The following is a 461373-nucleotide window of genomic DNA, read 5'->3' as shown; positions in this document are numbered from 1 at the left end:
CATTGTAAACATCCTCTTTATTTCGCGGATCACAGGAAAGAACAGGTAAGCCAAATTCAGAAAGCTTAACTGCATCAAATCCTGGATTTAAATCCCTTTTTGTAAGAATTATTAACTTTTTTGCTCTCCTCCAGGAAGGGGTTTTAGAAAAAAAGCTCACATAAAACTCTGTTTCTGAAAGAGGAAGCTCAGCAGAGTGTAGAATTAAAATGGCATCATAATCGTTTCCGAGAGTGTCCCATAAAAAGGAAAACCGCTTTTGCCCCGGAAGGCCCACAAGAATAAAATCAATTCCATTAAGATTTATATGAGATATATCAAGCCCAACGGTTGTCGTTCCAGATAATTCTTTTATTTCAACAGGATCAAAATTGGGAACTTCCACACCATCGTAACACTCCATATTCGCAGTTTTTATAAATGTAGTTTTTCCTGAATCAAAAGGTCCCGCAACAAGAACTTTAACTTTTTTGTTCATAAAATTTAGAACCTCCTTCTTTTTATATATGATAACAGAAATATCGCGAAAGAGACAAGAGTAATTGTAGAACCGGAAGGAACATTAAACATAAGAGAAAAAAACATCCCTGAAAACGCCGAAAATAAACCAAAAACAACTGAAAGAACTATCATTTCTTTAAAACTGTTAACTATTTCATAAGCAGCCGCAGGAGGCATCACGAGAAGGGAAAAAACTAAAAGGGCACCGACTGCCTTCATGGCTCCAACAACAGCAATAGTTATAAAACTGGTAGCAGCAAAAGTAATAACTTCAACAGGAACACCGGAAGCTTTAGCTATTTCTTCACTAAACACCGTCAAATAGAGTTCTTTATAAAATAGAACCGTTAAAACAGTTATAACAATTGCCGTCAAAGCAAGTATCCAGACATCGGAACTTTCCACCATCAGCGGACTTCCAAATAGGTATGAAAGGGCTTCAGACCTATATTTTCCAGAAATGCCTAAAAAGAGAACGGCAAGTCCCATGCTTGTTGCAAAGAGAACCCCTATTGTAGCATCAAATGTCAATCGCCCTTTATAGTTTAAAAACCAAATTGCAGAAGAAGCCATAAATGCGAATATAAATCCCCACAGTAGAGGAAAATTACCGATAAGAAGGCCAAAAGCTATTCCGGCAAATGCTATATGGGCAAGACCTGCACCTATGAAAGACATATTTCGCAAAAAAACATAAACCCCGACAAGAGAACAGAGAAAACCGGAAAGAACGGAACCTATCAGAGCTTTAATGAAAACCCCGTATCTAAAAAACTCTAACGGATTCTCCACACTTATCATTTTTTGTTAAGGTTCAAAAGAGGAACAAGGTTTTTATCGTACGGCGTTATTATAAATGTATTATTGGGACCGTTTGCAAGGCTTTTAATCGTCTGTAAATAATACCACTGAAGGTAAGCTTTCGACAGAGAATTAGCTATGATCCTGTTGGACTCAGCTATACCCTTTGCCTCCGTTATTTTTCTTTCCGCTTCTAATCTTTCCTTCTCTATTACAAACTTCATCTTTTCAGCTTCCTCTTTCGCCCTGAGCTTTTCTTCTATCTTCTCTACAACTTTAGCCGGGAGCTTCACGTTTCTCAGCAGAACATCGACAACCTGAATGTTATCGCTTTTTAAACGATTTTTTATCTCATCAAAAATTCTCTTCTGAAGTTCACCCCTTTTAGATGAATACAAATCTTCTATTTTATACTGTGCGACAATATTTCTCACAGATTCTCTCGCTATCGGAACAATGAGCTTATCAGCGTAATCCTCGCCGAAATTTTTGTATATTTCGTCAGCTTTTGAAGGAACAATCCTGTACAATACTGTAACATCAAGAACCGCAGGAAGTCCCTCTATACTAAGAGCAGATATTGGATTTCTTGTTCGCTGAGTCATATCAATCTTTTCAACTCTCGTTGAAAAGATAACAACTCTATCTACACCAGGAATAACAAGATGGAAACCTGGATAAAGTTCCTCTTTATCAATCTTTCCTAACCTTAGCCTTACACCTACCTCTCCTGCATCAATTGTTATAAAACAGTTAAGCAGAAAAACTATAAAGCCGAAAAAAAGAATCATAACGATTATGGGGCGGGCTGGCAGTTTCTTACTTTTTCCCTCCGTCACTTTCTTTCTCCTCTTGTTCTCTAAGCCATTTTAAAGCCTTCTGATGTTTGATTATTTCTCCCGTCTTCATGTAAACAGCATACTCAGCAATGTTTGTAGCATGGTCACCAACCCTTTCTAAAGAACGGGTAACAAGAATAAGCCTTAGCGCTATATGAGCAGTCTTCGGATCGCTCTCAACAATTTCTATAAGTTCGTCTGTAATCCTTGCATAAAAACTATCAACTATATCATCCTTTTCAATAACCTCTTTAGCCATCTCTATATCGCCTTTCAAAATAGACAGGATGGCATCTTTAAGCATCTCCTTAACTATTATTGCCATTCTTGGAAGGTCAACGTACGGCTTTATAGGTGGATACTCGGAAAGATAAATTGCTATCTCACATATGTCTCTTGCAAGATCACCTACCCTTTCAAGATCACCAATACTTTTCAATATTGAAACAACAAACCTTAAGTCAGAAGCTTCAGGCTGATAAAGGGCAAAAATTCTCACACACTTTTCTTCAATTTCAAGCTCTTTAAGATCAATCAGTTTATCGTACTCATAAGTTGAACGAGCTTTCTCTGCATCCCTTTCTATCAAAGCTTCCATGGCTTCAGAAATAATCCTTCTCGCCATATCTGAAATTTCAATAAAATCCCTTTTTAGTTCATCAAGCTCTTCAACGTATCTGTTCACCATAAGGATAGATCCTCCCTGCTTTTATTTTATCAACAGGAGTAAGTATAAGATATAAATTATGAATTTTTTTAAAATTTGGAAGGGAAAAAGAAAGAGAAAGGGAAGACGCCTGGCATCTTCCCCGTATCGGAAATTTAACCTTTATAGTTTTCAACAGCTTTAATAATAAGTGCTTTGGCCTCCTCAGAACCTTTGTACTCTTTCAGTTTTACCCACTTTCCAGGTTCAAGATCTTTGTAGTGTTCAAAGAAGTGCTTAATTTCATTTAGAACAGCCTCTGGAAGATCTGTTATTTCTTTTACATCTTTATACTTAAGATCTAACTTATCTACAGGAACGGCAAGTATTTTTTCATCCTGACCGCTCTCATCTTCCATTATTAAAACGCCGATAGGCCTACATCTTATAACACTTCCTGGAACAACTGGTGCTCTTGATATAACTAAAACATCTATCGGATCACCATCGTCTGCAAGCGTGTTGGGAACAAATCCGTAATTTGCAGGATAAAACATTGGGGTGAAAAGGAACCTGTCAACAAAAACTGCACCACTTTCCTTGTCAACCTCATACTTAATGTTTGAACCCTGGGGAATCTCAATTACCGCATAGATATCTTCTGGAACATTCTTGCCAGGTGGGATTTTTTTCACATCCATCTTCTGCCTCCTGAAGTTGTTTTGTAGAATTTTACACTATAGAAAGCCATATTCCTAAACTTTCCTTGATAGAAAGTAACTCCCCGCGAAAAAGACAATAGAACCAAGAACAAGAAGACCTACAAGATCAGAAATTACCGCAGTTAAAGGAAGACCTTTTATCAAAATTCCAAAAGCGCCATCTATATAATACTTTAAAGGCGATAGATACGCAAGATATTGAAGAACTTTTGGCATAGCCTCTATTGGCGTCCAGGAACCTGAAAGGTACAGAATAGGTACAAGAATCAATATAGATAGCTGGGAAACCTGGAGCATATTTTCGGAAATTGCCGCTATAAACATGGAAAGTCCAGAAGCGGCAAAGACAAAAACGAGAGTAAATATTGCAAAATCAAATAGATTTCCTTTTACAACGACACCAAGTACACCTTCAACCATGAAAAGTATAGAAGCTATAGTGCACAAAAGAATAACTACTGACATAGCAACAACTTTTGCAAGCATGAAAGTGTAGTTGTGAACAGGCGAAACTATGAGCATTTCTATGTTACCCCGCTCCTTCTCTCTTATTATTGCTGAAGATGGAAGGATAAGCAGAAAGAGCGTAACAACTGTCAAAAGCTCAGAGATTCCCATAAAGTCTTTACTTGAAGCATTCTGATTAAAGTAGAGCCTTGAATCTGGCTCTATAAGGCCCAATCCTTTCCTAAATGGGAAATGGTCAAGTATAAAGTTGTAGGTAATCTGTGCTGCATACGCTGAAAAAAGATAACTTGCAACTATCTCAGCACCATTGATTATCATTCCTATCTCCGCCTTTCCCCCTTTAAAGTCCCTCTCAAAATGGTCAGGAATTTTAATAACTGCAATTGCTTTATCTTCTAACAGTTTATCTTCAAGTTGCCTGTCACCAAGCACGTATCCCTGAAAGTTGAAATAAGGTTTATGAAACCTGTAAACGTACTCTCTTGAGACAGGCGTCATATCGTAATCCTGAACAAAAAATTTTGCATTCCTTAGAGTAAGACTTATACCGGTAGCAGCAAAGTAGATATCAAGTGTAAAAGCATAAATCGCAAAGATAACAAGCCCTTTACTCCTAACAAACTGAAGAAGTTCTTTATAGATAAGCGTTGAAAATCTGCCAAAAAATTCTTTCATTTTTCCCTCTTACTGAAAAACTTAACATTAAGCGCAAAGAAAAGAATGTAAAATCCAGCAAGCGCTGCAACGTGCGGAAGAAGAGGAACAATTCCTGCATTTTTGAAAAAACACGACTTTAAAATTTTCATGTAATAATAAGTAGGAATAATATGAGCCATAAAAAGACCGTTCTTGTTCATTGCACTTATTGGTGTTAGATAACCAGAGTACAGAATAGAAGGGACGACAGTGAGTATTATAGAACCTACAAAAGCAGAAACCTGGGTGTTTAAAAACGTAGAAAGTAAAAGGCCAAAAGCAGTTGAAACAAACATGAAGAGAACGGATGCTAAAACAAAAAATAAAAGATTCCCTTTAAAAGGAACCTTAAAAACAAGAAGTGTCATGAGAAAGATTATTAAAAAGTTTACAGAGGAAACTATCACCGTATAAAGCTGCTTTCCCAACAGAAATTCCACTTTCGTTATTGAAGAGGTATAAATGTTGTAGATTGAACCCTTCTCTTTCTCCTTTGCTATAAGGAGGGAAGCCATAACGGCAGGTGACATAAATAGAATAACTGCCATTGTCCCGGAAGCCATCAGATATTCCTGCTTCAAATTTTCATTAAACCAGTAGCGAATTTTCAGTTTTAGAGGAAGGGCAGCACCTGTAAGTTTTGATATTCTATCAAGGTTCATCTGGTTAATAACGGCAACGACATAACTTTTTGCCATTTCACCCCTGTAGGGAAACGTACCATCAACAATGATGAAAACCTTCTTATTCTTGCCACTTTTTATATCTTTCTCAAAATCCGGAGGAATAACAATTCCGAACCGCGCCCTGTTGTTAAGTATTAACCTGTCTATCTCTTTCTCCGAACTCACTTCACCGATAAAATGAAAGTACTCTTTCGTGGCTGAAAGTTTGTAAACAAGCTCTCTGCTCAACTGAGAGTGGTCATAATCAACAACTACAAAAGGAATCTTGTCAACATCAAGCCTCATTCCGTAACCGAAAATCAACATCATCGAAATGGGCACAACAAAAATAACAAGTGCCCCTATTTTATCTTTTATCATCTCTTTAAATTCTTTAACAACAATTGTTTTAACTTTTCTCAGATTCATGCTTCCTCACAGCATAGACAAACACATCTTCCATTGAAATCGGCGCCTCTTTTATATGCAAAACTTTAACACCGGCACGCTCTAAGTCTCCAGCAGATATAGATACTCTGGAATATATCCGAATCCTTCTTCCATAAAGGACTGCGTTAAAACCACTGCTCACCAGCTTATCAACGTCAATGAAAGGATTTTCCGTCCTTATCTCGTAAAGCTTCCCTACCTTCTTAAGCGTCTCCTTTTTAAGTTCCGAAGGCGTGCCAAAGGCAATCGTTTTTCCTCTGTTCATGAGAAGAATCCTGTCACAATACTCAGCTTCATCCATATAGTGAGTTGTAACTATTATCGTAACGCCTATCTCTCTGGCAAGGAAGCGTATTATTTGCCAGAAAGCATCTCTCTCTGCCGGATCTACACCTGATGTTGGTTCATCAAGAAAGAGAACTGCAGGGCCATGAATCACCGCACACATGAGTGCCAAACGTTGCTTTATTCCCAAAGGAAGATCTTCCACAATCGTATCCCTGTACTTTTCAAGTCCTACAAGAAAAAGAGACTCTTCTATTCTCTTTTTCAAAACATCCGTTGAAAGATTGTATATCTTCCCCCACAAAAAGAGGTTCTCATAAACGGTTAAATCGGCATAAAGGGAAAATTTCTGAGACATATATCCTATCACCGATTTTATCCTCTCTCCCTTCATTCCGGCTATTTCACAGACACCAGAAGTGGGATTGTAAAGCCCCGTCATGACTTTTATAAGCGTCGTTTTTCCTGCTCCATTAGGTCCTAACAATCCAAATATTTCACCCTTTTTTACCGTAAAAGAGACGTTATCAACAGCCGTAAAACTACCGAACTTTTTAACTACATTTTCAACAACTATAGCATCTTCCGGAACGGGAAAATCAACTGAAAAAAACGGTTTAAGACTAACCCTTTTAAGGCCTGTTTTCAAAAGGAAAACATCTTCAACACTCGGTTCAACCTGCTTTACCGTAACATCCAGCCCCTCCAACTCCACAGGGTCTCTTTCAGCAACGAACCTTAAAACGTTTCCTTTAAGTCGCGGAACCTTGTAAAACTTCCAGGCAACTTCATAAGCCTTCTCAACTTCCTTCCCTTCAGCCTCAAAAACGGTCAACCGCTCTTCAAACAATGCCTCCGGCGTGGCAGTGGCAATAATCTTTCCGCTTTTCATTATGGAAAGAACAGTGCTCCTTTCTGCCTCATCAAGGTAAGACGTGGAAATTACGGCGGTTATCCCCTCGTTTTTCACAAAGTTGTAGATAAGTTTCCACAGTTCCCGTCTTGAGACAGGGTCAACACCGGTTGTTGGTTCATCAAGGATGATAATTTCCGGCGTGTGAATAAGGCTGCAACAGATTCCAAGTTTCTGCATCATACCACCTGACAGCTTTCCAGCTTCCCTATCTTTAAATGGTAAAAGTCCTGTCGTCTTTAAGAGAAGCTCCTTTCGCTTTTCCCTGATATCTTCTGGAATATCGTGAAGGTCAGCAAAAAAGTCTATGTTTTCCTCAACAGATAGAGTGTGGTAAAGGTTTAATCCTAAGCCTTGAGGCATAAAAGCTATTTTATCTTTTAACCTTTCAACAACACTTTCCCTTTTTATATCCCTGCCAAACAGCCTGACTTCACCTTCATCATACTCAAGAACACCGGCAATAACTTTCAGCGTTGAAGATTTGCCGGCACCGTCAGGACCAACAAATATGTAAATATCCTGTTTTCTAACTGTGAAAGAGATACCATCAACAGCTAAAGTCTTTCCCTTATTGTAGGTCTTCTTTAAATCCTTAACTTCAACAACATTCATCGTTCAATCTCTATGTATCCGTCAGCAGGCATACCGGGCTTTAGAACATGGCCTGGATTTGACTTCAATTTAAGCTTAACACCAAACACTTCCTTTACCCTTTCTTCTTTTGTCTGGACCTCTTTAGGTGTGAATTCCGCTTTCTGCGCAACGTAACTTACGTACGCAGGAAACTTTCTGTTCGGATAAGCATCAACCTCAACATAAGCTGGCTGTTTCAGGTGTATAAGTCCAACCTGTTTTTCGGGAATAAAACCTTTAAGGTAAAGTTCATCCATGTTGACTATTGAAAAGAGACGAAATCCTGCAGGAACAACTTCACCAACGTTAACGTACTTTACAGTGACAGTTCCATTAACAGGCGCTTTTATCACAGTATCAGATAGGTGGGCTTTTGCCTCCTCAACAACTGCTTCTGCCTGATTCACCCTATCAAGAAAGGCAAGATATTCCTTTTCCTTCGCTCTCACAGTAGCTTCAAGTGCTTTAATCTCATTTTCAAGAGAAGAGATATCGTTATACTTGCTCTTCACAATTTCAATACCGGCTTGAGCTATCTTTACAGCCTTTTCAGCCTTTGCAAGGTTTTCTTTTGCACTCTCAAAGTCTGCCATAGAAACCTTAAAAGCCATCTCAGCCTTATCAAACTCAGAACGGGGAATTATTTTCTTCTCATAGAGTTTTTTGAACCTTTCATAATCAGCTTTAGCCCTTTCATAAACAGCCTTAGCCTTCTTCAACGCCTCTTCAGCTAAAGAAACATCTCTGACTGCAATATCTTTCTTTTCCCGGGCTATTTTAAGCTGGAAATCCAACTGTTTTTTCAGAGATTTCCTCTTATCGATAAGGGCGCTAAGACGTTTTTTGTAAACCTTTACCTCTTCCTCTTTTGCCTGAGCTGCCTTTTCTGCAGCTTTTAGAGCAGCCTCAGCCTGGGCAACCTTTGCAAGAACAGCTTTAGAATCAAGAACCGCAAGCGTCTCACCCTTCTCAACATCATCGCCTTCATGAACAAAAACCCTTGCCACCCTTCCGGGTACTTTTGTTCCAACGTCTATCTCATCTCCTTCTATCCTACCGCTAACGTAAACATTCTTTTCTGCCTTCTGAAAAGGAGAACATGACACTGTAAAAACAACCATCAAAATCAGAAACGGCACAAATCTTTTCAATTTCATATCCCTCTCCATTGAACCGTGATTCACTATTCGTTAAGTATAAAAAATAAAAGCTTCCAAAGTCAACTTCTCAACAAGGTTGACACTACTTTTAAGCCGGAATACATTCCAGTTTAAACGAAATCAGGAGTCTTAAATGGCCTGGATAAGCCTTGGTCTTACCGTTATTATAGGCTTTGCTCTCTTCACATCCACCGCCTGGGGACTTTACAAAACATACAAAATACACCAGGAATACAGGGAGAAAGAGAGTGACCGACATTAAATCCCTTACCTTCCCTGAACTTCAAGAGTTTGTCCTTTCAATTGAATTTAAAAAGTATAGAGCATCTCAAATAGCAAGGTGGCTTTACAAAAAGCTCGCAACCTCATTTGACGAAATGACTGATATATCAAAAGAAGGAAGAGAGCTACTAAAAGAAAAGGCAGAAATTTACAACCTTAAAATTGTCAACAAAGAAGTTTCAAAGGATGGAACGATAAAATACCTTTTTGAATTAAAAGACGGCAACCGCATTGAAACGGTTTTCATTCCTGAGAGAGACTGGAATACTATATGTGTATCCACACAGGTGGGCTGTCCAATAGGATGCAAGTTCTGCTTCACCGCAAAGGATGGTTTCACAAGGAATCTTACCGCTTCAGAAATTGTCGATCAGTATATTTCTGTTCAAAGAGATATCGGGATAGAAAACCGCATATCTAACGTGGTTTTCATGGGAATGGGGGAACCGCTGCTTAACTTTGAAAATGTGAGAAAGAGTATTCAAATACTCACAGACGACAGAATGGTTGGCCTTTCAACGAGAAAAATAACCGTTTCAACCTGCGGAATTATTCCGGGAATAAGAAAAATGGCAAAAGAGCTTCCAAAAGTTAAACTTGCCCTCTCCCTCCATGCAACAGACGAAAAGACAAGAGAAAACCTAATACCGTTGAACAAGAAGTATTCTATAAAAGAGATAATGAAAGAACTGAGGAAGTATCCTGCCGATAACGTTAGGAGAATAATGATCGAATACCTGATGCTTGAAGGTGTAAACGACTCTTTAAAAGATGCTGAAAGGCTTGCAAACCTTGTTAGAGGAATCCCCGTCAAGATAAACCTCATTCCTTTCAACCCGTACCCGGGCTCACCATTTAAAACACCACCAAGGGAAAAGATTGAAGCCTTTCAGAAAGTACTGTGGAACAGAGGAATCGCCACATTTATAAGAGATTCAAGAGGTCAGGATATATCAGCCGCATGCGGAATGTTAAGAGGAAAAGAAAAAAAGGTTACGCAATAACGCCAATGTTATCCTCTCTTTTTCTTCCAACATCTTCAAGCACCACATCAACAAACTTAGAAGATGGTCTTCTGTCAACCTCTATCTGAATGTAATTCCCCGTAAGAACAACATTTTTATCAGACCTGTTTAGAGAAACGGCCCTTAACTTTTTTCCGACAAAACTTTTGCGAAACTGCAAACTTTTCTCTTCACTTAAAGCTATAAGCTCCTTTGATCGCCTCTTTTTCTCAACTGGTGGAACATCATTCTTCATAAGAGCTGCCTTCGTTCCCTCCCTTGGCGAGTAAGAAAAGACGTGAAGATACCCAAAAGGCAGGTCTTCTATAAACTTCTTCATATTCTGAAAGTCTTCTTCTGTTTCACCTGGAAAACCGACCATAACATCCGTTCCAATACAGACATCCCTTTTAAGATTAACTAACTTCTCAATCAACGCTCCGTAGTAAGAAGTCGTGTACTTTCTACCCATTTTCTCTAAAATCCTGTCACTTCCACTCTGAAGTGGAATGTGAAAGTGAGGAGCCACCTTGTCACTACCTGTAAGAACCTCCAAAAGCTTATCCGAAAATTCCTGAGGTTCTATAGAACTCAACCTTATCCAGAAGTCACCGGGAATCTGGACAAGCTTTTCGAGAAGATCAGCAAGCGTTACATCGCCAAGCTCTCTCCCGTAAGCTCCAAGATGCGTACCTGTCAAAACTATCTCTGAATATCCAGCATCTGTTAGCATCTTCACGTGATCAATGACTTTTTCAGGTCTTTCACTGAGCATCCTTCCACGGGCTTTAGGAATTATGCAGTAAGAACAGAACGATTCACAACCCTGCTGAATCTTGAGAAAAGCACGGCTTTTCCTACCGTAATCAAGGTTCATTAATGGTTGAAATTTATTAACGTTCCATACACCCCTTACAAAAACACCCTTTTCACCTCTTTCAACTATGCCAATTAAGTTAAATTTCTCAACATTTCCCGTAACTATGTCAACCTCTTTCATCCTGGCAACAGCTTCCGGATAAACTTCACTGTAACAACCGGTAACGACTACCGTTGCTTCAGGATTTCTATTCTTAGCCTTTCTAATAGCCTTCCTCGACTTCGCATCGGCAGATACGGTAACGGTGCAGGTATTTATCACATAGATATCAGCAACATCATTAAAGGAAACAATCGTATAGCCTGCTTTCCTGAAAGCTTCCTCTATAAAAGCGGTTTCGTGAAAGTTCATCTTACAACCTAACGTGTAAAAAGCAACTTTTTTCATTTCTGCTCCAGTGCAAAAGTTTCAAAAAAAATTTATACTTTAAAAGAGAAAGTGAGATTTTAATGGATGAATTTCAAGATTAGATGAAGGAAGAAGAGAAAAAAAGCTAAAAGCACCTTCAGGTTTCGTTATCTCATCTTTCAAACCTACAACTATCTCCGTTTTAACAGATAAATCAGGAAGAATTGCCCTCAGATCTGTCTTCATATAACTTTCAAGCACGGCGACTGCTTTTTCCCTTTCAGGCAACGGATAATCACCCTTAAAACCACACTCTTTTCTGAACCAGTTAACAGTACCTTCGAAATCTCTTCTTAAACGTTTCAGAAACCGTACACAGACAACCTGTGGTTGAGAGAGACCGCAAAATAACGGAGTTGGTGAATAGAGAATTAACCTTTCTATTTTTCCTGGAAAAAAGGCAGCTATCAGCGTAGCAATGGAAGCACCTATTGACCATCCAACCAAAATAGAACCTTTATGCATCCGTTCACCTAAAATTTTAGCCAGTTCAAAGATGTCAGTAATTTCAAAATCTGAATCTCCATGCCCTGGAAGTTCGAAATGAATGCCGTTCGAAAAAGGTGTATTTAACCAGATGTTCCCGTCAAATGACCATCCATGAACGGTATAAACCATTTTTGTCTCCTTAACGTTGAAATTCAACAAATTATACATAAACCGTTAATTTCAAAAACATCGCTCTATTTGAAAATTAGTGTTCTTTTATGGCAATACCAGCATAAAAACCACAGTAAATACGATTATTAAAAATATAATTTCTTTTATCATCTTTTGTATAATAAACTAAAACTTAATGACCGAGGGGAAAATGGAAAAAGGCCTTTTCTCTGTGTGGGAAAAATTAAAAAAGCCCGTATTAATACTAAAAAATGATGGAGAGATAGCCTACTGCAATTCTGCCCTAAAATCATTATTCAATAAGAACCAACTCAAAAAAGCAAAACACTGCTACAATCTGATATTTGGCTCAAATCATTCCTGCTTCGAGGAAAAAAGATTAATATGTCCTGTAAAACTTCTAATGAAAGAGCACAGAGATTCCTGTACGGTCCTCAGAACGATAAAAGTGCATGACAAAGATAGAGATTACCTCATAGAATGTTTCAGGGAAAATGGATTCATAGTTGAAATCTTCACAGAAGTTACTGAAATAATAAAAGAGTTCGGAAGAGAAAAAATAAAAAGCATAAAAGAATTCGCCTCCTCTTTAATTGGTGAAGTGGCAAAGAGTGATAGAACTTTTATTACCCTTATTTCAATATCTAATTTTGACGAAATAGTCAAAATATACGGTATAGAAACAGCTATCATTATATCAGGAAGGCTGGAATCAAAAATCAAAAAATTTCTCAGCATGTTTGGCGCCGAATCCTTTGCAATATCTGATGGCAACATAGTAACAGTATTCAAAAACGGCTTTGCCAAAGAAGAAATAAGAAAAATTGAAAAGAAAATTCTAAATATGCTTACCGATTTTGAGATAGAAATGCTGGAAGATAAAATCCCAATAAGCACAATATTGATTTCAGTATTTCTAAAGAAGGAAGAATTCAGCACCGTCTCTGATCTAATATCAGTTCTACTTCTTATGAAAAGCAGACTATCTTTCACAAACGAAAAGAAAGTTGCTCTTAATAGTATCAGCGGTATCGAAAAAATTATCATCAAAAAGCGCCAAAAACTCAAATTAATTGTAAAAAGTCTCCATGAAAATAAAATAGACATATTTTTCCAGCCAATAGTAAACCTGCTATCAGGAAAGCTTGAACATTTCGAAGCCCTTATGAGAGTGAGAGACGGAGGGAAAATTATTCCAGCGGGATACTTTGTAAATGAACTGTACGAAAACAATCTGAGCGTTGAATGTGATCTTAAAGTTCTTGATAAGCTCAGAGAATATAGAGAAATACTCGGAAAGTTTAGATACCCCGTTTACATAAATGTGTCTCACAGGGCTTTAGGTTCTGCACTCTACCGAAACGAATTACGGAAAACAATAAATCTTCTGGCTGAATCAAATGTAAAAGTAAATATCGAAATAACCGAGCAGGTTCTATTTGAAAATTTTAAAATTTTAGAAATGGCTTCCCGCGAATTTAATTTTCTGATTGCCATAGATGATTTCGGAAGTGGATATTCTTCGTTTAAACTTGTGTCTGAACTTGTCAAAAGAGGAATGGTTTCAGCTATAAAAATCGATGGCTCTCTCGTTAAAAACATAGCTTATGACGAAAATTTATCCAGAATTGTTTCCCTTATATCTTTCATGGCAAAAGTTTTTCGACTGAAAACCATTGCAGAATATGTGGAAAATAGAGAAATTGTTAAAATCTTAGAAGAATTAAACATAGATAACGGACAGGGTTACTTCTTTTCAAAACCTGTTCCCATAGATAAGATAGAGGATATAGTAAATAAATTCGGCGGAAGTTGCCCGCCAGACAGGTAGCTTTTCAGAAAAATTTCCCTATAATCTACACTATGATGAAAACTGGCGGTATTGTTCTTAGAAAAGAGAAACTGTCTGACAGGTTGCTTCACCTGTCAATTTACACAGAAAAAATGGGAAAAATCAATGCATTGACAAAAGTTGAACTTAAAAACTTTCCTTTGAGCACAGAATCTTTCTCAATATCTCAATTTACTCTAAAAATAACAGGGGAAAAAATAGAAATCATCGATGCAAAACTTTTAAAACACAACTTTCCAGAAAACCTGCCAAGATATAAATACCTGAATGCCATTGCAAAGTATGTTATCAACTTCACAGGAGGTGTCCCTGATAAAAGAATATTTAATCTTATAAGCTTCTACATGAATATAAAAAAGAACTTTCTGTTGGCTCTGACAATGTTTTTAATAAAACTCACATACTTTGAAGGACTTTTTCCAGTTCTTGACAAATGTGTAATCTGCAATTCTAAAAACATAAAGGGATTTTCAATAGAAAATGGTGGGGTCGTATGCGAAAAGTGCATCAAAAACACTTCTATTCCATGGAACAGAAAATTAACAAAAGAGGCACAACTTCTTTTAAAAACTTCATTTTATTCTGTTTCATCGTGTAAAATTGGTAATATAAAGAGGATAAAAAATACCTTTGAAAAACACCTTTCTTACAGGAATGGTATGTAAAATGCTGTCTAAAGACAAGATTGAAGCTCTCTCTGCTAAGGGTGACACAATAGTTGAAGCTAACGCCGGGACGGGGAAAACACGACTTATCGTTGAAAAAGTGATTTCTCTTATAGAGGCTGGATACAAGGTTGATGAGATAGTTCTTATAACATTTACAGAAGCTGCAGCAGGTGAACTTAAGGAAAGAGTAAAAAATAGAATCTACGAAGAGGTAAAAAAAGGAAAAAAGCAATTTAAACAGGCAATACTATTTCTGCCTTCTGCCCCAATAAGCACAATTCATGCTTTTTGTTACGACATCCTCAAACGTTTTGGATTCCGCTATGGTTACTTTGATATAGACTGTGAAATGTTGACAGAAATAGAAGCTGAAAATCTATTAGAAGAATCGATATTTTCTATAATAGTTGAAACAGATCCAGAGTTTTTAAGAAAAATTATAAAAAGGATATCCTCAGATTATATAGCCGGTCTTAACACACTAATAAATTTCATCAAAGAAACGATAAAACATAGAACTCGATATGCAGTTTTTCAGGAAAATTTCTCTGCAGAAAGCATGTTTAAAAGGGTAGAGAAACTTTTCTTTAAACTACAAACTGGGGACTTTCCAATAACGAAAGAGATATCCCAAAAATATAAGATTGAAAAAAATCTTGTTGAAGATGTCCTTTCTATCCTGATAAGATGCTATCAGGCATATGAACATATCAAGAAAGAGAAGAAAAAAGTCGGCTACAACGACCTTTTAGAGTTAACATACAAAATGCTTGTAGAAAATGATAACGCCAGAGAAGAAGTTGCCTCTCTTTTCAAGTACATAATCGTCGATGAATTTCAGGATACAGATCCCTTCCAGTGGAAAATTTTAAAACTTTTAAAGGAAACCACCTCGCCGCCAACCATCTTCATTGTTGGCGATCCAAAACAGTCAATATACCGTTTCCGTTCCGCCGATGTATCAATATGGAACGAAGCTTCAAAATATGTTAAAAATCGATGCTTTCTAACCGAAAACTTCCGTTCAGGGAAAAACCTGTTGCTGTTTTTCAACGATGTTTTTGACAGCATCTACAACAAAAGTGAGAAAAAATTGGGAGTAGAACTCTCTTTTCACCCTTTTGAAGGTAATATTCAGGGTGGTGAAATTTTAGCTGTAGAGTTTGAAAAAGACGAAGAGTTTGCAGAAAAGGCCTTAAGATTAACTATAGATCGCTCAAGGAAAAAGAAAATCGCTGTAATAGGAAGAAGTCGAAGCAGCCTTGCCGTTTTTGAAAAGATTTTAAGAGAGAAAGGTATAGTATTTTCCGTCATAGGCTCAAATCCCTTCTCAACAACAGGTATAGAAGAAGTTCTTCACCTTCTAAAATGGCTGAAAGACAGGGAAGACTTAAAATCTTTCTTCTTCTTCTTATCCTCAAGATTCTGTGGACTAAACCACTATGAGGCTCTATCCTTTATAAAAGACGGCACTACAGGCTGCGGAGAAAAGGACATACACATAAAAGAACTGCTCAACAAAGTGGAAGAAGTCAGAAATCAGAAGGATAAGGAACTGCACGCTATTTTAATAAACAGACTCCTTGAAATCACAGGTTTTATAGATATGCTTTCTGTTCTTGACAGAGAATCTTATTTTAGTGTTCTTGAACTCATCAAAGAGATAGCAAACTTTGAGATGGAAAATGCTGTTCCCTTCGATTCTATGGTTGATTTTGTAGAAGAGCTCAAAAATTCAAGGAATAACAATATTAATATTTCACAAGAAGGAGAAAGTGGTTACTTCTTAATGACAATACACGGTTCAAAAGGTCTCCAATTTGACGACGTTATTCTCCTTCCATGGAAAAGACCCCCTTCAAATCATACATTCCGCTTTACAAGTACCGGTTTTGGGATAAAACTCTTCTATGAAAAGAAGGGAAAAATTACCCCGAAAGACGAATTTGAAGCAAGCCCATTTTTCTTCATGCTAAAAAAAGTTGATGAATATCTTGACGAACTGGAGTCAAAAAACCTGGTCTATGTTTCAATGACGCGAGCTGTGGAGAGACTTATTTTAGGTATAAAGTTGAAAAAAAGGAACAGACAGTTTCCCTACGGGAAAAACCTTGACCATTTAATTCCTATCGTTGAAAAATATAAAATAACAGGACTGCCTGAGCCGGAAAAGCTGCCTGAAGAAGAGCCTCTATTTTCCGTAATCCCTGAAAGGGAAGTCAAAACGGTAAAAGTCATATATCCGAGTAGTAACAATACAGAGATCCTGTCCGCAGAAGAAACAGAAACAAAAAGCGCCGCACCTGAAGGCATGTCACCGGCCGAATACGGAACGGTCGTACACCTGCTGTGTGAAGCCTTCATAAAAAAAGCACCAAAAGAAAAAGCGATAAACTTTGCCATTTCACACCTCATAAAACCGCCGCTATCTTTAAAAGAAAAACTTGAAGCGATTTACGACTTCCTCAACGAAAAGTTCCCTCAACTACAAAACGGTAAAGCAGAAGTTGACGTTAAACACTACGCAGACTATACGTTCTATTCAGGAAGGATAGACATACTCTTAGAAACTGAAAACGGCATTGAAATCTGGGATATAAAAACCGGTTTCTTTAAAGAATCCCTCTTTCAGCACTACAGAGAACAGTTATATTTTTACAAAAAGATCCTCGAAGCGGCAGGAAAGAAAGTTTCTTCAATGAAGTTGCTCTACGTTGATGAAAAAAGAATAATTGAGGTTGAGTAGAATCTATGATTTCTCAAAAATTGATATAATTAAAATATAATCTGTTATGGGTAAAATCGTGAAAAAGTTTGCTTTATTTATTATTTTTAGCTTCTTTTCTCTATTTTCATGTATCCCGGGAATGCCAAAACTTGGTTACACGATTAAAGTTACTCCAGAAAAAATAGAGACTCAGCTCAGAAAGAGCTTTCCTATAACAAGGGAAACCGATTCTTTCGTTGTTAGACTGGAAGAACCAATGGTAAACATAGAAAACGGAAAAATTTATACCGGCATAACCGTTAAGGTAAAAATGCCTCCATTTTTATCTATATCCGGTAGTGCTTACATATCTGGTAATGTAAAGTACGAACCTGCAACAGGAAAAATTTATCTGGTAGAACCATCAATAGAAGAACTTTCAATAAACGGCAAAATGGTAATATCAAATAAAATGCCGGCCCTAAAAAATATTATAAAGGATGTTATCCAATCTACTTTTAGAAAGATACCCATATACAGGGTTAATCTCAGGTACAGAAAGCAGGTCAAATCCATTGAAATATCGGGGAATGCCTTGCTTATAAAAATAGGGCTCTAAAGTTATTCTATTTTAAGGTTTTTTATACCCTTTTCTGGTTCTGGATACTTCATGTTGAGGGATTCAAGCTTTTTAACTATTATCCTGGCAACAAGGTAGTTCCTAAACCACTTTTTGTCCGAAGGAATAATAAACCACGGCGCGTATATAGTACTCGTCTCAAAAATGGCATCATTGTAAGCCTTAATGTACTCATCCCAGTGCCTCCTCTCTTTCACATCTTCAGCGTGAAGTTTCCATCTCTTTTTAGGGTTATTAAGCCTCTCAAGTAACCTCTTTTTCTGCTCTTCTTTGCTTATGTGAAGGTAAAACTTTAAAATCGTTGTTCCTTCATCAAACAGCATCTTTTCAAAATTTCTTATATGCTCATACCGCTTCATCCAAAGCTTTTCAGGAACAAGGTGATGAATCCTCACAATCAAAACATCTTCATAGTGGCTTCGGTTAAATATTACAATTTCACCCTTCCCTGGAGTGTGCTTATGAACGCGCCAGAGGAAATCGTGAGAAAGCTCTTCTTCAGTAGGTTTCTTAAAGCTTACGACCTTTATTCCCTGAAGGTGAACCTCTTTAAAAACATGCTTTATCGTCCCGTCCTTACCAGCGGTATCCATGCCCTGCAAAACAATCAAAATCTTTCGCTTCCCTTCCGCATAGAGAACATCCTGAAGCTCACAGAGCCTTTTTTTTAGTTTCTGAAACTCTTCTTCAACTTCTTTTTTACTCTTAAAACCTTCTGTAAAACCTGAATCAATACCATTTAAATCAAAAGGCCTGTCCGGTGTTACGATGTACCGCTCAAACATAAAATCAAACCCCTGTTATTGGAAGAGATGGATAGGCGTTAAGCGTAAAAGGATCCCCTATACCTTCTGCTTTCCTAAATCTCAAGTATCCAACATACGCTATCATCGCACCGTTATCCGAAGTAAACTGCATTTCCGGCAAAAAAACTTTAACTCTCTCGCTATATTCAAGCTCTTTTAACCTTTTTCTTAAATAACTGTTTGCAGAAACACCTCCTGAAACGGATATCCTTCTTATTCCTGTCTCTCTAACCGCCTTTCTCAACTTTCCAATGACGTAATCTATAGCAGTCTTCTGAAAAGAAGCAGCTATCATCTCCTTTGAATACCCCCCCTCTATCAACCGCCTTACAGCCGTCTTTAAACCGCTAAAACTCATATTAACGCCCCGTGCCTGAGGCCTGGGAAGGACAAGATAACTTTCCCTGTAATTCTGAAAAATCTTATCTATAACAGGTCCTCCTGGATATCCTAATCCAAGCATCTTTGCAACCTTGTCAAAGGCCTCTCCAATAGCATCATCAAGCGTTTTCCCTAAAAGTTTATAGTTCCCAAGGGAACGAACGAGAGAAATCATTGTATGTCCACCACTTACAACAAGAGACAAAAATGGAAATTCAGGCTCTTTCTCTATAAAAGGTGAAAACATGTGTGCCTCTATGTGATGAACACCTTTAAAAGGAATATACTCCGCGAAGGCTACACCTTTTCCAAACGTCAAGCCAACAAGTAGAGCGGGTAAAAGTCCAGGGGTATAAGTTACAGCAACAAGATCTATATCTGCAACACCTATTCCTGCTCTCTCAAGAGCTTCGTTAAAAATAATGTCTATGTTTTTAAGATGTTCCCTGGCGGCAATTTCAGGAACAACGCCACCGTAAACCCTGTGAGCTTCATACTGAGATGAAACAACATTCGACAGGATTCTGTTTTCTTCAGCATCATAAACAGCAACAGCCGTATCATCACACGATGTATCTATTCCCACCACTTTCATCTTTTACTTTCCTTCCCGAGAATTATTACTTGATTCTGTAGCGTCTTCACCGTGAGATTAAAAAGTTTCCTCAATTCTTTATAATCCTCTGGTGAAATTTTATCTTTTTTAAGTACCATTTCCATATTAAACCTTATTTTACCATTTTCTTTACTACTCCACCAAACAGATATTGAACCTATATCAGAAGAATAGTTGAAGTTCTCAGGTAAGAAAAAAAGAGTGTAGCCTGACGGAATGGCAATACTTACAGAAGAACGCTTCATCATCTTATAACCTATAACGTAAGGATATTTCCTCTTTTTAGGTGCCACAAGACCAATAAGTTTTAAATAACAGGGAGCCGGAACATGAAAAAGCATCAAATGTTTCGTTTTCGTTGCAAAAATAGACGCCTTACCATTAACAGAATAGTAAATCTTCTTCCTGTTAATATCTTTGTAATCTGAAATAGTATAATTATCTACATCAAATCCGGGAATAACGGAAACAGCGTTATTTTCTAAAAATCTTTCTATCTGCCTTTGATTTTCCATGGAAAGCAAAACCGCCCTTTCCCTATGGGCATAAACACCTGAATAGTAAAATTTCATATTTCCCTGTAGAGCACCATTTTCATCTATTTTAAAGTTACCCGAAAAACCTTCAACATTTGAAGATGACGGAAAAATAGGTGTTTCCGAAAGAATTGCTTTCCCATTTTCAAGATCTACTATTAATACCTTTCTCCCCTGATCCATAACGGGAAGCTCACCAAACGGAACGTTATCACTGGTAGTGTCAAGAAACAACCATTTACCGTGCCATCTAATAGCAGCAATTTCGTGATTAAACGCCGTCGGCATAGGCATAGAAATATCCATATTGGCAATATCTGACGTTGGAATCAAAACGGGATATCCTTTTACGCCAATAACCCTGAGCATGGCGATGAGAAGCGTAGCGTGATCTTTACAATCACCGTATCTATTTTTCAAAATAGAAGATGCAGTATGAGGCTTATAACCGTTAATACCAAACTCAAGTCCAACATATCTTATGTTTTGCGAAACAAAATTATAAATTGCCCTTATTTTTTCTTCCGTATTCTTTTTATCTTTAACTATCCCTAATGTAACCTTTTTAACAAAATCATCAGGGATTGTGGCGTTAAGCGCAAGCCCGGAATACCACTCTGCAACCTTATTCCAGGATTTTATAGACGTAAAGGCAACTTTCTTTAAAAACTCTTCAATTGGTGGCATTGATGGCTCTTTCTGAATGGGAGGCACATCTTTTAAATCTAAAGAATAGACAGAATAGTTTCCTTCTCGGGTTACTGAAAATTTTGAATGGAGATTATACTTCCTGCATTTCACCTCTTTACCAGCAGGAACATAAACCTTAAAAGAAACCTCATCAGCAGGATAGACCGTTTGCAAGAAATCCTCTGTCCAGAACTCCCCCTCCATGTAAGGTTTAACCGTATCAAGCTCAAAGGCATACTTTATAACTGCTCCCGGTTTAACTGCAGGCATGGATATTGTCTGATACTTTAGATCGGAATAGATAGGTGCAAAAGATTGAAATGGCGGATAAACAATGTTAAAAGCGTCTTTGGAAGGTTTCACCTTTTTTCCGTCTGGAAGTTCTGTGTATGCATAGAGAATTTTCAATTTCTGATGCTCTGTCGAAAAGGGAATCGTTACTTCCCCAAATTTACTTACACCCTGTCTATTGAGAATTTTTACAGCACTTTCCTCTATCCACTTTTTTCTGCCATCAGGATAGAATTTAACCGTTACTCTATCATATAGAATTTTGGCACTGTACATCGTGGTTGCGGCAGACGCAGTAACAGAGGAAACAAAAAAGAACAGAATAAACAGAAACCTCATAATCACTCCTCCAGACAAAACAGGATAATTCCTCGGAAGCTAATATAACACAAGGTATAATTTAACAAAACCTACGGAGAAGTGAAAAATGGGAAAAGAGCTATTGAGAAAGATACCTTCTGTAGATAGAGTGCTTAAGCAGTTCTCCAACAGTAACAACAAAAAGATTAAGGACGCCGTAAGAAAAGGGCTCGATAACTTACGGAGAGCAATCTTACAAAACCTTATATCTGAAGTGACAGAAGAGACTGTCAGAAAATTTATCCTTGAAGAACTTGAGCGGCTGGAAACGTTTAACCTGCGCAAGATTATAAACGCCACAGGCGTCATAATTCACACGAACTTAGGAAGAGCACCTATAGGTGAAGAGGTAGCTGAACACCTGAAAGAGATAATAACTGGATATTCAAATCTTGAACTTAACCTTGAAACGGGAAAAAGAGGCATCAGGTATCAAAACGTTAAAGACCTTTTGAAAGAATTAACAGGTGCAGAAGACGTTTGTGTAGTAAACAACAACGCAGCTGCTGTTTTACTTGTGCTGTCTGCACTGGCCTCTGGAAAAGAGGTTGTTGTTTCAAGGGGAGAGTTGATAGAGATAGGAGGTTCCTTCCGCATTCCAGATGTGATGAAACAGAGCGGTGCAATATTGAAAGAGGTGGGAACAACCAACAAAACACACCTTAAAGATTACGAAGAAGCAATATCTGAAAACACAGGGCTCCTTTTAAAGGTTCACACAAGCAACTATAGAATTTTAGGATTCACAGAAAGCGTAACATCTAAAGAGCTGGTAGAGATAGGGAAAAAACACGGAATCCCTGTATATGAAGACCTTGGAAGTGGAAGTTTTATAGACGTAAGGCGTTTTGGACTTTCATATGAACCGACCGTTCAGGACGTTGTAAAAAGCGGCGTTGATATTGTCTCTTTCAGTGGCGACAAACTTCTTGGCTCTGCTCAGGCTGGCATTATTATAGGTAAGAAAGAATTCATTGAAAAAGTGAAAAAACACCCTCTCAACAGAGCCTTAAGGATAGACAAGATGACTCTATCTGTCCTTGAAGCAACGTTAAAGCTATACAAAAACGAAGAGTACGAAAAAATACCGGTATGGAAGATGATCTCAGAATCACCTGAATCAATAAAGAGGCGGGCAGAAAAACTGTACAGCTACTTAGATGGAAAGCTCCCGGAAAACTTCTCTCTATCCATCAACGGGGAAGAAGCAGAAATCGGTGGAGGGGCACTTCCACTTGAGACACTCCCAACGTTCGTTGTAGAAATTTCCATTAAGGACAGGAACGAAGAGGCCTTCTATGAACTACTCAGACGCGGAAAGCCACCCGTAATAGGAAGACTTAAAAAGGGAAAACTTCTGCTTGATATGAGAACTGTAAAAGACGAGGAAATAAGAACACTCTCTGAGGCAATCTTAACGGGTGCTAAAAGATTAGTTGGATAATGAACAAAAAAGGAAGGCCGCCTGAGCGGCGGCCCTTTCATCTTGGGGAGGAGGGAGGGGGATAGGGGGTTGTCACTATTAATAATAGTTCCCAATTAGCCTTTGTCAAGATCAAATCACAACTTTTTGTAAATTTTGATACAAACTTCAAAACTGAACCACCGTTCTTAACACTATCAAAGAAAAATATGAATAAGTATCACGAGAAATGCTACTTGAAGCATGGAAGTAGCCGCTCCAAAAAGCAAGGCTTTTGGTCCTTCTTTCAGCAATTCTGAAAACTTCACCCTCATACCAATAGCCGTAATTGCTACAACAAGCAGATATTCACCGGCAATTTTAATGTACTCAATAGCCCATCGAGGAAGATAACCAGAAGATGCAAGAATACTGAGAGCAAAGAAACCAATTATAAACACAGGTACAGGAAACTTTTTAGCGTTAGAATTTTCCCCTTTTCCAAAGATGTAAGAAAAGAGCACAACAAGAACACCTATCATTAAAATCCTTACCATTTTAAAAAGTATGGCAAACCTTGCAGCATCTATGCTTAGAAAAGTTCCAGCAACAACAACCTGTCCAACAGACTGCAGTCCACCACCAATAAGGGCACCGCTCTTTATAACATCATAGTGAAACACTTTCACTGCGAGAACAGGGAGGAGGAACATCAGTATGGTACCCATAAGATTAACAACAGCCACGGGGATACCAACCTCATCCTCATGTGCCTTTATTACAGGAGCAACAGCAGCTATGGCAGACGAACCACAAACAGCATTACCGGTACCCATTAAAAGGGAAAAGTTTCTTGAAAAACCAAGTAGCCTCCCTATCAGGTAATTTACCGTAATGACAAAAGCAACAAGAATCACTATCATAACGGCACCTTTAAGGCCTATATCTATCAAGGCGTGAAGGTTCAATCCCACACCAAGCAGGGCTATTGCAAGGGCAAGTATTTTCTGCTCAGAAAACTTGATACCCGGCTGAAAAGACTTGTCTTTCACAAGCGTATTTCCAACCACTATACCGATAAGTATTGCAAACGTGTCAGCACCAAGGGACGGAAAAAGCTTTCCCAATATTAGAGAAACTATGGCAACAGCAACACACGCGAGTAGTCCTTTCAAAATCTCTCTCATCTTTTACCTCCTGCACCACTTGGAGGTGGTAATATGTGCTTTACAGCTCGAAAAGTCAAGAGACAACTGCTAAACTTTTTGAAAGGAAAAAAGAGGCATGCAGGAGGAAACATGAAACTTTACCTCGATGACATAAGATTTCCCCCAAAAGGTTTTAAACTTATAAGAACAGTCAATCAGCTAAAATCATTTGTCAAAAAATATGGAGAAAAAATAGAAGTCTTAGACTTAGATTACGACATGGGCATGAACAGTGTTGACGGTGGTAACGGGATAGACTTTTTAAAGTGGCTTGAAGAAGAAGTTTTTACAGGGAAGTTGCATCTTAACAGAAATCTAAAAATAGAATGCCACTCTTCCAATATGGAAAAAAGAAGAAAGATGGAAGAGATAGCCGCAGGAATAATGGCTTTTTTAAGGAGTCAGCGATGAACGTCTGCATCGTTCCGGAAAAGGAAATTGATAAGGAGTTACTTAACTACCTTGAAGAAAAACTATCGGAGATATTTGGAAAAGCCAGGATAAAAACATTCTTCCAGATACCTGAATATTCCTTTGACATATATCGCCGGCAATTTAATGCAGAACTGGCCGTAAAATCTCTTCCCTTCCCTGATGGCAGAAACTGTGGTGTCGTCTTAGGAATAACAGAAAAAGATCTTTTTGCAGATGAACTTAACTTTGTCTTTGGAATAGCAGAACCTTTTTCAGGAAGGGCTATAATATCTATAGCCCGACTCAAGAACAGCTTTTACAACTTACCAGAAGATAAAGAACTCTTTAAGCTTCGAACATTAAAAGAGGCTGTCCACGAAATTGGACACCTTTTAGGACTTCCCCACTGCCCCAACAGACAGTGCGTCATGAGCTTTTCAAACTCAATAATAGACGTTGATCGCAAAAGTTACCTATTCTGTCCAAAATGCCAGAATGTTGTTAACTCTGCAATATGAAATATAAATGCAACCAACGCTTTTTAGATGTATAATAACATCTGTTAGTAAAAAAGGAGGGTAAGGATAGATGAGACTGTCAAAGGAAGAGGTAAAACATATAGCCCTTCTCTCCCGTTTATCACTAACGGAAGAAGAGGTTGAAATGTTTCAGGAACAGCTCAGTGATATCTTAACGTTTGTTGAAAAACTCAACGAACTTGATACAGAAGGCATAGATCCAAAATTCCAGATCATTCCAGCAGAAAATGTTTTAAGAGAGGACATTCCTGGTATCAGTTTCTCTTACGAAAAAACGTTTATGAATGCCCCTGAAACAGACGGAAAGCATTTCATTGTTCCAAAAGTCGTTAAGAAATAACGGAGGAGAAGAATGGAGCTGATAAATAGATCCTTGAAAGAGTTATCAAATTTAATGGCAAAAAAAGAAATTAAACCTTCAGAACTAACGGAAGAACTCCTCAAAAGAATAGAAGCTACCGAAGAGAAACTCAACGCTTACATAACCATTAACGAGAAAGCTCTCGAAGAAGCAAAGGAAAAGGATGAAGAGTTAGTGAAACTTTCTGAAGACGAAATTCCAGACCTTTTCGGTATTCCACTATCGATCAAAGATAATATAAATGTAGAAGGTCAAAAAATGACCTGTGCTTCAAAGATGCTGAAAGACTTTGTTGCCCCTTATGACGCCACTGTTATCAAAAAATTAAGGGAAAAAGGGGCAATATTCGCAGGTAAGAATAACCTTGACGAATTTGCAATGGGTTCATCAACAGAAACATCCTACTTTGGCGTAACCCACAACCCCTGGGATTTAGAGAGGGTGCCCGGTGGTTCTTCTGGTGGTTCCGCCGCTGCTGTAGCTGCCCGTTCAGCAATAGCGTCACTTGGTTCTGACACAGGTGGTTCCATAAGGCAACCCTGTTCTCTCTGCGGTGTCGTTGGCATGAAACCCACCTATGGAAGAGTATCAAGGTACGGCCTTACAGCGTTTGCATCTTCACTTGACCAGATCGGTCCGATAACAAAGAACGTGGAAGATAATGCTTTCCTCTTATCCCTAATAGCAGGAATAGATGCGAAAGACGCAACCAGCGCAAAGCTTCCCGTTCCAGACTACACAAAAGCTTTAGACAATGATATTAAAGGTTTAAAAGCCGGACTGCCGAAGGAATATTTCATAGAAGGTATCGAACCTGAAGTAAAAGAAAGGATAATGGAAGCGGTAAAGCACCTTGAAAGCCTCGGTGTTGAAATAGAAGAAATATCCCTCCCCCACACCTCTTACGCAGTTGAAACCTACTACATAATAGCACCGGCAGAAGCTTCATCAAACTTAGGTAGATTTGACGGCGTTAGATACACTTACAGAGCAGAAAATTACACTGACCTTGTTGATATGTATTGTAAAACCCGTGCTGAAGGTTTCGGTAATGAAGTTAAAAGAAGGATAATGATAGGAACCTACACTCTCAGTGCGGGATATTATGACGCCTACTACCTGAAAGCACAAAAGGTCAGAACGCTTATATATCAGGACTTCCAGAAAGCGTTTGAAAAGGTGAACTTTATCGTTACCCCTGTTTCACCAACAACAGCGTTTAAAATAGGCGAAAAGGTGGGCGATCCTATCAAAATGTACCTTTCCGACATATTCACAATAGCCCTGAACCTTGCAGGACTTCCGGGACTTTCAATGCCGTGCGGATTTGACAGTAAAGGCCTTCCTGTAGGTGTTCAACTTATAGGAAAAGCTTTTGATGAAGAGACCCTTTACGCCGTCGGATACAAACTTGAGAAAGCACTTAACATAAACAACCTGCCGCAACTTTAATTCGTCGGGGATTAATCCCCGACGATATATTCCTGAAATATCCTTGGCGTTTTTGCGACTGTTGTTATCCTTAAACTCTTTAATTCCTGATAGTATCTCTCAAGGTGGGAAAGTGTCTGTCTTCCGGGTTCGCTATATTTACGCCTTGCTGCTGCAAGTCCGGCCCTTCTTCCAAATACAAAAATATCAAGGAGAGAGTTACCCATTAAACGGTTCTTCCCGTGAATACCACCTGCAGCTTCACCCGCAACAAAAAGATTTTTAACGGTAGTTTCACCCTTTTCGTCTATAAGGATACCACCGTTCTGGTAGTGGAGCGTCGGATAGACAAGAAGTGGCTGTTTTTCAATGTTTATCTTAACTCTCATAAACATTCTGAAAAGGGCCGGAAATTTCTTTTTTAAAAATCCCTTGCCGTGTTTTTCCTCTATAACCGGTGTATCAAGCCAGACACCGATTCTCCCTGAAGGTGTTTCTACGCCCCTTCCCTCTTCACATTCCTTTATCATAGCAGCAGCAACAACATCCCTTGTCTCAAGCTCATTAATGAATCTTTCTCCCTTAGCGTTAACAAGGTGAGCACCGAGACTTCTAATAGCTTCTGTAACAAGAACCCCTACCATGTGGTCAGGATAAACTATTCCCGTCGGGTGATACTGGAATGAATCAAGCCCTTCAAGTTTTGCACCCGCCCTGTAGGCTAAAACTATCGCATCGCCTGTCGCGCCAAAGTTGTTTGAAGTCTGAAATCCCTGAATGTGAAGCCGACCGGACCCCCCCGTCGCGAGAATTACAGACTTAGCTTTAACAAGAACAAACCGCTTCCTTTCAAGATCAAACAGTATTGCACCGTTACACTCACCAAATTCGTTAGTCGTTAATTCAACAGCCGGTGCAAACTCTAAAATCTCTATATCTGGTCTGTTCCTTATTTCATCTTTCAAAATCTTTATTATGTTAAGTCCTGTATAATCCCCTATGGAAAGAATACGTGGCGCCGTTGAACCACCTGCCCTTTTTGTAAGAAGATTTCCCTTTTCATCCCTGTCAAAGTTAACTCCAAGCTCAAGAAGCCACTTTACAATTAAAGGACCGTCATCAACCATCGCTTTAACTAATTCTCTTCTCCCCTGAAACTTACCGGCAACCATAGTATCGGCAAAGTGCCTAATCGGCGAATCATCCTCTGAAACGCTTGCCTGCATTCCGCCGAGGGCCATTATCGTGTTGGAATTACCGAGCCTCAACTTTGTGGCAAGGATAACTTTTGCACCTGCCGAATGGGCAAAGAGTGCAGCAGTTATTCCTGCACCGCCTCCGCCGAGAACAAGGACGTCCGTCTCAATGTCGGGACTCTCAAGATTAACTTCTCTATAATCAAAGCTGCTGAAAGCCTCAAGCAGATCAGCAATCTCATGAACCGTCCTATCACCCTTGTTAACACCAACCCTCAAAGTTCTAAACCCTGAAAGCCTGTAATCAGGATGAAACGAAGATAGCAACTGACTTTTTTCCTCATCACATAAAAGAAGCAACTGCTGCTTTTTCCTGCTTTCTCTCGTCTTTTCAACAAGTTCTATACTTTCAAGAAGATTTCCGGAATACATTAAACCTCCTCTCTCACCCTTTTACAGAATTCTACAAGCTCTTCATCACTCATCTGAAGGATCTTTCCCCACTCTTCGTCATACTTCATCTCTTCCATCTCTTTTAAGCGCTTCTTCAGATTTTCAGGAAACGGCATCTCTCTGCTTATAGCCCGCTGAACAAAGAGGGATATAAACTGAGGTGCTATACCGTAAGGACACCTTGAGGCACACAGACCGCACAGAATACAGTCTAACATCATTTCCGTGGCCTCTTCGTAACTTCCCTCTTTCAAAAGCTTCATAACCTTTGATACGTTTATCCACTCCGGGCAGGCAACGGTGCAGAAACCGCAGTTTTTACACATATCCAGTTCGGGATAGACTTCCCTTAACTTTTCTATCGGCTTTTCCATCTCCGAGATGTTGTAGGTAGCCGTTCGTGAAGGGAAAAAAGGCATAACTGTTATATTCATTCCCTCTTTTACAATTGTCTGACAGCCAAGACCGAACTTTACCCTTTTACTCCCCTTCTCAAGGTAAGCTATGGCACACGCACCACACAATCCTGAAAGACATCCGACACCTCTTTTTATATCGTGTCCGGTATCCCACAAAGCCTCTATAACCGTGTAACCTTCGGGAACTTTTATCTTCCTTCCTTCTATATATATCGAAACAAGCTTCTTACTCATCAGCCTCCTCTCTTATCACATTTACAAAAGCTACGGAAAAATCCTTTTCGTGGGAAATACTGAAAAGGATACGATATCCCTTTACAGGTATCTTAACATCAAGATGTTTTCCACCACCTGAAACAACAATATCCTCAAAGCGTACTGGAACATTTATGCGAGAAAAAGCTTTTATTATTGCCTCCTTTAAAGCAAATCGTGCAGCAATACAACCTACAACCTCACCGCGCCTCTTTTGAAAACAATACTCAACACCTTCAGGGAAAACCTTCCTGACAAACCTGTCTCCCCACCTTTTTAATGCATCTTCTACCCTCTTATTTGAGACAATATCAACGCCACAGGAAACAATCATCTCACCTCGTTGATAAGCCTTTTCATCTCTTTCACGGCATCGGAAAGGCCTTTTAAAACTGCATTTGCAACGATAGAATGACCTATGTTAAGCTCTTCTATCTCTTCGATTTCAGCAACAGGTTTCACATTTTTGTAAGTCAAACCGTGACCAGCATAAACCTTCAATTCCAATTCTTTAGCGTACTTTGCTGCGGTTCTTAACCTGCTAAGCTCTTTCTCTCTTTCCCCTTCACTAACCGCGTTGGCATACTCACCTGTATGAAGCTCGACAGCATCGGCACCCACATCTGCCGCTGCTTCTATCTGCTCCTTATCCGGGTCTATAAAAAGGTTCACAACAATGCCAGCCGCTTTCAAGCGCTTAACAACATCCCTTATACGGTCTTTCTGACCTTTAACGTCAAGTCCTCCCTCCGTCGTAATCTCCTCTCTCTTTTCCGGAACAAGCGTAACCTGATGAGGTTTTACTGAAAGGGCAATCTCCACCATCTCTTCTGTTGCTGCCATTTCAAGATTTATCTTTGAATGGATAACTTCCTTTATAAGTTTTAAATCCCTATCCTGTATGTGCCTTCTGTCTTCCCTTAAATGAAGCGTTATCTGGTCTGCACCTGCAAGGTCTGCAATAACCGCAGCGTGAACAGGATCTGGTTCAAACGTTTTTCTGGCTTCCCTGATGGTTGCGACGTGATCTATATTAACGCCGAGTCTTATCTTTGGCATAACCTCCTCCTGAGTAAGTTTTGTTTCAGTTAAATTCTACAACTTTTCACTGGTATAATTAACTTACGAACTGGAGGCGATAGATGTACAAATTTGAAGACCTTGTGAAAATCATGGAAACACTCCGCTCAAAAAACGGCTGTCCCTGGGACAGAAAACAAACATACGAAACCCTTTTGCCGTATCTTCTTGAAGAAACTTATGAATACATTGACGCCGTCAAAGAAAAAGATTACGAAAACATGAAAGAGGAACTTGGCGACATTCTGTTACAGGTTGTTTTCCATTCCCAAATTGCAAAAGAAGAAAACAGATTTTCCATTGACGATGTTGTGGATGAAATATGTCGCAAGCTAATATTCCGACATCCTCACGTATTCGGTAACAGAAAAGATATCAAAGACGCTCAGGACGTTCTTAAAGCATGGGATGAATTTAAAAAAGCTGAAGGTAAAAACCGCAAATCTATGCTGGATGGAATACCAAGATCATTACCATCCCTCGAAAGAGCTTTGAAACTTCAAAAAAGAGCAGCAAAAGTTGGATTTGACTGGGAAAAGGCAGAAGATGTAATCAAAAAAATAAAGGAAGAACTAAGAGAAGTTGAAGGAGCAATAACAAAAGGAAACAAAGAGCACATAGAAGAGGAAATAGGAGACTTACTTTTTGCAATTGTTAATTTGTCAAGGTTTCTCCAGGTCAATCCAGCAGTTGCTCTTCACAGAACAAACGAAAAATTTGTAAAAAGGTTTTCTAAAATGGAAGAGCTGGCTGAGAAAGAGGGAAAATCTCTTTCTGAAATGAGCATTGAAGAGATGGAAAAATTGTGGGAAATCACCAAAAAGGAGGAGAGGGATGTCAGTATTTAAAACAATTCTTTATCCAACAGACTTTTCAGACCTTGCAGAAGTGGCAAAAAAGTACGTGCTAAAATTGAAAGAAGCAAACGCCGAAAAGGTTATTATCTTTCACGTAATTCATCCTATGGAGTTTAGCCTACCACAGTTTGACGATCCATTTGCACTTGACGTTGCTGCCATATACGCCCACATTCCGGAAATTGAAAAAGCGATATTAGACAGGCACCAGGAAAAGCTCCAGCAATTAAAGCACGAATTTGAAAGGGCAGGATTTAAGGTCGAAACGATTATGACCGTAGGCGACCCAAAAGAGGAAATCGTAAAAACGGCTGAAGAAAAGAACTGTAACCTTATAGTAATTGGATATCACGGAAAGGGACTTCTTGAAAGAATTCTTGAAATTGGAAGCACCACTAAAGCTGTAATTAGAAAAGCCAAATGCCCGGTACTTGTAGTGAAAAAGGAGGAAAGGGAATGAGAAAAATAAAAGACATAAGACCCTTAAAGTGGGAAGGTGATGCTCTTTTGCTCCTTGACCAGAGGAAATTACCTCATATGGAAGAATGGATAACGTGTAAAACTTACGAAGATGTAGCAAAAGCTATAGAGGATATGGTAGTAAGAGGAGCACCTGCGATAGGCGTTACGGCTGCTTACGGTGTTACTTTAGGTGCAAAAGAACTTTCACAAAAAGCAAAGGATGTAAATGAATTCAAGATGTTGGCAGAACTTGTAATCAACAGATTAGCAACGACGAGGCCTACCGCAGTTAACCTGTTCTGGGCACTCAAAAGAATGAAAAGTATCATAGACGCCGGCCAGAATATTAATGATATCCTTCTTGCCCTTGAAACGGAAGCGAAAAATATAGAAACCCAGGACATAGACAGAAATAGAAAGATAGGAATGTACGGTGCAGAACTATTAGGAAACAAAGAAACCATACTCACCCACTGCAATACAGGTGCTCTCGCAACTGCTGGATATGGGACAGCCCTTGGTGTAATAAGAGCGGCGTATGAAATGGAAAAAGACATTCTCATATATGTTGACGAAACAAGACCTTACCTTCAGGGAGCAAGACTGACAGCGTGGGAGCTTCAGCAAGAAGGAATACCCTACTATCTAATAACGGACAACATGGCAGGATGGTTCATAGCAAACGACGAAATAACCTGCATAATAGTTGGTGCTGACAGAATAGCCCTTAACGGTGACACTGCAAACAAGATAGGAACATACACGCTATCTGTACTTGCAAAAGAACATGGAATTCCCTTTTATGTTGCAGCACCCTCTTCAACATTTGACTTTTCTATAAAAACAGGAAGTGAAATTCCCATAGAAGATAGACCTCCTGAAGAGGTGCTTTACTGCCACTGTAGTGACTGCAGAATAGCACCGGAACATGCGAAGGTGAAAAACCCTGCCTTTGACGTTACACCCCACGAAAACATAACAGGAATAATTACAGAAAGGGGTGTCATTCTTTCACCGAACGAGACAAAAGTCAAAAAATTCTTCAAACTGGAAGAAGAATGTTAGATTTTGTAAAAGGGAAAGTTGCCTTCAAATACTCCGACGGTATATCTATAGAATGTGGGGGCATTGGCATTAAAGTCTTTGTCCCCCTATCCACCTTAAGTAGAATAGTAGTTGGTGAAGAGGCATTTTTCTTTACAAAAGTAATATTCCCACCAGAAGGCACCCCTGCTATTTACGGATTTGAAAGTGAAGAAGAGAGGAAACTTTTCGAACTCTTAACACGAATACCTAAAATAGGTTCCCGCACAGCCCTTAACATCCTTTCTCACTTTTCAAAGCAGGAACTTACCAAAATTGTGGAAACGAAAGACATCAAAACGCTTTCAACCGTCCCGGGACTTGGAAAAAAATTGTCGGAAAGACTCATATTTGAACTTGCCTCAAAACTCAAAACAAAAGAAAACAAAAAAGAAAGAGAATTAATAGAAGTCCTTGAAAACTTAGGCTATTCAAGAAGAGAAATCGTTAAAATTCTATCAAAAATAGATACAGAAAACTTAACCTTTGAAGAGGCAGTCAAAAAACTAACATTACTCCTCTCTGGAGGAAAATTTGGAGGATAGATCTCCGCTAAGGCCTTTATCATTAGAAGAGTTTACCGGTCAGGAAAAGGTTAAAAAGCTACTACGTATAGCTCTTGAGTCGGCAAAAAAGAGGAACTCCACACTTGATCACATACTATTTTACGGTCCCCCCGGAACAGGAAAAACAACCCTCGCAACAATAATTGCAAGAGAAATGACAAAAGAGATAAAAGTGGTTTCGGCACCAATGATAGAAAAAAAAGGGGATCTCGTAGCATTGATAAATTCTCTCCAGGAGGGTGACATACTTTTTATAGATGAAATACACAGACTCACAAGACAAATCGAAGAGACACTATACTCAGCGATGGAAGATTTTAGAATTGATATTGTATCAGGAGGAGGTTTAAAAGCAAGAAGTTTTAGTATAACGCTACCAAAATTTACACTAATCGGTGCCACGACACGGCTTAACCTTCTAACAGCACCGCTGCGTTCCCGGTTTGGATTAATATGCAGACTTGAACTTTATACCGAGAAGGAACTTGCAGTGATAGGAAGAAAAAACGCTGAAAAATTAGGCATTTATCTAACAGACGAGGCTCTTCACGAGCTTTCAAAATGTGCAAGAGGAACGCCAAGGATATTAAATCAAATGTTAAAAAGGGTAAGAGATTTCTCTGTTGTTAACGAATGGCCTGTAATAGATATTGAAAAGATACGCATAATATTGAGAGAACTTGGAATAGATGAAAACGGACTTGACAGAATGGATAGAAGGATTTTAAAAACCATAGCTGAAACATTCAAAGGTGGTCCTGTAGGGCTTAACAGTCTTGCTCTTGCTCTAAATGAAGATAAAGAAACGCTTGAAAACATACATGAACCCTATCTCATTAAATTAGGACTGATAGTTAGAACAAGCAGAGGAAGAAAAATAACCGAAAAAGGTCTTAAAATAATCGGTAAAAATACAGGTAATCTTCTCTTTTAAAAAGCATGCTTTACCATCAAAAACAAGACTTATAAGAGATTAAATCCTATTTAACAAATAAAACCATTCGTTAGCGATATTTAATTGCAAATTTGGAAATTTTCAGTATAATTCTATCCATAAATAAAAATTGGCAACTAAATATATTAAAGGAGGAAAGATGAAAAAACTTGCGTTAGCGGGGTTGCTTACTGTTTTTATGCTTTCCGGATGCATGACAGAGATAAACAAAACACCCGTTATTATCTCTGAAAACACCACCTGTGTAGTCATGCCTTTTGTAAACTACTCAGAAACACCTTTAGCCGGTGAAAGTGCCGCCTCAATTACTTTTGGTGTTTTAAAAGCAAAGGGTTACGAAGTTTCAAAAGCATTTGACTTAAAAGAAAAAGATCTTGACTCGACAGAAATAAAAAAACTGGAACAACAGCTTAAAACAAGCGGATACACCTGCGCCATAGGAGGATACGTTAACGAGTGGCGCTACAAAACGGGAATAGATGGGGAACCTGCCGTCAGCGTAACAATTTATGTTGAAAACCTTAAAACGGGAAATGTAACTTCAACACTGACTGTTTCTGGAACCTCATGGGGACACAAATCAATAGGTGTTCTTTACCAGGAACTTTTAAATGGAGAGTTTTAATTAATGGCAAAGAAAGATATTGCTATTAAATTTGTTGTCGGTGAAGCAGTCCTTTTCTTTATAATTCTTACGGCCGTCGGCTTCTATTTTAATCCCAAAGACCCTCTTTTCATTCACTCAACAGTAAACCCCTTTGTACTTTTAGAGCTTACAATAACGCTTTTTTACGGCCTTACAGGCGGTCTTGTTTTCCTTGTTGCAGCCGTCCCCGTTTTCAGGTTCATATATCCTCAATTTCCTCTTTCCTTTCTTCTCTGGACACTGTTGCTTGTACTTATAGCCGGTGAATTTTTCTCTTACTGGAAAAGACGCATTGAATTGTCTGAAGAAGAAAGCACCTACTTCAAATCAAAACTGAGAAAGCAGACAAATGACTTTATACTGCTCAAACTTTCTCACGATCAATTAGAAAAACACTACCTTGTAAAACCAATAAGCATAAGAACCGTCCTTGAAAAAATTAAAAAGGAACTAATAAACAACAGAGAAAAGGCCTTTGGAAACTTAATGAACCTTATAAGTGAAGCTTTTTTTGTAAGAAGGGGAACCTTATACTGTAAAACCCCCGAAGGGAATTTCAAATTAGCTGCTTCTATAGGTGAACCTGTTAAACTTGACATGAATGATCCTCTAATACGGGAAGCTATAGAAGAAGAAAGAACGGTATTTTTATCATCGTCATCATCACAATCAAATTACCTCGCGGTAGTTCCGGTATTTGACATCTCTAACGATGACGAAATTATTGCATTCTTCCTAATCAAGGACCTGCCATTCAGATACCTTAATGCAGACAACATACTTTCAATAAACGTGGCTCTAATCTGGTTTATGGCAGAACTGGAAAAAACAGAAATGGTAAAAGATCTTGTAAATGAGTTCAGATATCTCCCCGTTGATTTTATAGTTGAAGTACAGACCGTAAAAATTCTTTATGAAAAGTTCGGAATAGACAGTTACATGGTTGTGTATAAAATTCCAGAAAACCTTAAAGACATAATTCAATTTATTCAGAACAAAATCAGGGGAGTTGATTTTTTGGTTTATCATAAAGTAAATAACTGCTATATGGTTTACATCTTACTACCTCTTTCTTCCCTTTCCTCAGCTGAAGGTTTTTCAAACAGAATTTCAAACGAGCTTAAGAGACGTTTTGGAAGTGAAATTAAAAATAAAATTACTGAAAAATTCATTAAAGTTGATGGAGAAATATACAAAAGCCTGAAGGAAGAGGCAGACCGAACCCGGGAGGAAAAGGAATGCTGACTTTTTCTCCCCGACACCTGCTTTTTATACACATCATAATATCGGTAATTGCAACCATCATAACCGTAATCTTAATGCCCCGAAACTTCAAGAGAAACCTCCGCAACATTTTAACTGTACTCATGTTTAATCTGCTTATTCCCGTTGCCGGATGTCTGTTTTCAATAGTAATTTTTGTGATAGTAGCACGCTTTAAGAGGGAAACCACCATTAAAGCAAAAAAGTTACCGATAAGAGACATTACACTGGAAAAAATAAAAGTAAAAAGCAGAAAACTTGGAGAAGCAGCCCTTACTCAGCTTATAAAAAGCAAAAGAGTAAACAATGAACACGCATTATTAATTATGGGAAATTTTATAAACCCCCAAACAGTAGAAGCTGCTAAAACAGCTTTATTTTCAGATAACGATGAAATCCGGCTTTACGCTTTTGCTATTCTTTCAAAACTTGAAAAAGAGATTGACGACAAGATATCTTTTCTGAAAGGAAAACTGCAAAAGACAGAGGACGACAGAGAAAAGGCAATGATTCACTTTGAACTTGCATCTTTATACTGGGATATGGTGTACCTGCGTGTTGCGGATAAAGAATTAATGCCGTTTATTATAAAAGAAGCTCTCAACCATATTCAGCATTCCCTTAAACTTTATACGACGCCGGAAATAGAACTCCTTGCAGGGAAAATTTATTTAAAACTAAAGGAAAGAGAGAAGGCAAAAAAGTTCCTCTCATCAGCTTTCAGTCAGGGAGACAAACTAATGAAAATGAAAGTTGTTCCTTACCTTGCAGAGATAGCTTTCTACGAAAAGGACTACAAAAAGGTTGAAGAGCTTTTTTCTATACTTGAATCACCTCTACACCCCGAAATTTACTTTATGAAGCTTTTCTGGACAGGTAAGAAATGATAATAGTAGACAAAAATAGAGAAACTGACATACTTATAGTTGCGGAAGGAACCTATCCCTATGTAAAAGGCGGAGTGAGTTCCTGGATTCACAGTTTGATAACAGGCCTAACTGAATTCAACTTTGGAGTAATCTTCCTGGGAAGCAGAAAAGAAGACTACGGTGATATAAAGTACAAACTTCCGGAAAACCTTACCTACCTCTCGGCAAACTTTATATTCAGTGATAAAGAAAAACCTCCTCCGAGAATACTTAATTCTGATTCCGAAAAAATGGAAAAGGTTAAAGAACTCCACAAATGGTTTAGAAGAAGCGGAGAGAAAGAGCTTCCTGAAACCTGGAAAAGCCAGAAATTTTACATAAAAGAGGTAACAGAAGAAGAGTTTCTTTACAGCAGAGAGGCATGGAATTTTATAGCAGACAGTTACTTTGAACTTGCAGGAGATGTACCCTTTATTGATTATTTCTGGACAGTAAGGAACATCCATGACCCAGTATGGCGCGTGGCTTCAATTATGGAAAATATACCTGAAGCTAAAATTATCCACAGTCCATCTACCGGATATGCAGGCTTCCTTTCTGCAATGGCAAAAAGCGAAAAAAAACTTCCTTTTATATTGACAGAACACGGAATATATACCAGAGAAAGAAAAATAGACATAGTTAATGCCGATTGGATTTCCGACAGAGGATTTTTCTTTCAGAAAGAAGTTGGAGAAATAGACCATCTGAAGAAAATGTGGATAAGCTTTTTCCGGGGAATAGGGGCTTTCTGCTACGATTCGGCTGATGTTATTATTTCACTTTTCGAGGATGCCAGAAAGCTTCAGATTGCCCTTGGAGCTCCGGAAGAAAAAACAGAAGTTATCCCTAACGGTGTCAAGGTAAAAAACTTTCTGAAAGCACGCAAAGCCCGACCCCAAAACCCGCCTCCGGTAATCGGTCTGATTGGAAGAGTGGTCCCTATAAAGGACATAAAAACCTTCATAAAAGCAATGAGAATAGTTGTTAACAAAATGCCCGAAGCACAGGGATGGGTTGTGGGCCCCACTGACGAAGACCCTGATTATTATGAGGAATGTTTAAAACTTGTTAACGCCCTTAACCTTGAAAACAGCATTAAATTTCTTGGATTTCAAGACCTTAAAAACATCTTTCCCAGAATAGGGCTTACAACACTCACATCGATAAGTGAAGGAATGCCTCTTGTGGTTCTTGAATCGTTTGCTGCAGGCGTGCCCTGCGTAACGACCAATGTTGGCTCCTGCAAACAGTTAATATATGGCGGACTAAACAGTGAAGATTTAAAGATAGGAAAAGCGGGAGAGGTCTGCCATGTTGCTAACCCCGGGGAACTGGCAGACGCGTATGTGGAGCTTTTAAACAATAAAATCCTGTGGAAAAAGTACCAGAAATCCGGCATAGAGAGGGTAGAGAGATTTTACGATTATCAGATGTTTTTAAATAACTATCGCAAACTTTACAGGAGCTTCATTCATGGCAGGCATAGCGTTTGAACTGAAAAAAATTCTGAAAGAAAATAGGCTGACATCACTTTTTCTCGCATTTACGTATTCAACTTCTCTGAGTGCCGGCCCATGGATAATATCAATTATTAGTATAATAGTGGCAGGAATTGTAGCAGAAAGAACAACGGCCGAACACGAAACAGTAAGACAGTATCAGATAGTTATAACATACATTACTGCTTTCAGCCTTATACTTTCTGGCGCCTTTCAACTGTTGTTTACAAGGTACGTCGCAGACCGGCTTTTTGAAAAGGAAGAAGAAAGGATTCTCCCTAATTTCATGGGAGCTCTTCTACTAAACATGCTAATCGGCTTTCTGTTTGCCGTTTCCTTCACTCTTCTTACATCTTTAAGAGAAATTTACTACCGAATGCCATGGTTTGTTGTCCTGTTTGTCCTATCCCTAACGCTTATGACAGGTTTCTGGATAATAAACACTTTACTCACATCGTTTAAAAGCTACAAATACATACTTCTCTCTTTCGTTTTAGGCTTCGGACTGATGATAATAACTGCTCCTCTTTTCGGAAAGTTTGGACTCAGCGGTTTAATGCTTTCTTACTTCTGCGGTATAGCCCTCACTTTCATCATGTTACTGAGCTACATCTTCAAACACTATTCCTCAAAAAAACTCATAGAATTTGACTTTCTTAACAGACACAGAATTCACATATCTCTGGCATTTGTGGGACTTTTCTACAATACGGCAATCTGGGCAGATAAGTTCGTATTCTGGCTTTCAAACATAACAGGAGAATCCGTAATCGGACCGTTCAGAGCATCCATAGTTTACGATGTCCCTATATTCCTTGCCTACCTGGCAATAGCTCCAGGAATGGGTATATTTTTTCTTAAGCTGGAGAGTGAATTCGCTGAACACTACGACAGATATTATTCTGCTGTAAGAGAAGGAGAAACTTTAGACAGAATATATGAACTTGGTCACGAACTTGTCGTTGCTGTCAGAACACTTATTCAGGAAGTTTTTAGAATCCAGGCAATCGCTGTAATTCTTATTTTTTTGATGGAAATAGTTATTTTCAGGTTCTTCCACCTTTCTCTACTGTATTTACCCCTGTTTAACGTTCTTCTCCTCGGAACATACTTACAACTTGTCGTAATGGCCATTCTATCTGTACTTTTTTACTTTGACCTCAAGATATATGCACTTTACACAACGCTTACCTTCGCCGTCTTCAACTTTTTACTATCAGAACTGAGTATAGCAATAGGACCTTTTTTCTACGGTTACGGATTTTTTCTGTCACTGATTATAAGTTTTCTTGTAGGTATCTTTTTGCTCAGGAGGTTCCTGAATGAGATTCATTACAGGACTTTTATGCTTATTTAGTCTTTTAATATGGAACGTTGCTTACGGAAGAGAAAAACCTTCCGTGGCTGTTATTTATTCGAATCCTCCCGAGGAGATTCTCTACCTTTACGATTGGATAGTCGTTGATCCTTCAACTTTTAACATGCAGTTTCAAAAAGAGAGATACTACATGAAAAAACACGGAAAGCTTATAGCTTACTTTAGCCTCGGAGAAGATAGCATAAGCTCAATGCCCCGAACATGCATCATAGGAAAGAACAGAACATGGAAAAGCAACGTGGTTGATATAAGAAAACAAATGTGTCAGAAAATCATTCTTAAGAAGATACAAGCACTTTCAGGAAATTACAGTGGTTTTATGTTCGATACGCTCGACTCTTATCAGCTGGCGCTTCCTGAAAAAGAATGGAAAAGCTACGAGGAAGCCGAAGCGGAATTTATCCGAAAAATAAGAAAACTATATCCTGAAAAGATCATTCTCTTAAACAGGCCATTTGAAATATTCCCAAAAGTTAAAAACTACATAAATGGCATTGTAGCAGAGTCTCTGTTCTTTGGCCTTGACAAAAATCACAACTACATCAAAATGCCGGAAAGTGATACACGGTGGCTGCTCAAAAAACTGACAGAAATTAAAAACTCGGGGATTCCGGTAATAGTAATTGACTACACCGACAACAAAACAATCGCAGCACAGGATGCTGAACAAATAGAAAACATGGGATTTATCCCCTGGGTTACGGACAAAAATCTCAAGCATATAGGTACGGGTGTTTATCAGTTCATACCGAGAAAGATCGCCATCATTTACGATGAAACGGTGGACAACAATCCTGCCCATCAAATGGCACAGCTCCCTCTTGAATGGCTTGGATATACACCGGTTCTTTTTAAATACCATCCTGAGAAGCTTCCGGAACTTGATGACTCTTACAGAGGTATTCTTGTATGGTTGATGAACGGGATTAAACCAAAAAACAGGAAAAAATTTGAAAACTGGCTATTAAAAGAAATTCATGCAGGGAAAAAAGTTTTTCTCGTGGACCCTTACAACCTCTTTGACTACCGATTTTTAAAAAGACTGGGCATTGAAGCTTTTGAAAACAAGGCCCCGGTAACTGCAGGATTAAAATTGCTTAAATTCCCTGGAGATTTTGGATTTGAAATAAAAGGTAAACCCGAACCTGCAGATATACTGATAAAACCGTTTAACGGAACATCCGTTGTGGAATACAGAAACAGCATTGGGCAGATTTTCGTTCCTGTTGCTCTAATGAACTGGGGAGGATACGCAAATCAGGACATCCTGATAAAAACAATGCAGGACATGACTTTATGGGTCTTAAATCCATTTTCACTGTTCCGGAAAGTTTTCGGGTATCTGCCGGCTTACGATGTGACTACCGAAAATGGAAGAAGAATAATGACGGTTCACATAGATGGAGACGGCTTTGAGGGAAAGGCAGACTTTCCTCCGTTTAGATTTTCAGGAGAAGTTTTAAGAGACAAAATTATTAAAAAATACAGGGTTCCCACAACGGCTTCCGTTATAGTAGGAGTAATAACCGACCTTTATCCAGAACTATCAGATAGACTTAAAAACATTGCCAGAAGCATTTTTTCTCTTGAAAATGTTGAGCCAGCAAGTCACTCCTACTCTCATCCTTTCAACTGGTACGACACATTGAGGATGTCTGAGGGACTACCCCCCGAAGAGAAAAATCCTGAATACGGCCACAACCTTCCAATCCCAGGATATAAACCTTCACTCAAAAAAGAAATCATCTGGTCAATAAATTACATAAATAAATATTTAACACCTGAGAACAAAAAGGTAAAAGTTTTCCTGTGGACCGGAGATTGCGTGCCTCCCAAAAAAGCCATTGAATTAACTTACAAAGCCAGAGTTTACAATGTAAATGGAGGAGATACAAGTGCTACTTTCAATTCGCCATTTCTTTATCTTATTTCCCCTATGGGCATAAACAAAGGAAAGTATTTTCAAATCTATGCACCTATCCAAAATGAGAACATCTACACAAATCTATGGAAAAACTTTGGTGGCTACGTAAGAGTAATTCAAACATTTAAACTAACAGAAAAACCGCGGAGGCTGAAGCCCATAAGCCTCTACTATCACTGGTATTCAGGACAGAAAATAGCTTCGCTTAAAGCACTTGAAAAGGTATATAAATGGGCTCTTTCCCAGAAACCTATTCCAGAATATTTGTCAGATTACGCTCAAAAAGTGATGGAATTCAGGGGAAGTGCCATAGCTAGGCAAAAAAATAAATGGATTTTTAAAAATGCGGGGAGTTTAAGAACAATTAGAATCCCGCTATCGGAAGGTTATCCTGATATCGATAAATCCAAAGGCGTCGTTGGCTACAGAAAAATTAACAACAGTCTCTACATAAGCCTTGATAATTCTGGAAATTATGAGCTGAAGCTTTCCAGAACTGACAATAATCCTTTTATTCTTGTAGAATCAAATGGAATAATAACAGATTTTGAGAAAGAAAATAGAAGGTATAAAATTTCTCTTAAAGGATACGTCCCACTTGAAATTACCATAAGAGAGGAAGGATGTCATGTTAAATCTTCCGGGAATCCCGAAATTTTCAAAAAAGGAAGTTTTATCAGATTTCGATTCAAAGAAAAAACTGCAAGCATTGAAGCAACTTGCAAAAATTAGGGTATTTTCAAATGCGGAAATACTTGTTTTTGTTCTTTTATTTATAGTGCTGGCGGCTTTCCTATTTCCAGGAGGAGAGATCACGGAAACCATACTAAGTGGAAAAGAAAATTTAAACTTTGGACTTTCAAGAGTATACATAGAAAGCCTCCTTAGAATTAAAAAAGATCCCAAGCTTATTATGGTGCTCATAAAAAATGACATAAAAAGTGGAAATATTAAAGAGGCAGAGAAGTTTTTAAAAGAACTGGAGAAAATGGGAAGCATTCCGGTTTCCAGAAGAGAACTACTGAAAATAAAACTTGCAATTCTCGAGGAAAAGTACTCTCAGGCAGCGCCGAACGAAAAAAACGCAATTAAAAAGCAAATCAAGAAAACCCTTAAATATTTAGCTTTAACAAACTTTGACCCTGAAACGGTAAAGAATATCTATACCGAATCCTTAAAATTTGGCTTCGCAGATATAGCGTATCTTGCAGCAGATAAGCTGACAAATATGGGTAAAGATTCTGTAAACTGGCATAAAAAGGCACTTAAACTTGCCGTTATACTTAAAAATTACGACGAAGCATTTAAACATCTAAACTTTTTAATAAACCATTCTACCGGAAGAAAAAAATTGGAATTTCTAAGAAGAGCATTCCGTCTTTCTGTAGCAGCAGGCGACTTTGATAGAGGATATTTCTACGGAGAACAACTTCTTAAAAGTGGCAATTTCTCCAGAAAAGATGTAAACAATTTGATCAACATGGCTCTTGCAGTAAAAGACTACAACAGCGCATTCAAGTATGCTTACGAAGCATTTAAGGCAACAAAAGAAAAATATTACTTTAAAAAAACGGTGGAAATAGCATTATGGGCAGGGAAAAAAGAACTGGTAAAACATCTCATAATAAAGTACGGGATGCACTATCTAAATGACCCTGAAATGGCACTCTTTCTACTAAAAACTTCTATGGCACTCAACGACCGAAACCTATCTCTTCAACTTGCCGACAAAGCTGTAAGAATTTACGGGGGAAAAAGGTGAGAAGAATAAAGGAAATCTGGCTGTACACATGTTGTCTCTTGCTTCCTTCAGTGGCTTTTGCCGGAAGCATAGCCTATTCATGGCAACTCGGAACTTTCAGAAGCCGCTCTCAGGCGGAAAAATTTCTTGAAAATCTCCCGACAAGCCTTAAAAAAAAGTCATTTATTTATATAACAGATTCAGGAAAGGTAACCGTTAGATTTGATGTGGCTGAAACGGTAAGAAAACTAAAGCAGGAAAAGAACCTTCTTGAAAAATTCGGAATTTCCGGTGCTTTTATAGTTCCAACAGATGCCAATAAAGTGAAAGGTTTTACCGGAGAAAAAAAGAAAAATACACTGTACTATTCTGTCCAGCTGGGAACCTTCCAGTCGTATAAAAAGGCTGCCAGATATCTCAACAACCTTCCTGAAAGTATAAAAAGAGACGCGTTTATATATAGAACTGACAGAGGACTTTATACTGTAAGAATAGGGCTATCTAAATCCATTAAAGACCTGAAAAAGTTTTCCAAAAAACTTTCCCTACTGGGCATTAAAAATTTCTTTTTCGCTCCAACATCACCGAGAAAAATAGAGAAGAAGTTGTATAAAACAGTTACTGCAAATCTCAATAACAGAGAAGAAATCCTGAAAACTTCTCTCCGTATATTTTTAGGCAACAACAACCTGAAAAAGGCTTTTGAGGTTGCCAGAAGAGGAACTGTTCTTTTTCCAGAACACAAATTCTGGTGGGAGTGGCTTGCCAAAATTTCCCTCTGGCTTGATAACCAGCCGGTAGCGCTGCAGGCCTACAAGAAATTATATTTCAGTTTCAATGAAGAAAAAGTATTCCACAGAACATATTCTTTAGCTCTGGTGCTGGGAGATGAAGAAACCGCACAAAAGTTAATAGAGGAAGAAATCAAAAAAGGACACAAAGTTTTGTTCTATAAAGATTTAATTGCCTTTTTCAGAAAAATGGGGAACATTGATAAAGGAATAGAACTTGCAGAGAAAGTTTACGGCAACAATCCTCAACTAATAAGAGAAGCGGCTTTTATCTACTGGTTTTACGGAGAGAAACAAAAAGCTTTAAAAGAACTTGAAAAACTTAAAATTCTGAAGAAATATACGTATAACGATGCATTGATAGAAGCAAAAATTTTTATTTCGGACAGGAAGTTTGACAAAGCCCTGCAAGTTTTAAAAAACAATGCCGACTCCGTCCCTGAAAGCCTTACAGACTACTGGCAGTTAATGGGAAACCTTGCATGGGCACTGGGAGACTATGAAACCGCCGCAAGAGCGTCAGAAACTCTGGTTAATACAGGGAAGGGGAAAGACTTTGATTATTCACGGATAATTCTCTTTTACGCTTCAGTAAATCCTGAAAAAGCCATGAAATATGCACTTGAAGGCTACAAAGCAACAGGAATAGAGGACTTTATGATAGATTTTCTGAGCCTGGCAAGTAAACTGAAAAGATGGAAACTTATTATAAGCACGATCGATTCCCTTCCGGAAGCGGAAAAAAGAAGATTGTTATCAGAAAATTATCCTTTATCTGTTTATGTTCTCGCCTTATCAAATATTGGAAAAGTAAAAAAAGCAAAATCATTAATGGAGATAGAGCTTAAAAACCGAAAAAACACAGAGCTCATAGAACAGTACATTTACTTTTTAATGGATAACCAGGATATAAAAGATCTGGAAAAAGCCCTTTTTAATTATAAAAAGTATGCCGTTCTAAATCCCTATCCGTTCATAGCAGCTTACCTGTACCTTCAGAACGGTAAAGAAGCACTTAAACTTATAAAGTCGGTAAAGATTCCACCCTCAGACTTTTCCATGCTTTTAACAAAAGCTGATATTCTTGAACTATACGGCAAGCCCGAAGAAGCCAGAGCTATAAGATTCAACCTTTTCAAAAAAATGAAAAAGATCATAGAAAAACAAGGAATGTTTAAGAATCCGGATGAACTGGTTTCTTATCTGCGCGTTGCCATGTACTACGAACCACTCTGGAAGTTTGAAAGAGAACTTCAAGCATCACAAAAGTTCCTCCCGCCAAAAGTGTATAAAGAACTTTACTATTCATTCTTAATAAAATCAGGACAAACGGAAAAAGTGGATTATCTCGTAACAAGACACAGAGAGGATGTTTCAAAGTGGCTTCAGTTAAACCTGGCACTTTACGAAGACGACCGGTACAAGATGATGAAGTTAACTTCAAACTACGGCCCCGTACTGCCCATAAGGGATAGAGTAACCGCTTTAACTCTTGAAGGAAAACCGGGAAAAGCTCTCAACACCGCTTTTATTAAACTAACACATAATCCGTACGATGAAGAACTATATAAACAACTTAGAGATTTAAATACACAATACCGAAATTACGGGGTAATATCGGAAACACTGGAAGACCGCTCAGGCCTTTACGATATCAGAACAGACTTTTCCTTCAAATATGGAAAAAAAGGAAACGGAGTATATGCAGGCATTCATCAGTCAAACACAAAGTTTCTAAACAAAAGCGAATACAGAAAGTTATTTGACAGATATGCTACAGACCTTTACGTTGAAAAATTGTTTTCAACAGGGAGTGCAAAATTAAGCTTTAACATAATTAAAAACAAAAGCACAAATGTCGGATTGACTTTAACTTACAGAACACTTTTAAATCACAGAACTGAGGTAAAAGTAGAAGGTTCATCAGCGACAACCGCTGATGAATCTGTATATCTAATGTCTGCAGGATATAAAAGCACTGCCGGCATTTACATATCTTATCCCGTCATGAACTCTTTAACTTTAACATCAAACATAGAGTGGAACAAGTATTTTTCTTCTGACAGAAAAAATCTGGGAAGCGGCACAAATCTCTACGAAGAAATACTTTACAAATTAAGGGCAGGCTATCCAGATTTTACTTTTAAAACATATGTACTAAAAACATTCTACAACGGAAAAAACCATACAAACACTGCTGTTGATGAAATGACTTACTATCCGCCAGCAGATGCCCTCCCCGAAAGCTCCATGGAAGTGGGAATTGGTTTTGAGTTCGGCTACGAAAACAAATACAATTATGTAAGAGTGTGGCGGCCGTTCTTTAATATAAGTACGGGCTACAATACCGTTTACGGATGGGGAGTCTCAACAGGAGGCGGTATAGGAGGCATGCTCGTCGGGAAAGATAACCTGAATCTGGGATTCAGCTACTCTATAAATCCACAGGCAACCGGTGACAGAATCTTTAAATTTGAAATTAACTACAAGAAGTGGTTCTAAAACCAAGTAACATCAAAAAAGCAAGGAAACTCATGCATGCTGCAAACAGGAAAGCTACATCTATAGTATAATTCTGCCACAGAAAGCCGGCAATTACAGAAGCGGGAAGGACAAAAACACCAAAAACAGTATGATAGGTACCTATAACCGTTCCCTTTTTCTTTTCACCGGCAACATCTGCCATGAAAGAAACGGGAACCGTGTCGTCTATTGCAACATAAATCCCATAGAGTATAAAAGCAACAACAAGTCCAACAATACTTTTAGCCGCATAAAAAGTAACAGAAGCTCCCGCTCCAATGAGAAAACCTGTCAGAATTAACTTTTTCTTCCCGAAAATGTCAGCAAGAACACCTGCTGGATAAGAAAAAATAGCATACACAAGGTTAAAAAGGGCGTAAAAAAGCAGGTTATCTATTGTAGAATACCCGAGACTCCTGGCTTTCCACAGAACGAAAGCGTAACTGTATCTTCCTAAAGCACCCACGGCCACAACTGCGAGAAAGTATTTTATTTCCCGTTTTTCAACAGAAACAAGTCTCTCAATTTTTTTCTTTACTTTTCTTCCCGTATCTTTTACGAAAAGAACAATAATCATAACTGCAAAAATACCCGGAACGGCAGAGAGGAAGAAAACTGTTCTGTAAGAAGAGGCACCTCCAGTCTTCAGAAATGCAAGAATACCGAGGGCAATCAGAGGGCCAAGTACCGCACCAAAGGTATCCATCATACGATGAAAACCAAAAGCTTTACCACTACCGTTACTACCGGTAGATTCTGCAATCAACGCATCACGAGGTGCCGTTCTTATTCCCTTCCCAACCCTGTCTAAAATTTTAAAAACCAGAAAATCAAACCAACTTTTAGTAAATCCGAGCATGGCTTTTGAAAATGTAGAAATACTGTATCCGATTCCAACAAAAAGTTTTCTATTCTGAAACTTATCACTCAAATAGCCAAAAAGAACCTTCAATATCGAACTAAGACTCTCTATAAGGCCGACAACAACTCCACTTGTTATTTCTCTCAGCTTTAAGACATCTATAAGATAACCGGGAATTATAGGTGCTATCATTTCACTACTCATATCGTTAAGCAGACTAACCAAGCCTAAAAGAATAACGTTTCTCGAAACTTTCCGTTTCATATTTCCCTCTCCTAAAAAGGAAAACCAAAAGAGATATGGAATCTTCCTCTTCCCTGTCCCTCAATAGGCTTTAATTTGTATCCATAATCTACCCTGAGAGGTCCTACAGGCGTAAGGTACCTAAAACCAGCCCCTACGGAAGAATACCAGTCCTTAAAAGTAAAATCCGAAACACTGGGAAAAACATCACCGGTATCACAGAAGAGTGCCACCTGAAACTCTTTAAAAAAAGTATATCTTAACTCAAAGCTTGCCAGAGAATAGAAATCACCGCCAACATAGTTACCCAGCGAATCCACCGGTGAAATTGTTCCGTACTTATAACCTCTAATGCTCTCTGCACCACCAAGATAAAACCTGTCCTGCAAAGGCACACCCTTTGAAAATGGTCTTATATAACCTGCACCGCTCCTGAAAGCAAAAATGAGATTTCTTCTTAAACGCTTCAGCTTCAGAATTTTTAACTCTGAGAGAAAATAATCCGCATCACCACCTAAAAAGCCACCAGTATATGAAAGTTTCAAATAAAATCTGTATCCCCTCTCAGGATTCGTAAAGCTGTCTCTCCTATCATAATCGGTGGTAATAAAAAGTGTTTTTTTATAGAACTTTGTCTTTCCCGATGTAACATCGTTTACAATTTCCTTAGAAACTTCCACACCATAATTTTGCTTCAGCGACCTTCCCTGCTTTCTGTTGATCTCAAACCTCGTTATATAACGTTCAACATCAAAACTCTCAAAAATCTCTGTTTTACGAATTAGGCTTAGATACGCCCTGTTCCTCGGTGAAAAGAAACCAGACTTTCCAATTCTGAGAAAAACATTAGAACCTTCCGTGGACCTATATTCACCAGAAAGAAACATGGAAAATGCTTTACCAAAAGGTGAACTGCTCCTTACCGTCCCCTTGACAGTGGTGCCAGCATCCGAACTGTAACCGAGAAAACCTTTAACCGTCAAAACCGGTGCTTCCTTTAAAACAAAAACGGGATTAACCGTCCTTACTGACTTAACTTCTTTCAGTTCAATCATGGAAAATATTCTGGTGTCAGAAAGAATAGAATACTGCTCTATTATTCTTTTTCTGCTGTAAAAACTCGTAGGCCTTACCACTCTGAGAGTAGCAAGTGACGAAAGATTCGTTCTGCTTAAACCTGCAAACAGGGAAAAACCTACGTAATAGCGCCGACCTTTGTCAGTGTTTACACGCAAAGAGAGAAGAACCCGATTTCCTTTAACCGTTTCTTTCTTATCTATTCTAATCCTTACGTCAAGATAACCAATATCTCTATAGTAATCGGAAATGTCTGATTTCAACTTTTCTTCAAACTCCGGAGAATATGGAAAGGGCAGCCTTCTATTCAATTTGATAGGAAGGTTCAACAACCTTACAACAAGAAACTCTCTGCCGGGATTTATAACTAACTTAAGCGTTGAGTCACCGAAACTTTCCGAAACTTCAGCGTTTAAATAGCCGTTTTCTTTTAAAAGATACGAAATAGAATCTTTTATTTCTGCTATTTTACTTTCAGAATATGGTTTGCCTTTTATTTTATAGACAATGTCATCTATACCACTGGAAACCTTTTTATTTACAGTTCCCAGAATTTTAATTTTTACATTTTCTATTTTTACATAAGGACCTTCAGTTATATGAAATACAACCAGAACTTTATCTTTTGAAATATCTTTTGTAAAAACCGAAATTTTAACGTAAGGAAAGCCACTGTTTTTATAAACACTGACTATTTTTTCTCTGCTCTGCTCCAGCTCAAATTCATCAAAAGCTCTGTCCCTTGCAAAAGTTAAAACCTTTAATATTTTTTTTGAGTCTATGTGATAATTGCCTGAAATTTTAATTTTATACTGCTTTCCCGGTTTAACTCTTATAATCAGTTCAACACTTTTTCTTTTTCCACCTTCACCGTAGATTTTTATACGGGTATTAATTTCAAAATTATAGTATCCCAGAGATACAAAGTGATTCTCAATCCGCTTCAATTCGTTAAAAAGATAACTTCTCTGTAATCTTTTCCCAATAATTGATTTTAAACGGGATTCCACAAACTTTTTTATGCGAAAATTATCACAAATTACATCCAGTTTCTCTATCTGGTGAGGAAGACCACTTTTAATGTGGAAAACAACAATGTAGCCAGCGGGAGATGTCTTTACAGCAACATTTACTCTGGCGTCTTTGAATCCTATATCTTCAAGTTTAAATCTCAGCAGCAACCTGGCATTTTCGACAAAAGAGGAGGAAAACCTCTGACCTATAAGGAAATTTTTTATGGTTTTAGAAGTTTTTAAAAGTTCAGGAGGAAGGTTTTCAAAAATTACATTTTTTATTCTTAAATTTTTCTCCACCACTATTTTTCCATTCTGCCATTTAGCCTTAAATCCAAGAATATCCAGCACTTTAGGAACCGTTTCAGAACAGTTATCCACTCTACAAACCACTTCTGCCTGCCGCTGGAATTCTTTCTTTAAATATTCCGGAAACGGGACTTTTGAAACAACTTCAATCTCCGCATGCACTGTAAAGGGGAGAAGAACAAAACCCATTAAGAGAAAAAAATATCTCATAAATTCTCCTCAGCTTCCCGCTTTTAAATATTTCTTCTCTCCATACATTACATATTTAACCTTTCCTTCCTTTACTAAAGAATCCACAGCAATCCTGACTTCTTCCTCAAGAAGTCCCAGAGCATCAGCAATTTCTTCGACAGGACAGGGCCTTCTCTTTATCAGTTCCAGAATTTCTGCTTTAATATCCTCCACAGGCATTTTTTTCCTTTTAGCAGAAGACCTACCTATTACATCCGTGGCAGGATAACCCACTATTTCTTTTATTCTTTCCAGCTCTTCTGGTGAAAGCCCTTCTATGTTATAGGCAGGAGGCCTGACCACAGTATTTATCTGCCACCTTTCAGGACTTATCTCAAAAACAAATTCACCTACGGCATTTATCTCTTCTGGTGAATCATTTATCCCTCTAACAAAAAGAGTCTCTAACCAGATATCAACATCGGTTTCTTTCCTTAACCGCCTTATGCCCTTCTTTATAATCTCAACCGTTAAGTCGGTAAAGGGACGGTTAATCTTCTTGAAAACATCATTAGAAGCTGCATCAAAGGAAGGAAGAACAACATTAACATCTTTTATCTCTTCAATAACATCGTCTCTAAAAAGTAGAGAACTGTTTGTAAGAACAGCAATTGGAATTTCTGGAAATTCAGCTCTTAGAAATTCCACAACCTTTCCAAGTCCAGAATTAAGTGTTGGTTCTCCATACCCACTAAATGTTACAAAATCGACAGGCGGATTCTTAGAAAGAAAACGTTTAAGTTCTTCTATCACTTCATCAACAGGAATGTACTCTTTCCTTTCTAAAGTTTTAAGGGTTGTCTTTCCCACTTCACAATAGACACAATCCATACTGCAAACCTTAAAAGGAACAAGATCAACACCAAGGGAAAGACCCAACCTTCTTGAGAAAACAGGACCAAATATATATTTCATAATCATTACTCCTTTACCATTTATACCCAAGTGAAATCGTAACCGCAGTCTGGGTTACATCATTACCCGTTTCAAGATCATCAAACTTATTCAAAGAAATCGTCGCGCCTAACCTGTAATTCCTGGCAAAGTAATAGCCGGCTTCAACAGATATCCCCTGTTTATATTTCTCTGCAAGGTTATAAACAACAAATCCCCCGTTTTTGACTGCAAAAACTTGCTCACCCTTCCAGGCTGAAATTCCAGCATCAAACTTCCCTTTATAGTAGTGAAGGAAAACTTCTGCAGAGAGAAAATTGCTACCACTAAGACCAAGTTCATCAGATTTATTTAAAGTAATATAGTAAAGTTTCGTCCCCGCATAAAAAGTGGCTTTTGAAGCATAAAAATACTTACCCAAGTGGGGTGCAACCTGCAAAACATGCAGATTTAGACTTTCAGGATAATAAGAAAAAGCCGTTTCAATGCCTGCATTCCAGTTATAAGGTTTAAAATATGTTCCATCGAAATAAAAAATCAAACCGTTATTTGTCAAATTATCATCAGTAGCTATGTAATGAACACCAAAAGAAAAAGTATGGTTTTTCAGCAGCTCATTTGTAACCGAATAGACTGCTGTTACATCTATCTGATTTAGAAAACGTATCCCCACATTCGAAATACCATATCTTTTAAACGCTAAAGTTGATGTATAGTTATCCGAATATTCTATGGATGTGAAAGATAAACCAAAAGAGTACGATTTTGTTAAGTTACCCGTACTGTAATAACCTGTTATGGAAGGTCCCCCTATTTTACTCCCACCATTATAATCAATATAAGTTCCATAGATGGCCGAATAGTCCGCCCGGGCATCAGCCAATACTAACAGTATCCCCGTCAATGCCGTTAAAACCGTTAATAAAAATCTTTTCATCATCCACTCTCCTTAAAACAACTTCCCTCTTTTTCATTCCAACGTAAATCCTATCAAAACCTACTACATCGTGTATAGTTGCTTCCGTATCAACCTGAAAATTGAGAAATTCAATCTTTCCCTTGAAAGAAAAAGGCGAAACAGCTTTATATATCCCCTTAACTTCATAAAGGTTATGATTGAAAGACGCCAAAAATCTAAAAACAGCTTTAATAAACCTTTTTTCAACCAACTCTATAGGCAGATAATCCTTCCACACTAACTCTTTTTCAAGGTGGAGAGGAATTTTGGGCGAAGACAGAAAAATATACTTTAAATAGGATTTATTGCTGCCTTCGAAACTGTAACAATAGAAAGTACCGTTATTAATTCCGAAGTAGAGCCTGGCTATCCCATCTGTTAAATAAAAGGTACCATCAGGTGCCATTTTAACAACTGCCTGAAAATTGCCCTTTTTCTCACCATTTTCTAAAATCTCAAACATGAAAACCATATCTATAAGCATATTTAATTTCTCATATAATCCTTTATCCGGGTAAACAGGTTTAACCCTATCATTCTCTTTCGGAACTCCGTTGTCAATAAATATTTTTTCATCCTTAATAAAAGGAGCAAAACTAAATGGAACAGTAGGAGCACCTATATCCGGTAAAAGCTGAACGTGAATATGGATGTGAGGTTGAGGAGAATAGCCGGAATTTCCGCACTGTCCTAAAACAGTCCCCTTTTCAACCCAATCACCGGGTTTAACCTTTATAGAGTCTTTTTTCATATGACCTATAACAACGTAAAATCCCCTTTCATCTAATATCTGAACAAAATTACCCAGATTATTCTCTCTATCAGCTTTTCCCGGCGGATTATCAGGAAGGTTGGTAACTGTTTTCACGACTCTTCCCCTCACGGGAGAAAGAACAGGCTTCTGAAAAGCATAATAATCGGAAAGTAAAATTCCATCACCTGAAAAAGTTTTTCCTTCTTCATCTGTAATTACAAAATCAACCGCATACTGCCACGCACCCTTGTGGGTCCACTTACCGTGAAAGGACTGCCAGACAGTCCACTCACCGGTAAAAGGAAGAGAAATTTCCCTTCCCCAGAATGGAAAGCGTTTAACAACGGTGAGAAAGTAATCAAGTGTTTTCTCAGGAGTTCCTCGATAAAATCTTGTTAGACTCTCGTATCCTACGAGACCAAGAGAATAAACCATCAAAAGGACAACCGTGTTAAAAGGAAGGGCAAAAACAGGAATACCAAAATGCTGCCAGAACGTTTTCGTTGACTCAACAACAGGAACAGCTACAAGAGAAGCAATCAAAGCCATAAAGTAACTTTTAGGCGAGGGAATTAAAAAAACACCACCCACAGCCATAGCTATGAGTATGTAGTTGAACGCTGAAATATCCGTAAATGCCTTTTCAAGAGAACCGGTCATAAGAGCTGTCACAAAAGTAGCCCCGACGTAACCTATAAAAGCCAGAAATGAAAGTATCCGCGAGTAAACAAAGAGAGCTAAAAAAATCACTATACCTGCAAGTGTATAAGGAGAAAAAAGAATCGTCCCCATAGAGTCAAAAAAACCTTTTAGAAACAGCGGAAGATGAAAATCCCATTCAGGATAGTGGGGATATAAACTTGTAACGAAAAGGTTGGAGTAGCGTAAAGAAGCAAGGTAAACGATAAAGCTCCCTATAACAAATGGAATACTTAAAACAGGCAGTTTAAAATAGTAAGAAAAAATAGAAGATAGAGAATATGTCATCAAAAATGTAAGGATACCAAGACTTATTAAAAATATAAGCGTAAGGGGACCTAACTTAAACAGATAACCTATTGCAAGACCAACAAGGAGAGGATTGTAAATGTAAAAATCAAGACCCAAAAATGTTTCTTTAAGACCAAGAAGTCTGGCAAACAGATAGGCTGAAAGAACACACAAAAATCCGGCAAATCCCATATTGAAATTAATTATAGAAACCAGAAAGAGAACCGCTCCAAACACAGGTTCAGAAATGAAAAAGATGCCGGCATAACTATTAAAAAAGGCACGGAAAAATTTCCTCAATCTATCATCACTTTTCATTCGTAAATTCCGTAAGATTATATGATAGGGAAATTATAGAACAGATTTGGAAAGAAAGGGAGAGAAAATCTTGAGTAAAATAAGGTAGAGGCCACAAACCTCTACCATCTGCACCAGCCAGGACCTCTTCCCCAGCCTCTTCCTCTGCCTCTTCCAAATCCACCGCGCCAGCCGCCTCTAAACCTGAATCCCCAGCCGGCACCTGCACCTCTCCTGCCCCACCATCCTGGTGGCACATCTTCAAATCTTTCCTCTTTTCCTTCCTCGGTTTTCGTACCAATTCTCACAATATTTTCGCTACCGCAGGAAGGACAGCTAAGCATCCATCTTGGTTTTCCAAATGGCGCCTCAAACTCTTTACCACAGTCAAGGCACTTAAAAATTCTAACCGGCGTCTTCATATTAGCACCTCCTAACTTTATTCGTTAATTAAAATAAACCCTCCTTGCTCGATTTTCAAGTAAGAGTAAAAAGAATTTTGATAGAATTAGCTTGAATTACTATTCATGTCCTTAAAACAGGAGGAAAAATGTTACAACTTGACGTTGCAATAATAGGTGCAGGCGGTGCAGGACTTTATGCCGCTCTCTCTGCTGTAAAAAAGAATCCCTCACTAAAAGTGGGCGTTATTTCAAAAGTATTCCCAACCCGTTCACATACCGGTGCAGCCCAAGGTGGCGTAAATGCGGCTCTGTCCAACGTTGCTGAAGACTCTCCGGAAAAACATACATATGACACCATAAAGGGAAGTGACTTTTTAGCTGACCAGGACGCAGTTGAACTTATGTGTCACATAGCCCCTAAGATAATAAGAGAAATGGAACACATGGGACTTCCATTCTCAAGACTCGAAAATGGAAAGATTGCCCAGCGACCATTTGGCGGTGCGTCGTTCCCGAGAACCTGTTACGCTGCTGACAAAACAGGACACGTGATGCTCCAGACTCTATATGAACAGTGTATCAGGAGAAACGTAAAATTTTTCAATGAATGGTTTGTAACCGCACTTGTTCACGACAGTCAGAAAGTTTGCGGACTCATTGCCATAGACATGAAATCTGGAAAAATAGAAGTAATAAGAACAAAGGCTATCATCCTTGCCACCGGCGGACACGCAAGAATTTACTGGAAAAGAACATCAAATGCCCTCGGATGTACAGGAGATGGAACAGCAATAGCACTCAGAGCAGGTGTCCCTCTTAAAGATATGGAATTTGTCCAGTTTCATCCTACAGGTCTTAGAAGAACAGGTATTCTTGTTACCGAAGGTGCAAGAGGTGAAGGTGGTTATCTCATAAACAAAGACGGCGAAAGATTCATGAAAAGGTACGCTCCTGAAAAGATGGAACTTGCGCCAAGGGACATGGTATCAAGAGCCATAGAAATGGAAATAGCAGAGGGAAGAGGTTTCAAAGACAACGAAGGAAACGAATTTGTCTATCTTGACCTAAGACATCTTGGTAAGAAAAAGATCCTTGAAAGACTTCCACAGATAAGAGAACTAACGATAGACTTTGAAGGTATAGACCCTGTAGAAGAACCAATTCCAATAAGACCAACTGCCCATTATTGTATGGGTGGTATTGACACCGATATAGATGGAAAAACCATCATAGAAGGTCTCTTTGCTGCAGGAGAATGCGCCTGCGTATCGGTTCACGGCGCCAACAGGCTTGGAGGAAACTCTCTGCTTGACATAGTGGTATTTGGAAAAATAACAGGCGAACTGGCTTCAGATTATGCAGCCTCATCGCAACTTCCTGAATTTCCAACCTCTGCACTAAAAGATGAAAGAGAGCGAATAGAAAGCCTCTTTGAAAAAGATGGAAAAGAGAAACTTGCAACCCTCAGAAATGAACTAAGCGATATCCTCACCTACGGTGCCGGTATATTCAGAGAAGAGAGCAGGCTTAAAGAAGCCCTCAATAAAGTAAGAGAAATTAAAGAAAGGGCACAACATCTAAAGGTTGAAGACCTCTCTTATACGTTTAACACTAACCTTCAACAAACCCTTGAATTTCTCAACATGATTGAGCTTGCAGAAGTAACAGTAATGACAGCTCTTGAAAGGAGAGAAAGTAGAGGAGCCCATTATAGAGTTGACTATCCAGAGAGGAACGACAAGGAATTTCTCAAACATTCAATAGTAACATTTGAAAACGGTGAGTATAAACTCTCATACAAACCGGTAAACATAACCAAGTACAAACCTGAAGAGAGGAAATACTGATGGCTGAAACAAAAAAGGTGGTCTTTAGAATAAGCAGGTTCAACCCTGAATTTGACGAGAAACCTCACTTTCAGGATTTTAAAATAGAAGTACCGAAAGGAATGACCGTCCTTGAAGCTCTCTATTTCATAAAAGAAAACATAGATCCTACCCTTACATTTAGAGGATTTTGCAGAAGTGCCATATGTGGCTCATGTTCGGTAAAGGTTAACGGCCATCCAAAGCTTGCGTGCAAAACGCAGGTCTGGGAAGAGGTAAAAAGGTTCAAAACCAACGTTCTTAAATTAGAACCTTTGGGAAACATGAAGGTTATCAGAGACCTGGCCGTTGACTTTTCTGAAGCTGAAGAAAAATTCAAAAAGGTTAAACCTTTCCTGATCCCTGACCCTGAAGTGGTTCCGGAAACAAACGAAGAAGAATCGATTGTCTATCCGGAAGAGATGGAAAAGTTTGATAAGTTTACAGACTGTATCCTGTGTGGCACTTGCTACTCAATGTGTCCGGCCGTAATGTTCGTTGATGATTATGCAGGTCCCTTCCAGTTTGGAAGAATTTTTAGATTTGCGGAAGACCCAAGAGACGGACTCAAAAAAGAGCGCTCAAAAATAGCTTACGCATTTGAACTGTGGAAATGTATCAGGTGTGAAAGATGTGCGGATATCTGCCCGAAGCACATTCATCCTGTAGAAGCTGTAACCCGCCTGAGAGCCATGTCCATTGAAAAAGGACTAACACTAAATCCCGGTGCAAGGCACGCCATAGCATTTTACAAAAGCGTAACATCAACAGGTATGTTGAACGAGGCCATTCTTCCGATTATGTCAAAAGGTATAAAAGGCGTTTTAGAAAATATGCCGGTGGCACTCTCTTTCCTGCTTAAAGGAAAGATGCCGCCACCAATAGTAAAACCCATAGAAGACATTGAAGGCTTTAAAAAGGTCGCTTCTCTCTCCGCGGAGGTTGAATAATGAAAAAATACGCTTTCTACCCGGGTTGTGCCCCTAAAGGTGCATCGATAGAATCCTACATATCAGCAAAAGCAGTAATGGATAAATTAGGTATAGACTACACAGAACCTGCATCTTTCAGCTGCTGTGGTGCAGGAAACGTTGAAGAGGTAAAACCCTCAGTAGCTCTTGGAATAAACGCAAGAAATTTAGCCATAGCAGAGAAAGAGGATAGAAATATCCTTACAATATGTAGCACCTGCTACTTAGAACTTAGAAAGGCAAAGAAGACTCTTGACGAAAACGAAAGGCTTAAAGAAGAGATAAATGAAATCCTGTCAGAAGTGGGCTTAAGGTACGAAGGCAAAGCTGACATAAAGCTCCTGCACCAGGTAATTTTAGACGAGTTTAAAGAAAAACTTTCCTCTCTCGTAACAGATAGACTTGAAAATCTCAAAGTCTATCCTTTTTATGGTTGCCACACCATAAGACCAAGAGACATTACAGGTTATGACGACCCGGAAAATCCTTCATCCCTCGAAGAATTGATAAAACTTTTAGGCGCAACACCCGTATCTGGAGCTCGCAGGATTCTCTGCTGCGGGTTTCACGCTTCATTCTCAGCATCTGACATAGCCATGAAGCTGACAGGACTAAACCTTAAAGAAGCCCACGACATGGACGCCGACTGTGTAATAACACCCTGCCCTTTATGTCATCTGAACATGGATGCCAATCAGAAAAAAGCACTGAACACAATAAAAAGCCAATTTATAATGCCTGTTCTTCACGTTCAGCAGTTAATCGGGATAGCGATAGGCCTTTCTCCAGAAGAGGTGGCCCTTCAGAAAAACGTTATTCCGGCACTTTACATAGTTTAAAGGGGGAAACACCCCCTTTTACTTTTGTGACTTTAAAAATTCATTCAGCAATTCCACAGCCTTATACGCCGCCGTATAAGTAATTGATTTACAGAAAACGACTCTCTTTTCATCGTCAAGTCCGGCGTGCTCTTTTTTAATTAATCTAAAAACCATTCCACCACACGTAAGGTCAGGAAGGGAAACCCTTACAGGATTTACATTATAAGGTGCAAAGGCCGGCTGCATTTCTGACAGGAAAAACTTTAAAAGTTCATCAACAAGCGGTTTAACCTTTGAATCGTCTCCTTCAAGAACTGTACTTATTGCGGCACAAGCACCGTTCACTGCACCACATGTCCCATCCCACGCATATATTCCGGCCTTCCCATAAGACATAATGTAAGAAGGAATACTCTTATAAGGCTCACCAACTTTCTCCGCGAGCGTTTCAATAATAGCTTTAAAAACGCTCTCCGCACACTTTAATTCTGGAAAATAGTTAAACGCCTTCAACGCAACCTCTGCAGGTTCCAATTCCACATACCTCATAATCACCTCCCTAAAGTTTTTATAACAATATTCAGGGCAACCAGTAGAAGAACAATCGAAAATATCTTTCGAAGTTTCTCGGGATGGCTATTATGCATAACCTTTACACCCATTTTAGTACCAACAAATATAAAAGGTATCATAAAAATCAGCGCCGGAAGATAAACATACCCCAAGAAAAAGGGTAACTTTGTACACTTCCAGCCATAAACAATGTAGTTTAACGTTGAAAAGAGAGAGTTAAAGAAAACAACACCTGTATTTGTAGCCATAGCTTCTTTGATAGGTATTCCGGCAAAAGAATGAAGTAACGGAGTTATAAGGGCTCCACCGCCAACGCCAAGCATGGAAGCTATAAATCCGGCAAAAAAACCTATGATAGCAATAACTTTAGCCGAAGGCAGAGAGGAAATTATTTCCTCACCGTTTCCATTCTTTTTCAAAAGCATTTTAAAGGACATAAAAGCAAGAAAGAGAGCAAAGAGAATTTTCGTTACATGAGGAGGAAGGAAAACAGCCGTCATAGCACTTCCGGCAAAAACACCGGGAATTGCACCAGTAATTAGAGCAAGAAAGATTTCCCTCCTAAAAAACTTTTCCTTTATGTGATGATAAGCTGAAGTTGATGAAGTAACTGTCATACATGCAAGAGATGTTGCAACCGACGATTTAACAATGATTTTACCCGGAATATCCAAAAACGGAAAAACAAACCAGAAAACGGGGACAAAAAGCATTCCTCCACCAATACCAACGAGTCCGGCAAGAAAACCTATGAAAAATCCCGAAACAGAAAGAACTGCTGCAGCCTCAATGAGCGCTGAAACCAACATAAACCACCTCTCGAGTTAGTATGTGCTAACCTAAATTTAGACAATCATCAAAATATGTCAACTTTAAAACCCGCAGAACACACAGACTGCGTTGCTTTCATGGATTTCCATATTTTCATATAAAACTTATAATTTGGTTTTACTGTTTAGTTATATGTAGTCCTATAATAAATACCAATGTGATAATAAAGTGCACCTTGTATTACTCAATAAAAATATGTTGACATCTTGACAACGTTATTTTCAATCTGGTAGCATTAGTTAAAATAAAAACTAAGGAGGTAACACGATGAGAAGAATTCTCAGATTGGCTACTGCAGCTTTCATTTCAATGACTGCAGCAGCAAACGCACACTTCCTTTTATTAAAGCCAAATACAGACATGATCGGGGAAGGACAGAGCAGAGTACTCAAAATTGAAGCGAAGTTCACCCATCCTATGGAAGGCGGGCCGAACATGCCTTTTAGAATCGTAGATAGTGGAGCTGTAATAAACGGTAAAAAGTACAGGCTTCACTGGAAAAAAATTATGATCCCTGCCATGAAAGGAAGCAGCAAGAAAGTTCCCATGTATGAAACCACTTTTAAAATAAGAAGACCAGGAGTCTACCAGTTTTACGTAAATCCTACTCCCTATTATGAACCCGCGGAACAAAAATTTATTAAACAGATAACCAAAGTTTATGTAGAATCCTTTGGACTGGAAGATGGCTGGGATAAACCCATTGGACTACAGGCAGAAATAGTTCCTCTCACAAGACCTTTTGGTATCTGGGAAGGAAATACGTTTAGAGGCAGAGCTTACCTGAACGGCAAGCCTCTTGCAAATGCCGATGTTGAAGTTGAATACTTAAATACCAAAAACGTAAAAGTTCCCGCAGACCCCTTTGTAACACAGGTTGTTAAAACAGATAAAAACGGTTACTTTGAATACACAATCCCGTGGGCAGGCTGGTGGGGATTTTCAGTTCTCGGATACGGTGGAAAATTGAAATATAAAGATGGAAAATATTATCCTGTAGAGCTTGATTCCATTGTCTGGGTAAAAGCATATCCTAAACCAAGAGAGGTAAGATAAAATGCATATCTCTGAAGGTGTTCTTCCTGGATGGATGTTGCTCACAGGCTGGGGATTGACAGCTGCCGGAACTGCCCTGGGACTTAAGCAACTTGACAACAAAAAGATACCTGCAGCGGCCCTCCTGGCTGCTGCGTTCTTCGTGGCTTCACTAATTCATGTTCCAATAGGACCAACCAGCGTTCACTTGATTCTAAACGGACTGGTCGGCCTGTTGACCGGGTGGGTTACATTCCCAATTCTACTCGTAGGACTTTTTCTTCAGGCTGTTTTGTTTCAATTCGGAGGAATAACTGTTTTGGGAGTTAATACCTTTAACATGGCTTTTCCTGCCGTTATAAGTTACTACCTATGCAGAAATCTTTTAAAATCTGACAAACATTCTACGGTGGCTCTTGCTGGTGTAATTGCAGCGTTTGTGTCAATCATGGGTGCGGGTATACTCGTTGCTACAGAACTTTACTTAACAGGCCAGCAGTTTAAAAGCGCTGCAGAACTTGTTCTTCTGGCTCATGTACCGGTAGCAGTAATTGAATCAATTATAAACGTCTTTGTTCTTCTGTACATTAAAAAATCCATGCCGGAACTTCTCGGAGGAAGAAAATGAAAAAGTTAGCTATACTGATTTTTATATTTCTTCTATCAATGACCTCTGCTGCTTTTGCCCATAAAATATCTGTATTTGCAGATGTTGACAACGGAAAGGTTAACATAATGGGATACTTCAGTGACGGAACACCATGTAAAAACTCGGAAGTAAAGGTGTATGATGCAAAAACGGGAAAGCTTCTACTTACGGGGAAAACGGACAAAGAAGGAAATTTTTCATTCAAGCCTCCAAAAATAACCGACCTGAAAATTGTAGTAAACGCAGAATTGGGACACAGAGCAGAAACTATAGTGCCGGCTTCAGAGCTATCTGGAAGTGAAAATTCAGATATTTCCACAGAATCTTCTGCCGAAGAAAATCAAACGGCAGTTTCAGTTAAAACTCAAGAATCTACCTTTTCTTCTAACCCGACTATATCTAAAGAAGAACTCCAGAAGCTGGTAGAAAAAGCTGTAAATAAAGCAGTTGACAGAGAATTAAAGCCCATCCATCAGGAACTACTTGGAATAGAAATGGCTCTTACCAAACCTTCCATAGCAGAAATATTTGGTGGAATAGGCTGGATATTTGGACTTTTTGGAACTGCAGCCTATTTTTATTCAAGAAAGGAGAAAGATGGAAAATAAGCTTGCTGAAGGAAAAACACTCTTACATAGGCTCGATCCGAGGGTTAAAATAATTGTATTTCTTATGTTTGCCGTTTCCTGTGCCCTTTCTTCCTCTATATCTTTTCTCTTCTTCTCTTCCTTATTTATCCTTCTAATGGGCTTTGTCGTCAGACATGATCTGACGAAAGCCCTGAAATCTTTAATATTCGCAGACAGTTTTCTAATATTCCTTATAATAACCATGCTGTTCACGTATGATAAGGGAAGTAGTATTAAACTCGGAATAGTACATTTCTATCCGGAAGGATTAAAATATGGAGCCTTTCTTTTCTTCAAATCAAACGTTATCCTGCTGTTTATGCTCTTTCTCCTTGCAACCTCCACTGTTTTTGAAATAGCCCATGCACTACACCATTTAAAAATACCGGCTAAACTTGTTCAAATACTGTTTTTCACGTTTAGATACATCCATGTAATAAGAGACGAATACAGAAGACTCCTGAAAGCTGCTGTCGCTCGCGGATTTAAACCAGGCACTAACATACATACTTATAAAACTTATGGTTACATTGTAGCCAACTTAATCATTAGAAGCTATCTTAAAGCAGATAGAATATATAAAGCTATGCTCTGCAGAGGATTTAAAGGTGAATTTCCGGTTTATCACCATTTTCACCTTGAGAAAAAAGATATAATGTTCGCTGCATTCTCAGTGCTTTTTCTCATTACAGCCTTCGCAGGGAGTATAATTTGGAAATTTTAAAGGTGGAAAACTTAACAGTTAAAAGAGACGAAAAAACGATCTTCGAAAATGTCAATTTCTCACTCAAAGAGGGCGAGAAATTCTTCATAGTGGGTCCCAACGGTGCTGGAAAAACCACTCTAATAGAAACTGTTGTGGGTTTTATAAAACCTGCATCAGGTAAGATATTTTTAAAAGGAAAAGAGATAAAGACAGAAGAGGACTACTACAAGCTTAGAATAACGGTAGGATACATATTTCAAAATCCCGACGATCAGCTGTTCTCACCAACTGTTGAAGAGGATATAGCCTTCGGCCCCTTAAACATTGGAATACCAAGAGAGGAAATACCCCGGATAATAGATAATACCCTTTCAACACTTGGAATATCTCATTTAAAAGGAAAGATGACTTACAAACTATCTGGCGGGGAGAAGAGACTGGTATCAATAGCTTCCGTTTTAGCAATGAACCCAGAAGCATTGATAATGGACGAACCAACAGTCGGCGTAGATAATGAAAAGATGAAACTGTTAATGAATTTTTTAAAAACAACAGACAAATCCATAATAATGGTAACTCACAATAAGGAAGCTGTAGAAGAACTTGGCTGGCCTACCTACAGGCTTGAGAACGGCAGACTCATAAAACTCTAACCGTTTTCAAGAATTATCAGCTCATTTTCATCATCATAGGCTATTATCTCTGCGTACCTTCCCCACTTAATAAGAATCTCAAGTTGCCGCTCCGCTTCCTCTTCAGGCATCTCAAGAGAAAGAGAAGCAACCAGAACATCCCACTTCAACGCCTTATTCTCGGCAGACCTTAAAACATTAATAAGCCACTGAAATATCGGAAGTTTTTTTACAGCAACAGCAAACATCTCTTTCCTTGCAAGAATACTTGCCTGAGAAAACGTCTCTCCAAGTGGTGTAAGAATAACATCACCATCTTTGACTTCAACAAACTTTAAAAGTTCCGCTGCTTCAATGAGGTTTAGCAACTTTTCAGAACCGATGTTAAGTTCATCCGCCAGCTTATATATGTCATACCTTTTCTCTGCTTTTTCATCAAGATACTCTATAAGACCTATAAGATCAGAAATATCAACATCAGGAAGGATAAACTTACCCGGTTTTTTCGCCTGAGCAAACGTGTGTACTTCCTCAATAGCTTTACCTGCAAGAATAGAATAAACCTTATCAACTATGTTTATAAATTCCTGAGATTTCCTGTCCCTTGGATGCGGCAAATCCACTATAAGTTCTGAAATAATTCTTCCAGGATTTTTATCCATAACCACAATCCTATCTGCCATAAAAACGGCCTCTTCAATGTTATGGGTAACCATCAAAATGGTTTTTGTGGGAAGTTTTCCTTCTATCCAGAGTTCCAGAAGCTCTCCCCTTATCGCTTCAGCACTCAAAACATCAAGGGCTGAAAATGGCTCATCAAGGCACAAAAGTTCCGGTTCAAGAGCTATAGCCCTTGCTATTCCAACCTTCTGACGCATACCCCCGGAAAGCTCACGGGGATATGCAGTTTCAAAACCATCAAGACCAACTCTATCAATAAGTTCAAGGGCTATTGGAACCCTTATCTTCTTTGGTATCCCCCGCGCTTTAAGAGCAATTTCAACATTTTCAAGAACGGTCAACCAGGGAAATAGAGCAAACGTCTGGAAAACAATCGTAGCATTAGGATTGACACCTTTAAGGGGTTCACCTTTATATAAAACTTCACCTTCAGTAGGTTTTTGAAGTCCTGTAATTATCCTTAAAAGGGTACTTTTACCACTACCAGAAGCGCCAACAAGACAGACAAACTCATCCTCGTAAAGCTTTAAGTTTATATTTTTCAATGCATAGAAAGACTTTTCTCTGCCTCTATACATGTGACTTACATTTTTTAAATCCACCAGTACTTTCTTTTCCATGCTTTTACTCCATTGAAAACTTTTCATGTGCAAGATCGTAAAGCTTTTTCCAGAACAGTCTGTTTATCAAAACAACCGTAACAATCATCACTACCGTAGAAGTTAAAAGGAGTGGATAATTACCATTTGCCGTTGAAAGGGCTATAAGTTCTCCAAGACCGTTTATCTTTAAAACTTTGCCACCAAACTTAATATACTCTGCAACTATGCTGGCATTCCAGGCACCACCTGCTGCAGTTATTCCACCGGTAATAACATAGGGAAATATAGCCGGCAGAATAAGCACCCTCCACTTTTCCCATTTAGACAGATGGAGAAGCTGCGTTGTATATTCAAGATCCTTTGGAATAGAAGAAGCTCCTGCTATAACATTAAAAAGGATATACCACTGGGTTCCAGCCATCATAAGGGCAATGGAAGCTATGTTTAAACCGCCCGGGAAATTTAAAAATATAAGAACGAAAACTGGAAAAAGGGCAGTTGCCGGAATCGAAGCAATAATCTGAACAAGCGGCTGAAGCCATCCGGCAAGTTTTTCATTCCTGCCAATGGCAACACCAACAGGGATAGTCCAGGCAAGAGAAAGAATAAGAGCAATAAAAACCCTCAACGTCGTAGCACCAAGAGCCCTGAATATCTCCTTCCACTCGTAAGAAGGAATATTCATCATAACACCAAAAGCTTTTACAGATTCATAAACAACAAACATAATAAAAACGTAGAAAACAACTTTTGAAAACAAACTTTCACCACGTTCCTCGTTTCTATCTCTAAACGGCCATCTTTTTACTGCCCACAGATCTACTTTTTCAGAAACAACCTGCCATGCGGCATCAAGTTTTTCAAGAACACCTGAAGATTGAAGAAGGTTATAAAACCATGAAGACGGCTCTTTTTCTGTCTCAACATACTCTATCTTAAACTTCACAGACCATGCAAGGAGAGGCCGCCATACAAGTTGGTCAAGAATCACAATAATAAGTATCAACGCAAAAAGTCCCATAAGTATAGCGTGTATATCTTTCCTATCAGCAGCAGTTTGAAGATAAGAACCAAGCCCTGGAAGACGAAAGTCCTTATTGCCCACTGTAAACATCTCTGCAGCCATAAGGAAAAACCAGCCACCAGCCCAGCTCATCATACTGTTCCATATAAGATTAATGGCGGCAAAAGGAAGTTCCAGCGTTTTCAAACGCAACAATCTGTTAAATCTAAATATTCTGCTTGCCTCATCAAGATCTTTTGGAATGGTAATTAAAGACTGATACCAGGCAAAAGTAATATTCCATGCCTGACTGGTAAATATTAAAACAATAGAAGCAAGCTCGGCAGCCACATTTTGAGATAAAAAAGTGCTTAAAGCAAGAAGCGTAACAGGGAGGAAAGAGAGAATGGGTACACTCTGAAGAACATCAAGAAGCGGCATGAGTATCATCTCGGCTTTTTTATTGTAAGCGGCAAAGTACCCATAAACAAGGCTAAAAATCAGAGATAAAAGGTAGGCGGCACCCATCCGCGAAAGGGAAAACAGGGAATACTTAAACAACGATAGAGGAGATAGAGAAATTGTTAGAGATTCACCGGAACCACCACCTTTACGGGCAAGTAAAAGCGCAAAGTAAAGGAAGGCAAGGAGTATAACTATGCCAATAACAAACCTGAAATCTTTTTTATCAAAAGATATTTTAAACAGTTTTCTCACTGTTGCCTCCAGTCCCTCCATAAATGGCCAGGCTTATTGTAAACGATAGAACACTAATTTCAAAATTACGCCAGAGGCAAAAATAGATTTTCAAGAAATATCTTCAACGACAAAATCTTGAAAAAAGAAGCCCGCCAGAAACGGCGGGTAAAGTTTAGAGACCTAAATAAGCCTTTTTAACCTGCTCATTATTAAGAAGATTTTCAGCTTTATCTTCCATAGTTATTCTGCCGCTTTCCATAACATAGGCTCTATCGGCAATTTTAAGAGCCTGATGAGCATTCTGTTCGACAAGAAGAATTGTCGTTTTATGTTCTTTATTAATCTTAACTATAATATCAAAAATCTGCTTAATAATAAGAGGTGCAAGACCCAGGCTCGGTTCATCAAGCAACAGAAGTTTCGGTCTTGCCATTAGAGCCCTTGATATTGCAAGCATCTGTTGTTCACCACCAGAAAGCGTTCCACCAAGCTGATTTTTCCTTTCCGCCAGTATAGGAAACAGTTCGAATATATATTCAAGATCCTGTTTAATCCCCTCCTTATCCTTTCTCAAATAGGCACCCATATCGAGATTTTCCATAACAGTGAGTTCAGGAAATATCATACGGCCTTCTGGAACCTGAACGATACCTTTCGCAACTATTTTATGAGGAGGAAGTCCCTGAATAGGTTCACCGTTAAAGATAATTTCACCTGAACGGGGTGGAACAACTCCGCATATAGACATCAATGTTGTTGTTTTTCCGGCACCGTTAGCACCAATAAGCGTAACAATCTCACCCTCATCAACTTTCAAAGAAACATTGTGCAGTGCCTGAATGTTTCCGTAGAAAGTGTTTATATTTCTGACTTCAAGCATTGTGTTCCTCTCCAAGGTAAGCTTTTATAACAGCAGGATTCTGCCTTATCTCTTCAGGTGTTCCTTTTGCAAGGAGCTTTCCGTATTCCATAACATAAACGACCTCTGAAATGTTCATGACAAGCTTCATATCATGTTCAATTAAAAGGATAGAAACATCCTCATTGTCTCTAATGTGATAAATCAAATCCATAAGTTCCGCCGTCTCTTTCGGGTTCATACCGGCTGCCGGTTCATCAAGAAGGAGAACAGAAGGTTCCGTAGCAAGAGCCCTTGCAATCTCAAGACGCCTTTGAGCACCGTAAGGCAGATTTTTGGCAAGCTCGTTAACATACTTTTCAAGTCCGACAAGTTTAAGAAGTTCGTAACTTTTTTCTATCGTTTCTTCTTCCTCTCTTCTTGTCCTTGGTCCCTTAAATATAGCACCCAATATCCATGACTTCGTCCTGCAGTGCCTTCCAACCATAACATTTTCAAGGGCTGTCATGTTCGGGAAAAGACGGATATTCTGAAATGTTCTTGCAAGACCGAGCTCTGTAATCTTGTTTGGCTTCATACCGTTTATTCTTACCCTTTTCCCGTCTTTCGTTCTCAAGTAAATATCACCAGCCGTAGGCTTGTATATACCGGTAACGCAATTAAAGAAGGTAGTTTTCCCGGCACCATTAGGCCCTATAAGCGCAACAATTTGTTCAGGATAAACCTGCAGGCTCACGTTATCCACGGCCTTAAGTCCGCCAAATTGCATCGTCAAATTTCTAACGTCAAGAATAGGCTCACTCATTGCCACCCTCAGCCGTTTCTTTTTTCTTATAGACAAATCTACCGCCTCTAAACGGAATCAATCCTTCCGGCTTAAATACCATAACAAGAACAAGTGCAAGCGCAAAAATTAACATCCTGTAATCAGAAAATGCCCTCAAGTACTCAGGAAGAAGTATCATAACAAGAGCTGCAAGAACAACACCAACAATAGAACCCATACCACCAAGAACAACTATAGAAAGAATAACTACAGATTCAAAGAAAGTAAAACTTGCAGGACTGACATAGGTTGTTTTAGCGGCAAAAATTACACCGGCAAAACCTGCCCAGGTTGCACCAAGAGCAAAAGCGGTAAGCTTTGCGGTTACCCTGTCTATTCCCATGGCCTGACAGGCAATATCATCTTCTTTTAATGCAAGCCAGGCGCGGCCAAGCCTTGAATTCTGCAACCTGTTAACAACAAAAATCGTGAATATGACAAAGGCAAGGGTTATGTAATAGATGTATATGAGAGACTGATTAACATCCATTTTTACACCAAAAAGAGGAGGTCTTGGAACACCTGAAATACCACTTGGACCAAAAGTAAAGCTATCCCAGTTTTCCAAAACTATTCTGATAATCTCACCAAAGCCCAAAGTAACAATAGCAAGATAGTCACCGCGAAGCCTGAGAACAGGAAAACCAAGCAGAATACCGGCAAAAGCCGCAAGAATTCCTGCAATTGGTAAAACTTCCCAGAAATTGAGGCCAAAATGGTAATTCAGCAGAGCATAAGCATAGGCACCTACAGCATAAAAAGCAACATAGCCAAGATCCAGCAATCCAGCAAGACCAACAACTATGTTAAGACCAAGACCTAACATAACATAGATAAGCGCCGTAGCCATAATATTTGTCTGATAGGTTGAAAATAGCCACGGAAACGCAACGGCAAAAAGTAAAACAGCAGCGTAAAACGGCCTGCTATACCTGGGATTGGAAAGGATTTTGTAAATTACAGAATCTTCGTCCACATTACCTCTGCGTTCTTTCCTCTCAAGAAAATACCGCCACAAGTATGAAAGAACAAAAGCTGCAATTGCAACATAAATAACGTTTTTCCAGCGGAAAATCACCCTATTTTCAGCAGTATCTACTTTCATCACCACTATGGGAAACGTCAGAAAAACAAACCAAACAGCCGCTATTAATGACTTCTTTAACTCTTCTATAACTCCTTTCATCGCCTACCACCTGCTTAAACTTTTTCGGTATCGGTTTTACCAAGAATTCCTGCAGGACGGAAAATAAGAATCAAAACTAAAAGAATAAAAGCAAACACATCCTGATAGTCGCTTGAGATATATCCCGCACCAAAACTCTCTGTTAAACCTAAAATAATCCCTCCAAGAGCGGCACCGGGAATACTTCCAATTCCACCAAGAACGGCCGCCGTAAAAGCTTTAAGTCCTGCTATAAAACCGATAAAGAAGTTTATCTGTCCAACGTAAGAACCGATTAAAACACCGCCAATAGCTGCAAGGGCAGAACCTATAATAAAAGTCATGGAAATCGTTCTATCAACATCAACGCCACAGAGCATAGCCATCGTTTTATTTTGAGCTGTTGCTCTCATGGCCTTTCCAATTTTTGTCTTCTTAATAAAGAAATGGAGAGCTACCATAACTACGAACGTAACAATTATAATCACCAGTCCAACAGGATCTATGTAGTCACTTATCCTCTCAAGAATGCCTATATGCGGAATAAGGTCAGGAAATGGAACGAAATCCGGCGTCTGTGCCAGCATCACATAGTTTTGCAAAAAAAGTGACATACCAATAGCACTGATAAGAGGTGAAAGTCTCGGCGCATGTCTCAAAGGTTTATAAGCTATCTTCTCCACAGTGTAACCATAAGCTGAAGCATAGATAACCGCTATTACCGTAACGATAAGAAAAATAAGTCCCGTGCTCAAACCAAACTTGGCAAGCAGAACAGCAAAAATAAGAGCGGTAAAAGCTCCTATCATGTAGATTTCACCGTGAGCAAAGTTGATGAGCTGAATAATACCGTAAACCATAGTGTAACCAAGTGCTATAAGAGCGTAGATGCTACCTTTCGTCAGGCCACTAACCAAGAGGTCTGTAAAGTATCCCCAATCTATCATCCCACACACCTCTATTCATAGAATAGCGGCGGATAACTGCAGAAGCTATCCGCCGCCCTATAAATTTTACAGAAATTATAAACAAATTACTTAACCTGGACAAACTTGCCGTTTCTCACCTGATAAATGGCAAAACCAACACCTTCAGCTTCACCATTTTTATCAAACCTGATTTTTCCAAGAGGTGTTTCAACATACTGTGTATGAAGAACCTTTACAATCTTATCAAAATCGGTTGAACCTGCCTTCTGAATGGCGTTAAAGAGCGCCTGAGCAGCTGCATATCCGTTAAAGTAAAATGCTCCCGGCTCTGTTCCGTACTTTTTCTTGTGTTCTTCAAGGGCCACTTTGTAAAGAGGATTACCTGAAATATCTTTTGGTCCTGAAGCGTAAACTCCTTCTGCATACCTTCCAGCAACCTGAATAAACTTATCGTTTTTGATACCGTCACCAGATATAAAAGGAACTTTTACTCTCATCCTTCTCATAGCCATAACAATTTTAGAAGCTTCCGGGTGGTAACCACCAAACATTACAACATCAGGATGAACTCTCTTAATTCTCTGGACAATAGCGGAATAGTCCATTGCGCCTCTTGTAACTCCAGCAAAAAGAACAACCTTTGCCTTTCCACTTTTCTCAATGTACTCTTTAACGTAAGTTGCAAGACCTTTTCCGTAATCTTCCTTGTCGTGAATGATTGCTACTCTCTTAGCGTGAAGCTTATTAACGATAAAATCGGCATCGAGCTTAGCCTGAGCATTGTCAGGTGCAATTGTTCTAAAGAAAACAGGAGCCCCAAGTTTTGTAAGAGACGGGTTAGTAGCAGATGGAGAAATAACGGGTATTTTTGCCTGCTTGTAGATTGGAAGTGCAGCCTTTGTAGCACCACTGCAGATGTGACCTATAACCCCGACAACTCCCTGAGTTACGAGATTGGTTGCAACATTGGTAGCTATTTCAGGTTTACACTGATCGTCAAGAACGATAACCTGAATCTTCTTACCAAGAAGACCACCGTTAGCATTGTACTTTTCTGCAACTATTTTAACAGCATGAACAGTTGGAACACCAAACGGTGCAAGATCACCGGTGTGAGGACCAGCAACACCAATCTTGATGACATCTTCCGCGTGGGCAGGTGCAAAAACTGCCATTAACGCAAAAAGAGCCATCGAAAAGAAACTTAAGACTCTTTTCATTCCTTCTACCTCCCTTATCAGGATACTTAAATTTGAAAATGTATTTTATCGCAAACCGAGTAGTCTGTCCAGAATGATAGAAGCTGCTGAACGAACGGAAAGATGGTTGTAATTTGTAGGACCACATATCGGTTCAAGGATAAAATCAGAGGATTCTATAAACTCCTCAGTCAGTCCCCATCCAGTTCCAAAACAGATGAGAAATGGGACATCTTCATTCTCAATTTTAGATTTTAAATCCCGAAAACTAATGGTATGTTCGTATCTTTTTGCTGAAGTAGAAACAATGTAAGGTTTTTTGCCTTCTACTTTCTCAATGTCTGAAATTGCGTCTTCTATGTAGGGAACAGCCTTAACAAGCTTTAAAGCTTCCCACCTTTTCGGATTGTATTCTCTGCCGTGACCGCCCTGCCAGAAAGAAAGCAATTTGTTGGCAAGCCAGAGATGGTTTTCTATAGGCTGCACTATGTAGTAACCTTTTACTCCGTAAGTTCTTGAAGACCTGGCGATATCGTGAATATCAAGTGTCGTAAGCGATGTGGCTACCACTCTCTTCTCTTTGTTATAAACAGGATAGTGAATCAAGGAGACATAAACCGCCATTTAATCGTTTCCTCCTTTTAAAAATGGATAAAGAGCAGCAAATAAAAGGTAAAGAGGTGCTACAACCGGTTTTGTAGCGAGAATAATACTAAACCCTAAAATAAAAGAGGACTCTATAAGTGGAAGCTCTCTTTCGGTTTTTCTCGACTTAAGGCTCTTCTCAACAAGTTCGGGGAATTGTTCAATTAGTGATGCGTAGGAAGCTGCAGCTTTCATCGTTCTGCGACGAAAATCTTCAACCATAAACTTTGGCATCAATTTCTTTAAATAAGGCTGAAGGACAGGTGGAAGTGTAAAATCGGGACAGATTATTCTTGCCACCGATTCTGTATGTGTCACCGTTTTTAAAAGAACCAATAATTCTTCAGGAAGAACGACATTAAACTGCCTTGTTATTGCAAGTTCTTCATAAAAAAACTTTTCAGCATCTATTTTTGAAAGAGGCCTATTGTAATATTTATCAAGGAAAACAAGAAGTTCCCTTTTTAAAAGTTGCTCGTTAACGTTATCCCCAACCGCACCAACCTTTTTAAGAGCTTCAACTATCATGTCAACATCTTTTTTCATGACGGCATAGGAAAACATAAAAAACGCAGAAAATGTATCAGGAGAAAGCCTCCCTATAATTCCAAAGTCAACAAACGCAAGTCTCCCATCGTCAAGAACGAAAATGTTTCCCGGATGAAGGTCACCGTGGAAAACGGAAAGTTCAAAAATCTGCCTGTTAACCAGGATCACGAAATCTTCAGCAAGCTTTTTCCTGTTGAATTTTTCAAGATTTTCTAAATCTGTAAGTTTTGTTCCCTTTATAAACTCAGAGACAAGAACATTTCTATTCGTATACTTCCAGTAAACTGCAGGAATAACAAGTCTTGGTTCTTTCTCTTCAGCAAACTTTCTGAACATTTCCATGTAAGAAGCTTCTTTGGTAAGATCAAATTCGTCAAGGAGAACTCTCTCAAACTCTTCTATTATCGACGGTATTCTGTAATCTCTCAAAGGTTTAATAAACTTAGATAACTTTCTCACCAATAACTTTAAAATAGTGACGTCTTTTCTTATCTGTTCTTCAACACCCGGTTTTATAACTTTAACGGCAACTTTTTGACCATTTTTAAGAACAGCGGTATGAACCTGAGCAATTGAACCAGAACCTATAGGTTTTTCAGAAAATTCTTTAAAAGCATTTCTAATATCACCAAGCACTTCTAAAATTTCATCAACAGGAGCCGGAGGAACATCATCCTGAAGTTTCTCAAGTTCTTTTATATACTCTTCCGGAAAGACATCCACTCTGGTCGAAAGCATCTGACCTATTTTTATGTAGGTTGGACCCAACCTTTCAAGAGCCACTCTCAGACGAACTGGCGGAGAGTATTCAAGTAAAAAGTTCCATCTCCGAAAAAATAACTTTCCCAACCACAATAAAGATGCAGGTAACTTTTCCTTCAAATACTCATAATTGCAAAAAAATAGAGCACCTGTTATATCTTTTACTCTTCTATTTCTTTCACCTATTGATATCACTCTTTTTCACCTTTTAACTTTTTCAGTTCCTCCTTTAATGCTTCAACTTCCTTCCTCAACGCTTCCACCTCTTTCTTTGTGGCGAGGTTCATTCTTCCAATTACCTCTTCCACCTTCTTTTCAACTTCCTTCTTCTGCTCTTCAAAGGTCTTCCTGAGATCAGCAAGTGCTTTTTTCCCTTCACTTTCCGCTATTTTACCCTCTTCCTCTAATTTACGAATAAACTCTTCCACTTTCCTATTGACAACAGAAATGGCACCTATCTCTACTAACGCTATTTTTCTCACAAGTTCCGAGAGCCTTTCCATATGCCCCTCCTTAAACTTTTAAGATATAGAACCCTCATCGAAAAATATGTCCCTTTTCCCGTCAATTACAACCTACCCCATTAGAGAAATTGGTTTAAAATAAAGGCTAACAAACTACCTGGAGAGTGTGAGTGAAAAAGGTAATCGCAATTGTTTTTCTTATCTTTGCCCAAATCAACAGTGCCGCAGCACAAATCCAGGGACCAATAACTCTAACAGCCAGGAAAATAGAAGGAAACATCAAAACTGAAATAAAAGCCGAAGGTAACGTTACTTTACAATTTGACAATGCAACGATAAAGGGCGATACCCTGACTTACAACAACGTAACAAAAACAGTAACACTTACAGGTAACGTTTTTATTGAACAACCCCCATTAAAGCTCTGGTGTTCAGAACTTAAATACAATTTTCAAAGCAAAAAAGCCGAGTTTTATCAGGTAAAAGGTGCTTTATCCCCGACAGATTTCATCCAAGCAGAGAAGCTGATCAGGATTTCCGATAAAGTCTGGTTGGCCTACAACGGAACCTACACACCGTGCTGTTGCTGTTGTGATAGACCCGATTGGTCAATAGAAGCCAAAACGTTCAAAATTAAAATCGGTGAAAGTTTTAAAGGGAAATGGGTGGCTTTTGACGTTCTCTCTGTTCCCGTAATTATTTCACCAGCAATAAGCGGCCCCATTATCGAAAAGAGAACTTCCGGCTTTCTTGTTCCAAAGTTCGGCTACATAAAAGATCAGGGACTAACTATCAAACAACCTTTCTACATTGTTCTGGGAAGAAGTGCGGATTTAACACTTACGTATGAAAAACGTTTCCGCAACGGTCACGGTGAAAGTGCAAAGCTGAGGTATGTACTGTCACCTTACAGTAAAGGCGACCTCTATTACTACCGAATAGACTCAGGAAACGAAACCAACTGGCAGTTAGATTTCAAGCACTCCTACCTTAAGTCAGACTACTCTTATGGAAACATAAAGGTAAACATTGTAAGTAGCAGAAACTTCTTCACCGAAAATGGAACAACCGACGTTGAAACACTAACGCAGCAGTACACAAAATCCGATATAACATACTCCCGCCTGTGGAATCACGCCATCTTAAACGTAAACCTTGTGTACCTCGATAGTTTGGATAATTCAACAGATTCCATATTCCAAAAATTACCGGAAATAAACTTTTACTTAATGGACATTCCCCTGTCTAAAAACCTTCCCATTACATTTAGCATGGATTCCGATTTTACATACTTTTACAGAAAGGTGGGCTTCAGAGGAAGCAGATTTAATTTAGAACCTTCTCTTAGATACACACTGTTTACCGGAAACATTAAAAACAGCTTCAAAATCAGCAATCAGATTTCCTATTACTCTGTAACCGGCAACGGCACAGAAAACATTTATAGAAGCCTTTGGAAATACGAAGAAAGACATTTTTCAAATTTCCGATTTTCATCAGGTAATTTAACTGTATCTTTAAATCCCGAACTGTCTCTAAATTACGTTCAAAACAAAGATCAAAACGACATTCCCGATTTTGACGGAAGTGATATCGTAGAAAAAGAGAAAAAAATAACCGCTTCCATAGCAACATATCTCTACAAAGATAGTAATCAGATTGGAAAGTTGACGATAGAAAACGGGTACAACTTTTATCTAAAAACAGAACCTTGGGAAACATGGAATATAGACGCAGAAATTACACCAACACAACAACTAACCTTTCGAGAACATTTAGAAATTGACGGCAACACGAGAGACATAAACAAAACAAACTCCTATATAAGTTTTAAATCCCAAAAATTTTCATTCTGGACAAACTATTACCGCTCGTTTATTACGGAAGAAAAAAACCACTACATCCGCTGGGGAACAACCTTTCACATAAATCCGTACCTGACATTTTCCTATGCCCAACGTTATGACCTTAACTATAATTTTGACAGGGAAAGACAGTATGCCCTCACGATTAACAGAAACTGCTGGAAAGGCAGCATAACATACCACTGGATAAAGAGCTTCGACGGAACGATAAATTATCAGGTTATGCTAAGAATAGACCTTCTAAAACTTGGTGGTTATCAGTATAAATATGAAGGCATAGCGGAAGAGAAGGGAGGATAGAATGGAGTGTAAAAAGGAAAAGAATCTTCAATTTTGCAGCTGCACTTACACTGCGTGCAGCAAAAGGGGTATCTGTTGCGAATGCATAAAATACCACAGAGACATGGGAGAAATACCCGGCTGTTTATTCCCGAAAGAAGCAGAAAGGGTGTATGATAGAAGCATTGAATTTTTCATAAAATCATGGGCTGAAAAGCTTGGTTATAAACTTGTCAAAAAGTGAGGTTGCAATACATGAACGAAAGTATCAGGAGATTCAACACGTTTACAGGCGTGTTCATACCGACACTTCTTTCAATTTTCGGTGTAATCCTCTTCCTGCGAACCGGCTGGGTAATAGGAAACACAGGACTTATAGAAGGTATTATTCTCATAACACTTGCAATGTCCATCTCTTTTGTTACAGGCCTCTCACTCTCTTCCATATCAACGAACAAAGAAGTAGGTGTCGGAGGTGTTTACTACATCATTTCAAGGAGTCTCGGACTTGACGTTGGTGGAACTATAGGCATCCCTCTTTACATCTCTCAGGCTATATCCGTTGCCTTTTACCTAATAGGTTTTGCCGAATCCCTGAGAGGTATTTTTCCCAACATCTCCATAACAGTTGTGGCAACAGTAGTTCTAATAATTTTTACCGTGATAGCCTACATAGGTGCCGATTTCGTAATAAAACTTCAGATAGGCATATTTTTAGCCTTAATAGCGGGTATTCTATCGTTCATCTTCAACCCACATTTTTCCCTTATAAGCCATAACCTTGCCCCCCATTACTTAAACGGACAGAATTTCTGGACGGTCTTCGCAGTATTTTTCCCCGCTGTAACGGGAGTAACTGCGGGTATCGCCATGTCAGGCGAGCTCAAAAATCCCAAAAGAGCAATACCTATCGGTATCATATCAGCACTTTTCGTATCTTACGTGACTTACATCTTCATCGCATACAAACTCGCCTGTACCGCACCTTACACCGTCCTTCAGAAAGACACACTTGTTATGGTGCACAATTCAATATTTCCATTCTTAGTGTATATCGGTATATGGATGGCAACGCTATCTTCTGCACTAACATTCATCGTTGGTGCGCCAAGAACTCTACAGGCACTCGCATTTGATGGAATAGTCCCTTCTATGTTAGCAGCAACAATGGGTTCAAAAAAGGAAGAACCAAGAGCCGGCATACTCATCACCTATGCAATTGCTCAGGGCATACTATTCCTTGGATCATTAAACTTAGTAGCCTCAATAATCACAATGTTTTTCCTGATAACTTACGCAGTAACAAACTTGGCTGCAGCACTTTATGGACTGCTCAAACCACCAACATACCGTCCGTCGTTTAAAGTCCCCTGGTACATTTCTGCATATGGTGTTGCGGGATCTTACATAGTTATGTTCTTGATAAATGCCGGAGCAACGGCTGTAGCCACAATTCTCCTGCTGCTCCTCTATGGATTCTTGAGAAGAAGACAGTACAAACAGGCATGGGGTGATATCAAAACGGGAATTCTAATATCCATAGCCAAATTTGCACTTTTAAAAGTTAATGAAAAAGAGCAGGATCCTAAAGAATGGCGCCCCAACGTACTTGTGTTTTCAGGAAGACCGGAAGAGCGGCCCTATCTTGTTGATTTTGCAAGATTCCTCTCTTTCAACGACGGTCTCATCAGTCTGGTTAACATCCTTTTTTCATCTGAAAACGAAAACATGGAAATAAAAAAACAGGAAGAGACAAGGATACTGGCAGAATTTATAAAGAAAAATAAGCTGGATTTCTTTCCAAAAGTTATTGTCGCAAGAAACGACAAGGAAATATTCCCGATAGTAGCCCAAAGTTACGGCTTTGGAACAGTGGAATCAAACACGGCTCTATTTGGATGGGGCAGGAACCTTCAAAACCAGTTAAGACTCATTAGAAGCATCAAAGAACTTACAAATTTGAGGAAAGATGTACTTATTCTGAACTTCAACCATTCCAGAGGATGGGGCAAAAAAAGGAACATTGACATATGGTGGGGCGGAAGAGGTGGTAACTTTGCACTAATGACCTTTATAGCCCACACACTTAAAGAACACCACGAGTGGAAAAAAGCGAGTATTCGCATAATGAGAGTGGTAAACTCACAGAAGGAAGCGCAAATTTTCGAAGAAGCTTACAAAAAGTTACTCAAAGCAGCAAGACTTGATACAGAAGTTAACATAATCATAAACAACGAACAGAAAACGTTTCACGAACTGATAAAAGAAAACTCTATGTTTTCCGATCTGATAATACTTGGACTTGGCATTCCTGAAGAAGGAAAAGAGATGGAAACGGTAAAAAGAATAAACCTTATTACAGAAGACTTACCAACAACACTATTTGTTAGAAGCATGACACCAAAAGATATATGGGACATCGGGTGAAAACATTGCAACCGGCTGTGGAAAACTATACTTTTCCTCCAGCTAAAAACTCCTTTAACGGAGGGAAAAAATGAAAAGACTTCCTGTAGTAGCTATAGTAGGAAGACCCAACGTTGGAAAATCTTCTCTTTTCAATAGACTTTTAGGAAAAAAAGCTGCCATCATTGACGATACACCAGGTGTAACAAGGGACCGTATCGTTCAGGAAGCAGATATAGACGATCATACGGTAATATTGGTAGATACGGGGGGCGTTGACACTTCGGGAGAAGGTTTTTCAGCTTCTGTAACAAAACAGGCCGAAAGGGCAATGGACGAAGCTGATGTTATTGTCTTCGTAATTGACGGACAGGAGGGGATAACACCACTTGATGAAGAAGTGGCAAGAATTCTTAGAAAGTGGAAGAAACCCATCATTGTGGCTGTCAACAAAATAGATGAACCCTTCATGGAACATCTTGCCTACGATGCCTACAAGCTCGGATTCGAAGAAGTTATCCCCATGTCAACAATACACAAAATAGGAATACCGACTTTAAAAGAAAAAGTCATAGAAAAACTACCTGAAGAACTTAAAGAGAGTGCAAAATCCCGGTTTAGAGAAAAAGAAAATGCGGAAAAAGTAAACCGAATTATTACGGGTGATGATGTTGAAGGCCTTGAAGAGATAGCAGAGGCTCTCGAAGAAGAGAAAGAGATTGAAGTCCGGGAAAATACGGAACCTCCTAAAATAGCAATAATCGGAAGACCGAATATGGGGAAATCAACACTCCTTAACGCTCTCGTCGGTGAAGAGAGAGCAATCGTCTCAGACATCCCGGGAACAACAAGAGATGCAATAGACAGCTACGTGGAAATAGACGGAAAAGAGTACATCTTTATAGACACTGCAGGAATCAGAAGAAGAGGAAAAATAAAGGATATAGAGTACTACAGTTACCTCAGGGCCCTTGATGCTATAGACAGGGCAGACATAGTTATTCTGTTAATAGATGCTGAAGAAGGAGCAACCGAAAGAGACGCCAAAATAGCAGGAATTGCCCTTCAGAAATACAAGCCAATAATTATTGCGGTAAACAAGATAGACAAGATAGAGAACCGCAAAGAGTGGGAAAAACTTCAAAGCAGGTTAGACATGGTATTTGACTTTATTCCATACGCACCGAGAGTTTTCATCTCTGCAAAAGAGAAGAAAAACTTAAAAGAACTCTTCAAACAGATTGATGACATATACAAACAGTACACAAAAAAAGTTAGAACAGGAGAGTTCAACCGTGCATTAAAAGAGTTGATGGAAATCCACCAGCCGCCTGTATATAAAAACAAGATTGTCAAGATTTACTACGGAACGCAGGTAAAGATAAAACCTCCCACATTCCTTTTATTCTCAAATTATCCGGAAGGCATCCCTTCCAACTTCAGAAGATTTTTAGAAAACAGGCTAAGAGAACGTTTCGGCTTTACAAAAATACCCATAAGAATCGTATTCAAAAAGCGGTAAAAGGAGGAAAGATGGATACGATAGAGATGACAGAAAAGTACGTAATGAAAACATACAATAGATATCCCGTATCTTTTGTAAGGGGAAGGGGATGTTACCTTTATGACGAAAATGGAAAAGAGTATCTCGATATGCTTGCAGGAATTGCCGTCTGTAACCTTGGACACTGCCATCCCGAAGTAACGGAAGCGATATGCGAACAAGCAAAAGAACTTATCCACACATCAAACCTATTCCACATTAAACCGCAGGCTGAACTTGCAAGGTTGATATGCGAAAACTCATTTGGTGAAAAGGTCTTTTTCTGTAACAGCGGAGCTGAAGCAAACGAAGGAGCTATAAAACTTGCAAGACGCTACGCATTTGAAAAAGGCAAAAAAGGTTATGAAATAGTTGCATTCAAAAACTCTTTCCACGGAAGAACATTCGCAAGCGTCTCTGTAACAGGACAGGGAAAGTACAACGAAGGTTTTGGCCCTATGTTATCAGACGTGAAATTTGCCGAATTCAATAATCTTGACTCTGTAAAAGCTGTCATAAGTGATAAAACCTGCGGAATTATTGTTGAACCTATCCAGGGAGAAGGTGGCATAATTCCTGCAACAGAAGAATTCTTAAAAGGGTTAAGAGAAATTGCCGACGAAATAGACGCAATCCTGATTTTTGACGAAGTTCAGACAGGAATAGGTAGAACAGGAAAACTTTTTGCCTATCAACACTACAACGTTGAACCAGATGTTATGACTCTCGCAAAAGCTTTAGGCAATGGCGTTCCTATCGGCGCAATCGTTGCAAAAGGAAAAGCCGCAAACGTTCTCAAACCGGGCCTGCATGCTTCAACGTTCGGCGGTAATTTCCTTGCCACAGCTGCAGGCGTCAAAGTCATTGAAACAGTATCAAAAGATGAATTCCTTGAATCAGTTAACGAAAAAGGAAATTATCTTAAAGGTAAACTGTTAGAACTTAAAAAAGAATTCCCACACATTATAGAAAGCGTTAGAGGAATGGGATTAATGATTGGCGTCGTGTGCAAGATGGAATGTGGCAGGATAGTTGAAAAAGCTCTTGAAAAAGGACTTATAATAAATTGTACGGCCAAAAACGTCCTCCGATTTGCACCACCACTTATCATATCAGAAGAAGAGATAGATACAGGTATTCGCATCCTAAAAAATATACTATCAATCTTTTAACCGTTAGAGAATGTCTCCTGCGGTCTTTGCAGGGGACATTCAATTTTCACTATCTATAAAGCAGGGCGAGTACGATTATACCTAAAATGATGCGATATATACCAAACGGTATGAAAGTATGGGTTTTAATGAATTTGAGAAGCCATTTTACTGAGATGTAAGCAAAGATAAAGGCTGTGATAAATCCTATTGCAAGAACAGTGAGATTGTTAAACGATAGCGTGTGGTAATTTTTGACAAGCTCAAGCCCTGTTGCCGCTCCCATCGTAGGTATTGCTAACAGGAATGAAAACTCTGTGGCCGTTACTCTGTCCATTCCGAGTATGAGACCACCGCTTATCGTGGCACCTGAACGGGATGTTCCCGGAACCATTGCTAACGACTGGAAAAGTCCCATAAGAACAGATTTAAAATAACTGATGTCTTCCGGTTTGTGAATTGTGTGTTCTTTTGCCTTATACATCAGTTCAATAATAATGAAAAAGATACCCCAAACAATAAGAGAGATACTTACAACTACCGGATTGAAAAGCTTTTCCTCTATGATTTTGTGAAGAAGAAGTCCCAAAATGCCGGTGGGAATAAAAGCGGTTATCAGTTTTTTCCACAACGTTACATTGCTTTTAAGCTTTTCAAAATATATCAAAACAACGGCTAATATGGCACCAAGCTGAATTACGACTTCAAATGTTTGCTGAAATGCATCCTGCTTTAGTCCCATGAAGGTTGAAGCTATTATCATGTGGCCCGTGGAAGATATGGGTAAAAATTCCGTTATACCTTCTATGATACCAAGGATTATGGAATCAATAACGGTCATTTCAGCCTCCAAAGTGGTCAAATGAAGAAATCTGTGCAGGTTTTCCGTCTATGTACGTTCCACTGCCTTCCGTGACTCTGCCAATTATAAAGACATTTTTCTCTTTTTTAAACAGGCTTTTTAGCGATTCTGGAAATGTAAAAACAAGGTTAAAGTCCTCTCCACCTGATAGGGCAAATTTGAAAGCTTTATCTCCAAATAGTTTTTTGACTTCTTTAGACACCGGTATCTTCTTGGATTCCAAGTTCACTGCAACATTGCTCTTTGAAGCTATTTCATGACAGGTAAGAAGAAGACCGTCACTGTTGTCCATACAGCACTTTACACCAGAAAGGACTAACCTCTTTCCCATCTCAATGGATGGACGGGGAAATAGAAATCTTTCAACAAGTTTCCGCTTTTCTATCGTGTCTATCTTTCCCGATTCAATGATGTTCAGTCCTGCTGCTGCGTCACCACAGATCCCCGTAACCGCAACAAGGTCACCAGGCTTTGCCGCACTCCGCGTCATTATCTCCTCGGCCTCTCCCGTCAGTGTTAGAGAAAATGCCTCACAATTTCCCTTTACAGTGTCACCGCCTACCAAAAGCACGTTAAAGTGGTTGCAGGCAGCCGATAAACCTTTTGCAAGTTCAACTATTTCACCTTCCTCGAAATCCTTTTTCAGCGTGAATGATGTTACCGCAGCGTGAGGCATTCCACCCATAGAAGCGATGTCGCTGACGGAAACAGCAAGCAACTTCCAGCCGATGCTTCTGTAAAGATGGGGAAACACCTTTCTCCACTCTTTTCTGTAATGTGTACCCTCTGTCAGTGTATCAACAGTTATCAGGTGGTATTCGTATCCTGATCTTATTGCTGCAGTGTCGTCACCTATACCAATCCCCTTTGCAGGACTTTTAAAAAATCGAGAAATTTTTTCTATGAGATCAAACTCTTTCAAGTTTTCTCCTTTTAAACATTGAATCGGAAATAGATAATATCACCGTCTTTCACTTCATAATCTTTTCCTTCAAGTCTGACGAGTCCCTTTTCTTTACACTTCTGCATAGAACCTTCTCTTATAAGGTCTTCATAGCTTACAACTTCTGCCCTTATGAAACCTCTCTCAATGTCAGAGTGAATTTTTCCGGCAGCCTGAGGAGCTTTTGTTCCTTTTTTAATAGTCCAAGCTCTCACTTCCTGTTCACCTGCGGTGAAAAATGTTATCAAATCAAGCAATCTGTAGCCTTCCCTTATAACACTATTAAGCCCCGGCTCTTTTAGTCCCAATTCTTTGAGGAACTCTTCTTTTTCTCCCGGTTCAAGCTCGGAAAGTTCTGATTCTATTTTTGCACATATCTTAACTACCGGGGCTTTCTCTCTCCCCGCTAATTCTTTTACCTGTTTAACCAATTCGTTATCCTCTAAAAGGCCCTCTTCATCAACGTTTGCTATGTAGAGAACAGGCTTTGCAGTTAAAAGTCCCAGCTCTTTTACAATTTTTTTGAAATCTTCTCCTGCCTCCTCAAGGTAAGGGTGAATTCTCTCTCCCCTTTCTAAGATTCCTTTAAGATTTTCAAGTACTTCCTCTTCTTTCCTTGCAGCCTTGTCGCCGGACTTTGCCTGCTTGGCAACTTTTTGAAGTCTCTTTTCAACGGTTTCAAGGTCTTTAAATATCAGTTCCATGTTTATCGTTTCAATATCTCTTACCGGATTTACTCCACCATCAACATGAACAACATTTGGGTCTTCAAAACATCTCACAACATGAGCTATAGCATCAACACTTCTGATATTTCCCAAAAATTGGTTTCCAAGACCTTCACCCTTGCTTGCACCTTTCACAAGTCCGGCTATGTCAACAAACTCTATTGTTGTCGGAACTATCCTTTTAGGGTTAACGATTTCGGCTATTTTTTGAAGCCTCTCATCGGGAACTTCAACTATTCCAACATTTGGCTCTATCGTGCAGAAAGGAAAGTTTGCAGCTGCTGCCTTTGCAGAGTTTGTTAATGCATTAAAAAGTGTTGATTTTCCAACATTCGGAAGTCCTACTATTCCACAGTTAAAACCCATTTCTTTCTCCTCCGTCATGTACAAATTGCAAGCTTAAAAGATACCTGGAAAGTGATATTATTGCAAATGGAAATATAGTTCCTAATTTTCTTTAGCGGATAAACTATCTTTAGGAGGTACTGTAGAACTTGATAAAAATTTCGCTTGAGTTGACGCCAGAAGAGTTTTATACGCTTGTCGGACATGGTGAGGAAAATCTAAAGAAGATTGCAAAGATCTTAAATCTTGACATAGGCTCTCGTGGCACTGAGATTATCGTCAAGGGTGAGAAAAATAGTGAAGAAAAGGCAGAACGTTTCTTTAAGGACATGGAAGAACTTTTCCATTCAGGATACTCTCTTTCTGGTAGTGACATTCAGATGTACATAAATCAGCTTCAGAGAAATGCAGGTAGTGTTGTAGTTAAAGATGAAGCTATTGTTACCACTTACAGAGGGAAAAAGATCGTTGCCAAAACGCCTACACAGAAAAAATACATCAATGCGATAAGAAAAAATACGATTGTTTTCGGTGTCGGTCCTGCCGGAACGGGTAAAACGTACCTCGCCGTTGCAGCTGCCGTCTCAGCTTTTAAGAGTGGACAGGTCAATAGACTCATACTTACAAGGCCTGCCGTTGAAGCTGGAGAAAAACTCGGATTTCTGCCGGGCACTCTTCAGGAAAAGATAGATCCCTACTTAAAACCTCTGTACGATGCCCTGTTTGAAATGATAGAACCTGACAGGGTAAACCTCTTGATAGAACGGAACATTATTGAGATAGCGCCTCTTGCCTATATGAGGGGAAGAACGCTTAACGATGCGTTTATTATTCTTGATGAAGCTCAGAACACGACGCGGGAACAGATGAAAATGTTTTTAACAAGGCTGGGATTCAATTCAAAGGTTGTCATAACCGGTGACATTACTCAGATAGACCTTCCCAAAAAGAGAGATTCCGGTCTCGTAGAAGCCACAAGGATTTTAAAAGGCATTGACGGAATAGAAATAGTAGAATTTAAAAGAGATGATGTGGTAAGACACAGACTTGTTCAGGAAATTATAAGGGCTTATGAGGAAAATGAAGAGTAAAGACTTGAAAAGTTACATTACCGAAGTTATTGAAAGGGTGAGTTTGCCGATTCTGGCAGTTGCTTGTTCGCTTTTCATTACATTCTTGATGCTTCCAATAGGTTTTAGCCACATTCCGGAACTGAAAGTCGGTAACATTTCACCTGTTGATATTCGTTCGCCTGCAAATTTAATAATTGAAGATAAAGAAGCCACAAAGTTGAAAATTGAAAAAGCCCTTCAGAGTCTCAAGCCTGTTTTCCAGGTGAATCCGCAAATCTTTACCGACATTCAGAACACTGTCGAAAAACATTTTTCAGCAAACGGAACAAAGGAAGAGATAAAACCAGGATTTATTGCTGACCTCCTTGAGAGGTATTACTCTGCCGGTGTAGTTGATGATAAGACAGCCTCTGATTTTAATGGGAAAGCTGTAGAGGTTAAAAATCCGCTAACGTCAACAGTTACTGTTAAAGAGGTTTCAACATTTTACACCGTTTCAAAAGTTAAAAAGAGGATTAAATCTGAGCTTCTAAACTTTTACGGCAGGAAAAAAGGACTTGAGATTTTTAAGTTTATAGAACCTCTTATAAAGCCGAACATCTATTACAGCAGGGAAGAAACTTTAAAAGAGCAGAAAGAAGTAAAAGAGAAAATCAAACCTGTCCTCTACGAAATCAAAAAGGGTGAACTTATAGTCAAGAAAGGAACAAAGCTCACCAAAGAGGATATACAGAAAATAAACGCCATTAAAAATTTAAGGGGAAGAAGTAAGACAATAAATAAGTATGTGTCAATTTTTCTTATTTCTCTACTTATGTTTTATCTTACATATAAACTTTACTTTCTTGTCAGTCCTTCTGCTGCAAAGGTTACCAAGAATATCACCTTCTCATTTCTTATAATAACGCTGGATGTTTTTCTTATAAGAATTTTTACCTTTTTTGCAAAGCTTGTAGTTGAAGCAATGAATCTCCCGCTTAAAGAGGACCTTATTTTTATTCCAGTTATTACGTCAACAGTTTTTATATCTATGTTCTTGACAAAAAAAGTTGCTGCTATTCACGCTATTCCTGTTTCTATTCTGCCGTCGTTTCTCCTTTCAAAGCCTTCATTTTTCATCATTCCGACAATTATAGGTTCTGTTTTTTCCTGTTTCGATTCAAGAACCTACAAAGATAGAAATGTCATATACAAGAGTAGCCTTTTTGCAGGTGTTGGCATTGCCGTTTCCGAAATATTACTTCTCCTCTACTATAACGGGTTTCACTTTAAAGAAGAGTTCATCTTCTATCCAATGTTTGCCATTATCGGTTCCGGAATAGCTTCAATTATCGTTATAGGGCTCTTACCTCTCTTTGGCTCTCTGTTTAAGTTCACCACAGACATGGTTTACATGGAACTTATAAATCTTAACCATCCTTTGCTCAGAAAGCTTGTTCTCAAGGCGCCAGGAACATACAGCCATTCCGTTATGGTAAGCACCCTTGCTGAAGCCGCGGCAGAAACAATAGGGGCAAATTCACTCCTCGCAAAAGCAGGTGGTCTGTTTCACGATATAGGAAAGTTGAAAAATCCTCAAGCGTTTGTTGAAAACCAGCAGAATGGGATAAACATGCACGACACAATTCCACCCGAAAAGAGCGCTGCAATCCTGCGGTCTCACGTTGAATACGGCGTTGAATTGGGAAGGAAACATGAGTTACCAGAACCTATCATAGATATTATCCGGCAACATCACGGAACAAAATTGATGAAATATTTTTACGCCAAGGCAAAAGAGCAAAATCCAGACGTTGATGAAAAACAGTTCAGATACCCGGGGCCAAAGCCTCAATTTAAAGAGGCCGGTATTGTTATGCTTGCCGATACTGTAGAAGCTGCTGTAAAGTCGGTTAAGGATAAAAAAGATGTTGACATTGACAGTCTCATTCACAAATTGATAATGGAAGATATAGAAGACGGTCAGCTTAATCAGTGCGGTTTAAGTTTGAAAGAGATTAACCTGATAGAGAAAGTGTTTAAAAAGATTCTTTCAGGTGTTTACCACAACAGGGTTGAATATCCAGAAGATGTTAAGCAGGAAGAGGATTCAAAGGGATGATGGAAGAGATCGGGAAAACTTTAATAGTAACGGGATTCTTCCTTGCACTGACCGGAATTCTTCTCATTCTGATTTCAAAAATGCCGGGAGGACTTCCGATCGGAAGGCTTCCCGGCGACATTTACATAAAGCGGGATAACTTCACTTTCTACTTTCCAATAACCACAAGTATAATACTCAGTATTCTCTTTTCACTTATTCTCTATTTGTTTTCAAAACATTGAGATTACCTGAAACTTAACCTTGGAAAAAAATCTCGTTGGATTCTTCTCGCATATTTCTAAGGCAGTGTCAAAATTCTACTATTAAACAAATGCAAACTCCTTATTAATTAGTTTCTAAGTTTCACCCAGTTTAACAAATTGGTCCCAAATTGTTGTAAAATTTCCTATTAAATCCACTCTATGTCGGAGGTTGCCTTGCCAAAACGAACAGATCTTAAAAAAATCATGATAATCGGTTCCGGACCTATTGTGATAGGACAGGCTGCGGAGTTTGACTATTCCGGAACTCAAGCCTGTAAAGCTTTAAGAGAAGAAGGATACGAGGTTGTTCTCGTTAACTCGAACCCTGCAACGATTATGACCGATCCGGACATTTCCGATAGAACATACATTGAACCTCTTACGGTTGAGGCTGTTGAGAAGATAATCAGAAAGGAAAAACCTGACGCGTTACTTCCTACGGTTGGCGGTCAGACTGCCCTTAACCTTGCCGTTGAACTTTACGAGTCCGGCGTCCTCGAAAAACATGGCGTCGAGCTTATAGGTGCCAATGTTGAGGCCATTAAGAAGGCTGAGGATAGAGAACTGTTTAAAGCTGCAATGCTGAAAATAGGGTTAGATGTTCCCAAAAGTGGTTTTGCCCGTTCAATGGAAGAGGCAATGGAAATCCTTGAAGAGGTTGGACTCCCCGCAATCATAAGGCCATCATTCACACTCGGTGGTGAGGGCGGTGGTGTTGCCTACAACGTTGAAGAGTTTAAAGAAATTGTCAGGAAGGGACTTGATGCAAGCCCGATTACAGAGGTTCTCATAGAGGAGTCTGTTTTAGGCTGGAAAGAGTACGAATTGGAAGTTATGAGGGACTTGAACGATAATGTTGTTATTATCTGTTCCATTGAAAACCTTGACCCGATGGGGGTTCACACCGGTGATTCTATCACTGTTGCACCAGCCCAGACACTTACAGATAAGGAGTATCAGATTTTAAGGGACAGTGCCATAAAGATTATCAGGGAAATTGGCGTTGAAACTGGCGGATCTAACGTTCAATTTGCCGTGAATCCTGAAAATGGAAGGGTAATTGTTATCGAGATGAACCCGAGAGTTTCCCGTTCTTCAGCCCTTGCGTCAAAGGCTACAGGATTCCCTATCGCTAAAATTGCTGCAAAACTTGCCGTTGGCTACACACTTGATGAGCTTCCAAACGACATCACCAAAAAAACACCTGCATCTTTTGAACCTGCGATTGATTACTGCGTTGTTAAATTTCCAAGGTGGGCCTTTGAGAAATTCCCTGAAGCTGATGCTGTTTTAACTACCACTATGAAATCTGTCGGTGAAGTTATGGCTATCGGCAGAACGTTTAAAGAAGCCCTTATGAAAGCTATCCGTTCTCTTGAGAACGGAAGGTATGGTCTTTTCTTGAAAGGAATTGATCAGGTTTCCCGTTCTGAACTTGAGTCGAAGATCGCTGTTCCAACTCCTGACAGGATATGGTACATAGCGGAAGGTTTTAGAAGAGGAATGTCAATAGATGAAATTTACGAACTGTCAAAGATAGATAGATGGTTTTTACACAATATAAAACAGCTTGTTGACCTTGAAAAAGAGCTCGTCAAGTACAATGTTGACACTGTTCCTGAAGAGCTTCTTAAACTTGCCAAAAAGTGGGGATTTTCAGATATCTATCTTTCAAAAATCTGGAATGTACCTCAAAAAACAGTGAGGGAAAAGAGAGAAAAGGTTGTTCCGGTTCTTTACAAGAGTGTTGATACCTGTGCCGGCGAGTTTGAGGCTTACACACCTTACTACTATTCTACCTACGATGGGGTTGAGTGTGAGGCAAAACCTTCTGATAGAAAGAAGGTTGCCGTTTTTGGCTCAGGGCCCAACCGTATAGGTCAGGGTGTTGAGTTTGACTACTGCTGTGTTCACTCTGTTTGGGCTTTGAGAGAACTTGGTTATGAAGCCCACATGGTAAACTGTAACCCCGAAACTGTTTCAACAGATTACGATACGTCAGATAAACTCTTTTTTGAGCCGCTTACACTTGAAGATGCCCTAAACATAGTAAGAAAAGAAGGACACGAAGGAGTTATCGTTCAATTTGGCGGTCAAACGCCGTTAAAGCTTTCTGTTCCTTTTGAAAGAGAAGGTGTGAAAATTTTAGGTACAAGTTCTGACAGCATTGACATAGCCGAAGATAGAGAAAGGTTCAGGGAACTTCTCAACCGTCTTGGGTTAAAGCAGCCCCCTTCAGGCATTGCTCACTCCCTTGAAGAGGCAGAGAGAGTGGCTGAAGAGATTGGTTTTCCAGTTCTCATGAGACCTTCTTATGTGCTTGGCGGAAGGGCTATGAGAATCGTTGACAGCATGGAAGAGCTTAGAAATTACATGAACGAAGCAGTTGAAGTTTCCGAAGACAAGCCCGTTCTTATAGATAAGTTTTTAGAGGATGCCGTGGAGTTTGATGTTGATGCAGTTTGTGACGGAAGCAGGGTCGTTATCGGTGGCGTTATGGAACATATAGAGGAAGCCGGCATTCACTCTGGTGATAGTGCCTGCGTTCTACCAACGTTCTCTGTTCCGAAAGAAATTGTTGAGAAGATGAAAGACATAACAAGAAAAATAGCGGTTGAACTGAAAGTTAAAGGTCTAATAAACATTCAATTTGCCGTTAAAGATGGTGAAATATACATAATTGAAGTCAATCCAAGAGCTTCAAGAACTGTTCCTTTTGTAAGTAAGGCTACAGGTATTCCGCTTGCCAAGATAGCGACAAAGGTCGCCCTCGGTAAAACGCTTGACGAACTCGGTGTTAAGGAAGTTGAGCCTCCCTATTACTCTGTAAAAGAGGCCGTTTTCCCCTTTAACAGGTTCACAAAAGTTGATCCTGTCCTGTCACCGGAGATGAAATCTACCGGTGAAGTTATGGGTATCGATGAAGACCTTGGCACGGCGTTTTACAAGGCGCAGCTTGCCGCAGGTTCAAGGCTTCCGATAGATCCTTCCAGAGGGAAGGTCTTTGTAAGTGTGAAAGATAAGGACAAACCAAAGGTCGTGAATATTGTTAAAGAGCTTATAAATATCGGTTTTGAAATTGTTTCTACTGAAGGAACCTACAGGTTTTTAAAAGAACAGGAACTTCCCGTTTCCATAGTTTACAAGATCCAGGAGGGAAGAAGACCAAACATTGCCGATATGATAAAAAACAACGAGATTGCCCTCATTATCAATACGCCAACAGGATCAAAGTCAAAGAGAGACGCGATGAGCATAAGGCGGCTGGCAGTTAATTACGGAATTCCTTACTACACCACTATAAGAGGTGCCGAAGCAGCCGTCATGGCTATCAAGTCTGTAAGAGAGAAAAACTTTGACGTTAAGCCCTTACAAGAATATCATAGATTTTAACTCGCATTGAGGTCCTCATAAAGGACCTCACTTTCGTTTATATATTTTTCAACGGTTATTCCGGCTTTTAAAAGATAATCAGGAAGGAAAGAAAGAAGTTCTGATAGTTTTTTCTTAACGATTTTTTCCTTTAACCTCTTGGTGTTTCTGATAGGATCTTTTACCTTTGTTATGTTCGCAAACCGGATATTTGCAATCTGACGCTTTCCCTCTGTTATAGAACCAAAGATTTCAACGGTTATCGTTGCAGTTTTACTTTCTCTTTTGATATTCACCGCTGTCTTAAGGTTGACGGTTGCGCTGATTCTCTTCGTTTCAACGGCAAGTTCCGGGTCAACAAACAGCTCCTGAAATGGCCAGATGCTTTCAATCTCTTTCAACGTTCCTCTCCAGGATTTTAAGTGTCGTCTCAATTTTATCAATGGAAGATGCTATCCAGACTTTTATCTCTATTTCCCTTTCGCTTCCGGAGTCGCAAGCCCAACGGTAATTCCTGAAAATGTTGTGAAACAAGTCGTACAAAATTTTCTTTTCCCTTATCTTTCTGTTTTTTCCTGACAGTCCCTTTTTCATCTTTAAAATGTTCTTCTTTCTCTTTCTGAAAAGATTGCAAAAGACTCTGTTAGACAGCTTCTTCGTGTCAAAATTGACAATCTCTCTTTCAGCCACTTTTAAAAACCTTTCAAACAACTTTTCGTGGCTTTCCGAATAAACAGGTGTCATCTCTATTTCATGCCTTATTTTAAGCTGAACTCTCATAATGATAGAATTATAAACCAAACCTTTAAGCAGGGGCGTGATGAAGTATGAAATTTTTATATCGGAAAAACCGACTGATGGAAGGGAAATAGAAGAAATAAAAGGGATTCCCGTTATCAGGCCGGTTCAGATCCACAGCAGTACAGTGGTTTTTGCAGGTAGAAGGTATTCAGGAAGGAAAGGAGATGCGATTGTTACCGATAACAGGAAAGTATGGGTTGGGGTTTTGAGCGCAGATTGCATTCCCATCCTTGTCGTGGCAAGGGGCATGGTTGCAGCTATTCATGCCGGATGGCGAGGAACACTAAAAGGTATCACTTTCAAAACTTTAAAGTACATTCAGACTTTTACAGATGTTCAAAAAATCATAATAGGTCCCGGTATCTGCAACAAGTGCTATGAGGTAGGTGAAGATGTTTACAAGCTTTTCAACCCACATTTAAGGAACAGGCTTTTCAGACCTTATGGAAGCAAGAAATATTTGTTTGACCTTAAAAAGGCAAATACCATTCAGGCAAAGTCAGCAGGCGTAAGTGTTATAGAGGATTTAAATCTCTGCACCGTTTGTAATAACGATAGGTTTTACTCTTTCAGGAAAGAGAAGACAGAAAAGAGGATTCTATCTGCTATAAGGCTTTTATGAACCAGCAATAGGAAAGAAGCAGCGAACTCCCCTGCCGTTTATCTCCTTGATTTCAGGAAGTTCTTTTTTGCAAATCTCTTTTGCCCTTTCACATCTTGGGTGGAACGGGCAGCCTGAAGGTTTTGATTTAATGTCAGGTACATTGCCGGGAAGGACTGGCAGTTTTCTCTTTCCCTTCCCTTCAACTTTCGGAATGCAGGCTATAAGTCCTTTCGTATAGGGATGAAAAGGGGTTTTAAGAATATTTTCTGTCCTCCCGCTTTCCATTACGTAGCCGGCATACATAACGTAAACTCTGTCGGTTATTTCAGAGATGACATCAAAGTCGTGGGATATGAATAGAAGTCCCGTATTTTCTTCCTTTACAAGGTTGTTCAAAAGGAAAATAATTTCTCTCTCAGTTTTCTTGTCAAGGGCGGTTGTCGGTTCGTCAGCTATTATAAAATCCGGGTTACAGGCTATTGCCATGGCTATCATTACCCTCTGTTTCAGTCCTCCTGAAAGCTGGTGAGGATAACTTTCGTACTTTACCTCCGCATCTGGTATGGCAGCCTTCCTGAGAAGCGAGATTACGCTTTCTCTAATGTTTTTTCTCCGGCCTTCGTGGTAGATAATTGCCTCTTCTATCTGATTGCCGATTTTCAGAAGGGGATTAAGAGCAGAGGACGGATCCTGAAATATGACTGAAACGGTTTTCCACCTTATTTTGCTATTGAGATCCCTTTCGTTCAAAAGGTAAATATCCTGATGGTTGACTTTCACGTTTCCTGTAACTTTAAAGCCTCCAGGCAAAAGCTTCATTACCGATAGAGCGGTTACCGATTTTCCGCTTCCACTCTCTCCAACTATCCCAACTCTTTCTCCCTTTTTCACTGTAAGGTTTACATCTTCAACGATTGTGAAGTTTTCGTAGATTATGGAAAGATTCTTTATCTCAATCATTTACAGTCACCTCAATCCAGTAAGAGCTTCCTGAAAACATCATTTCGTCAAAGAAGAATTTTCTACATATTAGCTTTTTCCCTGCCTCTTCCTTTGCTGCCATGTAATGGGCTATCACTTTTGGTACCGTCCCGAGGAAAAAGCCGTGGCTGTCTTTTATCGTGTACGTTACGGGAGTTTGAGGGTTAAGAACTTCTCTCGTTAGGACAATTGGCTCACCTGTTTTTATAACTCTTTCCCAATTCGGTCTGTATTTTCTCTCGGTTATTACCGGAAAGATGTATCTGTTTTCTAAAGCGAAAAACTGGTGGAAGTTTTCGTAGTTCTTGAGTTTTAAGAGAAATTGGAGGAGTTCTCTATTGACGGCGATACCATCGATTCTCGTGTAGCCAAAGCACCTTAAAGCGTATATGCCTATGAGGTACCAGAGGTTTTTCTCTTCTAAAATCTCTTTTATTTTGCTCCCAACGGCTTTAAACATTACAGGACTTTCTGCGTACAAAGATTCCATAGCCGAGAAGAGAAATGTCAGATTTTCCAGAGAGAATTTGAAATCCTGGAGGTTTTTGATAAGTTCGTTTTTTCGTGAAACGGCCTTTTTTCGGTAAAAGAGCCTTGATAAAAGCCACTTCTTGTTGATTCTTGTAGAAAGAAGGTTTAAAACTTCCCTGTCAAGAAACCAGTTTATATAGAGGAAAAACCGTCCTTTCTCTTTTACAATTTCAACGTAGGGTCTGAATGTTTTATGCTTCAGGATGTCCTTCACGAGTGTTTTTAAAGCGTTTTCCACAAGTTCAATTAGAACCTTTTCTTCTTCCGGTTTTGTTTTAAGATGGCTTATCTCTATTTTCAACTCAACACCATCAACAATTTCCCGCGCTACTGGAACTATGAGAACCTTTCTGTCATGTACGATCTCATAATTTGTGTAGGCAACTCTTACGGGAAAGTACGGTTCTATGGTCTGAGAAATCGTTTCAAGGATTGAAGCGATTACTGAACTGTCCTCTCTATTTTTAAGATCAAGTAACTTTTTGTATTTAATTTTGAAATTTTCTTCGTTCTTTCTTTCAGGGAGCGAAGGTGTGTATAGCTGAAGCTTTTCAAGCTTTTCCCAGTAGAGTATATCAACGTCCTCTTCAAGGGGGATAAGATCTGTGGGAACATCATCATAACCTAACTTCATTGCGTTGTTTCTTATCCTTTTTGCCTTTTCAAAGAGACCGATTTCCTGCCTTGATATCTGCCAGAAGGATTCCTCTATGTGAAGAAACTCACCTTCAACGGGAAAGTAGAAGTTTTTATAGGCTTCTGTCAGAAACTTGTAGCTGTTAACTCTCTCTGGATGTTTGTAAAGGACAAGCTGAATGTCTGCCTCTTTTACGTGCCTGTTTGACGCTATCAGAAGGGACGGTGAGTTTGGAAACTGCTTTCTGAAGGTCCTTATCTTTTCCGTTATGTAGTTTTCTGTCAGAAAGTTTATTCCGGATTTTTTAATCTGATCTGGAAATATGGAAAATACCATGAGAACCTTTTCTTCTGGTTTAATAAATTTCTCCTGTTTTACGGGAATGCCGGTTTTTCCGGAAATGTACATGGCGAAGGGAAACGCGCAGGGATCGGCTGGATATACGGCATTAAACTTTATGTTAAGTCTGCGCGTCCTTAAAATAAAGTTGTCAATAGCATCCAGTATGTTCGCTTGAGATAGCGTGTCAACCTTATATATCGGTCTATAGGTGCAACTGTTAATTCTCATATTTCTCCCTGAATTCCTTGCTATATAAATATGGATTTTACATGATGATTGTGCAAATGGAACTTTGACGGAGTGGTATTACAGAGATGCTCTTGTTTTTCTCTCTTTTAGCTTTTTTATGGTGGAAAGGAATTCAAGTTCTTGTTCTTCCAAAGCTGCCTCTATCTCTCTAATTGCCTTTTTGTACATTGGAATGTAGTACTTTTCAACAGCATTAACTCTTATGACTGTCTTTTTCAACTCTTCGGCCAGCTTCCACGCTTTTATTTCCATTTCGGAAAGCTCCATGACCTTTTTCACCGCGTCTATGAAAGCAGTCCTGGCAAGATCTACAAATATGGACTCCGAAACGGCATCTATCGGGAATTTTTCAAGATTTAGCTGGTATTTTATTGACGGAACAGGAATGCCGATAAAACTTTTTTCAACTGCTTCAACTGTTCCTTGAAGTGATGTCACTTCAACTTCATCCTTTACAGCCTCCTTTCCCTCTTCCATGTAGGCTTTCTTTAGCATTCCGTAGGCTTTTTGAACGTAGATGTTAAGTTCCTGCCTTGCCTTTTCCACTCTGTCAAGGTGCTTCAGTATCTCTTTTATTAGAACGTTTCTTTTATGTTGAAGAATATCCTTTCCCTCTTCCATTACCTTGAGGTCTTTTTTTAACTCAAGCAGTTCCGTTTTGCTCTTGGTAAATTTCATTTTATATACTCCACTATGTCTTCTTCCGTGAGACGGGTTAGTTCTGCTTTTGGAAGCAGGGAAAGAAGCTGCCAGCCAATTTTCATTGTTTCTTCAAGCGTTCTGTCCTCGGTTTCCGATTGTGTCAGGAAATTCTTCTCAAAAGCTCTGCCAAATTCAAGAAATTTTCTGTCCGTATCGCTTAGTTCAGATTCGCCTATGATTGCCGCCAGCATCTCAACACGTTTTGAGCGGGCGTAGGCAGAGTATATCTGGTTTGCCCAGCGCCTCTGAAGCTTTGTTATCCCCTGATTCATAAGCCTTGAAAGAGAAGGCAAAACGTTTATCGGAGGATATATTCCTTTCTTAAACAGTCCTCTGTCAAGGACTATCTGTCCTTCTGTTATGTATCCCGTTAAGTCCGGAATTGGATGAGTTATGTCGTCGTCAGGCATCGTAAGAACAGGAATTTGCGTTAGAGAACCTTTTTTTCCTCTTATTAGTCCTGCTCTTTCGTATATTGTGGCAAGATCGCTGTACATGTATCCTGGATAGCCTTTCCTTCCAGGTATTTCGTCTCTCCTTGATGACATTTCCCTCAAAGCATCGCAGTAATTTGTCATGTCATAGAGGATCGTTACAACATCGTATTCCTTCTCAAATGCTAAAAACTCCGAAAGCGTCAGGGCAGCCCTCGGAACAAGAACGTTATTTACGCAAGATTCGCTTGCCAAACTTATGAATACAGCAGTTTGAGAAAAGTTTCCACTTCCCTTTATGCTCTCTATGAGGTTGCTTGCCACTTCATACTTTATTCCTATCAGCCCTAAAACTATGGCGTTTTTAACATTGTCTCCAGGTATTTTTATCTGTCTTACAAGTTGTGCAACCAACTTGTCGGTTGGAACGCCGGAAACGGCAAATACTGGTAGTTTTTGACCTCTTACCAGGGTGTTAAGCCCGTCTATTGCCGAAATGCCCGTATGAACAAATTCGTTTGGAAAATTTCTCCACGCCGGATTTATAGCTTTGCCATTTATGTCCTCTTCCCTTGAAGAGACTATGCTGCCAAGTTTGTCAACAGGTTCACCGAAAGCGTTAAATATTCTTCCCAACATTCTCTCAGACACGGGAATTGTAAAGGGTTTGCCGGTAAAGCGAACGCGGATTGTGTTTACCTCTATACCTTCCGTTTCTCCCAATATCTCTATCAACGTCACTTTTTCACCAAGCTCAACTACCCTTCCGGGGAGCTTTTTGTTTTTCCAGCGAATAAAAACCTTTTCTCCGTAAGAAACACCTTTTACCGTTTCAAACGCAAGGAGAGAACCTTTTATACCTATTGCACCTTCGTACTCTATAATCATCTTTCTCGCTCACTGTAAATTTTTATGAGATTTTTATACGTAGATTCTATTTTTTCCTCAACATCTTCTGGAATTGCTTCTAAAAATCTGAGTTTTACGATTTCTTCAACTATCTTTTGTTCTCTCAGCGTTTTGACCGGAATTGCTGCCTCTTTCAGACAGGCCTGCCACCAATCGTACAGGCTTTTAAGGGCTTTAGCAAGTGATATCTGTTTCTCCGGTGGACAGTAGGCATCTACAGGATCAAACGCATTTTGCTGCAGGAAAACCTCTTTTACTAAATTAGCTATTTCAACCGTTAGTTTTTGCTCTTCCGGTAGTGCTTCGGAACCCAGTAACTTTACAATTCTTTGAAGTTTGTCATCTTCTTGCAGCAGTTTCATCATCCAGCTTCTAAGTTCGTACCACTCCTTGTAGATTTCTTCCCACCAAACTCTAACCGTCTCGCCGTAGGCACTGTAACTCTGAGTATAGTTGATTGCAGGATAGAACCGCGCGTTTGCAAGCTCTTTGTCGAGTGCCCAGAAGACGCTTGTGAAACGTCTTGTGTGCCTTGTTACAGGTTCAGAAAAGTCACCTCCCGGCGGTGAAACAGCGCCAATTATAGAAAGGGAGCCAACCTTTCCTGAAACAGTTTCAACGAAACCCGCTCTTTCGTAAACACCAGCTATTCGGGATGAGAGGTATGCTGGAAATCCCTCTTCTATCGGAAGTTCCCCCATTCTTGTAGATAGTTCTCTCATAGCTTCTGCCCATCGCGAGGTGGAATCTGCCATTAGAGCTACGTGGTATCCCATGTCTCTAAAGTATTCGGCTATCGTTATACCAAGGTATATGGAAGCTTCCCTTGCCGACACAGGCATGTTTGACGTGTTTGCGATGAGTATTGTTCTTTCTATAAGCTTCTTGCCCGTTTTAGGGTCTTCGAGCTCCGGAAATTCCTCAAGAACTTCCGTCATTTCGTTTCCACGCTCACCGCAACCTATGTAAACTATGATGTCGGCATCGCACCATTTTGCAAGCGTCTGTTGAAGTATCGTTTTTCCTGTTCCAAATCCTCCGGGAATGGAGGCCGTTCCCCCTTTTGCTATAGGAAAGAGAAAGTCTATGATTCTCTGACCGGTTATGAGAGGCGTGTCCGGCCTCAGTCTCTTTCTGTATTTTCTCCCGAACCTTACAGGCCATTCCTGTACCATTGTAAGTTTCGTTCCGTCGCTAAGGAACAAAATCTCTTCATCTATCGTGTACTCACCCTCTTCTCTTATTTTTTCTATGTTCCCTTCAGTGTTGCAGGGAACTGTCAGAAAGTGCTTTATTGAACCTTCCTCAACATACCCAAAGATGTCCCCCTCTTCTACTTCATCACCTTTTTTCAGTAAAGGCACAAAGTGCCATCTCTTTTCTTTTGAGAGGGGATAGACAGAAGCACCCCTTCCTATCCTTTCACCAAGCTTTACTAAAGGTCTTCCTATCCCATCGTATATTGAACCTAACAGACCGGGACCAAGCGTTGCTTTTAACATTTCTCCCGAAAGTGCTACCGGTTCGCCAAGTTTAAGGCCCTCCGTAGCTTCATAGACCTGAACGGTTATCGTGCTTCTCTTTACGGAAACTATCTCACCTATAAGTCTATCCTCACCAACATAGGCAACTTCAAGTAGCTTTGGCGATTCACCTTCAAGTTCTGCCTTTACTATTGGTCCGGAAATGTATGTAATTTTTGCCATCTACTACACCTCTAAAATGGAAGCAATTTCTCTGTCTATCTCTTCTTTGAATTCCTCTAAAATACTGTCAAGGGAAAACTCTATTACCATTCTTCCATGCTTGAATAAGACACCATTTATGTCGCTGCTCTCTTTTATCTCATATTTCCCTTTTACTACCTCTTCCACCTGTTTTTCGAACGAAGGTGATACAATAAAGGTACCTTCATTGAAATTGTCCTTTACCCATACAACAAAGCATCCAAGCATCATCGGAAAGCGCTCTTTTAACCGCTCTCTTAACTCTTTTATCAGTTCCTCTCTAACATGCACCTCTCTGTCTTCTACAGCTTTCCGTATCTTAGCGTCAATTTCAGCCATTGCATTAAACTTGAACGATTCAAGCTCTATCTGGGCAGCCTTTATCTTCTCCTGATAGAGTCTCCTGCCTTCCCTTTCCGCCTCTACCAGTTTCTCCTGAGCAAAAGATTTTGCAGAGTTTATCCTGTTTTTTGCTAACTCTTTTGCTCTCTCTATAACCTTATCTTTAAATTTACTGAAGTCGGACTCCGAGTACACTGGCCAAAAACTCCTTTAAACTCTGTTTTGATGTTGTTCCATCGATTGACGGAACAAATACCACCGCCGGCAATGCCTTTTTGCCCAATTTCTTTTTGAGTTCTCTATCAAATGCATCTGCGAACCTTTCCGATACGACAAGTACTGCCACCTCTGGATTGGTGATGATTTCCGAAGCAACCGTTCTAAATGAAGCTTCATCTTCAGCAACCGCCGTTTCAAGTCCTGCAAGTTTAAATCCGGTACATTCGTCCTCTGTTCCGACGAATACAATTTTCATCCCACTTTCCCTAATATAAGTATTGCAATGATGAGTCCGTAAATTGCAATACCTTCCGCAAGTCCTAAGAATACAATTGCTTTCCCTGAAATTTCCGGTTTTTCTCCTATTGCCCCCATTGCTGCTGAACCGACAAGCCCAACGGCCGCTCCGGCAGCTATTGTGGAACATGCAACCGACACGGCAGCTGATATGTATGCCCACATAGCATCACCTGCCACGGCTATCACCGGAAACATAACTAAAAGGATTGTCCTGAACGCTGTTCTCCTCATTTCTCTTCCTCCAGTTTGAATGGCTTGAAGGGTTTTCCGCCACCTTTAAAAAATTTGCCAAAGAATTCGTAATACTCAAGTCTCATTGTTTGAATTGAAACTACAAGAGCTTCAAGAACTATAACAACAATGTTTCCTAAAACCATCGTAAGCCAGTAACCTGCTCCGTGGTGACCATCTGGTGATACAGCCCTTGCGATTGTGAAAATGGCAAGCATAAGAGCAGCGTGTGCTAAAGCAAAAGCTCCAAGTCTTACAAAAGATACGGTACCTGTTATGTTTTCAAGTAGCGCCATAAAACCATCAAGGAACGAACCAAAGATCTGTTTTTTTCTGTATATCTCGTACCCTATAGCCACTGTTAGCATAACAGCAACAATGATAAGTTCAGCTTTCACATCTCCTTTAAACACCACGGCCTTTATGGCAATTCCGATTAAGAACCAGTAGATAAGAAACCATAAAATACCCCCTTCCCCTGCTATCATATCTCCAAACTCTTTCTCCCTATATCTTGTGACTATGTTGAGAATAAATCCAATAGAAAGGACAAGAATGCCTACCGCTATACTGAAGATGATAAGTTTGTCTATATCCTCCATCGGATTAAAGAGAAGAGGACGTATAAGGTGTTCATCTCCAAAAACAGAACCGTAGAGGAAGCCAAATATTGCAGAGCTGACACCGCAGAAGATGAGAACTTTTCCATAACTTTTGAAGGTTTCTGTTTTCTTTGAAAGAATATAACCTGCAATGGAAAGGACAATTCCGTGACCCACATCTCCAAACATCACTCCAAAAAGTAGAATAAATATGAGAGCAAAAAACGGCGTTGGATTTAGTTCCCTGTAAGATGGGTAGCCAAACCCTGTTACAAGCTCCTCAAACGGCTTAAGTAGTTTTGGCGTTTTAAGAAGCACGGGGGCATCTTCAGGCTCGCTAAAGACCACTTTCGAATGTTTTAGTGCTTTAACTATTTTTTCCTTTCCATCTTCAGGCACCCAGCCTTCAATAACATATCCTTCTGCTGTTCTCTTCACTAAATTTTCAGTTTCCAGAATTTTCTTCATTATGTTGAGCTTTCTTATTATCTCTAAAAGTCTCTCGCCGTATTCGTTGACAGCCTTTTCTTTTTCTCTCAAGTAAAATTCTCGAGTGTTCAAAACTCTGTTTTTTGTCTCTGTCAGGAAGTTGTTGTTGTTAAGAACTCTCCCTCCTGTTTTTTCTATACCTTTCTGGATAATGTCCTCTAAGTCGTCGGTATAAAAAACTGCAACTGCCACGCTACCTTCACTTAAAGGTTCGTGAACAGTGAATCCTTTGTAACTTTTTGCCGTTAAGAGAAGTGACTCTATCGTATCTGACGGAACGAGTACAACTTTCAATCTTATGAACGACAAATTTTTGACAAGTTTTTCAAGGTCTATCTCTTTACTCAGTACCTCCTTAACCTTTTCGGCCGTGAGAACGTCCTTTGTCCTCTGTTCTACCTTTTTGCCTTCTGAAGAAAGTTTGTCTATGATTTTTGATATATCATTCAGGATAACCTCTATTCTATCTATCTCCCTCGGTATCTCTTCAAGGCCAATATTTCCAACTTCTACAACCTTTTCTGAAACGCCAAGGGCATCAAGGTTGCTCTTTGCCATCGATAATAGTGTATTGACACGGTTCAGTTCTGTTTCAAAGATTCTGTTTTTGCTCTTGTCATCTATGTGAAGAACAGCAGCCTTTCCAAGAGCTTCCACCTCCTGGTCAAGATAATCCTCAGGTATCGTTATCGTAACTCTGTACATCTTCTCTGGAAAAATCATCACACACCTACCAACATTCTTTCTATCTCTTTCTCAGGCAGTCCAAAATAGACACCCTCTATGCACGCCTTCAGGTTTTTTATCTCAATCTCTTTGAGTCTCAACAGGGCAAAGGGAATTGAAAGTTTAAAGGGATAGCCATACCAAACCTTACTAATAACATCAATATGATACTTGTAAAGTTCCCTTCGCAGGTCTGTAAAATCCTTTATCGATTTTTTAAAAATCGCCGGAAATACTGAGGGAACAGCAGAGAGCTTTTTAAGATTCAGTAACTTTTTGACATTATTATCGTTCACAATATTTCCAAAGGGAACTACAAACTGCAGAATTGTATCGGCATCGAACTGGTAGATAAATTTTAGTCTAACAACAGTTATTATGTTTATAAGGTCAAAGTAGCTTCCTGCAATGATTTTTAAATCTTTCCTGTCTCCTCTGTCGAGTCTATTTAATGCTTTCTTCAAGGCCTCTACGTATTCTCTATCAAGCTTGTTGAAAATTTTTCTGGCATCTTTTTGGTTTTTAAACTCCTTTTTCCTTTTTCTCAGCTCTTTTCTTCCCATAAAGAAAAGGAAAAAGGCCGCCTTCTCTCTCTCGGAAAGCCTATCTGTCACCTTGTCGTAGAGGTATTGGAAGTAGGCATCAAGCCCTTTAGACATAGACTCTTCAAGCGCCGATTTTACAAACTTCCCATAAGGCGTATCCTTTATGGCTACTAAAATGTCACCGGCGGTCGTTGCAGTTAAAAGTTGCTGAAATACACTTCTTTCAAGCAGCGTTGATTTAATCGCACGGCACATCGCGTTTGTATAGCTAAATTTAAGAGGTCTGGTTAACCACAAATCCTCCCCCTGAGGTCTTCAAATACTTTTTCTATAAACCTTTCCCTATTTTCCTTTGAAAGCTTCTCAAAACCTGAGATAATCTTCTTAAGTTCTTCCTCTTTTTGCCTCCTGTAGTTCTCAACTTCCCTTTTTACCCTTTCATTGATTTTATTCTTCTCACTCTCAGCCTTTTCCATGTAAGAGTTTATTATCTGAGAGTACTTCTCGTTGGCTTCTTCAATAATCCGGGAAGCTGCCTCTTCAGCCGATAAAACAATAGCAGAGGCCTTTTTATCAAGAGTTAAGAGGCTTTCTGTCAGATCCCCCATCTTGTTGTTCCTCTATTGCCGTTTTAACTGCCTCTGATAATAATTTTAGCTTATTATTTTTCCTCTGTAAAGCAGGAAAAAGCGGGCGGAAACCGTTCTTTTCAATCTCTTTTATCCTCATCTCTTCAAGTCGCACGCTCCTTATTTCTCCTGACAATCCTATCTCTCCAAAAACAGCAATATCTCTCCTTACAGGCTTACCAAGGTAACTTGACGCAATTGCCAGTGCAACGGGAAGATCAACGGCCGGTTCCTTTATTTTTACACCGCCTACGATATTTACAAAAACGTCAAAATTTCTTAACGGATATCCCAACTCCTTTTCAAGAACGGCTATGATAATGGAAAGACGGTTGGCATCTATGCCTTTTGCCCTCCTCTGAGGCGTTGAAAAAACAGCCCTTGACACTAAGGCCTGCACCTCAAGAAGCAGCGGCCTTGTCCCTTCTATGCTGCAGTAGATAACAGAACCCGGCTTTCCTACGGGACGTTCCGATAGGAAAAAGAGTGAAGGATTTTTAACCTCTTTTAATCCCTTTTCTTCCATCTGAAATACGGCTATTTCCCCCGTCGAACCAAAACGGTTTTTTAGCGCTTTTAAGATTCTAAAATTGTGCCCTCTATCACCCTCAAACTGGTAAACAGCATCAACTATGTGCTCAAGAACCTTTGGACCGGCTATTGTTCCCTCTTTGTTTACATGACCTACTATAAACGTTGTTATTCCCTTCGCTTTTGACAGGTTGGTTACAAAGGCAGTTCCTTCTCTTACCTGTGATACAGAACCTGCCGCAGATTCAATGTGCGGGAGATAAACTGTCTGTATTGAATCAACTATGAGAAATGCCGGTTTCTCCTTTTCAATAAAATTTTTTATCTCTTCAAGATTATTATTTGCAAGGACTAATATTTCAGGGCTTGATATTTCAAGTCTCCTTGCCCTCATTGATATCTGTTGAGGCGATTCTTCTGCCGAAACGTAGAGTACTTTACCGTGTTTAGAGAGTTTTTCCGAAAGTTGAAGCAGAAACGTTGATTTTCCTATACCCGGTTCACCTGACAGCAGGGAAACAGAACCTTTTACAATACCTCCACCCGCTACTCTGTCAAATTCTTCAATGCCGGATATGTACCGTTCTTTTTCTATTTCTGAAATTTCAGTTATTGGTGTAGGCTTTTCGGAAGAGGTTTCAATCCATGAAACGGAAGCTTTACCTGCAGGTTTTGAAATTACTTCTTCTATTAAGGTTCCCCAGCTTCCACACTCCGGACATTTTCCAGACCAGGTGGGACTTTTGTATCCACACGATTGACAGATATAAACGGTCTTTTTCTTTGCCATCTCTTAATCAAAGATAACCGTTTTGTTGTCATAAACAAGTATTTTGTTTTCGAGATGCCACCTTACAGCTTTCGCAAGGACAACTTTTTCAAGGTCTCTTCCCTTTCTTATCATGTCTTCAACAGTGTCTCTGTGCGTAACTCTGACAACGTCCTGTTCAATTATGGGTCCCTGGTCAAGCTCTTCTGTTACGTAGTGACTGGTTGCTCCAATTATCTTCACTCCCCTTTCATATGCCCTGTGGTACGGACGGGCACCAACAAAAGCCGGTAAGAAGGAATGGTGAATGTTTATAATCCGGTTTGGAAATTCACGGACGAAATCATCTGTAAGTATCTGCATGTATCTTGCAAGAATTATAAGGTCAATGTTTTCTTTCTTTAAAAGTTCTATCTCTTTCTTTTCAACATCTTTTTTTGTCTCTTTCGTTTTCGGAAAGTGGTAAAAATCTATGCCAAACATCTTTACAACATTTTCAAGATCTCTATGGTTGCTGATTACAAGTCTAAGGTTTCCCCTCATCTCTCCAGCTTTAAATCTGTAGAGAAGGTCGTACAGACAGTGGTCGTACCTTGACACAAATATAGCAACGTTTGGAATTTCAGTGTTGAATTTCAAGTCCCACTTCATGGAAAATTTATTGGCTATGAAAGAGAAAGCGGTTGCTATCTTTTCCTTCGGAATTTTAAAATCTTTCAAATCCCACTCTATCCGCATGAAAAAGATGTGTTTCTGAAAATCGATATGCTGGTCGGCATGAATGATGTTCCCATCGTTTCTTGCGATAAAGCCGGTTATTTCTGCCAAGATACCTTTTCTATCGGGACATGATATAAGCAGTGTGGCTGTTTCTTCCATTGTTCCTCCGGTCTACTCAACAGTAACACTCTTTGCAAGGTTTCGCGGCTGGTCAACATCGTATCCTAAAAAGTCTGCTATATGATACGCGAAAAGTTGAAGCGGCACAACGGTAAGGAAAGGATATAGAAGTTCTTCTGTTTCAGGTATTTCAATGGCAAAGTCTGCAAGTTTTTTAACTTCAAGACAATCCCTGTTTGTTATTGCAATGACTTTTCCTTTTCTCGCTTTCACTTCTTCAATGTTTGAAACCATCTTTTCATAAACCCTGTCTCTTGGTACCACTACAACAACAGGCATCTTCTCGTCTATAAGCGCAATAGGACCGTGTTTCATCTCTCCTGCTGGATAGCCTTCAGCATGTATATAGCTTATCTCCTTAAGTTTCAAAGCACCCTCAAGGGCTATCGGGTAGTTTACGAATCTTCCAAGATAGAGTGCATCCTGAGAGTTGTAAAACTCGAGAGCTATTTTCCTTACCTGCCCTTCTTCGCTTTCCCTATCAAGAAATTCTTTCATCTTTGCTGGAATTTCAGATAGCGCTTTTAAGAGTCTTTCTTCTTTTTCTTTCGTAATTTTGTTTCTTATCCGTGCCGCTTCAACGGCAAATAGGAAAAGAGCGGCAAGCTGTGTTGTAAAGGCTTTGGTTGATGCAACGCTTATTTCAGGCCCCGCGTGCGTGTAAATTGTATAGTCCGCCTCTCTCGTTATGGTTGAACCAATCACATTACATATTGCAACAACCTTTGCACCTTTCTTTTTGGCAAGTCTAACCGCCGCAAGGGTATCTGCAGTTTCCCCTGACTGAGATATGGCAATGATTAAGGTTTTTTCATCTATTATGGGATTTCTGTACCTATACTCCGAAGCATAATCCACAGATACAGGAATACCTGCTACCGACTCTATAAAGAACTTTCCTACTAAACCCGCATGGTAAGAAGTTCCACAGGCCACTATTTGAATTTTGCCAAATGTGGTTAAAAGCTCCCTGTTGTTTTCTTCAAACAGTGACAACTTGCCAGATATGGTATCTGCAACGGCCCTTGGCTGCTCGTATATTTCTTTTATCATAAAGTGCTTGTATCCGCCCTTTTCAGCCTGAGCTATTGACCAGGGAATTTCTTTAGTCTCTTTTGTTATTTCATTTCCATTCAGGTCAAATATGTGAACATTATCGGCAGTTATGACGGCACATTCGTTATCATCGAGGAAGATGACCCTGTTAGTGTAGGATAAAAAGGCAGGTACGTCCGACGCTAAAAAGTTTTCTCCCTCACCGACACCGATCACTAAAGGACTGTCTTTCCTGACGCACACGATCTTGTCAGGCTCACCCTCATAGATAACGGCTGCCGCGTATGAACCTTTGAGGTTTGATGTTGCCGACAAAACTGCACTAAGAAGATTTTTACCATTTTCAATTTCCTCTTCGACAAGGTGTGCAATAACTTCCGTATCTGTTTTGGATTTAAAAATATGCCCTCTGCTTTCAAGTTCTTTTTTAAGCTCCGTAAAATTCTCAATTATTCCGTTGTGAACCACAGCTATTTTCCCGGTACAATCAACATGAGGATGAGCATTTACATCGTTTGGTTCACCGTGAGTTGCCCACCTCGTGTGTCCAATAGCTATATGGGGTAAAGATAGATCCCTGTTCAGTTCAAATTCAAGATTCCTTATTTTTCCACTCTTTTTATAAATCTTAAGCTTCCCTGAATCTATGAATGCCACTCCGGCAGAGTCATACCCCCGGTATTCCAGTCGTTTTAATCCATTTATTACAATATTTTTAGCATTGTCTTTTCCTATATAGCCTACAATTCCACACACAGTATCCTCCAGACAACAATTTACCCTGCCTCCCCTTTCTTTTAGAGTTAAAATATACCATAATTACCGTGTCAGATTATTACCTTTTTAAGGAGGAGAGTAAATGAACCTGAACGTGACTCCACTTGACTTTCAACCGGCAAATGAACTTGCCGTAGAAATCGTTGAAAGGAAGGGTATAGGCCACCCGGATACCATTTGTGATGCTCTTGCTGAAAAGCTTTCAGCCGAACTTTGTAAGTTTTATAAAGAAAATTTTGGTTTTGTTCTTCATCACAACGTCGACAAGGGACTCCTGCTTGGTGGAAGCGCAACGCCATCTTTTGGCGGCGGTGAAATAACAGCACCAATTGAGATATATCTTGTTGGTAGAGCCATAAAAGAGTATAAGGGCATTAAGGTACCTGTAGAAGAATTTGCTATTGAAGGAACTAAAGAGTGGCTTAAAGAGAATATTCACGCTCTCAACCCGGATAGAGATGTCAGAATCCATTGCCTTGTAAGACCCGGTTCCGTTGACCTCGTGGACATCTACATGAGGCAACTTGAAACAGGCGTTCCCCTTGCAAATGACACCTCTTTTGGTGTAGGTTTTGCACCGTTTGATGAAGTAGAAAACATCGCATTCAACGTTGAAAAAGTTCTAAACAGTAAAGAGATGAAGGAAAAACATCCAGAAATAGGCGAAGATATTAAAGTTATGGGTGTTCGCAAAGGGGACACAATTGACATTACCGTAGCTTGTGCTTTCGTTGATAAGTTCATTAAAGACATCAACGATTATGTGGAAAAGAGAGAAAACGTTAGAAGAATAGCAGAAGAAGTTGCCAAAAAATATACAAGCAGAGAAGTAATTATCCACATCAACACAGGGGATGATGTTGAAAGAGAAAATGTTTACATAACAGTTACTGGAACATCTGCAGAAGCTGGAGATGACGGTGAAGTGGGAAGGGGGAACAGAGTTAACGGCCTCATCACACCTTACAGACCGATGAGTCTCGAGGCAGCTGCCGGTAAAAATCCAATTACTCACGTTGGTAAACTTTATAACATCACAGCTAACCAGATATGCGAAGCTGTTGTAAAGGAAATCCCTGAAGTAGAAGAAGCTTACTGTTACATCGTCAGCCAGATTGGTAAACCGATTACTGAACCTTTAGCACTCGATGTTAAGATAAGAACAAAGGACGGAAAAATCGACATCTACAAGGACAAAATAGAACCTATAGCTAAAGAGTGTCTTGCTGACATTTCAAACATATGGAAGAAACTTGTTGCTGGAGAGATTTTAGTTTACTAATTGTTTTCTTTTTGTTCTCAATGGAAGCCCGGAAAATCCGGGCTTTTTCTTTTTAATCCTGTTATAATATTCTTACTCTATCTATCAGGAGGACTTATGAAAGCTGTTATTTTAGCCGGAGGAAGTGGAACAAGGCTTTATCCCGTAACCATTTCAGTAAATAAACATTTTCTCCCAATATACAACAAACCTATGATTTATTATCCCTTATCCCTTGTAATGCTCCTTGGTATAAAAGAAGTACTTTTTATCGTCAATCCCGGTGACATTGAATCCTTTAAAAAACTCTTTGGCAACGGTTCTCACCTTGGTATGAACATAAAATACACAATTCAGGAAAAACCTAATGGTTTAGCTGAAGGACTCGTTCTTGCTGAAGATTTCATTGGCAACGATAACATATGCTATATGTTAGGTGATAACATTTTTTATGGTCATGACCTTGTCCGTATTATGAAAGACGCGAAAAAAGAAATTGAAACGGGTGGTGGTGCCTATGTTTTTGGCTACTACGTTAAAGATCCTGAAAGATTCGGAATAGTTGAGTTTGATGAGGAAGGTAACGTCAAATCTATAGAGGAAAAACCAAAGAACCCTAAATCCAACTATGCCGTAGTTGGTATGTATTTTTACGATAACAGGGCCGTTGAAATAGCAAAGAACGTTAGACCTTCAGAAAGAGGGGAACTTGAGATAACATCTGTTAACGAGAAATACCTTAAAGACGGAAAATTAAAAGTAAAACTTCTTGGCCGTGGTTTTGCCTGGTTCGATGCAGGTACCCATGACAGTTTTCTCGAAGCAGGTGAATTTGTAGCCACCATAGAGAAGAAAACCGGTCTGATGGTTGGATGTATAGAAGAGATAGCCTTCAACAATGGATGGATAACGAAGGAAGAACTTATTAAACTGGCAGAACCGCTAAGAAAAACTGAATATGGAAAATATCTAATGGAACTTGCGAAAAAACCTTGATTTGTTACGGGAAATCAACAGTGGGAAAGTTTCTTTACAGAGTGAGTGAAGGATTTTTTCTCTTTTTAGGCACCTTTATTACAGCTCTTCCTTCAGGTGAACTATTGGGCTTCCCCGTCAAAACAATATTCGCAGCTTTGTTGTTAATAATTTTCATCATTTATGCAGTCAAGTTCAACATAAAAATCAGCCAAAACACTATTTTATCCATTCTGCTTTTTGCAGAATTTCTAATTTTCTATTTATTTATTGGCTATATTAACTTCGGTTACACATCTATTAAAGAATTTAAATTAATGTTTGTTACTTTTTATCTCTCAATAATTATTTATTGGTTCATTTCCCTGGCATTCTCGCTAAACACTCTTGTTAAAATGTTTCGATTATCAATCCTTGTTTTGTTTTGCATAAAGTTTATTGCCTATTATAAAGTATTAAAATACCATGATGCTCAACCGCTATTAAATTTTTTTAAAACTTATTTTTCGACAAATGTTATCACCATGAAATTACCATTTAACCTGTATAGAGTTTACTTACCAACTGACATAATCGCAGCATTCTACCCTTTTATCATTTCCTGGTTTTTTAAAAAGAAAATGGCTGTTCTTAACAAAAAAGAATTCCTTCTGCTTTTTCTTTGTGCATTTATCGTTTTTAGCGGTTTTTCAAGATACCTGATAGTGGTCTTTCTAACAGGTTTAGCACTAATGCTGTATTACTCAAACTTAAATAAGAAATACATCGGTGCATTTGCCGCCATTATGTTGTTTATTTCCACAATTTTCAGTAAAGCACTTTTATCATTTTTAAAACTTAGATTCCTGTCGAAAGCCACAAAAGCATCGGACATGGTTAGGCTACAACAGACAGCAGTTATTCTCGACTTATTTAAAAAATCACCTCTCTTAGGTTCAGGCATAGGTGCATTTAGTTATCGCTGTATTCGATCTTTAACAAATCCTTTTTCCTATGAAGAGCAAATCCTTTCCTTTTTCCCAAAATTTGGAGTTTTAGGAATGGCAATATTCTTTACACTCATCATATATGTTTTCACTAAATTCCTTAAAAGAAGAGAGCTGTTCTCTATCCTCTATCTTGCTCTATTCTTATTTTCAGGCTGGTTCAATCCTTATCTCTACTCATCAACAGTTGTCTTGCTTTACGTATTTATTTTTGTTCTACTTAACAGTGAAAACAAATTTGAAAGGAGGAATCATGCCGTTTGAATTTTTAAAGACAGAAATCCCTGAAGTTATTATTGTTAAACCCCGTGTTTTTGGTGATGAAAGAGGATTTTTCTTGGAAACCTACAAAAAATCTGACTTTACTAAAGCAGGAATAAACGGAGAGTTTGTTCAGGATAACCATTCAAAATCCAGAAAAGGCGTTCTACGAGGTCTTCATTATCAAGCAAAACCTAAAATGCAGGGGAAACTGGTCAGATGCATAAAGGGCAGAATTTTTGATGTTGCTGTTGACATAAGAGAAGGAAGTCCTACTTTTGGAAAGTGGGTCGGCGTGGAACTTTCCGAGGAAAACAAGCTTATGCTCTGGATACCTGAAGGTTTCGCTCACGGTTTCCTGACACTTTCCGAAGAAGCAGAGATCGTTTACAAAGTATCCGGTTCGGAATACTCACCGGAGCATGACAGAAGCATTAGATGGAACGACCCACAAATAGGTATTGAATGGCCCATTGATAAAGAACCTTTACTATCCGAAAAAGATAGGAACGCTCCATTTCTGCAAGAAGCAGAACTACTTTAAAACATAACTTTACTTCACGGAGGCATTATGAAAATACTGGTAACAGGCGGAGCTGGTTTTATCGGAAGTGAGTTCGTTAGACAGGCTATTAAAAGAGGCATTGAAACTGTGGTTGTTGATAAACTTACCTATGCAGGCGACCTTGAAAGGTTGAAAGAGGTCAAAGATGAAATCACCTTCTATAAATGTGATATCAACAATCGTGAGTTTCTTGAGGATATTTTTAAAAGAGAAAAACCCGATGTTGTTGTTCACTGGGCAGCTGAAAGTCACGTAGATAGAAGTATTCTTGATGCTTCACCCTTTATAGAAGCCAACGTCAGAGGAACACAAACTTTACTTGATGTCGCGAAGAATAATGATACGGAACTTTTCATCAATATAGCTACAGATGAGGTCTATGGCGAACTTGGAGAAGAAGGGCAGTTTTTTGAAACGACACCCTTAAATCCAAATTCTCCGTACTCTGCAAGTAAAGCTTCTGCAGACATGCTTGGAAGAGCCTACTACAGAACCTATGGTCTCCCTGTCATTACAGTCCGTCCATCAAATAACTACGGCTACTGGCAGTACCCTGAAAAACTTATTCCCGTGGTTATCCTGAAAGCTCTAAACAATGAACCAATCCCTGTCTATGGAACAGGGCAAAATGTAAGAGAGTGGCTCTTCGTTTCAGACTGTTCTGAAGCGGTCTTTTCCATAATAGAAAAAGGGGAACCTGGGGAAATCTATAATGTCGGAAGTGGAGAAGAGAAACGAAACATAGAAGTCGTGAAAGCAATCCTTTCTCTTTTAAACAAACCTGAAGAGTTAATTACATTTGTAAAAGACAGGCCCGGCCACGATTTCCGTTACTCTCTAAATACAGAAAAAATAGAAAAAGAACTTGGCTGGAAGGCAAAGGTTAAGTTTGAGGAAGGCATAGAGAAGACAGTTAAATGGTATCTTGATAATATTGACTGGGTGAATCGAAAATTAGATTATTTGAAAGCCTATTGGCAAAAAGTCTATTCAGAATAACCTCTTCCCGGAGAAAGATATGCGTAAGTATGTATCGGCCGTGATTCTGCTATTTTCTGACTTGATTGTTTTTTACGCTTCGTTATTAGCAGCGTACATTTTAAGACTCTGGCTTAGCGATAAATTCCTGCCTCATTACTATATGACTTTTGGCAAACTGCTTTCACTATGGTGGTTTCCGATAGCTTACATATTTTCTTTCTGGATTCAGGGACTTTACACTTCAAGATTTCCATTCTGGGAAGAGGTTAAAAGAATAATAAAAGCTGTAAGCTTTGCAACAATAATAATACTTTCTGTTGTGTCTCTTGGAAGGTTAAGTGAGCACGTTTCAAGAACCACAGTAGTTATCCTGTGGATGATTTCTATTCCAATATTTGCTGTTAGTAGAAAATTTCTCAAAGCATTACTATACAGACTTTCCCTGTGGAAGCAAGAAGCAACTGCTGTTGGTAACAGAGAATTCATAGATAAAATTAAAGAAATCTTTGACAAAGATCACTTTATGGGATATCACGTAAATAAAGGAATAGAAATTTCCCCGTCTAATTTCTCGTACGAAAAGGAATTATTAGATCTTGAGGCTGATACACTTATCGTTGCCATTCCGGACAGCTTTGAAGGTGATACTGAAAAGTTTCTTGCTAAAATTCATAAATCTGCCAGAAATGTTCTTTTCGTTCCTGATATTAAGGGACTGGCTTTTTTAAACTCCGAACTTTATCCTCTATTTTTTTCTGAAATGTTTCTACTGTCCGTAAAAAACAATTTAAAATACTTTACCAATAGATTTTTAAAAAGATTATTTGATTTAACTGTTTCCATCCTACTGCTACCCATTCTCCTTCCTATTATTACCATTATTGCCATATTGATAAAATTTGATTCTGAAGGCCCGGTATTTTTCGTCCATAATAGAGTAGGTAAAGATGGAAAAATAATAGGTGTAATAAAATTTAGAACTATGTATAAAGATGCCCAGCAGAGATTGGAAAAATTACTTGCCGAAAATGAAGAGATAAGGAAAGAATGGGAAACCTACTTCAAATTAAAAAACGATCCCAGAATCACAAAAGTTGGAAAATTTTTAAGAAAAACATCTCTTGATGAACTTCCTCAGATTTTCAACGTTCTTAAAGGGGATATGAGTCTCGTTGGCCCAAGGCCTGTAGTTAAGGAAGAGATAGAAAAGTACTACAAAGATTTTGCCCAATATTACTACCTTGTAAAACCAGGAATAACCGGTCTATGGCAGGTAAGCGGAAGGAGTGATACCGATTACGATAAACGTGTAAGATTGGATACCTGGTATGTACTTAACTGGTCCCTCTGGCTTGATATAATCATTCTTATAAAAACGGTTAAGGCAGTTTTGAAGAAGGAAGGTGCTTACTGACAGGTAATTATCTGATTTCCGTAGCAGTCCTGATAAACTGCCTTTCTCCCTCTGTCAATTTTTTATCCCGTATCCATGTTATTGTCAAAGGAAGAAGAATTTTAAACCATTCTTTCCCCTGAAGTTTCTCTCTGTGTCTATAACAAAAGTAGATAATATTCATCCTCGTTTTAAGCGGTAAATTCCATCTAAACGCAACTTTTTTTATGTAATTTTCCACTTCGCAAAAGAGATCTTCAGGAATTTCTATTTTCGAAAATGCGGCAATTATATAGTCTATGTAAGGTATCATTTTAGCATCTTTAAATGAAGCAATCCTCACCATCGTCAAAAGTTCATTTATAAATGTCCTCATTTCATAACTGTTCAGGTTCATTTCCGTAAGCGTCTCTATAATTTTCACACCAGTAACATCTCTCTTCCTGAAATCTTTCCTCAGTTCGAATAGCAATTCTTTGAAGCTCCTGCGTTTTACAGGTAAATCTTCTATCTCTGAATAACTCTTTCCGTTATATTTAGTTTTCATCCTGTGAAAAGAAATTCTATTCTTACAATTAATAACTTCTTTTTTAAGTAGCTCTTGAGGATTTACAATTTCTGGCGGTAAACCGAAAATCCTCTCTACTGTTTCCCTGTACAGGTTGGCAATCCTTCCTATTATTGCAATTTTTTTGATAACAGGTTTTTCTCTCTTTTCCTCTTCATAGGCGTAAAGAGCATTAACTATAGCCGATGATAAGTCTGTAATCTCTGGCGTAAATTCACCAAAGTTAACCTGTCCCGCCAAAGGAGTAAGAGCCATTTTTACTTCTTCATCACTGACTCTTCTTTGGTAGTTTTCTTCTTTAACGCAAATTTCATCACTCCGTTTAAGAAGAACTCTTGCCCCCATTGCTCTGAACTTATCAAGATATTTTCCTCTTTTTCCTTCCTTTCTCAGAGATACATTGGAAATTTTCATATCCCTCAAAAATCGGTTAAAGAGATAATTGCCGAACACGTCAATGAAGTTGAATTCTCCAATGTTGATAACCGATAAAAAATTGCCGCCAATCGATAAAGATGTCTCTCTATAACCAATATTTATTACAAGCGTTTCTTCTGTAAACAGATTAAAGTCATAAAAAATGTTTATGTCATTTTTCTTTTTACCTAAAATCGTTTTTAAGCTTTCTCTTATTATAAATGTGGGTTTTCCATAAGTATATCCAGGAAGTATTACTCTTTCTATTTTCTGATTTTTAATACCGAAAAGTGCAAATTCCAAAATATCAGAGGCATCATAATAAATATCGTTTATAAATACGTAATCTTTTTCTTTCAATGCATCAAGAAGGCCAAGTAGCTTTTTCTTCACTTCTACAGGAATAGAGTCATACGAAACGTTTACCTCTTTAAGAAAAAGATCTTTAAGTTTAAAAGTTCTTTCATCTGCGTAAGATTCAGGATACCCCAGATAAAGTCTCAAAGGTAAATAACCTCCCTATTGGCCGCATGCTCTTTGTGGTGTTTTCCAGGATAACCGTGTATTAAAATTGTTTTTTCAGGTCTGAGAATTCTTCTGATTTTTTCAAGATCTTCTCTTTTTGAATGTGCTGACAGATGATGCTTTAAAATTTCACATTTGAATTGCTTAAATTGATGGCGGTTTTTCATAAGTTTAAATCCAAAACTTTCCTCAGATAAATAACCGCTGAATATTATGCCGTTTTTCCCTCTTTTTCCTATGATTTTTGCATAGGCGTGAGAAGGTGTATTTTCCATCAACATTCCTGAAGTTGAAACAATTATGTCAGCCTCTCTTATATTTTCTTCACATGCCTCCTCAAATGACAGTCCCTCGTATCTTGGTGCCGGTTGTATGTAAAAATTGAAAAATTCCCTGTCGATATTATGTTCGTAAATGTTACATATCTCCCTGGCAAGACCATCAACGTAAACATTAACAGGAGGAATTTCACCGCTTTTTATGCCTTCCTTAATAATAGAAATTATCTCTTGTGCTCTTCCTAAAGCAAATACAGGAATAAGAATTTTTCCCTTTCTACTAAGAATACGGCTTATACTTTCCTCTAATGTTTCGCCAGAAGTTTTTTCGGTTTTTGTATAGTAATAGGTGCTTTCCATAATCAGATAGTCAATCTTTTCTTCCGGTAAAACAGCACCTTTTACTGTTATCTGGTCTTTCAACGAAATATCACCTGTATGAAACAGCGTTTTCCCTTCCCATTTCATTAAAACAGCAGCTGCACCAAGTATGTGTCCCGCAGGGTACAGAGTGATCTCAATGTTGTCTATCACTATCGATGAGAAAAAATCCTTTCTTTCTATCCTTAAAAACGCTTCGTCAAACAGTTTATATTCAGATGTTGCTTCCTCCTCTATCCCAATGTACCTAACCTTTATAGCATCTTCCACCATTACCGATAAAAGTTCTGCTGTCTCAAATGTTGTATATACGGGTGTTTCTGGATAGAAGCTAGATATTATGTGAAAAGCACCACAGTGATCTATATGAGCATGAGTTATTATTATAGCGTCAAGTTCAGGCGCAAGCGTTTTTAAAAACTCAGGATCCGGATACGGTTCTTCTGGATTAAACCTTATTCCAAAGTCTATCAGTATATTTTTTCCACCTATCATATAGAGATAGGCACTTGCACCTATCTCATTTCCGCCACCAAGAGGAATCATCATATCCATGGCAAATTAATTTAATCCCTTTGAACATTTTTGGAAGAGTACTTTCCCCTAAATCCACTGTTTCTTTCTGAAATATACCATGAAGGCCATACTCATAAGTACCATCATTCCCGTTACTATAAAAAGACCAATATGAGAATCGGCAAACGGAAGGTCAACAATGTTCATACCGTAGTATCCAGAAATCATCGTAATTGGTGCAAATACGGTCATAATGATAGTGAGAGTTTTCATTATATCGTTCAGCTTGAACTCTACAAGAGAGGAAAATACAGAGAATATATTCTGGAGCATTTCGTGAAGCGTATCTATGTGATCATAAAGCATCACAAGTTCATCAGCAAGATCCCTTAAATAGTGAATACTCTTTAGAAATCCAAAAGAAGAAAGAGAGGAGAGAAATGAACGGTAAACATCCCTTAACTGTTTAACTGTTCTCCTTAAAGAGATTATTTCAAAACTCAGATCAGATATATCTTCAAGAAGTTCTGGATTCTGCTCGCGGAAAACCTTAACTTCAATATCGTCAAGCTGTTTTTCAAGGTCAAGAGCGACCCTTTTACATCTGTCAACAATTGTACTTGAAATTAACCAAAATATCTTATCGGTCGTTATTTCTTCCGGTTCTTCTAAGAAAAGTTCTGTCTTTATTTCCTCAAACAGCTTACGGCTCCCAATGGTTACTATAAGTTCCTTTGTCCAGAATATTGAAAACTTACGTTTCCTGCTTATTCTACTATCAAAGTATATAAGAAGTACAAAAACGTAGTTTTCAAAAGTTTCCGCTTTAGGCCTGTCTTCAAAAGTGGCATCTTCAAGAGACAGCTCATTTATTTTCAGCTTCTCAAGAAGGAAATCCTCTATCTCTTCATCTAAGTTGCGAAAATGTATCCATATCGGTCGTTTTTCAATAGCACGATAGAGCTGAGCAACATCCAAAGTGTCCGTTTCAATTCCATTGTCTGTTTTAAACAAAAGCCAGCACTTTCCCATAACCTACTTCCTGTCAAAGAATATGTTTTTTCCACTTACGGACAACGGTATGCCATATCCCACTTTTATTTTTTCAGGAACAAATCCACCTTCTATTGCTGCTTTTCCAAAGGAAAACATTATTCTGTTATCTATGTGGTGTAGTGAGGCCATGGATACAGCCGAGCCAATGGCTATCCCTAAATCACCTGTTGCAAAGGCACAGTGTATCCCTCTTGAAAGCGCATCTTCACAGTTTTTTGCACCACAAAATCCACAGTTTGGCACTCTCCTTGGTGTTATAGCTGTTCCTATGAACACCACACACACTGCGTCAAAAACGTTTTCGGCATCTCTTATAAAAAAGGGAATGTTTTTTTCTCTACCTATCGTAGCCATGAGTTCTGCCACTTCATCTTTTTTTGAACCTGTAAACACCTCAACGTGTAAAAGATTAATACCTTTGCCTTTCGGTGCGGTGATTGCAGCAGCACACATCATTTCAGCTATGGATAAAACGGTTTTTGAGATAAATTCCATAAAAACCTCCATTAAAGCCTTTGTAATCAAAACTAATTATACCCTATTTGTTAATCTCCATACGATTTCACTATTAAAACAAAAAGAGTATAATATTTGTCAAATCAGGTATGGAGTGTTTTGATGGTTTTGAAAGGAAAATTTTCTTCTTATCAAGAGTTTTTCGACCTGATAAAGCTGGTTACACAGATGAAGATGACAATTAATTTATGCCTTACTCATGAAAAAGATGGAAAGCGTCTCTTCCTCTCTTTTAAAGAAGGGGCACTTGTGGCTCTCGAATGTGACTGCAAAGAGTTCGTTTTGCTGTACTTCAACTTTATGAACAACAAAATTCCTGTTGAAAGTTTTATAAAGGCAACCATATTTATGTTTCTTATAGATTTTGAAGATGTCTTTTTCGAAACAGTTACAAAAGAAAAAGAGGAAATGTTTAAGATTCAGGATTTTGAAACGTTATTTTTAGATGTAATAAGGGAAGTTGACGAGATCAGAGATTTTCCAGACAATGAAAATATTAATGTCAACGTAAAAGACTTTCACCTTGAAAGTGTGGAAGAGGTTTTGTTGCTTGGTTATCTTCTATCAGGTTACTCTCTATACCAGGCCATATTTTCAATGGGAAAAGTCAAAAAATTCTTAGATGCATACAAAAGTTTAAGGAATAAAGGAATTATATCTTAACTTAAAATGAAAAATTCCTTCACATAAACGTTTTCAGGATATTAAAATTTAAAAGCATGCTCAAATTGCAAGGCTTCCTTTTTAAAGAGGAAGCCCGATAAAATCTGATAAAAATTCAAATATTGAATAACTACTCTTCATCAACTTCAACTGATATTTTAAGATCCGCAAGCTGTTCCGGCCTAACGCTATCTGGAGCACCCGTAAGTAAACATTGCCCTCTTTGTGTTTTTGGAAACGCTATTACATCTCTTATAGATTCTTCACCTCTCATAATTGTACACAACCTATCCAGTCCAAATGCCATGCCACCGTGAGGAGGCGCACCGTAATGCAGAGCTTCTAATAAAAAGCCAAACCTATCGTGTGCTTCTTCCTCTGACAAACCTATTACTTTAAATACCTTTTTCTGAATATCCGGTCTGTGAATACGGATACTTCCCCCACCTATTTCAACACCGTTCAGCACCATATCATAAGCTCTGGCTCTTACACTTCCCGGATCCACTTCAAGCTTTTCTACGTCTTCCTCTTTAGGACTTGTAAATGGATGGTGAAGAGCTTCCCATCTGTTCTCTTCCTCATTCCACTCAAACATAGGAAAATCTGTAATCCAAAGGATATTAATCTTGCTATCATCAATAAAGCCGGCCATCTTTCCAAGTTTAAGCCTCAAGTTAGAAAGTGCGTGGTTTGTAACCTCAGCTGTATCAGCTACGAAAAAGAGAATATCGCCCGGTTCAGCTTCGAGTCTTTTCAAAATTTCATTTATTTCACCCTCGGTAAAAAACTTGACAATCGGCGATTGAAGACCGTCCGGCTGAACTTTAATCCAGGCAAGCCCTTTCGCACCATAAATTCCAACAAATTTTGTAAGTTCATCGATCTCTTTTCTTGAGAGAGAAGCACCACCTTTTAAATTTAAGGCTTTAACTATACCGCCATTTTCCGCAACCGTTCTAAAAACTTTAAAATTACAACTTTTAGCTATATCGGTAAGGTTTTTAAGTTCCAGCCCAAATCTCGTATCCGGTCTGTCCGTTCCGAATCTCTCCATAGCTTCATCGTAAGACATAACCGGAAAAGGTGTCTCGATTTCGATATCAAGTAGTTCCTTATAAACTGTTTTTATAAGCTTTTCTGCAAAGGACATTACATCTTTTTCTCTCACAAAAGACATCTCAAAATCTATCTGAGTAAATTCAGGCTGTCTATCCGCTCTTAAATCTTCATCCCTAAAGCACTTCACTATCTGAAAGTATTTATCGAATCCTGAAATCATAAGTATCTGTTTAAAAAGCTGTGGTGACTGGGGAAGAGCGTAAAACTTCCCGGGATATATTCTGCTTGGTACGAGAAAATCTCTTGCTCCTTCAGGCGTGCTCTTTGTAAGAAATGGCGTCTCTATTTCAATAAATCCCTCTTTATCAAAAACCCTTCTAACAGTCTGATAAAGTTTATGGCGAAAAATGATGTTCTCCTGCATTTTCCTTCTTCTCAGGTCAAGAAACCTATATTTAAGCCTCGTATCTTCACCTACCTTTATCTCATCTTCAACAGGGAACGGCAACGGCAAAGAACGATTAAGTACTTTTAACTCTTCAACATAAACTTCTATTTTTCCCGTTGAAATTTTGGGATTCTCCGTCCCCTCCGGTCTTCTTCTCACCTTTCCCTTTACAGCAAGAACATATTCATCCTTTATCTTCTTTGCCTTTTCTGTAAGCTCTTCGTCTATTTCGGGACTAATAACAACTTGAACCTTTCCCGTTCTATCTCTCAAATCTATAAATACAACGCCACCATGGTCTCTGGTAGAATCAACCCATCCGGCGAGGCAAACCTCTTCACCAATGTTTTTCTCATCAAGTTCACCACAGTAGTGACTTCTTTCAAAATCGCCAAAGTGATCCAACATCACGATACCTCTCTTACGAAAATTTTTCAGCGCTAATTATACTCTTTATTCAACTCTCTCCCAACCTGACTGTTGATTTCGCCATTCTTTTTCTCTCGCTTATATCAAGGTACCTTTTCCGGATTCTGATGCTCTCAGGCGTAACTTCCACAAGTTCGTCCTCTTCTATCCACTCAAGGGCCTTTTCCAGTGTCATTTCAGCCGGCGGAACAAGTTTTATCGCATCGTCACTTCCAGCAGCCCTAACGTTAGTTAACTTCTTCCCTTTTATAGGATTCACATCTATATCACCACTCCGATTATGTTCACCAATTACCATTCCTGCATAAACTTTGTCTCCGGGCTTAACAAACAGTTTTCCCCTCTCCTGAAGGTTGTAGAGAGCGTAACCGGCCGCCTCACCATTGGCCATTGAAACCATCGCACCGTTTCCACGTCTGTAAGGAATGCCTCTAAACTCCCTATATTCAAGGAAAGAACTGTTCATTATCCCTTCACCTTTTGTATCGGTTAAAAACTCGCTTCTGTAGCCGATAAGGCCTCTTGAGGGAATCTCAAACTCTATCCTTGTTCTTCCATTTCCCATAGGCATCATGGTAACCATTTCAGCCTTTCTCTTCCCAAGCTTTTCTATAACCGTCCCCACAAAATCATCCGGAACATCAACAACAAGAAGTTCAAAGGGTTCAAGATGCTTTCCGTTTTCTTCTTTAACAATAACCTGTGGTCTGCTTATGGAAAATTCGTAACCTTCTCTCCTCAGATTTTCGGCAAGAATACATATCTGAAGTTCTCCCCTTCCTGAAACCCTGAACTTACCCTCACCTATTTCCTCAAACTTCATGGCGATGTTTGTTCTTGCCTCTTTCACAAGACGATCTTTAAGCTTTGTTGCAGTAACGTACTTACCTTCCGTTCCAGAAAGTGGTGAATCGTTCACACTCAGGTAAACGCTAAGTGTTGGTTCCTCTATATGCAGAGGCTCAAGAGGTTCGGGGTGTTCAACATCCGCCACGGTATCACCGATATCAATTGTGTCAAAACCGGCGAAAGCAACAATATCACCACATACAGCCTCATCTATCTCAATCCTTTCAAGTCCTTTAAAACCAATAAGCTTTGTAATCCTTCCATTCATGGTCTCGCCATTCTTTTTAAGCAGCAAAACGTTTTGTCCTTTTTTAACCCTTCCGTTAAAAATCCTTGCTATTGCTATCCTTCCAACATAGTTATCGTAATCAAGCGTAAAAGCCTGCATCTGGAGAGGAGCATCTTCGCTTCCGGAAGGTGCTGGAACGTGAGAAATTATCGTTTCAAAAAGAGGTTTAAGGTCAAGATTGTCATCACCTAAATCATACTTTGCATAACCGTCTCTTGCGGCAGCGTAAAGCACTGGAAAATCAAGCTGTTCATCAGTGGCATCCAAATTGACAAAAAGGTCAAAAACCTCATCAACAACCCTATCAGGTTCTGCTGCCGGTTTATCTATTTTATTAACAACAACTATCGGTTTAAGCCCAAGAGAAAGAGCTTTTTTAACGACAAATTTCGTCTGAGGCATAACTCCTTCCTGTGCATCTACAAGGAGGAGAACGCCATCAACCATTTTTAAAACACGTTCAACTTCTCCGCCAAAATCTGAGTGTCCCGGCGTGTCAATGATATTTATCTTGTAATCACCGTAGTAGATAGCCGTGTTTTTTGAAAGGATAGTTATTCCCCTCTCTTTCTCTATGTCATTGCTATCCATTACCCTTTCGCCAAAATCCTTTCTCTCGTTTAAAGTACCACTCTGTTTTAAAAGTTCATCAACCAGAGTGGTTTTTCCATGATCAACGTGAGCTATAACAGCAATATTCCTTATTTCCATCGTTTCACCTCTTTATGGTTTAGACGGCTAAATATACCCGGAAAAAGTAAGAAGTCAAATAGTATAATTTCCCAATAATCAGACCAAAAACAGGGAGAGAGAAATGTTTGAACTACCAAAACACATAAAAGAAGTACACGTTTATGAACCGGGAAAACCTATCGAAGAACTTGAAAAAGAGTTAGGAATAAAAAACATCGTAAAACTTGCCTCAAATGAAAACCCTTTAGGCCCTTCACCAAAAGGCGTTCAGGCTATAATTGAAGACCTTAAGAACCTGAACCGTTATCCTGACGGAAACTCTTACTACCTTAAAAAGGCACTGGCACAGCACCTAAACGTGAAACCTGAAAACATTTTCGTCGGGCTTGGCTCAAATGAGGCGTTAGATATCATCTCAAGAGCTTACCTTCGCCCTGGAAAAAATGCCGTTTATAGTGAAAAGTCTTTCGCAGTCTATCCGATAGTTGTTCAACTTGCCGGTGCACAGCATAAAGTTGTCAAGGCAAAAGACAATTACTACATGGATTTAAAAGCCCACCTTGACGCTATAGACGAAAACACCGCTGTTGTTTTTCTTGCAAACCCAAACAACCCAACAGGAACTGCATTCACAAAGAAAGAGTTTGAAGAATTTTTGAAGGAATTTCCTGATGATGTTCTTTTAGTCCTCGACGAAGCTTACTATGAGTACGCCGTTGGTGCTGGACTTGATGTCGAAAACGGCGTTGAGTACATCTACGACAAAAACATCTTAGTAACGCGAACCTTTTCAAAGATATACGGCCTTGCAGGACTGAGACTTGGTTACGGGGTTGCAAAAGAAGAGATAATAGCGGACATGAACAGAATAAGACAGCCATTTAATATTACCAGGCCTTCTCAGATTGCAGGCGTAGCGGCATTAGAAGACAAAATGTTTATAAAACAGTCCCAGGTTGTTAACGAAGAAGGAAAAAAGTACCTCTATAAAGAATTTGAAAAGTTGGGATTAAATTATGTTCCCACATATGCAAACTTTATTTTGGTAGACGTTGGACTTCCTACAAGGGAAGTATTCAGAAGGCTTCTTGAAAAAGGTGTAATTGTGAGGGCAATGGACGGTTACGGTTTCCCAACCTGTATAAGGGTAACCATCGGAACAATGAAAGAAAACATCATGTTCATTGATAAACTTAAAGAAGTCCTTGAAGAGATGAAAAAATAAGGGGGAAACGATGGAATATCACGTAAAGGATCTTTCACTTGCAGACAAAGGAAGGGACAGAATAGAGTGGGCAGAGATGGACATGCCCGTTCTAAGGAAAGAAATAAGAGAACGCTTTATAAAAGAGCAGCCCCTTAAAGGGATAAAGCTTGGTGTGTGCCTTCACGTTACAACAGAAACGGCAAACCTTGTGAGAACACTCAAAGAGGGCGGCGCTGAAGTTTACCTCTGTGCCTGCAATCCGCTTTCCACCCAGGACGACGTTGCAGCAGCTCTTGTTAAATATTATGACATTCCCGTTTTTGCCATAAAAGGTGAAGACGAAAAGACCTACTACGACCACATAAAAACGGTTATCTCAAAAGAACCTGACATAACAATGGATGACGGTGCTGATCTTGTCTCAACGCTCCATAAAGAACACCCGGAACTCCTCGAAAAGGTAATGGGCGGCACAGAAGAAACAACAACAGGTGTAATAAGGCTAAAAGCAATGGCAAAAGACGGCGTTCTAAAATATCCCGTGATAGCGGTAAACGAAGCGCTTACAAAGCACCTCTTCGACAATAGATACGGAACAGGACAGTCAACCATAGACGGTATTCTTAGAGCCACAAACAGATTGCTTGCAGGTTCTGTTTTTGTCGTTGCAGGTTATGGCTGGTGTGGAAGAGGTCTTGCCATGAGGGCCGCCGGTATGGGAGCGGAAGTCATAGTAACAGAAGTAGATCCAATAAAAGCGATAGAAGCAAGAATGGACGGATTCAGAGTTATGCCGATGGCAGAAGCGGCAAAGTTAGGAGATATTTTCTGCACGGTGACAGGAAACATACATGTAATAAGAGAAGAGCACTTTAACGTTATGAAAGATGGTGCAATCGTCTCAAACTCAGGGCACTTTAACGTTGAAATAGATGTTGCTGCCCTTGAAAAGATAGCTGTTAAAAAAAGAAGAATCAGAGATTTCGTTGACGAATACACAATGATTGACGGAAGACGTATCTACCTTCTTGGCGAAGGAAGGCTCATTAACCTTGCTGCAGCGGAGGGACATCCTGCATCTGTCATGGATATGAGTTTTGCAAACCAGGCACTATCGGCAGAGTATATTGTGAAAGAAGGTAAAAACCTCAAACCTGACGTTTACGTCGTCCCGGGACACATCGATAACAAGGTTGCCGAGTTAAAACTCAAAGCAATGGGCATAGAGATAGATAAACTCACGCCTGAACAGATAGAGTACCTCAATTCCTGGGACGTGGGAACCTGATTTTTTAAAATGTTAAAATGTAGTTAAATCCTTATATGGAGGGAACAATGAGAAAAATTCTTGGACTCTTAACGGTCGGATTCCTTCTTTCCTCAACGGCTGCCAACGCTTTGCCTCTTTTAACAATAGAAGCCGGTGCCGGTGCTGTTCAGGAACAGCCTTCAGGATGGATAAACTATCAGGGTACTAACGTTGATGTAAAAGATGACCTCAACTTAGGAGACGAAACAAAACCTTTTGGGTGGGTAAGGATAGAACATCCGATACCACTTATACCAAACGTGAAAATTGAAGCGACAAAGTACGACTTTACAGGTTCTGGAACCATTACTCAAACATTCCAATTCGCAGGAAAAACATTTACTGCAAGCGCAGATATTGACAGTGAACTGAGACTTGACCAGTACGATTTAACACTCTACTGGGGCGTTCCGTTCCTTGGACTTGCAACACTTGGAACAACACACATAAACTTTGGTCTAACACTTAAATACATTGATGGCTACGCTTCAGTTAAATCCTCAACTCTTGGTTTTGATGAATCAACTGACTTTCAGGTGCCGCTTCCAATGCTCTACGGACAGGGAGATTTTGGCGTGGGACCTGTCAGGGTAAACGCAGAACTCAAGTGGATAGGATACTCTGGCAATCAATTTATTGATGCAAAGGCAGAAGTCAGATACTCACCGATTCCACTGCTTTTTATCGGCGCCGGTTACAGGTATGAAAACCTGAAAATTGATGACATAGAAGATGTATCTTCCGACATAAAGATCAAAGGTCCTTATCTTGAGGCAGGCCTCAGCTTTTAATGCTGGGGCTTTTGCCCTTCACTTTCTTTTCCACAGTGGGCGGTTGTCTATTTTCAAAGAAATTAAATCTTTATTGTAAAGGTAAGACAAATACGCAAGAATTCCTGCATGAATCAAAAAGTAGTGATGAGTAGCTTTGACCTTTAAACCTATTTTGCTTAAAACATGGTCCACCACCTCTTCAGAGGAAACCTCTTTTTCAAGAAAATTAAGTATTATTTTTTCAATCTTATCAATCTGTTTGAAATTCTCAGAAACATAAAATCCAATATCTTCCACCGGCTCACCGTGAGAAGGAACATAAAAGGAAAATCTGGTATTTTTAAGGAATTTCAATGTCTCTTTCTCCGTTTTTATATCAACGTTAAAAGGGATACCAACCCTTTCAATAACTTCCGGCGCAAATACGGCATCACCGCAGAAAAGAATATCGCCAACAACAATACCGACCTGCCCCGGAGCGTGACCGGGAAGAGGAACAATTTCAAGCATAGCATCGCCGATTTTAAGCTCTCCCGGCTCTATCTCAACATCAACATCGGATGGCTGCGCCATCACAAACTTGTTCATCAAATCCTTTACAGGATAAACACCGGAAAAAAGAGAAAAGGGATTTATAAAAGGATACTTTATAACCGTCGCCGCAATACCGGAAGCGTAAACCTTAACATCCGCTTTTTCCTTCAGTATTCTGTTTCCACCACAGTGATCCGTGTGAAAATGGGTATTAACAATAGCCACCGGTTTCAAACCATGTTTTTCAAGCAGCCTTAAAATCCTCTTTCCGCTACCGGAATCAATACCGGTATCAACTAAAATAACATCTCCACCGCCGCACTGAATGACACCGACATTCGTCCTTCCCGGAATATAGTAAACACCTTCTGTCAAACACTTAAGTTCCACATAATCTCCCTTATAAATATTAAAGTAACTTTTCTATTTCTCTAACAACTGCTTCTACAGTTTTTCCGGTGGTATCTATCACATAAGCCCCTTCAGGCACGGTTAAAGGTGCTACTTCTCTGTTTTTATCCTGATAATCTCTCTCCCTGACTTCTTTTAAAACCTGTTCGAAAGTAACGTTAAAACCTTTTTCTTTAAGTTCTTCATACCTTCTTTTAGCCCTTTCCTCAGGAGATGCCGTTAAAAATATCTTAAGCTCTGCATCAGGAAAGATGTTTGTTCCGGCATCCCTTCCATCGGTTACAACTTTTCTACCTTCTGCAGCCTTTCTCAGAACTTCAATTACTTTCTTTCTTACTTCGGGAAACCTTGCAACCTTTGAAGCTAAAACTCCACCCTCAGGCTTCCTTATCTCTTCTGTTAAATCAAGACCATTAAGAAAAACTCTACCATCATCTTTTATCTCTACAGAAATACGTTTAAGAAACAAAGAGACCGCTTCCTCACTATCAAGGTCAATTCCCGATTTCTTTGCAGCAACACCGATTGCTCTGTAAACTGCACCGGAATCAAGATGCAGAAATCCAAGCTTTTTCGCTAAAATCTTTGCTATGGTGCTTTTCCCTGCTCCAGCAGGACCATCAATCGTTATTTTTTTCACTTCCATTCCTGTTCCTCTATCTCTCTGTAAGTTTCCTCGTAAAGCTGATTTAACCGCTCTGAAATTTCCACAGGCCGCGTAAACTTTTTGTAAATATCTTTAACGCTATCATCTAACTTCTCAAATTCAGAAAGAAAATGCTCCCTGACTCTCTCTAAAGAGGGAAGCTCTACAACCCTTTTTCCGCTGAGAAAAATTGGTTTTAAAAGGGGTCTGCCCTCGCTTTTTTCACCCCACACGGTAACACGGTCAAATGATTCAAGACGGTAAACCTGCTTTTTACCGGGATACATCTTTTTCCCGCTGCTTGTTTTCATTACAGGCTTTCCGTCAAGTTCAACGAGTTTATAGACAAAGTCAACATAGGGCGAATCCGACGATGTTCCGACCTTTGTGCCAATACCGAAAATATCTATGGGTGCTCCTCTGGAGAGAAGTTCATCGACCTTGTATTCATCAAGACCACCGCTGACTATAATTTTTGTCTCCCTGAAACCGTGTTTGTCAAGCATTTTCCTTGCAAGTTTTGAAAGCTCAAGTATGTTGCCGCTATCAAGTCTTATGCCTCTTAAAGTGTAGCCCTTTTCTTTTAATTCCAGAGCAACTTCTATTGCTTTCTCAATGCCTTTCACTGTGTCATAAGTATCAACAAGAAGAATAGATCTATCGGGAAACGTTTTAAGATAAGCTCTGAAAGCTTCTTCTTCCGTCTTAAAACTCATAATAAACGAGTGAGCCACGGTGCCAACAACTGGAATGCCGTAGATTTTTCCGGCAAGAACGTTGGAAGTCGATGAAAAGCCTGCTATATAGGTACTTCTTGCAACCTTTATTCCAGCATCTTTACCGTGAGTTCTTCTGAGAGAAAAGTCTGAAAGCACCTTACCCCGGGAAACCGAATAGACCCTCGCTGCCTTTGACGCAATCAGTGTGCTTATGTGAGTCATATTCAGAATGGCTGTTTCAAAAAGCTGTGCCTCATAAATTGGCGCCTCAACTCTTAAAACAGGTTCGTGAGGAAAAAAGGGCGTCCCCTCGTCCATACTGTAAAGGTTTCCCGTAAAGCGAAATTCCTTCAAAAAGTCTAAAAACCAGTCAGGAAAAAGGTTAAGAGAGTAAAGGTAGTCTATGTCATCCTTTGAAAAGGAAAAGTTTTCAAGGTAATCAACAACATCCTGAAGCCCTGCATATACAAGGTAGTTTCTCCTTTCAGGAAGAACTCGGGTAAAAAGTTCAAAAGAAGCAATCTCTTTCTTCCCGTTATCAATATAAGCACACATCATTGTAAGTTCGTAAAGATCTGTAAGCAGCGTTTCAGTCATTACTTTTCCTCCGTTACCTGCTCCTTTTGACACCCACTTTCTGGCAGTAATCTCTTATCGGACATATACTGCATTTAGGAGAAGTCGGATGGCATACATGCTGGCCCAGGGCAACAAGAAGTTCATTAATAATCTTCCAGTACTTCTTGGGCAACTTTTTTCTCAGAGCAAATTCTGTCTCTTCAGGTGTTTTTGTTTTAACGTAACCAATCCTGTTCATTATCCTGTGAACATGAGTATCAACACAGATACCCGGCTTGTTAAAACCAAGCGTAACAACAAGGTTGGCCGTTTTTCTGCCAACACCTTTAAGCTTCAAAAGTTCATCAAGAGAATCAGGAACCTTACCGTCATATTTTCCAATAAGTGTTTTACATATCTCTTTTATCGTTTTCGCCTTGTTTCTGTAAAAGCCAACAGGATAGATAAGTTCTTCTATCTCCTTTTCGGAAAGTTTAACCATATCGTAAGGATTGTCGGCCTTTTTAAAAAGCCTTTCTGAAGCCCTTGCCGTTACTTCATCCTTTGTTCTTAAACTGAGTATCGTTGAAATCAGAATTTTAAAAGGATCTCTATCGTGCCGGGACATTAAACTTACAACAGGAACATCCCACTTTTTGGATTCCCTCTTAAGGATTTCGACTATCTTATCTATATCAATCTTTTTAAGCCTTTCTGCCACTATCCTGCCTCACAAACCTGTAAAGTTCAATAAGTTCCTCAACAAGCAATGGAAAATCCTTTAAAGGAACCATGTTTGGACCGTCTGAAAGGGCGGTTTCGGGATCCGGATGTGTTTCAAAAAAGAGACCATCAGCACCAACAGCCACGGCAGCTTTCGCAAGATAAGGGACAAACTCTCTATCCCCGCCAGAAGCAGAACCGAGTCCTCCAGGTTTCTGAACAGAATGGGTGGCGTCAAAGATAACAGGAACACCAAAAGATTTCATTATGGGAACACTTCTAAAATCAACCACCAGATTATTGTACCCAAAAGTCGTCCCCCTCTCCGTCAGAAATATCTCTTTCGCTCCTGATTCTCTCAACTTCTCAACAACGTTTCCCATGTCCCATGGAGCCATAAACTGCCCCTTTTTCACATTAACCGGCTTACCGGTCTTTGCAGCGGCAACAAGAAGGTCTGTTTGGCGACACAGAAATGCAGGAATCTGGATGTAATCAACCACACTACCGACAGGTTCTGCCTGATATGATTCGTGAATATCCGTCAATACAGGCAAATCAAAGGTTTCTTTCACCTTTTCAAGCATTCTCAATCCTTTATCAAGCCCAGGACCTCTGTAGGAACGGATAGAACTCCTGTTTGCCTTATCAAAAGAAGCTTTAAAAATAACTTTGCACTCAGGGAAAAGCTTCTGAGTCTCCTTAACAACTTTAGCAACCTTAAAAAGAATCTCTTCTGTCTCTATAACGCAAGGACCCGCGATTAAAATCATCTCTTCTCCCCTATTCGTCTCTCTGTGGTAAAACGGGTATAACCCGGCTATCTATTGAAGGAAGCGCCGTCAAAGATTCAAGAAACACTTTTATGCGCCATGCTTCAACATCGGTGAGTTTTTCATCCAGCATTTTGTCCGCCATAACTTTTACCGCAACATCCAGCCTTCTTACAGAACCGTTGTGAAAGTAGGGAGCAGTTAACGCAACGTTCCTCAAAGGTGCAGTCCTGAAAGCATTTTTATCAGTATCATTTCCGGTAACCTCGTAACGTCCCGGGTCATCATCTATCTTAAAAACGTGAAACTTATTATCTGTAAGCATAGGACCATAATGGCAGGATATACAACCTTTTTCAATGAAGAGATTCATCCCCATCTTGGCATCATCAGAAAGAGCTTTAGTATCACCGTTAAGAAACCTGTCAAAAGAAGAATCAAAAGTGTTCAAAGTTCTGACATAGGCAGCTATCGCCTTTGCTATGTTATCAAAGGTTACAGGATCTCCTTCATCGGGAAACGCTTTCCTGAAAAGCGCAACATACTCAGGTATCGTTTTAAGTTTGTCTGCTACATCTTCAGAAGAGTTCATCTTAACGGGATCCTGAATGTTCATCTTTATCATCTCTTCAAGAGTTTTTGCTCTTCCTGTCCAGCCGTAGACCTTAAGGTAACCTGCATTAAATATGGTGGGTGCATTTCTCAAGCTTTTACGCCAGCCGTAACCTATTGCAACAGGCTGATTGTCATCACCGCCAGAAGATATGTTGTGACAGGTGTTACATGAAATCGTGTTACTTTTAGAGAGCCTTGTTTCGAAAAAGAGCATTTTTCCAAGAATAACTTTAGCAGGTGTCTGGGAGTTATCTGAGGGTATGGGCGGAAGAGAAGGAAGTGGCTTTAAATCCACACCTTTTGTTGAATTTAGAGAAGTGGGCACAGAAACCGTTGCGGCACTGTTAAAAAGCTCCTGCGCAGCTGCCTCAAAATCAAAAGAGGGCATTATCTTCTTATCTGCAAGTGCTCTGGCCCTTGCAACAAGATCCTCTGGCGTTTTGAACTTCTGAAGCAGCTCTTTTTTAGGTGGTGCTATCAGACCATGGCAGTCAGAACATTTAGTCTCCCATACACCGGCACGACACACAGAAGGAACAATAAAAAGAGAAAGAAAAATCAGCACTTTTCTCATGACATACCTCATATAGTTAGAGTTTAAAACCGGGAATTTTAACTTCAAGTTCAAGCTCAACACCAAAACTATTGAATACTCGATTCTTTATAACATCTACAATTTTACAAAAATCTGAGAATGTTGCACGGCCTCTGTTAATGAGAAAATTGGCGTGTTTTTTGGAAATCTGAATATCACCTACAGAAAATCCCTTTAAACCAGCCGATTCAATAAGAAAGCCGGCAGAACGGTTTTCAGGATTTTTAAAAGTAGAGCCTGCAGTTTTTAGATAGAACGGTGGATGTTTTTCAAGACGTTTCTTTACAAGACTTTTTATGGTTTCTTTCACGTTCTTAAAATATTCAACCTTAAACTTTACACTAATAATAATGTCCTTTTTCGAAAAAGGTGATTTTCTATAACCGAAACCTGAAGTATCAGACAGTTCCTTAAGTTTTCCCTCTTCATCTATGTACTCTATAGATTCTATAAGCTCTGCAGTTTCTCTGCCAAAAGCTCCGGCATTCTGATAAACTGCTCCTCCAACGGTAACACCCGGAACTCCTGCCAAAAATTCAAAAATGGAAAAGTCTTTTTTAATCTGAAGATTTAAAATTTCACCTACTCTAACACCTGCTTGGGCAAAAAGATAATCACCATCACAGTAAAACTTCTTAAATTTTGAAAGAGAAATCAATTTTAGATTGAGCTTATCCGGGAGAACAAGGTTGCTCCCACCACCGATAATAAAGAAATCTTCATAGATAAGTTCTAAAAGTTCTCTCTCATTTTCGGGGAAAAAAACTGGAAAATGTCCACCTATTCCAATAGTGGTAATTTCTTTCCCTGAAAGCTCCTTTACCTCCATTCTTCCTGCCTACATCTTAAACCACAAAACTTTTACACCAGAAATAATAAACTGAGAAGCTATCGCACCCACAATAAGTCCCATAATTCTCGTAATTATCTTAAATCCTGTAATACCAAGTTGCCTCATAAGTATTCTGGCATTTTTAAGAACAATATAAGTAATCCATGAAGCAACACCTATTGCACATATAAGAAGTGCAAGAGTAAACAGCGTCATGCTTCTCTCTTTTAAAATAATAACCGTGGCAATAACTCCGGGACCAAAAAGCACTGGAATCCCAAGAGGCACTATCGATATGTCCTCTTTCTCTGCAGCTTCCGAAATCTCTTCGGCGGTATGCTTTGTTCCTATGGAAAGTTTACCGTTAATCATGTTTAATGAAAGAACAAGAAGCACAAGACCACCAATAACCTTTATTGAATTGATGTTTATACCGAAAACCTTAAAGATTAAATCACCAAAAAAGAGGGTGACAATACAGGCAATAAAAACAAGCCTCGCCGTTTTGAGTGCGATACTATCAGTAACGACTTTCGGTGTTTCCGGCGGCAAAAGAGATATCATAACAGCGGCAGCTGCCACCGGATTAAGTATGGCGATTAGAGATATAACGTCCTGCAAAAAAAGATTAGCTGCATTAAGATGATACATTGTCTCTCCTACCAACAGAAGCTCTCACAAAGTCAACAAAGAGAGGATGAGGTTTCCAGGGTCTCGATTTAAACTCAGGATGAAACTGAACACCTACAAACCACGGATGATCCTCTATCTCCACAATTTCAACAAGTGAGTTGTCAGGTGAAGTTCCTGCAATGGTAAGTCCTGCCTTTTCAAGAACTTCTCTAAAGCGGTTGTTAAACTCGTACCTGTGTCTGTGCCTTTCAGAAATTTCCTTCTCTCCGTAAGCCGTAAAACTCTTTGTACCTTCTTTTAAAACACAAGGATAGGCACCGAGTCTCATTGTTCCGCCTTTTTCCTTAATACCCTTCTGAGACTCCATCAAATCTATAACCGGATATTCCGTCTCCGGATTAAACTCAGCACTGTGGGCACCTTCCAATCCAGCAACGTTCCTTGCAAACTCTATTACTGCACACTGCATGCCAAGACATATACCAAGAAACGGAATCTTGTTTTCCCTTGCGTAGCGGATAGCTTTTATCTTCCCCTCAACACCTCTCTCACCAAACCCACCTGGAACAAGGATACCGTGAACGTCTTCCAGATACTCTTCCGGCTCTTCAGAAACAAGAAGGTCAGCGTTAACCCATCTTATATCAACCTTTACATTGTTCTCAGCCCCTGCGTGGACAAAAGACTCTATTATGCTCTTATAGGCATCGGGAAGCTCTATATACTTTCCAACAACAGCTATTGAAACCGCTCCATTCTCCGGCTTTTTAACCCTGATAACAAAATCCTTCCACTCGTCAAGTTCAGGCTCTCCCGCGGGTATCTGAAGCTTCTCAAGTATTATTTCATCAATCCCTTCCTTTTTAAGATGAAGAGGCACTTCATAAATCGTTGAAAGGTCCTTAGCGTTTATTACATCCCGTTCTTTAACGTTCGTGAAGAGGGCTATCTTCTTCTTAACGGAAGAAGGAATTGTCCTTTCAGAACGACAGACTATAATGTCGGGCTGGATACCTATTGCCCTTAACTCTTTAACAGAATGCTGTGTCGGTTTTGTTTTAAGCTCTCCTGCAGCCCTGACGTAGGGAACATACGTAACGTGAATATAGATAGCGTTGGTTTTTCCAACTTCTATACCAACCTGCCTGATTGCTTCAAGAAACGGCAGTCCTTCAATATCTCCAACAGTTCCACCAACCTCCACTATTGCAACATCAACACTTGAAGAAGCTATTTTCCTTATCTTTTCTTTTATGCTGTCTGTAACGTGAGGGATAACCTGAACGGTAGCCCCCAAAAATTCTCCTTTCCTCTCTTTTGAAATTATCTCCTGATATATCTGTCCGGATGTAACGTTATTTATCCTTTTCATTACGCTGTGAGTAAAACGTTCGTAGTGCCCTAAATCAAGATCTGTTTCAGCACCGTCATCGGTCACGAACACCTCTCCATGCTGGTAGGGATTCATCGTCCCGGCATCAACGTTAAGGTAAGGATCAAGTTTTTGAATTGTAACCCTCAAACCTCTACTCTCAAGAAGGGTTCCTATCGAAGATGCCGTTATGCCTTTACCTATGGAAGAGAGAACACCACCTGTGATAAATATCAGTTTAGCAGCCATCAAACTTCTCCTTCAGTAGTTTTTCTGCTTTCAGAAGGTCTTCCTCAGTATCAACACCCATTCCATAATGCTCAACGGTGCAAACGTATATCCTGTCACCGTGTTCTAAAATTCTAAGCTGCTCAAGTCTTTCAGCCTTTTCAAGAAAGCCTTCATTCCACGAAACAAAATCAAAAAGGGCATCTTTCCTGAAGCCGTAAATTCCTACGTGCTTAAGATAGTCTTTTGGTAAAAGATTTCCATCTCTATCATAGGGAATGGGACTTCTTGAAAAGTAAACACCATATCCCTCTCTATCCCTTACAACCTTTACATTTGAAGGTTTATTTATTTCATCAAAAGAAGAAAAAGGAACAGCGACAGTTGCAAACCTGTCACCTGCCCTTAACCTTTCAACTATAGGAAGAACGTGCTCCGCTTTTACAAAAGGCTCGTCACCTTGAACGTTCACAATATATTTAAAATCAGAACCTGAAATCCTTACCGCTTCCGCAACACGGTCCGTCCCACTCGGAAGATCCGAAGGCGTCAGAACAGCTTCACCACCGACACGTCTTACAACATGTGCCACCCTTTCACTGTCCGTGGCAACTAAAACATTGGCACAAAAGGCAGAAACAGCTCTGTAAACCCATTCTATCAGCGGTTTACCACACAAAAGTCTAAGCGGTTTTTCCGGAAGCCTCGTTGAACCAAGTCTTGCAGGAATAACAATTAGAAAATCTGAACTCAAAATCTACCTCTCTCCCTGTTTTAGAAATTATATCTCTTTTTACTGCTACAACGGCAGAGAGAAAAATTAGAGTATAATATTTCCTGTCTTTTAACCGTTATGGAGGAGGCTACTTTGAAAATTGGAAGGTTCAAAAAAGGGGATAGCGTATTCTTCGGCATAGTAAAAGGAAGGGACGTTATACCGGTTGCCGAACGGCGCGTTTCAGACCTCATGGAATCTGTAACACCACTTGAGGAAACCTACAACATAAAAGAGGTAAAATTTTTGCCGCCAACAAAGGTAAGCAAGGTTGTTGCCGTGGGTCTTAACTATAAAGCCCACGCAGAAGAGATGGGAAAACCTCTACCGGAAGAACCTCTACTTTTTATGAAGCCCTCAACAGCAGTTATTTCAAATAAAATGAAAATTATCTTGCCGCCCGCTTCTGAAAGGGTGGACTACGAGGGAGAGTTAGCTATCGTAATAGGCAGAAAGTGTAAAAACGTGAGAGAGGAAGAGGCAAGGAACGTCATTTTAGGATACACTTGCTTTAACGACGTAACAGCAAGGGATTTGCAGAAAAAGGACGTTCAATACACAAGAGCTAAATCTTTTGACACATTTGCTCCTTACGGCCCGTGGATAAATATGAACATAGACCCGACAGGATTACCAATTACCACCCGTGTAAATGGTGAAGTAAAACAGCAGGGTAATACATCCGATATGATATTTTCGCCGTTCTACCTCGTTTCTTACATATCAAAGATTATGACCCTTCTCCCGGGAGACGTTATAATCACCGGAACACCTCCAGGGGTAGGACCTCTTAAAGATGGAGACAAAGTTGAAATTGAAATTGAAGGAATTGGAACTCTCATAAACTATGTAAAAGCTGAAGGAAGGGAGGAAGCGTGAAAAAGGTAGCAATAGTAATGGGAAGCAAATCAGACATGCCTGTAATGGAATCCTGCTTTAAAACGTTAGAGGAATTTGGCATACCATACGACGTAAAGGTTTTATCAGCTCACAGAACGATAGACGAAGTAATAAAGTTTTGTGAATCAGCCGAGGAAGAGTACGAAGTGATAATTGCAGCTGCCGGATACGCTGCTCACCTTGGCGGTGTTATAGCGGCAAAGACAATCCTTCCAGTAATCGGTGTTCCGATCGACGCATCTTCACTAAACGGATTAGACTCTCTGCTGTCTATAGTTCAGATGCCTGGCGGTGTGCCCGTTGCAGCAGTAACTATAGGAAAGGCCGGTGCAAAAAATGCAGCTGTTTTTGCAGCTGAAATAATGGCTATAAAGTACCCGGAACTAAAAGAGAAACTTAAGAGCTACAGAGAAGCTATGAAGAAAAAGGTATTAGAGGGCTGATAATGAAAGTCTATCCTGAATGTATTCCCTGCTACATGAAGCAGGTTTACAACATACTCAAATTCATAGACGCCGACCGGGAACTATCCCTGAAGGTTTTAAGGGAATGTTCCCGTTTCGTAGCCGAAAACCTAAACCCCGACGAATCACCGGGACACAACGCCACTTACATCCACAGGCTTTTTAAAAAGATCGTTGGCGTAAACGATCCTTTCAAACCACTAAAAGACAAGTACACAGACATAGCACTGAGATGGGAACCCGAAATTGAAAAGACGTTTTACGAACCGGCAGAAGACAAGTTGGATATAGCGGTAAGACTTGCTGCCGTGGGAAACATTATAGACTTTGGCATTCCAAGGGAAAGCGACAAAAAAGAAAATGAAACGTTTGAACCTTCCTCTTTTGATCTTACGGAAGAGGTAAAAACGATTCTACACCAGAGATTTGCCTACTACGATAAAGAGATATTCGAACGCTTCATAGTGGCAGGGAAAACAGTCCTTTACGTTGCCGATAACGCAGGTGAAATCGTTTTTGACAAATTCCTCTTAAGATATTTAAAAGAAAGGGGAATGAAAATTGTGTTCGCCGTAAGGGGCGGCCCCATACTCAACGACGCAACGGTAGAAGATGCTCTTAAAAGTGGTATAGACAAAATCGTCGATGAACTCATAACAACTGGCGGTGATTTCATAGGAATAGACTTTGCCTACGCAGGAAAAGAGTTCAAAGAAGCATGGAATAAAGCCCATGTTATCATATCGAAAGGGCAGGCAAATATTGAAACTCTTGAAATTATTAACGACAGAGATATCTTTTTCATACTGAAGGCAAAATGTAACGCAATGGCCGAAGAGCTAAGGTGCGACAAAGGGGAACTTATATTCCTCTACAACAAGCACCTTATAGAGATGAAAAGTGAAGATTCTGACGTTTAAAAGCGATTTTAATATTATAAAAGAACTCATTCTGTCGGGAGAGATTCTCTGCTCTCCCACAGATACCCAGTACGGTCTTATAGGTAGTGCTCTGAACGTTGTTGCAATTGAAACCGTTTATAGGTTAAAAAAGAGAGACCAAAACAAACCACTAATAGTTCTTTTTGACTCTGTTGAAAAACTTAAAAAGTACGGTGTATTCATTCCAGAAAAATATGCAAATTTCTTAAAAGAAATCTGGCCGGAAAGGTTAACTGTAATACTACCTCTTAACGAGGAAAGTCCTTTTAAAACGTTGTTTAACCGAAGCAACCTTGCAGTAAGAATTCCGGCGTTCAAACCTTTAAGAGAACTCATATCTGAAACGGTACCACTCTTTGCACCAAGTGCCAACATTCAGGGAGAGAAACCAGCAGAAAGCTGTCAGGAGTGCCACAACTATTTTAAAGAACAGGTAAAGTACTGCATAAAAGGAAGAAGTACACCGATTCCATCCACGCTGCTTTCACTAACAGGCTCCCCACCCGAAATCCTCCGTGAAGGGGCAGTTTCTATTGAAACCATTAAAAAACGACTCCCTGAAGTGAGGATGAGGAAATGAAAACTATCCTGTTTGGCAGCTTAACTCCGATTCACGACAGATTGATAGAAGCAGCCGTTGAACATCTTGGCTACGATGCACAGCACTTACCTCAACCGGACATAGACGCATTGAAAACAGGAAGAGAACTGTGCGACAAAGGAATGTGCAACCCTGTCTATTTCACCGTTGGAAATCTTATCAACTTTCTGAGAAAACAGGCTGAAGAGGGAATAAACGTTGAAGATAAATACACCTTCGTAACAATCGGTGCCTGCGGCCCATGCAGGTTTGGAATGTACGAAATGGAGTACAAAAACGCGCTAAAATCAGCAGGTTTTGAAAAACTTAAAGTTTCACTTTTAAACCAAACAACCTTTTCTGCTGAAGGTGAAATAAAGCTAACATGGAATCTAATCTATTCCCTCATGAAGGCGATAATGGTAGCCGACATATTAAGGGATTTAGGTTACAAAATCAGACCTTACGAAATTGAAAAAGGTGAAACTGACAAAAAGCTTAAAGAAGCAACGGAAATAATGTTCAGAATTATAAGAAACAGCGGAAAGACAAAGGACATAATAAAAGGACTTAAAGAAATAAAGAACTTTCTTTCAGAGATAGAAATAAACTACAGCGTCCCCAAACCGATAGTAAATGTAATTGGCGAGTTCTGGGTTCAGACAACGGAGAGCGACGGAAACTATCACATCCACAAATGGCTTGAGGAAGAAGGAGCTGAAGTTAAAGTAGAACCTGTATCCATATGGATAGACTACCAGCTTTACATAGAAAGAAAAAAAACACTCTATGAAATCAAAGCAAAAGGCATTTCCATCAAAAGAATAAAAAAATTAGCTTTCCTAACCGGACTTCAGGAATTTTACAGATGTCTGTTTGAAACTCTACGACACACAGTGAAAGAAAGAACCGGAACGCTCCCTTCCCAAAAACTATTATGGAATCTTGCAAAAGAGTACTATGACCCCTTTGTAACAGGTGGAGAAGGACACCTTGAAGTGGCAAAACACATATACAACGTTAAATTTCACAGGGCGCATATGACACTTTCGTTAAAACCTTTTGGTTGCATGCCCTCAACACAGAGTGACGGTGTTCAGTCAAAGGTAATATCTGACTACCCTGAAACGATATTTGTATCTGTAGAGACATCGGGAGACAGCGAAGTAAACGTTAAAAGCAGGATACAGATGAAGCTTCACGAAGCCAGGGAACTTGCACTTGAAGAGTTTGAAAAAACATTAAGAGAGACAGGAACGACAAAAAAAGAGATTGAAAAAGCTTTGAACCTTAACAGAAAACTTAAAAATCCGTTCGTTAAACTTGATGGAAAAGGACTGCTTACCGCCGAACGGTTTGTAAGAGCAAATCTTAAATCAATAAAAGCAGCAGTGGAAAAGAAACAAGTTTTCCATAATCAGGAGACAAGATGGACACCCTCTACATCGAAAAAGTAGCTGAAGAGTTTAACACCCACTTCAAAAAGAAAAAAATCGTCGGATACGATTTAACTAACAACCATTTCAAAATATCTATAGAGGGAAAAATCTTCACTTTTGTCCTCACAAATCCAAACGGCATCCTAATAGAAAAAGGGAGAATTGAAAACAGAACGCTACTAAAGCGCTACAGAAACCTTTTTATCAGGGAAGTAAAAACACTCAACTGCGACAGGATCATTGTTTTTAAGCTTGTAAAAATAACTGTTTCTGGAAGAATGGAAAATTACCAGTTAATAGCTGAACTAACAGGAAAAAACAGCAACATCTTTTTCACAGAAGAAAACGGAAAAATTCTCTTTCGGGCAAAGGAAGCCCTGACATCTGCAAGAGAAACCGAAATAGGGAAAATTTACCAGCCGCCCCCCTTAAACAAAAAGGCCTTTAAAGAGATAACATTCGGAAAGGTAACGCCTGAAGGTGTTGAAAAAAACCTCTACAAGTACGTAGCAGGCCTATCACCGCTAAACTGTAAAGAAATAGCTTTCTACATGAGAGAGGGAATGCCTCTTGAAAAAGCCTACCAGACTTTTATGGAAAAACACAAAATTTCAAAAACAGCCTTCATCTACTTTAAGAACGGAAAACCAAAAATACTGACAACGTTCCAATACTCCTGCTTATCAGGAATAGAGTTTAAAATCTTTGAGGAAGACTTAAGTTTTATAAAAGCTTGGGACTACTTTACAAGAGAGAATAGAAAAAGTGATAAAATTGGAAAAATAAAACGAGAATTGAGCAAAATCATTGATAGAAAACTAAAAGCAGCCGAAAATAGATTAAAACAAATAGAAAAACCGGAAAAACTTTTAAAAGAAGCTGAAGAGTTTCAGAAAAAGGGAGAACTGTTAAAATACAATCTTCACCTTTTAAAACCGGGAACAGAGTCCGTGCAGGTCAGGGATTTCACAACAGAAGAGGATATAACCATAAAAATAGATCCTGCAAAAACACCGTCAGAAAACCTAAATGCCATATTTAAAAAGGCAAAAAGATTAAGAAGCAGGGCTGAACACGAAAAAATTGCAGAAGAAGAATTAAAAAGAGAAATTGCCTGGCTAAAAGCTTTAAAGGAAAAAGTAAAAGAGTTAGAAAACTATGAAGGACTGCAGGAAATTAAAGATAGCCTCATTCTGGAAAAGAGAAATAAAAAGAAGAAAAAGACAAAACCTTTTAGAGAAATCATTCTACCTTCGGGAAAAACCATTCTCATTGGAAAAAATCGGATTGAAAACGAAATATTGTCACTAAAAGTAGCAAATCCCTGGGATTTATGGTTCCATACAAAGGAAATTCCCGGCTCTCACGTAATTTTGAGGCTTGAAAGGAACGAAACACCAGATGATGAAGACATAGAAACGGCCGCTTCAGCAGCCGTCTTCTATAGCAGAGGAAGAGAATCGGGAAAGATCAAGGTGGACTTCACAAAAGCGGAAAATTTGAAAAAACCGCCAGGTACGCCGCCGGGATTTGTCATCTATAGAAATGAAAAAACAATACTGACAACCGCCGAGAAGTTTGAAAAGCTATTGAGAAACAACCTTATCAGGTTTCAAAACGCCTGAATGAACGCTACCAACGCCTAAAAACTTACCGGATTCATCAACAACACAGTACCTGCCATCGGAAACGGGAACAGGAAAATGCCTGCCATTTAAAAACCAGCAAGAATAGGGAGAGGTAACTGTCAACCTATCAAACGGCAAAACTCTATCCACAGGAACAATGTAGTTTCCAACATTATCGGCGTTCAGGATATCAATGGAAACTGCCTCTTCAACAGATATCTTTCCAATGGAAACGCGGCGCAAAGACGTAACGACAGCATCACCACCGCAAGCAACACCTATATCGTGAATTAAAGACCTTATGTAAGTTCCGGAAGAACAGCAGACTTTAAGAGAAAAATCGGGATAGGAAAAAGAAAGAACATCAATAGAATAAATGGTAACCTTCCTTGGCTTTAGCTTTACTTCTTCACCCTTCCTTGCAAGCTCGTAAGCCCTTTTCCCCTTAATTCTTATGGCGGAAAAGGAAGGTGGAACCTGTTCTATTTCACCTTTAAAAGAGGAAAGTACATTTAAAAATCTATATTCTGAAACACCTGCCATATCTATATTTTTAACATTACCGTCGGTATCGTAAGTATCACTTGAGAATCCAAAACGTCCACCAACCACGTAACACTTATCCTGTTTCAAAAGGTACTCTCCAAATCTCGTAGCTTTACCAACAGAAAGGATAAGAAGACCTGTAGCAAGGGGGTCAAGTGTTCCGGTATGACCAATCTTGATTTTGAAAGGGAAAAACCTCCGCACGCCCCTCACAACGTCAAAAGAGGTAACGCCCGAAGGCTTATCTATCAGCAGAAATCCGTCCATAAACCTATTTGCTGGAAGGAGTTATAACTTTAGGTGTAATAAATATCAAAAGCTCAGAATTGCTATTTTTCACAACCTCATTCTTAAATAGCCACCCGAGAAGAGGTATCTTTGAAAGTACAGGTACTCCCGTCTGGCTCTTGGATTTCTCCTGCTCATAAATACCACCGATAACCAGCGTGTCGCCATTGTCAACCATTATCTGTGTTTTAACATTCCGGGTATCTATAGCAGGTTCAGAATTGCCGGTTATTGCAACATAATCATAATTCGGCTTGTCCTTTTTAATTTCAAGATCAAGAACTATTTTGTTATCGTTTGTCACATGAGGTCTAACCTTGAGAATAAGTGAAGCCTTCTTAAACTCTGTGGAAATGTTCCCATTCTCATCTATTACCTTATAAGGAATCTCCATACCCTGTTCTATGGTCGCTTCCTTATTATCTAAAGTTACAACTTTTGGTTGAGAAATTAGCTTACCATCACCGTTTAGCTCTGATGCCTGAATAGCCAATTCTGCTCTCAAACTCTGTCCTTTATTGAGTATTCCAAGGGCAAGCGTATAAGGTTGAGAAGGGATATTGTAAACGTTCCCCACTGAGAGAGGATCCGTTACACCAGGAATTGTAACACCATCATTAAGTTGAAAGCTTCCAGTTTTATAGGAATGCTGCCAATTGGAACCGGTATAAAATGCAAGATTCCAGTTTACCCCTAAATCTTTCTCAAAGCTTGAACTAACAAGCACTATCTTTGCTTCTATAGAAACCTGCTTGGTAATTTTATCAGTATGTCTGATAATGTCCATTATCCTGTCATAATGTTCCCTGGTCACCTTAAGAATAAGACTGTTGGTTCTCTCATCAACTTCAACGAGTTCTTTACTTGCCGCCTTTACTTTAGAATTTTTACTTTCCGCACTGCCCAAATACTTTTCTATAAGCTTTGCAACTTCGGAAGCATAAGCATAATTCAGAGGAACGATATAAGTATTAACCGGTTCGTACCTTACCTCCTGCATAAGGGTCTTCCTGGAAGCTATTCGAAGATAATCCTTTTCTCTAACATATGTATAACCAAGAGGCTCGAGGACCGCTTTCAGTGCCTCTTGCCAGTTTACAGGTGTTAAAAACCTTACCGAAACTGTTCCTTTTACGTCAGGATCAAAAACAACGTTCACACCAACCGTATCTGCAATGGCCCTTACAACCGTTCTGACATCGGCATTCGTAAAATCAAGCTTAATCTTCCTATCACTTAACTTAGAAGAAGCCGTAGCCACGGGTTTTAAAAACTTAATTTCATAGGTCCTGCCAACCTTCATTACCTGAGCTGGAACTTCTGTCTTCAAACTTATAACAATGTAAGATCTATTCCCGGATGTGTATGTAGAAATCCTGTCAACGAATGGAGAATCCACTTTCTTCTCTGTTGTCTTCAATACAGGTTGTTCAGCTGTTAGAATAATCTTCCCTGGTGATTTTGATATGGAAAACTCAACGTCACCATCAACAGTGACATTAATGCCATCCGTGGTAGTAGTTACAACAGGAGAAACAAGAGTGTAAGGTGCTACAACAATTGTTGTAGCCCTGGGATAGGAAGAATAAGAAACTTTCACCTTATCGACAGGAACTATCTTTATTAATGTACCGCTATCTTGAGGAATAATATCAATAACTTTAGTGATATCATCCTGACGGCCAAAAACCTTTCTGTTAGCAATCTTACAATTTTTAAGATAAAGATTATAAATATCGCCCGCTCTACTTTCAGAAACAATACACTGCTCATCTGTTAAAAGGGTTATTCTCAATTCGCCATTAAGATTCATAAGATTAACGTTTGAAATCGTTCCGGCATAGACTGAACCGCCGATAATAGGCAAAACCGTTAATATATTTAATAATTTTCTCATTTCCCTTCCTCCGAATTGAAGTTGATAGTGACAATAGAAGAGATGAGCTTATTTCCCTTCTTCTTGTAAACTTTTAAAACCAATTTGTCGGGTAGAACTTTCAAAACTTTTGCGTTTACATCAACAACATCGCCGGAAGATATTAAATATACTTTACCGGTTTCAGGATCGGCAGCCACCGCTTTTAAAGTATTGCCGCTACCTATCACACCCTCAAGAACAAGCTTATCTATAGGCGGCATTTTTAAATCGAAAACTTTAGGCTTTTTAACTACAACAATCACTCTTTTCTTCGCTTCAAGCTCCATCTCTTTCCTGTGCCACTCTGCAATCTCACGAATGTAGATAGGGTTTACAAACGGATCAATATAGGCATGAGCGGCTCCCGAAAAAAGCAAAGCCAGGACAAAAGCTTTTAAAAATTTCTTCATCTGTTACCTCTTAAGCGTATAAGCATTTAAATTAAGATTAACCTGAACCGTATATTTATAAGAATAGTACTCTTTTTCTTCTTTCTGCCTTTTTCCATCAACTATCTTTTCCACAGTCATTTTTTTCTTCTCTGGTACCAGGCCAACCATAGACATGTCACCGAAAGTCATTATCCTGTTTGCTTTAACAAGACTTTTACACCAGGATATGAAGTTCGGAAATCTTGTCTTCATAACAACCGTGTAATCAATTTGATTGTAATATTCTTTGCTTTGCTCTTTACCTCTTCTAATCAACCCTATTTCTGTATTCCCGGTACTTTTAGCTATTGACTTTATTATACCGCTCACCTCTTCTCTACCTGTCGGCAGTTTTGCTTCAAGGGCAGCTATTCTGGATTTTAGATTTGCTATCTCTTTCTTAAGCTCATTCCTCCTTTTCTCAACGGCAAGAAGCCTTGCTACCTGAACTCTCTTCTGAGAAATCTGCCTGTTTAACTGTTCTATTTTCATGTTAAGAGGATCTATCACATTCATCTTATACACATACGAGATAACAATAAGAATTACTATGTAAGCTATCCATTTCTGCCATTTAGGTATTTCTGACCACCTATCTTTAAAATCGTCAAGGAATCCTTCAAATGCCATCACTTCATCTCCACAGTAAACTGAAATTTATAGTAGTGGTAAGTTTTATTGCTCTCTTTAGATTTATATTCTTCGTAACTCGTCTGCTTAAATTTAACAGTACCAAGATTTTGCTCCACATTCTTTAAGAACTTGGAAACCAATTTCAAATTGTAAGCAGCACCTTCGATAAACAGGCTGTTTCCTGACTGGCGAAGGCCCATAAGCCAGACACCGTAAGGAACATTATTCCTCGCTGCAAAGAAGTATATGTAACGTGGCACTTCTCTTTTCTTATCCAGCTCACTGATAACCTGCAACTTTTTCTTAAGAGCTTCCCTCGTTTTTATTAGCAGCTTCTCCTCTTTTTGAATCTTTCTGAGTCTTACCAACTCCTTGTCCAGCCTGGCATTTTCTTTCTTCAAAGAAAGCTCTTCCAGCTTAAGCTGACCGGCATACCAGCTTAGGCCACCCGCCAGTGCAAAGGCAAGGAGCACTGCCAAAATAACGTCCGGCTTCAAAATCTTCTCTACGAAAGTCTCTTTTTTCTCTAAGAAATTAAACCTTAGCATGTTCGTCACCCTTAAACCTTAGACTTAGTCCGCATGAAACGGCAAATTCCTGAGCGCCTTCAATACCGCTGAAATAAAGAGGCTCGCCAAGTTCAACCTTCTTGTTTGTAAAAGCTTTCAAAAGGGAAACTAAATTTTTCTGTTTTGCTCCACCGCCGAATAGATAAATCTCTTCCACATCTCTTCCGAAACGGTCATTAAAGTTGTCTATCGCCCAGATAATTTCTGTTGATATCTTCCTGATTATTTTTGATATAACCTCATCTAAAGCCTTATCATAAGAGATAGATTCTATGTCATTTCCAAATTTAAGCCTCTCTGCCTCTCCGTAACTTATTAGATACTCTTTCTGAAGCTGCTCCGTAATTGTATTACTACCAATTTCAATATTCCTCGTAAGGTATGGATAGCCACCGTAACTGATAACTATTTTTGTAAATGTTGCACCAATGTCAACAAGGCAAACGCAGTCAATTACCTTATCCGGGTAATTGAGATAGAACTGGTTGTTTATAGCACACGGCTCTATATCTATAACCTGAATTTTCAAACCTGCATTTTCTGCAAGAGCAGTATATTCCTCAAGAATGTCTCTCTTAACGGCGGCTATTGCTATATCTATGTGGTCTTCAGAAATGGAAACAGGCAGTACCTGATACTTAACCACAACCTTATCAAGGTCATCCTCGGAAATAATACCTTTTATGTGTTCAAGGGCTATCTCGTCCGGATTTTCAGATGGAGAAGCACTTATCACGGTATAAAAACAGAGAGAAAGAGGAACATGAACAGCTATATTTTTTGCATCAGGAACCACAGCCTGAACACTCTCTTTCATTTTTGCCGAAAGAGAAACAAAATCAATTATCTCTGTTCCAACAATATAAGACTCTTCATAATCCATCTTACCGTAATTAACAACGTTGTAAAGGCCCTTTCTTTCTCTTAGTTTACAAACTTTGATACTGGAAGTGCCAATATCTACTCCTGTAAAAAGAACCTTTCTCCCCGTAAAAATACCTATGACACTATCAAGATTTATCATTACTCCATCCCCTACAATTTCACTAACAGAGTTAGAATTACCAAAGCTGTTTCTTGAATTTTTTAATTTGTCCATTATTGCTACAAGCACTAACCTAATGTTAAGAAATCTCTTAGGTATATGTCAAGACTCAAGGTGCAATTATGTTAAAAAAATCTTTTAAAAATTCGGGATAAGACGTTGATATACATTGAACATCATCAATATAAATCGGTGAAGAAGAAATTAAACCTGCAACTATAAAAGACATAGCTATTCTGTGGTCACCAAAACTTTTTATCTTCCCACCTTTCAATTTTGCCTTTCCTCTTATTCTCATACCATCTTCAAATTCTTCAACATCAACACCTAAAACCTTCAAGTTTGAAACAACAGCCCTGATTCTATCGCTTTCTTTAACCCTTAGCTCCGCCGCTTCTTTTATCACTGTTTCACCTTCCGCCTGAGTTGCAAGGACTGCGATTATCGGTATTTCATCTATTAAACGGGGAATAATATCTCCCTCTATTACAACCGCTTTTAAATCCGGGGAATAAAGCACTTTAATGTCACCAACCTCTTCGCCAGAAACAGTTCTTTTGTTAAGAATTTCAAAATTTACACCCATTCTTCCCATTACATCGAGAATACCTGTCCTTGTTGGATTGAGAATTACATCTTTCAATACAACCTCTGAACCAGGAACGATAGCTGCAGCAACCATGAAAAAGGCAGCGGAAGATATGTCTGCCGGAACATCTATTTCTAAATCTGCTTTAAGGTCTCTATTTCTACCGAGAGAAACCGTTAATCCATCAACTTTAACATCAACACCAAAAGTCTTAAGCATTCTTTCCGTATGGTCACGACTTTTTGCAGGTTCGGTGACAGAAACCTCTTCATCTGTAAAAAGACCGGCTAAAAGGATACACGATTTAACCTGAGCACTGGCTTTTGGACTTCTGTATACAATTCCGTTAAGTGGATTCCTGCCAACAATTGTGAGAGGTGGATACTTGCCGTTCTCTCTACCCAAAACGGTGGCTCCCATCTGTCTCAACGGAATGGCTATTCTGTCCATAGGTCTTTTTCTTAAATACTTGTCACCTGTGAGAACGGAATAAAACGGCTGACCGGCAAGAATCCCGGATATGAGCCTTATAGATGTTCCAGAATTACCCATGTCAAGAATATCAAAAGGTTCTTTTAGAATCTTACCCTTACCACGTATCATTATAATCTTCCCGTCATCTTCTATGTCAACCCCTAAGGACTTAAAAGCTTTAAGCGTATTGAGACAGTCCTCTGAACGGAGAAAATTTTTCACAATCACCTTTCCCTGATTCAGAGAAGCAAGCATTATAGACCTGTGGGATATGGACTTGTCAGACGGCACCCTGAGAATACCTTTCAATTTTCCTCTAAAACTGACCTCGTACATACAACAACTCCTTGAAAATAGATTGATAAACGGAGGAAAATTATAGCAATCTATATTAAAATAGACTATGCAATTCCAATAATTTAAAACTCAGGAGGTAAGTTATGAGAACTTTAAATCTGGAAGAGGTGAAAAAGTCTCTTGATGGTATCGTTGAAGTTAACGACAACGGTGTAAAAATAATCAACGAAGAGGCCGTTAGAAAAGGGCTAATCGACAATCTCATCTACACTGCTGTTTTTGGCGAGGACGATGCAAAGCGATTTAGCCGATGGCTTATCAGAGCTATAGCTGTAGAATTTGGAGCAATTCCAGCGTCTATACACGACCTCTACGTAAACGGCATGGGAAGGGAAAAGTTAGACAGGTGGTTTACAGTGCCCGCCATGAACATCAGAGGCATGTCCTACGACGTAATGAGAAGAATTTTCAAAATTGCCGTTGAAAGGGACATGACAGCCTTTATCCTTGAAATCGCAAAGTCCGAGATAGGTTACACCTATCAGAGACCTGAAGAGTACGCTTCCTGTGCACTTGCAGCAGCTGTTAAGGAAGGTTACAGAGGACCTGTTTTCATCCAGGGTGACCACTTCCAGTTTAAAGCGAAAAACTACTTTGAAGATCCTGAAAAAGAACTTAAAGCTATTCAGGATCTCACGAAAGAAGCAATTGAAGCGGGCTTTTACAACATAGATATCGACCCATCAACATTAGTTGACTATTCAAAACCAACACTCATAGAACAGCAGTATCACAACTATCTCAATACAGCAAAGATGACAGCATTTATAAGAGAGGTAGAACCTGAAGGAATAACTGTATCCGTCGGTGGAGAAATCGGTCATATAGGTGGAAAAAACTCCACGCCAGAAGAGTTTGAAGCCTTTATGGAAGGATATCTTCAAACGTTAAAAGAGTACGGCGAAGATCTCCCTTACATAAGCAAGATAAGCGTTCAAACGGGAACAGAGCATGGTGGCATTCCTCTTCCTGACGGAAGCATTGCAAAGGTGAAACTTGACTTCTCTGTTCTTGAGGTTATTGGCGAAGTCGCAAGAAATAAATACAGCATGTCAGGTGCCGTTCAACACGGTGCTTCTACACTTCCAGACGAACTCTTCCATAAGTTCCCTGAAGTGAAAGCCTCTGAAATTCATCTTGCAACAGGATTCCAGAACATTATCTACGACCACCTTCCTGAAGAGATGAAAAAAGAGATATATGCATACTTAAAAGAAAACTTCAGCAACGAGTGGAAAGAGGGCTGGACGGAGGAACAGTTTATTTATAAGCTTAGAAAGAAAGGATTTGGACCGTTTAAGAAACAGTTCTGGGATCTACCATCAGACATTAAGGAAAACATTTTAGACGCATTAGAAGCAAAGTTCAGATTCCTGTTTGACCAGCTTAAGGTCTACGACACGAAAAAATACACAGATGAATACATAAAACCTGTAAAGGTTCTCCCTAAAAAACCTGAATAATTTGTGAGGGGGCTCACCCCCCCTCTTTTAAACCTACAGCTTCCTTTAATTTCTCAACCTCTTCCCTTGAAAGTTCTCTGTAATATCCTCTTGGCAGATTTCCAAGCTTTAAAGGCCCTATGCTAACCCTCTTCAATTTAAGGACCGGATGTTTGAATCTCTGGAAAAATCTCCTGACAATTCTGTTTCTCCCTACATCTATAGTAATTTCAAGGTACGTGTTTTTACCGGTTCTACTTGGTTTAAGGTACTTAACAGACAGAGGCTTAATAAAACCGTCTTCTAACTTTGCACCCTTTTTCATCCTTTCTACTTCTGCCAGCGTAACCTTTCCCTTTACCTTTGCAATGTAAGTCTTAGGAACGTGATATCTTGGATGCATCAACCTGTCTGCAAGTTCACCGTCGTTTGTCATAAGGAGAAGACCTTCTGTGTTGTAGTCAAGCCTTCCAACCGGGAAAATCCTTACAGGGTACTTTCTAAAGAAATCTCTTACTGTTGTTCTCCTGTCTCCCTCTACCTTCTCCATTGTAGTTAAAACACCCTGCGGTTTATTAAACAGAAGGTAAACAAACTTTTTAGGAAGCCTGACCCTCTCACCGTCCACCTTTACAACATCCTTTTTTGGATCAACGTCAACTGCAGGAGAATCAACGACTTCGCCGTTAACAGTAACCCTCTGCTGTTTTACAAGTTCTTCCACTTTACGCCTTGCACCAAAACCGGCATACGATAGAAATCTATTTAATCTCATTATTTCCTCCCTCAATAAGGTTATAATATTTCTAATGCTAAATCTTTATCAGGAGAAGTTGCCATGGAAGAGATACTTTCAAAGATAGACCATTCAATCCTCAAAGCAACCACAACGGAAGATGATGTAGTGAAAGGTGCCGAACTAACAAGGAAGTTTAACTTTGCAACACTGTGCATTTTGCCAAAACACGTCAAGTTTGCAGCAACGCTTCTCCCTACCGAAAAGATAGCCACCGTCATCGGATTCCCATTACATGGAGTCGCATTCCGTTCCATAGTTGTTGAAACAGAAAAAGCCATAAGTGATGGAGCAAATGAACTGGATGTCGTACTGAACATCTCTTTAGTAAAAGAAAAAAGGTGGCAAAAATTGGAAAAAGAACTGTCACAAATAAGAGAAATCAGCGAAAACCACATAATAAAGCTGATAATGGAATGCTGCTACCTTACAGAAGAGGAAAAAATTACGGTAGGACAAATTGCCGTTGATACAGGCTGGGATTTTTTAAAAACTTCAACAGGGTACGGAAAGTACGGTGCAACTGTTGATGATGTCAAACTTCTAAAAACGATAGCAAGGAAGAAGGCTAAAGTTAAAGCTTCAGGTGGAATAAGAACACTTGACGATGTCTTAAAATTTATACTTGCAGGTGCCGATAGAATAGGGACAAGTTCCGGAGAAAGGATAGCCAATGAAATCATGCATAGTGGGAAAGTTTGAAAGTTTTCACCGGGGCCATCAGAAATTAATCAGAGAAGCAAAAAAGTTAGCTGACACCGTTGAAATTCTATCAATATGGCCACCACCAGGAAACAAAAATCCGCTCTTCACAGAAAGAGAGAGAGAATATCTGGCAAGAAAGTTCAACGTGCAGCTTCACAACATAAATTTTGAGAAGATAAAAGAACTATCTCCAGAAGAGTTTTTTATCTTCCTTGAAAACTGTAACTGCAACTTATTAGTGGTTGGTGTTGACTGGAAGTTTGGCAAAAACAGAAGTGGTGATGTAAAAACGGCAGAAACCCTGGGAAAAAAGTACGGGATAAAAGTAGTATCTATCCCACCTGTTATTGAAAATGGAAAAAAGATAAGCACTTCATGGATAAAAGAGCTACTGGAAAATGGACAAATTAAGAAGGCAAATCACCTCTTGGGTTTCAATTTCTTCGTTATAGGCATTTCTGTAAAAGGACAAGGAATAGGAAAAACGTTGGGATTCCCAACTGTGAACATTGAACCAGAAAAAATACTTGTAATACCATTTGGTGTTTACGAAGTGAACATGAAATACGACGGCAAAACCTTCAAAGGCATAGCAAACTACGGCGTAAGACCCACTTTCAAAGGTGTAAATCCCACTTTAGAAGTCCACATAATAGGTGAGGATTTAGAGGTCAAAGAAAAATCCACCGTAAAAGTGGACTTTATAGACTTTATACGGGAAGAGAGAAAGTTTAAATCTGTTGAAGAGCTGAAAAAACAGATTAAATTAGACGTGGACAGAATTCTAAACAAGTAACGGAGGGAACTTTGAGCGAAACACCTTTTAAATCAGGTTATGTTGCAATACTTGGAAGACCAAACGTAGGAAAATCAACACTTTTAAACAGTTTCCTGGGAACAAAAGTGGCGATAGTCACAGACAAACCGCAAACCACAAGACATAGAATTGTAGGTGTAAAACATTTAGACAACGCACAGGTTGTCTTCCTTGACACACCCGGAATTCACAAGGAAAAATTTGAACTTAACAAATACATGAACGAGGTGGCCTTCAGCGTAATACCGGATGCTGACATAATACTTTTCCTCATAGATGCAAGGACAGGTCTTACAGAAGCTGACAGAAAAATTCTTGACAAAATTGGAGAAACAAAGAGAAAAGAGACAAAAGTTTTTGTTGTAATAAACAAAATTGACGGCGTACCAAAGGAAGAGCTGCTTCCACTCATTGAAGAGATAAACGAAAATTACCCATTTGTTGATGAGATAGTACCAATATCAGCAGCAAGAGGCACAAACCTTGACAGGCTTCTTGAGCTAATTATTGAAAACCTTCCAGAAGGTCCAAAATACTATGAAGAAAACATGGTAACAGACATGCCCCTTGAACAGTATGTTGCTGAAATAATAAGGGAAAAAATAATGCTTCTTACATCGCAGGAAATTCCTCACGCCGTTACGGTAAACGTGATAAGCATAGAACCGGGCGATAAAAACCCAAACATGTTGGTCATTGATGCAGATATTATCGTTGAAAGACCTTCTCAAAAAGCAATAGTAATCGGCAAGAATGGACAAAAGTTAAAGAAAATAGGAACACTTGCCAGGCAGGAACTTGAACAAATTTTAGGAAAGAAGATATACCTTAGACTCTGGGTAAAGGTCAAAGAAGACTGGCGAGACAGAGCAGACTACCTTAGAAGGCTTGGCTATGGCTTCTAAAATAAGGCTTGATAGATTTCTATCAGAAAGCGGCTACGGAACGAGGAAAGAAGTAAAACAGATGATAAAAAAGGGAATCGTCGAAGTAAACAGTGTTTCTGCTAAAGACCCTTCCTTTAAGGTAGACCCGGAGAAAGATTCCGTCACCGTTGAAGGCGAAGATGTTTTCCACACAGATGAGTTTTACATAATGCTCAACAAACCTGAAGGGTACATAACCTCAACAAAAGATAGAGAACTTACCGTTATGGAACTTATCTGCGACATTCCCCGATTTGAAAACCTTTTTCCTGTCGGAAGGCTGGACAAAGACACTACAGGACTCCTCCTTATAACAAACGATGGCGAACTTGCCCACAGGTTAACCCATCCAAAGTGGAAAGTGCCAAAAGTTTACATTGCAACTGTTAAAGGTAAACTTTCAGAAAAAGAGATAGAAAAACTTGAAAAGGGAATTAACCTTGGTGACTTTGTAACAAAACCGGCAAAAGTTAAAGTCATAACTGAAGAGGAAACGACATCAGAAGTTGAGATTGAAATAAAGGAAGGAAAATACCACCAGGTAAAAAGAATGTTTGAAAAGGTGGGACACCCTGTCATAAAACTCCGCAGAACTTCATTTGGACCTTTAAAACTTGGCAATCTCCCCGAAGGTGAATATAGATTTTTAACAGACAAAGAGATAGAGAAGTTGAAGAGAGCAACGGGACTGCTCCCTTAGCAGTCCCTTATATCAGTTAAGGAAAACGTTTAATTTCTTCTTAAGGGCGTACTCTTTCATCTTCTTCTTTGCTCTTGTCTCAAGTTGCCTTACCCTTTCCCTTGAAATACCGAGTTTTTCACCTATCTCTCTTAAAGTTTTAGGATCGTTGCCGTCAAGGCCAAAACGCATGATGATTATCCTTTTTTCCTGAGGTGTAAGCTGCTCAAGCATCTCTTCAATGCTGTGTTTAAGCTCTTCCTGAACAACTTTTTCCTCTACTTCAGCAGTTCCTTCACCTTTGAGAAAGTCTTTAAAAGTTGTGTCTTCCTCATCGCCAACAGGTGTATCAAGAGAAAGCGGTACCTGGCAAACAGTAAGAAGCCTCTCTATGTCTTTCGCTTCCATTCCAAGGTAATCTGCAAGTTCCTCTGTCGTCGGCTCTCTCCCTAACTTTTTGAGAAGCTCACCGTAAGAGCGTGTAATCTTGTTCACTAAAACTGCCTGCTTAACGGGAATCTTAACAGCACCCGTCTGCTGGGCAAGGGCTTGCATGATTGACTGTCTTATCCACCATACAGCGTAAGATATAAACTTAACCCCTTTATCCGGGTCAAAGCGCCGTGCTGCCTCTATAAGTCCCAAAATCCCCTCAGCAATCAGATCGTGAAGCGGCAAGCCGCAACCAAGATATTTTTTCGCAACACTTACAACAAACCTCAGGTTTGATTCAACCAGCTTTTTAAGGGCTTCCTGGTCACCTTCCTTCGCCCTTTTTGCATACTCAAGCTCTTCTTCCCTTGACAGAAGAGGAATTTTAGAAATAGCCTTAAGAAAGGCGTCAAGTGAATCCTTATCAGGAACGAATGATTCAATAAGAGAAGGGTCTATTTCAGCATTCAAAATAGATGTATCATCAAAAGGGTTTGCATTTTCGTCTATATTTTCAAGTAAAAATTCATCATCACCGAAAACAAACTCTTTTTTTCCCATAATCACACTCCTTCAGAAAACCTTTTTAAGGTTAGAGGGGAAATTTTATACGAAGGAATTAGAAATTCCAAGCCCCCATAAACTATTTTAACATATTAAAAATTACTTGTTCAATAACGGGGCTAAGCCCCGCAGATTACTCTTCCGCCTTCAAAACAACAAAGAATGAAAATCCATTTCTGTAAACTTTAAGCAGAATACCATTGTCCTTCGCCTTTTCAACAAGTTTGGCAAAAGCCTCAACACTCTTCACGGGTTTAAGGTTTTGAGGTTCCGTTCCCGCACTGACTATAACGTCACCCTCTTTAAGTCCAGCGTCATCAGCAGGTGAACCGGGCTTAATGTCCGTAATCACAAGACCAGAAATGTTGTCCGGAATACCAAGTTTCTGTTTTAACTCTGGCGTTAGCTTTTGAACTGACAATCCAAGTGTTGAAAGAGCATCAGCTACCATCTCGTGTTGTGGCATCTGTCCAATTTTGACGGTAATTGTCTCTCTTCTACCATTCCTTATTATGCCAAGTCTAACTCTATCACCGGGTTTTGTGTTAACCACCTTAAGTTGAAGGTCGGAAACACCTTTAACCTGTTCACCGTTATAAGTAACAATTATGTCTCCACTCTTTAACCCTGCCCTGTACGCCGGACTATCCTTTATAACTTTTGTAACAATAACCCCTGACTTGATACCAAATTTAGCCGCAACTTCAGGCGAAACATCCTCAATGTAAACTCCAAGCCACCCTCTTATAACCTTACCGTACTTAAGCAAATCGTGCATAACTTTTTTTGCTATGTTTATGGGCACAGCAAAACCAAGACCCTGAGCATTCCTTACAATTGCAGTGTTGATACCTATAACATTTCCGTAAATATCACAGAGAGGGCCGCCACTGTTACCCGGATTGATGGCAGCGTCTGTTTGAATGAAGTTTTCTATTGGATTCAACCCAAGACCGTGCCTTCCCTTTGCAGAAATAATACCGTGAGTCACAGAACCGTCCAACCTGTAAGGATTACCAATAGCAATAACAAGCTCACCTATTTTTATCTTGTCAGAATCACCAAGCTTTGCCACAGGAACCTTTTTATTACCAACCTTAATTTTTATCAGCGCAACATCTGTTTTAGGATCAGCCCCTACAACCTTTGCCGTATAAACATCTCCATTGTAGAGTTTTACACGAATCTTTTTGGCTTTATCTATTACATGGTTGTTTGTAAGAATATAAGCCCAGCCGTTTTTTACTTTAACGATAAACCCTGAACCAAGAGATTTTCTCTCAAACTCTCTTGGCATATCAGGAAACTGAGGCATCGGAAAACCAAACTCTCTGAAGAAATCCCTGAATTCAGGCGGAATGGTGGGATGCTGAAATTTAACGGTTGAAACAGAAGTAATGTCAACAACTGCCGGTCTAACCTTCTCCGCAACAGACTCGATAACTTTTTGGAGAGAAAGAGCAACTTTATAATCTTCAGGTGTTACGTTAACCTGAGCCTTTACAGGCGTTAAAAAAGATACCGCTGCAGCAGTAGTGAGCACCGCCACTTTTAAGAGCTGTCTTGTGTTCATCGCTTACCTCCTTCTTTGTGCAGTTTTTTATTATTTTTATACTGCAACTTATTGTAAACCTTCTTTTAGCTTAGCTACAACTTCTCTAACCTTTTTCTCGCTTAAAACTCTTTTAGCACCGATAAACCTCTTTCTAAAATATCTGCTATCAAGAGAAGATATTGCAAGCCCGTGGTTTGAAGAAGAAAAATGGACAAACTTGCCATCTCCGATGTAGATGCCAACGTGAGAAGGAAATCTTGCATACGTTCTGAAAAAGACAAGATCACCAACTTTCAAATGCTCTCTATCAACGGGAACGCCAACATTAAACTGCCCTCTTGCCGTCCTGGGTAGAGATATACCTAACTTCCTATAGACTCTCATCGTAAAGGAAGAACAGTCAAGCCCGCGAGACGGGTTGTTGTAGCCAAAAACGTAAGGAGTGTTCTTGTAACGCTTAAATATAGTTGCAAGTATCTTTAAAAGAGAACTTTTATACTGAGGCAAATTCAAAATTGAAAGGCTCCAGTTATCGTATGGAACATCAAGGGGCGTTGATATAGCGTCAGAAAGGAGCTCCGATTCTGTCTCTACAGTGTCTGTAATGGAATAAATATCCTGAGGATTAAGCTCTGAAAGTGTTTTTACTGCCAGTTCCCTTTCAGAGGCTTCCGAAAGTTCTCTCGCCTCCGTTTCAAGTAGATTTATCGTGGCAACGCTCTTTTTCGGCTTTGCAAACCGGCTTCTACCGGGAACAATTAAACGCTGGCCGGGCCTTAAAAGTTTTCCTCTTATACCATTCAGGCGTCTTATTGTCTCAACAGTTGTATGGTATTTGCGGGCTATTTTGTAGAGGGAATCGCCTCTTCTAACAACATATAAATCTGCCCTTGCAGTTACCGGCAGAACGCATAAAGCTACAGCAATTAACAACTTCCTCACCATTTTCCCTCCCTTAACCCACATTACCATAACATAAATTAACAGATTTGTAAAGGCCTGAAACCTTTTAAGCCTCAGGCCTTATTTCCACTTTCTTCTATCTGGCTTTCAACATATTTAAAATAGTTAAATATACCGTCAACCGTTGCATCTTCTATTCTGGAAATAAGTTCCTCAAACAGTATAAACGCCTCCTTCTTAAACTCAACAATTGGATCTTTCTGAGCGTAACCCCTCCAGCCAATACTCTCTTTTATGTGGTCTAACGCTCTCAAGTGCTGTCTCCAGTAGTGATCAAGTGTCTGAAGCATAATGAGACGCTCTATCTCTCTCAACTGCTGGCTTCCTATGAGTTTTTCCTTTTCTTCATACTCCTTTACAAGTCTATCGTAAATGAGATGGAATAGTTTATCTCTCTCATCAACCGCACCTTCAACTTTCATCTCCATAAGTTCTTTAAACGACGAAGGGATATCAAACTCAAGACCGAAACGAAGTTCTAATGCCCTCTTCAATCCTTCGAAATCCCATTCATCAGGAATAATATTTTCCGGAGCATAAAGGTCTATAAGCTTCCAAACAACCTCTTCAATCATGTAGAGAATATCCTCTTTAAAGTTTTCTCCATCAAGCAGTTTATTCCTCTGCTCATAAATTACCTTTCTCTGAACGTTGTAAACCTCATCGTACTCTAAAAGTCTCTTTCTTATCTGGAAGTTCTGGTCCTCAACCCTTTTCTGTGCATTTTCAAGGGCTTTTGAAACCATCTTGTGTGTTATTGGCTCGTCATCCGGAACGTTCATCATTTCCATTAACTTCTTAATTCTGTCAGAACCGAAAAGTCTCAAAAGATCATCTTCAAGAGAGAGGAAAAATCTTGATTCTCCGGGGTCCCCCTGTCTCCCTGCACGACCTCTCAACTGATTGTCTATACGACGGGCCTCGTTTCTTTCAGTTCCTATGATGTAAAGGCCGCCAAGCTCTATAACCTTTTTCTTTTCTTCTTCCGTTATCTTCTTAAACTTTTCCGTTTCCTCTTTAAGAAGTTCCTCGTACTTTTCTTCACCTACCTTTTCCGGCGTTATTCCCCTCTTCTTAAGTTCCTGCCTGGCCATATATTCAGGATTGCCACCAAGAAGAATGTCCGTTCCACGACCAGCCATGTTTGTTGCTATCGTAACAGCACCAAGCCTCCCAGCCTGGGCAACAATCTCCGCTTCCCTCTCATGATATTTAGCGTTAAGAACGTTGTGTGGAATTCCTTTTTTCTTTAAAAGCATGGATAGATATTCTGAAGCTTCAATAGAGTTTGTTCCAACAAGAACAGGTCTTCCCCTTTTGTAGTTTTTCTCTATCTCCTTAACAACAGCATCGTACTTTGCCTTCATTGTTTTATAGATAACGTCTGGATGGTCTATTCTTATAACCGGTTTATTGGTAGGAATAACAACAACATCAAGTCCGTAAATCTCTTTCAGTTCTGCCGCTTCCGTTTCCGCTGTACCGGTCATTCCAGCAAGCTTTTTGTAGAGACGGAAGTAATTCTGAATCGTTATCGTTGCAAGTGTCTGGTTTTCAGCCTCTATCTTAACCTTCTCTTTTGCCTCTACAGCCTGATGGAGACCGTCACTCCAGCGTCTTCCCGGCATTATCCTCCCTGTGAATTCATCTACGATAATTACCTTGCCATCTTTTACAACGTAATCAACATCCTTTTTAAAAAGGTGGTGAGCCCTCAGAGACTGTATAATTCCGTGGAGCAGGTCAGCAAATTTAGGATCATAGAGATTAAAATCTTTTATACCCGTCATTTTCGTAACAATTTTTTCAACTTCTCTTATCCCCTCATCTGTTAAAACAGCAGTTTTGTTCTTTTCATCAACGGTAAAGTGCTTCTCTTTTTTAAGCTGTCTAACGATAGAATCGGCAATGTAGTAGATATCAACATTTTCCTCTGAAGGACCAGAGATAATTAGCGGCGTTCTTGCTTCGTCAATCAAAATAGAATCGGCTTCGTCAACTATCGCGTAGAAAAGCTCTCTCTGAACCCTTTCATCCTTTGAAAACGCCATGTTGTCACGGAGGTAATCAAATCCAAATTCACTGTTGGTTCCGTATGTTACATCCCTTAAATACATCTCTTTTCTTTCCGGCTTTTCCATGCTGTTCTGAAGATAACCAACAGTTATGCCAAGGTAGTTATAGACAGGACCCATCCACTCTGCATCCCTCTTGGCGAGGTAATCGTTAACGGTAACAACGTGAACACCCTTTCCTGCAAGTGCGTTAAGATAAACGGGAAGCGTTGCCACCAACGTTTTACCTTCACCGGTCTTCATCTCAGCAACTTTCCCCTGATGAAGAACCATACCACCTATAAGCTGTACATCGTAGTGCCTCATTCCAAGAGTTCTCTTTGCAGCTTCACGAACGGCTGCAAAAGCCTCAGGCAGAATCCTGTCCATGTATTTAAACTGTTCTTTTACATCCTTTATCTTGGAAAGTTCTTCCTTCCATTTAGCCGTGAGGGCTTGAAGCTCTTCTTTACTCTTCTTCTCAAACTCAGGTTCCAGCGCATTTATTTTCTCGACAATCGGCTTCATTTTTTTAACTGCTCTTTCGTTTTTACTGCCAAAAAGCTTCGTAAGAACAATATCTATCATTTAAGACCTCCTGATTTTTTCTAAATTTATCGCAGGTGATTGAAAAGATGAAAATAGCATATGAATTTAAATAAGAGGTGACGCACGAGGCGGGAGAGCTCTTTTCGTGAAAGAACAGAAAAATAACGGCGAATTTTCAGAAAAGGTATAAATGGAATCTGTTTCATGCTTGGAACGTTTTGAGGCGGAAAAGAAAGATATCTTTTCTAATCTAAGTTCAATTTCTTTTTTAATGCTAACAACAGCAACCGTTTCTACAGAAGAGCCAACTGGCGAAAAAACCTCTACCGGCGCTTCTCCGCAGGTAAAAACGGTCAAAAAGATAAATCCAACTATAATCGTATTAATTCTGAACTTTTTCATGGCGATTTAAAGATACACCAATAAGTGGAAAGTGTCAAAATATTTGGATGGAACGGCGGGAAACGTTTCCCGCCGTTAAGCTACTATAGTCCCAATTTTCTCTCTATTTCAGCAACCGCCTTTCTTGTCTTTAAAAGGGCATCTGGATTGATAGATATGGTGTCTATACCTTTTTCTACTAAAAATTCTGCAAATTCCGGATAGTCAGAAGGGGCCTGCCCGCATATTCCAACCTTGCGACCTAACTTTTTAGCCTTTTCTATAACGGAAGCAACCATAAACTTAACAGCCTCGTTCCTCTCATCGTATATAGAAGCAACAAGCTCTGAATCTCTATCAAGTCCAAGTGTTAGCTGCGTAAGATCGTTTGAACCTATCGAGAAACCGTCAAAAATCTCTGAGAATCTCTCAGCAAGAATAACGTTAGAAGGAATCTCGCACATCACGTAAACCTTTAAACCGTTTTTTCCCCTCTCAAGTCCATATTCTTTCATTACCTCAAGAACTTTTCTGCCCTCTTCGGGCGTACGACAAAATGGAATCATAACAATCACATTATCAAGACCCATCTCTTCTCTAACCCTTTTTATAGCAATACACTCAAGACCAAAAGCCTTTCTAAACTTTTCTGAATAGTACCTTGATGCACCCCGCCATCCAAGCATCGGGTTTTCTTCCTTAGGTTCAAAGTAAGAACCGCCTAAAAGATTTGCATACTCGTTTGATTTGAAATCGGAAAATCTGACTATAACAGGTTTTGGATAGAAAGCAGCCGCTATCCTGGCAATTCCGTAGGAAAGTTTATCAACGTAAAAATCAACTAAATTATCGTATCCAAACGTTCTCTCATTTATAACTTTAGCAACTTCCGGATCCCTTTCTGCAATAAAGTCAAAGTGCAAAAGAGCAAGAGGGTGGATACCGATGTAATTATTTATTATAAATTCCTCTCTTGCAAGGCCTACACCATCATTCGGCAAAAAGGAAAGTTCAAAAGCCTTTTCTGGTGTTGCAACGTTAAACATGATTGGTGTTTTAACCTCGGGAATTTCAGAAATATCAACCTCTTCAACGGAATACGGTATCTCACCATCATAGACATATCCGTCGCTCCCCTCTGCACAGGAGACAGTAACTGTCTGACCATCTGATAGAAGATCAAGTGCGCCTTTAGCTCCAACAACTGCAGGAACACCAAGTTCTCTCGCAACAATGGCAGCATGACAGGTTCTTCCGCCTCTTTCAGTAACAATAGCGGCTGCTTTCTTCATAATAGGTTCCCAGTCAGGATCTGTTATCTCGGCAACAAGTATCTCACCTTCTTTAAAACTTGAAGCATCTTCAGGGGATGAAAGCTTTCTAACTTTTCCACTTGCTATTTTGTTCCCGACAGCAATTCCTTTAAGGATTCGCCTCTCCTCTCTCTCTTCCCGGGGAAGTTCTATTTTATAAACAGTGAGTTTACTCCTGTCTTTCCTTGACTGAACAGTTTCTGGACGAGCCTGAACAATAAAAAGCTCCCCACTTATCCCATCCTTTGCCCACTCAACATCCATGGGACACCATCTACCGTGAAGCTCTGAATAGTGTTCTTCTATCTTTAGAACCCAATCAGCAAGCTTTAAAACTTCTTCATCCGAAAGGCAAAACCTTTTTCTTTCTTCCTCAGGAACAATATCCACTACAGTTCCCTCACCGTCGTCTGTGTAGATAAGTTTTTTCTCTTTATCCCCAAGTTTTCTCTCTATTATTGCCCTGTAACCTTTCTTTAAAGTTGGCTTAAAAACCAAAAATTCATCTGGAACAACCTCACCACCAACTATCAACTCACCAAGGCCGTAAATACCCGTTATCAAAACAACATCCTTAAATCCCGTTTCTGTATCGAGAGAAAAACAGACCCCAGAAGCACCAAGGTCAGAACGAACCATTTTCTGAACACCCACCGAAATACCTACTTTAAAGTGATCAAAACCAAAACTTTCGCGGTAAGATATGGCTCTCGCCGTGAAAAGTGAAGCGAAACAACGCTTTACCGCATCAAGAAGGGCAGATTCCCCTCTTATATTTAGATAGGTATCCTGCTGGCCGGCAAACGACGCATCCGGAAGATCCTCAGCCGTAGCAGAAGAACGAACGGCAACATCAACGTTTTCCATGTTGTACTTCTCACCAAGAGCACGGTAGTACTCAAGGATTTCTTTCTCCATATTTTCAGGAAATTTCCCTTCCCTTATAAGAGCCCTTATAACACCGGCTTTTCTTTGAAGATCCTCAACATCTTTAATGTCAATAGAGCTTATAACTTCTATTATCTTATCCCTCAGGTTGTTAAAATCTACAAATCTAAAGTAAGCATGAGCTGTCACGACAAAACCGTCAGGTACGTTAATTCCTTTTGAAGAAAGTGCATTAAGCATTTCCCCCAGAGAGGCATTCTTTCCCCCTACAAGATGAACATCCTCCAGAGTCACCTCCCTTAACCAGAGAACGTCTCTATTGTCCATTTTCAAAAACCCTCCATATTTATAGTAGGTGTCTTATAATGCAATTATAACTTTTACAGAACATTCTATAAGGGAGGAACCATGAAAAAGATAGCAGCCCTCACTGTCGCAATACTGCTGTTGGTTACCGGAATACCGCAAAAAAGCCATGCCGAGGAAAACGCAACAGGTAAAACAAAGACATCTTTCAATCTTCCGGGGAATCAGTGGCGCGTAGGACTTGATACCATCATTGCAGGAAGAATTGAGAGAAACGACAACGGTACTCCAAAGTACCTTTTCGGAATAAGTGCCGGATTAGGATTCGCCTTCAGATACTATTTCACCGTAAAAGATGAACTGCAGGCGGTCCATCCATACCTTGAAGGGGGAACAACCATGGTAATTTATCCATACTTCGGCGGCGGTGCAGAGTACGACCTTCCAGACGGGAACGACCCTACAGGCGAAAGTGGTGTCTTTTCTGTAGGTGGTGGATTATACTTCTTCAGCAAGCTCTTTGGTGCCAACTTTGTCCCACTACCAGTAATAACCATTTCTTACAGTTTCAAATAAGATGGAAGTGGGTCACCTCTACGTACATGTACCATTTTGCCGGACAAAATGTCCCTACTGTGATTTCTACTCTACAACAGGTAAAGTAGAACCTGAATGTTATCTAAATCTACTAAAAGAAGAACTTAAATTGAAAAAACTAAGGGTAAAGCCTAAAACCATATATTTTGGGGGAGGTACTCCCTCCCTAATGCCACCTTCATTTTTTGAGCATATAATCTCCTTATTCCCGGAAGCAGAAGAGATAACTGTAGAAGTCAATCCTGACGATGTAAACCATGAATACCTTAAAGGTTTAAAATCTGCTGGTGTAAACAGAATAAGTCTTGGAATACAAACTTTTGACGACTCACTTTTAAAAATCCTAAAAAGAAGACACACGGGAACAAAAGGAATTAAAAGTATAGAAACAGCAATATCTATTTTTGATAATGTTTCCATAGACCTGATTTTCGGGATTCCGGGACAGGACGAAAAAAGTATGGAGAAAGACCTTAAAACCCTCATGAAATTTCCATTAAAACACGTGTCAACTTACGCTTTAACCATTTACGAGAAAACCCCGTTCCATAGACTGTTTAAAGAAAAGAAATACGCTCTTCCTTCAGAAGAAACCTTCAGCAAATACTACTCACTGATAGTGGAGAAACTATCAACTGGCGGCTTTTACCAATACGAAATATCGAATTTCTCAAAACTCCAATTTGAGTGTAAACACAACCTTGCTTACTGGGATATGAAAAACTATCTCGGTATAGGTCCCTCTGCGGCCTCTTTACTTGCTAATAAATACCAAAAAAACGTAGATAACTACTTTGCCTATAAAAACGCCATCTCGTCTGGAAAAGTTATCTATAAAGAAGAGGTTAATTTGAGCAGAGAAGAAGTCTTTAAAATAAAACTTGCTATGGGATTAAGGAAAACAAACGGAGTCAATCTTAAAGTTGAAGAAGAAAAGGTAGTCAGAAACTCAATAGAAAAAAGCCCTTTCTTGCAAAATCTGTTAAACAGTAGAATACTTATACTTGAAAAAAGAAAACTTAAATTAAATCCCGAATTCTTGTTCGTATCAAGTTACTTGATAAGTAGAATAGGAGAAGAAATTATTTTTCCTGCATAACGAAATCTCTACAAAAGTTGCTATAATGTAGGTAGCTAATATTAACTGCAGGGTGGTAAATTAAATGACAATCCTTGGTATTGATACATGTCTTCCTCTTGGAAGCGTTGCACTTACCAATAATGAAAAAGTCTTATTTTCCAAAAGCTGGAATTATCCCAGAGAGCACTCCTCAAAAGTATTTGAAGCACTCAGCTCCATACTGGGCACTGGAAAAGGGAAATTTAACCCTATTGATCTTATAATATTTACATCTGGTCCAGGATCATTTACGGGAATCAGGATATGCCTATCCCTTGCAAAAGCTTTTAAAGCTGTAGTGGGTAAAGAGAAAATAGGCACCGTTTCTACATTGGAAGCCCTTTCCTTCAGCTTTTTGAGCGAGAATCTACCAGTTTTCGTTATAGTAGAAGGACGAAAAAACAAATACTACATTTACTGTCGAAAGAGAGATGAAGTAATCATTCCTCCTAAAGATCTTTCTGCAAAAGAGGTCATAAACGAAATTTCAAGGATTCCGGGAAATATGATAATAACCGGAAATTATAATGACCATTCAGAAATAGGAAACTTTATACAATCTTCAAGCAGGCTATTAGAAAGAAGGGCAAACACATCCCTTGCTCTAAATGCAGCCCTTTTTGCTTTAAAAATCGGATACAGAGAATCCCTTGAACCTATCTACATAAGGCAGCCAGATGCGAAACCTTCAAATAAGAGACTGGAAAATAAGTGACCTCAAGAAAATAGAGAACCTGAAAAAAGGACTTAACCTTATCCTTCCCGTATCCTCAAAAGAGTTCTTTTCTAACATATATAGGGGAAAAGTCGCCCTGATAGATGGAAAAATCGTCGGTTTTGTTTTATACTGGATAGTAGAAGATGAAGTTGAAATTCACGCTATTATTGTCAGCGAAAATTACAGGAGAAGGAGCATCGGAACAGCACTTATGACCTCTATTATAGAAGAACTAAAGAGAATCGGAAAACCCTTTACAATCTTTCTTGAAGTATCTGAGAAAAATTTTCCTGCAATAAACCTTTATAAAAAGTTCGGATTTAAAAAGGTCGCCGAAAGGAAAAAATACTATAGGAACGGGGATAACGCCCTCGTTCTCATGCTTAAAATAAACCCAACGGAGGTACAAGATGTACAGGGACGAAAACTTAAAGAAACTGGCAAGGGAGAAGTTCCACCACTTTGCAACCCTTGAAAAAAAACATCAGGAACTTGACGACATTATAGATAAAATGGAAAAAAAAGCCTTCCTGACACCTAAAGAGGAAGCAGAACTTGACAGGATGAAAAAGGAAAGATTAAAACTCAGAGACGAAATGGTTATGCTTATCAAAAAGGCTCAGGAGGCTGCAAACAATGAGAAGTGACGTTCTGAGAGAATTTGAAAAGCTACCTGCCCGTGCACTCATGATGGCAACAGGAATTAGAAGAGAAGACATCGATAAACCATTAATTGGAATAATTTCAAGCTACACAGACCTTGTTCCTGGTCATGCAGATATGTACGCACTTGAAAGGTTTATAGAAAGAGGAGTTGCTGCTGCCGGCGGCACTCCATTTATTGTTAGAGTTCCTGCTATATGCGACGGTATAGCAATGGGACATGAAGGAATGAGATTCTCTCTCCCTCTAAGAGAGATCATCGCTGATTCTGTTGAAGACGTCGTCAACGCACATCAACTTGACGGTATCGTTCTTCTAACGGCATGTGACAAAATAACCCCTGGAATGCTCATGGGAGCGGCAAGGGTAAACATTCCTGCAATAATCGTAACTGCAGGGCCAATGCTTGCAGGAAGGCGCGGGAAAGAGAGACTTGATCTCGTTACCCACACATTTGAAGCCATCGGAAAGTACAGAGCTGGTGAACTCTCATTGGAAGAACTCCTTGAATACGAACAAACAGCATGCCCATCCTCCGGTGCATGTCAGGGAATGTTCACTGCAAATACGATGGCTTGCTTATCAGAAGCTTTAGGAATGTCTCTCCCTTACTGCGGAACATCTCCGGCACCATTAGCAGAGAAAAAACGAATAGCTGAAGCATCTGGAGAAAGAATTGTAGAGCTCGTAAGGAAAGGTATAAAGGCAAGAGATATCATGACTCCAGAAGCCTTTAGAAACGCGATAAGAGTTGACCTTGCCCTTGGCGGTTCTACAAATACTGTTCTGCACCTTCCGGCAATAGCTTATGAAGCCGGTGTTCCTTTTGACATTAAACTCTTTGACGACTTAGGCCGAGAAACTCCAAAAATATGCAGCATGAGACCTGGCGGGAAATACCTTATGGAAGACCTCCACTATGCCGGTGGGATACCTGGCGTACTGAACAGACTGCAAACATTAATAGAAGACAACCCAACCGTCTCAGGAAAATCCATTAAGGAAGTAGCAGCAAATGGAAGAATATTTGACGAAGACGTCATAAGACCAATGGACAATCCTTATAAAAAAGAGGGAGGACTTGCAATTCTCTACGGGAATATTGCCCCGGAAGGCGCCGTTATTAAACAGGGTGCCGTTAGCGATAAGATGAAGGTATTCAAAGGTACCGCAAAGGTATTTAACTGCGAAGAAGATGCTATGAAAGCCGTGATGAACGGCGAAATTAAGCCTGGCCACGTTATAGTCATCAGATATGAAGGACCAAAAGGCGGTCCCGGCATGAGAGAAATGTTAGCAGTTACTGCTGCCGTCATGGGCATGGGACTTGGTGAATCCGTAGCCCTCATAACAGATGGAAGATTTTCCGGCGGAACACACGGTCCTTGCGTTGGACACATTTCACCTGAAGCTGCCGAAGGTGGCATCATAGGAATCATCGAGGACGGGGACGAAATATACCTTAACATTCCAGAGAGAAAACTTGAACTTTTAGTCCCGGAAGAAGAAATCAAGAAAAGACTTGAAACCTTTAAACCTCTCCAGAAAGAGGTTAAATCAAAACTTCTCAGGAAGTATGCAAAACTTGTATCTTCGGCTTCAAAAGGTGCAGTTCAGGAAATTTGAAATATAATATAGAGGGGAGCTTAAAGCTCCCCTTTCAATTACTGAAAGAAATCTTTTATCTGTTCCCTTGCAGCTTTCTGAGCATCCTGAAGAACAGATTCATCAGCAAGATAATCGGAAACTTCCGGGTAATAAGTCGTATTTGTGCTTAACAGGAAACCGTGATTTACATAAGCGGAACTATTACCAAACATGTACCATCCTGGGGCAACTGTTACATTTGAGAAATCCACCTCTGTATAGTTACTGAATCCTATGGATTTGGCAAAAGATAAGTTGGATACGTATGGAAGTATAGAATCACCATAGGCAGACTGAATTATCGTCTTGTTTGCAACATTGCCGGCAAGATATGATGGGTCTGCAGGATCAAGAAGCGTTTGGAAAATGCCAAGAGTCACAAAGTAATCGATAGAGTTTTTCTCAACTCCAAGAGTCCCAAGGAGATTCGTTATCATACTGTTAGTCGCAGTATCAAGAACAGAAACAAGATTTGCCGCACCAACGTTTAGAACAGCTTTTGAAATCGTATTATTGGTAGCGCTATCTATGCCAAGGAGAGAACCACCAACGATACTACCGAGAGACATACCGACAAGGTCGATATTCTTAGGAACATCCGGGGTTCCATCACCGTCAATATCAAATCTTCCAGAAGCAAGAGCTCTTAATACAACTCGCGCATCAAAAATCGACTGATAAAAGTTTATCCTGTCACTACCCGGATTTTCGGTAAGGAAACAGCTTCCAGAAACATTCTCATAGCAGGTTGTGTAAGGATTATCGTCTGGAAGCACCCTGTCGCCGTGATATGGAAGGTCTATCGAAACAACAGCGTAAGGGATATCGCCTGTTAAAAGCTGCGCCACCGTTCTATTTGCCCCTAAACCGTGGAGGAAAACATAAACCGTATCATTATAGGTAGAGAAATTTGCCCCATTGAAAATAGAATATGGAACTGCCATCAACGTTTGCTCTGCTATATTAACACTCATAACTGTATTGTTCGTCCCATTAACAAATCCAAGAAGCGGTGCCACAGGACCTGATAGAATGAAAGTTTCTATTCCTCTATATTCCAGAGGAACATCAGTATAGTTCAATCCTCCTATTAAACTTTCCAGGTTATCCGCAACCGTGCTGTTTGTCAAAGCCTCATTTATAACGCCAAAGTCATTTATTGACAATGTCTTGTTCGCTGTTGTAAATGTGAATATTTCAAGAACGTTATCTCTGTAAAGTCCAAACTGAGGAAGCACTGAATCGTAAAGAGGTTTATACTCTTCTCTCAAGGCTTCAAGCTGAGGGTCTAAAAGAGTATCGTTTGTTTCAAGCTCTTTATACATGACTGACTCTAAAATCTCATTCCCGGAATTATCCTTTATTCCATTCTCTAAAACAAAAAGGTACTGATGACCTGCGTCAAGAGGCCTTACAGGATAAAATTTCAAAAAGTCTCCATCCTGCCTGAATGTAAGTTTGACTGTCTCATCCATACCAAGACATGCCGCAGATGTACCATTTGATGCAGCACAAACTTGAAAATCTGTAAGATCTATAAGCTTAAAGTGCCCGGAAACATCAGTTAACGATTTATCGTTCATAAGAGGAACACCAATAAACATGTTAGGACTAAAACCTTTTATGTGAAGAGCATTAATTGCCCTGTAGAGAAGCTTGGTGGCATTATCAGAGGCTTCATCCACCGGTAGAGTCACATTACCACCGTACTGAGACCACATAATATCGTTGGGAAATGGTATTTTTTCGGCAGAAGGATCGAAAACAAGACCATTTCTATCGATAGGTATTTCTGTTCCAGGAACAGAAGACGCATTTTCTGTTTCCGCAAGTTTGGTTCCGCACGAACTAACTGCAACCATTATAGTTAAGAGAGCAATCCATTTTCTCATCACTTACCTCCTCTTAAAATGTGTAACTAACGGTAACACCGTACCCCCACAGATGGCCGTCTGCAGAAAGGGATACACTCCCGTCATCGTAAGTTTCATTTAACTCAACACTTTCCCCGCCTATTTCTCTCTTACTCTCGGCAACACTGTACTGAAGAACCGTATCAATCTTCACTCTACCAAAGTTAAATCCGGCACCTACAGAGTAGGTTTTCTTATCAGCATCAGGCCAGGCCATGTCAAACGTGTGATCCGGAATGGGAGAAGGATCATAAAAGTATCCTCCCCTCAACGTAACAACGTCATTAACAATATAGGAAACACCAATCCTAACCTGTCTCGTATCCTGCCAGTCCCTCACGAAAACTTCCTGAGTTTTACCAAGTATCGGTGTTTCAAAATCAACAATATACTTATCTATCGTGCTCCACCGTGTCCAGACAACATCAAACTCAATAGAAACTCTATCATCTGGCGTATACCTTATACCACCCTGTATCTGTTCAGGATGATCAATCTTTGTCGTAGCATTTGTGAAGTAAGAAGTTCCCTCTACTTCTACAGTGCCGGTAAAGTCGGTTTTCGCTCGTGAACGGTAAGTCAAACCGAGAGTAAGTCTCCTGGAAGGTTTATACATGAAACCGAAGTTGTAAGAAACATTGAAATCATCTGAAAACTCTGACTTAATAACCTTGTTGTTTAAGGATGGTAGCGTTGGAGCGTAAATTCTCCTTTGAGTACCAGCATCGGAACGACCAAGAGAAACACCAAAACCAAACGTTAAATCATCAGTCAATCTGAACGCAACTGTAGGTGTAACAACACCCCTTATATAATAGGACTCGAAACAGTTGTAAGCGGCCGGATTGACTGCAGGGTCAGAATCCCATTTAATATGGAGACCATAAGGAATATAAGCAGCAATACCAAAAGCAAAGTTGTCATTTATTTTCGTTCCGTAACCAGCAAAAGGAACGAAAAGCGTATCTGAAACGTCAGTGAATGAAGCATCGGAAGGAAGAACAACGCTCCCAGTCCCATCAACTGCGGTAAAATCGTGAATCCTTAAAGTTGGATCAAGAATTTCAAAACCGGCAGAAACGACCTGACTATCAAGTTGCATTAAACCGGCAGGGTTGTAGTAAACAGCATAAGGATCGTCTGCCGTAGCAGAGTAAGCACCGCCAAGTGCCGTTTCTGCAGAACCTATACCAAAGGTATCAACATTACCGCCATACGCAGCAGAAGAAACGGCAAAAAAACAGGATAAAAACAGCAACAGTTTCCGCATCCCTTCCTCCTCAAAAAGATAATAATTACAGAGATTTTAGCATATACAAATAGATAGAAAAAGAAAGTAAGAGAGAGATTTCCCCGGTCAAAGCAACCCTTTCTTGCTCTAAACCCAATAACTGCATAAATTTCTCTTTACGTTAGTGCCGAGAGGGTGATAAATGAAAATTACAGGTCATATACCGGGAAGAGACATCATAGAAAACCCTGAGAGAATAGAGAGAACCCTGAATAGAAACCTCGGAATTGAACTGCAACTTACGGCCGATGTTCTTGAAAAAGTACCATTAAAGTTTTTCTCAAAATTAGCCGAAAAACTGGCCGATAAACCGGTAACATTTCACGCTCCGTTTATGGATCTAAACCCGGGCGCCATAGACAAATACATACGGGAGGCAACACTAAAACGGTTTAAAGAGCTGAAACCCGCAGCAGAGATATTAAGACCTGAAGTAATTGTTTTTCACTCCGGGTTCCATCCCCGAAAAATTCTTCCTGTCTACGACAGATGGATAAAAAATTGTGTAGAAACATTTAAAGAAGTGTGTGATCTATTCCCGGAAACAAAAATAGCAGTTGAAAATGTTTTCGACGACGTTCCAGACTACCTAAATGAACTTTTAGAAAAGGTGAACAGAAAGAACATGGGAATATGTATTGACGTTGGACATCTAAACATTTTTTCAAAACTACCACTCGAAGATTGGCTTAACCTCTTTGCAGACAAAATTTTCGAGTTTCATATTCACGATAACGACGGTATAAACGACCTCCACATAGCTGCCGGTAACGGAACTTTTAACTTTCAACCTTTATTCAACTTTTTAAAGGAGAACAGAGAAAACCCGGTAATTCTTACCTTAGAAGCCAAAACCGAAAAAGATCAGATGGAATCTTTCCAATTTTTGATAAACAACTTAGCAGGAGACGAAGATGGAAATAAGAATATATCCCGATGAAGTACTCAAAAAAAAGGCAGAAAAAGTTAATGAATTTGATGAGAAATTAAGGAACATTGTCAACGAAATGTTTGAAACAATGTACAAAAGAGGTGGCCTTGGACTTGCTGGCAATCAGGTCGGCATTCTTAAACGGATAGTCGTCATAGACATTGAAGCTGGCAAAGAGAGAGAAGGGAAAAACAAAATTGTTCTAATCAATCCCGAAATTATCACCATGGAAGGTGAACAGGTAAATCAGGAAGGGTGCCTGTCACTTCCAGGTCTTTATAAGAAGGTAAAAAGAGCTGCCTACGTAAAAGTAAAAGCACAGAATATTGACGGAGAAGATTTCGAAATAGAAGGCGAAGACCTTGTAGCAAGAGCCCTTCAACACGAAATAGATCACCTTAACGGTATAGTCTTCATAGATAGACTTTCACCACTACAAAAAAGACTCGCCCTTCAACGCTACAAAAAGCTTAAAAGAGAATATGAGAGAAAAATGAAGAAAAGATAGGCGGAGGGCGTTTAATGGAAAAAGTCATAATAGAAAGACTTGAAGAGATAAGCAGAAGATTTAAAGAGATAGAAAGCCTTTTAAGTAATCCAGATGTAATATCAGACAGCGGGAAGTATAAGAAGCTTGCCCGCGAACATAAAGAATTGCAACCAATATATGAAACATATCAAAAATACAAAAAGGTAGCCGCTGGCATTCAAGAAGCCATAGAGGTGATGAACTCCGGTGAGGACGAAGAGTTCATAGAACTTGCAAAAGAAGAAAAAAAAGAGCTTGAAAGGGAAGCAAAAGAACTTGAAAGCCAACTGAAAATGCTCTTAATTCCAAAAGATCCAAACGATGAGAAAAGTGTAATCCTTGAAATAAGAGCCGGAACAGGCGGTGAAGAAGCTGCTCTCTTTGCAGCAGATCTATTTAGAATGTATTCAAGATATGCTGAAAGAAAGGGCTGGAAAATAGAAATTCTGTCTGCAAATGAAACGGGACTTGGCGGCTACAAGGAAATATCTGCCCTGATATCCGGAAAAGGCGCCTATAGCAGGTTAAAGTACGAAAGCGGCGTTCACAGAGTTCAAAGAGTCCCTGTAACAGAATCAGGCGGCAGAATTCACACGTCAGCTGCCACCGTTGCAATTCTTCCAGAAGCAGAAGACGTCGAGATAAAAATTGACGAAAAAGATCTTAAAATAGACACCTACAGATCCTCAGGAGCAGGTGGTCAACATGTAAACACGACAGATTCCGCCGTCAGGATAACACACATCCCAACCGGTATAGTGGTAACCTGCTCAAACGAAAGGTCTCAGATTCAAAATAGAATAAAAGCAATGAAAATTTTAAGGGCAAGGTTAAAAGAACTCTACGAAAGACAACAAAAAGAGCATCTTGATTCAACCCGCCGTTCCCAGATAGGAAGCGGGGATAGAAGCGAAAAAATCAGAACGTACAACTTTCCAGAAAACAGAGTAACAGACCATAGAATTAAACTTACCCTCTACAACCTCGAACAATTCTTAGACGGAGAAATGGACGAAATGATAGACGCCCTCGCCGCTGCTGAACAGGCAAAGAAAATAGAGAATTTAGTAACAAAGGACAACCAATGAAAAAAGTAAATGTAATCGGTGCAGGATTGGCGGGAAGCGAAGCGGCGTGGTATTTAGCGCAAAAAGGCATTCCCGTTACTCTTTACGAAATGAGACCTAAAAAACTGACCCCTGCTCACAAAACAGAACTTTTTGGAGAGCTCGTCTGCAGCAACACACTTGGCGGAATTGACGAAACAACCGCAAGAGGTCTCCTGAAAAAAGAGATGGAAATCCTCAATTCACTCATAGTTGAAGCAGCTAAAAAAACAGCCGTTCCAGCAGGCGGTGCACTTGCGGTGAACAGAAAAGACTTTGCAACTTATATAACAGAAAAAATATCGCAACATCCTCTCATAGAAGTTACCAGAGAAGAAGTTACAAAAATTCCTGAAAACGAAATTACAATAGTGGCAACAGGCCCCTTAACTTCAGATTCCCTTTCTCAATACCTAACTGAATTTCTTGGAGAAAAATCTCTTTCTTTCTACGACGCCATAGCACCCATTGTCTATGCTGATACAATCGACTACTCAAAATGTTTCTGGGGTTCACGGTACGGTAAAGGAGGCAACGACTATCTAAACTGTCCAATGACCGAGGAAGAGTACGAACGGTTCTACAACGCCTTAATGGAAGCGGAAAAAGTCCCTCTAAAAGAGTTTGAAAAGGAAGCCTACTTTGAAGGATGCATGCCCATAGAGGAGATGGCAGAAAGGGGAAAAGAAACACTGCTTTTTGGACCTCTTAAACCTGTGGGATTAATAGATCCTAAAACGGGCAAAAGGCCTTTCGCCGTAGTTCAACTAAGGAAAGAAAACAGAGAAGGCACACTGCTTAACATGGTAGGATTTCAGACAAAACTTACCTATCCTGCACAGAAAAAGGTGTTTAGACTCATCCCGGGTCTTGAAAACGTTGAATTTGCAAGGTATGGTAGCATTCACAGAAATACATTTATAAACTCTCCTAAACTATTGCTTCCAACCCTTCAACTGAAGAAAAACCCAAACATTCTCTTTGCTGGACAGATAACAGGTGTAGAAGGCTATCCTGAATCTGCCGCAAGTGGCATAATCGCAGGAATAAATGCGGCAAAACTTTTAAAAGGTGAAACACCGGTATCACCACCCCCTACAACAATGATAGGCGGTTTGTTAAAATACATAACGGAAGCTGACTCTAAAAGGTTTCAACCTATGAACGCAAATTTTGGTCTTCTTCCACCTGTTAAAGCAAAAGGTAAAAGGGTTAGACGAAAAATACAGGCAGAAAAAGCTCTAAAGGATATGAAAAGATGGGCTGGAAACGTTTTATAGCAGCATTGCTAATCATTCTGCCTGCTCCGGCTCACGGTAGCAGGAATATCTATAAGATAAACATAATAAAAATTAGAAAGGCGCAAGAAAATACCGGGAAAAAGATAATCTATTATAAAATAAAGCCGGGGGACACACTTTACGGAATTCTGAGAAAGTATAATTTACCCCTTAAAATGATAGGTGAAGTGGCCAAACTAAATAAACTTAAAAACCCCAATCTTATTTTGAAGGGACACATTCTCAAAATTCCACTACCGGGCGTAAAAAAGAAAGGAGTAAAAGAAAAATTTAAAATAGCAAACAATGTAGTTCCGGATTTTTTCCCTATAATAAACGGCAGAGGCTTCAGAAGTTACAAGAAAGGAATGATTCTACTAAATTCAGGAACGGTTAATCTTCAACAAAATCCGGTAGTAACAACCGGCGGAAACAACTACATAATCGATCTTAACAACAACCTGACGGAGCAGGAAATAAAAGAACTGCAGAACATTGGATACAAAGTAATAAAAAACAAAAATCAGCTCAGAAAGCTCGTTGAAGAAAATCTCCTGAACACATTCGGTTCGTTTGAAGCAAACGGCACGATAAAGCTCGGTACATTTGACAGGTTAACATACCATTATGACTACCTGATATATGACATGGAAACCGGAAGCACAAAAATATTTAATCTTACACCCGACACGCCGAAAGAACTTAAAAACCTTCTATCAGCTTATGGAATCACAGTGGAACAGCCAGAAGCAAAATCTGAAAAAGGAGAATCTGGAACGCTTAAAATTTTAACAGGAACAAATATAGAAAAAATCACAGAGCTAATACACCTTCTAACAGGAGAAAAAGCCATAAAAGATGGAAACGGCTATAGTTTCAACAGGCACAAAATTTTTGTTGTGAAAGAAATGACCTCACCAGAAGAGATAACAAAGAAAAAGATGGCAGGTTTCACGATAGCAAAAGTCTATCCAGACATGGGAAAAAGCATAAGAGAAGCTGTTAACACCATTCCTTTCGCAATACAAAGAATAAAGCTCATAATAGTGGAACCGCCGGGAACTGAAGGAAAGCGATCAAGATTCGAAATCAAAGGTTTTTCCATAGAAACACCAAACAGAACGTACTTTCTCATACCTGGTGTGGAAAAGCCAGAAGAGATTCCGTATCTTATCTCAAGAGGAATCAATCTAATAGTATATTAATTTGTATTATATGTAAGCTTGAAGGGTCGTGTTAATAATTTTATGTAGCCATGAGGAACATATCATGAACCTCTTCTTTAGCCTCAAGAAATCCATTGTGTTGGATCACCTATGCCTGTTGTACTTGGAATACTTTGACTCCCATTTCTTATAGAAAAATGACGGGCTAAAACCCTGCTTTTTAAAGCGGGGATACAGCCCGACACCCCAAAAGGGTATTGACTTTGACTTAGCGGTAATATACCACAAGAATATGATAGAAGCTAAACGCACTAAGGGTTGCGTCAAGGAAAGTGAAACGAGCGATAGTTTTTGAGTTAAACCGTTTGACAGAAGAACAAGAGATAATTCTCGGATACCTCACCTACCACGCTGGAAGACTCTGGAATCAAGCAAACTACCTCATAAAGAACAAGTTAGCGAAACCTGATTACAGAGACCTCTACAACAAACTCAAAGATGAATCCCTACACTTACGCTCCTTACAATCCCGCTGTGCTCAAATAGTCCTTGATGAGCTGTCAAGAGGATGGAATAACTTTTTCAAGTTCCTAAAAGACCCTAAGAAGTTCAAAAAGAAAGGAGTAAGTGTAGTTAAACCGCCAAGCTGCGTAAATCCTGAAATTCCCCACAGAGTGGTAACTTGGGATAAAACAGGATTCAAGATAGAAGGAAGTAGGATAAGACTTTCGCTATCAAAAAACTTAAAAGAATACCTGCTCAAAAAGTTTGGATATTCACCTGCTTACCTATGGATAGAGACAGGGTATAAGGACTTAGAAAACCTCAAAGTTCTCAACATACAGATAGTTCCGTATAAGTCCTACGGACAGGTAAGCTTTAAAGCGGTAGTAGTGTATGAGAAAAAAGTTCCGGAGGTCAAACTGCAAAGTAACAAAGTATTAGCGATAGACTACGGAATATCAAACTTTGCCACCTGTGTGATAGAGAAAAATCCTATTTCTTACATCATAGATGGTAGAGGTCTAAAGACCCTTCTCAGGAAAAAGCTCAAAAAGATATTTAACCTGCAAAAGAGAGTTGATAACCTAAAAAATAAAGGACTGCCGACGATTAAGTTGGAGAGGAAACTTCACAGACTTTGGAAAAGTGTTAAAAACCTTTTAAGAGACTACGCACACAAAGTAAGCAGTCTCATAACAAAGCTTGCGGTTTTAAATAATGTCAAGACAGTAGTAATAGGAAAAGTTCAGGAGTCAAAGAATAAGGAAAACAACCTTCCAGACCTTGTGAATCAAATGTTCAAGCTGTTACCGCACGGGAAAGCAACAGAATACTTAAGATACAAGCTCAAAGAAGTGGGGATAGAAGTTAAGCTGATAGACGAAAGCTACACTTCCGTTACCGACTCCTGCGACGAAAATGCAGGAGTTAAAAAAGAGAGCAAGGGTAACGGAAGAAGGATAAAGAGAGGACTTTTCCTATCACCGATTAAAGGACTCATTAACGCAGACGTTAACGGAGCGAGAAACATCTTAAGGAAGTTCAAAAGGAAGTGGTTTGACCTTGTGACGGGACTTAAGAAAGTAGTAAGGGTAAGAATCTACGAGTTTGGGAAAGGTATCTCCGAATCCCTGCAAATAGCAGGGATAGGAGTAGAGGGCAGCGTGAACCTGCCCGGAGGGATAAGGGTAGGGACAACCTACCAAACTCCCTCAGAAGCCTACGACTTTAGTCGTAGGTAGTTCACTGAATCTTTCGAAACCCTTTAGAGCTTTCTTTGCCTCTACTTGCCTGTTCCTTCTAAAGTTATTTGTAATATCTAACAACTATCATACACCACCTTTCTACTGTCTAAAATAAGTTGTTTAAAATAAAAAATCGGAACACAAAATAAGTAATTAAGAATAACCCACTTTGTATAGTTAGATATATAATCTCGTGATTCTCTATAGCAGGAAATTTATGTTTAAGTAGTAAACTTGCCCCACCAACAATCGGTATTGAAACTATTATGCTTAATAATCTTTTCATAAATTTACTCCACAAAGATCTACCAATCCCAGTTATAATGACGTGCATTATCTATGACTACTTGTATCAGTTACTACTACACCCTCTAAAATTGCCATGCTAAAGAAGCTGCTTCTAAAACATCTATTATAGTCTCTATAGCACCATACTAAGAGACAGGACACATCAAGCCTTTATAAAATTATTAACACAATCATAAAAATATTGATTATTGCTTCAATAAACTCTATAAACAAAATCTACTATAGAATGTTCCGAAGGAACTTTTTTATTTCTCACCACAACTTCAACCGAATAAACAACTCCTTTTCCTCTGTTAGTAAGGTCTATCCGCCTTATAAGTGTAGCTGTTGTACTGTAATCTCCAAAAGAAGCATACGAACCTAATTGAATAGGCTGATTTGTTTTAGAACAATCAGTATATGAACACAACTTATCATCGTCCATCAATTCCATTAAATATGAAGAAACCCCTTTAGCAACTTCAAGCGAACCAGAATACCGTTTTTTACTACCAACAATTATGACATTGTTAAAAAGTATATATAAAAGTGCAGCAATAAAAGCTGAAGCGATGAAGGTTACAATTAAAGTTACTATTAAAACTATACCTTTCCTTTTATTCAATGCTCCTCCAAAAATTATAAATTCATTGGTTTAACGGAAAACTTAATCAGCTTCCACCTATATTGCTGCCAGTTTTTCCCTATGCGAGCCCTAATCTTGGCAGTAAAATCTATTCCTGCATTTCTTAAGCGATTTGTAAACTTATATTTTCTGTTCCTTTTGCCTTGCTGAACAACAATGAAAACAGTAACAAGCTTCAATTTTTTTCTTTCATCAGTAGCAGAAATTTTTCCTATTGCAGAAACAGGTAAATATCTTTCGTTCTGTTCAATGATTCCATCTCCATTTAAATCCCAATCAAACCTCACATCAAAATCTGCAACACAATCAAGTATAGGATCCTGTTGAGATGTACCCTTAACTTCTCGTATCAGCTCTCCAGTTCCAGCGGCACAATAATCTGGAACGTCAACATTCAAAATCTGATAAATTATTCCCCTACAGTACTGAGAGCTGCAAGCAGAAGGAGCAGAGACGGTAAAAGCAGGATAAACAATATAAGTCCCATTCCCTGGACAGGTTAAATAACTTGAAAGACCACTTGCAATAGTTCCATTAACAGATAAATACACCGCTTGTCCAACATGCAATTCTGGAAAAAATTTATTTACCAGAACATTTGCACTGCCAGAAGAACAATCTACAATCTGCCATGCTGACGTTTTCTGGTCCAGAATATCGTAAAGAGTCCTTAAAACCAACTCGTTTTTAGTCATATTCCATTCAACAGGTATAGCCGTTTCGTTTTTTCCCACTCCAAGTCCTGCATTTTCTATGTCCTGCCTTAAAATTTCAAGTCCCAAAACCCTTTTTATGTCGGAAGACTGATATGAAGATTCCTGAGTATATGTTCCGAGAAGCCTCGTGTATACAACATAAACTGCAGACATTACAATTGTAGCAGCAAAAACAGCAACTAATAACTCAAGCAAAGTAAGTGCCTTTCTCATTCTTTTTCCCTTACCACTGTAGAATAATCAAGCTGATGAAATTTACCATTATAATTCCAGCAAACATACACTGTAACTTGTTTTATGTCCAGAGTAGGATCAACAACAACATTAAAATATTTTCCAAAAGCAAAATTTTGATTCCTAAGCTGCACTACTTCGAGATTTTTACCTGTCGTCAAGGCTTCTCTGCAAGAACTGGTTCCATTATCAAGAACTGATGCCGTGATAAAGTTGTAGTCCATGTTGCGAACAGATTCAAGATTTTCTCTTGCAATTTTAGAAGCAGCATTTAAAAGATCATTTTCTACGCTTATCCGATAATAAAACCCTGCAGAATCAAGCAAAGCAATCATAACTATAGAAAAAATCACAAACGCTACCAAAACTTCAAGCAACGTAAATCCTTTTCTCATCAACAACGACTAATCCTCACGTCTGTTCTGTCTATGATTATGCAGTTATCTCCCTGATAATTAAAATCACCTTTATAAATAATTTTAGAAGTAGCATTAAAAGTTCCTTTATCTGTAATGATAACGGGAGCGGTCTGCACAAAAGGTTCTTTTAAATCGTAATTTTTGTAACTTTTCCAGCTACTACCATCCCATATGTATATCAATAACCGATGCTTATCAGGACTAATATATACTTTAAACTGCCTTTTCTGAGAAAAAGCCTTCATTCTCAAATTCTGCAGCATCGAAGCCATCCGGCGGATTTCTGTATTTATTGTATTTGAATCTATCCAGTTTCTGTACTTTAAGATTCCCGCAAAAGCAAGAATAGCTATCAAAGCTATAACTATCAAAAGCTCAAGTAAAGTAAAAGCTCTATTTTTCCATCCATAACAGAAGTTCACCTTTCCCTCCAGAGGGTGGTACAAACTTAGCTCCACTTTCAGGTGCCACACCAGTAAACCAGCCAGAACCTGTATCTGAATTTAAAACAGTTCTTTTGTTTGTTGTATTATCAAATTGTGAAGCTTCACTTTTAAGACTAACTTTGTGAATAGCAGCAGTAGAAAGCTGCACAAGTAGAGAACCTTTCAAATTTTTTCGATCCATTGAATATCTCGTGCAGTTATCAAAGATGCTGCTCCCCGACGCTCCGTTTAGAAGCCATATCCTTGAACGGCCACCAAAACCACATACATCTGCTGTTGGTTCTGTAGTTACAAATGCAACAACATTCAGATCAGTTATCGTTGGGTCTGAAATTAAGCGCTCTTTAAGGTATCCATCATCATCAGTATTCAGTTTTATGTACCAACCTAAAGGCAAAGTTGAAGAAATAGAACAAACTGAGGCAGAAGTCTCTGTAACATCAACAATGGAACTTGCATCAGGTAAACTCCAGTTGTCTCCAGAATGAATCAGAGGAAGTCCATAAATCCTATTTGCTACTTCAGGGTTCGGATTATCTTCTTTATAAAACCAGCGACCTGTACCAAAGAAAATGTAATATCTCCCAAAATATTTACCAACTGCTACTTTTGAAGTTACCGGTGGGATTTTATTTTTAAGGTATATATTAAACTTCCAGTTAACTGGATCGTCACTCCTAACATCTGCAACGATTATTCCTCCTTTCCAGTCCTGCATGTCTGCAAATTTCTTTGAATAACCAAAAAAGACAAAGTCTGTTTTTCCATCATCATTAACATCGAGCCCATTGGTAAAAAGGCGTCCCGCAAAGGCGTTCGGCAGTTCATCAATTGTTACATTTCTAATTTCTTTCCCTGTCAACAAATCCAAAATGTAAACAGAAAGAGGCTGATCAACATCACCGTTATAGTCAGTAGGTCCAGAAGCAAACATAACATAAATCTTGTCACCTTTATTTATTACAGCAGGGCCGGAATAGGAAAATCCAAGAGATTTAGAACTAAACTCCCACAAAAACTTCGGGTTTTCAGGATCTGTAACGTCAAGAGCAAAATAAGAAGAGTAGCCAACACCTGCATCGTTTGGTGGTGGAGCCAACATCTTGGAATTTCCAGGAGCACCTCCAAACCTCATTCCGCCTATCAAAATTACTCTGTTTTTGTAAGTGACAATAAATGGTTTTAAATCAACATAGTAAGTGTGTTCATAATTTGGAGAAGCAAGATATTTCAGGTAAGGAAGAGCATTAGACGGAATAAATGCCCACAATTCCTCTCCTAACAAATCTTGAGATGTTGAGTTAAAACTATCTGTAAGCTTTACAGGGTGAAGGCTGCTGTCAAGGTCTTTAACATAACCGAGTCTAAAAGCGTGAAGCATCCCATCATTAGCTCCAACAAATACAACGCTGTAATCAGGATATTTAACAATGGTAGGAGAAGAATAAATAATGTCCCCCAGTTTCCAGGTATCTCCTGAATCGTCTATATCTCTAATTCTACATCCTCTTACATCTTTTCCTCTAATGAAAGCAATCAGATTTGCTACATCATTATTTAAACACGAAGGCTCTGTTAAATCCCCTACATATTCTGATATAAGGTCTTTATTAAAATTATTAAATTCAACAAGTCTGCCCTTGATGTTGGTAAAGATTTCTCTGCTATCTGGTGATGTAAACGCGAGATTTTCACCAGCTTCCCAAACAGGATGAAGATCGTCAAATGTATCATAAGTAGCTATTTTCCTCTTGGCAGTACCGTTCAAATAACTGCTATACAAATCTATGGAAACTTTTCCTGTATCCGGATCAACTCGCCATCTAAGAATACGGTCATCTTTAATGTCAAGAATCTTATTGAGATTTGTATCTTCTCTTATGTTTTGAACAGCTTTCTTGTTTAAAAGCCACCAGGTATATAGATAACCCGGCCAATCAACATTTTTTCCTGAAAAATCTTTGCGAGGATAAAACAAGGTTTGTTCTGCCACCACTCCTGATTTCTTTCTTTCCGGCAGAATACCAGCTGAAGTTCCAGAAAAAGCATCCTTTAATATAGCGGCAAATATATTTTCTATCGCCTTTTTCAGTGCTGCCGGATTATTACCAGGATAAAAATCATCAGGCCTGCCATCACCATCTGCATCCCAATCAGAAGAGGAAGATGGAAGGCTAACAAAAGATCCACACGGCGGGGATTGTGTCACAGAACACACAGGTTGTGGCGGAACAGAAGAATAACCTGACGGTAGTTCATCAGAAAAGCTTCCCTTGTATCCACCAAAAACCGCTATGTTCTTTAAAGCGTTCAAGCCCACAACATCATCAAACTTAGAACTATTTATAAAAGCTGAAACGGTATAAACTTTCACATTTTGCCTTCCTTTCAAATCAGGCACTAAATCAGCATACCCCCCTTCCCACATTTCATAAGCAGGCTGAACAGGATCTATAGTGCAAGCATAAGGAGCGCCCGCATCCACAGGATCTATAATAGGGTAACTTCCATGCTTACAATCCAGGTCCCTAAGTCTTTTAGAAAATTTATGTCCATTCCATGCACCATCACTGATCAAAAGAACATAGTTTTTCGTGCAGTGAACATCCATCCAGGTACCGTTTATTTTAAACTTATACGGATCTACGTAACTGGAATCAGATTTTTTAAATCCTCCCCACACTCCATCTTCACGGGAAAAATACCTTCTAACCTCGTCAAGAGCTTCCCCGGTGGGAGTGCCATCTTTTGCAGGTTTATAATTTATTGCTGAAATAACTTTTTTATATTCAAAAGATGGATAAATCCATTTTCTTACGACATCTGTCCCTGAAAATATCTCAAGACCGACACGAGGATGCTCTTTTAATCTTTCTATCTTTTGCAACACACCTTCAACCTGGCCTGTAGTGCTGTTGTAAGAAGTCACGTACTTAACCGGTATATATGTATTTATAAACAAAACATAATAACCGGAAACTTTCTTTCCATGTGAAATAAGTGTCAGCTTTCTAACCGGTCCCCCTGTAAGTATCCAGCGCAGAATATCTATTTTCCGCATATACTCCCAATTCAAATAATTGCCGGTATCACCAGAAGAAGAAGGCACCCACACATAAACATAATTTCCATCATCCGTTACAAATCTTTCCAGACTATACTTCTGTTCACCAATAAAATAACCGTAATAGCTACTGCTGTCGTTATAAGTATCAAAGTAAGCATAATCATTCATACTGCCACTATAATCAAGAACCAGCATCAGATTAACAAACTTTCCCTGCTGAAGAAAAGGAGGCAGGGAAAAATATGGATTAAGACTTCCAGCATAAGATTTTCCAAAAGTAAGCAAAAACATCAAAAAAATCAAAAACTTTCTCATCTTGGCTCTCCGCCATATTTAAAACACTGAACTTTTCCGGTTTTATCAACTACGCAAATCAGGACATCCCCCTTGTTAAAGACTGTTTTTGATTTAAGTTTCAACAAACGCTGCCTAAATGGGCCGGTTAAAATTTTAATTACCAGAGGATTGACAGAAACTACTTTAGCCTCAAATTTGGCGGGCACTTTAAAGTTAGAATAAGCTAAACTCAAATCAGCCAATAAAATTCCCCGCAAAAAGCAAAACACAAACAATAAAATAAGTGTATATTTAATCTTCCTTTTTTTAATAGAAAGTTTTTCTAATAGCATTATCGCTTCTCCTCTAAGTTCAAATATTACGAAATATATTATTAGATTTAGAAGTAAATTTGTCAATATCAAATATCAAATTATTCATCGGTCAACATTTTAAATTCAGCAATAATTTCTTTTTGACGTTGAATAATGTACTTACTTATAACATTTCTGTATCTTTCTTTCAGTGACACAAACGCCAAACCAGCCTTTTCTTCTTTCTTATTCCCGGGAACAAGTTCAATACGAACAACTTTTGCAGGAACATTGCTAATTACAACACCATCTGGAAACTTAAGTGTCAAAATAACATCCTCTCCTAATTTTAACACCCCTTTATCTAAAAAAACACCTATTCCTCCCTCACTTATATCAGCAACTTTTGTGGAAAGAGTAACACCTTCAGCTTTTATATCGACATACACAGGCTTAAATTCCGAAACAGTTATTCTAACGGCAGTTCTGTTGAATTTAGGTTCAATAGTAAGAGATGGAAACGTTGTTTCTATATAATCATTGTTGTAATAGAGAACACCCGCTGAAAGAATCCGATTTTCCCTGTATTCAGGATGAAAAAAACTTATGAAAAACTTCTGAGTTTGATCTATTGCCGGAAGAATTTTGGGATTTCCCTTCCATCCCACCACTTTAAAATTCTCTATGGATAAAGGTTTTATCTTCACCCTTACAGGCATTTCGTTATAAAAACTTATAACTTCAAGCGGTTCCTCTTTTTCAGTTTTTTCCTTAAGCCACTGCAAGACTAACTGCTTAAATGAATCCACAATCCCTCCATCAGTAAAGATACATTAGTTCTTTCCTTTCCACCTCGCCCTTTAATATTGCAGAAATTTTATCAAAGAAGAGAGAAACTTCACCACCTATTATCCTGTCAATAAAAGGTTTTTCTTTTTTAACTTCAAATGGTTTTGCATCTGGAGAATGAGAAAGCTCTCTTGCAACTGAAACAGCCTTTTGCAGGTCTCCGAGTTCATCAACAAGCCCAAGCTTGAGAGCTTCTCTTCCTGAAAATATTCTACCGTCTGCTATTGGTTTTAGCTTGTCCATGGAAATGTGCCTTCCTTTGGAAACAGCTTCTAAAAACTGTTGATAAACATCGTTTATAACATTTTGAACAATTGCAACATCACCGGGATCAACCTTTTTAAAGGGATTCAACAGGTCTTTGTGAGGACCGCTTTTAATTGTAACAACCTTTATTCCCAATTTATCCGCTACTTTTCTAAAGTTCATTGTCTGCATTATTACACCGATACTTCCTGTAATAGTGGCAGGATCAGCAACTATCCTGTTAGCAGCAACGGAAATGTAAAGGCCACCGGAAGCAGCAACAGAACCCATAGAAACGACAACCGGTTTTTTCTTTTTCACCCTTAAAATTTCGTCGTACATTTCCTGACACGGAACGACAGAACCACCGGGAGAATCAATCCTTAAAACAATCGCTTTAACGTTCCTGTTTTTCGAAAGCTTCTCAAGTTCCTTAATGTAATAGCTGGTATCTGTTATAACGCCATTAACTTTTAAAATCGCTATCCCTTTACCCGAAGGAACCTCACCGGAAAAGAGAAACCGCATCAGGCTGAAAAACAGGATAAGAAGAAAAACCGCTCCAAGCATCGTTAAAAATCTACGAAAACCTTTCAAGTAAAACCTCCATCACACATTCATATTGAAATGAATCTTAGCAAGATATGTTAACATATCCTTTGATACCGATTTAAGAAATTTTACTATCTCTTCTCTGCTGTTACCTGCAGGAATGGAAACTCCAAACTTCTTTTCTAACATCTTGCAGCCCTTCAACCTCTCAGCTCTGGCAATTATAGAAGCTGCCGCCACGACAGGATCTTTCTCCGCTCTTTCAACAACAACAATTTCTACCGATTCAGGCAAACAGTCACGAAGTCTTTTCTCCACACTGTTTCCATACTTATCGACTACTACTTTTAACGGCTTATACTTTTTAACAAGTTTCTCTATTAAAGAAAGATAGACTGAATCTAACAGTCTGTTTAAGTTTTTGTATTTAGAATAGAGTTTATTGTACTCCTGCGGCATTAAAACTTTAACAGCACCGTGAGCAACCTGCTTAATTTTTTCTGCAAGTTCACATACCTTTTTATCGGAAAGTCTCTTTGAATCCTTAACACCCATCTTTATCAATTCTTCAACGGCAGGACCGTCACAGTAAACACACGCAACCACCAGAGGTCCCACATACTCACCTTTTCCCGCTTCATCGCACCCTATTCGCGGCGTTTTATCCACGTTTCCTATCAAAACGGTATCAACAACGCTTTTAAGTACATCCCTGTCTCTTTCCTTACCGCCGTAAACAATTGAACCTGATTTATAAATTGTAACGATACCATCACCAAACTTAAACCTGTAGGCGGCATGTTCCGGCGGTTGCTGTGAAACCGCACCGGCTTTTTTCAAAGCATCTGCTATTTCTTCAATTTTTCTATCTTTCTTTCTATCTTCTCTTTTAGCCATACCCAGTCCTTAATTCTAAAGTCAAAACCGACACCGTACTCGTTATGGTAGTAATTACTGTACTGATATTCAAGATAAACATTTTTATAGTGACCCACGAAATACTGCGCACCAATACTAAATTCAGGGTCTTGACCTGTAGTTTCATAACCGATAAACCTTAATCTGTCTCCTATCCTTTTTGTTACCGAAAACTTTATAACCGTTTCTCCGTACCTGGTTATATAAGGCTCAAGCGAAAAGGACTCTAATTTCAGTAGTTTTGAAAAAGTTTTCTCAACAGGCTTTAAAAACGTGGAAGTTGCATAGTAAGCCACCTGGACGACCGGGAAAAGCTCATTACTCCTCTCCATCTCTGACGGCGTGGCACCGGTCATTATGAGACTGAGAATCTCTTCCTTTGTCAAAGGCGGTTCGGAAGAAAAGTAAAGAACCGGAGAGGCAAGGTTACCCCTTACGAACATGTAAACGTAGTAATCGCCTATCCTTGAAGAGGCAGCAATATTCACGTTTCCTTTTAGCTCGAGCAAGTTGTCAATAATGCCGGAACCATAAGAAATAACAAATTCCTTTCCCATGTACTTTATCTTTCCGTCCAACACGAAGAAGTTACCAGAAACAGCAGGCATGCCGTTATTCACCGTTACTTTTAGCATAGGAAGTAACTTTATACTCCAGACATCCGTTTTAAACTCAAGAGGTTCAAGGAAGTTAAGACCTATATCAACGTTGAAAGGAATTGAAAATGTTGAAGAAGTTTCCTTTCTCTCAGAGGTAAGTTTCAAAATTACAGGACGAGAAATGTTAATCGTTCCTGTAAGATTCCTATTTGCAAATTTAAGATTACCCGTTATCCGTGCACGCCACATACCCCTCTGTCCGACAGGAACGTTGAAAATGGAAGCCGTGATAACGTCTCCACCTGAAACAACTATGTTCCCATCCTCAACCTCTGTGGCGGTAAATATGTATCTCAATTTACCATTTTCAACGCTTAAAGAAAGTTTATCTATCTTCACAGTTCCAAGAAGATAACTCACACGACCAACGACACCATCCGTTTCCACTTTAACGGAGTAAGAGAGCTTTTTGTCGTACCTGAACTTACCTGAGACGTTAAAGTCTCCTTCCTTCACAAGAACTGAAGGCAGGAATCTCCTTGCAGCCGCCCTGGCACTTACGGAACCTTTAAAGTCACCCTCAAGTACACCGTCAGCAAAGGAAAGATTAAGGTTAAGCCATCCTCCAGGAAAAGAAAAGGAAGCATCACTCACTTTAATAGCACCCTTGTTAAAGTTAATATAAATTCCCGAAACGGCATCAATTTCAGGCAGGTTTTCTGGAAAGATGGAAAGAACGGGAATTCCGATAATACCGTTTAAATGTTCAAAATCAAAATCCTTCACATTAAGGTTAAGAACTACAAGCCCTGCCGTTCCGCTAACCTTTTCAAAACCAAAATCTAAGTCTTTTAATGTTCCATTCAATGATAAATTTCTACCGTCCATCTCTATATAAATACTACCTCTATTTGAAGAAAAGGCTATCTCACCTCTATTGTCAGGTTCATGAAGGTTACCGGAAAACTTAACAGAAAGTGTATCCTTCAAATAATCGGAAGAAACCCTGGCTTTACCTTTAATGGGAACTGTAAAGTTGTCAAAAAGACCTTTAATTTTTCCCTGCAGATTGATATCAGTTACAACGTGAGGAAACGTTTTACGACCGCTCAACGAAAAAGAACCATCCACTGATTGCTTTTCCGTATCAATATCAACGGCAAACTTTATGGAACTTTTATCTAATAGAGGGGAAGAAAAATCCTTTCCAGAAACGTTTATATCTTTACCTTTCAGTTTAAACTGGTAACTGCCCCCGGAGAACTTTAACCCTGCAACTTCAGCATCCTTAGACCTGCCTGAAAGAGAAACAGCAAGCTTTCCATCAAAGACTACCTCTCCTGCCCCTGTAGCATTCCCGGAGATTGTACTGCCAAGGACATAGAAAGAACGGTACCTATCAATGGAAACGTCCATCGTGAAAGGAACTTTCTCACCGTGATGAAAACCTAAAGTAATACTTCCATCAGCATTTCCATCTAACCTTACAGGCATGTTGACACCATACCTTTTTGTTATCCTCTCAATAGTTGAAAGGCTAAAATCCTTAACATAAGCGGCAACGTCTATTGCAAAGGTTGGGGAAAATTTAAGGGCAATCTTCCTGACATCCAGCTTTCCTTCAGAATCCTTAGCCTCTATAAACAAAGAAGGATAATCAAGATTAACCGTTCCTGAAATGTTTTTAAATTTTTCACCAAAGTATGAAAATTCTTTAGATTGATACTTGAAATTACCTCTTAAAGAGGATAACCTGCCAAAAAGTGTTCCTCCACCCGTAACGGTACCATTAAGACCTTCAGAAGCAAGGAAATCAAAAGAGGAAAGCTGAAGATTTTGACAATAAAGGTCACCGTTTATAGAAACCTGAGAAGGGTTCAAGTATCCTTTAAAGCCAACTATTCCGTTATCTCCGGAAATCTTCAACATTACCAGAAATTTTCCCTTCTGCGTCCTTGAAGCTAAATAGCCCTTACCGATAAATCCTCTAAAGTTGAACCGTGAAATGGCAAAGGTTAAATCTGCTGCAGCAACTTTGCCATCTTTGATTTCTCCTTTGAGATAAAAATTACCGGAAACGTCGGGAATCCATTCTCTTACAGAAGGAGAAAGAGAAGCGACAAAAGGATCAGCCTTTAAATCAAAACCTTTCACGTCAGCGGCAACGGAAAAATTCCGCTTAACAATATCACCTGAAACCTTAACATTACCATTATTTCCATCGTGCCAGGATAGATCAGCGTCCAGATATCTTGAATTTTTTAACTTAAGGGTGACCGCAAGGTTTTTAAAATCTCTCCCGCTAAAAGAGACTTTCCTTACATTTCCTCTAATAAACCCGCTTAAAGTTTCCGTTTCGCCTGCAAAGTCGCAATGAACGTTCACCCCTTCAAGGGAAATTTTGTCGTCAAGGGCAAAATCACCGGAGGCACTACCCTTAACGGAAACCTCATTACCATCAAAAACACCGCTGAATGAAAACTTAAAAGGTTCCCCTTTTTCAGATACAACTCCTTTGAAGTCAACTTCTCTCTTTATCTTGCTCTCAAGGGAAAAATCAAACCGCTTTTCAAGAGACTTTAAAGCAAATGTTCCGGTAGAGGTAACCTTTTCACCTTCTTTTTTCAAAGTAAATGTAACGTCCCCTTTCGGCATAGAAAGCGTTCCGTTAAAATTAGCATTATAAAGGTTAAGTGAAAAGGAAATTTTTCCTTCTAAAGAGATAGAATCCCAGGAAAATCTAAAAAGCCGCGTCTTTACCGTGTCGTTATCCAGAACGCCGGCAACATCTGTGAGATAAAAAGGCTTTCCTTTAATTCTCCCCTCTGTTTTGCGGAGTAAAAATCTCCCGCCGCCCCAGTCTATACCGCCAAACTCGGCCGAAAAATCCCTTGAATAGACATTTCCTCTTCCTAAATGAAGATTTCTAATAATCACACCGAAAGGAATAGAATAAATATCCGGTATGGTTACTTTTCCCTTTTTATCATCACCGCTCAAAGAGAGAGAAAAAGAAGCAAGAGAAAACCTTTCAACAACAGGCCTTTTCTCTTTCAACGACTCTACAAGGTCTAAAACAACTTCTCCTCTACTGCCGTGAAACTCGGTTCTTTTGTTCCTGTACTCAATACCATCAAAAGTAATCGCAAACCGCGTCCCTGGATGAAAGTGAAGGTTTTCAACATAAACACCGTAACCTCTCAGCTTATCCAGGTAGTAGTCAACCATGGCAAGCGAAATCTTAAATGTAAGAAAAAGGAAAGCGGCAAGGAAACAAAACCTAATGAAATAATGAAGCTTTCCCCTAAAAAGGGAATGGAAAAATCTTTTTACCCTATCCCTCATCTTAAACTATATCCAGCCTCAAAGTTTCCCACGACTTACACTTTGGACAACACCAGTCAAAGGTGTCCGTCTTGTAACCGCAGTTTTCACAGACGTACTTTTTCCTCTCTTTTTTAAGCCTTTCAAGGGATGAAACGATAACGTCAACAACCTGCTTCCTCTTACCAAGTTTCCACATAAGCCTTAACTGGTGTTCCTTTACTTCAGCTTTAAGAGGATACTTTTCAGCAATTTTGTTTACAACCTCAAGGGCCTTTTCATCCTCACCCCCTGCTGTCAGAAGCTCAACGTACTTAAGGGCAAGCGGATAGATAAGCCCAACTTTATCTATAAGCCTTTCCACCTCTTCAACATCAAGTGTTTGATAGTTCTCAAGAAGCTTCAGGAACATGTCAGACTGTTTCTCCGAAAGCCTCATTCCTGTAACAACATTCCTGTAAGCTCGCTCGCTGTCGCCAATTTCAAAGTAGATCCTCGCAAGCGTGTAGTAGAAAAATGGCACTAAAAGAATGTTTTTAAGCGTTTTCATAACCTTAAAAGCCTTGTCTATCTTCCCATTATCAAGAAGTCTATTTATGTAGAAAAGTTTTGTATAAAAGAGTTCCTCCTGGAATATGCCGTTAAGGCCGTTCGCTATCTCAAAATTTTTAACAGCCTCCTCCCAGTCATCATACATCTGCTTCAACTTCGCAAGTTCGTAGTAGAAGTAACCTTCAGCAGGAAACCTTTCAATCCCTTCTCTAATTATCTGTTCTGCTCTATCAACAAAACCTGCCAATTTATAGGTGATCGCAAGGTTAAGAATCACGAGCTTTTCGTCGTCTATCGTCAGCTCTTCAGAAAGCAGGTTCTCAAGCAACTTTATAGCCTTGTGAAACTCTCCCTTCTCTCTCAAAAGAATGGCAAGAGTAACGTAGGCGTTAAATGGCTTATCAATATCAAGGTCGGGAAGTTCTTTTAACGTATCAATTCTGTTAATTGAAAGATTTTTCAGGAAGCTTTCAACCTTCCTATCTATCCTCTTTCCTTTCTTCCCAAGCCAGCTAAAAGGATTAATCATCATTTCTCCAGAACTTTTTAAGTATATCGTAAGTCTCCTCAAGAGATTGAGGTATAACCTTAACACCGCCTATTATCGGCATAAAGTTTGTATCACCATTCCACCTTGGAACAACGTGGTAGTGAATGTGTGTATCGTGGCTTCCACCTGAAGGCTTACCAAGATTAAGACCTACATTAAAACCGTCAGGATTATAAGCTCTCCTTATCACCCTTACGGATTTTTTAAGAAGCTCATCAATCTCTGCCATCTCTTCAGGCAGCAGAGACTCAAAATCCCCGGTATGTCTTACAGGACATATCATAAGGTGCGCAGTGTTGTAGGGAAATCTATTCAAAATCACGAGAGCTTTCTTTCCCCTGTGAAGAAGCAGGTTCTTCTTGTCATTCTCCGGACTATCGTTAAAGGCATCGCATATAAAACAACCACATCCTTTGTTTTCTGTAACTTTCTGAACATATGACAACCTCCACGGTGCCCACAGTATCTCCATGTCTTCCTCCTCTACTCTCCGTAAACTTCTCTAACCTTCTCTATCAGGCGGTAAGCTACCTTTTCCGGAATCCCTATCTGTTTCAGCTCGTCAACGGTAACGGTGGCAAGTTCCTTAATGTCAGGATAGAATTTCTCCACTATCCTTCTCCTCTTCATTCCGAGACCCTTCACATCGTCAAAAATACTCTTTTTAAGCTTTTTACTCCTTAAATGTCTATTATAAGTAATTGCAAATCTGTGAGCCTCATCCCTCAAAACGGTAAAAAACCTGAAAAGGTAAGGGTACTTCCTTGTCTCAACAACCTCCCCTTCATCAGTATAAATTATCTCTTCCCTTTTTGCTATGGAAAAAACCCTGAAAGGAAGTCCAAAAAGTTCTTTAATCCTGATAGCAACGTTAAGCTGTCCCACTCCACCGTCTATCAGAATAAGAGATGGCATTTTTACCTTTCCTTCCTTTATTGAACGAAAGCGTCTCGTAAGCACCTCTTCCATAGAAGCGTAGTCGTTAATGCCGCTTACAGTCTTTATTCTATACCTCCTGTAGTCTTTCTTGACAAACCTCCCCTTCTCCCAGACAACACAGGAAGCAACGGTCGCTTCACCCTGAAGTGTGGAAATATCAAAAACCTCAACTCTTTCAGGAAAAGAATCCATAAAAACCGATTCGTATTCGGAAGATAAAGCTTCAAAATCAATGTTAAGATGGAGTTTTTCCCTCTTCTTATTCTGAAGAACAACTTTAAACATTTCCTCAGATATGGGTTTCACATTAAGAGGAAGATTTACAGGAACAAAATTTGCAAAGATATGAGGCGGTACTTCCCTATTTTCAAAGTAGTTTTTAAGCCATATAGAACCTATAACATCAATTCCCGCACCACTGCCTGAAAAGAGTTCTCTAACGGTTTCCGTATCCCACGGTTCAAATGGATCAAAGGAGAAGTTTTCCCTGCCCATTATGATGCCGTGACGAACGATTATGTGAATACCTTCAAAAAATCCGCCCTTTTCCTCAAGGTAGAAAATGTCACAGTCCTTATACTCATCCATGAAAACGGCATATTTTTCATAAAGATTCTTTATAGCCACAAATTGATCCCTTAAGAAAGCTGCCCTCTCAAACTCCTGCCTCTGTGCAAGAGCTTCTATATGCTCATAGAGTGACTGAAGGTAAGCCTTGACATTTCCCTCAAGGAAAGAGATTGCACCTTTTACCTGCTCCATATATTCTTTTTTTGAAACGTAACCGCAGCAAGGTGCACAACATCTCTCCATGTGGTACTGGATACAGGGACGCTCCCTTTTTTTTAGCTCCCTGCACTTTCTCAACCTGAAAAGTCTATGTATAAGGTCCATGGTAAGTCTTGCGTTTTTTGCAGGTATGAAGGGGCCAAACCGCCTTCCAGAAGTGTTATCCGTTTTTCTGACAAGCCTTACAGAAGGAAAAGGTTCATCGGTTATTAAAAGAAAGGGGTAGCTCTTATCGTCCTTCATGAGAACGTTATATTTAGGTAAATGCTTCTTTATAAGTTCTGCCTCTAACGCAAGGGCCTCCCTCTCGTTCCTGACAACGACATAGTCAAAATCGGAAGAAGCCTTTACGATTCTGTAACTTTTATCGGACGGATCCGTCGCTTTGATGTGAGAAGCTATCCGTTTCTTTAAAGAACGTGCCTTTCCAACGTAGATAACCTTACCGTTGCTATCGTGAAATAGATAAACACCGGGAAGGTCGGGAACTGATTCAAGTTTCTTTTCAAGTCGTTTCACACCCATAGGATAAAAGATAAACTTAGAGAAGGGCAAAACAAGTGGAAGACACTATATTTAAGAAATCAAAAGTTGAGAGGTGATCTATGGAACTTTTAGAGATACTAAAAAAGTTGATTGAAATCCCCTCAATCTACGGAAACGAAAAAGAAATTGCCGACTTTACGGAAAATTTCATAAAGGAAAACAACCCATCCCTCACGGTTAATAGAGTCTCAAACACGATAATTGCCTGCTCAAGTTTTGACGAAGAAAAACCTGTACTTGCCTTAGTAGGACACCTTGACACCGTTCCTGGAACGAACGAATACACAGGAAAAGTGATAGATGGAAAACTCTACGGCCTCGGTGCCAGCGACATGAAGGGCGGTGACGCCGTAATACTTAAAATCATTGAAGAAACCGGTAAAGGAAACCTTAACCCACCCTATAACCTGGTCTACATCTTATACGAAAGGGAAGAAGGACCATACCTCGAAAGCGGACTGATACCACTTTATGAAAACTTTAAGAAACTCCTTGAAAAGATAGACCTTGCCATCATACTTGAACCTACAGACAATGCAATTCAGGTAGGATGCCTTGGCGTAATACACTGTGGAATGGTATTTAAAGGGAAAAGGGCACACTCAGCACGACCATGGCAGGGCGAAAATGCCATTCACAAGGGATGGAAACTGCTTAAACTGCTATCTGAAAAGAAACCTCAAAAATATGAGTTTCAGGGACTAACCTACTATGAAGTGATAAACGCAACAATGGTGGATTTCACAGGTGGTAGAAACATAATTCCCGATAGTTTTACCGTTAATGTGAACTACAGGTTTTCACCATCAAAAACGTTAGAAGAAGCAGTCAAAGATTTAGAAAACCTTGGCAACGAAGCAAACGTTGACGAATTTGAGTGGCGAGACCTCTCACCATCAGGAAGGGTATGTCTTGACAATCCAATTCTCCAGAAACTGATAAAACAATTTAATCTGAAAGTTGAATCAAAGCAGGCGTGGACAGACGTTGCTCGATTCTCACAGTGGGGAATTGACGCGGTGAACTTTGGCCCCGGCCAACCATCACAGGCACACCAGAAAAACGAATACATAGAGATAGAAAAGCTACATGAAAATTATAAAATCCTGAAAACATTTCTTTCTAAATAAAAAAGCCCCGAAAATCCGGGGCCTTCTATCCTCGCCAGAATCAAAAATTAAACGCCACAACCACCGCAGCTTCCGCAGCTTCCGTGCTGCTTCGGACCTTCAATAGCCTCTTGAAGCATCTTATTTATCGTTTCAAGCATAGCACCAAACTGCTGATTGGCTTCAAGAAAAGCTTTCGCTTTTTCATTTTCAGCAAACTTTTTGTAAGCCTCTTCAAGCTGCTGCATTACTTCTGGTGTTCCAGCCATTTGAGCCATCTGCTGAAGCCTTTGAAACTCATTGTAAAGTTCCATAGCTTCAGAATCAGCAAGGAGTTCCTGCTCAGCACTTCTTAGATTCTTGAGCTCTTCTGACTTTGCTATAGCGTCAGCAAGCTCGGCTGCTTTTTTGATTACTTCAGACATACTTCCTCCAAAATTTAAAAGTGTTAAAGGTAATCTATGTCTTAAATTCACGATTTACAAATTTCATCCCTTTATTTACATTATCTTTGAAAGGAACTCTTTTATTCTTGGATTTTCGGCATGCTTGAAGAATGTCTCCACATCAGTATTCTCAACTATTTTACCATTATCCATAAAGATTATCCTGTCAGCAACTTCCCTTGCAAAACCCATCTCATGAGTGACACAAAGAATTGTAATATCTTCTTTTGCAAGTCCTTTCATAACATCAAGAACTTCATTAACCATTTCAGGATCAAGAGCAGAAGTTGGTTCATCAAAAAGCATAACTTCCGGTTTCATAGCAAGAACCCTTGCTATTGCTACTCTCTGCTTCTGTCCACCAGAAAGCTCACTGGGATACTTATGAAGTTGATCGCCCATTCTAACCCGCTCCAGAGTTTCAACAGCTATCTTTTCAGCCTCCCTTTTCTTCTTTTTCTGAACCTTAACAAGAGGAAGCATAACATTTTCAAGAGCCGTCAGGTGAGGGAACAGGTTAAAATGCTGAAAAACCATTCCTATCTTCTTTCTTAATTCTATAGGTTTAATCTCTCTTATATCCTTTCCGTGAAAGAGAATTTTGCCCTCGTCTATCTCTTCAAGCCTGTTTATACAACGAATCATCGTTGATTTACCACTACCACTCGGACCACAGATAACTATAATTTCGGACTTTTTCACGTCAAAGTTTATATCATCAAGAACCTTGAAATCACCAAAGTACTTACCAACGTGAATAAATTCTATTATTTTCTCTTCCATTGCTTTCTCCTTACTCACTTAACTGCTTCCTCCACTTAACCTCAAGATGTCTTGCAAGTTTACTCATAGAAAAGGCTATAATGAAATAGACTATTGCAACTATGGTGAAAATTTCCATACTCAGAAAAAGACGGTTATTTAAAATCGTTGCAGCACGGAAAAACTCTATAACACCGATAATGTAAGCGAGAGAAGTATCCTTAAACATCGCAATATACTGAGAAATAAGGGCTGGAAGCATCCTTTTAATAACAAGCGGCATAATAATGTACAGGTAGATCTGAAATTTTGTAAAACCGAGACTTTCACCCGCTTCTTTTATACCCCTTGAAATAGAATTGAGACCACTTCTGATAATTTCTGCAATGTATGCCGAAGTAAAGATAGAAAACGCAATAAGCGCAGCAATAACAGGCTGAACAGATATGTCCTTTCCGGTTACTCCTTTAACGAATATAGGTATAGCAAAATAAACCCAGAAAATTACCATTATAAGAGGTGTTGCCCTTACCACTTCAATATAAACAGTAGCAAACCATTTAAAAAGTTTTGAATTCCTCATAACGGCAAGAATAGCACCCCAGACAAGGGTAATAGGAATTAAAATAATTGTCATCAAAATTGTAAGACTTAATCCACCTATTTCACCCGGCATCCCAAAAAGAAGAAACCTGATGTTGTCTTTCGTCAGGACCGGTTTAAGCTCAAGGTGACGAAAATAGAAAAACAGGAAAATCACGAGTATAACCGTAGCACCTAAATGGATTAGACGCTCTTTCCGTTTGTTCTCATGCAAATACACGCCTGCCATTTTTAGAAACCCACCTATTAACGAGACTCATAATTAACGATGTTGTAAGTGTCAAAACTATATAAAGCACCGTCACTATGGTTGCTGCTTCAAAACCTCTAAACGTTTCTGCATCTATCTGCTGGGTTACAAAAGTTAACTCTGCAACACCAATGGTCATTGCCAGTGAAGAGTTTTTAATAAGGTTCAAATACTGATTCGTAAGCGCTGGAATAATTATCAGGAACAACTCGGGAATGATAACGTACCTGATCGTTTGAAGCCTTGTAAGACCGAGACTCATCGCTGCTTCTATCTGTGAATAGGGAATAGCGTTAAGTCCCGACCTTACAACTTCAGAAATGTAGGCAGAGGTATAAAGAACAAGCGCTATGAGGGCGGAAAAAAATGCATTTGGATCTTCAACGTGAAGGACTTTTGCGGCAATTTTCAAAACGGGAAAAATATCAACAATATTAAAGGAGAAATAGATGAAGAAAATCTGGACAATCAGAGGAATATTTCTGAAAAGTTCCACATAGTAATAGCCAAAAATTCTCAGCCACTCGGAACGTGAATTTCTGAAAAATCCTATGATAAAACCCCAAATAGTGGATAAAGCTATCCCGATGAGGGATAGCTTTACCGTGGTTATAAAACCTTGAATTACTAAGCTTCTAAACTCAACAAGTAGATCAACTATCATCCACCAAACCTCTTATTTAGGCCAAACTTCTGGAAGTCTTGTAGGTTCTTTACCGAACCATTTCTTGTAAATTTTAGCATAGGTACCATCCATTACAGCGTCCTGAATAGCAAAGTTGATAGCATCTCTGAAGTCACTGTCGTTTTCTCTTACTCCCATGCCGTAAGGTTCATAGGTAAACGGTTCACCAATAACTTTAAGTCTTCCGTGAGAATCTTTTGCCTGTGTTGCACACCAGGTATAATCTGTTGTAATAGCATCAACTTTACCCTTCATGAGAGCCATGAGAGCCTGAGGATACTCCTGGAAGTAAACAATTTTCGCTCTTGGCTGAACCTTTTTAAAGTTAGGACCGCTCGTTGCACCCTGGATGGCAGCAACTCTTTTTCCTGCAAAATCTTTATAACTTTTAGCGGTGCAATCACTCCTTGCCAGAATTGCCTGACCGTCAAAGTAGTAGCTTATGGTAAAGTCTATTGGAAGATCTCTCTTTCTCTTGTGAGTCATTGAAGCAGCTACAAGATCAACACTCCCACTTTCAAGCATCGGAATTCTCGTCTTTGAAGTAACCTGAACAAGCTTAACCTTCACACCAAGCTTTTTAGCTATGTACTTAACAAGGTCAATGTCAAAACCAACAACTTCACCCTTTTCGTTTACGAACCCGAAAGGTTTAAAATCGTACTTAACACCCACGATCATGTACCCACGCTTCTTGATCTTATCAAGTGTCCCGGCTTTAGCTGGAAGAAAAGAGACAAAAGCCACAAGAAGAGCAAGCAACGTGAGATAAATACTCTTCACCCTTTTCATCACTACCTCCATATTTTTAATTTATTTGAGAGTATTGTAACATAATCTCATTATCAATTACCATCTGAAAGCGAAATCAGGTACTACAAAACGGAAAATGGAAAAGTATCAGTCAACCACCTGTTGCTTTTTTCTGCTCTTATGATAAATTATAGTGAATGATGATTCACTATTCATTAGAGAGAGGGACGACAATGAACGGAAAGAAGATATTCTCAGCATTCGGACTTGTAATAGTAATTGCTGCAACACTCTGGCTGGGACATTATTTTTACCTTCGTCACATCTACGTAATCTCAGAAGATGCCTTCCAAAAAGCCAATATTGTAACAGTATCAACAGAAGATGTATCAGGAAATATTAAAAATCTATATGTAAAGGAATTTCAACAGGTTAAAAAAGGAGAACCTTTATTTAAAACCGATGATTCTCTTTACAGAAAACAGGTAAAACTGCTCCAGGAAAAACTTTCTGCCCTTGAATTTAAGAAAAAATCCATGGAAAACAAACTGAGCCAACTAAAAATCCAGATTCCAGAACAGGTTAAAATGGCTCAGGATAAGCTAAAAGCCGAACAGCAACAGTTATCCATGCTGAAAAATAAAGAATCAATGGCTCTCGTAAACTACAAAGCGAGCGTTGAAAAAGCATCAAGCGGTGTTGATGCGGCAAAAAAAGGCGTTGAGGCTGCTAAAACCAATCTGAAAAGATGGGAAAATCAGTACAAACGATTCAAAAACCTTTACGAAAAAGGAATAGTTTCAAAACAGCAGCTTGAAGAAATAGAAAGCGCTTACAGCGCAGCACAGTTTAAGTATCAAAAAGCATTAGCTGAACTTAAGAGCGCTGAAGAGGGACTCAAAGAAGCCAAGTCTCTGATTAACAATGTTTCCATAGTAAGAAAAGAGAGAAAAGCCCTTGAAGCAAAAATTGCTGCAACTAAAAAGCAGATTAGAGTTGCAAAAGCAACACTTAAATCAATAGAAGAACTAAAAAACTCAATAAAATCCCTTGATAAAGAGATTGCTGCTACTAAAACAGGGCTTGAAAAAGCAGAAATTCTCCTTTCCCACACAACCGTTAAATCACCAATTAACGGCGTTGTAGCTAAAAAATGGCGGGAGAAAGGCGATTTTGTAACACCAGGCCTTCCTGTCTATTCTCTTTATGATCCCAAAACATTCTACGTCTTAGCGTGGATAGAAGAAGACAAGCTTAAAAACGTAAAAGCCGGAGCTGACACAGAAGCTGAACTTGAAGTGTGCGGCAAAACATTTGAAGGTAAAGTTGTATCCATAGGTACAGCAGCAGGTTCAACCTTTGCCCTGATACCAAGGGACACTTCTCAAGGCGAATTCACAAAAGTAACCCAGAGAATTCCTGTAAAAATAAGACTTGAAAATGTTCCACAGGTCTGTATAAAACCGGGAACAAGCGTTACCGTTTATATAAGGAAGGATTAACCATGGACAGAAAGACGCTGATAATAGGTCTTCTGATAGTTATGGGAATGTTCATGACCCTTCTTGACACAACAATTGTTGACATCGTTATCCCTCACATGATGAGTGCTTTTGACGCAAAAACGGAAGACGTTCAATGGGTCATAATCGCCTACATGATAGCATCTGCCGTTTCAATGCCCGTGGTTGGATGGCTGGGTGGAAAAATAGGTCACAGGAACACTTACCTTCTTGGAATTTCCCTGTTCACAACGATGAGCGCTCTGTGTGGAATTGCTCCCAGCCTTCAAGCCATGATTGTCGGAAGAGTTATTCAGGGCGTTGGTGAAGGATTGGCTGTTCCAATGGCATTAACACTGCTATTTGAAATATTCCCGCAGGATAAAAAGGGATTGGCAATGGGAATGTACGCAGTAGGAGCAGCTTTTGGCCCATCGCTGGGACCTACAATAGGCGGATACCTGACAGAACACATGGACTGGCGGTGGGTATTTTACGTTAACGTTATTCCGGGAATTTTAGTTGTTTATTTTCTGAGTTTACTTCTTGAAAATGTTAAAGAAGAAGGCCACAACGACCTCTTTGACATAACAGGATTCAGCCTGCTTTCAGTATCGTTAACAACCCTTTTAATAGCACTTTCAAAGGGAAACAGCTGGGGCTGGCACAGTGAAAAAATTGTTCTCCTTATCTATACTTCAATAATAACTGCTGTAGCGTTTATATATGTCGAGCTCAGAGTCAAATCCCCCCTTGTAAATTTAAAGCTGTTTAAATACGATTTCTTTACCTACAGTTCCATCTCAAGAGTCCTGTTCGGAATGGGGTTGTATGCTTCCTACTTCATGCTTCCCCTGTACCTTGAAAAGCTCAGGGGATTTTCCACAATTGATGCCGGTGAGATTCTGTTTTTCCCAGCATTTCTAACAGGTATTGTCAGCTTAATTACAGGAAACTTGATAGATAAGAAGTTAATCAGCTTAAAAACAGCTATTATATCTGGAATTTTAATATTTATTTACGGAACTCACCTCCAGTCAAAACTCGACCTTGTAATGGGAAAAACGGAAATAATACTTCTCCTGCTTCCCTGGGGTGTAGGAATGGGCATATTCTTCCCGGCACTGGCACAGGTAGCACTTGCAGATTTCAAAGGAGAAATGCTAAGACAATCCTCAGCCCTTCAAAATCTATTGCGCCTTGTAGGTGGAAGTATTGGAACATCCCTTGCAACCTTTATTTTAACTTCAACAAAAGACGGCCACCTTGTACATATGACTGAAAGAATTTCAAACGCTGCTCCTCAAATAACAGAATACATGGCAAAGGCAAAGGCGTACTTATACTATTTCCGTTCAACGCCACTACCTATGCTTGAATCTAAAGCAAAAGCAATAATTGGATTTCTATTTCTTAAAAATGCCTTTTGGATATCATTCAGAGACGTTTTCTTCTTTGCAACGGTTTGTGGTATTCTCTCAATTATCCCTGCCATATTCATAAAACCAAAGGAGGAAAAAGGTGAAGAAAATAGTGGTAGCACTACTGATGATACCATCACTGTCAATGGCTAAAGGATTAACATTAAGCCAGCTTATAGAAAAAGCAATAATGGAGAACCCGGAAATAAAGATAGCAAGAAAAGAAGAGAAGATAAGTCAATACCAGTACAGAGAAGCCATAGGAAAGTTTTTTCCCATTATAAACCTTGAGTACAAAAAGTTTTCTCATTCTGACGTCCCGGAAATGCGCTTTTCTCTTCCACCGCTCCCTCCTTCAAGCTTCCCTCTAATAGAGAAGCACTACCACGACCTTCAGGCAACGTTGACTCAGCCTCTCTTTACGGGAGGCTACCTTCTTTACAATGCAAAAATGAAAAAGGCCGCTGAAAGTGCGCAATTTTACAAATTCCAGGACCGTGTAGCTAAAGTAATAGCAGAAGTTAAAAAGGATTACTATACACTTTCTGAAGCAAAAACAGCAGTAAAAATTGCAGAGGATTACGTGAAAGCAGCAAAAAGCCATTTAAAAGACGCAAAAGCTTTTTATGACGAGGGAATAGTTGCACGGAGAGATTACCTTGAAGCTGAAGTAAAGTATAGAGAGGCTATAGAAGCCCTAACAAAAGCAGAGAGCTTCTACACTGTAGCACTTGAAAAATTAAAAACAGACACGGGTATTCAAAAAGAAAGCATTGAAGTAGAAAACCTTTCTTACAAACCTGTAAACTACAAACAATCAGAACTCATAGAAAAAGCATTTAAAAGCAATCCCCTCCTCATAGCAATTAGAAAGATGAAAGAGGGAGCGAACTACGGCGTAAAAATGGCCTACTCTCAGTTTCTGCCTAAAGTTTCTGCTGTCCTTGGATATGAAAAAACAAACCAATATCCTGGAATTGGAGAGTTTGATGAAACCTTCGGAGCTTTAGTTGTTCAGATGCCGATATTTGAAGGAACGCAAAGATATTGGAGAACCCTCGAAGCAAAAGAAAACAGCGAAAAGGCATCTTTAACACTCCAGCAGGCAAAAGATCGGATAAAGTTAGGAATCATATCAGCATTCTCCAGGCTTAAAAGCGCCGCTTCAAGAATAAAAACGGCTCAAGCAATGGTAGAGCAGGCAAAAGAGCTACTGAAAGACTCAAAAGAACGGTACAAAGCTCATGTAGGAACATCAACAGAAGTATGTGACGCCATTGCTTACTATGTAAAAGCCGAAGGAGCATTAAACTCCGCCATCGCCGACTATAACAGAGCTTTAGCAGACCTTGAATACTACACAGGAGGACTTCCTGCTGGCCAACCTCCTCTCAAATGACACTGAAAGGCGGGGGTCTCCCGCCTTTTCAATATGCAAATAATGGATTTCCCGTTAGAGTTCCGCTTTATTTGTTCTAAATCAAGGAAACGTCTTCATCAATTTGATAAACTGAAAAGTGAATTTAAACAAACTCTGGAGGAGGTGTGAAAACTGCTCTTATTATAAATGGATTCACTTTCCTGTGTCTTATAGCAGCATTAAAAAAAGACAGAGAGAAGACAAAGAAAGCCTTAAAGATAGCAGGAAAATCCTCCCTTCGAATACTACCAATGGTGGTCATCGTAATCCTGATCATAGGCATTATTCTGGGATTTATTCCTAAAAGTGAAATTGCCAAAATTGTTGGTGAAAAAGCCGGTTTTAAAGGCATCCTAATCGTTGCACTTTTAGGCGCAATACTTCACATACCATCTATAATTTCTTTCCCTCTTGCTGCATCACTATTAAAAAGCGGCGCTTCAGTAACATCAGTAGCCGTATTTATTACAACGCTGACAATGATAGGCATAGTCACCCTACCTATTGAGATAAGAGAACTTGGAAAGAAAATAGCACTTTTAAGAAACGGATTAAGTTTTATCATCGCTATAATAATTGGCCTGATAATGGGAGCAATATTATGAAAAATAACAGCGAAGAGAAGAAAAAACTGAAACAGGATATTATAGCTATGCTTCTGACAATCGCAGTTACCGCAGTTTTATTATTCTTTTTTCCTTCAAAAAGAGACACGGTAATTTTGACTTCATGGCAATTTTTTGTAGAGATGATCTCTATCTTACCGGCGGTGATGATACTTATGGGACTGTTTGCCGTGTTTGTCCCAAAAGATTTAATCGTAAAACATTTAGGTGAAACAGCCGGACCAAAAGCAATACTTTTAGGCATCCTTTTAGGAACGTTACCAACAGGGCCTCTTTACGTTGCATTTCCAATGGCTGCAGTTCTTCTTAAAAAAGGTGCGAGAGTTTCCTGTATTGTTGCTTTCCTATCAGCATGGGCATGCATAAAGATTCCTCAGGAAATGGTTGAACTTCAGTTCCTGGGCTTCAAATTCATGATAGTTAGATTAACGTTAACGGTACTTTTCGTCGTCATAATGAGTTTGATTATTGAAAAACTTGCAGGTAAAGAAAAAATAAAACCTGCGGACTTTACCGCAGGTCACTAAAGCCCCAGGTAAGCCTCTTTAACTTTAGGATCATTTTCAAGCTCTGAACCTGTGCCTTCCATCACAATCTTGCCGTTTTCCATCACATAGGCGTAATCGGATATCGCCAGTCCAAGATGAACGTTCTGTTCAACAAGAAGCACAGTTAAACCTTCACTTTTAAGTTCCTGGATAATCCTGAAAATGTCAAGAACAAGATTTGGCGCAAGACCAAGACTTGGCTCATCAAGAATAAGTACTTCCGGCCTTGCCATAAGGCCCCTTCCTATGGCAACCATCTGTTGTTCGCCGCCAGAGAGCGTTCCCGCTTTCTGACTGGCTCTCTCCTTTAACCGTGGAAAAAGCGTGTAAACCCACTCTAACGTTTCATTTCTCTTTTCCCTTGCCCTTTTTGTAAATGCACCCATTCTTAAATTTTCAAGCACTGTCATCTCCGGGAAAAGCCATCTACCTTCAGGAACCATTACAAGTCCCTTCTCTACCCTTTTGTGAGTAGGAAGAGAAGAAATATCCTCACCATTCAAAATTACCGTCCCTTTAACTCCTTTAAGAAGGCCACAAATAGATTTAAGCGTTGTCGTCTTACCTGCCCCATTGGCACCTATTATAGTTGTAAGAGAATGCTTTTTAACCTTTAAATTAACGCCCCACAAAACCTGAACATCGTCATATCCAGCCTCAAGATTTTTAACTTCAAGAACAATTTCATTCGCCATCTCTCTTCTCCTTCAGGAGCTTAAGAGCCATTTCAGGATCTCCAAGGTAAGCTTCTATAACTTTTGGATCATTGGCAACCTTTTCAGGTGTCCCATCGGCTATTTTCTGACCATAATCAAGAACGATAACTCTATCTGAAACATTCATAATAGCGTGCATCAGATGTTCAATCATAAGAATCGTAATTCCCCTGTTCCTTATCTCCTTAATAATCTCAACCATCTCTTTAACTTCACCTGGAGTGAGTCCTGCTAAAACCTCATCAAGGAGGAGGAGTTCCGGTTCCCCTGCAAGTGCTCTTGCAAGCTCCAATCTCTTCTTCTGAGGAACGTTTAACTTACCTGCCTCAACATCTTTTTTATCATAAAGCTTCACAAACTTAAGAACATCAATAGCTATCTCCTCCGCTTCTTTTAGCGAAGCATACCTTTTGCCAAAACAGGCGCCAACCATAACGTTTTTCAAAACCGTAAGGTCTTTCAGCGGCCTAACTATCTGATGCGTTCTCGCAATACCAAGCCTTGCCTTTTTGAAAGTGGGAAGGTTCGTCACGTCTTGCCCTTTAAAATAAACCCTTCCCCCGGTGGGCTTATAAACGGAAGTTATACACTTGAAAAGCGTAGTTTTACCAGCCCCGTTAGGGCCTATAATGCCCAAAATCTTTCCCTCTTCAATCTGAAAAGAGACCCCATTTAAGGCTACAAGCCCTTTAAACCTCTTTGTTAAATTCTCAACCTTCAAAATAATCTCTGCCATCTTTTTGCCCTCTACTCAAAAACCTCTTTAAAAAACTTAACTTTCCTTCTCAAAAATCCAACAATACCGTCTGGAATAAACAGAACAATAAGAAGAAGAATCACACCTGAAATAGCCAAATGTAGGTCTTTAAATGTTGGATTAATAAGAAGATATGAACGAATCTCTTCATAAGTAAGAGCACCAACAACAGGTCCAAATATCGTCCCTATACCACCAAGCATAACCATAAATATCATTTCAACAGACTTCAAAAGATGAAAAGCACTGTTTGGATCAATGCTACCGTTTTTAAAGAAAAAGAGCCCCCCTATAATTCCGGGGAAAAAGGCGGATATCATAAAGGCAAGCGTTTTATAAAGCTTAGTATTTATCCCAAGAACTTTAGCAGCATCTTCATCCTCACGGATAGAAAAGAGACCAAGACCAAACTTTGAACGTTTAACCAAAAAACTGACAATTAAAGCAGTTAGTGTAACAATCACAAGAATTATAAAAGAATACCAGAGTGCTTTTTGAGAACCACCGTAAGGTGAGTATGCTTTTCTGAGGTTAAAAAAGAGACCTTCAGCACCACCGAGATAATCTATATTTGAAATAAGTGTCTTAAACGCCTCATTTATACCAATTGTTGCTATTGCAAAATAGGCACCTCTAAGGTTCAAAACAGCCATTCCAAGAAGACCTGCTATGAGTGCAGCGACAAGACCTCCCGCTATAAGTGCGGGAACAAGACCAATTCCATAGTGATAGATGAGAGCAAAAGTTGTATAACCACCAATACCAAAAAATACCACGTGCCCAAAGGATACATAACCTGTAAATCCCATCAAAACGTTAAGAGAAAGAGCAAGTCCTATGTAGCTAAGCATAACGAACATATCTTCCCTTGCCATAGGTGAACCTGTAACAATTGGATAAGCACCACAGGCAAGTATAATGAGCAAAGAAACAATAAATCCCAGATGCTTTTTCATCAGTGTCCTCCAAGAAGACCTTGAGGCTTATAAAGAAGAATAAGAAGGAGTATCGTAAACTCTACAAATGGAACAATCCCCTGATTCACAAACAGACCAAAAACATTTTCGAGGATTCCTAAAACGATACCACCAACAATAGCACCAAGAGGATTTCCTAAACCGCCAATTACGCAAATTACAAAGCTTTTAAGCTCATAAAGTCCGCCTGAAAGAACCGAAAAAGGAAAGATCATTGAAATCAAGTTACCGGCAGCCATAGCAAGGGCAACCCCCAGTCCAAAAGAGAAGGCTAAAATCTTAACGGTATCTATTCCCATAAGCTTCGAAGCATCAGGGTGCTGAGAAACCGCTCTAATCGCCATACCGGTATCGGTTTTATAGAGGAAATAGTAAAGAACCAGAGAAAACACAAAAGAAAACGCTGCTGCTATTATCTTAGCGGTAAAAATGTTCATTCCAAGATTGAGAGCCTTCGGTGTGGTGGCAAAGAGAAACATGAGAATACCAACGATTATCAAACTAACCGAATAGGTTGAAAGCAGTGTTGAAAGTTCACCGGCGTTAAGTACCCTATGAAGTGCCGTAAAATAGGTAATCACACCTGCAATTAGACCAACAACAATAGCTAAAAAGACTGAAATGTAAGGTGGAAAATGAAGAGATTCAAACACAACGTAAGAAAGGAACATTCCAAGGGTTATAAAAGCACCGTGGGACAGGTTAATAACCTTCATAACACCCCAGATAAGAGCCAGCCCCATGGCCGCCAGACCATAGACAAGTCCAAGCAAAATACCGTTAACTAAAGCATCTGCATAAACGTTCAAAGCAAACCTCCCACCCTGATAATCTTTAAAAGAGCGGGAAAACACACTAAGCCACCCTTTTAAAAACTACCAGGAAATGGATAAGGGGGAGAAGCTCCCCCTAAATCTTAAAACTTAGAGCTGTAAGGAATAACTATCTTGGCCGTTGCAGCCTTTTCAGGATAGACAATTTCCTTGCTTAGATTACCATCTTTATTAAGCCACTGAATAATAACCATTGTATGTCCTATCTGTCTTCCGTGGTATTCACCGGTATCAAACTTTATGTGTCCAAAGAGGGTATAGATATCCATCTTATCAAGAGCCGCCTTTACCTTCTCACTGTTAAGCGTTCCCGCATCCTCTATGGCTTTTTGAAGAACAAGCCCGGCAGTGTATCCACCTGCAGCGTGATAACCGGGAACATTTCCGTACGCACTCTTGTACTCTTTTACGAAATCAGCCGCAGAGATTCCGAAAAACTCATATCCTGAAGGGGTTGTCTCTTTTGAAAACTTAACTTTAGACTCCCACTGTGAAGGACCAGTAACATAAAGGGCAGCTTTACCAATTTCACTAAACTCAGGAAGCGCAGGTGCAACAAGTATAGAAAGAAGGTCAATTTTAAGCTTTGCATCGTTAATCTGCTTAGCAAGTGTTTCACCATCGGTAAAGTGACCACCACCTATAACGGCCTGAGCACCAGAAGCTTTTATCTTGTTAATCATAGAGGTAAAATCTGTAGTTCCGGGTTCATAGCTCTCAAAGAGAACAACCTTAAACCCATTCTTTTCAGCATATTTTTTTGCAGCCGTGGCAACGCTCTTGGCAAAATTTGAATTTTCATAAACGATTGCTATCTTTTTAACCTTTGAATCTTTTTGCTTTAAGATATCAACCGCATCTGTGAGGTAGCGAGATGCAGGCGTATAAACCTGATAAACGTACTCATAACCTTTTGAGAATATCTTATCAGAAGCAGCACCTGTTGCGACGAGAATCTTTCCGTACTGCTCTGTAACAACCGCTGCTGAAGCTGTAAGACCGGAAGAATAAGGAGATATTAAGAAATCGGCCTGATCCTCATTAATAAGCCTTGTATAGAGCTGCTGAACCCTATCCTTAGAGCTTTCATCATCATAACTTTTAAGAACCACCTTTAGTTTTTTACCTAAGTCTTTAACGTAGATTCCACCGTTGGCATTAACATCCCTGGCCCACAACTGAAGACCGTTTGATTGCTCACGACTCTCAGTTGCAAACTTTCCCGTTTGAGAAGAAGTATAACCTATGACAATAACATTCTTTCCTGTTGACCCTGTTTTCGTTCCTTGTTCAACAGCTGTGGTTGTTTCAGCAGTTGTTTTCTCCTCTTTGTTCTCGCTCTTTGAAAAACATGAAAAGGAAACGAAAGCAAGAACAAGGAGGAAAACCACAGAGAGGAGTTTCCTGAAATCCCCTTTTTTCATTCCACAAACCCTCCTGTCAAAAGTTTTAAAGTTGCTTTTTTATAGCTGATGTATTATACAATAATAGGCATTATCTTTTCAATATTATTCACAAAAACAAAATTGGAAAAGCCTGGAAATATCTCCAGGCCATCATCTGACTTCTCTACTTATTCTATGGACAGTTTCCACCAAAAATTTCGCCTTTTTAGGATCCGTCTGTGGAAGGATTCCATGACCTAAATTAAATATGTGCCCTCTTGCCCTGAGGCCTTCTATCACTATCTTTCTTACTTTTTCTTCTATAACTTTTTCATCCGCAAACAGAGCTACAGGATCAAGGTTACCCTGGATTGATTTGTCCGTTCTACCAAGGGCAAACGGAATCTCTGTTCTCCAGTCAAGACCTATTACATCAACGTCCAACAGATTATTAATCTCTATAAGATGAGAACTGTTAACACCAAAATGGATTATAGGCGTATCAGGATGCCTCTCTTTAAGAATATCAACTATTTTCTTCGTGTGAGGGAAAACGTACTTTTCGTAATCCTCAGCAGAAAGAACCCCCATCCAGGAATCAAAAATCTGAACAAGATCAACCCCTGCCTTTATTTGAGATGACAAATATTCCGTCACAACAACTGTCAGCTTATCCATCAAGGCCTGCCAGAGCTCTGAATTGTTCCACATTGTTGTTTTGGCAGCCCTGTAGTCTTTTGTAGTTCCCCCCTCAAGAATATAACTTGCAAGTGTAAAAGGAGCACCGGAAAACCCTATGAGCGGTCTATCTGTCAAACGATCTTTTATAATTTTTATGGTCTCAAGAACATAACTAAGGTCATCTTCAGGCACGGGAATACTGAGATTTTTTACATCCTCCACTGTTCTAACAACCGGAGACAAAACGGGGCCTTTTCCCGAAACAAATTCAATATTTATTCCCATCTTTTCAACAGGAACAAAGATATCGGAAAAGAGAATAGCGGCATCAACGCCTATCTCCTCTATCGGAAGAAGAGTAACCTCAGCCGCAAGTTCGGGATTTCTACACAAATCCATGAATGAACCGGCCTTTGCCCTTATCTCTCTGTACTTGGCAGAATACCTACCCGCCTGCCGCATAATCCATACAGGCGTGTAATCAGTTTTCTCTCCTCTTGCCGCTTTAAGTATTGGATGATCTTTCATACATCTCTCCTTTCTTTCCTCATTTTTACAGGAACGTAATCACAAACAGGATCTTCCTGCATGTAGTCGTTGTACTTCCAGTAAGCCCTCACTCTACAACCGTTACATATTTTAAGATACTCACAAACCCCACATCTTCCCTTAAACTCGTCAATCTTTCTCATATCCTGCATGATTTTCGATTCAAACCAGGCCTTGCTAAAAGGAACATCAAAAACGTTTATGTCAGAAATTGGAAAGTAGCTACACGGTTTTAGCCAGCCGTGACAGTCTATCAACGCTATTGACTGACCGGCGACACAACCCTTCCCTCCACCGGTCCCAAAAACGAGATTTCTCCTTTTAAGATCAAGACCGTCCCTTTTAGCATTCTGCCTGAAAATTCGGTAGTAGTGAGGTGCACAGGTAGGCCTAACCAAAATAGTGTTGTCACCTTTTAAAATTAAATCTTTCTCAAGCTCATAGTGCCAGTTTAACCAGTAGTTTGCCTCTTCCGCATCAAGAAGCTCCGTATTTGCTTCTTCACCTCTACCTACTGGAAGAACTAAAAACATGTACCAGGCCCTTGCCCCAAGCTCTCTGGCCTTTTTATAAACATTAGGTATATCAAAGGCGTTCCTCTTTGTAAAAGAGGAATTTATGAGGAATGGAATGTTATGCTTCCTTAAATGTTCAACGGCGTTCAAAACACCATCAAACGCTCCCGGTTGTTTCCTGAAGTCGTCATGAATCTCTGCGGTAGAACCATCAAGAGAAAGAGAAACCATTTTTATGCCTGTTCTCTTCATTTCACGACAAACTTCGTCATCAACAAGAACACCATTAGTAGCTATGCACATTCTGAACCCTTTCTCTGTACCGTAGGCAGCAATATCAAACAGATCATCCCTTAAAAGAGGCTCACCACCGGTAAGGACAATAGTCGGACTGGAAATGGTGGCAATATCATCCATCAGCTTCTTAGCTTCTTCAAAAGTAAACTCACCCTGCTCAGATTCCATAGTGGATGATGAACGACAATGAATACAATTAAGGTTACATCTCCTTGTAACTTCCCACGCTATCCATTTCGGCAAGAATTGTTCATGTCCCATAATTTTCTCCAGAATTCTCAATTATCTCAATTATATAAAGAGTGCAGTGTAAATATTACTATTTAAAATCCCGATTTTAAAGACGCTTCTAACATAAATAATAATAGCTATGAAACTTAGTAAAAATTCATTTAAATATTCGACTGTTAAGGTTAAAAGCACTATATTAAAAATATGCAGAATACGAAATTTTATTCTAAAGCGTTACGTTACACTCATTAGCATGTTTTAACCGTACGGTTATGCATAACAAGATTGATTTAAGACACAAAAATGTTACAATGAGGAAAAATTTTGCTAAAATAAGCAGAGAATCAATTTTTATTAAATTTAACTAAGGAGGAAAATATGGCACGAGGAAGAAAGCCCGGGAAGAGAACCAACAAAACTGTAAAGGTATCCCTTCCAAAAAAGACTTACTACATTCTTTACGGAATTGCCGGTAACAACGAAATGAAGCTTAACAAGCTCATCAAAACCATCATTGAAGAAAGACTGGATAATTCAACAATCGCTGATCTCTCTAAGTTACTTGAATCTGGAAGAAAAGAAAAGGAAGAAGCAGCAGCAGCAAAAGAAGCAGAAGAATAAGTCTTTATTATTTCCATTATCAGTTTAAAAAAAGGGGGGGCGCATCCCCCCTTTTCAATTTTCTACAAAATTTTTTCTAAATTGGCCGCAGACAAAAACGCCCGGGCTTTGTGGATTGTCTCTCTGTATTCTCTCTCGGGATCTGAATCCCAAACAATACCGGCACCAACCTGGAGATAAGCTTTGTCATCCTTCATCAACATTGTCCTTATAACAATGTTGAAGTCAAAGTCACCGTTAAATGAAAGATAACCCACTGAACCTGTATAGAGGGCTCTCCTTGTTGGTTCAAGCTCTTCAATAATTTCCATTGTCCTCACCTTCGGTGCACCTGTAATTGTTCCTCCTGGAAAAAGAGCTTTTACAACATCCACGGGGTGTACACCTTCGTCAATTTCTGCCCTCACATTCGAAACTATGTGCATAACGTGAGAATAAACCTCCTTCACCATTAGCTCATCAACCACTACCGTTCCGTATTTTGCTATTTTTCCTAAATCATTCCTCTCTAAATCCACTAACATAATGTGTTCCGCCCTCTCTTTTTCTGACAGGAAAAGTTCTTTTGAAAGAAATGCATCCTCATTTTCATCTTTTCCTCTCCTCCTTGTCCCTGCAATAGGCCTCGTTTCAACAATACTGCCGACCTTTCTTACAAGTCTCTCCGGAGAGCATGAAACTGCTTTAAACCCATCCATATCAAGATAAAAAGCAAAAGGTGAAGGGTTGATCTCCCTGAGGCGATGATAAAACGCAACCGGTGAACCGGAAAAAAGAAAATTGAGCCTTTGTGAAAAGTTAACCTGAAAAGTGTCACCTGAAGCTATGTACTTTTTAATCTTTTCTACACTACTAAAAAACTGCTCTTTTGTCATATTGAAAGAGAGAAAGTCAATCTGAAATCCTTCACTTAAAGAGAGAACACTCTCACAAAAAAATTCCGGCATTTTGCCATAGACATATATTGTTCTACTCAAATTATCAAAAACTACTGTTGTTTCCGGCAAAAAGAAAGAGATATCAGGTATTTTAATATCATCAGATGAATATCGGGGCAACCTTTCTATATATCGTCCCGCATCGTAGGAAAAATATCCAAAAATCCCAAAATAGTCATCAGAATACTTCTTTCTCAGGCGCTCATAAAACCCTTTCAACAATTCAAAAGCCTGACCTTTATAATCTTTTACAGTGAATTTTTCTATTTCTCCTATACATATGAAAGAAAAACGACCCTTTTTTACATCAATTAGCGCCGAATCAAGAAACATCCTTACAGGATATCCTTTATCAACCATGTGTAGAAACAAAACGTACGGATCAACCCAGAATGTAAGCTTTTCCAATAATTCAACCTCCTACTTCCTGTGTAAACCTCAGAAATTTTATGATATTATTTCTTTCTATCAACTGTACAAGCTTTTGGCTGCAATTTTGGGAGGCAGAAAAATGAAATTGTCAGGTGCAGAAATACTTCTTGAAGCGCTTCAGCTTGAGGGTGTTGAATACATATTTGGCTACCCCGGTGGAGCCGTTCTTGATATTTACGACAGACTATCGTACACATCTTTAAAACACATCCTTACAAGACACGAGCAGGGAGCCGCTCACGCAGCAGATGGTTATGCAAGAACAACAGGAAAAGTTGGTGTCTGTTTTGCAACTTCAGGACCGGGCGCCACAAACCTGGTTACAGGACTTGCTACTGCCCAAATAGATTCTGTCCCCATTGTGGCATTTACAGGAAACGTCCCCACATTTATGATAGGAAACGATGCATTTCAGGAAGTTGACACTGTCGGTATTACAAGACCAATAACAAAACACAATTTTTTAGTAAAAGACGTAAATCAGCTGGCGGATACCGTTAAAAAAGCTTTTTATATAGCAAGAACCGGAAGGCCGGGTGTCGTGTTAGTTGATTTGCCAAAAGACGTTATGAGAAGCATAGCTGATTTCTTTGAGCAGGAATACAAATCACCCGTTCAGATAAGAAGCTACAAACCTGTAAAGAAAGGACATCCAGGACAAATTAAGCGGGCCGCAAAAGCGATAGCCGCAGCTAAAAGACCTGTCCTTTACGTTGGTGGTGGTGTCATCAAAGCAGGTGCTTCAGATTTAATAATTAAGCTGGCGGAACTGTGCACAATCCCTGTAACCACAACACTTATGGGGCTTGGTGCAATTCCTGGAACTCATCCTTACTTCTTAGGAATGCTCGGAATGCATGGAACTTACGCAGCCAACATGGCAGTAACAGAATGTGACCTGCTCATAGCGGTAGGAGCAAGATTTGATGACCGAGTTACCGGTAAAGTAGCTGAATTTGCACCTAACGCAAAAATCATTCACATAGACGTTGACAGTGCAGAAATAGGCAAAGTCAAGCATGCTGACATTCCTATAGTTGGCGATGCAAAACTTGTTCTTGAAGAGCTGCTTCCAGAAGTCGAAAAGCAGGTAATGAAAAATAGAGAGGTATTTCAGGAAAGAGACAGGTGGATGGATCTTATCCAGCACTGGAAGGTAAGATATCCACTCTACTACGAACCAAGTGACATCGTAATCAAACCACAATTTGTAATAGAAAAAATCTATGAAGTAACCAAAGGAGAAGCCATAATAGCAACAGACGTTGGACAGCACCAGATGTGGGCAGCCCAATACTATAAGTTTAAATACCCAAGACAGTTAGTCACATCAGGCGGCCTTGGAACAATGGGCTTTGGTGTTCCTGCAGCCATCGGTGCACAGATAGGTAATCCTGACAAAACCATCTTCTGCATATCAGGTGACGGAAGCTTTCAGATGAACATGCAGGAAATTGTCACGGCAGCCAACTACAATGTTCCCGTTAAAATAGCCATACTCAACAATCAGTTTTTGGGAATGGTTCGCCAGTGGCAGGGTATATTCTACGACCGAAACTACTCTCAGGTTGACATAGCCTTCCAGCCAGATTTCGTAAAATTAGCCGAAAGTATGGGTGCCGTCGGTCTAAGGGCAGAAAAACCTGAAGATGTTGAAAAGGTTCTTAAGGCGGCGATGGAAATAAGCGACAGGCCGGTTGTAATAGACTTTGTGGTAAACAGGGAAGAAGATGTATTCCCCATGGTACCGCCGGGCGCTGCAATTAACGAAATGATACTCCCCAACTACGGGAAAAAACTCAAAAAAGCTGTTAGTTAAGAGGTAACCATGTGTGAAAACGAAAGAAAACACATAATAAGCGTTCTTGTTGAAAACCATCCAGGCGCTCTTGCAAGGATAGTGGAACTTTTCAGCGCAAGAGGCTACAACATAGAAAGTTTAAACGTGGGACAAACAGAAGACCCGACAATTTCAAGGTTAACAATGGTAGCCCAGGGGGACGAACACACAATAGAACAAATTGTCAAACAACTCAGAAGGCTTGTAGATGTATTTAAAGTAAGAGACCTGACAGATAAGAAAAAACTTGACAGAGAACTCCTCATTGTAAGGCTAAATGCAGACACATCAGAAAAGAAAAATGAACTGATGAGAATAGCCAGCGTGTTCGGTGCTCAGATAGTTGATATATCTCAAGATACTTATACCCTTGAGCTTACAGGCGATGAAGACCAGATAGACGCTTTTATAGAACTCATCAAGCCCATGGGAATAAAGGAGATGGCAAGAACCGGTAGAGTTGCAATGGTAAGAGCCCTGCACGGAGAAACTTTCGGTTAAAAATTCTTGAAAATTACAGTTAAAATTTGCAGGAGGTAAACTATGGCAAAAGTGTACTATGAGCAGGACGCATCTCTTGCGCCGCTTGAAGGAAAAACGGTTGCTATTCTCGGTTATGGAAGCCAGGGACACGCCCATGCGCTTAACCTTAGAGATAGCGGAATTAACGTTGTAGTAGGATTAAGACCTGGAAAGTCAGCAGAGAAGGCAAAGGCTGACGGTTTTGAAGTGCTCACTCCAGCTGAAGCTGCTAAAAAAGCTGATGTAATAATGTTTCTCCTTCCTGACCCTGTCCAGAAAAAGGTTTACGAAGAGGCAGTTAAGCCAAACCTGAAAGCTGGAATGGCACTTGCATTTGCCCATGGATTCAACATACATTTCAACCAAATTGTCCCACCAGAAGACGTTGACGTATTCATGGTAGCGCCAAAAGGGCCTGGACACCTTGTAAGATGGACCTACCAGGAAGGTGCTGGCGTTCCAGCCCTCGTTGCTATCCATCAGGATGCTACAGGTAAGGCTATGGATGTCGCCCTCGCCTACGCTAAAGGAATTGGTGCAACAAGGGCAGGTGTAATAGAAACAACATTTAAAGAAGAAACAGAAACTGACCTGTTTGGTGAGCAAGCTGTCCTTTGCGGTGGAACAGCGGCTCTTATCAAGGCTGGATTTGAAACTCTTGTTGAAGCCGGCTATCAACCTGAAGTTGCCTATTTTGAATGCCTCCACGAACTTAAATTAATCGTTGACCTCATTTATCAGCACGGCCTTGCCGGAATGAGATACTCAATCTCCGACACAGCTGAATACGGCGATTACACGAGAGGACCAAGGGTTATAACAGAAGACACCAAAAAAGCAATGAAGAAGATATTAGACGAAATACAGAAAGGCGAGTTTGCAAGGGAATTTGTTCTTGAAGCTCAGGCAAACTATCCTGTTCTCAACGCTCACAGAAAGATAGAAGCAGAACATCCAATCGAAAAGGTTGGGAAAAAACTGAGAGAAATGATGCCGTTCCTCAAAACACAGAAAAAAGACCTCAAATAATCACCCGGCGGGCTCTGCCCGCCCTTCTCACGCAACTTCCAATGGACATATCTCACATTTGAAATAAATTATTACTACCATGAAAGATAAGATTATAGTTAAAGGCGCAAGACAGCATAATCTTAAAAACATAGACGTAGAAATTCCAAAAAACCGATTAGTTGTAATAACAGGACTTTCTGGTTCGGGAAAATCGTCCCTTGCCTTTGACACGCTCTACGCCGAAGGACAAAGAAGGTACGTAGAGTCACTCTCTTCTTACGCAAGGCAGTTCCTCCAGCTGATGGAAAAACCAGACGTTGACCTGATAGAAGGACTATCACCTGCAATTTCTATTGAGCAAAAAACTGTCTCTAAAAATCCCCGCTCCACCGTTGGAACAACAACAGAGATACACGACTATCTGAGGTTGTTATTTGCAAGAGCTGGAACGCCGTTCTGTCCAAACTGCAACATTGAAATAAGACCCCAAACCGTTGAAGAGGTTGTAGATAGAATTTTGAAATTCACAGGAAAGCGGATTCTCATTCTTTCACCTATCGTAAGAGAACAGAAAGGCGAACACAAAAACCTGCTTGAAAGACTGGAAAAGCAGGGATTTAGAAGGATTAGAATAGACGGAAAAACGTACACCATAGATGAAGCCCTCAATCTAAAACTTGAAAAGAAGGTCAAACATACAATTGAAGTTATCGTTGACAGGATAAAAGTAAAACCGGAAGATAAAACAAGAATCGCTGACTCGGTAGAAATAGCCGTAAAGCTGTCGGATGGACTTGTCTTGATTGTAGATTACGACTCTAAAAAAGAGGAAATCCTTAGCACAAAAGGGGCATGTCCAATATGTGGTTTCAGTTTTAAAGAGATTTCACCGAGACTTTTCTCTTTCAATAGTCCTCTCGGTGCTTGTCCGGCGTGTGGTGGTATAGGCTTCTCTCCGAAAATAGACCCTGACCTTTTAATAAATTGGGACAAACCCATAGTAAACGCGTTTAACATAACTGAAAGAGCAAAGTTTGAATACATAAAAGATATGGTCTCTTCCGCGTGCGACTATTTAGGAATATCCCGCGACACACCGGCAGGAGAACTGACAGGAGAAGACCTTGACTTTATACTTTATGCTGACAGGGGAATTTTGAGAGTCTATAACACCGTTTCATGGAGCAGAGGCAACTATAAACCCTACTACTTTGAAGGCATAATAAAACACCTTGAAAGACGCTACATAGAAACAGAATCAGAATCTGTCAGAGACTATATAGAAGAGTACATGAGAGAAGTTCCGTGTAAAGAGTGCAAAGGGAAAAGGCTCAACAAAGAAGCTCTTTCAGTAAAGATAGACGGCCTTTCAATAGCTGACGTTGAAGAGATGAGCATAAAAAAGGCTTATGAATTCTTCAATAACGTAACATTTGAAGGAAAAAGAAAAATAATCGCAGAAAGAGTTCTGAAAGAGATTAAAAACCGCCTAAAATTCCTGTTAGACGTTGGATTAGACTACCTAACACTTGACAGAAGAACAGGAACACTTTCGGGCGGTGAATCCCAGAGGATAAGGCTTGCAACTCAGATAGGCTCAAAATTGACCGGCGTTCTCTACGTCCTTGATGAACCAAGCATAGGGCTCCACCAAAGGGACAACGACAGGTTAATAAAAACGTTAAAAGAACTGAGAGACATAGGAAATACGGTAATCGTCGTAGAACACGACACGGATACCATTAAAAGTGCTGACTACGTAATAGACATGGGGCCGGGTGCCGGCATCCACGGAGGTGAAGTCGTAGCAGCGGGAACACCAGAAGAGATAGAAAAGAGTGAAAAATCCATAACAGGTAAGTACTTATCCGGAAAACTTGCAATACCCATACCTGAAAAAAGACGCAAACCCAACGGAAAGTTTTTAAGAATCATAGGTGCAGCAGAACACAATCTGAAAAATATAACCGTTGAATTTCCCCTTGGACTGTTTATTTGCGTTACCGGTGTATCAGGTTCAGGAAAATCAACCCTAATAAACGACATCCTTTACAACGCCCTTTCACGAGAGATATACAAAAGTAAGACCATACCTGGAAAATATGAAAAGATAGAAGGTCTTGAAGACATAGATAAAGTCATAAACGTTGATCAATCTCCCATAGGAAGAACACCAAGATCAAACCCTGCTACATACATCGGCGTTTTCGACTTTATAAGAGAACTCTTTGCGGCCACACCGGAAGCAAGGGCAAGAGGATACAAAAAGGGAAGATTCTCATTCAACGTTCCCGGCGGAAGGTGTGAAGCCTGTAAAGGTGACGGACTGATAAAGGTGGAAATGCACTTCTTACCTGATGTTTACGTCACCTGTGACGTCTGCGGAGGAAAAAGGTACAACAGAGAAACCCTTGAGATAACATACAAGGGAAAAAACATATACGATGTGCTTGAAATGAGCGTTGAAGAAGCCCTTGAATTTTTCAAACACCACGAAAGAATAGTAAGAAAACTAAAAACACTCTATGACGTCGGTCTTTCTTACATAAAATTGGGACAGCCGGCAACAACACTATCAGGGGGAGAAGCCCAGAGGGTAAAACTCGCAAAAGAACTGTCAAAAAGGCCCACAGGAAAAACTCTCTACATTCTTGACGAACCAACGACAGGACTTCACATCCACGACGTTAAAAAGCTTATAGAGGTTCTTCAAAAGTTAGTGGACAGGGGAAACACCGTAATTGTTATAGAACACAACATGGACTTTATAAAGTGCGCCGATTACATAATAGATTTAGGACCTGAAGGTGGTGACCGGGGAGGAAAAATCGTTGCGACCGGAACACCTGAAGAAGTAGCACAGACAGAAACCTATACAGGTAGATATTTAAGAAAATATCTGGTATATTAATAATACTTAATTTTAGAATTTTTATCCTGACCGGAGATATTATGGATACCCTTAAAGAACTTTTGGAAAACTACACCTTTACAGATAAAGAGTTCAAGGAGGTTAATAAATTAAAACCCCTATTCTCAAATGAATTCGTAGAAATTCTCGGGGAAAATCTGGAAAAGTATGTTACTGAACACTTTTATTCCTTTTCACAGGCAGCAAAAAGCAATAAGATAAACAGAGAAACTTTCATAGAAACTGTAAAAAAGTTTGTGCACGCTTTTTTCAACAAAGAGCAGATATCTGAAATAATGGAATCCATCACTTCTGTTAACAAGAAATGGGGAATTGAAAGACTTGAATTTATAGAAGCCTATTTCTACTTTATTGAAAACTTACTTTCCAATCTTTACAGAAAAACGAAGGAAAATCCCAAACTCCAGAAAAGCATAAAAGCACTAACACGTCTTCTATTCATCATTGCCGTTTATTTTTTGAAAAATTTCTGCATTAACAGAGACATATTCAGCAAATCCATAAATATAGATCCAATGACCGGATTTCTGTCCCGATACACAATTCAGAAAATATACACAAAATGTTCAAGAAGAGAAAATCTATACGCAATACTCTTTGACATAAGAAATCTTTCCAACATTAACACCTATTTCGGATACGAAGTTGGAGATAGTGTAATAGTGTACCTGGCAACATTCATAAAAGAGTTTTTCATTCAGGAATTCTGCTCCTGCTATCCGAATATATTCAGACTTCAGGGAGACCAGTTCATCGTCTTTTTTAGAACCACCGAAAATATCGAAGATAAGATACAAAATTTCTTAAACAATTTTAAAAGCAAACCGATAAAGGTTGCCTTCAACGGCAATATTCTTCCAATAGATATCCCTGTTCTCGCAACAGTAATGAAGGTGGAAAATGAAGATATCTCTTCCCTCCTCTGGACAATGGAAAATGCTATGAGAACAATTAAAAAAACAAAAAAGGAAGGCTGTCTTACAATAGACAAAAATCACAAGTTTAAATGCAAAAGAAGAAGAAAAAACGTAGAACTTGTGATAAACGCCATAAAAGAAAACAGAGTTTCTTTTACTTTACAAAAAATCGTAAATTTAAAAACAGAGCAAACGTTCGCTTACGAAGTTTTAACCAGAATTCAGCATGAAAACAATATAACTATTAACGCAGAGTCGTTTATTGACGACATAAGCATATATTCGCTTAATGAAGATCTTGACAAAATCGTTATAGAAAAAGCACTAAAATACAAAAGGAGAGAAAATATAAAAATTCCTTTCTCTATAAACGTCTCCAATGCACTTTTAGAGGGTGATATAGAATTTTTAGAGCAAGCAGTAAAAAGACATAACATTTCCCCACAGGAAATAATAATAGAACTTATGGAAAGACAGAATGTGGCACTTATATCTGATCTGACCGAAAAGCTTAACTATTTGAAAAATTTAGGTTTCAAAATATTTATAGATGACTTTGGCGTTGACTATTCCAATTTCCATCTCATCGAAAGCTTACCAATAGATGGAATAAAAATTGACGGACGATTCGTTAAAAATATAGATAAGGAAATTATAGACTTAGAATTCATAAAATTCATTGTTTCCCTTGCAGAACAGCTGAAAATTTCCGTAATTGCTGAATACGTTGAACGAAAAGAAATAAAAGAACGTTTATTACAAATCTCCAGCTATCCTATTATGGGACAGGGTTACCTGTTCGGAAAACCTGAAGCAATTTTAAAATAAAAAAATATTTAGTTATCTTTTTAAAAAATTAACCGATTGATTAAATTTACCCCAAACATAAAAAAGAATCTTTATTGACTCCAGACAAAAAAAATGTTAGATTGATCCAACTATTTTTCCAAACAATACTGCCTCAAAATTGGGGGAAGCTTATGAAACTTCTTGAAGAACTTTTCCAAATATATAATTTCACGGAAGATGACTTCAAACAAATACAGGAACTAAAAAAATTTATTAATATAAAAGAAGCGAATAAACTGTGCGAAGAACTAAAAAAAGAAGTCGTTGATAAATTCCCGGAATACAAACATCTTTTTAAAAATAGAGGCGTGGACAGTAAAGTTTTCTCAGAAACAATCAATGATTTTTTCAATTCCATATTTGATTCAAAATCCCTGCATATCTCAGTCTATTCCATCACACAAACCCACAGAAAATGGAACATAAAAAGCCTGGACTTTATTGAAGTTTACTTCTCTTTTACAGAAAGGATTCTCTCTCTCCTCTATAATCTATCCGCAAATCATCCCGAATTAATAGACGGAATTAAAAAACTAACAAAACTTCTCTTTATAATTGCTATATACTTCTTGCGTTCTTCCTGCAGATTTACACCTGACCAGACACTAACGGCAGCCGATCCTATGACCGGACTTCCTTCAAGATATAACATCCAGAAAATATTCCCCAAATGCAGCAATAAAGATTTAACATTTGCCGTAGTGTTTGACATAAGAGGATTTGCAAACATAAACACATACTTTGGATATGAAGTGGGGGACAGTGTCATTATTTACTTCGCCACATTCCTAAAAGAAACCTTTTTAGAAGAATTCTGCAATGGATATCCCAACATATTTAGGCTTCAAGGTGACCAATTTTTAGTTTTGATGAAAGGAAATCAGGAAGACATAAAAAAGAAAGTTGAAGACTTTCTTAACAGTGTAAAAGAAAAGCCGATAAAAATACCCCTGGAAGGCGACAAACATACCCTTGACATAGTTCTAATTTCTGTTGGAACAAAGGTAAGCGTATGCAACGATATCTCCAGCTTGCTATGGATTCTTGAAAATTCGCTGAGAGAATTCAAAAAAACCAAAAAAGAAGGATTCTTTTTCATAGACGAAACTGTTAGAAAGAGATGTCAAAGAAGAAAAGAAAACGTAGCACTTGTAATAAAAGCCATAAAAGAAAACAGAGTAACTTTTGCTTTTCAAAAAATTATAGACTTATATTCCGGGGATATTTTTGCTTTTGAAGTACTTGCAAGGATAAGAACTAAAGACGGAAAGTTAGTGCCTGCGGGTGTTTTTATAGACGATATCAGCTTTTACTCTCTTGATGGAGACCTTGATAAAATAGTTATAGAAGAAGCCATGCAATACAAAGCTAAAACCGGAATGAAAGAAAGGCTTTCAATAAACATTTCCAACGCCCTCCTCGAAGGAAATGTGGACTTTCTGGAACGTATAACCAAAGAAAACAACATTTCACCAGAAGAAATAGTAATAGAACTTATGGAAAGACAAAACCTCTCCTTAATTTCTCACCTTGAAGAAAAAATTGCTTACCTCAAAAATCTTGGATTTAAAATATTTATTGACGATTTTGGAGTTGACTATGCCAACTTTCACCTGATAGAAACCCTTGCCATTGACGGAATAAAAATCGATGGAAGATTCGTAAGAAGCATCGACAGAAAAATACTGGACAGAGAGTTTGTAGAATTTGTCCTTTCCGTAGCAAAACAGCTAAACATCGCCGTTGTAGCAGAATACATTGAAAATGAACGGATACTAAAAATAATAAAAGAATTGGCAAGAGATTTTACAGTCTTTGGACAGGGATATCTATTTGGCAAACCTGAAGTTAAAGAATAATTTATCCCTGAGTCAAATGGTAAAATTTCTTTAAAAGCACAGCCGGAGGTCTTGAGTGAAGCTCAGAATAGATGGAAAGGTGCAAAAAGTTAAAATAGAGAAACAGAAATACAAAAATCTAAAAGAAATGCTGAGACTCGTCGAATTTAAATATCTTTTTCCGGAAAGAGTAATAAAAAGCGTTGAAATCGGTGGCAAAACTGTCCATCCCGACTACCTTGATAGTCTAAACGATGTATCAGAAATTAACATAGTAACCGACTCCACAATAAACTTTTTAAAAAATCACATAGAACTTTCTATAATGGCTCTTGACTCGGTAAACGGTGCAATAGAAATGGTAGTAGAAGCCTTCGAAGCTTCGGAAGAGCTGGCACAACTACACATCAATTACATCAGTGATTCCATAATGAAAACCGTGGAAATCCTTGAAAAGGGAAGCATATTCCTGCCTATAGTGGAAGGAATGGACGAGGCAATACTTGAAATTGAAGAAAAAATGCTCCGCCTTAATGAAATAAAAGCTCCTGAAGAGATGGTAAAATTTTTAGAAACTGACTTTTTAACCGGCATTGAAAAGTGGAAAGAGTTTCTTCTAAAAATTCTTTCCGTTATTAACAACGCTTCTATGGAGACCCATTAATGTCAAATTCTCTGCTGTCCGTTTTATTTGGCTTCGTTTTAGGGAGCATTGTCGGAAGTTTCTTGAATGTCTGCATCTACAGACTTCCCAGGGAAGAATCAATAGTATTTCCAGGGTCTCACTGTCCTAAATGCGGTACGCCAATCAAATGGTACGATAACATACCCATAATCAGCTATCTCCTTCTTAGAGGAAGATGTCGTTACTGTGGTGAGAAAATATCACCAACCTACCCGCTCATTGAGCTTCTTACAGCCATTCTCACTGCAGCAATATTTTTTCGTTTCGGAATCACCTTTGACGCACTATACTACAGCATACTAACCTGGTTCCTTATAGTAATCTCTGCAATTGACATAAAAGAAATGATGGTACCGGTTAAACCGTGCTACATCGTTATGATTCTCGGGATAGCTCTTTCACCATTTACCCACAGTATGAATATTATTGATTCTATCTTAGGTGCATCTTTAGGTTCCGGAATCATTCTATTTATCATAGAAACGTACTTCATGATAAGAGGTCGTGAAGGGATGGGATATGGAGATGCCAACATAATGGCTACAATAGGTGCATTCCTCGGGTGGAAAAAAGTCTTCTTCGTAATTTTCTTTGCTTCCCTCATCGGCGCAATAATTGGTATTATATTTATAATATCAAAAGATAAGGATAGCGAAACCCCTTTACCTTTTGGTCCGTTTCTAGCAGTAGGGGGATATTTGACGATTTTTTTAGGTAACTTACTTTTAAAGTTTTACCTGGGAGGATAGATGAACGAGACCTTCTCAATGAACACCAATTTCCGTTGCGGAACAAAAACGTTCCACGTCCAGACTGAATACTACAAATCATCAGGAAAAGTTGTCACGAACATATTCTTCCAGGGAAACATAGTAAAAAGAATAGAACGGCTACCTGCAACGGCGGACATTTATCAGGAAATAAAGAAACAGCACGAACAGGTTCTTCATAAACTTCAAGAAGCTCTGGAAAAGCAAAAATCAAAAACAGAGGTGCACACCTGTAGAGAAGAAACCTTTAATCAAAAAGCCTCTTACGAACATGGCGAAAGATTCATGAAACACAGAAACAAACCTGGCGAAGATATCATTAGAAAGCTTGTGACAAAAAAACCGGGAAAAGAGCTCGTCAGCAAAATAGTGGAGAAGAGACCCGGGGAAGAAATTTTAAAGAAGGTGATAGAAAAACGACCTGGAGAAAAAGCACTTAAAAAACTGATAGAGAAAAAACCCGGGAAAGGGCTATTTAATAAACTTTTGGAAAAGCGACCTGGTGAAAGCATAGCAAAAAGCATCATTGAAAAGAGGCCAGGCGAAAGAGCCGTTAAAAAGCTAATCGAAAAAAAACCGGGGAAAGAGCTGTTTGAAAAAATCAAAGAAGAAAAACCTGGAAAAGACTTCTTTGAGAACTTTATAGATCTTTTAAAACATTGAAAAACTCTTGAGGTGAAGAAATAATAAAATCTGGGGAAAATCTCAACAGGTTCTCCGCCGAGTTGAACCCCCAGGTTACTGCTACTGAAACTACACCGGCCTCTTTTGCTGCAACTACATCCCTCCCCTCGTCACACACATAAACAAAATCTCCGTGGAACTTTTTTAATTTTTCCAAACTTTTATGTTTACCTCTCAAGAAAGGATTTGTCTCAATGAAAGAAAAACACTCAGAGAGTTTCTCTTTTTCAAGAAGCGAAGAAACAAACCTCCTCGAATTTGTTGTCAAAATACCACATCTAAAACCACTATTTCGTAAATCCCTGATCATCTGAACTGTGCCTGGAAAAAAGGAAATTTTCTTCCTCTTTTTCTCCCTTACCATTAAAAACCTTAAAAAAATAACAAGGGGAAGAAACTTATAACTTGCAATACGATACTTAACAGCAAATTCATTGAGAGAGAAATTCTTAACTGTTTCCCTCTCTGTACGGGCAATCCTGCGAATACGAAAAATCGGTGCAACTCTGTTGTAAACGTTAACCGCTATGTCAAAAGTATCTACTAACGTACCGTCAAAATCAAAAACAACCGTTTTCATAATTTTTGACTTATAAGCTTCAAAATCTCTAAAGCCACCTTTCTTTTAGAACCACTTACTTTTTCCTCAAAATTCTCCCCAACAATAACACATTCTGTCTCATCCTTTCCAAAAACTTTTCCTTTTACATCATTGGCAACGACCATATCTATCTTTTTGGATTTAAGTTTCTTTCGGGCATTCTCAATCAGATTGTCCGTCTCAGCAGCAAAACCAACGATAAAACGGGCAAGTTTACCTTCAGCAACTTCAGAAAGAATATCAGGCGTTCTCTCAAACTCTATAACAAGCCTACCTGCCCCTTTCTTTATCTTACTTTCACTTCTCTTAACCGGTCTATAATCACCGATAGCTGCCGCTGAGATGTAAACATCAGCACCTTTTATATTCTCAATAACGGCACTCCTCATCTCATCAACCGTTTCAACCTCAATAAAATTCATCCCGGAAGGAGCGTCCAGGCAGGTTTTTCCGGATATTAATGTCACTGATGCACCTGCAGCTCTTGCAACTTTAGCTATTTCATATCCCATTTTTCCAGAAGAAGGATTGGAAATAAATCTGACAGGATCTATATACTCCCTCGTAGGACCTGCCGTAACAACAACCTTTTTCCCCCTCAAAAACTTCGGAATAAAGTAATCTTCAACTGCCTCAACAATCGTCTCAACTTTTGCAAGTCTCCCCTTTCCTCTCACGCCACAGGCAAGCTCTCCCTCATCAGAATCAACTATAACGTACCCCCTCTTTCTCAAAAGCTCAATGTTATCAACAGTTGCTGGATTCTCATACATCTTAACGTTCATAGCAGGGCAGATAATACCCTTTCCTATCGCAAGTGCTGAAGCTGTAACAGGGTTATCAGCTATACCACAGGCTATCTTTGCTATCGTATTGCCGGTAGCCGGAGCAACAATGAAAAGATCAACCAAAGATGCAAGGGAGGTGTGCCTTATTTCAGGATTTTCTTTTGGCACAATCTCTTTATAGACAGAATGTCCTGAAAGGGTTCTTAAAACCACTTCAGAAACAAATTCAAGAGCATTGGGAGTAACAGCAGTGTAAACGTCCGCTCCCCTTCTCTGGAGCTCCCTTAAAATCTCTACGGCCTTATAAGCTGCAATACTTCCCGTTATTCCAAGCAATATTTTCTTACCTTCAAGTGTCCTTACCACGTTTTGTCACTCCTTTTATTAAAGGTTTAATGTCTATCTCCTGGCCAAGGTAAAGACTGAATCCAAAGCTCGTCGTGTAACTGGTAATAACTGCTGCCGTCATAGGAATAACAACATCAGCATGGCTCATCTCGGTAATCATAACGATGGCGGCAAGGGGCGTTTTTGCACCTGCAGCGAGCGCTGCACCCATTCCAGCAAGAGAAAACATAACTATCTGATCAGGAAAAAGATGTCCAAACATATTACCAACAGCGGCACCTATCAAAAGGTTAGGAAGGACAAGCCCCCCGGGAATTCCAAAACCGAGGGTCAGGCTCGTCACAAGGATTACCCCAATAACTATTATAATGTCAATCCAAACAGGAAACGGCACTTGTGCCAATTTTGAAACAATATTCATGTGTGCCGGTGCAGCTAAAATCTCCGTATCGTTAGTAGCAAAGTAAAGAGCAATAAGTATCGGAAGAGAAACTGCCGTCCCGATTACAGGCCTTTTAAACGGCTCAAAAAATTTAGAAACGCAGGAACCTGTGTGAAACATAAACGTGTAAAGGTAGATAATAAAAGAAATCGTAAGCCCCATAATTACAAGGTAGGGTATGCTGTCAAGCGTCCATACAGGTTCCCGAGTAAGAGCTATAAATGCACTCTCACCTCTAAAAAAAGTAAAGGTCAAATAACTGGTAATGGCTGCAATAATCATCGGAACAAAAGGCGAATAATCAAAATCGTACATATTTTCAAGTTCCATGGCAAAGATTGAACTTCCAAGAGGTGCTTTCAAAAGTGCCCCGGTAAACGCACCACCTCCTATAAGTCCTAAAAGATTTTTAAATCTTTTGCTAAAACCGTAAGCCTTTCCAAGCCACTCTCCAATGGCAACACCGATGAAAAATGAAGGGCCTTCTCTACCGGCTATAAAACCGCCGGAAAGAACCAGAGTTGAAGATACAAACTTTAAAAAGACAAGTTTAGCAGGCAAAAAGTACTTTGTTTTTAAATGAACTATGGCATACCCTATCCCGGGACCGCCAACGACAGGATCAATTACAAGCGTATAACCAACCACAAGTGCCGTAGCTATAGGATACAGAAAGAAAAGAACGTCATGTATGGATATCAACCGATTTATCTCTGTAATTAAAACATCCATAAAGGCAGCTATAGAACCTGTTATTATGCCGACAGTGAAAGCATAAGGTATCCACCTTCCTAAAAAGTGAGAAATGGAAAGAAGATCAAAACGAAGTTTTAGATTTACCTTTGCACAACCCTTAAGGTATTGCCAGACAAGCTGAAAGAAAGTTCTATCAAACTTCATAAAAATCTCCGATTACAGATCAAAAAAATCTCTCACTCTGCCAAACAACTTTTTAGCAATCTCCAGAAGCCTTCTTATTCTCTCTTCTGTCGGTGGATGTGTTGAAAAGAGAACAGCCAACCCATCACCTTTAAACGGATTTACAATAAACATGTGGGATGTTGCAGGTTTTACCTCTGCCTCTACAACTTCCGGCGGAAGACCTTTTGCGTAAAGTTCAAGCTTCTTCAAAGCGCTGGCAAGAGCTTCAGGTTTTCCTGAAATTTTTGCCCCCGTTTCATCCGCAATAAACTCTCTTGACCTTGATATAGCCATTCTTATAAGAGTTGCAGCTACCGGTGCAACAATAATCATTAGAATAAGACCTATAGTCTCCGCTATACCGTCCCTTTCGTCATCTCTGCCAAACCCAAAAAAGAGAGACCACCTTGCCATATCAGCAATCATGACAATAGCACTCGCCATCGTTGCAGCAACAGCTGAAATTAGAGTGTCCCTGTTTCTGATGTGGGCAATCTCATGGGAAAGAACACCCTCTACTTCATCCCTATCCAAAATTTCAAGAAGCTTCGTAGTTACACAAACAACGCCGTGTTCCGGATCTCTACCGGTTGCGAAAGCGTTTGGAACATCCATAGGAACGATAGCAACCTTTGGCTTGGGAATTCCGGCATTCTTTGCAAGCTTCTCAACAATTTCGTGAAGCTCTGGGGCTTCCTCAGGTGAAACTTCCCTTGCACCGTACATTGAAAGGACAATTCTGTCGGAGAAGAACCAGCTGGCAAAATTCATTCCCATGGCAATAAAGAAAGCAAAAATCATACCGGTAGTGCCACCGACCAGCTTCCCGAAAACAAGAAGTATGGCAGAAAGAAGTGCCAAGAAGAAAACAGTTTTTACCGTATTCACCACCTTTTACCTCTCACAATCTTCCCAGCTTTCTCAAAATTTCTCTCTTTTTAATTCTATAAAATATAGGTCTTCCGTGGGGACAAACCCGTTTTTCCTTACATTCAAGATAGAGAGAAATCAGCTTTTCAAGTTCCATCCTGGAAACAAACTCAACACCCGACTTAACAGCATTTTTACATGCAGCAGACGCAACACTTTCAGGATCCTCACCTTTTATAACAGCTTCAACATCTTCCCGCGAAAGAATCACAGGAATAGAAGGAACAACGTACTTTTTACCATCTCTTTTAACAGTTATTCCCAATTTTCTAAGTTTATCAGCAACCAGAGGTTCAGTAAATGCAACAACCGGAAAAAGCTCTTTTTCTTCAAAAAACTTCTCTTTTAGTTTTTCAAGTATCTTTTCGTAATTAACCCTTTCGTGCAAAAGGTGAATATCAAAGAAATAGTAATAATTGTCATCATCACATATAGCAACAGTACCGTCACTGCCAATTAACTTTAAAGTTCCATACTCAATGTGTTTCTCCTCTTTAATGCCTTCAACAGTTTTAAACTGCGGAAGAAAGTAAAACGACCTTTCGAGCATCCTCTCCAAACCGCTAAACAACGTATCAACGTTCTTAAAAACTACCCTGTCTTTCAACGGAGAAACGTTAAAGTCAACCTCTGAAGGTGAAAGCTCAATAAAAAGAATATACTCTTCCACGTGATGTTTCTTCATAAACTCTGAAATATCCTTTGAAACAACCGGACGTCCATTTACAAAAACTTTCCTCACCCTTCCAGAACCGCTTTCAAACCTGCTTTTTAAAAAGAGCTTAAAAAATTTCCCCTCTTTAAATTCAAATTGCTTGCCGGTAATGCGAAAAACTCTCTCCGCCTTAGAAGAGGCTGGATAAATGGAATTATCTATCCTGAAAGAGACATTCTCATTGGCAAGGGCCAAATCTTCAACCGCGCTTCTTATCTTTTGCTTCTCATTCCTTGAAACGCTCTTTTTCCTCACGGGAACGTTAAAGTAAAGGTCTTCAACAACAACAGTCGTTCCACCGGAAAAAGGCATCGGCTCATATCTTTCAACAACCCCACCCTTTAAAACTATAACACCACCAACATCTTCTGAATGATAACGGCTCTTTATCGTCAAACGTGAAAAGAGGGATATAGCGTGGAGCGCCTCACCTCTAAATCCATAAGTTTTTAATCTCAATAAATCCTCAACGCTCTCTATTTTACTTGTAGAAAACCTTTCAACAGCAACAGGAAGCTCTTTAAAAGGAATACCCTCACCGTCATCAACAACTTTGAAATTAAAGGGTGAATTTATGAAAACGCTTATAGCAGAAGCATTAGCGTCAAGGCTGTTTTCAACAATCTCTTTAACAACAGACGCCGGCGAGACAGCTATCTGTCCCGCCGCTATTCTTGAAATAACAGTCTCATTCAAACGCCGTATCATGCCCTTCCGCTAATTTCTTTCTCTCCTGTTCGGCAAGGAAGTTAGCAATATCAACCCGTGTAATCATACCAATAAGGTTTTTGTTTTCATAATTATCAACAACGGGAGCTCTCCCTATACCGTTGCTGATAAATATATTGAGAACTTCAAGAATTGACATATCGGGAAGAACACAGACGGGATTCCTGCTCATAACGTGTTCAACAGTTACCTTGGCTCTGTCAGAAATCGGAACTTTCATTATATCCCTACCGGTAACCATTCCTATAACCTTTCCGTTAACAACAACAGGAATCCCTGAAATTGTATATTCTGCCATCAACCTCTCAGCCTTTAAAACAGGATCAGTGGGAGATATCGTTACCACATTCTTAGTCATAATGTCGGCAACCCTGTAAGTCCTGAGCAACGCACCTTTAAGTTCATCCATATGCGCCGGTGAATCAATCCTGCTTTTAACCTGAGCAGGGAACATTGTAATGTCGGTAGTAAGCAGGTAAGCAACAGATACCGCTATGAGAGAAGGAACTAAAAGATCATAACCACCCGTTATCTCAACAACAAGTATAAGCGTTGATAGAGGGATATTGGCTGCAGCGGCAAGAGTGGCTATCATACCCACAATCATGAAAGAAGCTATATCTATATGAGATTGAGGTAAAACACTCAAAAATTTAGCTACATGGTAAAAAGATGCTCCGGTTAATCCACCTATAACAATACACGGACCAAAAATACCACCGGAACCACCGGAACCGAGAGTCAACGATAATCCAACAATAACCATAATAACACCGGTAATTATGTGAAGCGGGGTTAAATAATGCGTCTTTCCCAGCATTATAAGCTGAATCCATCCATAAGCACTACCAATGGCAAGAGGGTTAAGCATTCCAAGAATACCCGTAAAAAAACCACCGATGGCCGGTTTTAAAGCTGGATGAAGCTCAAGGTTTACGAAAAAGTGATGAACTGTAAAAAACGTATAGACCAAAAGTCTCGCAACAAGAGCAGCAAGAACACCCATAACAAAATAGGTAACAAAGAGAGGAACAGAAAGACCTTTAAAGGGATGGACCGGTACTTTAAACATATGTTCGAAACCGGTAAAAACGCCAACTATAATGTAAGAGGTAACAGAAGCTATAAAACCCGGAATGAGAGCCTCTACCTCAAAATCTCTCCTGTAAAAAAGCTCACCTGAGAGGAGAGCACCGGCAAGGGGTGCTTTAAAAACACCTGCAATACCTGCTCCGAGACCAACCGCAAGAGCTATATTTTTTGTGTGGTCATCAAGTTTGAAAAGTTTCCCGACAAAAGAACCAACGCTGCCACCAATTAAAGCACTTGGACCTTCAGTTCCTGATACGCCACCGGAACCAATTGTAATAGCAGAAGTGATAAGTTTAAAAACAGCCGATTTAAGTCCTAAGTGAAGGCGAAAGTGAAAGGCTTTGATAGCCATTTCCGTACCTTCACCTCTTGCCTCAGGAACGAGATAGGTAATAACACCCACAATCAAACCACCTATCGCAACTGATAGAGGCAACAGGTAAGGTCTTGCCATTACAAAATGATAAACAGTACTTCCACCTTCACCTGCAGGGAGAGGCGGAATGTAACCAACAATGTTTCCAAGGAAAATCTTCGTCGAAAACTCTATGGCTCTGACAAACACAACTATAAAAAGACCCGTTATTAGACCTATAACCCCTGGAATGAATAAATCTTGAAAGTTCTCCTGATAGGAAATAGTAAACCGTTTCCTTATCGCCCCTAAATGGAACACCTCACGCCTCCTAACCCCTTATTCACTTTTTTCTGTAACAACCTGGCCAACGCGCAAGAAACTATTATATACCTAAAAAGGTGATATATGCAAAAAGTTTAAAATCTCTAAAAATCTACCAACTTGCTGAGAAACTTGAAAAACAAATACATTCCCTATAATTTGATATCAAATTCTATGTGTGCAGGTGAAAATGTGAGAAACATTAAACTAACCATAGAATACGACGGAACAAATTACATGGGATGGCAGATTCAAAAGCACGGGAAAACCATTCAGGGAACAATAAAAGAAGCTCTTGAAAAAATACTGCACCACGATGTCAACCTTAAAGGGGCAAGCAGAACAGACGCCGGCGTCCACGCACTTGGACAGGTTGCGACTTTCAAAACAGTAAAAGAGATTCCGCTTTTCAAAATTCAGAGAGCACTTAACGGACTTTTGCCGCCAGATATCAAAGTAATTTCAGCAGAGGAAGTACCGGAAAACTTTGATCCAAGAAAAGATGCAAAAGGAAAAACGTATCTTTACAGAATATTTAACAGGCCAGTAGCGTCACCTTTTGAATACAAACGTTCCTGGTTCATACCACAGAAATTAGATGTAAGAATCCTGAAAAACAGCCTATCCTTTTTCAAAGGAACACACGACTTCACAACATTTTCGAAACTTTCAAAAGACGAAGATAAAAATCCAGTAAGAACGATAGACGAAATAGTTGTTTCCCGGAATGAACACACAATAGAGATAAGAATTACAGGACGCTCATTTCTCCGGCATATGATAAGGGTAATAGTTGCCACCGCCGTTGAAGCGGCAACAGGAAAGTTAGCTCCAGATGAAATACCTGATATGTTCAGAGCGAAAAACCGGCAGGTAGCTCCATTCTTAGCACCGCCGGAAGGTCTCTACCTGATAAAAATTTACTACGAAAGCTACCCCTCCCTGTAATGGTAAAATATTTGACACTCAAAAGTTAAAAGGAGCCAGATGAGAGCTAAAATCTTTGTAACGGGAACCGTTCAAGGAGTCGGTTTTCGTCCGTTTATCTATAGACTTGCCACATCATTGAACCTGAATGGATACGTACTCAACGACACATCAGGCGTCATCATAGAAGTGGAAGGCAACGAAAAAGATGTTAAAGAGTTTCTACTGAGGATAGAAAAGGAAAAACCTCCTATTTCAAAAATTTACAGTCTTGAGTACAAATTCTTAGAAGATGCCGGATACGAAAGCTTTGAAATAAAGAAAAGCACCGAAGGTGGAAAAGTTGAAGTTCTTATTCTTCCCGACCTCGCAACGTGTGAAGAGTGTATAAAAGAGATGGAAAATCCGCAGGACAGGCGGTACCGGTATCCATTTATAAACTGCACAAACTGCGGTCCCCGATACACCATCATTGAAAAATTACCATACGACAGAAAAAACACTACAATGAAAATCTTTAAAATGTGTCCAGAATGTGAAAGGGAATACAATGACCCCTCAAACAGACGATTTCACGCACAACCAAACGCCTGCCCTGTCTGTGGCCCTCATGTATGGCTAACAGATAAACAGGGAAACACGATAGCGGAAAAGGATGAAGCCATAGAATTAACGGCAAAACTGATAGAAGCTGGAAAAATCTTAGCCGTAAAAGGACTTGGTGGTTTTCATCTTATATGTGACGCGTCAAAAGAAGAAACCGTAAGGGAGCTGAGAAAGAGAAAAAACCGTGAAGAGAAGCCTTTTGCGGTAATGTTTCCCGACATTGATTCAATAAAGAAAGAAGCTGTCGTCTCACCGTTAGAAGAGCGGGCACTGCTCTCCATTGAAAGACCAATAGTCGTTCTTAAAAAGAGCAAACACTACTCGCTTGCACCTTCTGTTGCACCATCAAACAGCACGGTAGGTGCTTTTCTTCCGTACACACCGCTCCACCATTTAATTCTGAAAGACTTTGGCAAACCTATCGTTGCAACAAGTGCCAACGTTACAGATGATCCAATAGTGAAAGATAACGACGAAGCCCTTGAAAGACTCACTGAAATAGCGGACTATCTGCTCCTCCACAACCGTCCTATAAAAAGACGCTGTGATGATTCCGTTATTAGAATCATTGCGGAAAAACCATCACCACTGCGCCGCTCAAGGGGATTTGCACCTTTACCGGTAAAACTTCCCTTTAAACTCAAAAACCCAGTACTGGCACTTGGACCTTTTATGAAAAACACAATAGCTTTAGGTATCGATGACAAAGTCTTCATATCACAGCATATAGGAGACTTAGAAACGCCTCTTTCCGTTGAATTTTACGAAGAAACAATCAATGATTTTCTATCTTTATTCAATGTAAAACCTGAAATCGTTGTATGTGACAAACATCCCCTCTACTACTCAACAAAGTTCGGCGAGAGGAAGTTTAAAGAAAAACTACTAAAGGTTCAACATCACTTTACCCATCTTTTATCGTGCCTTGCCGAAAACGAAGCCGACCCGAAAGAGAAGGTAATAGGCTTCTCTTTCGATGGAACAGGCTACGGAGATGACGGAACGATCTGGGGATGTGAAGTGTTTCTCCTGAACTTTTTCGAATACGAAAGGAAGTTTCACCTCAAACAGTTCAGACTTCCGGGCGGTGAAAAAGCGGTAAAAGAACCTTATAGAGTAGCCATTTCACTCTGCACTGAAGCAGACATAAAACCACCTGAACATTTAACAGATGAAAAATCGGCTGCTTTCATCGTAAAAATGGTTGAAAAAGCTATCAATTCACCACTTACATCCAGCATGGGAAGACTGTTTGATGGCATAGCAGCGCTAACTGGAATAAAAAAACGGGTTTCATACCACGCACAGGCTGCAATACTCCTTGAACAGGAAGCACTAAAGTCGGACACAGAGGAAAGCTACAAATTTTCCATTGAAGGAGAAACGATTAACTGGATACCAGTCGTAAAAGGTGTTATCAAGGATACAGAAAGGGGCGTACCTATCCCCATTATTGCTAAAAAGTTTCACAACGCCGTGGCAGAGATGATTTTAGAAATTGCCAGAATACTCAAGAGAACAGGCATCTCCAGGGTCGCCCTCTCCGGCGGTGTGTTCCAGAACGGCCTTTTAGTTGAAACTGTTCTTCCTCTCTTAAAAGAAAACGGCTTTACCGTCTATACTCACCAGATAGTTCCAACAAACGATGGCGGTATATCTCTTGGACAGGTAATTGCAGGAGGAATGAGATGAAAAGGCTTGACGGCGTTTCTTCATTCATAGTTATGGACATTGTCAGGGAAGCCGGCAGATACGGAGATACCATTCACTTTGAAGTTGGTCAACCAGACCTTCAACCACCACCACAGGTGTGGGAAGAGACAGAAAGAGCCATTAAAGATGGGAAAAACGGTTACATTGAAAGCCTTGGACTGCTACCTTTGAGAGAAAAGATTGCAGAGTTTTACCACAGAAAGTACGGCATCGACATATCCCCCTCAAGGATAGCAGTAACACCAGGTACGTCAGGCGCCTTTTTAGTGGCCTACTCCATACTCCTTGACTTTGGTGAAAAGATACTGCTTACAGACCCATCCTACCCTTGCTACAAAAATTTTGCAAAGGTCCTGGGCATCGATCCTGTTTTTGTTCCTGTTAACAAAAGCACAAACTACCAGCTAACACCTGATATGTTAGAAGAAAACAGCAATGTTAAAGCAGTTCACATTCCCTCTCCCTCAAACCCCACAGGAAACGTTTATGAGAAAGAAAATCTTAAAAAGCTCATAGAAACGGCCGACGAAAAAAATATATGGTTTATATCAGACGAAATCTACCACGGTCTCGTTTATGACAAAAAAGAACACACGGCCCTTGAATTTTCCGATAGAGCTATCGTAATCAGTGGTTTTTCAAAATATTTCTGTATGCCTGGATTCCGCCTTGGCTGGATAATTCTGCCTGAGAACCTAATGAGAAAAGCAGAGATAATACTTCAAAATTTCTTCATAAGCGCCCCAACAATAAGCCAGTATGCAGCTCTTGGTGCCTTTGATTATCAATACCTTTCAAAAGTGACAGAAACATTTAGAAAGAGGAGGAACTACCTCCTTAACGCCCTTTCACCATTATTTGACATAGACGCAAAACCCGAAGGCGCCTTCTACATATGGGCGAACATCTCTAAATACGGTAAAAACTCCTTTGAATTTGCAAAAGAACTTTTGGAAAACATCCACGTTGCCGTTACGCCAGGCGTCGATTTTGGAAAAAACGGAACTGAAAACTACATAAGGTTCGCATATACGAGGAACATTAACCATTTAGCGGAAGGCGTAGAAAGGCTGAAAAGCTACCTTGACAGATTGTGAACTATAAGAACTCACATCTATCTCTACCAAGCGCCTTCGCCCGGTAGAGAGCTTTATCTGCCCTTTCAATAAAATCTCTCAGCGTATCACCTGCTCTGTACTCAGTCACTCCGCAACTTACCGTAACCTGTCTTCTTATTCCAAAATCCGCATTTTTAACAGCTTCCCTTATCCTTTCAGCAATTTTCCTGGCCTTGTTCAAAGAAATTCCGGGAAGAACAACCAGAAACTCCTCACCCCCGTACCTAAATGCAAGGTCAGAATCCCTTATCTGCTTCCTTATTATCTGTGCTATCCTTGCAAGAACCTCATCACCCTTTGTATGACCATAAGTATCGTTTATCTTTTTAAAAAAATCTACATCTATCATTATCACAGAAATCGGCAGATTATCCTTCCTGCTTTTCCATATGTATCTTTGAAGCTGACTGCCGAAGTAGTTTCTATTGTACAAAAGCGTTAAACTATCAAGTGTGGCATTTTTTTCAAGGTCTTTCTTGACAAAGAAGTAAATTGCCACCACCAATATGAAAATTATGCTGAATATCAGATTCCTCACATTTTCAATTATGTTCAATAACTGTTTATCCTTTATTTCCGCTATGTGCTGTGCCTTTGTAGTCGTCTGGTCAGCCAAGTTCCAGCATTTTTCACTTAAACTGACGATTTCAGGAACGGATGTCGCATTTTCCAAATCCTTCCATACACGCTTAAGCTTGACGTAAGATTCCCTGAACTTCACCCGTTGCTGGTAACTCTCAAGAAACTTGTTGTTCAGGTATTTTGCGTCCACCTCTTCAAGAGCTTTATTTACATAGTTTTTAATTCTAACAGCTTCGGGCGACTTTATAATTTCCAGTTTGGCGTATCTCTGGATAGAACCTCTTATCTGCCCGAGACGGTTTATGATAAAGGCATCATCGGTTCTATAAACTTTTATCGTTCTTATTATGAAACTGAATCCAAAAAAGACGATGAAAAAGAAAACTACCAACAAAGATATGAGAAGTGTTGATTTAGAAACCTCCCGCTCCCTAAAGATTACCATTTCCAACCCTTTAAAATATGTTTAATAAAACAAAAACAAACAAAATAATTTTTAAATCTAAATGTTAAACCAAATGGCTTTATGATTTATTTTACGAAAAAAAGAACATCCTGAAAAGCCCCTATTATAAAACCCAAAATGCCACCCAAAAGAGTTATGTATCTAAGTTCTTCGTCAATTAATCTTAAAACTATCCCTTCAACCTCATCTATTGGGAGCGAGTTAACCTTTTCAGCAACAAGATTTTCTATATCCATAGACTCCATAATCACGGGAAGTTCTTTTTCTATAAGCTCAAGCAACTTTAAAGAGATGTTCTCAATCAACAATTCTCTGTTTTTATCAATCAATGCTCTCATCCAGCCGGCAATTAAAGTGTAAGTTTTATCCCTCACAAAGGGTAATTTTCTTATCGGTGTGTTGAAGTTTTCATATACGATAGCCGTTAACCTCCTTGTTAAAGACTCTCTATCATATTTTTTTCCTACTAACTCTACAATCTCTTTTTCTAAAAATCTGTCAAAAGTACGGGATATGTAACTTTTTGCAGCTTCTACAAAAAGCGGACTCTCCACCGTTTCGTTCAAAGTCTTCACTATTTTAACAGCTATCGTATCTGATATGACTTTTACAGGTTTCCTAAATATAACTACATCGGGAATTTTTCCTGATGTTTCCATAAATTTCTGTATCCTGTCCGCAATCAGGTCTAAAAATTCTTCAGAATTTATCTTTTCTCTGGCCACCTCAATAAGCTTTTTAGTTAAACTACCAATTATTTCCTCTTTCTTTCTTAAAATAGCCTCCGGGAAAATGTCCCTCAACGTTGTTTTTTTTTCATAAACGTAATTAACTACTTTTCCTATCATTTTTTCCACATCTGTTATGTTTAACACCTCAAAAAGTCTTCTGTCAGCTATAGAAAAGGTCATCTTTTCTATATATTCAGGCATGGAGTCAAGTAAACGGTCTAAGCCTTTGTCCACAAGAGCTTCTATGCTTATTTTCACCTTTTCTTCGTTGAGTCTTTTCCTTACCGTCTCTTCCGTTAAAAGATTCTCCTTAACAACCTTTGCAATGGAGGCTGCCAGTTTATCTCTCTTAGACGGTATAAGTCCCGGCGTGAAAGGCACTTTCCATTTTCCTATGTAAACAGCCTTCCTGGGTCGAAAAAGCATTTTTATCGCAACGTAGTTTGTAAAGTAACCTATTATTCCACCAACTACGGGTGGCACTAAAAGTTGAACATTCATCCCAATTCCACCGTTTCCAAATTTTTGTATATTGGCCCTTCCGAAGTAAGCACGCTCTCTACTAAAGATACCTCTTTTATTGTCATTTTCAAAAAGAGATGCTCTTTCATACGGTTAAGATAATTTGAAAATTTTATTCTGTGTTTGAACCTTTTTATCCTTAAAACAGTTACGTGCGGAACAAACTTTTGTTTTTCTTCTTTAAAACCAAACGGCTTGAGTGATGCATCAATAGCTTCCTTTATCACTTCAATACCCGGCGCGCTAATCCCTATCCATAAAACTTTCGGATGTTTAGAGTTTGGAAAGACGCCCAAGCCTTTTAACTCTGCCTCTACTTTATTAACGTTCGATAGGTGACTTCTCAAACTTTTTGAAATTTCAGGGATGAACGGTGAAAGAACCTCGCCAAGAAACCTGTATGTAAAATGGAGGTTATGTTCTTCAACCCACTTTCCAGATATTTCTAACGCGGCCATTTCTTTTTTTATTTCTTTAAGTTCTGGCTCTGGTATAGAAACGGTAGTCCCTATGAAAAGTCTCTTCTTCACGATTCCTCCGGATAGGCCTTTATCAAAAAGTCCTCTCCTATCGGTTCAATGTCAAAAATGGAAACTTTCTTTTCCATTTCACATCCATTCAACGCAGGAATGCCACTTCCAAAGAATTTCGGAGCATAGAAAAGGTAAAACTTATCAGCAAGGTTTTCGTTTATCAGGGAATGAGCGAGCCTGCTTCCACCTTCACACATTACACTATAAATGCCAATCTCTTTTAGTGCTTTAAGTGCCTCTTTAAGATTAACACCGTTTCTTCCTTCCGATGCAGGAATTAATGTAACGCCAAAATCCCTGAGAATACCGCTCTTATAAGAGAGTAAAGCTTCTTCCGTTGTTATCACTACCAGATCAGAAGCTCTTTCCTTTACAAGTTTTGAGTGGACCGGAATTCTAAGCTGCCTATCAACTACAATGGCTTTTGGTTGTCTCTGTGCTGATACAAGCCTGACATTAAGCAGAGGATCGTCTTTCAAAACGGTTCCTATACCTACCATTACACCATTATGTATCGTTCTGAGTCTGTGAACATACTGCCGTGACTGTTCTCCTGTTATCCACTTTGATGAACCGTCTTTCCTGGCTATTTTTCCATCAAGAGTCATTGCAAGTTTTAAAGAACAAAAAGCCCGCTTCTTTTTTACAAGTACTGTAAAATCGTCTATAAGCTCCCTGCACTCTTTGTCTTTTACACCTACTGTAACTTCTATTCCAGCTTCTTTTAACCTTTCAATTCCACCGGATGCCACAGGATTTGGGTCTCTAACACCTATGACTGCCCGTTTGATGCCAGCTTTTATTATTTTTTCCGTGCACGGTGGCGTTCTTCCGTAATGATTACAGGGCTCTAATGTAACATATATAGTTGCCCCTTTCGCCTTTTCCCCGGCTTTTTCTATTGCAACAGCTTCTGCGTGGGGCATTCCTGCTTTTTCGTGAAATCCTGTAGCTACAATCCTGCCATTCTTTACTATTACAGCACCTACAGCAGGATTGGGAAGGGTATTCCCCTTCCCTCGAAGTGCCTCTTCTATTGCAATTTCCATGTACCTATCATCATTCATCTACCGCGCCTCAGTGCTGATTGATGAACAGAACCAGCAGATAGATGAGTAGCGAGGCAATACCAAGTCTAACAACGATTTTTCTTATATTCACAGATCCTCCGGTTTGAAGAAATTCATGGCTTCTCTTACACTTTCCACCGTTTCTTTCGCAATACTTTCAGCCTTCCTGCTGCCCTCTACAAAAATTTCAGCCATCTCTTTCTTTCTTGACAGGTAACTGTTTCTCCTATCCCTTATAGGATTGAGAAAGCTGTTAAGCGTTTCTGCAAGCTTCTTCTTACACTGAACACACCCGATCTTTCCGGCCCTACAGTCAGACTCTATTTCTTTCAAACTCTCTCCGTCGGTAAATATTGTGTGGTAGGCAAATACCGGACACGTTTCAGGATGTCCCGGATCTGTCTTTTTAATTCTCGAAGGATCGGTAAACATGCTTCTAACCTTTCTGTTTACCTCTTCTTCGCTGTCTGACAGGTAGATACAGTTGCCGTAACTTTTGCTCATCTTCCTTCCATCAAGGCCGGGAAGTTTTGGTGCTTCAGAAAGATAGGGCCTTGGTTCCGGGAAAAGATTTCCAAAAAAGTTGTTGAAGCGCCTCGCTATCTCCCTTGTTAGTTCAAGGTGAGGAATCTGGTCTATACCAACAGGTACAACGTCAGCTCTATATATAAGAATGTCGGCAGCCTGAAGGACAGGGTAACCAAGGAAACCATAAGTGGCAAGCTCTCTGTCCTTCAGGTTTTCCATCATCTCTTTGTACGTCGGGTTCCTTTCAAGCCACTTTACGGGTACTGTCATACCAAGGAGCAAGTAAAGCTCAGCGTGTTCTTTTACCCAGGATTGAACGAAAAGTGTTGCCTTTTCCGGATCAAGCCCAGCAGCCAGCCAATCTGCCATCATTTCAACCGTATTTGCAGACAGAGAAGAGAGGTCGTGGTAAGATGTCGTTATAGCGTGCCAATCAGCGATGAAAAAGAAGCTTTCTGCTTTATCTTGAAGTTTAATCCACGCCTTTAACGCACCAAAGTAGTTTCCAAGATGGAGTTTTCCCGTAGGTCTCATACCGGAAAGAACACGTTTTATATTTTCAGGTTCCCTGTACTTTTCAAGGGCAATTTTCATTTCCTTATCGACGTTGCTTACGAGCTTACGTTCCATTATCACTCCCCGTACTTTTCCATGATTCTTCTGTAAACTTCCCTGTAGCTTTCAACAACTTTGCCCATGTCTTTTCTAAATCTGTCTTTATCAAGAACCTCGTGGGTTAACTTGTCCCAGAGCCTGCAGCTGTCCGGTGTGATTTCATCGGCGAGAATCACTTCCCCGTTGTGTCTCCCAAACTCAAGTTTAAAGTCAACAAGTGTTATATCAATAGCGTCAAAGAAATTTTTAAGAAGTTCGTTTATTTTCAGCGCCTCTTTAGCCATGTGGGCAAGCTCTTCTCTCGTTGCCCATCCAAAAAGGTACACGTGATTTGGACAAACCATTGGGTCGTGAAGCTCGTCTGACTTGTAGAAAAATTCAACCAAAGGCTCTTTCAAAAGCGTACCTTCCTCCACACCATACCTTCTTGAGAAACTACCTGCCGCGATATTTCTCACAACCACTTCAACCGGTATGATTTCACACCTTTTAACAAGCATTTCCCTCGGTGACAGAGACTCTACGAAATGAGTTTTTATCCCATTCTTCTCAAGAAACTCAAATATTTTTGTAGAAATAGCACAATTGATAACACCCTTTTCCTCAAGCTGCTCTTTTTTAGCACCGTCAAAAGCTGTTGTATCATCCTTAAAGTACTGGATAAGAAGGTTGTCACTGTCTGTCTCATAGAGAGCTTTAGCCTTTCCCTCGTAAAGGAGCTTTCCTTTTTCCATAACCGTTTTCCTCCGTCTATATAAGTTTGCTAATTTCCAACACTCTTCAGGCTTAAATTATACCTTAAAAGGCTGATGGTAATGTTATAATTGTTAGCCTGAAACAAGAGCTTTTAGAGAGGCGGAATTATGGAGAATTTAAAAGAATACTGTGGAGTATTTGGAATATATAACAATCCTCACGCAGCTTACTATACATACCTTGGACTTTACGCCTTACAACATCGTGGTCAGGAAAGTGCCGGAATAGCGGTATTTGACGGAAATAAAATCGTTTACCACAGAGATTTCGGCCTTGTTTCCAGCGTTTTTTCCCATAGAATTTTTGACGAACTTAAAGGATTCACAGCCGTTGGACACAACAGGTATTCAACATCAGGCGCTTCTGACTCACCTGACAACATACAGCCAATAGTTGTCTCCTCAAGAATCGGAAAATTAGCTATATCCCACAACGGCAACATAGTTAACGCCCTTATGCTCAGGAAAAAACTTGAAGATGAAGGCTCCATCTTCAGAGGCACCACCGACTCAGAAGTTATAGTTCACTTAATAGTTAAGTCAAAAGCTGCTGCGTTTGAAGACAAAATTGTTGATGCTATTACAAAATTAAAAGGTGCTTTTTCTCTCCTTATCATGGCTGACGATAAGCTTGTAGCTGTAAGGGATCCATGGGGATTTAGACCTTTAGTTATGGGAGAGTTAGAAGGTTCTATCGTCTTTGCTTCAGAAACATGTGCCCTTGATTTAGTCGGTGCCAGGTATATCAGAGATGTTGAACCCGGAGAGATGATAATTGTTTCAAAGGATTCCATTAAAACCATCTATCCATTTGAAGGACTTAACTGCCGCCGCTCCCAGTGTATATTTGAATTTGTCTATTTCTCCCGTCCTGATAGTCATATCTTTGGCAAGAGCGTCTATTCTGTAAGGAAAGAATTTGGAAAAACACTTGCAAAAGAAAATCCCGTTGACGCTGATGTGGTCATAGCCGTTCCGGATTCCGGACTTGTTCCAGCTATAGGTTACTCGGAAGAGAGTGGTATTCCATTTCAGCTTGGATTCATCAGGAATCATTATGTTGGGAGAACATTCATTAAACCAACTCAAAAAACAAGGGACATAAGCGTCAAGGTGAAACTGAATCCTGTTCCTGATGTTTTAAAAGGAAAAAGAGTAATTGTTATAGATGACTCAATCGTTAGAGGTACAACAAGCCGGAAAATTGTAAGAATGTTAAAGGAAGCGGGAGCAAAAGAAGTTCACATGAGAATCAGTTCACCACCAACAAGGTGGCCCTGTTATTTCGGCATTGATACACCAACCAGGGAGCAACTTATCGCTTCCAACTATACGATCGAAGAAATAGCTAAGTTCATAGAAGCCGATACACTTGCATACCTTTCCCTCGACGGTATGATAAGAGCTGCCGGCGGAAAAGAGTGCGGTTACTGTACGGCCTGTTTTGACGGCAAATATCCCGTTGAAATTCCCGAAGAGATTGTTGAACAGGCTAAAAAAGAGAGGTAACTGGTGCGCCTGGCGGGACTCGAACCCGCGACACCAGGATCCGGAGTCCTGGGCTCTATCCAGCTGAGCTACAGGCGCAATGGCTTAGATAAAATATAGTTAAACGGGCTGAAGGTGCAACGTGATGTCAAAGTACCTCAATCTTATTTTTATAATAATGTCACCCTTCCTGTTTATTTTCCTGCTGTTTAGACTTGCACACCTGCGTTCCGTATGCATAATTGAAAAGAGAAAGATAGCAAAAATGATAGAAGAAATACAAAATTTAAAATCTGAGTATAATAATTTACAGATAAAATATTACGAAATCTTAAAACCAGAAACGGTGGACAACGCCACCAAAAAAATGAAATATTTGAAAGAGAACGAGGTTCTATACATAGAATGAGAAAGTTATATTACCATATAGCTAACTTTTTAAACAAAATTTACTATTTCATTAAACCATTCGAGGACGACAGGCTCAATTCTTTTCTTTTTATCTCTATCTTTCTCCTGCTGCTTTTTATACTTCGTCTCCTGAATTTGTGCTACTTAGACAAGTCAAAGTATCTGACCTTCCTTCAAAGGCAGTACACAGGAAAACTTACCCTGCGGTCTGAAAGGGGAGAAATCTTTGATAGAAACGGAATCCCTTTAGCAGTAAGCAAGAAAAAATGCTCTTTTTACATAAGACCAAAACTGATAAAAGACAAAAAATTATTTCAGACTATCTTCCTGAATACATTTGGTAACGAAACGGGAATTACCAGATCTGACCTTCAAAAAGCCTTCTCTAAAAACGTAAAGTTTACCTGGTTAAAAAAGAACATAGATGGTGACATTAACCACCTGAGAAAGGAAGCTACAGCGGTAATAAAAGAATACATGGAAAAGAGTCACCAAATGAAACCAAAGCTGTTTGATCTGATAGGAGTAATGCCTGAGTTTGACCGAGTCCATCCGTACGGTGTCGGTTCTTCTGTCGTTGGTGTTTTGGACTCATCAGGTAAAGGTATCAGCGGGCTTGAGCTTTATCTTGAAAAACACAAAATCATCCTCGGTGATAAAACCGTCATTCCAGCCTTAAAGGACGCCAGAGGAAATCTATACGTTAACGATCCAGACGCACTCTTTTTATCATACAAAAAGGGAAATAACGTGGTTCTTACTATTGATGCCAACATCCAGTACATAGTAGAAAAAACCATCAAAAAATATGCAAAAAAGTGGCATCCAAACTTCATAAATGTGGTGGTAATGAACCCTAAAACCGGCGACATTATTGCAGCCGCATCGTATCCATTCTATAAGTACGGAACAAAACGGGGTAAACACTTTATATCAGAAATAAATCCCCGCTTCATAAGTGCCCCTTACGAACCCGGTTCTGTAATAAAACCATTCGTTCTTGCCGCAGCAATAAACGAAGGACTTGTAACACCAATGACACCCATAAAAGCACCTGCCAATTACAGGGTTGACGATAAAGTCTTTCATAACGAATTTCACGGTGAGAACGTTACCCTGGCTGCCTGGGAAGTTATCAAGTATTCGGATAACGTTGGAATCATAAAAATAGTTCAAAAATTAGGGAAAAAGAGATACTACAACTACTTGAAAGCCTTCGGTTTTGGCCAGAAAACAGGAATAGAAATAGCCGGAGAATCTGTTTACCCTTTGAGAAATTATAAAAAGTGGAAAAACGTAGATTTTGCCACACTTGCTTTTGGACACAACATAATGGTTAACACGCTTCAGTTAGCCACAGCCTACTGCGCCCTTGTTAACGGAGGATATCTCTATAAACCAAGAATTATCGCAAAGATTATCAACGACAAAGGAGATGTAATCAAAGACTTTCCGGCAATAAGGATAAGACAGGTTATAAAACCGTGGGTTTCTAAAGAGATGAGAAGAGTTCTGGCCACGGTTGTCGAAGGTGGAACCGGAACGAACACAAAGATGGAAAACTTCTACATAGGCGGCAAAACGGGAACCGCAATTAAATATGACCCGAGGATAAGGGCTTACAACAGGAATAAGATTACGGCAACGTTCGCCGGCGCCTTTCCACTTACAGATCCGGATTTTGTTATGGTTGTTACCGTTGATGAACCGAAAGTCCCGAAAAATAAGCTGTGGGCAAGTGACATAGCGGTTCCTGTTTTTAAAGAAATAGCTGAGAGGATTTTACTCTATGAGAGAGAAAAACCCGATAAGTACAAGTATTTCTTCGTTGGCGATAAAATGGAACGGAAACCTATTAATCAGGATTTCCCATATAAGAAAGGTTATCGTAAAATAGACAGGTAATTTTTTGAGCGGGAGTAGAGAGATGATAGAGATAAGACTGCCTGACGGTAGCGTAATGGAAGTTGAAGAAGGTGTAACGGTAAAGGAAATTGCGGGCAAAATTGCTAAAAGTCTTGAAAAAAATGCAGTTGGAGCTGTTTTTAACGGCGAATTGATAGATACATTAACACCCATAAAGGTTAGCGGTGACATAAAAATAATAACTTCTAAAGATGAAGAATCCCTTCACATTTTAAGACACAGTGCGTCACATGTTCTTGCGAAGGCAGTAAAGAAAATTTACGGAGAAGACAGCGTTAAACTTGCAATAGGTCCTTCAACAGAAGAAGGCTTTTACTACGATTTTGACCTTCCTGAAACAATCTCTGAAGAGGACCTTGGAAAGATAGAAGAAGAAATGGCTAAAATCATTAAAGAAAAAGAGCCTTTTAAGAGAGAGGTTGTTTCAAGAGAAAAAGCTTTAGAACTATTTAAGAATGAACCTTACAAGATTGAACTCATAAATGAACTTCCTGAAGATGCCGAAATTACCATTTACTGGCTCGGTGAGGATTTCTACGATCTCTGCCGCGGTCCTCACGTTGAACATGCTGGAATGATAAAAGCTTTCAAACTTCTTTCCGTAGCTGGCGCTTACTGGCGTGGCGATTCACGCAATAAGATGCTTCAGCGTATTTATGGTACAGCTTTCTGGAAAAAAAGCCAGCTTGATGATTATCTTCACAGACTTGAAGAAGCCAAAAAGAGAGATCACAGAATTTTAGGAAAGCAACTTGACCTCTTTTCAATTCACGAAGAGGCAGGACCTGGACTGGTTTTCTGGCACCCTAACGGTGCAATACTGCGCCAGACCATAGAAGCCTGGGCTGAAGAGGAACACAGAAAGCGCGGATACGAGAGAGTTTACACACCCCATCTTATGAAGGCCGAACTGTGGAAAACATCCGGTCACTATGATTTTTACAAGGAAAACATGTTCTTTGTTCCCGTGGTGGAACATGATGAGGATGAAAAACTTGGAAACGAAGAAATTCCTCTAACGCCTGAAGAGATAGAAAGGGCAAATTGGTATGCAGTAAAGCCCATGAACTGTCCGGCACATATACTCATATACAAGTCACAACCAAGGTCTTACAGAGACCTTCCTATAAGGTATTTTGAGTTTGGTACGGTTTACAGGTACGAAAAGAGCGGTTCCCTTCACGGTCTTCTGAGGGTTAGAGGTTTCACACAGGACGATGGTCACATATTCTGCCGCCCTGATCAGCTTAAAGAGGAGATCCAATCAGTCCTTGATTACGTCATGGAACTTCTCTCAACATTTAAGCTCGACTATGTCATAAACATAGGAACAAAGCCAGAAAAGTACATCGGTACAGACGAGCAGTGGGAACACGCAACAAACAGCCTTATAGAAGCTTTGAGAGAGAGAGGTTTTGACTACAACATCGTTGAAGGAGACGGCGCCTTCTACGGTCCAAAAATAGATATAGCCGTTCTTGACGCCATAGGTAGAAAGTGGGACGGCCCTACAATTCAAGTTGACTTTAACCTTCCGGAAAGGTTTGACGTCCACTACGTTGATAGAGACGGTGAGAAAAAGCGTCCCGTTCTTGTTCACAGGGCTATTATGGGAAGCGTGGAAAGGTTTATCGGTCTTCTTATAGAACACTATGCAGGACTTTTCCCGCTCTGGCTTGCACCTGTTCAGGCAGTCATTATTCCTGTAAGTGACAAGTACATAGATTATGCTGACGAGGTTTACAAAAAGCTTAAAGAAGCAGGAATCAGGGTGAAACTTGACGATGAAAGTGGAAAGGTAGGATTCAAGATAAGAAAGGCTGAAGTTCAGAAGATCCCTTACATGCTCATTGTCGGACAGAAAGAACGAGAAAGCAACACTGTTTCTGTCAGAAGTAAAAAAGAGGGTGACATCGGTTCAATGCCCCTTGATAAACTCGTTGACAGGCTAAAATTTGAGATAGAAAACAAAATTTGAAGGAGGGAGCCATAAGTAAGAAAGCAGAAAAAACAAGGGTAAACGAGGCTATCAGAGCAAGAGAGGTTCTCGTTATCGGTGCTGACGGAGAAAAGCTTGGAGTCATGCCAACTCTTAAAGCACTTCAACTTGCAAAGGAACAGGGACTTGATCTTGTCGAAGTGGCACCAAACGCAAAGCCGCCGGTTTGCAGGATTATGGACTACGGTAAATACAAGTATCAGCAGCAGAAGAAGGCACAGGAAGCGAAAAAGAAACAGAAAACCATAGAGGTTAAAGAGGTTAAGCTCAGACCGAGAACAGATGAGCATGATATAAACGTCCGTATAAAACAGACGCGGCGTTTCCTTGAAAAGGGTAACAAGGTAAAAGTTGTCATCATGTTTAGAGGAAGGGAACAGGCTCACCTTGAGCTTGGATACGCCCAGCTTGATAAGATTTACAAAGCTGTTGAAGACCTTGCCCAGATAGAAAGGAAGCCGAAGAAAGAAGGTAGAGACATGTTCATGATACTTGCACCTAAGAAAGATAAAAAATAATCACCCCTTTTACTTTTACAGCCGGCGTGCGCCGGCTTTGTTCTATGGAGATGGTATGCTGCGGCTAAGACATCTAAACCTTGAAGGATTTCTCTCCCATAAAAATACGGATCTTCCCTTTGAGGACACGTCTTACATCATTATCGGGTCTAACGCTTCCGGTAAGACAAGCATCCTTCGCGGCATTTTCTTCGGCCTCTTCGGCGAGGATATCGTTTTTGGAAGGAGAAATCTGCTCAACCTTGTAAACAGAGAAAAATCTTCTGCAAAGATCACTCTTTCATTTTTAACCGGCGGCAGAGAGTACACCGTCGTCAGGAAGATTACACCAAAAGGCGCTCAGTCTGTTGAGCTTTTCAGGGACGGAAAGAAACTTGCCATGGGCGTTAAGGTTTGTGAAGAGGTTTTAAGAAAAGAGTTAGGCCTTGAACCAGAAATTTTTAAAAATACCGTTTACGTTCCTCAGGGAGAACTTGTTACGTTTCTTGAAGGAACACCAAAGGCAAGGAGAGAAATCCTTAACCGCCTCTTTGGCTTAGAGGAAATAGCCAAAAAGCACGAAACCATAAAAGCTTTTGCAAAACAGATTGAGGTTGAATTCAGCAAGTTTGAATTTCAGCTTCAGCAACTTGAAAACCTGCAGAAAAAGATAATCTCTATTGAAGAGGAAATAAAAGAGCTCGAACGTCAGATAGCAGAAGAAGAAAAAGAAACAATTGAAATGAAAAACCTCCTCTCTCAGCAGCAAAAGGTATTAAAAAGTTTTGAAGAGAAAAAGAGCAGAGTTGAAGCAGTTGAAAAGGAAAAAAGGATATATCAGGAACAGCTTCAAAAGGTTATTTCCGAAATAGAAAAGAAGAAAAAGAAACTGTCCGTTATGGAAGTAGAGGAAAAGAAACTCCCTATGCTAAAGGAAAAGGTGAAACTGCTTCCGGTTCTAAAAGAGATTGAAGATAAAGTATCACAGTTAAAACTTCTGATTGAAAAGAAAAAGAACCTTGAGGAAGGGAAAAAGAGATTTGAGCTTTTAAAGAGGGAATTTTCAAAGAAAAAAGAACGTTTAAAAGTGGTTGAAAGGGAGCTTTCTGAAGCTGCTTTAAAACTTAAAGAAGCAGAAAATGTTTACAAGCAAAAAGTTAATATTTACGAATCCTTAAAAATTTCAAAATCTAAACATGAAAGTCTAAGTGAGAAGTTGTCCTATCTTAAAAAAGAGATAGAAAAGAGAGAAGAAAGATTCAAAAAACTGCCGGCTGTTGATTTAGAGAGTTTAAAAGGACTGATTTCGGAAACTGACAGGGAAATTTCGTCTGTTGAAAAACAGATAGCAGAAACAGAATCACTTATAAAAATGCACAGGGAACGTCTTGAAAAACTTGAAAGTAAAAATATTAACACCTGTCCTATTTGTGGAAGCAAACTTACAGCAGATAAAATAAAAAATCTCATTTCAGAGTCTTCCTCTTTTATAGAAAAGCATAAAGGCACAGTAAAAACACTGCAGAACAAATTAAAGAATCTCAAACTTAAGAAAAAAAGAGAGGAAGAAAATCTAAAAGAGGCAATAGTTTCGCTGAAAGAGAGAGAAAACCTTGAGAAAGAACTTATATCTCTAAAAGAAGAGAGAGATGCTGTTCAAAAAGAACTTGCCAGCCTGAAATTTTCTTATGAAACTTTTGAATCCATTGAAAAAGAAGTTGAATCAATGAAAGAGACAGTTCTATCTTTAAAAAGCTTCATTTCCTCTTTAAACGGTGAAATGTCCCGCCTTAAACCTGAAATAGAAAAGATAGAGGAAGAGTTAAAATTCTTTGATGCTGACCAGGTTGCTAAAAACATAGGTGCGGTTGACGAAAGAATAGCAAACCTTAAAGCTTCCATTTCAGAACTAAAAAGTAGATTTAATATAGATGTTAAAAGCGGCAAGGAATTAAAAAAGGCAATAGAAGAAATTGAAGCAAACAGAAGAGAAATAGAGAGAATAACCGCCTACCTTGAAGCCCGACCGGAAATAGAACAGGAAATAGAACTTCTCTCTAAAGAACTTGAAACTTTAAAAGAAAAGTTGAAAAACTGTGAAGAAAAGATAAAGGACATCGGCTACGACGAAAGAGAACATGAAACGATCAAAAAAACAGTAGAAGATAGCGAAGAAAAACTTTCAGAAGCTTTAAAAGCTTTAAATCAAAAGAGAGGAACCTTAACGGAGAAAAGAGAAACACTCGCAGCGACAAAAAAAGAGATAGAAGAACTCCTTCAGGTAAAGGATAGAATAAAGGTTTTAAAGAGCGCTTACGACGTTATAAAACAGGTAGAAGCTGGATTTCACCCTTCCACGGGATTTGTGACAGAACTAAGGCAACAACTTCTTCCGGAAATAGCCAGCATCTGCAAAAACATATTTTCTGAATTTAACTTCGACTTTAGTGAAATAACAATAAGTGAAGATTTAACGGTAGAATTTGGTATTCCGGGACAGGGTGTTGTTACTCTTGATCAACTCTCTGGAGGACAAAAAGTTGCCTTTGCCCTTGCCCTTCGGTTTGCCCTGGCAAGGAAATTCATGTCAAAGTTTGAACTGCTTATACTTGATGAACCTACGATTCACCTTGACGATGAAAGAAAGAGAGAGCTTGCCGACATACTGCTTGATTTAAAAGGAAAAATTCCACAGATGGTTGTTGTAACACATGATCCGGAACTTGAAGTTGCAGGTGATAAAATTATACGTGTTGAAAAGACAGCAAACGGTTCAACAATAAAACTTGCAGAAGGTGAGTGATGACAAAGAAGAGCAAGATAAGAACAGCCATACAGGTTTTTTCCATTATTCTGTTGGTGCGGGATGCCATGATTTTCTACAAGAAAAACAAGAAATCAATACAGACAATATACAAAGCCGGTAAAAGACTTCTTCAGAAGAAGAGAACATAACATTTGAAAAGAGGGGGACATTCCCCCCTCCAAATTAGAATCTTACGTTCATCGTAATTTCGCCTTTTGTCCCGGTTGTATCTACATTTGTTAAAGTGTAGGACTTGTCAGGCATAATCACGTAAACGCCGGCGAAGAAGGAAACATTCTTTGTATATTTATATGAAGCGGTAAAGTCAACTTCCTGTCCGGCAGTTGTACTTCCTATGTCTGTCTTTACATAGTGGTACTGAACGCCGACCTTCGTTTTTGCAAGAGGTTTAAATGAAAGCTTAACATAAGTGTCCTTCGCTCCTATTCCCCTGCCAACAAAACCTGTGTAGTAATCACCAAGGCCTAAGAACTTATGCCCGGCCCAGTAGAGAGGATTAAGGCTTTCAACATCCGCCGTCGTTCCATCATCACCAGAGTAGAACTCATATCCAACCTCTGCCCCCCAGCTCTTCTGCCCCAACTTTGCAGAAACGTTGTAGAAAGAACCGTCATAACTGCTTCCGGCAGCTGTATCACCGCCCTGTTTTGCGTACTCAAGGTTTAATCCTAACTTTCCAAAACCAGTTCCAAATGCAGGCGAAATCCTCACGTAAGCTGTCCAGGGCCTGGTCTTTACGTTAAAATCAATATACTCAAACTCATAGCTTCCGCCTAATCCAAATGTCTTCATGTTGCCCTGCCATGAAAGTGCAGCAAGGTTTTCATCTGCAGTTCCTACTGTGTCATCATCTATACGGCTTCCAAAACCTATAAGTTTCCCTGCGCTTGTATTATAAGCGATTAATATACCGTCAAGAGAAAGACCGGTATTTGCATAGTTTTTGTTGCAGATAAACCTTCCTATACCGAGAGTTACTTCCTGCCGTCCAACTTTAACAGTACTTCCTAAAAAGTTTTCAAACTGAACATACGCTTCATGTATTGAAACCTGACTGCCTTCAACGTTAGAAGACGTTCCAAACGCTGATGCCTCTCCCCAAGTTCCAGCATACTGTGGAACAAACTTTAAAGATACACCCTGCCCTAAATTTACATCAAACTTGAGTCTTGCCCTTTCGTAGACTCTTCCATCGGTATTCCAATCGTTCGCCGTTGCATTCAGGGTGGTTGCACCCATTAAGAACATCGTCCTTGATTCACCACCAATCTTTACCTCTGCAGCAGCTTTTGCAGTTGCTCCAAAACCTGTAAGAAGCGTGATCAGCGTGAACGTAAGAAGCTTCCTCATCATATCCTCCTTAATATAAAGCTATTTTAATGTAGATTATATCAAACTTACCTAAGTATGCAATAAAGTTAATGATTTGAATCGCAATTTTAAAAACACTTTTTTTTATATAAGGCAAATACTATGGCAGGCATACTCATCGGATTTAAGTACTTTTCCACTTTGTTAGTATTACAAGCACCCCTTTCCCGTCATTCTGAGCGAAGCGAAGAATCTCATCCTATTACCATAGACTCTTCGGCGCACAGCACCTCAGAGTGACAAAAAGGAAATGTCATTCTGAGCGAAGCGAAGAATCTCCCACCCGAACCCAGCGAAGAATCTCTTAGATCCTTCGGACTCTGTCCTCAGGATGACAAGAAAAACAGAATTATTCTGAACGCCCCTTCCCGTCATCCTGAGCGTTAGCGAAGGATCTGAGACTCTTCGGTGCACAGCACTTCAGAGTGACGAAAAGAGAGTGCCATTCTAAGCACAGCGAAGAACCTTCCTGATATCTGTTATAATGTATCTTATAAGTTTCAAGCGGCAACTGCTCTCTTATCCAGCTCCTAAACGATAATATTTATTCGACACTTGAGGAAATTAATGTGCGAAGAATAAACATACATCCACATTTAAAAATGAGAATGGAAGAAAGAGGAGTAACCCTTGAAGAAATAAAAATAACTCTTGAAAAAGGATTCAATGCGTCCAATGCAAAACCTGGAACTTATGGTAAGACCTTTGTTTTTTCCTATAATAAAAGATGGTGCAATAAATTTTTTCCGGAGAAAGAAGTAACCGTTTATTATAAAGTGATAGATGGAGAAATCATTGTTCTAACCGTTATAGCACGGTATGGAAAGTTTTCTGGAACGGAGGAAAAAATATGAGATTTGAATATGACGAAAAAAGGGACTTACTGTATATACGCTTTGGGGAACCGGGAACAAAAGTATTCAAAACTTTTACCGTTACACCCGGAGTTTACGTGGATGTGGATGAAAAGGGAAATCTCTTAGGAATTGAAATAATAGATGCTTCCGAAGTTATGGGTGAAAAGATAGAATTTACCTTCCCGGCATTGTCGGTAAAGAAAGCAGTCGGCCAGTGAACGTCAAATAGGAAAATTTCCGGGAACTTTCTTTTAGACACCGATCATTTCCTTCTTAACATTTTCTTTTACAAAAGGATTAAGTGAATCGTAAAGCCCCAGATCAACGTTTCTGTTCAGTTCATTTTTCAGGAAATTTCGGGCACCGGCAATTTTAAAACCGTTTTTTTTCTTCATTTTTAGAATAACTATATCAACATCACTATTTTCAGTACATTCACCCCTTGCTACCGAACCAAAAATCGCTATCTCTTCTATCCCGTAAACTTCCTGGAGTTTCTTTTTTAAACCCCTGAGCTTCACCAAAATCTCGTCTCTCACACTTATCACCTGAATAAGGTTTTCATTAATAAAATATAAAAAAAAGCAAGCCTTTCTGTCATCCTGCGGGCGCAGCCTGAAGGAGCTTTTTCAAGCATCCAGATTCTTCGGCCACTTTGTGGCCTCAGAATGACAAAGGAAACGTCATCCTGAGCGCCCCTTCCCGTCATTCTGAGCGCCTTTCCCTGTCATTCTGAGCGTTTCTTTTCTGTCATTCTGAGCGAAGCGAAGAATCTCACCCTGATAGTAAGACCCCGAGACTTCATTTCATTCACACAGATTCTTCGGCTACTACGTAGCCTCAGAATGACAATAAAAAACCATTCTGAGCGCCCTTTCCCGTCATTCTGAGCGAAGCGAAGAATCTCCCACCCGAACCCAGCGAAGAGCTTCATAGATCCTTCGGACTCTGTCCTCAGGATGACAAGAAAAACAGAATTATTCTGAGCGCCCCTTCCCTGTCATTCTGAGCGAAGCGAAGAATCTCATCCTATTACCATAGACTCTTCGGCGCACAGCACCTCAGAGTGACAAAAAGGAAACGTCATTCTGAGCGAAGCGAAGAATCTCCCACCCGAACCCAGCGAAGAATCTCTTAGATCCTTCGGACTCTGTCCTCAGGATGACAATATTGACCGGGATGATGGGAAAAATATCTGAGGAGGTAACTTTTTAGAACGCCGGGCAGAAAGCCCGGCAATATTTTAAAGATTGTAAAACACGTCCATTCCTTTATAAACAGCGTTTCCGTTAAGGATTTCTTCAATCCTTAAAAGCTGATTGTATTTTGCGTTTCTTTCACTTCTGGCTGGCGCGCCTGTTTTTATTTGACCTGAGTTAACCGCAACAGCAAGGTCAGCTATAAACGGATCTTCCGTTTCTCCTGAACGGTGAGATATAACTGTAGTGTAGTTTGCCCTTTTAGCCATCTCAATAGCGTCAAGGGTTTCCGTTACGGTACCTATCTGGTTAAGCTTTATAAGAATTGAGTTGGCGAAACCGTCCTTTATCCCGAGTGCCAGCAGTTCTGTATTTGTTACGAAAACGTCATCACCTACAAGCTGAACTCTATTTCCAAGAGCCGCAGTTAGAAGTTTCCATCCTTCATAGTCGTTTTCGGCCATTCCGTCTTCAATGCTTATTATCGGATACTTGTCAACAAGATTTCTGTAAAAGTCTATAAGCTCTTCCCTTTTAAGAGTTTTACCTTCGCCTGAAAGTTCATAAACGCCGTCACCTTTGTAAAACTCTGAAGATGCAGCATCAAGCGCAAGCATAACATCTTCACCGGGCACGTATCCGGCATCTTCTATAGCCTTCATTATCACCTGAATTGCTTCTTCGTTTGAAGAAAGATTCGGTGCAAAACCACCTTCGTCACCAACGTTTGTTGAGTGTCCCATTTCTCTTAAAACTTTCTTAAGCGTGTGGTATATCTCAACACCCATTCTGAGGGATTCGGCAAATGTTTCACCGCCTACAGGCATTATCATGAATTCCTGAATGTCAACGTTGTTATCAGCATGAACGCCTCCGTTGAGGATGTTCATCATAGGAACCGGAAGCTCTTTTGCATTAACGCCACCTATGTATTTAAAAAGTGGCAGGTCAAGTTCAAGAGCAGAAGCTCTACAAACTGCCATTGAAACGCCAAGTATTGCATTTGCACCGAATCTGCTCTTGTTCTCCGTTCCATCAAGTTCAATCATAAGTCTATCTATGTTTGTCTGATCTGTTGATTCAAGACCTATAAGTGCAGGTGCTATTTCCTGATTCACGTTGTTAACGGCTTTCAAAACACCTTTTCCAAGGTATCTTTTTGGATCCTTATCTCTTAACTCAAGAGCTTCTCTCTCACCAGTTGATGCACCGCTTGGCACTGCCGCTCTTCCAACAACTCCCGTTTCAAGTGTAACTTCCACCTCTACCGTTGGGTTTCCTCTTGAATCAAGTATTTCCCTTGCCCTCACGTCAACTATTCTGGACATTTTCTCCTCCAAAAAGTTTTTCTATCTCTTTCAGTATCTTTTCATTTCCCGAAATCGTAAAAATTCTACCACTATTTTCCTGATGACACTCTATTTTTAGCTTTTCAAAAGGACATCCTTCAAGTATCTCTTCTGCAATTTCCGGCCATTCAATTACCTTCACTCTGCCGTCAAAAAGATACTCTTCAATACCGACAGGTTCCAAATCTTCAACAGACGAAAGCCTGTAAAGGTCAACGTGTACCAGTTTATCACCGTACTCCTGAATTATGATAAACGACGGGCTTGACACCTCTTCCGGTGAAATTCCAAGACCCTCAGCGATACCTTTGGTAATGCAGGTCTTACCGCAGCCAAGGTCTCCGTAAAGCAGGACAATAGTCCCTTCAGGAATAACTTTTCCTATGATTTTTCCCAAACGATGAGTGTCTTTGGCGGAAGGTACATACACTCTCAAAATCAACGTTCCGTCCTCTCACCAACAAGGGAAATTGTTGTGAAATTTGCTTTCCTTAGGCCGTCTATCACCTGAAACACATACATGTAGGGAGTCTCTCTATCCGCTCTTATGTAAACCCGCTCATTTTTCTTTAAAAGGGGTATAACCTGGCTTATATTTGTGTACGTTTTACCGTTGTAAAATATTTTTCCCCATTTATCTATCAGTATTTTATTTACTTTCTCATATTTGTTATAGCTTATTGGAGCCCCGCCTTTTGGAACGTGAATCTTAACTTCACCACCGGACATAAACTCGGTACTGACGGCAAGAAATATAACAAGCATAAGCGTAAGGTCAAGAATAGGTGAAAGTATAATTTGAGCAATGGGTTTTCTCCTGGTGGCTCTAAGGTTCAATCTCAGCTCCTCTTAATCGTTCTATGAGCTTCCTTCCACACCTTTACGGCTTCCCGGCACTCTTCCACCGACGGAACAAGGGCAATTCTGAAAAATCCTTCACCGCCGTTTCCGAAAAATTCACCCGGTGAAATCACTATACCGTATTTTAACAGATGAAGCGCGTAATCTTTTGATGAGACACCCTCAGGAACCTTTACCCAGAAGTAAAAAGTTGCTTTTACGTCTAAAAATTCAAGCCCTTCATTTTTAAAAAACTCTTCAAAGATTTCCTTCTTTTTCCTGAAAATTTCCCTTCTCTCTTCAACGTGCTTTTCATCTTTCCACGCTTCCCTTGCACCAATTTGAATAAATTCCGGTGAACCAACGCCGAAAGACGAGCGAAAACGGAGGTATTCTTTTATGATTTTATCATCGCCGGCTACAAAACCACTCCTATAACCAGTCATTCCGCTTCTCTTTGATAAAGAATGGAAAACCACAACATTTTCTTTTCCAACCTGAAGGGCTGACGGCGGCTTATCTTCAAAATATATCTCTGTGTAACATTCGTCTGAACATAGAATAATGTCGTATTCTCTGCATATTTCATAAATATCTTTAAGATAACTCATCGGTGCCACAGCACCTGTCGGATTATGGGGATAATTTATCCAGACTATCTTTGTCTCTTCTAAAATAGAAGGTTCAACTCTATCAAGCCTTAACAGAAAACCGTCTTCATACTTAAGCGTCAGCGGTGTTGGAGTGCCGCCGGCAAAGAGAGTTCCCCTCTCATAAACAGGATACGCAGGCGTTCCGTATATAACCCTTTTCTTTTCAGACTCTTCCTCTATAAAAACAAGCGGAAAGTGGAATATCGCCTCTTTTGAACCGGCAGACGGAATTATTTCTGTCTCAGGATCAAGCTTTACACCAAAGCGGTTTTCAAACCATACACTTACAGCTTCCCGTAAATCCTTTCTTCCTTTAACGGTAGGATATTGGGACACTTCAGGTACAGCATTTCTAACCGCTTCCCTTATGAAAGGTGCCGTCGGCTCCTTCGGATCGCCAGTTCCAAAATCGTATATTTTTTTTCCCTGCTTCCTTAATTCCTCTTTAGCTTTTATAAGCTCATCCATAGGATAAGGTTTCATAGCCTTTAATACTTTATTCATGCCACCACCCAATTACTAAAAGATTAGCAAAATTGTAGAATAGAAGCTCCGTTAAAACAACCTGCAAAAAGCGTGAAGTGAACAAAAATAGAAATATAAGTAATTTTAATAACTGATGGCGGGATTTGTCGTGATAGCCATTATGGCGTGATGGGAACGGAGATAATATCTCCGACAGAAAATTTTTTATTTTATAAAAAAACTAAAAATTCTGATAATTTAATACGCCCCTCTCCCTGAAAACATTACTATTATTGTTTTTAAAATTATTATGATATCATTTGTAAACGAAATATTGTCAATGTATTCCAAATCCAAATTCACCCTATCCTGAAAGGTCATTTCATTCCTACCTTCCACCTGCCACAATCCCGTTATTCCAGGCCTAACTGAAAGTAATTTTTTTCTTATATTTTCAGGAATGTTGTAATCTTCAAATTCACTTAACAAATATGGCCGAGGACCCACAACACTCATATCGCCTTTTAATATGTTAAAAAACTGCGGCAGTTCATCAAGACTCGTTTTCCTCAAAAATCTTCCTATCGATGTAACTCTTGGATCGTATTTTCTCAGTTTCCTGTAAAGTCGCCATTCTTTAGCAGCTTCTGGATTTTTGGCAAGAAATTCCTGCAGGATTTTATCGTTATTTGGATACATTGTTCTAAATTTGTAGAGCTTAAACTGCTTACCGTTTAATCCAGGCCTTTCCTGAACAAAAAGAATGCTTCCTCTATCCGTAAATTTTATTATGATTGCTATTATAAGCATTATCGGTAATGTTAATATTATCGCAAACAAAGAAAACACAACGTCAAAAGGTCTTTTCCACCATGGGATTTTTGAGACAACCCCCATTAAATCCTCTCAAACAAAGTAAAAGTATATAAACTTAAATCTATTATACCAACACGTAACCTATTACTACCAATCCATTCTATTTTTCCCTGTCATTCTGAACCTTCTTCCCGTCACTCTGAGTACTTTCCCCTTCCGTCATTCTGAGCGCCCTTTTCTGTCATCTTGAGCGTTTCTTTGTCATTCTGAGCGTTTCTTTGTCATTCTGAGCGTTTCTTTGTCATTCTGAGCGTTTCTTTGTCATTCTGAGCGAAGCGAAGAATCTCATCCCATTACCATAGACTCTTCGGTACACTGCACCTCAGAGTGACAAAAAGAAAACGTCATTCTGAGCGAAGCGAAGAATCTCTCACCTGAACCCAGCAAAAAGCCTCAACAGATCCTTCGGACTCTGTCCTCAGGATGACAAGAAAAACAGAATTATTCCGTGCACCCTTCCGTCATCCTGAGCGTTTCTTTTCTGTCATTCTGAGCGAAGCGAAGAATCTCCCACCTGAACACAGCGAAGAACCTCATAGATCCTTCGGACTCTGTCCTCAGGATGACACAAAATAAAAAGTCATTCTGAGCGCCCCTTCCCGTCATTCTGAGCGAAGCGAAGAATCTCCTTCCAGTCGTCCAGATTCTTCGGCCACCTTACTAAAATTGCTTAGGTAATCCTGCTTGCTTTAGAACAGCATTAGCTGTATGACGTGATTTTATTTTTGAATCAACAACGAAATGTCGCTTTGTTATCGGGCTGTACCATATTTCATGGTCACCTTTTCCCTGCCTTACAAAGTAACAACCTGCTTCCCGAAGAAGTTTTTTAAGTTTCGGCGTAAAATTTGCCACTTGCTATGCCCCGACTTTCACCACTTCAGTACATTCGCTTAGCAGGCGAAAATGAATTTCCTCTTTGTTGTTAGGAAGTAATCTATTTGCTTCCAGCAATTCCGGAATCATAACTTTCAATTTTTCAATGAGTTGTTCTAATGTATCTGCCTCTGTAACCAATCCGGGAACATTTTCACCAATAGCTACCCATACTTGTGCGTCTTTATCCCAAACAGCTTTTACATTAATCATTCTACTTTCCACTTTTTATCTCCTGTAATTCATTCCGTTTTTTCTTTAAATTATACCCTTTATATTTTAAGTCCATTCCTTTATACGTTCAGATTCTTCGGCCACTTTGTGGCCTCAGAATGACGGAAGTGAGTGTCATCCTGAGGGCGCAGCCCGAAGGATCTGAGACTCTTCGGTGCGGGGCGCCTCAGAGTGACGAAAAGAGAGTGTCATCCTGAGCGTCAGTGAAGGATCTCATTCAGGCGTCCAGATTCTTCGGCTACTACGTAGCCTCAGAATGACAATAAAAAGTCATTCTGAGCACTTTCCCATTCCGTCATCCTGAGCGTTTCTTTCCCGTCATTCTGAGCGCAAGCGAAGAATCTAAGACTCTTCGGTACAAAGTACCTCAGAGTGACGAAAAGGAACGGATTCTTCGGCTACTACGTAGCCTCAGAATGACAGCAAAAAAGTCATTCTGAGCAAAGCGAGTCATTGATAGTTGAGATAATGTTTTTCATCAGATTTCTCCCTTGCAATAGGAAATAGTTACCGAAATTTGAACACTTACTTATTTAGTCGGTGGACTGATAACCTTTACATTGGCTTCTCTTACCTTACCAAGCTGTGTATCTGCAGTTATCAGGATAGCATCAGTAACAGATGCTGAAGCACAAATTATTGCATCCGGAAGTTTTATTTTATACTTCCTGCGTATTTGAATAGTCCTTTCAGCTATTTCCCTATTAATTTCTATAATAAAGAATTCTTGCAGTAAATCTCTTACAAATTTCTCTTCTTCGAATGAAAGGAAATCAAAACTCAATACTTCCATATAACTAATTATTGATATCCATATTTTAACTTCTTCACTTCTTATCAAATCAGCAATATCTATAATTCCCTTTGACAAATAAATTATGACGTTGGAATCCAGAATTACATTTCCCATTCTTCACGTAAACTCCTTTGCCAGGCTACTGGATCATTTATAGCGTGAAATATATTTTCAGGTCTGTTCTTCAACATATTTCTAATTCTCTCTAATTGATTCTTCTTTTTCTTTACTGGAGAAATTGTCACTTCTAATTCCTGGTCAAACAATTCCTCAGGTAAATAAATGGTGATTTTTTCTCCTTTTGGTTTTATTTTGAATTTTAACATCCGTTTTCCTCCACAAAATCAATTTGCTCTATACATTTCTAATTCTAACTTTCTTAGGAGTGAGAACTACAAACCTACCGCGGCTAAAATATCCTCTTTTTTCAGAGTTGGATAGGCTTTTAAAAGATCCTCAAAAGATAAACCATCTCCCAATTTTCTAAGGATAATTTCTACAGGAATTCTTGTTCCCTTTATAACTGGTTTGCCATTTAGTATCGTGGGATCTCTCGCAATCCTATCTTTATAGTCCATTTTAGTCTCCTGAAAAAATTCTCTACAAAGAGAAATTTAAACCTTCCCTGTTTCAAGTCTATACTTGCAAATTGAATCTTCTTGTTCTCTACTTCTCTCTACAATACCTATCCTCAAACCTAACTATATCATCCTCCTCAACATACTCTCCTACCTGAACTTCTATTATCTCTAAAGGTATTTTCCCGGGATTAATAAGTCTATGTTTTCTTGTCTTTGGAACATAAATACTCTCGTTTTCATGAACAAAAAACTCCTTAAGTTCACCGTTTTCATCTTCTAATATTACCTTTGCAGTTCCCTTTACTACTATCCAATGTTCACTTCTATGATAATGAAGCTGTAAACTTAAAGCCTCTCCCGGCCTTACAGTTATTCTTTTTATTCTATATCTATTTCCTATTTCAAGCTCTGTATAACTTCCCCACGGACGATAAACAGTTGTATGAAATTCTGTTAAATGCTTAAATTCCTTTTCTTCTTTTAACTTCTTTACAACTTCTCTAACTTTTTGACCTTCTCCCTTTTTTGCAATTAATAAAACATCATCTGTTTCAACAATCATTAAATCCTTAATCCCGACGGTAGAAACGACTCTTTTATTACCTAAAACTAAAGAATCTCTTGTGTCAATATCAATAATATTCCCCAGCTTTACATTTCCATTTTCATCTTTTTCCATTACTTCATAAAAAGCGTCCCATGAACCCACATCTGACCAGGTTATATCAAGCGGTAAAACAGCAGCTTTATCTGTTTTTTCCATGACAGCGTAATCTATGGAAATGTCCGGCATGGACTCAAAATTTTCTAAAATTTCATCAAATGCCTTATTTTCTATTTTTTCGTAAATTTCAGGTGCATGTTTTTCAAGCTCTTCAAAGATCGTTTTTACACTAAAAGCAAACATTCCGCTGTTCCAGTAGTAATTTCCTTTTGCTAAATATTCCTTTGCTGTTTCTAAATCCGGCTTTTCATGAAACTGTTTTACTCTGTAACAGATAGAGTCAATTGCGTTCAACGGTAAAGCTGTACCGGCTTCAATGTAGCCGTAGCCCGTTTCAGGTTTTGTGGGTCTTACTCCGAAAGTTACGATGTATCCTTCTTTTGCTATCTTTTCAGCTTTTTTCATGTATTCGGCAAATTTCTCCTTCGGCGAAATGAGATGATCAGAAGGAGATATAAATAGCACTTCATCTTCATGGACTTTCAGCTTTTCAAGTGCAAATTTTGCAGCCAATGCTATTGCTGGAGCGGTGTTTCTTCCTATAGGTTCGAGGATTAGGTTGAACGGTGAATGGTGAACTGTGACGAGTGAAGGAAAAAGTTCTGAAAGCTGATTTTTAATGTGAAATTGATAGTCTTCATTGGTTATTATGATTAAATCTTCCGGATTAACAGTAAGTAAACTTCTCTCAACAGTTTTTTGAAATAAAGACTTTTTATCACCGATTTTTAAAAACTGTTTGGGATATTTTCTTCTTGACATCGGGAAAAGCCTTGTACCGCTTCCGCCTGCGAGAATTATCGCTTTCATTTGGTTTCTCCTACAAAATAGGCTTTCGTGTAAGGATGAACATCTTCTCTACCAAGAATAGACTCAGATGATAACCATAAATATTCTGCATGCTGCAATTTGGGTAAATTTAAATCATAAATATTCACTAATTTATAAGCAAGTACTACGTAATGGGTTGTGATATCACTTCCAAAAAAACTATCATCATAGAAATGTTCAAAAACACCTATAAATTCAGCAGCGGAGATTGGTATCATTTTTCCAAGTTCAGAAAGGGTTATTCTATTAAAAGCTTCTAAAATAGTTTCTCCTTTTAAAATTCTGCCTCCCGGAACAAATAAGAAATTTTTTGCAGGTCGATTCTTTCTCTTACCTAATAGAATTTCACCATTCTTATTTTCAACGATTAAATCAATAGAAACCAAAGGTGTATGCTCTACTACGCATTTAAAGGTTTCTTCATCCAACCATCTTTCATTTGTCATTTATAATCACTCCCTTCCTTTTACCACCTATCAATCACCCCTCATATACCACTCATAAAGTTTTTTTATTCCTTCCTCAAGCGAAATTTTATGTTTCCACCCTAATGAGTGGAGTCTTGATACATCTGTGACCTTTCTGGGAGTACCATCAGGCTTTGAAGTGTTAAAATAAATTTCTCCCTTGAAACCGACTATATCTTTTATGAGATAAGCTAAATCCTTAATTGATATATCTTCACCCGTCCCAACGTTGAGGTGAGTATTTCTTATCTCTTTTCCTTCCATCACAAAAGAAATAGGCGAACATGAAGTATTTTTTATATCTGGTAGATCTGGCTTTATAAGTCTAACTATATCCCAGAAATCAACATTTTCCATCAAAAAAATACAGGCATCTGCCATATCTTCAGACCATAAAAATTCTCTTTTAGGTTTTCCTGTTCCCCAGACTTCTACTTGAGTAACAGGTGACGAGTGATGGGTAACGGATTTTATGCCGTATTTTTCCAAAATTCTCAGAATTTCCTCTTTTGAATTTTTTCCAGTAACACCTTCTATAGGAAGTTTGTTTAGATCTCTTCTTATTTCTTCCCAATTATCTTCTTCTAATGCCTTAGCTAAATGCATCTTTCTTAGAAGAGCAGGAAGAACATGAGACTTTTCAAGATCAAAATTATCGTTATATCCATAAAGGTTTGTTGGCATTACAGAAATGAAATTTGTTCCATATTGTAAATTATAACTTTCACACATCTTCATACCGGCAATTTTTGCAATGGCATAAGGCTCATTAGTGTACTCCAACTCTCCTGTCAATAGGTATTCTTCTTTTATCGGCTGAGGACAACTTCGTGGATATATACAGGTACTTCCCAGAAAAAGAAGTTTTTTTACTCCATTTAAATAACTCTGATGAATAATATTATTTTGTATCTGTAAATTTTGATAAATAAAATCGGCTCTATAAATATTGTTTGCCAGTATCCCACCCACTTTTGCCGCGGCTAAAAATACGTATTCGGGTTTAACGTCAGAAAAAAACCTCTCTACTTCAGCTTGATTTGTTAAATCCACCTGATACCATTTTACTTCACCGTCAGCTGGTTTTCTTCTATGAAAAGTAGAAATTATATTCCTATAACCTTTCTCTTTTAACTTCCTTATCAGGGCACTGCCAACAAGTCCAGTTCCGCCGGCAACATAAATTAAGCTCTCTTTATTCATAATTTTCCTCCATTACATGCCACAACTTCCTGGTAAAGCCATACCTTCTCTCTTTAGTATAAGCTCTCTGTAGTTGTTTTTTAGATCACCGATTACCATATCTTTAACAAGGTCATCTAGTGTGTGCTTTGGCTCCCACCCTAACTTTTCTCTTGCTTTAGAAGCATCACCTATAAGAATATCAACTTCAGCAGGTCTGAAATATTTTGGATCAACTTCAACAACTACTTTACCTACCAAGTTACGAGCGTTATTTACTACAGAGTCGGCATCCATTATTCCAGCTGATTTTAAAGCATTAAACAATTTCTCTTCATCAAGACTTTTCACTATTCCTTTTTCGTCTATTCCTTCTCCTAAAAACTCAAGTTCCATTCCAAGCTCTGCAAACGTTTTTCTAACGAACTCTCTAACTTCTGTAGTTTTTCCTGTCGCAAGTACGTAATCGTCCGGTTCGTCCTGCTGTAGTATTAGCCACATACCCTCAACGTAATCCTTTGCGTGCCCCCAATCCCTTTTCGCATTAAGATTACCAAGATAGATTTTTCTGTCAAGACCAAACAGAATCCTCGTTGCACCTCTTGTTATTTTTCTTGTAACGAACGTTTCCCCTCTTATCGGAGATTCGTGATTAAACAGTATTCCGTTGCAAGCAAACATGCCGTAAGCTTCCCTGTAGTTAACAGTTATCCAGTAAGCATAAAGCTTTGCAACAGCATAGGGACTTCTTGGATAAAAAGGTGTCTTCTCATTTTGCGGAATTTCCTGAACTTTTCCATATAATTCTGATGTTGACGCCTGGTATATTCTGGTTTTATCTTTCAGACCGAGTAACCGCACTGCCTCCAAAATTCTCAAAGTTCCTATAGCGTCAGCATTAGCAGTATATTCTGGTTGTTCAAATGACACTGCAACATGAGATTGAGCGGCAAGATTATAGATTTCATCAGGCTGCACTTTCTGAATTATAGAAGTTAAGTTCAAACTGTCTGTCATGTCTCCATAGTGCAGAAAGAAATTAACGTCTTCTTCGTGAGGATCCTTGTATAAATGGTCTATTCTTGCAGTGTTAAAAAGAGATGTTCTCCTTTTTATTCCGTGAACTTCGTATCCTTTATTAAGCAAAAATTCTGCCAAGTATGCTCCATCCTGTCCTGTAATCCCGGTAATAAGGGCAATTTTTTTAGTCATCTTTTCCTCCATAGGATAGAATCTCTTTAATTTTACTTTTTAGATTCCCTAATACCTTCTCCTTTGAAAAATGCTCTATTATATATCGCCGTGCATTTTTACCATAATTTTCAGCTAAATGAGGATTTTTATTTAGTTCTTCAATAAAATTGATAATGGATTTAATATCATTACTATCAAAGAATTCACCACCTTGGGATTCCTTTATAACCTTTGCTACTTCTGATTTTAGATTACCTGTAACTAATGAAGGTTTAGCACTCGCCATCATTCCAAGAAGTTTAGAAGGCATGACAGTATCAACAACTTTTGATTTTTGGAACAAAATGTGTAAATCTGCACTACACAATAAATCTGGTAAGTCCTTATAAGGAACAGGAGCATAATATTTTACATTTTTAAAATTTTTTATTTGGGAAAGTAACCAATCCTTTTTAGCACCATTTCCAACAACTACAAATTCAATATCATCTCTACCCTTAAAGTAATTAACAACCTTAATAAAAGTTTCCCAATCTTGCTTAGCGCCAATATTTCCCGAGTATAAAACTTTGAACTTATCAGACTTTAAGTAAGGATGAATTTCTGTTTTCTCTGGATTAATAAAAGTTTCATCTATCCAATTTGGAAGATAAAATAATTCAGTTTTTGTTTTCTTTTTTGCCTTTTCAAGCATAGAATAACTTATGGTGCTTACTATATTGGCCTTATCTAACAATCTTGACTCAATTTTATATAAAATTTTACTTGCTACTTTTTTTAATTTGTTATTCTCTATAATTCCGGTTTCAAAAGCTGCATCAAACTCAAAGTCTTGAATATGTACCCATACTTTAGAGCTTGTTTTTTTAGCTAATTTATGAGCCAACCATACATCAGATGTAAAAGGAACTACAGCCATAATTAAATCAGCTTCTTTTATCTTCCTTAAATTTTTTAAACTGCCAAATGTAAAGCTTAATATATGTCTTATCCTATTTTTAAAATTCGGATTTTTAGGAGTAAATTGTTTATATCTGTAAATTTTAATCCTTTTATGCACTTCTTTTAAATATTTTGGTTTATTTCTATACTCTTCCCATATTTTCCATTGAGGATAATAAGGAAAACCAGTAATAACAGAAACGTTAAATCCATTTTCAGACAAATACTCTGCCATCTGCGTAGAATATAAGCCTATAGCCGTATCTTCAGGATAAAAGTTAACACCAATTATGACTATATCTTTATTCATGTTCAATTATCCTATCTTTTACAGGTTTAGCAGGACTCCCTATACAAACTTTCCCGGGAGGCAAATCACTAAAAACGCTGCTTCGTGCACCTACGACTGTTCCTCTACCTACCCTTACCCCGGGAGCTACAAAGACATCACTAGCCAACCATACTTCGTCTTCTATCACTATCTTTTTAACAAATATTGGAAAATCAACTTTAGTATAGTCGTGGCTGCCAGTACAGATGTAGGATCTTTGAGATATAACTACATTTTTTCCTATTTCTATTTCACCAAGGCTGTAAAGAACTACTTCATCTCCTATCCAGCTGTAATCGCCTATTTTAACTTTCCATGGAAAAGTTATCTTAGCAGTAGGCCTAATTAAAACTCCTTTACCTACTTTTGCTCCAAAAAGTCTTAAAAGAAATCTCCTCCAGCCGTACATAAACTGTGGAGACCATCTAAATAAAGTATCCTGAACTATCCACCAAAGTTGAACAAACCAAGAAGGCTTACCACGAAAGTTCGGAGGTAACTTAAATTTTGATAAATCTTGAAACATTTCTATTGTTCCTCTAAAATATTTTTAAAATCTTCTAAGAATCTACTAACTCTATATTTACTTTCTGCCTCCTTTCTATTATTAAAAGCAATATATTTATATTGCTCTAAGTTCCTCTTCACTTTAACTAACACTTGGGCTAAACTTTGTGGACTTTTCTTCTTCACATAAAAACCATTTAGATTTTCCTTAAAAATATCTGGAATCCCAGCATGATTAGTTGTCAACACAATATTCCCTGTTGCGTATGCCTCTAAAATAGAAATTGGTTGTCCTTCCATCTTATAATAAGTTGGGAATACAAAAATATTTCCCCATTCTAACAATTTTTTCTTCTTATAACCTGAAACTACACCTAAGTACTTAACATTTCCTTCTAGTTTTTTCAAATATTTAGTAATCTCTTTTTCTAATCCTTTATCTATATTTCCTGCCAGTTTTGCATTAAAGTGAATATTTCTTTCTTTTAAGATCAATAGAGCTTCCAATAAATCTAAGATTCCTTTCTCCTTCATCAAATTACTTAAATAAATTATTCTTAGTTCGCTAAAATTTTGACTTAGCTTCCGCTCAAGATTTATTTCAAATAAATAATCCTCAACGAAATTAGGAAGTTCAAAAATTTTATTATCCGGCAAAAATGGGATTAAATTTTTCCGTAATGATTTAGATAACACTATTCCTTTATCAAATTGAGAAAACAGAAACTTAAAGATTTCCTTTTTTACACCTGTTAATTTCTTATATTCTTGCCATAAATAATCTCCATGAATATGAACAATAAGTTCTTTCTTTAAAAGTTTTGCATATAAAATGAATGGTGCATATTTTAGAATCCCCCAAAAAGTTTGTCCTGGAGTTATATAAACTTTATCAGATTTAGAAATTTTATAAAGTTCCAAATAACGCTTCGAATATACAAAAGCTTTTTTATAGTTAAATCTACCAACATCTTCTTTGAAAGTAGGATATGACATATTTATACAACTAACATGTATAGGGAAAATCTTTCCTATTTTCTTATGAACAATATTATTCGCCAAACTAACTCCCGTTATAGGAGGCGGCAAAGGACCTATGAGGAGCAATCTTCTTTCCATAGTCATTACCATTTATTTCCTTTCCGACCTTCTGTTCTCGATACTATGTAACAGACCAAGCAATATCCAAAAATAAGGTAATCCCCAGGGCAAAGCTGACAAGGTAGTTACAAACATAGCCAAATAATAATGTTTATATTTGCTCTTTAAAAATCCATGAAAAATCAATAAAAGAAGAGCAGATGTTCCAAACAATCCTGTTTCTCCTAGGAATTGAAAAAATAGAGAAAATGGAACCGCGTGGATATTTCCATCTAAGTATTTAGTAAGCTCAGGTGGAAAAATTGGAAGATTGAATTGATTATTCAAATAATAGGAAAAATAATATCCGAAACCTCCTATTCCACAGCCGAAAAACTTAGAAGATAAAAACATATGAACTAATGCCTCAATATACGTATATCTTGCTATAAATGATAAGTCTTGAAAATAAAAGACTCTTTGTAGCCTATCAGAAATCTGACTTAACATGAAGAACGAAAGTATTAATAGCGTTGATAAAACAGCAAACTTTCTTTTTAAGGAAAAATCGGATAACATAAACTGTATTATTAATAAAACTGATATAGTTAAATAAACATACAAGCTTTTAGAAAAGATGGCAAAAACAAGTAAAACAACTTTTACTGTCCAATAAAAGTACTTGCTATCTCTAGCTAACAACAGCATTCTATCTACAAGAAACAGCATGTATAATATATAAGAAGCCAAAAAAGATGGTTCTGAGAACAACAGTGTAAGCCTTTCTTTATCGAGAACAACTGATAGTAACTTTGTTCTGATATTATTTGCAATTGATAAAAACAAAGGATTAAATAATATCCCAAGAATTTGTAGTATTCCAAGCACACTAATGAACAAAAAAAAGATAATATTTATCTTATAAAAACTTTTTTCTTTTAGAAAAGCTTTAGTATAACCAAAGAAGTAAAACAATGATAAAAAAATAAATCCCAGTGTATATCTGATGAATACCTGTATATTTTGATATAAAATTAATCCCAACAATAAATAATAAAAAAAAGTCAAAGAGAATAAAAACCACTTCATTTTCAATCTTCTTTCCAACTTAACCTTATTGGAATTTCCAATAAGTATAGGAAGAAAAAATAATTGAAATACAGGTCTCGTAGTAGTTGAAATAATCGGAACCTTTAATTGCGGCAAGTGTGATAAAAAAATGGAAACCATTATTAGAAACTTTGATAATCCAATCATCATGATTCCGGTATATAATTGAACATCTCAAAATCTTTGTGATATATATAGTAAATTTTATCAATAGAAGATGGCTTTAAGGAAACTTTTCCTTTATTTTTAGTAGCATTTTTTCTTTCTATGAATAGTTTTCTGTTCAAGATAGCTTCGATAACTTGAATATCCTTTTTTAGAGTTTCAACTTTCCCAATAAAATCAACTAATATGTTATTCTCATCATCTGTTAAAAAATAATATTGCGGAAAGAAATGAATATAGCTCCATATACTGTCACGAGTAAGATAATTCTTTATAAAATCATTAACATCATTATATCGGGAAACATATCTCCGTCCCCATAAGTAATCCATTTTGTTAAGTCCTCCTCGTTTTAGAAAATAAAATGCAGATATAATCCTAGTAAGAGGATTTCTAACAAAAGTAAATTTAAAATATTGGTCAAAATCCTGCCCTAAAATCTTCTTATATATTTTAATCGGTATATGCCCCACTTCATGTCCGTAAATAGCACTTGTTATGCTTATACCTGCAGCTTTAGGAATATGTGTAAAAATAGTTTTAGTTCTTATAAAAGCACTTGGTACTTCTTTCAAGAACAACTTCTTTTTTAACGTCATTGCATGATATAATTCAAATATATTCATTGTTAAATCTTCCCTACAGCTTTTTTAATTAGAAATTCAATAAAGAGCTGAAGCTTTTCTTTAAAAGAATAATCAGGAACGGTATCTAATTTACTTTTTCTTATCTTTTTATCGAATCCAAAATTTGGTAAAATATCAACATTTAAATCTCTAATTTTCATTATCCTTTCTTGCTTTCTCAGTAAATAGGAAAATCCTACCGTTGTTCCTGGATGCCAAGGATGAAACAATCTTTTCTCAGGAGACCATCTTATGAAATATCCAGCATTTTTAGCCCGTATATAGAAATCCTTTGCACATGCAGAAGGCCCGGAGAATACCATATCTTCCTCATAACCATTAATAGCTACAAAGTCTCTCTTTTTTATGCTAAAACACCCTGCATAATTAGTTGGATTTACAAGAACACAAACTTTATTTAAATATTCTAAGTCGTATCTATATACAGGTGGCTCTGCCGATTCATCGTATCTTCTATGATAATTTATAAAAGGTAAATCAAGATACTTTTCATGAAGCCTTAACTCATCCTCTAAAAACTTTTCATCTACAACAACATCTCCATCTGAAATAACTAAAATATCTCCTTTTGCTATTCTTACACCTTCATTTACACAAATTCCATATTGCCACTTACCACTCCTTTTCAATGTCAAAATTCTAAAATTCGGATGTTCATCAGCAAACTTTTTCACTTCTTCTTTTACATCACTATAAAATTCCACCCATATAACTTCGTATACATTTTTATCCAAAGTCTGATTTAGATAAGATTTTATAGCATGAAATCTTTCTCGGAAACCGCAATCCCACATGATTACTGAAAGCTTAATCATTAGCTATACCTCTCTATTATTTTTTCCGATAACCTCATAGCTTTTTCTATACAAATATCCATATTATAATAGTCCCATTCTCCAAATCTACCTAATGTATATATACCATAGTCTTCTATAAACTTTAGAATAAATTTTTTCGTATCCTTATAATTCTTATCAAAAACAACATATGCATGTTCTGAAACATTGTAGTCCAAAGGTTTTATCAGATAATCTATTTTCTTTGCATAATTTAGCATATCTTCATAAGAATGCTCTCCTATTACTTCTGTAATTGTGTATTTTGAATCTTTAGGTTCGAAAAAATTACCTATGTGAATATGTCTATGGAATTTTATTTCTCTATCTGGGAAATATGTCCATGTATTTTCCACTGGTTCTGCTTCCCACAAAACATTTGTTACTTTATTATATTTTAGCAATTTTGACTTATTTTTAACCTCAATAGGAGTTTCTTTTATAACAAAAGGAAGTATATTTAACGGCATTGTATTGATTACAATATCATAGTTTCTCTCTCCATTTATCACATATTTGCTTCTTACCTTTTCAATACTTTCGACTTTGTAATTTTTTACAATTCTTAAATCCCTAGCCAATGCGTTTATAAATGTCTACTGATCATTAGAATTCGGATAAAAAAAGTAAGAATGAGGCATATCATCTCTAACACTTTTTACTAAAGATAAAAAGAAAGATTTTTTATCAGGGATAGGTAACTTATCCTTTACCCATATATAATCCATTTTATATGGATCTTGATTCCATATCTTTCTATTATAAGGAATAAAATATTCTTCTGCCAGTGTTTTGCCAAATTTTTGAATAAACCAATCCGCTAAATTTTCAGGATTCTTATCATCTTTAGTGGCGAAGAAGTCTTTAGTTATATTAAACGCAAGTTCCTCATTAAAGCAAGCAATTTGTTTCACAGAAAATTCTATAGGATAATCTATCAGGTGACCTTTAAAGAAAATTTTAGCTTTTCTTTCTACCAAATGCCATTCTGACTTGGGTAATATATTAGTAAAAACGAAATTCAAAACATTTATATTTTTTGAATTAAAACAATGTCCTCCAACTAAATGATAAGCCACTCCATTTATAGTTTTTGTTTTAGCAATACCTCCCACTTTATTGTCCTTTTCTAAAACTTCTACATCAAAATATCTTTTAAGCATTTGCCCAATACTTAAACCAGAAATACCAGCTCCAATAATCCCTACTCTCATCTTTTATACCCTCGAAAGCCAATGTATATATATAACCAGAATCCATATAATTTTCTTATATATATATTTGCAACCAGTTTTGCTATATTTAGAGCTATCATAGTAGCGATAGCAGCTCCAATAATCCCATATGGTGGAATGAGTATATAATTAAGTATACCATTAAACAGTACAGCAAAAAAATTTAAACCTTGTAGAAATATTTGATTATTTGTCATTTTCAGAAATCCTCCAGCATCTCCACTTGAACTACTTATAAATTGTCCTATCACTAATATTATCAGTGTTACAGTTCCTGCTTTAAATTCTTCTCCAAATATTCCAAGAATAGACTTTGGAAAAATTAAAAATAATAACAACACCGGGAAAGAAGTCCAAAAAATTAATTTTGTTGACTGTTGAGCAACTTTTTCCAATCCTTTTATATCTCCTTTTCCCCAGAATTCAGCAAACTTCGGAGCTGCAATGGTATTTATTGCCATTAGTGTAATGCTTGTTATCATTGAAACTCTAAGTGCAACGTTATAAACTCCGACCTCCTGAGCACTTCTAAACATCCCGAGCATTACAGTATCCGTCCAACCCATTATCAAGGCTAAAGAACTTGATAATAACATAGGGATAGAAACGGAAAGTAAGGCCTTGTATGAGAATAGAGATTCTTCGGCGCAGGATACCTCAGAATGACGTAGAGGGTGGGGAGATTCTTCGCTTCGCTCAGAATGACGGAACGAGAACTCAGAGGGATGGGTGGATGCCTCAGAATGACACGGAACTGGAGATTCCCCGGCGTGAAGCAACTTAGAATAACAGAAATAATATAAGTACTTTTTCCACATTAGAAATGCAATAACAGATAAAACTACAATTGCAGTTATATATGAAAATATTGGCAGTTCAACATTTCTGCCGATCAGATATATTCCAGCAGTAAAAAGTATAAGAGCTATTCCAAATATACCTGTTTGCTGTAAAAGCATATACTCCTTTATTTTTTTCAGACCTCTTATGCTTTCCCTGTGAATCCATAAAAGAACAAAAGGAACTATGGCAAAAGAGACTACATGGAAATAAGGTGTAAGGTAAGGTTTTTTGAAAACAGCTGATGCCAGAACAGGCGATATAAAATAGACAGAAACAGCAACCATTATTGAAAAAGGAATTGCAAGCGTTAAAGCCTTTTTGTAAATGTCTTTTAAAATGTCTGGTCTTTCTTTTGCTGTATATTCCGCCGTGAATCTTAAAAGGGCTGTATCCATTCCAAGGCGACCGATAACAGATGAGATTTGAAGAACAACAAGGCACAGGGCAAAAATCCCCCACGCCTTGGCACCTAAAGTTCTCGTAACAAGCAGGGTAAAAAGATAACCGAAAACTATTCCAAGAATCCTAAATCCAAAAGCTGTACCTGCACCCTTTACCAGTTCGGCGAAGTGGATATCTGAATTTAGTTTACTTTGGAGTTTGCGTTTGAGTCTTGTTATCATCGGTTTTCCTATGGGTCTGTTGTGTGGTGGACGTATTTTAGCATGTCTGTTTTCGTTGATGAAAGAGATTCTTCGCTTGCGCTCAGAATGACAGGAATGGGCGCTCAGAATGACAGGAAGAAGTGCTCAGGATGACATTTTCTTTTCGTCACTCTGAGGTGCTGTGCACCGAAGAGTCTATGGTAATGGGATGAGATTCTTCGCTTCGCTCAGAATGGCAGGAAGGGGAAAGCGCTCAGGATGACATTTTCTTTTGTCATTCTGAGGCTACGTAGTAGCCGAAGAATCTGTGTGAATGAAATGAAGTCTCGGGGTCTTACTATCAGGATGAGATTCTTCGCTTCGCTCAGAATGACAGAAAAAGGGCTCAGGATGACGGAAAAGAAGTGCTCAGAATGACAGAAAGGGCACCTCAGGATGACGAGAAAAATGACCGTTTTAAGTAGCAACTATGATTTCATTCTAATTCTACGATAAAAATCCGGGGCTACCGCTCAAAACTTCTAAGGTGTATTATAACAAACTGGTTAACTCTGAAAAGTGGATTCCTCTCTCGTAATATGCTCCTTTGCACTCTCCAGACACTCAATCGCTGTAGTTGAGGATGATTATGTACATTTTAGGAAAATCTTCATTTCATTATATTTTTTTGTCCTTCAGATGTCTTCGTAAATCTAAAAGCACCTTTTCCAGTTGAATTATGTACTTCTCAAGTTTTGAAAATAGCCGTTCAGCTACTTCTTCTCTATACGTATGGGAAGTTAAATTTCTGTCATCTATCATTTTAAGGAGAAGAATTGTTTCCTCTTCGTTCAAGTGACCTGCAGAGAAAAACTCCCTTATGCAAGATTTAGGGCTTCTACATTCAATTCCTTCAATCTCTCTTAAGTAAGATTTAATGCACTTCCAGAAGATTTCAACAGTGAATTCAAACCTCTGAACGGCACTATCTCTAAAAAAATAGTAATCATTTTTATCTGAATTTTTCGTTCTCAAGTAAGCTTCTCTCAGCCTTTCTAAAGCTTTTTCAAAATCTTCTACAAGCTTTTCTAAAGCCATTTTTTACCCTCTCTTAAGACAACTTTTAGAAGTTTCCTGTTTGAAGACAGATCCACTAAATCGACTTTATAGGGGAAATTGCTTTCTTCCAGAATTTCTTTTAGCATGATTAGTTTATCTGATATATCTTTATCCGCTATAAATCCGATATCAACATCTGAAAAAGGAGCATTATCTCCCCTTGCACGTGAACCAAATAGATATATTCCTACTTTCTCGTTTTTAAAAAATTTTCTCAGGAAATTCTCCAAATCTTTTATTGTTTCTAATTTTAGACGGGAACTGTCTAAAATTTCATTATCTTTAATCACAACACGCTCTCCTGGAAATTAAGGAAACGCAAACTTTCATAAGCATTACTTCGAAATTTACCCAAATTCTAACTATCAAATGAAAAGTCTGCGCTACCGCTCAAAACCTGTAAAGTGTATTATAACAAACTGGTTAACTTCGGTAAAATACATTCTTGCTCCGTTCTTCATGCGAAAATACTGTCATTGTTTTAACGTCAAATACCTGCATTTTTCCCCTCACAAAATTTGATTTTCAGCAATTTTAGCAACTTATTTTTGGTTGATTCAATCGCTTTTTAATCTATCTCTAATTTAAAGGCTTATAAAATTTAAGGGAGTAAGGGAGAGATTCTTCGGCGCGGGGCGCCTCAGAATGACTTTTTTTTTGTGTCATCCTGAGGACAGAGTCCGAAGGATCTATGAGATTCTTCGCTGTGTTCGGGTAGGAGATTCTTCGCTTGCGCTCAGAATGACTTTTTATTGTCATTCTGAGGCTACGTAGTAGCCGAAGAATCCGTTCCTTTTCGCCACTCTGAGGTGCTGTGCACTGAAGAGTCTCAGATCCTTCGCTAACGCTCAGGATGACGGGAAGGGGCGTTCAGAATGACATTTTCTTTTGTCATTCTGAGGCTACGTAGTAGCCGAAGAATCTGTGTGAATGAAATGAAGTCTCGGGGTCTTACTATCAGGATGAGATTCTTCGCTTGCGCTCAGAATGACAGGAAGGGACGCTCAGAATGACGTTTTCTTTTCGTCACTCTGAGGTGCTGTGCACCGAAGAGTCTCAGATCCTTCGCTTCGCTCAGGATGACAAAGAAACGCTCAGGATGACGGAAAAGAAACGCTCAGGATGACGAAGGGAATATGCTCAGGATGACGGGAAGGGAAAGTGATCAGGATGACAGAAAAAGGATAGGAATGACGAACGGAATAGTCCTTACTGTCGCTTTATACTAAAACAGTGTTTCGTATAAGTCTTTCCACTCAGGGTTAAAACTATCAATTAGATCAATTTTGAATTGTCTTTTTTTACCTTTGAGATACTTTTCTCTTTTGATGGCTTCTTCTATAGTTTCGAATATTTCGTAATATACCAGCTTATGGCAGTTGTATTTGCTGGTAAAGCCTTTAATGACATGATTTTTGTGTTCATAGACCCTTTTTATAAGGTTGCTTGTCACACCTATATAAAGAACCTTATTTGTTTTATTTGTCATAATATAAATGTAGCCTTTCTTTTCCATGAATTTATTTTATCAAAATCAAAGAATGAATCAGGCTTGTCATCCTGAGAGTGAAACTTTAAAGGTTTGCTGAGATTCTTCGGCGCAGGGCGCCTCAGAATGACTGCAGTAAGGTCACTTTATTTCCTAAAGCTATTTCTCGTCTTTTCATCAAACATCTCTGCTCCCGTTTCACAGCTCATCATTCACGGTTCACATTATCTTTCTACCGACTGGCTACTATTTTCTCGATATACATTAAAATATCCTCTATAAAGAAAATGAAATCTCTTTTCTGTTTAGACATACACGACCTCGTTTAATATCCTTTTTCTCAATTGTGGTTTAACTGCAGTCTCTATAACAAGATCTACTTCTCTTTTGAATAGGCTCTCAAGATAGTATTTTAATCCCATATAATTGAAGAAGTCTTTATGTCCTTTCTCAAATTCAACAAGAACATCTATATCACTACTATTTGTTTGCTCATTTCTTACAAATGAACCAAAAATGCCAATTTTTTTACGTGAAATTTAGATTTTATATACGCCTTATTTTTTCTCAAAAGAGAAATTATATCTATTGCCTCTTGAGGCAATCCTTTAAAGGCATTACTTTGTTTCACTCGCATAAAAATTCCCTCGCCCTACACCTTCAGCCCTTCTACCTTCCATTGTTTACCATTCACAGTTCACCTTCTTCAGCCTCATGCCTTCAGCCATTTACCTCTAATCCTAACTAACCTTCTATTTATCAAAAAATTTTCGCCAGGTCTTTTTCATTTATAGCTAAAGAGTAATTTAGAATTGTTTTCAAATCTATTTTCTTAGAAGCATCTAAAATCTCTATTCCCACTATCTTACCATTTGGTGTAGTATCAAGATTTACTCCTTCTATAATTTCTATCACTCCATCCGGCTTTTCATTACTTAGTTTGATGTAAAGTGCATCTACCTCTTTGTCATAATAAACTTTCATCTCTTCTTTTTCCTCCTTTTTAAAGGATAAGCAGTAATCACTATTACTGTATCCTCTTCCACGCTAACTACAATTTTTATTGGAAATTTATGTCCTTCCATCTCTTCTACAATTTCATGTTTTCCAAGAGATAAATTTTCCTTTTTTAGAACATTTTCAATAGCTAACAGAGAAAGTCTATATAGTTTAGCCCGCCGTTTTGCATGCCGAGAAAATTTTATTCTCATTTTACCTTTTCCTCAAAACTTCTAATGCACTTTTAACTACATTGTCCATATCATAATAGCAATACTTCTAAACATTCCATTAAAAGGTTTTTCCTGTTGTGGGTTACAACAACTGCACATACTGCTTCCTTTAATTTGATCTTCATAATTCAGTAATCTTTTCAACCAAGTATTGCATTCACTCACAATATTTCAACTTCCGAACATAGCGGTTTATCTCATCCGCCACTTCAAACAATTTTTTACTCTTTTCTATTACCTCCTCCAATCTGTCCCTCAAACGCTCCTCCAGATATTCATGTGCAAGTTCATTTCTCAAATCTTTCATCTCTATAAGAATGTTGTAATCCTCCACGAACCCCCTTTTTTCGGCTCTTATTACGATATCAAGTTTTCTATTGATTTCCTCAAGTTCCAGATAATCCAGGCTTCTCAATACCTTGCTGATAAGTATGTCAACCGCTCTGGAGTATCTATTCATTAATGCTTCTATTATCTCAAGTTGCTCTTCTGAAGGATTCTCGAAATTTCCGGCAGCCTTAACTCTCTGAATGGATCTTTTCAGCCAGTATATACTCTTATTGAGAAGCTTCAAGTTTTGACAAAATACCTCTTTTCTCTCTCCAATGTTCACAATTTAACTCCGTACTTGTAAGCAAGTTTCGTAAAAACATCTTTAGAAGGATCAGGGGTAATGATCAGGTCTATCTTCCTGTCACCCAATTCTTTAAAGAGATTAACTCTTATTCTTCTTCTATTTTTGTAGTCAATCTTTGAAGAGATAACAAGAATATCTATATCACCTCCCCTTTTACTCAAATCCGTTCTACTGCCAAAAAGGATAATTTCGGCAGTGGGATCCACAGATAAAATAGCTTCTTTTATCTTCGTAATTTCTTTATCCGTCAACCTAACTTTTCTTTCCGTTGTTAGCATTATATTTTAACTCCTTAATCAAGTTCTGATAAATAATTACGTTATTAAATATATTACCTGAGTGGAAATTGTTCATGGGGTGAGGGAGATCCTTCGCTACGCTCAGAATGACTTTTTCTTTTGTCATTCTGAGGCTACGTATAGCCGAAGAATCCGTTCCTTTTCGTCACTCTGAGGTGCTGTGCACCGGAGAGTCCATGCTGATAGGATGAGATTCTTCGCTTGCGCTCAGAATGACAAAGAAACGCTCAGGATGACAGAAAAGAAGCTCAGAATGACGGAAGGGGGAATTTTAAAGGTTTGTTGAGATTCTTCGGCGCAGGGCGCCTCAGAATGACGTTTTGTTTCGTGTCATCCTGATGACTGAAAAGGGGTTCAGAATGGCGCAAGGAACAGTTCCAGAGTCACATCTGGATGTGAAGCCTGTTTACTTTTTCCTTTAAAAGAGGCTCCGGTAGGTTTTCCATAAAATCAAGCTGCCTTATGGCTTCCGGATCTTTCAGACCGTTACAATTGGTAAGGTAAAAGCCCGGCTTTTCTCCGTAAACGCAGGCTTCATCAAAAACAAAACCGCATATTAAAAGTCCTCTCTCTTCAAAAAGCTTTTCAAATTCAGGAACGTTTTTAATAACATCAACCTGAGCATCGATATTAAGCTCTATGAAAGCCGTATTGAGCAGTTCTTCCGATTCGTAAAGCGGTGCGAGTATCTCAAAGTTTTCTTCATAAACCTTTGAGAGAACTTTAAATTCTACCTCTGCGGCGGGGAAATTCATTCCTATCAAGTCCTTAACCGATATACCGTTAGTTTCTATAACACCGATGAGAGGCAGGTTGTAGGTTTTAACGGCATAGTAAATAGACGCAAGGTTTGTTGCCGCCTGACACCCGGCGTTTGCAACAATAAAAGCACAGGAAGGAAAAGAAAAAAGCTTGCAGGATAAAAGTCTTGAAGAACAAACAATGCAGCACTCAAAATTTCCAATTTCACAGTCGTGTCTCTCGTTGAGTATCTTCTCTATTATGTTTACAGCAGACATCAAATCTCCTCTACAGTAACTTCGCCGGTCGCCGTATCAAGTATAGCAAATGTTGAATGATTTGAAAGATAGCCGCACAGTTCACCGGGATTTACAACAACAGTCCCTTTAATCTTATCTACGAAAACCTCGTGGGTGTGGCCAAAGAACAGGAAATCAACACTCCCCGGAATAACGTCCAAAAGTACAGGTTCGTGCATGACCACCGCCTTTTTTCCGTCAATCTCCACGAAAAGAGGCGGTTTCTTTATTTCAGAAAAGCTTTTAAGCAGACCGGCAACTTCACCGTCGTTATTTCCAAAAACAACCGTCAGAGGTGCTTCCACCTTCTTAAATACCTCCATGGTAAACGGTGAAATAATGTCACCGCAGTGCACTACAAGTCCAACATCCATACCGTTAACAAGTTCTACAAACTTTCTGCTCTTTTCAACGTTATCGTGGCTGTCAGAAACAACTGCCACTTTCATTTTTCACTCTCCTTCTTTGCCGGTTCTGGCGGTTTATTGGCGGTGTACTTACATTCAGGATACCTTGAGCAGCCGTAGAAAACGCGCCCTTTCTTGCTCCTCCTTTCTACTATATCACCTTCTCCGCATTCGGGACACTTTCCGTAAGTTATCCTTTCAGTGTACTTACATTCAGGATAGTTTGAACAGGCAATAAATCTTCCGTATCTACCGCTTTTAATCACAAGTTCTGCCCCACATTCAGGACATTTGCGGCCAACTTTTTCGTCCTCTTTTTTACCGTTTTCCTTGTAATCGCATTCAGGATAATTTGAACAGGCAATAAATGCACCGTACCTGCCGTATATTTTAAGCAATTCAGCACCGCACTTTGGACACTTACGGCCAACCGGTTCACCCTTTAGCTCTTTCAGATCTTTTTTTGCTTTCTCAAGGAGGTCTTTAAATTCGCCAAAGTAGAATTCCTTTAAAAGTTCTTTCCACTTTTTCTGACCTTCCTCTATCTTGTCAAGCTCTTCTTCAATGTTTGCAGTAAATTTTATGTCAACAACCTTCGGAAAAAGCTTTTTCAAAAGACCGTTAATAAATTCACCAAGTTCCGTCGGCTTTAACTTCTGCTTTTCCTTTTCTACATAGCCTCTTTGAATGATGTTTGAAATTATCGTTGCGTAAGTTGAAGGCCTGCCTACCCCTTCCTCTTCAAGAGCTTTTACAAGCGTACCTTCCGTGTATCTTGGTGGGGGTTCTGTGAAGTGCTGAACACCTTTAATATCTTTCAGTTCAACCCTTTCACCCTCTTTAACAGGCGGAAGCAGCTTTTCGTCAACATCAATTTTGTAAACCTTCATGAACCCTGGAAACTTTACGGTGCTTCCGGTGGCACGGAAAACAAGGCCGTTACCTTCAACATCCATTGCAACGGTGTTAAAGACGGCATCTTTCATCTGGGAAGCAACAAACCTGCGCCATATCAGATCGTAAAGTTTAAACTGCTCGGGCGTAAGGTAATTCTTAATGCTTTCAGGCGTTCTCTCCACAGATGTGGGTCTTATTGCCTCGTGGGCGTCCTGGGCAGATTTTGGCGTTTTCCCTTCGTAAGTCCTTGGCCTCTGTGGAAGATAATCTTTACCGAACTCCTTCTCTATAAAGCCTCTCGCCTCTTTTACGGCTTCGTCTGATACCCTCGTTGAATCTGTTCTCATATATGTAATAAGACCAACCCTTTCGCTGCCTATGTCAATACCTTCGTAAAGCTGCTGTGCTATTTGCATGGTAAGCTTTGCAGGGAATCCAAAACGCTTTGATGCTTCCTGCTGAAGAGTACTCGTTATAAACGGCGGATAGGGCTTTCTCTTCCGCTCTTTTGTCTCAACAGAGGCAACAACAAAAGAGGCAGCCTGCTTTGCCTTTTCAACCAAATCTTTAGCAGTAGCCTCATCAGGTATTGAGAACTTTGAAAGCTTTTTCCCGTCAACGGCAGAAAGCTTTGCTGAAAAATCACCCTCATCTGCACCAAATAGGGCTTCTATCGTCCAGTATTCCTTTGGCTTAAAAGCCCTTATCTCCTCTTCCCTATCGCAGATAAGCCTTAAAGCCACCGATTGAACCCTACCGGCCGAAAGGGCTTTTTTAAATCGGCGGGATAGGAGAGGCGAAATCGTGTAACCAACAATCCTGTCAAGGATTCTCCTTGCCTGCTGAGCATCAACTTTTTTCTCGTCTATCGTATCAGCATTCTTTATCGCTTCCTGAATGGCCTTTTTGGTGATTTCGTGAAATCTAACCCTGTAAATGCCGTCTTTTTTTAATCTTTTTAAAATGTGGGCAATGTGCCAGCTTATAGCTTCTCCTTCTCTATCAGGGTCAGTAGCAAGGTAAACCTCATCAGCCTTCTTTGCGGCCTCTTTAATCTCTTTTACTACCTTCTGCTTACCTTTTATTATCACGTACTTAGGCTTAAAATCCTTTTCAATGTCAACACCAAACTCTTTTTCCGGAAGGTCACGAACGTGCCCCATGGAAGCCTTAACAATGAAATCTTTTCCAAGATAGCGTTGAATTGTTTTTGCTTTTGCCGGTGACTCAACAATGAGAAGCTTCTTCTTCGCCTTTGCCATTATCTAACCTCAACCACCTTAACTAAATTTGTACTGCCGGGCACCCCTGTCGGTGCACCTGCTAAAACTATAATCTTATCGCCCGATTTTGCAATACCTCTATCTTTAACCGCTTGAACGGAAACGTTTATCATCTTTTCAACAGAATCAACCTGAACTGTCAAGCACGATTCAATACCCCAAATAAGTGCAAGCTTCCTGCTTGTTTTAACATCGTGAGTAACTGCAAAAACGGGAACGGAAGGTCTGAACTTTGCAACTGCCATGGCCGTAGCACCGGTCCTCGTAAACGGGATGATGGCTTTTATCTGTTTGTTCTGCGCAAGACCGCAGGCAGCCCTGGCAAGGGAATCCTGAAGCGTAACGGGTTCAATTTCTTCATAACGCCTGTAAGGATACATCTTCTCGGCTTCCCTTATCACCTTTGACATTGTCTTTATAACTTCCACCGGATACTTACCGACAGCCGTTTCTTCTGAAAGCATAAGCGCATCGGTACCGTCAAGAACCGCATTTGCAATATCGGTAACTTCGGCTCTCGTAGGTATCGGCATGTCAACCATTGACTTTAGCATCTGCGTAGCGGTTATAACCGGCTTTCCCTTTCTATTTGCCTTCCTTATAAGCATTTTCTGTATGACAGGCACCTTCTCAATTGGCATTTCAACGCCAAGGTCGCCTCTTGCCACCATTATGGAATCTGCTGCTTCCAAAATCTCGTCTATCCTATCTACGGCCTCCGGCTTTTCAATTTTTGCTACAACTGGTATATGGGAAGCATTTAAAGTATCAAGCAAAGCCTTAAGCTCAAGGACGTCATCCGCCTTCCTTACAAAAGAGAGAGCTATTATGTCAGCACCTTCTCTGACGGCAAATTCCACGTCTTCTCTATCTTTCTGTGTCAGGGCAGGAATCGAAAGGGAAGTATGAGGAAGGTTAACGCCCTTGTGGGAAGTCAAAGGACCACCCACAACAACCTCACAGATTACCCTTCTTCCCGAAATTTCTTTTACTCTTAACCTGAAGGCACCATCAGCTAAAAGAATGGCCTCGCCAGGTTTAACCTCTTCAGGAAGGCGCTCGTAATTAACGAAAATCTCATCATCACCGTGATTCCTGTCAGAGGTAAGAACAACCGTATTTCCCCTGTGAAGGTATAAAGGCTCATTTTTTATCTTGCCTATCCTTATCTTTGGACCGCAGAGGTCAACAAGTATGGGAATCGGCTTTTTGGTTTCTTTCTCAACCTCTCTAACAAGTTTTATCCTCTCTCTGTGTTCTTCGTGACTCCCGTGAGACATGTTCAACCTAACAACATTAAGACCCTCTTCAACAAGCCTTTTAAGCGTTTCAACATCGCTAACGGCCGGCCCCAAAGTTGCAACTATTTTTGCCCTTTTCATCTTTCCCTCTCTCTGAAAATGCCTTTTTCTCTTAATTCAAAATTCTAATATATTTCCTTAAACGGAACGTCAATAACAAAAGGGCAAATGGTATAATCTGCACTGAATTTCTAATCCTCTCGGAGGCAAAAACATGAACGCCTTAGCAATAATTTCCAAAAGTGGATTCATAGGATACATATTGCTTTTCCTGTCTATAGTGGCACTTGCCATAGTCATTGAAAAAATCCTGGTACTTAGATCATCAAAAATTGCACCTCCTGACGGAATAAGAACGATGGTACTGCTTTTATCGTCTGAAAAGATCGGAGACGTTATAGAATTTTGCAAAAGAAACAAGTTTTTGATTTCAGAAATCATAATAGAGGCGTTCAGAAACATTGGAGAAATATCAAGAACCAACTTCCTCAATGCATTTGAAGTAATAGCAAGAAAAAAAATAGCTGAACTTGAAAGGGGAATGACGCTACTTGCAACGATAGCAACTGTAGCACCTCTTTTAGGACTCCTTGGTACCGTAATTGGAATGGTTAAAATTTTCGGCGTTCTGGACACGGGAACAGCAGCAATGGCAAACCCTCAACAGCTCTCTGCAGGAATAGCAGAAGCCCTCTTGACAACGGTGCTTGGCCTCATAGTTGCCGTCCCGTCCTACGTTGCCTACAACCTCCTTCAGAGAAAACTTGACAAATTAATACTTGACATAGAGCAGGCCGGGGTAATAATTGCTAACAACCTGAAAGGCTTTAAACATTAAGGAGGTAAAAATGGAAGAACTGAAAAAGATAATTGAACAGGCATGGGAAAATAGAGAGCTTTTAAAAGATGAGAAAACGAAAGAGGCTATCAAAGAAGTAATCGCCCTTCTTGATGAAGGTAAGATAAGAGTAGCTGAAAGGGAAGGCGTGGGAAAGTGGAAGGTAAACGATTGGGTTAAGAAAGCAATTCTCCTGTTTTTCCCCATATCAGAAATGAAGGTAATGGAAGTTGGACCTTTTGAGTACTACGATAAAATTCCCCTCAAAAAAGACTGGGAAAGGCGCGGCGTAAGGGTCGTTCCACCTGCAACGGCAAGGTACGGTTCATACATAGAACCTGGTGCGATACTGATGCCATCTTACGTAAACATAGGTGCCTACGTAGGGAGCGGCACCATGGTTGATACGTGGGCAACCGTAGGTTCATGCGCACAGATAGGTAAAAATGTACACCTGTCAGGTGGCGTGGGAATCGGCGGTGTTCTTGAACCACCGGGCGCAAGACCGGTAATAATAGAAGACAATTGTTTTATAGGCTCAAGATGCATAATTGTTGAAGGCGCAGTGATAGAAGAAGAAGCTGTCCTTGGTGCTGGTGTCGTTATAACAGCTTCCACAAAAATTATTGACGTGACTGGCGACGAACCTGTCGAATATAAAGGAAGAATCCCGGCAAGAAGCGTGGTTATCCCGGGAACGAGAATTAAAAAGTTCCCTGCAGGTGAATACGGACTTCCTTGTGCTCTAATTATCGGAAAGAGGAAAGAATCTACCGATAAGAAAACTTCCCTTAACGAAGTCTTAAGAGAATTCAACCTTCCTGTATAACAGATGAGTTTCTGAGGGAAGGCATCCTCCTTCCCTCCTCATTATCTCCCATAAAGGCCAACCATTTCGGCCGTTGTAATAACGTGACCATCTACAGCTCTCAAAAGCTCAGATTTTGTTGCTCCGGCGGGCAAGCCTGTTGATTCAACATCAAGAGCAAGTAAAATGAAAAAGTACCTGTGAGGATTTCCGGGAGGCGGGCAAGGACCACCGTAACCTATCCTGCCAAAATCGTTGAGTCCCTGCTTTATTCCATATTCAAGATTACCGGCCGGAGGCACGTCCTCTGGTAAACCTTCGAAATCCCCCGGAATGTCGTAAATAACCCAATGTGTAAATGTCCCTGACGGTGCATCTGGATCCTCTACTATAAGGGCAAAACTCCGTACCCCTTCCGGAGGATCCAGGAACAGTAAACAGGGTGACACATCTTCACCATCACAGGTGTACTTTGAAGGAATAAATTCCCCATTCCCAAAGACGGTACTAACAATTTCCATGTTCCCCCCTCTAATCCGTTTAGATAGTTAAATCACAAAATCTACAGGCCTACCACACTCAGGACACTTACCGTTAGAGAAATTAACGGAGACTTCGTATCCTATCCTCTTAACAAGCAAAGCACCACAGGCAGGGCAGTAAGTTGACTCTCTCGTAGGTTCAATAACATTGCCGACATATACGTAGTATAAATACTCTTTACAAACATCGTAAGCCATGTTCAAAACCTCAACGGGTGTCGGTGCCGTATCCATTAACTTGTAAGCGGGGAAAAACCTTGAAAGGTGAAGAGGAGTATCTTTGCCAAGATTTTTAGCAATCCATTTTGCAAACGTTTCAAAGTATTCAGGGGTAAACTCATCAAAACGAGGAACTATCAACTTTGTAAGTTCAATATGTTTCCCCGCTTTTTTTATTTCTTCACAAACCTGCCAAACGTTCGGGTTGGGCATGGAAGAAAATTTAGCGTAATACTCTTTGGTCATACCCTTTAGATCAACATTAAAAGCATCAATCAACGGCAAAAGCTCTTTTAAAGGTTCAAGATTTATATTTCCGTTAGTTACCATCACGTTTACAAGACCTTTTTCTTTTATCATAGAGGCAGTATCCTTTACGTACTCAAACCAGACTATCGGATCGTTATAGGTGTAAGCTATACCGATTGAGTTATATCTTGAGGCGTAATCAACCGCCATCCGCGGCGGGAAAATTTCCCTATGTGTTTCCTGCCTTGAAATCTGCCAGTTCTGACACGAACGGCAGTCAAGGTTGCAACCGTTAGTACCGATGGAAAATATCACCTGCCCGGGATAAAAGTGGTAGAGAGGTTTTTTCTCAACAGGATCATAACCACCAGAAGCAATTTCTCCATAAACAGTTGATACGAGCCGTCCACCTACATTTTTCCTTACAAGACAAAAACCGCTCTGATCTTCCGCTATAACACACTCTCTCGGACATAAGAGACACTTGACTTTATGATTATCAAGAGGTTTCCAGTAAGCAGCTACTGCTAAAGCCATCTTCCCCCCTGATTTACAGAATTTTTCCCACTTCCTTAAATTTAAATATAACACTTTTATATCTAAAGGAGAAAATTTGAAGCTAATTGCTAAAATGTAATTAACCTCACAAATTATGTTGAAGGAGGAAACGTGATACTCATAACGGGGAAAAACGGTCAGCTGGCCGGGGAGTTTATCCGAAAATTAACGGAAAAAGGAACAGATTTCAAAGCTCTAAGCCACAAAGAACTTGATATCGGAAACCTTGATAGCGTTGTAAAAGCAGTAAGAGAACTTAAACCGGAAGTCATCATCAACTGCGCGGCCTACAACTTAGTCGATAAGGCCGAAGAAGAGTACGAAATTGCCTACAAAACCAACGCAATCGGCCCTGAAAACCTTGCCATAGCAGCAAAGGAAGCGGGTAGTTTTCTCATCCATTACAGTACAGACTATGTTTTTGACGGAAAAAAAGAAGACGGCCTGTACACAGAAAGCGACGAACCATCACCGGTAAATGAATACGGAAAAACAAAGCTTGAAGGTGAAAAACGGGTAATGGAAATAGGAAATGATTATTTAATTTTCAGAGTAAGCTGGGTTTACGGAAAGGGAAAACAGAATTTCATATATAAACTAACCCGGTGGGCAGAGAAGATGCCTTTTCTTAAAATTGTATGTGACGAATTTTCAGTACCTACATCTACCAGAACAATAGTTGACGTCACACTAAAGGCAGTCGAAGAAAGGCTGACAGGCCTTTACCATCTGGTCAATTCAGGATACACCTCAAGATTTGAATGGGCAAGATTAACTTTTAAACTTCTCAAACTGGATAAATTCATAAGACCCGTAACCTCTGACGCATTTAAACTTCCAGCAAAAAGGCCGGGATTCTCACCGATGAGCAACAAAAAATTGAGCAAAACACTTAACGTTGAAATTCCACCGTGGGAAGAAGCGCTTGAAAGATTCATAAAAGAGGGAGGCCTGACTTTATGAGTAATGTTATGAACGAACCAAAATGGTACATAGTTAGTATTAAACCAAGAAAGGAAAAGGTCGTTTTTGTCCAGTTTGAAAGAATAAACATTGAATACTTTTATCCTATCGTAAAGGTTAAAAAGAGAAAACTTTTAAAAGAAGAACCGTTGTTCCCAGGTTACATGTTTGCAAAGTTTTCAATAGCCGAGCACTTTAACAACGTCAGATACACAAGGGGCGTAAAAGATATCGTAAGATTTGGCAGAAACATACCGTATATAGACGAAAGCTTTATAGAAAACCTAAAAGAAAAAACAAACTCAATTATAGATTTCGAAAAAGCGGATCTGAAAGAAGGCGAGGTGGTAAAAATTAAGGAAGGACCCTTCAGGGGTTTAATAGGACAGGTGTTGAAACTCAAAAAAGGTGATGAAAGAGTTGTTCTCTTACTGAAAGCGGCTTCAATGTCTCCTAAAATAGAAATTCCAATCTCTTTTGTGGAAAAGGTAAGTTAAAAAAGGGGGCTTTTAAGCCCCCTTAAAAATCTCAGAATTCTCAGAATTAGTCAGCTTTTCCTTCAAACTTGTCCTTAACGTACTTAAGAACACCACCAGCCTTGATAATCTTAACCTGTCTTTCGTTCAGACCGTGCTTTGTTGGTATTGAAATACCTTTCGTTCTGTTAATAACGGTGATGATGTTGTCTTCACCGGGAGCAAAGTTTGAGGTATCAATCTCAAGGATGTCGCCCTGATCAATCTTGTCGTAATCTTCCGGATTAACGAAAACAAGCGGAAGAATACCAAAGTTGATAAGGTTAGCCTTGTGAATCCTTGCGTAAGATTTGGCAATAACAGCCTTAATACCAAGGTACATAGGACCAATAGCAGCGTGCTCCCTTGAAGAACCCTGACCGTAGTTTTCGCCACCAACGATAAATCCGCCGCCTTTTTCCTGTGCACGCTTGGCAAACGTTTCATCAACGACACTGTAAACATACTGAGAAATAGCAGGAATGTTTGAACGGAGCGGCAAGATTTTTGCACCACCAGGAATAATGTGGTCAGTTGTTATGTTATCACCAACTTTAAGGAGAACTTCTCCCTCAAGCTTGTCACCAAGAGGCTCTTTATAACCAACATAGTTGATTGTTGGTCCCTTCCATACTTCTACTTCATCCGGATCAGCAGCAGGCGCAAATATCATTGAATCATCAATATCAAAATTCTCAGGGAGGAATACCTTGATCTCTTCAAGGCCAAGGTCCCTTGGATCTGTCATTTCACCGGTCATAGCTATTGCAGCAGCCGTTTCTGGTGAAGCAAGGTAAACTTCAGCATCCTTGGTGCCGGAACGGCCAAGGAAGTTTCTGTTAAACGTTCTTACAGAAACCCCTCCAGATGGTGGTGAGAAGCCCATACCAATACATGGACCGCACGCACACTCAAGGAATCTAAATCCTGCTCTTAAAAGTACATCGTACATACCTTCTTTATCGATCATTCTGAGAACCTGCTTTGAACCGGGAGAAATGGCAGCAGATACCATTGGATGAACTCTATTTCCAGACTGCTCAAACATCTTTGCAACAGTCATAAGGTCTCTGTAAGAAGAGTTCGTACATGAACCGATAGCTACCTGATGAACCTTCAAACCTTCAAGCTCTTTTACCTTCTTAACCTGGTCAGGCATGTGTGGACATGCGATAAGAGGTTCAAGCTCTGAAAGGTCAATATCTATAACTTCGTCATACTCAGCGTCAGGATCGGCTTCAAGTCTTCTCCACTGAGCCTCTCTTCCCTGAGCCTTCATAAACGCATAAGTCTGCTCATCACTTGGAAAGATAGAAGTTGTAGCACCAAGCTCAGCACCCATGTTTGTAATGGTAGCTCTTTCAGGAACTGTGAGGTACTTAACACCTTCTCCGCCGTACTCAAATACCTTACCCACACCACCTTTAACGCTGAGTCTCCTTAAAAGCTCTAAAATAACGTCTTTCGCAGAAACAAAAGGTTTGAGTTTTCCGTAAAGGTTAACCCTTACAACTTTTGGCATGTTAAGGTAGAAAGGTTCGCCAGCCATTGCAAGTGCAACGTCCATACCACCGGCACCAATAGCAAGAGAACCAATACCACCGGCCGTCGGTGTGTGAGAGTCAGAACCTAAAAGTGTCTTTCCAGGAACGGCAAATCTCTCAAGATGAACCTGGTGGCAAATACCGTTTCCGGCTTTTGAGAAATAGATACCGTACTTGGCAGCTACTGTCTGAAGGAAAAGATGGTCATTAGCGTTTTCCGGGCCACCGGCCTGAAGTGTATTGTGGTCAACGTAAGAAACTGAAAGCTCTGTCTGAACCTTTGGAAGCCCCATACCTTCAAAGTGAAGGTACGCCATAGTTCCTGTTGCGTCCTGTGTTAGCGTCTGGTCAATTCTGATGGCGATTGGCTTTCCCGCCACCATCTCACCTTCTACAAGGTGAGTTTTGATTATCTTCTGCACGATGTTCAGTCCCATCGCTCCTCTCCTTGTCTGGTATATTTTTAGAAAAGTGTTTCTATCTCAAGCATCACGTCAATTATGTAAAAATTTTGTAAAAAAATCAAGGGAAAGTCCACAACATAAAAAAAGGGCACCCGAAGGTGCCCTTTCTCACAACTACAGAATTTACAAGAAACACTTAACTTATTACAACATGTACTGGAATCCGATAAATTTCTGATCCTTCCACCTTAACCACTAAATAGAAATCGATACTTGAAGGTAGAGAAGTCCCTGCTGGAGCGGTAAACGTAACCGTGAAATCAACCTTATCTGTTGAAGTAAGATCAATGCCGGTTAAAACAGACGGTGAAATCGAAGCAATAATTCCATAGGTATCACCAACCGGAACAAGTTCAACTGTTGCATTTCCAACTGTAGCGTTGGCAAGAGACTCAAGAGCCGCAACAATTTCTGAGCTGTTACTGCTCATAGTATAAACTATACCGTGAGTTGCATTTGCTATCTCTCCAGTAGCAGGTTCTATTTGATAAATATCATCAACTGTATAATTACCATCCCAGTCGTAGTCATATCCTGCGAAAAGGAAACTGATACTTACACCGGTACTGTTTGCAGCATCTATCACATCTGTAACATTTGCCGGATAAGGATAAGGAGTTCCATCTGAACCTACATCTGTTGGCCTGTGGAATGCAGCATCCGTAGAAACAACGAGAAGATGAATCCTGCCGGCTCCCCATCCCGGATCCGTTGCGTTTATCGTGGCATTTTCACATGTACCGTTACAAACAACACCTTCACCTGTTATAGCCTGATACATGGCTTCTAACTGAGCTTCCGGATAATCATTTCCGCTATAAATAGTTAAATTATCAACCTTTTCAGAAAATGCCGTAAAGTTAGAAGTCAAAGGTAGCTCAAGCTTGTAACCGTAATCACCGGTCCAGCCGAAGTCACTGCACGGAGCATCCACGAAACTTGCAAGCCCCACCCTTAAATCGCTTATCTTCGTTTTAAGGGCATTTACAATCGCTTCCGTATTGTTCTGCCACGTAGAAAGGTCATCTCCAAAACTTCCACTCAAATCAACAAGCCACAGAACATCCACACCAACATCACCCGTTTCCGGATCTGGCAAATCAACAGTCACGGTTTTTGTAACTGTTGCCCCAGGAGAAAGTGTAATTGAAACTGTTTCATTTGCACCTGTTGGCGGAGTTACCGTTTCTCCGCCTCCTCCACAACCGGCTAAAATGAAGACACCTGCAGCAAGCAACGAGGCAAATTTCGTACGCATGATACCTCCTTGTTATGGGGTTTTAACTTAAAAAAAACTTATATTTCTAAAACTTAATATATAGACTTCCTTGAAAATTGCAATTCATATTCCCATCAACCAAAACATTACATTTACCAAGTCAAAGCCATAAATTTTAACGAGCAAAAGTATAAGGAGGTCTTAAACATGGTTATTGTTGCCCTCGACTTCCCCGACAAAGGGACTGCGATTGAAACAGTTGATAAACTTAAAGGAAAAATTAGAACATTCAAAGTTGGCCTTGAACTATTTTTAAGAGGGGGATTCAGCGTTGTAAAAGAAATCCACAACAGAGGATGCGGCGTTTTCCTCGACTTAAAGTTTCACGACATTCCCAATACCGTGTGCGGTGCAGCAAAAGTAGCAATAGAAAACGAAGTTTTCATGTACAACGTTCACACCCTCGGAGGATTTGAATTTTTAAAAAAGGTGGCAGACTTTAACAGGGAATATGCCGAAAAGATGGGGGTAAAAAGACCTCTGCTGATTGGCGTTACCATTTTAACCAGCATGGATAAAAATGATCTAAAAACAATAGGGGTAGAGGGAGATGTCGAAAGCGAAGTGCTGAGACTTGCCGAAATAGCAAAGAAGGCGGGACTTGACGGTGTTGTATGTTCCCCGAAAGAGATAAAACTCATAAAAGAGAACTTCGGAGAAGGTTTTATAACAGTAACACCCGGCATCAGACCGGAATGGGCGGCAAAAAATGACCAGAAGAGAATCATGACACCTTCTCAGGCGAAACGTGCCGGAACGGATTTCATTGTCGTTGGAAGACCGATAACGGCAGCGGAAAACATGGAAGAAGCGGCAGAAAGGATACTTAAAGAGATTGAAACGGTATAATTAAAAAAATAGTATAAGAGGAAAGGGATGAAAACACTTAAACATCACATGCCAACAAAAGTAATATTTGGAAGAAAAACGTTTCTAAAGCTGAAGGACGAATGTGAAAGTGCCGGACTTGATACTTCAAAAGTAGCCGTAATATGTGGAAAATCAGCCCTGCGCAATGGCTATGCCGACTTTGTGAAAAAGCAGTTTGAAAACGTTGAAACATTTGACGATGTAATGCCTGACCCATCGGTGGAACTTGCAAAAGAACTCACAGAAAAGGTAAAAGACTTCAATCCTTCCCTCATTGTGGCAATTGGAGGAGGAAGCGCCATTGATCTTGCAAAGGTTATTTCCGGTCTCTTAAACAATGAAGGAGATGTGGAAGAATTTATCGGAGTACCTGAGTGCTTTAAAAAGCCAGCCGTTCCCCTCGTTGCCGTACCAACAACAAGTGGTTCGGGCTCAGAAGTAACACCATACGCCGTACTGACAAACAAAAAAGAGTGGAAAAAAGCGCCTCTTATAAGCAGCTATCTTTTCCCTGTAATCGCAATTGATGATCCCGAACTTACAGTGACCATGCCGCCCCACGTAACGGCAAACACGGGTATAGACGCACTTACCCACTGTATAGAAGCTTTAGTTTCCAAAAGAGCAACCCCAATATCAAAACTCTATTCTCTTGAAGGTATTAAGCTAATAACAAAATATCTACCGCGTGCTTTTGGAAATCCAAGAGACATAGAAGCGAGAGAAAAAGTTATGCTCGGAAGCATGCTCGGTGGAATGGCGATAACGGATGCGGGGGCAGGACTTGTCCACACATTGGCACACATCCTTGGTGTCATGTATGACATACCCCACGGACTTGCAAATGCCATGTTCCTCTCACCAGTCCTTGAATTCTACGGACTTTCCGCAAAAGATGAACTTCTATCTATTGGCAGAGCTATGGGAATAGAAAGCAGTAACGTTTATGAAATCGTGAAAAAGATAGAAGATTTCCTGAGATTTTTGGGTAAACCAGAAACACTCAGACCGCTCGGTGTAAGTGAAGACGACATAAGCAGTTTCGTATCGCTTGCAATGGCCAAGAAAATCTTAATGGCAAACCTCCCCAGGATACCGTCAGAAAAGGACATCCGTATTATTCTTGAAAAATTGCTTAAAAGCAGTTGACACCTATAAGGAATAATCCTATATTTTCTGCTACGCAAGACAGTTGCGGGAGTGGCGGAATCGGCAGACGCGCTGTCTTGAGGGGGCAGTGCCCTTACGGGCGTGCGGGTTCAAATCCCGCCTCCCGCACCATTTCAATATTTCTCTCTAAGGAGAGTGTACCTCTTCCACATCACAGGATTTCTCATAAAAATACCGATCGATACACATCCGCTCTTTTCTTTCACAGTCATGTGTTTCATTTGATGTAATCCTGACGGTTGGCAGGTATCTGAAGTCTGGTTGAGCCAAATTTGAGTGAGCACCGAAGGTGGTAGCTGCATACCCGCCTGTTATGTGCTGTAGAAGAGCAACTATCATTCCTGGAATATTAAAAGCTATAATAAAAGTTACCTATCTGCTTGTGTGCACAAGATTGGCAAAATACATAACTCCCGTCAATCAATAGAAACAAAAGTGCCCCTATCTTTCACGTAAGATATAAACCGCCTGTAAACAGGATGGAAAGAGAGTGTCTCACTGTTTCCTATCCCTATAAGTTTTCTGCGGGCCCTTGTAATGGCAACGTTTAGTCTTCTCATATCCTTTAAAAAGCCTATCTCTCCACTCTCATTGGAACGAACGAAAGAAATAACTATTACCTCCTTTTCCCTTCCCTGAAAACCGTCAACAGAATTAACTTCTACTTTTAAATCTCTCTCCGTTAGAAGCTCTTTTATCAGTTTAACCTGATTTGCGTAAGGTGTAATTATTCCTATATCTTTCTTGGACACGCCCATATCAACAAGATGAGAAACAAGACTAACCGCAAGCCTTGCCTCTTCGTAATTTTCATAAGAAGTGCTCCCTTCCGGCTTAAATTCAAACGCGTTTATCTTAGACGTGTCAACAAAGGTTAAAGCTTCTTCAGGATTCAGAATATTTCTGCAAGATTCAGGTACTTTTAAAATCTCAACTCTAAAATCAGCAAGTGTATGGTTTTTAACCGAATCAGCCGCAATAAGTCTTCCTTCGTAAAACTCTTTTGACGGAAATTCCATTATCTTTTCATTCATCCTGTATTGAACAGTAAGCATAGTGGAAAGGTCCTTATGCTCCGATATGAGTCTTTCAAAAAGCGTCTTTTCCAGCTCTTTTGCATCCTCACTGGTAACAGTTGGTGGTAACTGTTTATGATCACCAGCAATGTAGAACCTTTTAGCCCTCATAACAGGAATAAGCGTAGAAGGTTCAACTTGTTGGCTTCCTTCATCTACAACAGCAACATCAAACTCAAAACCTTCAAGCAGTTCAGACTTAACCATTGAATTTGTCGCAATAACAACATCCGCGTCAGCAATAATCTCTCTAAAAAGTTGTGCTTCCATCTCTTTCAAGGCTTTTATTCTGATGTCTATCTCGTAATTTATCAAAAGCCAGTTCGCCATAGAACGGATTTTCTTTGCCGGCACACCTCTAAATGACTTCCCTTTCTTTCCTAAATGGATAATCTCTTCATCACTCATCCCCCTTCTTAAGGCAGGAACAGGCTTTAAAAAGTTATCCCTCTTTTCTATCAGTTCTCTTACTTTTTCCCAGCCTTTTCTTATGACTTCACTTTTCTCATGTTCTTCAAAAAGTGCAAAGATGGAAAACCGCTCAAGCTCTTCAAGAACCCTTGCAGGATGACCAATTCTTACAAGTTTTAAATCCGAATATTTAGATAGGTTCAACAAAATATTATCTGCAGCGATGTTTGAATCTGCTGTGGCAAGCACCTTTTCCTTTCTCTTCACTAATTGAACAATCAATTCTGTTATTGTACTGGTCTTCCCTGTCCCCGGCGGGCCATGGACAAGATAAAAGTCCGGTGAACCAAGAGCAGCACTAACGGCCATCTTCTGAGAATCATTAAGCTTTTCATTAACAGGAATAAAAGGCTCTCTTTCGGACAGAGAAGGTCTTTTTAAACCCAAAATAATATTCCTTAATACCCTCTTCCTCCCAAAAGCGTGACGAACTTCTTCTAAATTCTCCTCCATCCTCTTAAATGTGATATCGTTAACGTAAAGGTCAAGCCTGACACCTTTTTTATAAACCCACTGGGGTGGCCTATTATCAAATGCGACTGTAATCGTTTTTTCAGTTACTCTAATAACTGTTCCAAGAAGATCACTTTTAAGCGGATTTCCACGACTGACAAGGACTATATCACCGTTTCCAATCTCCGTATCTATAGACTTCTCCCTGTAAAACCTGACAAGATGAAGATGAAACTTCATACCGGCACGAACACCTTTAAGGTCTAAAATTGCCCTTCCCAAAAGTTCTCTCTCTCTACCAGATAACCTCTTTATCTCTTCTTCCTGGAATTCCATCTCCGCAAGTCTTTCTATATCTATAAGATATTTAAAATGTTCAACATAATTGTGAACTGTCTTTATCTCCCGCTCTGTCTCCTCGTCAGGAACAAAATCCTCATAAGCCTTCGTTAAAGATTCATCCTTCAAATAGACCAGGGCTGACAGATTCGCTATGAAAACACTCTTTATATCATGCTTCCTTAACCCGATCTTTTTAAGTTCGCGGTAGAGTCTCTTCTCATCCGTAACACCGTTTATCAAAATTGGCATCTTCACCTCTCGCAAAAATTCGTTTATGCTTCTAATATACGACTGACAGAAAACTTTTCACTTTCTAAACCTTTCAAAGGTTGATTTAATTGTTATAATATTTTTCTAACAGTTTCAAAACAACCACCGGGTGGCTTATGGCAGAAAACACAGAAAAGAAAGAAATAAAGTCAACAGGGAGGATTACAGGCGCGCAGAAAGCGGCCATTCTCATACTTTCTCTGCCAGAAGATGAAGCGGCAAACGTTCTAAAAAAGATGAAAGAACATGAAATAGAGAAGTTAGTAAAATCCATGTTCTCCCTTGGACCTGTAAACAAGGAACTCGTAAAACTTGTTCTTGAAGAAGCTTACGGTAAACTTACGCAGCTTGCTCCTCTAAAAGTTGCTCCTGATAACCTAAGGAAGCTGCTTGAAAAGGCGTTACCGCCTGAAAAGTACAGAGAACTACTTGAAAGCACAATGTTCTCTGAAAACAAAAAGATGGTGTTTAAAGAACTTGAAAAACTTGACCCGAAATTCATTGCAAAACTGATAGAGAAAGAACACCCTCAGATAATTGCCATTGTCCTGTCCCAGATAAAACCGCAAAAAGCAGCTGAAATTATCCAGTACCTTCCTAAACGCCTGGGTGTTACAAACGTTAGAGATGAAGTAATAAAAAGACTGGCAACACTTGAGAAGATATCAACAAACACGTTAAAGCTTGTCACTGAAGCTTTAGAAGAAGAACTTATAACAGTGGGCGCTGGAAAAGAACAGACATTAAGCGGTGTTGATATAGCGGCAGAAATTGTTAACGCACTTCCAAAAGAACTTGCCAACGAAATTCTTGAAGATATAAGGAAGGAAAACGAAAGTCTGGCAGATTCCATTGAAGAAAGAATGTTCAAATTTGAAGACATTCTTAAACTTGATAACCGTGCAATTATTGAAATCCTCAAAGCAGTTGAGAAAAACGATCTTATCCTTGCACTTAAAGGCGCACCTGAAGAAATTGTCAACAAGTTCCTGTCTAACATGTCCAAACGTGCCGCCCAGATGCTTATGGAAGACATGGAAGCACTTGGACCTGTTAGAAAATCTGACGTTGAAAAAGCAAGGAAGAAGATTATTATGGTCATAAAACAGCTTGCAGCTGAAGGTAAAATAGACATCGGCGGTTCTGAAGAACTGGTGTAAGGAGGAAGCGTGGCAGAAGATTTCCTCTCCCAGGAAGAGATAGATGCTCTTTTAGGGGAAGATAAAGATAATAAGGAAGAAAATACCGAAGCCAAAAAAATAAGGCCTTTTGATTTTTCTGAACTTGAACAAATAAAGAAAGGAGATGTCCCCGGCCTTGAACTTATATTTGAAAGGTGGATTAAAATTTTCAGCGAAAGAATAAGAGGTTTAGTACCAAGAATCTCCATGGTAAGCAAGAACAGCATTTATATAACAAAATTTGACAACTTTATGTCAAAAATTCCTTTACCATCAAGCTACAGCATAGTAAGCATGAAACCATTAAAAGAAAATTTCCTCTTTGTTCTTGACTCAAGGTTAGTTTTCGTAATTATAAGTGTAATGTTCGGAGGCCCTGCAAAACCATTCAAGGTAGAAGGAAGAGATTTCACAAGACTTGAAACAAAAATCATAAGCGATTTCGTTGATATAGCTCTTGAAACATTTGAAGACATCTGGAAAGAGTTTTATCCTGTAAAAATAGACCTGAAATCAATAGAGTTAAACCCTACTCTGGCAAGAATCGTATCACCTAACGATAAAGTTATAGTTGTAGAATGCAACATGGATATAGAAGGTTACGAGGCACCTTTTTTCTTCTGTTTCCCACAGGATCTGTTCCTGCCCATAAAAGACATGATCTTTTCAGAGACAGGGTTTACCAAAAAAGATCCTGTGTGGGATAGAGAACTTATAAGAAAGTTAAAACACCTTAAGCTCAACCTTTACCTTGAACTTGAAAAGAAAAAAGTAAAAGTCAAAGAACTTGTTAACTGGAAAGCTGGTGATAAGATTCTTCTTTCTGTAACAAAAGGTGATGAACTTTTACTTTACGTGGAGGATAAACCAAAATTTAGGGCAAAAATGGGTAAAATAAAGGATAAATACGCAGCACTTATAACAGACACAGCTATTGAGAGGAACAGAAATGGCAGAGGAGAAGCAGAATCAACAGGAAGTGAACCAAAATCAGACGGAACAGAATCAACAGAGTGAGTTATCTCAAGAAGAAATTGCCGCGCAATGGGAGCAGGCTCTTTCTCAGCAGGAAGCGGATAAAGAGCAGAAAGAGAAATCTGCTGAAACTGAAGACTCTTCATCAAAGGAAACACCTGCTGAAGACGTAATGGCTGACTGGTCTCAAGCTTTAGCAGAACAACAGGAAGCTGAAAAAATAGCCTGTCCGGAACTTGAAAAGATGGAACTTTTAGCAGACATACCTGTTGAAATATCCGTGGAAGTGGGCAACACAGAGATGACATTAGAAGATATTTTGAACCTTCACCCAAACAGCATCGTTGAACTTGACAGACATATAAACGAACCAGTTGACATAAAGGTTAATGGAAAGTTAGTTGCAAAAGGTGAACTTTACGTTGTGGAAGACCAATACGGAATAAAAATAACACAGATTGTAACACCCGAAGAGCGACTCAAACTGATAGATTACTAACTTAATCAATACATCTTCTCAAAATCGGAGGACTATCAATGGCGGAAGTGGCCTTCCTGCTTGATCTTGAGGGAACACTTGTAAAAGATAAATCCTATACACCTTTCCCTGAAGCTCTTGAATTCACCGAAAAACTTGACTCCATGGGCATACCATGGATAGTCGCAACCAACAACTCAACCGAAAAACCTTCAGAACTAATAGAAATACTGAAAAGTAAAGGTTTTAACGTAAACGAAAAGAAACTCTTATCGCCATCATTTCTTGCAGTGGATACATTGAAAAAGGAAGGCGTAAAATCCATATACTTCTTGGGCACAGAAAAAATAAAATCGTTCCTGAGAGAAAGCGGCTTTGAAGTAAAAGATGACTACAACGTTGATGCAGTGGTAGTTGGAAGGGACAAAGAAGTTGACTTTAAAAAACTAAAAACGGCCACATCGGCAATCGTTTTAAACAGCGCAAAGCTTTTCTCGTATCACATGAACAGAATTATCCTTGACAGGGACGGCCTTGTAAGTCCAAGTGTCGGTGCAATAGCGACCTGCCTTTCGTATGCGGGAAACTGCCCCGTTGTATCCTTTGGAAAACCTTCAAAACTCTACTTTGAAAGAGCATTTGAACTTGTAGGAATAAAGGAGCCTTCAAAAATCTATATGGTAAGTGACGACCCGTTCTCGGACCTTGCTGGTGGAAAAGAAGCTGTTGGCTTTAAAACTGTTTTCGTCCTTTCCGGAAAGTACTCTTCACCGGACATTTTAAACTCAATCGATGAGAACCTTCGTCCCGACTACGTATTTAAAACCATAAAAGAATGTGAAAGGTTATTAAAATGATAAAAATAGCAGCTACTCTGTTTATAGTCTGGACCCTGCTCCTCTTAACACCGGGGCCAGACTTCATATTAGTTATGAAAAACACCATCAGCGGTGGCTACAAAAACGGTTTTCTAACAATTTTGGGAATTACAACAGGTATTGTCATCCATACACTTACTGCAGTATTTGGTATCTGCCTTCTATCACAAAACCCGACGCTGTTTAAAATCGTTAAATCGGCTGGTTCTTTATATCTTATATACATAGGCATATCGGGATTTCTTCAAATGAGAAAAAGAATAGACAGATTTGAAATAAAAAGTGAAAAAACTTTAACATCGAGCAGAAAAAATTTCCGTGAAGGATTTTTCTGCAACATTTTAAATCCCAAGTTACCCCTTATACTTTTAGGTATATTCACCCAGCTAATACCGCCTCAAACACCAGCACCTGTGAAACTTCTCTTCGGTGCGGAAATAGTAGCAACAAGTTTCATAATGTGGAACATGGTTTCTCTCTTTTTTGGCAACAAACGTGTCCTTGATAAACTTTCAAAATTTGAAAGAGAAATTCTGTTCACTGCAAATTTAGTGCTTATACTCCTTGGCGGATACGAGTTGATATCTTAAAACAAACCCATAAATTTAAAAATAGAAAAGAAATCTGGAGGAATCATGGGAACGAGAGGAAGAGCACTTGTTGGCGAACATGCGGACAAAATTGTTGAAATGCTCAACAAAGCCCTGTGTGATGAATGGCTTGCCTATTATCAGTACTGGATAGGTTCAAAAGTTGTAAAGGGACCCATGAAAGATGCAGTAATAGCAGAGTTGGTTCAGCACGCAACCGATGAGCTAAGGCATGCCGATATGCTTGTAACAAGAATTCTTGAGCTTGGCGGAACACCGATATTAACGCCAAAAGAATGGTTTGAAAAGACAAACTGCGGATATGAAACACCCGATGACCCGTTTGTGAGAAAAATCCTTGAACAGAACGTAAGGGGAGAACAGTGTGCAATTGATACCTACAGTGAAATATTGAAATTTACAAAGGATATAGATCCTATCACTTACAATCTTGTCCTTCAAATACTTACCGATGAGGTTGAACACGAAGAGGACCTTCAGGCCCTCCTTGAAGACCTTGAAAATCTGAAATTTATAAGATAAGAGCCGGAATTTTTTCCGGCTTTACCTTTCTGTTAAAAAAGAGACCACTTTCGCCATGAGAAGCGGCTCTGTAAATGCGGGAATGCCGTTTTTCTCAACATACTTTATGCCATTTTTTACAGAAAATCCTCCTATAAAACAGGGAAAAACGGGTTTAGCTACCCTTTTTTGAAAATCTACTATCTCACGTGCAATAAAGTGGATATCGGTCATGTATTGAGGCGTCACAACCACAAAGGCAACATCCCAATCAAGGTTTTCAACTGCTTTAAACGTTTTTTCATACCTTAAAGAAGTGGCATCACCAAGTATATCTATTGGATTTATGCGGCTCCACCCTTTAGGAAGGAAAGAGCTAAGCTTTTTCTTAATCGGTTCAATATCAATCAGCAAAAATCCATACAAAGAAAGGTAGTCGGCAAGAAGTGCCCCAAATCCTCCTGCATTAGTGATAACAACCGCTCTATTACCCTTTAATTTCCCATAACATGATAAAACTCGTGAACACTCAAGAGCTTCATCAACACTATCAACAACAATACCTCCCTTTAACGTTACCACATCTTTAAAAACTCTATAATCACCGGCAAGGGCACCTGTGTGGGAAGATGTAGCCTTTTTTCCCTCACTACTTCTACCGGCTTTTATAAAAACAACCGGTCTCCTCTTTAAAATGGAAAACAGCAACTCTCCGTCTTTTATTTCTTCAACGTAGACCATAAAAACACGGTTTCTTTCACTATCTGAAAGGGACTGAAGCAAAGAGGTAACTGAAATATCAACCTGATTTCCAAGGCTGAAAACAGAAGAAAAACCAAAATCCTCTTCAAGTGCTTTATCCAAAATAGCGGTAATGATTGCACCACTCTGGGATATAAAAGTCACATTACCTCTTTCGGGCATAACCTTTGAAAATGAAGCATTCAAACCAATAGAAGGAATTATAAAACCAAGCGTGTTAGGACCTAAAATCCTTATACTGTAATTTCTGGCTATAGCCTTTATTTCTTTCTCAAGTAGCTTTCCCTCTTCTCCTCTCTCACCAAATCCGGCAGAAATGATAACTGCAAGCTTTACGCCTTTCTCACCACACTCCCTCAAAACTTCAGGAACTAAAGGCGCAGGGACAGCTATAACAGCACAGTCCACATTATCTTTGACTGTTAAAACAGACGGGAAACACTTTTTTCCATTTATTTCACTATACTTTGGATTAACTGCAAACACTTTTCCCGAAAAATCTGAAAGATTCTTTAAAAGGGCATAGCCTACAGAACCTTCCCTCTTTGAAGCACCTATAACGGCAACTGACTCAGGACAAAAGATATCAGAAGGAACAGGCGTTGCTTCTTTTTCTTTTTCAAAAACATCCCCTATAAAGCCCTTACCATCGGCAGGAAGGACAAAATCCCCTCCTATAAAAAGGGGATTTATCTCAATTTCTTCTATCTCCGGGAAAATTCCGGGAATCTTTAAAAAATTAAAAACAAAATCTATAAAAAGTTCTTCATTGCCTCTTTTATTCCTGTATCCTTTAATGAGTTTTAAAAGTCTTGTCTTTTTAAGTGCCTTTCCAATCTCACTACGTGTGGCAAACGCCGGCAGAAAAACGACATCATCTAAAAACTCAACGAAGAAACCACCCGTTCCAAAACCTCCAACAAAACCAAAAGAAGAATCTCTCTTAAGAGTTAGAAAAGCCTCTATACCTTCTACTTTTTCCTCTACTATAAAGCATTCTGCATCGGGAAAACGCATTGAAAGAGTATTAATGGCCTCTTTCAAAGCTCTCTCATCAGAACATTCAATAACTCCGCCAGCTTCCGTTTTGTGAATAGGTTTTCTAACGACAGGCTTAACTATAGCGGGAAAGTAATTCCAATCAAGATTATCCACACTGTGAAAAACCTTATGCCGTACCACCGGCAGTCCCACTTTACCAAGAATTTCATAAATTTCAGGTTCTGTTATAAATTTCATTGCCCCTCCAAAACAAGACCTCTTACATTTAAATATACCTTAAAAACTGCTATCATTCCTCTTATTCAAGATTCCAAGAGGTGAGGTGTTGAAGAAGGCAAATCTAATAGTTTACATGGGCGGACCTTCCGATATAAAAGAGATCAAACCTTTCTTGTACCGTCTGTTTTCCGACAGAGACCTTATAAACTTTGGTGTTCCAGAATTTTTACAGAAACCTCTTGCCTACATAATAGCCACAATCCGTTCGAAAAAGGTAGCACCAAACTACCAGGCAATTGGCGGAAGCTCACCAACCGTTAAATACGCCATTGAAATAGCAAAAGCTGTTGAGGAAATAACAGGTGTAAAGACATTTACAGGAATGCTCTATTCAGCTCCACTGCTTAAAGAGGTTGCTGCAGAAATCAAAGATTATGGCGCCACAGAGATTGCAGCTATCTCTCTGTATCCTCACTACTCTTTTGCCACGGCAGGCGCCTGTATAAGAGACGTTAAAAAGCATTTCAAAAATGCGAAAACCGTAAAATCGTGGTGCAGAAATCCTCACTACATAACCTGGATAAGAAAACAGCTTGAAAACAGCCTTAAAAACACGAAAAATCCCTTTATACTCTTCAGTGCCCACAGCTTGCCGGCATACCTGATTGAAAGAGGCGATCCTTACATAAAAGAAATAGAAGATACCGTTTCCCTTGTCATGAAAGGACTTGACATACCTTTTTCCATCTCCTACCAGAGTAAAGTTGGACCAATAAAATGGCTCGAACCAGCAACGGAAGAAGTGATAGAAAAGTTAGGAAAAGAAGGCATTAAAGAGTTGGTTGTTTTCCCGATAAGCTTTATCTCTGAACACATAGAAACACTGTTTGAACTTGATGTAGAATATAGAGAAGTGGCAGAAAAGGCAGGCATTGAAAAATACATTAGAGTACCACTAAACCATCGCGACAAAGACCTGATAACTGCCATATCGCAGGAGTGCCAAAAACTTTTAAGAGGTTAACAGATGAAAAAGGTTGCAGTCGTAGGTGCAGGAGTTTCAGGACTTTCAACGGCATTTTACATTGAAAAGTTCGGCGGTGATAACGTTTCAGTAACTATTTTTGAAAAGGAAAACGTGCCGGGCGGAAAAATGTTAACCGTCCAAAAAGATGGGTTTATCATAGAAACAGGACCAAACGGCTTTTTAGACAATAAACCTTATACACTCGACCTTGTAAAAGACTTAAAGATAGAGGATAGACTTTATAGAAGTTCTGACAAGGCAAGAAAGCGTTTTGTTTTTGTTAACGGTAAACTGGTTCGCCTTCCGGAAAATCCCATAGCTTTCCTTTCATCTTACGTCATGTCTTTCAAAGGAAAACTCAGACTTGCGGCAGAATACTTTATACCTCCCAAAAAAGACGATTCTGACGAAAGCCTCTCATCGTTTGTTAAAAGAAGAATAGGCAAAGAGGCACTTGAAAAACTCATAGACCCCATGGCTGCCGGAATATTCGCCGGTGATCCCGATAAACTAAGTGTAAAAGCAGCCTTCCCTGCCGTATGGCATCTCGAGAAAAAGTACGGCGGCTTGATAAAGGGTCTTTTAGCAATGAAAAAAGAAAAAAAAGATGCAACGGCAGGGCCCGGTGGTGTTCTGACATCATTTAAAGGCGGCGTTAAAGACCTGATAGACGCCCTCGTTGCAAACATAAAAGGTGAAATTCACCCTGGAACTACCGTCAAAAAACTGATACCGGAAAACGGAAAGTGGAAAATTGTTTATGAAAAGGATGATGAAATCTTTGAAGAAAGCTTTGATAAAGTAGTTTTATCAACACCTTCTTACGTTGCAGCAGCCCTTGTTAAAAATTTTGACGAAAAACTTGCAGAGAAGCTCTACGAAATAGAATATTCACCGATAGCCGTAATAGCTTTCGGGTTCATAAAAAAAGGATTGGGACACCATCTTGATGGCTTTGGATTTTTGGTTCCAAGATCTGAAGGCAGAAAAATATTAGGCGTTCTCTGGGATTCAAGTGTTTTCCCGAACAGAGCACCGGAAGGAAAAGCACTTATAAGGGCTATGGTGGGTGGTGCAAGACAACCTCACCTTGCACTGGCAGGAGAAGAAGAAATAGCAAGAATGACTTATAAAGACATTAAAAGAATTATGAAAATTCGCCACAGACCTATTATGACAGCCGTTTTTAAACATCCAAAGGGCATCCCCCACTATACTGTAGGACACGTCGAAAAGGTAAATGAAATCTTTAAACTTGCTTCAAACCATGGCGGGTTATTTTTAAACTCCAACGCCTATAGAGGCGTTGGCGTCAACGATTGTGTCTATAACTCACTAAAAACAGCAGAAATGGTAACTTCAGAATAAAAAAGGGGGCTTTAAAGCCCCCTTTCAATTTTCACGAACAACGTCAATCACTCTTTATCTTCACCCTCTTCCTTGCCATCGTCAGCTTTCTTCTCTTCTTCACCTTCTGTTTTTATCTCAGCTTTTGTAGCCTCTGGAAGTTCAGGTTTTTCAACGCTAAAGGTAAATTCACCTTTTTCCTTATCATAATCAACCTTAACGGTGTCACCTTCCTGAACGTTGCCCTTCAGTATCTCAACAGAAAGCGGTGTCTCAACTTCTCTCTGTATCGTTCTCTTAAGCGGTCTTGCGCCAAACTCAGGAACATAACCACGCCTGGCAAGCTCTTTCTTGGCCTCTTCTGTAAGCCTGATTTTAATACCCCGCTCTTCAAGTCTCCTGTTAAGCTGCCTGATAAGCAGGTCAACAATCTGCTTAATCTCTTCCTCTGCAAGCGGATGGAAGATGATTATTTCATCAATTCTGTTGAGGAATTCAGGCCTAAACCTCTTCTTAAGCTCGTTCATTATCTGCTCTTTAATCTTGTCATAATTCTTCTCAAACTCTTCTTTAGAAAGGTGCATCAAATATTCAGAACCAACATTAGAGGTCATAATTATCACTGTATTGCTGAAATCTACAGTTCTACCCTTTGCATCTGTCAGCCTTCCATCGTCAAGTATCTGAAGAAGGATGTTAAACACATCTGGATGGGCTTTCTCAATCTCGTCAAGAAGAATAACACTGTAAGGTTTCCTTCTAACAGCTTCTGTAAGCTGACCGCCTTCATCGTAACCAACATATCCCGGAGGTGCACCGATAAGTTTTGAAACTGCATGCTTTTCCATGTACTCAGACATGTCAAGTCTTATAATTGCCGTCTCATCGCCAAAGAGATACTCTGCAAGTGTTTTCGCAAGCTCTGTCTTACCAACACCCGTCGGTCCAAGGAAGAGGAAGCTTCCAAGCGGCCTGTTTGCAGGCTGAAGTCCCGCTCTTGCCCTTCTTATAGCTTCTGAAATGGCCTTTATAGCTCTCTCCTGGCCAATAACTCTTTCGTGAAGCTCTTTCTCCATTCTTAAGAGTTTTTGTATCTCTTCTTCCTGAAGCTTTGAAGCAGGGATACCTGTCATTTCAGAGATAACTTCTGCAATGTCTTCTGCCGTTACAACAGGCCTGTCGCCTTTTGACTCCTCTTTCATCTTGGCCTGCTTCTCTTCAAGCTCCTTGATCTTCTCTTCTATCTTCTTAATTTCAGCCTTGAGCTTTGCAGCCTTGTCAAACTCTTCTTTCTTAACAGCTTCATCAAGCTCTGCTCTCAGCTCATGGAGCTTTTCCTTAAGCTCGTGCATTTCAGGTGAAACATAAGTAGCCTGAATTCTCTTCCTTGCACACGCCTCATCAAGAACATCTATAGCCTTGTCAGGCAGATATCTTCCCTGAATGTACTTTTTAGAAAGCTTAACAGCTGCCTCTATAGCTTCATCGGTTATCTTAACCTTATGGTGCTCTTCAAGTTTTGGTCTTAAACCCTTAAGCATAAGAATTGCAGTATCCACATCCGGCTCGTCAACCCAAACCGGTGCAAATCTCCTCTCAAGGGCAGGGTCTTTTTCTATATGCTTTCTGTATTCATCGGTTGTTGTAGCGCCTATAACCCTAAACTCACCCCTTGCAAGTGCCGGTTTCATAATGTTAGCTGCATCCATGGAACCCTCTGCAGCACCAGCGCCAATAACTGTATGAAGCTCATCGATAAAGAGAATAATGTTGCCTTCATTTTTAACAGCATCAAGCACCTGCTTGAGTCTCTCTTCAAATTCACCACGGTACTTTGTTCCAGCAACAAGCGCCGCCATATCAAGTGCAACTATCCTTTTATCTTTCAAATCGTCAGGCACTTCACCGTTAACAATTTTTTGAGCGACACCTTCAACAATTGCGGTCTTACCAACACCAGCAGGACCTACAAGAACAGGGTTGTTCTTTGTCCTCCTTGAAAGAATCTGAATAACCCTTTTCATCTCTGTTTCTCTATCAATCACGGGGTCAAGTTTACCCTCTTCTGCAAGTCCTGTGAGATCAATAGCGTATTTGCGGAGAATTTCTGGAAGCTGCTTTCCACCTTTCTTTCCAGTAATATCCCTGGAGAGTTTCTTCTTACCAGATCTATACTTTTCAACCGCCTTAACAGCTTCATCTTTGGTTATACCAAGCTTGTTCAAAATTCTGGCAGCCATTCCCTCAGGAACATTAAACAGTGCAAGGAAAAGATGTTCAACATCCACGTTTCTTGCTTTCATATTTCTCGCTTCATCTATTGCTGAATCGAGAACTTTCTTAAGAGTCGGCGTAATGTAAATCTCTTCATATCCGGTGTAACCGGTAGAGAGTCCAAGTCTTCCAAGCCTATCAACATGTTCTCTTATAAACTTCTTAACCTTTATCGGGTCATAACCAGCTATGGTAAAAATGTCCATAACAGGTGAACCTGGAAGTTCAACAAGAGCAAGCAGCAGATGTTCTGTATCAACATACCTCTCGCCAAGTTGTCTTGCAATTTCCTGAGAAAGCATAATAGAATCTTTTGCCCTTCCACTTAAAAGATCCCAGATGTTCATAATCTACCTCCCTGTAGAAAAATTTTTTCTTATTTGTCGCATTACAGTTCAGGCAGCCAAAGCCGCCCACACAAGTTATTCAGAGAGAATCTCTATAAGCTTTTTCACGTTAAGCTCTTTAAAATCTTCCTCTTCAAGACGTTCAACAAACGCCTGTTTTAACGTTTCATCAAGAAGCTGAGAGAGAAGTTCAAATAAACGGTTAAGCTCATCTTCCATATTAAGAATAAGTTCAACGCCCGCTACATTAACACCTCTATCTCGAGTAAGAGCAACTATACGCTTCACCCGTTTAAGGTCCGCCTCAGAATAAAGCCTTGTTTTACCTTCCGTCCTTGAAGGTTTTAAAAGTCCCTCATTCTCATAGAACCTCAAAGTTTGGGGATGAACTCCAACAAGCTTAGCCACAACACTTATCATATACACCGGTGTATGTTCATCCTTCATCTCACCGCCTCCTTCTGATTGTTAATTTAAGATTTTTGAATGAAATTGTCAAGAAATTTAAAACAACTTTTTAGATACTTGGCCTGACTTAAACAAATTTTAGGCAAAACTATAGACAAGGAAAATTTTGCTAATCACCGAACCATTGCTAATAAGATTATTTACATCTAATTAGTTAATAGGTGGATTAAAAATGAAAAGTTGCAAAATCACGCATTCACCTCGCAGCGCCAAACCCATGCTATCCAGACTATCAGCAATACGATAAAACAGGTTACGAACAATACAATTGAATTGCCTGAGATCATACCCGCATTGTAGAGCAGAGCAAGCGTTACAGCAATTGCAACGATAAACTGCACACCCGTGAGAACTTTAAAGACTGCTACCTGACTTCCCTTCGGATAGCGGACGAGCATCGGCTCCTTTAAGGACACTGCCGTAATCACCGGAACTATAGCCATAACAGTGAGTGGAATTGCGAGAGCTCCGGAGAACTTGCTGGCGTAACCGTTAGGTCTACCGCTCGCATTGAAGTGTATCGCAACGGTATCCGGAAGTTTATTCCACAGAGCCAAAGCGAGAATCAGGTAAACAACGACGGGAATTAGCTGGACGAGCAGATACAGGTTCACGTCTGCGGATTTTGCTTCCATCTTTTTCAGTCTCGCAGCACTTACATGAGTTTTCAGGTCTTCCCTTTTGTAGGTTTCCTTTGCTATTCTGTAGCTCTGAACTGCGAGTACTGCAGCCAGAATCAGGATTATCGCCAGAAAGACGGATCTGGAAGGATGAAAGATTAGAGATACTGCGAGGAGGACAAAACCGGATACCATACAGTAAATACCGGCGAAAGTGTTCGCCCTCCTCCAGGCTTCCTTTGAAAGGTACGTGTACCCTATCCTTATACCTATGTACGGATTGGGAGTGTTTCTGAAAGCGTAGAGCAGTACACCCATCAGTATGGAAAGGATGGAAACGGCAATCTGATAATTAATCTGGTAGTTCATTTTTCCACCTCCTCAAGGTTTTCAATTACTCCTTTCAGGAGAGTTATCCCATCCTTTAACTCTTTCAGAACTTCTCTTCCCAGCTCCGTAAGCCTGTAACACTTTCCCAATCTTACATCCATAATCCAGAAATTTTCAATCAGTCCCTATTTCTACAGACTCTTCAGCATGTCGTATAGAAACCCTAACTCGGAACTAACTTTCCGGAATATTAGACTTTCGAAGGTTTTTTTTTCTTATAGCGTATCCGTACATTTCTCCAGATATTTTCTCCAGATATGAAGTATAGAGTATAATATATAATAGAACTAATTAACCTCAGTATAGAGAATAAAATGCATAAAAAGAACACGGGATAAGAAAATGAAAAACAGAGGATTTACCCTTACTGAATTAATTGTGGCCATTGCTATAGTGGCAGTTTTATCAGCTATAGCAGTTCCTCGAATAAGTACATGGATACACCAAATTAAAGTTAAGCAAACTGCAGAAGAACTTACTTCTGACTTAATGTGGGCACAGAGCCTTGCAATGGAAAAAGGTGGAAGTGCTGTAGCTTTTGATACCAACGCTTATTACATAGCTGCTCCTTACGGTTCCGGTGCCACCCCTGTATTGATAAAACAGGTCTCTCTCCCCAGTGAAATAACGCTAACACCTGTTTTTAGTCTTTCTATAACAGACGATTTTAATGGCACTCTTCCAACAGCTTTACCTATCGTTGCTTTTAAAAGGAATAAACTCCTTTATCCGAGCGGGCACATTGACATTTCCGGATATGGAATATCTTATAGAATAACCGTAAATCAAACGAGCGGAAGAATCTATTTGCAGAGGTTATAAATTGAAAAAGGAAGGTTTTACTGTCGTTGAAACTTTAATAGCAATGGCTATATTTGCTATCGCAATACTCGGAATAGGTATGCTTATTATATTTAACATTAAATACTCAAAAATAAACCAGGAAAGAGAAGCAGCTCTTTATAAAGCCAACAAAGTTCTTGAACACCTTGCAAGCCTCAACTATACTGATCCCTGCCTAACTGTAGGAACTGATGAGACCTGTGACAACGATCCTTATACATGCTGTGATGGATTCAGCGGTGATGCCAATATCGAATGGATAGTTGACAATGGAGTGGATCCAAATACCAAAAAGATAAAGGTAATCAGCAATTTTTCATACCAAAACTACCACGGAAATGTTACATTAGAATATATAAAAGGAAACTGGTAATGAAAACTTCAAGGTCAGGATTTACACTCTTAGAAGTTGTAGTAGCCATGGTGATAGGCATCATCATTATGGCTGCTGCTGTTATTTTTTTCTCTTATGGATACAAGCAGCTTGATACGACCATGAAAACCTCCAGAGGCAACATATCTGTATTTAATGTTGTAGAAATCATAGATTCAGATTTAAGAAAAGCAGGATATGGAGGTGTGGCCGCCGCAGGAATAACACCTGTTAGTGGAAACGGAAGTGCTACCGATCCACTAACTATATACTATATAGACTATACAGATACTGCGAACAATTGTGACAATCAAACATGGAGTACCGCAAATCCGGTATGTAAATATAAAATTGAATATTACTTAAACAGCAACAATATCATAAGAAGGGTTTACCAGAATGCTACAGGAACAGGTACTGGTGCATCCATGTTCGACAGTAATATCGTAACAGTAGATACATTCAACGTTACTGTTGATTCTACAAATCATACCGTTTCATACACTATATCTGGAAAAGTAAAAGATAAAAGCTTCACAATTGGTGATGAAGTAATCTGCAGGAACTGGTAAACCCGGCATTTCAGGAGAAGACCATGAAAAAGCGTATAAGAAAAGGGTTTGTACTTATAACAACTCTGGGAGTTATAACAGTCTTATCAATAGCAGGTGGAATAGCGACCTACCTTATAAGCAAGGAGACCTCCGGAACAAAAAGCACAAAAGAATCCACATCGGCTTTGAGAATTGCTGAATCCGGCGCTGAAATTGCTCTTTCCCACATAAAGCAAAATGACCTTAATACCTTAACACAAATAGACCCTTCCACCTACCAGATAACCGGAAACATCACCAACGGAAACTACACTACAATAATTAAAGAAAATGCAAACGGTACCTACACGATAACATCAGTAGGAACATTTAACGGTAATCACAGAACCATTATCATCAACGCTGAGAAAGAAAGCGGCGAAATAAAATCTTTCGCCGCGGCTGGAACACTAACAATATGTAACTTTGACAACTTAGGACGTCCAGGCTCAAGAGTATGGACAAACCAAACTGTATTCTGGACAGGAACCGGATTCGATTTCTGTCCCACATTCAACTCTACCATTGATGCTTCAAGCTGGAACGTTACCTTTGCCGTTGGACCAAACGGAACTATCACACCCGAGGCAGAGGCTAACTTGACACCTCTTACTCAAGATAACAGCGACGCATTTATCCCTTCCGTAGGGGATGCAAACGTTACGCTCCCCTCATACACCTGTGATATTGATGGTGTAACTCAAGTATATACTACCACCACCTCGGGTCCGGGTCCAAAAACTTCCAAACTCACTGCTGTTATTTCAGGTGGAACAGATGTCCCGGTAACAGATACAAATGGAGATGGCAGAATAGTTATATGTAACACCAGTGGCAGCATTACAGTTCCGGAACCTATATCTGCAAGTTCTGTAGCCCTTCCTCTGGTTCTTCAGGCAGAAAACGACATTAACATTGATGCAGCAATAGGAGATATTGATACTGTGAACCTAAGTTTAATTTCTGAAAGCGGAAACATCAACATAAACAACGATATTCACCTGTATGCAGGTGATGAAAAAAATGTAGAAATAATAGCTAAAGAGGGGAATATATATCTTAATAATGAAGTTCAGCTAACCGGAAAAAGCGAGGACTACCAGGTTGTAGTATATGCAGGCGATCAAATTTTAAGCGATCTAACAGACACATCTTTTAAAGGCTCCTCAGGAACATACCTTTTTGATATATCCGGTTATGAATCAACAAACCCAGATGCTACAAGCAGTGTGGTCGTAATCTCCCAAAACGGTATCGATGTAGGTGATACAAACTTTATAAACGTGAGTGGAAAAGAATGGCTTGATCTCCTGGTGTGGTCAGACGGCGATATCAACGTTGGTGACATAAAATACGTTGCTAATTCAGAAGATGAAACAAGATACATTGGTTTCTTAACATCCGGCAACCTTACTCTTGGCGATATGTTTTTCTCAGGAAGAGAATATAGAAGTGGATTAAACTATGATGAAATAGTTAAGTGGTGCAACTACACAAGCTCAATCAACAGTCCGGTAGCAGATTTTATATGTGAACTGAAAAACCTAATTGAAACTCAAGCATTCCAAAGTGTCAAAATCAACAGCTGGAAAGTTTATTAATATTTTACTTCCACGATGTGAGGGGTTATATATTAATTAATAAAAGTAAAACTGCTTTCGGGGAAAAAAATGAAAAAAAGGAAAGCCCTTGTTCTCGAAGTGACTCTTGGTGTGATTGCTATTCTTTCTGTTATTGGGGGTGTAACATCTTACCTAATAAATAGAGAAACAAAAGGAACAAAAGAAACTAAAGATGCCGTTATCGCACTTAAAGCTGCAGAAAGTGGAGCGGAAACGGGCCTTGCATGGCTTAAAAGCGGCGGAAACGTGTTCCCAACAATAATTAACGGAACACTTGGAAATGCAGACTTTATGGTAACAATTGTAAAAAATGTTAACAACACTATAGAGTTAACTTCCGTAGGGAACCTTAAAACGGTTTCAAGAAAAATCATAGTTCTTATCAAAAGGGAAAGTACTTTTTACCCATTTGCAATAAACGGTGATTTAACTATAAATACCTTTAAAGATACAGGTTCTGGAAGTTGGAGTGACGCTGTAGTTGGAGTTAAAGCAATAGACCCTTCTACAGAATCTGCTCTCACATCTTCTGGATTTCAAATAATAAAATCAAACATTTTAGATCTTCCAAAAGTGTCAAGTATTAACGCTTCATCATTCTATCCTCCAGAATCCATCTGCGACTACGGAAATTATGAAACAGATGAAACAATAAGCTTCAAGGATCTTGCTGATGTTAACGGTGATGGAAAAATTGTTATTTGCGGAAGTAACGTTACTTTAGATAGAAGCTTAATTAATTTCAGCCTTGATACGACAATAGCTGCAAAACAAAACGTTACGTTCACCCGTAATACAACCCTTAAGAAAGATGTAGGCAGTGCTTCTAATTTAAGTATCATCGCCGGAAATACTGCTTACTTTGATAGAAACAGTGTTATTGACTTTTCCGGTGCAGATGACGGCTACAATATCCTTATTTACGCAGGGCAAGAAATAGAAAGCCCTGATACAACAGGGCAGTGGATATCTATCTCAGGTAATCAAAACACAAGCAATGTCTCAAACGTCTTTTTACTTACACCTGGCGAAATAAATGTAAACAGAGACTTAATAGACGATACAGCAACAACAAGAAACGACGTTAACTTTGTTATCTGGGCCGATAAAGGCATAACTAGTACAAATGGTGGTTTTGATATAAGTGGATCTTCAGCAACCGTTAGAAACTTTTCAGTAATCGTTGCCGATGGAAACGCGACATTTGACAAATGGCAATTTACAGGAAGCGAAGATAGAAGCGGCCTTTCCTATAGCGACATTGAAAATTACTGCACGAACGGAACCTCTCTTGGTATTCCAGATTTCTACAAGAATATATATTGCGAACTTAAAAACCAGATAGACAGCGAAAGCGGAAATTTTAAAATAATTTCCTGGAAAGTTTATTAAAGTTGCACATAGGCATAAAGGATGATTTTAATATATTGTTAATCAAAAACCTATTTAGAAAGAAGGGAACAATGAAAAGAGAAAAAAGAGGAATGGTCTTGGCAGCTGTATTAGGTGTGCTTGCTGTTTTAAGTGTTGCCGGTGCAGTTGCCACTTATATGATTACAGGTGAAACCAAATCTACAAGTTCTACAAAGTCTTCAGTAGAAGCGCTAAAGTTAGCAGAAAGCGGTGCCGAAGTCGGTTTAACAAGCCTTAAGAATAACTATTTCACCAGCTTCTCGGAAATAGACCCATCAAACATTAACTCATTACCTGCAAGAATAAGAAATGCAAATGGATTTTCCGAAATACAAGCAAGAGTTAATAATGGAGAAATAAGCGAAATTTATTTATCCCAACCTCAAAACCTAAATAATGGTGAATATCAGGTGGCTATTTTTAGAGGAACTGACGGCACATACACAATTATTTCCGTGGGCGAAAAAAACAACAGTTTAAGGGTCGTTGAAGTCGTAACAGAATCAAATGGAACTTTCTATCCATTCTCTATAAATGGCAAATTTGATGTAGGAAATCTTAATTCCGATGACTGGACAGAAGCAGAAATGGGAGTTGCTGAAATTAACTCGGAACTGAAAACAGAGCTGGAAAATATAGGTTTTAAAATCCACAGTATTACAAATCCAAATCTCCCAAAAGCTGCAGAAATCAATGCAACTGCATTGTATCCTGACGAATCAGCTTGCGATTATGGTGACTATAATAGTGACATTACAATATCATCAGCACCATCAGATATAAACAGAGATGGAACAGTAACAATCTGTGGAAAAAATATAACCGTTAACACAGCAATAAACGAAGACCAATTAATATTAGCCGCTAAAAAAGATATCTATGTAAACAATGAAATAACCGATAAAGGACACAAATCAGAATGGAATCTTGAAATTATTGCCGGAGAAAATTTGGTGTTTGGAACTTCTTCACACAGTAAAATTAAATACACAGGAAAGACTGACAATGGATACAACACATTAATATATGCAGGCGAATCAATAGAGAAATCAGGTGGTTCTGGTGGACTGCTTGAAGTAAAAGGAAGACAAGACACATCAACTATATCCAATGTATTTATAGTCACTCCAGGAACAATAGACGTAAATGCAAAACTTGTTCATCAAACCGGTAAAACAGACCTGTTAACAAATTATATTATCTGGGCTGACAAAGGAATATATGCAGAAAATATTCATGTAACGGGTAAAGGTACCCAAGGGAGAAACTGGGCAATGATAGTTGCTGACGGTAACGCTACATTTGATAAATGGCAATTTGCAAAAAACACAAACCCGAGCGGTCTTACATACCAGGAGATAAAAAATTTCTGTGAAAATGGAACAGCACTTGGAATACCATCTTTTTATAGCGATTTATACTGCGAACTGAAAAATCAGATAGATAGCAACGGCGGCTTAGGAAAGATAAAAGAATGGAAAGTTTATTAAGAACGGGGAGCAATCCCCCGTTCTTTTATGCTCTGTTAAGAGCTTCTTTTCCTATTTTTACACCTTCTGCAAAGGCCTTCTTGTTTAGTTCAACAAACCTTGAAGGAACAGCCTTTTCTATAGCTTTAATGAACGATTCTTCTGATATTGGACATTCACTACTTTCGAGAGCAACCTGAAGAACTCCAAGAGCAACAATGTTCATAGTCTGTCTTTTACCTACAACTTCTGTAGCTGTTCTGGCTATTGGAGCAGCAATAAGTCTGTATCTGTTTGCATCAAGATCACACTGAACAAGATCAGCGTCAAAAACAACAATAGCACCATCTTTCACGTTAACAAGAACATCTGCATCCTTTTCTCCACACTCTGGATCAAGTCTCACAGGCTTACCACCAACCATCTCATCATAGGCTTCCTGAGACTGAATAACAACAGCATCAAGATTAAAAACTTTCGGAAAGTCAATCGGTTCATTTGAAATAACAACATCACCCATTGACGTTCCACTTCTCATAGCGGCACCGTAAGTCGCCGTCTGAGTAACGTGATATCCTTCCTGAACAGCTGCCGCGGCAAGAACATAAGCAGCAAGGAGAGAACCCTGCCCGGCAGAACCTATAACTCTAATTTCGTATCTCATTACTTATTCCCTCCCATTACTTTTTCAACAACACTGTAATACCTGTGAGTGTACTCTTCTCTGTTGTCTGCGTGATGGAGAATACCTCTTGGAAGTTTACTTTTTCTCTTTTCCTCAGGAAGCTTCTCCCAGGCTTTGAGAGGAATTGTGTTTTCCTTAAGCCACATATACATATCAACAATACCCATTTTATTCTTTCTACCGTACTGAATTGTGCACGGTGTAAGAACTTCTATAAGGGAAAAGCCTTTGTGCTTAATACCGGCTTCTACAAGGTTCACAAGCTCTGTAACATGATACGCTGTTCCCCTTGCAACAAACGTTGCACCAGCTCCAATCGCAAGGTCAGCAATTGAAAAGTTTGGCTCATAATTACCGTAAGGTGTCGTTGTTGCGTATGAACCTTTAGGTGTTGTAGGTGAAACCTGACCACCCGTCATACCGTAAATCCAGTTGTTAAAGAGAAGAACAGTAATATCAATATTTCTACGACATGCATGAATAAAGTGGTTTCCACCAATAGCTGTACAGTCACCATCACCAGTTGTAACAATAACAGTAAGTTCCGGTCTTGCAAGTTTCACACCCGTTGCAAAGGCAAGTGCCCTTCCGTGAGTTGTATGAAGGGTGTAACCGTCAAAATATCCAGGTGTCCTTGAAGAACAACCGATACCTGAAACCATTGAAACGTTGTTATTATCAATTCCAAGTTTATCAAGGGCAATACAGATAGCCTTTAAAACCTGCCCGTTACCACAGCCGGGACACCAGATATGAGGCATCTTATCAATTCTAAGATACTTAAAGTATGGCTTTTTCTCTATCGCTTTCTCAAGCGGAATATCTATTGGTTGAAGCATCATTTACCTCCTAAAATCAAGCTTTTGAAACGGGAATTACTATTTTTCCACTTGCAATTTCCTCAATCTTCTCAAGAATCTCAAACGGATAAATCATCTGACCATTAGCCCTGTTCATCCTGAAGATTGGACACTGTCCCTTTGCACATCTTTCAACTTCAAGAACATACTGTCCCATGTTAAGCTCAGGAACAAGTATAGCTTTAACCTTTCCTGCAAGTCTGTAAAGTGTCTCTTCCGGAGAAGGCCAGAGAGTTATAGGCCTGAAAAGACCCACTTTTATTCCCTTCTCTCTTGCAAGCTTCACTGCAAGCTTGGCTGATCTTGCAGTTGAACCAAAAGCAACAATAGCAAATTCAGCGTCTTCAAGCATAAATTCTTCATTCTTTTCAAGCTCTTTTGCCCTTCTCTTAACCTTTCTTATAAGTCTTTCCACAAGCTCCTGACACATTGCGGGATTGGTTGTCGGGAAACCTGTATAGTCGTGCATAAGTCCAGTTACATGGTATCTATATCCGTCTCCAAAATCGGCAAGAGCCGGCACATCATCCTCTTCAGGCTTATATGCAAGATACTCTTCCGGTGGAACCTTGGGCTTTTTCCTGTTCCATATTTCAGGATCCTTGAACTTAGTCATGTCAACAGACTCTTTCATATGCCCGATAACTTCGTCCATAAGGAGAACAACCGGCGTTCTCAAAACTTCCGCCCAGTTGAAAGCTCTGATAGTCTCTTCCATTACCTCTTCAACAGATGCCGGACAGAAAGCCGGAATAAGTTTATCACCATGAGTTCCCCACTGCGTCTGCATAACATCCTGCTGACCAACCTGAGTCGGAAGACCTGTTGAAGGACCACCCCTCTGAACGTTTACAATAACTACAGGGGCTTCTGACATTACAGCATAACCTATGTTTTCCTGCTTTAGAGAAAAACCAGGACCTGAAGTTGCAGTCATTGATTTTCTACCGGCAAAAGCACCACCGATAGCACAACCCATTGAAGCAATCTCATCTTCCATCTGAATAAACACACCGCCAACTTTCGGCAGAAGCTCTGCCATCTTTTCAGCAACTTCTGAAGATGGTGTAATAGGATACCCTGCATAGAACCTGCAACCGGCGATAATTGCCGCTTCAGCACAGGCGTGGTTACCATACTTTAATTCAAGTTTTGCCATTTTAACCTCCGTTATGCACTTTTACTTCCAGTAATTTCTTCAAACTCTTCCGGTGTGAAAACAAAGATACAGAAGTCAGGACATACAAGTTCGCACTGCTTGCAACCAATGCATTTTTCAGGATACTTGACAGTCATAATCGCCTTTATCTTGTCAAGCTCAAGAACATTTGTAGGACAGATAGCGGCACAAACGTTACATCCCTTGCACCAATCAACGTTAATCTCAACTATTCCCTTTGGCTTTGACATCTCTTCCTCCTTATAAAAGACCTCTTTCTTTGAGAGCTTTTTCAACAGTTTCACCTATTTCAGCAGGTGTCTGACATACGTAAGCACCAGCAGCTCTTAACGCTTCCATCTTGCTCTTTGCATCACCTTTTCCACCGGAAATAATAGCCCCTGCATGTCCCATTCTTCTTCCTGGAGGTGCAGTAACACCAGCAATGTAAGCAACAACTGGCTTGGAAACATTATTCTTTATGTATTCAGCTGCTTCCTCTTCCATCGTTCCGCCAATTTCACCTATAAGAACTATCGCGTCTGTATCAGGATCGTTGTTAAACATTTCGACAGCTTCTCTGTGAGTTGTTCCAGGAACAGGGTCACCACCTATACCGACAACGGTCGACTGTCCAATCCCTCTTGTTGTTAACTGGTAAGCTGCTTCATAAGTAAGTGTTCCACTCCTTGAAACAATACCAACCCTTCCTTTTTTGAAGATGTGTCCAGGCATAATTCCCATCTTACACTCACCGGGTGTTATAACACCGGGACAGTTCGGCCCAACGTATCTAACACCTGTTCCCTCTAACGCCCTTTTTACCTTAACCATATCATTAACAGGAATACCCTCTGTAATACAGATAATTATCTTTATTCCCGCATCTGCAGCTTCAAGTATTGCATCTGCAGCAAATGCCGGCGGAACAAAAATAAGAGAAGCATTTGCACCGGTTTCCTTAACCGCCTCTTCAACCGTATTAAAAACTGGAACACTGTACTTTCCTTCATCGTCCTGCCATGTTATTCCACCTTTACCAGGTGTTACACCGGCAACGATCTGTGTGCCATAATCGAGACACTGCTTTGCATGGAAAGAACCTTCTTTTCCGGTAAGTCCCTGCACAACCACTTTAGTGTTTTTATCTATAAGAACGCTCATCTCTTCCTCCCTGTTAATTAAAGTTCACCTTTTGCAGCTTTTACTGCCTTTTGAGCACCATCAGCCATATCTTTTGCTGGAATTATGTTGAGACCACTCTCTTCAAGCATCTTTCTACCAAGCTCAACGTTCGTTCCTTCAAGTCTCACTATCAAAGGTCTGTCAAGCTGAACCTGCTTTGCAGCCTCAACAATACCGCCGGCAATCCTGTCACACCTTACAATACCGCCAAAAATGTTTACAAAAATAGCTTTTACGTTTTCGTCCGATAGAAGAAGTTTGAAAGCTGCGGCAACTCTTTCAACAGTAGCACCACCACCAACATCCAGAAAGTTTGCAGGCTCACCGCCGTAGAACTTAATCGTATCCATCGTGGCCATTGCAAGACCAGCACCGTTAACCATACAACCAATATTTCCGTCGAGCTTTACATAGTTAAGATTCCATTTTTTAGCTTCAAGCTCCAGAGGATCAATCTGAGTTGTATCTTCCATTTCAAGTATATCTTTATGTCTGAAGAGTGCATTGTCATCAAAGTCAATCTTTGCATCAAGGCAGATAAGGTCTCCCTCTTTTGTTAGAACTAAAGGATTAATCTCTATAAGAGAAGCATCAAGGTCAAAGTACATCTTGCCAAGAGTCATAGCCAACTTAACAAATTGAGATATAAGCTTTCTATCCGTAAGTCCTATTTTGAAGGCAATTTTCCTCGCCTGAAAAGGCATGAGTCCTGTTACAGGGTCAACGTGCTCTTTTATGATAAGCTCCGGATTGGTTTTGGCTATCTCTTCAATCTCCATACCACCAGCGGCAGAAACCATTAAAACTGGTCTTGAAACCTCTCTGTCAAGCGTCATTCCAACATAAAACTCTTTATCTATGTTTACTCCAGCTTCTATCAAAACAACATTTATTGGAAGTCCTTCCGGGTTCTGATAAGTCTTTAAACGGTTACCTATCATTTGAGCTGCAATTTCAGCAGCCTCTTCAGGTGATTTTGCAAGTTTAACGCCACCGGCTTTTCCTCTTCCTCCCGCATGAACCTGAGCTTTTACAACAACTACTGGAGTTCCAAGCTCTTCGGCAGCCTGTTTTGCCTCTTGAGCTGAATGGGCAACAATCCCTCGTGGAATTGGCAGGCCATATTTTTGAAATATCTCCTTAGCCTGATACTCGTGAATCTTCATCTTCTTCCTCCCTGCTTATGATTGGAATTATTTTACCAAAAATTTTTACATTTTTTTAACATTCACACATTCGCAGGGAAAGTTTTAAATATCAAAATTTCTTTATTATTGTCTAATCTTAACAGTTTTCTCTGTATAAAGAATCGCAATTATTGAAACAACCGCATAAAGACCTATAATCGTGAAAATTTCCTCTGGCTTAGTTTTTAAGAGATACCCAACAATAGTTGCCGAAGTAACTATCATAAGAATAAGCCCTGCAAGAGCTACACCTATATGAGCGTGTGTTTTTCTTCTCAGTTTTACATTCGCTATTGAAACACCTATTGAAACCGTAAGAAACGTTAAACTCGAAAATTCTGCTATTATACTCAGACTACCCATCATTGAGAACAGCAAAGCAAAAAGAAAAAGAATAGTAAGCGCTGCAACAGGAACAAGTTTTTCATTCCTATTTGACAAAAAGCGGGGCATTATCCCCTGTTCTCCCATCTCTGCCATCATCCGTGAAGCACCAAACATTGTTGAATTAACGGCGGAGCTTGTTGCCATAAGAGCTGCTATCCCTATCAAAACCCTACCAAAAACACCCAGTACCGGTTGTGCAACTACGGCAAGGGCATATTCTTTAGCCGTAACTATCTGCTGATAGCTCAAAGTACCAACAGCTATCACAGCCAAAAGAAAATAAATCAATCCGGTTATCATTATGGAACCGTATATACCCCGAGGAATATCTCTATCTGGATTTTCCGTTTCAACAACGGCATTGGTAATAAGTTGAAATCCCTCATACGCAACAAAAATAACAGCAGCACCTAAAAAGACCGGAACAACACCTTTATTCATTAAGGGAACAAACCTATGAACATCAACTCTTGAAAGTCCTATAATAGCAAACAGAGAAAGTATTATTATTTTCAAATAAACTATAATATCTTCCGTAACACCTGAAGACCTGACACCTCTAACATTAATGTAATAAAAGAAAAGAAGAACGAGAACGGAAAGACCGATTCTAACAAGGTTTGAAGATGAATAACCTAATAAATCAGCACCATAAGCACCAAACGTAAAGGAATAAAGGGCAAGAGTTCCTATGTAACCTAAAATAACCACCCAGCCCTCAATTGAAGAAATGAAAGGTTTATCAGGAAAGGCCCTTTTAAGATAGGTGTAGCTTGCTCCATCATCCCTGAAAGTGAGGCACAGCTTTACATAGTGGTAACCTGCAGCAAGAGCAATCAGCATATCTATGATAAAAGAAATAGGCGCACCGTTACCGGCAAGACCAACGGCTATCCCCAGCACGGAAAATATGCCACCACCTATCATCCCGCCAACGCCAATAGCAATAAGCTCTTTAAGTCCCAATTTCTCTTTGTAAAGTCTGTGAATTTTAGCGTTTCTGTGCCTGAAAAGCATAAGCCCTCCTTTAGGCTGGAAGTTCTATAACAAATGTGTTACCGTCAACAAGGTATATCCTGCCGCCGTGATCTTCTATTATCCTCTTTGCAATGGCAAGTCCAAGTCCCCAACCACTCTTTTTAGTTGACATATGAGGTGAAAATATTTTGTCTCTTAAACTTTCCGGAATACCGGGACCATTATCTTTAAAGAAGATATAGACTTTTCCGTCTCTATACGCAGTTGATATTGAAACAGCTGAAGCGCCAGCATCAATACTGTTTTCTATAAGATTAAGGAATACTTCTCTGAAAAGTTTTTTATCAACAGGGATTTCAGGAATATTTCCCGGATTAAAATCCACCTTTATCTTTTCTCCGTAGGCAAGGGCGTAAGTCTCCATAAGCTTATTTAAATCTTCCATTCTCTTTTCAGGAAGGGGAAGCCTTGCAAAAGTCCTAAACTCATCAACAAGCCGTCTTATTATTTCAACCTCTTCAACAATAAGCGAAACCGCCTTATCAACGGCCTGTTTAAGCTCTTCAGGAACATTCTGCTTCAAAATCAACCTCCTGACCCTCTCTGCAGACAGCGAAATCGGTGTAAGAGGATTTTTAATCTCATGAGCAAGCCTCTGCGCAACCTCTTTCCAGGCAGACATCTTTTGAGCATTCACCATCTCTGTTAAATCCTCAATAATTACAACACTACCCTCACCGTCCGGAAAGGGAATAACTTCAACTGATAAAAAGCGCTCCTTCCCATCAACAATTTCAGAAATCTCCCTCTTCCCTCCACCGGATAAAAGAAGCTCTTGAACACTACTTTTTATCTCAGGATAAGATTCAAACAATTCCATAAACTGCCTCTTTTCACCAATCTCTTTAACTATCGAAAGGGCAGCTGAATTGAAAGAGATAACTTCACCGTCTTTTGAAACAGTGATAACCGCAGGCGAAATACTGTTTATAACTTTTTCAACATAATCCTTCTCGCTTTCAAGTTTCTCCTTTAATGCCTTAAGCTGCTCCACCATATAATTGAAAGCCACTATAACGTTTTTAAGCTCATCTGTACCTTCTTCTTCAACCTTAACATCAAGGTCGCCCCTTGAAATTCGCCTTGTTGCCCTGTAGAGAGACTCTACAGGAATGTTTATCCGTTTTTCAAAATACCTTGCAAACCAGAAAGCACCAAAAAGGACAAGAAAAGCCATTACCAAAAACGTTGCAGTATAAACACCTTTTATGGGTCTCTCGTACGTTTTCAACATACGATAATCTTTCTGAAGCTGCTCAAGCTGAGAAAATTTTTCTACAAAAGAAGGTGAAATCTTTTTAGAAGCACAGTATATGCGTTTACCCCTTTTTACACATACAGTCAAAGTTTTCTTTTTGCTGTCAAAACGGGAATAGAGCCCCTCCACCTCAAGTACTTTTTCCACAGTAAGAGCATCAACGTCTATCTCTCCTTTACACTCCATCCTTTTACCTATACGGCAGATGCCTGCAAAACCCTCTTCAGCAGGATTCACCCTTTTAAAAGAAGGGAAGGTCTCCAAAAACCGTGCAACATCGCTGGACACAATACTTAAACTCTCCCTTGCAAGAGAAAGAGAGGTCTCAATACTTCTTTTCATCTGAAGGCGAAACAGTCTATCAAGACCTTTATTTACAAAACTTGTCGATATTATCACCGCAAATAGGGAAGGCCCTAAAATGAGAAGAGAAAAGGCAGTAACAAGCTTAAATCTTAACCTTGTGGAACGATGAGGAATAAAAAATAAAAAGATATTCCTTATAAGAAACACAAAAATAACTAATAAAATAATCAGATTAAGGGAAAATAGAATGTGAAAGGTCGGATTACTTAAATAAAATCTGCCGGAAATTCCCGAAATAAATCTTGTTCCATAAAAAAGAAGCACTACAAAAAGCAAAGACAATCCGGCTATTTTTAAAGCTCTGTTTCTCGCTCTCTTTGTTTTAAACACCAATTATCTCTCTCATAGAGCTTACGAAAGGTATCTCTGTTCTCTTTTCAACAGGCTGCTTCAGCACTTTTACCGCCTCAGGCAGAAGTTCTATTAAATCTGTAGCAATAAGAGACTCTTCACCAAACTTTTCTTTTGCCATATTACCAGCAAGGGCGTGAAGAAAGACACCAGCAGCTGCTGCCCTTTCAGCAGAAACACCCATTGCAACAAGTGCACCAATTATCCCTGTAAGAACGTCACCTGTCCCAGCAGTGGCCATTCCGGGATTTCCTATAACGTTTATAAAAGCTCTGCCCTCAGGCGTTGCAACAACTGTTCTACCACCTTTTAAAACAAGAACCACTCCGTATTCTCTGGCAAAGTTAACCGCATGAGTTATAGGGTCAGATACTATTTCAGAAACAGAAAGGCCGGTAAGTCTTGAAAATTCTCCACCGTGAGGCGTAAGAATGGCCGTCTTTTTTAAATCTTTAAGAATCCCAACATTCCTGGAAAGTGCATTTAAACCGTCGGCATCTATGATGAACGGCAAATCAACGTTTTCCAGAATTTCTTTAACAAATACCTCGGTATCCCTGTTCCATCCAAGACCTGGACCTATCGCAACCGCAGAAAACTTACCGTTTTTAAGGCATGTAACCACTTCATCAACAGAGTTGGCGTTAAAGTGACCCCTTTCTGCAGACATTATTGGAACAGTCATCGGTTCCGTAAGCTTAACCTCAAAAACAAGATTAAGATCTCTGGGAACAACCGCTGAAACAAGCCCCACACCTGTTCTTAAAGCTGCCAAAGCACTCATCGATGGTGCACCTGTCTTTCCGCAGGAACCTCCAACAACAGCAAGGAAACCATAGTTGTACTTGTGACTGTTGATATCCCTTTCCGGAAAAACATCAAAAACTTTATCTCTGGTTAAAATACACCTTCCCGGATTATGCCTCTCTGAAATCTTTTCCGGAATGGATATATCAACTACAAAAACATCCCCTACATACTTACAGCCAGGAGCCATAACGTGAACAATCTTCGGGAAAGCAAATGTAACCGTCCAGCTGGCCTTCACAAAAGCACCGGAAGGCAAATTTCCCGTATCGGCAAAAAGGCCTGAAGGAATATCAACAGAAATAACAGGCGTTTCGCTCCTGTTTATAAGGTCTATAACTGAAGCGTAGAAACCTTCAACAGGCTTTGAAAGTCCCGTCCCAAAAATCGCATCAACGACAAAATCTGCTTTCTCACATTCGGAAAATAAATCTCCAAGGTCTATTTCTCTTAAAACGGAGGCAACCTGAACTTTCATGCCCCTTAAAATATCATAATTAACTTTAGCATCCCCCTTTAAACTATCAGGTTCAGACAGAAGGAAAATCTTTACGTCGTAACCGTGACCTATGAGATTCCTGGCAACTGCAAGACCATCACCACCGTTATTTCCTCTGCCGCAGATAACAACCGCTTTCCTTCCGGGAACTCTCTTTTCTATAACAGAAACAACACCACGGGCAGCATTCTCCATAAGAACAACACCTGGAATACCAACACCCTCTATTGTCTCCCTATCCATAATTCCCATTTCAGAAGCCTTGAGAATGAACATACATACCTCCCTTTAAGCCACACCAAATTTCTTCCTTTTCGCCATAACAAACTCTTTTAGTCTTTTTATGTTTAAAGTGTTAATGACATCTTTCTTCTCAACCCAACCCCTCCGTGCCGTTCCAACGCCAAGTTTCATCATCCACATATGGTCTCTGTGGTGAGCATCGGTACCAAGGGAAAACTTAACACCAGATCTTTTGGCAAGACGGCAGTTTGAATCTTTAAGGTCAAGTCTGTTGTAGTAACAGTTTATCTCAAGTGCCGTTCCCGTCTCCGCAGCGGTTTTAAATATCTTTTCAAGGTCAAGAGGATAAGCTTCCCTTGCCCCTATAACCCTTCCGGTTGGATGACCTATAACGTTGACGTAAGGATTCTCTATAGCCTTCAGTATCCTTTCTGTATTATCTTCGTTAAAGCGGGAATGAACAGAAGCAACGACAAAATCAAGCGTTTTCAAAATTTCATCATCATAGTCAAGCCTTCCGTCAGGCAGTATGTCCACCTCCGTACCTTTCAAGAGAACAAGTTTACCGTTCAATTTTTCATTCCACCTGTCTATTTCGTAGTTTCGCCTCATAAGGTCTTCTTCTGAAAGCCCAGAAGCTATTTTCAGAGACTTTGAATGATCTGTAATCGCTATGTATTTATATCCTCTCTTCAGAGCTTCATCTATTAAATCTTCAATTTTAGAAGCACCGTCTGACCAGTTTGAATGAACATGAAGATCACCCTTTATTTCAGAAAGTTCTACAAGGTCTGGAAGCTTATGTTCAAAAGCCGCCTCTATCTCTCCCGTATCTTCTCTTATTTCCGGTGGTGGCGTATCCATACCGAGAGCAGAGTATATCTCCTCTTCCGTTTTACCTGCAATTCTCTCTTCACCTCTAAAAAGCCCGTATTCGTTGAGTTTAAGGCCATTCTTAACGCATATAGTTCTAAGATGAATGTTATGGGCACGAGAACCTGTAAAATATTGAAGTGCTGCACCGTAGCAATCCGGTTCTGTTACCCTTAAATCAACCTGCTCGCCCTCTTCAACAATTATCGTTGCTTTCTTTGTCCCTTTCCAGAGAATCTCCTTCACGTTTGGAAGGGAAACAAAAGCTTCAATAATCTCAAGGTTTTTACCAGTTGCAAGAATATCTATATCCCCAACTGTCTCCTTCATGCGCCTCGTAGAGCCAGCAACAGATATATGTTCAACAAACGCCTGACTTTTAAGCTGTTCCACTATCCTGTCAACGATAAACACCGCTACACCAAGCAAAATCCTGCCGTGAGACTTCTCAAGAAGCTCTATACCTTTTCTTATTTTCTGAACCTTCTTCTCACGAAAACCTGGAAGCGTGTAGAGTTTTCCCTGTTCTATCGCCCTTTTTAAGTCTTCAAGGCTTCTTACACCAAGCTTTTCGTAGAGAAGTTTAACCGTTTTTGGACCGACTCCAGGAATGTCAAGAAGTGTGAAAATCGTATCAGGAACTTCCGTCTTAAGCTTTTCAAACTCTTCAATCTTTCCCGTTTTCAAAAACTCAAGAATCTTTGCCTGCAGGCGCTTTCCTATGCCTGGCAGAGAAGAAAGTTTTCCTTCTTTTGCAAGTACTTCTATATCCTCTGATAGGTCATTTATTATTCTTGCCGCATTTCTGTAAGCTCTTATATGATAGGGATTATCCCCCTTAAATTCTAAGATATCCGCCCACTCATCAAATATCCTGGCAAGTTCTTTATTTTTCATTTTTGCCTTCCTTTAGAAGGTTACAGTTTCATAAAGTTCTGGAACAACCGGCTTTATCCCTGTACCTTTTAATATAGCCTCACTGTAGTCCTTCATCACCTCTTTTTCACCGTGAACAAGAACAATTTGGGTATCTTTTTTTACACCCTTTTTTATCCAATCAATAAGCTGCGGTTTATCGGCATGAGAAGAAAAACCGTTAATAGTGTAAACTTTTGCATTTACCTTTATGTACTCGTTAAAAACCTTTACCTTTTTCTTTCCTTCAACAATTTCCCTTCCCGTTGTCCCTTCCGCCTGATAACCAATAAAAACTATGGAACTGCTTCTATCCCAGAGATGGTGTCTCAAATGGTGAACAATCCTGCCGGCAGTGCACATGCCATTACCGGCAATTATGATGGCATTTGACTTAACGTTATTTATCTTCATTGATTCCTCAACGGTTCGCGTAAACGTTAAACCGGAAAAATTTAACGGATCCCCTTTCTTAAAAAGTTCAAGTGTATCTTTATCAAAACACTCTCTATGACGTTTAAAAGTTCTCGTAATAGAAATGGCAAGAGGGCTATCAAGGAAAACCTTACACCTTGGAATTTCGCCTCTCTCTATAAAAAGTTTCAAAAAGTAGAGAATATCCTGAGCCCGTTCAAGTGCAAAAGAAGGAATGAGAACAACACCGCCCCTTCTAAACGTGTCAACTATCGCCTCTTTAAGTTCAGCAACAGACTCTTCAATCGATTTATGAACCCTGTTTCCGTAAGTTGACTCAACAATCAGAACATCCGCCTTTTCGGGATAAGAAGGATCAGGAACAAACGGTTTTCCTTTATTTCCAAGATCTCCAGAATAGATGACTCTTTTTCCTTCAATTTCTATCTCTACAAAAGATGAACAGAGAATATGTCCTGCGTCCCTAAACCTAAATCTGACATTACCTGTTTCAACCCACTCACCGTAAGGAATTGGCTCAAAAAAGTCAAACACATCAAAAACGTCATCAAGAACAAAGAGCGGCTCAACAGGAGGCAACCCTTCCCTCAATCTCTTTCTATTAACTGTTTCTATCGACTCTTCCTGAACCTGAGCAGCATCCATCAGTATAAGCCTTGCAATGTCTATCGTCCCGGAAGTCGCATATATCTTTCCCTTAAAACCCTTTTTAACAAGCAGCGGAAGACGACCGCAGTGATCAAGATGTCCGTGGGAAAGAATCACAAAACTAACGTCAGAAGGATTAAAAGGAAACGTATAGTTAAGGTTTTCAAGCTCTACACCACCCTGGAACTGGCCACAGTCAAGAAGGAACTTCGTTTTTTCAGTCTCTACAAGATGACAGCTCCCCGTAACAACCTGTGCTGCTCCACAGAACGTTATTTTCATAGCTCCAACCCTTTTCTTATATCTCCTTCAGTCGCGGGCCCGAGAATAACCTTCACGATTTTGCCATCTTTAACTAAAATTTCTGAAGGCGTAGCAAGAATCCCAAACTTCCTTGCAAATTCCGGCTTTTCATTGACATTTATCCTAACAACCTTTACTTTCGCATCTTTAACAAGCTTTTTTATAATGGGTTCCATTGCCTTACACGGCTGACATGTAGGCGAGTAGAAATAGACAAGTCCTTTTCCTTTTTTCAGACGGGCAAACTCTCCGTCAAGTACTGGAAGAGGTTTCCCCTTCATTCTTCTGGACTTAAATCCCCAATAAATCCTTAGAAGGATAATAAATGAAAGATAGAGAAAAGCTACGAAAAAGAAGGCTTTTGCAATATAGTAAAAAATCCTAATGGCAGTGTCCATAAGACCTCCACACCTTTTAGTCCCTATTTGATTTTACCATTTCAAAAAGAAAAGCCCCCTTTAAGAGGGGGCTCAACAGTTAACAAAGAAAACCTTTACAGGCGAACAACTTTCAGCGTTTCAAACTTAGCACCGAACATGTGAACAGAACAAGAAATGCAAGGGTCATAAGCCCTTATCATCATCTCTGCATATTTTTTAATAGTAGCTTCATCCTCTGATGAGAGCCTATCAGCAAGAGACTTTAAATCTTTCTCCATGTTCGCCTGAAGCTGTGCCGTCGGTGTAATTATGTTGGCATTGGTACACCTGCCGTTTTCATCAAAAGAGTATTTGTGGTAAAGAGTACCCCTCGGTGCTTCTTTAAGTCCAAAACCGGTTCCCGCTTTGGGTTTAACGTCAACCCTTGAAACTGAAGGATAATCGGCAAGTATTGCATCTATAAGCTCTATTCCTTCTTGAACAAGTTCTAAAAGCTCAATTGTCCTCGCAACATTCTGATGCAAACTATTATTGGAAGGAAACTTAATTCTCATTTTTTTCACAATCTCTTTGGTTTTAGGTCTGAGAGAGTCAATGTGAAGATTAATTCTTGCAAGAGGTCCAACGAGAAACGGTTTTCCCTCTATAGTTGACTGCTTGGCCATAGAATATCCATTAAAAGTTTCTGTCACAAACATTTCAAATTCATTTTTAGTAAATACCGTTCCATCTGAGAGGTACATTTCATTACCAACGAAGGCAAGCTTATCCTTTGATATTGCCATTTGAAGAATTGGCGGATCATTAAGCTCCGGATAGTCAAGGGAATCAAAGAGCTTAACGGTATCTTCTACATCCACGATAACGTCTTCAAGCTGCTCTTTTAGAGCCAACAGCTCTTCTTTCGTTGGATAGGTAGCAAATCCACCGGGAATGATGTTTTCACCATGAAAATGCTTACCTGTAATCGTTTTCATTATAGTATTACCCAGGTTTTTCATCTTAAATGCACGCTTAACAACGTTTGGATACTCTTTTGCCATAGCGAGGGCAGAATCGTATCCCATGTAGTCAGGAAGTGCCAGGAAGTAAACGTGGAGAGCGTGACTTTCAAAAAATTCGCCAACGATGAGCAGTCTTCTTAAAAGCTTTATTGGCTCCGGTACTGTCACGTCAAAAGCATCCTCAATAGCTCTTACAGAAGCTATACGGTGAGAGACATAACAGATACCGCATATTCTTGAAACAACCTTTGGAATGTCTGTCCAGAGTCTCTCTCTTACGGTGTATTCATAAAATCTCGGTCCTTCAGTTATCCTTACCTTAACATCTTTTACCTTATCACCTTCAAGGATTATCTCTATGGCACCATGGCCCTCAACCCTTGTTAAGTGATCTACTTTTATCTCTTTCTTCATCATTCAACCCCTGCATCTTTTAGTTTTTCTTTCAGGTAGTTGCCGCGGAAAACTTTCATAAAGTTAATCAAATCTTTACCTTTAAGGCCTCTCGCAGAAAGAACTTCAACCATCTCCCTGTAATTAGGTGCATCGTGATCACCACGGCAACCCTGACAACCAAGCCCTTTTGATGTACATGGCGCTCCACAGCCTGCTGCTGTAATAGGGCCAAGACAGAAAAGACCTTGCAGTGTTCTACATTCAGTTTCTGAAAGTTTGCATTCGTAACAGACTGCCATTTTCGGGAAGAACGGCTTCACGCCGTTAAGCAGAAATGCAGCCGCATAGACAAACTGCTTTCCATCAACAGGGCATCCCGGTAGAGAATAGTCAACCTTTACAACTTCTTCAACAGGTCTTGCGTGAGTAATTTCAAACGGCATATCCGTCGTGCCATAAACAGTTTCCAATAACTCTTCAAGCGGTACATCATTGTTGTTCGCCTGAATGCCACCAAAGCAGGCACATGTTCCTATTGCAACGAGAATTTTCGCCTTTTCCCTCCCCTTTTTGACCATTTCTTCATCAAGGGAAGAAGAAACAGAACCTTCAACAAAAAGAACATCAAGTTCTTCATCAAGTGTATTGGCACTGCTACCTATAGGAAAATACTTAATCTCTGTTAGATCTAAAAGCTTTAAGAGTGCCTCTTCGTAGTTAAGTATCTCACACTGACATCCAGCACAGCTTGTAAGATACATTATTCCAATCTTTGGCTTTGCCATACCGCACCTCTTAAATCATTTTTGGTAGATTTTTCGTATCCCAGAGTGGAAAGATAGGACCGTCAACACACGTAAACTTGTAACCCACCTGACAGTGACCACACTTCCCTACACCACATTCCATTTTTCTCTCAAGAGAAACGAATACTTTACTCTCCTGATAGCCATTCTTTATAAGTTCAGCTCCAATAAATCTATAGGCCACAGGTGGTCCACAAACGGCCACATAAGTATCGGCAGGATCAAGTTTAACCTCTGAAATTAAAGAGGTAATAAGTCCTTCTCTTTCTGTCCAGGCTTTATCCTCTTCCGTTTCCACCCTATCAAGTATGTAGAGACACTTAATATCATCTCTCTCATTTAATCTTCTAAGCTCATCCTTATAAAGAACCGCTTCATAGTTTCTTGTTCCGTAAAGCAGATAAACCTCTTTGTACTTCTCCCTCTTGTCCAGGATGTACCAGACAAGGGAACGAAGTGGTGCCATACCAAGACCACCGGCAATAATCAGAACGTTGTGACCTTCCATAAGGTCAACAGGGAAAGAATTGCCATAAGGACCTCTCAAACCTAAAATGTCACCACACTTCATGCTGTGAAGAACTTCCGTTTTTCTTCCAACTTTTCTTACAGTCAGTTCTATAGTTCCCTTTCTGGTAGGTGAAGAACAAATAGAAATCGGAATCTCACCGGCCTTTGGAACAGTTAACATAACAAACTGACCTGGCTTGTGACTCCACTTCTCGTTAAGTTCCTCTTCAACAAACACAAAGGAAAACTTCTTATGATCAGGTGCAAGATCCTCTATATCTGTAATCCTGACCTTTTGAGGTTTAAAAGGATCATGCACTGTGGATATCGTTAGTAACTTTTCCAAACTCTTCTTCATCTCCCGCTCCTCTCAGTTTTTTAAGTGTATCAACAATTCTTATACCTGCAGGACATTCATGCTGACATCTACCACAACCGACACACCCAAACCTTTCAATCTGATAAGGATAACCGACAAACTTGTGATAGTAGCGGTTCCTGAAGCGCTCCTTAGTGTTTTCATGGAACCTGTGTCCACCTGCAACAAGAGAATAGTATGGATACTGACAGGAAGTTATAAACTCTATCCGCGTAACCACCTTTCCATCTATTGAAGGCATATCAACGCTGGTGTAACAGAAACAGGTTGGACAGGTATTTGTACATGTACCGCAGCTAAAACACCTCTCTGCCTCTTCTTCCCAGATCTCAGAATCATACTCAAGCTCAATAACCTGAGTAATTCTTTCAAGATCAGGAATATTCTTTTCCTTAAACAGGTGTTTTTTCTCTGCAGTAACCTTTTTATAGAGAGAAAGCTCCTTTTTAGAAATATCCCTAAACAGAGAATCTAAAGAGTGGATAATCTCATCACCTTTAACACTTCCTATGGAAACAAAGTAGCTATCTCCAATATCGGTAAAGAAAAGGTCCCAGCTGGTACCATCAGGAAAAGCTGTTCCGGTAGAGATACAGAAGCAATCATCATCCGGAACACAGGAAATACCTATCAAAATGGTCTCTTTTCTTGCCGCAAGATAGCGTGGATCAGGATTTTCACCCTTAAGGTATACCGCATCAAGAATGGCGATACCGTGAAGATCGCAGGAGTGCACCCCGAAAATTACCTGAGGCTGCGGCTTAAAGTTTTCAACAAATTCCATTTTTTCAGGACTGTACTCAAACCGCTCCCTCAAATATCCGAGGATAAACTTCTTGGGTGGCAGAATCGTCCTGACATAGTCCGTTTCCACCTTTGAGACATCATCAATTTCAGAGAAGACATACTTCTCTTTCTTTTTTACCGGCGCAATGAGCCTTCCGAACTGCCTGACCCCTTCTAAAAATGGTGAAAGGTTTTCCTTCGGAAGGATTTTCGCCTTTTCAAGCTGAAAGTTCATCATACCCTCCTGTTGGGGAATTGAGACACAGTTAGTATAAGGAAATTTTGATATTATGTCAAGAATTGATAAATAATATTACTGAAAACATTAAAGATTACACGAGTTATTAAGAAACAAAATAAAAATGCGACAACCAGAGGGTTGCCGCATTATGAAAAAACTGTATCAACCATCAATAATACTTCCAATTACCTATAATTAAATCATATTTTCCAACACCGTTCTGAAGCTGGTCTGCAAACTGCTCAAGAAGGTAAAGTTCCGGATCATCCGTTGCAGCTGTTCCGTTTGAAAGAAGAGCAATCCACTTGTCAATTTCCTCTTCGGAAATACCGGCAACAGCTCCGCTTAGTATTAGATCCCCTACATTTAACTTACCACCCGTCAATATACCGAGCGTAACAAGATTACCGTTCTCCGCAAGCCAGCGCCTTCCGTGTCCACCTCTTGAAGAAACCTCAAGATCAAGAGAACCAAGATTCATGTCACCATTTGACCATAGCAGAAGATTAATGTTTTCAGATATACTTCCTCCTCTTCCCCCTTTATGAGAAAGAGAAAGAACATTCCAATCACCAAGGTCTATAGCGCCTTTAGCAGCTATCATTATATTCCCATTTGTTACATTTGAAGAACCCCAGCTGCCGCAGTTCTTTTCCATCACATTTATCAGGGCATTACCCATGCAGCCACCATGACCTCCTCTCCTCAAAGTAGAATTTGACGGACTTCCAGTAATGTTCCCACCCGCGTAGATAAGAACATTGTAATCGTACCCTTTGCCTCTTATATTTATCGGAGCGTTTAACTCAACATCACCATTAAGTGCTATCAATCCAGCTGTCCTGTTACCACTTCTCTTCCAGTGACCACAACCAAGACGTATCTGTTCATCCACCTTTATATCACCATCAAGGGAAACATAGGTAACTTCTGTTTCACCTCCCCTAAATCTATGACCTTGGCTACCTGTAATATCTATGTCATCTTTAGCGTAAACCACCACAGGGTCACCTGTATAACTTATCCCGTTAGACTCTATACCTCCGTTGGTATTACACAGAACAACTGTCCCATCTCCGGTTATATCTGTAAAAGTCAAAGAAGTTCCATTTGAAAAATAAACCTTATCTCCCTGCACTCTCGTCACATCCGTATAATCACAGGTTCCCGAATTAAACACCGTATCTGTAACTGAAGGAACAAATGGAACAGAAGCACCACCTGTAAAAGGTTTAAGAGTAACATTTTCCCCAAGCGTGGGCGACTTAGAGATAAAAGTGGCGTTATAGGCCGTCCCGTTAAATTCAAGACTGTTACCTGGAGAAGTTTTAAACTGTCCACCCGTCCTGAAAGAGGTAATATCGGGGAAAGGTTCATCCATTGAAAGATAATCCATCGTGAAATTATCTTTTGCAGCAAACGAAGAAAATGCCCCCGAAGTCCAGAAATTCACAACAACACGCCTGCTGGCACTGTTAAAGGCACCGGTCGCAATAATCTCTCCTTTTCCCGTCGTCTGATTATAAACTACCGAGACATTGTAACCTGAATTACCTAAACTTCCAGAAAAGGCAGAAAAGTTCCCTTCCCATTTAATACGGGATATGGCTCTTTGAGCACCTGCCTCAGCAGCAAGTAATGCCTGCTGTGCATCTTTCGTCGTCCTTGTACCCTTGGTTTCTTTAGTAATGACATAACCTGCAATTCCACCTGCAACAGACAAAACAGCAATAACCCCTAAAACGGTAACTAAAACAATCCCTTCCCGTTTTTTCTCCATAAAATCCTCCTCCAACCTGCTTTTTCTAATAAGAATAATTTATATCATTAGTTTAAAATTACAAGATGGCGTTATATAAGTTTAATATTTTGATTATTAATAAAATTTAAATTGGTTCCGACTTAAAATTTTTGCCTGATCTCTTTAAGAAAATTGTGAGCAAGACGAGTTGGTTCCGGTAATCTGTATTTAGTAATAGATGAAAGAACAAGATTTCGGGCACCTTCAATATCAATTAAATTACCAGGTGAAACATAAACAGGTTTAACTTTGTCCTTCGTTCTTAAAACCACACCCAATTTTTTATCACTGTATTTATCATAAATATAAGTAAAATCCCCCTTTTTTTCGCCTGGAAATTTAAACACACCAAAGAGAGGTTTCTTTGCACACCCAACTGCCGGCACACCGAGTACAACACCAAGATGGGCAGCAATTCCAAGACCTCTTGGATGAACGATACCGTGACCATCAACAATAACAACATCCGGTTTTTCTTTTATCATGCGAAAAGTCTTCAAAAGAAGAGGTATCTCTCTAAAAGCTAAAAATCCAGGAACATACGGAATATTAACTTCACCTATCGCATACACTCTTTCCACAACCTCAAGCTCTGGATATCTCAAAATAACAAAAGCAGCTATACCTGTCGTTGGCGTTTTAAAGGGATTCAGGAAGGTGAGATCACATCCCCCAACCAACTTCACGGGCTTTTTAAGAGGACATAACTTTATTTGCCTTCTTAAAATCTTCTGTGCGTAAGCTGCCCTTTTAAAATCAAACATCAAGTATGGCTCCTTGAAAAGAGTATCAGACCCAGGGAAAAGAATATAGCCTCTGGAGCAAAGCTGGCATACAGAGGAGGTAGAACACCACTTTTGCCAAGACTGTTAAAAAATGAAATTGTAATCCACATTAAAACTGTAATACCAATGGCAACAGCCGCCGTATACCCCTTTTGATTCCGGGGGTTAAAAGCACCAAGTGGAATGCCTATCAAAGCAACTACAATGGAAACAAGAGGTAGAGCTATTTTGTTGTAAAGTTCCACCTCATAGGTAGTAATGTTGTAACCAAGAGCCTTAAGATGCTTTATCATCCTGATAAGAGAAAAGAGTTCCATCTTTTCCGGATCAGCAGAATAGACCTTCAGACCCTTAAGTGAAATTTTCAAATTAACCTTCAATTCTTCAAAGTAATGGAACAAATTTTTTGAAAAATCTCTCACATAAACATCTTTTAGCATCCACTCGTTGTTGCCCAAATATTTAATACCTAAAGCATCTGTCCTGACTACAGGCTTAAAATCAGAGTTTAATTTAATCATAGAGAAATGCTTCCCTTCACCGTCAGCAAAATTTAATTTCTCAATAGAGATAAACTTATCATCCAGCTTACTCCATATCTGTGCTCCAATAATTAGCGGTTTTCTCTTCCCAGAACTTATCAGAAGCTGCTTTTCCACCTTTGCAGCGGCAGGAACGACCACCTCCTCAACAGAAAAAGCAAAAACTGAAACTATAAAAGAAAAAACGATAAATGGAAGAGAAAATCTGTAAAGACTTATTCCTAAAGATTTAATTACAAGAAGCTCACTTGTTGATGAAAAATCGGCAACGGTAACCATGACAGAAACGAGAACAGCTACAGGAAGCATTCTAACGGTATAAATAGGAAGTCTCGACAAAACCAAAAGAAGAACATCTTTCAAATGACCTCCGCCAGCCTGATCCACCCTGCCCACAAAATCTATAATAAGAAAAAGAATAATAAGAACAGAAAAGACAAGCAAAAAGTATTTCAACACCCTTTTAAAAGCATAAACATCTAACCTCTTAAACATTCACCACCTACTTTACATAAGTTTCCGAAACAACTCTGCGGTGAAACACAAAAAACATAAAAGCGAATATAAAATCAACGGCAAGAGGCAGAGCGAAAAGTCCCGACTTTATTGCCACTTTCTTGGCAACAGTATATAAAACATAATAGGAAACTATCATAAATAGCCCAAGAAGAACCGCCGTCCCTATAGAACCTCTCGGTATTGAAGCAGCTATCGTAAATGATAAAAGTCCCATAATTAGAGGCGTTAAAGCTATTGATAGCCTTTTAAAAAACTCCACTTTATCATCAAGACGCCATCTGTTTAACAGAGCAAACATATTTAAATACTTTGATGAGGAAAACGACTCACCACCTGCAAATCTGTAAACAATAAGCGTGTATGATTTAAAACGGAGAAGCTTTAAATTTTGAGGTCTATTCCAGTCAAGAAACTGCCCAACACCGTCTTTAATATCAAGATATACCGTCCCATTCTCTGTCCTTATCCTGCCATAACTGGCAAAGATTGTTATTTTTTCATTTTTTCTATTAACAGAAACCATAAAATCTCCAAGAATCCCTCTTTCAGGAAAAACTTTCTCTGCATAAAACGTTACACCGGGAAAATTTGAAGTGAAACTGCCGGGTGTTATACTCAACGAAAGCTTCTTTCTGACAAGTTCCTGTATCTGCTTTTTTATAGACACATTACTGGCCGGCATCACAAACATAACAGAGACAAAACTGATTAATGTAAGAATAGAGGAAATCAAAAAGATTGGCCTAAGCAGTTCCGCTACACTTATACCGCAAGCTTTCATCGCTACTATTTCGTTTCTACCGCTCATAAGGAAGAAAGTTATCAAAACGGCAAATGTTAGAGACATAGGTATCAGAAGGCCCAAAAATGAAGGCACCATTTTAAAGAGAATAACAAAGAGAGAAGAAACAGGTATCCCGTATCCAAGTACCGTTTCAGCTATAAAAGAGGCACGGTTCATAATCACTATCAAAATAAACACGACGAAGAGCAGTAAAAAAAGACGTAAAATCTCTTTTAAAACATACCTATGCAGAACCTTCATTTCCTCTTTCTTATCCTGTACCAATCAACAACAAGGGAACTTGCTATAAATATAGATGAATAGGTACCTGTTATGATTCCGACAAGAAGTGCGAATGAAAAGTTATTTATAGTACTACCGCCAAACAAAAAGAGACAGAGAACAACAAAGAATGTCGTAAGAGAAGTTATTATTGTTCTTGAAAGGGTTTGATTAATGCTCTCATTTACAAGCTCTTCAAAAGGCTTTGAATTTTTATATATTTGCATATTTTCCCTTATTCTGTCAAAGACAACAATCGTATCATTGATAGAATAACCTATGACCGTAAGGATAGCAGCAACAACAGGAAGATTAAATTCTCTTCCTGTAACCATAAGAAAACCTACAGTAATAAGAGCATCGTGAAAAAGGGCTAAAACAGAGGTAACGGCAAAAACCGGTTCAAATCTCCATGCTACATATATCAGAATGGCAATAAATGAATAAAGAACCGCCAGCAGTCCTTTTTCTTTCAATTCTTTTCCCACCGCAGGACCTATCATCTCAACTCTCAAAATCTGAACTTTATCTTTAAGTTTACCTGTCAACGTTGTCTTTATTTCTTCAACAATACGGTTAACATTATTGGCAGCAGGAACTTTCAAAATGTACTCATTTCCCGTTTGAATCTGCTGAACCGTTATACCGTTTCCTATATCCGTTTTCTTGAAAATTTCCCGCAATTTTTCGGCATTCACACTCCCTTCAACTTTTACCTGAACCAAAACACCACCGGTAAAGTCAATACCAAAACGAGGCCCCTTATAAAGACCATAAACCCAGGTTCCTACAATCAAAAGAAGGGAAATCGCATAAGCTATATATCTCTTTCCTATAAAATCAAACTCTCTTTCCATACTTTTTTACTCCTTAGATGCTAAAAAGTTGAGGTTTGTATTTAACTATTACATCAAGAATAACTTTTGTAACAAAAACAGCAGTAAACATGCTGCAGAGAATACCAAGTGAAAGTGTTACGGCAAAACCTTTAATCGGCCCTGTTCCAAACTGGAAAAGAACTGCCGCAGAGGCAAGTGTTGTTACATTGGCATCAAGAATTGTACCCCAGGCAGAAGAAAATCCAACCTCAACAGCAGATATAAGGGAACGGCCTTTCTTTAGCTCCTCTCTTATACGCTCAAAAATAATAACGTTAGCGTCAACAGACATACCTATTGTCAGGATGTAACCTGCTATACCTGGAAGTGTCAGCGTTGCCCCGAGAAGTGCAAGAAGAGCCCACAGAAGAATAACATTCATCATAAGAGCAACATCGGCTACAAAACCAGAAAACTTATAATAAACTACCATAAACACCATAACAATTACTAAACCAGCGATAGCAGATTTAATACCTTTAGAGATAGATTCATGACCGAGAGATGGTCCTATGGTAGTCTCCTCTATAATCTTTACAGGTGCAGGAAGTGCACCGGCCCTTAAAACAATAGCGAGATCTTTTGCTTCTTGATACGTAAACTGTCCTGTTATTTGACCCCTTCCGCCAATCTGAGAACGGATAACAGGTGCTGATTGAACCTTATTATCAAGAACAATAGCAAGTCTTGTTCCTATGTGAGAAGCTGTATATTGCTCAAAAATCTTTGCACCCTGACTCTTAAGTTCAAAACTTACGGCCGGCATGTTGTATTCATCAACACTCGGATAGGCATCTTTCAAATAAGCACCCGTCAGGATAGGTTCTCTTTTCACAAGATAATACATCCTGTTAACAACTTTACCGTTTTTCTTAATCTCCTGAACAAGGATTTGTTCATCAGACGGAACCTTTCCGCCAAGCTTCTTTAAAAGCTCCTCTTTTGAAGGTGCAACATCAATAACCTGTTTAAACTCAAGCTTTGCAACCCGTCCAAGTATCTTTTTAGCCCTATCTGGATTTTTAACACCTGGAAGTTCAACTATTATCCTGTCTTTACCGCTCCTCACAATAACTGGCTCAGCAACGCCAAGCTCGTCAATTCTGTTTCTTATCGTTTCAAGCGCCTGATTACAAAGTCTATCAACTTCTTTCTGTTTATAAGAATTTTTCATTGAAAGTTTTATTGTAGAATTACCTGCTTCTTTAATATCAAATATGTCTCCATAATCTTTACTTAATAACTTCTCAGCCTGAGAAACCTTATCAGCATCAAGTAATTCAATTGAAATAGAAGTACCTTCTCTTTTAATATCAAGAACAGGAATATTCTCCTTTTGAAGCAACGTTTTTATTTCCCTCATATACGAAGAGGTTTCATCTTCAAGTGCTTTCTCTGTATCAACCTGGAGAACAAGGTGTGTTCCGCCCTGAAGGTCAAGTCCAAGATTCACCTTTTTAGTTAAGCTAACATAAACAGCACATAAAAGAACTGCAAAAATAACCAGTATTCTCCACTTCAAATTTTTCATATCTCACTCCCACAGTACGGCTAAAATCAAGGACTTATTATACACGGTTTCCGTTAAATCTGTTAGCAAAAAAGAAAAAGCCCGCTTTAAAGCGGGCTTTTATAAAGCTAAAAACACCTTCAGTTATTCGGAATATCTTTATGACAGTTTAAACAAAGTTTTCCATTTTCCGTCTCCATCCTCATAAGCTGACGGGGATCATTCTTAAACTCAACATGTTCAAGATTCCTGAATGAAATGGTTTTGAGTGTGGCTTCAAAGTCTGCCTTTGCCACCTCTTCCCCAACTCCTGATAGAAGTTTACCTTCGTGTTTGTCAAATGAAGTCGGGTGTGGATTGTGACATGTAATACAATGGATTCTTCCATTAACTGATGGAAGATTTGCAACTTCACACTTCTGTCCTACGTGCTCAAGAGCACCGGGATGTGGATTTTTGGTGTGGCATCCAACACAAACCTTCCTTGGATCCGCCGAATTATCCTTTCCATGACAGTAAGCACACGTCTGCCTTAGCTTCTTACCCGAATAAAGCCACATACCTTCGTGAGGATTAAACTTTGCATAACACTCCTTACTGTGGCAGTTTAAACAAAAAGAAAGCGCTTGATTCTTTGCAACGTTACCTCTAAGAAACATATCTGACTCTTTTCCACTCATATCGTGGCAGGTAACGCATGTAACCTGACCGTTAGCAAGGGGAAAAGATGATGGAACATGAACACACTCTTTAGGTTCACCTTTACAGAGAACAGAGGTTACACAAGGCTTATGACACTTTAAACAATAAGAACTATCTGTGCCCGTATAACCTTTTCCACCACACTCAGCCGCAAGAGAGGCACTTCCCCCCATCACCATACCAATCATGAAGGCTACTAAAACTCTCCCTATCCTCATTCTTCTACTCCCTGTCCTGTTTTAGTTACATATATTCAAAAACTTCTAATAAACTTGTTTACTAAACATGCAAATTATAGCACAACTTAGAGATGCATCCTCATTTTATCACAATCAAGCAAGATTTTTTAGACCACTAACAAGTCCTAAATCTCTGATAAGCATAGCGTCATCCTTTAAAACTCTTCCCTTCGTAGTAAGATAATTCCCTACCATAAGACCATCTACAACCGCAACTGCAAAAGACTGCAGCTCGCCAAGATTGTACTCCCGACCTCCACATATACGAATAACAGTGTCAGGGAAAAATACCCTTATACCGAAAATTATCCGCAAAACTTTAAGAGGTGTCAAGAAATTATTATACTCAAATTTAGTGCCTTTTATAGGATAAAGAAAATTTAATGGTATAGAATCAACTTCCAGTTCCTTTAAAGAGCTTAATAGAGAAAGGATATCCTCCGACGATTCCCCGAGTCCAAAAATACCCCCACTACAAACAGAAAAACCGATCTCCTTAGCCCTTGCTACCGTTCCATATCTATCTTCCCACTTTTGAACAGATGAAACGTAAGGGTAGAATTCCTTTGAAGTTTCAAGGTTGTGATGGTACCTGTCAATTCCACTTTCCTTTAGATAGATAAGTGCCTCTCTATCAAGCTGACCTAAAGAGGCACATAACTTAGCAGATGGAAAGTCCGCTTTTATCCTTTCAGCAACATTTCCTATTCTTTTAATCTCTTCTTTTGTAGGTTTTATACCACTGCACACAAAACTGAATCTATCAACACCTTTTGAAAGCATTGAAACAGCAGCATCGTACATCTCTTTCTCAGATAGGAGAGGATATATCTTTATGTTAGCCTTACTCTCTTTCGATTGGGCACAAAACTTACAGTCAGAAGGACACTTTCCACTCTTTGCATTTAAGATAGCACAGGTCTCAATAAAGCGGCCTGAAAAGGAAAGCTTTATTTTAAAAACATCAGAGAAGATAGAGAAAACTTCTTCAGCCTTTAGTTTGAAAATATCTCTAACCGTCAATTTCATTTCTTCAATTTTTGAACGACAAGCTTCGTTATCTCTTTGAAGGTCTCTATAACACCAACACCTCTAATAGCAATAGCTTCAAAGTCAGGATAGTTCCACCTATTCAAATCCCTCCTCAAAACCTCTACAGGCAAGATGTTGGGCAGATCTCTTTTGTTATATTGAAAAACAAGTGGCGTCTCCTCAAACTTAATTCCAAGCTCCTTCATATTGTTAAGCATATCATCAAGTGTATCAAGATTAGCATCGTGTCTCTCTTCCTGAGAATCGGCAACAAAAACAATCCCATCAACACCTTTCAAAATAAGCTTTCTACTTATCTTGTAAATAATCTGCCCTGGCGTCGTGTAAAGATGAAATCTGACCTTAAAACCTTTAACAGTGGCAACCTCTATCGGAACAAAATCAAAAAAAAGCGTTCTCTCTGTCTCCGTGGCAAGGGTAATCAGTTCACCTTTGTTTTCCGGTCTTATATGGTCATAAATCCACTTAATATTTGCTGTTTTACCACTCAATCCCGGTCCGTAATAAACAATTTTACAGTTAATCTCTTTGGTCGCAAAATTTATTAGTGGCATTTACTGTCTCCGCCTTCCTTTATTCAAATAAATCGTCAATATCTATGTCTTCGAAGTTAATCTCTTTACCTATCTGCTCTTCCTGCTTAGATTTTCTCTCTATTTTGCGTATTATTTCCTCAAGAATAGGCCTATATTTTTTCAATTTAACACGAATTATACCTAAATTTGAAGCAAACTTTTCAAAAATTATTACAAGAATTAACTTTCCATCAAGAAGAGACATATAAATACCTTCATCTTCTGTTTCCGTAAAAGCATGATTCAAGGTTTTATCACCAAGTAACTTTGAAAGTGCTTCAGAAGCTGCAACGTTACCAGCGGTAAGCGATGCAAACGTAATATCGTTTGAAGTATAAGCCGGAGCATCACTCCGGCTTATAAGCTGACCCGCCTTGTCTATCAAAAATACAACTTTCGCTCTACTTTCTTCACACAGAGCTGTAAGAATCTCTCTGAGCCTTTTATCCTCTTCGGGTCTGATGCTTAACACTTTTTCTCTCCTTATAACTGCTCAAGTTTAAGAAGCCTTTCCCACCGTTTATCAACGTCTTCCTGAAGCTCTCTTATAAGATACTCATTTCCCGGCTTAAACATATGTTTAAACCTTCCCTGCTTCTTGAGGAACTCCTCTATCGGCTTTCTCTCCTTTGGTTTGTAATTTATTTTCCACTTACCATCTTCAACTTCAAAAAGAGGCCAATAGTTGGTTTCTACAGCGAGCTTTGATATCAAAATTCCCTCCTCCTCTTTTGCCCTCCAACCTCTCGGGCAGGTACAGAAAACATTCAGATAAGACGGCCCCTTGGTGTTTAACGCTTTCATAAATTTTCGCATAAAATCGTTAAAATGTGAAGGTGCTGCCTGAGCAACATATGGAATACCATGAGCTGCAGCTATCTCCGGCATCCACTTCTTTGGCTGAGGTTTACCCGCCATAACTTTTCCTGCCGGCTGAGTGGTTGTTGAAGCGTGCCTTGGTGTTGCACTCGAACGCTGAATACCAGTGTTCATATAAGCTTCATTATCGTAGCATACGTAGATAAAATCGTGTCCCCTCTCCATAGCACCAGAAAGGGACTGGAAACCAATGTCGTAAGTTCCTCCATCACCACCTAAAGCAACAAACTTCACCTTCTTATCTGAAGGAACCATTCCCTTTCTTTTGAGTGACTTGTAGGCAGCTTCAACACCTGAAATGGTAGCGGCTGCGTTTTCAAAAGCGTTGTGAATCCATGGAACCTTCCATGAAGTATGAGGATAGATAGATGTGCAAACTTCAACACAACCGGTGGCGTTTGCTATTATGAGCGTGTAGCCAGCAGCCTCTGCAGCCATAAACATCTGCCTAAGGATTATTCCGGCAACACAACCGGTACATAACCTGTGTCCCGGAGCTATACCTTCCCTTAAATCGGTTAAATCTCTAAGAGGTGGAACCTTTATCTCTCCTTTTGTAACAAACTTCGGTTTATCTGATACCTGTGCCATTATTTCCTCCATCAGTTATTATACTCTCAAATTGAGATAGGTTACAGGGGGAACTTCTTCACCTGCTGCCTTCCTCTTAACAACGTCAAACGCCTCTTCTATATGGTTTATGTTGCAGTCTCTTCCACCAAGTCCGTAGATAAGACCCGCAATAGGATAGAACCTGTTTCTTGTGTAAAGGGCTGTGCAGACTTCCTCAAAGAGAGGGCCGCTGTATCCGCCAAAGGTTTCTGCTCTATCCATAACACCAATAGCCTTTGCGTTTGAAGCTACAATTGCATCAGCAAGATCATAATAAGGAAAGGGCCTGAAGGTTCTGATTTTTATAATTCCTACCTTTTCACCTTTCTCTCTCATTCTGTCAACGACGTACTTAGCAGTACCCGCTGCAGAACCCATTACTATAAGAATATACTCAGCATCTTCTGTCTTGTATGCTTCAATGTGTTCGTACTTTTTGCCTCTGAGTGCGGCAAACTCTTCTCCAACCTCTCTGATTACTTTGTAGGCATTCATCATGGCTTCTCTCTGCTGACGCTTAAATTCCATGTAGGAATCGGACATAGCAATAGCACCATGAGTTGTCGGATGTTCAACATCAAGTAATGAATGGAACATGCTCTGAGTACCAACAAACTCTCTCACCTCTTCGTCTTTAAGAAGGGAAACACCCTCTATAGAATGAGAAATGATAAACCCGTCCATACCAACCATAACAGGCAGTCTGACTCTCTTATCTTCGGCAATCTTAACGGCCTGAATAAGGTTGTCGTACTCTTCTTCAGCATTTTCAGAAACAAGGATAATCCATCCCTGGTCCCTTGCACCCATCATATCAGAATGGTCACCGTGAATGTTAATAGGCGAGGAGAGAGCCCTATTTACAAGGGCAATAACCGCAGGAAGTCTCATTCCTGAAGCAACCCCTAAAATTTCCCACATAAGCGCAAGGCCGGGACCTGCTGTTGCAGTCATAGCTCTGGCACCAGCTGCTGCTGCACCAACAACCGCAGAAAGGGCACTGTGTTCACTTTCAACCGTAATAAATTCAGTATCTACAAGGCCATTTGCCACAAAGTCTGCAAAAAAGTGCATCATCTCAGTCTGAGGTGTAATAGGATACGCTGCAACAACATCAGGGTTTATCTGCCTTAAAGCTTCAGCTGCCGCCATGTTACCTGAATAGGGAACAACTTTTCTCTCTTCAATTATCGTAACCGCCATAATTAGTCCTCCTCACGAAACAGATATTCCGGTTTCATTACAAGCGCCTTCTTAGACTCATCATCTCCCTTGCTCTTAGGACACTCATGAGCACAAATACCACAACCTTTGCAGTGGTCATAATCTATACCAACCACCTTCTTATCTTTAACAATAATTGAGCTATCCGGACAGAAAACCCAACAAATCATGCAGTCTATACAGTTTTCTCTGTTGAAAACCGGTCTCCAGGCACGCCATTCGCCTGTTTTATACTCAGCACTGTTTCCAGGCTCTGTTATAAGAGCACCTATCTCTAAATCTTTCCAGCCTTTCATTCTCCTTTTACCTCCTTGTAAGCTCTCTCAAGGGCTCTGAGGTTAGCCTCAAGAAGCTCCTTTGAGACTTTTTTACCAAAAGTGGCTTTAATATCCTCTTTAACACTATCAAGAGAAACGAGATTCTGAATGACCTTAACAAGTGCCCCGAGCATGGGAACGTTCATGAAGGGCTTTCCAAACTCTTCCATTGCAATTGCACTTGCGTTAACAGTGAAGATTTTTCTTCCCTCTATGTTGAGCATGCTTCTTATTTCTTGAGGAGTTTTATCGGTATTTATAACAAGCACTGCATCCTCAGAAGTTCCTTCAAGTATTGGAACTGTTTTTAAAAGTGTAGGGTCAACAACCACTACAATGTCTGGATGCAGAACAAGACAGTGGAGCGTGATTGGATTTTCAGAAACTCTGTTGAAACTTCTTAAAGGTGCACCTGCCCTTTCAGCACCGTAATCTGGAGCACTTTGGGCATACTTGCCTTCTCTAATAGCAGAACTTGCAAGGATTTTTGAAGCGGTTACCGCTCCCTGACCACCTCTGGCGTGCCATCTGATTTCTATCATCAGTCTCCTCCGGTTATAAGTTTCATATCCTCAAATGAACGTTTTAACGTAAGCTCATCAGCCATATCTATAGTTCCACCGTAAGGTATTCCATAAGCTATACGATATATTTTAATATTTTTTCCGGTAAGCCTATCTATTATAAACTTCGCGGTTGCTTCACCTTCAACGGTAGGATTAAGAGCTATTATTACCTCTTTAACGTTGTGTTTCTTTATCCTGCCGAAAAGTTCCCTTATTCTGATATCGTCAGGACCGATATTTTCAAGGGGAGAAATAACACCACCCAAAACGTGATAGACACCCTTAAATTCCCCAAGCTTCTCAATGGAAACAGCATCCCTTGGCTGTTCTACAACACAGATAACAGACTTATTTCTGCCATCATCTGAACAGATAGAACATAAATCTGTCATAGAGGGAAGGCCACACTCCCGACAGGATTTCAACCTGTCTAATTCTTTTAAAGCATTAACAATCCGAAGTTTATCATTCTCTGGAAGCTTAGATAGTGAAAGCACTGCCCTTTCCGCAGCCCTTTCGCTTATTCCAGGAACGGAAGCTAAAAACTCAACAACTATCCCGAGAGTTTCAGGATATATCAAAACAGACCTCCAAGATCTATTCCAAGGCCGCCTGTAATTTTCTTCATCTCTTTTTCCATCGTTTCGTTGGCCTTATCAATAGCCTGATTTGCAGCAACAACAATCATATCTCCAAGCATCTCAACATCACCATCTTTAACAACTTCAGGCGAAATTTCAACACTAACAAGCCTTCCGGTGCCTTTAACAGTAACTTCAACAACACCACCAGCGCTGCCCTTAAACTCCATCTCCTCAATCTCTTTCTTCATCTTTTCAGCCTGCTTCTGCAGCTGCCTGGCCATCTTCATAAGATTACCCATGTTACCCATACCACCTTTAAACATTAAAAAACCTCCCGTTCTCAATAAAATAAGCGCACTCTAATTGTAAAAAATTTGTAAAAACTTCACAAGGAAAAAGTGCAGGAAGAACCGTTTTTTCACTATATTTATTTTAAACAAGAAATGCTGGAGAAAATGTCATGGAAACAACGATAAAGCCAAAAGCACCCATAAGAAGGTTCGACATATTTGCAGAGTGGAACAGGATTAAAGGCATTAAGGAGTTGAAACTTGATCCTGAAGATGCAAAATCTTACGGTCTTGCCGTTGCAGAAGTGGTAGCAGCGAGAAAATTTTACGGACACAGAACAAAGTACAGAGGAGCAACAAGAGAATACATAGAGAAACATGAAGGTACACCATGGTGGCGGAAGATGGCATCACCTGCCGAATTTGATGAAAAGATCGTGGAAAGAATGGGAAAAGAGTTCTATGAAAAGGTATTTTCAAAAAAGATAGAAGAGGCTTACAGAGAAGGTAAGGACTACATGGACATAAGAGACTCTCTCAGAAAAGAGTGGAACGAACTTTTAAAAAGATAGATTTTTAATCATCTTTTCTATCTTTTTAAGAAAACGGCCAACACCCTCTCCCGTCTTTGCAGATAGAAAAACGGGGTTTTCACACCTTTTTACCCTTCCAGCAACTATCAATCTGAACGTTTCTTCATCACCTTCAACAAGGTCTATCTTGTTAAAAACTGTTATTCTTGGTTTTTCAGATGCTCCTATCTCTTTCAGTATGTTTTCAACTGCATCTGACTCACTTTCAAGATTGGAAGATGTGATATCGTAAACAACCACAACAATGTTTGAGTTTGTCACTTCCTGAAGAGTGGCCTTGAAAGAAGCTATCAACTCGTGGGGAATATCCTTTATAAATCCAACAGTATCTGTGATAAGAACCTTTTTATTTATACTTTTAAGGAAAATCCTGCCTGTTCTCGTATCAAGCGTAGCAAAAGGAATATCTTTTATAAATACCTCTTCCCCTGTAAGTCTTCTAACAAGAGTTGATTTTCCAACATTCGTATAGCCTGCTACTGCAACGGTTACAAGACCACTCCTTTTCCGCCTTTCGGTAAAGAGAGAACGCCTCTTTGAGTATTTTTCTATCTCCCTTTTAAGGAAATGAACCCTCTGCCTTATAGCTCTTGACTCTGTTTCCAATATCGTTTCTCCAGGTCCCCTTGTCCCTATCCCACCGCCAAGCCTTGAAAGTTCCTTACCTTTCCCTCTCAACCTTGAAAGCTGATGGTAGCACTTTGCCAATTCAACCTGAATCTTTGCCTCTTTGGTCCTTGCCCTCTCGGCAAAAATCTCAAGGATAATCTCGGTCCTGTCCCTAACTTTTAAACCGGTAATTCTTTCTATGTTTCTCACCTGAGAAGGTGAAAGGTTGTGGTAAGCAACGATAAGAGAGGCATCTTTTTCTTCTGCAAGCCTTTTTAACTCCTCTATTTTCCCTTTTCCCGCGTAGGTAGAAGGAACAAACGACCGGCGGCGCTGGACAACAGAATCTACAACCCTGTAGCCTAAAGCCTCTACAAGGCCGGACAGTTCTTCAATATCCGCCTGTTCACCGTGTCTGATAACAGAAAGCAGTATGACCTTTTCTATATCCACTCACCTTCTTAAAAGAGATTTTTAACGGGTCTTGATGGTACTATCGTTGCAATTGAATGTTTATAAACAAGTTGCTGACTGTCCCCTTCTTCAAGAATAATGGTAAACTGATCAAAGTAGGTGATAACACCCTGTAGTCTCGTTCCCCTGGCAAGGAAAACACTTACCGGAATTCTCTCTTTCCTTAACCTGTTTAAAAAAGCATCCTGAACCTTAACGGCATTCATAAAGCGCCTCCCTTATTTAAATCACTCTTTATGATATTAATTACTTCTTCTTCCTGCACTTCAGAAAGATTAATCCATTTAAAGCCTTTCTCTTTTCTGAACCAGGTAAACTGTCTCTTTGCAAACTGCCGCGTCCGCCTTTTAAGATTCCTGACAGCTTCTTCAAGCGAAACTTTTCCTTCAATATAGGGCAACATCTCTTTATAGCCAAGAGCCTGAAAAGCAGTTATATCTTTTCCATAAGAGAGTAACTTTTTAGCCTCTTCAATAAGTCCCCTCTCAATCTGGGAATCAACCCTGTCATTTATCCGCCTGTAAAGTTCGTCCCTGTTACGGTAGAGAAAATAACCGTAAAAGTCGTAACGAGGCTTTTCTGGAAGTTTAAACGATGAAAGGGGTTTCCCTGTAAGTTCGTAAACCTCCAAAGCCCTTACAATCCGCTTCCTGTCGGTGCTGTGAATTTTTAAAGCATATTCAGGGTCTATCTTCTTTAAACGGCTGTAAAGTTCCTCCGTTGAAAATTTACTCAGCTTCTTTCTCACCTTTTCATCTGCCGAAGGAACAGGTGAAAGACCGAAAAGAAGCGCCCGTATATAAAATCCAGTGCCTCCAACAATCAACGGAAACTTCCCCCTTGACCTTATTTCCCTTATGGCCTTATCAGCCTCCCTCACAAAGTCCGCAACAGAAAAATACTCATCGGGGCGGAGAACATCTATAAGGTAATGGGGAATGCCATCCATCTTGTCCCTTGAAATCTTATCTGTCCCGATATCAAGCTCTCTGTAAACCTGCATAGAATCGGCACTGATTATCTCTCCACCAATAGCCTTTGCAAGCTTTATAGAGAAATCGGTCTTTCCTGCAGCGGTCGGTCCCGTTATAACAATCAGAGGTTTTTCTCTTTCCATTTTTTAAACTCCGGCGAATTGCTCCATCTTCTATGGCTCCAGAACCACTGCTCTGGCCTCTTTTTAACCGCCATCTCTATCCAATCCGAATAAACTTTCGTAAGCTCCTCAACACTTCTACCTTCTGGATAAATAGGTTTATGTACCTCAAACGTATAACTGTTATCCGGCTCCATATAGCAAAAGGCTGGAATTACAGGCTTACCGGTTTTAACGCTTAAAACAGCTGCACCTTTATTAACAAAGGTGTCTCTCCCTAAAAACCTAACAAGCACACCGTCCTTTTCCTTTGGACGTTGGTCAAGCAAAATACCTATAAAGCGCTTCCTTTTTAAATCCTTTATTATTTCAATGACATTTCCAGTAGGAATAACCTTTATGTTCCAGTGGTTTCTTATGGTGTTTACCATCTCATTCACATAAAGGTTTTTTAAAGGCTTGGCAACGACTGACAATCTTCCCCTGCTAACGTGGGAAAACCAGCCACCAAGAAGCTCCCAATTGCCAATATGGGCGGTAAGAAGTATTCCACCATCAAGGGCGATAAGTTCATCCATAGAGATGGTGCTCTCCTTTCTCAAAGAAAGAATAGAATCAAGAAACTTAAACGAATAGTTTTCGGAACGGAAAAAGTCAACACTGCACTTTACGAAGGTTTTAAAAGCTTCCTTCCCAACAGAAACTGGCATTCCCACGAACCTGAGATTCTCCTCTGAAACCTTTTTGACGCGGGGATAAGAATAGAAAAAAGAAGCCAAAGAATCTGCAATGCTTAAAGCTCTATCACGGGAAAATTTCCTTAAAAACTTTTCCTTCAGCAATCTGAGAAGCAGATACTCCATCCGGTAAGAAAGCTTTTTGTTCATCCTTTTCCTCATGCTTTTCAACGTTCTTAATCCTGTTAACGATAAACTCCTTAAGCCCGAAAACCTCAACATTTAAGACGGGAAACTTGAAAGGCAACCTTCCCTTTAGCTTTACAGCATCCTTTTCCGTCGTAACAAGGTTAGGATATTTACGTAATTTTTCAATATCATCATCGGTATAAACATAATGGTCAGGAAAAGCAAAGACTCTTTCAACATCAAATCCTTCGACTTTAAGCATTTCAACAAACTGCTCAGGATTTCCTATACCGCAGAAAGCGTTAATATCCTTTGGCGGCGGTGATGTTTCTGAAAAATTCTCATCCAGCCAGTTTTTGAACATTTGATGGGCTCTGAAAACAGGTTTTCTAAAAGTCTTTAAATAAAGCTCAATTGAGTTCACCTTTTCAACGGAAGCAAGATTTGACCGGGAAAGAACAAAACAGTGTGCCCTTTCAAGGGCCGAAACCGGTTCCCTCAACGTGCCAAGAGGAAGACAGTGATTGCCGCCGAACGGATTAAAAGGATCAACGACAACAATATTAACAGTGGCTTCTATTTTTAACTGCTGAAATCCATCATCAAGAACAGCAATATTGGCACCTTTCTCGACGGCAAAATCTATCCCTTTTAATCTATCCTTGCTGACAACTACTCTAAAACCTCTCCTAACAAAGATTGCCGCTTCATCACCAAACCTATCGGCATTTTCAGAGGCAAACAGAGGACCCCTCTCGCTGCCGCCGTACCCCCTCATAACAATTACAGGGGAAAAGCCAATATCCTCAAGCATTCTGTATATGAACTCCACGAGGGGTGTTTTTCCCGCACCGCCGGCAACTATGTTTCCAACAGATATAACGGGAATTGGTGGAACGACTTTTGTTAAAATTCCGTTCCGGTAAAGATCTGCCCTTGCGGAAGAGATAAAACAGTAAATCCTGGACAGGATATAGAAAACAGGATACAGTAAAATCCATCCTTTTTCTCTTTTAAAAACCTTTCTTCTGATTTCCTCAAGCCTCAAGCAAAAACCTCTTTCAAAATTCTTTCAGTAACGCCTTTTTCTCTTTCTAAAAGCTTTTTACCACAAAGGCCAATGCGATATCTAAACTCATCGTTATTAAGCAACAGGCTAATTTTATCAAAAAGATTTTCAGAAGATGCAAAGATAATACATTCCTTAACTTTTGAAATCACATCACGAAAGTGGGAATAGTAAGGTCCTACAATAACAGGAATGGCGGAAACCATAGGCTCTAAAGGATTGTGCCCGCCAATCCTCTCATTAAATGTTCCACCTATAACGGCAACATCGGCAATACTGTAAAAACCGGGAAGCTCACCAACGGTATCCACAATGTAAAAGTCCACATCAGACGGTACTTTAGCAGACTGTGTCCTTAAAACAGATCTTCCGGGAAGAAGCGATATAAGGTTTTCAGCTCTTCCAATGTGTCTTGGCACAACAACCGTTAAAATCTCTGGAAACAATTTTTTTAATTTCCTGTGAACCTCTCCTGCAAGCTCCTCCTCACCTTCGTGTGTACTTCCCCAGACAACAATGGGATACCGACTTCCTATACTGACTTCAACAGGCTCAGGCGCCCTTACACTATCAAACTTTAAATCTCCAACAACTTTAACATCAAAAAATCCAAGTTTTTGTGCTTTTTCAGCATCTTCCTGCGTTCTGGCAAGAAAAACAGAAGACCTGAAAATATCACTTAAAAGAAACGAAAACCGTTTATAGAGAGAAAAGCTTCTTTCCGTTATCTTTCCGCTAACAAAGTAGATCTCTACCCCCTGTTCAAGGGCTGAAGTTAAAAGGGAAGGCCACACTTCAGTTTCATAAATTAGCAACTTTTTCACGCCAAGTCGCTTAACAAAATAGTCTGTAAAAGGCTTAACGTCCGGGGGAATCACATGGACAGGAACATCCGGAAAAATTTTTGAAGCCCTATCTGCACCATAATCGGTAAAGGTTGTGACAACTGCCCTATCCCTCAATCGCTCTATAAGAGGCCTTGCCGAATTGACCTCACCGATACTTGCACAGTGAATCCAGGTATCCCTGCCATCAATGTTAGACGGGAAAGAAGAAAAACGTCTCTTAACAGAAAAACCGCCCCTCTTTTTAGAAATAATTTTAGCTGCTGTTAAAAGAACTGGAAGAGAAAAACTGTAAAGAAAGTTATAAAGAAAAAGACCACATCTCATTTTATTCCCACCAGCTTGTGAATCTGAGGAATAACCTTAACGTTAAACTCTGAAATCAGGAATTTTTCTCTCATAATAAGCTCTATCACTCTTTTAACCGTAACAGCATACTCTTCACAGGGAAGTTCTATCGGTTGAAATACAATACCTTTTTCTAAGAAAAAGTTTCTATGCTTTCGTATAAACTTAAGAGACCAGGATAAATCCTCTTCGGTGAGAACCAAAAATTTAATCTGCACCCTGTCGGCAAAATCTGAAATGAAACTTTCAACAGACTTTAGAGAAAAGGTTAAACCCATGGACGGCGGTTTTGGTGAAATGTTCACATAAACCTTTCGAGTAAATATGTCGGACTTAAAAAACACACCGCTGGTCTCAACAAAAATTTTCCTGACCCATTCTGCAGAAGAGAGTTTAAACAGGAAATCAGCTATTCCCTTCTGTGCGAGAGGCTCTCCACCGGTAACCACAATATCAGGAATACCTATGCTTTTAAGTCTTCTAATTATCTCTTCAGGGGAAAGTTCCTCCCTCAAAACACGAGCTTCCCGCGTATCACAGTAACGACAATTTAAAGGACAACCGGCAAAGCGAATAAAAGAGGCAACAAGCCCGACATCGGCTCCCTCACCCTGAACGGAAGGAAATATCTCGTAAACTTTCATCGAATTTACTCTTCTATCATACACAAGAATGTTGGCTTCACTATAACATCAAGCTCATCAATCTCAGAAATTGCCGCCTTTACCGTTTCAAAAGAAGCCTCGTGAGTGGTCATAACAACGGGAACACCACCATTAAACTCTATACTCTTTTGCAGAGCCATCTTTATACTTATGTCAAATTTCCCCAAAATGCTTGAAATCTTTGCAAGAACGCCCGGTTTATCAACAGCCGTAAACCTCAAGTAAAAACTTGAAACAAACTCACCGGGCCTTTTAACAGGTATTTTTGCATCTTTCTTTAAAAGTGAAACGGGAATACTGCTTCCCCTACCACAGGCTATGTCAGCAATATCCGCAACAACGGCACTTGCGGTAGGCTTTTGACCGGCACCCATGCCGTAATAGAGAGTTGGACCAACAAAATCTCCTTCTATTAAACAGGCATTAAAAACACCATCAACCGACGAAAGAATGTGATTCTCCGGAAGCATGGCCGGATGCACCCTGACTTCAACTTTTCCATTGTCCGGTTTTGCAACTGCAAGGAGCTTTATCCTGTACCCAAACTCATGAGCAAAATCTATATCAAGAGGTGTTATATCCCTTATACCTTTAACATAAACATCATCTATCGTCACCCAGCCACCGTAAGCTATGGAGGCAAGAATTGCTATCTTATGTGCTGCATCTATGCCATCAACATCAAGAGAAGGATCAGCCTCCGCATATCCTTTATCACCGGCAACTCTCAATGCCTCCTCAAAAGAAATTCCCTTTGTGGTCATCTCTGTAAGGATAAAGTTTGCTGTTCCATTTATAATTCCAAGGATTTTTTCTATTCTATTTGCAATCAGACCTTCGTTAAGTGCCTTTATAACAGGAATACCCCCACCTACACTTGCCTCAAACCGTATCGAAACGCCATTTTCAGCAGCAATAGAAAAAAGCTCCTTTCCGAAAGAAGCAAACAGCGCTTTATTTGCACTGACAACGTGCTTTCCAGTCTTTAAAGCACCCTCAACAATATCCTTTGCAACGGTGGTGCCACCGATAAGCTCAACAACTATATCAACATCAGATTCAACGACTGCAAAACCATCATTAACAACAAGTTCCTCCGGAACTCCAAGCTTTTTTACCTTCTCAACGTCTCTATCTGCAACCATAGAAAGCTCTATCTTCCTTCCGGTTCTCTCCTCAATAATATCTCCATTTTCAAGAAGTATCCTTACCACACCGGAACCAACAGTTCCACAGCCAATCACTCCAACCTTAACAGAATCCATACTCTACCCCTAAACGTTGATATTTCTGAGTCCGTACTTTTCAAAGGCTCTCTTGATACCTCTCACAGCTTGCTTAATTCTCAGTTCATTCTCAACAAGAGCAAGCCTGACATACTCATCACCATACTCGCCAAAACCGATACCGGGTGACACGGCAACCTTTCCATCCAGTAGAAGCATCTTTGAAAACTCAAGAGAGCCCATAGAACGAAACTTTTCAGGAATTTTTGCCCAAACAAACATCGTAGCCTTTGGTTTTTCAACGTGCCAACCTATACGGTTTAAACCATTAACAAGGACATCTCTACGCCTTTCATATATCTTTCTGTACTCTTCAACACAAGATTGATCGCCTTTAAGAGCAATAATAGCTGCAATCTGAATCGGCTGAAACATCCCGTAATCAAGGTAACTCTTCATTCTATAAAGGGCATGTATAACATCTTTATTACCGGCGGCAAAGCCGACCCTCCAGCCTGCCATAGAGTAAGTTTTGGAAAGAGAATAGAACTCTACCGCAACATCTTTTGCTCCTTTAACTTGAAAAATACTTGGCGGAACATATCCATCAAAAGAGATTTCAGAATAGGCAAGATCCTGGATAAGTAGAAGGTTATTTTCCTTGGCAAAATCAACAATTTTTTCAAAAAACTTTATATCAACGCAGGCTGTCGTCGGATTGTGGGGAAAGTTTAGAAGCAGAACTTTTGGCCTTGGCCAGCTTTCCTTGTAAGCTTTTATAATAGACTCTAAAAAAGCATCTTCATCGAATCCGTCATCAGTAAGAAGTGGAATGCTTCTAACATCACCACCTGCAATAATGAAAGAGTAAGGATGAATAGGATAGGCAGGAGTCGGCACCATGACAACATCGCCAGGATTGACCAGGGTCAGTGCAAGATGTGCAAGCCCTTCTTTTGAACCAATAGTCGTTATAACCTCAGTTTCCGGGTCAAGCTCAACGTCGTACTTTCTCTTGTACCAGAGGGCAAGTGCCTCTCTCAATTTAAAGAGGCCTTTCGTTTGTGAATATCTATGGTTACGTGGATTCCTTGCAGCTTCACACAATTTATCAACAATATGTTTTGGTGTGGGAAGATCAGGATTGCCCATACCAAGGTCAACAATATCTTCCCCCGCTCGCCTTAACTTCGTCTTTAAATCGTTAACAACAGCAAAAACATAAGGGGGAAGCCTATCAATACGTGCAAACTGAAAGTTCGGCATGGTTAACTCTCCAGATTTTAATTTAGAGGTTATTTTAAACTAAATTTTTCTATCTGTAACTGCTTCTTCAAACAGATTTATCGTTTCTCTATCTATTGAAATAAATCTTATCTCTTTCAAAGGCGCAAGAGGATTATCAGAAAGCCATCTGAAAACCTCATCAACTATGACAGAAACGCCTTCCCTCTTTGGATATCCAAAGATCCCCGTGCTTATGGCGGGAATAGAGATTGACGAAAGACCCAAATCCGAAGCAAGATCAAGAACAGACCTGACAGCACTCCTTAACTTCTGCTCCTCATTACCCTCACCCCAGATAGGACCAACAGTATGGATAACAAAGCGGCAAGGAAGATTTCCAGCCGTTGTAGCAACCGCTTTTCCAACTGGAAGATAGCCTATTCTGTTGCTTTCCTCCTGAATAATCTTTCCACCCTTTCTGACGATAGCTCCTGCAACTCCACCACCGTGCTTCAAAGAGGAATTGGCAGGATTTACAACAGCATCAACTCTCTCCTCTGTAATATCACCATAAACAACCACTACTTTTCTACCGTTAAAATTTAAATTCAAAACCTCCTGATTCTTCATACCTACTTAAGGTCTCCCCATATATACTGAACAAGAGCAAGTCCTACAATAGCAGCTGTTTCCGCCCTGAGTATTCTCTTTCCAAGGTGAATAACGTGAAAACCTCTATCTTTTAAAAAGTCAACCTCTTTTTCGTCAAGTCCTCCTTCAGGACCTACGACAAGGGAAACAGAAGTTGCAGTCACATCGGAAAAACTCTCAAAACTTCTTCCACCTCTTTCCCAGAGAACAAACCTTAAATCAGAATTATCTTCAACATCACGAAGCTTAACAGGTTCTTTAACAGGTGGAATAACAGCCCGTCCACACTGTTTTGAAGCATTTAAAACAATCTCATTCCAGCGCCTCAATTTCCCGCTCCAATCTTTAACTTTCTCACCAAAAGCAGAACGCTGACATATCACAGGAACAATTTCCGTAACACCAAGCTCCGTCGCTTTTTGAAGTGCAAGCTCAAACTTTTGAAGTCTGTTTGTAAGCCCCATAAAAAGCTTTGTTTTTAAAGGACTTTCCCTGTTTATGGTTATCTCTTCAAGAACTTTAAGCCGCACTGACTGAGTAGATGAAGCCTCTATAACAGCAAGATATTCTTTACCGCTCCCGTCAAAGATAACAATCTCGTCACCAGGACGAAGCCTCAAAACCTTCAAAACATGCCTTGCTTCCTGACCCCTCAAATAGGCAACATTACCCTTTATACCATCAACTTTAAATCTTCTCATAGCCTCTCCGTAATAACACGCAGGAATTATCTTAAATTTTAACATTACAGCAACAGTGCAAACACACTACCTTAAAAAACTCCTCAGATGTATTTTGCAGGCTATCGCAAAATATTCTACAGAAAAAGCAATAATCCACACAGTGAAAAACAAATACTGAAGCTAAACAATCATTTAACCGCATTTTATAAATCACAAAAACAGATTTAGTTGCAAAATCCAAGGAGTTAAACTACGTATATCCAGCTTTTGCCAGTAGTGGTGTAAAATTTCAATGTTTGTCAACAATTTTTCTTCAAATAGCACCATTAATAATAACACCCTTACCGGGCAAATTACCTTCCTTTAACATTATAAGCAGATATTCTTTAGAAAGATGGCTGTCATTCAAATCCTAAGCTTTAAAAATCCTTCATAAATTATGATAAACTTATTAATCAGCATTAACAAATTTTTAAAACCGGGAGTAATACATGCTGTGCAAAATATTTGAAGACGCAAAAAGAGTAATAATAGAGGACAAAGCTCCCGGCTCTATAGTGGCAAACTTTCTGTTTATTCTTTCATGTATCAAGGAAGGAAAGAAGATTACTGTATTTCTCAACTTCCCTGAAGAAATTGTAATACCCACCGTTGAAAATTTATCAGAAACCCTTGGAATAGATAAAGAAAAGCTTGGAAACTTAACCCTGTTCTTTACAGTAGAAGATTTTACAAAACTCAAAAGTATGTATGGCATTGACTTTTTAAAGATAGAACTTGAGAAGATTGTCAACGAAACAAGACCAGATATCATCTATTTTGTAAGGCTTGATACTCTATTTTCACCAGGTGAAGAACTATACATCTCTGACTTTGTTAAATTTTTAACAGATAGGCTATCCATCAATTCCAAACTGGTCGTTTCCTTTAGACGCTCCACAAAAAACATAGAGAGTAGGCCTGAAGCTCCATTCTTAATAGAACTCTTTGACTTATCGTTAATAGTTGAGGAGGAAAAAGAAGGAAGCTTCAAAATACACAAAAAACAGACTCGTTCTTTTGAGCTTACAATCTACAGGGCTTCCATAGACAAAGAAAAAAAAGGCATAACGCTCATAGAAACATTCTCAAATACAAAAGATAAACCGGCAAATATCCTTCTTATTAGCTCTGATGAATACATTATTAAATTACATCGGTATATCCTTTCAAAAAACTGTAAACTTGAAACCGCCAAGACACCTGAAGAGGCACTTTTGAAAATATCCTCAGAATACGACATAACAATATACTATCCGTTCAGTAAACAGAACGATTTTTCTATATGCAAGCTTAAAGAAAACAAAAATCTTAAATTTCCGATTATATACATATCGCCGGTATTTTTGAAAAATATGGAAAGAAGTCAGGCATCCAAATTGGGGTGCCTGACCTTTTCTGTTCCTTTTTCAACTGAAGAATACACAGGAACCATAGAGGGATTACTTTCAAGATATGTAGCAAACCACTACGGTGAAGTCTTTAAGAACAATAAAATAGCCTGCTCATCTCTAAAGGAAATTAAAGAAACCGTAAACACGCTTCTTAACCATAGACTTTTCTTTAGTTACTTTGTATTTAAAACAAATGAAAGAGTTGACTCAAAAAAATTGGCCGAATTTTTAAGAGACACAGATAAAGTATTTGTAAAAGAAGGAAAAATTCATGTTATAGCCTACGATATGTGGAAAGTGCAGGCAGAAATACTTTTTAATAGATTCAAAACATACGCAAATGAAATCGAACTTATCGAAAGTACTGACGCTGTTGACCTTTTCTGGAGGGAAAAGGATGCTTAAAAACATCCTTATAACAATAGTTCTGCTTCTCTGTACACAGGCAAAAGCTGGAACTCCAAACGCAACAGGTAAGCTTCAAAATGACACCAAACTTATCTTGCTCAGAGCAAATAAAAGCATAATGAAAATGGATATAACAAACGCGACACGCCTCATAATATTAGCAGAAAAACGGAATCCTTCCCTTGTTAAAGAAACAGGAATAAAAGAACGGTTAAAACTTCTTAAAGAATTCACTGATATGTGTAGGAAAATAAATATCAAACCAGAAATAAACGAGGCCACTGAAAAACTCTGGGAAAAACAGTCGTACAAAGATGCACTATTGCTCTATAAAGTTCACAAAGAACTTAATTTAAAATTAAAACAGAGCAACATCATAAAACTTGCCATGGCCCTTGCATGGAGTAATCATCTAAAAGAAGCCGAAGACATCTTAGAGGAATACAAAAACAAAAAAGATAGAAACTATATAGAACTAAAACTGAAAATATGTAATTGGGCGGGAAATTACGATTGCTCAAAGAAATATATGAATCTCTTACTAAAGTATTACCCCGATGGACAGAGCTATAAACTTGCATTTGAAACACTCCTTAATTACGGTGAACTTGAAAAAGCAGAACAACTTCTTCTTGTTGCGAAAAGAAAATTTCCAGGAAACACATGGAAAGAACTTTTTAAAAAGATAGAAGAAAAAAGAGAAAAACTCATTAAACAACTTATGAATGCGTACTCCAAAAATCCAACATGGAAAAACTGCCTACAACTTACCTACCTTCTCTACACGTCCGGCAAAAAAGAAGAAGCAATAAAACTACTTAAAAGTTATCTCCAAAAGCATCCCAACAGTGAAGAGGCACTTGTAACACTTGCCAAATATCTCTCATGGTCAGGAAAACTTGACGAAGCAGAAGAATTGTACGACCGCCTATTCAAAAAAACCAAAAAACTATCCTACCTATTAATGAAAATTCGGCTTCTTGAATGGAATTCTGAATTTGATAAGGCAAGAAAGCTCCTTAAAAATATAGAGAAAATGCCAGAATTAACAGAACAGGAAAAAGCAGAAGTACACAAACTCTTTGGATATCTGTACCTATGGCAAAACGCAGAAGACAAAGCCCTCCAATACTTCAAAATGGCACAAAGGGAAAATCCTGATGATGAAGAGATAAAAGAAGAAATAATGCTACTTACAGGAAATTTCAAACCTGTTCTTAAAAAATACCTGAATCTAATAAAGAAAGAACCTAAACCGTACTACTACAGGCGGATAGGCGATATATACCTTAAAATAGGAAAGTACAAAAAGGCACTTAAATACTACTTAAAATATTCAGAATTAAACCCTGAAGACATCAATGTTTTTAGAGATATAGGCGAAATCTATATAAAACTTGGGAATTACCAGAAAGGCTTTTCATACCTCGAATTCTATGCGAATAAGATTAACACGAGTAAGGCAAAACTTATTCTCGCTAAAAACTACTACTGGGCAGGATTCCCAAAAGCTGCACTCCAGGTATTAGAAGAGATCATTAAAACGGATCCCAACAATAGAAAAGCGATTAACCTGAAAGCAAAAATATTATCAGAAACACCAAGATTTAAAATGGAACAACAATCAGTAGAAACCACTGGCAAAAACACAGAGATAGAAAAATGGAAAGAGTTAGCAGAAAGACTCGAAAACGGTGGCTTTATTAAGGAAGCGGCAAAAGCCTACGAGAAATATTTAACCTTCTATCCGGAAGACCCAAAAGCCATATACGGTCTCGCGAAAACTTTAGAAATTCTCGGAAACTACGAAGAAGCTGCTGCAGAGTGGTTTCTCCTTAGCTGGTACAGAAATGACATAGAGGTACTTTTCCATTACGGCCGCTGTCTGGCAAATAGTGGGAAAAAGGAAGAAGCGAAAAAAATACTTAAAAGAATTGTAGCTCTACAACCACCTGAAACTATACTCGCATTTCTTAATCAATGGAAGAAAGCCTGGGAAGAGAAGAACTTTGAAAAATATGTCTCTTTCTACGCAAAGAGTGTAAAAACACCGTACTGGATATGGAAGAAGAAAAACCTCTTCAGAGAAAATAGCTACATAAAAGTTAATATCAGTAACATTGAACTTAAATCAAAGGCAGATAATAAATATAAAATTCAATTCTGGCAGCAGTATTCATCTCCAACCCATTCAGACGAAGGACTAAAGACACTTGTATTAGAAGAAATTGCACCGAAAAAGTTCCTTATCGTAAAAGAGACATGGCAGAAAGCCCAGAAAAAATACGATCTGGACAAAATTATAGGAGAAGCAAAGAGGTTGTTAAAGACAATAGAGAATCAGAAGTCCAAGACCAGAGAAAATGCAACTCACAAAATCTCAGAAAAAAATAATCCTAAAATAGAACAACAAAAAATTGAGTTAGATGAAAAGTTGATAGATAGATTTAGCTTAAAACTATCATTATTAGACAACCTTACTCTAAATATACCCGAAGTTCCCACTGGAAAGATTGGCCAACAGGAAAAGCAGGAATCAGAAAAGATAAAAGGCCAGTTCTACGGAAACAGTTTGTTTGACTCAAACAGTGTAAGTTTTTTCACGGCAGGATACAGATTGGCGAAAGATAACCTCTCAGGCAGAATAGAAGGATACTATCTAAAAAACAACGGCACATTTACCGGATTTGAAGTCTCAGGTAAAATAATCAACTCCACATTTTGGTACGGATTAACAATTGATATCTCAAACTACTATAAAAACATCTATCCATTCATAACCTATTTCAATAAAGAAAATGGTCTAACCGTTTCCCTGCTTCAAGAATCGATAGCAAAAGAGAGACTATCAACGACAGCAGCAGAAAAAAACAGAATTGGAACCTTTGTAAAAGGAACCCTGTATAGAAAGGCAAGTAATAAAGAACTGTGGGGTGAAATCAAGACAGGATACATAAACGACGGTAACATCTCCACAATTTTTCAATTCCTGTTAGCCGACAGTAAGAATAGCATCTCACCAGTTCTCAAAGGCTGGTATATGGCAGATTCAAAGGAAACAGAGGAATACTACTCACCACACTTTTTTGACAGTACCCTGATAGGACTAAAAAAGACTATTTTATACGGAGGATTGAAAATAGAACCGGAAGTTGATGTCGGGTATTCATTTAAAGAAAAACTTATGCTTGGCGAGATAACCTTAAAAGCCAGACAGAAACGGTGGAATGCTAAACTAACATTCAGCAACTTAAGAGTTACTACCCTATCCGAAAGCAGATACTGGTATTTAACCTGCGAGGTGATGGTTAATGGATTTTAAAAAGATCGCTGTTGCTGCTGGCACGCTCCTGTTTTTTGCATCTATTCTTGCCATCAATTTTTTGATAACTGAACACCTTTTTTATCAATTCACAAGCGTCGTAATGAAAATAGGAAGTATTATTCTGATTTCTTTTCTAACGCTCATCGTTATGAGGTACCTCGGATTCCTGTGGCTTTCCTTCCTGAACGGATATTCTACGGCAAAAACGGCTCTGGAAGGAAAAGACTTTTATCCGGGCATCTCAATAATAGTCCCTGCGTACAACGAAGAAGTAACGATAAGACAGTCTCTATTATCCCTTATAAAGTTAGACTATCCAAAGTACGAAGTAATCGTCATTGACGACGGCTCGAAAGACAAAACCTACCATATAGCAAGCAGCATGGCAAAAAACTACGGCAATGTAACTGTAAGAGTCTTCAAAAAGAAAAACGGCGGAAAGGCAAGAGCTCTCAACTATGGAATAGAAAGAGCCACCTACAACATTGTAATGTGTGTTGATGCAGACTCAAAACTGGAAAGAGATGTTCTAAAGAAAATGGTAAGACATTTTAAAGATCCCCATGTTGCTGCCGTTGCCGGTGCTGTAAAAGTGTCAAACGCCGATAAAATACTTACCAAACTTCAACAGTTAGAGTACATAGAAGGGCTTAACATGTCAAGGAGTGGCCAGGGTTTTATGAGAGCCGTAAACATAATTCCCGGACCTATAGGAATGTTCAAAAAGGATGCCTTAAAAAAAGTAGGATATTACGACAGTGATACCTTTGCAGAAGACTGTGACTTAACGTTAAAGCTGATAACGGCAGGATTCAAGATAGACTACGAGCCAGACGCAATGGCGTGGACAGAAGCACCTGAAGAAGTTATACCTTTGATAAAACAGAGATACAGATGGACAAGGGGAATATTACAGTCAATCAGAAAGCATTCACACTTGTTGTGGAACTTTAAAGAAAATCCAATTGCATCCTTTACACTCTGGTATATGCAGCTGGAAGGCATCTGGTGGCCTTTCATGGACATATTCGCCAACATATTTCTGATATTTATAGCAGCCACTTACGGCCTCTCGTGGACCATTGTGAACTGGTGGGTTCTGCTTACAATCATAGACGGTGCCGCCGCACTTTTCTGTCTTATATTTACAGGAGAAAGCCTTAGATACATGTTGTACGTACCGGCATACAGAATTTTCTACATTACGTTTTTAAACATCGTAAAGGTTTTTGCAACGATAGAAGAATGGTTCAACCTTGAAATGAGCTGGGGAAAACTTGAAAGGAAGGGGAAGATATAATGGACATTGTTGCCTTTACCGCCCTGGTCATACTGTTTCTCATAATTCTAACCCTCATCCTGGGTGTCCTTTCCTACTTCGCATTTAAAGCAAGGGGAGCAAAGAGCGGTAAAGAGAGCATAACCTACGAGGAGGTTCTTCTTGAATCGGGAAAAAAATACATCTTCTTTAAAAGAAAGGATCTTTAGCATCTTTTACCTCCCATCCGCTCTACTTGTAGTATTCATGTTTTCCATAAGCAGCACCGTAGTTGTATATAATCTCCTTGGAGTAAGGGGAAGCATACCTATAGGCCATAGACAAAACCGTAAAGTAGGAATTCTATTTCTGAACGAAAGTCAAAACTGGTATTCAAAAGTATCATCAAAAACAAAGTACAAAAACAGACTCTCTGAAGTAAAAGAAGACCTACTGAAGCTAAACATCAAATCCGACATTATTAAGATAGAAGATCTAAAAAACTATCCCATCGTTTTTGTTATAGATTCCCCCTCCATAAGCAAGGAACATAGAAAGGCACTAAAGGAATACCTTAAAAATGGCGGACACATTTTAATAACATGGTTTTCCGGGTTCTATGACGAAAATTTCAACAAAGTTAAACCGATAATTGAGGAATTTAGCGATGCAAAATTTAAAAACATCTTTTCTCCGGGAGAAAAAATTTTTGTGGCTCCTAAAATCCTTAACCCTATAACCTTTTCTCTCCATGGAAAACGGGCCGAAATAGTTCTATACGATCCAATGCCCTTATTTTCAAGCGCTCAAGCCCGTTCAAGTCTACTTCCATGTTCATGGAGTATGCTACCGCACAAAACGATTGGAACAACCCCGCTGATGTTTTACGGATTTTACGGAAACGGCAGCTTTGTCTACACAACATTCCCGTACTATAGCCTGAAAGATATAAAAGGACAGGATAAATACTTTATGACTCTTCTAAAAAACATCTATAACTTTCTATCAGAAAAAAGTATAGCCGTCCCATTCCCGTTTATAGACATAGAAAATCCTACAGTAATAGAAACTGATGCCGAATATGAAATAGAAAATCTTAAACATTTCGAAAATACGCTGAGAAAATTCAGAATAAAAGGGACAGCTTTTATTCTGTCATCTTTAGCAAACAGAGTTTCATCCAATTTGCTAAAATCAAAAAATATTGAAATTGGCTCCCACTTCACGGAACACATACCATTAACAAAGCTAAAAATTGCAGATATAGAAACAGGATTAAAAAAATCAAAAGAAATTTTGGAAAAATTATCAGGAAAAAAGGTAACAGGTTTTCGACCACCGGAAGAAAGTATTCCGGAACATCTGACAGAACTCCTGAAAAAGACCGATTACAGATATCTCCTGTCCTCCGCAGAAAAGACGTCAATCTATCCACATATGAAAAATGGTATTGTAGTTATACCAAGAAATGGAAATGACGATTTTTACTTCACGATAAAATCTAACAAGCTATCAGCAGAGGAATTCCTGAAAGAAGAATCCTTTATCCATACCCTAAATAGCGTGTATATACTCTCCCTTCACACAGAAATTGGACTTAAAGAACAATCCCTTTTATCATCATTCATAGAGAAATCTAAAAATACAACCTTTACAACCTGCAAAAAGATAGCGGAAAAAGTTAGACTTTTTTACGGATTAAATACCAAACTGACTATATCATCTAACGGAAAAGCAGCTTCCCTTAAAATCGTAAACAGGAATCCAGAAACGGTAAAAAAAATGAAGGTTAGAATTTTCTGGAACAAAAAGGGTATATCCGTGGTAAAAGCAGTGTCAGAGATAGTCGGTCAGCCCTCTCCAGAGGTAAAGAACTACCAGACATACACGGACATTACACTTAAAGAAATTAAACCAGCCTCTTCACAAATCTTCTACTTAACGTTAGCTTCTAATGGAAGATAGAATCCAGATCCACCTTAAACGAAATATCTCCGTCTATGTGAGAGTCGAAACTCCCGTCTGTAGTATTGCTTATTACTATTCCAATGTGATACTCGTTGTTAAGGAAAAACTGATAACCGTTAAGATCGTGATGGGGATTGTCAAAAACCGCCATCAAACCTTCCATAAATATATGATGATTGAAAAGCTCCGTTTTATTTCCGAAAATCTGCAGATAAACTTCCTCTGCAACTGAATTCCATCCCTGAGGATCATACTCACCATCATCTATGGTTCCATTACCGTTGGTATCGTTCCACGTACCTGTAGCAACTGTTGTATAACCTAACATTACAGGTTTCTGCCACTTACCATAGAGAAAATCGGCGAAGTTTATTATTCTCCGTCTTATATCTTTAAGACCAAGTGTGTCGTAATTATAAACCTTTACAGCAGAAGGGTTTTCAGGATCCCTCGTAAACTGAGAAAGCATCTCCTGAAATCCAATAAAATCAATCTTATCTTTTAACTGATAAATTAAATCGTCAAATCGGCTCCACTCATACTTATCACCAAGGGAACATGTTGCGTAACCGCACTTTGGATAAACACCGCTCCGGCTACCAGTGTCAGTGAGAATGAGACCGCAGTAGGTATCAGGAACGGACTTTAATATATCTATAGCTTTCTCAAAAATTCCCGCAAATTCACTCTGATGGGTTTCAACAACCCCTTTGTTAAACTCTGGCTCAACAGCCACAAGTTTTATCCCTCTTAGCTTTGAAAGAAAGTCTTTCAACTGATTAACTTTTGCATAGTAAGCATCGATGTCCGATTGCGTAGGCATAACATCGAGAGAATCACCGAAGTACCAGAACATAAAAACAGGAATTTTTCCTCCATCCATAGCTTCCTGTAAGAGAGAGGTGTTTATCCATTCAGAATTCCAATCTTTCGTAACCCAATAAACAAGATACCTGACATCCGAAATCTCCCTCTGCAAGTGTTCAAAAGCCGTTTCATTGTAATCCCTAACATTTGTGCGGTAATAGTCTATTTCTCCTGTTTTGTTTAGTATGTAATTCTCAAGTTCCACCCAAACAACGGTTCCATTTACACCGTAGAAATCATTTCCACCCGGTGGAATTCCAACACCAAACCTTTCAGCAAAAGGATAAACGGCAGAATCTGGAGAACCGCCACATGAGGCAAAAACAAGAGAAAGAAAAATCAACAGCAGGAAGTTCAATAACCTCATAAAATCACCTTATCTGTGCTGTTGCTCTCTTCTTCTTCTTCTCTCTCACACTTATCTTTCCTTTAGGTGTTACATCAAATACCACTTCACCACCTTCAAGGAACCTTCCAGAAAGAATTTCGTCTGTTAACCTGTCCTCTATTAAAGATTGAATAGCTCTTCTTATGGTTCTTGCCCCATACTCTTTACGGAACTCCCTATCAACGATGTAATTTACAAACTTATTGGTAACATGAACTTTTAGATTCCTCTCTTTCAACTCTTCATTGAGCCTATCAACCTGCTTCCTGACAATCTCTTTAACATCTTCCCTTGTAAGAGGATGGAAAACAACTATCTCATCAAGCCTGTTTATAAACTCAGGTTTAAAGTATCTCTTCACTTCATCCATAACAAAAGATTTCATTCTCTCAAAAGCCTTTCTTTCCATATCTTCTTCTGTGCCTGTATCAAAGCCAAGACCTTTTTGAGCGGAAACAAGGTGCTTTGCACCAAGGTTTGAAGTCATTATAAGTATCGTATTTGTGAAAGAAACTGTTCTACCAAGACCGTCCGTCAATCGACCGTCTTCCATTATCTGGAGCAGTATGTTAAGAACGTCTGGATGGGCTTTTTCTATCTCGTCAAGGAGAATAACGCTGTACGGCTTCCTCCTTACAATCTCTGTAAGCTGACCACCCTCTTCATAACCAACATATCCCGGAGGCGCACCTATAAGTCTTGAAACAGTGTGCTTCTCCATATATTCAGACATATCAATTCTAACCATCGCTTTCTCATCACCAAATAAAACTTCTGCAAGTGTTTTAGCAAGTTCTGTCTTACCAACACCTGTCGGTCCAAGGAAGAGGAAAGCACCTATAGGCCTGTTAAGGTTAGTCCTGATGCCGAGTCTTGAACGTTTTATGGCTCGCGCAACTGCACTGACAGCTTCTTCCTGACCAACCACCCTTTTATGAAGCTCAGATTCAAGCCTTAGTAGTTTTTCCCTTTCAGCTTCATGTATCTGATTAACCGGGATACCTGTCCAGAGTGCTACAATCTCTTCTATTTCAAGAACATCTACTACAGGCTTCTCACTCTTACGGGAAACGAGCCATTTCTTATTTAACTCTTCAAGCTCGGCAGTTAACTTCATCTCCTCCTGCTTGTATTCGTGAGCCTTCTCATACTCAGCCATTGCAAGAGCTTCCTCTTTGAGGGCTTTTATCGCCTGCAACCTCTCTTCTATTTTCTTTATTTCTGCAGGCTTTGTTCCCACTCTCAACTGAGCTTTTGCACCGGCTTCGTCAATAATATCTATAGCCTTATCGGGAAGTTTCCTATCATTTATGTAACGAACTGCTAACTTAACAGCCCTTTCTATCGCCTCATCGGTTATCTTCACGTTGTGGAATTCTTCAAATTTCGGCTTCAAACCTTTTAAAATCTCAACCGTCTCTTCCATTGAAGGCTCTTCAACTAAAACAGGCTGAAATCTTCTTTCCAGTGCACCGTCTTTCTCTATGTATTTTCTATATTCATCAAGAGTAGTAGCACCTATAACCTGTATTTCGCCCCTTGAAAGGGAAGGCTTTAGAATGTTTGAAGCATCCATAGAACCTTCAGCAGCACCAGCACCAACCAGTGTATGAAGTTCATCGATGAAAAGAATTACATCCTTATTGTTTTCAAGTTCCTTAACAACTGCCTTTAAGCGCTCTTCAAACTGTCCCCTGTATTTGGTTCCAGCAATAAGAGAAGCCATGTCAAGAGAAACGATTCTTTTATCCTTCAGCTTTTCCGGAACACCTCCTTCAGCTATTCTTATAGCCAATCCTTCAACTATTGCCGTTTTTCCAACACCTGGTTCACCTATCAAAACAGGATTGTTTTTACGTCTTCTCGCAAGAATGTGAATTACTCTCTCTATCTCCTTGTCACGACCAATAACAGGATCAAGAGTTCCTTCCTCGGCAAGTTTTGTTAAATCTCTTCCGTACTTGTCGAGATTAGGTGTGCTGGATTTTCTTGATGTCTTTGCTCTGCCAAGAATACCTTTAAGTATGGCCGTTACCTCCCTACGGAGCGTATAATGATCAAGGCCGTAACTTCTTAAAATTCTACCTGCAAGACCAAGCCTTTCTTTTGCAAGACCTATAAATATGTGCTCCGGTCCGACATAAGCATGGCCAAGTATTTTCGCCTCTTCAACTGCCTGTTCAAGAGCACGTCTTGCCTCTGTAGTAAAAGCAATGGTATTAACATCCACCTCTTCCGGGGAAGGTTGAATTTGATGAATTACCATTTCCTGGATACGAATCTTTGAAATGTTATACTTGCTGATTATCTGATTAACAATTTCGTCCTCCTTCAGTAAAACAAGGAGTAAATGTTCCGTTCCAAGATAAGGTGTTCTTAAAACGACTGCCTCTTCCTTCGCTTTTATTACAATTTGTCTTGCTTTTTTTGTAAACTTCTCAAACATATACACCTCTCTTAAATATTAATAACACCGTCTTTTATAAAGTATATTCTGTCGGCAAATTTTTCCAGCTCATGATTATGGGTGGCAATGAAAAAAGTAGTTCCAGTTTCTCTGTTAAGTTCAGCCATAAGAGAAAGAACAGATTCTGAAGTTTTTGAATCAAGGTTCCCAGTAGGTTCATCGGCAAGAACAAGTTCCGGAGAGTTAACAAGAGCACGGGCAATTGCTGTTCTCTGTTGCTCACCGCCAGATATCTCGAACGGTTTATGAGTTAATCTATGTCCCAAACCGACCATTTTCAACATCTCAACAGCCTTTTCCCTCGCCTCGTCAACATCTACACCACCAATTAAAAGAGGAGCCATCACATTCTCAATAAGGGTAAACTCCATTATCAAATAGTGAAATTGAAATACAAATCCCAAATTTCTATTCCTGAAAAGTGCAAGCTCTCTCTCATCAAGTGAAAATAGATCTTTACCCCTATAAAGTACAGTCCCTAAAGTGGGTCTATCGAGAGTTCCAAGTATATGAAGAAGCGTACTTTTCCCCGAACCTGAAGCTCCCATTATCAGGGCAAATTCACCCTTATTTAACTTAAGGTTGACACCCTTTAGTGCCTCTACTCTATCACTTTCAGTTTCGTAAACTTTCTTCAAATTGTTAACTTCCACAAGAATCATAACTTTAACCTCTCTACCATAACGATTCAGGCTTATAATATCATCTTACTCTAAAGGTGGAGAGAAAATGGAAAAACTCCATAGAGTTGAAGAGAAGATTAAAGAAATCTTATCCTGTATCAGGAACGGATACGTTGTCGGCGGTGCAGTAAGAGATTCCCTTTTAGGTGAAAAGGAACTAAAAGACATAGATATCGTTGTTTCATCTCCACTTAATAAAACCGTTGACTGCATACAAAAATCAACCGGACAAAAAGGCTTCCTTTATACTAAGGAAAAACCTGTATTTACTCTTTATCTTGACAACACCAGAATTGACATAACGGAAATTCAGAAAACCCTTGAAGAAGATCTCCTATCAAGAGACTTTACAATTAATGCCATCGCTTACAGTCTGAAAGATAAAAAAATCATTGACCCCTCAGGCGGATTAAAAGACATATCATCAAAAATACTTAAACCCGTATCCTTTTCTTCTCTCCAGAAAGATCCTGTCAGAATCCTGAGAGGGATAAGGATCAAAAACAGATTCAGATTCTCATACTCCGAAGGGTTTATAAAAGGTACGTACAAATACGGCAAATTATTGGAAAGAGAACCTGTTGAAAGAGTGAGAGAAGAACTTATAAAAATCACTAAAATAAAAGAAGCATACAAAGCCTTTATAGACATGAGAAAACTTAATGTTCTTTATATCCTCTTTCCAGAACTGGCAGAAGAAGAGAAAATCCCACCATCAGGCTTACATCAGTACTCTTTGATAACCCATACAATGAAAACAGTTGAATACATCTGCACCATTTTAAACAAGCCAGAAACGCTAAACCCAAAAATTGTTAAAGAAATAGAAAACGCTCGTTTTTCAGGCAGCTTATCCGGAAGAGAACTGCTAATTTTAACCGCCCTTTTACATGACATAGGCAAACCCATCACAGTAAAGAAAAAAAACTGCTATTTAACATTTTACAACCACGACAAAGTAGGTGGAGAATTGGCCGAAAAGAGACTTTTATACCTTGGATTTGGGAAAAAAACCGCTTCCGCAGTGAAAAAAATTATAAAATTACATCTAAGACCTTTTTTTCTGTTTCAACTTTTTAAAGAAAGAAAACTTACCCAAAAAGCAACGTACAGATTCATTAAAGAAGCAGGTAATCTACTACCTCTAATTGCCGTTCACAGCATCGCCGATTTCAAAGCTACTTCTGAAAAAATGGAAAAAATCTCAGAAGAATTCATCTGGTTTTTAAATGAAAAAGTAATAAATTTCTACTTAAAGGTAAAAAACCTGAAACCGCTCCTTTCAGGAAAAGAGATTATGGAAATAAAAGGCTTGAACGAAGGAAAAGCTGTAGGTAAAATAAAGGAAAAACTGCTTGAATTCCAGGCTTTAGGACTTATTAAGACAAAAGATGAAGCAGAAAAAATTATAAAAGGTTTCTCACCGTGAGAAAAGCTCTTGGTGCTGATTACATAATTGATTTTGACATGAACATCATAAAGGACGGATGGCTTGTATTTCACAACGGTAAAATTGATTTTTTAAGATATGAACCAGAAGGTGAGTTTCACGAAAAATTAAAACTTGCAAATACTATAATTATTCCATCTTTTGTAAATGCGCACACACATCTTGAACTCTCTCTTATGGATTTTGAGCCTTCAAAGATAGAGTCTTTCTTTGATTGGCTTTTATGGATAATATCAAACAGACAGAAACTTGACAAAGAAGAGATAAAAAATGGTGTAAATAGAGGTATAGAACTTTCAGAAAAATGGGGAACGAGCTTTTTTGGTGACATTTCATCGTTTGGTGTTTCACGAAACATCGTTCAAAACGGCATCGTCTTTAACGAAATCCTTGGAAAATTCTTCAACGAAAATGCAGAACCGCCACTATCCATTCATGCAGTATATTCAACTTCCGTAGAAACAATGAAAAAAGCTGTGAAAAAATCTTTAAAGTATGGAACTCTTTACCAGATGCACGTAGGAGAAACGGCAGAGGAACAGAAATTTGTAAGAGGTGAACCCAACCTGTTTGAAACCCTCATATACCCTACAATAGGCAGAAAGCGGTTTGAAAATGTGTACGCAGAAAATATTATAACGTACCTCGAAAAGATAGGTGTACTCACGCCTTTGCTTATTGCCGTTCACTGTACAAATCTCTCAAGAAAAGAGTTAGAAAAACTCATGGAAAAAGGGTGTGGCATTGTAATCTGTCCAAGAAGCAACATTTTTCTCAAAACGGGCTTTCCTGACGTTGAGTTTTTGATAGACTACGAAAAACTGGCAATGGGCACGGATGGACTCAGCTCCAACACCTCTCTATCGATGATTTCAGAGATAAAAACAACATACATAAAAACGGAAGGAAAAGTCAACATCAAAAAACTTTTAAAAGCCGCAACAATAGGTGGGGCAAAAGTTTTAAACATTGAAAGTGACTACAGGAGGAGCGGCATACTTACCGCCATCACAACAGAAAAACGGATCAGTGATCCCCTCACAGCTCTCCTTATGGATGATATTAAGGTAAACGCATTTGACTTGAAAGGCGAAAAAGTGTTAAATTCTCTTAGGCAGTTTTCCGATAATTGAAAATCATTAGCGATGAATACAGACAGCGGAGGATTTAATGCTCAAATCGCTATACAAACTCTTCAGTTCAGTAAAGGTTGCCATAATAATCCTGCTCTCCCTTGCCGTAACATCCATCATAGGAACAATTGTCGAACAGCAACAGAACCCGGATAAATATTTAAGAGAATATGGTGAGGTAACCTACAAAATATTTAAATTTTTGGGGTTTACTGACGTTTACCATTCCTGGTGGTATATCCTGCTCCTTGTTCTACTTGCAATTAACCTTACAGTCTGTTCCATAGAACGTCTCCCTAAAATATGGAAGATTGCTAAACACCCGAAAAAGAAATTAAAAGAAGGAGCTGAAAACGCTTACAAACTCGTTCACAGATTAACTCTCTCAGCCGGCAACTCTGACGAAGTAGCAGAAAAGTTGACTGCAATCCTTAAACAGATGGGATATAAACCTGAAAAGGTTCCTTCAGATGAAGAAAATACAAGATACGTGTTCGCAGATAAACACGTTTTTGCAAGATTCGGCGTTTATATTGTTCATGCAGGTATTTTAATAGTTCTTATAGGTGGTCTATTAACCGCTATTTTTGGATATAGAGGATATATGAATCTTGCCGAAGGTTCTGAAAGCAACCTTGTAACACTATTTGGAAACGGAAAAATTATAGAACTTCCATTTGACATCAAATGTGACAAATTCACAATAGATTTTTATCCGTCCGGAATGCCAAAAGCCTACATAAGCGACCTTGAAGTAATAGAAAAAGGTAAAACAGTAAAAAAACAAAAAATTGTGGTCAACACACCGTTGTCGTACAGAGGCATATATTTTTATCAGGCAAATTACGGGAAAGGAAGAATCTATTTCTTTAGAAAAAAAACAGAAAATGCTAAAGAAGAACCTATTATAGACGCGCTGGGGCAACCTTTCTATATCGGAAAGGGGAAAGATGGAACTGAATACTACCTATCACCTGTTGCGATGGACGGACGTTTTATATTTGTCAATCTGATTACCAAAAAAGGTGAAACCATAGCCCAGGCGAAAATGGTGTCAGGTCAGTGGTATAGAATTCCCCAAACCGGACAGTTTGTAGCGATAGGTGGTGCTGACATGGCTTATTACACCGGACTCCAGGTATCCTACGACCCGGGAACCTGGGTTGTATGGGTGGGAAGCACGATAATGGTAATAGGCCTGTTCGTTGCCTTCTTTATTCCTCATAAAAGAATCCTGGCAAGGATAAAGCAGATAAAAGAAGGCAAAGTAAACATCGTAATCGCGGGAAGAACAAATAAAGGTTTTGAGTCTTTAGAAAAAGATATGGATAAAATCTTAGGGGTTCTTAAGTCTTCATACTGCAATATTTTAGCCCCTAAGGAGGAAAACCATGATTAATTCTGTCCAGCTCTTTAACATTGGAATGGTGATTTTTCTTGCCGCTTCTGTTTTCTACACAATCCATGCATTTTCAAAATCGGAAACAGCCGGCAAGATTGCCACCTACCTTTCAATTTTAGGTGTTGGAGTTCAAGGTGCTGCATTTGTGGTAAGAGGCATGGAGAAAGCAAAGCTAAACATGGTAAGTGACTGGCTTGCCTTTTACAAGTACGCACCCTTCACAAACATGTACGAATCACTGATGCTCTTTGGGTGGTCAATAGTAATCATCTACCTCATTTTTGAAAAGAAGTACAAGAACAAAATCTTTGGGATGTTTGTTCTTCCCATAGCAGTAATTTCGGAAGCTTCAACACAAATCTTAGGATTTAATCCAGAAGCCCAGCCGCTCGTTCCTGCTCTCCAGAGCAACTGGTTGCTCTTCCACGTTGTTACAACCTTTATCGGATACGCCGGTTTTGCAGTTAGTGCAGGTGTGGCATTCGCATATTTTGCAAAAAGGGAAGATGCAAACAGAACCGACTGGGCTGTTGTATTTCTTACAACTGTCTTCACCGTATTTTTCATTGTCTATTCTGCCTACAGAACAAACATACTGATGTTTTTGGCAATATCGGTAGTTGCAGCAGGACTGTTTACGCTATTCCTCATATGGCTTAACAAAAGCAAATATTCAAAATATCTTCCTTCAATTGAAACGCTTGAAGACATCATGTATCAATCCGCAGCTGTTGGATTCGTATTCCTGACAATTGGTATCATATTGGGTGCCGTATGGGCTAAATATGCCTGGGGCGGTTACTGGTCCTGGGATCCAAAAGAGACATGGTCATTGATTACGTGGCTTGTGTATTCAGCATACCTGCATGCAAGATATATCAAAGGTCTTTCCGGAAAACCCCTTGCTTACTTTACAATCATCGGATTCCTGTGCGTTATATTCACATACTACGGTGTAAATCTCATTCTGCCAGGACTTCACAGTTACGCACAGTGATAAAAAGACTTGCAACAGAAAAGATTGGGGCTATATTTTAGCATTGTCATGTAGGACCGTAGCTCAGCGGGAGAGCGCCACCTTGACGCGGTGGAGGTCAGGGGTTCGAAACCCCTCGGTCCTACCACTTAAATCTCTTTATACATGTCAGGAAGCATAAACCTCCTCAACTTTCCTATTCTGGTTCTCGGCAGTTCCCTATCAGTTATCTTAAATTCCTTTATCTTCTTATAAGACTGAAGATGTCTCGTGGTCTTTTTAATCTCCTGCTTTATAAACTCATGAATGTCTTCTATTCCCTCTTCTATCAAAAGTTCAAAGTCTGGACGAATAATTGCCTTTATGACACCTCCGTCCTCAAAAACGCCAACTTCAAGAATGTAATTGCTTTTAAAAACCTCATTCTCAATATCTTCAGGATAGACATTTTTACCGTTATCAAGAACAATTACATCCTTCGCACGACCTGTAATGTGAATAAAACCGTCATCATCTATAAAGCCTAAATCCCCCGTATAAAACCAGCCATCTCTTATAACCGCTTCCGTCTCTTCAGGACGGTTATAGTAACCTTTCATAACGTTGTCACCCTTCACGGCAATTTCACCGTTGACTATTTTCACCTCAACACCTTTAATCGGAGGACCTGCAGAACCTATTTTTTTCTTATCAGGCCTGTTAACAGAAACAAGAGGAGACGTTTCCGTAAGACCGTATCCTTCAAGAACATTAAAGCCCAAAGCCTCCAGGCCTTTAGCAACTTCAACGTTCAGCTTGGCACCTCCTGAAATCATAAACCTTAGAGACGGACCTATCTTTCTGTGAACTTCCTTAAATACCGCTTTTTGAAGCTTCTTTACACCAACTTTACGGAATAATTTCAAAGCTGAATTAACTAATTTTTTCTTGGGTCCCGAAAGCTTACCTATCTCAACCATAATGTTATGGTAGATAACCTGATATAACTTCGGAACACCAACCATTATAGTTACATTCTGGTCTCTAATCGTGGATAAAATATCGTTAGGTGTCAACTTCTCTATGAAAGCAACCGGAAGACCTTCAACAACAGGAAGCAGTGCCGTAACAAGCAACGGATATGTATGATGAAAAGGTAAAATTGCTGCAAAACGGTCATCATCTCTCAAAACACCAGTATCTTCTATTCCTTCAATATTGTGATTAAGATTTTTATAGGTAAGCATCACACCCTTTGGATTTCCAGTTGTTCCTGATGTGTAAAGAATAACGGCAACTTCTTCAATGTCTGGAATTTTAACTGTTAAAGGCTTTTCTTCCTCGAAGGAAAGATTATCAACAATTACAATCGAAGGGTGATAACCAAGCTTCCTGACAGCCGCCCTTACCTTTTCCTTATTGGCAGAAGAGGTAATTATGTAACGGGGCTGAGAATCCCTGAATATATTGAAAAGCTCTTTCTCGGAAAGTAGATAATCTGCAGGAACAGCAATACCTCCTTTAAACATAATGGCAAACAGCGAAGCAATCCATAAGGGCGAATTTTCCATAAAGATAACAACTCTATCCTCCTCATTTAATTCAGGTAAGTTATCCTGAATCACAGAGATCCTCTTTTTAAGATCTTTAAATGTTAAAGGGATATACTTACCGTCTTTCTTGCCAATAAGAATCACCCTATCTGCTTTCTTGTCAAGATTATCAACTACTCTCTCAAGAAACATTAACAGACCTCCACAACAAAAAGTATTTAGAAGACGCTTTATTTTACAACACTCTGAGAAAGGTTCAAATAAGGTCAATAATATCTGATATAGATTTTTTCTTATCTTCAATTATTGTTATTAATTCACGTGCCATCTTTTTGGAAACGTTTTTCCCGGCAGGAACGGCATCAATTCTAAATTTTAAGTACCTATTAACAGTATCTATTTCTACGACATCCCCCTCTTTTACATCTTTTGAAGCTTTAACAACGCTACCGTTCACCCTTACAACACCTTCATCACACAGTATCTTCGCCTGATTTCTCCTCTTTATTATCCTTGAAAGTTTCAGAAACTGATCTATTCTCACTCTTTTTCCCTCTCCTGAAAGAAATAGAAAAAAGCCTTGTTAGAAGAGATAGGAAAGCTGCAGTTAGAAATCCGGCTATATATGAAATAATTATCAGCATGAATAACTTTGTTTTGTAGGCACCGACAAAAGGAATCACAACATTAACGTCCTGAAAGTTTGAAAGTGCAAAGAGAGAAACAGCTATTACAATAGCCGCAATAAAAATGGAATAAAGAAGCTGTTTAAACGTCATTAACCTATCCTCCGAAAAATTCTAAAATTAAATTTAACACACCGGAAGGAAATAGTCATTTAGTCATTCAAGAACTTTAATCTCTATTGCATCGGTGGGACAGTTCTCTTCACATATCCGACACGCCATACACCTATCAGGATACTCAACAACTGCCTTTCCTACATCACTCATTTCGAAAACATCCACAGGACAAACATCAACACAAATGCCACAACCGGTGCAAAGCTCAACATGAATATAAGGTATATTTTTCAAATTCCCTCTCTTAATTTAAACGCTTTAACTGTATTATACATCAACATGGCTATTGTCATGGGACCAACACCACCTGGAACAGGTGTAATTGCAGAAACTTTTTCTTTCACATTCTCAAAATCAACATCACCTACAATTTTTCCGCCGACTCTGCTTATACCAATATCAATAACTACAGCGCCTTCCTTTACCATATCAGACTTTATAAGGTGCGGAACCCCTGTTGCAACACAGAGAATATCAGCATTCATCGTGTAACTTTTCAAATCTTTTGTATATACATGGCAGACAGATACAGTAGCATTTTTATTTATCATCATATTTGCAAGAGGTTTACCTACAATATTACTGTGACCAACCATAACAGCATTCTTTCCTTCAAGCTCTATACCGTAAGCTTCGAATATCTTCATAACACCGTAAGGAGTGCACGGCATAAGTCCTTCATCAAAAAGCCCCAGAACAACTTTTCCCATGTTTACAGGATGAAAACCATCAACATCCTTAGCAGGGTCAATAAGATTAATTATTCTCTGAGAATCAAGATGTTCAGGAAGAGGAAGCTGAACTAAAATTCCGTCAACATCCTCTTGTTCATTCAAAGTTTTCACTATCTCCTCAAGCTCTTCTTGAGAAATTGAAGCAGGTTTCCTTATACCTATAGATGTTACACCTATCTCCTCACAGGTTCTCTCTTTATTCCTTACATAAATCTGGCTTGCCGGATCATCACCAATAAGTACCACAGCTAAAGTTGGTGCACGACCAACCCTTCCTTTTAAAACAGACACCTCTTCCTTCAATTCCTCTTTAATCTTTGCAGCAAGTGTCTTTCCATCAAGAATAGTTGCCATCCTCACCTCTTATATAAATTTTTTGTATCCTTTCAAAAGAAATTACTTTTCTGCTTTCTACATCTACATTAAAAGAAACACCGCATACCTGAATCTTTGAAGGTTTATCAGGTACCTTAAAACGGACTGGAAGTTGTTTAATAAACCTATCAATGCTCTCTTTCAAATCCATCCCTATAACAGAATCTACCGCACCGCACATTCCAGCATCGGTTATGTAAAGGGTTCCTTCAGGCAGCAGTCTTAAATCAGCAGTCTGCACATGAGTATGAGTTCCTAAAACGGCACAGGCCCTTCCATCAACATAATAACCAAACGCCTGCTTTTCAGATGTTGCTTCTGCGTGAAAATCCACGATAAAAAGGTCTTCAGGAAATCGAGAGTGAACGGCATCAAAAACCCTAAAAGGATTATCAAGACACTCCACATAAATCCTACCCATAAGATTAACTACCGTTACTGTAACATCTTTAATCTTCAATCTGATTAAACCTTTTCCTGGAGTACCCTCTGGATAGTTTAAGGGGCGGAGTAGCGGATAATCCTCTATAAAATTAAAGATCTCCTTTTTGTCCCAGGTGTGGTTTCCCATTGTAATAACATCTACACCCTGAGAGAGGAATGCTTTCACTATCTTTTCTGTTATACCAAAACCGGCTGCGGCATTCTCACCATTAACAATACACAGATCATACTTTCCTCTATTTTCTTCCAGCCAGAGCTGAAGTGCTCTTCTACCAGGTCTTCCAGAAACATCTCCAAGAAAAGCAACCTTTAACACTGACGACAAAGTAAACTCCCGAAGCAGAAATTAAAGGAATTTTACGACAATATCGGTTCAAATCCAAGAAAAGAAACATGTATGTTAAAATCCTTTTTAGCCAGAATGAGGAGGTGTGTATGAACATAGAGAAAGTACTTAAAGTTTACGATAATTCAGAAAAGCTCATAAATCTAATCCACGAGCTCGCACCAAGAGATAGAAAAATAAAGATAATGAATGTCTGTGGTTCTCACGAACATACAATTACTTTCAGCGGTATGAGAAGTCTTATGCCTGAAACAATAGAACTCGTTCCCGGTCCTGGATGCCCTGTCTGCGTATGCTCAGAAAGTGACATAATCAACGCCATAAAGCTATCACAGAGAGACGACACCATACTTTTAACCTACGGTGACATGCTAAGAGTACCTACAAAAATAGGCTCCATAAGAAGTGAAGGTAAACATTACAAAATGATAAGCGCTCCACACGAAGTCATTAAAATAGCAAAAGAAAATCCTGATAAAAACGTTGTATTCTTCTCAATAGGATTTGAAACCACAACAGCACCTACAGCAGCACTCATAGAGATGGGACTGCCTGAAAATGTAACAATCCTCACATCCCAAAAACTTACACCAGAAATAATGGAAATCCTTGTCAAGGATAGTGAAGTTGGCGTTGACGCCTTCGTCGCTCCGGGACACGTTTCGGCAATAGTCGGTGCAAATGCGTGGAAAAGATTTCCGGAAAAGTACGGAATACCAACGGTAGTAGCAGGATTTGAACCGGAAAATCTTCTGCTTGCATTCGCAGTAATATTAGCACAGATAAAAGACGAAAAGCCAAAATTGGAAAACGTTTACAAAGGAGTAGTAAGAGACGAAGGGAATAAAAAGGCTCTTGAACTGATGTACAAATATTTTGAAAAAGCAGATGTAAACTGGAGGGGAATTGGATACATTCCACAATCAGGATTGGAACTCAAAAAGGAGTACAGTAACATTAATGCAAGAGTAAAATTCAACCTGCCAGAGATAAAAGAGGAAAAGATACCCGGATGTATATGTGACAAAATTGTCCTTGGCAAAGCGTATCCATCAGAATGTAAACTATTCGGTAAAGTATGTACGCCAAGGACACCAAAAGGGCCCTGCATGGTCTCCGGTGAAGGTGCGTGCAACATATGGTACAGAGCGGGTAATCAGTAATTAATAAGATAAAAAATTTTTTAAAAATGCGTAGAGTTGCAATTCAAAAATATTAGTATTATTTTTTCTGTGAATGGTCATTCACCCATAAAGAGTGAGGATTGACATATGGAAAAAACAATCAGAATCCTTATAGTCGATGACGAACCTTTTAATATCAATCTCATGAAAAAACTTGTAGAAAAAGCAATAGATAAAGTTTACTCTATATTTACATTTCACATCGAAGCCACAACATCTGCCCAAAAAGCTCTTAAAATAATAGAAAAAGAACATCCTCACCTGATAATAACAGACATAATGATGCCGGAAATAAGTGGATACGATCTTATCAGAGAAACCAGAAAGAACTACAACATGGAAGAGCTAAAAATCATTGTGGTAACAAGTCTCGAAGATAAAGAATCCCGTGTTAAAGCTCTTCTCCTTGGTGCAAATGATTACACCGTCAAACCTGTTGATCCAGTGGAATTCCCAATACGAATAATGAACAACATAAAGCTAATAGAAAACTATCTCCTCCTTAAGGACAAAACTCTCCTCCTTGAAAATGCCGTTGCCAAAGCAGTAAAAGAAATCAGAGAAAGGGAAGAAGAAATTATATTCCGTTTAGCGGCAGCAACAGAATACAAAGACCAATTTACAGGAAACCACATTAAAAGAGTAGCAGAGTACTGCAAATTGATAGCAGAAAAATATGGATGTGACAAAAAATTCATTGAAGACATATACCTGGCATCACCACTCCATGACATAGGAAAAATAGCAATACCTGAAAGTATCTTAGGGAAAAAGGGAAAGCTAACACCGGAAGAGTGGGAAATAATGAAAAAACATACAATTTATGGTGTTGAAATACTAAAAGGTACAAAAATCCCTTTACTCAAATTCGCCTCCAGAATTGCTCTCTATCACCATGAAAAGTGGAACGGAAAGGGATATCCCGAAGGGTTAAAGGAAAAGGAAATTCCACTTGAAGCAAGAATAACTGCTATTGCGGATGTGTTTGACGCTTTGACATCTGTAAGACCTTACAAAAGAGCATTCTCGTTTGAAGAAGCAATGGAAATCGTAAAATCAGAAAGAGGCAAAAGTTTCGACCCTGAGTTGTTAGATGTATTTGTTGAAAACGAAAAAAAAGTAAGGGAAATTTACGAAACTCTTTCAAAAACAGAAGAGAGGGAGGCAGTATGATGCAAATCAAGGAAGAAATAATTGAAAACATAAAGAAGAAAGCCTATAAGCATCTTGAAAATTTCGGATTTGAAAATGATGACATAAAGGAACTTATAGAAGACGGAATAACTTCTATCAAAAGCAAGCTTTTTTTAATAGAAAAAGCCTTAAAAGAGAAAAACGCAGACACCCTGATAAAAATAACTCATGCACTTAAAGGAATACTTCTTAATATGGGAATGGAAGAAGAAGCCGAAGAATTCAGAAAAGTCAAGAGATTGTATGAAAATAATAACAACTTTGAAAAACTTGAAGAACAGGTAAAAAAAGCGATAAACAAACTCAAAGGATAACTGTTATGAAGCAACTATCTCTGAGAACAAAACTTCTGCTTCTCGTGACAGTATCGCTTGTTGCTTTTCTTATAAATTTCTCATACATGCTTTTTTACAGTTATAAAGAATACAAAAGAAGCTTAAACAATCTTGAATATGCACAAATTTCTCTTTATCTCATTGATTTCATAAATGAAGCAGAAAAAGAAAGAGGACTGTCAACCATATTTGCCGCCTCCCATAACACATATTTTCGCAACAAAATGTATGAGGAAAGGAATATATTTGACGCCAGATTGGTAAAACTTCAAGAGAAACTTAACGAATCCTCAATCCCCATATCAAAAGAAATAGAAAAAAAGTTAAATAAAGATCTTTCCAATCTTGAAAAGCTCCGGAAAGCAATAATTGAAAAAACGCCGGACTACAATGTAATCTTTCTCTATTATTGCAATCTCATAGAGAACCTATACGACTTTTTTAAATACAGGGAAGCACCATCCAGATATTCAAATTTAATCTATCCTCTTGACAGATTAAAAAATATAGAAGGAAAACTAAGAGCTTATATAGGTGTTGGACTTTTCAAAGGATTTGATGAAAATCTTATCAAAAATGTAGAAAGGGCCATATATGAAAAGCGTATAGTATCAGCATCCCACATTTCACCGGACATAGAAACAGAGCTTAAAAAAATACGAGCATTGCCTGAAGGACAAAAAGTTTATCGCACAATCGAGGCTGTTTTACACGGAGAAAAACCCGACATATCCCCACAGGAGTGGTGGAATATAGAAACAAAATATATAGAAAAATTGAAAGATTTTGAAGAAAAAATAGCAAGATATGAAATTAAAAATGCCATAAAAATAGAAAAAAGAGCAAAAACAAACTTCATTCTTGCACTTCTATTTTTAATATGTTTCCTTGCAGTGTTGGGTTACTTTTTCTTTACCATCATCAATGACATATATAAAAACATAAATGACCTCAAAAAAGTTCTCTCCCACGCAACTGTTGGAAAATTTGATACGAGGATGGATGAAAACACTCCAGGAGAAATGGGTGAAATTGCAAAAAACATAAACAAGTTGCTTGAAGCATTCAAGAGATTCGCATATAATGAAAAAATATTTATCGCTTCAGTTTCCCACGAACTCAGAACTCCTCTTAACGGAATCATAGGGTTCCTAAATCTTCTCCTCAAAACAAATTTGAGCAAAGAGCAGGAATCATACGTCAAAAACGCAGAACTCTCTGCTCACCAGCTTGTTGAATTGATAGAAGATCTTCTTGATACAACAAAAATTCAGACCGGACAGATAGAACTCAAAGAAGAAGAATTTGACCTTAACCGCATTATTCAGGACGTCATCATATCAACATCAACCAAAAAGAATCCAGAACTTGAAATAAAATGCAAAGTTCCTCAGTTTGACACACTTTTCATAGGAGACCAGAAGCGTATAAAGCAAATTTTCTACAACCTGATATCAAACGCCTGCAAATATACTCAAAAAGGTTTTGTTGAAATAGGCATAAAGGACATGAAAGAAACTAACGGGAGTATTGAAATTATCTTTTACGTAAAAGATACAGGAATACCTCAAAACAGAAAAAAAGAACTTTTTAAACCGTTTGGAAGAGTATGCACAAAAGAAACCCAGGGAATAAAAGGAACTGGCCTTGGCTTATACATATCTAAAACACTGGCTAAACTTATGGGAGGTGATATCTGGTTTGAATCAGAATACGGAAAGGGAAGCACCTTCTATGTTTCATTTAAATTGAAAAAGGGAAGAGAAAAGACAGAAGAGGAAAAGGAAACCTCGCTTTCTTCAACTGAGTTGAAAAAACACTACAATTTTTCCAACCTTAAAGTACTGGCAGCAGAAGATGAACCAATCAACAGGAAACTATTCCAGAAAATCCTTGAAAAGAACTTTAACATTAAACATATAGACATGGCAGAAAATGGAGCTGAAGCGTATGAAAAAGCCGTCAAGAATAATTATGACGTTATATTCCTCGACCTGCAGATGCCTGTTATGGACGGCTTTGAAGCTCTTGAGAAGATGAGAAAGGCAGGTATAAAAACACCCATATACATGCTTACGGCAGACGCATATAAAGACACAGAAATAGAGGCCAAAAAGCACGGTGCTGACGGCTACATAACAAAACCGATAGACGTGAAAAAACTTCAAGAAATTTTTATCCAGACAAAGGAAAAGAAATCAAAGAATTGATGTTAGGAGGTACCGTGAAGCAAATTTTAGCATTTATTTTTATTATTTTTCTTTCCTCGTTCAGCACATGTGGAAGAAGAGGAAATCCTTTACCTCCAAGAGACTTTCATCCCCTACCTCCTTCAAAAATCCACTACCAGCAGGTAGTATCAACGCCTTTAATTTACTGGGAAAGCCCGGCAAAATTTGAAGACGGTGAACCTATATCTAAAGAGGAAAAAAAGGACATCAAATACATCATAGACATAAATTTTGGTCACAGTACAGTAGAAACAAACAAAAACTACTTCAAATACAAACCACTAAAACAAAATACAAAGATATGCTTCCGGGTTGCTGCTGTTTTTAAAGAATTTATAGGCGAATTCTCTGAACCTGTATGCAGAATAATCAAAGCACCTATTCAGGAAGCACCTACTTTAAAATCTGTAAAAGCAGGAGACAGAATAGTTAAAATTGAATTCAAAAAACATAAGTACAAAACTATAGAGATCTTTAAATCCGACACCGGTCATTTCAACATAATTAAACCTTTTAAAACAATATCAGGTAATCTTTTTACTGACAGCAGGGTGGAAAACGGAAAAAAATATTTTTACTGTGCACGATATGCCAACAACGAGATAAAAGGACCCTTCACAAAAGTAATAGAGGTCATCCCCAAGGACAATATACCTCCAGCCCCTCCTGAAAATCCTATATTGATAACAGACCATGCGTGCTACCTTGTATGGGAACCGTCAATATCCAGAGATGTAAAGTACTATAAAATTTTTTATAATGGTAAATGCATCGGGAAAACAACAGGATTAACATTCATGCTTAAGAGATGTCTTAACGGTACCTACAGAATAGGTGCCGTTGATAAGGCAGGGAACATTACCCTCTCAAAACCTGCTGTAAGGAGGTAGGGATGTGCATATTCTGTAAGATTGTAAACAGGGAAATTCCTGCAAAAATCGTCTATGAAGATGAAAAAGTTATGGCCTTTCACGATATAAATCCTCAAGCACCGGTCCACATTCTAATTATCCCAAAAGAACACATACCAACCGTCAACGACCTTGAAGAAAACCACAGGGAACTGATAGGTCATATCTTTTTAGTAGCCAGGAAAATTGCAAAAGAGATGGGATTTGACGAAAAAGGTTACAGGATACTTGTAAACTGCAACCGCGACGGCGGACAGGAAATTTATCACATTCACTTCCATCTTTTTGCCGGAAAGCCACTTGGTCCAATGATATGCAAATAGGCGGTAAAAATGTTCATAACGTTTGAAGGAATAGAAGGTTCTGGAAAAAGCACTCAGGCGAAACTCTTGCACGAGTGGTTCCTCGATGCTGGATACGAAGTTGTGTTAACAAGAGAGCCAGGTGGGACACCGGCAGCTGAAGAGTTGAGAGAATTTATTCTCTCTGAAAGAGAAGAAAACTTTCCTGAAATGGCAGAGTTAATGCTTTATATGGCTGCCCGTTCATTCCACGTTCAAAACCTGATAAAACCAGCCCTTGCATCCGGCGCAATAGTTATATCTGACAGATTTTCGGACGCAACGCTGGCATATCAGGGATACGGTAGGGAACTCCCTATAGAGGAAATAGAACACCTAAACCAGCTTGCGACTGGAGGCCTTTCTCCTGATATCACTTTCCTGATAGATATTCCTGTAGAAATTGGATTCTCAAGAATCAAAGGAAGAAAACAGGACAGAATAGAAAAAGAAAATTTTGAATTTCATGAAAAAGTACGGAAAGGCTATTTAGAAATAGCTAAACGCTATCCAGAAAGAATAGTTATTATAGACGGAAGGAAAAGAACTGTAGAAATTTTTAGCGAAATTCATCAGATCATTGAGAGAAGACTCAAAAATGGGATTTAACACGATTGTCGGACATACAAGTCAACTCCACACAATTGAAGAATTAATTGAGAAAGATACATTTCCATCATCGGTTCTTTTCTCAGGACCAAAAGGCATAGGGAAAAAGCTTATTGCAGTTGAAACGGCAAAGATTCTAACCGGAAATCCATTTGAGGTGAAAATCGTAGGTGAAGAGAAACCGCCAACAATAGACGAGATAAGAGACTCTTCCTCATGGCTTTTTAAAAAGCCTCAGTACTCGTCAAAAAAAGTCTTGATTATAGATAACGCCGAAACTATGCGAACAGAAGCTGCAAACGCCCTTCTGAAAACGTTAGAAGAACCTCCTTCTTATGCAACAATAATTTTAATAACCTCAAACGAGAACCATTTACTTCCAACAATCCGATCAAGGTGCAAGATATTCCACTTCGGGAAGCTGACCGAACAGCAGGTAAAAACAGTGCTTGAAAGTTTAGGTGTTCAGTACGATGAAAGAGTAATTAAATTATGCGGAAACAGTGCCGGCAGGGCCATAGCACTTGCAAACAGCAAAGTGCCTGAACTGATAGCTGAACTTATTAAACTTTTAAAAGAGCGAAAACTCAGCGAGAACATAACCAGTTTCTCTTCCAATTTTTCATCCATGTCAAGAGAAGAAACAGAACTGTTCATTGACTCGTTAGAACTGCTTTTATCCGAAAAGAAGATATTCCTGAAATGGTTTGAACCATTAGAAAAAGGAAGAACATTTTTAAAATTCTACGGCAGACCAAGGAACGTCATCGAGTGGATTCTCATAAATGTTGTAGAAAACGGAGGTTAACGTGGAAATCGAGATAAAAAAACTGAAGGAAGAGATTATAAAAATTGGAAAATTGATTTTTGAAATGGGACTAACAGACAGTCACGGTGGCAACATAAGTGCAAGATACAACGAATACATACTGATAAAAAAATCGGGGAAAATGCTTGGATGCCTTACGGAAGATGATATTGTTGTTACAACTACGGAACCAAACGAAGAACTCGATAGAGAAGCATCAATAGAGTTGAAAGTTCACAGAAACATTTATAAGCAGCTGCCTGATGTAAAAGCTATCGTTCACGCCCACTCTCCATACACAGTAGCAGTTTCCCTAACAACAGATGAAATCGTCCCTCTTGATTCAGAAGTAAAATTTTTACTGGGAACTGTTCCTGTCCTATCTGCAAAAACCGTGATAAGTTCTAATGAAGTGGCTGAAAAGTTACCAGAACTTCTAAAAAAGTGTAAAATTGCGATTGTAAAATCACACGGACCTTTTTCAACCGGCAGAACAGTTGAAGAGGCGTTTAAATACCTCTCTGCCGTGGAGAACTCCTGCAAGATAATATCTATAGTTAGGTCAATGGAGAGATAGTATGTGGGACTTTAAACATATATCCATCATAGGACTGGGACTCATCGGCGGTTCTTTCGCCCTTAACCTCAAAAAGCACGGTTTCCCGGGAAAGGTAACAGCTGTTGACCTTAATCCTGAAGCCATTGAAAAAGGAAAAAAACTCAACGTAATAGACGATGGAGACATAAGCGGAAACATTTTGAGTGAAGCAGACCTTATAGCTATTGCAACACCTGTTGGTGTTTACAAGAGTGTCCTCAAAACGATAAAAGAGAAAATCGATCCGAAAAAAGATATTATTGTAACTGACCTTGGAAGTGTAAAAGGAAAGCTGGTCTACATGTGCGAAAAAGAACTAAAAGACGCTGCACGATTTGTAGGTGGACATCCAATAGCGGGAACAGAAAAATCGGGCGTTGAAAACAGCGTCGAAGATCTGTTCAAAGGTGCAAAGTTTATCCTAACACCGACAGAAAACACAGATCCGGAAGCGAAAGAAAAGATTAAAAGATTATGGCACAATTTAGGCTCAATGGTCATTGAGATGGATCCTTTCTACCACGATAAAATATTTGCATCTGTCAGCCATCTTCCCCACGTTGTTGCATACTCTATAGTTGATGCGATAGACACCCTCTCAAAGCAGTTAAACGAAGACCTGTTTGTGTTTACCGGCGGTGGATTCAGAGACTTCACAAGAATCGCAATGAGCGACCCAATAATGTGGCGTGATATATGCATGGAAAACAGAGAAAACGTTTTAGAAGCCATAAAAACATTCAAAAAATCTCTAACTAGGGTTGAAAAACTTATAGAAGAAAACGATAGAGAAAGCCTGAAAGCCTTTTTTGAAACGGCAAGGAAGAAGAGAAATAGAATATCTTAAAGAACTTGAAGCAACTGTAAAGGAATTAAGAAGAAGTGGAAGATGAGAAAAGTGATAGTTTTTTTAATTGTTTTCATGCTATTTTCCTTACCTGCTTCTGCAAAAGAGGTAAGGACCTCTATCAATCTCGGAGCTGGTGCTTTTATGCCTTCGGACGGGGACAGCTACCCGGCAGCAGTTCTTGGCTGGAGACTTGAAGGTTTTGATAAAGATGACGTCTTCGGCATTCTCATTGAGCCTACCGGAGTGTTCAGAGGGGAACACAGGAGCGGCGGCTGTGTGAGACTCGGGACATACTTTCTGCTTTCAGGTAGATATGAAGAGAGATTTTTGGCCTTCGGATATGGTTTCGGGGGAATCGGTTTTGAGTATAAGAACAAGCCTTTTTACTTTACGGATACTTCAGGTGTTGAAACGACAAGAATAGCTGACTGGGGAGAGGTGGACGGAATTTCTCAATACTTTGAGATTAGGGCAGACTGGGACAAAACTTTTTCTATTTCGGCCGTTTACTTCCCTTCATGGAAAGAGATTTCAGGTGGAAAGCAGAAAGTGAAATTTCTTGACCCCTACATTCAGAGCTTCCTTGGAGATACCGATACGACAACATCTATTGAAACGAAGTTTGAAGCGCTAATGCTCAATGCAAGATACAGAAAGTATAACAGGAAAAGAAAAACCTTCTGGGAAATTCAGGCATTCTACATAACCGGACGGTGGAGCGGCGGAGAGGTTGAACTTGTTGACGTTCAATCTTCCCTTTCGTCGGGAGTTCCTCAATATGTGAAAATTAGAGTTGAACCTGTGAGGATTGAGTGCTTTGGAGCGGGCGTTAATCTGGGAATTTATTTTTAGCCGTTTTTTCGTCGGGAGCATTTTCAAGGAAGTGCGCAATTCTTGAGCACAGCCTGTCGTATTCAACGTTTATGTGCAGCTTGTGGTTGCAACAGCTACCTGAAAACATAAACACTTATACACAAACACAGCTGTTGCTTTTGGGACTCTCCTTGGATTGCATCCCTTTCGGCAAGTTTATCAGGCTTAAAAACAGAGGAAACACCATTGGAAATATTTAGAACACTATAACATCTCCCGGAATTTCAAACACCTCACGCTTCCAAAGGAAGTTCAATCTCCATAACCGTCCAGCCATCATTAACGAAAGCTTTCAGGTCACCACCGTGAGCTCTAACTATTCTTCGTGAACTGTAAAGACCAAGACCAAATCCGCCACTCTTTGTCGTTTTAAACGGTTTAAAAAGCTCTTCAGGAAGAGAACCACCACTATCCCTGACATAAATCTTCAAAATACCATCAGTTTTTTCAGCGTTAATCTCAACAACTCTTTTTCCATTTTGCTCAGAAACCGCTTCAATGGCATTTTTTATAAGATTTCTGAGAACAATGAGAAACTTCTCACAATCAACAAAAATCGGCACATCTTCAACATCGACTCTAATATCTATCCCCTTCGCCTTTGCAATATCTGAAAACTCGGAAACCACATCAAGAATTAACCTTTCAAGTGAAATCTTTTCCTTCTTCAATGTAATAGGCTTATTAATCTTTGAAGCCTCCTCCATAAAAAGGGCAAGCCTTCTAACCTCTTTCTGCATAAGCTCTGCATACTCTGAAGGCGACTCTTTATTAATCCTGTAAGCAAGCATATTTAAACGGCTAAGAGCATTTTTAACTTCATGGAGTATAGATGATATGGCTATTGATACACTTTTGAGTCTCTCCTTCTCGTGCTTCTCCCTGTCAAAGGAAAGCCTCTGGTAAAAGTAAAGCCTCAGCGAGAAAGCTATGCCGGCCAGAAGTAGAATATTTATAACAAGACCGGCAAGAAACTGAAAGAGTATATGCCTGTTAATCTCCTTTCTGTAAGAAGTGTCAAAGAATAGATGAAGTCTGAAAGGTGGTGCCTCGAGCACTTTCTCTTCAAGAGCACCGTTAAAATTTGAACCGGGAACAACTATCTCTCTTCCCTCAAACTCAACCTTAACACCTTTCAAAAGTTTAGAATGTTCCACGTACGAAGAGAGTCCCTCAATAGGATCGCCGCCACCACCAACCGTACTTTCTACAAGCGATTCAATCCTGTCTGCCTCGTTGGTTATAGCCATTTGAAAGAAAGAGTTCCACTCAACCCTGAGGCGGTAAAAGTTATAACTGAAAAAAACCATCATAACCACCGTAAGCAGTAAAGGAGCAATGAGATAAAGCTTTTCTCTTTTATATTCCATACTTCTTCCGCTTGTATCTTAAAGATTTCTCATCTATTCCAAGCATCTTTGCAGCTTTCGTCTGAACAAAATTCGCTTCCTCAAGGGCATTTATCAGAATAGCTTTCTCTATGTCTTCAATATACTCAGGAAGTTTCTTTCCAGGTGGAAGAAAACATGAAAATGTAGATTTCTCCGTTTTTATACCCAAATGTTCCGGTCTCACCTCAGCATCTGCAACCAGAACCGCCCTGTGTAACAGATTCTCAAGTTCCCTAACATTACCGGGAAAATCGTAACTTAAAAGAACATCAAGAGCTTCAGGGGAAAGTGAAATTTTCTTGTCATATCTTCTGGAAAATCTATCAATAAAGTAACCTACAAGCTCAAGGATATCTTCCTTTCTCTCACGTAAAGGCGGTACCTCTATGCGAAGAACATTTAACCTGTAAAAGAGATCCTCCCGAAATTTCCCCTCTTTAACAAGCTCTTCAAGCTTCCTATTTGTTGCAGCAACAACTTTTACATCAACCTTTTTCGCTTCTAAACCACCAACCCGCCTAACCTCTCTTTCCTGAAGAAACCTTAAAAGCTTCGCCTGAAGAGCAAGAGGCAAATCGCCTATTTCATCAAGAAAAAGTGTTCCTCCATCAGCTTCCTCTATAAGTCCAGGCTTTGACTTTGTAGCACCGGAAAAGGCCCCCTTCTCATACCCGAAAAGCTCACTTTCAAAAAGATTCTCAGGAATAGAAGTACAGTTAACAGGTACAAATCTGCCTTTCCTGCCGCTCTCCTCATGTATGTACCTTGCCACAACCTCTTTTCCTGTTCCACTTTCACCGGTTATAAGAACAGGTGCATCAGCCTTCGCAAAAAGGGAAGCGGTCGAAAGGACTTTTTCCATAACAGGTGATGCAAAGACAATACCTTCCCTTCTGAGCGGTGCTTTTTTTAGACGGGAAAGTTCACAACATTTTTTAACCAGATTCACCAGAACATCTACATCATAAGGCTTTGTTAAATAGTGAAAAGCACCCAGTTTTATGGCTTTAACCGCATCGTCAACATTTGAAAACGCAGTTATTATGATAACTTCAACATCTTTAATTCTTTTCACAGACTTCAAAAATTCTATACCAGACTTTCCGGGAAGCCTGACATCTGTTACAACAACATCCATGTCTTCGTCTTTAACAATTCCTTCTGCCCTTTCCGCGGAAGTAGCAGAGAAAACGTTAAAACCGTTATCCTTTAAAACATCGACAAGTAACTCTCTTTGAAGCTTATCATCTTCAACGACAAGAACATTACACGCCATAGATAACCCCTTTTTATCTAATTTACCCTAATGAAAAGAAAAGGCAAGAAAGTGCAATGGAAAAGCTGTCGCCCTATATTTAAAATAAAAGGGGAAAAGGAGGTAACTTATGGGCCACAGCTACATTCCGGCAACAAGAAAAGAGTACACATGGGAAAGCGAAAATCCTTACTACGAAGGACAGAAGTATCCCGAACCGACAGTGTGTCCTGAATGTGGTGTTATCTTCAAAGATGGAAGGTGGCAGTGGAAAAAGGACTTAAAAGAGAAACTACCACAAGATGTAAACAAATCATTATGCCCCGCATGCAGGAGGAAAAGAGATCGCTATCCCGGTGGAATAGTAATTCTCAAAGGGAATTTTCTGAAAGAGCATAAGGAAGAAATCTTAAATAGAATCAGAAATATTGTTGAGGATGTTTCCGCACTCAGGCCACTCCAGAGAATACTCTGGATGGACGAAAAAAACGACGGAACAATGGAAATAGCAACTACCAGTGAACATCTTGCAAGACATATAGGAGAAGCAATCAACAGCGCTTTTAAGGGAAATTTTGAGGTTAAGTACAACGAGAACGAGAAGTTTGCAAGGATTGTGTGGGAGAGAGACTGAATCTATGGGAAAGGCGGGCCTTCCTGCCCGCCCCAATATTAAAACACGAAGAGAAGAATGAGTGCAATAACGAGCGCATAAATAGCAAGAGCTTCAATAAGAGCAAGACCGATAAACATGTTTGTTGTAAGTCTTCCAGCTGCGCCAGGGTTTCTTGCAATAGCCTCCTGAGTCCCTTGAAGACCAAGACCCTGACCAATACCAGCACCGGCCGCACCTACACCGATAGCAAGGCCAGCACCGATTGCTGCCGCGGCTTTAATTGAAGCAGCTGATGCACCACCTTCTCCAGCCATAGCAGGAACAACACCTGCAAGCAGAAGGAAAAGTGCATAGATAAGGCTTTCCTTCTTAATTTTCATGTCCTACCTCCATAACCTCTTAGTGTTCTATTAGTGCTCTTCCTCTTCGGAGTGTATTGCAAGAGAAAGGTAAACAACTGTCAGCATGCAGAATATGTAAGCCTGAAGGAAACTGTTCCCAAAAACAATAGCAAGACCGAAAACAGGCACAAGTAAAGGTACCATTTTGAGAAGAACCCACACAATCATCTCATCGCCGAACATGTTACCGAAAAGACGCAGAGAGAGAGAAAGAATCCTTGATATGTGAGAAATTACTTCAATAGGAAACATTAAAGGTGCAAGAGCCTTTATAGGCCCTGCAAAATGCTTCAAATAATTAAACAATCCATGTTCTCTAACTGCTACAATGTTGTAGGCAAAAAATGAGATAAGAGCAAGGGCAACCGTAGTATTAAGATTTGAAGTGGGCTGATGAGCTCCCGGAATAAGGCCAACCAGGTTTGTAAAAAGAATAAAGAAAGCAAATCCACCAACAAGCGGCAGGAACGCCAATCCTCTCTCTTCATCAATAGCATCGGAAAGGACACCGGCTATAAAGCTTATAAAAGCTTCAAAGAGGTACTGAATCTTTCCGGGATACTTCTTCAAGTTCTTAGCAACCAAGTAAGAGATAATGATAACAAAAGCCATGGTAATCCATGTCCAGTAAACTACCGGCCATGTGATGAGTTGTGCTCCTCCATGCTCCATCCGCTCCTCTCCTTTAATAGAGTAGTTATTACTATTGTGAAGGCTAAATTAGCCCACACAGCACCGCTAATTATAGCAAAGATAAACTCAGGTGCAACCCTAATGCCAAAATAAAGAAGTGGAAAAACAATAAAATATCTAAAAAACATCCCGCCATAGGTAATGGTCTTTTTAATAGATCTTTTCTTGACCACAGAAGACGAAAAACGGGCAAGGATTAAAAAATCGAGCATTATCACAGAAAAGCCGTATATGAAAGAAAATGCATTGGCAAATTTCCAACCCCTCCATATCAGAAAAAATAGTAAGCCAACTAAACCCACAATGGATAATCTTAAGAATAATCTTTCAAACATCTTTTCTATTATCATACCTGTCATATCCTTCTCTAACGGCAAGATAGATATTCTTAAACCCTGCAGCAAGGCCAATAAGAAGCCAGATTACTGTCATCCAGGGAGATGTTTTAAGCCACTTATCAAGATAATAACCAATAAAAAAACCAATGGCCACGGCAAACACGAAACTTAAACCCACCGTTGAGAGAGAGGCGTCTTTTATATCCTGCTGCGTTATTCTGAACTTTTCTTTCTTCATACTACTCCTCTTCTATCTCCACTCTATCCTTACCATTTTCTTTTGCCCTGTAAAGAGCTACATCTGCCCTGTGGAAAAGAGCATCCATGTTGTCACCTTCTCTATAACCCGCCACACCGGCACTAAAAGTAATCTTCACTTTTTTACCTATCTCAGGTATATAAACATTCTTAAATCTCTCTTTTATCCTGTTAACCACCCGCACTGCTGTTTTCACATCAGTCTCCGGCAGGATGAGCCCAAATTCTTCTCCTCCAATCCTTGCAAATGTGTCAAGACTTCGAACAGAAGAAGATACCGCCTTAGCAAAACTTTTAAGGACAAGATCACCGGCAACGTGACCGTAAGTATCGTTTATCTTTTTAAAATCGTCAAGATCAAAAATTACAAAAGAGAGAGGCCTTTTCATTCTCTTAGCCCTCTCTATCTCTTCTTCAAACTTCTTGGAAAAATAGAGTCTATTGTATATACCGGTAAGAGGATCTGTGGAAAGATTCACAGAAAGTTGCTCTGCTATTTTTTGGATATTTCTTGTCAAATTGCCAAGTTCATCCTTTCGCAAACAGAATTTATCAAGTTTTTCAAGGGCACCAAAATCACCTTCAGACAGCCTTTTTAAAGCGCCGGTTATATTTCCAAAAGTCTCTTTAATAGCCCTATTAATACTTGTAGAAACAAATAAAAAAGCTCCTGCATAACAGATAACAAGAATAATCATCACAAAAATAAATGTTTTATTCATTTTTTGAAAAATTCTGATGATAAGCATGTCTTCAAAAAACTTAAAATTACCAATAATCGTTCCGTCAATATCTTTCATGGGAAACGTGAAAATCAAATTACCGCTACCTGTTCCATTCAATCTACCAACATCTATCTCTACCTTCGAAGATAAAATCTGACTATAGGTCTTTAAAGAATTTTTGCCTATCCTGTGAGCAAAATAGATAAATCCTTGTGAAGCCACTTTCCCATTGTTCCAGCACAGAGGCAGAATTCCCACATGGTATATTTTTCCATCCCATTTATGAAAAAATGTTACAGGATGAGCAATCTTCCCTACTTTAAAATTTTTATCAATAAAAGACATTATCTTGGACACTTCTCCATCAGAAAAAATGCGATTTTTTAAATATATAGGAACACCCTTCAAATTATAAACTCCATAGGAGTCAAACTGTGACGTAACCATTTCATCATCATCCATCATTTCTTTTATCCAGTCAACATTCTTTTCTCTAACACTCTGAACCATCTCGTCCCACATGCCGAAGCTGTTAAGCATATTGCCTATTTTTTCCTCACATAAATGCAAAAGTGAAGGAAAAGCTCTTTTTATTCTACAGGACTCTTTTTTTCTAATTTCCGTTTCCATTTTTTTAATCACAAAAAAATCCGATACTCCAGATAAAAGTATCGAAAAAGCTATGAGAACAAGAATCATAAGGAGGGTCTTACCTATAAAAGAACGCTTAATGTTTTTATAATACAACCTACCCTCTAAATAGGTTCAAAAAATTTTACAAAATTATCAAATCAAAAGTAAGCCAACAGTTAGTTTAATGTCGATAAAATTCCAAAATCTTCAACACTAAGAGTGTTGCCTTTCACATACATGTCAATCTCTGTCTTAATCGGAAGAGAAGGTAACGGATAATAATTTCTGACAACTTCTTCGTAGGAAGGCAAAAATTTTCCACAGCCGTAAACAGAGCAAAGCCTTTTTGCAATTTCAGCCCAGGGCGGTGATGAAAGTCTTCCCCCGTCTGCACCTTTCCACAGTGTCTTATAGCTGTCCCTGCCGAACCATACACTCATAACGAAAGAGGTTGTAAACCCTGTAAAATAGGCATCCCGCCAGCCATTTGTTGTTCCAGTTTTTCCAGCAACATCAAACTCATTTGCAAGGTAGGATATGCGTCTTGCTGTTCCTTTTCTGACAACATCCTGAAGAATAGTTCTTAAAATGGCAATGTCCTTTCTGTCAGCAACTTTCTTAAATGAAGGACCACCTCTATAGATAAGCTGATTGTGTTTATCAAGAATTTCTTTTATAACAAACGGTCTGTAAAGAACACCGCCGTTTTCAATCGCCGAGAAAGCTCTCAAAATTCTATAAAGGTTTGCAGGGAAACTTCCCAAAACGTAAGAAAGGTTGAAATCACCCTTTGTAAATTCAAACTTTCTAAAATTCTGTCTCACTTTAGAAGGAATTTTCATCGCAAGATGAATGGTTGCAAGGTTAACAGAATAGGTGAGACCATTTTTAACCTCCATGTAATCGGTATAGTGGTGGGAGTAGTTTTCCGGACGCCAATACTTATCTTCTTCATGTTCACTATTTTCTTTCCCGGCATACTCCATAGGTAATTCAACAGGTGTATTCTCAACATAGTCGTATGGTGAAATCCCTTTTTCAAAAGCTGAAAGGTAGGTTATCGGCTTTGCCGTTGAACCGATAGGCCTTAAAATCTGGAAAGCTCTGTTTAGTTTCGTTTCCTTATAATCAGTTCCACCAACAACAAAGAGGACCTCACCAAGTCTTGTCATTGCCATTCCAGCGCACTGTAAATCGCTAAGATTGTGCTCCTTTGAATACTTTTCCGCATAAGAAGAAAGAACCTTCTGGGCAAAGTTTTGAATATCTTCATCTATAGTAGTTCTTATCGTCAAACCGCCCGTATAAAGCTCCTCGGCAGGAAGAATTTTTTTCGCCATGAACCTGACAAAATCAAGCTCATACCCGGCAGTTCTTGGTCTTTCAGGTTTGGGTAAAACTCCAAGAGGCTGGTTTATAGCATTGAGGTAGATAGTCTTAGTTATGTAACCGTTTTTGTACATCTGTTTTAAAACCCAGTTTCTACGCCTTAAAGCTCTTTCCGGATGTTTGAAAGGATTGTAGTATTCAGGTCCCCTTATAAGCCCCGCTATCAGCGCACATTCCGTTAGAGAGAGATCTTTTAAATCTTTTCCAAAAAGAACCCTTGCGGCAGCCTTTACACCGTAGGCTCCACTTCCAAGGTAAACGTAGTTAAGGTATAGCTCTAAGATTTCATTCTTTGAAAGATTATTCTCAAGCTCTTTTGCAATTCCTATCTCTCTCAGTTTTCTTGAGAATGTCCTTTGAGGTGAAAGAAATATAAGCTTCGCAAGTTGCTGTGTAATGGTGCTTCCACCCTGAACAATCCTGCCGGAAGTTATGTCTCTAACCGCTGCTCTAAGCAAACCTACAGGATCTATACCCTTATGTTCATAAAACCTTGCGTCCTCGGCTGATATAACCGCCCAGATAAGGTTTTGAGGAATTTCATCAAAAGAGGCATAGAGTCTAAAATGCTTTTTGTAAAAGTAACCTATAACGTTACCGTGTCTGTCAAGCACGGTAGTTGCAAAATCTGGAAGAAGCTTCTCCTTGTAGGCAGGAGAAGCCCAGCTGTTTGAAAATATCAACAAAAGAGAAAAGAGGAAAGCAACAAACCTCAACACGCCTCCTAAATTAAAACTTGATGAGAGAGAATACAGGATAGCCTCTATCCTGTATCCTTTTCCTTCCGCCAAGGAACGTAAGCTCAAGTAAAAAGTCAATACTTACAATATTTCCACCAAGTTTTTCAATCAGGTCTATGGCAGCACCCATAGTACCACCTGTCGCAAGAACATCGTCTATAAGGATTACCTTCATCCCTTTCTGAATGGCGTCTTCGTGAACCTCTATCTTGTCTTCACCGTACTCAAGTGTATAGGTTGCACTTATCGTCTTGTACGGAAGCTTTCCAGGTTTTCTAATTATTGCAAGTCCTGCACCTATTTTGTAAGCAAGCGCAGAAGCTAAGATAAAACCTCTTGACTCTATACCTGCAACAATATCAACACCGGCACCTACATATCTATTGCCTATGAAATCTATTACCTTTTGAAGTGCCCAGGGCTTGTGAAGAAGTGGTGTGATGTCCTTAAATATAATGCCCGGCTTTGGAAAGTCAGGTATGTCTCTTATGAGGGAACGAAGCTCCTCTATTTCTTTCTGAACGTTAAGATCTGTTTGAACCTCTGCCATCTCTGCCTCCATCTGTTTTGTAATGAGGGATAATTATACTAACTCCGCAAGTTAAGCAGGAACTATCAGCTTTCTCAACTCTTTTATCCTGTCCCTTATCTTTGCAGCCTTTTCAAACTCCCAGTTCCTGGCCGCTTCTTTCATCTCCTTTTCAAGCCTCGCTATCTCTTCAAAAAGCTCCTCTTCCGTCTTTGGAAGTTCTTCCTCTTTAACCTTTATCGTAAAGAACGGTGCAATGCCTGCATCCTCAAGAATGCTTGAATCTATCTCTCTTCTGACAGTCGTAGGCTCTATACCGTGCTTTTTGTTGTAAGCCTTCTGTATCTCACGACGCCTGTTTGTCTCATCTATCGCCTTTTTCATTGAGTCGGTTATCCTGTCTGCGTAAAGGATAACCTTGCCGTTAACGTTCCTCGCTGCCCTACCCATCGTCTGGATGAGAGAAGTTGTCGAACGTAAAAATCCCTCTTTATCGGCATCAAGAATTGCAACAAGAGAAACTTCTGGAAGGTCAAGTCCTTCCCTCAACAGGTTAACACCAACCAAAACATCAAACTCACCAAGCCTTAAAGCCCTTATAATTTCAACCCTTTCAACCGAATCTATCTCTGAATGGAGATATTTCGCCCTTACGCCTCTATCAAGCAAGTAATCGGTAAGCTCTTCGGCCGTTCTCTTTGTTAACGTTGTAACGAGCACCCTCTCGTTTCTCTTAACCCTCTCTCTAATTTCAGAAAGGAGATCTTCCATCTGCCCTTCTGTCTTTCTCACCTCAACTTCTGGATCAAGGAGTCCTGTCGGTCTTACAATCTGTTCAACAATCTGCTCTGAAACCTCCATTTCAAAAGGCCTGGGTGTTGCAGAAACAAAAATCACCTGATTGAGCCTTTCCAAAAACTCCTCAAAATTCAAAGGCCTGTTGTCGTAGGCGGAAGGAAGACGGAAACCGTGCTCAACAAGGTTAAACTTCCTCGCCCTATCACCTCGCCACATCGCCTTTATCTGGGGGATTGTAACGTGGGACTCATCTATCACCACTAAAAAATCGTCGGGAAAGTAATCGAGAAGCGTAAATGGGGGTTCACCTGGTTTTCTGCCGTCAAGGTGCCGTGAGTAGTTCTCAATACCCTTACAGTGACCTATCTCAAGAAGCAGTTCTATGTCATAACGGGTCCTCTGTTCTATCCTTTTAGCCTCAACAATTTTATCCTGTTCAAGGAAAAACCTTATCCTCTCTTCAAGCTCTACTTCAATAGATCTTACAGCCCTGATCAGTTGCTCATGAGGTGTAACGTAGTGAGAAGCCGGATAGACGGTGTAAGTGTCAAAACTCCTTATAACTCTCCTGTCAAAGTAGTCCTGCTCCGTTATTGAATCCACTTCATCGCCAAAAAGCTCAACCCTTATAAATCTGTCCTCAACATCGGCAGGGAAAATGTCTATAACATCGCCCCTTACCTTGAAAATGCCGGGACGCATGTCAAATTCACTTCTCTCGTAACCTAAATTAACCAACTTTCTGATGACATCATCCCTATTAATCTCTTCACCAACACCAAACCTTAAAGCCAATTGAGAATAGAAAGAGGGGGAACCGAGACCGTAGATGCAGGAAACAGACGAGACAACAATAACATCACGCCTTGTAAGGAGAGAAACGGTTGCAGAGTGCCTCATCCTGTCAATAACAGGATTTATGGAACAATCCTTCTCTATATATAGATCTCTGTTCGGCAGGTAGGCTTCAGGCTGATAGTAGTCGTAATAGCTTATGAAGTACTCAACGGCATTGTCGGGAAAAAAGTTTTTAAGCTCATGGTAAAGCTGAGCAGCTAACGTTTTGTTGTGAGAAATTACAAGTGTTGGCTTTTGAACCTTCTCTATAACGTTTGCAATGGTAAAGGTCTTTCCGCTACCCGTTATCCCAAGCAGCGTCTGATACTTTAATCCCCTATTTAAACCTTCAGTTAACTTTTCTATAGCTTTTGGCTGGTCTCCTGCCGGTTTAAACTGTGATTTAACCTTAAACTTTTCCATGGTAGAGTATAATTTATACCGATGAACACAGACATGGAGACAAAGAGATGAAAAAAATCCTCATAGCCTCTCTACTTTTAGCAGTAACCGCCAATGCAGCAGATATAAATTTCGGTCTGAAACTATACAAAGACGGTATGTACGACTTAGCAGACCAGACATTTTCCCAGGTACTGACATCACCGCCTAAAACCATAAAACCATATCTCATTCCGATGGCAGAAACATTTTTAAAAACAAAAGATATAAACTCCCTGAAAAAACTTCTCAAAATATGGAAAGAGAGATACCCCACATACAAAAAGGGATACTACTTAGGTCTATCAACATTTGTAAACATCAGTGAAGGAAAAAAATTGAAGGATGTTTTCAATGAAACTTCATTCCTGTCACTTCCCGTAAAAGAGAAAATAGACTTTCTGAAAGTTCTCTCAAAAGCTCCCCTTTCAACGGATGAAAAGTTCTATATCCTCACATTGGGAAGAAAAAGGATAGACGTTAAAGGTGCATTATCAGACAGTGGATTTCTTGAAACATTTGCAGAAGAAGCAATAAGAAACAAAAAACAGGAAATAACCGACTACATATTTGCAAACTACGGCGACTGGTTAAAAGGAAAAACGTTTGAACTTCCGTACATAAGGTATCTTGAAAGACAGAAAAGATACGACGACGCACTTATAAGGCTCAAAAAACTCTATAAAAAAGAGAAAAATTCAGAAATCCTATTTGAAATGGCAAAGGTTTATTACCTCAAAGGCAACTATAAAACAGCCCTTAAACTTGCCAGAAACCTGAAAACAAAAGAAGCTAAGTTTTTAAGAGCGTGGGCATACTTTAAGTCAGGGAAGAAGAGAGAAGCATTTAAAGAATTGGATATGAACATTCAAAAACCCTCAATGCCTGAAAGTCTCAAAGCAGCAGTAAACTTCATAGAGGGAAAAATAAATCCTGAAGAAATTAAAAAATTCTATCCGGAATACTACTATCGGGCACTCCTTTTCACATTCGCACCATCGGCAGACGAAAATGTAAAAGGGATAAACAACCACGACGCAGGCATGTTTTTCTTTGAGAGAGGGGATTTCGACAAAGCGTTCAGCCACCTTAAGCAGGCACTAACCTCAAGGAAAAGCATCTATTTAACACCAAGAACGCTCTATCTGTTAGGTAAAATAGCCGTAATAAACAAAGACATGGGAAACATGCTCTACTCAGAAATAGCAAACAATTTTCAGAACACATCCTACTACCGTGCATCCATAATTCCTTACGCAAAATCCTTGATACTAAAGGGAAACTTTGATGCAGCTGCAAAGCTTCTTGAATACGGAATAGAGCAATTCAAGATAGAAAGCACAGAAGCAAGGAAACTTTTAGGCAAAGCCTATTATTACGAAGGTAACTACAAAAAAGCCACCATAACGTTAAAGCCTATAATAAGCAAAGATGACGAAGCTTTTCACTTTTTTATCCTTTCAGAATTTTACGGCGGGAAAAAACGAACTGCATTTGAATACTTAAAGGCGAAATTAAACAACAGCAGGCTCTTTCCAGAAATAAACTATGGAAGACTCTGCTACTTAGCTGCAGGCTTAAAGAAAACATCCTACCTGAAAAAAGTGCCACCACCGGAAGAACCACTAACAGCAGCTATGTTAGCCGTTTTAACAGGCAACAAAAACCTTATGAAAAAACTGATATACAAAACAACAGGAATGGCAAGAGAGGCGATCCTTTACAAACTTGCAACGATGGAAAAAAGCCCAAGCAGACGGTTTTACTACCTTTCACTTCTTAAAGCCGTCGCTGAAAATCCTGAAACGGCCAACTTTGCAGAGAAGATGGAAGAGTACGACGCTTACCGATCCGGACAGTTTGACAGTCTTCTCCTAAATAATCCTGAATTCATAGCCTACAACCCTGAAAACGACATATCGGACATAAACTCAATCGTTGAAAAGGCAAATGACTACTATGAAGCAAAAGGTATCCTGAAAGCTTACGGACTTTACAAACTGGCGGCTGAAAGAACGACAGACCCTGAAATAAGAACATCCGTAGCAACTAAAATGGTCGAAATAGACATGAAGCTTAAAAACTACAAAAGAGCGGTAAGGGACATAAACCTCATTCCGGACAAGGGGCAGAAAGAGAAAGACATAAAGAACTACCTCCTGACTGAAGTTTACTACAAAGAAGGAAGACTCCTTGATGCACTCAACGCTGGAAAGGCTGTTGCAAACATTGAAAACATTCCAGAAGAAGACAGGGTGAAATTCGCTGCCACCCTTGCATCTTTATACAAACTTGCAGGAAACGAAGAAAAGGCAATGGAACTTCTAAACTACATAGTAAAATCGGGACACCTCTCAGAAATTGATTATGATGACCTTGTCAACCTTGCACTGTTCCTCGACAAAAAAGGGAAGAAAAAAGAGGCTATTGAACTGTTGAAAGAGGCAAACAAAAAGGCAAAGAAAAAGGAACAGAAGGCAGAATCCCTTTTCTGGCTTGCATCTGTGGAGGAGGAAACGGGAAACCGTGAAAAGGCGCTGATGGACTACCTTAAAATATATTACGAAGTCGGCGTAGAACCCTGGACTTCAACAGCCCTTTACAGGGCAGCTTCCATACTTGAAGACAGGGGAAGCTACCAGCAGGCTTTGAAGTTGTTAAAGAAAGTGGTTAAAATTAAAGGGCAATCACCGGAAGGGATAAAAGCCCTTGAAAAGATTAAGGAAATTGAGAAAAAGATGAAAGGAGGCGTTAATGCAGAAGGGCGGTAAGTTCGTGCAACTCCTTGTAAACGAGATAACGAAAAACCTTGTTGGAAAGGACTACATAATCGTTGACGACAAGAACTATTTTAAAAATAAAGTCCTTGAAATCATCATCAATGAATACAAGGTTGAGAAAGAGTTAGAAGAAGAGGCGGAAAGAATCCTGCAGGAAAATTCGGACGAGATCATGTACAGAGGTATCCCGTTTTTCAAGGCACGCAAGCTCATAAAAGAGAAACTGGCAAAGGAAAGAGGTATTCCCGCAGCAGGTAGCATATTCAGCAGAGAAAAGGCAAACTACCTTGCAGGAAAAATCCTCAAATTTATTTTAACTGACGATGAAATAGACTACACACAGGAAAGGGGCATCATCAGACAGGAAATAGTAAAAGCATTTAACACGATAGCTCAGCTCAAAAAAGAAGTTGATCAGGCTGCAAAACACAAGATAGAGTCCATGTCAAAGCCGATACCTGAAGGCACACCGGAGTGGTTTGCCCTATACAGAAAATTCTACGAAGAAGAACTTATATCAAGAGGTCTCCTTGATACAGAAGAAACTGAGTAAGCTTTTAATCATTGGGTGGGTGGTTTTCCTGCCCTTTTATTTTTACAGCTATTTCTTTGGCGAAAACTCCTTAAAAACGCTTGGTGAACTGCAGGAAAACTATCAGAAACTGCAGGAGGAAAAAAACTACTGGAACACAAAAGTTGAAATTTTAAGCGAAAGGATAAAAGCCATAGAGAAAAATCGCAAATTCTACTACGAAAAGTTAGCAAGAGAAATGCTCGTAAAAGGGAAGGAAGGCGAAGAAACCTTCCTCTTTGTAACAAAAAAACACCCGAAAATTCAAATCTTGAATAAAAACTCAACAAAGACGGAAGAATAGACTTTAAGCATTTCCCACTTCTTATCGTCATTGCCAAGTATCTGTTCAGGCGTTAAACCTTCTGAAACAACCTCTTCCCTGTATGCGCCAATCCACTTTTCTATATCTTCCTTCGTAACCTCTATGTGGTACTGAAGGCCAACAGCTCTATTTAATCTGAAAGCCTGATTTGGATAGAGAGGCGTTGAAGCAAGCTTTGTTGCCCCTTCAGGCAGGTCAAACGTGTCGCCGTGCCACTCAAAAACTTCCATCTTGTGCCTGTACAAAAATTCGAACTCATTCTGAGGATAGAGTTCGTACCACCCTATCTCTTTTCCCATCTCACCTTTGTAAACTCTGGCACCTAAAACGTGTGCTATTATCTGGGCGCCAAGGCATATTCCAACAACCCTTTTGTTTTTCTTTATAGCCTCCTCAACCAGCTTAAACTCACTGTTAAGGAAAGGATACTTATCAGCCTCATAAACCCCCATAGGACCGCCTAATATTGTTATAAACTCATAATCGTCAACCGAATCCACCGTCTCGCCGCGAAAAGCATCAATAGTTTCAACCTTTACCCCTTTTCTCTCAAAAAGCGGCGCAAGTGTTCCGGGTCCTTCAATCTCTATGTTCTTAACAAAAAGTGCCTTCATGCCCAACCTCCATTTAAAGATAACGATTAATATTCTAACCTATTTTTTTCTTCCTCACGGCATCAAAAAGAAACCTTACAACATTTGTAGCGTAGTGACCTGAAGGAAGCGTAAACCTGAGAACAACACCTTCTGAAATCTGCTGCAGTTTAAAACCTTTCACAGGCACAACCGTCTCTCTCTCAAAACGGTGAAAAAAGTCAGAAAACTCTTTTAGCCGTTCCAGTTCCAGACCAATATCTTCCAGAAAAGGAACATACAAAGTCCAATCTTCAGGATGAAAAACAGGAATTTTCTCCGGAAGTTCTATATTCTCAAGAGGAAAAACCATTTCGCCAACTTTATACTTAAAAACAACCTTCTCCCCTGTTTTTTCATTAATAAGAAACCGAAGATACTTATTGAAAAGATAACTCTGAAAGACGTTAAACTGAAATTCAATCTCTTTTCGCGGGACAAAGGAAAGGGCTTTTTTAAAATCATTACACCTATCAAGAAAAAGGGCAACCTCCCTCCGCCAACCTGAAAAAAGCCGTGCAGCCTCCTTAAACCTTTTAGCAACGAAAGCCCTCTTTGCCTTTCGGCTTCTTGAACTCTCCCAGCCAGCCGGTGTAAAAAGATAAAGAAGCGCACCTTCAAAATCATCAGAGGCAAGGTATGAAACAAAAAACTGACCACCACGAACAGGCGTAAACCGCTGCTCACCGTAGTAACCGGGAATCCCAAGCGTCTCTAAAACGTCGATCCTTTCAGGATAGCGAAGCGGCTCTCTAACGACAATTTCAAAACTGTTTCCCTCAACGGCGGCAGGTGTAATCCCTTTGCCTGAAAATCCTTTGAACTTTACCTTCAAATTCTTTTCTTTAACTTCTTTCAGCTTAAACCTTTCCGGCACAGAGATAAACTGAACGGTAACAGCATTTTTATCCTTTAATCCTCCGTAGCCTATAAGCTTAACAGGAACATTTGAAACTTTAGCAATCCTTTTAACAGCCTCTTCCGTCTCTAATCTCCTTTTCCAGAGAGAATAGATACGATAACCCTTTCCTTTCAGAAATCCCTTTTTAAGAATCTCCCTGACCTTAAAATCTTCAGGCCTTGTTTTAATCTTTGCCAATTCTGCCTCCAGAATATACCTTTCATCGACAAAAAATGGAACAATATTAAACATAAGGAAAAGTCGGCAGGTGAATAATGGAAAACTACCAGAAAGTAAAAAAACGAATAAAAAATTTCGGACCTGGCATAATAACGGGAGGAGCAGACAACGACCCAGCCGGAATAGTAACCTACACGATGATAGGTGCTACCACCGGACTTCATCAGCTCTGGCTTATGGTTCTTTCAACGCCTATGATGATAGCCGTTCAGGATTCCGTCGCAAGGATAGCAATAGTAACAGAAAAGAGTCTTTCCGAAGTCTTAAAAACTTTTTACACGAAGAAAACGGCAACAATTGTCATATCGCTACTGCTCATAGCAAACCTTTTCACAATAGCCGCTGATATGGAAGCGGTTGCACAGATATTTGAAATCGTAACAGGAATTCATGCAATATACTGGTTAATACCTATAAACCTTCTGATAGGATACCTTGTAATTTTCAAAACCTACAGAACAATCAAAAAGATCCTGGTTTTCCTGACAGCCATACTTTCCGTTTACATATTTTCTGCGATAAAGTGCAAACCTGATATTGGAACTCTCATAATTAATACTTTTATTCCTCACATAAAACTGTCGGCAACCTTTTTTATGGCCGCTTTAGGACTCCTCGGCACAACAATATCACCTTACATGATGTTCTGGCAGGCAACGGAAGAAAAGATAGAACACAAAACGGTCATTCAGATAGAAGATGCAACGTTTGACACAGTTGCTGGAATGGTCTATTCAAACTTAGTTGCTTACTTTATCATTGTTGCTGCCGCTTACACGCTGTTTAAATACCGCATTCCCGTTTCGACGATAAAAGAAGCCGCAATAGCCATAAAACCTGTTGCAGGCAATTTCTCGTTTGCACTTTTCTCAATTGGAATAACCGCCGCCGGTTTCCTTGCAATACCTGTTCTTGCAGGCTCTTCAGCATACGCAATAGCAGACCTTTTCGGATGGCGGGAAGGATTCGAAGAGAAGATAAGCGGTGCAAAGGGATTTTACATCGTCTTTTTGGGCTCCCTGCTCCTGGGAGACATTATTAACCTTTCCCCAATGTCAGCGGTTGATGCCCTCTATTACAGCCAGATATTAGACGGAATTCTTCTGCCCTTTTTAGTTGCCGTCATAGCAATTGTAGCGAACAACAAAAAAATAATGGGAAACTTCACAAACACATTTTTCAATAATATATTTTGTTTAATAACATTTATCGTGGCGCTTGTTTGCACTTTCATAATGCTGTGGCAGCTAATTGTTTGATATAATAGCCGCTGCCCGACAAGTGCCGGCGTAGCTCAGATGGCCAGAGCGGGGCACTCGTAATGCCCAGGTCAAGGGTTCGAATCCCTTCGCCGGCACCATTTCTCTCTCCTTCCTTTTTCCAAAGTGGTATAATAAATCGTTCAAAATAAAGGTGTTTTGCCACTTTAGTACCGCTTTACCGTCCCAGGAGGATTAAATGCCAGAAAACAAAAAATACGACGCATCAGCGATTAAAGTTCTTGAAGGTCTTGAAGCTGTCAGGAAACGACCAGGAATGTACATCGGGGACACGGGAAGTTACGGACTTCATCACCTCGTATTTGAAGTTGTTGACAACAGCGTTGACGAAGCTTTAGCCGGTTACTGTACAGAGATAGAAGTAACAATTCACGAAGATAATTCTATAACGGTTGCTGACAACGGAAGGGGAATCCCCGTTGACATACATCCAGAATATGGAAAGCCTGCCGCGGAAATAGTTCTTACTGTCCTTCACGCAGGCGGAAAGTTTGAGAAAGAGGCATACCAGTATTCAGGAGGCCTTCACGGAGTAGGTGTATCGGTAGTCAACGCACTTTCAGAGTGGCTGATAGTTGAAATTCACAGAGACGGGAAAGTTTACAAACAAACATATGAAAAAGGGAAACCGGTAACTGCATTCACGTGCATCGGTGAAACACACAAAAGAGGAACAATAGTAACTTTTAAACCAGACCCTGAAATCTTTGAAGTAACAGAATTCAGCTGGGACATACTGGCCAACAGACTTAGAGAACTCGCATTTTTAAATAAAGGATTGAAAATAACGCTCATAGACGAAAGGGAAGAACCCGCTAAAAAAGAGGTCTTTTACTACGAAGGGGGTATCGTTGAATTTGTCAAAAAGATAAACGAAAAGAAAGGCCCCCTTTTCCCTGATCCTATTTACATGGAAGGTGCAAAGAACGATGTTATCGTAGAGGTTGCCCTCCAGTACAACTCCACATACTCTGAACAGATTTTCAGCTTTGTAAACAACATCAACACAAGAGAAGGCGGTACGCACGTAGCAGGATTTAGAAGCGCTCTAACAAGGGCTGTAACCAAGTTTATTGATGAAAACAACCTGATACCAAAAAACGCGAAAGTTTCAATAACGGGAGACGATGTAAGAGAAGGACTTGTAGCTGTTATCTCCGTTAAAGTTCCAAATCCCCAGTTTGAAGGACAGACAAAGGCAAAACTTGGAAACTCCGAAGTTAAGCCGATTGTAACATCCGTCGTTTACGAAAAACTTACGGCATTCTTAAATGAAAGACCCGACATTGGAAGGAAGATAGCAGAAAAGGTAATAACCGCAGCAAGGGCAAGGGAAGCAGCAAAAAGGGCAAGGGAAATGACCAGGAGAAAGAGTGCCCTTGAAGAATTTTCCCTGCCTGGAAAGCTTGCAGACTGTTCAGAGAGAGATCCAGAAAAAACGGAACTGTACCTTGTTGAGGGTGACTCTGCCGGTGGAAGTGCAAAACAGGGAAGAGACAGAAGATTTCAGGCTATTTTACCGTTAAAAGGTAAAATCATAAACGTTGAAAAGGCAAGAATAGAAAAGGTTCTCTCAAACGATGAAATTAAGACAATAATAACAGCACTGGGAACAGGTGTCGGAAGCCACTTTGACATATCAAAGCTCCGCTACCACAAAATCATAATAATGACAGACGCCGATGTTGACGGTGCCCATATCAGAACGCTGCTTTTAACATTCTTCTTCCGCCAGTTTCCTGAAATTGTGGAAAAAGGATATCTCTACATCGCACAACCTCCCCTTTACAGGATAAAAAAAGGCAAGAAAGAGATGTACATCAAATCAGATGCAGAATTTGAAAAAGTCGTTGCTGACTTTGCCCTTGACACTTTAACGCTACTTGACGGTAAAGGAAAGGGAATAGAGAAGGAAGAAGGCCTGAAAATTGTCGAAGAGATAAGAAAACTCAACGAAATCATTTCTATCCTTTCGAGAAAAAGAAACAGAGAAATTGTAAACGCACTTTTAAGAGCACAGGCAGATTATAAAGATCTATACAACAGAGAAAAAACAGAAAAACTCGTAGAAAAAATTAGAGAAAACCTGCCCGAATCAATGAAAGAGAGTGAGATAAGGATAAAAGAAAACAAAGATTCCTGCTGTTTCTTCATCGAGATAGACATCCCCTTTGACAACTACCTTACAAAAACCGTTATCGTTGACGAAAAACTCCTAATTTCTGACCTGTTTAAACGGGCAAAAGGACTTAAGGCACGAATAAGAGAATATCTTGGCCAGCCGCCGTACAGATTGAAGAAGAAAAATGAAACACTTGAGTTTGAGACGATAGACGAACTCTACGACTGTATCCTGAAAATCGGAAAGGAAGGCATATACATCCAGCGCTACAAAGGACTTGGCGAAATGAATCCTGATCAGCTGTGGGAAACAACAATGAATCCTGAAAACAGAACGCTGCTCAAAGTATCAGTAGAAGACGCTGTGAATGCCGACGAAATATTCACCATCCTTATGGGTGACAAGGTTGAACCAAGAAGAGAATTCATTCAGAAATTTGCCAGAGAGGTTAGAAACCTCGACATCTAAAGTGAGCGCTATGCTCACTTTTTCTTTTTCTTTCTATTACTGAACAATCTTAAAACAGAAAAGACAGCATTAAATGTTTCAACAAAAGAATTAACCGTATCCCTTAAAGACTCTACCGTCTCTTTAACAACATCAACAGTACCCTTAACAGTATCAGCCACTTCTGAAACTTCAGGTTCTGTCCTTTCAAGGAATTCACTTAAATTTTTGAGAAAAGAATAAACACCAAGTGCCATAACAACGATTGAAATAGTGATAACGACCATACATACTGCTATAATAACTAAAGAAACAGACTCAGCACTCATAACACCTCTCCCTTACGCATCTTGTCAATATTGTACCACTTATTATATTTATAATGTGGAAAACTACTTGCAAATGGTTATGATTAGTCACAACTTACGAATGGTTAATGTTACATATTAGCAACAAGTATTGACTTACAGAATTAAAAGTTATATTATTTATCAGGTCTGGCAGGCCGCAACTTGCTGTTGTTGTAATTTTAGTATAAACCTCTTTAGATAAAAGGAGCATCCAATGAAAAATATAGAAACCATGGTTGAAAATTTCAAGAAAATCGCCCGCTCGAAAGGTATGAAAATTACACCCCAGAGGGTGGCAATTTACAGAGAGCTCATAAGCAGACACGACCATCCGTCAGCAGAAGATATCTACGATGCCCTTAAAGGGAAATTCGCAGGAATATCCCTCGCTACAGTGTATAGGACACTAACAAGCCTTGAAAATGCAGGTCTTGCAGTGAAAGTTGCAACTGTTAACGGCGTTGCAAGATTCGATGGAAAGATAACGCCCCACAGCCACTTTATCTGTAAAATGTGTGGAAGAGTGGTGGATATAGACTGTGATGTAAATGTAGAAATGGAAAAACTCAAAAAATACAATTTCAGCGTTGAAAAGTGCGAAGTAATCTACTACGGTGTCTGCGATAAATGTCAGAACTAAGTGGTGCGGTGCTACCGCACCACTTTTAAATTTAACCCACCCCTCCTCTTCATTTGATAGAATTACCTCAGGAAATTTTCTCAAGGTGAAAAAATGAAATACAAGCTCTTTATGGATCCTGTTTACGATGAATTTGTAATGATAGAAAAAGGGGGAACAGGAGAAAAAATCATAAACTCTCCTCTCATGCAACGCTTAAGATACATAAGACAACTTGGTCCCTGCTACTTTGTCTATCCCGGTGCGGAACATACCCGTTTTCAACATTCATTAGGCGTTTACTGGCTCGTAACAAAAGCTTTTGGCTTTTTAGAAAAGAAAGGCTACTCTGTTGATGAAAGTTTAAAATTCAACATAAAAATCGCAGCTCTAACTCACGACCTTGGCCACTCTCCCTACTCCCACGCCCTTGAGAAAAAAATAATCCCTTACAGTCACGAAGAACTAACATTAAAAGCACTTGAAATGCTCGAATCAGAAGGTGCCGTAGAAAGTTTAACCGTTAAAAATGTAAAAAAGATAATAAAAAAGGAGTTCGCGATTCCTTTTGGACACCAGCTTATCTCAAGCCAACTTGATTGTGACAGACTTGACTACTTAAGGAGGGACGCCTTCCATACAGGCGTAAGCTTTGGAAAGGTTGACGTTAACAGGATACTTGCATCTATTGAGATTGAAGATAACAACCTCGTCTGGAATTACAAAGGATTTAACGCCCTTGAATCGTACGTTATGTCAAGGTACCAGATGTACTGGACTGTCTATTTTCACCCTGTAAACATCTCGGCTCAGGTTCTTCTACAAAAAATGCTAAAAAGGCTCAGGCACTTGCTGTCAAACGGTACAACAGTTGAAATGGATTCTCTGCTTAAAGAAACAATAAAGACAAAAAGTGTTGAAAAGTTCTTCATGTTAACTGACGCTTCTGTAATCTCTTCCGTGTATCAATTTACTTTATCAAAAGATCCTGTGCTTGAAGACTTAAGCCGAAGATTTGTAAAGCGATACTTCTTTAGAGCCATAGAGATAGAAAGTCCTCAGATCGTACTTGAAGCAAGAGAAAAACTGATAAAAGAAGGCTTTGACCCTGAATACTATATGGATGTAATAGAACCTTCAAAGGTCGCTTACTCTTACTATTCACCGGAAAAACTTGACGCGATACTTGTAAAGATGAACGGTAAAATAGAAGAAGTTTCAAACATAGCACCAACAGATGCTCTTAAAGCACTATCCCGCCGTGTCAAAAAAGCTCTGCTTTTCATCCCTCCTGAAGTAAAAATTTTCTAAATCAAAAATAAAAAGGGGGGCTTTAAAGCCCCCCTTTAAATATTGGCAATTAAGAAGTTTACTCTGCCTCTTCAGCTTTTTCACAGTACTGCCATGTAACTTTTCTGTATTCTTTCCTTCCTGTTCCGGCGGGAATAAGTCTTCCGATAATAACGTTTTCTTTAAGACCTCTGAGATAATCCCTCTTACCTCTAACTGCTGCCTCAGATAGAACCCTCGTTGTCTCCTGGAAGGAAGCAGCAGAGATAAAGCTTTCCGTAGAAAGAGCTGCCTTTGTGATACCCGTAAGAACAGGCTTGGCTTTAGGTGGCCGCTTGCCTTCCTTAAAGAGTCTCTCTCTCACTCTTTCAAACTCCTCTCTGTCAACGATCTCTTCAACAAGGAAGTTACTGTCGCCAGCGTCCTCTATCTTAACCTTTCTGAGCATTCTCTTGATAATTACTTCAAAATGCTTGTCGTTAATCTCAACGCCCTGAGCACGGTAAACAGACTGAACCTCATCAAGGAGGAATCTCTCAACAGCTCTTTCACCCATGATGGCAAGTATGTCGTGAGGATTAAGCTGACCGTCCGTCAGAGGCTCACCGGCTTTAACGTAGTCTCCCGTTCTCACATAAATATACTTTCCTTTTGGAACTTCGTATTCCCTTTTAACGCCGGTTTCAGGATTGAGGATAGTTATCTTTTTCTTAGCTCTCTCTGTTTCAACATAAACCTTACCGTCAATTTCAGCAAGAATTGCCGCATCTTTTGGCTTTCTCGCTTCAAGAAGTTCCGCAACTCTCGGCAGACCACCGGTAATGTCCTTCGTTCCTCCAATTTTTCTCGGAAGCCTTGCCAGAGATGTTCCAACTGTAACCTTTTCACCTTCTTTAACCATTATACGGGAACCAACAGGAAGAGGATAGAAATCAACAACTTCACCGTTTTCATCAACTATTTCAATTGTTGGCTCGTATGGAAGGGTCCTGTACTCAAGAACAACAGGTTCTGTTTCAGAAATGGTAACTCCCGGAATAATATCTTTATACCTGACAGTACCGGATTTGAGGGCAAGAATAGGTACAGCGAGTGGATCCCACTCGACAAGTATCATTCCAGGCTTCACCTGCTGACCATCTTTAACCCTCAAGTAAGAGCCGTAAGGAATATCATACCTTTCAAGGTGTTTACCTGTCTTCTCATCAACAACGGCAATTTTTCCGGCTCTGTTAATGACAATGACATTCCCTTCAGTATCGGTAATCGTGTTAACATCAAAGACTTTAACGATTCCCTCATGTTTGGCCTTGTATTCAGATTCTTCAGCACCACGCATGGCAATACCACCAATGTGGAAGGTACGCATGGTAAGCTGGGTTCCCGGCTCACCGATTGACTGGGCAGCAATAATACCCACAGATTCTCCTAACTGAACCGGCCTTCTCCTTGCAAGGTCCCTTCCGTAACATTTGGCACAAACACCAAATGGTGCCTTACAGGTCATAACAGATCTAATCTTAACCTTATCTATACCAAGATCTTCAATCCTCTGCGCCATTTCATCTGAAATCTCTTCGTTCTTGCGAACCAGAATCTCACCTGTTATAGGATCGGATATGTCTTCAGCAGCGTATCTTCCTGCAATCCTTTTAGCAAGCGGAATAACAATCTCACCCGCTTCCATGAGAGCAGAAATCTCAATACCGTCATCGCACCCGCAGTCTTCCATCGTTACAATAATATCCTGAGCAACATCAGCAAGTCTCCTTGTCAGGTAACCGGCGTCAGCAGTTTTAAGAGCGGTATCGGCAAGACCTTTTCTTGCACCGTGAGTTGAGATAAAGTATTCAAGAACTGTCAGACCTTCACGGAAACTTGAAATAATAGGTGTTTCAATGATTTCACCGGAAGGCTTGGCCATAAGACCCCTTAAACCTGCAAGCTGACGAATCTGCTGCTGGCTACCACGAGCACCGGAGGAGAGCATCATGTAAACTGGATTGAAAGTACCATCGTCTGGAAGCCTTCCACGGCTGTCAATATCGTGAGTTTTCATGTACTCCATCATGTCTTTGGTTATCTGCTCCGTAACCCTTGTCCATATATCAACTATCTTGTTGTACCTTTCATCCTTAGAAAGAAGGCCTTTTCTGTAACCTTCCTCTATCCTCTCTACTTCCTTCTTAGCCTTTTCAACAAGCTCTTTTTTCGTAGGTGGAATATGAAGATCATCTATACCGATTGAGAGACCACCAAGCGTTGCCATGAGAAATCCGTTTTCCTTTAACCTATCAAGCATATCAACGGTAACTTCATTACCGAATTTTTTGTGAATGTCGGCAATCATGGCAGCAATGGCTTTCTTGCTCATTACCCTGTTAATGTAGGGATAATCCTCTGGAAGGAGCAGATTAAACTTTATCCTTCCGGCCGTCGTTTCAACAAGTTCAGGTTTTCCTGTTTCACTCTTGTGGGCAGGAATTCTAACCTTAATCTTTGCGTGGAGATCTATAAGACCAAGATCAAGGGCCCTGAGTGCCTCGTTAAAGTTAGCAAATATCTTTCCTTCACCTTTAGCACCTTTCTTCTCAAGTGTAATGTAGTAAAGACCAAGAACCATGTCCTGAGACGGAACGGCAAGAGGTCTTCCGTGAGCTGGTGAAAGAATGTTCTGAGTTGAAAGCATAAGTGTGTAAGCTTCAAGCTGCGCCTCAAGGGAAAGAGGGACGTGAACGGCCATCTGGTCACCATCAAAGTCAGCGTTAAACGCCGCACAGACAAGAGGATGAAGCTTAATAGCCTTACCCTCAACAAGTATCGGTTCAAAAGCCTGAACAGAAACTCTGTGAAGTGTCGGCGCACGGTTGAGAAGAACAGGGTGTTCTTTAATAACCTCTTCAAGGCATTCCCATACTACCGGATCCTGTCTTTCAACCATCTTCTTGGCTTGCTTGACCGTATTAGCGTAGCCTTTCTCTTCCAGTCTTCTGTATATAAAAGGCTTAAAGAGTTCAAGTGCCATAATTTTAGGAAGACCGCACTGGTGCATCTTAAGGTCAGGACCGATAACGATAACGGCACGACCTGAGTAGTCAACTCTTTTACCCAAAAGGTTCTGCCTGAATCTTCCCTGCTTTCCTCTCAAAACATCTGAAAGAGACTTAAGAGGATGTCCCTTTGAACTTCTTACAGGCCTTCCTCTTCTTCCGTTATCTATGAGAGTATCAACCGCTTCCTGAAGCATTCTCTTTTCGTTTCTGATGATAATGTCAGGAGCATCAAGCTCTATAAGTCTTTTAAGACGGTTATTCCTGTTAATAACCCTTCTGTAAAGGTCGTTAAGGTCAGATGTTGCAAACCTGCCACCTTCAAGAGGAACTAAAGGTCTCAATTCCGGTGGAAGAACAGGAAGAACCTCAAGAACCATCCACTCAGGCTTGTTATCACTTTCTATGAAAGCCTCTACAAGTCTTAATCTTTTAACCAACTTTTTAAGTTTAGCTTCTGTTGTATCTTTTCTTGTAGCCCTTCTGATTTCTTCCTTTACAAGCTCTTTGCTCTGAATTTTTCCAAGCTCAACAAGGTAGTCAACATACCAGTCAAGGGCTTTTCCACCTTTTTCAACTTTCAGCGTGCATGTTTCCGAAATCTTCTTGAAGTCTTCGTAAGGAATAATCTGTCCCTTTTCAAGGTTGCTATCTCCAGGCTCAACTACAACAACAAGTGTTTTCTTAACAATACCGATAATGGTGTCTTCTGAAAGACCTGTGTAGTAAGAAATTGTTTCAACTGCCGCCTTAAATACGTTGGGCAGTCTCTTCTGAAGATCGCTGTTGATACCGTCAATCTCACCAGAGTACATTCTTATCTCTTCACGAAGCTCCTCGGCAAGGTCTTCAAGGTTAACCCTTCTAAGAGCTTCTTTTATGGCTTCGGCACCAATACCAACCTCAAAGGCATCCTCACCAACTTCCTCTATCTTTTCTCTGTACTCTTCTTCCGTTAATATTTGAAACTGTTTAAGGCCTGTTTCTTCCTCATCGCCTGGATCAAGAACTATGTAGCTTTCAAAGTAAACAACCCTTTCAACTTCCCTTACAGAAAGTCCTAAAAGGGCACCTATTTTACTTGGAACTGACTTTACGTACCAGATGTGCGTACACGGAGCTGCAAGTTCAATGTGACCGAACCTTCTTCTTCTCTCTCTTGAAAGAGTAACTTCTACACCGCATCTATCACAAACTACACCTTTATATTTTGAACCTCTGTATTTTCCACAGAGACATTCCCAATCCCTTACAGGTCCGAATATTCTCGCACAGAAAAGTCCGTCCTTCTCTGGCTTTAATGTCCTGTAATTAAGTGTCTCTGGCAGCTTTACTTCACCGTAAGACCACTCCTTAATTTTTTCAGGTGAAGCAAGGCCAATCTCTATTGCATCAAAATCAAAGGTTTTAGGTTCTTCTGAAAAGATAATCTCTTTCACTACAGCTCCTCCTGCAAAGGATTCTTTATACTAAAGGGGGCAAAGCCCCCAAACTGTTACTCTTCTTCTTTCTCTTCAAATAGTTTTTCAGCCTCGCTCTTCTCAGGCTCTGCTTCTTCTATCTGCTTGATGAATTTAACATCAAGGGCAAGTGCTTTAAGCTCTCTAACAAGAACGTTAAATGATTCAGGAAGTCCAGGTTCAAATGTGTACTTTCCTTTTACGATAGATTCGTAAACCCTTGACCTTCCTTCAACATCGTCAGACTTAACCGTAAGCATCTCCTGAAGCGTGTAAGCAGCACCGTAAGCTTCAAGTGCCCAGACTTCCATCTCACCAAATCTCTGACCGCCAAACTGTGCCTTACCACCAAGTGGCTGTTGAGTAATGAGTGAGTAAGGACCTGTTGAACGGGCATGAATCTTATCGTCAGCAAGGTGAATAAGCTTGAGCATGTACATGTAACCAACGGTAACGTCCTGGTCAAACGGCTCTCCAGTAAGACCATCATAAACTGTGAGTCTTCCCGTTTCAGGAAGTCCCGCAAGCTTGAGAAGTCTCTTAATCTCTTTCTCTTTAGCACCCATAAAAATAGGTGATTCAAACCTGATACCCTTTGAAAGCTTCTTGGCAACCTCTCTCAGTTCATCGTCAGATAGAGAATCTATAAGCTTGCTTATGCTTTCATCGTTATAGATAGCTTTTATTTCTTCCCTTACAAGGTCAAGTCCAACCTTCATAAGCTTTTCAATCTTCTTACCAAGCTCTTTAGCGGCAAGACCAAGGTGAACTTCAAGAATCTGTCCAACGTTCATACGAGATGGAACGCCAAGAGGGTTAAGAGTAATGTCAATTGGTGTACCATCTTCAAGGAAAGGCATATCTTCAACAGGTCTTATCTGGGAAACAACACCCTTGTTTCCGTGACGACCTGACATCTTATCACCAATTGTAAGCTTACGCTTGGTTGCTATGTAAACCTTGACAACCTTATTCACACCAGCAGGAAGGTCATGTCCCATTTCAAGGGCAGCTTTCTTCTCTTCATAGATGTTTTCAATAAGCGCAATCTTATCAACAGCCTTGATCCTTATCTCTTTAAGCTTCTTCTCAACTTCAGCGTCATCTATTATTGAAGGCTTACGAAGGGCAAAGAAGACAACATCGTTAACTTTATCTTCAGTTATCTTTTCACCGGCAGCAACAAGAAGATTGCCGTTAGCGTCGTAAACGTCTTCCTTAACAGCCTTTCCAACGATAAGTTCAGCAGCCCTTCTGTCCCTGTCTGCCTTAACAAGACCTATCTCTTCCTGCTTGGCCCTTTCGAGTTTTGCCTTCTCTTCACTCTCTATAAGCTGTGTTCTAACGTCTTTCTTCTCTCCCTTCCTTGAGAGAATCTTAACATCAATAACAACACCTTCCACACCGTGAGGCACGTAGAGTGAAGAATCTTTAACACCTTTTGCCTTCTCACCGAAAATAGCCTGGAGCAGCTTCTCTTCAGGCGTTAGAACCTGCTCTCCTTTTGGCGTAACCTTTCCAACTAAGATGTCGCCGGGCTTCACATAGGTTCCGATTCTCACAATTCCTGATTCGTCAAGATTCTTAAGCAGAGACTCGGGAACGCCCGGAATATCTCTTGTTATCTCTTCTCTTCCAAGCTTTGTTTCTACTGCCTCACACTCAAGTTCCTGTATGTGAATTGAAGTATAAACATCGTCTTTCAAAAGTCTTTCACTGACGAGGATGGCATCCTCAAAGTTGTAACCGCGCCATGGCATAAATGCAATGAGAACGTTCTTACCAAGGGCAAGCTCACCGTTATCCATTGAAGGACCATCTGCGATTATTTCGCCTTTTTCAACCCTTTGACCTTTTTTAACGATAGGTCTCTGGTTGAAGCAGGTTTTCTGGTTTGACTTCTTGAACTTTTTAAGCTCATAAACGTCAAAACCTGTATCAACGGAAAGTCCGCCTTCCGTTATCTCTTCCGGATCAACCTTTATGATTATCTTGTCAGCAGTTACGCTCTCAACGATACCTGAACGCCTTGCAACAACAGCGTTTCTACTGTAAAGAGCAACCGGCTTCTCCATACCTGTGGCAACAAACGGTGCCTCTGTCTTAACTAAAGGAACAGCCTGACGCTGCATGTTTGAACCCATGAGGGCACGGTTGGCGTCATCGTGCTCAAGGAATGGAATGAGAGAAGCTGATACTGAAAAGACCTGCTTAGGTGAAACGTCCATAAACTGAACTTCTTCTTTCTTTACAAGTTTGAACTCGGCTTTGTGCCTTGCCATTACCATGTCAGAGGTAAGGTTGCCCTCTTCATCAACAGGGGCGTTAGCCTGAGCAATAATGTAGTTCTCCTCTTCATCGGCTGTCATGTAAACAATCTCATCGGTAACCTTTCCGTTAACGACCTTTCTGTAAGGCGTCTCAAGGAAGCCAAGCCAGTTAATCTTTCCATATGTGGTAAGAGAGTTAATGAGACCGATATTCTGACCTTCTGGCGTTTCAATTGGACAGATACGGCCGTAGTGGGATGGATGAACATCACGCACTTCAAATCCAGCTCTTTCCCTTGTAAGACCGCCAGGGCCAAGTGCTGAAAGACGTCTCTTATGCGTTGTCTCTGAAAGTGGGTTTGTCTGATCCATGAACTGGCAGAGCTGTGTAAGGTTGAAGAACTCATTTAAAGGATTAAGTGCCGTTCTTGGATTTATAAGATCCTGAGGCATAACAGACTCAACATCAGCAACACCAAGCTTTTCCCTTACAGCTTTTTCAAGCTTGAAAAGACCTGACTTAAAGGCTATCTCTGCAAGTTCGCCAACGCCTCTAACCCTTCTGTTACCAAGGTGGTCAATATCGTCGTAACCTCTAATTCCAGCATGAACCTCAAGTAATGCCTTAACAGTTCCTACAATGTCTGCTTTGTGGAGAAGCCTTCCAGCCTCGTCGTAATCAGGCTCAACCGCTATCTTATCAACGCTGGTAAGCTCTAAAAGTTTAATTGCAACTTCTCTGTCAAGAAATGTTCCTTTCGTTATAACAATGTCACCATCTTCGTTTTTAACATCTTCAGCAATTCTAAGAGGAGGCAGCCAGTCTATAGAAGTGAGATCTTCTTTCGTTATTTCTTTAAGTTTTTCCTGAGGATAAACCTTTTCGTTAATTTTTGCCCTGCCAACCCTTGAAAGGTCGTAGTGCTTGGTGCTGAAAAACATAGTTTCAAATAGTCTTTTAGCACCTTCAACGGTAGCCGTATCACCGGGTCTAACCTTTCTAAAAATCTCAACGTAAGCAGCGATAAGGGGATCGTCTATCTTTTCTCTAACTCTGTCCTTCTTCTCTTTTCTCAAAGTGTTAATAATAACAGCACCGTAAGGCTTTGCTTTTCTGTGAACTGCTTTAAACTCAGCACCTTCAGGAAGTTTCCTTGAACTTGTTGAAAGTTCCTCATAAGCTTCCTGAACGACTTCACCCGTTTCAGGATCTATTAAATCCTCAATGAGGTAGTATCCAAGCATATCTTCGCTGGACTTAACATTGCCCTCTTCATCAACTATTTCACCGTTTACGATTTTAAATTTCTCTACAACATCCCCATAAAAGATGTTTATAATCTGCTCATCAGTTCTTACGCCAAAAGCTCTTAAAAGGTAGGTTCCAAGAAATCTTCTCTTTCTGTCTATCTTAACGTAGAGAACCTCATTGTGGGGAATTTCAAACTCTATCCATGAACCCATTGCAGGGATTATGCTTGCAATATCAATAATCCTTGCAACCGTTGTCGTTTTGGAAACTTCATTTTTAAAGAAAAGACCGGGAGATCTGTGAAGCTGGCTGACAACAACCTTTTGAGTACCATTAATAATGAACGTTCCCCTCTCTGTCATGAGAGGAATTTCACCAAAATACATCTTGTTTTCTTTTATAATCGGAGCTATCTTTTCGCCGGTTTTTGGATCTTTCTGCCACACGTGAAGCTCAAAAAGAACCCTTAAAGGTGCGGTGTAAGAGATACCCCTTTCTATACATTCGTCAGGAGTGTACTTTGGTCTAAATACAACTTCCATTCCACAGTTGGGACATACAACTCCTTTCCCACCAAGGCCCTGATATTTTCCACATTTACAGTACCAATCGCCTATTTCATAGCCTTTATAGTGAATTTCAACACCGGACGCCTCATCAACTATCGGAAACGCCTGTCTAAAAGCTGATTCAAGTCCAGTATTTTCCCTCTTCTCAGGATGCTTATTGAGCTGCAGAAATCTTTCATAGGATTCAAAAGGAAATTCAAGAAGATCCGGAATTGGAAGAACTTCTTTTCTATCTGCGAAGGTTTTTCTGGGGAGGGATTTTTCTAATTTGACACCCGTTGCCTTTTTGACTGCCTGTGTTCTACTCATACTGCACCCTCTTTTTTGGTTTTTAAAAATAGGATAAGGGTGGTTGTCAATCTGACAACCACCCGCCGAAAAAGGTAATTTATTACCCGGTCTCTAAATTTTCAATATGTTACTTAACTTCTACTTCTGCTCCAGCTTCTTCAAGCTTCTTAGCAATCTCTTCAGCCTCTTCCTTAGATACGCCTTCTTTTACCGGGCTTGGAGCACCGTCAACAAGAGCCTTTGCTTCTTTAAGTCCGAGACCTGTAATTTCTCTAACAACCTTGATAACCTGAATCTTTTTAGCACCCGGGCTTTTGAGAATAACGTCAAATTCTGTTTTCTCAGCTGCAGCAGCTTCACCTGCACCACCTGCAGCAACAGGACCAGCAACAACAACAGGCATATCAGATACGCCAAACTTTTCCTTGATGAGGTTGATGAGCTCTACAAGCTCAAGTACTGTCATGTTTTCAATTGCTTCTACTATTTGCTCTTTTGTGATTTCAGCCATTCTTTACCTCCCTATAAATTAAGCTGTTTCTTTCTCGCTTTTTACGTTTTCAAGCACAAAAACAAGTTTCTGGAAGAGATTTTCCAGAGACCAGGCTATTGCATTTACCGGATACTTCAATGCAAAAGCAAGCTGTCCAAGGAGTTCTTCCCTTGAAGGAACAGAAGCAAGAGCCTTAAGCTGTTCGTAATCAGCAACTTTACCTTCGATAACGGCTGCTTTAAACTTCAGCTTCTCATCTTCCTCGATGAATTTTTTGAGGGCCTTTGCAGCAGCTACAATGTCATCAAAGGCAAAAGCAATACCAGTAGGACCGACAAACTTGTCAGCAATCTGCTCAACCGGTGTCCCCGGATAAGCCTTTCTCATCAGGGTGTTTTTAACAACCCTGTACTCAGCACCGGCTTCTCTAAGAACTCTTCTAAGGGCGTTACTTTCTGCAACCGTCATGCCCTGAAAGTCCGTGAGAACAATAAGCGGTGCCTTTTCAAACTTTTCTTTTAATTCTTCAATGATAACCGCTTTATCCTTTCTCGTTTTCAAAGGAGCTACCTCCTTAAGGTTTTAAAAGGCGGGATTGTAGAGGGAGGGGCTAATTGAGATAGAAAGAAACAGCTCTCCTCCGGTCTCAGCAGGCTGTCCTTTTAGGACATTTAAGCTCACGCACCTACCCTCTACGACCGCCACACTGTCAGGTGTAATTATATGTACTGTTTCTACATTGTCAAGAAAAAATTCACCACTTCCGCTAAAAATTCAAACATAGCTTTCAGGAAATATCGAACAGTTGAGCTTCTCTCTTCATAAGTCTATTAAACAGCGTATCCCAGAAGTAGTTAGAAGACTTTCTTACCGCAGCGTTTACGTTAGAGTTATAAAACTTTTCTGAATCTTCCAGCTCACCACCTAAAAGCTCAAAAAGGGTATCTTCCCTTAAAGCTTTATCTATCTTATCCTGATTGTAAAGAAAAAAATCAGCCACAACCGTTCTTGCGAGCCTTTCAGCTTTTCTCAAATCTTCCTGCATCCTTTCCTCCTCCAACGTTAAAGCACAACCCTCCTCAACATTTTACTACATTTCTTCTTTTTCGGTAAATGTATGAATGCCACACTCTAACTTCCCTTTCCCCGGCCACCTTCCAGAACGTTCATCATCGGAAATAGGAAGAGAAGTGCACGGAACACATCCGAAAGATGTGTAACCTTTGTCATACAATGGATTATACGGAAGTTTATTCTTAAAAACATAATTCCAGACCTTTTTCCTGTCCCAATCGGCAACAGGCGCCAGCTTTGTTATTCGCCTTCCCGAGGGTAGTCTGTGTATTTCCACTTTTTTCAGATTCTTTCTGGTTGGTGATTGATCCCTTCTCATTCCTGTAATCCAGAGATCAACTCCATCCTCAAGGAATTTATCAAGTGGGGCAACTTTCCTTAACCTGCAGCAAAGATCAGGATCACGATTCCAGAGCTCTTTTCCGTATTTCTTACCCTGTTCTTCAAGAGAAAGCGCAGGCTCAACAAAGATAAGATTAATGTTCCACTTGTTCTTTAGATATTCTGCAAACTCGTAAGTCTCTTTAAACAGAAGACCTGTATCAATAAGAACTACTTCTATATCAGGTTTAATTTTTAAAGCCATGTCAAGAATAACCACACTATTAACACTAAACGAAGAAGTAATGACAGGACGGGAAGATGAAAGGATGAATTCTTCAAGAAGTTCTTGAGGTGAAAAGGATTCATAATTTTTCACTGCAACCTCACAAAAATTTCTTAGCGGCTACAGTATAAGTTAACCCTTATTCCGCCGTTAGAAAAGGTGGTAACTCTTTTACATTTTATTCCGGTAACAGAGGCAAGCCTGTTAGAAGGGGAAAGAAACGCAACCTTAAATCCGGAAAACACCTTTTTAAGCCATCTACCGAAATCTCTATAAATTTCCTCTGGATTTACTTTTATTCTTTTTCCGTAAGGAGGATTGGTAACAATGTATGCAAGAGGTGGTAAACCATCTTCGGGAAAGGAAGCAACTTTAAAAGAGATTTTTACACCGGCTGCCCCGGCATTCTTTACTGCAGCATCCACAGCCTCTTTAGAAATGTCAAAACCGAAAACCTGTGGAAATTCTGTAATTCCATCTTTAGCCTCTGCTAAAAGCTGATTCCACAAAACTTCATCGAAGTTTTTCCATTTCATAAAAGCAAAATCCCTCTTAAAACCGGGCGGTATGTTTGCACCTATCAAAGCAGCCTCTATCGGAATTGTTCCTGAACCGCAAAAAGGATCTATTAAAGGTGTTTTTCTATCCCAGCCTGAAGCAAGAATCATAGCAGAAGCAAGCGTTTCTCTAATCGGTGCTTCCGTTTCAACAACCCTGTATCCTCTTTTATGTAAAGATGCACCAGAACTGTTAACACTTACTGTGCAAAAATCGTTCTCAATTCTCACAACAATAGATGTCCCTTCATCCTCAAACTTTGCCTCTTCAAGCTGATGTTTCAACCTATGATGGATACCTTTTAAAACTCTCTCAGCAACTGCTTTAGAATGGTAAAGCTTTGACTTTTTACACGTTACCCTGACTTTGACTTTCTGGGGAAAAGGAAAATAGATATCCCATGGATACCTTGAAACCTTCTTAACAAGTTCTGAAAAAGTTGTAACCTTAAATGAAGCAACCCTGACAAGAATCCTGTTAGCCGTTCTCAGCCAGAGGTTGGAAAGGTAAAGCTCCCTCAAACCACCTTTAAACAAAGCACCGCCAGGAACAACTTTTCCTTCTATGCCTAAATCTTCAAGCTCTGAAAGTGTAATCTCTTCTATTCCCGGCTGAGAAACGGCAAAAAGCTTAAAAACTGTTCTACTTTCCATTGTTAAGCGTCCAGTGAACAATTCCTATCACTTCAACAATCGCATAAATAAGTGAACTTGTTAATATTCCATACTGTTTCGTTTTATAGGCATAAATTGCGTAAAGCGTTGACGCACAAAGTGCAACCATAAAGCCTATGTTAGGATAACCAAGAGCTGTAATAAAAAGCCCTGAAACACCAAACACGGATGCTACTATCTCAAGAATTTTCTCTCCTTTCGTCCTTTCCATAAACGACCCTCGAATAAGACTTGCAAAGGGGAATTTAGGTTAAATTTCTGATAAGGCAAACAGAACATCAGTTATAATCTCAATAAATAGATATTGAGGATACACCACGGCAGCCGAAGAACACACAAAAGCAGAACTATTAATAGAAATACTAAAAATACTCCTTCAAAGTGGCAGCTTCATAACGACAAGAGAAATTCATGAACGACTATTCGCAAACGGGATTTTATCTGACAAAAACCCGGCAGGGAAAGAGAGAAGGAAACTCAACAGGGCGCTGCAGTTCCTTGAAAGCATAGGATACGCAGAATCAAAATACCCGGAAATAAAGGGAAGAAAAGCTCAAGAGTGGCGTGCAAACCAGAAAGCATTTCCCGTTTTAACATCCATAACAGAAGAAGAGCTGGTATCCCTGCTTACTTTTAGCAGTTTCATACCTGAGAACTACAGAAACATTGAAATATTTAAACCGTTTGTTAACCTGATAAAGCGCCTGCAAAAGGAATTCAACAAGGAAAAGCTGGAACGCATAGAGTTCTCTTTCGTGTATGAACCTCAATTCCTTGAAAAATTCGTAGATGTAAATCAAAAAGACCTGAAATTAATCTACGAAGCAATCATAGAAGGCATGTCATTAATTGTAAGTTACAAGGGTTCCGAGTTTTTCAAAATTCAGCCGTTAAAAGTTTTTGTCTATAACGGCATAATGTACCTGTGTGCACTCATTGAAAACAAAACTTTCAGAACTTTTCACATTTCAGGGCTAAAAATCATAGACAAACATTCGGAAAAACCAGACAAATTCTTATCCCGCAAATTCCGAAAAACAACATTTCTGTTTGAAGAAGAAAAGCCTTTCCTTTTCGGTGCAAGAGTTGCATTTAAAGAATCCCTGAGCTTTTTCAAAAATCCCCTCTTATTCCCGACCCAATTCTACCTAAAAAAGGAAGAAGAGAGACATTTTGAAGTATTCCTCGTTGGATTCACAGGATACCGCTTTGCAAGCAGATTCTTAGTTGAGGAAATAATAGAAATCCTCCCACCCGACAAAAGCATAATCAAAAAAGCTAAAGAAAAAGAGCTTACAAAACACTACCCTGAACTAATCTACTCGCTAAAAGAAAACAGAAAACGCTTTCAATCATTCCTGAAAACATTTGACACGCTCATAAAACAGAGGCAGAAGCTCATCAGCAATATTGACCACTTGTGACTCACCCCGGCATTAATACACCGTTAAATCCATCGTTCCAGCAACCATAAAATCCCTTCGCAATTAGTCATTTAATGTCCAATAGTTTCCATATCTTTTCAAAAGAAATAAATCAAATAAGGAGAGAAAGGTGGAAATGGAAAATAAAGGAATCATATCTCAGGTTTATTTAAAGGAGTTTTTCCCGCGTAAGAACTTTCTGATAAGGGAAAACGTTTTAGATGTATTAAAATCCATAATATTCTTAATAGAACAGCAGTACCCTGAGTACAGGGTCTATACTGAAGAAACCATTTTTAAAAATGCTTTTGTAATTAACAGCATTTTTATCTTCAAAGGTGACAAACCCGTTGGTATTCTGAAGATAGACTGGGACAATTCCCTGTATGATGATAAATTCATAGAAGTTAATTTCTCTTACGCGCCTACCGAAGATGACAGGCCGGTAATTTCAAGAGTATGCGAAATATTAAAAGCAGAAAGTTTAGACAAAAGCCATATTTATATAAGGATTGATGCCAGCTGGCGGAGATCAATAAACTACTATCTTGAAGCTGAGGAATTTTTAAATCCGTTAATAAGGGAGCTATTTTACGGCATTGACGTTGAAGAATTGGCAAACGCCTTCCTCAGAGCACCTCAGGGAATCTTAATACTTTTTGGAGAGCCGGGAACGGGGAAAAGCAAATTAATCCAATACATCATCGGAAGGAGCCAGCACATTTTAAATAAGAAAGTAAAAATATTAATGCTAAAAGGGAAAAATGCTTTTAAGTCCAATGCTGACGAAGTAAATACATATATAGAAAACGACCTTGTAATACTTGATGACTTTAGACGTGACGAAATCGTATCTGATATAGTCTCAACGATCCTTTCAGTAACAGACGGATTCTTACCTAAAAAAGCCAAAATAATAATAAGCACCAACAAAAGACTTAAAGAAATAGACCCTGCACTGCTTCGACCAAGCAGACTGTTTGACATTTTAGAGCTTAAACCCATTCCGAAGGAATATTTTGAATCCCTCTGCAAAAAATACCCGGAACTTTCTCCCGGACTTGAACTTTTTGAAACCGTAGAAGAATTAAAAGTATCAGAGATTTTAGATTATATAGATAGAAAAAGAATCATTAAAAAAGATTACCTGATAGACAAAACCATTTCCAAAAGAATAAAAGCCTACTCTAAAGAAATAGGATTCTAAGAGGCAAAAATGAATAGAATAAGGCAGTTAACCGTAAAATTAGGGAAAAACGTCCTGCCGAGAGGATTAAAAGAGTATGCAAAATTATCGAATTTCTATTCCTTGAGAAAAATTCATGATTTTGAAATTGAATGCGATTTGATTCTGTTTGAAAGTAAAGAAGAAGCTCTTTCATTTTCAGTATCCCTCAAAGATTACATAAGCAGAGAGAATAGTATAAAAATCTTGGAAGAAATTGAAATGTGGATAACAACTAATCTATCAATTTCAGAGATTGAAAACATCAGCACGGCAATGATAAAAATAACATCCTGCTACCAGCTATTTGAAAAGCCTGAATGCAACAACATAAAACAATGGCTGATAGACCTTGAAACAAAAGCTTACACCCTGCGGGATGAACTCATTAATGCCTACTTTGGAAATCTTGATAAATACACTTTCAATTTAAACGTCTGGTTTATTCCAAAAAACGAAAGATACGAAATAGAACTATTTTCATCCAGCGATTTTAAATTTATCCCCTATATTTATTCTAAATCACAGAAAAGGGTAAAACAAAATATTTCAAATTCTCTCAGACATTCTCTATTTCTAAACAATTTTAAATACCTGCAGGAAACATGCAGAAACGAAGTTCTACAGATAAAAGACATAAAAGAAGCCTGTATTTCCCTAAACATATCGCAAGAAACAAAAATTGATTGGAGAGGTTAAAATGATTGGAGTAAAACCGACCATTCTTTTTGGCTTCCATTTAATAAATTATTCATTTTCCCCCGAAAAATCTAATTTCGGATAATACGGTGCACATACCATCATACTAAAAATCCCGTGATTGTAAGCTTCTTGCCCCTTCATATAAATTTTGAAGTTATCCAAGTTGAAAGAATCTATTGTTTTGCAGTAGAATCCAGCTATAGCTTCTTTAAATTTTGAATAAGTAATTTCCACACTGTTAGTTTCTAAATTGTAGAGATTTACTCTCTCAGGACTTTCCTTATATAAGAGATATTTTTGGCCATATTTCACTATCTCCTCTTTAACAACTTCCAAAAATTCTTTATAATTGTTTAGTTTATAGGCAAAAATAGTTCCAGCTTTTGTCCGGAACTTTTCTCTGTTAAAGATAAATAGAGTAGTCCATTCACTAAAAGGAATTATTTTATTTTCTCTCACACCTTTTAAACCAGTTCCATACAATAGAATAGCTCGTATATTTGCTTTCTTATAAACATTTCTTATTAAAGATTTGAGATTTTGTTTACATCCTTCCATATGGCTCTTTTCTCTATGTGCTGTAAACATAACGAATGAGTGGCTTTCAATAAAACTTATAACTCTATCGTACTGAGAAGCTGAAACTTCTTCAAGACATTTAGAGAACTCAACGACACATTCCACCATCTTTTACTCCTTTACCAACTTACTCATCAAAACAAACTGCTTTAGCGTATCAATTTCAGACGGCAAATGAGTCTTTACAAGTCCAAGCAGCTTTCCGAGGTCCAATTCTTTCCGTTTCAAAAGTAAAGCTATATCCATTTCATCCTTCTCCCTCAAAACGCCGAGTTTCATTAAAATCAGATGCTCAGGTTTAGCCACTTTTATAAAAAAGTCATCAACGCAAAAAGTCTCTGCACTTTCAATGATTCCATTTTCAAACTTTTTTGTTGCAACCTGAAAGTCAACCTCAACACCATCTACATTTCCGACAAGCCATACAGAGCCGCAGAGTGTGTTTCTGCTTAGCCTGAACAGAGAGAAAACCTTTTCTTCAACCTCAGGCTTTACGAGAAAATCAAGATCTGGAGTCAACTTTCTAACTTTTCCAGCGTAAGTCCGAACTGCCAATCCCCCTATAACTACATAATTGCCAGCAAGCTCTTTTGAAACTAATTCAAGAATTTCAAGAACCTTATCGGTGTTGCCAAAATCTTCAAACGTAGATCTTGTAATTTCCTTCACAGCTTAACCCCTTGAAGGTTTGAGAGAAGTCTATCTGTTTTATGGGACACCCAATGTCCTATTAAGCTCTTGAATCATGGAAAAATTATTACAAAGGATGGAAAGAGTTTTTGTTTCCCTAAGTACCTTTTGCCTAACTTAATTGTACCTGAGTAATTTCCACGCGCTGCCAAGTAGCCACCAGCTCCATCATCAACCGTCCACCTCCACCACTACCGGAAAGGGTACACCCAAACCGCTCAGGATTCCCATTCCGGTTTGAAGGGAGGGCAGAAGGTCTATCAAATCTCTTCCGGCAAATTCTACGTAGGTTTCAACGGCGGCAAGGTCTGAAACGTTCATCGTTCTGAACATTGCCTGAGTATTTGCCTGTGATAGAACGTACTTGCTGACCTGCGCAGGCCTCTGAGTGATTACAACAAGTCCAAGATTAAATTTTCTTCCTTCTGATGCTATTTTTCTCGCCATGGTTAGGGCAAGGTTGTCTTTTCCTGCTGAAACATCGCCGTAGCTTCCTTCAGGTGCAAAATTGTGAGCCTCTTCAAGGACTATAAGTCTTTCTTTCTTATGTTCCTTGTTCTGATTGAAGAGCTCCTGCATGGCAAGGCCTGCAATGTTTACCCTCGTAACGGGATCGGTTACGCGGGAAAAGTTGAAAATAACTACCTTTTTAGAGCTTTCAACGGCCGAAATAAGCTGATTGTAAGTTTCTACCTGAGTGGTTAAAATTTTTTCTCCAAAAATCTCTGCTGCCTCTTTCTCAACACCTGCAGAAACACGCTTTTTAACCTTTTTCGGTTTTCCGTTTGAGGTTTCTATTTCTTCCTCTACTTCATCTTTTACTTTTGAAAGAATGTCCAAAAGATTTTCATCTTTAAACACAGTTCTTTTAAGTGATGGCTTTATAAGATTTGAAAGGTAAGCTTTATTGTCTCTTGCAAGTCCGGAATTACCGCTTACAAGATAGGAAAACCCTGCCTCTTTCACAAGCCATTCCACCTCATCAGGGTGGATGGGAAAGAGGGTTTCTTCAAAAACAACATGCATAATGTCTTCCTGAGAAATGGAGTCTGAAAGTTCATCGTAATACTCGCCGTGAGGATCAAAAATAAAGGTTTGAACGGGATAATCTTTTAAAAACCGTGAGAGGAAAATTTTTGTGAAGTGGCTCTTTCCCGAACCTGTTGTACCTAAAATAAGCATGTGTTTCGTTATTACCTCTTTGCCGTCAATAAAAACTTCCTGCTCACCGTCTTCAAACGTTCCCACTTTAACGGGATAGGTCATACTTTTACCTGAAAAAGTCCTTTTTACAAGGTTTCTCAGAGTATCTGAAGATGCAAGGTAAACAGGTTCCCCCACGTCAAAAGGTTCCATGTTCGTCTCAAGTTTTCCGTTCTTTACAATTCCTAAAACCTCTGCAACGGCAACTTTTACCCTGTCGCTGTTCTCGTTAAGGTAAGACCACACGGCAGCCTTCTTCCACTCTTTCCCTTTCCTCCCTGTAAACAGGGTCTTAAACGTATCAACAGAACCAAAAACCGGTGATTCACCGGCAGAGAAAGGATTGGCAAAAAATCCCATATCATAGGAGTAGATTGTTACAATCTTGGCAAGGATTGTACCTTCACCATGCTTAACTTCAACATAAGATTGTTCTTTTACATCAGGTTCAATGAGAATAAACTCAAAAGAGCGGGATTTAACAGGATTTATCGCAAAACCTAAAAGGTTCTCGTCAAACTTTGCAGAATCACTTTTTATCTGTTCAAAGTATGAAAAAAGCTCTTTTACTTCTTCTTCATCGTCATCAATATCATAGTAAACGGCAGCTTCTATATTACCTGAATCGTAGCCTGAAAACCCGGCACCTGTAAAGTTTGCGGAACCTACAACCGCCCTTTTCTCGTCAACAAGGATAAATTTTGCATGAAGCCTGTTGCTTAAAAAAACCTGCCCTCCCTTTTCTTCTATCTTCCTAAAGACGTAATCGTCAGTTATGAGAAGATCCTGAAGCTCAGAAGCTCTAAGGATAACTTCAAGTTCCACACTGTCAGGAAGATTTGAAAGCAGCTTATCAACGATGCTCCCTTTTAACCAGGCAGAGGAAATTTTTACACTTCTTTCAGCCTCCTTAACCATTGATTCCACGCAAGAGTATATCTCATCACTTTTTAATGTTTTCATAATTTCTCCTCCCCGTTAAAACTTTTTAAATTATACATTCAACGATGCCAGATAGTTGCCCCATAACCGAAGATAAGTTCTATCAGATCTTTCGGAAAATCATCATCAATCTCGTATAGAAAAGCCCCTTTTTCTATATTGTGAAATCTTATCTCGTAGAATTTTTCGTAATCTCCTGTAGATGTAACAAACCTCATCCAGATTTTCTTTTTCCCAAGGTACGGCGTTCTTGTTTTTATAATCATCAATCCTCCCTCATCAAAGTCTTAATAGAATAATAGCCTTAAAATAGGACTGTATCTGTCGCATAAACCAAAACTTGACGAAAATACAAAAAAGCCAACAAATAGACTTTTAACAGTATCTGATATATTTCTATAAAGAGCACTTTTGGGGACGCAATGATCGTAACGGCAAACGAGCTTAAAAGAAGAGGTATCTCTTACATATCTGAACTTTTAAAGAAGTTTGAGAACGTTTTTATCTCCGTTAGAGGAAAAAAGTTCGTAATACTAACCGTGGAAGAATACGAAAAGCTAAAAGAACTTGAACATGCTATAAGAAAGGTTGCAATTAATTATGGTAAATTATTATAGCTGGAGGAAAAATGGATCCTTCGATAGTTACAATTAACCGTGCATACAGAAAAGGACTAACAGAGGAAAAGCTTGCGGAACTTATAAAGGGGCAAATTTTCCCAAAAAGCTATCCTTTAAACGAACAGGTAGAGGTTTTCTTTTCCGAAGTTCCTGTTTCCATGGTTGTGTCGTTTTGTGAAAAACACGGAATAGACATGAAAGAGTTAAAAAAATATTACGAGAGATATATAAAGCCAAAGTTCCGCAATGAAGAGTTAGAGGAATTATGGAACATATTCTAAAGTGGAAATTAGAAATTCTTGATTTACTAAACAAGGCAATAAGCTGTCTAAAAACTGCCGGAATTCCTTATAATGAATGGAGTTTCGGAGGCGGCAGTGCTTTAATGTTCCGGTACTGGCACAGAGAAAGCAAAGATGTTGATATATTTCTTACAAATCCTCAATACATCACAATGTTATCTCCAAGACTTAACGAATACGCCGAAAGCATAGCTACCGATTACAAGGAATCTTCCGTTTTTATAAAAATATTAGTGGAAAACAGAGAAATAGACTTTATAGTTGCCCCAAATTTAAGCGGGAAACTGCCTGTCAAAAAAACATTGGATTCAAACATGGAAATATTTGTAGAGCAACCGGAAGAAATACTTGTCAAAAAATTCTTTTACAGAACAGAAAGCTTAAAAATAAGAGATTTTTTGGATGCTTACATCGTTTTAAAAGATCCATTAAAAACCGAAAGCACCAGACTGATCTTTAGGAATTTCTTAAAAAGAAAGGAAGAAACCTTAAGAAAAAGGGCAGCTTACTTGCAGAAAGTTGTAAAGAGCGAAGGGATATTAAATACCTTACAAAAACTTTCGGTTTCTCCGTTCCTGATAGGAAAGGTTCCCGAAAATTTCATACAAACAGTAGTAAAAGAAATCTTTGAAAAAAAGCCGACTTAAACACCTTGCCTTAATTTCCAAGCTCTGCGGGTGCCTTCTTCTCAGCCGCTCTCAGCTTTGCACTCCTTGCGGCAGGGTTTGCTGCTATCTCTTCCTCAGTCGGCAGAACAGGTTTCTTGGCAATTATTTTAAGGTCTTTTCTCTCTTTTAAAAGTTCCTTTACTATTCTATCTTCAAGAGAGTGAAAGGTTATAACAACAATCCTTCCACCGGGTTTTAACCTGTCAACTGCTTCGGGAATTGCCTCTTCAATGCTTTCAAGCTCCTTGTTAACGTAGATTCTTATCGCCTGAAAGGTTTTGGTGGCAGGATGCTTCTTTCTTCCAGCCCAGAGTTTTTTAGGTATAACAGATTCAACTATTTTCGCAAGTTCAAGGGTCGTCTTTATCGGCTTTTCTCTTCGTCTCTTTACTATTTCTCTTGCTATCTTCCTTGAAAATCTCTCCTCGCCGTAGCGGTATATGATGTTCGCCAGTTCTCTCTCCGGCAGAGTATTAACAACATCAGCAGCCGTTAGCTTCTGGCTTCTGTCCATCCTCATATCAAGAGGATCGTCCTTCCAGAAGGAGAAGCCCCTGTCTCCCCTTAACTGGAAGTGAGAAACGCCAAGGTCAAAAAGGATACCGTCAACAAAATCTATCCCTTCTTCATCAAGAACAACGCCTATTTGCGCAAAGTTTGCGTGATAAACGGAAAACCTATCACCAAACCGCTCAAGCTTCTTTATAGCCCTATCTATTGCCTCTTCATCTCTATCTATGGCTATGACTCTGTTCTGAGGGTTTGCCTCAAGTATCGCCTCGGTATGGCCACCTCCACCGAGTGTAGCGTCAACAAAGACTCCCCCTTCTTTAGCCTTTAAAAACTCAATGGATTCATTTAAAAGAACCGGCGGATGAAATATCTCTTTCATTTTTCTCCTTTCAGGCAATCATCTGTATCGTGAAGGCAGGAATCATCAGTCGGGTCAAGGTGTATCGTAACCTCCCACCTCTTATCGGGATCTATCTGTTTTATCCTTTCCTCAACCTGATCAGATATATCATGAGCCTCTTTCAGTGAAATCTCAGGATTAAAGACAAGGTGAACATCAACAAAGTTAAAAGGGCCCGCCTTTCGCGTCTTTAAAAAATGGTAGCTGGTTACTTTAGGCGTTGACTCTATAATTTTCACTATTTTTTCAACCGTTTCATCTTCAAGGGCAACATCCATCAATATCAAAATACCTTCTTTTATTAACTCATAAGCAGAATAAATGATATAAAGGGCTATGGCAATGCCGAAAAATCCGTCAACTGCGTAAAACTTTGTGAAATATACAATGGCAAGGGATAGAAGAACAGCAGAGTTTGAAAGGAGGTCTGTTTTATAGTGAAGGGCGTCCGACTTTACAACAAGGTTGCCGGTTTTCTTAGCAACGTATTCAAGGAAAACGACAAGCCCCCCTGTTAAAACAATGGAAACAACCATAACAAGAAGAGAAGTCCCAAGATGCGTTATCGGCCTGTTATGAATTATTTTCGTAATACCCTGATACATTATGAAAAGACCGGACATCGTGATAATCAAACCTTCTATAACGGCTGCAAGTGCTTCTATCTTCCCGAGCCCGTAGTTAAATCTCTCGTTAGGTGGCTTTTCGGCGTTGTGTATGGCAAAGTAATTGAAAAGAGAAACAAAAATATCAAGAATCGAATCAATTGCAGAGGCAAGAACGGAAACGGAACCGCTCACAACACCCACAAAGAGTTTTATTACGACAAGCACCGCCGCAACGGAACTTGCCACAACGGTGGCTTTTTTCTGAAGAGACATACTTACTCCTTGAACCCTTTTGGATATGAACCTAAAATCTTCATGAAGGAAGTGCCCTGGGCTACCTCTTCAAGAGCCTTTTTGAGCTTGGGTTCAAGCCTGTGGCCGTCCATATCAACAAAGAAAACGTATTCCCAGGGGCGTTTCTTTGTAGGTCTTGACTCTATTTTGCTAAGGTTAACATCATAAAGGGCAAACGGCTTTAAAGCGTGGAATAAAGCACCTGCAACGTGCCTTGTGCTGAACATTATGGACGTTTTATCGTTCCCGGTAGGTGACTCGGAATCTTTCATACCGACGACAAGGAATCTCGTAAAGTTCTGGGAAATTTCCTGAATGTTCTTTTCAAGGATATTTAAATCGTAAAGAAGTGCTGCTGCTTCACTTGCAACAGCGGCAACGCCTCTTTCCCTGCTTGCCAGCTCCGCGGCTTTTGCAGTGCTTGAAACTTCTTCAATCTCAGCATGAGGAAGATTTTCAGTCAACCACTTTTTAGCCTGAGCGATTGCATGACGGTGGGAATAAACCTTTTTAATGTCCTTTAAAGAAGCTTCCTGACTTAAAAGGTGAAGGTTAACGGGGACAAAAATCTCACCGCATATCTTAAGTTCCGTATCAAGAAACATGTCAACGGTGTAGTTAACGATGCCCTCTATTGAGTTTTCAACCGGAACAACACCATAATCAGCCCTTCCTTTTTCCACCTCCTCAAAAACGTCGGTTATTGAAGCCATCGGCCTTAAGTCTGAAGAGGTACCAAAATGTTTAAGAGCCGCAAGGTGAGTAAACGTTGCAAAAGGTCCCAGAAAAGCAACTTTTGTAGGCTCTTCAAGAGCACGGCAGGCAGATATTATCTCCCTGAAAATAGCCCTTATTGACTGAGGCGGAAGAACACCGTACTGCTTGTTCATCTCCTCAAGCTTTATAAGAATCTTTGCTTCCCTTTCAGGAACGTAAAACGGCAGTCCCTTTTCTCTCTTAACTTCTCCAACCTCTTTTGCAAGCTGCGCCCTTTTGCTTAAAAGCTCTATCAACTGCTTATCTATCCTGTCAATCTGCTTCCTGAGCTCTTCCAATCTATCCATCTACTTTCTCCTTCTGTTTAAAGGACATCCCTTCCTGCTGCACTTAGAACACTTTCCAGTACTTATCCTGACAGTTGCAAAAAGAGAAATTAGAAATATTATAACCAAAAAAAGATTCTCAACCACTTTACAAGCCCCTTGCACCTTTAAAGAAGCAAAAATATAATCATGCACAAATTCTCAGAGGTAAAGATAAAACGATGCTTGATAAAAGGCTACTAAAAGTCGTAAGAGGAAGGCTGAAAACAGAGGGCAAGGTTACCTGTTCAGGGCTACCGGGCGGAGCAAAAGCCCTGTTTTTAAAAGAACTTCACACAGCGACTAAAGAAAAATTCATCCTCATAGCACCGACAGAACCTCTATCTGAAGCATTACACGCAGACCTTTTAAGAGAAGGAATTAACGCGGTTTATCTACCGCCGTGGGATTCTTCACCTTTTGAACCTGCATCACCCTCTCCATCTGTTCAATACAAACGATTCTCTGCCCTTTTCAGGCTGCTTGAAGAAGACTTTGAAATTCTGGTAACAAGCGTTAAAGGTTATCTTCAAAAAGTCCTTTCACCGGAAGAGATAATAGAGTACTCTCTAACCATTGAAAAGGATAAAGAAATCCCAAGGGGAGAACTTGAAAAATTCCTGACAAAAGGCGGTTTTACAAGGGTTGAAGCAGATGCAGAAGAGGGCGAATTCCTGCTAAAAGGTGATACTCTCACCATCAACACACCTGAAGAAAAGGTAACCGTTGAGTTTTTTGGCGACACTGTTGAGAAGATAACGGTAAACGGAAAAGAAAAAGAACGGGTTACAATCTTTCCTCTATTTGAGATGGTACCTGACAGAGATAGGCTTAAAAGCCTTGAAGATATATATCCAGAAGTTTATGAGAAACACTTTCTCTTTCCTTCTTTAAGCGGTGCGGAAAAGCTCCTGCCGGATTTTTTCAAGTTAGTGCCTTTAAAGGAGTACATTGAAAGCTACCGTATTGTTACGGTTGAACCTTTTCAGTGTAAGGCAATAAAGGAAGATTTCATAAGAGAACTTGAAAACGAAGCGAAAATCCTCGAGCGGGAAGGATATCCCCATTCAAAAGTTGAAGGTTTTGTTTCGGATGAACTTCCTGAACCTTCAATTACGATAGTGGAAAAGGGGAAAAGTGACGCCGACTTTGGTTTAACACCGCTCCCCAACCTTGACGTTGTTGAAGCTGAAGAAATCCTTAAATCCGTTTCTAAAGACACGATAAGAATAATCCACTCAACAGAAAGCTTGAAAGAAGAAATTGAGAGACTCCAAAAAACGTTGAACCTAAAAATTACCCTCGAAAAAGGCATTTCCGCAGGCGGATACAGGATAAAAGAACAGTCGTTTTCCCACCTGTGCGAAATAGAGGTCTTCTCACCGTTTAAGGAAAAGTCCGTTCTAACTCTTTCACCGGGTGAACTTGTTGTTCACAGAGACTACGGCATAGGAATATTCAAAGGAATAACCAGCAGAAGGATAGCAAACAAAAAGTTCGACTTTGTTGAAATAGAGTATGCAGGCGGCGAAAAACTTTTGGCCCCGTTTACACAGATAGACAGAATCTATCCGTATTCAGGTTACAAAGGAAAAAAGCCAAAACTTGACAGGTTAGGCGGAACATCCTGGAAAAACCTTGAAAGACGGATAAAAGCCTCTCTTATAAAGTTTGCCAAAGAGCTTGCAGAGCTTTACAAAGAGAGAAAAACGGTAACAGGTGAACCTATCGTTGGAAATCCAGAAATAGTAAAGGCGTTTGAAAAGGCATTTCCGTTTAAAGAGACAGAAGACCAGCTTAAAGCTATAAGAGACGTTTATCGGGACATGGAATCGGAAAAGCCGATGGACAGGCTCATATGCGGTGATGTCGGTTTCGGAAAGACGGAAGTTGCCATGAGAGCCGCGATGAAAGCGGTATCCGCAGGAAAGCAGGTTGCGCTCCTTGCACCAACAACGATACTTGCAGAACAGCACTACAGAACGTTCAAAGAGAGATTTAAAGACTTCCCTGTAACGATCGAGCTTCTATCAAGATTCAGAACCAAGAAAGAACAAAAAGAAATACTTGAAAAACTTAAAAACGGTGAAATAGACATAATCATCGGTACCCACAGGTTAACCTCTCCTGACGTTGAATTTAAAAATTTAGGACTTCTGATAATAGATGAAGAACACAAGTTCGGCGTTAAAACAAAAGAGAAACTAACATCCCTAAAGAAAAACCTTGACGTTCTTTATCTGTCCGCAACTCCGATACCAAGAACCCTCTATTCGGCCATATCAGGTTTCAGAGACATATCGGTTATCGAAACACCTCCCGTCGGCAGAAAGGGAACAAAAGTTGCCGTGATGAAATACACGGATAAAATCCTGAAAACGGCAATTGAACGGGAGCTTGAAAGAAACGGACAGGTGTTTATTGTCCACAACGACATATCTTCCCTTGAAGAGATTAAACAGAAAATAGAATCCTTTTTTCCTGAGGTTCCTTCAGAAATCATTCACGGACAGATGAGGGCAGACAAGATAGAGAGAATTATGCACCGTTTTGTAAACGGCGAAACGAAAATTCTGATAGCAACCTCCATCGTCGAGTCTGGACTTGATATACCTTCAGCAAACACTTTAATCGTCATCGGTGCGGAAAATTTTGGACTATCTCAACTATATCAGCTAAAGGGAAGAGTCGGAAGAGGCGTAGAAAAAGGCTACTGTTATCTCCTCATCTCACCTAAAGCAAAGCTTACAAAAGAGGCTGTAAAAAGGCTTGAAGCTGTTAAAAAGGTATCCCAGCTTGGCGGTGGATTCCAGTTAGCACTAAAAGACCTTGAGATAAGAGGCGCTGGGAACCTTTTAGGACCTCAGCAGAGCGGCTACATCAACTCTGTGGGACTTGACCTGTACTTAAAACTTTTCTCAGAGGTCGTAGAAGAAAGGGAAAAAGAGAAAGACGTTAAGCTAAACATCCCTGTTGAAGCTTTCATCCCTGAAGACTATATAGAGGATTCAAAAGAAAGACTAAAGGTGTATGCAGAACTTTCATCAACAGAAAATCCTTCAGAACTCCTTGATAAGATGAAAGAACTCTACGGACCAATCCCTGATCCCGTTGTAAATACGTTCAAACTATTTAAAATCAAAAAGCTGGCAAAAGAGTTGGGTGTAGCGGAACTTTCCCTTACCCCTTCTGGAAGGTTGATACTTAAATTTAGTGATGAGGTAAACATATCACCTGACCAGCTGGTGGAATACGTAAAGGAAAAAGGAGCAACGTTCACACCGGATAAAACACTTTACGTTGACGCAGGAACAACACTTGAAAAGGTAGAAGAAACACTTAAAGAGCTTAAGGAGAAAACCTGTGATAAAGAGAATTGAAATAGAGCCAATTCCACTTACCGAAGGATGCTCAAAGCTGGTTTTAAAGGTTGAAAGGGGCATTATCGTTGAAGGTTACTACTACGCTCTTGTTCCTATTAGAGGCTTTGAAACTCTCCTTCTTGACAAGGAAGCTCCCTTTGCGACGGTCGCTGCAACAAGAATATGCGGCATGTGTCAGGCAGTTCACAGCATAGCGGCGGCTAAAGCAATAGAAGACGCCTGCAACATTGAAGTTCCAGAAGCTGCAGAAAAGTTGAGAGAGGCTCTTAACCTTGCCGTAAGAGTCTATAATCATCTGCTCCATCACATTGTCATATCGGGAAACATGTTTGAAGACAAAGACGAACGATTCGAATTTATAAAAGGCGTTCAGCGTATCAGAAAAAATATCTCAACGATAATGGAAATAATCGGCGGTGAGTTCGTTCATCCGCCAAATGTGGTCGTGGGCGGTATCTCTTCATCAATAGATGAATCTGTCAGAGAGAGACTTATAAACCTCGCTGATGAAAGTATTCCCCTTGCAGAGAAGGAAACTAAAAGATTTATTGACTATATAAATCACATATGGAAGAAACGAAACCTGCCTGATAATCTTGGCTCTCATAACCTTGATTTCTTTATAGCTGAAGACTTCCATTCAGAAGATATAGAAGAGCTGTATCCCCAGGAAGTTTTTCCAGAGTTCCCTTTTAAAAGAGAAGCAACAAACACCCTCGTAAAGGTAAAAGGAAAAGCCGTTGAAACAGGCGTGAGAGCAAGAAAAGTTAAAAAAGAAGGTTTTAAACCATCAGGAGGTATAAAAGAACTCCACATACTGAGAGCAGAAGAAATCATATCTGCTTTAAAGAAGATGAAAACAATACTTGAAGAAAACACTTTTAATAGAGAATTATGGAATAGAGAATTTCCTGTTTCCGACGGAGAAACAACGGGTACAGGAATTGTTGAAGCACCAAGAGGCGTAAATATTCACCAGGTAAGAGTTGATAAAAGCGGAAAGATTACATATTATAAGATTGTTGTACCTACTGCTATAAATATGTTAGCCATTGCAGAAGCACTTAAAGGTGAAAAAGTTGAATATGCTGAGATGGTGGTGCGGGCGTACGATCCCTGTATCGCCTGTGCAACACACTAACGGGGAGAAAGTTGGTTTATTCATTTGATAACTTTGAACTTGAAGAAGACATAAAAGTTAAAGTTGGCTTTTTCCATCTTTCAAGCTGTTCAGGATGCCAAATAGCTTTCCTTGATATGTTTGATGAACTTGCAGATGTTCTTGATACCGTAGAAATAGCCTACTCAAATCTTCTTACAAATAACAAAGAAATTCCTAAAATAAATGTTGCTTTCGTTGAAGGCACTTTCTCTATAGGTTTTGAACCCCACATCAGATTACTTAAAGAAATATACGAAAAAGCAGACATTATCGTAGCCGTAGGTGGATGTGCAGCTTTTGGAGGAATAAGAAGATTAAATACCGGTGCCCAGGCTCCACAACCTTCTCATCAGGCATCAATTCCCATAACAGAAGTTGCCTTTTTAAGAAACAAGATAAAGTATGTTATTCCGGGATGTCCACCGAATCCTAACCTCTTGTACAAGTTTCTCCTTGCACTACTTGAGGTAAACGAGGATTTTTTAAGACCGTTTGAATTCATGGTATTTTCAACATTTGCCTGCGGATATGACATCCTTACAGAAGTGGTAAACAAAGGACTCTGCACTGGTTGTGGTACATGTGTCTCCGCTTGCCCAACAAGAGCCCTTGAATTCAGCAAAAGAACGCAGAGGCCTCAATTCAATAGATTATTCTGTATAAGCTGCGGTTCATGTCTTGCGGCATGTCCTCAGTCATTCAAACCATATCCCCAGCCGGTTTATGGATAGGGAGGGACAATGCTTGGGCTTAACAGGCAATTCATACTGGGAAAATTTACAAAGGCATTCTTGCTCCGAGCTGGTAAGAACGCAACACCAAAAGACAATCTCAGGATTCTTCTTGAATCAGCATTTGATAAGGGGTTAATAGATAGTGTAATAGGAACAACCATCAAAGAGAAAAATGGTACAAGTGTAACAACTCCTGTATTTATAAAATCTAAAGAGGAATTAAAAGGCAATGAACAGTTTTTCTTCGTCCATGGTGGACAGAATTCTATATTAAAGGAAATAACGCAAAAATATTCTTTTGAGAAGGTGGCTGTTGTTGGACATTCTTGTGTCCTTGATGGAATAAATAAGATGCAGTATTTCGGAATAGGGTACAACTTTACCGCGTTGAAGTTCGCACTAAAGATTGGAATTTTCTGCATTGGTGCGGCTTCAATGGAAGGAATAAAGTGCCTCCTTAAAGAAAAAGGAGATAGTTCAGGAAGAATAAATGAAATTTTCATTAATAGAGGTAAAATTTATATAAAATCATCTAAATTATTTGCATTTTCACCCGAAGAGTATTATTTTTATGTTAACGAGGGCTGCAAGGTTTGTATGAACGTAAGTTCCCGGGGAAGTGACGTTACATTTGTCCCTTGCCTTGATAATGACTATTCTTTATGTTTTGTCAGGAGCAAAAGGGCTGAAAAGCTCTTCGAAGATGTTCCTTTTGAAGTCAAAGAGGCGGGGAAGGAAGAAATTTCAAGGGTTGAAAATATGGCAAAGGAGATACTAAAGAAAAACATAGAGACTACCCTTGAGAGAGCAGAACTTGGAATACCGTCAAACAAATGGGACGGGAACAGATATGGAAGATTCAGTGCGCTGTGGAACAATATATATGCTGAAGATATAGAAGAGGAGGTGTTTTAAAATGCTTCTAACAGAAGAACTAAGAATGAAGGCAGAGGTTATTAAGGTCCTCGGACATCCAGAGAGGCTCGCTATTTTGATGCTCCTCTCCGATGGTGAGAAATGTGTAAAAGATTTAAAAGAAGCTCTTGGCATTTCTCAACCAAAGGTTTCCCAGCACGTTGGTATCATGAAGGAGCTCGGGATACTCAACTTCAGAAAAGAGGGAACAAAAGTTCTCTACTCTATCGGAGACGACAGAATAAGAGAATTCCTCGATATCTTTGTTCTTGACTGATCAGGCAGGCGGGTAATTCCCGCCTTTTCTTTTCTCTCCTTTCCTTCTTTTATCAGCTTGCTCTGTAAAAATTCTTAATAAAACTGCCTTCATATTTATACTCCAATTATTTGTATAATAAACTTTAAAAAGAGCTGGAGGAAGCAGGTGGCTATAAAATTTGGAACTGACGGATGGAGAGGTGTAATCGCCGATGATTTTACATTTGAAAACTTAAGAAAAGTAACCCAGGCCCACGCAAAAGTTTTAAAAGAAGACGGCGCTAAGAGAATCGTTGTCGGATATGATATGCGTTTTTTATCACCGGAATTCGGAAAGTTTGTAGCCGAAACTCTATCCGGCGAAGGATTTGAAGTTGTTCTTGCAGACACGTTTTCACCAACACCAGCGGTATCTTTCGCAACAAAATACATGAACTTTGACAACGGTATCGTTATCACAGCTTCTCATAATTACGGAAAATACAGTGGTTACAAGGTAAAAGAATCATTCGGCGGTGCAGCAACGACAGCTTACGTAAAGAGAATAGAAAAGTACCTTCCCGATGTGGAAAGTGCGGAAAGAAAAGCTGGTGAAGTTAAAACAGAAGATATAAACACTCCCTACATTGAAGCTGTGAGAAATCAGATTGACCTGTCACTTTTTAAAGAAAGAGCGGTAAAGATTGTTCACGACCCTATGTTCGGTGCACAGCAGAACTTCGTTTCGCAAGCCTTAAAAGGAACAAAGGCAGAAGTTACAGAGATACACAGTTACAGAGACCCCTTATTCGATAATAAACATCCTGAACCCATCGTTGAAAAGAACATAAAATCTTTAATGGAAAAAGTAAGAGCAGTAGGTGCTGACATAGGCATAGCAAATGATGGAGATGGTGACAGGGTCGGCATAGTTGACGAGAACGGGAATTTTGTAAACTCACAGATAGTGTATGCCTTAATACTCCTCCACGTACTTAAAAACAAAGGACTTAGAGGCGGCTGTGTTGTAAAAACTGTATCAACAGGATACCTGGTCAATAGAGTCTGCGAAGATTTCGGAATAGAACTTGTTGAAACACCTGTTGGATTTAAAAACATAACAGAGGTGATGCTTAAAAGGAAAGTTCTCTTTGGCGGTGAAGAGAGCGGCGGTTATGCCCTCATGGATTATCTACCCGAAAGAGACGGTCTTCTCATGGGGCTGTTTATCGTTGAAAAGATGCTGGTTGAAGGCAAAAGTCTTTCCAAAATGGTAGAAGAACTATTTGAAAGGTACGGAAGCGCCTACTACAGAAGGATCGACCTTCCGGTTTCAGAAGAAGAGAAAGCTGTTCTTAATAAACTTAAAGAGAATCCACCGGAAGAGGTAGAAGGAAAAAAAGTTAAAAAAGCCCTAACAATAGATGGCTTAAAACTGATATTTGAAGACGATTCGTGGCTCCTGTTCAGACCATCAGGAACAGAACCGGTGTTCAGAACATACGCAGAAGCACCAACACCGGAAGAGGTAGAAAAACTGATACAGAAAGGCGTTAATCTGATAAAGGGACAGTAATCTGTCCCTTTACATCAGACAAGATTACTGTCTTCAGATTGCTCTTTTAAAAGCCTCAGATAATCTTCTGCGGAATATATCAGTAGCTTTTTTTCAGCCGCAGAATCTTTAAACAATTTTTTTCTGCTTTTCTTCCACTTGTCATACTTAACTTCTCGTAAAACCATAAAAATCAAGAGACACATAAAATATTCTGTGTGGCTCCAATCCGGATTCAATCAGGTGGTCTATAAAAAGTTTCATTATAGTTGTTTGTCCTGCCCTTCCAAGACCGGTCAAAAGAATCACATCTTTTGTATTAAGAGGAAAGAAAAGTTCGGAAGTGTACTTTTCTCTATCTACTTTTCCCTTAGCTGCCTTTTCTCCTTCCCATCAGGGATTAAAACGATAAAGTATAATTTCCGTCTTTACGCTACCATCGTATAAAACAAGCACCGTCTCTGGTTTATTTAAAATCCAGCTGAATATACCACTAATACTTGACAGAAAATCCAGTTTCACTACATTTTTAGAATGAACAAAATATCAAGGAGGTTGAATGCCGGTTTACGAGTTTAAATGCGAAGATTGTGGAAAAGAGTTTGAAAAGTTTGTTATTTCAGCTTCAAAGGTAAGCGAGGTAAAGTGTCCATACTGCGGTTCTCAAAACGTTAAAAAGAAAATTTCTGCATGCGGTATAGGTGGAAGCAGCTCAAGTTCAAGCTCAACAGGTGCAACCTGCTCACCGTTTGGCTGAGGTATTTAAACAGGGGCGGTCTGCCCCTTTATCCTTTCAAAGTAGTGAACAGGATCTCCCCATCTATCAAAAACAGGCGTGTATCCTGCCCTTTCTATTCTTTCTGCCATCTGAGAAACGGTCAGATTGTTCTTGTTCTCGTAAATTGAATAAGCTTTTTTGAAATCAGAAGGTGTAAAAACAGGCATAACAACATTTGCACCGGCTATTATTCCAGTTTCAAGGGAATTCTCACATCCGGGAATACTTTGAAGAGCAGTTGATGCAACTATGTTTACATCTTCCAGAATAACTCTGGCAAAAGCTATCATCTTCACGGAAAGCTCATAAGCCTTCCTGTAAAAACCTTTCTTCTCTATTTCTTTTCTGTACCACACGAAAAGAGGCGTATCTCTATGCTCTATGTAAGGCCCCATACCTACCATATCTACATCAAAACTTTTAAAAAATTTAAGGTCGTTGAGAAGATGCTTAATCGTCTGTCCCGGAACGCCTATCATAACACCCGTTCCAACCTGATAACCTATCTCTTTAAGCCACTCAAGACACCTTAATCTTGTATCAAAAGAATGGTCTTTATCCACAGGATGAAGTTTTTCGTAAAGCTCTCTATCCGAAGTTTCAATCCTCAAAAGATACCTGTGGGCACCGGCCTTAAAAAGCTCTTCGTAGTGTTCTTTCTCAAGTTCACCAAAGGATATTGTTATACCGGCACCTTCTGGTTGTTTTCCATTTTCTTCATCTATCTTTTTTGTCTCTTCTTTTATCCTTTTCACAATGTTTACAAGCTTTTCAACCCATCTGTCACTTTTTACTTCTCCCGACTGAAGGGCAAGTGAGGAAATACCGCTTTTATATATAGAAACGCCAATAGCAACTGCTTCATCCTCAGACAGGGCGTACCTTCTCAATTTCGTATTATCTTTCCTCAAACCGCAGTAATAGCAGTTTTTTGAGCAGATGTTTGATATTTCAACAAGACCTCTAAAATAGACAAAATCACCAACTTTTTGTTTTCTTATAAGGTCTGCAAGTGATATAAGAGAACCGCTGACACCATCTATTGAAAGTTCTTTAAGAATCCTATCGTCACTTATCTCCATCAAAATACCCTTTGAGAATCCTGACTATCTCTTCTGACTTACTTTCATCTATACTACCGTCAAAAATGGAAACACCGTAACGTTCATTAATTTTGATCCTTTTAACAAAAGGAGAAAGCTCCATAGAAGAACCACAAAGAAAAGACCAGCGCCTCCCCAAAAGTTCACACAGGGCAACGTTAACATCGGGAAACTTCTGCTTAATCTCTTTTTGAAACGCTTCAAAACGTTTTATCACTTCTCCTTTTTCCATACTTAACTCCATAAAAATATGGGGGAAAATATCCCCCTAAAATTATACGTAAAGGTCTCTCTCACCGTTTTCTATCCTTTTAAGGTACTCTTCAACAATTTCCCTTAATTTTGGATGGTTAATGGCTTCAAGTTCTTTCTTTATAAGCTCCTCACCAACCTTCCTCGTTTCAGGAGAAGCGTAGTCAAGGAGATACTCTTTAAACGTCAAAATGGCGTTAGGCATGCAGAGGTGATGAACCTTACCGGTTTTTGCTATATCCATAAAGTAATTTCCTGTCCTTCCACATCTGTAACCTGCTGTACAGAAGCTTGTAATCCTTCCAGTGGAAGCAAGCCACCTGATACCTTCGTCAAGTGAACGGTTATCGTTAATGAGAAACTGCTGTTTCTCAGGGTCAAAGGCACCTTTGCTGTAAGAACCAACACCGATGTTTGTTCCAAAGTCAAGCTGAGTAACACCAAGAGGCAGAACCTTTTCTCTTATTTCTGCAGGTTCTCTTGCCGTTAAAATCATACCTGTGTAAGGCACGGAAAGCCTTATAACCGCAACCAATTTCAGGAAATCTTCGTCACTTACAAGATACTTCCTCTGCTTCTCATAGAATGGTGTTCCAACTGCCGGCTCAAGCCTCGGAAAGGAAATTGTGTGAGGTCCGACGCCGCCAAAACGCTTTTCAAGATCAATAGCGTGGTATAGAAGTCCCATTACCTCAAAACGCCAGTCGTAAAGGCCAAAAAGTGCTCCTATAGCGACGTCGTCAACACCTGCTTCCTGCGCCCTGTGAAGTGCGTATAACCTCCACTGATAGTTTGCTTTAAGACCTCTGTGAAGTTTCTTGTAGGTTTCGTGGTGGTATGTCTCCTGGAAAACCTGATATGTCCCAATTCCAATATCCCTTAAAAGTTCAAGGTCTTCAACGCTCATAGGAGCTGCGTTAACGTTTACCCTTCTGATTTCCCCGTGACCGACTTTCGTTTCATAAGTAACTTTAAGAGTCTCTGCTATAAACTTTGCATCTGAAAGGGGATGTTCACCGTAAACCATGATAAGCCTTTTGTGACCCTGCTTGACAAGTGCTTCCACTTCCTCTCTAAGTTCGTCCATTGTAAGGCGTTTTCTCTTTACCTTATCGTTGGAAATTCTGTAACCACAGTAGTCACAATCGTTCACACAGTAGTTGGAAACGTAAAGTGGCGCAAAAGTTACAATCCGTCTACCGTAAACTTGCTCTTTTATTTTTCCAGCCGCTTCAAAAATCTCCTGCCATAGTTCTTCATCTTTAACGTGCAAAAGTGCCGCTGTTTCATCAGGTTCAAGCCTTTCAAGTTCAAGAGATTTTGCTATAATTTCTCTTATACGGGAAGGTTCGGGATTACTGTTTGCCTTTAATTTTTCCCATATCTCCTCATCGTTGATGAAATCCCTGCCGTTTTCCATGTACTTCTCATACTGTTCTGGCTTTATAACGTTAGATATCCAGGATTTTACAGCCTCTTCGGTTAACATTTCTCTTCCTCCTTTTAACGCTGTTTCTAAAAGCCCTCAAAGCTGATGGGAAAGGTTCAAGCACCCTCTCTGCCACCCCTTGAGTGAGGGATATTGTCATCCCGTAGTTTGTTATTGGTACGCCGGCCCTTTTAGCAGCTTCTATCCTTGAAAGCATCTCCCTTCTATTTAAAGTGCAGGCTCCACAGTGAACAACAACATCGTAACCGGATAGGTCCTCCGGATAACTTCTTCCTGCGTGATGGTGAAACTCTATATCCTTTAAACCGGTAAACTGCCTTATCCATCGGGGAATCTTAACTCTACCGATATCGTCCTCTATTGGATGGTGAGTGCAGGATTCAGCGATAAGAACCCTTGCACCTTCTTTAAGATTTTTTATTGCTGCAAGTCCTTTTGCAAATTCGGTAATATCACCTTTATACCTTGAAAAGAGCACCGAAAATGTCGTGAACTTAACACCTGAAGGAACGTCAGCAGAAACCTTTAAAACTACCTGAGAGTCACAAATAACAACGTCAGGCTTCCTGTTTAAGATAGAAAGCATGAATGGAAGTTCCCTTTCCTTAACAACAATTGCCGTTGCATCACTATCAAGAACATTTCGTATCGTTTGAACCTGAGGCAGAATCAGCCTCCCTTTAGGTGCTTCAAGATCTATAGGAACAACAAGGACAGCTATACCGCCTGGGGGAACAAGGTCACCAATAAGCTGAGGTTCTTTTAGAAACTCTGAAGGAACAACCTTAAGCAGAATCTTCTTGAATTTTGAAAGTGCCTCTTCCCTTGAATCGCTCTTTGCAGAAATTTGAATAACAGGTGCTTTCTCTTCAAGCTTCTTTACAAAACTTTCAGACGGTTTTGAAAAATCCACTTTATTGACAACAAAGGCAAAAGGAATCTTTTTCTCCTCCAACTTTTCTATCAACCGCTCTTCAAAATCGGTAAACCTATCAGGTTCAAGAACTAAAACGGCAACATCACACCGCTTGAGTATCTCCATTGCTTTTCTTATTCTCTCTTTCCCAAGTAGAGACTCGTCATCTACACCGGCAGTATCAAGAAAAAGCACAGGACCTATAGGGAGAATCTCCATCGCCTTTTCAACAACATCTGTCGTGGTGCCGGGAACGTCGGAAACTATAGAAACTTCCTGACCGGTCAGAAGGTTTATAAGACTTGACTTACCCACATTTGTCCTGCCAAAAACGCCTATGTGAAGCCTCAATCCTTTAGGTGTTGAATTCATCTAAAAGCTCCTCTAAGTCCTCTTCATCATAGCCGAAGGCGTTAAGGTATTCTGGTGAGAGAAGTTTTTCAACAACTTTCCTGCCAAACCTCTGTGTCAGATAATCTCTAATGTTTTTCACTCCCTTCTCTTTTATCTCTTTAACTACCTCTGTCGCATTTTCATAACCTATAAGGGGCAACATAACCGTAACAAGGGAAAAGCTTCTATCAAAGTATTCCTGACACTTTTCAGGAACAGGCCTTATCTGGGCAACGTGCTTAGAAAGAATCTCAGAAATATTAATAAGAAGTTTTAAAGCCTCTATTAAAGAAAAAGCAAGCAGCGGCATAAACTCTACTATTTCAAAAGAAGCGTGAGATGCACACTCTCTAACCGTTGAAAAATTGGCTTTAACTCTAATTGCAACCTGCATTGCAGCTTCCATGATAACCGGATTAACTTTTCCCGGCATTATGGAAGAACCTGGCTGAACAGGTTTTAAGTTTATCTCTTTTAACATGTTCATGAGCCTCAAATCATTCGCTATCTTAAAAACGTTTGATGCATATGCGTCAAGAATTCCTGCCACTTCCACAAAGTCGTCAGCAAAAGCGGTGACAGAAACGGGATTTTCATGCCTTGATATGTTCAGGCCTGTAAGCTCTCTCAAAACTTCTATGACTTCAAAAATGTAATCTCTTGGAGCTGCCAAACCGGTGCCGATGGCAGTTCCGCCGATATTAAGTGTCCTTATCCTCTCCATAGCCTTCCATATACGCCATCTATCCCGGGAAATAGCATCAGCATACCCGGAAAACTCTCTGCCAAGCGTTATGGGAACAGCTTCCTGAAGCTCTGTCCTGCCTATTTTTACGATGGAAGCAAACTCTTTCTCCTTCTTCTGAAGGCTCCCCTGAAACTCGGCAACTTTTTCACTGAGCTCCTTCAGAAGAAAGAGAGAAGCAATCTTAAGAGCCGTTGGATATGTATCGTTTGTTGATTGATGAAGATTTACATGTTCAAGGGGGTGAACGGGAAAGTACTTTCCCTTTTTACTGCCTAAAATTTCATTTGCCCTGTTAGCTATAACTTCGTTTACATTCATGTTTGTGGAAGTACCGGCACCACCCTGAAAAGCATCAACTATAAAATCCTCTTTAAACTTCCCATCTAAAATCTCATCGCAGGCCTTAACTATCGCCTGAACAATTTTCTCTTCCAGATAGCCAAGCCTTCCATTTGCAATGGCAGCAGCCTTTTTAACAACTGCAAAACCTTTTATAAGCTCGAAAGGAACACGATACTTAGAAACAGGAAAATTCCCCGCCGCCCGGGCGGTATGAATGCCGTAGTACCGGTCAGCGGGGATAGATACCTCTCCTAAAAAGTCTCTCTCAATGCGAAATTTCATCAGTGGTGATGTCCCTCCGGAATATCCTCTGGAATATCAATTTCTACAATTTCATTTTCAACCCATTTAGGGTTGTGATGAGCCGCAACCTCTATAGGTACAGTTCCAGGTCCAAATCCAAACATAGCTTTAACGTCGTCCGGGTGAATAAGGGCAAGTGGAACGTGGCCGAACGTTGCCATTGCACTAACAAGGATTGAACCCCAAACGTGAACGTAGAACATAACAGTAAAAAGACCTTTTCCAAGGGCATGCTTAAAGAGGAAAAGTCCCCATCCTGTTACGATAAGAATCGCAACAAAGAATACAAACATTGGATAACTTAACTTCTGACCTGCGTTGTACTTGCCTTGAGGCGCAACTTCCTCAGGACCAAAAGGAATTCCAAGCATCCTCGGATAACCACCAAAGTTTTTAAACCATGCAAATGTATCTCTATCCCAGGTAAAGAGTCTGTCAAGCATCATGTAGAATCTGTGGGGCGTAATGAATACAAATGCAATAAAGTTAAGCGTAAAAATAACAGCTGTGTAGATGTGAATCTTCATCATAAGAGCCATCGTTTGCGGCGATGCAAGCTTAAAGTAAGCAATAAGGCCTGTTATAAGAAGAATATACCAGGTCACGGCATTCACATTATGAAAAATCTTATTTGGAAGAGGAAATTTTAAAACTTTGTTTGTGTAATCATTAGCCATTACGCACCTCCCTTTTTGCTAACTGCCACCTTTCGTAGTAACGATGCGTGTGGAGAAGGTGATGGGATTTCTCACTTAAAGGATATTCTCCAAACTGCTCGTAATACTCCTTGACTGTCGGGTTTTCCTGAGAAGCAGCAAGTCCCTCTCTCTGATGAATCTTATCATCTTTGTAAAGACCTTCCTGCCTCGATGTAAGGTAATCGTGCCTTTTTCCATAGAAATACCCTATAACTGCCTTGCCAAAAGCCACAAACGCGGCAAGGATACCTGTAACTTTGAGAAATCCCCTCCTTGAAACAACCATAGAAGCAGGACCTTCTTCATACTTGTAAGGTAGCCTCCTCATACCTCCTTACCTCCTCAAACTCAAATTAAATACTGTTTCCAACTTCTTTTGGAATTGGGAAAAGCCCATCAATCCAGCCTGTTCCCATACCGTTAACAGGCTGTCCACCACCATCAACACATCCACCAGGACAGTTCATAACCTCTATCCAGTGGTACTTGGAACTTCCATCCAGTACCTCTTCTATTATTGTCGGAAGATGGTTCCTATTTCCGTTAACAACACACACATGAAGATCAAACGTCTTTCCACCAAGAAGCTTAACTGGAATTGGAATAACCGCTTCTCTGATACCTGTTGTGTAACCACGAACAGGATAGATATCCCATTTTGGTGGCCTTTCACCGGAAAGAACAAAGTAAGCCATACGGAGAGCAGCTTCAGTAACTCCACCTGAAGTTCCAAAAATTGTTCCACCACCTGTATAAATCTCCGTAGGTTCAGGATTTTCAATTTTTTCAGGCATTTCAAGAGGATTAATACCGTTTCTCCTGAGAAGCTCAGCCATATCTCTTGTCGTAAGAACAGCGTCAACGTCAGGGAATGGCGGTGTATCCTCTGGAATCTTACCGTTTTCCTTAAGATACTCGTAAGCAGCCTTGAATTCCGGTCTTGAAGCCTCAAAAATCTTTGCAGTACACGGCATTATTGTAACGTTATAAACGTTTCTTGGATCAACATTCCAGACATCAAGAGCAGCCCACGTTTTGGCCGACGGACCGAATATCTGCTGTGGGGATTTTGTACCTGAAACATGAGGACGAACGGCAGGAGCATAAAGTTCCATCCATCTTATCCATCCAGGACAGCAGCTTGTAAAGTGAGGAAGAGGATGGTGCTCACACCACTCGAGATTAATCGTCACAGGCTCAATTCCAAGAGCCTTTGCCATTTCCTCATCTATCTTCCATTCTTTCAGACCAACAACATGATAGAGAACTTTACAGATAAACTCCACTCCCTCTTCCCAGATAGTCTGATCAGCAGCAAGGTTGATGTCGTAGATTTTCACGTTGTTTCCAAGCTTCTTAAAGGCGTTGTACATTCTGCCCACGGTAAGCTCTCCCGTTTTTCCACCAAATTCCTCTGCGAGAGCTACTCTTACCGCCGGGGCAGGTGCAAAAACAACTACTGTGTTTGGATCTTTTAACTTGGCAGAAACCTCGTCAATTTGAGACATCTGCTCAATAGCCTGAAATGGACAGTTAACAAGGCACTGACCACAGGCTATACAGCGGTCAACATCGATTGAATGAGGCTCGCCAAGTTTCCCATTGATGGCGTCCGCCGGACAGTGAGGCCTGCAGGTATCACACGCCACACACCTGTCTTTGTTAATCCTGATGATACCCTTAAGCTCACCTGGAAGGTACGTACCACCTCCACTTCTTGCATCCTTGGGCGGAGCAAAGGTTGTTATTCTTTTCGTTCCAAATAAAGACATCCCTTTTACCTCCCTTCTGGGTTAGTATCACTTATGTGTAGTTTAGTGAAATTAAATTACGATGTCAAGAACCTACAGTAACAAATACTGCATAAAAATTTCGCAAAATATTAACACTACCGGATACAAAGAGAAGCTTATGTAAAATAATTTTTATTACCGAATAGAGAGTCCTCATCTGAAACTGGACTGAAAGACTGTTTTTACTTAAAATAAAGAACAGAACAAACGTCAAGAGAGACAGTATGGACAGACTGAACAAAAAACTCACCCCTGCCCTTAAACAGTACTTTGAAATAAAAGAAAAGTATAGAGATACACTACTCCTGTTCAGAATGGGTGACTTCTATGAACTCTTCTTTGAAGACGCCAAGATAGCTGCAAAAGAACTTGAAATAACACTAACATCCCGCGGTTTTGGAAAATCGGTTGAGAAAGTTCCTATGTGTGGCGTTCCCTATCATAGTGTTGAACCCTACATAGAAAAGTTAGTAAGAAAAGGGTACAAAGTCGCCATCTGCGAGCAGATGGAAGAACCAAAACCGGGCAAAAAGGTCGTAAAAAGAGAAGTCGTAAGGATTGTTACACCTGGAACATACTTTGAAGATGAGAAAGAAGACCGTTTTCTTATGGCAATTTATCCTGAAGGAAAGAACTTTGGCATCTCATGGACTGAACTTTCCACCGGAGACCTATTTTTCACAACAACAGATAAAAGTGGCCTTTTCAATATAATAAGCAAATTTAAACCTAAAGAAGTCATCGTCCCGGAAAAACTTAAAACGCTTTTCAAAGAGGTAAAAAGTTTATCACCTGAAACATTTTTCCAGACAAAAGAAGAGTTCTATTTTAAAGATGAAGAGACAATAGTTACAGAACGCAAAGGAGAAGCAAAAAGTCTTTCCGCACTTAAAAAATTTATAGAAGAAACACAAATTGAATTCATACCAAAGCTAAAACGACCAAAGAGATACTCCGAAGATTCATTTATGCACATTGACCCTCACACCTGCAGAAGTCTTGAAATTGTTGAATCAATGAACAACGGCAGAAAAGAGTACTCACTATTTGGGACCCTTGACAAAACACTAACAGGAATGGGAAGAAGATTCTTAAAATTCTCTCTGCTTCATCCTTTAAAAGAAAAAGAAGAAATAGAGGCAAGACTCGATAGCGTAGAAGAGCTAATGAACTCATTTCTCGTAGCTGAATCAATAGGCAATATCCTGAAAAATGTATATGACATAGAAAGATTGCTTTCCAAAATAACTTCCGGAGTCGCCTCACCAAAAGATTTAGCAGCCCTTCGCCGCTCTATTAAAAACCTTCCAGAACTGAAAAAATACCTCCTATCCATGTCATCAAAACTTTTAAAAAGCCTCGGAAAAGATTTAGATACATTAGAAGACATCTATTGCGAACTTGAAAGAACGATAGTGGAAAATCCACCTTTTTCATCCAGAGAAGGTGGAATAATAAAAAGAGGTGTCAATAAAGAGTTAGATGAATTAAAAACCATTCTTGAAGAAGGCGAAGAAATAATTAAAAGAATTGAGGAGCGGGAGAGGAAAAGAACGGGCATTGCAAGTCTGAAAATCAAATTCAACAACGTTTTTGGCTACTACATAGAGGTTTCAAAGGCAAATCTCCACCTTGTTCCTGACGACTACATGCGAAGGCAGACCCTTGTAAACGCTGAGCGATTTATAACACCTGAACTAAAAGATTTTGAAGAAAAAATCCTATCGGCAAAAGAGAAAGTAGAAAAACTGGAATATACAATATTTGTAAACATAAGAAAGTTCATAACCCAAAATGCAGAAAGAATTCAGCATACGGCAGAAATAATCGGCAAAATTGACTTTTTACTGTCTCTTGCAAAAGTGGCAGTTGAGAGAGGATATACAAAACCCGAGATAGACGATGGTTACAACCTGAAAATAGAGGAAGGGAAACACCCTGTTTTAGAAAAATTTTTAGAAGAAGACTTTATCCCGAATTCCATCAACCTTTCAAAGGAGAAATTCTTCGCAATTGTAACAGGACCAAACATGGGTGGTAAATCGGTATTTTTAAGACAGACCGCTCTTATAACACTAATGGCACAGATAGGATCATTTGTTCCAGCCAAAAAAGCAAAAATTGGAGTCGTAGATAGAATCTTTTCCCGCGTTGGTGCTTCAGACAACTTAAGCAGAGGACTTTCAACGTTCATGATGGAAATGGTGGAAACGGCAAACATCCTTCATAACGCCACAGAAAAAAGCCTTCTCATTTTAGATGAAGTTGGAAGGGGTACAAGCACATACGATGGAATGAGTATAGCAAGAGCTGTCGTTGAATACATAACTATGAAAATAGGAGCAAAAACCCTCTTTGCCACCCACTACCATGAACTTACAGAACTTGAAAAAGAGATAAGTGCTATTTTTAATCTTCACGTAAGCGTAAAAGAATTAAACGGAAAAATCGTATTTACTCACAAGGTTCTTTCAGGAGCTTCTGAAAAATCTTACGGTATTCATGTAGCAGAACTTGCAGGTTTACCGGAGGAAGTAATCGAAAGGGCAAGAGAAATTCTTCTCTCAGTTGAAAAAGAAAATCAAATAAAAGAAGATTTTGACCTTCCCTTATTTAAAATTTCAGAAAAAAAGACAGAACTTACTCCACCTCAACAGGAAAGTGAGATTATCAAAGAGCTTGAAAATATAGATATATCAACCACGACACCTCTTGATGCTCTTATGATACTTGCCAGACTAAAAAAGATGATAAAAAAGGTTTAAAAAATGGAAGTAAAAGTCACAAATGAACACAATAAAAAGAGGCTCGATGTTTTTCTTTCCAATATCGCAGATATTTCACGAAACCAGGCAAAGCTTCTTATAGAAGACGGTGAAGTAAGCATAAACGGGAAGATTATTAAAAAACCGTCCCACAAAGTTAAAGAAGGTGATATTGTAAGTTTTGAAATACCGGAACCTGTACCTTTAAACGTAGAACCTGAAAACATACCCGTTGAAATCGTTTACGAAGATAAAGACGTTGTAGTTGTCAACAAACCAGCAGGAATGGTAGTTCACCCTGCGCCGGGACATTACACGGGAACTTTAGTAAACGCTCTACTATACCACTGTAAAGATCTTCAGGGAATAAACGGAACCATAAGGCCCGGCATCGTTCACAGAATAGACAAAGACACAGCAGGGCTTTTAGTAGTTGCAAAAAATGACACCGCTCAGAACAGCCTGATAGAGCAGTTCAAAAAAAGGAGCGTCGGAAGATTCTACAGAGCTTTTGTGCACGGAACAGTTAAAAAAGATAAAGAAAGAATCGTTCTGCCAATAGGAAGAGATAAATTTAACCGAAAGAAGTTCTCCCCAAATACAACCTCGCCAAAAGAGGCCATAACCAACTATCAGGTAATCAACAGATTTGAAAAACTCAACTTTACAGACATAAGGTGCAAGTTAGAAACAGGAAGAACTCACCAGATAAGAGTCCACATGTCCTACCTCGGACACCCGCTCCTTGGTGACGAAATTTACGGGTTTAAGCTATCAAGAATAAAAGACGAAACACTTAGAAAACTTATAAAAGAAATGAACATGCACGCTCTATGCGCCTGCTACCTTGCATTTGATCATCCATCAACTAAAAAAAGAATGGAGTTCGAAATTGATCTACCAGAAGGAATGAGAAAAATCCTTGACTATGCAGAAAAGCAAAGATAGTATATAATACATTCTTAAATTATCATAAAGCAAGAGAGAAGATAATGACCGGTGGAGAGGGAGTTCTCGTTTTTGCCAGTAAATATTCTAAGGGAGAAATAAAAAAACTCATAAACTCTCTAAATAGTTACGACTTTGTTTGTGGCATGACAACAGCCGGAGGGATAAACGGTGCAAACATAACTTCTGAATCTGTAAATTCCACCTTTCCACTAAAAGACTTAGAATACATGATATTGGAAGAGGAAAACTTATCTAAGGAATCCGCAACTAAAGCTGCTGTCAAGCTTAAGTCTTTTAAGCCAAAAGTCATTATTATGCTTGTAAGCGACTTAGATGGTAACGTAGAAGAGTACTTAAATCAGTTTGGCCGCATATATCCAGAAGCTCCCCTCGTCGGTGGTTTAGCTTCCAACCCGAAAGGATTCGTAAATACGTATGTATTCACAAAAAACAAGATAATCTCCGAAGGTATTGTATTCCTGGCTATAAAAGGTGAAAGTATAGAGACCTTCAGAGATTACGCTTTTGGCTGGAAGCACCTTGAAAAAAAATTCAAAATAACAAAGGCTTTCAAAAACAGAATTTACGAAATAGAGGATAAACCGGTTATTGAATTCTACCGCCACTACCTTGGTGATATGTTTCTGAAAAACCTTGAAGCCGTTACACTATGCTTTCCTTTAATGGTGAGGAGGAAAGGCATCCTCGTCGCCAGAGCCTGTATAAGAATAAACGAAGATGAATCAATGTCCTACACGGGAAACTTTAGAGAGGGAGAATACGCCTACTTTGGTGTTGGCGGTGAGAGAAAAATTCTCCTCGCTTCAAGGGATCTATGGTGGAAAATGACAAAATTTTCACCGGATAAAATCATTATTTTTTCCTGCCTTGGCAGGAAGACATTTTTAGGAAGAAAAACTCTTATAGAAATTTCCCCTTTTGACTCAATAGGTGAAACAACAGGTGGATTTGTTTTTGGTGAAATATTTGGAAGGAAAAAACCTATCTTACTAAATCATTCTCTAACAGCCATAGGCATAAAATACAAAAATGAAAAAAGAAAGGGAAGAAACTTTAAAAAATTCTGTCCATACCACCAGAAAACCGAAAACGATATCCAGCACATAATAATAGAGATGCTTGTCCATCTTGCTAACACCGTCATGAAAGAACTTGAGAAGAAAAACAGAGAAATTAAAAAATTGGCCGATATAGATTGTCTAACTGGTATATACAACAGACGAAAAGTATTAGAGGAACTTGAAAAAGAAATAATGAGAACGCAACGATATGGCAATCCTCTATCAGTAATCATTTTTGACATAGATTTCTTCAAAGAGGTAAACGATACCTATGGTCATCTCATGGGTGATAAAATTTTGAGAGAAATAGCGCAAATCATCAAGAAAAATATAAGAAGGCCAGATATTTTTGGCAGATATGGCGGTGAAGAATTCCTAATCATACTTCCTGAAACAGACATAACGGGCGGCGTGAAATTCGCCGAAAAGATAAGAAAACTTATAGAAAACCATTCATTCCCTATAGATAGAAAAATAACAATATCTCTTGGCGTAACAGAATACAGGTACGGAGATACCGTAGATACCATTCTTGCAAGAGCGGACAAAGCGCTATATTCAGCCAAAGAGTCGGGAAGAAACAAAGTGTGTAAATTAACTTAAAGTTTCTGTGATAAAATAGGTATTCGCAAACTTTCCTTAGGTCTTTGCTCAGGAGGCAATCCAGAAAATGGAACAGATTATTCCCATTCCCATAGAAGAGGAAATGAGGCAGTCTTACTTAGATTACGCAATGAGCGTAATCGTTGGAAGAGCACTGCCGGATGTAAGAGACGGCCTTAAACCTGTCCACCGCAGAATACTCTATTCAATGTACCAGCTCAATCTATATCCTGACAAACCGTACAAAAAAAGTGCAAGAATCGTCGGTGAATGTCTCGGTAAATTTCACCCTCACGGTGACAGCGCTGTCTATGATGCACTTGTAAGAATGGCACAGGACTTTTCTATGAGGTATCCCCTGATAGACGGTCAGGGGAATTTTGGCTCTATAGACGGCGACAGTGCCGCTGCAATGAGATACACGGAAGCAAGACTTTCAAAAATTTCAATGGAACTTCTCAAAGACATAGAGAAAGACACTGTTGATTTCAGACCAAACTTTGACGAAAGTTTAACAGAACCGGAAGTTCTGCCTGCAAGATTCCCAAACCTTTTAGTTAACGGCAGCTCGGGAATCGCTGTCGGTATGGCAACAAACATACCACCTCACAATCTAACAGAAGTGTGCCAGGCAATCAAATATCTTGTTGATCACGAAGACGCAACAGCTGATGAGCTTCTAAAATTTGTAAAAGGGCCGGACTTCCCAACAGGTGCTGAAATAATAAACCCTGAAGCAATTAAAAAGATCTACCAAACAGGTAGAGGAAGTGTTACACTAAGAGCAAAGCACACAATAGAAGAGCTCAAAAAGAGAACAGCTATTGTAATAACAGAGCTTCCATATCAGGTAAACAAAGCTTCACTGATAAAGCACATAGCAGAACTCGTAAAAGAGAAAAAAATAGAAGGAATTGCCGACATAAGAGATGAATCAGACAGAGAAGGAATACGCGTGGTAATTGAACTGAAAAGAGATGCAACTCCTGAAGTTGTTTTAAACAAACTTTATAAATTTACGCCTATTCAAACAAACTTTAACTTCAACATGATAGCTCTTGTCAACGGCCAACCTAAACTTCTCAACCTAAAAACCTATCTAACAGAATTTATAAAGTTCAGAAGAGAAGTTATACTGAGGCGCACCGCCTACGAACTTAGAAAAGCTGAAGCAAGACTCCACATACTGGAAGGATTAAGGGTAGCCCTTGAAAATATAGATAGGATCGTTGCTATCGTTAAAGGTGCAGAAAGTCCAGAAGTCGCGAGAAACAAACTTCAAAAAGAGTTTGGACTATCCGAAAAACAGGCAAAAGCGATATTAGACATGAAACTCCAGAGGCTTACAGGCCTTGAAAGGGAGAAAATAGAAGAAGAATACGCAAAACTCAAAAAGGATATTGAATACTACCATTTCGTAATAGAATCAGATGAAGAGCAAAAAAGACTAATAAAAGAAGACATGGACGACATTATCAGGCATTACGGCGACGAAAGAAAAACAAAAATTGTCGCAAAAGAGGCAGAAATTGATATAGAAGCAATGATAGAAGATGAAGAAGTTGTAATATTCCTCACCCATAAAGGATTCGTTAAAAGAGTATCTGCAAGCACCTACAGAACACAAGGGAGAAGTGGAACAGGTATAAAAGGAATAAAAACAAGGGAAGACGACTTTGTAAAAGAGATAATTACCGCCTCATCCCTTGACTATCTACTCGTATTTACAAACAGAGGAAGAGTTTACTGGCTGAAAGCATATGAAATACCAAAATCCGAAAGAGCTACAAGAGGACAGTCAATCAGAAGCCTTTTACAGGGACTTTCCGGAAGTGAAAATGTCTCAAAAATCATTCCTGTTAAAGATTTTAACGAAAATCTCGCTCTATTCTTCGTAACAGCAAAAGGATACGTGAAGAGGACGCACCTTTCAGACTTCTCCCATCCCCGCTCAACAGGCATAACAGCAATAAATATGGAACCTGGCGACAGATTGATATACATCGGAACAGTATCTGAAAAAGACAACGTGATACTTATCTCAAGGAAGGGAAGAGCTATAAGATTCCACGTTCAGGATGTCAGGCAGATGGGAAGGAGCGCAAGAGGCGTAAGAGGCATGCTACTTGACACAGATGATGACGCAGTGGTAGCGGCAACCATTATTCATCCGGATGACAGATACCTTCTCGTAGTAACAGAAAAGGGATACGGTAAAAGAGTCCTGATTTCTGAGTTCCCTATTCAGAGAAGGGGTGGAAAGGGCGTCATAGCGGCAAAACTTAACGAAAAAACGGGAAAAATAGCAGATGCAATAACATTAAAAGACGACGAAAACATCGTAATCGTTTCGAAGAAAGGCAAAGTGATAAAGATAAACGCAGGTAGCATAAGCATAATAGGAAGACACACAAGGGGCGTAAGGGTGCAGAGACTTTCCGACGACGACAGCGTAGTTGCGGTATCAAAGGTAGAGGAGGAAGCAGAAGATGCTTGACATAAAAGCAATCCGCAAGAATCCTGAAAAGATTAAAGAGCGTCTTTTCCTGCGAAATCCGGAACTGACAGAAAAAGTTGACGCCCTTCTTGAAGTGGATAAAAAACGGCGTGAGATAATAACAGAATTAGAATCTCTAAAAGCCCTAAGAAACAAGCTTTCAAAAGAGATAGGAAAACTATTTAGAGAAAAGAAAATAGAAGAGGCAAATCAGAAAAAGAGAGAAGCAGAAAAAGCTTCCGAAAAGAGCAAATCGTTAGAAGAGCAACTTAAAGCCGTGGAAGAAACATTTAACAGCCTCATTTTATCAATCCCCAACATTCCCCACGAAACAGTACCTGTCGGAAAAGATGAAACAGAAAATGTCCCGGTTAGATACTGGGGGGAAAAGCCAGAGTTTGACTTCGAGCCTATTCCTCACTGGGATATAGCCGAAAAACTTGACATATTAGATTTTGAAAGAGCAACAAAGCTTGCAGGCTCTCGTTTTGTAATATACAAGAAGTGGGGGGCTAAGTTAGAAAGGGCACTGATAAATTTCATGCTTGACCTCCACACACAAGAGCACGGGTACGAAGAGATTATTCCACCTTTTATGGTAAATACAAAGACACTAACAGGAACAGGACAGCTTCCAAAGTTTGCTGATGACCTTTACAAAATAGAAGGTGAAGATCTATGGCTCATACCAACAGCCGAAGTACCTCTCACCAACATCCATTCAGGAGAAATCCTGCCGGAGAAAGAGCTACCGAAATACTACACGGCATACACTCCCTGCTTTAGAAAAGAAGCCGGCTCCCACGGAAAAGATGTAAGGGGGATAATGAGGTTGCATCAATTCAACAAGGTGGAACTTGTAAAAATTGTCCACCCTTCAGAGTCCTACAATGAATTAGAAAAGTTAGTAAACGAAGCGGAAAAGGTTCTGCAATTGCTTGACCTTCATTACAGAGTAGTTGCACTTTGTACAGGAGACCTTGGATTTTCAGCGGCAAAAACCTACGACATAGAAGTATGGATACCCTCACAGAACAGATACAGGGAAATATCTTCCTGCAGCAACTGTGAAGACTTCCAGGCAAGAAGAGCAATGATAAGGTTTAGAGATAAAGAAGGAAAAACAAGGTTCGTCCACACACTGAACGGTTCAGGTCTTGCCGTTGGAAGGACAGTAATAGCAATACTTGAACAGTATCAGCAAAAGGACGGTTCTGTAATCGTTCCTGAGGCTTTAAGAAGCTATCTGAAAAAAGACGTCATAGAACCGTAATTTTAAGGGGAAGGGAATCCTTCCCCTTAAATCACAGCATAGAAATAGAAGTCAGCAAAAGGACAAGAAGATAAACACCAA

430 protein-coding genes and 4 tRNA genes (1 of these 434 cut by a window edge) are annotated in these 461373 nt (G+C 39.4%); 173 read left to right on the top strand and 261 right to left on the bottom strand.

The features are described from left to right. The 9 genes from H153_RS09820 to H153_RS09815 all read right to left on the bottom strand — a co-directional run. On the bottom strand, window positions 1-478 hold the 5' portion of the coding sequence (locus H153_RS09820; protein ID WP_022846576.1) for a hypothetical protein. 56 nt of this gene lie to the left of the window's left edge; only the first 478 of its 534 coding nucleotides appear in the window; the start codon lies at window positions 476-478; its stop codon lies off the left edge, out of view. 5 nt (window positions 479-483) lie between these two features. Continuing rightward, the gene (locus tag H153_RS0102560) at window positions 484-1293 is read right to left on the bottom strand and encodes a metal ABC transporter permease (RefSeq protein WP_231378247.1); all 810 of its coding nucleotides are present in this window, start codon (window positions 1291-1293) and stop codon (window positions 484-486) included. Between the two features lie 5 nt (window positions 1294-1298). Next, window positions 1299-2141, bottom strand: coding sequence for a prohibitin family protein (locus H153_RS09070; RefSeq protein ID WP_022846574.1), 843 nt, complete (start codon window positions 2139-2141; stop codon window positions 1299-1301). Then, complete coding sequence (gene phoU, locus H153_RS0102550; protein ID WP_022846573.1) at window positions 2122-2829, bottom strand: phosphate signaling complex protein PhoU; 708 nt, start codon at window positions 2827-2829, stop codon at window positions 2122-2124. The genes H153_RS09070 and phoU overlap by 20 nt, the downstream gene beginning before the upstream one ends. 134 nt (window positions 2830-2963) lie before the next feature. Beyond that, entirely contained in the window at window positions 2964-3488 is a 525-nt protein-coding gene (ppa, locus tag H153_RS0102540) for an inorganic diphosphatase (protein ID WP_022846571.1), read from the bottom strand. Between the two features lie 54 nt (window positions 3489-3542). After that, entirely contained in the window at window positions 3543-4652 is a 1110-nt protein-coding gene (locus H153_RS0102535; protein WP_022846570.1) for an ABC transporter permease, read from the bottom strand. Next, window positions 4649-5767 carry an ABC transporter permease gene (locus H153_RS0102530; RefSeq protein ID WP_022846569.1) on the bottom strand — a complete coding sequence of 373 codons (1119 nt, stop codon included), beginning with the start codon at window positions 5765-5767 and terminating at the stop codon, window positions 4649-4651. Before H153_RS0102530 ends, H153_RS0102535 begins: the two co-directional genes overlap by 4 nt. Next, complete coding sequence (locus H153_RS0102525) at window positions 5748-7601, bottom strand: ATP-binding cassette domain-containing protein (protein WP_022846568.1); 1854 nt, start codon at window positions 7599-7601, stop codon at window positions 5748-5750. The genes H153_RS0102530 and H153_RS0102525 overlap by 20 nt, the downstream gene beginning before the upstream one ends. Further along, window positions 7598-8779, bottom strand: coding sequence for an HlyD family secretion protein (locus tag H153_RS09815; protein ID WP_022846567.1), 1182 nt, complete (start codon window positions 8777-8779; stop codon window positions 7598-7600). Before H153_RS09815 ends, H153_RS0102525 begins: the two co-directional genes overlap by 4 nt. Window positions 8780-8915: 136 nt before the next feature. Between H153_RS09815 and H153_RS10255 the strand changes: the two genes are divergently transcribed. Together H153_RS10255 and rlmN are read left to right on the top strand one after the other, a co-directional pair. Continuing rightward, window positions 8916-9044 carry a hypothetical protein gene (locus H153_RS10255; protein WP_022846566.1) on the top strand — a complete coding sequence of 43 codons (129 nt, stop codon included), beginning with the start codon at window positions 8916-8918 and terminating at the stop codon, window positions 9042-9044. Then, complete coding sequence (gene rlmN / locus H153_RS0102510) at window positions 9031-10068, top strand: 23S rRNA (adenine(2503)-C(2))-methyltransferase RlmN (RefSeq protein ID WP_022846565.1); 1038 nt, start codon at window positions 9031-9033, stop codon at window positions 10066-10068. Before H153_RS10255 ends, rlmN begins: the two co-directional genes overlap by 14 nt. On the opposite strand, the gene mtaB is transcribed toward rlmN, so the two are convergent. Further along, the gene (gene mtaB, locus H153_RS0102505; RefSeq protein WP_022846564.1) at window positions 10058-11335 is read right to left on the bottom strand and encodes a tRNA (N(6)-L-threonylcarbamoyladenosine(37)-C(2))-methylthiotransferase MtaB; all 1278 of its coding nucleotides are present in this window, start codon (window positions 11333-11335) and stop codon (window positions 10058-10060) included. The genes rlmN and mtaB overlap by 11 nt on opposite strands. A gap of 39 nt (window positions 11336-11374) precedes the next feature. Next, on the bottom strand, window positions 11375-11974 hold the full coding sequence (locus tag H153_RS0102500; protein WP_022846563.1) for an alpha/beta hydrolase: 600 nt from the start codon (window positions 11972-11974) through the stop codon (window positions 11375-11377). A 193-nt stretch (window positions 11975-12167) separates the two neighbouring features. On the opposite strand from H153_RS0102500, the gene H153_RS0102495 reads away from it, so the two are divergent. The 4 genes from H153_RS0102495 to H153_RS0102480 are packed head-to-tail and all read left to right on the top strand — an operon-like array spanning window position 12168 to window position 17823. Next, window positions 12168-13808 (top strand): EAL domain-containing protein, encoded by a 1641-nt coding sequence (locus H153_RS0102495; protein ID WP_022846562.1) that lies wholly within the window; start codon window positions 12168-12170, stop codon window positions 13806-13808. Beyond that, a complete protein-coding gene (recO, locus tag H153_RS0102490) occupies window positions 13790-14494 on the top strand; it encodes a DNA repair protein RecO (protein WP_022846561.1) in 705 nt (234 codons plus the stop codon). Before H153_RS0102495 ends, recO begins: the two co-directional genes overlap by 19 nt. Next, complete coding sequence (locus H153_RS0102485; RefSeq protein WP_022846560.1) at window positions 14460-17243, top strand: UvrD-helicase domain-containing protein; 2784 nt, start codon at window positions 14460-14462, stop codon at window positions 17241-17243. Before recO ends, H153_RS0102485 begins: the two co-directional genes overlap by 35 nt. A 58-nt stretch (window positions 17244-17301) precedes the next feature. Further along, a complete protein-coding gene (locus tag H153_RS0102480) occupies window positions 17302-17823 on the top strand; it encodes a DUF1439 domain-containing protein (RefSeq protein ID WP_022846559.1) in 522 nt (173 codons plus the stop codon). A 2-nt stretch (window positions 17824-17825) separates the two neighbouring features. Here the strand turns inward: H153_RS0102480 and H153_RS09060 are convergent, their stop codons facing one another. The 3 genes from H153_RS09060 to H153_RS0102465 are packed head-to-tail and all read right to left on the bottom strand — an operon-like array spanning window position 17826 to window position 21503. After that, on the bottom strand, window positions 17826-18629 hold the full coding sequence (locus H153_RS09060) for a polyphosphate kinase 2 family protein (RefSeq protein WP_022846558.1): 804 nt from the start codon (window positions 18627-18629) through the stop codon (window positions 17826-17828). A 4-nt stretch (window positions 18630-18633) separates the two neighbouring features. Continuing rightward, entirely contained in the window at window positions 18634-19626 is a 993-nt protein-coding gene (gene tsaD / locus H153_RS0102470) for a tRNA (adenosine(37)-N6)-threonylcarbamoyltransferase complex transferase subunit TsaD (RefSeq protein WP_022846557.1), read from the bottom strand. Next, complete coding sequence (locus H153_RS0102465; RefSeq protein WP_022846556.1) at window positions 19623-21503, bottom strand: DUF3857 domain-containing protein; 1881 nt, start codon at window positions 21501-21503, stop codon at window positions 19623-19625. The genes tsaD and H153_RS0102465 overlap by 4 nt, the downstream gene beginning before the upstream one ends. An 88-nt stretch (window positions 21504-21591) precedes the next feature. Here H153_RS0102465 and selA point away from each other — a divergent pair, with 88 nt between their 5' ends. Then, window positions 21592-22968 (top strand): L-seryl-tRNA(Sec) selenium transferase, encoded by a 1377-nt coding sequence (gene selA / locus H153_RS0102460; RefSeq protein WP_022846555.1) that lies wholly within the window; start codon window positions 21592-21594, stop codon window positions 22966-22968. 176 nt (window positions 22969-23144) lie between these two features. Here selA and H153_RS0102455 read toward each other — a convergent pair whose 3' ends face one another. After that, window positions 23145-24113, bottom strand: a complete 969-nt coding sequence (locus H153_RS0102455; RefSeq protein ID WP_022846554.1) for a putative sulfate exporter family transporter — start codon at window positions 24111-24113, stop codon at window positions 23145-23147. A gap of 111 nt (window positions 24114-24224) precedes the next feature. On the opposite strand from H153_RS0102455, the gene H153_RS0102450 reads away from it, so the two are divergent. The 4 genes from H153_RS0102450 (at window position 24225) to gatA (ending at window position 26900) form a co-directional block, all read left to right on the top strand. Beyond that, window positions 24225-24545 (top strand): cyclic-phosphate processing receiver domain-containing protein, encoded by a 321-nt coding sequence (locus tag H153_RS0102450; RefSeq protein ID WP_027719967.1) that lies wholly within the window; start codon window positions 24225-24227, stop codon window positions 24543-24545. After that, on the top strand, window positions 24542-25066 hold the full coding sequence (locus tag H153_RS0102445; RefSeq protein ID WP_022846552.1) for an archaemetzincin family Zn-dependent metalloprotease: 525 nt from the start codon (window positions 24542-24544) through the stop codon (window positions 25064-25066). Before H153_RS0102450 ends, H153_RS0102445 begins: the two co-directional genes overlap by 4 nt. Window positions 25067-25136: 70 nt before the next feature. Further along, on the top strand, window positions 25137-25427 hold the full coding sequence (gene gatC / locus H153_RS0102440) for an Asp-tRNA(Asn)/Glu-tRNA(Gln) amidotransferase subunit GatC (protein ID WP_022846551.1): 291 nt from the start codon (window positions 25137-25139) through the stop codon (window positions 25425-25427). A 12-nt stretch (window positions 25428-25439) separates the two neighbouring features. Continuing rightward, the gene (gene gatA / locus H153_RS0102435; protein WP_022846550.1) at window positions 25440-26900 is read left to right on the top strand and encodes an Asp-tRNA(Asn)/Glu-tRNA(Gln) amidotransferase subunit GatA; all 1461 of its coding nucleotides are present in this window, start codon (window positions 25440-25442) and stop codon (window positions 26898-26900) included. An 11-nt stretch (window positions 26901-26911) separates the two neighbouring features. Here gatA and H153_RS0102430 read toward each other — a convergent pair whose 3' ends face one another. Genes H153_RS0102430 through H153_RS0102415 form a run of 4 tightly spaced genes read right to left on the bottom strand, consistent with a single transcriptional unit; the run spans window position 26912 to window position 30252 of the window. Further along, window positions 26912-28507, bottom strand: a complete 1596-nt coding sequence (locus H153_RS0102430) for an FAD-binding protein (RefSeq protein WP_022846549.1) — start codon at window positions 28505-28507, stop codon at window positions 26912-26914. Beyond that, window positions 28507-29181: a 4Fe-4S dicluster domain-containing protein gene (locus tag H153_RS0102425; protein WP_022846548.1), complete on the bottom strand. Its 675-nt coding sequence runs from the start codon at window positions 29179-29181 to the stop codon at window positions 28507-28509. The genes H153_RS0102430 and H153_RS0102425 overlap by 1 nt, the downstream gene beginning before the upstream one ends. Continuing rightward, a complete protein-coding gene (locus H153_RS0102420; RefSeq protein ID WP_022846547.1) occupies window positions 29174-29536 on the bottom strand; it encodes a 4'-phosphopantetheinyl transferase superfamily protein in 363 nt (120 codons plus the stop codon). The genes H153_RS0102425 and H153_RS0102420 overlap by 8 nt, the downstream gene beginning before the upstream one ends. Next, window positions 29533-30252 (bottom strand): pyridoxine 5'-phosphate synthase, encoded by a 720-nt coding sequence (locus H153_RS0102415; protein ID WP_027719965.1) that lies wholly within the window; start codon window positions 30250-30252, stop codon window positions 29533-29535. The genes H153_RS0102420 and H153_RS0102415 overlap by 4 nt, the downstream gene beginning before the upstream one ends. Window positions 30253-30344: 92 nt before the next feature. Between H153_RS0102415 and mazG the strand changes: the two genes are divergently transcribed. From mazG to H153_RS0102350, 13 genes are all read left to right on the top strand, one after another. Then, window positions 30345-31130 (top strand): nucleoside triphosphate pyrophosphohydrolase, encoded by a 786-nt coding sequence (gene mazG, locus H153_RS0102410; protein ID WP_022846545.1) that lies wholly within the window; start codon window positions 30345-30347, stop codon window positions 31128-31130. Then, window positions 31117-31599, top strand: a complete 483-nt coding sequence (locus H153_RS0102405) for a universal stress protein (RefSeq protein WP_022846544.1) — start codon at window positions 31117-31119, stop codon at window positions 31597-31599. Before mazG ends, H153_RS0102405 begins: the two co-directional genes overlap by 14 nt. Beyond that, the gene (gene mtnA, locus H153_RS0102400; RefSeq protein ID WP_022846543.1) at window positions 31596-32666 is read left to right on the top strand and encodes an S-methyl-5-thioribose-1-phosphate isomerase; all 1071 of its coding nucleotides are present in this window, start codon (window positions 31596-31598) and stop codon (window positions 32664-32666) included. The genes H153_RS0102405 and mtnA overlap by 4 nt, the downstream gene beginning before the upstream one ends. Continuing rightward, a complete protein-coding gene (gene ruvA / locus H153_RS0102395) occupies window positions 32660-33229 on the top strand; it encodes a Holliday junction branch migration protein RuvA (protein ID WP_022846542.1) in 570 nt (189 codons plus the stop codon). Before mtnA ends, ruvA begins: the two co-directional genes overlap by 7 nt. Further along, window positions 33219-34184 (top strand): Holliday junction branch migration DNA helicase RuvB, encoded by a 966-nt coding sequence (gene ruvB, locus H153_RS0102390; RefSeq protein ID WP_022846541.1) that lies wholly within the window; start codon window positions 33219-33221, stop codon window positions 34182-34184. The genes ruvA and ruvB overlap by 11 nt, the downstream gene beginning before the upstream one ends. A 160-nt stretch (window positions 34185-34344) precedes the next feature. Continuing rightward, a complete protein-coding gene (locus tag H153_RS0102385; protein ID WP_022846540.1) occupies window positions 34345-34830 on the top strand; it encodes a hypothetical protein in 486 nt (161 codons plus the stop codon). A 3-nt stretch (window positions 34831-34833) separates the two neighbouring features. Beyond that, a complete protein-coding gene (locus tag H153_RS0102380) occupies window positions 34834-36096 on the top strand; it encodes a PelD GGDEF domain-containing protein (protein WP_022846539.1) in 1263 nt (420 codons plus the stop codon). After that, window positions 36090-37001, top strand: a complete 912-nt coding sequence (locus H153_RS09055; protein WP_022846538.1) for a hypothetical protein — start codon at window positions 36090-36092, stop codon at window positions 36999-37001. Before H153_RS0102380 ends, H153_RS09055 begins: the two co-directional genes overlap by 7 nt. Then, window positions 36998-38518: a GT4 family glycosyltransferase PelF gene (gene pelF, locus H153_RS0102370; protein ID WP_022846537.1), complete on the top strand. Its 1521-nt coding sequence runs from the start codon at window positions 36998-37000 to the stop codon at window positions 38516-38518. Before H153_RS09055 ends, pelF begins: the two co-directional genes overlap by 4 nt. Continuing rightward, window positions 38499-39881 (top strand): exopolysaccharide Pel transporter PelG, encoded by a 1383-nt coding sequence (gene pelG, locus H153_RS0102365; protein ID WP_022846536.1) that lies wholly within the window; start codon window positions 38499-38501, stop codon window positions 39879-39881. Before pelF ends, pelG begins: the two co-directional genes overlap by 20 nt. After that, window positions 39847-42558, top strand: a complete 2712-nt coding sequence (locus H153_RS0102360; RefSeq protein WP_022846535.1) for an endo alpha-1,4 polygalactosaminidase — start codon at window positions 39847-39849, stop codon at window positions 42556-42558. Before pelG ends, H153_RS0102360 begins: the two co-directional genes overlap by 35 nt. Beyond that, window positions 42455-43588, top strand: a complete 1134-nt coding sequence (locus H153_RS0102355) for a tetratricopeptide repeat protein (protein ID WP_022846534.1) — start codon at window positions 42455-42457, stop codon at window positions 43586-43588. Before H153_RS0102360 ends, H153_RS0102355 begins: the two co-directional genes overlap by 104 nt. Continuing rightward, on the top strand, window positions 43585-46860 hold the full coding sequence (locus tag H153_RS0102350; protein ID WP_022846533.1) for a tetratricopeptide repeat protein: 3276 nt from the start codon (window positions 43585-43587) through the stop codon (window positions 46858-46860). The genes H153_RS0102355 and H153_RS0102350 overlap by 4 nt, the downstream gene beginning before the upstream one ends. Here the strand turns inward: H153_RS0102350 and H153_RS0102345 are convergent. The 6 genes from H153_RS0102345 to H153_RS0102320 form a co-directional block, all read right to left on the bottom strand. Further along, on the bottom strand, window positions 46838-48007 hold the full coding sequence (locus tag H153_RS0102345) for an MFS transporter (protein WP_022846532.1): 1170 nt from the start codon (window positions 48005-48007) through the stop codon (window positions 46838-46840). The genes H153_RS0102350 and H153_RS0102345 overlap by 23 nt on opposite strands. 11 nt (window positions 48008-48018) lie before the next feature. Then, on the bottom strand, window positions 48019-50595 hold the full coding sequence (locus tag H153_RS0102340; RefSeq protein ID WP_022846531.1) for a BamA/TamA family outer membrane protein: 2577 nt from the start codon (window positions 50593-50595) through the stop codon (window positions 48019-48021). A gap of 9 nt (window positions 50596-50604) precedes the next feature. After that, entirely contained in the window at window positions 50605-51531 is a 927-nt protein-coding gene (locus H153_RS09050) for a radical SAM protein (RefSeq protein ID WP_022846530.1), read from the bottom strand. A 13-nt stretch (window positions 51532-51544) separates the two neighbouring features. Further along, window positions 51545-52447, bottom strand: coding sequence for a hypothetical protein (locus H153_RS09045; protein ID WP_022846529.1), 903 nt, complete (start codon window positions 52445-52447; stop codon window positions 51545-51547). Continuing rightward, a complete protein-coding gene (locus tag H153_RS09040) occupies window positions 52386-54530 on the bottom strand; it encodes an urea transporter (RefSeq protein ID WP_022846528.1) in 2145 nt (714 codons plus the stop codon). The genes H153_RS09045 and H153_RS09040 overlap by 62 nt, the downstream gene beginning before the upstream one ends. A gap of 101 nt (window positions 54531-54631) precedes the next feature. Continuing rightward, window positions 54632-54931, bottom strand: a complete 300-nt coding sequence (locus H153_RS0102320) for a hypothetical protein (protein ID WP_022846527.1) — start codon at window positions 54929-54931, stop codon at window positions 54632-54634. Between the two features lie 128 nt (window positions 54932-55059). Between H153_RS0102320 and sdhA the strand changes: the two genes are divergently transcribed. From sdhA to H153_RS0102305, 3 genes are read left to right on the top strand one after another with little or no spacing between them, the layout of a single operon-like run. Continuing rightward, window positions 55060-56760 (top strand): succinate dehydrogenase flavoprotein subunit, encoded by a 1701-nt coding sequence (sdhA, locus tag H153_RS0102315; protein ID WP_022846526.1) that lies wholly within the window; start codon window positions 55060-55062, stop codon window positions 56758-56760. Next, window positions 56760-57728: a succinate dehydrogenase/fumarate reductase iron-sulfur subunit gene (locus H153_RS0102310; protein WP_022846525.1), complete on the top strand. Its 969-nt coding sequence runs from the start codon at window positions 56760-56762 to the stop codon at window positions 57726-57728. The genes sdhA and H153_RS0102310 overlap by 1 nt, the downstream gene beginning before the upstream one ends. Continuing rightward, window positions 57728-58588, top strand: a complete 861-nt coding sequence (locus H153_RS0102305) for a CoB--CoM heterodisulfide reductase iron-sulfur subunit B family protein (protein ID WP_022846524.1) — start codon at window positions 57728-57730, stop codon at window positions 58586-58588. Before H153_RS0102310 ends, H153_RS0102305 begins: the two co-directional genes overlap by 1 nt. Window positions 58589-58606: 18 nt before the next feature. On the opposite strand, the gene H153_RS0102300 is transcribed toward H153_RS0102305, so the two are convergent. Both H153_RS0102300 and H153_RS0102295 read right to left on the bottom strand, forming a co-directional pair. Further along, window positions 58607-59119 carry a C-GCAxxG-C-C family protein gene (locus H153_RS0102300; protein ID WP_022846523.1) on the bottom strand — a complete coding sequence of 171 codons (513 nt, stop codon included), beginning with the start codon at window positions 59117-59119 and terminating at the stop codon, window positions 58607-58609. A 2-nt stretch (window positions 59120-59121) separates the two neighbouring features. Next, the gene (locus H153_RS0102295) at window positions 59122-59952 is read right to left on the bottom strand and encodes a sulfite exporter TauE/SafE family protein (RefSeq protein WP_022846522.1); all 831 of its coding nucleotides are present in this window, start codon (window positions 59950-59952) and stop codon (window positions 59122-59124) included. Between the two features lie 289 nt (window positions 59953-60241). On the opposite strand from H153_RS0102295, the gene H153_RS0102290 reads away from it, so the two are divergent. The 5 genes from H153_RS0102290 to H153_RS09030 are packed head-to-tail and all read left to right on the top strand — an operon-like array spanning window position 60242 to window position 63646. Further along, on the top strand, window positions 60242-61030 hold the full coding sequence (locus H153_RS0102290) for a DUF4198 domain-containing protein (protein ID WP_022846521.1): 789 nt from the start codon (window positions 60242-60244) through the stop codon (window positions 61028-61030). Between the two features lies 1 nt (window position 61031). Next, on the top strand, window positions 61032-61637 hold the full coding sequence (gene cbiM, locus H153_RS0102285) for a cobalt transporter CbiM (RefSeq protein WP_022846520.1): 606 nt from the start codon (window positions 61032-61034) through the stop codon (window positions 61635-61637). Beyond that, window positions 61634-62266 carry a hypothetical protein gene (locus tag H153_RS0102280; RefSeq protein WP_022846519.1) on the top strand — a complete coding sequence of 211 codons (633 nt, stop codon included), beginning with the start codon at window positions 61634-61636 and terminating at the stop codon, window positions 62264-62266. The genes cbiM and H153_RS0102280 overlap by 4 nt, the downstream gene beginning before the upstream one ends. After that, the gene (gene cbiQ / locus H153_RS09035; protein WP_022846518.1) at window positions 62256-63011 is read left to right on the top strand and encodes a cobalt ECF transporter T component CbiQ; all 756 of its coding nucleotides are present in this window, start codon (window positions 62256-62258) and stop codon (window positions 63009-63011) included. The genes H153_RS0102280 and cbiQ overlap by 11 nt, the downstream gene beginning before the upstream one ends. Continuing rightward, a complete protein-coding gene (locus tag H153_RS09030; protein WP_022846517.1) occupies window positions 62999-63646 on the top strand; it encodes an ABC transporter ATP-binding protein in 648 nt (215 codons plus the stop codon). Before cbiQ ends, H153_RS09030 begins: the two co-directional genes overlap by 13 nt. On the opposite strand, the gene H153_RS0102265 is transcribed toward H153_RS09030, so the two are convergent. The 10 genes from H153_RS0102265 to H153_RS0102220 form a co-directional block, all read right to left on the bottom strand. Further along, window positions 63643-64926: a nitrate/sulfonate/bicarbonate ABC transporter ATP-binding protein gene (locus H153_RS0102265; RefSeq protein ID WP_022846516.1), complete on the bottom strand. Its 1284-nt coding sequence runs from the start codon at window positions 64924-64926 to the stop codon at window positions 63643-63645. The two genes, H153_RS09030 and H153_RS0102265, sit on opposite strands and share 4 nt — an antisense overlap. A gap of 4 nt (window positions 64927-64930) precedes the next feature. Beyond that, on the bottom strand, window positions 64931-66628 hold the full coding sequence (locus H153_RS0102260) for an ABC transporter permease subunit (protein ID WP_022846515.1): 1698 nt from the start codon (window positions 66626-66628) through the stop codon (window positions 64931-64933). A gap of 154 nt (window positions 66629-66782) precedes the next feature. Then, window positions 66783-67490 (bottom strand): ABC transporter ATP-binding protein, encoded by a 708-nt coding sequence (locus tag H153_RS0102255; RefSeq protein ID WP_022846514.1) that lies wholly within the window; start codon window positions 67488-67490, stop codon window positions 66783-66785. Further along, entirely contained in the window at window positions 67483-68274 is a 792-nt protein-coding gene (locus H153_RS0102250; RefSeq protein WP_022846513.1) for an ABC transporter ATP-binding protein, read from the bottom strand. Before H153_RS0102250 ends, H153_RS0102255 begins: the two co-directional genes overlap by 8 nt. Continuing rightward, window positions 68267-69481: a high-affinity branched-chain amino acid ABC transporter permease LivM gene (livM, locus tag H153_RS0102245; protein WP_022846512.1), complete on the bottom strand. Its 1215-nt coding sequence runs from the start codon at window positions 69479-69481 to the stop codon at window positions 68267-68269. The genes H153_RS0102250 and livM overlap by 8 nt, the downstream gene beginning before the upstream one ends. A gap of 14 nt (window positions 69482-69495) precedes the next feature. Next, the gene (locus H153_RS0102240; RefSeq protein ID WP_022846511.1) at window positions 69496-70407 is read right to left on the bottom strand and encodes a branched-chain amino acid ABC transporter permease; all 912 of its coding nucleotides are present in this window, start codon (window positions 70405-70407) and stop codon (window positions 69496-69498) included. Between the two features lie 86 nt (window positions 70408-70493). Then, window positions 70494-71609 carry a branched-chain amino acid ABC transporter substrate-binding protein gene (locus H153_RS0102235; protein WP_022846510.1) on the bottom strand — a complete coding sequence of 372 codons (1116 nt, stop codon included), beginning with the start codon at window positions 71607-71609 and terminating at the stop codon, window positions 70494-70496. 45 nt (window positions 71610-71654) lie between these two features. Further along, window positions 71655-72212: an RNA methyltransferase gene (locus H153_RS0102230; protein ID WP_022846509.1), complete on the bottom strand. Its 558-nt coding sequence runs from the start codon at window positions 72210-72212 to the stop codon at window positions 71655-71657. Beyond that, on the bottom strand, window positions 72213-73739 hold the full coding sequence (locus H153_RS0102225) for an AarF/ABC1/UbiB kinase family protein (protein WP_022846508.1): 1527 nt from the start codon (window positions 73737-73739) through the stop codon (window positions 72213-72215). Then, window positions 73736-74047, bottom strand: coding sequence for a hypothetical protein (locus tag H153_RS0102220; protein ID WP_022846507.1), 312 nt, complete (start codon window positions 74045-74047; stop codon window positions 73736-73738). The genes H153_RS0102225 and H153_RS0102220 overlap by 4 nt, the downstream gene beginning before the upstream one ends. Before the next feature lie 131 nt (window positions 74048-74178). On the opposite strand from H153_RS0102220, the gene lptD reads away from it, so the two are divergent. The 5 genes from lptD (at window position 74179) to H153_RS0102195 (ending at window position 81273) form a co-directional block, all read left to right on the top strand. Next, entirely contained in the window at window positions 74179-76173 is a 1995-nt protein-coding gene (gene lptD, locus H153_RS0102215; protein WP_022846506.1) for an LPS assembly protein LptD, read from the top strand. A 1-nt stretch (window position 76174) separates the two neighbouring features. Continuing rightward, window positions 76175-76396: a DUF6485 family protein gene (locus H153_RS09025; RefSeq protein ID WP_022846505.1), complete on the top strand. Its 222-nt coding sequence runs from the start codon at window positions 76175-76177 to the stop codon at window positions 76394-76396. Between the two features lie 11 nt (window positions 76397-76407). Further along, window positions 76408-78579, top strand: coding sequence for an amino acid permease (locus H153_RS0102205; protein ID WP_022846504.1), 2172 nt, complete (start codon window positions 76408-76410; stop codon window positions 78577-78579). A gap of 70 nt (window positions 78580-78649) precedes the next feature. Further along, window positions 78650-80080, top strand: coding sequence for a ribosome biogenesis GTPase Der (der, locus tag H153_RS0102200; RefSeq protein WP_022846503.1), 1431 nt, complete (start codon window positions 78650-78652; stop codon window positions 80078-80080). Window positions 80081-80091: 11 nt separating this feature from the next. Next, on the top strand, window positions 80092-81273 hold the full coding sequence (locus H153_RS0102195) for an aspartate aminotransferase family protein (RefSeq protein WP_022846502.1): 1182 nt from the start codon (window positions 80092-80094) through the stop codon (window positions 81271-81273). 49 nt (window positions 81274-81322) lie between these two features. On the opposite strand, the gene H153_RS0102190 is transcribed toward H153_RS0102195, so the two are convergent. The 3 genes from H153_RS0102190 to ychF are packed head-to-tail and all read right to left on the bottom strand — an operon-like array spanning window position 81323 to window position 84151. Then, on the bottom strand, window positions 81323-82093 hold the full coding sequence (locus H153_RS0102190) for an undecaprenyl-diphosphate phosphatase (protein ID WP_022846501.1): 771 nt from the start codon (window positions 82091-82093) through the stop codon (window positions 81323-81325). Between the two features lies 1 nt (window position 82094). Further along, window positions 82095-83036, bottom strand: coding sequence for a thiamine-phosphate kinase (thiL, locus tag H153_RS0102185; protein WP_022846500.1), 942 nt, complete (start codon window positions 83034-83036; stop codon window positions 82095-82097). Between the two features lie 11 nt (window positions 83037-83047). Then, the gene (ychF, locus tag H153_RS0102180) at window positions 83048-84151 is read right to left on the bottom strand and encodes a redox-regulated ATPase YchF (RefSeq protein WP_022846499.1); all 1104 of its coding nucleotides are present in this window, start codon (window positions 84149-84151) and stop codon (window positions 83048-83050) included. A gap of 128 nt (window positions 84152-84279) precedes the next feature. On the opposite strand from ychF, the gene H153_RS0102175 reads away from it, so the two are divergent. The 4 genes from H153_RS0102175 to carB all read left to right on the top strand — a co-directional run bounded on the left by H153_RS0102175 (window position 84280) and on the right by carB (window position 90942). Beyond that, window positions 84280-85221 carry a PhoH family protein gene (locus H153_RS0102175; RefSeq protein WP_022846498.1) on the top strand — a complete coding sequence of 314 codons (942 nt, stop codon included), beginning with the start codon at window positions 84280-84282 and terminating at the stop codon, window positions 85219-85221. Next, window positions 85211-87304 (top strand): HDIG domain-containing metalloprotein, encoded by a 2094-nt coding sequence (locus H153_RS0102170; protein ID WP_022846497.1) that lies wholly within the window; start codon window positions 85211-85213, stop codon window positions 87302-87304. The genes H153_RS0102175 and H153_RS0102170 overlap by 11 nt, the downstream gene beginning before the upstream one ends. Next, window positions 87304-87528: a DUF2905 domain-containing protein gene (locus H153_RS0102165; protein ID WP_027719954.1), complete on the top strand. Its 225-nt coding sequence runs from the start codon at window positions 87304-87306 to the stop codon at window positions 87526-87528. Before H153_RS0102170 ends, H153_RS0102165 begins: the two co-directional genes overlap by 1 nt. Before the next feature lie 195 nt (window positions 87529-87723). Then, on the top strand, window positions 87724-90942 hold the full coding sequence (carB, locus tag H153_RS0102160) for a carbamoyl-phosphate synthase large subunit (protein ID WP_022846495.1): 3219 nt from the start codon (window positions 87724-87726) through the stop codon (window positions 90940-90942). Here the strand turns inward: carB and H153_RS09020 are convergent. Then, window positions 90939-91322 (bottom strand): hypothetical protein, encoded by a 384-nt coding sequence (locus H153_RS09020; protein WP_022846494.1) that lies wholly within the window; start codon window positions 91320-91322, stop codon window positions 90939-90941. The genes carB and H153_RS09020 overlap by 4 nt on opposite strands. After that, window positions 91309-91701 (bottom strand): hypothetical protein, encoded by a 393-nt coding sequence (locus H153_RS0102150; RefSeq protein WP_022846493.1) that lies wholly within the window; start codon window positions 91699-91701, stop codon window positions 91309-91311. The genes H153_RS09020 and H153_RS0102150 overlap by 14 nt, the downstream gene beginning before the upstream one ends. Window positions 91702-91741: 40 nt before the next feature. On the opposite strand from H153_RS0102150, the gene H153_RS0102145 reads away from it, so the two are divergent. Further along, window positions 91742-92344: a polyphenol oxidase family protein gene (locus H153_RS0102145; protein WP_022846492.1), complete on the top strand. Its 603-nt coding sequence runs from the start codon at window positions 91742-91744 to the stop codon at window positions 92342-92344. Here H153_RS0102145 and H153_RS0102140 read toward each other — a convergent pair. The 14 genes from H153_RS0102140 to glmS form a co-directional block, all read right to left on the bottom strand. Continuing rightward, window positions 92339-93286 (bottom strand): ABC transporter ATP-binding protein, encoded by a 948-nt coding sequence (locus tag H153_RS0102140; RefSeq protein WP_022846491.1) that lies wholly within the window; start codon window positions 93284-93286, stop codon window positions 92339-92341. The genes H153_RS0102145 and H153_RS0102140 overlap by 6 nt on opposite strands. Beyond that, a complete protein-coding gene (locus H153_RS0102135) occupies window positions 93279-95045 on the bottom strand; it encodes a hypothetical protein (RefSeq protein WP_022846490.1) in 1767 nt (588 codons plus the stop codon). The genes H153_RS0102140 and H153_RS0102135 overlap by 8 nt, the downstream gene beginning before the upstream one ends. Before the next feature lie 78 nt (window positions 95046-95123). Then, a complete protein-coding gene (locus H153_RS0102130; protein ID WP_022846489.1) occupies window positions 95124-95744 on the bottom strand; it encodes a V-type ATP synthase subunit D in 621 nt (206 codons plus the stop codon). Next, window positions 95741-97090 (bottom strand): V-type ATP synthase subunit B, encoded by a 1350-nt coding sequence (locus H153_RS0102125; RefSeq protein ID WP_022846488.1) that lies wholly within the window; start codon window positions 97088-97090, stop codon window positions 95741-95743. Before H153_RS0102125 ends, H153_RS0102130 begins: the two co-directional genes overlap by 4 nt. Then, window positions 97087-98817: a V-type ATP synthase subunit A gene (locus H153_RS0102120; protein WP_022846487.1), complete on the bottom strand. Its 1731-nt coding sequence runs from the start codon at window positions 98815-98817 to the stop codon at window positions 97087-97089. Before H153_RS0102120 ends, H153_RS0102125 begins: the two co-directional genes overlap by 4 nt. A 3-nt stretch (window positions 98818-98820) precedes the next feature. Next, complete coding sequence (locus H153_RS0102115) at window positions 98821-99375, bottom strand: hypothetical protein (protein ID WP_022846486.1); 555 nt, start codon at window positions 99373-99375, stop codon at window positions 98821-98823. Then, on the bottom strand, window positions 99350-99655 hold the full coding sequence (locus H153_RS0102110; RefSeq protein WP_022846485.1) for a V-type ATP synthase subunit F: 306 nt from the start codon (window positions 99653-99655) through the stop codon (window positions 99350-99352). The genes H153_RS0102115 and H153_RS0102110 overlap by 26 nt, the downstream gene beginning before the upstream one ends. Further along, the gene (locus H153_RS0102105; RefSeq protein WP_022846484.1) at window positions 99652-99930 is read right to left on the bottom strand and encodes an ATP synthase subunit C; all 279 of its coding nucleotides are present in this window, start codon (window positions 99928-99930) and stop codon (window positions 99652-99654) included. The genes H153_RS0102110 and H153_RS0102105 overlap by 4 nt, the downstream gene beginning before the upstream one ends. Then, complete coding sequence (locus H153_RS0102100; protein ID WP_022846483.1) at window positions 99927-101744, bottom strand: V-type ATPase 116kDa subunit family protein; 1818 nt, start codon at window positions 101742-101744, stop codon at window positions 99927-99929. The genes H153_RS0102105 and H153_RS0102100 overlap by 4 nt, the downstream gene beginning before the upstream one ends. After that, a complete protein-coding gene (locus H153_RS0102095; RefSeq protein WP_022846482.1) occupies window positions 101744-102589 on the bottom strand; it encodes a V-type ATPase subunit in 846 nt (281 codons plus the stop codon). Before H153_RS0102095 ends, H153_RS0102100 begins: the two co-directional genes overlap by 1 nt. Then, window positions 102580-102900, bottom strand: a complete 321-nt coding sequence (locus tag H153_RS0102090) for a hypothetical protein (protein ID WP_022846481.1) — start codon at window positions 102898-102900, stop codon at window positions 102580-102582. The genes H153_RS0102095 and H153_RS0102090 overlap by 10 nt, the downstream gene beginning before the upstream one ends. Beyond that, the gene (gene radA / locus H153_RS09015) at window positions 102866-104242 is read right to left on the bottom strand and encodes a DNA repair protein RadA (RefSeq protein WP_022846480.1); all 1377 of its coding nucleotides are present in this window, start codon (window positions 104240-104242) and stop codon (window positions 102866-102868) included. The genes H153_RS0102090 and radA overlap by 35 nt, the downstream gene beginning before the upstream one ends. Window positions 104243-104245: 3 nt before the next feature. Then, entirely contained in the window at window positions 104246-105100 is an 855-nt protein-coding gene (purU, locus tag H153_RS0102080) for a formyltetrahydrofolate deformylase (protein ID WP_022846479.1), read from the bottom strand. Between the two features lie 12 nt (window positions 105101-105112). Beyond that, window positions 105113-106933 carry a glutamine--fructose-6-phosphate transaminase (isomerizing) gene (gene glmS, locus H153_RS0102075; protein ID WP_022846478.1) on the bottom strand — a complete coding sequence of 607 codons (1821 nt, stop codon included), beginning with the start codon at window positions 106931-106933 and terminating at the stop codon, window positions 105113-105115. A 103-nt stretch (window positions 106934-107036) separates the two neighbouring features. Between glmS and H153_RS0102070 the strand changes: the two genes are divergently transcribed. The 6 genes from H153_RS0102070 (at window position 107037) to wbaP (ending at window position 113397) form a co-directional block, all read left to right on the top strand. Next, window positions 107037-108236, top strand: a complete 1200-nt coding sequence (locus tag H153_RS0102070) for a methionine adenosyltransferase (protein WP_022846477.1) — start codon at window positions 107037-107039, stop codon at window positions 108234-108236. Window positions 108237-108332: 96 nt separating this feature from the next. Beyond that, window positions 108333-109211 carry a glucose-1-phosphate thymidylyltransferase RfbA gene (rfbA, locus tag H153_RS0102065; protein ID WP_022846476.1) on the top strand — a complete coding sequence of 293 codons (879 nt, stop codon included), beginning with the start codon at window positions 108333-108335 and terminating at the stop codon, window positions 109209-109211. Between the two features lie 503 nt (window positions 109212-109714). Next, a complete protein-coding gene (locus H153_RS10130) occupies window positions 109715-110440 on the top strand; it encodes an O-antigen ligase family protein (RefSeq protein ID WP_155883386.1) in 726 nt (241 codons plus the stop codon). Next, a complete protein-coding gene (rfbC, locus tag H153_RS0102055; RefSeq protein WP_022846474.1) occupies window positions 110430-110981 on the top strand; it encodes a dTDP-4-dehydrorhamnose 3,5-epimerase in 552 nt (183 codons plus the stop codon). Before H153_RS10130 ends, rfbC begins: the two co-directional genes overlap by 11 nt. Window positions 110982-111008: 27 nt before the next feature. Next, complete coding sequence (gene rfbB / locus H153_RS0102050; protein WP_022846473.1) at window positions 111009-112001, top strand: dTDP-glucose 4,6-dehydratase; 993 nt, start codon at window positions 111009-111011, stop codon at window positions 111999-112001. Between the two features lie 19 nt (window positions 112002-112020). Next, complete coding sequence (gene wbaP / locus H153_RS0102045; RefSeq protein ID WP_022846472.1) at window positions 112021-113397, top strand: undecaprenyl-phosphate galactose phosphotransferase WbaP; 1377 nt, start codon at window positions 112021-112023, stop codon at window positions 113395-113397. 7 nt (window positions 113398-113404) lie between these two features. On the opposite strand, the gene H153_RS0102040 is transcribed toward wbaP, so the two are convergent. The 4 genes from H153_RS0102040 to H153_RS0102025 are packed head-to-tail and all read right to left on the bottom strand — an operon-like array spanning window position 113405 to window position 117612. Further along, window positions 113405-114865, bottom strand: coding sequence for a hypothetical protein (locus tag H153_RS0102040; protein WP_022846471.1), 1461 nt, complete (start codon window positions 114863-114865; stop codon window positions 113405-113407). After that, window positions 114862-116100 (bottom strand): MBL fold metallo-hydrolase, encoded by a 1239-nt coding sequence (locus tag H153_RS0102035; RefSeq protein WP_022846470.1) that lies wholly within the window; start codon window positions 116098-116100, stop codon window positions 114862-114864. Before H153_RS0102035 ends, H153_RS0102040 begins: the two co-directional genes overlap by 4 nt. Window positions 116101-116148: 48 nt before the next feature. Further along, on the bottom strand, window positions 116149-117093 hold the full coding sequence (locus tag H153_RS0102030) for a magnesium transporter CorA family protein (RefSeq protein WP_022846469.1): 945 nt from the start codon (window positions 117091-117093) through the stop codon (window positions 116149-116151). Between the two features lie 3 nt (window positions 117094-117096). After that, window positions 117097-117612 (bottom strand): DUF2148 domain-containing protein, encoded by a 516-nt coding sequence (locus H153_RS0102025; RefSeq protein WP_022846468.1) that lies wholly within the window; start codon window positions 117610-117612, stop codon window positions 117097-117099. 123 nt (window positions 117613-117735) lie between these two features. Between H153_RS0102025 and H153_RS0102020 the strand changes: the two genes are divergently transcribed. Further along, window positions 117736-118296 carry a hypothetical protein gene (locus H153_RS0102020; RefSeq protein ID WP_022846467.1) on the top strand — a complete coding sequence of 187 codons (561 nt, stop codon included), beginning with the start codon at window positions 117736-117738 and terminating at the stop codon, window positions 118294-118296. Between the two features lie 130 nt (window positions 118297-118426). On the opposite strand, the gene aspS is transcribed toward H153_RS0102020, so the two are convergent. Together aspS and typA are read right to left on the bottom strand one after the other, a co-directional pair. Further along, window positions 118427-120214, bottom strand: coding sequence for an aspartate--tRNA ligase (aspS, locus tag H153_RS0102015; RefSeq protein ID WP_022846466.1), 1788 nt, complete (start codon window positions 120212-120214; stop codon window positions 118427-118429). Window positions 120215-120263: 49 nt separating this feature from the next. After that, window positions 120264-122084, bottom strand: coding sequence for a translational GTPase TypA (typA, locus tag H153_RS0102010; protein ID WP_022846465.1), 1821 nt, complete (start codon window positions 122082-122084; stop codon window positions 120264-120266). Window positions 122085-122187: 103 nt separating this feature from the next. Here typA and hisC point away from each other — a divergent pair, with 103 nt between their 5' ends. The 3 genes from hisC to H153_RS0101995 are packed head-to-tail and all read left to right on the top strand — an operon-like array spanning window position 122188 to window position 125373. After that, complete coding sequence (gene hisC / locus H153_RS0102005; protein WP_022846464.1) at window positions 122188-123291, top strand: histidinol-phosphate transaminase; 1104 nt, start codon at window positions 122188-122190, stop codon at window positions 123289-123291. 10 nt (window positions 123292-123301) lie between these two features. Continuing rightward, window positions 123302-124561, top strand: coding sequence for an adenosylhomocysteinase (gene ahcY / locus H153_RS0102000; protein WP_022846463.1), 1260 nt, complete (start codon window positions 123302-123304; stop codon window positions 124559-124561). A 47-nt stretch (window positions 124562-124608) separates the two neighbouring features. Further along, a complete protein-coding gene (locus tag H153_RS0101995; protein WP_022846462.1) occupies window positions 124609-125373 on the top strand; it encodes a TIGR04219 family outer membrane beta-barrel protein in 765 nt (254 codons plus the stop codon). A gap of 18 nt (window positions 125374-125391) precedes the next feature. Here H153_RS0101995 and H153_RS0101990 read toward each other — a convergent pair whose 3' ends face one another. Genes H153_RS0101990 through kdsB form a run of 10 tightly spaced genes read right to left on the bottom strand, consistent with a single transcriptional unit; the run spans window position 125392 to window position 134748 of the window. Beyond that, window positions 125392-126279 (bottom strand): MBL fold metallo-hydrolase, encoded by an 888-nt coding sequence (locus H153_RS0101990; RefSeq protein ID WP_022846461.1) that lies wholly within the window; start codon window positions 126277-126279, stop codon window positions 125392-125394. Window positions 126280-126298: 19 nt separating this feature from the next. Further along, the gene (gene cmk, locus H153_RS0101985) at window positions 126299-126946 is read right to left on the bottom strand and encodes a (d)CMP kinase (protein ID WP_022846460.1); all 648 of its coding nucleotides are present in this window, start codon (window positions 126944-126946) and stop codon (window positions 126299-126301) included. Beyond that, window positions 126937-128262 carry a nicotinate phosphoribosyltransferase gene (locus H153_RS09010; RefSeq protein WP_022846459.1) on the bottom strand — a complete coding sequence of 442 codons (1326 nt, stop codon included), beginning with the start codon at window positions 128260-128262 and terminating at the stop codon, window positions 126937-126939. The genes cmk and H153_RS09010 overlap by 10 nt, the downstream gene beginning before the upstream one ends. A gap of 13 nt (window positions 128263-128275) precedes the next feature. Then, complete coding sequence (nth, locus tag H153_RS0101975) at window positions 128276-128944, bottom strand: endonuclease III (RefSeq protein WP_022846458.1); 669 nt, start codon at window positions 128942-128944, stop codon at window positions 128276-128278. Continuing rightward, window positions 128928-129719 (bottom strand): 3-deoxy-8-phosphooctulonate synthase, encoded by a 792-nt coding sequence (gene kdsA, locus H153_RS0101970; protein ID WP_022846457.1) that lies wholly within the window; start codon window positions 129717-129719, stop codon window positions 128928-128930. Before kdsA ends, nth begins: the two co-directional genes overlap by 17 nt. Window positions 129720-129729: 10 nt before the next feature. After that, window positions 129730-130908: a cytochrome c peroxidase gene (locus H153_RS0101965; RefSeq protein ID WP_022846456.1), complete on the bottom strand. Its 1179-nt coding sequence runs from the start codon at window positions 130906-130908 to the stop codon at window positions 129730-129732. 16 nt (window positions 130909-130924) lie between these two features. Beyond that, window positions 130925-131758, bottom strand: a complete 834-nt coding sequence (gene murB, locus H153_RS09005; protein WP_022846455.1) for a UDP-N-acetylmuramate dehydrogenase — start codon at window positions 131756-131758, stop codon at window positions 130925-130927. A 9-nt stretch (window positions 131759-131767) separates the two neighbouring features. Continuing rightward, window positions 131768-132412, bottom strand: a complete 645-nt coding sequence (locus tag H153_RS0101955) for a MarC family protein (protein WP_022846454.1) — start codon at window positions 132410-132412, stop codon at window positions 131768-131770. Beyond that, a complete protein-coding gene (locus H153_RS0101950) occupies window positions 132399-134015 on the bottom strand; it encodes a CTP synthase (RefSeq protein WP_022846453.1) in 1617 nt (538 codons plus the stop codon). The genes H153_RS0101955 and H153_RS0101950 overlap by 14 nt, the downstream gene beginning before the upstream one ends. Beyond that, on the bottom strand, window positions 134005-134748 hold the full coding sequence (gene kdsB, locus H153_RS0101945) for a 3-deoxy-manno-octulosonate cytidylyltransferase (RefSeq protein ID WP_022846452.1): 744 nt from the start codon (window positions 134746-134748) through the stop codon (window positions 134005-134007). Before kdsB ends, H153_RS0101950 begins: the two co-directional genes overlap by 11 nt. Before the next feature lie 114 nt (window positions 134749-134862). Between kdsB and H153_RS0101940 the strand changes: the two genes are divergently transcribed. Genes H153_RS0101940 through H153_RS0101915 form a run of 6 tightly spaced genes read left to right on the top strand, consistent with a single transcriptional unit; the run spans window position 134863 to window position 140718 of the window. After that, a complete protein-coding gene (locus tag H153_RS0101940) occupies window positions 134863-135648 on the top strand; it encodes a fumarylacetoacetate hydrolase family protein (protein ID WP_022846451.1) in 786 nt (261 codons plus the stop codon). Further along, window positions 135645-136112: a 5-(carboxyamino)imidazole ribonucleotide mutase gene (purE, locus tag H153_RS0101935; protein WP_022846450.1), complete on the top strand. Its 468-nt coding sequence runs from the start codon at window positions 135645-135647 to the stop codon at window positions 136110-136112. Before H153_RS0101940 ends, purE begins: the two co-directional genes overlap by 4 nt. Before the next feature lie 2 nt (window positions 136113-136114). Further along, window positions 136115-137053, top strand: coding sequence for an ARMT1-like domain-containing protein (locus H153_RS0101930; protein ID WP_022846449.1), 939 nt, complete (start codon window positions 136115-136117; stop codon window positions 137051-137053). Next, window positions 137034-137654: an L-threonylcarbamoyladenylate synthase gene (locus H153_RS0101925; protein ID WP_022846448.1), complete on the top strand. Its 621-nt coding sequence runs from the start codon at window positions 137034-137036 to the stop codon at window positions 137652-137654. Before H153_RS0101930 ends, H153_RS0101925 begins: the two co-directional genes overlap by 20 nt. Next, window positions 137651-139111: a hypothetical protein gene (locus H153_RS09000; protein ID WP_022846447.1), complete on the top strand. Its 1461-nt coding sequence runs from the start codon at window positions 137651-137653 to the stop codon at window positions 139109-139111. Before H153_RS0101925 ends, H153_RS09000 begins: the two co-directional genes overlap by 4 nt. Continuing rightward, on the top strand, window positions 139084-140718 hold the full coding sequence (locus H153_RS0101915) for an NFACT family protein (protein ID WP_022846446.1): 1635 nt from the start codon (window positions 139084-139086) through the stop codon (window positions 140716-140718). The genes H153_RS09000 and H153_RS0101915 overlap by 28 nt, the downstream gene beginning before the upstream one ends. Here H153_RS0101915 and truB read toward each other — a convergent pair. The 7 genes from truB to aroA form a co-directional block, all read right to left on the bottom strand. Next, on the bottom strand, window positions 140680-141534 hold the full coding sequence (truB, locus tag H153_RS0101910; RefSeq protein WP_022846445.1) for a tRNA pseudouridine(55) synthase TruB: 855 nt from the start codon (window positions 141532-141534) through the stop codon (window positions 140680-140682). The two genes, H153_RS0101915 and truB, sit on opposite strands and share 39 nt — an antisense overlap. Before the next feature lie 4 nt (window positions 141535-141538). Then, on the bottom strand, window positions 141539-143452 hold the full coding sequence (pilQ, locus tag H153_RS0101905; RefSeq protein ID WP_022846444.1) for a type IV pilus secretin PilQ: 1914 nt from the start codon (window positions 143450-143452) through the stop codon (window positions 141539-141541). Continuing rightward, window positions 143449-143883: a hypothetical protein gene (locus H153_RS0101900; RefSeq protein ID WP_022846443.1), complete on the bottom strand. Its 435-nt coding sequence runs from the start codon at window positions 143881-143883 to the stop codon at window positions 143449-143451. Before H153_RS0101900 ends, pilQ begins: the two co-directional genes overlap by 4 nt. Before the next feature lie 3 nt (window positions 143884-143886). Next, window positions 143887-144534: a type 4a pilus biogenesis protein PilO gene (gene pilO, locus H153_RS0101895; protein ID WP_022846442.1), complete on the bottom strand. Its 648-nt coding sequence runs from the start codon at window positions 144532-144534 to the stop codon at window positions 143887-143889. Beyond that, window positions 144534-145085 carry a PilN domain-containing protein gene (locus H153_RS0101890; protein WP_022846441.1) on the bottom strand — a complete coding sequence of 184 codons (552 nt, stop codon included), beginning with the start codon at window positions 145083-145085 and terminating at the stop codon, window positions 144534-144536. The genes pilO and H153_RS0101890 overlap by 1 nt, the downstream gene beginning before the upstream one ends. Next, a complete protein-coding gene (gene pilM / locus H153_RS0101885; protein WP_196799784.1) occupies window positions 145072-146130 on the bottom strand; it encodes a pilus assembly protein PilM in 1059 nt (352 codons plus the stop codon). Before pilM ends, H153_RS0101890 begins: the two co-directional genes overlap by 14 nt. 130 nt (window positions 146131-146260) lie before the next feature. Next, window positions 146261-147550: a 3-phosphoshikimate 1-carboxyvinyltransferase gene (gene aroA, locus H153_RS0101880; protein ID WP_022846439.1), complete on the bottom strand. Its 1290-nt coding sequence runs from the start codon at window positions 147548-147550 to the stop codon at window positions 146261-146263. Between the two features lie 104 nt (window positions 147551-147654). Here aroA and H153_RS0101875 point away from each other — a divergent pair, with 104 nt between their 5' ends. Then, window positions 147655-149034: a class II fructose-bisphosphate aldolase gene (locus tag H153_RS0101875; protein ID WP_022846438.1), complete on the top strand. Its 1380-nt coding sequence runs from the start codon at window positions 147655-147657 to the stop codon at window positions 149032-149034. Between the two features lie 13 nt (window positions 149035-149047). Here H153_RS0101875 and H153_RS0101870 read toward each other — a convergent pair whose 3' ends face one another. Beyond that, window positions 149048-149788, bottom strand: coding sequence for a pseudouridine synthase (locus H153_RS0101870; protein ID WP_022846437.1), 741 nt, complete (start codon window positions 149786-149788; stop codon window positions 149048-149050). 63 nt (window positions 149789-149851) lie between these two features. Here H153_RS0101870 and deoC point away from each other — a divergent pair, with 63 nt between their 5' ends. The 4 genes from deoC to H153_RS0101850 are packed head-to-tail and all read left to right on the top strand — an operon-like array spanning window position 149852 to window position 152957. Further along, entirely contained in the window at window positions 149852-150511 is a 660-nt protein-coding gene (gene deoC / locus H153_RS0101865) for a deoxyribose-phosphate aldolase (protein ID WP_022846436.1), read from the top strand. After that, on the top strand, window positions 150483-151310 hold the full coding sequence (gene ribF / locus H153_RS0101860; RefSeq protein WP_022846435.1) for a riboflavin biosynthesis protein RibF: 828 nt from the start codon (window positions 150483-150485) through the stop codon (window positions 151308-151310). The genes deoC and ribF overlap by 29 nt, the downstream gene beginning before the upstream one ends. A gap of 11 nt (window positions 151311-151321) precedes the next feature. Further along, window positions 151322-152236: a GTPase Era gene (era, locus tag H153_RS0101855; RefSeq protein WP_022846434.1), complete on the top strand. Its 915-nt coding sequence runs from the start codon at window positions 151322-151324 to the stop codon at window positions 152234-152236. Further along, window positions 152226-152957: a pseudouridine synthase gene (locus tag H153_RS0101850; RefSeq protein WP_022846433.1), complete on the top strand. Its 732-nt coding sequence runs from the start codon at window positions 152226-152228 to the stop codon at window positions 152955-152957. Before era ends, H153_RS0101850 begins: the two co-directional genes overlap by 11 nt. A 12-nt stretch (window positions 152958-152969) precedes the next feature. On the opposite strand, the gene H153_RS0101845 is transcribed toward H153_RS0101850, so the two are convergent. From H153_RS0101845 to ppsA, 6 genes are all read right to left on the bottom strand, one after another. Beyond that, window positions 152970-153929 carry an RNA polymerase sigma factor RpoD/SigA gene (locus H153_RS0101845; protein ID WP_022846432.1) on the bottom strand — a complete coding sequence of 320 codons (960 nt, stop codon included), beginning with the start codon at window positions 153927-153929 and terminating at the stop codon, window positions 152970-152972. A 136-nt stretch (window positions 153930-154065) separates the two neighbouring features. Beyond that, window positions 154066-155505, bottom strand: a complete 1440-nt coding sequence (locus tag H153_RS0101840) for a Do family serine endopeptidase (RefSeq protein WP_022846431.1) — start codon at window positions 155503-155505, stop codon at window positions 154066-154068. Between the two features lie 48 nt (window positions 155506-155553). Next, complete coding sequence (locus H153_RS0101835; protein ID WP_231378246.1) at window positions 155554-156432, bottom strand: C40 family peptidase; 879 nt, start codon at window positions 156430-156432, stop codon at window positions 155554-155556. Between the two features lie 71 nt (window positions 156433-156503). Then, window positions 156504-159092 carry a preprotein translocase subunit SecA gene (secA, locus tag H153_RS0101830; protein WP_022846429.1) on the bottom strand — a complete coding sequence of 863 codons (2589 nt, stop codon included), beginning with the start codon at window positions 159090-159092 and terminating at the stop codon, window positions 156504-156506. Between the two features lie 66 nt (window positions 159093-159158). Further along, window positions 159159-159455 (bottom strand): hypothetical protein, encoded by a 297-nt coding sequence (locus tag H153_RS0101825; protein WP_022846428.1) that lies wholly within the window; start codon window positions 159453-159455, stop codon window positions 159159-159161. A gap of 83 nt (window positions 159456-159538) precedes the next feature. After that, window positions 159539-161962 (bottom strand): phosphoenolpyruvate synthase, encoded by a 2424-nt coding sequence (ppsA, locus tag H153_RS0101820; protein ID WP_022846427.1) that lies wholly within the window; start codon window positions 161960-161962, stop codon window positions 159539-159541. 81 nt (window positions 161963-162043) lie between these two features. Between ppsA and H153_RS0101815 the strand changes: the two genes are divergently transcribed. From H153_RS0101815 to ilvD, 6 genes are all read left to right on the top strand, one after another. After that, on the top strand, window positions 162044-162517 hold the full coding sequence (locus tag H153_RS0101815) for a hypothetical protein (RefSeq protein ID WP_022846426.1): 474 nt from the start codon (window positions 162044-162046) through the stop codon (window positions 162515-162517). A 1-nt stretch (window position 162518) separates the two neighbouring features. After that, on the top strand, window positions 162519-163637 hold the full coding sequence (gene hemW / locus H153_RS0101810) for a radical SAM family heme chaperone HemW (protein ID WP_081638798.1): 1119 nt from the start codon (window positions 162519-162521) through the stop codon (window positions 163635-163637). Between the two features lie 64 nt (window positions 163638-163701). Then, window positions 163702-164373, top strand: a complete 672-nt coding sequence (tsaB, locus tag H153_RS0101805; RefSeq protein ID WP_022846424.1) for a tRNA (adenosine(37)-N6)-threonylcarbamoyltransferase complex dimerization subunit type 1 TsaB — start codon at window positions 163702-163704, stop codon at window positions 164371-164373. Next, a complete protein-coding gene (gene rimI / locus H153_RS08995; RefSeq protein WP_022846423.1) occupies window positions 164336-164851 on the top strand; it encodes a ribosomal protein S18-alanine N-acetyltransferase in 516 nt (171 codons plus the stop codon). The genes tsaB and rimI overlap by 38 nt, the downstream gene beginning before the upstream one ends. Then, window positions 164787-165023 carry a YdcH family protein gene (locus H153_RS0101795; protein ID WP_022846422.1) on the top strand — a complete coding sequence of 79 codons (237 nt, stop codon included), beginning with the start codon at window positions 164787-164789 and terminating at the stop codon, window positions 165021-165023. Before rimI ends, H153_RS0101795 begins: the two co-directional genes overlap by 65 nt. After that, window positions 165013-166665 carry a dihydroxy-acid dehydratase gene (gene ilvD, locus H153_RS0101790; RefSeq protein ID WP_022846421.1) on the top strand — a complete coding sequence of 551 codons (1653 nt, stop codon included), beginning with the start codon at window positions 165013-165015 and terminating at the stop codon, window positions 166663-166665. Before H153_RS0101795 ends, ilvD begins: the two co-directional genes overlap by 11 nt. Window positions 166666-166703: 38 nt before the next feature. Here the strand turns inward: ilvD and H153_RS0101785 are convergent, their stop codons facing one another. Continuing rightward, window positions 166704-168578, bottom strand: coding sequence for a hypothetical protein (locus tag H153_RS0101785; protein WP_022846420.1), 1875 nt, complete (start codon window positions 168576-168578; stop codon window positions 166704-166706). 13 nt (window positions 168579-168591) lie between these two features. Beyond that, a complete protein-coding gene (locus H153_RS0101780; protein WP_022846419.1) occupies window positions 168592-169869 on the bottom strand; it encodes an outer membrane protein transport protein in 1278 nt (425 codons plus the stop codon). A gap of 163 nt (window positions 169870-170032) precedes the next feature. Between H153_RS0101780 and H153_RS08990 the strand changes: the two genes are divergently transcribed. The 6 genes from H153_RS08990 (at window position 170033) to H153_RS0101750 (ending at window position 176647) form a co-directional block, all read left to right on the top strand. After that, window positions 170033-170830: a sugar phosphate isomerase/epimerase family protein gene (locus H153_RS08990; protein WP_022846418.1), complete on the top strand. Its 798-nt coding sequence runs from the start codon at window positions 170033-170035 to the stop codon at window positions 170828-170830. Next, window positions 170805-171329, top strand: coding sequence for a peptide deformylase (def, locus tag H153_RS0101770; protein ID WP_022846417.1), 525 nt, complete (start codon window positions 170805-170807; stop codon window positions 171327-171329). The genes H153_RS08990 and def overlap by 26 nt, the downstream gene beginning before the upstream one ends. A 26-nt stretch (window positions 171330-171355) precedes the next feature. Further along, a complete protein-coding gene (prfA, locus tag H153_RS0101765) occupies window positions 171356-172438 on the top strand; it encodes a peptide chain release factor 1 (protein ID WP_027719946.1) in 1083 nt (360 codons plus the stop codon). Continuing rightward, on the top strand, window positions 172435-173736 hold the full coding sequence (gene trmFO / locus H153_RS0101760; RefSeq protein WP_022846415.1) for an FADH(2)-oxidizing methylenetetrahydrofolate--tRNA-(uracil(54)-C(5))-methyltransferase TrmFO: 1302 nt from the start codon (window positions 172435-172437) through the stop codon (window positions 173734-173736). Before prfA ends, trmFO begins: the two co-directional genes overlap by 4 nt. Beyond that, window positions 173715-174941: a LysM domain-containing protein gene (locus tag H153_RS08985; RefSeq protein WP_022846414.1), complete on the top strand. Its 1227-nt coding sequence runs from the start codon at window positions 173715-173717 to the stop codon at window positions 174939-174941. The genes trmFO and H153_RS08985 overlap by 22 nt, the downstream gene beginning before the upstream one ends. Window positions 174942-175234: 293 nt before the next feature. Then, window positions 175235-176647 carry an RNA-guided endonuclease TnpB family protein gene (locus H153_RS0101750; RefSeq protein ID WP_040371555.1) on the top strand — a complete coding sequence of 471 codons (1413 nt, stop codon included), beginning with the start codon at window positions 175235-175237 and terminating at the stop codon, window positions 176645-176647. Between the two features lie 505 nt (window positions 176648-177152). Here H153_RS0101750 and H153_RS0101740 read toward each other — a convergent pair. The 13 genes from H153_RS0101740 to uvrC form a co-directional block, all read right to left on the bottom strand. Further along, window positions 177153-177563 carry a hypothetical protein gene (locus H153_RS0101740; protein ID WP_022846411.1) on the bottom strand — a complete coding sequence of 137 codons (411 nt, stop codon included), beginning with the start codon at window positions 177561-177563 and terminating at the stop codon, window positions 177153-177155. Window positions 177564-177577: 14 nt separating this feature from the next. Continuing rightward, window positions 177578-178513, bottom strand: a complete 936-nt coding sequence (locus H153_RS0101735; RefSeq protein WP_022846410.1) for a hypothetical protein — start codon at window positions 178511-178513, stop codon at window positions 177578-177580. After that, on the bottom strand, window positions 178510-178929 hold the full coding sequence (locus H153_RS0101730) for a type II secretion system protein (RefSeq protein WP_022846409.1): 420 nt from the start codon (window positions 178927-178929) through the stop codon (window positions 178510-178512). Before H153_RS0101730 ends, H153_RS0101735 begins: the two co-directional genes overlap by 4 nt. Next, window positions 178929-179375, bottom strand: coding sequence for a prepilin-type N-terminal cleavage/methylation domain-containing protein (locus tag H153_RS0101725; RefSeq protein ID WP_022846408.1), 447 nt, complete (start codon window positions 179373-179375; stop codon window positions 178929-178931). Before H153_RS0101725 ends, H153_RS0101730 begins: the two co-directional genes overlap by 1 nt. After that, window positions 179347-182781, bottom strand: coding sequence for a PilC/PilY family type IV pilus protein (locus H153_RS0101720; protein ID WP_022846407.1), 3435 nt, complete (start codon window positions 182779-182781; stop codon window positions 179347-179349). The genes H153_RS0101725 and H153_RS0101720 overlap by 29 nt, the downstream gene beginning before the upstream one ends. After that, window positions 182778-183095, bottom strand: coding sequence for a hypothetical protein (locus H153_RS0101715; protein ID WP_022846406.1), 318 nt, complete (start codon window positions 183093-183095; stop codon window positions 182778-182780). Before H153_RS0101715 ends, H153_RS0101720 begins: the two co-directional genes overlap by 4 nt. Window positions 183096-183175: 80 nt before the next feature. Continuing rightward, a complete protein-coding gene (locus tag H153_RS0101710) occupies window positions 183176-183865 on the bottom strand; it encodes a PilZ domain-containing protein (protein WP_022846405.1) in 690 nt (229 codons plus the stop codon). Window positions 183866-183875: 10 nt separating this feature from the next. Continuing rightward, window positions 183876-184748: a signal peptide peptidase SppA gene (gene sppA / locus H153_RS0101705; protein WP_022846404.1), complete on the bottom strand. Its 873-nt coding sequence runs from the start codon at window positions 184746-184748 to the stop codon at window positions 183876-183878. 12 nt (window positions 184749-184760) lie between these two features. Next, window positions 184761-185600, bottom strand: coding sequence for a ribonuclease HIII (gene rnhC, locus H153_RS0101700; protein WP_027720095.1), 840 nt, complete (start codon window positions 185598-185600; stop codon window positions 184761-184763). Beyond that, window positions 185552-189448, bottom strand: a complete 3897-nt coding sequence (locus H153_RS0101695) for a translocation/assembly module TamB domain-containing protein (protein ID WP_196799783.1) — start codon at window positions 189446-189448, stop codon at window positions 185552-185554. The genes rnhC and H153_RS0101695 overlap by 49 nt, the downstream gene beginning before the upstream one ends. A gap of 118 nt (window positions 189449-189566) precedes the next feature. Next, entirely contained in the window at window positions 189567-190625 is a 1059-nt protein-coding gene (locus H153_RS0101690; RefSeq protein WP_022846403.1) for a hypothetical protein, read from the bottom strand. Further along, window positions 190618-191118, bottom strand: coding sequence for an HIT domain-containing protein (locus H153_RS0101685; protein WP_022846402.1), 501 nt, complete (start codon window positions 191116-191118; stop codon window positions 190618-190620). The genes H153_RS0101690 and H153_RS0101685 overlap by 8 nt, the downstream gene beginning before the upstream one ends. 11 nt (window positions 191119-191129) lie before the next feature. Next, window positions 191130-192893, bottom strand: a complete 1764-nt coding sequence (uvrC, locus tag H153_RS0101680; protein WP_231378245.1) for an excinuclease ABC subunit UvrC — start codon at window positions 192891-192893, stop codon at window positions 191130-191132. Window positions 192894-192979: 86 nt separating this feature from the next. Between uvrC and dapE the strand changes: the two genes are divergently transcribed. Beyond that, window positions 192980-194050: a succinyl-diaminopimelate desuccinylase gene (gene dapE / locus H153_RS0101675; RefSeq protein ID WP_022846400.1), complete on the top strand. Its 1071-nt coding sequence runs from the start codon at window positions 192980-192982 to the stop codon at window positions 194048-194050. A 47-nt stretch (window positions 194051-194097) separates the two neighbouring features. Here dapE and H153_RS08980 read toward each other — a convergent pair whose 3' ends face one another. The 5 genes from H153_RS08980 to H153_RS0101650 all read right to left on the bottom strand — a co-directional run bounded on the left by H153_RS08980 (window position 194098) and on the right by H153_RS0101650 (window position 197567). Beyond that, window positions 194098-194454: a YlbF family regulator gene (locus tag H153_RS08980; protein WP_022846399.1), complete on the bottom strand. Its 357-nt coding sequence runs from the start codon at window positions 194452-194454 to the stop codon at window positions 194098-194100. 75 nt (window positions 194455-194529) lie between these two features. After that, window positions 194530-195258 carry an amino acid ABC transporter ATP-binding protein gene (locus tag H153_RS0101665; protein ID WP_040371703.1) on the bottom strand — a complete coding sequence of 243 codons (729 nt, stop codon included), beginning with the start codon at window positions 195256-195258 and terminating at the stop codon, window positions 194530-194532. A 10-nt stretch (window positions 195259-195268) separates the two neighbouring features. After that, a complete protein-coding gene (locus H153_RS0101660) occupies window positions 195269-196069 on the bottom strand; it encodes an amino acid ABC transporter permease (RefSeq protein ID WP_022846397.1) in 801 nt (266 codons plus the stop codon). Beyond that, entirely contained in the window at window positions 196047-196754 is a 708-nt protein-coding gene (locus H153_RS0101655; RefSeq protein ID WP_022846396.1) for an amino acid ABC transporter permease, read from the bottom strand. The genes H153_RS0101660 and H153_RS0101655 overlap by 23 nt, the downstream gene beginning before the upstream one ends. Before the next feature lie 12 nt (window positions 196755-196766). After that, window positions 196767-197567, bottom strand: a complete 801-nt coding sequence (locus H153_RS0101650; RefSeq protein ID WP_022846395.1) for a transporter substrate-binding domain-containing protein — start codon at window positions 197565-197567, stop codon at window positions 196767-196769. A 194-nt stretch (window positions 197568-197761) separates the two neighbouring features. Between H153_RS0101650 and H153_RS0101645 the strand changes: the two genes are divergently transcribed. The 5 genes from H153_RS0101645 (at window position 197762) to H153_RS0101625 (ending at window position 203024) form a co-directional block, all read left to right on the top strand. Then, complete coding sequence (locus tag H153_RS0101645) at window positions 197762-199030, top strand: HlyD family secretion protein (protein WP_022846394.1); 1269 nt, start codon at window positions 197762-197764, stop codon at window positions 199028-199030. Window positions 199031-199032: 2 nt separating this feature from the next. Further along, window positions 199033-200604 carry a DHA2 family efflux MFS transporter permease subunit gene (locus H153_RS0101640; protein WP_022846393.1) on the top strand — a complete coding sequence of 524 codons (1572 nt, stop codon included), beginning with the start codon at window positions 199033-199035 and terminating at the stop codon, window positions 200602-200604. Continuing rightward, on the top strand, window positions 200552-201850 hold the full coding sequence (locus H153_RS0101635; RefSeq protein WP_155883384.1) for a TolC family protein: 1299 nt from the start codon (window positions 200552-200554) through the stop codon (window positions 201848-201850). Before H153_RS0101640 ends, H153_RS0101635 begins: the two co-directional genes overlap by 53 nt. Window positions 201851-201996: 146 nt before the next feature. Then, window positions 201997-202476, top strand: a complete 480-nt coding sequence (locus H153_RS0101630; protein ID WP_022846391.1) for a permease — start codon at window positions 201997-201999, stop codon at window positions 202474-202476. Continuing rightward, complete coding sequence (locus H153_RS0101625; RefSeq protein ID WP_022846390.1) at window positions 202473-203024, top strand: permease; 552 nt, start codon at window positions 202473-202475, stop codon at window positions 203022-203024. The genes H153_RS0101630 and H153_RS0101625 overlap by 4 nt, the downstream gene beginning before the upstream one ends. Here the strand turns inward: H153_RS0101625 and H153_RS0101620 are convergent. The 7 genes from H153_RS0101620 to H153_RS0101590 form a co-directional block, all read right to left on the bottom strand. Next, complete coding sequence (locus tag H153_RS0101620; RefSeq protein WP_022846389.1) at window positions 203021-203740, bottom strand: ABC transporter ATP-binding protein; 720 nt, start codon at window positions 203738-203740, stop codon at window positions 203021-203023. The genes H153_RS0101625 and H153_RS0101620 overlap by 4 nt on opposite strands. Beyond that, the gene (locus H153_RS08975) at window positions 203730-204497 is read right to left on the bottom strand and encodes an ABC transporter ATP-binding protein (protein WP_022846388.1); all 768 of its coding nucleotides are present in this window, start codon (window positions 204495-204497) and stop codon (window positions 203730-203732) included. Before H153_RS08975 ends, H153_RS0101620 begins: the two co-directional genes overlap by 11 nt. A gap of 11 nt (window positions 204498-204508) precedes the next feature. Continuing rightward, window positions 204509-205474, bottom strand: a complete 966-nt coding sequence (locus tag H153_RS0101610; protein ID WP_022846387.1) for a branched-chain amino acid ABC transporter permease — start codon at window positions 205472-205474, stop codon at window positions 204509-204511. Then, window positions 205474-206304, bottom strand: coding sequence for a branched-chain amino acid ABC transporter permease (locus H153_RS0101605; RefSeq protein ID WP_155883381.1), 831 nt, complete (start codon window positions 206302-206304; stop codon window positions 205474-205476). The genes H153_RS0101610 and H153_RS0101605 overlap by 1 nt, the downstream gene beginning before the upstream one ends. A 107-nt stretch (window positions 206305-206411) precedes the next feature. Next, complete coding sequence (locus H153_RS08970; RefSeq protein ID WP_022846385.1) at window positions 206412-207752, bottom strand: amino acid ABC transporter substrate-binding protein; 1341 nt, start codon at window positions 207750-207752, stop codon at window positions 206412-206414. Window positions 207753-207884: 132 nt separating this feature from the next. Further along, complete coding sequence (hemE, locus tag H153_RS0101595) at window positions 207885-208922, bottom strand: uroporphyrinogen decarboxylase (RefSeq protein WP_022846384.1); 1038 nt, start codon at window positions 208920-208922, stop codon at window positions 207885-207887. Next, a complete protein-coding gene (locus tag H153_RS0101590; protein ID WP_022846383.1) occupies window positions 208919-210016 on the bottom strand; it encodes a radical SAM protein in 1098 nt (365 codons plus the stop codon). The genes hemE and H153_RS0101590 overlap by 4 nt, the downstream gene beginning before the upstream one ends. 348 nt (window positions 210017-210364) lie before the next feature. Here H153_RS0101590 and H153_RS0101585 point away from each other — a divergent pair, with 348 nt between their 5' ends. After that, window positions 210365-210607, top strand: a complete 243-nt coding sequence (locus H153_RS0101585; protein WP_022846382.1) for a hypothetical protein — start codon at window positions 210365-210367, stop codon at window positions 210605-210607. A 62-nt stretch (window positions 210608-210669) separates the two neighbouring features. On the opposite strand, the gene H153_RS0101580 is transcribed toward H153_RS0101585, so the two are convergent. Next, window positions 210670-211953: an anthranilate synthase component I family protein gene (locus H153_RS0101580; RefSeq protein ID WP_022846381.1), complete on the bottom strand. Its 1284-nt coding sequence runs from the start codon at window positions 211951-211953 to the stop codon at window positions 210670-210672. A 103-nt stretch (window positions 211954-212056) separates the two neighbouring features. Between H153_RS0101580 and ilvB the strand changes: the two genes are divergently transcribed. The 9 genes from ilvB (at window position 212057) to H153_RS0101535 (ending at window position 224004) form a co-directional block, all read left to right on the top strand. Continuing rightward, window positions 212057-213796: a biosynthetic-type acetolactate synthase large subunit gene (ilvB, locus tag H153_RS0101575; RefSeq protein WP_022846380.1), complete on the top strand. Its 1740-nt coding sequence runs from the start codon at window positions 212057-212059 to the stop codon at window positions 213794-213796. A gap of 9 nt (window positions 213797-213805) precedes the next feature. Then, window positions 213806-214318 carry an acetolactate synthase small subunit gene (gene ilvN / locus H153_RS0101570; RefSeq protein ID WP_022846379.1) on the top strand — a complete coding sequence of 171 codons (513 nt, stop codon included), beginning with the start codon at window positions 213806-213808 and terminating at the stop codon, window positions 214316-214318. A 42-nt stretch (window positions 214319-214360) separates the two neighbouring features. Beyond that, a complete protein-coding gene (gene ilvC, locus H153_RS0101565) occupies window positions 214361-215368 on the top strand; it encodes a ketol-acid reductoisomerase (protein ID WP_022846378.1) in 1008 nt (335 codons plus the stop codon). 79 nt (window positions 215369-215447) lie between these two features. Continuing rightward, the gene (uvrA, locus tag H153_RS0101560) at window positions 215448-218261 is read left to right on the top strand and encodes an excinuclease ABC subunit UvrA (RefSeq protein WP_022846377.1); all 2814 of its coding nucleotides are present in this window, start codon (window positions 215448-215450) and stop codon (window positions 218259-218261) included. Between the two features lie 41 nt (window positions 218262-218302). Continuing rightward, window positions 218303-220027 (top strand): GGDEF domain-containing protein, encoded by a 1725-nt coding sequence (locus H153_RS0101555; protein ID WP_022846376.1) that lies wholly within the window; start codon window positions 218303-218305, stop codon window positions 220025-220027. 152 nt (window positions 220028-220179) lie between these two features. Beyond that, the gene (locus H153_RS0101550; protein WP_022846375.1) at window positions 220180-221907 is read left to right on the top strand and encodes an EAL domain-containing protein; all 1728 of its coding nucleotides are present in this window, start codon (window positions 220180-220182) and stop codon (window positions 221905-221907) included. A gap of 55 nt (window positions 221908-221962) precedes the next feature. Next, window positions 221963-222550 carry a hypothetical protein gene (locus H153_RS0101545; RefSeq protein ID WP_022846374.1) on the top strand — a complete coding sequence of 196 codons (588 nt, stop codon included), beginning with the start codon at window positions 221963-221965 and terminating at the stop codon, window positions 222548-222550. Further along, window positions 222550-223320, top strand: a complete 771-nt coding sequence (locus H153_RS0101540) for an A24 family peptidase (protein WP_022846373.1) — start codon at window positions 222550-222552, stop codon at window positions 223318-223320. Before H153_RS0101545 ends, H153_RS0101540 begins: the two co-directional genes overlap by 1 nt. Beyond that, the gene (locus H153_RS0101535) at window positions 223321-224004 is read left to right on the top strand and encodes a hypothetical protein (RefSeq protein WP_022846372.1); all 684 of its coding nucleotides are present in this window, start codon (window positions 223321-223323) and stop codon (window positions 224002-224004) included. It abuts the gene before it with no gap. Here the strand turns inward: H153_RS0101535 and H153_RS0101530 are convergent. From H153_RS0101530 to H153_RS08965, 6 genes are read right to left on the bottom strand one after another with little or no spacing between them, the layout of a single operon-like run. Further along, window positions 223982-224605, bottom strand: a complete 624-nt coding sequence (locus H153_RS0101530) for an HAD hydrolase-like protein (protein ID WP_022846371.1) — start codon at window positions 224603-224605, stop codon at window positions 223982-223984. The genes H153_RS0101535 and H153_RS0101530 overlap by 23 nt on opposite strands. Continuing rightward, window positions 224602-225780 carry a bifunctional phosphopantothenoylcysteine decarboxylase/phosphopantothenate--cysteine ligase CoaBC gene (gene coaBC / locus H153_RS0101525; RefSeq protein ID WP_022846370.1) on the bottom strand — a complete coding sequence of 393 codons (1179 nt, stop codon included), beginning with the start codon at window positions 225778-225780 and terminating at the stop codon, window positions 224602-224604. Before coaBC ends, H153_RS0101530 begins: the two co-directional genes overlap by 4 nt. Continuing rightward, window positions 225764-227104 (bottom strand): chloride channel protein, encoded by a 1341-nt coding sequence (locus tag H153_RS0101520; RefSeq protein ID WP_022846369.1) that lies wholly within the window; start codon window positions 227102-227104, stop codon window positions 225764-225766. Before H153_RS0101520 ends, coaBC begins: the two co-directional genes overlap by 17 nt. A 12-nt stretch (window positions 227105-227116) precedes the next feature. Next, the gene (gene htpX, locus H153_RS0101515; RefSeq protein WP_022846368.1) at window positions 227117-228016 is read right to left on the bottom strand and encodes a zinc metalloprotease HtpX; all 900 of its coding nucleotides are present in this window, start codon (window positions 228014-228016) and stop codon (window positions 227117-227119) included. A gap of 10 nt (window positions 228017-228026) precedes the next feature. Beyond that, a complete protein-coding gene (mutL, locus tag H153_RS0101510; protein ID WP_081638795.1) occupies window positions 228027-229478 on the bottom strand; it encodes a DNA mismatch repair endonuclease MutL in 1452 nt (483 codons plus the stop codon). After that, window positions 229459-231267, bottom strand: a complete 1809-nt coding sequence (locus H153_RS08965; protein WP_022846366.1) for a chloride channel protein — start codon at window positions 231265-231267, stop codon at window positions 229459-229461. Before H153_RS08965 ends, mutL begins: the two co-directional genes overlap by 20 nt. Before the next feature lie 195 nt (window positions 231268-231462). Here H153_RS08965 and truA point away from each other — a divergent pair, with 195 nt between their 5' ends. Genes truA through H153_RS0101490 form a run of 3 tightly spaced genes read left to right on the top strand, consistent with a single transcriptional unit; the run spans window position 231463 to window position 235613 of the window. Continuing rightward, window positions 231463-232218 carry a tRNA pseudouridine(38-40) synthase TruA gene (truA, locus tag H153_RS0101500; RefSeq protein WP_022846365.1) on the top strand — a complete coding sequence of 252 codons (756 nt, stop codon included), beginning with the start codon at window positions 231463-231465 and terminating at the stop codon, window positions 232216-232218. 39 nt (window positions 232219-232257) lie between these two features. After that, window positions 232258-234495, top strand: a complete 2238-nt coding sequence (gene hypF / locus H153_RS0101495; RefSeq protein WP_022846364.1) for a carbamoyltransferase HypF — start codon at window positions 232258-232260, stop codon at window positions 234493-234495. Then, the gene (locus H153_RS0101490; protein ID WP_022846363.1) at window positions 234492-235613 is read left to right on the top strand and encodes an aminotransferase class I/II-fold pyridoxal phosphate-dependent enzyme; all 1122 of its coding nucleotides are present in this window, start codon (window positions 234492-234494) and stop codon (window positions 235611-235613) included. Before hypF ends, H153_RS0101490 begins: the two co-directional genes overlap by 4 nt. 1 nt (window position 235614) lies before the next feature. On the opposite strand, the gene H153_RS09810 is transcribed toward H153_RS0101490, so the two are convergent. The 6 genes from H153_RS09810 to purC form a co-directional block, all read right to left on the bottom strand. Further along, window positions 235615-236661, bottom strand: a complete 1047-nt coding sequence (locus tag H153_RS09810) for a GGDEF domain-containing protein (protein WP_022846362.1) — start codon at window positions 236659-236661, stop codon at window positions 235615-235617. A gap of 86 nt (window positions 236662-236747) precedes the next feature. Then, a complete protein-coding gene (locus H153_RS0101480) occupies window positions 236748-237914 on the bottom strand; it encodes a DUF445 family protein (protein WP_022846361.1) in 1167 nt (388 codons plus the stop codon). Then, window positions 237911-238465: an RNA 2',3'-cyclic phosphodiesterase gene (gene thpR, locus H153_RS0101475; RefSeq protein WP_022846360.1), complete on the bottom strand. Its 555-nt coding sequence runs from the start codon at window positions 238463-238465 to the stop codon at window positions 237911-237913. Before thpR ends, H153_RS0101480 begins: the two co-directional genes overlap by 4 nt. Then, the gene (gene ribD, locus H153_RS0101470) at window positions 238462-239535 is read right to left on the bottom strand and encodes a bifunctional diaminohydroxyphosphoribosylaminopyrimidine deaminase/5-amino-6-(5-phosphoribosylamino)uracil reductase RibD (protein ID WP_022846359.1); all 1074 of its coding nucleotides are present in this window, start codon (window positions 239533-239535) and stop codon (window positions 238462-238464) included. Before ribD ends, thpR begins: the two co-directional genes overlap by 4 nt. Window positions 239536-239625: 90 nt before the next feature. Further along, the gene (trpS, locus tag H153_RS0101465; RefSeq protein ID WP_022846358.1) at window positions 239626-240696 is read right to left on the bottom strand and encodes a tryptophan--tRNA ligase; all 1071 of its coding nucleotides are present in this window, start codon (window positions 240694-240696) and stop codon (window positions 239626-239628) included. Between the two features lie 2 nt (window positions 240697-240698). After that, window positions 240699-241415: a phosphoribosylaminoimidazolesuccinocarboxamide synthase gene (gene purC / locus H153_RS0101460; protein WP_022846357.1), complete on the bottom strand. Its 717-nt coding sequence runs from the start codon at window positions 241413-241415 to the stop codon at window positions 240699-240701. Between the two features lie 129 nt (window positions 241416-241544). On the opposite strand from purC, the gene purF reads away from it, so the two are divergent. Next, entirely contained in the window at window positions 241545-242945 is a 1401-nt protein-coding gene (gene purF, locus H153_RS0101455; protein WP_022846356.1) for an amidophosphoribosyltransferase, read from the top strand. Window position 242946: 1 nt separating this feature from the next. Here purF and H153_RS0101450 read toward each other — a convergent pair. Next, a tRNA-Arg gene (locus H153_RS0101450) sits at window positions 242947-243023 on the bottom strand. A gap of 46 nt (window positions 243024-243069) precedes the next feature. On the opposite strand from H153_RS0101450, the gene H153_RS0101445 reads away from it, so the two are divergent. From H153_RS0101445 to H153_RS10125, 6 genes are read left to right on the top strand one after another with little or no spacing between them, the layout of a single operon-like run. After that, window positions 243070-243333 carry a hypothetical protein gene (locus H153_RS0101445; RefSeq protein WP_022846355.1) on the top strand — a complete coding sequence of 88 codons (264 nt, stop codon included), beginning with the start codon at window positions 243070-243072 and terminating at the stop codon, window positions 243331-243333. Beyond that, a complete protein-coding gene (locus H153_RS0101440) occupies window positions 243330-245240 on the top strand; it encodes a penicillin-binding protein 2 (protein WP_022846354.1) in 1911 nt (636 codons plus the stop codon). The genes H153_RS0101445 and H153_RS0101440 overlap by 4 nt, the downstream gene beginning before the upstream one ends. Before the next feature lie 22 nt (window positions 245241-245262). Then, on the top strand, window positions 245263-247239 hold the full coding sequence (gene thrS, locus H153_RS0101435; RefSeq protein ID WP_022846353.1) for a threonine--tRNA ligase: 1977 nt from the start codon (window positions 245263-245265) through the stop codon (window positions 247237-247239). Continuing rightward, window positions 247236-247778, top strand: coding sequence for a translation initiation factor IF-3 (infC, locus tag H153_RS0101430; RefSeq protein ID WP_022846352.1), 543 nt, complete (start codon window positions 247236-247238; stop codon window positions 247776-247778). Before thrS ends, infC begins: the two co-directional genes overlap by 4 nt. Window positions 247779-247833: 55 nt before the next feature. Continuing rightward, a complete protein-coding gene (locus H153_RS08955) occupies window positions 247834-250560 on the top strand; it encodes an SMC family ATPase (RefSeq protein WP_022846351.1) in 2727 nt (908 codons plus the stop codon). Continuing rightward, entirely contained in the window at window positions 250560-250712 is a 153-nt protein-coding gene (locus H153_RS10125) for a hypothetical protein (RefSeq protein ID WP_022846350.1), read from the top strand. The genes H153_RS08955 and H153_RS10125 overlap by 1 nt, the downstream gene beginning before the upstream one ends. Window positions 250713-250746: 34 nt before the next feature. Here H153_RS10125 and H153_RS0101415 read toward each other — a convergent pair whose 3' ends face one another. Continuing rightward, window positions 250747-251934 (bottom strand): alginate export family protein, encoded by a 1188-nt coding sequence (locus H153_RS0101415; RefSeq protein ID WP_022846349.1) that lies wholly within the window; start codon window positions 251932-251934, stop codon window positions 250747-250749. 629 nt (window positions 251935-252563) lie between these two features. On the opposite strand from H153_RS0101415, the gene H153_RS0101410 reads away from it, so the two are divergent. Together H153_RS0101410 and H153_RS0101405 are read left to right on the top strand one after the other, a co-directional pair. Beyond that, window positions 252564-252809: a hypothetical protein gene (locus tag H153_RS0101410; RefSeq protein WP_155883379.1), complete on the top strand. Its 246-nt coding sequence runs from the start codon at window positions 252564-252566 to the stop codon at window positions 252807-252809. Beyond that, window positions 252806-253030 carry a DUF2283 domain-containing protein gene (locus tag H153_RS0101405; RefSeq protein WP_022846347.1) on the top strand — a complete coding sequence of 75 codons (225 nt, stop codon included), beginning with the start codon at window positions 252806-252808 and terminating at the stop codon, window positions 253028-253030. Before H153_RS0101410 ends, H153_RS0101405 begins: the two co-directional genes overlap by 4 nt. Window positions 253031-253063: 33 nt before the next feature. On the opposite strand, the gene H153_RS0101400 is transcribed toward H153_RS0101405, so the two are convergent. The 36 genes from H153_RS0101400 to pyk form a co-directional block, all read right to left on the bottom strand. Then, entirely contained in the window at window positions 253064-253351 is a 288-nt protein-coding gene (locus tag H153_RS0101400; RefSeq protein WP_022846346.1) for a nucleotidyltransferase domain-containing protein, read from the bottom strand. 704 nt (window positions 253352-254055) lie between these two features. Beyond that, window positions 254056-255339, bottom strand: coding sequence for a phosphopyruvate hydratase (eno, locus tag H153_RS0101385; protein ID WP_022846343.1), 1284 nt, complete (start codon window positions 255337-255339; stop codon window positions 254056-254058). Then, window positions 255323-255802, bottom strand: a complete 480-nt coding sequence (gene tsaE, locus H153_RS08950) for a tRNA (adenosine(37)-N6)-threonylcarbamoyltransferase complex ATPase subunit type 1 TsaE (protein WP_022846342.1) — start codon at window positions 255800-255802, stop codon at window positions 255323-255325. Before tsaE ends, eno begins: the two co-directional genes overlap by 17 nt. Then, window positions 255799-256197 (bottom strand): biopolymer transporter ExbD, encoded by a 399-nt coding sequence (locus H153_RS0101375; RefSeq protein ID WP_022846341.1) that lies wholly within the window; start codon window positions 256195-256197, stop codon window positions 255799-255801. The genes tsaE and H153_RS0101375 overlap by 4 nt, the downstream gene beginning before the upstream one ends. 2 nt (window positions 256198-256199) lie before the next feature. Beyond that, window positions 256200-257357 (bottom strand): succinyldiaminopimelate transaminase, encoded by a 1158-nt coding sequence (gene dapC, locus H153_RS0101370; RefSeq protein WP_022846340.1) that lies wholly within the window; start codon window positions 257355-257357, stop codon window positions 256200-256202. Between the two features lie 219 nt (window positions 257358-257576). Further along, complete coding sequence (locus H153_RS0101365) at window positions 257577-258215, bottom strand: sugar transferase (protein WP_022846339.1); 639 nt, start codon at window positions 258213-258215, stop codon at window positions 257577-257579. A gap of 639 nt (window positions 258216-258854) precedes the next feature. Next, on the bottom strand, window positions 258855-259049 hold the full coding sequence (locus tag H153_RS10270) for a type II toxin-antitoxin system HicA family toxin (RefSeq protein WP_022846337.1): 195 nt from the start codon (window positions 259047-259049) through the stop codon (window positions 258855-258857). A gap of 3 nt (window positions 259050-259052) precedes the next feature. Beyond that, window positions 259053-259295, bottom strand: a complete 243-nt coding sequence (locus tag H153_RS0101350) for a DUF1902 domain-containing protein (protein WP_022846336.1) — start codon at window positions 259293-259295, stop codon at window positions 259053-259055. A 538-nt stretch (window positions 259296-259833) separates the two neighbouring features. Next, window positions 259834-260214 (bottom strand): type II toxin-antitoxin system VapC family toxin, encoded by a 381-nt coding sequence (locus H153_RS0101345; RefSeq protein ID WP_022846335.1) that lies wholly within the window; start codon window positions 260212-260214, stop codon window positions 259834-259836. After that, on the bottom strand, window positions 260202-260426 hold the full coding sequence (locus H153_RS0101340; RefSeq protein WP_022846334.1) for a hypothetical protein: 225 nt from the start codon (window positions 260424-260426) through the stop codon (window positions 260202-260204). The genes H153_RS0101345 and H153_RS0101340 overlap by 13 nt, the downstream gene beginning before the upstream one ends. 66 nt (window positions 260427-260492) lie before the next feature. Then, window positions 260493-260678 carry a DUF433 domain-containing protein gene (locus H153_RS08945; RefSeq protein WP_022846333.1) on the bottom strand — a complete coding sequence of 62 codons (186 nt, stop codon included), beginning with the start codon at window positions 260676-260678 and terminating at the stop codon, window positions 260493-260495. A gap of 88 nt (window positions 260679-260766) precedes the next feature. After that, a complete protein-coding gene (locus H153_RS0101330; protein ID WP_022846332.1) occupies window positions 260767-262215 on the bottom strand; it encodes a mannose-1-phosphate guanylyltransferase/mannose-6-phosphate isomerase in 1449 nt (482 codons plus the stop codon). Beyond that, window positions 262212-262682 carry a GDP-mannose mannosyl hydrolase gene (locus H153_RS0101325; RefSeq protein WP_022846331.1) on the bottom strand — a complete coding sequence of 157 codons (471 nt, stop codon included), beginning with the start codon at window positions 262680-262682 and terminating at the stop codon, window positions 262212-262214. Before H153_RS0101325 ends, H153_RS0101330 begins: the two co-directional genes overlap by 4 nt. Window positions 262683-262712: 30 nt before the next feature. Next, a complete protein-coding gene (locus H153_RS0101320) occupies window positions 262713-263906 on the bottom strand; it encodes a GDP-L-fucose synthase (protein ID WP_022846330.1) in 1194 nt (397 codons plus the stop codon). Window positions 263907-263918: 12 nt separating this feature from the next. Then, window positions 263919-265097 carry a GDP-mannose 4,6-dehydratase gene (gmd, locus tag H153_RS0101315; protein ID WP_022846329.1) on the bottom strand — a complete coding sequence of 393 codons (1179 nt, stop codon included), beginning with the start codon at window positions 265095-265097 and terminating at the stop codon, window positions 263919-263921. Further along, complete coding sequence (locus H153_RS0101310; RefSeq protein WP_022846328.1) at window positions 265090-266331, bottom strand: WcaI family glycosyltransferase; 1242 nt, start codon at window positions 266329-266331, stop codon at window positions 265090-265092. The genes gmd and H153_RS0101310 overlap by 8 nt, the downstream gene beginning before the upstream one ends. After that, a complete protein-coding gene (locus tag H153_RS0101305; protein WP_022846327.1) occupies window positions 266324-266878 on the bottom strand; it encodes a putative colanic acid biosynthesis acetyltransferase in 555 nt (184 codons plus the stop codon). The genes H153_RS0101310 and H153_RS0101305 overlap by 8 nt, the downstream gene beginning before the upstream one ends. A 2-nt stretch (window positions 266879-266880) precedes the next feature. Next, complete coding sequence (locus tag H153_RS0101300; protein WP_022846326.1) at window positions 266881-267990, bottom strand: glycosyltransferase family 4 protein; 1110 nt, start codon at window positions 267988-267990, stop codon at window positions 266881-266883. After that, window positions 267991-269028 (bottom strand): O-antigen ligase family protein, encoded by a 1038-nt coding sequence (locus H153_RS0101295; RefSeq protein ID WP_155883377.1) that lies wholly within the window; start codon window positions 269026-269028, stop codon window positions 267991-267993. 167 nt (window positions 269029-269195) lie between these two features. Beyond that, a complete protein-coding gene (locus H153_RS08940; RefSeq protein WP_022846324.1) occupies window positions 269196-269840 on the bottom strand; it encodes a sulfotransferase family 2 domain-containing protein in 645 nt (214 codons plus the stop codon). Between the two features lie 2 nt (window positions 269841-269842). Continuing rightward, the gene (locus tag H153_RS0101285) at window positions 269843-270676 is read right to left on the bottom strand and encodes a glycosyltransferase (protein WP_022846323.1); all 834 of its coding nucleotides are present in this window, start codon (window positions 270674-270676) and stop codon (window positions 269843-269845) included. Continuing rightward, the gene (locus H153_RS10195) at window positions 270676-271278 is read right to left on the bottom strand and encodes a hypothetical protein (protein ID WP_196799782.1); all 603 of its coding nucleotides are present in this window, start codon (window positions 271276-271278) and stop codon (window positions 270676-270678) included. Before H153_RS10195 ends, H153_RS0101285 begins: the two co-directional genes overlap by 1 nt. A 15-nt stretch (window positions 271279-271293) precedes the next feature. Further along, window positions 271294-271911, bottom strand: coding sequence for an NAD(P)-binding protein (locus H153_RS10190; RefSeq protein ID WP_196799781.1), 618 nt, complete (start codon window positions 271909-271911; stop codon window positions 271294-271296). Then, window positions 271908-273398 (bottom strand): flippase, encoded by a 1491-nt coding sequence (locus H153_RS09805; protein ID WP_022846322.1) that lies wholly within the window; start codon window positions 273396-273398, stop codon window positions 271908-271910. The genes H153_RS10190 and H153_RS09805 overlap by 4 nt, the downstream gene beginning before the upstream one ends. Before the next feature lie 639 nt (window positions 273399-274037). Further along, window positions 274038-274457, bottom strand: a complete 420-nt coding sequence (locus H153_RS0101265) for an HI0074 family nucleotidyltransferase substrate-binding subunit (protein ID WP_022846320.1) — start codon at window positions 274455-274457, stop codon at window positions 274038-274040. Next, a complete protein-coding gene (locus H153_RS0101260; protein WP_022846319.1) occupies window positions 274448-274768 on the bottom strand; it encodes a nucleotidyltransferase domain-containing protein in 321 nt (106 codons plus the stop codon). The genes H153_RS0101265 and H153_RS0101260 overlap by 10 nt, the downstream gene beginning before the upstream one ends. A 935-nt stretch (window positions 274769-275703) precedes the next feature. Then, entirely contained in the window at window positions 275704-275994 is a 291-nt protein-coding gene (locus tag H153_RS0101250; protein WP_022846317.1) for a GIY-YIG nuclease family protein, read from the bottom strand. A 278-nt stretch (window positions 275995-276272) separates the two neighbouring features. Next, window positions 276273-276440, bottom strand: coding sequence for a nucleotidyltransferase domain-containing protein (locus tag H153_RS10265; protein WP_343122675.1), 168 nt, complete (start codon window positions 276438-276440; stop codon window positions 276273-276275). Window positions 276441-276726: 286 nt separating this feature from the next. Beyond that, window positions 276727-276951: a DUF2283 domain-containing protein gene (locus H153_RS0101235; protein ID WP_022846315.1), complete on the bottom strand. Its 225-nt coding sequence runs from the start codon at window positions 276949-276951 to the stop codon at window positions 276727-276729. After that, window positions 276948-277178 carry a DUF4258 domain-containing protein gene (locus tag H153_RS0101230; protein ID WP_022846314.1) on the bottom strand — a complete coding sequence of 77 codons (231 nt, stop codon included), beginning with the start codon at window positions 277176-277178 and terminating at the stop codon, window positions 276948-276950. Before H153_RS0101230 ends, H153_RS0101235 begins: the two co-directional genes overlap by 4 nt. Window positions 277179-277356: 178 nt before the next feature. Further along, window positions 277357-277812, bottom strand: coding sequence for a hypothetical protein (locus H153_RS08925; protein ID WP_022846313.1), 456 nt, complete (start codon window positions 277810-277812; stop codon window positions 277357-277359). Then, window positions 277809-278114, bottom strand: a complete 306-nt coding sequence (locus tag H153_RS0101220; RefSeq protein WP_022846312.1) for a nucleotidyltransferase domain-containing protein — start codon at window positions 278112-278114, stop codon at window positions 277809-277811. The genes H153_RS08925 and H153_RS0101220 overlap by 4 nt, the downstream gene beginning before the upstream one ends. Before the next feature lie 404 nt (window positions 278115-278518). Then, on the bottom strand, window positions 278519-279154 hold the full coding sequence (locus H153_RS0101215; RefSeq protein WP_022846310.1) for a hypothetical protein: 636 nt from the start codon (window positions 279152-279154) through the stop codon (window positions 278519-278521). Next, the gene (locus H153_RS0101210) at window positions 279154-279624 is read right to left on the bottom strand and encodes a metallophosphoesterase (protein WP_022846309.1); all 471 of its coding nucleotides are present in this window, start codon (window positions 279622-279624) and stop codon (window positions 279154-279156) included. The genes H153_RS0101215 and H153_RS0101210 overlap by 1 nt, the downstream gene beginning before the upstream one ends. Then, a complete protein-coding gene (gene topA / locus H153_RS0101205) occupies window positions 279621-281741 on the bottom strand; it encodes a type I DNA topoisomerase (protein ID WP_022846308.1) in 2121 nt (706 codons plus the stop codon). Before topA ends, H153_RS0101210 begins: the two co-directional genes overlap by 4 nt. Then, window positions 281741-283144, bottom strand: coding sequence for a pyruvate kinase (gene pyk / locus H153_RS0101200; RefSeq protein WP_022846307.1), 1404 nt, complete (start codon window positions 283142-283144; stop codon window positions 281741-281743). Before pyk ends, topA begins: the two co-directional genes overlap by 1 nt. Before the next feature lie 133 nt (window positions 283145-283277). On the opposite strand from pyk, the gene H153_RS0101195 reads away from it, so the two are divergent. Further along, window positions 283278-283901, top strand: coding sequence for a MotA/TolQ/ExbB proton channel family protein (locus H153_RS0101195; RefSeq protein ID WP_022846306.1), 624 nt, complete (start codon window positions 283278-283280; stop codon window positions 283899-283901). Between the two features lie 10 nt (window positions 283902-283911). Then, entirely contained in the window at window positions 283912-284730 is an 819-nt protein-coding gene (locus H153_RS0101190) for a 2,3,4,5-tetrahydropyridine-2,6-dicarboxylate N-succinyltransferase (protein ID WP_022846305.1), read from the top strand. Between the two features lie 41 nt (window positions 284731-284771). Here H153_RS0101190 and H153_RS0101185 read toward each other — a convergent pair whose 3' ends face one another. Continuing rightward, on the bottom strand, window positions 284772-285230 hold the full coding sequence (locus H153_RS0101185) for a YbhB/YbcL family Raf kinase inhibitor-like protein (protein WP_022846304.1): 459 nt from the start codon (window positions 285228-285230) through the stop codon (window positions 284772-284774). 27 nt (window positions 285231-285257) lie between these two features. Then, window positions 285258-286256, bottom strand: a complete 999-nt coding sequence (gene amrS, locus H153_RS0101180; protein WP_022846303.1) for an AmmeMemoRadiSam system radical SAM enzyme — start codon at window positions 286254-286256, stop codon at window positions 285258-285260. Between the two features lie 132 nt (window positions 286257-286388). Here amrS and rfbD point away from each other — a divergent pair, with 132 nt between their 5' ends. Continuing rightward, entirely contained in the window at window positions 286389-287240 is an 852-nt protein-coding gene (gene rfbD, locus H153_RS0101175; protein ID WP_022846302.1) for a dTDP-4-dehydrorhamnose reductase, read from the top strand. Beyond that, window positions 287237-287737, top strand: coding sequence for a transcription termination/antitermination NusG family protein (locus tag H153_RS0101170; RefSeq protein WP_022846301.1), 501 nt, complete (start codon window positions 287237-287239; stop codon window positions 287735-287737). Before rfbD ends, H153_RS0101170 begins: the two co-directional genes overlap by 4 nt. A 46-nt stretch (window positions 287738-287783) precedes the next feature. Here the strand turns inward: H153_RS0101170 and H153_RS0101165 are convergent, their stop codons facing one another. Both H153_RS0101165 and H153_RS08920 read right to left on the bottom strand, forming a co-directional pair. Next, a complete protein-coding gene (locus H153_RS0101165) occupies window positions 287784-289736 on the bottom strand; it encodes an aconitate hydratase (RefSeq protein WP_022846300.1) in 1953 nt (650 codons plus the stop codon). A gap of 163 nt (window positions 289737-289899) precedes the next feature. Then, entirely contained in the window at window positions 289900-291021 is a 1122-nt protein-coding gene (locus tag H153_RS08920) for a hypothetical protein (protein ID WP_022846299.1), read from the bottom strand. Window positions 291022-291189: 168 nt separating this feature from the next. Here H153_RS08920 and pyrF point away from each other — a divergent pair, with 168 nt between their 5' ends. From pyrF to H153_RS0101145, 3 genes are all read left to right on the top strand, one after another. After that, the gene (gene pyrF / locus H153_RS0101155; RefSeq protein WP_022846298.1) at window positions 291190-291891 is read left to right on the top strand and encodes an orotidine-5'-phosphate decarboxylase; all 702 of its coding nucleotides are present in this window, start codon (window positions 291190-291192) and stop codon (window positions 291889-291891) included. Between the two features lie 27 nt (window positions 291892-291918). Continuing rightward, the gene (locus H153_RS0101150; protein WP_022846297.1) at window positions 291919-293061 is read left to right on the top strand and encodes an iron-containing alcohol dehydrogenase; all 1143 of its coding nucleotides are present in this window, start codon (window positions 291919-291921) and stop codon (window positions 293059-293061) included. Window positions 293062-293106: 45 nt separating this feature from the next. Further along, a tRNA-Leu gene (locus H153_RS0101145) sits at window positions 293107-293193 on the top strand. 305 nt (window positions 293194-293498) lie between these two features. Here H153_RS0101145 and H153_RS0101140 read toward each other — a convergent pair. Then, entirely contained in the window at window positions 293499-295673 is a 2175-nt protein-coding gene (locus H153_RS0101140; protein ID WP_022846296.1) for an IGHMBP2 family helicase, read from the bottom strand. 137 nt (window positions 295674-295810) lie between these two features. Between H153_RS0101140 and fliG the strand changes: the two genes are divergently transcribed. From fliG to H153_RS0101110, 6 genes are read left to right on the top strand one after another with little or no spacing between them, the layout of a single operon-like run. After that, complete coding sequence (gene fliG, locus H153_RS0101135) at window positions 295811-296854, top strand: flagellar motor switch protein FliG (RefSeq protein ID WP_022846295.1); 1044 nt, start codon at window positions 295811-295813, stop codon at window positions 296852-296854. Between the two features lie 9 nt (window positions 296855-296863). Continuing rightward, a complete protein-coding gene (gene fliM / locus H153_RS0101130) occupies window positions 296864-297892 on the top strand; it encodes a flagellar motor switch protein FliM (RefSeq protein ID WP_022846294.1) in 1029 nt (342 codons plus the stop codon). After that, window positions 297825-298349, top strand: coding sequence for a flagellar motor switch protein FliN (gene fliN, locus H153_RS10230; protein WP_022846293.1), 525 nt, complete (start codon window positions 297825-297827; stop codon window positions 298347-298349). The genes fliM and fliN overlap by 68 nt, the downstream gene beginning before the upstream one ends. Before the next feature lie 38 nt (window positions 298350-298387). Next, window positions 298388-299185, top strand: a complete 798-nt coding sequence (locus H153_RS0101120) for an HAD-IIA family hydrolase (RefSeq protein WP_022846292.1) — start codon at window positions 298388-298390, stop codon at window positions 299183-299185. Then, complete coding sequence (locus H153_RS0101115) at window positions 299182-299796, top strand: LysE family translocator (RefSeq protein ID WP_022846291.1); 615 nt, start codon at window positions 299182-299184, stop codon at window positions 299794-299796. The genes H153_RS0101120 and H153_RS0101115 overlap by 4 nt, the downstream gene beginning before the upstream one ends. Before the next feature lie 45 nt (window positions 299797-299841). Beyond that, a complete protein-coding gene (locus tag H153_RS0101110) occupies window positions 299842-300339 on the top strand; it encodes a ferritin-like domain-containing protein (protein ID WP_022846290.1) in 498 nt (165 codons plus the stop codon). Window positions 300340-300360: 21 nt separating this feature from the next. On the opposite strand, the gene H153_RS0101105 is transcribed toward H153_RS0101110, so the two are convergent. Further along, window positions 300361-302319, bottom strand: a complete 1959-nt coding sequence (locus tag H153_RS0101105; protein ID WP_022846289.1) for an acetate--CoA ligase family protein — start codon at window positions 302317-302319, stop codon at window positions 300361-300363. Between the two features lie 85 nt (window positions 302320-302404). Between H153_RS0101105 and hemH the strand changes: the two genes are divergently transcribed. After that, window positions 302405-303325: a ferrochelatase gene (gene hemH, locus H153_RS0101100; protein WP_231378244.1), complete on the top strand. Its 921-nt coding sequence runs from the start codon at window positions 302405-302407 to the stop codon at window positions 303323-303325. Between the two features lie 3 nt (window positions 303326-303328). After that, window positions 303329-304696 (top strand): protoporphyrinogen oxidase, encoded by a 1368-nt coding sequence (gene hemG / locus H153_RS0101095; RefSeq protein ID WP_022846287.1) that lies wholly within the window; start codon window positions 303329-303331, stop codon window positions 304694-304696. A gap of 47 nt (window positions 304697-304743) precedes the next feature. Here hemG and H153_RS0101090 read toward each other — a convergent pair whose 3' ends face one another. The 3 genes from H153_RS0101090 to H153_RS0101080 form a co-directional block, all read right to left on the bottom strand. Next, a complete protein-coding gene (locus H153_RS0101090; RefSeq protein WP_022846286.1) occupies window positions 304744-307296 on the bottom strand; it encodes an ATP-dependent Clp protease ATP-binding subunit in 2553 nt (850 codons plus the stop codon). A gap of 75 nt (window positions 307297-307371) precedes the next feature. Next, window positions 307372-307743 carry a helix-turn-helix transcriptional regulator gene (locus H153_RS0101085; RefSeq protein ID WP_022846285.1) on the bottom strand — a complete coding sequence of 124 codons (372 nt, stop codon included), beginning with the start codon at window positions 307741-307743 and terminating at the stop codon, window positions 307372-307374. Between the two features lie 209 nt (window positions 307744-307952). Then, complete coding sequence (locus H153_RS0101080) at window positions 307953-308753, bottom strand: DUF1648 domain-containing protein (protein ID WP_022846284.1); 801 nt, start codon at window positions 308751-308753, stop codon at window positions 307953-307955. A gap of 363 nt (window positions 308754-309116) precedes the next feature. On the opposite strand from H153_RS0101080, the gene H153_RS0101070 reads away from it, so the two are divergent. The 6 genes from H153_RS0101070 to H153_RS0101045 all read left to right on the top strand — a co-directional run bounded on the left by H153_RS0101070 (window position 309117) and on the right by H153_RS0101045 (window position 315108). Beyond that, window positions 309117-309596: a prepilin-type N-terminal cleavage/methylation domain-containing protein gene (locus tag H153_RS0101070; RefSeq protein ID WP_022846282.1), complete on the top strand. Its 480-nt coding sequence runs from the start codon at window positions 309117-309119 to the stop codon at window positions 309594-309596. Window position 309597: 1 nt separating this feature from the next. Continuing rightward, window positions 309598-309990 (top strand): prepilin-type N-terminal cleavage/methylation domain-containing protein, encoded by a 393-nt coding sequence (locus H153_RS0101065; protein WP_022846281.1) that lies wholly within the window; start codon window positions 309598-309600, stop codon window positions 309988-309990. Next, window positions 309990-310562, top strand: a complete 573-nt coding sequence (locus tag H153_RS0101060; RefSeq protein ID WP_022846280.1) for a prepilin-type N-terminal cleavage/methylation domain-containing protein — start codon at window positions 309990-309992, stop codon at window positions 310560-310562. Before H153_RS0101065 ends, H153_RS0101060 begins: the two co-directional genes overlap by 1 nt. 23 nt (window positions 310563-310585) lie before the next feature. Beyond that, the gene (locus H153_RS0101055; protein ID WP_022846279.1) at window positions 310586-312184 is read left to right on the top strand and encodes a hypothetical protein; all 1599 of its coding nucleotides are present in this window, start codon (window positions 310586-310588) and stop codon (window positions 312182-312184) included. Between the two features lie 69 nt (window positions 312185-312253). After that, window positions 312254-313597, top strand: a complete 1344-nt coding sequence (locus H153_RS0101050; protein ID WP_022846278.1) for a hypothetical protein — start codon at window positions 312254-312256, stop codon at window positions 313595-313597. Window positions 313598-313668: 71 nt separating this feature from the next. Further along, window positions 313669-315108 carry a hypothetical protein gene (locus H153_RS0101045; protein ID WP_022846277.1) on the top strand — a complete coding sequence of 480 codons (1440 nt, stop codon included), beginning with the start codon at window positions 313669-313671 and terminating at the stop codon, window positions 315106-315108. A gap of 25 nt (window positions 315109-315133) precedes the next feature. Here the strand turns inward: H153_RS0101045 and H153_RS0101040 are convergent, their stop codons facing one another. The 32 genes from H153_RS0101040 to H153_RS0100885 all read right to left on the bottom strand — a co-directional run bounded on the left by H153_RS0101040 (window position 315134) and on the right by H153_RS0100885 (window position 346963). Next, window positions 315134-315751, bottom strand: a complete 618-nt coding sequence (locus H153_RS0101040) for a 2-oxoacid:acceptor oxidoreductase family protein (RefSeq protein ID WP_022846276.1) — start codon at window positions 315749-315751, stop codon at window positions 315134-315136. Next, entirely contained in the window at window positions 315751-316611 is an 861-nt protein-coding gene (locus H153_RS0101035; RefSeq protein WP_022846275.1) for a 2-oxoacid:ferredoxin oxidoreductase subunit beta, read from the bottom strand. Before H153_RS0101035 ends, H153_RS0101040 begins: the two co-directional genes overlap by 1 nt. Before the next feature lie 16 nt (window positions 316612-316627). Further along, complete coding sequence (locus H153_RS08915; protein ID WP_022846274.1) at window positions 316628-317791, bottom strand: 2-oxoacid:acceptor oxidoreductase subunit alpha; 1164 nt, start codon at window positions 317789-317791, stop codon at window positions 316628-316630. 11 nt (window positions 317792-317802) lie between these two features. Then, on the bottom strand, window positions 317803-318042 hold the full coding sequence (locus H153_RS08910) for a 4Fe-4S binding protein (RefSeq protein ID WP_022846273.1): 240 nt from the start codon (window positions 318040-318042) through the stop codon (window positions 317803-317805). Window positions 318043-318052: 10 nt separating this feature from the next. Further along, entirely contained in the window at window positions 318053-318955 is a 903-nt protein-coding gene (sucD, locus tag H153_RS0101020) for a succinate--CoA ligase subunit alpha (protein ID WP_022846272.1), read from the bottom strand. Window positions 318956-318972: 17 nt separating this feature from the next. After that, window positions 318973-320142 carry an ADP-forming succinate--CoA ligase subunit beta gene (gene sucC / locus H153_RS0101015; protein WP_022846271.1) on the bottom strand — a complete coding sequence of 390 codons (1170 nt, stop codon included), beginning with the start codon at window positions 320140-320142 and terminating at the stop codon, window positions 318973-318975. A gap of 105 nt (window positions 320143-320247) precedes the next feature. Continuing rightward, window positions 320248-321567, bottom strand: a complete 1320-nt coding sequence (locus H153_RS0101010) for an APC family permease (protein WP_022846270.1) — start codon at window positions 321565-321567, stop codon at window positions 320248-320250. Between the two features lie 10 nt (window positions 321568-321577). Beyond that, complete coding sequence (locus tag H153_RS0101005; RefSeq protein ID WP_022846269.1) at window positions 321578-323542, bottom strand: ATP-binding protein; 1965 nt, start codon at window positions 323540-323542, stop codon at window positions 321578-321580. Beyond that, window positions 323535-325145, bottom strand: coding sequence for a bifunctional ADP-dependent NAD(P)H-hydrate dehydratase/NAD(P)H-hydrate epimerase (locus tag H153_RS08905; RefSeq protein ID WP_022846268.1), 1611 nt, complete (start codon window positions 325143-325145; stop codon window positions 323535-323537). Before H153_RS08905 ends, H153_RS0101005 begins: the two co-directional genes overlap by 8 nt. A gap of 12 nt (window positions 325146-325157) precedes the next feature. Continuing rightward, window positions 325158-326882 (bottom strand): DNA polymerase/3'-5' exonuclease PolX, encoded by a 1725-nt coding sequence (gene polX, locus H153_RS0100995; RefSeq protein ID WP_022846267.1) that lies wholly within the window; start codon window positions 326880-326882, stop codon window positions 325158-325160. 12 nt (window positions 326883-326894) lie between these two features. Continuing rightward, window positions 326895-328265 (bottom strand): MBL fold metallo-hydrolase, encoded by a 1371-nt coding sequence (locus H153_RS0100990; protein ID WP_022846266.1) that lies wholly within the window; start codon window positions 328263-328265, stop codon window positions 326895-326897. After that, complete coding sequence (locus H153_RS0100985) at window positions 328262-328684, bottom strand: thioredoxin family protein (protein WP_022846265.1); 423 nt, start codon at window positions 328682-328684, stop codon at window positions 328262-328264. Before H153_RS0100985 ends, H153_RS0100990 begins: the two co-directional genes overlap by 4 nt. A 95-nt stretch (window positions 328685-328779) precedes the next feature. Next, window positions 328780-330087, bottom strand: a complete 1308-nt coding sequence (locus tag H153_RS08900; protein WP_022846264.1) for a Ni/Fe hydrogenase subunit alpha — start codon at window positions 330085-330087, stop codon at window positions 328780-328782. Beyond that, complete coding sequence (locus H153_RS0100975) at window positions 330084-330851, bottom strand: NADH ubiquinone oxidoreductase (RefSeq protein WP_022846263.1); 768 nt, start codon at window positions 330849-330851, stop codon at window positions 330084-330086. The genes H153_RS08900 and H153_RS0100975 overlap by 4 nt, the downstream gene beginning before the upstream one ends. A 10-nt stretch (window positions 330852-330861) precedes the next feature. Continuing rightward, window positions 330862-331740: an FAD/NAD(P)-binding protein gene (locus H153_RS0100970; RefSeq protein WP_022846262.1), complete on the bottom strand. Its 879-nt coding sequence runs from the start codon at window positions 331738-331740 to the stop codon at window positions 330862-330864. Further along, window positions 331694-332782, bottom strand: coding sequence for a 4Fe-4S dicluster domain-containing protein (locus H153_RS0100965; RefSeq protein WP_022846261.1), 1089 nt, complete (start codon window positions 332780-332782; stop codon window positions 331694-331696). The genes H153_RS0100970 and H153_RS0100965 overlap by 47 nt, the downstream gene beginning before the upstream one ends. Window positions 332783-332957: 175 nt before the next feature. Next, the gene (locus H153_RS0100960; protein WP_022846260.1) at window positions 332958-334568 is read right to left on the bottom strand and encodes a hypothetical protein; all 1611 of its coding nucleotides are present in this window, start codon (window positions 334566-334568) and stop codon (window positions 332958-332960) included. 122 nt (window positions 334569-334690) lie between these two features. Next, the gene (locus tag H153_RS0100955) at window positions 334691-335353 is read right to left on the bottom strand and encodes an endonuclease V (RefSeq protein ID WP_022846259.1); all 663 of its coding nucleotides are present in this window, start codon (window positions 335351-335353) and stop codon (window positions 334691-334693) included. Next, window positions 335353-336411 carry an LptF/LptG family permease gene (locus H153_RS0100950; RefSeq protein WP_022846258.1) on the bottom strand — a complete coding sequence of 353 codons (1059 nt, stop codon included), beginning with the start codon at window positions 336409-336411 and terminating at the stop codon, window positions 335353-335355. The genes H153_RS0100955 and H153_RS0100950 overlap by 1 nt, the downstream gene beginning before the upstream one ends. A gap of 7 nt (window positions 336412-336418) precedes the next feature. Next, on the bottom strand, window positions 336419-337480 hold the full coding sequence (locus H153_RS0100945) for an LptF/LptG family permease (RefSeq protein WP_022846257.1): 1062 nt from the start codon (window positions 337478-337480) through the stop codon (window positions 336419-336421). Beyond that, complete coding sequence (gene secF / locus H153_RS0100940) at window positions 337477-338358, bottom strand: protein translocase subunit SecF (protein WP_022846256.1); 882 nt, start codon at window positions 338356-338358, stop codon at window positions 337477-337479. Before secF ends, H153_RS0100945 begins: the two co-directional genes overlap by 4 nt. Window positions 338359-338371: 13 nt before the next feature. Next, window positions 338372-339910, bottom strand: a complete 1539-nt coding sequence (secD, locus tag H153_RS0100935) for a protein translocase subunit SecD (protein WP_022846255.1) — start codon at window positions 339908-339910, stop codon at window positions 338372-338374. 119 nt (window positions 339911-340029) lie between these two features. After that, entirely contained in the window at window positions 340030-340809 is a 780-nt protein-coding gene (locus tag H153_RS09800; RefSeq protein WP_022846254.1) for a hypothetical protein, read from the bottom strand. 114 nt (window positions 340810-340923) lie between these two features. Further along, window positions 340924-341859 (bottom strand): biotin synthase BioB, encoded by a 936-nt coding sequence (gene bioB, locus H153_RS0100925; protein ID WP_022846253.1) that lies wholly within the window; start codon window positions 341857-341859, stop codon window positions 340924-340926. Next, window positions 341856-342437: a GTPase domain-containing protein gene (locus H153_RS0100920; RefSeq protein WP_022846252.1), complete on the bottom strand. Its 582-nt coding sequence runs from the start codon at window positions 342435-342437 to the stop codon at window positions 341856-341858. Before H153_RS0100920 ends, bioB begins: the two co-directional genes overlap by 4 nt. 19 nt (window positions 342438-342456) lie before the next feature. Next, entirely contained in the window at window positions 342457-342930 is a 474-nt protein-coding gene (locus H153_RS0100915; protein WP_022846251.1) for a roadblock/LC7 domain-containing protein, read from the bottom strand. An 11-nt stretch (window positions 342931-342941) separates the two neighbouring features. Next, complete coding sequence (locus H153_RS0100910; protein ID WP_022846250.1) at window positions 342942-343928, bottom strand: thiamine pyrophosphate-dependent enzyme; 987 nt, start codon at window positions 343926-343928, stop codon at window positions 342942-342944. Between the two features lie 18 nt (window positions 343929-343946). Next, window positions 343947-345152 (bottom strand): 2-ketoisovalerate ferredoxin oxidoreductase subunit alpha, encoded by a 1206-nt coding sequence (gene porA, locus H153_RS0100905; protein WP_022846249.1) that lies wholly within the window; start codon window positions 345150-345152, stop codon window positions 343947-343949. Between the two features lie 2 nt (window positions 345153-345154). Then, window positions 345155-345469, bottom strand: coding sequence for a 4Fe-4S dicluster-binding protein (locus tag H153_RS0100900; RefSeq protein WP_022846248.1), 315 nt, complete (start codon window positions 345467-345469; stop codon window positions 345155-345157). After that, complete coding sequence (locus H153_RS0100895) at window positions 345466-346032, bottom strand: 2-oxoacid:acceptor oxidoreductase family protein (RefSeq protein WP_022846247.1); 567 nt, start codon at window positions 346030-346032, stop codon at window positions 345466-345468. The genes H153_RS0100900 and H153_RS0100895 overlap by 4 nt, the downstream gene beginning before the upstream one ends. Beyond that, on the bottom strand, window positions 346032-346637 hold the full coding sequence (recR, locus tag H153_RS0100890; protein WP_022846246.1) for a recombination mediator RecR: 606 nt from the start codon (window positions 346635-346637) through the stop codon (window positions 346032-346034). The genes H153_RS0100895 and recR overlap by 1 nt, the downstream gene beginning before the upstream one ends. After that, complete coding sequence (locus tag H153_RS0100885) at window positions 346634-346963, bottom strand: YbaB/EbfC family nucleoid-associated protein (protein ID WP_022846245.1); 330 nt, start codon at window positions 346961-346963, stop codon at window positions 346634-346636. Before H153_RS0100885 ends, recR begins: the two co-directional genes overlap by 4 nt. A gap of 137 nt (window positions 346964-347100) precedes the next feature. Between H153_RS0100885 and H153_RS0100880 the strand changes: the two genes are divergently transcribed. Next, entirely contained in the window at window positions 347101-347502 is a 402-nt protein-coding gene (locus H153_RS0100880; protein ID WP_022846244.1) for a hypothetical protein, read from the top strand. Here the strand turns inward: H153_RS0100880 and hflX are convergent. From hflX to H153_RS0100825, 11 genes are read right to left on the bottom strand one after another with little or no spacing between them, the layout of a single operon-like run. Further along, window positions 347491-348585, bottom strand: coding sequence for a GTPase HflX (hflX, locus tag H153_RS0100875; RefSeq protein ID WP_022846243.1), 1095 nt, complete (start codon window positions 348583-348585; stop codon window positions 347491-347493). The genes H153_RS0100880 and hflX overlap by 12 nt on opposite strands. 8 nt (window positions 348586-348593) lie before the next feature. Further along, the gene (gene hfq / locus H153_RS0100870) at window positions 348594-348812 is read right to left on the bottom strand and encodes an RNA chaperone Hfq (RefSeq protein WP_027719921.1); all 219 of its coding nucleotides are present in this window, start codon (window positions 348810-348812) and stop codon (window positions 348594-348596) included. Continuing rightward, the gene (gene miaA / locus H153_RS0100865; RefSeq protein WP_022846242.1) at window positions 348809-349723 is read right to left on the bottom strand and encodes a tRNA (adenosine(37)-N6)-dimethylallyltransferase MiaA; all 915 of its coding nucleotides are present in this window, start codon (window positions 349721-349723) and stop codon (window positions 348809-348811) included. Before miaA ends, hfq begins: the two co-directional genes overlap by 4 nt. After that, complete coding sequence (locus H153_RS0100860; protein ID WP_022846241.1) at window positions 349702-350589, bottom strand: lysophospholipid acyltransferase family protein; 888 nt, start codon at window positions 350587-350589, stop codon at window positions 349702-349704. Before H153_RS0100860 ends, miaA begins: the two co-directional genes overlap by 22 nt. After that, the gene (gene lpxK, locus H153_RS08890; protein WP_022846240.1) at window positions 350507-351616 is read right to left on the bottom strand and encodes a tetraacyldisaccharide 4'-kinase; all 1110 of its coding nucleotides are present in this window, start codon (window positions 351614-351616) and stop codon (window positions 350507-350509) included. Before lpxK ends, H153_RS0100860 begins: the two co-directional genes overlap by 83 nt. Then, window positions 351613-352809, bottom strand: coding sequence for a glycosyltransferase N-terminal domain-containing protein (locus H153_RS0100850; protein WP_022846239.1), 1197 nt, complete (start codon window positions 352807-352809; stop codon window positions 351613-351615). The genes lpxK and H153_RS0100850 overlap by 4 nt, the downstream gene beginning before the upstream one ends. Next, window positions 352806-353474 carry a 7-carboxy-7-deazaguanine synthase QueE gene (locus H153_RS09795; RefSeq protein ID WP_027719919.1) on the bottom strand — a complete coding sequence of 223 codons (669 nt, stop codon included), beginning with the start codon at window positions 353472-353474 and terminating at the stop codon, window positions 352806-352808. The genes H153_RS0100850 and H153_RS09795 overlap by 4 nt, the downstream gene beginning before the upstream one ends. A 5-nt stretch (window positions 353475-353479) precedes the next feature. Then, complete coding sequence (locus tag H153_RS0100840) at window positions 353480-354760, bottom strand: homoserine dehydrogenase (RefSeq protein ID WP_022846237.1); 1281 nt, start codon at window positions 354758-354760, stop codon at window positions 353480-353482. Between the two features lie 9 nt (window positions 354761-354769). Continuing rightward, a complete protein-coding gene (locus H153_RS0100835) occupies window positions 354770-355987 on the bottom strand; it encodes an aminotransferase class I/II-fold pyridoxal phosphate-dependent enzyme (RefSeq protein ID WP_022846236.1) in 1218 nt (405 codons plus the stop codon). A gap of 39 nt (window positions 355988-356026) precedes the next feature. Beyond that, window positions 356027-356578 (bottom strand): macro domain-containing protein, encoded by a 552-nt coding sequence (locus H153_RS0100830; protein WP_022846235.1) that lies wholly within the window; start codon window positions 356576-356578, stop codon window positions 356027-356029. Window positions 356579-356580: 2 nt separating this feature from the next. Further along, on the bottom strand, window positions 356581-357300 hold the full coding sequence (locus H153_RS0100825; RefSeq protein WP_022846234.1) for a 16S rRNA (uracil(1498)-N(3))-methyltransferase: 720 nt from the start codon (window positions 357298-357300) through the stop codon (window positions 356581-356583). Window positions 357301-357773: 473 nt separating this feature from the next. Here H153_RS0100825 and H153_RS0100820 point away from each other — a divergent pair, with 473 nt between their 5' ends. The 5 genes from H153_RS0100820 to H153_RS0100800 are packed head-to-tail and all read left to right on the top strand — an operon-like array spanning window position 357774 to window position 365671. Further along, complete coding sequence (locus H153_RS0100820; RefSeq protein WP_022846233.1) at window positions 357774-359120, top strand: hypothetical protein; 1347 nt, start codon at window positions 357774-357776, stop codon at window positions 359118-359120. Continuing rightward, window positions 359113-362445, top strand: a complete 3333-nt coding sequence (locus H153_RS0100815; protein WP_022846232.1) for a tetratricopeptide repeat protein — start codon at window positions 359113-359115, stop codon at window positions 362443-362445. The genes H153_RS0100820 and H153_RS0100815 overlap by 8 nt, the downstream gene beginning before the upstream one ends. Beyond that, window positions 362435-363748, top strand: coding sequence for a glycosyltransferase (locus H153_RS0100810; RefSeq protein WP_022846231.1), 1314 nt, complete (start codon window positions 362435-362437; stop codon window positions 363746-363748). The genes H153_RS0100815 and H153_RS0100810 overlap by 11 nt, the downstream gene beginning before the upstream one ends. After that, complete coding sequence (locus H153_RS0100805) at window positions 363748-363936, top strand: hypothetical protein (RefSeq protein ID WP_022846230.1); 189 nt, start codon at window positions 363748-363750, stop codon at window positions 363934-363936. Before H153_RS0100810 ends, H153_RS0100805 begins: the two co-directional genes overlap by 1 nt. Continuing rightward, window positions 363890-365671, top strand: a complete 1782-nt coding sequence (locus tag H153_RS0100800) for a polysaccharide deacetylase family protein (protein WP_022846229.1) — start codon at window positions 363890-363892, stop codon at window positions 365669-365671. Before H153_RS0100805 ends, H153_RS0100800 begins: the two co-directional genes overlap by 47 nt. Here the strand turns inward: H153_RS0100800 and H153_RS0100795 are convergent. From H153_RS0100795 to H153_RS0100785, 3 genes are read right to left on the bottom strand one after another with little or no spacing between them, the layout of a single operon-like run. Beyond that, complete coding sequence (locus H153_RS0100795) at window positions 365658-366908, bottom strand: hypothetical protein (RefSeq protein ID WP_022846228.1); 1251 nt, start codon at window positions 366906-366908, stop codon at window positions 365658-365660. The genes H153_RS0100800 and H153_RS0100795 overlap by 14 nt on opposite strands. 4 nt (window positions 366909-366912) lie before the next feature. After that, window positions 366913-369375: an ATP-dependent Clp protease ATP-binding subunit gene (locus tag H153_RS0100790; RefSeq protein WP_022846227.1), complete on the bottom strand. Its 2463-nt coding sequence runs from the start codon at window positions 369373-369375 to the stop codon at window positions 366913-366915. Between the two features lie 11 nt (window positions 369376-369386). Next, on the bottom strand, window positions 369387-370058 hold the full coding sequence (locus tag H153_RS0100785) for an ABC transporter ATP-binding protein (RefSeq protein ID WP_022846226.1): 672 nt from the start codon (window positions 370056-370058) through the stop codon (window positions 369387-369389). Window positions 370059-370125: 67 nt separating this feature from the next. Between H153_RS0100785 and H153_RS0100780 the strand changes: the two genes are divergently transcribed. The 5 genes from H153_RS0100780 to H153_RS0100760 all read left to right on the top strand — a co-directional run bounded on the left by H153_RS0100780 (window position 370126) and on the right by H153_RS0100760 (window position 375188). Further along, window positions 370126-371508 (top strand): HD domain-containing protein, encoded by a 1383-nt coding sequence (locus tag H153_RS0100780; protein ID WP_022846225.1) that lies wholly within the window; start codon window positions 370126-370128, stop codon window positions 371506-371508. Continuing rightward, the gene (locus H153_RS08880; protein WP_022846224.1) at window positions 371505-372662 is read left to right on the top strand and encodes an amidohydrolase family protein; all 1158 of its coding nucleotides are present in this window, start codon (window positions 371505-371507) and stop codon (window positions 372660-372662) included. The genes H153_RS0100780 and H153_RS08880 overlap by 4 nt, the downstream gene beginning before the upstream one ends. 37 nt (window positions 372663-372699) lie before the next feature. Continuing rightward, window positions 372700-374061, top strand: a complete 1362-nt coding sequence (locus H153_RS0100770; RefSeq protein ID WP_022846223.1) for a cytochrome c biogenesis protein ResB — start codon at window positions 372700-372702, stop codon at window positions 374059-374061. Further along, window positions 374054-375061 (top strand): c-type cytochrome biogenesis protein CcsB, encoded by a 1008-nt coding sequence (gene ccsB, locus H153_RS0100765; protein ID WP_022846222.1) that lies wholly within the window; start codon window positions 374054-374056, stop codon window positions 375059-375061. The genes H153_RS0100770 and ccsB overlap by 8 nt, the downstream gene beginning before the upstream one ends. Window positions 375062-375113: 52 nt before the next feature. Continuing rightward, window positions 375114-375188: transfer RNA gene (locus H153_RS0100760), tRNA-Val, on the top strand. A gap of 1 nt (window position 375189) precedes the next feature. Here the strand turns inward: H153_RS0100760 and H153_RS0100755 are convergent. The 6 genes from H153_RS0100755 to H153_RS0100730 all read right to left on the bottom strand — a co-directional run bounded on the left by H153_RS0100755 (window position 375190) and on the right by H153_RS0100730 (window position 379244). Next, entirely contained in the window at window positions 375190-376764 is a 1575-nt protein-coding gene (locus H153_RS0100755; RefSeq protein ID WP_022846221.1) for an AMP-binding protein, read from the bottom strand. 64 nt (window positions 376765-376828) lie between these two features. Then, window positions 376829-377116, bottom strand: coding sequence for a S4 domain-containing protein (locus H153_RS0100750; protein WP_022846220.1), 288 nt, complete (start codon window positions 377114-377116; stop codon window positions 376829-376831). Then, complete coding sequence (locus H153_RS0100745; protein WP_022846219.1) at window positions 377046-377351, bottom strand: lipopolysaccharide assembly protein LapA domain-containing protein; 306 nt, start codon at window positions 377349-377351, stop codon at window positions 377046-377048. The genes H153_RS0100750 and H153_RS0100745 overlap by 71 nt, the downstream gene beginning before the upstream one ends. A 63-nt stretch (window positions 377352-377414) precedes the next feature. Beyond that, window positions 377415-377609 carry a 4Fe-4S binding protein gene (locus tag H153_RS0100740; protein WP_022846218.1) on the bottom strand — a complete coding sequence of 65 codons (195 nt, stop codon included), beginning with the start codon at window positions 377607-377609 and terminating at the stop codon, window positions 377415-377417. Then, complete coding sequence (gene folD, locus H153_RS0100735) at window positions 377606-378463, bottom strand: bifunctional methylenetetrahydrofolate dehydrogenase/methenyltetrahydrofolate cyclohydrolase FolD (RefSeq protein WP_022846217.1); 858 nt, start codon at window positions 378461-378463, stop codon at window positions 377606-377608. The genes H153_RS0100740 and folD overlap by 4 nt, the downstream gene beginning before the upstream one ends. Further along, window positions 378447-379244, bottom strand: coding sequence for a TIGR00282 family metallophosphoesterase (locus H153_RS0100730; protein WP_022846216.1), 798 nt, complete (start codon window positions 379242-379244; stop codon window positions 378447-378449). Before H153_RS0100730 ends, folD begins: the two co-directional genes overlap by 17 nt. A 119-nt stretch (window positions 379245-379363) precedes the next feature. Between H153_RS0100730 and hypD the strand changes: the two genes are divergently transcribed. The 11 genes from hypD to H153_RS0100675 all read left to right on the top strand — a co-directional run bounded on the left by hypD (window position 379364) and on the right by H153_RS0100675 (window position 389187). Beyond that, entirely contained in the window at window positions 379364-380437 is a 1074-nt protein-coding gene (hypD, locus tag H153_RS0100725) for a hydrogenase formation protein HypD (protein ID WP_022846215.1), read from the top strand. A gap of 108 nt (window positions 380438-380545) precedes the next feature. Then, the gene (locus H153_RS0100720; RefSeq protein ID WP_022846214.1) at window positions 380546-381631 is read left to right on the top strand and encodes an HD domain-containing phosphohydrolase; all 1086 of its coding nucleotides are present in this window, start codon (window positions 380546-380548) and stop codon (window positions 381629-381631) included. Further along, entirely contained in the window at window positions 381628-381966 is a 339-nt protein-coding gene (locus tag H153_RS0100715) for a hypothetical protein (RefSeq protein WP_155883371.1), read from the top strand. The genes H153_RS0100720 and H153_RS0100715 overlap by 4 nt, the downstream gene beginning before the upstream one ends. 5 nt (window positions 381967-381971) lie before the next feature. Beyond that, complete coding sequence (locus H153_RS09790; protein ID WP_022846212.1) at window positions 381972-384197, top strand: response regulator; 2226 nt, start codon at window positions 381972-381974, stop codon at window positions 384195-384197. A gap of 14 nt (window positions 384198-384211) precedes the next feature. Next, window positions 384212-385108: a hypothetical protein gene (locus H153_RS08870; RefSeq protein ID WP_022846211.1), complete on the top strand. Its 897-nt coding sequence runs from the start codon at window positions 384212-384214 to the stop codon at window positions 385106-385108. Between the two features lie 2 nt (window positions 385109-385110). Further along, window positions 385111-385452: a histidine triad nucleotide-binding protein gene (locus tag H153_RS0100700; RefSeq protein ID WP_022846210.1), complete on the top strand. Its 342-nt coding sequence runs from the start codon at window positions 385111-385113 to the stop codon at window positions 385450-385452. Window positions 385453-385461: 9 nt separating this feature from the next. Beyond that, window positions 385462-386079: a dTMP kinase gene (gene tmk / locus H153_RS0100695; protein ID WP_022846209.1), complete on the top strand. Its 618-nt coding sequence runs from the start codon at window positions 385462-385464 to the stop codon at window positions 386077-386079. After that, on the top strand, window positions 386069-386887 hold the full coding sequence (locus H153_RS09785) for an AAA family ATPase (RefSeq protein ID WP_022846208.1): 819 nt from the start codon (window positions 386069-386071) through the stop codon (window positions 386885-386887). Before tmk ends, H153_RS09785 begins: the two co-directional genes overlap by 11 nt. 1 nt (window position 386888) lies before the next feature. Continuing rightward, a complete protein-coding gene (locus H153_RS0100685; RefSeq protein WP_022846207.1) occupies window positions 386889-387464 on the top strand; it encodes a class II aldolase/adducin family protein in 576 nt (191 codons plus the stop codon). 1 nt (window position 387465) lies between these two features. Continuing rightward, window positions 387466-388332, top strand: coding sequence for a prephenate dehydrogenase (locus tag H153_RS0100680; RefSeq protein ID WP_022846206.1), 867 nt, complete (start codon window positions 387466-387468; stop codon window positions 388330-388332). 42 nt (window positions 388333-388374) lie between these two features. Then, window positions 388375-389187 carry a hypothetical protein gene (locus tag H153_RS0100675; protein ID WP_022846205.1) on the top strand — a complete coding sequence of 271 codons (813 nt, stop codon included), beginning with the start codon at window positions 388375-388377 and terminating at the stop codon, window positions 389185-389187. Between the two features lie 254 nt (window positions 389188-389441). Here the strand turns inward: H153_RS0100675 and H153_RS0100670 are convergent, their stop codons facing one another. Both H153_RS0100670 and H153_RS0100665 read right to left on the bottom strand, forming a co-directional pair. After that, complete coding sequence (locus H153_RS0100670) at window positions 389442-390578, bottom strand: HAMP domain-containing sensor histidine kinase (RefSeq protein WP_022846204.1); 1137 nt, start codon at window positions 390576-390578, stop codon at window positions 389442-389444. After that, the gene (locus H153_RS0100665) at window positions 390568-391875 is read right to left on the bottom strand and encodes a sigma-54 dependent transcriptional regulator (RefSeq protein ID WP_022846203.1); all 1308 of its coding nucleotides are present in this window, start codon (window positions 391873-391875) and stop codon (window positions 390568-390570) included. Before H153_RS0100665 ends, H153_RS0100670 begins: the two co-directional genes overlap by 11 nt. A 109-nt stretch (window positions 391876-391984) precedes the next feature. On the opposite strand from H153_RS0100665, the gene H153_RS0100660 reads away from it, so the two are divergent. Next, on the top strand, window positions 391985-392488 hold the full coding sequence (locus H153_RS0100660) for a BCAM0308 family protein (RefSeq protein ID WP_022846202.1): 504 nt from the start codon (window positions 391985-391987) through the stop codon (window positions 392486-392488). Window positions 392489-392526: 38 nt separating this feature from the next. Here the strand turns inward: H153_RS0100660 and atpE are convergent, their stop codons facing one another. From atpE to uvrB, 8 genes are all read right to left on the bottom strand, one after another. Continuing rightward, on the bottom strand, window positions 392527-392784 hold the full coding sequence (gene atpE / locus H153_RS0100655; RefSeq protein WP_155883427.1) for an ATP synthase F0 subunit C: 258 nt from the start codon (window positions 392782-392784) through the stop codon (window positions 392527-392529). Window positions 392785-392880: 96 nt separating this feature from the next. Further along, window positions 392881-393543 (bottom strand): F0F1 ATP synthase subunit A, encoded by a 663-nt coding sequence (atpB, locus tag H153_RS0100650; RefSeq protein ID WP_022846200.1) that lies wholly within the window; start codon window positions 393541-393543, stop codon window positions 392881-392883. Beyond that, entirely contained in the window at window positions 393504-393914 is a 411-nt protein-coding gene (locus H153_RS0100645; protein WP_155883369.1) for an ATP synthase subunit I, read from the bottom strand. The genes atpB and H153_RS0100645 overlap by 40 nt, the downstream gene beginning before the upstream one ends. Next, complete coding sequence (locus tag H153_RS08860) at window positions 393892-394140, bottom strand: AtpZ/AtpI family protein (protein ID WP_022846198.1); 249 nt, start codon at window positions 394138-394140, stop codon at window positions 393892-393894. Before H153_RS08860 ends, H153_RS0100645 begins: the two co-directional genes overlap by 23 nt. 1 nt (window position 394141) lies before the next feature. Beyond that, a complete protein-coding gene (locus H153_RS09780; RefSeq protein ID WP_022846197.1) occupies window positions 394142-395632 on the bottom strand; it encodes a diguanylate cyclase in 1491 nt (496 codons plus the stop codon). A 62-nt stretch (window positions 395633-395694) separates the two neighbouring features. Further along, entirely contained in the window at window positions 395695-397623 is a 1929-nt protein-coding gene (locus H153_RS08850) for a PBP1A family penicillin-binding protein (protein WP_022846196.1), read from the bottom strand. Between the two features lie 13 nt (window positions 397624-397636). Continuing rightward, window positions 397637-398158 carry an adenine phosphoribosyltransferase gene (locus tag H153_RS0100625; protein ID WP_027719912.1) on the bottom strand — a complete coding sequence of 174 codons (522 nt, stop codon included), beginning with the start codon at window positions 398156-398158 and terminating at the stop codon, window positions 397637-397639. Window positions 398159-398248: 90 nt separating this feature from the next. After that, window positions 398249-400234: an excinuclease ABC subunit UvrB gene (gene uvrB, locus H153_RS0100620; protein WP_022846194.1), complete on the bottom strand. Its 1986-nt coding sequence runs from the start codon at window positions 400232-400234 to the stop codon at window positions 398249-398251. Between the two features lie 47 nt (window positions 400235-400281). Here uvrB and H153_RS0100615 point away from each other — a divergent pair, with 47 nt between their 5' ends. The 3 genes from H153_RS0100615 to H153_RS08845 are packed head-to-tail and all read left to right on the top strand — an operon-like array spanning window position 400282 to window position 403907. Beyond that, the gene (locus H153_RS0100615) at window positions 400282-403023 is read left to right on the top strand and encodes a CDC27 family protein (protein WP_022846193.1); all 2742 of its coding nucleotides are present in this window, start codon (window positions 400282-400284) and stop codon (window positions 403021-403023) included. Then, window positions 403007-403585, top strand: a complete 579-nt coding sequence (locus H153_RS0100610) for a DUF507 family protein (RefSeq protein ID WP_022846192.1) — start codon at window positions 403007-403009, stop codon at window positions 403583-403585. The genes H153_RS0100615 and H153_RS0100610 overlap by 17 nt, the downstream gene beginning before the upstream one ends. Further along, a complete protein-coding gene (locus H153_RS08845; protein WP_022846191.1) occupies window positions 403563-403907 on the top strand; it encodes a hypothetical protein in 345 nt (114 codons plus the stop codon). Before H153_RS0100610 ends, H153_RS08845 begins: the two co-directional genes overlap by 23 nt. Here the strand turns inward: H153_RS08845 and H153_RS0100600 are convergent. Then, window positions 403868-404542: a glutamine amidotransferase gene (locus H153_RS0100600; RefSeq protein WP_022846190.1), complete on the bottom strand. Its 675-nt coding sequence runs from the start codon at window positions 404540-404542 to the stop codon at window positions 403868-403870. The genes H153_RS08845 and H153_RS0100600 overlap by 40 nt on opposite strands. A gap of 34 nt (window positions 404543-404576) precedes the next feature. Then, complete coding sequence (gene truD / locus H153_RS0100595; RefSeq protein WP_022846189.1) at window positions 404577-405659, bottom strand: tRNA pseudouridine(13) synthase TruD; 1083 nt, start codon at window positions 405657-405659, stop codon at window positions 404577-404579. Window positions 405660-405736: 77 nt separating this feature from the next. Between truD and H153_RS08840 the strand changes: the two genes are divergently transcribed. The 3 genes from H153_RS08840 to gyrB all read left to right on the top strand — a co-directional run bounded on the left by H153_RS08840 (window position 405737) and on the right by gyrB (window position 409571). Next, window positions 405737-406960, top strand: a complete 1224-nt coding sequence (locus H153_RS08840) for a divalent metal cation transporter (protein WP_022846188.1) — start codon at window positions 405737-405739, stop codon at window positions 406958-406960. Window positions 406961-406984: 24 nt separating this feature from the next. Then, window positions 406985-407061 (top strand) — tRNA-Thr (locus H153_RS0100585). A gap of 98 nt (window positions 407062-407159) precedes the next feature. Continuing rightward, on the top strand, window positions 407160-409571 hold the full coding sequence (gene gyrB / locus H153_RS0100580) for a DNA topoisomerase (ATP-hydrolyzing) subunit B (protein WP_022846187.1): 2412 nt from the start codon (window positions 407160-407162) through the stop codon (window positions 409569-409571). Window positions 409572-409585: 14 nt separating this feature from the next. Here the strand turns inward: gyrB and H153_RS0100575 are convergent, their stop codons facing one another. Then, the gene (locus H153_RS0100575; protein WP_022846186.1) at window positions 409586-409879 is read right to left on the bottom strand and encodes a hypothetical protein; all 294 of its coding nucleotides are present in this window, start codon (window positions 409877-409879) and stop codon (window positions 409586-409588) included. 235 nt (window positions 409880-410114) lie between these two features. Here H153_RS0100575 and H153_RS0100570 point away from each other — a divergent pair, with 235 nt between their 5' ends. Together H153_RS0100570 and H153_RS0100565 are read left to right on the top strand one after the other, a co-directional pair. Next, the gene (locus H153_RS0100570; RefSeq protein ID WP_022846185.1) at window positions 410115-410540 is read left to right on the top strand and encodes a Fur family transcriptional regulator; all 426 of its coding nucleotides are present in this window, start codon (window positions 410115-410117) and stop codon (window positions 410538-410540) included. A 93-nt stretch (window positions 410541-410633) separates the two neighbouring features. Beyond that, complete coding sequence (locus tag H153_RS0100565) at window positions 410634-411830, top strand: HD domain-containing protein (RefSeq protein ID WP_022846184.1); 1197 nt, start codon at window positions 410634-410636, stop codon at window positions 411828-411830. A 58-nt stretch (window positions 411831-411888) separates the two neighbouring features. Here H153_RS0100565 and rpoC read toward each other — a convergent pair whose 3' ends face one another. From rpoC to H153_RS0100525, 8 genes are all read right to left on the bottom strand, one after another. After that, complete coding sequence (gene rpoC, locus H153_RS0100560) at window positions 411889-416298, bottom strand: DNA-directed RNA polymerase subunit beta' (protein ID WP_022846183.1); 4410 nt, start codon at window positions 416296-416298, stop codon at window positions 411889-411891. A 56-nt stretch (window positions 416299-416354) separates the two neighbouring features. Then, window positions 416355-420719, bottom strand: a complete 4365-nt coding sequence (rpoB, locus tag H153_RS08835) for a DNA-directed RNA polymerase subunit beta (RefSeq protein ID WP_022846182.1) — start codon at window positions 420717-420719, stop codon at window positions 416355-416357. 109 nt (window positions 420720-420828) lie between these two features. Continuing rightward, the gene (gene rplL / locus H153_RS0100550) at window positions 420829-421212 is read right to left on the bottom strand and encodes a 50S ribosomal protein L7/L12 (RefSeq protein WP_022846181.1); all 384 of its coding nucleotides are present in this window, start codon (window positions 421210-421212) and stop codon (window positions 420829-420831) included. A gap of 18 nt (window positions 421213-421230) precedes the next feature. Beyond that, a complete protein-coding gene (gene rplJ / locus H153_RS0100545) occupies window positions 421231-421755 on the bottom strand; it encodes a 50S ribosomal protein L10 (protein ID WP_022846180.1) in 525 nt (174 codons plus the stop codon). Between the two features lie 226 nt (window positions 421756-421981). Continuing rightward, window positions 421982-422239, bottom strand: a complete 258-nt coding sequence (locus H153_RS0100540) for a hypothetical protein (protein ID WP_022846179.1) — start codon at window positions 422237-422239, stop codon at window positions 421982-421984. Window positions 422240-422284: 45 nt separating this feature from the next. Then, window positions 422285-422968, bottom strand: coding sequence for a phosphoadenylyl-sulfate reductase (locus H153_RS0100535; RefSeq protein ID WP_022846178.1), 684 nt, complete (start codon window positions 422966-422968; stop codon window positions 422285-422287). Window positions 422969-422988: 20 nt separating this feature from the next. Beyond that, window positions 422989-424086, bottom strand: a complete 1098-nt coding sequence (locus H153_RS0100530; protein ID WP_022846177.1) for a class I SAM-dependent RNA methyltransferase — start codon at window positions 424084-424086, stop codon at window positions 422989-422991. Beyond that, window positions 424076-424318, bottom strand: coding sequence for a nicotinamide mononucleotide transporter (locus H153_RS0100525; protein ID WP_022846176.1), 243 nt, complete (start codon window positions 424316-424318; stop codon window positions 424076-424078). Before H153_RS0100525 ends, H153_RS0100530 begins: the two co-directional genes overlap by 11 nt. Before the next feature lie 544 nt (window positions 424319-424862). Between H153_RS0100525 and H153_RS0100520 the strand changes: the two genes are divergently transcribed. The 3 genes from H153_RS0100520 to H153_RS0100510 all read left to right on the top strand — a co-directional run bounded on the left by H153_RS0100520 (window position 424863) and on the right by H153_RS0100510 (window position 427455). Then, window positions 424863-425531, top strand: a complete 669-nt coding sequence (locus H153_RS0100520; RefSeq protein ID WP_022846175.1) for a WYL domain-containing protein — start codon at window positions 424863-424865, stop codon at window positions 425529-425531. Between the two features lie 136 nt (window positions 425532-425667). Further along, window positions 425668-426738, top strand: coding sequence for an AAA family ATPase (locus H153_RS0100515; RefSeq protein WP_231378259.1), 1071 nt, complete (start codon window positions 425668-425670; stop codon window positions 426736-426738). Between the two features lie 9 nt (window positions 426739-426747). Then, window positions 426748-427455 carry a hypothetical protein gene (locus H153_RS0100510; RefSeq protein ID WP_022846173.1) on the top strand — a complete coding sequence of 236 codons (708 nt, stop codon included), beginning with the start codon at window positions 426748-426750 and terminating at the stop codon, window positions 427453-427455. Between the two features lie 48 nt (window positions 427456-427503). Here the strand turns inward: H153_RS0100510 and H153_RS0100505 are convergent, their stop codons facing one another. The 4 genes from H153_RS0100505 to H153_RS0100490 all read right to left on the bottom strand — a co-directional run bounded on the left by H153_RS0100505 (window position 427504) and on the right by H153_RS0100490 (window position 431138). Next, the gene (locus H153_RS0100505) at window positions 427504-428145 is read right to left on the bottom strand and encodes a hypothetical protein (RefSeq protein WP_022846172.1); all 642 of its coding nucleotides are present in this window, start codon (window positions 428143-428145) and stop codon (window positions 427504-427506) included. Window positions 428146-428148: 3 nt separating this feature from the next. Further along, entirely contained in the window at window positions 428149-428706 is a 558-nt protein-coding gene (locus tag H153_RS0100500) for a nucleotidyltransferase (protein ID WP_022846171.1), read from the bottom strand. 192 nt (window positions 428707-428898) lie between these two features. Continuing rightward, window positions 428899-430893, bottom strand: coding sequence for a DUF87 domain-containing protein (locus tag H153_RS10040; RefSeq protein ID WP_022846170.1), 1995 nt, complete (start codon window positions 430891-430893; stop codon window positions 428899-428901). A 38-nt stretch (window positions 430894-430931) separates the two neighbouring features. Next, window positions 430932-431138, bottom strand: coding sequence for a hypothetical protein (locus H153_RS0100490; RefSeq protein ID WP_022846169.1), 207 nt, complete (start codon window positions 431136-431138; stop codon window positions 430932-430934). Between the two features lie 156 nt (window positions 431139-431294). Here H153_RS0100490 and H153_RS08825 point away from each other — a divergent pair, with 156 nt between their 5' ends. Genes H153_RS08825 through H153_RS08820 form a run of 3 tightly spaced genes read left to right on the top strand, consistent with a single transcriptional unit; the run spans window position 431295 to window position 432441 of the window. Continuing rightward, window positions 431295-431489 (top strand): type II toxin-antitoxin system prevent-host-death family antitoxin, encoded by a 195-nt coding sequence (locus tag H153_RS08825; protein WP_022846168.1) that lies wholly within the window; start codon window positions 431295-431297, stop codon window positions 431487-431489. Window positions 431490-431500: 11 nt separating this feature from the next. Continuing rightward, entirely contained in the window at window positions 431501-431773 is a 273-nt protein-coding gene (locus tag H153_RS0100480) for a hypothetical protein (RefSeq protein WP_022846167.1), read from the top strand. Then, window positions 431758-432441, top strand: a complete 684-nt coding sequence (locus H153_RS08820; protein ID WP_022846166.1) for a nucleotidyl transferase AbiEii/AbiGii toxin family protein — start codon at window positions 431758-431760, stop codon at window positions 432439-432441. The genes H153_RS0100480 and H153_RS08820 overlap by 16 nt, the downstream gene beginning before the upstream one ends. A 10-nt stretch (window positions 432442-432451) precedes the next feature. Here H153_RS08820 and rsmH read toward each other — a convergent pair whose 3' ends face one another. The 3 genes from rsmH to pheA are packed head-to-tail and all read right to left on the bottom strand — an operon-like array spanning window position 432452 to window position 435341. Beyond that, window positions 432452-433354: a 16S rRNA (cytosine(1402)-N(4))-methyltransferase RsmH gene (gene rsmH / locus H153_RS0100470; protein ID WP_022846165.1), complete on the bottom strand. Its 903-nt coding sequence runs from the start codon at window positions 433352-433354 to the stop codon at window positions 432452-432454. Next, entirely contained in the window at window positions 433351-434256 is a 906-nt protein-coding gene (locus H153_RS0100465) for a cation diffusion facilitator family transporter (protein WP_022846164.1), read from the bottom strand. The genes rsmH and H153_RS0100465 overlap by 4 nt, the downstream gene beginning before the upstream one ends. A gap of 2 nt (window positions 434257-434258) precedes the next feature. Next, entirely contained in the window at window positions 434259-435341 is a 1083-nt protein-coding gene (gene pheA / locus H153_RS0100460; protein ID WP_022846163.1) for a prephenate dehydratase, read from the bottom strand. A 200-nt stretch (window positions 435342-435541) separates the two neighbouring features. Here pheA and mfd point away from each other — a divergent pair, with 200 nt between their 5' ends. The 7 genes from mfd to H153_RS0100410 all read left to right on the top strand — a co-directional run bounded on the left by mfd (window position 435542) and on the right by H153_RS0100410 (window position 444102). Next, window positions 435542-438739 (top strand): transcription-repair coupling factor, encoded by a 3198-nt coding sequence (gene mfd, locus H153_RS0100450; protein WP_022846161.1) that lies wholly within the window; start codon window positions 435542-435544, stop codon window positions 438737-438739. Then, window positions 438723-439883 carry a nickel-dependent hydrogenase large subunit gene (locus H153_RS0100445; RefSeq protein ID WP_022846160.1) on the top strand — a complete coding sequence of 387 codons (1161 nt, stop codon included), beginning with the start codon at window positions 438723-438725 and terminating at the stop codon, window positions 439881-439883. Before mfd ends, H153_RS0100445 begins: the two co-directional genes overlap by 17 nt. A gap of 11 nt (window positions 439884-439894) precedes the next feature. Then, window positions 439895-440635: a 4Fe-4S binding protein gene (locus H153_RS0100440; protein ID WP_022846159.1), complete on the top strand. Its 741-nt coding sequence runs from the start codon at window positions 439895-439897 to the stop codon at window positions 440633-440635. Window positions 440636-440644: 9 nt separating this feature from the next. Continuing rightward, window positions 440645-441553, top strand: coding sequence for a Coenzyme F420 hydrogenase/dehydrogenase, beta subunit C-terminal domain (locus tag H153_RS0100435; RefSeq protein WP_022846158.1), 909 nt, complete (start codon window positions 440645-440647; stop codon window positions 441551-441553). A gap of 1 nt (window position 441554) precedes the next feature. Continuing rightward, window positions 441555-441830: a metalloregulator ArsR/SmtB family transcription factor gene (locus tag H153_RS0100430; protein ID WP_022846157.1), complete on the top strand. Its 276-nt coding sequence runs from the start codon at window positions 441555-441557 to the stop codon at window positions 441828-441830. 147 nt (window positions 441831-441977) lie between these two features. Beyond that, window positions 441978-443366, top strand: coding sequence for a phosphoglucomutase/phosphomannomutase family protein (locus H153_RS0100420; RefSeq protein WP_022846155.1), 1389 nt, complete (start codon window positions 441978-441980; stop codon window positions 443364-443366). A gap of 538 nt (window positions 443367-443904) precedes the next feature. Then, the gene (locus tag H153_RS0100410) at window positions 443905-444102 is read left to right on the top strand and encodes a zinc ribbon domain-containing protein (protein ID WP_022846153.1); all 198 of its coding nucleotides are present in this window, start codon (window positions 443905-443907) and stop codon (window positions 444100-444102) included. Window positions 444103-444107: 5 nt separating this feature from the next. Here the strand turns inward: H153_RS0100410 and hydE are convergent, their stop codons facing one another. From hydE to H153_RS0100370, 8 genes are read right to left on the bottom strand one after another with little or no spacing between them, the layout of a single operon-like run. After that, entirely contained in the window at window positions 444108-445205 is a 1098-nt protein-coding gene (gene hydE, locus H153_RS0100405; RefSeq protein ID WP_022846152.1) for a [FeFe] hydrogenase H-cluster radical SAM maturase HydE, read from the bottom strand. Further along, window positions 445192-445458: a hypothetical protein gene (locus tag H153_RS0100400; protein ID WP_022846151.1), complete on the bottom strand. Its 267-nt coding sequence runs from the start codon at window positions 445456-445458 to the stop codon at window positions 445192-445194. Before H153_RS0100400 ends, hydE begins: the two co-directional genes overlap by 14 nt. 42 nt (window positions 445459-445500) lie before the next feature. Then, complete coding sequence (gene hydG, locus H153_RS0100395; RefSeq protein WP_022846150.1) at window positions 445501-446967, bottom strand: [FeFe] hydrogenase H-cluster radical SAM maturase HydG; 1467 nt, start codon at window positions 446965-446967, stop codon at window positions 445501-445503. Continuing rightward, window positions 446930-448216, bottom strand: a complete 1287-nt coding sequence (hydF, locus tag H153_RS0100390) for a [FeFe] hydrogenase H-cluster maturation GTPase HydF (RefSeq protein WP_022846149.1) — start codon at window positions 448214-448216, stop codon at window positions 446930-446932. Before hydF ends, hydG begins: the two co-directional genes overlap by 38 nt. Next, window positions 448200-449609, bottom strand: coding sequence for an aspartate ammonia-lyase (locus H153_RS0100385; protein ID WP_022846148.1), 1410 nt, complete (start codon window positions 449607-449609; stop codon window positions 448200-448202). Before H153_RS0100385 ends, hydF begins: the two co-directional genes overlap by 17 nt. Beyond that, window positions 449609-450307, bottom strand: a complete 699-nt coding sequence (locus H153_RS0100380) for a cytochrome b/b6 domain-containing protein (protein ID WP_022846147.1) — start codon at window positions 450305-450307, stop codon at window positions 449609-449611. Before H153_RS0100380 ends, H153_RS0100385 begins: the two co-directional genes overlap by 1 nt. Continuing rightward, entirely contained in the window at window positions 450300-450656 is a 357-nt protein-coding gene (locus H153_RS0100375; protein WP_022846146.1) for an iron hydrogenase small subunit, read from the bottom strand. The genes H153_RS0100380 and H153_RS0100375 overlap by 8 nt, the downstream gene beginning before the upstream one ends. 25 nt (window positions 450657-450681) lie before the next feature. Next, on the bottom strand, window positions 450682-452100 hold the full coding sequence (locus H153_RS0100370) for a [Fe-Fe] hydrogenase large subunit C-terminal domain-containing protein (protein ID WP_022846145.1): 1419 nt from the start codon (window positions 452098-452100) through the stop codon (window positions 450682-450684). Between the two features lie 245 nt (window positions 452101-452345). On the opposite strand from H153_RS0100370, the gene mutS reads away from it, so the two are divergent. From mutS to serS, 5 genes are all read left to right on the top strand, one after another. Further along, on the top strand, window positions 452346-454886 hold the full coding sequence (mutS, locus tag H153_RS0100365; protein WP_022846144.1) for a DNA mismatch repair protein MutS: 2541 nt from the start codon (window positions 452346-452348) through the stop codon (window positions 454884-454886). Window positions 454887-454889: 3 nt separating this feature from the next. Beyond that, window positions 454890-455834, top strand: a complete 945-nt coding sequence (locus H153_RS10185) for an RluA family pseudouridine synthase (RefSeq protein ID WP_022846143.1) — start codon at window positions 454890-454892, stop codon at window positions 455832-455834. 44 nt (window positions 455835-455878) lie between these two features. Continuing rightward, the gene (locus tag H153_RS09775) at window positions 455879-457522 is read left to right on the top strand and encodes a diguanylate cyclase (protein ID WP_022846142.1); all 1644 of its coding nucleotides are present in this window, start codon (window positions 455879-455881) and stop codon (window positions 457520-457522) included. A 67-nt stretch (window positions 457523-457589) separates the two neighbouring features. Then, window positions 457590-460019 carry a DNA gyrase subunit A gene (gyrA, locus tag H153_RS0100350; protein ID WP_022846141.1) on the top strand — a complete coding sequence of 810 codons (2430 nt, stop codon included), beginning with the start codon at window positions 457590-457592 and terminating at the stop codon, window positions 460017-460019. After that, window positions 460012-461292, top strand: a complete 1281-nt coding sequence (gene serS / locus H153_RS0100345; protein ID WP_022846140.1) for a serine--tRNA ligase — start codon at window positions 460012-460014, stop codon at window positions 461290-461292. Before gyrA ends, serS begins: the two co-directional genes overlap by 8 nt. The last annotated feature ends 81 nt before the right edge of the window (window positions 461293-461373 follow it).

It is taken from the genome of Desulfurobacterium sp. TC5-1 (assembly GCF_000421485.1).
Classification (GTDB): domain Bacteria; phylum Aquificota; class Aquificia; order Desulfurobacteriales; family Desulfurobacteriaceae; genus Desulfurobacterium_A.
This window is presented reverse-complemented; position numbering and strand designations above follow the sequence as displayed.

Excerpts from the sequence above, each read along its gene's own strand:
- phoU (WP_022846573.1), bottom strand. The coding sequence starts at position 2,829 with ATGGTGAACAGATACGTTGAAGAGCTTGATGAACTAAAAAGGGATTTT.
- ppa (WP_022846571.1), bottom strand. The coding sequence starts at position 3,488 with ATGGATGTGAAAAAAATCCCACCTGGCAAGAATGTTCCAGAAGATATC.
- H153_RS0102535 (WP_022846570.1), bottom strand. The coding sequence starts at position 4,652 with ATGAAAGAATTTTTTGGCAGATTTTCAACGCTTATCTATAAAGAACTT.
- H153_RS0102530 (WP_022846569.1), bottom strand. The coding sequence starts at position 5,767 with ATGAATCTGAGAAAAGTTAAAACAATTGTTGTTAAAGAATTTAAAGAG.
- H153_RS0102525 (WP_022846568.1), bottom strand. The coding sequence starts at position 7,601 with ATGAATGTTGTTGAAGTTAAGGATTTAAAGAAGACCTACAATAAGGGA.
- H153_RS09815 (WP_022846567.1), bottom strand. The coding sequence starts at position 8,779 with ATGAAATTGAAAAGATTTGTGCCGTTTCTGATTTTGATGGTTGTTTTT.
- H153_RS10255 (WP_022846566.1), top strand. The coding sequence starts at position 8,916 with ATGGCCTGGATAAGCCTTGGTCTTACCGTTATTATAGGCTTTGCTCTC.
- mtaB (WP_022846564.1), bottom strand. The coding sequence starts at position 11,335 with ATGAAAAAAGTTGCTTTTTACACGTTAGGTTGTAAGATGAACTTTCAC.
- H153_RS0102500 (WP_022846563.1), bottom strand. The coding sequence starts at position 11,974 with ATGGTTTATACCGTTCATGGATGGTCATTTGACGGGAACATCTGGTTA.
- H153_RS0102495 (WP_022846562.1), top strand. The coding sequence starts at position 12,168 with ATGGAAAAAGGCCTTTTCTCTGTGTGGGAAAAATTAAAAAAGCCCGTA.
- H153_RS09060 (WP_022846558.1), bottom strand. The coding sequence starts at position 18,629 with ATGTTTGAGCGGTACATCGTAACACCGGACAGGCCTTTTGATTTAAAT.
- tsaD (WP_022846557.1), bottom strand. The coding sequence starts at position 19,626 with ATGAAAGTGGTGGGAATAGATACATCGTGTGATGATACGGCTGTTGCT.
- H153_RS0102465 (WP_022846556.1), bottom strand. The coding sequence starts at position 21,503 with ATGAGGTTTCTGTTTATTCTGTTCTTTTTTGTTTCCTCTGTTACTGCG.
- selA (WP_022846555.1), top strand. The coding sequence starts at position 21,592 with ATGGGAAAAGAGCTATTGAGAAAGATACCTTCTGTAGATAGAGTGCTT.
- H153_RS0102455 (WP_022846554.1), bottom strand. The coding sequence starts at position 24,113 with ATGAGAGAGATTTTGAAAGGACTACTCGCGTGTGTTGCTGTTGCCATA.
- H153_RS0102450 (WP_027719967.1), top strand. The coding sequence starts at position 24,225 with ATGAAACTTTACCTCGATGACATAAGATTTCCCCCAAAAGGTTTTAAA.
- H153_RS0102445 (WP_022846552.1), top strand. The coding sequence starts at position 24,542 with ATGAACGTCTGCATCGTTCCGGAAAAGGAAATTGATAAGGAGTTACTT.
- gatC (WP_022846551.1), top strand. The coding sequence starts at position 25,137 with ATGAGACTGTCAAAGGAAGAGGTAAAACATATAGCCCTTCTCTCCCGT.
- gatA (WP_022846550.1), top strand. The coding sequence starts at position 25,440 with ATGGAGCTGATAAATAGATCCTTGAAAGAGTTATCAAATTTAATGGCA.
- H153_RS0102430 (WP_022846549.1), bottom strand. The coding sequence starts at position 28,507 with ATGTATTCCGGAAATCTTCTTGAAAGTATAGAACTTGTTGAAAAGACG.
- H153_RS0102425 (WP_022846548.1), bottom strand. The coding sequence starts at position 29,181 with ATGAGTAAGAAGCTTGTTTCGATATATATAGAAGGAAGGAAGATAAAA.
- H153_RS0102420 (WP_022846547.1), bottom strand. The coding sequence starts at position 29,536 with ATGATTGTTTCCTGTGGCGTTGATATTGTCTCAAATAAGAGGGTAGAA.
- mazG (WP_022846545.1), top strand. The coding sequence starts at position 30,345 with ATGTACAAATTTGAAGACCTTGTGAAAATCATGGAAACACTCCGCTCA.
- H153_RS0102405 (WP_022846544.1), top strand. The coding sequence starts at position 31,117 with ATGTCAGTATTTAAAACAATTCTTTATCCAACAGACTTTTCAGACCTT.
- mtnA (WP_022846543.1), top strand. The coding sequence starts at position 31,596 with ATGAGAAAAATAAAAGACATAAGACCCTTAAAGTGGGAAGGTGATGCT.
- ruvA (WP_022846542.1), top strand. The coding sequence starts at position 32,660 with ATGTTAGATTTTGTAAAAGGGAAAGTTGCCTTCAAATACTCCGACGGT.
- H153_RS0102385 (WP_022846540.1), top strand. The coding sequence starts at position 34,345 with ATGAAAAAACTTGCGTTAGCGGGGTTGCTTACTGTTTTTATGCTTTCC.
- H153_RS0102380 (WP_022846539.1), top strand. The coding sequence starts at position 34,834 with ATGGCAAAGAAAGATATTGCTATTAAATTTGTTGTCGGTGAAGCAGTC.
- H153_RS09055 (WP_022846538.1), top strand. The coding sequence starts at position 36,090 with ATGCTGACTTTTTCTCCCCGACACCTGCTTTTTATACACATCATAATA.
- pelF (WP_022846537.1), top strand. The coding sequence starts at position 36,998 with ATGATAATAGTAGACAAAAATAGAGAAACTGACATACTTATAGTTGCG.
- pelG (WP_022846536.1), top strand. The coding sequence starts at position 38,499 with ATGGCAGGCATAGCGTTTGAACTGAAAAAAATTCTGAAAGAAAATAGG.
- H153_RS0102360 (WP_022846535.1), top strand. The coding sequence starts at position 39,847 with ATGAGATTCATTACAGGACTTTTATGCTTATTTAGTCTTTTAATATGG.
- H153_RS0102355 (WP_022846534.1), top strand. The coding sequence starts at position 42,455 with ATGTTAAATCTTCCGGGAATCCCGAAATTTTCAAAAAAGGAAGTTTTA.
- H153_RS0102345 (WP_022846532.1), bottom strand. The coding sequence starts at position 48,007 with ATGAAACGGAAAGTTTCGAGAAACGTTATTCTTTTAGGCTTGGTTAGT.
- H153_RS0102340 (WP_022846531.1), bottom strand. The coding sequence starts at position 50,595 with ATGAGATATTTTTTTCTCTTAATGGGTTTTGTTCTTCTCCCCTTTACA.
- H153_RS09050 (WP_022846530.1), bottom strand. The coding sequence starts at position 51,531 with ATGAAATATATATTTGGTCCTGTTTTCTCAAGAAGGTTGGGTCTTTCC.
- H153_RS09045 (WP_022846529.1), bottom strand. The coding sequence starts at position 52,447 with ATGAAAAGATTTTTATTAACGGTTTTAACGGCATTGACGGGGATACTG.
- H153_RS09040 (WP_022846528.1), bottom strand. The coding sequence starts at position 54,530 with ATGAAAAGTGATGATAGATTGAGGAAATTTTTCCGTGCCTTTTTTAAT.
- H153_RS0102320 (WP_022846527.1), bottom strand. The coding sequence starts at position 54,931 with ATGAAGACGCCGGTTAGAATTTTTAAGTGCCTTGACTGTGGTAAAGAG.
- sdhA (WP_022846526.1), top strand. The coding sequence starts at position 55,060 with ATGTTACAACTTGACGTTGCAATAATAGGTGCAGGCGGTGCAGGACTT.
- H153_RS0102310 (WP_022846525.1), top strand. The coding sequence starts at position 56,760 with ATGGCTGAAACAAAAAAGGTGGTCTTTAGAATAAGCAGGTTCAACCCT.
- H153_RS0102305 (WP_022846524.1), top strand. The coding sequence starts at position 57,728 with ATGAAAAAATACGCTTTCTACCCGGGTTGTGCCCCTAAAGGTGCATCG.
- H153_RS0102300 (WP_022846523.1), bottom strand. The coding sequence starts at position 59,119 with ATGAGGTATGTGGAATTGGAACCTGCAGAGGTTGCGTTGAAGGCGTTT.
- H153_RS0102295 (WP_022846522.1), bottom strand. The coding sequence starts at position 59,952 with ATGTTGGTTTCAGCGCTCATTGAGGCTGCAGCAGTTCTTTCTGTTTCG.
- H153_RS0102290 (WP_022846521.1), top strand. The coding sequence starts at position 60,242 with ATGAGAAGAATTCTCAGATTGGCTACTGCAGCTTTCATTTCAATGACT.
- cbiM (WP_022846520.1), top strand. The coding sequence starts at position 61,032 with ATGCATATCTCTGAAGGTGTTCTTCCTGGATGGATGTTGCTCACAGGC.
- H153_RS0102280 (WP_022846519.1), top strand. The coding sequence starts at position 61,634 with ATGAAAAAGTTAGCTATACTGATTTTTATATTTCTTCTATCAATGACC.
- cbiQ (WP_022846518.1), top strand. The coding sequence starts at position 62,256 with ATGGAAAATAAGCTTGCTGAAGGAAAAACACTCTTACATAGGCTCGAT.
- H153_RS0102265 (WP_022846516.1), bottom strand. The coding sequence starts at position 64,926 with ATGGAAAAGAAAGTACTGGTGGATTTAAAAAATGTAAGTCACATGTAT.
- H153_RS0102255 (WP_022846514.1), bottom strand. The coding sequence starts at position 67,490 with ATGCTTGAAGTCAGAAATATAAACACTTTCTACGGAAACATTCAGGCA.
- H153_RS0102250 (WP_022846513.1), bottom strand. The coding sequence starts at position 68,274 with ATGAGTGAGCCTATTCTTGACGTTAGAAATTTGACGATGCAATTTGGC.
- livM (WP_022846512.1), bottom strand. The coding sequence starts at position 69,481 with ATGAAAGGAGTTATAGAAGAGTTAAAGAAGTCATTAATAGCGGCTGTT.
- H153_RS0102240 (WP_022846511.1), bottom strand. The coding sequence starts at position 70,407 with ATGATAGATTGGGGATACTTTACAGACCTCTTGGTTAGTGGCCTGACG.
- H153_RS0102235 (WP_022846510.1), bottom strand. The coding sequence starts at position 71,609 with ATGAAAAGAGTCTTAAGTTTCTTTTCGATGGCTCTTTTTGCGTTAATG.
- H153_RS0102230 (WP_022846509.1), bottom strand. The coding sequence starts at position 72,212 with ATGGCGGTTTATGTCTCCTTGATTCACTATCCTGTTTATAACAAAGAG.
- H153_RS0102220 (WP_022846507.1), bottom strand. The coding sequence starts at position 74,047 with ATGGAAAGGCTCTCGGAACTTGTGAGAAAAATAGCGTTAGTAGAGATA.
- H153_RS09025 (WP_022846505.1), top strand. The coding sequence starts at position 76,175 with ATGGAGTGTAAAAAGGAAAAGAATCTTCAATTTTGCAGCTGCACTTAC.
- H153_RS0102205 (WP_022846504.1), top strand. The coding sequence starts at position 76,408 with ATGAACGAAAGTATCAGGAGATTCAACACGTTTACAGGCGTGTTCATA.
- der (WP_022846503.1), top strand. The coding sequence starts at position 78,650 with ATGAAAAGACTTCCTGTAGTAGCTATAGTAGGAAGACCCAACGTTGGA.
- H153_RS0102195 (WP_022846502.1), top strand. The coding sequence starts at position 80,092 with ATGGATACGATAGAGATGACAGAAAAGTACGTAATGAAAACATACAAT.
- H153_RS0102190 (WP_022846501.1), bottom strand. The coding sequence starts at position 82,093 with ATGACCGTTATTGATTCCATAATCCTTGGTATCATAGAAGGTATAACG.
- ychF (WP_022846499.1), bottom strand. The coding sequence starts at position 84,151 with ATGGGTTTTAACTGTGGAATAGTAGGACTTCCGAATGTTGGAAAATCA.
- H153_RS0102170 (WP_022846497.1), top strand. The coding sequence starts at position 85,211 with ATGAAGAGTAAAGACTTGAAAAGTTACATTACCGAAGTTATTGAAAGG.
- H153_RS0102165 (WP_027719954.1), top strand. The coding sequence starts at position 87,304 with ATGGAAGAGATCGGGAAAACTTTAATAGTAACGGGATTCTTCCTTGCA.
- H153_RS0102150 (WP_022846493.1), bottom strand. The coding sequence starts at position 91,701 with ATGAGAGTTCAGCTTAAAATAAGGCATGAAATAGAGATGACACCTGTT.
- H153_RS0102145 (WP_022846492.1), top strand. The coding sequence starts at position 91,742 with ATGAAGTATGAAATTTTTATATCGGAAAAACCGACTGATGGAAGGGAA.
- H153_RS0102140 (WP_022846491.1), bottom strand. The coding sequence starts at position 93,286 with ATGATTGAGATAAAGAATCTTTCCATAATCTACGAAAACTTCACAATC.
- H153_RS0102135 (WP_022846490.1), bottom strand. The coding sequence starts at position 95,045 with ATGAGAATTAACAGTTGCACCTATAGACCGATATATAAGGTTGACACG.
- H153_RS0102130 (WP_022846489.1), bottom strand. The coding sequence starts at position 95,744 with ATGAAATTTACCAAGAGCAAAACGGAACTGCTTGAGTTAAAAAAAGAC.
- H153_RS0102125 (WP_022846488.1), bottom strand. The coding sequence starts at position 97,090 with ATGATTATAGAGTACGAAGGTGCAATAGGTATAAAAGGTTCTCTCCTT.
- H153_RS0102120 (WP_022846487.1), bottom strand. The coding sequence starts at position 98,817 with ATGGCAAAAATTACATACATTTCCGGACCAATAGTAAAGGCAGAACTT.
- H153_RS0102110 (WP_022846485.1), bottom strand. The coding sequence starts at position 99,655 with ATGAAAATTGTATTCGTCGGAACAGAGGACGAATGTACCGGATTTAAA.
- H153_RS0102105 (WP_022846484.1), bottom strand. The coding sequence starts at position 99,930 with ATGAGGAGAACAGCGTTCAGGACAATCCTTTTAGTTATGTTTCCGGTG.
- H153_RS0102100 (WP_022846483.1), bottom strand. The coding sequence starts at position 101,744 with ATGATTTTTCCAGAGAAGATGTACAGAGTTACGATAACGATACCTGAG.
- H153_RS0102090 (WP_022846481.1), bottom strand. The coding sequence starts at position 102,900 with ATGGGGGATCTGACAGAAAGCCTCTTAACTCTTGATAAAAAGGCCTCT.
- radA (WP_022846480.1), bottom strand. The coding sequence starts at position 104,242 with ATGGCAAAGAAAAAGACCGTTTATATCTGTCAATCGTGTGGATACAAA.
- purU (WP_022846479.1), bottom strand. The coding sequence starts at position 105,100 with ATGGAAGAAACAGCCACACTGCTTATATCATGTCCCGATAGAAAAGGT.
- H153_RS0102070 (WP_022846477.1), top strand. The coding sequence starts at position 107,037 with ATGAACCTGAACGTGACTCCACTTGACTTTCAACCGGCAAATGAACTT.
- rfbA (WP_022846476.1), top strand. The coding sequence starts at position 108,333 with ATGAAAGCTGTTATTTTAGCCGGAGGAAGTGGAACAAGGCTTTATCCC.
- H153_RS10130 (WP_155883386.1), top strand. The coding sequence starts at position 109,715 with ATGAAATTACCATTTAACCTGTATAGAGTTTACTTACCAACTGACATA.
- rfbC (WP_022846474.1), top strand. The coding sequence starts at position 110,430 with ATGCCGTTTGAATTTTTAAAGACAGAAATCCCTGAAGTTATTATTGTT.
- rfbB (WP_022846473.1), top strand. The coding sequence starts at position 111,009 with ATGAAAATACTGGTAACAGGCGGAGCTGGTTTTATCGGAAGTGAGTTC.
- wbaP (WP_022846472.1), top strand. The coding sequence starts at position 112,021 with ATGCGTAAGTATGTATCGGCCGTGATTCTGCTATTTTCTGACTTGATT.
- H153_RS0102035 (WP_022846470.1), bottom strand. The coding sequence starts at position 116,100 with ATGGATATGATGATTCCTCTTGGTGGCGGAAATGAGATAGGTGCAAGT.
- H153_RS0102030 (WP_022846469.1), bottom strand. The coding sequence starts at position 117,093 with ATGGGAAAGTGCTGGCTTTTGTTTAAAACAGACAATGGAATTGAAACG.
- H153_RS0102025 (WP_022846468.1), bottom strand. The coding sequence starts at position 117,612 with ATGGAATTTATCTCAAAAACCGTTTTATCCATAGCTGAAATGATGTGT.
- H153_RS0102020 (WP_022846467.1), top strand. The coding sequence starts at position 117,736 with ATGGTTTTGAAAGGAAAATTTTCTTCTTATCAAGAGTTTTTCGACCTG.
- aspS (WP_022846466.1), bottom strand. The coding sequence starts at position 120,214 with ATGTTGGATCACTTTGGCGATTTTGAAAGAAGTCACTACTGTGGTGAA.
- typA (WP_022846465.1), bottom strand. The coding sequence starts at position 122,084 with ATGGAAATAAGGAATATTGCTGTTATAGCTCACGTTGATCATGGAAAA.
- hisC (WP_022846464.1), top strand. The coding sequence starts at position 122,188 with ATGTTTGAACTACCAAAACACATAAAAGAAGTACACGTTTATGAACCG.
- ahcY (WP_022846463.1), top strand. The coding sequence starts at position 123,302 with ATGGAATATCACGTAAAGGATCTTTCACTTGCAGACAAAGGAAGGGAC.
- H153_RS0101995 (WP_022846462.1), top strand. The coding sequence starts at position 124,609 with ATGAGAAAAATTCTTGGACTCTTAACGGTCGGATTCCTTCTTTCCTCA.
- cmk (WP_022846460.1), bottom strand. The coding sequence starts at position 126,946 with ATGGAAGTGAAAAAAATAACGATTGATGGTCCTGCTGGAGCAGGGAAA.
- H153_RS09010 (WP_022846459.1), bottom strand. The coding sequence starts at position 128,262 with ATGACTGAAACGCTGCTTACAGATCTTTACGAACTTACAATGATGTGT.
- kdsA (WP_022846457.1), bottom strand. The coding sequence starts at position 129,719 with ATGATTTTAATCGCGGGTCCTTGCGTTATAGAGACAGAAGAGATTCTT.
- H153_RS0101965 (WP_022846456.1), bottom strand. The coding sequence starts at position 130,908 with ATGAGAAAAGTGCTGATTTTTCTTTCTCTTTTTATTGTTCCTTCTGTG.
- murB (WP_022846455.1), bottom strand. The coding sequence starts at position 131,758 with ATGGAGGTAAAGGAGCTTTCAGGGAAAGAAATTACCACTATTGGAATA.
- H153_RS0101955 (WP_022846454.1), bottom strand. The coding sequence starts at position 132,412 with ATGTATCATCTTAATGCAGCTAATCTTTTTTTGCAGGACGTTATATCT.
- H153_RS0101950 (WP_022846453.1), bottom strand. The coding sequence starts at position 134,015 with ATGGCTGCTAAACTGATATTTATCACAGGTGGTGTTCTCTCTTCCATA.
- H153_RS0101930 (WP_022846449.1), top strand. The coding sequence starts at position 136,115 with ATGAAAGTCTATCCTGAATGTATTCCCTGCTACATGAAGCAGGTTTAC.
- H153_RS09000 (WP_022846447.1), top strand. The coding sequence starts at position 137,651 with ATGAAAACTATCCTGTTTGGCAGCTTAACTCCGATTCACGACAGATTG.
- H153_RS0101915 (WP_022846446.1), top strand. The coding sequence starts at position 139,084 with ATGGACACCCTCTACATCGAAAAAGTAGCTGAAGAGTTTAACACCCAC.
- truB (WP_022846445.1), bottom strand. The coding sequence starts at position 141,534 with ATGGACGGATTTCTGCTGATAGATAAGCCTTCGGGCGTTACCTCTTTT.
- pilQ (WP_022846444.1), bottom strand. The coding sequence starts at position 143,452 with ATGAGAAAATTATTAAATATATTAACGGTTTTGCCTATTATCGGCGGT.
- H153_RS0101900 (WP_022846443.1), bottom strand. The coding sequence starts at position 143,883 with ATGAAGAAATTTTTAAAAGCTTTTGTCCTGGCTTTGCTTTTTTCGGGA.
- pilO (WP_022846442.1), bottom strand. The coding sequence starts at position 144,534 with ATGGCATTTGAAGGATTCCTTGACGATTTTAAAGATAGGTGGTCAGAA.
- H153_RS0101890 (WP_022846441.1), bottom strand. The coding sequence starts at position 145,085 with ATGCTAAGGTTTAATTTCTTAGAGAAAAAAGAGACTTTCGTAGAGAAG.
- pilM (WP_196799784.1), bottom strand. The coding sequence starts at position 146,130 with ATGATAAATCTTGATAGTGTCATAGGTATTTTTACGGGGAGAAAGGTT.
- aroA (WP_022846439.1), bottom strand. The coding sequence starts at position 147,550 with ATGTACGAGGTCAGTTTTAGAGGAAAATTGAAAGGTATTCTCAGGGTG.
- H153_RS0101875 (WP_022846438.1), top strand. The coding sequence starts at position 147,655 with ATGAGAACTTTAAATCTGGAAGAGGTGAAAAAGTCTCTTGATGGTATC.
- H153_RS0101870 (WP_022846437.1), bottom strand. The coding sequence starts at position 149,788 with ATGAGATTAAATAGATTTCTATCGTATGCCGGTTTTGGTGCAAGGCGT.
- deoC (WP_022846436.1), top strand. The coding sequence starts at position 149,852 with ATGGAAGAGATACTTTCAAAGATAGACCATTCAATCCTCAAAGCAACC.
- ribF (WP_022846435.1), top strand. The coding sequence starts at position 150,483 with ATGAAATCATGCATAGTGGGAAAGTTTGAAAGTTTTCACCGGGGCCAT.
- H153_RS0101850 (WP_022846433.1), top strand. The coding sequence starts at position 152,226 with ATGGCTTCTAAAATAAGGCTTGATAGATTTCTATCAGAAAGCGGCTAC.
- H153_RS0101845 (WP_022846432.1), bottom strand. The coding sequence starts at position 153,929 with ATGGGAAAAAAAGAGTTTGTTTTCGGTGATGATGAATTTTTACTTGAA.
- H153_RS0101840 (WP_022846431.1), bottom strand. The coding sequence starts at position 155,505 with ATGAACACAAGACAGCTCTTAAAAGTGGCGGTGCTCACTACTGCTGCA.
- H153_RS0101835 (WP_231378246.1), bottom strand. The coding sequence starts at position 156,432 with ATGGTGAGGAAGTTGTTAATTGCTGTAGCTTTATGCGTTCTGCCGGTA.
- secA (WP_022846429.1), bottom strand. The coding sequence starts at position 159,092 with ATGATAGATATTGTTCTTACGAAGCTTTTTGGCAGTAAAAACGAAAGA.
- H153_RS0101825 (WP_022846428.1), bottom strand. The coding sequence starts at position 159,455 with ATGAAAAAGTTCAGAATTAATACGATTATAGTTGGATTTATCTTTTTG.
- ppsA (WP_022846427.1), bottom strand. The coding sequence starts at position 161,962 with ATGGACAATAGAGACGTTCTCTGGTTAAGGGAGGTGACTCTGGAGGAT.
- H153_RS0101815 (WP_022846426.1), top strand. The coding sequence starts at position 162,044 with ATGAAAAAGATAGCAGCCCTCACTGTCGCAATACTGCTGTTGGTTACC.
- hemW (WP_081638798.1), top strand. The coding sequence starts at position 162,519 with ATGGAAGTGGGTCACCTCTACGTACATGTACCATTTTGCCGGACAAAA.
- tsaB (WP_022846424.1), top strand. The coding sequence starts at position 163,702 with ATGACAATCCTTGGTATTGATACATGTCTTCCTCTTGGAAGCGTTGCA.
- rimI (WP_022846423.1), top strand. The coding sequence starts at position 164,336 with ATGCGAAACCTTCAAATAAGAGACTGGAAAATAAGTGACCTCAAGAAA.
- H153_RS0101795 (WP_022846422.1), top strand. The coding sequence starts at position 164,787 with ATGTACAGGGACGAAAACTTAAAGAAACTGGCAAGGGAGAAGTTCCAC.
- ilvD (WP_022846421.1), top strand. The coding sequence starts at position 165,013 with ATGAGAAGTGACGTTCTGAGAGAATTTGAAAAGCTACCTGCCCGTGCA.
- H153_RS0101785 (WP_022846420.1), bottom strand. The coding sequence starts at position 168,578 with ATGAGAAAATGGATTGCTCTCTTAACTATAATGGTTGCAGTTAGTTCG.
- H153_RS0101780 (WP_022846419.1), bottom strand. The coding sequence starts at position 169,869 with ATGCGGAAACTGTTGCTGTTTTTATCCTGTTTTTTTGCCGTTTCTTCT.
- H153_RS08990 (WP_022846418.1), top strand. The coding sequence starts at position 170,033 with ATGAAAATTACAGGTCATATACCGGGAAGAGACATCATAGAAAACCCT.
- def (WP_022846417.1), top strand. The coding sequence starts at position 170,805 with ATGGAAATAAGAATATATCCCGATGAAGTACTCAAAAAAAAGGCAGAA.
- trmFO (WP_022846415.1), top strand. The coding sequence starts at position 172,435 with ATGAAAAAAGTAAATGTAATCGGTGCAGGATTGGCGGGAAGCGAAGCG.
- H153_RS08985 (WP_022846414.1), top strand. The coding sequence starts at position 173,715 with ATGGGCTGGAAACGTTTTATAGCAGCATTGCTAATCATTCTGCCTGCT.
- H153_RS0101735 (WP_022846410.1), bottom strand. The coding sequence starts at position 178,513 with ATGAGAAAGGCACTTACTTTGCTTGAGTTATTAGTTGCTGTTTTTGCT.
- H153_RS0101730 (WP_022846409.1), bottom strand. The coding sequence starts at position 178,929 with ATGAGAAAAGGATTTACGTTGCTTGAAGTTTTGGTAGCGTTTGTGATT.
- H153_RS0101720 (WP_022846407.1), bottom strand. The coding sequence starts at position 182,781 with ATGAGAAAGTTTTTGATTTTTTTGATGTTTTTGCTTACTTTTGGAAAA.
- H153_RS0101715 (WP_022846406.1), bottom strand. The coding sequence starts at position 183,095 with ATGCTATTAGAAAAACTTTCTATTAAAAAAAGGAAGATTAAATATACA.
- rnhC (WP_027720095.1), bottom strand. The coding sequence starts at position 185,600 with ATGGCTAAAAGAGAAGATAGAAAGAAAGATAGAAAAATTGAAGAAATA.
- H153_RS0101695 (WP_196799783.1), bottom strand. The coding sequence starts at position 189,448 with ATGGTTGACTACTACCTGGATAAGCTGAGAGGTTACGGTGTTTATGTT.
- H153_RS0101690 (WP_022846403.1), bottom strand. The coding sequence starts at position 190,625 with ATGATTAATCCTTTTAGCTGGCTTGGGAAGAAAGGAAAGAGGATAGAT.
- H153_RS0101685 (WP_022846402.1), bottom strand. The coding sequence starts at position 191,118 with ATGGAGATACTGTGGGCACCGTGGAGGTTGTCATATGTTCAGAAAGTT.
- dapE (WP_022846400.1), top strand. The coding sequence starts at position 192,980 with ATGGAACTTTTAGAGATACTAAAAAAGTTGATTGAAATCCCCTCAATC.
- H153_RS08980 (WP_022846399.1), bottom strand. The coding sequence starts at position 194,454 with ATGTCTGAAGTAATCAAAAAAGCAGCCGAGCTTGCTGACGCTATAGCA.
- H153_RS0101665 (WP_040371703.1), bottom strand. The coding sequence starts at position 195,258 with ATGGAAGAGAAAATAATAGAATTTATTCACGTTGGTAAGTACTTTGGT.
- H153_RS0101660 (WP_022846397.1), bottom strand. The coding sequence starts at position 196,069 with ATGGCAGGCGTGTATTTGCATGAGAACAAACGGAAAGAGCGTCTAATC.
- H153_RS0101655 (WP_022846396.1), bottom strand. The coding sequence starts at position 196,754 with ATGATAGTTGATCTACTTGTTGAGTTTAGAAGCTTAGTAATTCAAGGT.
- H153_RS0101650 (WP_022846395.1), bottom strand. The coding sequence starts at position 197,567 with ATGAAAAGGGTGAAGAGTATTTATCTCACGTTGCTTGCTCTTCTTGTG.
- H153_RS0101645 (WP_022846394.1), top strand. The coding sequence starts at position 197,762 with ATGAACGGAAAGAAGATATTCTCAGCATTCGGACTTGTAATAGTAATT.
- H153_RS0101640 (WP_022846393.1), top strand. The coding sequence starts at position 199,033 with ATGGACAGAAAGACGCTGATAATAGGTCTTCTGATAGTTATGGGAATG.
- H153_RS0101625 (WP_022846390.1), top strand. The coding sequence starts at position 202,473 with ATGAAAAATAACAGCGAAGAGAAGAAAAAACTGAAACAGGATATTATA.
- H153_RS0101620 (WP_022846389.1), bottom strand. The coding sequence starts at position 203,740 with ATGGCGAATGAAATTGTTCTTGAAGTTAAAAATCTTGAGGCTGGATAT.
- H153_RS08975 (WP_022846388.1), bottom strand. The coding sequence starts at position 204,497 with ATGGCAGAGATTATTTTGAAGGTTGAGAATTTAACAAAGAGGTTTAAA.
- H153_RS0101610 (WP_022846387.1), bottom strand. The coding sequence starts at position 205,474 with ATGAAAAAGCATCTGGGATTTATTGTTTCTTTGCTCATTATACTTGCC.
- H153_RS08970 (WP_022846385.1), bottom strand. The coding sequence starts at position 207,752 with ATGAAAAAAGGGGATTTCAGGAAACTCCTCTCTGTGGTTTTCCTCCTT.
- hemE (WP_022846384.1), bottom strand. The coding sequence starts at position 208,922 with ATGAAAGATCATCCAATACTTAAAGCGGCAAGAGGAGAGAAAACTGAT.
- H153_RS0101590 (WP_022846383.1), bottom strand. The coding sequence starts at position 210,016 with ATGGGACATGAACAATTCTTGCCGAAATGGATAGCGTGGGAAGTTACA.
- H153_RS0101585 (WP_022846382.1), top strand. The coding sequence starts at position 210,365 with ATGGCACGAGGAAGAAAGCCCGGGAAGAGAACCAACAAAACTGTAAAG.
- ilvB (WP_022846380.1), top strand. The coding sequence starts at position 212,057 with ATGAAATTGTCAGGTGCAGAAATACTTCTTGAAGCGCTTCAGCTTGAG.
- ilvN (WP_022846379.1), top strand. The coding sequence starts at position 213,806 with ATGTGTGAAAACGAAAGAAAACACATAATAAGCGTTCTTGTTGAAAAC.
- ilvC (WP_022846378.1), top strand. The coding sequence starts at position 214,361 with ATGGCAAAAGTGTACTATGAGCAGGACGCATCTCTTGCGCCGCTTGAA.
- uvrA (WP_022846377.1), top strand. The coding sequence starts at position 215,448 with ATGAAAGATAAGATTATAGTTAAAGGCGCAAGACAGCATAATCTTAAA.
- H153_RS0101555 (WP_022846376.1), top strand. The coding sequence starts at position 218,303 with ATGGATACCCTTAAAGAACTTTTGGAAAACTACACCTTTACAGATAAA.
- H153_RS0101550 (WP_022846375.1), top strand. The coding sequence starts at position 220,180 with ATGAAACTTCTTGAAGAACTTTTCCAAATATATAATTTCACGGAAGAT.
- H153_RS0101540 (WP_022846373.1), top strand. The coding sequence starts at position 222,550 with ATGTCAAATTCTCTGCTGTCCGTTTTATTTGGCTTCGTTTTAGGGAGC.
- H153_RS0101535 (WP_022846372.1), top strand. The coding sequence starts at position 223,321 with ATGAACGAGACCTTCTCAATGAACACCAATTTCCGTTGCGGAACAAAA.
- H153_RS0101530 (WP_022846371.1), bottom strand. The coding sequence starts at position 224,605 with ATGAAAACGGTTGTTTTTGATTTTGACGGTACGTTAGTAGATACTTTT.
- H153_RS0101520 (WP_022846369.1), bottom strand. The coding sequence starts at position 227,104 with ATGAAGTTTGATAGAACTTTCTTTCAGCTTGTCTGGCAATACCTTAAG.
- mutL (WP_081638795.1), bottom strand. The coding sequence starts at position 229,478 with ATGATACGGCGTTTGAATGAGACTGTTATTTCAAGAATAGCGGCGGGA.
- hypF (WP_022846364.1), top strand. The coding sequence starts at position 232,258 with ATGAGAGCTAAAATCTTTGTAACGGGAACCGTTCAAGGAGTCGGTTTT.
- H153_RS0101490 (WP_022846363.1), top strand. The coding sequence starts at position 234,492 with ATGAAAAGGCTTGACGGCGTTTCTTCATTCATAGTTATGGACATTGTC.
- H153_RS09810 (WP_022846362.1), bottom strand. The coding sequence starts at position 236,661 with ATGGTAATCTTTAGGGAGCGGGAGGTTTCTAAATCAACACTTCTCATA.
- H153_RS0101480 (WP_022846361.1), bottom strand. The coding sequence starts at position 237,914 with ATGAATGTTCAACTTTTAGTGCCACCCGTAGTTGGTGGAATAATAGGT.
- ribD (WP_022846359.1), bottom strand. The coding sequence starts at position 239,535 with ATGAATGATGATAGGTACATGGAAATTGCAATAGAAGAGGCACTTCGA.
- trpS (WP_022846358.1), bottom strand. The coding sequence starts at position 240,696 with ATGGAACGTAAGCTCGTAAGCAACGTCGATAAGGAAATGAAAATTGCC.
- purC (WP_022846357.1), bottom strand. The coding sequence starts at position 241,415 with ATGGAAAAAGGAAAGCTCCTTTACGAGGGAAAGGCTAAAGCTCTCTAT.
- purF (WP_022846356.1), top strand. The coding sequence starts at position 241,545 with ATGGAGAATTTAAAAGAATACTGTGGAGTATTTGGAATATATAACAAT.
- H153_RS0101445 (WP_022846355.1), top strand. The coding sequence starts at position 243,070 with ATGTCAAAGTACCTCAATCTTATTTTTATAATAATGTCACCCTTCCTG.
- H153_RS0101440 (WP_022846354.1), top strand. The coding sequence starts at position 243,330 with ATGAGAAAGTTATATTACCATATAGCTAACTTTTTAAACAAAATTTAC.
- thrS (WP_022846353.1), top strand. The coding sequence starts at position 245,263 with ATGATAGAGATAAGACTGCCTGACGGTAGCGTAATGGAAGTTGAAGAA.
- H153_RS08955 (WP_022846351.1), top strand. The coding sequence starts at position 247,834 with ATGCTGCGGCTAAGACATCTAAACCTTGAAGGATTTCTCTCCCATAAA.
- H153_RS10125 (WP_022846350.1), top strand. The coding sequence starts at position 250,560 with ATGACAAAGAAGAGCAAGATAAGAACAGCCATACAGGTTTTTTCCATT.
- H153_RS0101415 (WP_022846349.1), bottom strand. The coding sequence starts at position 251,934 with ATGAGGAAGCTTCTTACGTTCACGCTGATCACGCTTCTTACAGGTTTT.
- H153_RS0101410 (WP_155883379.1), top strand. The coding sequence starts at position 252,564 with ATGGAAGAAAGAGGAGTAACCCTTGAAGAAATAAAAATAACTCTTGAA.
- H153_RS0101405 (WP_022846347.1), top strand. The coding sequence starts at position 252,806 with ATGAGATTTGAATATGACGAAAAAAGGGACTTACTGTATATACGCTTT.
- eno (WP_022846343.1), bottom strand. The coding sequence starts at position 255,339 with ATGTCCAGAATAGTTGACGTGAGGGCAAGGGAAATACTTGATTCAAGA.
- dapC (WP_022846340.1), bottom strand. The coding sequence starts at position 257,357 with ATGAATAAAGTATTAAAGGCTATGAAACCTTATCCTATGGATGAGCTT.
- H153_RS0101365 (WP_022846339.1), bottom strand. The coding sequence starts at position 258,215 with ATGGGGGTTGTCTCAAAAATCCCATGGTGGAAAAGACCTTTTGACGTT.
- H153_RS0101345 (WP_022846335.1), bottom strand. The coding sequence starts at position 260,214 with ATGGGAAATGTAATTCTGGATTCCAACGTCATAATTTATTTGTCAAAG.
- H153_RS0101340 (WP_022846334.1), bottom strand. The coding sequence starts at position 260,426 with ATGTTAAAATTCAAAATAAAACCAAAAGGAGAAAAAATCACCATTTAT.
- H153_RS08945 (WP_022846333.1), bottom strand. The coding sequence starts at position 260,678 with ATGGACTATAAAGATAGGATTGCGAGAGATCCCACGATACTAAATGGC.
- H153_RS0101330 (WP_022846332.1), bottom strand. The coding sequence starts at position 262,215 with ATGAAAGCGATAATTCTCGCAGGCGGAAGCGGTACAAGGCTTTTCCCG.
- H153_RS0101325 (WP_022846331.1), bottom strand. The coding sequence starts at position 262,682 with ATGACAAATGAAAGATGGTTGGATGAAGAAACCTTTAAATGCGTAGTA.
- H153_RS0101320 (WP_022846330.1), bottom strand. The coding sequence starts at position 263,906 with ATGAATAAAGAGAGCTTAATTTATGTTGCCGGCGGAACTGGACTTGTT.
- gmd (WP_022846329.1), bottom strand. The coding sequence starts at position 265,097 with ATGACTAAAAAAATTGCCCTTATTACCGGGATTACAGGACAGGATGGA.
- H153_RS0101310 (WP_022846328.1), bottom strand. The coding sequence starts at position 266,331 with ATGAATAAAGATATAGTCATAATTGGTGTTAACTTTTATCCTGAAGAT.
- H153_RS0101305 (WP_022846327.1), bottom strand. The coding sequence starts at position 266,878 with ATGTTTCAAGATTTATCAAAATTTAAGTTACCTCCGAACTTTCGTGGT.
- H153_RS0101300 (WP_022846326.1), bottom strand. The coding sequence starts at position 267,990 with ATGGTAATGACTATGGAAAGAAGATTGCTCCTCATAGGTCCTTTGCCG.
- H153_RS0101295 (WP_155883377.1), bottom strand. The coding sequence starts at position 269,028 with ATGAAGTGGTTTTTATTCTCTTTGACTTTTTTTTATTATTTATTGTTG.
- H153_RS08940 (WP_022846324.1), bottom strand. The coding sequence starts at position 269,840 with ATGAATATATTTGAATTATATCATGCAATGACGTTAAAAAAGAAGTTG.
- H153_RS0101285 (WP_022846323.1), bottom strand. The coding sequence starts at position 270,676 with ATGATTAAGCTTTCAGTAATCATGTGGGATTGCGGTTTCCGAGAAAGA.
- H153_RS10190 (WP_196799781.1), bottom strand. The coding sequence starts at position 271,911 with ATGAGAGTAGGGATTATTGGAGCTGGTATTTCTGGTTTAAGTATTGGG.
- H153_RS09805 (WP_022846322.1), bottom strand. The coding sequence starts at position 273,398 with ATGATAACAAGACTCAAACGCAAACTCCAAAGTAAACTAAATTCAGAT.
- H153_RS0101265 (WP_022846320.1), bottom strand. The coding sequence starts at position 274,457 with ATGGCTTTAGAAAAGCTTGTAGAAGATTTTGAAAAAGCTTTAGAAAGG.
- H153_RS0101250 (WP_022846317.1), bottom strand. The coding sequence starts at position 275,994 with ATGGAAAAGAAAGGCTACATTTATATTATGACAAATAAAACAAATAAG.
- H153_RS0101235 (WP_022846315.1), bottom strand. The coding sequence starts at position 276,951 with ATGAAAGTTTATTATGACAAAGAGGTAGATGCACTTTACATCAAACTA.
- H153_RS0101230 (WP_022846314.1), bottom strand. The coding sequence starts at position 277,178 with ATGAGAATAAAATTTTCTCGGCATGCAAAACGGCGGGCTAAACTATAT.
- H153_RS0101220 (WP_022846312.1), bottom strand. The coding sequence starts at position 278,114 with ATGCTAACAACGGAAAGAAAAGTTAGGTTGACGGATAAAGAAATTACG.
- H153_RS0101215 (WP_022846310.1), bottom strand. The coding sequence starts at position 279,154 with ATGTCTGCTGTAAACATAATAGAGAAGATACTCAACGAGAGACACGAC.
- H153_RS0101210 (WP_022846309.1), bottom strand. The coding sequence starts at position 279,624 with ATGAAAGTGGCAGTTGTTTCTGACAGCCACGATAACGTTGAAAAGAGC.
- topA (WP_022846308.1), bottom strand. The coding sequence starts at position 281,741 with ATGGCAAAGGCGAAGAAGAAGCTTCTCATTGTTGAGTCACCGGCAAAA.
- pyk (WP_022846307.1), bottom strand. The coding sequence starts at position 283,144 with ATGAAAAGGGCAAAAATAGTTGCAACTTTGGGGCCGGCCGTTAGCGAT.
- H153_RS0101195 (WP_022846306.1), top strand. The coding sequence starts at position 283,278 with ATGAACGCCTTAGCAATAATTTCCAAAAGTGGATTCATAGGATACATA.
- H153_RS0101190 (WP_022846305.1), top strand. The coding sequence starts at position 283,912 with ATGGAAGAACTGAAAAAGATAATTGAACAGGCATGGGAAAATAGAGAG.
- H153_RS0101185 (WP_022846304.1), bottom strand. The coding sequence starts at position 285,230 with ATGGAAATTGTTAGTACCGTCTTTGGGAATGGGGAATTTATTCCTTCA.
- amrS (WP_022846303.1), bottom strand. The coding sequence starts at position 286,256 with ATGGCTTTAGCAGTAGCTGCTTACTGGAAACCTCTTGATAATCATAAA.
- H153_RS0101170 (WP_022846301.1), top strand. The coding sequence starts at position 287,237 with ATGAGTAATGTTATGAACGAACCAAAATGGTACATAGTTAGTATTAAA.
- H153_RS0101165 (WP_022846300.1), bottom strand. The coding sequence starts at position 289,736 with ATGGGACTGAACATCGTGCAGAAGATAATCAAAACTCACCTTGTAGAA.
- H153_RS08920 (WP_022846299.1), bottom strand. The coding sequence starts at position 291,021 with ATGCGTACGAAATTTGCCTCGTTGCTTGCTGCAGGTGTCTTCATTTTA.
- pyrF (WP_022846298.1), top strand. The coding sequence starts at position 291,190 with ATGGTTATTGTTGCCCTCGACTTCCCCGACAAAGGGACTGCGATTGAA.
- H153_RS0101150 (WP_022846297.1), top strand. The coding sequence starts at position 291,919 with ATGAAAACACTTAAACATCACATGCCAACAAAAGTAATATTTGGAAGA.
- H153_RS0101140 (WP_022846296.1), bottom strand. The coding sequence starts at position 295,673 with ATGCCAATTTTGATAAACGGTGTTACGGATGAGAAGAGACTCTACCGC.
- fliG (WP_022846295.1), top strand. The coding sequence starts at position 295,811 with ATGGCAGAAAACACAGAAAAGAAAGAAATAAAGTCAACAGGGAGGATT.
- fliN (WP_022846293.1), top strand. The coding sequence starts at position 297,825 with ATGGCAGAGGAGAAGCAGAATCAACAGGAAGTGAACCAAAATCAGACG.
- H153_RS0101120 (WP_022846292.1), top strand. The coding sequence starts at position 298,388 with ATGGCGGAAGTGGCCTTCCTGCTTGATCTTGAGGGAACACTTGTAAAA.
- H153_RS0101115 (WP_022846291.1), top strand. The coding sequence starts at position 299,182 with ATGATAAAAATAGCAGCTACTCTGTTTATAGTCTGGACCCTGCTCCTC.
- H153_RS0101110 (WP_022846290.1), top strand. The coding sequence starts at position 299,842 with ATGGGAACGAGAGGAAGAGCACTTGTTGGCGAACATGCGGACAAAATT.
- H153_RS0101105 (WP_022846289.1), bottom strand. The coding sequence starts at position 302,319 with ATGAAATTTATAACAGAACCTGAAATTTATGAAATTCTTGGTAAAGTG.
- hemG (WP_022846287.1), top strand. The coding sequence starts at position 303,329 with ATGAAAAAGGTTGCAGTCGTAGGTGCAGGAGTTTCAGGACTTTCAACG.
- H153_RS0101090 (WP_022846286.1), bottom strand. The coding sequence starts at position 307,296 with ATGAACATCTGGGATCTTTTAAGTGGAAGGGCAAAAGATTCTATTATG.
- H153_RS0101085 (WP_022846285.1), bottom strand. The coding sequence starts at position 307,743 with ATGAAGGATGAACATACACCGGTGTATATGATAAGTGTTGTGGCTAAG.
- H153_RS0101080 (WP_022846284.1), bottom strand. The coding sequence starts at position 308,753 with ATGAACTACCAGATTAATTATCAGATTGCCGTTTCCATCCTTTCCATA.
- H153_RS0101070 (WP_022846282.1), top strand. The coding sequence starts at position 309,117 with ATGAAAAACAGAGGATTTACCCTTACTGAATTAATTGTGGCCATTGCT.
- H153_RS0101060 (WP_022846280.1), top strand. The coding sequence starts at position 309,990 with ATGAAAACTTCAAGGTCAGGATTTACACTCTTAGAAGTTGTAGTAGCC.
- H153_RS0101055 (WP_022846279.1), top strand. The coding sequence starts at position 310,586 with ATGAAAAAGCGTATAAGAAAAGGGTTTGTACTTATAACAACTCTGGGA.
- H153_RS0101050 (WP_022846278.1), top strand. The coding sequence starts at position 312,254 with ATGAAAAAAAGGAAAGCCCTTGTTCTCGAAGTGACTCTTGGTGTGATT.
- H153_RS0101045 (WP_022846277.1), top strand. The coding sequence starts at position 313,669 with ATGAAAAGAGAAAAAAGAGGAATGGTCTTGGCAGCTGTATTAGGTGTG.
- H153_RS0101040 (WP_022846276.1), bottom strand. The coding sequence starts at position 315,751 with ATGAGATACGAAATTAGAGTTATAGGTTCTGCCGGGCAGGGTTCTCTC.
- H153_RS0101035 (WP_022846275.1), bottom strand. The coding sequence starts at position 316,611 with ATGCTTCAACCAATAGATATTCCGCTTGAGAAAGCGATAGAGAAAAAG.
- H153_RS08915 (WP_022846274.1), bottom strand. The coding sequence starts at position 317,791 with ATGGCAAAACTTGAATTAAAGTATGGTAACCACGCCTGTGCTGAAGCG.
- H153_RS08910 (WP_022846273.1), bottom strand. The coding sequence starts at position 318,042 with ATGTCAAAGCCAAAGGGAATAGTTGAGATTAACGTTGATTGGTGCAAG.
- sucD (WP_022846272.1), bottom strand. The coding sequence starts at position 318,955 with ATGAGCGTTCTTATAGATAAAAACACTAAAGTGGTTGTGCAGGGACTT.
- sucC (WP_022846271.1), bottom strand. The coding sequence starts at position 320,142 with ATGAAGATTCACGAGTATCAGGCTAAGGAGATATTTCAAAAATATGGC.
- H153_RS0101010 (WP_022846270.1), bottom strand. The coding sequence starts at position 321,567 with ATGCTTTTCAGGCACAGAAACGCTAAAATTCACAGACTTTACAAAGAG.
- H153_RS08905 (WP_022846268.1), bottom strand. The coding sequence starts at position 325,145 with ATGTTCATTCTCAAGGCTTCTGAAATGGGAATTATGGATAGGGAGACA.
- polX (WP_022846267.1), bottom strand. The coding sequence starts at position 326,882 with ATGAAAAATAAAGAACTTGCCAGGATATTTGATGAGTGGGCGGATATC.
- H153_RS0100990 (WP_022846266.1), bottom strand. The coding sequence starts at position 328,265 with ATGAAAATAACGTTCTGTGGAGCAGCACAGGTTGTTACGGGGAGCTGT.
- H153_RS0100985 (WP_022846265.1), bottom strand. The coding sequence starts at position 328,684 with ATGGACACTGCCATTAGGATTTTTTACTATATTGCAAAAGCCTTCTTT.
- H153_RS08900 (WP_022846264.1), bottom strand. The coding sequence starts at position 330,087 with ATGATGAAGAAAGAGATAAAAGTAGATCACTTAACAAGGGTTGAGGGC.
- H153_RS0100975 (WP_022846263.1), bottom strand. The coding sequence starts at position 330,851 with ATGGCAAAGCCAAAGATTGGAATAATGTATCTTACAAGCTGTGCTGGA.
- H153_RS0100970 (WP_022846262.1), bottom strand. The coding sequence starts at position 331,740 with ATGAAGAAGAGTTTGGAAAAGTTACTAACGATATCCACAGTGCATGAT.
- H153_RS0100965 (WP_022846261.1), bottom strand. The coding sequence starts at position 332,782 with ATGAACTTTCAGCTTGAAAAGGCGAAAATCCTTCCGAAGGAAAACCTT.
- H153_RS0100960 (WP_022846260.1), bottom strand. The coding sequence starts at position 334,568 with ATGGAGAAAAAACGGGAAGGGATTGTTTTAGTTACCGTTTTAGGGGTT.
- H153_RS0100955 (WP_022846259.1), bottom strand. The coding sequence starts at position 335,353 with ATGTTTGATTTTAAAAGGGCAGCTTACGCACAGAAGATTTTAAGAAGG.
- H153_RS0100950 (WP_022846258.1), bottom strand. The coding sequence starts at position 336,411 with ATGTTTAAGAGGTTAGATGTTTATGCTTTTAAAAGGGTGTTGAAATAC.
- H153_RS0100945 (WP_022846257.1), bottom strand. The coding sequence starts at position 337,480 with ATGAAGGTTCTGCATAGGTATGTTTTAAAAGAGATTTTACGTCTTTTT.
- secF (WP_022846256.1), bottom strand. The coding sequence starts at position 338,358 with ATGGAAAGAGAGTTTGATTTTATAGGAAAGAGATATATAGCTTATGCG.
- secD (WP_022846255.1), bottom strand. The coding sequence starts at position 339,910 with ATGAAAAATTTGAAGTGGAGAATACTGGTTATTTTTGCAGTTCTTTTA.
- H153_RS09800 (WP_022846254.1), bottom strand. The coding sequence starts at position 340,809 with ATGAGGATAGGGAGAGTTTTAGTAGCCTTCATGATTGGTATGGTGATG.
- bioB (WP_022846253.1), bottom strand. The coding sequence starts at position 341,859 with ATGAAATTGACGGTTAGAGATATTTTCAAACTAAAGGCTGAAGAAGTT.
- H153_RS0100920 (WP_022846252.1), bottom strand. The coding sequence starts at position 342,437 with ATGCCACTAATAAATTTTGCGACCAAAGAGATTAACTGTAAAATTGTT.
- H153_RS0100910 (WP_022846250.1), bottom strand. The coding sequence starts at position 343,928 with ATGGCACAGGTATCAGATAAACCGAAGTTTGTTACAAAAGGAGAGATA.
- porA (WP_022846249.1), bottom strand. The coding sequence starts at position 345,152 with ATGGCGGTTACGATAATTGAAGAGAGAAAAGTTGTTCCCTATTCAGGT.
- H153_RS0100900 (WP_022846248.1), bottom strand. The coding sequence starts at position 345,469 with ATGAAAGGCTGGAAAGATTTAGAGATAGGTGCTCTTATAACAGAGCCT.
- H153_RS0100895 (WP_022846247.1), bottom strand. The coding sequence starts at position 346,032 with ATGATAGAAATCAGATGGCACGCCAGAGGTGGTCAGGGAGCGGTAACC.
- H153_RS0100885 (WP_022846245.1), bottom strand. The coding sequence starts at position 346,963 with ATGTTTAAAGGTGGTATGGGTAACATGGGTAATCTTATGAAGATGGCC.
- H153_RS0100880 (WP_022846244.1), top strand. The coding sequence starts at position 347,101 with ATGGAAACAACGATAAAGCCAAAAGCACCCATAAGAAGGTTCGACATA.
- hfq (WP_027719921.1), bottom strand. The coding sequence starts at position 348,812 with ATGAATGCCGTTAAGGTTCAGGATGCTTTTTTAAACAGGTTAAGGAAA.
- miaA (WP_022846242.1), bottom strand. The coding sequence starts at position 349,723 with ATGGAAAGAGAAAAACCTCTGATTGTTATAACGGGACCGACCGCTGCA.
- H153_RS0100860 (WP_022846241.1), bottom strand. The coding sequence starts at position 350,589 with ATGAACAAAAAGCTTTCTTACCGGATGGAGTATCTGCTTCTCAGATTG.
- H153_RS0100850 (WP_022846239.1), bottom strand. The coding sequence starts at position 352,809 with ATGAGATGTGGTCTTTTTCTTTATAACTTTCTTTACAGTTTTTCTCTT.
- H153_RS09795 (WP_027719919.1), bottom strand. The coding sequence starts at position 353,474 with ATGAAAGTTTACGAGATATTTCCTTCCGTTCAGGGTGAGGGAGCCGAT.
- H153_RS0100840 (WP_022846237.1), bottom strand. The coding sequence starts at position 354,760 with ATGGATTCTGTTAAGGTTGGAGTGATTGGCTGTGGAACTGTTGGTTCC.
- H153_RS0100835 (WP_022846236.1), bottom strand. The coding sequence starts at position 355,987 with ATGCCGAACTTTCAGTTTGCACGTATTGATAGGCTTCCCCCTTATGTT.
- H153_RS0100830 (WP_022846235.1), bottom strand. The coding sequence starts at position 356,578 with ATGAAGAATCAGGAGGTTTTGAATTTAAATTTTAACGGTAGAAAAGTA.
- H153_RS0100825 (WP_022846234.1), bottom strand. The coding sequence starts at position 357,300 with ATGAGAAGATTTAAAGTTGATGGTATAAAGGGTAATGTTGCCTATTTG.
- H153_RS0100820 (WP_022846233.1), top strand. The coding sequence starts at position 357,774 with ATGCTGTGCAAAATATTTGAAGACGCAAAAAGAGTAATAATAGAGGAC.
- H153_RS0100815 (WP_022846232.1), top strand. The coding sequence starts at position 359,113 with ATGCTTAAAAACATCCTTATAACAATAGTTCTGCTTCTCTGTACACAG.
- H153_RS0100810 (WP_022846231.1), top strand. The coding sequence starts at position 362,435 with ATGGATTTTAAAAAGATCGCTGTTGCTGCTGGCACGCTCCTGTTTTTT.
- H153_RS0100805 (WP_022846230.1), top strand. The coding sequence starts at position 363,748 with ATGGACATTGTTGCCTTTACCGCCCTGGTCATACTGTTTCTCATAATT.
- H153_RS0100795 (WP_022846228.1), bottom strand. The coding sequence starts at position 366,908 with ATGAGGTTATTGAACTTCCTGCTGTTGATTTTTCTTTCTCTTGTTTTT.
- H153_RS0100790 (WP_022846227.1), bottom strand. The coding sequence starts at position 369,375 with ATGTTTGAGAAGTTTACAAAAAAAGCAAGACAAATTGTAATAAAAGCG.
- H153_RS0100785 (WP_022846226.1), bottom strand. The coding sequence starts at position 370,058 with ATGATTCTTGTGGAAGTTAACAATTTGAAGAAAGTTTACGAAACTGAA.
- H153_RS0100780 (WP_022846225.1), top strand. The coding sequence starts at position 370,126 with ATGGAAAAACTCCATAGAGTTGAAGAGAAGATTAAAGAAATCTTATCC.
- H153_RS0100770 (WP_022846223.1), top strand. The coding sequence starts at position 372,700 with ATGCTCAAATCGCTATACAAACTCTTCAGTTCAGTAAAGGTTGCCATA.
- ccsB (WP_022846222.1), top strand. The coding sequence starts at position 374,054 with ATGATTAATTCTGTCCAGCTCTTTAACATTGGAATGGTGATTTTTCTT.
- H153_RS0100755 (WP_022846221.1), bottom strand. The coding sequence starts at position 376,764 with ATGTTTCTTGAGAGAGTAGTTGATAATCTTGACAAGAAAGCAGATAGG.
- H153_RS0100745 (WP_022846219.1), bottom strand. The coding sequence starts at position 377,351 with ATGACGTTTAAACAGCTTCTTTATTCCATTTTTATTGCGGCTATTGTA.
- folD (WP_022846217.1), bottom strand. The coding sequence starts at position 378,463 with ATGGCAACTATTCTTGATGGAAAGACACTTGCTGCAAAGATTAAAGAG.
- hypD (WP_022846215.1), top strand. The coding sequence starts at position 379,364 with ATGAACATAGAGAAAGTACTTAAAGTTTACGATAATTCAGAAAAGCTC.
- H153_RS0100720 (WP_022846214.1), top strand. The coding sequence starts at position 380,546 with ATGGAAAAAACAATCAGAATCCTTATAGTCGATGACGAACCTTTTAAT.
- H153_RS0100715 (WP_155883371.1), top strand. The coding sequence starts at position 381,628 with ATGATGCAAATCAAGGAAGAAATAATTGAAAACATAAAGAAGAAAGCC.
- H153_RS09790 (WP_022846212.1), top strand. The coding sequence starts at position 381,972 with ATGAAGCAACTATCTCTGAGAACAAAACTTCTGCTTCTCGTGACAGTA.
- H153_RS0100700 (WP_022846210.1), top strand. The coding sequence starts at position 385,111 with ATGTGCATATTCTGTAAGATTGTAAACAGGGAAATTCCTGCAAAAATC.
- tmk (WP_022846209.1), top strand. The coding sequence starts at position 385,462 with ATGTTCATAACGTTTGAAGGAATAGAAGGTTCTGGAAAAAGCACTCAG.
- H153_RS09785 (WP_022846208.1), top strand. The coding sequence starts at position 386,069 with ATGGGATTTAACACGATTGTCGGACATACAAGTCAACTCCACACAATT.
- H153_RS0100680 (WP_022846206.1), top strand. The coding sequence starts at position 387,466 with ATGTGGGACTTTAAACATATATCCATCATAGGACTGGGACTCATCGGC.
- H153_RS0100675 (WP_022846205.1), top strand. The coding sequence starts at position 388,375 with ATGAGAAAAGTGATAGTTTTTTTAATTGTTTTCATGCTATTTTCCTTA.
- H153_RS0100670 (WP_022846204.1), bottom strand. The coding sequence starts at position 390,578 with ATGGAATATAAAAGAGAAAAGCTTTATCTCATTGCTCCTTTACTGCTT.
- H153_RS0100665 (WP_022846203.1), bottom strand. The coding sequence starts at position 391,875 with ATGGCGTGTAATGTTCTTGTCGTTGAAGATGATAAGCTTCAAAGAGAG.
- H153_RS0100660 (WP_022846202.1), top strand. The coding sequence starts at position 391,985 with ATGGGCCACAGCTACATTCCGGCAACAAGAAAAGAGTACACATGGGAA.
- atpE (WP_155883427.1), bottom strand. The coding sequence starts at position 392,784 with ATGGCTGGAGAAGGTGGTGCATCAGCTGCTTCAATTAAAGCCGCGGCA.
- atpB (WP_022846200.1), bottom strand. The coding sequence starts at position 393,543 with ATGGAGCATGGAGGAGCACAACTCATCACATGGCCGGTAGTTTACTGG.
- H153_RS0100645 (WP_155883369.1), bottom strand. The coding sequence starts at position 393,914 with ATGATAATAGAAAAGATGTTTGAAAGATTATTCTTAAGATTATCCATT.
- H153_RS08860 (WP_022846198.1), bottom strand. The coding sequence starts at position 394,140 with ATGAAGAAAGAAAAGTTCAGAATAACGCAGCAGGATATAAAAGACGCC.
- uvrB (WP_022846194.1), bottom strand. The coding sequence starts at position 400,234 with ATGGAAAAGTTTAAGGTTAAATCACAGTTTAAACCGGCAGGAGACCAG.
- H153_RS0100615 (WP_022846193.1), top strand. The coding sequence starts at position 400,282 with ATGAAAAAAATCCTCATAGCCTCTCTACTTTTAGCAGTAACCGCCAAT.
- H153_RS0100610 (WP_022846192.1), top strand. The coding sequence starts at position 403,007 with ATGCAGAAGGGCGGTAAGTTCGTGCAACTCCTTGTAAACGAGATAACG.
- H153_RS0100600 (WP_022846190.1), bottom strand. The coding sequence starts at position 404,542 with ATGAAGGCACTTTTTGTTAAGAACATAGAGATTGAAGGACCCGGAACA.
- H153_RS08840 (WP_022846188.1), top strand. The coding sequence starts at position 405,737 with ATGGAAAACTACCAGAAAGTAAAAAAACGAATAAAAAATTTCGGACCT.
- gyrB (WP_022846187.1), top strand. The coding sequence starts at position 407,160 with ATGCCAGAAAACAAAAAATACGACGCATCAGCGATTAAAGTTCTTGAA.
- H153_RS0100575 (WP_022846186.1), bottom strand. The coding sequence starts at position 409,879 with ATGAGTGCTGAGTCTGTTTCTTTAGTTATTATAGCAGTATGTATGGTC.
- H153_RS0100570 (WP_022846185.1), top strand. The coding sequence starts at position 410,115 with ATGAAAAATATAGAAACCATGGTTGAAAATTTCAAGAAAATCGCCCGC.
- H153_RS0100565 (WP_022846184.1), top strand. The coding sequence starts at position 410,634 with ATGAAATACAAGCTCTTTATGGATCCTGTTTACGATGAATTTGTAATG.
- rpoB (WP_022846182.1), bottom strand. The coding sequence starts at position 420,719 with ATGAGTAGAACACAGGCAGTCAAAAAGGCAACGGGTGTCAAATTAGAA.
- rplL (WP_022846181.1), bottom strand. The coding sequence starts at position 421,212 with ATGGCTGAAATCACAAAAGAGCAAATAGTAGAAGCAATTGAAAACATG.
- H153_RS0100540 (WP_022846179.1), bottom strand. The coding sequence starts at position 422,239 with ATGCAGGAAGATTTGAGAAAAGCTGAAAGGCTCGCAAGAACGGTTGTG.
- H153_RS0100530 (WP_022846177.1), bottom strand. The coding sequence starts at position 424,086 with ATGGAAAGTAGAACAGTTTTTAAGCTTTTTGCCGTTTCTCAGCCGGGA.
- H153_RS0100525 (WP_022846176.1), bottom strand. The coding sequence starts at position 424,318 with ATGGAAAGGACGAAAGGAGAGAAAATTCTTGAGATAGTAGCATCCGTG.
- H153_RS0100515 (WP_231378259.1), top strand. The coding sequence starts at position 425,668 with ATGGAAAATAAAGGAATCATATCTCAGGTTTATTTAAAGGAGTTTTTC.
- H153_RS0100510 (WP_022846173.1), top strand. The coding sequence starts at position 426,748 with ATGAATAGAATAAGGCAGTTAACCGTAAAATTAGGGAAAAACGTCCTG.
- H153_RS0100505 (WP_022846172.1), bottom strand. The coding sequence starts at position 428,145 with ATGGTGGAATGTGTCGTTGAGTTCTCTAAATGTCTTGAAGAAGTTTCA.
- H153_RS10040 (WP_022846170.1), bottom strand. The coding sequence starts at position 430,893 with ATGAAAACATTAAAAAGTGATGAGATATACTCTTGCGTGGAATCAATG.
- H153_RS0100490 (WP_022846169.1), bottom strand. The coding sequence starts at position 431,138 with ATGATTATAAAAACAAGAACGCCGTACCTTGGGAAAAAGAAAATCTGG.
- H153_RS08825 (WP_022846168.1), top strand. The coding sequence starts at position 431,295 with ATGATCGTAACGGCAAACGAGCTTAAAAGAAGAGGTATCTCTTACATA.
- H153_RS0100480 (WP_022846167.1), top strand. The coding sequence starts at position 431,501 with ATGGATCCTTCGATAGTTACAATTAACCGTGCATACAGAAAAGGACTA.
- H153_RS08820 (WP_022846166.1), top strand. The coding sequence starts at position 431,758 with ATGGAACATATTCTAAAGTGGAAATTAGAAATTCTTGATTTACTAAAC.
- rsmH (WP_022846165.1), bottom strand. The coding sequence starts at position 433,354 with ATGAAAGAGATATTTCATCCGCCGGTTCTTTTAAATGAATCCATTGAG.
- H153_RS0100465 (WP_022846164.1), bottom strand. The coding sequence starts at position 434,256 with ATGTCTCTTCAGAAAAAAGCCACCGTTGTGGCAAGTTCCGTTGCGGCG.
- pheA (WP_022846163.1), bottom strand. The coding sequence starts at position 435,341 with ATGGATAGATTGGAAGAGCTCAGGAAGCAGATTGACAGGATAGATAAG.
- mfd (WP_022846161.1), top strand. The coding sequence starts at position 435,542 with ATGCTTGATAAAAGGCTACTAAAAGTCGTAAGAGGAAGGCTGAAAACA.
- H153_RS0100435 (WP_022846158.1), top strand. The coding sequence starts at position 440,645 with ATGCTTGGGCTTAACAGGCAATTCATACTGGGAAAATTTACAAAGGCA.
- H153_RS0100430 (WP_022846157.1), top strand. The coding sequence starts at position 441,555 with ATGCTTCTAACAGAAGAACTAAGAATGAAGGCAGAGGTTATTAAGGTC.
- H153_RS0100410 (WP_022846153.1), top strand. The coding sequence starts at position 443,905 with ATGCCGGTTTACGAGTTTAAATGCGAAGATTGTGGAAAAGAGTTTGAA.
- hydE (WP_022846152.1), bottom strand. The coding sequence starts at position 445,205 with ATGGAGATAAGTGACGATAGGATTCTTAAAGAACTTTCAATAGATGGT.
- H153_RS0100400 (WP_022846151.1), bottom strand. The coding sequence starts at position 445,458 with ATGGAAAAAGGAGAAGTGATAAAACGTTTTGAAGCGTTTCAAAAAGAG.
- hydG (WP_022846150.1), bottom strand. The coding sequence starts at position 446,967 with ATGTTAACCGAAGAGGCTGTAAAATCCTGGATATCTAACGTTATAAAG.
- hydF (WP_022846149.1), bottom strand. The coding sequence starts at position 448,216 with ATGAATTCAACACCTAAAGGATTGAGGCTTCACATAGGCGTTTTTGGC.
- H153_RS0100385 (WP_022846148.1), bottom strand. The coding sequence starts at position 449,609 with ATGAAATTTCGCATTGAGAGAGACTTTTTAGGAGAGGTATCTATCCCC.
- H153_RS0100380 (WP_022846147.1), bottom strand. The coding sequence starts at position 450,307 with ATGGCTAATGATTACACAAACAAAGTTTTAAAATTTCCTCTTCCAAAT.
- H153_RS0100375 (WP_022846146.1), bottom strand. The coding sequence starts at position 450,656 with ATGAGGAGGCTACCTTACAAGTATGAAGAAGGTCCTGCTTCTATGGTT.
- H153_RS0100370 (WP_022846145.1), bottom strand. The coding sequence starts at position 452,100 with ATGTCTTTATTTGGAACGAAAAGAATAACAACCTTTGCTCCGCCCAAG.
- mutS (WP_022846144.1), top strand. The coding sequence starts at position 452,346 with ATGGACAGACTGAACAAAAAACTCACCCCTGCCCTTAAACAGTACTTT.
- H153_RS10185 (WP_022846143.1), top strand. The coding sequence starts at position 454,890 with ATGGAAGTAAAAGTCACAAATGAACACAATAAAAAGAGGCTCGATGTT.
- H153_RS09775 (WP_022846142.1), top strand. The coding sequence starts at position 455,879 with ATGACCGGTGGAGAGGGAGTTCTCGTTTTTGCCAGTAAATATTCTAAG.
- gyrA (WP_022846141.1), top strand. The coding sequence starts at position 457,590 with ATGGAACAGATTATTCCCATTCCCATAGAAGAGGAAATGAGGCAGTCT.
- serS (WP_022846140.1), top strand. The coding sequence starts at position 460,012 with ATGCTTGACATAAAAGCAATCCGCAAGAATCCTGAAAAGATTAAAGAG.